The following is a 454119-nucleotide window of genomic DNA, read 5'->3' on the forward strand; positions in this document are numbered from 1 at the left end:
GCGTCGGCCGGTTGCGCGATCGCCCGGTCGAGGCGTACCCGGTCCTCCGCGCTGATGACGCCCGAGCCGAGGGCGGTCAGCAGCCGGCGGCGGGCGGGGGCGTCGAACAGCACTCCCAGCTCCCGGACCAGGTCGGCCGGCTCGTCGGCGAAGTGCACCAGGCTGAACACCCGGTTGGGCTGCTGGAGCAGGCTGCGCAGGGTTCCGGGGACCTGGGCGGCGAGGCTGGCCGAGCCCTTCAGCGTGCTCAGCCGGACCGTCGCCGGCAGATCGTGATCTGGGTCACTCTTCAGCACGAGGGTGAGCGCCCGGCCGGACCCGTATGCGAGTTCGTTCACGGTCAGGCGGTCGAGCGTCGCGGACGTCAACTGGTACCGCCACAACTCCCGCCACCGGTGGCCGGTGAGCGCCAGATCCTCGACGGCCACCACGGAGAACTGGTGGTCCACCAGGAACGAGTGCACGGTTTCCAGCTTCGCCGCGATCAACCCCTCCGGCTTCATCATCAGAAGGGCACCGTCCCGCAATTTCGCCGGCCATTCCGGGCCGAGAATGTCGACGACGTCCGCGAACGATTCACGAAAGTACGTCTCGCGCTCGTAGAACTGCGCCTTGAGTGGCATTCGGGTAAGTGCCGGCCAATCCAACATGGTAATTCCAGACTCCTTCTGCCGAGCGGGGGTGCCACGACCCGGTGGTAACGCTAGCAGAACCGTGCGTCCGACCCGGGTAACCATTGCTGGCGCACCAATTCCCTCCGGTCGCCCGACCCGCCTCCGGACCACCCCGACGAGGTCACAACCCCGCAGCTCCGCGCGGTCAGGCGTGGCGAGGGCGGTGAGCCCGGGGTATCGGGGCCGGCACACCGGGGCCGGATCACCCGAGCCACACCACTGGCCGATCATCGGACAGGCGTCCGCCGATGGTACGAACCATCTGAGACAAGCATTTCCACCAACCATCCGAGACAGATTCGTCAGGCTTTTCGGTCGTGCCCGGGAAACTGCCTTCCGACCTGCGGATCCGCGTGGCCCGAAGGCCGGAAGACTGATCTTGCGGACGACACCGGTCTTGACACCAAGAATCGACATCGGCAAACCTGGCGCAGCGGGAAAGGATCCCGCAGAGAGAGGAGGGGTTCGATGCGCGAAGCAGTGAGCACCGCTGTCCAGAGCACGAACTTCGGGCTGAAGAACGAGCACGTGGCCCTCATCCCGGCCGGCAGCGTCGAGGCCGCCGTCATCGGCGTCCGCGAGCTGGAGGCCATGCGGACGACCGCCTCGTTCGTTCCGGCGTCGAAGCACGGGCTCGAGGTCATCACCGGCGCCAGCTGCGAGACCGGCGCTCAGTGATCCCTCGGGGTGGGCCGTCCCGTCCGGGGCGGCCCACCCTCTCATTCCACCCCCGGAGATCGACGAGACAGGTTGTGCCGATGAACTCTCTCTTCAACACCCTCCCGACCGTGTCCGTCGTGACGTCGCACGGCCGGCAGCAACTCGCCGGTGACCCCGACGACCGCGTCATCGACATCCTCAACCGGCACAACGTGCCGTGGTCGGCCGTGGCCGTCTACGTCCTCCCGCGGTCCGGGGGCGAACCGCAGCTCACCCCCTGTCTGGACACCCGGCTCGCGGACTTCGAGGACGCCGCCGAGGTGCTCCTCTACTTCAACCGCAACGTCAACCCGTTCCTCTTCTCGCTGGCCGACTTCCGGACCATCGAGAGCGACAACCCGGGATCGCAGGCGACCGAGTACTTCTACCAGCGGCTGGACAACGAGGCCGGGAACACCGAGTCGTTCCTCAAGAAGCTCAGCCCCGAGGAGTGCCGGGACATCATCGCCGACCGGGTCGGCGACACCATCCGTCAGCACGTCCCGGCCGGCGCGCACATCGTGGTCGGGGTCAGCGGCGGCGGGGACAGCAACGCCCTGCTGTACGGCCTCAGCCAGCTCACCGACCACGACGTGACCATCCACCCGGTGATCCTGATGGGCATCCCGGACTGGGACGCGGGCGTGCCCCGGGCGCAGGCGCTCTGCGAGAAGTACGGCCTCGACCTGCGGGTCATCGAGGCGGACGAGGTCAAGGAACTGCTCGGCATCCCGAAGGACTCGATGCCGCTGATCGACCGCTTCGAGCAGGAGTTCCAGGGCGACGACTTCGAGTTCCTCGGCACCCTGCTCATCCGGCTCGCCCTGTCCAAGGCCGCCCGGGACCTCGGCACGTCGTACATCTGCACCGGGGTGAACCTGGAGGACATCGTCTGCGAGAACCTGTTCCGGGTCTCCAGCGGGATGAAGCCGGCGGCGTTCCCGATCCGGCCGATCGGCGACATCAACCTGCTGCTGCCGCTCTGGCTGTGCCCGAAGCGGATCATCGACGGTTGCTTCCCGAAGTACTCCCTGGAGAACTACGACGCCCGGTACCCGTGCTTCTCACTCGGGCGCAACCTCTACTACAGCGTCGTCTACGCCATGCAGTCGCAGTTCCCCGGCTACCTGGAGCAGGTCGCCCGGGGACTGTCCACGCTGAGCCTCCAGGACCCGGTGCAGTACACCCTGAACGAGCAGCTCGGCTTCTACGTCGAGCGGTCCGTGCCGTTCCCGCTGCTGCACCGCTTCCAGCGGATGCTCGGCGGCGCCCAGCCGACCACGACCTGACGGCGGCCCGTTTGTCCGAGCAGGCCGACGGACCGGAAGCGCCCGGGTCCGTCACCGAGTTCCGGGAACGGCTCGCCGCGCTGCTGGCCGCCGAGGTGGCCGGGAACGCCCCGCGCCACGTCGTCGTCCTCGCCCTCGACGGGGTGAACGTGGACGTGGCGCGGGACTGCTGGCCGTCCGCGCGGACCCGCACCCTGCACACGGTCTGGCCGACCACCACGGCGGCCGGCTGGCTCAGCCACCTGACCGGCCTGACCGTGGCCGAGCACGGGGTGCCGGGGGTGGTGTTCCGGCCGGCTCCCGGGGAGGCCCTGGTCAACGTCTTCGACCACCCGGACCCGGCGTTGACCGGCCCGGTCGGGACCGTCTTCCACGACGCCCGGCGGCTGGGCTACGAACCCGCCGCGGTGCTGGGTGACCTGGAGACGTACCGGTGCGGCTGGCGGGACACCGTGCTCGACGGCGTGCACCGGGTCCTCGGCCACCGGTTCTACCTGCCGGACGCCGGCCGGTACCGCCCCCGTCCCCCGGAACTGATCGGATCCCTGGTGCTCGCCGCCCTGCGCGACGGGTTGCGACGGCACGGCAGCAGCGGCCCCTGCCTGCTGTGGTGCTACCTGGAGATCGACCGGCACGTGCACGAACACGGGTACGACGGACACACCAGGCAGGTGCTCGCCGGCCTGGACCGGATGGCGGCCCGGCTCGCCGACGAGGGCGTACTGGTCGTCGCGCACGCCGACCACGGGCTGGTGCCCACCCGGCCCGACCCGGAACTGGCCGCGACGCTGGCCGCCCTGGCCCAGCGGTACGGCTTCGAGATGGGCGGCGCCGGGCGCACCCGGTGGCTGTACCCGGCCCCCGGCACCACCGACGACCTGGTCGGGACGCTACGCGAGCGGCTGCCCGAGTCGGTGACCGTCGAGCACGCGGACCGGCTCTTCGGCACCCCGGCCACCTCACGCGCCCGCCCCCGGGTGGGGGACGTGGTGTTGACCGCCACCGGGGAGGCGTTCCTCGCCGACCCGACGTACCACTACGAACACGGTTCGCTCCTTCCGGCGGAGCTGGAGACTCCGCTGTCCGTCTGGGGGCACCCGGCCATGGAGGCGATCAGCCGATGACGTCGCACGATCCGGACCAGCTCGACGCGCTGCTGGCGCACGCCGGGCTCACCGTCCCGGCGGACCTGCGCCCCGGGGTCCACGCCGGCTACCTGGAACTACGGGCGATGGCCGCGCTGATGCGCGCGCCCCGCGACGCCGAGGTGGAGCCGGCGGCCGTCTTCGCCATCGAGGAGGTGCGGCATGCCGGCTGACCACACCACCGTCACCGCCGACCGGTCGGCCCCGGTCACGGGCGATGCCGACCGGTCCGGTCCCGCCGCCGGCACCGGCACCGGCAGTGGAATCCAGTGGCACGAGTACTCGGTGGCCGACCTGGGCCGGGCCCTGCGCGCCGGCCGGCTCACCGCCCGCACCCTGGCCGAGTACACCCTGGACCGGATCGCCGCGATCGACCCGCAGGTGCACTCGTTCATCCGGGTCACGCCGGAACGCGCGCTGGCCGACGCCGACCGCGCCGACGCCGAGCTGGCCGCCGGCCACGACCGGGGCCCGCTGCACGGCATCCCGTACGGGCTGAAGGACATCATCGCCACCGACGGCATCCCGACGACCTGCAACTCCCGGCTGCTGCTGGAGAACGTGCCGGCCGAGGACGCCGCCGCCGAGGCCCTCCTGCGGGCCGGTGGTGGTGTCCTGGTCGGCAAGCTCGGCACCGCCGAGTTCGCGCTCGGCGGCCCCGGCTTCGACCTGCCCTTCCCGCCGGCCCGGAACCCGTGGAACGTCGCGCACTTCACCGGCGGCTCCTCCGCCGGTTCGGCGGCGGCGGTCGCGGCCGGGCTGGTCCGGGTCGCCCTCGGCTCCGACACCGGCGGCTCGATCCGGTCTCCCGCCTTCAACTGCGGCGTGGTCGGCCTGAAACCGACCTACGGTCTGGTCTCCCGGCGCGGCCTCTACCCGCTGTCCTACTCACTGGACCACTGCGGTCCGCTCTCCTGGAGCGTCGAGGACACCGCGCTGACCATGAATGTCATCGCCGGTTACGACCCGCGCGACCCGAGCAGCGTCCGGACCGACCCGCAGGACTACACGGCGGACCTCGGCCGGGGCGTCGAGGGGCTACGGGTCGGCTACGCGCGGGAACTGTTCGCCTCGCTGCGCGGCATCAGCCCCGAGGTGGTCGCCTCGGTGGACGCGGCGGCGGCCACCCTCACCCGGCTCGGCGCGATCGTCACCGAGGTACGCCTGCCGGATTTCGACCTGTTCAAAGCCTGCGCCCGGATCATCATGCTGGCCGAGGCGTACGCCATCCACGAGGAGACGCTGCGGACCCGGCCCCGCGACTACGGCCGGTACACCTACCAGCGGATCGCGCCGGCCGCCACGCTGACCGGGGCGGACTACGTCCAGGCGCTCCGGGTGCGGCGGGAGCTGACCGTCGCGCTCGACCGGGTGCTGGCCGACCACGACGTGCTGCTGACCAACACCGGGCTGGCTCCCGCCGCGCCGTTCGAGGACTTCCCCGAGGACTGGCCGCCGCCCGCCCACGCCGTCTCGGTGCAGACGCCGACCTTCAACGTCACCGGCCATCCGGCGCTGTCCCTACCGGTCGGCTTCTCGACGTTGGGGCTGCCGCTCGCCGTGCAGATCGTCGGGCACGCGTTCGCCGAACGCACGGTGTTCCGGGTCGCCGCCGCCCTGGAGGACGCGGCCGGGGTGCTCGACGTCCGGCCGGCCCTCGCACCGGTGACCCCCGGCGCGGAGGAGGAGGACCGGTGACCGTCCGACTGGGCATCGTGGGTGGCGGGCCCTGGTGCCTGTACGCGCTGGAACGGCTCGCCGCCGAACTCCCGCACGTCCGGCTGCCCGAGGGCGGCGTGCACGTCACGGTCTTCGACCGGACCGGCCGGTTCGGTGCCGGAGCCGCGCACGACGACCGCCAACCGCGGACCAGCTACCTCAACCGGGTCGCCAGCCAGCTCTCCTTCGCCGCCGACGAGTCCAACCGGGACGCCCGGCACCTGCTGCCGGCCCGGCTGCGACCCACCTTCGTGGAGTGGTGCCAGGCCCGCTACAAGACCACCGGGGACGAGCAGTTCAACCTGCTGCCGCAGGACGTGCCCCGACGGTACCTGCACGGCCTGGCGCTCACCGAGATGTTCCACCGGTACGTCCAGCTACTACGGGAGATCGACGGCGTACGCGTCGACGCCCGGACCGCCGAGGTGACCGACGTGGAACGGACCGCCGACGGCGGGTACCTCGTCCGGGCCACCGACGTCGACCTCCCCGACACCGACCGGCCCGACGCCACCGGAACCGACGCCGACCGGCCCGACGCCGACCGGCCCGATGGCACCACCGGGTACCCCGCCGACCGGCCCGACGGTACCGGGTACACCGTCGCCGTCGACCGGTTGCTGCTGGTCACCGGCCAGTCCGAGAACACACCGGCCCCGGGCTCCCGGGCCGCCCGGCTGGCCGCCCACGCCGCCGCCCACCCCGCCTCGACGTACGTGCCCAGCCCGTACCCGTTGGGGGAACGGCTCACCGAACGCACCGTGCCACCGGCGTGCCGGGTCGGGGTGCTGGGCCTGGGCCTGACCGCGGTCGACCTGATCCTGCACCTGACCGAGGGGCGGGGCGGTGGTTTCGCGGTCGCCGGAGCAGGTGACGCCACCGGGCTGCTCCGGTACGTCCCCAGCGGTCGGGAACCGGCGCGGATCGTGGCGGTCAGCCCGAGCGGCCTGTTCCCGTGGACCCGCCCGGAGAACCAGAAGGCCGTGGACAGCAGCGGACTCGGGCACGCCGCCCTGGAGCACCGGCCGGACTTCCTCACCCTCGACGCGGTCGCCACCCTGCGCGGTACGGTCGGCGTGCCGGCCGTACCGACCGGTGGCGAGGTCCGCCAACTGGACTTCGAACGGCACCTGTTCCCCCTGGTCGTCCTGGAAATGGCGAACGCCTACTACCGCACCCTGTTCGGTCCGGAGGCGGCCGCGGAACTGCCCGCCGTGGTGGGCGAGCGGTACCGGCTCTTCCTCGCCACCGGACGCGGCCGGGGCGACGACGACCCGGTCGACTTCCTGCTCGCCCCGCTCGACGGCTGGTTCGACGAGATCGCCGAGTACGTCGAGACCACGGCCGCCGGCCGGCCCGTCCCGGAGCGGCTGCGCCGGCTGGACGGCACCACCGTCCGGGACAGCTTCCGCCGTACCGTCCTCGGCGCGGACCCGACGGCGCGCGTCTCGCCCTGGGGCCACCCGACGGACGTCCGGGCGCACCGGTTCGACCGGCGGCGGCTGTTCGACCCGGCCGGTGCCGCCGACGGGCCCGGCACCGCGACCTGGTCGGAGCGGGTGGTCGCGCACATGCGGCGGGACCAGGCCGCCGCGACGCAGGGCAACCTCGCCAACCCGGTGAAGGCGGCCTGCGACGGGGTCTGGCGTGACCTGCGTCCGGTCTTCTCGGCCGCGCTGGACTTCGGCGGGCTGACCGCGTCGTCCCACCGCCGGTTCCTCGCCGTGTACCTGCGCCACTACGCGCGGATGTCCAACGGCACCGGCCCGGAGCCGATGCGGAAGATCCTGGCGTTGGTCGAGGACGGCCTGCTGGACGTCGCGGTGGGCCCCGACCCGGTGGTGGAGCCGGCCCCCGGTCCGGGCGGCTACACGTTGGTCGGTCCGCACACCGGCGTCCGCCGGCAGGTGGACGTGGTGGTGGAGGGACGCGGTCACCCCTTCGACCCGCAGTGGGACCGGAATCCGCTGTACCGCAACATGATCCGGCGCGGGCTGGTCCGGCAGTGGCGGAACCCGAGCCCGGACGGGAACGACTTCGTGCCCGGCGCGATCGACCTGACCAGGACGTTCCACCCCGTCGGGCGGGACGGTGCCGTCGACGAGCGGATCGCCGTCCTCGGCGCGCCGGCGGAGGGGATGCTCTTCTTCCAGCTCAGCGCGGCCCGCCCGCACGCCGACAGCGGGGTCGTCAACAGCCTGGCCCGCTGGGCGAACGAGTTCGTGGACGCCCTCGCCCCGACCGTGCACGACTCGGACCCGGACCCGACGCCGCCCGCCGGGGCCGACGCGTGATCCCCGGAGCCGGCCGACGCCCGACGCCGCCCATCGGGGCCGACGCGTGATCCCCGCCGCCCACCGGAGCCAATCGACGGGTCCCGTCGCCCACCGGAGCGGTCGATGACCGACCCGCTCGTGGCACACCACCTGGCGGCCGTGCCGACCGACGAGATGACGGCCATGGTGGCCCGACTGGCCGCCCTCGACCGCTACCAGGCGTCCGAGGGCATCGACCGGGCCGCCGAACTGGTCGCCACGGCCGCCGTCCGGGCCGGCCTGTCCGACGTCCGCGTCGACCGGTACGTCGCCGACGGGACCGCCCGCTGGTGGACGTTCGACGCGCCCACCGGCTGGACCCCGCACCGGGCCACGCTGCACGTCGACGGTCCGGACGGGCTGGCCCTGGACCACGCGACGCACCCGTTCCTGGTGGCCACCTACTCGGCATCGACGCCACCGGCCGGGCTCACCGCGCCGCTGGTCGCGTTCCGGCCGGACGCGTCGACGACGGAGCTGGCCGGTGCGCTGCTGGTGGTGGACCGTGACACCTTCCGCGACGGGTCCCTGCTCCCCCGGCTCGGCGCGGCCGGTGCCGTCGGTTTCGTCACCGACGCGCCGTGGCGCGACGACGGGGGCACCGCCCGCCGGGGCCGGATCGAGTTGCCCGCCGGTTCACCGCTGCTGGCCTTCAGCCTCACCCCGGAGGAGTTCGTCGCCGCCGGCCGGCTGGCCGGACGGCGGTCGGTGGCCCGGGTGCACGTCGAGGTGGCCGACGGTGCGCCGATGCCGGTGGTGTCCGGGCTGTTACCGGGGGACGGCGACCAGGCCGAGGTGTGGATGATGGCCCACCTGTGCCATCCCCGGCCGAGCGCCAACGACAACGCCTCCGGGGTGGCCGCCGCGCTGGCCGCGGCCCGGACCCTGGCCGCCGCCCGCCGCAGCGACCCCGGCCGGGGTGGGCGGCGACCCGTCCGGTTCTTCTGGGGTCCGGAGTTCGTCGGGACGGCGGCGGTGCTGCACGACCGGCGGCACGACCCCGTCCCGCCGGCCGCCGTGATCAACCTGGACATGGTGGGCGAGGACCAGCTCCGCTGTGCCGCGCCGTTCGTCGTCGAACGTCCCCCCGACTGCCACCCCACGCTGCTCACCCCGCTCGCCGAACACGTGGTCGCCGAGACCTTCGCCGCGACCGCCGCCGGCGGGGGCACCTGGGGCAGCGTCCCGTTCCAGGGTTTCTCCGACCACGCCCTGTTCGCCGATCCGGGGGTCCGGGTGCCGGCGGTGCAGTTCTGCCACCCCGCCGACCGGTTCAACCACTCGGCGGCGGACACCGTGGACAAGGTCTCGCCGCTGGAGATGCGTCGCTCGGCGGCGGCCGCCGCCGCCCTCGCCCAACTGTGCGCCGGCCCCGACCGGGAAGGCCCCGACCTGGCCGCCCTGGTGGACCGGTGGTGCGCCCGGGAGGAGGCGGACGCGGTCCGGTTGGCCGGCCGGTACGACCGGGACTGGGGGGACGGACTCGTGGCCCACGTCCGGCGGACGAACCTCGACCACCGGCTGCTCGTCGGCGACCCCGGGCCGGACCGGCGATCCGGTACCGGACCGACGCGGCCCGCCGGCGCGGAGCCGGCACCGCCCCCTGGTACCGGCCCGACGCAGTTCCCCGGGGCCCGACCGGGCCGGCCCCCCGGGGGCGCGGACGGCACCGGGTTCCGCCGGGACCCCGCCGGCCCGGTGCTGCGCCGACGCTGGACGGGGCCGCTGAACCTGCGGGCCGCCCAGGCGGCGCTACCGGCACCGACCCGGGCCCTGCTGGCCGGGCTGGTGGCCCGGGACAAGCACACCCTGTCGACCCTGTTCAACCTGGCCATCCGTGCCGACGGGACACGCGACGCCGGGCAACTGGTCGAGGACACCTCCTACGGGCTACGGCGACCGATCGACCCGACGACCGGGCACCGGCTGGTGGACGTGCTGTGCGAGGCCGGGTGGCTCGCCGCCGACTGACCGACCCGTTCAGCTGGAGGAAGCATGCCGCTGGCCAACGACTCCTACCGGAACGTGCCGACCCTCACCGACGGCACCGACCTGCTCAACCTCGCCTGGACGCTGGACGAGGGCACGTGCCTCGACGTCGACCTCCAGCAGGCGCTCGCCGACCAGTTGCGGCACGAGGTGACCGGCGGGCTGCCCTCGGTCAACAGCTACCTGGTGCGGGACCCGTACGGCGAGGAACTGCTCGGTCCGGCGGTCGCCGCGCTGTTCCCCGGCACCGGGGAAGAGTCCGACCTGGTCACCGGCGCGGGAGTCATCTCCCTGCTGCACTGCCTGGTCCGGCTGGCCGGGGACCGGCCGGTCTACGTGATCGGCGACGTCTACCCGGACCTGCCGCACTGGGCGGACGTCGCCGGGGTGGGCTGCGTGTCCCGTCACGACGTCGGGGGTGGCCCCGACCACGCGGCCAACGCCGTGGCGGTGGGCGCGGGGCTGGTGCTGCTCGAACGGCCCGCGCTGACCGGGGAGCAGGTCGACCTGGCCACGGTGGAAGCGCTCTGCGCCGCCACCGCCGGGCAGGGCACGGTGGTGCTGGTCGACGAGTCGTACGCCAACTACCACCCGCCCGGGTACAGCGCGCTTCCGCTGACCTCGCGGCTGAGCAACCTCGTCGTGGTGCGCGGCCTGGCGAAGGCGTACGGGATGGGCGGGCTGCGGTTGGGGTTCGCGGTGTCCTCCCGGGCGCTACGGGCCCGGATCCGGGCCGCCGTCCCGCCGATGCTCGCCTCCTCGCTGTCGCTGCGGCTCGGCCGGGCGGTCCTCGCCCTCGGTGACATCACCGCCGGGCTGCGCAGCCGGGTGGAGACCGCCCGCCGGGAGACCCTGGCGGCGCTGGCCGGGGCCGGTCTGGAGGCACCACTGTCGGCCAGCCGGTACGTGCCGTTCCTGTTCTATCCGGCCGACGACCATCCGGCGGCGGTCGCGCTGCGGGACCGGGGCATCGTCGGTAAGCGGCACGTCCACTGGTCGGAACGGTCCCGGGCGACGGCCGACCGGTACCGGTTGAGCGTCCCGCTCCGCCCCGACCGGCTCCTGCTGCTGCGCACCCGGCTGGCGGCCGGCCCGGCCCCGGCGGCCCGCTGACCCGGCACCCGGTCGGCGGCACGGCTCCGGCGGCCCGCTGAGCGGCCTTCCGTCGAAGCCGCGGCCGGTGCGGTCCCTCCCCCTCGTGGATCCGGCCAGCCACCTCGGCGGCCCACCGGCCCGCCACCCGGTCAGGGCTCGGGAACCTCGGCGGCCAGTCGCCGGCACTCGGCGAGCAGTTCCCGGGCCTCCGCCGGGACCGCCCGGGCGAAGTCGGTCCCCCAGCGACGCAGGAACGGATCGTCCACCCCGGTCCGGTCACCGGACAGCGCCTCGATGATCCGGAGGAAGCACAGCGGCAGGTAGGGCAGGGCGTACCCGCCCTCGTGGGTGAGCAGCAGCCGCCCACCGGCATGCCGTTCCGCCAGCTCGACGACCTGCTCGGCCAGCCACCGGTAGTCGGCCGAGTGCAGCGCCAGCCGGGCGGACGGGTCCAGGTAGCTGGCGTCCAACCCGCTGGGTACGAGCACCATGTCCGGCCGGAACCGGTCCACCGCAGGCCGGACCACCTCGTCGAAGACAGCACGGTAGACCCCACCGCCGGAGCCCATCGGCACCGGGACGTTGAGGTTGGTGCCGAACCCCGCTCCGTCCCCTCGGGCGTCCGTGCCACCCGTGCCCGGCGCGAAGTGCCGGTTCTGGTGGATCGAGATGGTCAGCACGGTGGGGTCGTCCCAGAAGGCCGCCTGCTGGCTGTTGCCGTGGTGCGCGTCCCAGTCGATCATGACGATCCGGCGGGCGCCCAACTCCCGGGCCCGCAGCGCGGCCAGGACCCCGTTGGCGAAGAGGCAGCCGCCGCCGGCCGAGTCGGTCTCGGAGTGGTGGCCCGCCGGCCGGACCAGGGCGTAGCCGTTGCGTACCCGCCGGTGCCACACCTGACCGCACAGGTCGCGTACGGCCGCGACGGCGAGCAGGCCCGCCTCCGTCCGGCTGCCCGGCGGTACCGCGTCGAAGATCCCCTGCGCGGCGGCGTACCCGGGGTCGTGGAAGGAGGTCACCACCTCCGGGTCCGCCGGCGCATCGATCTCCACCAGCCGTACCGACGGCAACCCGGCAGCCGACCATTCGAGGATGTCGCGCAGGCAGCCGACCCGGGCACCCCGGTCCCAGCGCTCGTCGGGCAGCAACACCTGATGGTCCAGGAAGGCTGCGCCCGGGCCGTTGTCGTGGGCGGCGAAGACCGGGGACCAGGCGACGGCGGTGCCGTGCGCCGTCACCCGGTGACCTCGAGCACCCCGTGGTCGATCAACTGCCCCAACAGGTCGAGGGTGTCGGCCTCGGCCTCGGCGGGCGGCAGACCGTACTCGGTCGCCAGCAGGCCCACGACCTGCGCGACGGTACGCACCCCGTCGAAGCGACGGACCAGGAACGCGGCCATGTCGTGCAGTTCGAAGGCACTGTCGGCGGTCGCCACCAGCAGGGTGCCCCGGTAGCTACGGATCCGCACGTCCAACCGACGGCGCGGGACGGAGTCACGCCCGATCGCCAGGTGCTCCGGCATCAGATCTCCACCTCCATCGAGAGTCGCTTGCACAAGGTGATCACCTCTTCGATCCAGGGTCGCGGATCGTCGGCCCGGAAACCGGCCATGGTCTCCAGCTCCCAGTACCGGTCGAAGGGCAGTGCGGTGAGCTTCGCCTCCTTGAGTCGTCGGGCCCGCCACTTGGGCACCTGGGAACCGAACGATCCGCCGCTCTCCAACAGCGCGTCGACCGTATGCCCGAACGCCGTCCGGGCGGAGAGCACGGCGCTGTGCAGGTCACCGTCGGCCAACTGCCCGAGGGCGTCCTCGACGTAGCCGTCCGCGCGGGCGAGTGACCGGGTGACCAGGAACGCCTGGAACGCGCTGCCGTTCACCTGCTCGCGCCGACGGCGGACCCAGTCGGCTCCGGTCAGCGGCACGCAGGTGAACAGCCGTTCCAGAAACGACTCCTCCTCCTCGACGAGCGCCGCCACCACGGGGTCACCGCTCTCGAACCGTTCCCAGCTGACCTTCGTGAGCATCTGGTCCACCTGTCGGTCGAGCCAGTACGTGAGCTCCCAGCGTCGGCCGTCGACGTGCAGCACCTCGCGGGGCAGGTGGACGGGCTGGAGGGGGACCACCTTGCTCGACGCGTCGGGCCTCCGCCACGACGTTTTCGTGATCACGTAGAAGTCGCGGTCACTGCGGCTGTTGGCCCAGCCCCGGGCGACCGATCCCACGATCAGCAGGGCCAGCAGATCGCCGGGCAGCAGTGACCGGCTCCGTAGTTCGGAAAGAAAGCCGGTGAGGGCCGGCGGTGTCACGGGTGGGCCCTGTCGGCGCCACCGGCTGAGGGCCCCCCGTGGTCGACGTCACCGGAGTCGGTGTCACCGGAACGGTGCCGGGACGACGCGGCGTCAGGCATCCGCGTTACGGGGTGGTCGGTTCAGCGGGATCGGGTCGGCCCCGGTGCGGGCCGGTGTCGACTCTGGAACCAGGAGTTTGTGCTGACAGCCATGCGAACCTCCCCGTGATACGCAAGACCAATTGCACCACCGGCCGCTGACGTCGTCAATACCGCGCCGACGCCGGTCAATGTCCCGACAGCTCCGGCCAGGGCCGGAGGGCTAAGAACGATCATGGGGTTGTCGTCCCGGACCGCCGGCCCGTACACGACAACCCCATCTCGGTGTGGTGGATCAGGAACGCGTGTAGAGCGCCGTCCGGCCGCCGTACAGGGCGCGCTCGCCGAGCTCCTCCTCGATCCGGATGAGCTGGTTGTACTTGGCGGTACGGTCCGAACGCGACAGCGAACCGGTCTTGATCTGGCCGCAGCCGGTGGCGACGGCCAGGTCGGCGATGGTGGTGTCCTCGGTCTCGCCGGACCGGTGCGACATGACCACGGTGTAGCCGGCCTTGTGCGCGGTCTCCACGGTCAGCAGGGTCTCGGTGAGCGTGCCGATCTGGTTGACCTTGACCAGGATCGAGTTGGCGTACCCGCCGCTGATGCCGTCCCGGAGCCGCTCGACGTTGGTGCAGAACACGTCGTCGCCGACCAACTGGGCCCGGTCGCCGGCCACCGTCATCAGCAGCTTCCAGCCGTCGATGTCGTCCTCGGCCATCGGGTCCTCGATGGAGGAGATCGGGTAGCGGGCGATGAGGTCCGCCAGGTAGTGGACGTGCTCCTCGATGGTGCGCTTGACGCCCTCGCCGGCGTAGTTGTAGACGCCGTCCCGGAAGAACTCCGAGCTGGCCGGGTCCAGCGTGATGGCAATGTCCGTACCGGGCTGGTAGCCGGTCTCCTCGATGGCCCGGACGACGAACTGGAGCGCCTCGTCGGCGGTGGCCAGGTTGGGGGCGAACCCGCCCTCGTCACCCACGTTGGTGTTGTGCCCGGCGGAGGAGAGGGACTTCTTCAGGGTGTGGAACACCTCGGAGCCCATCCGGACCGCCTCGGCGAAGTTCGCCGCACCGATCGGCGCGATCATGAACTCCTGGTAGTCGAGGAGGTTGTCGGCGTGCACCCCGCCGTTGATGATGTTCATCATCGGCACCGGGAGCAGCCGGGCGTTCACCCCACCGACGTACCGGTAGAGCGGCTGACGGTGGGCCGCGGCAGCCGCCTTCACGGTGGCGAGGGACACCCCGAGGATGGCGTTCGCCCCGAGGCGGCCCTTGTTCGGCGTACCGTCCAGCGCGATCATCGTCTCGTCCACGCCCGCCTGGTCCTCGGCCTGCAGGCCGACGACCGCCTCGGCGATCTCGCCGTTGACCGCGTCGACCGCCTTGCGGACGCCCTTGCCGTGGAACGCCGCCTTGTCGCCGTCGCGCAGCTCCACCGCCTCGTTGGCGCCGGTCGACGCCCCCGACGGTACGGCCGCCCGACCGAAGGAGCCGTCCTCCAGCACGACGTCCACCTCGACGGTGGGGTTACCTCGACTGTCGAGAACCTGGCGACCGATGACTCGGCTGATGGCAGTCATTCATTCCTCCGATGTGGCGCCTTCGTCGGGCGAAGACGTGATTGGTCACAACCGGTCCGACGGCTCTGGCAGACTGGGCACCGGCCGCCCGTCAACTCCGGTCCGGGCGGACCCCCACCCAGTCTGCCAGAGCCGGATCACCGGAACTACGCAGGCTCAGCCGCTCCGGCCGCTCCACCAACCGGAAACAAAGCGCAGGAAAACGGCGGACAAAGGCCACTGGACGGGTCAGTTCCGCCCGCCGTCACCTCGAAAGATCCGTTCGGCGAACTCCACCGACAGGTACCGGCGGACGGCTGTCCGGCGGGCGGTCGGTTCGGTGGCCGGTGGGCCGTCGCCGGCCACGGCGCCCCGGACCGGGGAGAGCCGTCGGTCGGCGGCGGCGGTCAGGGCGGTGGCCCATCGGGCGACCTCCGGCGGGACGTCAGCGGCCGCGGCCGCCGTCCCGAGCCGCCCCCAGAACCCGCTCTGGTGCCACTCCCCGAACCGGCGGTGGGCGGTCTGCCAGGAGACGTCGAAGACCCGGGGCAGCATCCGCCACACGGAATCGGTGACGAGGACGAACGCGATGGCCGCGAACATGGCCTCGTCGTCCACCCGTCGGGCACCCCCGCCCTGCGGCCGGGCGGTCTGCCGGGGCACCAGTGGAGCCGCCAGCGGCCATACGCACATGGGCGCCAACCAGGGGAACCGCTCCGACATAGGCCCCATGATGCGCTTCCGGGGCCGGCACCCGCCACCATCCGGCCACCGCCGGGTCACCGGCCGGTCACCCACCGGCCAGGCCCGCCCACCGGATCTCACCGCCTGTCACGGGACATCGACGATCAACATGTTGTGCCAAACTTGCCGCATCGGCCCGGACACTCGTGACCATGACCGACGACGATGCTTAGTGAGGCCCCCTTGGGTAACTCCGACCCGAATGGCACGGACCCGACCTGCTCGTTCTGCGGTAAGAAAAGGGACAAGGACCGGCTGGTCGAAGGGCCGGGGGTGGCCATCTGCGACGGATGTGTCGACCTCTGCGGCGAGGTGGTCACCGACCGGCGTCGCCAGGTGGCCGGCTTCCGGGCGGACGCGCTGCCGCGCCCCCATGACATCCGCGCATTCCTGGACACCTACGTGGTCGGCCAGGACCGGGCCAAGATGGCGCTCTCCGTGGCGCTCTACAGCCACTACAAGCGGGTCCGGCTGAACACCTCCGGACAGCGGACCACCGACGTCGAGCTGACCAAGTCGAACATCCTCCTGCTCGGGCCCACCGGCTCGGGCAAGACGTTGCTGGCCCAGAGCCTGGCCCGCAACCTGGACGTGCCGTTCACCGTCGCCGACGCGACGACGCTGACCGAGGCCGGCTACATCGGTGAGGACGTCGACTCGATCCTGACCCGGCTCGTCCAGGCCGCCGGCAACGACATCCGGAAGGCCGAGACCGGCATCGTCTACATCGACGAGATCGACAAGATCGCCAGCAGTTCCGGCAAGGCCGGCGGGTCGCGCGACGTCTCGGGGGAGGGTGTCCAGCAGGCGTTACTCAAGATGCTGGAAGGCACCGTGGTCACCCTGGCCCAGAACGCCCGTTCGGCCACCGCGGCCAGCGGTCGGGGCTACGCGGGCCGGGAACCGACCCGGATCGACACGTCGAACATCCTCTTCGTGGTCGGTGGCGCGTTCGCCGGGCTGGAGGACATCGTCGCCGCGCGGGTCGGCCGCAACAACCTGGGGTTCGGTGGGGCCATCCGCTCGCGGGCCGACGATGCGGAGATCGACTACTTCGCGCAGGTCATGCCGGAGGATCTGATCGCCTTCGGCATGATCCCGGAGTTCATCGGACGGCTGCCGATCATCACCTCGGTGCAGAAGCTGGACCAGGCCACCCTGGTCAAGGTGCTGACCGAGCCGAGGAACGCCCTGTCCAAGCAGTACCGGCTGATGTTCGAGCTCGACGACGTCGAGCTGGAGTTCGCCCCCGGCGCACTGGAGGCCGTGGCGGATCAGGCGATCCGGCGGGGCACCGGGGCGCGCGGGCTACGTGCCATCCTCGAACAGGCGCTCATCACCACGATGTACGACGTGCCGTCGCTGACCGACGTGACCAGGGTCGTGGTGACCGAGGAGGTCATCCTCCAGGGCGCGGAGCCGACCCTGGTACGTGACCCGGCCCGCGACGGCGCGGCGGCCGGACGCTGAGCGCGCCCGGACCAACGCGGCGGGACGCTGAGCGCGGTACGTGACCCGGCCCGGACCAACGCGGCCGGACGCTGAGCGCGGTACGTGACCCGGCGGGCTCGGTGGGGTACCGAGCCCGCCGGGGTCGAGCGGGTTGGAGCCGGTCAGGTCGTCAGCGCTGCAGGGTGAGCAGGCCGGGACGGTAGGGCAGACGGCCGTAGTCGCCACCGGAGTTGGGGTCACGGCCCTGGTACAGCAGTTGCAGGTTGCAGGGGTTCACGGTCATGGTTTGGTCCGCGTTGGTCCGCAGCAGCTCGCCGTGGCTGATGTCGTTGGTCCAGGTCGCACCACTGTTGGCCTTCCCCGCGAACGGGTTGCTCTCGGTCGCGGCCTGCGGGGTCCAGGTACCACCCAGGCTGGTCGCGGTGAACGACCGGAAGTACCGGCCCTGCGCCCCGATCGCCTCCACGATCATCAGGTACTTCTGCTGACCCTGGAGCTTGTACACCTGAACCGCCTCGAACAGGTTGTTCGTGGTGTCCGTCATGATCGTCGTGTAGTTCGACCCGAAACTGCCCGGGAAGTTCCCGATCGGCATGCTCGCCCGGTAGATCCGACCGTTGTCACCGGCGAAGAACAGGTACATGTTCTGGTCGTCACCGATCAACGCCTGATCGATCGGACCGGTCCCCGAGTTGGAGATGCTGCCGGTGAACAGCGTCTGGTGCGCCGACCAGCTGTTCACGTTGGTCGGGTCCGTCGACGTCCGGTACGAGAACGCCGGCCCACCCCACTGGTAGGCGAGGACCCACAGGTTCCTCGGCGCGAAGTAGAACAACGACGGCGCGACCGCCGAGAACGGCATCGCGTTCTGACTCGCCGAACCCATCTGCGACCAGTTGTCGAACAGACCGAAGTTCATCGACCCCCACGACGTACCCGTGTCATGCGTGGTCGCGTACACCAACTGCCGACCGTTGTACGGCGCGTGCGTGAAGTCCTTCAACGACACCCAACCCGACCTCGGCTGCGCCAGAGGACCCGACGACGACCACCGGTAGTTCGACGGAAGGTCACACGTACCCGGCGGTGGCGTAGTCGGCGGGGTGGTGGGCGTGGTGCCGCCGTCGACCCGGACGAACTGCCACTGCTGGTTGGTGCCGCCCCAGTCGTCGTACTGGACGATGTTGGCGCCGTCGGCGGTGGACGCGCCCTGCACCTCGAGGGCCCGGTTGCTGTTGCGGTTGATCAATCGGACGTAGCCGCCGTCGGAGTCGGCCAGCCGGAACTGCTGGTTGGTGCCGTTGTGGTCGGTCCACTGGTTGATCGCCGCGCCGTTGGCGGTGGAGAAGTTGTAGACGTCCAGGACCTTGCCGGAGTGCCGGGACTTGACCCGGTAGTAGCCGCCGCCGGAGTCGACGAACTGCCACTGCTGCTGGTTACCGTTGTTCCGGGTCCACTGCGTGATCCGGCCACCGTCGGCCGTGGACAGGTTGTACACGTCCAGGGCCTTGCCGCTGTTGCGGTTCACCAGCACGTACCACGCGTTGGTGTCGACCGTCGCCGCCGCGGCCGGGGTCGACACCACCGCCGCGGCCACACCACCGGCCAGTACGGTCGCCACGCCGGCGGCGAGGGTCCGCAGCAACCATCCACGTCGCCGCGACGGCGGCGCGATCGATGGAGATGTACCAAAGGCAGACATGATCCTCCTTCAATGACCAAGCCCGAACGGTCTGCCCGAGGCCGGGCGCACCGCGCTGTGTCACCGGACGGCGCGCGAGGGGGTTGTTATCGCTAACAATCCGCTCGCCGGTTCCGGCGCACACCTGAACCCAGGTCCGACGAAGCAGGCTCGCCCGGTAAGCCACACAGCCGCCGTCACCCTTGACCATCGACTCTCGGCGATAACATGCCGTTCGTCAAGTCGTAACGCTCCTGATTCACCGCTTCGCCGACCCGCCGCAGCCCTCCTCGCCGGCCATCCCACGGGCATCGCCCGCCCACCGGCCGGAGCGGGACGGACCCTTCGGGCGACGACGAATGATGGCGTTAACATCGACGCGGACTCATGGCGTGGCCGGACGGTCACGCGGTCCGGATCACCCCGGTGACACCGGCCCGGATGCCCCCGGCTCCGGTGACTCCGCGCCCGCCCGGCGCTCCCGGCCGCCACCGGCCCCGGCTCGGGTCCGCCGACCGGAGCCGCCTCGTGTAGAAAGCACAGATAGCCGGCCGCCGTACCGGAGATGCCAGGGCGCGCCGGCCGCACGGGCACCACCGAGGGCACCAGAAAGGGATGTCGAGCCGATGGACCCGATGACCCTTCACGAAGGTGCCGGCCTGCGATGATCCAGGCCGTCGGACTGGTCAAGCGTTACGGACGGGTGGCCGCGGTGCAGGAAGCCAGCTTCTCCGCCCGCCCGGGGCGGGTGACCGGCTTTCTCGGGCTCAACGGGTCGGGAAAGACGACGACGCTGCGGATGCTGCTCGGGTTGGTTCGTCCGACGGCCGGTGAGGCCCGGATCAACAACCGGCGCTTCCGCGATCTGTCGCATCCGGCCCGGGAGGTCGGTGCCGTCCTCGAACAGGGGATCAGTCACCCCGGCCAGTCCGGCCGGGCCCATCTGACGTCCCAGGCGATCCTGGCCGGTGCGGGGCGGTCCCGCGTGGAGGCGCTGCTCGATCGGGTCGGGCTGACCGAGGCGGCGGACCGACGCAGCGGCAACTACTCGTTGGGCATGCGGCAGCGCCTGGCGGTGGCCACCGCCCTGCTGGGCGACCCGCCGACGCTGGTCCTCGACGAGCCGGCGAACGGCCTCGATCCGGAGGGTGTCGCCTGGCTCCGCCAACTGTTGCGCGACCACGCCGGGCAGGGCGGCACCGTGCTCATCTCGAGCCACCTGCTCGCCGAACTGGCGCACCTCATCGACGACGTCGTGATCATCGCGAAGGGGCGGGTGACCTGTGAGGCACCGCTCGCCGACCTGTACGGCGCATCCGGCCGGCTGCGGATCCGCAGCCGTGACCAGCATCGGTTGTGGCAGGTGTTCGAGCGGGCCGGCGGGCGGGTCACCCGGAACGGGGACGCCCTCGAGGTGGTGGGCCTCACGCCGGAGCACGCCGGGGAGATCGCTTTCCACGCCCGGGTACCCCTGCACGAACTGACCGTCGAGACCCCGGACCTGGAACAGATCTTCCTCGACCTGGCGGCGGCCTGATGTTCGCCGTCATCCGCAGCGACCTCCACCGGACGGCGACCATCCGGTCCAGTCGGATCTTCCTGCTCGCCTTCGTCGTGCTGGGCCTGCTCATCGGGTGGGTCAACGCCGACTCCTGGGGACTCGTGGCGGGCATGGCCGCGTTCGGCCTCGCCGCCATGATCGTGGCCCAGCACCACCAGCACCGGACGGCCGTACTGCTCCATCTCGCCGTACCGAGGCGCATGTCGGTGCTCGCCGGCCAACTGATCGCGGCGGCGGTCGTGACCACCGCCCTGGTCGCGGCGAGCGGCCTCACGCTCCTGGCCGGAGGCGAGGCCGACCGGTATCGGAACCTGCTGACCGTCGTCCCCCTGATGGCGGTCTTCGGGGCCGCCGGTGTGACCGTGGTACGTCGGTCGACCTGGTTCTTCTTCGGTTGCGCGGGGTGGTTCGTCTTCGTCGAGGGCCTGGTCGGCAGGTTGCAGACGCCGCTGCCGTTCACCGCGTTCCTCAGCGCCGGCAGTGGCGACGTGCGCGGTCTGCTGCTCGCCTCGGGATGGACCGCCCTGGCGGTCATCGCCGCCGGCTTCGCGTTGGGCCGTGACCTGACGGGCGACTGAGGGTGTGCCGGGCCCGGTCGGACAGTTCCGGCCGCGACCGGGTTGCCCGTCCGTAGGACTGCTTACCTACCCGGTCGTCGCGCGGGCCACAGCGGGAGGTCGCCGACGCCGGTGAGGCGGGCCAGGTCGCGGCACCCGAGGAGAGCGAAGTCACACATGTCAATGTAGAGTTTCTTCGATGTGAAGTGGCGGGTCGCTGGCGCGACCTGCCGGGGCAGCGCCGCCTCCACCGAATGGAACCGACGATGTCTGGGGAGAACAGACCATGAACGAACATCGGGAGAGGCGGCTGCGGACCCGCTGGCGGCAGGCAGCCCGTACCGCGGTCGCGGCGGCGGCCTCCGTCGGGATCGCCGTGCTGGCCATCGGATTCACGGCGGGCGCGGCCCAGGCGACCGCCAGCCCGGCCGACCGGGGCACGTCGAACGTCTCGCTCGCCGCCGCGCCGGTGTCCCGGGTCGCCGCAGGCGATCTGCACACCTGTGCGATCCGTACCGACGGGACGCTCTGGTGCTGGGGCAACAACTTCTACGGCCAGCTCGGCGACGGAACCAACACGAACCGGACCGGACCCGTCCGGATCGGCGACGCCACCACCTGGGCGCGTATCGACGCCGGCAGCAGCAACACCTGCGCGGTACGCACGGACGGAACGCTGTGGTGCTGGGGTGGCAACAGCAACGGCCAGCTCGGCGACGGGACGACCACGAGGCGGAACAGCCCGGTACGGGTCGGTGACGCCACCACCTGGGCCAGCGTCAGCACCGGTGCCAACCACACCTGCGCCATCCGGACCAACGGCACCCTGTGGTGCTGGGGCCTGAACCGGCACGCGCAGCTCGGTGTCGGCACCTCCCCCTACGTGTCGACCACGCCGGTGCAGGTCGGTACGGCGACCACCTGGGCGAGCGTCACGACCGGCTACGCGCACACCTGCGCCACCCGCACCGACCGGACCCTGTGGTGCTGGGGCAGCAGCTCGGACGGACAGCTCGGTCTCGGTATCCGGGAGTACCGGGGCACACCGACGCAGGTGGGCACCGCGACGTGGAACGGCGTGACGGCCGGCTACGTGCACACCTGCGCGGTCCGCACCGACGGGACCCTGTGGTGCTGGGGCGAGAACGGTTACGGTCAGGTGGGCGGGGGCACCGGCTTCCAGACCACCCCGCTCCAGGTCGGCACCGCCACCAGCTGGGCACGGGTGGAGGCGAGCATCGACTCGTCGTGCGCGACGCGCACCGACGGCAGCCTCTGGTGCTGGGGCAACAACGGCTCCGGGCAGCTCGGTGACGGCACCACCACCCACCGGTCGACCCCGACCCGGGTCGGCACCGGCACCACCTGGGCGGACAGCTTTGCCGTCTCCTACCACGCCTGCGCGGCGCGCACCGACGGCAGCCTGTGGTGCTGGGGCGACAACTCGTTCGGGCAGCTCGGCGACGGCACCACCACCAACCGGCCGACCCCGACGCAGGTGGCCCTGCCGGGCTGACCTCCGCCGGTTGACGACCTGTGCCGTCGGTCCGCGCCACCACCGTCCCACGGCGCGGACCGACGGCACCACCCTGTCGACGCCGCAGTCAGGTGCCGGCGAACCCGGACGGCGTCACGCTGACGTTCGAATCCAGAGAGGCTGGACCACGTGACCGACCACCTCCTGACCCGGACCACGTCGCCCGACGGTCCCGCACCAGGACCATCGCGGAGCACCCGACCGTCACACCGGTTGCTCGTCGCGCTGGTGACCGCCGTGGCCGCGATCACCGCGACGGTGGGCGGCGTCGCCGTCACGTCGTCGCCGGCCGCCGCCACCACCGATCAGTTCCGGGGGATGAACTGGGCCGTGCTGGGTGACAACTTCAGCACCGGGCCCCTCGTCGTACAGGGCCTGAGCCCGTCCGACAGCAACGCCACCGTGCGGGCCAAGGCCAATGCCCTCTACGACGACATGGCCTCCGGCATGGGGGTCAACACCGTCCGGCTGCCCATCAACACCCACACGGTGGGGACGACGTGGTGGGAGGCCTACCGGGGGGCCATCGACGCCGCCACTGCCCGCGGATTCAAGGTCATCCTGGCCTACTGGGAGGACGGCGCCGCCTCCGGCGGCAGGATCACGAACCTCGCCGCCTGGAACGCGATGTGGTCCACGGTGACCAGCACGTACGGCTCGAACCCGAACGTCTACTTCGAGCCGATGAACGAGCCGCACGGCTACAGCTCGGCGGAGTGGCGCAACGTGGCGGCCGACTGGCTCAGCTACCACCACTCGGCGGTGCCCGGCCGGGTGCTCATCGGCGGCACCGGCTTCAGCCAGGACCTGCGGGACATCTGCACCGACAGCCGCTTCAACTCGACGCTGCTCTCCTTCCACTACTACGCGTTCTTCTACGGCGCGATGACCTACGACGCGTTCCGGAGCCACATCCAGGTCCGCCTCGGCAACTGCGCGTCCCGCGCGGTCGCCACCGAGTTCGGCGCGCCCATGAACGACGGCCGCAACTACGCCGACGCGAACAGCACCGACAACTTCGTGCGCTACCTCCGCGCCATGGCCCAGGTCATGCGGGACAACCGGATGGGCGGCACCTACTGGCCGGCCCTCGGCGGCAAGCCCGGCAGCATCGGCTACGACTGGTACTCGATGTTCTCGCTCACCGGCAGCGGCACCGACCTGCACCTGACCGTCCGGAACACCTCCGGCGCGGACCGGATCCGCTACGCGTGGGGCGACACCGTGGGCGACGGCCCCACGACGCCCCCGCCGCCGACGGGAACGTTCTACCGGGTCGACGTGCGCCACAGCGGCAAGGCCATGGACGTCCAGGCCCCGAACACCGAGAACGGCTCGCGCGTGGGCCAGTACACGTACGGTGGTCACGCCTGGCAGCAGTGGCAGTTCCAGGACGCCGGCAGCGGCTACTGGCGCGTCGTCAGCCGGCACAGCGGGAAGTGCCTCGACGTGGTGGGCGCTTCCACCGCCGACGGTGCCGAACTCATCCAGTACACCTGCGGCAGCGGCACGAACCAGCAGTTCCAGCTGGTCGCCAACGGCGGCTACTTCCAGCTCCGGGCCCGGCACAGCGGCAAGTGCGTGGACGTGCCGTCCCTGTCGACCGCGGACGGCGTGGTCCTCAAGCAGTATCCGTGCAACACCGGCGCGAACCAGCAGTGGTCACGGGTAGCCGTCTGACGGTCGGCTCGACGTGACCACCGGTCCACGGGTACGGCCGGGGCGGGGTTCGGCGTCGGCCGTCGGACAGACGGCCGACGCCCCGACTCCCGGGCCGGTCACCGGCCCAGCAGCCGCCACGTCTGGTTCAACGGGTTGCCCTGGCTGACCGCGTTGCAGGTCCACTGGTGGACCGGTGCCCGTACCGCCGTGGAGACCGTACTGACGTCGACGCACTTGCCGCTGTGGCGGGCCACGAGCTGGTGGTCGTGCGGGTCGTTGCCCGGGTAGCTCACCCGGCGGAGGGTGAACTGCTGGTTGGGGCCGTTCGTGCAGGTCCACTGGTGCACGGCCGCGCCGTCCGCGGTGGACACGCCGCTGACGTCGAGGCATTTGCCGCTCTGCTGGTTGACGACCGTGTACGTGTCGGCCACGCCGGCCACCGGGCGGAAGTTCCAGAGCTGCTGGTCACCACCGTCGCAGTAGTTCTGCTGCTGGACGGTGCCGTCGGCGGTGCCCGATCCCGGGTTGTCCAGGCACTGCTGGGAGTGCTGGGCCACCGCCACCGACTGGAAGCCACCGTCCGAGGGCGGCAACAGGGTCACGGTGTACGTGTCGGTCTGGTTGGTGTACGGCAGGGTCACCCTGGCGTTGTTGGCGGCGAGGTTGACCACGCTGTTCGAGACCGTGACCGGCCCCTGCACCGCGCCGCCGCCGTTGTGCGGGATGCGTTGGGTGAGGACGCGGACCTGGTTGTTCTGCACGATGCCGCTGGTCGTGTCCAGTCGTTGCAGGTCGACGGTCAGGTTTCCGGTGGTGCGCCCACCGCCGACCAGGACCTTCGCCGCGCCGGTCGCCTTGGTGGCGTACGCGTCGTAGGACGGGCTGGCGGTCACCGCGACGATCTGCCCGGTCTGGGAGGCGTAGTACCGGTAGGCCCACCATTCGCCCTTGGGCTGGTGCTGGCCGGCCGCGTTGCGGACCAGCAGGTTGCCGAGGTCGTTGTGCAGGTTGCCACCGCCGGCCCAGTTGGCCCGGAGGCCGTCCGCGCGGACCCGTTCCAGCCGGGCGATGTACCAGGCGCCGTCGGCCGGGTTCTGCTCGTCGGGGGCACCGTACTCGTTGATCTGGTACGGGCGTGGGTGCGGGATGCCGCGCGGGTCGAGGGTGGCGTTGGCGGCGGCGACGTTGGCGACCGGGTCGCCCGGCAGCGAGTGCCAACTGACGATGTCCGGCACCGTGTTGGTCGAGCGGACGAAGTCCAGGTACTGGTTCCAGAAGGCGTGCGTGGTGGACGGTACGCAGGCGCAGCTGGGCCCGACGATGAGCTGGTCGGGGAACTCCGCCCGGATGCGCTGGTGGGTGCGCCGCCACAGTTCGAGGTACTGCGCGATCGGGCGGTTCCAGAACAGGGTGATGTTGGGTTCGTTCCAGATGTCCCACTGCACGGACAGCCCGGACGCCCGGACGTCGTTGACGAGGCGGGTCAGGAAGTTGTCGTAGTCGGTCCAGTTGCCGTTGTCGCCGGGGAAGCGGGAGATCGCCGCTCCGTCCGCGCCCCACAGGTCGTGCGGCAGGATGATGAACTGGCCGCCGAGGGCGATGGTCCGGCGGGCCTGGGCGAGGGTGGAGTTCCAGCGCCGGTCGTAGCTTCCGCCGACCCAGCCGCTCCCGGGGAGCTGCGCGCCCCCGGCGCGCATGTACTGGAACCTGACGTCCCGGTAGAAGTGGTCGGCCGGACCGCTGGCGTTCTCGGTCATGCCGTAGATCCAGCCGGACGCGCGGTAGGTCGGCGTGCCGGTGGTGGTGGCGAAGTTGACGGTGATCGACTCGTCGGCGGCCTGGGCCGGGGACCCGGCGACGGTCACGGCGGCGGTGGCGGCGAGCAGGGCGACCACGAGGCGGGCGACGAACGCACGGGATCCTCCTGGCCTGCCGCGGGACGGGGTTTTCACGGGCGGCTCCTTGGTGGGCGTGGGGGACGCGCTCCGGAGACGGCACTTGCGAATCGATTCGAACGGATCGTAAGACCGCAAACTGAAGCATGTCAATGAAGTGACGCACCGATGAAGCCGATGTTTCCCTGCCAGTACGAAGACGTGGTGAGCGCCCTTGACCGTCGGCTGTGGACGGACTTACGTTCGTGCGAACCGATTCATCGAACCGATTCGCATCATGATCGGGCCGCGATCCGTCCCGCAGGTGTCGGCCCCCACCTCCCACCCGACGATCGACACGAAGCGAGGCAGGACATGACCGGACCCAGCCGTCGGCGGCACCTGGCCGCCGTCGCCGTGATGGCGCTCGCCGTGGCGGCGGGTACCGCCTGCTCGCCGTCCGCCGACGACCCCGGCGGCGACGACAGCTACCTCGTCTGGGACCCGTATCCGCAGTTCGCCGACGACTCGGCATGGGTCGCGCTGCTCCGCAGGTGCGGCAGCGCCACCGGGGTGACGGTCGAGCGGACCGGCCACGACACCACCGACCTGACCAACAAGGCGCTCCTCGCCGCCCAGCAGGGCAACTCGCCGGACGTGTTGATCGTCGACAACCCGGTCGTCTCGACACTGGCCGAGGCCGGCGTGCTCACCACCACCGACGACAACGAGCTGGACGTCTCGGCCATGGCGGCGAACCTGCTCGGCGCCGGCCAGAGCGGGGGCAGTACGTACGGGGTACCGATCGGGGCGAACACCCTCGCCCTCTACTACAACAGGGACCTGCTGAGCGCCGCCGGCGTCGACCCGGCCACCATCAGCGGCCGCCCGGCGGTCCGGCGCTGAGCTTCGTACTGCTGATCGCGCAGATGATCCCGGGAATCGTCATGGCGATGGGCTTCTACGCCAGCTACCTCCAGCTCGGCGTCCTGAACACGCTCCCCGGCCTGATCCTGGCCGACTCGACCCTGGCGGTGCCGTTCGCCGTGTTGATCTTCACGGCCTTCATGTCCGGCATCCCCGACGAGCTGCTCCAGGCCGCCGTGGTCGACGGTGCCGGTCGGCTGCGCACCTTCTGGTCCGTCGTGCTGCCGGTCAGCCGAAACTCGATCATCACGGTGTCGCTGTTCGCGTTCCTGTGGGCCTGGTCGGACTTCGTCTTCGCGTCGACCCTCGCCGGCGGCGGCCGGCACCAGCCGATCACCCTCGGCATCTACCACTACATCGGCAACAACAACCAGCAGTGGAACGCCATCATGGCCACCGCCGTCGTCGCCTCCGTCCCCGCCGCGGCGCTCCTGGTCCTCGCCCAGCGGTACGTCTCGGCGGGCGTGACCGCCGGTGCCATCAAGGACCGACCGCCCGAACCACAGGCACCGTCAAGGACCGACCACCCGAACCGTCGCTGCCGTCAAGGACCGACCGCCCGAACCACAGAAAGGCATCCGCCGCCCATGACCGTCGCCCCGTCCGGTCCGGAGTTCCCCATCCAGGAGATCCCGTTCAGCCACCACGGATCCTGGTTCGACCTCTCCCCGGTGGTGGCCGAGAAGACGTACGCCGACGACCTGCACCTGGTCTCCCACCAGACCGGGCTGCATGCCGTCCTGCGCCTCACCCCCACGGTCGCCGGCACCACGGTCGTCGCCACACCCACGCTGCTGACCTGGCGCAGCGGCACCGGCCGGATCGAGGCCGTCTACGACGGGACGGACACCCTACGGATCCGGGGCCGGCGGATCGGCCTGCGGATATCGGCGGCGGCGCACACCCTCACCCCGTTCAGCGGCACCTACCTCTACCTCGACCCGGTCGACGGGTCACACGTGTTCACCTCGTACGAGACCGGTCGCCGCTACCGGATCACGGTGCTCTCCGGCGTCCTCCTGCGGGCCGCCGGGGTGACGGCGCTCGGCACCGCCGACCGGTTCCTCGAACTCGCCGGCGACCAGCCCTGGGAGATCGCGATCGAGGAGTACGCCACCGCCCGCCGGCCGTACGCCGGATCCGTCGCCTTCGAGCGGTTGTGCCGGGACCGGAGCGCCGAGTTCACCGCCTTCGTCGAGGCGGTCGCACCGTGGCGGGGCCCGGACACCCCGGCCGCCGAACTGGCCGCGTACGTACTGTGGTCGGCCACTGTCGCCCCGGCGGGCTTCGTCACCCGGCCGGCCGTCCTCATGTCCAAGCACTGGATGGACAAGGTGTGGAGCTGGGACCACTGTTTCAACGCGATCGCCCTGGCCCCCGGCGAGCCGGAACTGGCCTGGCACCAGTTCCACCTGCCGTTCGACCACCAGGACGAGTCCGGTGCCCTGCCCGACTCGGTGGCCCACTCCGAGGTCCTGCACAACTACGTCAAGCCGCCCATCCACGGCTGGGCGCTGCGCCAGCTACGCCGACGCCTCCCCCAGCCGCCGGACCGGGCGGCGCTGGCCGAGACGTACGACCGGTTGGCCCGCTGGACCGGGTTCTGGCTCGACGCGCGTCGGGCCCCCGGTCAGGATCTGCCGCACTACCAGCACGGTAACGACAGCGGCTGGGACAACGCGACGACCTTCGACGACGACCCGGTCCTCCAGACCGCCGACCTCGCCTCGTTCCTGGTCGCGCAGCTCCGCTGCCTGGCCGACCTGGCCACCGAACTGGGCGAGCCCGCCTACCGGTGGTCCCGGGAGGCCGACCGGATCCGTCAGGGGATGCTCCGGGACCTGTGGGACGGCACTCGCTTCATCGCCCGCAGTCCCCGTACCGGACGGCGGCGGGCGAGCCGCAGCCTGCTCGACCTGATGCCCGTCACCCTCGGGGCCGACCTGCCCGCGCCGGTCACCGCCGCACTGGCCCGGGGCGTCGAGAGCCACCTGACCACGCACGGGCTGGCCACCGAGCCGACGGACTCGGCCCACTACCTCGCCGACGGCTACTGGCGTGGGCCGATCTGGGCACCCTCCACCGTCCTGGTCGAGGACGGTCTGCGGCGGGCCGGGCAGACCGGGCTCGCCGACGACATCGGTCGACGGTTCCTCGCCCTGTGCGAGAAGTCCGGGTTCGCGGAGAACTTCGACGCCGAGACCGGTGCCGGGCTCAGGGACCGGGCGTACACCTGGACCGCCAGCAGCTACCTCATCCTCGCCGCCACCCGGGCTGAGCGGCGGGTCACGGGTGGCTGATTCGCGCCGACCCGGTGGTCCCGGCCCCGGGCCTTCTCCGTTCGGGTCCTCGACCAGCTCAGCGGGACCGGGCCGGGCCGGTGCTGGAACGCAACGAGACGGGCGGGCGGTAGAGCCGGTGGCGGGGCACCACCCCGGGCGTGGCGATGATCTCCAGCAGGAACGACACCGCCTCGGCGCCCATCTCCACCATCGGCACGTCCGCAGCGGTCAACGGCGGACGGAAGTCCTCCGCCCAGTGCCGCGCGGCCACGCCGGTGACGGAGAAGTCGCCCGGCACGGACAGTCCGGCGCTGGTCAGCGCACGCTGGATCCCGGGCAACGCGGCCTCGTTGATGGTGGCCAACGCCGTGACGTCCGGACAGGTCGCGAGCAACTGCTCCACGCACGCCTCGCCGGAGGCCGTGTCGTCACCGCAGCAGACCTCCACGCCGGTCAGGCCCCGCTCAGCCGTCGCCGCCCGGAACCCGGCCAGCGCCCGGTGACTGGGGCCGTAGCCCGCGGCCACCAGCTCCTCGGAGCGGTTCACCAGGGCCACCTGCCGGTGCCCCAGATCGGCCAGGTGGTGCACGCACCGGGCGATCAGCCCGGCGTAGTCGACGTCGATCCAGCTCATGCCGTGCGGCTCCGCGGTCCGGCCGATGGTGACGAACGGCAGACCGGCCCGGGTCAGCCGGAGCACCCGGTCGTCCGCCAACCGGATCTCCATCAGGATCACACCGTCCACCCGGCGTCCGGTGACGATCCGCTCGAACGACCGGTCGTGGTCGCCACCGGACGGCGACAGCAGCACATCGAGGTCATGGCGGGCGGCGGCCTCGACGACGCTGGCGACGAAGCCCAACTGCATGTCGGTCAACCGCTGGCTCGCCGGCGGGATCACCAGCCCGAGGGTGCGGGTACGCCCTTCCTTCAGGGCACGGGCGCTGGCGTTCGGCCGGTAGCCCAGCTCGTCGATGACCGCCTGGATCCGTTGCCGGGTGCCCTCCGACACGCTCCGCTTTCCACTCAGCACATAGGACACGGTGCTGCGGGACACCCCCGCGCGGCGGGCGATCTCCCCGATGTTCATCCACCGCCCCCGAACCGATTCCCGCCCGACACCGGGACGCACCCCGCTCCGGCGACGAGCATATCCGTACCGGAGATCCCACCCCTGGTCTCGCAGCAGCAGGCGGCGCCCGCCCCGGTGCTGGCCGGCCGGGGGTGGGCCAGCGCCCGCCCGGCACGTCCTCGGTGCTCCGCGCCGGGCCGGGTCAGGCGAAGGTGCGCCGGGCCCAGGTACGGAAGTCGGTGGTGGGCAGGCCGAGGGCTCGGGTGGTCTCCGGACGGGCGGGGGTGCCGTTCGCGTTGATCCGCTCGACGGCGTCGACCATCGCCGGCAGCATGCCGCGTTCGACAGCCTCCTGCGGGGTGAGCACGGGCGCGACGACCGCCCGGCCGGTGACCTCGCTGAGGATCGCCGCCACCTCGGTCATGGTGAGCATGTCACCCGCGAGTTCGACGTCCAGGCCGTCGAGCCTTCCCGGGTTGGTGAACGCGATCGCCGCAGCCTCGCCGATGTCGTCGACCGCGATCCACGGAAGTCGGGTGTCCGCCGCGAAGCCGGTGATGATCGTGCCGCTGGTCCAGTCGCCGAACAGGTACGACCAGCCGACGAGGTTCTCCATGAAGGTCGAGGGCATGAGTACGGTCCAGTGCGCGAAGCCACCGGTACGGACCATGTCGTCGATCGCCGCCTTGCTCTCCCAGTAGTGCCTGTCCCAGCGGCCCTCGGCCCAGCCGGGCTGCTTGCGGAGGAAGTCGCCGGCGCCGGAGACGCTGCTGTGCACGACGTGCGACACACCGGCCCGGCGGGCGGCCTCGACGACGTTGTGACCGCGGGTCCGCTCGGCGTCGCCGTGCAGGTTCGCCACGTCGGGCCAGGGGATCGAGAACAGGCCGTCCATGCCCTCGGCCGCGGCGACCAGCGACGCCGGGTCGTCCAGGTCGCCCTTGACCAGTTCGGCCCCGCGGGCCCGTAGTGCCTGGGCCCGGTCCGTGCCGGGGTCGCGGACCAGCGCGCGGACCGCGACGCCGCGGTCGAGCAACGCGCGGGCCGTGGCTCCGCCCTGCTTGCCGGTCGCGCCGATGACGAGGACAGCCATTCGTTCCTCCCAGGGTTAAGTGGGGAGTCCCCCCACTTATCGTCGGCTACGATATGGGGGACCACCCCACTTTGGCAATGGCGGGCCATGAGAGCCGACGCGCAACGCAACTACGACCTCATCGTCGAGGCAGCCTCCGAGGCGGTCGCCCGCGACGGCGCGTACGCGTCGCTGGAGGAGATCGCCCGGTCCGCCGGAGTGGGCTCGGCGACCCTGCACCGACACTTCCCGTCCCGATGGTCGCTGCTCCAGGCCGTTTTCCGGACCTGCCTGCGCAACCTGTCCGCCCGCACCGACGAGCTACTGGCCGAGTCGGACGCGCTCGCCGCGCTCACCACCTGGTTGCACGAGGTCACCGCGTACGCCACCACCACCCGCGGCCTGGCCGTGACCCTGCTGAACGCGCCGCCCGAGGAGGACGACACCTGCGGCGCGATGCTCGCCGCAGCAGGCGAGAAACTGCTCCGGCGGGCCATCGACCAGGGCTCCGTACGCTCCGACGTCGCGATGGCCGACCTGATCAGCCTCGTCAACGCGATCTCACTCGCCGCGCAGCCGACCGGCACCACGAAGGCGGAACGGCTCCTGGCCCTCGCCCTGACGGGAATCCAGCCACCCGGACGGTGATCCGACCGCCAGCGACGCTGAAGGCACCGAGACGGGGCGTCTACGGCGTGCCGGGAAGCCGGACCGTGACGAGGAGGCCCCCCGTTGGGCCGGGGACGAGGTCGAGGGTCCCGGCATGGGCGCGGACGATGCTGTGCACGATGGCGAGGCCGAGGCCGACACCGGCGTGTTCGTCGGTGCGTACGCGTTCCGTTCCGCGCTGGAAGGGTTCGGTGAAGGTCGGTACCAGTTCGGGTGCGAGCCGGTGACCGGTGTTCTCGATCCGCAGCAGGCTCGTGTCACCGTGCGCCGCAGTGTGGACCGTCACGGTGCCGCCGGCGGGAAGGTTGTGGACGATGGCGTTCTGCACGAGGTTCGTCACCATCCGCAGCAGGAGTTCGGCGGAGCCGCTGGTCCGGGCCGCCCCGCCGGAGACCTCCAGGGTGATCCGACGCCGTTCGGCGAGGGGAAGCAGCGTCTCGGCGGCCTCCTCGGCGACGAGGGAGAGGTCGACGCACTCGCGGGTGAAGGTGCCACGGTCCCCGTGACTGAGCAGCAGGAGGGCCTCGGTGAGGTCGATCGCCCGCTGGTTGACGGTGTGCAGTCGTTCGATGAGGTCGCCCCGTCCACCGCCGGGCTCCCGGCGGGCGACGTCGAGGAGCGTCCGTGAGATCGCGAGCGGGGTACGCAGTTCGTGGGAGGCGTTCGCGGCGAACCTCCGCTGCTCGGCGACGTGGGACTCGAGTCGTTCGAGCATCGAGTCGAACGCGTCGGAGAGTTCCCGGAACTCGTCCCGGCGGCCCGCCAGACGGATCCGGTGGGACAGTGATCCGCCTGCGGCCGCGCGGGTGGCCCGGGTGATGCGGGTCAGCGGCGCGAGCATCCGGCCGGCGAGGAGCCATCCGCCCAGCAGGCCGAAGACCAGCAGGAAGGCCAGCACGGCGACGGCTCTGGGGGCGAAGGCGCGGAGCAGGTCGGAGCGGTTCGGTACGAACATCACGGGGGCGGGGAGACGGGAGCTGTCGGGTGCTGGCGCGGGCAGCCGGGAGTTGTCGATCACCTCGGGTACGTACCGCAGCAGGAACACCCACACGGTGGCGAGGAGCAGGCCACCTGCCAGCATGACGAACCCGGCATAGCTGAGGGTCAGTTTGAGCCGGACGCTCGGACCGGGTTCCCTATCCACGGTCCTCCCCCTCACGCCCGGTGCCGGGTGTGGTGTCGATGCGGTAGCCGACGCCGGGCACCGTGGCGATGATCCACGGTTCGCCGAGCCGTTTACGCAGCGTGGAGACGGTGATGCGGACGGCGTTGGTGAAGGGGTTGGCGTTGAAGTCCCAGGCCCGTTCCAGCAGTTCCTCGGCGCTGACGACCCCGCCCTCGGCGGCGACGAGGACGTCCAGTACGGCGAACTGCTTGCGGGTGAGCGCGACATGGCGTCCGTCGCGGAAGACCTCCCGGCGGAAGGGGTCGACCCGTAGGCCTGCGGCCTCCCGGACCGGGGGCCTGGCGTACCCGCGTCTGCGGTCGAGTGCTCTGAGCCGGAGCACGAGTTCCCGGAGTTCGAACGGTTTGGTGAGGTAGTCGTCGGCGCCGAGCTGGAAGCCGGATGCCTTGTCGTCGATCCGGTCGGCAGCGGTGAGCATGAGGATCGGGATTCCGCTGCCGGAGGCGACGACCCGCCGGGCGACCTCGTCGCCGGAAGGGCCGGGGATGTCGCGGTCGAGGACCAGGAGGTCGTAGTGGTTGACGCCGAGCAGTTCCAGGGCGGCGTCGCCGTCGGAAGCGATGTCGGCGGCGATCGCCTCCAGTCGCAGGCCGTCCCGGACGGCTTCGGCGAGGTAGGGCTCGTCCTCCACGATCAGTACGCGCATGCTCGCAGCCTATGATCAGCGAAAATCACTATCGATGCACACATACCGGTCAGGTGGCTCAGTCGGCTGCCACCGGCGCGGGACACGGCCGGTCCGACGGCTCCTCAGTCGTGGTGCGCCACCAGTGGCGTGACGCCAGCGCGGCCAGCACGGCGCCGGTGGCGTTGACCAGCACGTCGTCAACGGAGGACACCCGGTCCAGCCACAGGACGTACTGTGCGGTCTCGACCAGGACCGAGCAGCCGGCCCCGAGGGCCAGGATCCTCGGCACCGACGCCAGCGCCGCGAACCGCATCGGGGCGAAGAACCCCAACGCCGCGAAGACCAGCAGGTTGCCGCCCACCCCGACCGGCCCCATCGTGACCAGGTCCCGCAACGGGACCAGACTCACCCGGCCGGGGACGATGCCCGCCGCCGGCCCCGGCATCAAGGTCATCCACACGAACGGCACCGTCCCGTAGACCATGCCCACCTCGGCCAGCGACCTCCGCCACGCCGAGGTGACGCCGGCAGCACGCCGACGGCGCGCCAGCGCCCATGCCACCAGAGCCGCCAACGGCAGCCCCACCAGCGTCATGAGCACCACACCGTTGAACGTGTCGTAGCAGCCGTGCCACCGCCCGGCCAGGCACCTCGGAGCGGACATCATGAGCGGCCGCCGTACGGCGAACGCCGCGCCCGCCAGCCCGAGCACAGCCAGGCTGGCGAGCACGATCCGGCGCGTGAGGCGGGACGGTACGGGCGCCACTCAGCCACCGCCCCCGCCGCCGGGTGGGCCGACCGGTCCGCCGGTGACCGCCTCGGCCTCGCGCAGGCAGATGTCCAGCATCGGCACGCCGTCGTGGTTGCTGAGGACGACGCCGACCCAACCGGTGTCCGGGTAGATGCTCCAGTTGGCGCCGATGCCACCGGCCCCGCCGCCCCGCCCGATCACCCACTGGCCGTTGATGATGCTGACCGGCATCGTGTACCCCGCGTACGAGGTGGGCTCCGGGCCGGGGATCTTGGCCCCGGCGAACAGGTCGGCGTACGGCCGGCCGAGCACCGTGCCGTCGCGCAGCGCCTCCGCGAACCGGACCAGGTCCGGCGCGGTGGCGAAGCCGTCACCCGAGGCGTAGCCGATGAAGCCGCGACCCGGATTCCTGCCCCGGATGTTCGGATCCAGGCTGCCCTTGTCCAGGTTGCGGACGGCGTCCACCAGGCTGCCGTCGGCCTGCCGCAGGTACGGGTGCGCGATGTGCTCGTCGGTGAGCCACTGCTCCCGGGTGTAGAACGCCGAGCCGCGCATACCGGAACGCTCGAAGACATGCTCGTGCACGTAGTCCCAGAACGTCACGCCGGACACGGCCTCCACGATCTGCGCGGCCATGGAGAGGCCGACGCCGCCGCCGGGAAGGTGGCCATTGGACCCTGCGCCGGGAACCCCCACCAGCGTCGCCTGCCGGGCCCACTGCTCGTGGTACTCGTGCACCTCCTCCCGGCTGTGAAAGACGCGTTGCCAGTCCGGCATCGGGGCGTCCAGCCCGGAGGTGCTGGTGAGCAGGTGGTGGATGGTCACCTGCTCGGCGATGTCCCTGGCGAAGCCCGTCAGGTGGGTGCCCACCGGGTCCGACAGCGTCACCCTGCCCTGCTGCACCAACTGCAGCACGGCCACCGACAGGAAGGGCTGGCTCCCCGAGGAGAGGTTGAATGCGACGCCCTCGTGGTTGCGGACCCTCCGCTCCCGGTCGGCCATGCCGTAGCTGCGCGACAGCACCGTCCGGCCCCGGTACGACAGCAGCACCACGCCGGAGAACCTGCCCTCGGCGGCCAGCCGCGCCACGTACCGGTCGTAGGCTCCGCCGGGCTGGGTATCCGGCGGGATCCGGTCACCCTCCGACGAGCCGGTGGGGGCCGGGTCGGCGTGGCCGATCCTGCCGCCTACCAGCGGCCCGCCCGCCGCCACCATGCCGGCGGCGGCCACTGCGCCCCAGGTGATCAGCCGCCGCCGGTCGATTCCACGTACGGTGTCCGAAGGCACGGTCACGCTCCTTTCCCGGTCGACGAGTCGTCCGCTGACAGTGCTGCGATCCGGTCCATTCCTGCATTCAAGAGGCACGAACGTTGCGGTGGCGTAAGCGTTTTCCGATACGCCCGCGATACCGCAGCAGGTCTTCCTGGCAGGGCTGAGCCGATCGGTACAGGCGGGCGGGGTGTCGCTGGCCCCGACGGTGACGGCGATCGCCTCGTACGACGCCCCTGCCGGCCAGCCGGTCTCCGCGTCGGCCTGCGCCACCTGGGCCTTCCGGTATGCGGCGAGGTCGAGGGCGGTCCGGGCGTTCGGTGCCGACGGCGATGCTGGCCACCGTGCCGTACGGGCCGATGCCCTCGGCGGGGTCGACCGCCGGGCCCGATCTCCGACGCCCGCCCGGCCGGGCATCTGCGAGGTCGTCGTCACCGCGTCCGTGACGACCGGCCGCAGTCCGCGGCGACGGTCTGACGTCGCCCCACTCCGGCCGACCGCTCGGCGGTCAGCAGGCGGTGTCCGGCTCGCCCCTGGACGCCTCGACGCAGGTGACCGGGCGGCCGCTGGTCGCCCGGCGGAGCAGTTCGTAGAGCGTGTCCCGTTCGGCCGGCTCCAGCGCGCCGAGCACCTCTTCCTCTGCGGCGGCGAGGGCGCACTCAGCCTCGCGGAGCCGCTCCGCGCCCGCCCCGGTGAGGCTCACCACGTGCCGGCGGCGGTCCTCGGGTGACCGGCGTCGCTCGACCAGCCCGTCCGCCTCCAGGTCGTTGAGCAGCCCGACCACGTTCGTGCCGTCGATCTGCAGGGTGCCGGCCAGCCCCTGCTGGCTGATTCCGTCCGAATCGCGCAGCACGGTGAGCGCGACGAGGTGCCGGGGGCGCAACCCGAGGGGCGCCAGCACCGACTCCGACCGGAGCCGCATCCGCCGCGCCAGGTGGTCGAGCAGCGGCCCGGAGCGGCGCTCCGACTCCTCGACCGGTACGGCTGCCATGTGACCCAGTTTACGCAGGGCGCGGAACATCGGCATGCTATAAATGATTGGCGCTACACAAACGATCTGTGGAAGGTTAATCACATGGCACACCTGTTGTACGTCGACTCCAGCATCCGGGGCGAGCACTCGGTCAGCCGGCGGCTCACCGCCCGCGCCGCCGCCGCGTGGCGCGCCGCCCACCCGGGCGGCACCGTCACCTACCGCGATCTCGGCCGGGAGCCGCTACCGCACCTGGACGAGGCCGGTGGCCTGGCCCGGATGGTGCCGGCGGAGCAGCACACCCCGGCGCAGCGCGCTTCCTGGGAGCTGAGCGAGCGACTGGTCGACGAGGTGAAGCGCGCCCATACGATCGTGCTCGGCCTCCCGCTCTACAACTACGGAGCGCCGAGCAGCGTGAAGACCTGGGTCGACCACCTCATCGCGCCCGGCATCGCGTACGACCCGGCGACCGGGGCCGGCCTGCTCGGCGGTCGTCAGTTCGTCGTGCTGGGCAGCCGGGGCGGCGGCTACGGCCCGGGCACCCCCCGCGAGGGCTGGGACCACGCCGAGCCCTGGCTCCCGCACGGCCTGTCCATGACCGGCCTGGAGCCGCGCTTCATCTCGGCCGAGCTGACCCTGGCCCCGGTCAACCCGGCCATGGCCGAGCTGATCCCGCTACACGAACAGAGCCTCGCGGCAGCCGAGCGGGCCATCGACGAGCTGTGGGTACCGGCCTCGGCCGTCGCCTGACCCGACGAAGGGCCGGGCCGTCCCCGAACGGACTCGTACCTTCTCCTGGATCAACCGGTGCCGACGAACCATCCGCGACCACGGACAAGGGCGCGGCCATCGCGCGACAACGGTGGCTGTCGAGCGATGACCGCGGGGACGGCTCGGGATCAGGCCGCGATGGATTGCAGGTAGGCGATCCCTCCACACGAGATCGTGCTGAGGTTCTTGAACCACATCGCGATCTGGCGCTGAGAGGATCCGTCACTGTTGATGCGCTGGATGTAGACCACGCGCGTGACCTCGAACTGGCAGTAGGTGGGAGCGCTGCCCTGGGGCGACGGGCCGATCACGTAGGCCGAGGTGACGGGATTCGCGTTGTTCCAGGTCGTGGACCAGGTGCCGCCGGCGCCCACGGTTCCGATGGTGAACTGCGAACCGATGGTGGTGGAGCCGAGCCGGATGTCGGTCTGGCAGGTGACGGTCCCCACGTTCTTGACCTCCACCCAGATCTGCCGGAGCGAGCTGCCCGGCTGCACGGTCCAGATGCGCGTCACCTGGAACTGGCAGGCCGCCGAGTTCGTGGCGCCGCTCGGGTTGAGACCGGCCACCCAGATGGTGTTCCAGGGGACGTTCCAGAGGTGTGTCTGGGTGCCACCCGGGCTGACGCCGCCGGTCGAGACAAGGGCCGAGCTGGTCACCGCCGCGAGTTGCACCGTCGCACCACAGGCGATCGAGCCGACGTTCTTGAGGGTGAACTGGAACTGCCGCTCCCCACCGAACAGTTGGACGTACTTGCTGCTGATCGTCTCGAACTGACACGTGGCCGAGGTGGTGGCGCCGGCCGGGTTGTAGCCGACCACGTAGGCGGCGTCGGCTGGGGCGTTGGTCCAGGTCCAGCCCTGGGTGCCGCCGGCCGAGACGGTGCCGGTGAACCACGTCGCGGCGGTGCCGATCCCGCCCTTCGCGGCGACGCCCAGTCCGTTCGACGCCGCTGCGGCGGCCCGTGCGTCGCGCAGTGACGGCTGCGATGGCTGCGACGACTCGCCGGCCTGCGCGACCCCGACCGACGCGATGACCATGCCGAGCGCCGTCACCGCGACGAGAGCCGCGCGGATTCTTCGTCTCATTGAAGCTCCTTTACCCCATGTTCCGGGCCGTCCGCCCGGCTCCATCAGGCTGCGCGGCCCGGCTTGCCATCGGCTAGCCATCCGATAGCCGCCCTGGCGGCAACGCATAGAATCGACGTCGATACATGGATGTGGGGGCTGGATGACATGGCGCTTGCTCGGCCCGGTTGAGGCCGTGGTACGGGGCGAGCGAGTGCCGCTGGGGCGACCCCAGCAACGCGCTGTGCTGGCGTATCTGTTGCTCAATGCCAACGTGGTGGTGTCGGCGGAGCAGTTGGCCGAGGCGCTGTGGGGCGGAGCTCTCCCCACCCGCGCACGAGCACAGGTCCAGGTCTGCGTCTCCCGGTTGCGACAACTGACCCGCGCGGCCGGTATACCCGAAACACTCCATTCGGATTCTGGGGGATACCGCCTTGAGTTGGCCGGCGACGACCTGGATGTGGTGGTCTTCTCCGGGCTGACCGAGGCTGCGCGTCGGTACGCCGACTCCGGCGAACACGAGCGGGCCACGACCCTGTTGCGACAGGCGTTGGCGTTGTGGCGTGGCCCGGCACTCGCGGGCGCGTCCGCCGCGTTCGTACCGGCGGCCGCCGCCGGCCTGCACGACAAGCGGCTTGCCGCGTCCGAGGACCTGTTCGACGCCGAGTTCGCGCTCGGTCGGCACGCCGCCGCGGTGGCACCGTTGCGCGAGTTGGTCACCGGGAACCCGTGGCACGAAGGTCTCGCCGTGCGGCTGATGACGGCGCTGGCCGGATCGGGGCACCAGGCCGAGGCGCTGCGGGTGTTCGAGCGGATCCGCCGCCTACTCGCCGACGAGCTGGGCATCGAGCCGGGAGCGCGGCTCGCGGAGGCCCACGTGCGGCTGTTGCGGCAACAGTTTCCGTCGAGCAGGCCCGCGCCACGGGTCCGGGAAACCGGATCTGGTCTGCGTCCCGCCCAACTGCCCGCCGGTCTGTCCACCTTCACCGGCCGTGGCGACGCACTCGCTGCGATGGACACGATGCTGAACCAGGCTCGGGACAGCGGCGCCCTGGCGGTCGTCGCGATCATCGGGACGGCCGGGGTGGGCAAGACGGCACTGGCGATCCGGTGGGCGCACCGGGTACGGCCACTCTTCGACGATGGGCAGCTCTTCCTGGACCTGCGCGGTTACTCGCCCGGAGCGACGGTGGCGCCGCTGGACGCGTTGTCGCGCTGCCTTCGCGCGCTCGGTGTGCCGCCCGCACAGGTGCCAGACGACGTCGACGAAGCAACGGATCTCTACCGCAGCGTGCTCGCCGACCGGCGGGTGCTGATCCTGCTCGACAACGCCCGCGACACCGCGCACGTCCGGCCACTGTTGCCCGGCGGCGCCGGCTGCCTGGTGATCGTGACCAGCCGGGACCGTCTCGGTGGGCTGGCCGCTCGGCACGACGCGCAGCGGCTGCCGTTGGACGTGCTCACGCCGCAGGAGGCCAGCGAGCTGTTGACCCGCGTCATCGGCGCGGATCGGGTCGCCGACCAGCGGGACGCTCTCGCGGAACTGGCCCATGACTGCGCACACCTGCCGCTGGCCCTGCGTATCGCCGCAGCAGACCTGCACGGCCGCCCACACGAGATGGTCAGTGGTTACCTGGCGCGGCTTCGAGCGGGCGACCCGCTGACCGTGCTGACCGTCCGTGACGACGAACAGATCGCGGTGCGTTCGGCGTTCGCCGCTTCCTACCAGACTCTGCCGCCGCGACTCCAGCGGCTCTTCCGGCTGTTCGGCCTGGTGCCCGGCTGCGACGTGACAGCGGAGTCGGCCGCCGCGATGCTCCGATGCGGAGCCGGCGAGGCGGCGGACATGCTCTCCCGTATCGCCGACGCGCACCTGGCACAGGAGCGGACACCGGGTCATTTCGGCACACACGACCTGCTCGGCCGGTACGTGACCGAGCTGGCGAAGATCGAGGACGATCGGGAAAGACTAGATGACCTGCTGTCTTGGTACCTCTTCAGCGTGCACGCCGCAGCCGACCGACTGTATCCGCAGGTGTTACGCGTGCCCACGCAGCTACCCGCGCCCGCTGGTCCACCGATGCGATTCGCCGCCCATGTCGACGCTCTCGCCTGGCTCGACGCGCACCGGCACAACCTCGTCGCCGTGGCACGCCATGCGGCGCACCGGGAACTGCACACCTTCGCCTGGTCGCTGGCGGACGCGCTGCGCGGATACCTGTGGCTGGGAATGCACACCACGGAATGGTCCGAGGTCGCGAGGATCGGTCTTTCCGCGGCCCGGGCCGACCGGCACGAGCAGGCCGAGGCGGCGGCCCGGCTGAGTCTCGCCGCCCTGCACTGGCGGCTGGAACGGTTCCCCGAGGCGATCGACGACTATCGGCTGGCGCTGCTCTCCGCGAAACGTTCGGGATGGCGCGATGGCGAGGCAGCCGCGCTGGGCAACCTCGGCCCGGTCTTTCGCATGACCGGCCAGCCGGGTGAAGCCCTGCGGGTCATGGAGCAGGCGCTGGAGCTCAGCCGGCGCAACGGCCGGACCGCAGGCGTCGCCGTCAACCACAACAATCTCGGATTGGTCTGCGCCGACCTCGGACGGCTCCGCGAAGCCGCGGACCATCATCACGCGGCGCTCACCCTGGCACACCAGGGCGGGGCAGCCTCCAGCCGGGCGCTCATCCTGAGTAACCTGGGCGTCGTCCAACACCTTCTCGGCCGGTCCGACGACGCGTTACAGACGCTGACCGAGGCACTGGAACTACATGAGCAGACGGGCAGCCGGGGCCGTGCCACAACCCTGTGTGCGCTGGCTCGGGTCCACTGCGATCGTGGCGACCATCCGCAGGCGGCCAGCCTCGCCCGGCAGGCGCTCGACATGGCGCGCGCGCCGGTCGAGCCCCGGGTCGAAGCGCTCGCTCTCCACATCCTCGGCATCGCCGAGGGGAAGACCGGCACCCTGTTGGATGCCTTGAGAACTGCGCGCACCACCGCGGACCGGTACATCGAGGCCGATATCACCGTCAGCCTCGCCGAAATCGACGAGCCTGCGGCACCTTCCTGGTGCCATGCGGCGCTGTCCATCACGCGGCAGTGCGGCTATCTGCTGCTCGAAGGCCGGACGCTCGCCGCCCGCGCCGCAGCCGAGTACCGGGCCGGTGACGTGGCCGCCGCCTGGCGCAGCGCGCGGCTGGCGGCACAGTCGCACGCCCTGACCGGCCACCAGCCGGGCGCGGAGCGAATCAGAAAGCTACTCACCCTTCTCGCGTCGGAGTCCTCGCCCGGGCCGCGGTCCGGCTGCCATGGGGACCGAACGTTTACGCAGGCCAGGCCGAGCTGTTCAGCATGAGCTACCCACTGTGGGAACTGTAGGACGAACGGCCCGGTCTTTCATTCGGTGGCCGCACTCCTACGGGACTTCCACGCCCAACAGGCCCGCGCACGCGAGCACCAACGCCATCGACACAACGCCCGGCCTGCCGCCCCCGCAACCCCACCCAACCACGAATGACCACCCAGGCCGCCCTGGACGAGGCCCTCGCCAGCGCCGACAGCCCGGTTCCTGCTGATCCTCCATGCACCCGACCACGTGCACGGCCAAGCCATGATCAAACCCGCTCGGACACCCTGGGCCCCGGTCGGACGGCTAGGGACGTAGGGGATGCTCGTCGCACGAGCACCATCCGAGCACCCAACCGACCACAAGGGACGGAACGAACAAGGGGCCTGACCGCCGTTTCGGCAGGTCAGACCCCTGATGATCTTGTGCGCCCGAAGGGACTCGAACCCCTAACCTTCTGATCCGTAGTCAGATGCTCTATCCGTTGAGCTACGGGCGCTGGTGCTCGGCCAGTCTACACACCCGGCCTTCGCGCGGAGACTCCGGGATTCGAACCCGGGAGGGGCTTTAAGACCCCAACCGCATTAGCAGTGCGGCGCCATAGACCAGACTAGGCGAAGTCTCCCCGGTGGCCCAGCAGACCACCGCCGCCCGAGAATACAGGTCAGCCCCGGTGCGGGGCAAAGCGACTTCCCCATCCGGTACCTCCAGCGTGCTCTTCGCACCCCGCCACCAGCGCTTTCAGGTGTGTCGGCACGTGATCAGGACTACGCTTCATCGATATGCAGGAGCAGCCGCCGAGCGATCCGCCCCGTCGCGAGCCGCGTGCTGCGGCACGCCGAGGCCGTTCCCCGGAGCCGACGTTCACCCCACCGACCGCCCCGACAGCCGACCCTGAACCTCGTGACGCCGACCCGCCCGAGACCTCGGCCCGGCGCCAGCGACGACGGACGGCTCCGGCCCCCGGCGTGCTGTTCCAGCCCCCGGCAGCCGACAGACCGGCCGAGCCGGCCGAGCCGGCCGAGCGGGCCGCGACAGCCGACCGACGAACGCCCCGACAGGCAACCACTCCGGGCAGTCAGCGAGCGCGGACGACCAGGGAACCCTCAGGCGACCAGCCGAAGCAGTCGACCTCCGGTGGGGTGACGAGGCAGCGGGGTACGCCAGCGGCGCAGCGGGAGTCGCTTCCCCCGTCGAGCCCGGCCGGTGACCGGGCGACCGCAGCCGACAAGGGTGATCAAGAACACGACACCGGGTTGACGTCATCCACGACCTCCACCACGACCGGACCCGCCGGAGCGAACGCCACCCCGGCCGACACCAACCCAGCGAACGCCACCCCGGCCACCATCGCCCCGGCCAACACCAACCCGGCCGACGACACCCCGGAGCGGATCCCGAGGAAGGCCGCTACGAAGAGGGCCACCCCGGCGAAGAAGGCCCCGGCGAAGAAGGCAGCCGCCGTACCGAAGCGGGCCGCCAGGACGACCACCACCGCCGAGCCGGCCGTCCCCGCGCCGGCCGCCGCCCCACCGCAGGCGGTGACCCCGGCGGCGGCCACCACCGGGCGTACCGTCGATCTTGATCGGTTGTTGGCGGATCCGGGCTTCGCACCGGAGCTGCTGGCGCTGGCGGCGGTGGAGCGGATCGGGCCACAGGCCCGCGCCTGGGCGGAGGGCCTGCGCGCCACGTACCCGCAGGCGACCCCGGACGGCCTGGCCCGGCTCGCCACCCGGCAGTTCGTCCGGTTGGCCGGGGTGGGTGGGGCGACCGCCGCGCTCGCCGGTCTCTTCGCGCCGCTCGCCGAGCTGGCGACGGTGCTCTGGACCCAGTCCGCCCTGGTGCTGCACCTGGCGGCGGCGCACGGCCGGGACCCGGCCGACCCGGAGCGGGCGGTGGAGTTGCTGGTGTTGACCCGGGTGCACCCGGACGCCGACAGCGCTCGGACGGCCCTGACGGCGGCCCGGTCCGCCGACGGGTCGGGCGAGCCGGCGTGGGACCGGGTGGTCGAGGCCGCCTGGCGGTTGGCCGCGCCGCTGGCCGCGCAGGCCGGTGGCTGGCTGGCGCTGCGGGTGGCGTCCCGGCTGCTGCCGGGCGCGGCGGTGCTCGTCACGGCGGCCGGTGACTCGGCCGCCGCCCAACGGCTGGCCGCCCGCGCGGTCACCAGCTACCGCCGCCCCACCGACTGACGACCACCGCCTGACCGCGCCCGACTGACCCGCCCGACTGACCGCCGGCGACGGACCGGGTGCCGCCGACGCCCGCCGGTGCGCGGGTCCGGCACCCGGCGTGGGCCGGGCCGCGCCGCGCTGGCCTCAGAGCCAGTCGAACCACTCCTTCGGCAGCAGGGAGTAGCCGACGAACGCCACGATGTCGAGCAGGGTGTGTGCGATGACCAGCGGCATCACCCGGCGGGTACGCAGGTAGAACAGGCTGAACACCACGCCCATGACCGCGTTGCCGACGAACGCGCCGAAGCCCTGGTAGAGGTGGTAGGAGCCGCGCAGCAACGCGCTGGTGACGATCACCGCGGCCAGCCGCCACCGGAGCTGCCGCAGCCGGGTCACCAGGTAGCCGACCACGATCACCTCCTCCAGGATCGCGTTCTGCACGGCCGCGAGGACCAGCACCGGCACCGTCCACCACAGTTCCGGCAGCGCCGCCGGCACGACCCTGGCGTTCAGGCCGAGCTGCGCGGCGGCCCAGAACAGCGCCAGGCCGGGCAGCCCGATCAGCGCGGCCAGGCCGGCCCCCCGGGCCAGGTCGCGGCCGGGTTGTCGGGCGTCCAGGCCGAGGGTCCGGCCGGCGTCGCCGGGGTCCCGGCCCAGCAGGTGTACGGCGAGCAGCACGGGCAGCAGCGCGAAGACGATCCCGAGGAGTTGGTACGTCAGGTCCAGCCACGGTCGGGGCGACACCGAGGTGTTCAGCGCGGCGGTCTGCCGGGAGAGTCCCCCGTCGGCGGTCAGCTTGGCGATGATCGACACCGTGGCGTAGACCGCGGACTGCCCGAGCGACAGCCCGAGTACCAGCAGCGTCTCGGTGCCGAGGACCCGGCGGGACACCGGTCGGGTGAGCTCATCGGTCACCGCACCACTGTGCCCGATCAACGGCCGCCACGGCCCGTCCGGACGACCGACACCACCGGCACACCCCCGAAAGACGACCGACACCACCGGCACACCGCGGAACCGGAATCGGCCGCGTGCAGGAGATTCGCGTCCGATCGCACAGTCTGTGCGACCTGCATCGACGCTCCGTGTCCATGCTGGTGACTGCCCGATCCACCGACCTGCCGAGGGAGCGCCGATGGAGAACTTCGCGCGGCTGTTGAAGGAGAGCTGGGCCCTGGTCGAGGGGGACCGGAAGCGGCTCAGCGACTACTTCTACGCCCGCCTGTTCCTCCTCGCCCCCGACCTGCGAAAGCTCTTCCCCGTCCAGATGGCCGGGCAGGGCGACCGGCTACTGGAGGCGATCGTCACCGCCATCCACACGGTCGGCGACCCGGAGAGCTTCGACGAGTACCTGCGCGCGCTCGGCCGTGACCACCGGAAGTACCACGTCACCGCCGACAGCTACACGACCATGGGCATCGCCCTGCTGGACGCGCTGCGCACCAGCGCCGGTGACGGCTGGAACCTCGAGTACGACCAGGCGTGGCGGGACGCCTACGCGGCGATGACGGAGAAGATGCAGGCCGGCGCGTCGGCCGACACCAACCCGCCGTACTGGCACGCGGAGGTGTTGACCCACGAGCGGTACGGCCCGGACACGGCGGTGCTGACCGTCCGGGCCCTGCAGCATCCGCTGCCCTACCGGGCCGGCCAGTACGTCAGCATCGAGGTGCCCCGGCACCTGCCCCGGGTGTGGCGGACCTACTCGGTGGCGAACGCCCCGAACGCCGACAACGTCCTCGAGTTCCACGTCCGTACGCCGGGCGCGGGTTGGGTGTCCGGTGCCCTCGTCCGTCGGGTCCGGCCGGGTGACCTGCTCCGGATCGCCGCGCCGATGGGGGCGATGACGCTGGACCGGTCCTCCGAACGGGACATCCTCTGCGTGGCCGGTGGGGTCGGGTTGGCCCCGGTCAAGGCGCTGGTCGAGGAGTTGACCACGTACAACCGGACCCGCTGGGTGCATGTCTTCTACGGTGCCCGCCGGTCCGCCGACCTGTACGCGCTCGCCGGGTTGCAGGAGCTGGTGGCCGCGTACCCGTGGCTGTCGGTGACTCCGGCGTGCAGCGAGGAGCCGGGCTTCGACGGCGAGCACGGGGACATCTCCGAGGTGGTCAGCCGGTACGGCCCGTGGACCTCGCACGACTGCTTCGTCTCCGGTTCGGCGGCGATGGTCCGGGCCACCCTGCGGGCGCTGGCCGCCGACCAGGTGCCGCCGCAGCATGTCCGCTACGACACCTTCGGCGACGTGTAGTCGACGCTTCGCCGAGGTGTGGTCACAGAACTTTCCTCCCCCCGAAAAAGCCGGGTCGCGTGCCCCCGCCCCCTGGGGCACGCGACCCGGCCCCCCATCCGGCACGTCCCGGGCCCTGAGGGCATCGAGCGGGCCGTACCCGGGGGTCGCCGGCACGTCCCGGCGTCGCCGTCGGCGTCCGGATCGGCCGCCTTCAGCGCCCCCGAAGGGTCAGTACCGCCCGGTCTACGACGACGGGCCGCCGACCGGTCAGTACCGCCAGGCGTGGCCGGCCTCGCGGTACTCCTCCACGGGCACCAGCGGCACGCCGGGTGCCATCCGGTCGACGTAGAGCCGGCCCTCCAGGTGGTCGACCTCGTGTGCGACCAGTCGGGCCATCCCGAACTCGAAGGACGTGATGAGCCGGCTGCCGTCGGGGTGGGTGTGTTCCACGTCGAGTCGCAGCGGCCGGGGGACCAGGCCCCGGTGGTCGAAGAAGGAGAGGCAGCCCTCGTACTGTTCGTCGGTGTCCGGGGAGGCGTCCACCACCCGGGGGTTGAGCAGCACGACCGGGTCGGCGGACCGGTCCGGTGGGCGGACCACCACCACGGCGCAGGAGTAGCCGAGCTGCGGGGCGGCCAGGCCGACGCCCTTGCTGAACCGGTGCACCTCGTCCAGGTCGGTCAGGGCGGCGCGCAGCCGGTCCACCACGTCCCGGGCGATCTCCGCCTCGTGCGGCAGGTCGAGCTGTCGTACCGGTTGCCGGAGCAGGTCGGCGCCGCGTTGGACGATGCCGGCGGCGCGCATCCGGTCGCTGGCCCGCAGTCGTGCCCCGTCGGACGGGGAGCCGGGGTGGACCGGGGGGACGGGCGCGGCGCGGAAGCGCCACTGGAGCCGGTAGCGGGCGTTCAGCGGCGGGTTCTCGGTGGACCATTCGAAGATGGCCCGGTCGTCCTCGTCGTGCCGGGTGACCGGGGTACGCAGCGGCCCTTCCTCGGCCGAGAGCGAGGTTTCCAGCCCCCACACCTGCGGGTCGGCGGTGGCGGGCAGGTCCAGCCGGACGTCGAGGGCCCGGGTGGGCACCCGGACGGCCCGCTGGAACCAGCGTCCCCACTTCTCCTGGCCGACGCAGTATTCGTACTCGATGGTGGCCCGGTCGCCGGGGTAGAGCGGGAAGCGGCCCTCGGCGTTCTCGAACAGCAGCCAGAACTCCTTGAACGCGTCCCGGTCGTGCTTGGCCCGCCAGTGCATCGGCTCGCGTTCGCCCCGGTCGTCCCGGTACGCGCGGAGTTGCAGCTCGGCGAAGGTGAGCGGGTGGTCCCGGTGGTGCCGGTTGGAGCGGCCTGGGTCGTTCGGGTAGCGGTCGACGGCGACCCGGGCCAGGTAGCGGGTGACCGGCTCGGTGCCGGCGTTGTAGAGGGCCCGCCGGATGACGCAGTGGTAGACGTCGTCGCGGTAGGTGAGGCTGGCGAACTCGTGTTCGACGATCAGGCCGGTGCCGGGTGGCATCCACTGGCCGGGTACCGGCGCGTCGCGGTGCGGCTGGCTGGCCCGGGCGTGCCGGAGGTCGTCGTACTCCTTGAAGCGCTGCCAGATCGCGCCGCCGGCCTCCAGGACGGCTTCCGCGCGCCGGGCGAAGTCCTCGGTGGGGCGGTGCCGCCGGCTCTCCACGTGGCTGACGTACGACGGGTCGAAGCCCATGAGGGTGGCGAGCTGCTTCTTGGACAGCCCCCGCTCGATGCGGTGCCGGCCGAGCTCGGCCGCGAACGAGTCGGCTGCCCGCTCGAGGGGCGAGGTCGTCATCTGCTTCCTCATGGCCGGGAGTATCAGTTTCACGTTCGGTGGCGGAATTCGCACGGGAGTGGCACGTTGCCGACTCTCCCCTTGACAGATCGCTCCGGAACCCTCTCGGATGCCGTCCCGAATGTCCCCGGCAGGGCAGGCGTTTCCGGCATGTACCCCGGGGTATCCGGGCCGGCAGGGCCCCCGGAGTGACCGGGGACTCCCCTTCCGAGCAGCGCAATCCTTCCCCTTACCACCCGGGGCGAGTTAGGTTAGCCTTAGCTCAAAGCCGACCAGCGGGGAGAGGAGTGGGAGTGACCGCAGTCGTACCCACCCCGAGCGTCGTCAGCCCGCTCGCACCGGTCACCGCCACGTTGCGGGCCATGTTCGGCACCGACGACCTGCCCGGCCTCGTCCCGGGCCTGCTGGTCACCGACGAGTACGGCTGGTCGACGGCCGCCAGTCTGGTGGACGGGAGCCGGCTGCCCGAGCTGCTCGCCGCCGCCGCCCGGCGCTGGGGCGGCACCCCGCACGCCTGTGCCGCGCTGGCCTGGAAGTCGTACAGCTACTGGGCGGCCCTGCCGGCGGTGCTCGGCTGGGCGTCGGCCCGACGGGTGCCGCTGCTCGACCCGGCCGACGTGCTGATCCACTTCGCGGACCCCCGTCCCCTGGTCACCCTCGGCCTGCGTCGCTCGACCACCGTCGCGGTGCTGCCCGGCGACCCGCTGGCGCTGACCGCCCCGGCCCTGGGCCGGACGACGGCCGCCGACGGAACCGGGCGCCGGATGGTGGTCGACGGGGCCGAGGTACGGGTGGTGGCCGACGAGGCCGAGCTGCTCGGTCTGCTCCGCGCCTCGCTGCTCGACGCCCACCTCGGGCCGATGGTCGAGGCGATCCAGGCCGAGGTCCGCATCGGGGCCCGTACGCTGCTCGGCTCGGTCGCCTCCGGTATCGCCCACGGCGTGCTGCGGGCCGCCGACGTGTTGCCCGGCTCGGCGGTCGAGGCGGTGGACGTGCTGCTCGACACGCTCGACCTGGGTGACCTGGTGGAGCTGGTGCCCGGCCGGTCCGGAGAGCCGACCGTGCAGCGCAAAACCTGCTGCCTGGCGTTCACCCTGCCGAAGCCGAAGTACTGCCAGGGCTGCTGCGTCCGCCCCTGACCCGGCCGGGCCTGACCGCCTGGCCGCCCGGTGCTCTGTCCCCGCTGACCCCGCCGGGTCTGCCCGGTTCGCTCAGTCGAGCAGTGGTCGGACGTCCCAGAGCCACACCCCGCCGGTACGGACCGGTTCGATGCCGGTCAGCTCGGTCATCCCCCGCCGCAGCGCCTCCTCGTGCCGGTGACCGGCGAGCACCACCGCCCCGGCCCGCCAGTACCGCAGGTCGTCCACGGCGGCCACCCGCGCCTGCGGGGTGATCGGCGGCACCGCGCCGGTACGCCGGATGGTGGTGAAGAAGCCGCTGGTGGGTCGAGGGGTGGCTCCGAACAGCGCGATCGGCCCCTCGGGCGCGTCCGGACGGCGGTCCGGCCCGAGGAAGTAGCCCCGGGCGATCGGCATCTCCAGGCCGGTCACCGCGGACCAGCGCAGCGGGGCGGCGTAGTCGGTGTCCGGCATCGGCAGGGTGACCAGGCTGCGCCCGCCCGCCAGGTAGGGCCGCCACGCTCCGGAGGTGACGAACTCGGGTACCGGCTCCATCCGGGTGGTCGGCAGTGGGGTCGGTACCAGCGGCAGCAGCGCCATCACCAGTACCGTGCCGGCGGCGAACCGGATCTGCCGGCGGGCCGCCGGGTGGTCGCGGGCCAGTTCGGCGGCGCGCGCCACCCCGTACGCGAGCAGCAGCCCGACCACCGGGGTGAGCGCCAGCGCCCAGCGGGTCGGCACCACCGAGTGCAGCAGCGGCAGGTTCTCCAGGACCGCCCACGGTGCGGGCACGCCGGTGTCCCGGCCGTTGTAGCGGATCTCCCGGCCCAGTGACAGCACGGTGAAGAGCACCCCGACGGCGGCCAGGCCGAGCACCACCGCCCGGTCCCGCAGCCACCAGACCAGGGCGAGGGTCAGCACGACCAGCGGCCAGCCGAAGAAGGCGTTCTCCTCGGTGGGGTTCTTCGCCAGCCGCCCGGTGTCCCGGGGGTCGCCGGCCAGTGACTCGCCCGGCCAGGCGAAGAAGGACGCCAGGTCGCTGCGGTAGCCACGGATCAGCCGGGACAGCCCCTCGTACGCGCCGGGGCCGAAGAGCTGGACGTACAGCGGGTACGCGAGCAGGACGAGCCCGAACCCGGCGGCCACCCCCAGGCCGGCGAGGAAGGGTCGGGCGTCGCGCCGCAGGTCGGGCTGGCGGACGACCAGCACGGTGATCACGATGCCGAGCCCGACGGCGGTCATCAGCAGGATCTCCAGGTTGAGGAACGCCTGCCAGACGATGAGCAGCCCGAGCAGCAGCCCGTTGCGGAGCCACCGGCCCGGTCGGCGCAGGGCCAGCGTCCGCCAGACGATCAGTGGGACGACGTACTGGGCGACGATGTTGGGGTGGGCGTTGGCGTGGGAGATCATCGCCGGGGAGAAGGCGCAGAAGGACGCACCGATCCAGGCCGCCAGCCGGGACGGTACGAGCACCCGGGAGATGACCAGGTACCAGGCGGTTCCGGTGGCGATCATCGCGCCGGTGAGGAACAGCAGGAATGCGGCACGCGGCCCGAACAGCTCGGTGATCGGCGTCATTGGCAATGAAACGGACAATACGGAGGTGTTCGCCATCAGGTTGACGCCCTCCGGCACATTCATCCGGTCCGAGCCGAACGGGTAGGCGAAATCGGTCACCACCCGCGCACCATGCGCCATCATCCACTCGAACTGCGCCTGATCGGTGGGGTTGACCTGGCTCTCCTGGTCAGGGCGTAACCAGAATCGGGCAGTCACCCAGAAGGCCAGCAGCACGAAACTCAGCACGGCGGCGACGTCGGGCAGCCACCGCCCGGCGAGCCGTACGCCGGCGTCCGGAGCCCCCGGGTGATCGCGCTGAGCTGCGCTGGAGGACAGCGGCCAGCGGGATTCTCCCCGCCCCGCATCCGACTCCGGAGTAGTCATGACAATTCAGAGCGTAGTCAGGCCAACGGCGGCAAGGTGTGCGTATCGGAGTTCCGGCGTAGTATGTGCCAGGTTCGCCCAGTCGAAGATCTCGTACCCCCCGACGGGACCCGCAATTCGGTCATCCCGGTGACCCGATTTCCCCACCGTGCGCCCAGGTGGTTCACTCTGTCGGTTGAGGTGCGGGTCGAGTCATATGGTGAGGAATCGACGCATGGCAGAAATCACTGGGGACCAGCGCGTGCAGTCCGAGGTGCTGGAGGGCCTGGCGACAGCCGTCAACCACCGCCGCTGGTTCGTCGAGCTCGCCATTCCGTACCTCGGTGACAACCCGATCGAGATCGGCAGTGGCCTCGGTGACTACGCCCTGGAGTGGGCGCCGCACCTGCCCCGCTTCACCGCCACCGAGGCGGACCCGGACCGGCTGGTCGCGCTGAAGGAGCGGCTCGCCGACCACCCGACCATCGAGGTCCGGGAGATGCTGCTGCCGCACGACGAGCCGAACGCCGAGTACAGCGCGGCGGTGTCGTACAACGTCCTCGAGCACATCGAGGAGGACGTCGAGGCGCTGCGCAGCATGCGCGACCTGGTCCGGCCGGGCGGTGCGTTGATCATCATCGTGCCGGCGTTCCAGTTCGCGATGGGCCCCGCCGACATCGCCACCGGCCATGTCCGCCGGTACACCAAGCGCACCCTCGGGGCGGCCATGACCGACGCCGGCCTGCGGGTGGAGCGGATCCACTACGCCAACGCGCTCGGCCTGATCGGCTACTTCATGGCGACCAAGGTCTTCCGGCTCATGCCGAAGGAGGGCCCGATGGTCAAGGTCTACGACAGCACCGTCCTGCCGCTGACCAAGGCCGCCGAGCAGCTCGTCCGGCCGCCGTTCGGGCAGTCGGTCTTCGCCGTCGCCCGGGTGCCCGGCTGACCGGTCGTCGGTCACCCCGACACGCAGGGCCGCGACCCCGTGCGGAGGTCGCGGCCCTGCGGCCTAACCGGTGGTCACTCCTTCACCTGGTACGTCGGGCGGATCACCGCCCGGGCCAGGGTGTGGAAGGCCAGGTTGAACCCGATGTACGCGCAGGACGCCTCCGGCGAGACGTCCAGCTGCTCCACGTCCAGGGCGTGCACCGCGAAGACGTACCGGTGCGGGCGGTCACCGGCCGGCGGCGCCGCCCCGCCGTACCCCTGCTGGCCGTAGTCGTTGCGGACGCTGAACGCCCCACCCAGCTCCGCCTCGGCCACGCCCCGGGGCAGCTCGGTCACCGTGGCCGGCAGGTTCACCAGCACCCAGTGCCAGAAGCCACTGCCGGTCGGGGCGTCCGGGTCGAAGCAGGTGACCACGAAACCCTTCGTCTCGGCGGGGAAACCGGACCAGGCGAGCTGCGGTGAGACGTTGTCGCCCCCGACGCTGCCGTGCGCGTACGCGGCGTCCATCGGCTCGCCGTTCTGCACGTCCGTACTGGTCAGGGTGAACGCCCCGACGGTCGGCAGCAGCTCGTACGGGTCCGGGGCGATCGGTCGTTCCAGGGTCATCGGTGATCCCTCTCACTGAAGGTGGTCTGCGCCCATCTTCCTACCCCGTCCGGAGCCCGACCCGAACAACCGGACGGGTGGTGGGTCAGGCGACCGAGGCGGGGAAGCGGTCCCACACCCGGTGCAGGGCCATCAGCCGGTGTACGGCGTCGAGGGCCTCCGGGCCGGAGTCAGCGGTGACCACGCCGGGCGTACCGGCCACCCCCGCCTGGTGCAGCACGGCGGTGCCGGCCCCCCACGCGCCGATCGCCTTGGCGTGCCGCCAGCACTCCTCGACCAGCAGCAGCACCCGCGGGTCCATGGGCACCGCGTCCGGCGTACCGGCCTTGGCGTCCCGGGCCGGCAGCGCGTCCGGGGCCGGGGCGGGCGCGCCGGCCAGCAGCACCGCGTCGAACTCGACCGACCGGGCGGTGGCGAAGGTCCGCTGTACCGGCATGCCGCGCACCGTGCCACCGTGCGCGGCGATCAGCAACGGCACCATGCCGGCGCTGAACACCGCCCGTTGCACCACACCCACCCCGTCCGGGTCGGAGTCGGCGTCGATCACGATGCCGACCATCCGGCCGTCGGCCGGCCACTCCCGGCCCACCTGGGACAGCGCGGGACTCGGGGCGACCTCGGCCAGCGGCAGGGTCGGCTCGGGTACCGGCAGACCCAGCCCGGTGGCGACCTGCGCGCACAGCACCGGGTCGATGTTGGCGAGACACTGGAGCTGCCGTTCCCGGATCGCCTGGTGGTAGCACTTGCCCAGCTCGAAGGTGTACGCCCGGACGATGTGCTCCTTCTCGACCGGGGACATGCTCAGCCAGAACAGCCGGGCCTGGCTGAAGTGGTCGTCGAAGGAGGCCGGGCTGGCGCGTACCTTGGGTGCCTCCGTCACCACGACCGGCACGTCCACGAACGCGTGCTCGGCGTCGCCGGCCGGGAACGGGTTGCCGCCGTCGAGCGAGTTCGGCCGGTACGGTGCCACCCCGGCGTGTACGGCGTGCTGGTGGAAGCCGTCCCGCAGCATGTCGTTGACCGGGGCGTGCGGCCGGTTGACCGGGATCTGGGTGAAGTTCGGTCCGCCCAGCCGGGTGAGCTGCGTGTCGACGTACGAGAACAGCCGCCCCTGGAGCAGCGGGTCGTTGGTGACGTCGATGCCCGGCGGCAGGTGGCCCAGGTGGAAGGCGACCTGCTCGACCTCGGCGAAGAAGTTCGTGGGAGTCCGGTTGAGCACCAGCCGGCCGACCGGCTGCACCGGGGCGAGTTCCTCCGGCACGATCTTCGTCGGGTCGAGCAGGTCGATCCCGGCGAACGTCTCCTCCGGGGTGTCCGGGAAGACCTGAAGACCGAGTTCCCACTCCGGGTACGCGCCGGCCTCGATCGCGTCGTACAGGTCGCGGCGGTGGAAGTCCGGGTCGATGCCGCTGAGCAGCTGCGCCTCCTCCCAGGTCAGGGAGTGCACGCCCAGCTTGGGCTTCCAGTGGAACTTGACCAGCGCGGTCTCCCCGGCGGCGTCGACCATCCGGAAGGTGTGGACGCCGAAGCCCTCCATGGTCCGGTACGAACGCGGGATGCCCCGGTCCGACATGTTCCACATGGTGTGGTGCTGCGCCTCGGTGTGCAGGGAGACGAAGTCCCAGAAGGTGTCGTGGGCGCTCTGCGCCTGCGGGATCTCCCGGTCCGGGTGCGGCTTGCCGGCGTGGATCACGTCCGGGAACTTGATCGCGTCCTGGATGAAGAAGACCGGCATGTTGTTGGCGACCAGGTCGAAGGTGCCCTCGTCGGTGTAGAACTTGGTCGCGAAGCCCCGGGTGTCCCGGACCGTGTCGGCCGAGCCACGCGACCCGAGGACCGTGGAGAAGCGGACGAAGACGTCGGTCTGCTTGCCCTTGCCGAGGAAACCGGCCCGGGTGATCTTCTCGGCGGTGCCGTACCCCTCGAAGACGCCGTGCGCCCCGGTGCCCCGCGCGTGCACCACCCGCTCCGGGATGCGCTCGTGGTCGAAGTGGGTGATCTTCTCGCGGAAGTGGTGGTCCTGGAGCAGGATCGGTCCGCGCGGCCCGGCCTTCAGCGAGTGGTCCGTGTCGCGCAGCCTGGCCCCGTTCGCGGTGGTCAGGTAGGCCCCCTGCTGACCCTTGGAGGTGGCCGGCGCGCCGGTCTTGGCACCGGTCGGGGTACGCGTCTCCGGCGCGCCCTGCTCCTTCTTCGGCGGTAGCGGGTCGTGCGGGGTGGTGGGTTCCTTCAGCGACGGTGGGGCGCTGCCCGGCGCGCCGGGGGCGGCGGGGCTCAGCACGTCGGCCACCTTCTCCACGACGTTCTTGACCACCTGGGCGGGCTTGCTGGATTCCATCTGGACGGGTCCCTCCACGGAGCTGACGTTGAGCGGGATCCTTCCGCCGTACCCTGGCCCGGACGGGCAAAACGGACCAGTTGTCCCTGGTTGGGTGTCCGCCACCACCGGCCTCAGCTCCGGGCGGTGATGATCCGGTCCGCCCAAGACCGCCCAGCTTCCGTCCTGCCGACGAATCTTCGCCGGGCCGGGCGCGATGTGCGGCATCCTGGCCTCTCCGAACACGACGAGAGCCCAAGATGCCGCATCTCGTGTTGATCAACCGGTCTGGGGGCCTGATTGACGGCCCGTTCACGTCGACCGGGGCACACGAGGACCGGGTCGACATAGACGGCCACCGGTACAGTGCCGCAGCATGGGCGCACTCAAGCCATGGCACCTCGCCACGCTCTGCTGTCTCGTCACGTCGGCGGCACTGCTCGCCGGCATCGTCTGGTATGTCGTGAGCCGGGCCGGCCGCCGCTAGAGGGTGCCCGTCCAGGTGTCCCACCCGTACGACCTGGGAGCGGAGGGTGTGGGATTCGAACCCACGAGGACATCGCTGCCCTACCGGTTTTCAAGACCAGCGCCATCGGCCACTAGGCGAACCCTCCCGACGTGCCCCGCGAGGGGAACACGACGTGCCTAGTCTGCCATGACCGGGCGACTTCGCGAGTCGGCGTCCCGCCCCGGCATGGGATCATCGCGGCATGTGGGACAGTCCTTCGGTCGTGTTGATCACCGGCATCATGGCGGCCGGCAAGTCCACAGTGGCCGAACTGCTGGCCCGGCGACTGTCCCGCTCGGTGCACCTGCGCGGGGACGTCTTCCGGCGGATGGTCGTCGGCGGCCGGGCGGAGATGACCGCCGATCCGTCCGACGAGGCGTGGCGGCAGCTCCGGCTGCGCTACCAGTTGACCGCGTCGGCCGCCGACGCGTACGCCGCCGCCGGCTTCACCGTGGTCTGCCAGGACGTGATCCTCGGCGCGGACCTGCCGGCGATGGTCGACCGGATCCGGCACCGGCCGCTCGCCGTGGTGGTGCTCGCCCCGCGCCCGGAGGTGGTCGCCGCCCGCGAGCAGGGTCGCGCCAAGCGGGGGTACGGGGACTGGCCGGTCGCCGACCTGGACGCCGGGTTCCGGGCCGACACGCCCCGGATCGGGCTGTGGCTGGACACGTCCGGACATACCCCCGACCAGACGGTGGCGGAGATCATCGACCGTGCGTGGACCGAGGGCCGGATCGGGTAAGACGGAGGCATGCGTGCGATCACGATTCCGGAGCCCGGTGGACCCGAAGCGCTGACCTGGGCGGAGGTGCCCGATCCGGAGCCCGGCCCCGGCGAGGTGATCGTGGACGTCCGGGCCAGCGCGGTGAACCGGGCCGACCTGCTGCAACGGCAGGGGCACTATCCGCCACCGCCGGGCGCGCCCGCGTACCCGGGTCTGGAGTGCGCCGGGGTGGTGAGCGCCACCGCCCCCGACGTGACCGGGTGGCGGGTGGGCCAGGAGGTGTGCGCGCTGCTGGCCGGCGGCGGGTACGCGGAGCGGGTCGCCGTGCCGGCCGGGCAGGTGCTGCCGGTGCCGGCCGGGGTGGACCCGGTGGACGCCGCCGCGCTGCCCGAGGTGGCCTGCACGGTCTGGTCGAACGTGGTGCAGGTGGCCGGGTTGGCGAAGGGCGAGACGCTGCTGGTGCACGGCGGCGGCAGCGGTATCGGCACGTTCGCGATCCAGTTGGGCGCGGCGCTCGGCGCGACGGTGGTGACGACCGCCCGGTCCGGCAAGCACGACCGGCTGCGTGAGCTGGGTGCCACGCACACCGTCGACTACCGGGAGCAGGACTTCGTCGAGGAGGTGCGTCGGGTCACCGACGGGCGGGGCGCTGACGTGATCCTGGACATCATGGGCGCGGCCTACCTGGGGCGGAACGTGGCCGCGTTGGCGACCGGCGGGCGGCTGGTGGTGATCGGCATGCAGGGCGGACGTAAGGGCGAACTGGACCTGGGGGCGCTGCTGGCGAAGCGGGCCTCGGTGACCGCGACGGCGCTGCGGTCCCGGCCGCTGGCGGAGAAGGCGGCGATCGTCCGGGGCGTACGGGAGCAGGTGTGGCCGCTGGTGGAGTCGGGCGCGATCCGGCCGGTGGTGGACCGGCGGGTGCCGATGGCGGACGCGGCGACTGCGCACCGGCTGGTCGAGTCGAGTGACCATCTGGGCAAGGTGCTGCTGGTCGTCGGCCCGGCGCAGAGCTGATCGTGGTGGGGAACGGCCCCCGGGAGGGCCGTCTCCCGCCACGGTCACCGAAGTCAGGCAGAGGCGGGGTCGGAGGGGAGGAGGAGGCGGGCGCCGGGGCCCTGGCTGGCCAGGGCGTCCCCGGGGTTGTTGAGGGTGCAGCGTTGCAGGGACAGGCAGCCGCAGCCGATGCAGCCGGACAGGTCGTCCCGCAGCTTCGTGATCAGCCGGATCTTCTCGTCCAGCCGGCTGCGCCAGGCTTCGGAGAGCCGGGCCCAGTCCTGCACGCTGGGGATTCGGGACTCGGGCAGCGAGTCGAGCGCCTCCCGGATCTCCTCGAGTGAGACGCCAACCTGCTGGGCGATCCTGATGAACGCCACCCGGCGCAGTTCGGTGCGGGCGTAGCGGCGCTGGTTGCCGCCGGTGCGTTCGGCGCGGATCAGGCCGAGCCGCTCGTAGTAGCGCAGCGCCGAGGGGGCCACTCCGCTGCGGGCGGAGAGCTGGCCGATGGTCAGTGACTCGTGCATCACGTCGCCCTTGAGTTGAAGTGCGCTTCAAGTTGCAGGCTAGCCGCATGACCGTCACCATCGCCAGCACCCCTGCCCGCTCCGGCCGGCAACCTACCGGACCGCACCTCCCCGCCCCGGTCACGCCGCTGCTGGACCGCATCGCGGCCACCCGGGAGGACGATTTCACCAGCAACGTCTACTCGACCATCGACGTCCTCTGGGTGCTGTACGACCGGATCCTGCGGATCTCGCCGGAGCGGACCGACGACCCGGAGCGGGACCGGTTCCTGCTGTCCAAGGGGCACGCCGTCGCCGGCTACTACGCCATTCTCGCCGCGAAGGGCTTCGTCCCGCCGGACTGGCTGGACGACCTGCACAGCCCCACCAACCGGCTCGGCGGCCACCCCGACCGCACCCTGGTGCCCGGAGTCGAGATCGGCTCCGGTTCGCTCGGGCACGGCCTCGGCCTGGGCGTCGGCACCGCCCTCGGCCTGCGCGCCCAGGGCCTGCTCGGCCCACGGGTGTACGTCCTGCTCGGCGACGCCGAACTCGACGAGGGCTCCAACCACGAGGCCGTCGCCTACGCGGGCGCGACCGGGCTCGGCGGACTCACCGCGATCGTGGTGGACAACTCCTCCGCCACGCACGGCTGGCCCGGCGGCATCGCCGACCGGTTCACCGTGAACGGCTGGACCGCCGCCACCGTCGACGGACGGGACCACGACGCCCTGTACGCCGCCCTGACCGGGCACGACCAGCACCGGCCGCACGTCGTCGTCGCGGTCGTCGAACCGAAGGAATGAGCCGATGAGCGTACTGGCCGAAGCGCAGACCGGAGCCGTACCACCGCAGCACCACCAGGACACCGTGATGCGGGACGTCTTCGTCGACACCACCCACCAACTGCTGACCGAGGACCCGCGTACCGCCCTGGTGCTGGCCGACATCTCGGCGGACAGCTTCCAGGAGGCGGCCCGCCGGCACCCGGACCGGGTGATCAACGTGGGCATCCGGGAACAGTTGCTGGTCGGGGTGGGCGGTGGGCTGGCGCTCACCGGGCTGCGGCCGATCGTGCACACGTACGCCCCGTTCCTGGTCGAGCGGGCGTACGAGCAGATCAAGCTGGACCTCGACCACCAGGACGTGACCGCGGTGCTGGTCAGCGTGGGGGCCTCCTACGACCGGCCGGAGGCCGGACGCACCCACCTCTCCCCCGCGGACGTCGCGTTGATCGACACGCTGCACGGCTGGACGGTGCACGTGCCGGGGCACCCGGACGAGGTCGCCCCGCTGCTGCGGGCGGCGGTGGCCGCCGACGATCCGGTGTACCTGCGGTTGTCGACGATGGCGAACCGCCGCCCGTACGGCGGGAACGGGGACCTGCGGGTGGTCCGGGACGCCGGACCGGGCACGCCGCTGCTGGTGGCGGTCGGCCCGCTGCTGGACGAGGCGCTGGCGGCGGTCGAGGGGCTGCCGGTGACGGTGGCGTACACGCACCGCCCGCGACCGTTCGACACCGCCGGCCTGCGGGCGCTCGCGACCACCGAGGTGATCCTGGTCGAGCCCTACCTGGCCGGTACGTCCAGCCGGGTGGTCGCCGACGCGCTGACGGACCGGCCGCACCAGGTGCTGGCGCTCGGGGTGGGACGGAAGGACCTGCGCCGCTACGGTACGGCGGCGGACCACAACCGCTGGCACGGGCTGGACGCCGCCGGCATCCGTCGCGCGGTCGACGCCTTCCTGAGCTGAGGTGGGGCGGCTAGCTGACCGGACGGCGGCGGGTGCGTTCCCGACCCAGGATCCAGAGCGCCTCGACGCCGTCCTTCCAGGTGATCTTCTTGCCTTCCTCGCGGCCCCGCGCCCGGTAGCTGATCGGCACCTCGTACGGGCGGATGCGCCGGCGCAGCAGCTTGCCGGTCACCTCGGCCTCCATCCCGAAGCCCCGGGACCGCACGTCGAGGGAGCGGTACAGCTCGACCGGCATCAGCTTGAAGCAGGTCTCCAGGTCACCGATGTACGAGTTGAACAGCACGTTCGCCACCGTGGTGACGCCCTTGTTGCCCATCACGTACCAGAAGCTGTACGCGCTGTGACTGCCGAAGGTGCGGTTGCCGTAGACCACGGTGGCCCGGCCCTCGAGCACCGGGGCGAGCAGCTTGGGGATGTCCTGCGGGTCGTACTCCAGGTCCGCGTCGAGGATGACCATGTAGTCGCCCTCGGCGCGGGCCACCGCCGTCCGGATCGCCGCGCCCTTGCCGGCGTTACGCGGGTGGGTGATCACCCGGAGCCGGGCGTCGTCGACCCGACCGAGGACCTCCGCCGTCCCGTCCCGGCTGCCGTCGTCGACCACGAGCAGCTCGATGTCGCACGGGTACTCGACCGCCAACGCCTGCTTGAGGGCGTCCGCGATGCGTTCCTCCTCGTTGTATACCGGCATGAGGATCGAAAGCTTCACGGGTATCTCCACGCTGGCGACAGTAAGTCGGACCTAGCCTAACCTGGCGGTATTCGGCCGGAGACACGCGTCGGCAACGACGCCCCGGCGCGTCCGGTCCAGCCGGCCGCCCCCGGACCGAAGGGCTCCGAGGGCGGCCGGTCGGTGCGTCAGGATCACTTCGCGCGGGGTACGAGCACCAGCCGGGCCACGTTCGCGTCGCCGTCCTTCGCGCCGGCCACGCCGACCTTCGTACCGACCTTCACCTGGTCGGGCTGCACCGTCGTCCGGCGCTCCACCACCCGCAGGTCGTCGCCGAACCTCCAGGTCAGGGTGAAGCCGTCGGTGGACTTGACGGTCATCGAGTCACCGTCGACCGCGGTGACCTCGCCGCGCTGCACCACCACGGTCTTCGTACCGCCGTCCTTGGTCTGCACGACCGCCTCGCCGTGCAGGGCGTTGCGGCGCAACAGCACCCGGGCCCGACGCTTCTCCCGCCACTGCTCGATCCGCTCCCGGCGGGGCCGGTCACCGGCACGCTCCCCACCGGTGTTCCCGTCCGGGGCTGCCGACGACCCGGGGGCCGACGACGCGGGGGCCGACGCGGCGGCGACCGGCTCGACGTCGAGGTCGTCCGCGTCGAAGCCCAGCGCGGCGAGGGCCTGACCCTCCGCGCCCAGCGCGGCGACCACCTCGACCGCGCCGGTGGGCGTACCGTCGGCGGCCGTCGTGCCGCCGACCGGACCGCAGCCGGCGACCCCCAGCGCGACCGCCGTCAGCAGCGCGGTGGTGGCGGTGGTGGTGACGTGACCCCAGCGTCTCATCGGTGTTCCTCTCCTCGACCTTCCCGGTACGCCCTCAGCGTTCCCGGCGTCGGAGTGCGGAGGGTCAGGTGCGTGTTCGGATCCGGTAAGGATCGGCGGGCAGCAGCACGGTGAACGCCGCCCCGCCCTCCGGGGCGTGCCCGGCGGTGATCGTCCCGCCGAGGCGACGGACCAGGCCGGCGGCCAGGGCCAGCCCCAGCCCGCTACCGACCTTGCGGATCCCCCGGTAGCGCTGGTGCAGGGCCCCCCGTTCGAACGCCACCGCCAGGTCGTCGTCGGTGAAGCCCGGTCCGCCGTCACGGACCTCGATCACCCCGCCGGCCGCCGGTGCCGGTCCGGAGACGGGACCGGCACCCTGGGCGGACCCGGGGCCGCCGACCCCCCGTTCGTGCCCGGGGCCGCCGACGCCCGGGGCCGGCCCGGGTCCGGCCGGCCGGACCGCGAGCACCACCGGCGCGCCCGGCGGCACCACCCGCAGCGCGTTCTCCAGCAGGCCGTCCACCACCTGCCGAATCCGTCCCGGGTCGGTGTACGCCGGCACCGGATGGTCCGGCACCTCGACCCGGAACGCCAGGCCCACCCCGGCGCAGCGGGCCGTCCAGGTGGGGGCCGCCTCGGTGGCGAGCCGGGCCAGGTCCACCGGTACCGGGTCGAGCGCGAAGTCGGCGGCCTCCAGCCGGGCCAGCGCCAACAGGTCGCTGACCAGCCGGTCCAGATGTTCCGCCTCACCGAGCATGGTCCGCCCGGCCTGTTCGGCCTCGGCCGGGCCGAGCACGCCGTCCGCCAACGCCTCCGCGTACCCCCGCACGGCGGTCAACGGGGTACGCAGCTCGTGCGAGACCGACAGCAGGAACTCCCGCTGCCGTCCCTCGCTGGTGGCGAGCGCGGCGGCCAGCCCGTTCAGCGCGTACGCCAACTCGGCGACCTCGTCGGGCGGCTCGACCGGCAGGCGTACCGCCCGGTCCCCGGCGCTGAGCCGGGCGGCGGCGGTGGCCGCCTGCCGGATCGGTCGGGCCAACCGGCGGGCGAGCAGCGAGCCGGCGACCACCCCGGCGGCGAGGCCGGCGAGCAGCGGCAGCCAGATGCTCGGCAGCACCTGCCGCCACAGCCCGGTGCTGCGCTTGCGGGTGAGCACCACGCCGTTGCCCTCGGTCAGCGCCCGCCCCTCGACCAGCGCCGGTCGCCCGGAGACGAGCCGCCGGCCGGAGATGTTGCGACCGTTGGCGACCCGCTCCACCACCTGGGGTGGCAGGCCGGGCCGGTCCACCCGGCCGTCCCGGATCAGGTACGCGTCGATCTCCTGGTTGGCGAGCAGCCGGAGCAGCCGGTCCTCGTCGGCGGGCCGGCCCCGGTTGAGCCGGAACCGCAGCACCTCGGCGGTCAGCCGGGCCTGCGCGGCGAGCGCGTCCTGCGCCTGCCGTTCCGCGTTGCGTATCGCCAGGGGGACCGCGACGACCGCGGTGACCAGCACCGACACCAGGGCCACCGCACAGGTGACCAGGATCGCGCGGGCGGTCAGGGTACGCCCGAGCCGGGGCCGACGCGGGGGCGTCGGACGGGCACCGAGCAGCGGCAGCGCCACCGTCGGCTGGGCTGCGGCGGACCGGGGTGGTGGCGGGGGTCGGCCGCCGGGGTGCTCAGCCATCGGCGGCGTACCCGACGCCCCGGTGGGTACGGATCACGCTGGCGTCCCCCAGCTTGGCCCGTACCTGCGCCACGTGCACGTCGACCGTGCGGGTGCCGGCGTGCGCCGCGTAGCCCCAGACCCCGGCGAGCAGTTCCTCCCTGGTGTAGACCCGCCCGGGACGGGCCATCAGATGGGCGAGCAGGTCGAACTCGGTGGAGGTGAGCTGGACCGGTGACCCGGCGACGGTGACCGTCCGCCGGGCCGGGTCGAGGACGACCGCACCGACCTGGCGGGGCCGGTCCGCGCCGTCCGGCGTACCGGCGGCCCGACGCAGCACCGTGCGGACCCGGGCGACCAGTTCCCGTGGACTGAACGGCTTGGTCACGTAGTCGTCGGCGCCCAACTCCAGGCCGAGGATCCGGTCCACCTCGTCGTCCCGGGCGGTGAGGAAGATGACCGGCGTCCAGTCGCCGGCCTCGCGCAGCCGCCGGCAGATCTCGGTGCCGGCCAGGCCGGGCAGGGTGATGTCCAGCACACAGGCCACCGGCCGGAGCCGGCGGGCGGCGGCCAACCCGGCCTGGCCGTCCCGCTCCACGTGTACGCCGAACCCGTCCCGGGCCAGGTAGAGCCGGACCAGGTCGGCGATGGCGGTCTCGTCCTCGACCACGAGGACGAGACCACGGTGCGCTACGTCGACGCTCACCGACCCATGATTCCTGACCGGTCGGCACGGACGGCGGGTTGCCGTGTTCGGATTCGGTAAGGACGCCGGAGGGCCGGGCGACCGGTGCAGCCGCCGGCCCGGGGTGGCCCGGTCAGCCGGACAGGGCGGGCCGCCGACCGGCACCCGACGCCCCCGGCACGGGACCCGACCGTCCCGGCCCGGCACCCGCCGTCCCTGGCACCGCGCCCGACCGACCCGGCACGGCGGCCGACATCCCCGGCACGGCGCCCGCCGTACGCGGCAACCGCAGCCGGGACCGGAAGGCATGGTCGAGCAGGGTGTCGAGCTGCCACACCTGCGTCGGGTCGTCCGTCCGGATCAGGAAGCGTTCCCGTACCCCGTCGATCGCGGTGGCGGACAGCTCCAGCCGCTGCCGTCGCGGGTCGGGATTCCAGGCGACGTTGCCGAGGTGCCGCAGTTCGGTGTTCAGGTAGAGGTGCAGCCGGTGCAGCAGCGGGCTCTGCCGGGTGACGACCAGCCGCTGGTACGTCATCAGCAGCAGGTAGTCCCCGGACACCGGACGGTCCGGACGGGTACAGCGGGTGACCAGGATCGTCGCGTCGTCCGGGCGCACGCAGCGGCGGAACACGGGCAGGTGTCGGCTGGCGGTCTGGACGGCCAGCCCGGTCTCGGCGGCGGCGGGCAGGAACGTTCGGGAGAAGACGTCCATACGCACTCAACGACGCACCGGCCGGCGCGGAACTTCCACCGACCCACCGGCGCACCACCTGTCCGGCGGCACCAAGCCGACGCCGCCTGTCCGGCACCTCCTGTCCGGGGGTGGCAGGGCAGGGCCACCCTTGCCGGCGGCACCAAGCCGACGCCGCCTGTCCCCGGGGGCGGCGGACCGTGACGGGACGGCGGTCAGAGCGGGTTCGGCGTGAACAACTCACCGAGCCAGCCGGGCACCGCCGCCGCGTACTCCTGCCGGTCCGCCGGCTCCGCGGTCCGCAGGGCCCGCCGCCAGGACAGCGCACGGGTGACCTTGGCGAGGTGGAACGCCAGGTCGAGCGACTCCAGCAGCGTCGGGCGGTCGTGCCGGGCCGACCAGGGTTCCAGGTACGCGTCCCGCAGCCGGGCCAGCGCCGGATCACCCACGGGCAGGTCGAACCCGTACGCGACCGAGCGGAGCGTCACCAGCAGGGTGCCGAACGGGTGACTGACCGAGGCGTCCCCCCAGTCGAAGATGCGGCACCCGTCGGCTCCGGCGAAGACGTTGCCGTCGTGCAGGTCGTCGTGCTGGAGGGCGGCGGGGACGGCCAGTTCGTCCAGCCGGCGGCACCGGTCCGTGAACTCCGGCAGCAGCCCACGCAGCCGGTCGTAGGCGTCCGGGGTGAGGCCGTCCGGCTGGTCGAACAGCAGCCACTCCCGGTCGTCGAGCAGCCCGGCGAACTGCTCCGGCAGGGCAGCCGGCCGGTGGTCCGGTACGCCGAGCGTGAGCAGCTCGTCCACCCGGTCGACGGTGGCGAGTTGCAGCTCGGCGTACACCGGGAGGATCCGTTCCCAGAGCATCGGGTCGCGCTGCCGGTCGAGCACGTCACGCAGGGTCTCCCCGCCGTCCGGCAGCAGCGTCCAGCCCCGTCGGGTGTCGCCCGCCACCGGGTCGGGCACCCGTCCGGGGGCGATCCGGGCGAGCGCACGGACCAGACCCGCTTCGTACGCCGTGTCGGCGCTGTTCGCCTTGAACCAGTACGTGCCGCCGTCGGTGGGGACGCGCCACACCGTCGACCAGGGGCGTACCCGGGGTTCGACCGGACCGGTGACCCGACGGCCGTGTCTGGCCAGTTCGTCGGTCAGCCAGTCCCGGGCCTGCCCGGTCCAGCTCTGATCGGAGACGGCGCACCGCCCCGGGGCGGCGTCGGCGACAGGGTGACCCGGGCCGGCGTCGGCGACGGTGTCGACGGTGGGCTGCCCGGCGGCGGTCGGGGGCGGGGAGGTGGTCACGGGCGGCAGACTAGGCGCTGCCACCCGGCCTCGGCCACGGGTTTCCGGTCCGCACCGGCCACCGTCTCCCCGCCCGCACCGGCCACGGCCTCCTACAGCAGCTCGACGATGGTGGCGTTGGCCATGCCGCCGCCCTCGCACATGGTCTGCAGGCCGTACCGGATGCCGTTGTCCCGCATGTGCTGGAGCATCGTGGTCATGATCCGGGCCCCGGACGCGCCGAGCGGGTGCCCGAGGGCGATCGCCCCGCCGCGCGGGTTCAGCCGCTCCGGGTCCGCCTCCGTCTCGGCCAGCCAGGCCAGCGGTACCGGGGCGAACGCCTCGTTCACCTCGTACACCCCGATCTCCTCGATGCCCAGCCCGGCGCGGCGCAGCGCCTTCGCGGTGGCCGGGATCGGGGCGGTGAGCATGGTGACTGGGTCGTCGGCGGCGACGACGGCGGTGTGCACCCGGGCCAGCGGGCGCAGGCCGTGCCGCCTGGCCCACTCGGCGGTGGTGACGGCGAGCGCCGCCGCGCCGTCGGAGATCTGCGACGCGGAGCCGGCGGTGACCACGCCGTCGGCGCGGAACGGGGTCTTCAGCTCGCCGAGTTTCGCCAGCGAGGTGTCCCGGCGGATGCCCTCGTCGGCGGCGAGCTTGCCGCCGTCGGCCAGCGCGACCGGGGCCAGTTCGGGGTCGAACGCCCCGGCGTCCTGCGCGGCGGCTGCCTTCTCGTGGCTGGCCAGGGCGTACTCGTCGAGCTGGGTACGGGAGAAGTGCCAGCGTTCGGCGATCAGCTCCGCGCCGACGCCCTGGTTGAACGGCAGCGGCTCGTCCTCGGCGAACCCGCGGACGCCCCGGTACCGGTCCCGGACCTGGTCGCTGAAGGGCAGGCCACCGGCGACGCTGGAGCCCATCGGCACCCGGGTCATCGACTCGACGCCCCCGGCGACCACCAGGTCGGCCTGCCCGGAGAGGACGGTGGCGGCGGCGAAGTGCAGCGCCTGCTGGCTGGAGCCGCACTGCCGGTCGAGCGTGGTGCCGGGGACGGACTCCGGCCAGCCGGCGGCGAGTACGGCGTTGCGGGCGATGTTCCACGACTGCTCGCCGACCTGGGAGACGCAGCCCCAGATCACGTCGTCGACCTGCGCCGGGTCGATGCCGGTGCGCTCGGCGAGGGCCCGCAGCACGTGCGCCGAGAGGTCGACCGGGTGCACCCCGGCCAGGCTGCCCTTGCGTCGCCCGACCGGGGTCCGCACCGCGCCGACGATAACCGCGTCACTCATGTCTACTCCCCGGTAACCTTGAGGTCCCTCGATCCTACGTCCTCGGCACGGCATCCTGGACGGATGAGTACCGAACCCTCCGTGTCCACCGTCCGGCAGTGGCGGGTGCCGGTGAAACTGCCGGTGGTGAAGCTGGCCGGGGCGCTGCTCCTGGTGGCGCTCGGGCTGCTGTTCGCCGAGGGTGACCCGGTCCAGCTCGTGCTGGCCGGGCTGGGCGCGGCCGGGTTGACCGGCTGGGCGTTACGTGACCTGCTGGCCCCGGTCCGGCTCGCGGTCGACCCGCAGGGCGTGACCGTGGTCACCGGCTTCGCGGGTCGGCGTCGACTCGACTGGTCCGCCGTCGAGTCGGTCCGGATGGACGACCGGCCCCGCTTCGGGGTTCGCAGCCAGTTCCTGGAGATCGACGCGGGCGAGTCGTTGTACCTGCTCACCCGGCACGACCTCGGCACCGATCCGGCCGAGGTGGCCGAGTTCCTCCGGGCTCACCGACCGGACTGACCGGCCAGGCCCACCGGGGTCGAGCTGGCCGGGTGGGCGGCCCGGCCACAGCCCCCGGACCAGCCCGCCCCGCGTCAACCCGCCGGGAGGACAGCCCGGCGGAAGCCCGCCCCGCGTCAACCTGCCGGAAGGACGGCCCGGCGGGAGTACAGCCTGACGGCAGCCGCCGGTCAGCCGCCGAGGAATGCGGCCCAGCCTCCGAGGAGGGTGGCGGTGCGGACGAGGACCAACCCGAGCAGGGCGACCACGATGACCGCTCCGCCGGCGAACTGGAAGACCGAGCGACGCATCCGGGGGGCGTAGGCCAGGACCAGGGCCATCAGCGCCCCGGCGACCAGCCCGCCCAGGTGGCCGGCGATGGAGATGCCCGGTACGGCGAAGGTGAAGACCAGGTTGATCACCAGGATCGGCACCACGGCCGAGGTGTCCCGACCCAGCCTGCGCATGATCACGAAGAGCGCGGCGAACAGGCCGAAGATGGCGGTCGAGGCACCGGCGGTGGCCGAGTTGGGCGCGCTGAACAGGTACGCCGCGACGTTCCCGCCGAAGCCGGCGATCAGATAGAGCGCCAGGAACCGCAGCGGACCGAGGGCCGCCTCCAGCGACCGGCCGAGCACCCACAGCGCCCACATGTTCAGCAGCAGGTGCACCACGCCGTAGTGCAGGAACATGGCGGTGAGCAGGCGGTACCACTCGCCCTCGGCGACCCCGTGCACGGCCCCGTCGGGGAACAGCGCCCGGCCCAGCACCGCGCCCCACTCGGTCAGCGGGGTGCTGCCGCCCATCAGACCGCCGAAGCCGGAACCGCCGGCGGCCGAGTCGCCGCCCCGGTCCGAGGCGATGGAGAGCAGCATCATGATCACGTTCAGGCCGAGCAGGGCCTTGGTCACGTAGCCCTCGCGGCCGGCGACACCGCCACCGAAGGCGGTACGCGCCGGACGCACCGAACGCCGACCCTCGTCCACGCACTCCGGGCACTGGTGCCCGACGGATGCGTCCCGCATGCACTCGGGGCAGATCGGACGGTCACAGCGGGTGCACCGGACGTACGTCTCCCGGCCGGGGTGCCGGTAGCAGACCGGGGTGGTGGGCGGGGACTCGCTCACGGCCTCGGCCTCCCGTCCACGCACGCGGGGCGCTCAGTCATGCGAGCAAAGGTACCTCGCGCGCGGGCCTGTACCCGGGACACGCGGACCCGGACCCGGCAGCGGCGACCGCCGGGCCGGGGCGGGGCGTTCGATGCCCCGGGAACGGCGGGCCGGTGAGCCGGGAGCAGCGGTCACCCGGCCCGGGAGTGGCGACCGCCGGGGCGCGGCGGTCCGGGTGGCCCGGGAGCAGCCGCCCCCGGGCCGGTGACCGGGAAGCTCAGGCCGGGGAGCGCTCGATCTGCACCCGCTCGATGACCACGTCCGACAGCGGCCGGTCGCTCGGGCCGGTCGGGGTGTTGGCGATCGAGTCGACGACCTTCGCCGAGTCCTCGTCCGCGACCTGACCGAAGATGGTGTGCCGGTTGTTCAGGTGCGGCGTCGGGCCGACGGTGATGAAGAACTGCGAGCCGTTGGTGCCCGGCCCGGCGTTCGCCATCGCCAGCAGGTACGGCCGGTCGAAGCGCAGGTCCGGGTGGAACTCGTCGGCGAACTGGAAGCCCGGCCCGCCCCGCCCGGTGCCGGTCGGGTCACCCATCTGGACCATGAAGCCGCTGATCACGCGGTGCGAGATGGTGCCGTCGTAGTACGGCCCGCTGCCCGGCTGGCCGGTGCGCGGGTCCTTGTACTCCTTGGTGCCCTCGGCCAACTCCACGAAGTTGCGGACGGTCTTCGGAGCGTGGTCGGGGAAGAGCTCCAGCCGGATCGGGCCATGGTTGGTGTGCAGGGTGGCGTAGACAGCCTCGGCCACGGGTACTCCTCACTTGTCGGTCAGTTCCATGCGGATCCTCCCATGTGCCCGATCTGGCAGTGCGGAGGCATCCGAAGGTGGAGGATGACGAAGGAACAACTCCCAGGAGGTGGGACCGTGTTTGGAATCGGGCGGCGTAAGACCCAGGGGCAGCTGGCCAGGGTCGAACTCGACCGGGGCGTCAATCACCTGATGCAGGCGGCCACGTACGCGTCCCGGGGGGTCGGCCAGACGGTCAGCCCGCGGGTGCGGGCGGCCCGGGGCGCGGTGGCACCGACCGCCGTGCTGGTCCGGGACCGGACCGCCCAGGGGTGGGGTTCGACGGTCGCCACGCTCGCCCCGCTGGCCGTGGCTGCCCGGGGTCGCGCGGCCCAGGCCGGCACGGTGGCGAAGAAGGCGAAGGCGAAGAACATGCGAATGGTCAAGCAGCAGAAGAAGAAGGCCCGTCGGGGCGGGGGCATGATGACCGGCCTGCTCGCCGCCGGCGCGGTGGCCGGGGTGGCCGGTGCGATCGCGATGCGGCGGCGTCGGGACCGGCAGGAGTGGGCCGAGTACCAGCCCGCCCGCACCGAGCCGCGCAGCCTGGAGCCGATGCACGACGAGGTGGAGACCATCGAGGTCCGGACCCCGGCCGCCCCGAAGCCGGAGACCGCGGGTGCGGCGAAGGCCGGCGGCCCGACGGGTGCCGGCAGCTCGGCCGTGGCGAAGGGCGGCAGCGCCTCCACCACGGCCCCGAGCCCCCAGCCGGTGATCCACCCGAACGACAAGGTCCCCTCGGTGGCCGAGGGTGCCCGCGACGTAACCGGGCGGCCGGCCGACGACATCAGCGCGGCGATGGGGAACACCACCAGCGGCGGCACCGGCCGCCGCTGAGCCTCTGGGAACAGCGCCGGGTCGGGAGCAGCGCCGGCGAGGCGGGGGTACGCCTCCGCACCGCCGGCGCGCCGCACCACCACCCGGCCCGAAGGCTCCGCGCCGACCGTTGCGGTGCGGAAGGCTCACCGGTGGGGAAGGCTCAGAGCCAGCCGTTGCGGCGGAACCAGCGGTACAGCGCCAGCGAGATCGCCAGCATCAGGGCGAGTACCACCGGATAGCCGTACGTCATCTTCAGTTCCGGCATGTTCTCGAAGTTCATGCCGTAGATGCCGGCGATCGCGGTCCACACCGCGGCGATGGCGGCCCAGGCGGCGATCTTGCGCATGTCGTTGTTCTGGTCGACGGTGACCTGCGCCAGCCGGGCCTGGAGAATCGAGTTCAGCAGGTCGTCGTACGAGTTGACCTGCTCGACGGTCCGGCTGAGGTGGTCCTGCACGTCCCGGAAGTAGCGCCGGATCTCCTTCGGCACGTCCCGGTTGACCTGGGCGGTGAGCGTCATCAGCGGACGCTGCAACGGGACCACCGCCCGCTTGAACTCGACCAGTTCCCGCTTCATCTGGTAGATCCGCTGGATCCGGCCGTGGCTCTGCCGGTCGAAGACCTCCGCCTCCAGCACGTCCAGGTCGTCCTCGACCTGGTCGGCGACCTCCAGGTAGAGGTCCACCACCCGGTCGGTGACCGCGTACGCCACCGCCCACGGGCCGTGCAGCAGCAGGTCGCGGGTGTTCTCCAGGTCGGCCCGGACGGGCGCGAGCCGGCAGGCGTCCCCGTGCCGGACGCTGATCACGAAGTCCGGGCCGATGAAGAGCATCACCTGACCGGTCTCCACCACCTCGGAGGTCTCGGTCAGTTCGGTGTGCTCGCAGTACCGGGCGGTGCGCAGCACCAGGAAGCTGACCTCGCCGAACTGCTCCAGCTTGGGGCGCTGCTGGGCCTTGACGGCGTCCTCGACGGCGAGTTCGTGCAGGCCGTAGGTGGCTGCGATGGCGGTCATCTCGGCCAGTCCCGGCTCGTGCAGGCCGAGCCAGACGAACGCGTCGGGTTGCCGGCGGGCGGCGGCGAGCGCGTCGGCGTGATGCCAGTCGCCGGGCTGCCGGACGCCCTCGACGTAGAGGGCGCAGTCCACCACGGAGTTGCGGTCCGGGCCGCTGGCGGCCGGAGGACGGTGGCTGTCCTCGGTGTTGAGGATGCGGCTCATCGCCCGGACCGGTGCCGTCCAGGCCCGGGGGCGGAGCACCCGGCCGGTGCCGAGGGGTGTGTTCCGGCTCCGATCGGTCCGGTCAGACATGACGGCGCCCTCCTCCCACCCACGGCTGGTGCGGCTTGCAGGGTACGCCGCCTACCGCCGGTCGGACCGGGCGCGCGGACCGGCACGTCCGGCCCGGGTGGCGTCGGGTGGACCGGACCGCGTCGAAGGGGGTGAGGTGCGACCCGGCCCACCCGACGCCGTGGGGGCGGGGGATGGTGCTCGCGGCACCGTCGACGTACCGGGACGACCGGGCCCACCAGGGCCTACGACGTGAACGGTGCTCGCTGCATTGTGGGCCGTCGGCCGGCCCGGGTGCAGTCCCGGGCCGGCTGACGCAGGGTTGACTGTCGGAAAGTTGACAGAACCTAGCCGCGTACCGCCTGGACCGCCTCGGCCAGTCGACGGACGCCCTCGTCGATCCGGTCGGCGGTGACCGCCGAGAAGGCCAGCCGCAGCGCGTGCCGACCGCCGTCGAGCAGGAAGTCGCTGCCCTTCACCACGGCCACGCCCCGCTCGGCGGCGGCCGGGGCGAGCCGGTCCACGTCCACGTCCTCCGGCAGTTCCACCCAGAGGAAGTAGCCACCGTCCGGCTCGACGAAGCGGGCCTCGGGAATGTGCCGGCGCAGCGACTCGCCCAGCACCCGGGCCCGCTCGCCCAGCGCGGTCCGCACGGTCTCGATCGACCGCTCGATGTCGCCCGAGACACAGAACTGGTGCACGATCGCCTCGGACACCATGCCCGGCGAGATGTACAGGTTCGTGGCCTTCTTCGCGATGTCGGCGATCAGGTCCGCCGGACCCACCAGGTAACCGACCCGGACCCCCGGGCAGACCGTCTTGGTGAAGCTGGAGGCGTGCACCACCACGCCCCGGGTGTCCAGCGACAGCATCGACGGCAGCGGCTCGCCCCGGAACCGGATGTCGGCGTACGGGTCGTCCTCGAAGATGGTGAAGCCGTACTCGGCGGCCAGGTCGAGCAGCTCACGCCGCTTCTCCAGGGAGAGCGTCACGCCGGCCGGGTTCTGGTAGTTCGGGATGACGTGGGCCAGTCGGGGGCGTACCCCGGACTCCAGCAGCTTGCGCAGCTCGGCGGTGTCCAGGCCGTCCGGCTGGATGGTGACCGCGTGCAGCTCGCTGCCCTGCCGCTGGAGGTTCAGCAGCGTCCGGTCGTAGGTGGGTCGTTCCACCACGACGGCGTCGCCGGGGCGGACCAGGTGGTCGAAGAGGAACGCGTCGGCCTGGAGCGAACCGTTGGTGACCAGGACCTGCTCCGGCTGCACCCCGTGCTTGTCGGCGATCCACTTCCGGAGGGGCGGGTAACCGACGGAGGTGCCGTACGCCGTCACTCCGGCGGGGTCGGCGTCGAAGGCACGGACGGCGGCGGCCTTGAGCCCCTCGACATCGACGATGTCCAGCGAGGGAGCGCCACGGGCGAAGGAGATCAGCTGCTCGGCGGTCATGGCTACTGAGCGTACGGGCGGCTGGCGGCTGCTCGCCGACGGCACGGCGATGTCCGCATCCTGAGCCACCGGACCGGGTGACCCGGGACCGGGGGACGACGGTTCAGGCGGCGAGTGGGGTGTCGACGGGGGCCGGTTCGGGCCGCCAGCCCAGGTCGGCCAGGAGGAGTCCCTGGTCGAAGTAGGAGCGCCAGGAGGCGATCAGCCCGTGCCGGGCCCGGACCACGTCCACCACGTCCCAGCTCACCGTCCGGCCGGTCGGGGCGACCGTACCCAGCGAGGTGTGCAGCGCGCCGGTGTGCGTACCGGTCATCCGCTGCTCCACCACCACCCCGCCGGCGGTGTCGACCAGCCCGGTCAGCTCGGGCCGCAGGTCGGGGAAGGCCCCCATCCAGGCCCGCAGCAGCGCGGGCAGCTCGATCGGCCGGACCGTCAGGCCCGGCATGGAGTAGAAGGCGTCGTCCGCGTACAGCTCGGGCAGCCGGGCGAGGTCCCGCTGGCGGAGCATCGCGTACTGCTGTTCGACGAGTTCCCTGGCGCTGCGCATGGTGACCTCCCGGCGACGCGGCACCGGCCCGCGTCCGCCACCTATCTCTACCCGTCGATCGGCCGCCCACACCCGCCCGGTTGCGCGGGGAGTCCTGGCGGTCGCCGGGACGGTGATCGCTCGCTAGGGTCAAGGCGTGTCCACCGAGCCTCTACGCTGCGCAGGCGCACTGATCGTCGACGACGCCGGCCGTATCTTCTTCCAGCGCCGGTCCCCGCAACGACGACTTTTCCCCAACACCTGGGACATCGCGGGCGGCCATCTGGAACCGGGTGAGGAGGTCGAGGACGCGCTGCGCCGCGAGGTGGCCGAGGAGACCGGCTGGACCGTCTCGCACGTGCTCGCCGTGGTCGGCGAGTACCGCTACACCGGCGACGACGGGCTGGAACGGGTGGAGACCGACTTCCTGGTCCGGGTCGACGGTGACCTCGACCGGCCCCGGCTGGAACCGGGCAAGCACACCGAGTTCCGCTGGCTGGCCGAGCCGGACATCGACGTCCTCGACGAGCACCGCGACGTCAACGACGGCCTGATCCGGCGGATCGCGGAGGACGCGTTCGCCGCCCTACGTTCGATCGGCCGGTGAGCGACGGGGTAGAGCTGCCGCCGCACCAGTTCGCGGGGCTGGTCGCCCCGGCGGTGGACCGGATCTTCGTCGCCGGCATGCTCGCCGGCCGCGACGGCGGTGGTGCCGAGCTGGCCCAGCGGTACGGCGGCCAGGCCGCCACCGCTTTCCTGGTGGAGTTCCGGACCCGGCTGGCCGCACCCGGTGGCACGGTCGACGCGGCCGGTTTCGCGGCGGTGAACCGCTACCGCGATCCCGCCGTCTGCAAACGGGCCATGGACAAGCAGGTGGCCCACGGGATGATCCACCGACGCGCCGACGGGGCGTTCTCCGCCACCGAACGCGGGTCCGCCTTCCTCGCCGAGATCTACCAGGTGCACGCCGAGGTCACCGAGGAACTCTGGGCCGGTCACGACGACCGGGTGCTCCGGCTGGTGGAGGCGCTCGGGCGGCTGCTCGCGTACACGCTGGTGACGGTGGACGAGGCCGACGACGGCACCGCCCCCAGCGCGGCGTTCCGGGCGATGGCCCCGCCGTACGAGCCGGACGGCACCCCGCCGGGCGTGCTGCTGCTCAACCGGCTGGGCACCCTGCGCTACCACCGGGCCGACGCGCACGCCGCGGCGTGGACCGCGGCCGGGCACACCGCGACGAGCGTGCAGGCCCTCCCGGACGGGCCGGAGCGGCTGGCGATCGAGCAGGAGACCGACCGGCGGGCGGCCGGCCCGTACACGGTGCTGGCCCCGGACGAGCGGTTGGCCGTCCTCGCCGACCTGGCCGCCCTGCCCGGCTGACAGCTTCCGCCCGCCGGTCGGCCCGCCCGCCGGTTTGCGCTCGGCCCGGCACCCAGTTGCGGTCGGGCCGGCACCCGGTTGCGGTCGGGCCGTCCGGCGTACGCGGCTATCCTCCACCGGGGGACGCCACGTGGTACGAGGGAAGGATGTCGTCAATGATCGGGATGGTGCTCGCGGCCGGCGCGGGGCGGCGGCTGCGCCCGTACACCGACACCCTGCCCAAGGCACTGGTGCCGGTGGACGGGGAGACGACCATCCTCGACATCGCGCTGCGCAACCTCGCCGAGGTCGGGCTGACCGAGGTCGTGATCGTGGTCGGGTACGCCGCTGACGCGGTGGTCGACCGGCAGGCGGCGCTGGAGGAGAAGTACGGCGTCACCATCACCCTCGTGCACAACGACAAGGCCGAGGAGTGGAACAACGCGTACTCGCTGTGGCTGGCCCGGGAGCACTTCGCCCGGGGTGTGCTGCTGGTCAACGGGGACACCGTGCACCCGGTCGGGGTGGAGAAGACCCTCCTCGCCGAACGCGGGCCGGGCATCCTGCTCGCCGTGGACACGATCAAGGCGCTCGCCGACGAGGAGATGAAGACCACCTTCGACGCCGCCGGCCAGCTCACCCGGATCACCAAGCTGATGGACCCGGGCGAGGCGTACGGGGAGTACATCGGCGCGACGCTGATCGAGCCGCAGGTGGCCGACGCGCTCGCCGACGCCCTGGAGGCGACCTGGCGGCGCGACCCGAACCTGTACTACGAGGACGGCTACCAGGAGTTCGCCGACCGGGGTGGTGAGGTGCGGGCGGCCCCGATCGGCGACGTGCCCTGGGTCGAGGTCGACAACCACGACGACCTGGCCCGGGCGCGGGAGATCGCGTGCCGCTACTAGCCCGTACCGTCAACACGCCGCTGGTGATCGAGGTCCGGCGCGGCGCGGTGGCCGACCTGGGTCCGCTGCTGGCCGACCGGCGGATCTCCGCCGGGGGTGACGTGGCGGTGGTGGTCGGCCCCGGCCAGGGCGAGAAGATCGCCAACCTGTGCCAGCCCAGCCTGGGTTCGGCGGACGTGTTCATGGTCACCGGCGGCACCATCGACGCCGCGAACGAGCTGGGTGACCGGCTCCGCTCCGGCCACTACGACGCCGTGGTCGGCATCGGCGGCGGCAAGACCATCGACACCGCCAAGTACGCCGCCACCCGGTACGGCATCCCGATGGTGACCGTGGCGACCAGCCTCGCCAACGACGGCATCGCCTCCCCCACCGCCTCCCTGGACCACGACGGTGGCCGGGGCTCGTACGGGGTGCACATGCCGATCGCGGTCATCGTCGACCTGGACTTCGTGGAGAACGGACCGGACCGGCAGACCCAGGCCGGCATCGGCGACGCGGTCAGCAACATCAGCGCCTGCGCCGACTGGGAGCTGGCCCACCGGGTACGCGACGAGCCGATCGACGGCCTGGCCGTCACGCTGGCCCGGACCGGGGCGGAGGCGCTGGTCAACCACCCGGGGACCATCACCGACGACGGTTTCCTCACCACGCTGGCCGAGGCGCTGATCCTGGGCGGCATCGCCAGCTCGGTGGCCGGTTCTACCCGCCCGGCCAGCGGCGGCGACCACGAGATCTCGCACGCCATCGACCGGCTCTTCCCGGGTACCGCCTCGCACGGCGAGCAGGTCGGGCTGGGGGCGCTGTTCTGCACGTTCCTGCGTGACGAACCGGAGCGCTTCGCCCAGCTCGCCGGCTGCCTGCACCGGCACGGCCTGGCCGTCGACCCGGCCGGGATCGGCCTGACCGACACCCAGTTCGTCGAGGCCGTGCAGTACGCCCCGCGTACCCGGCCGGACCGGTACACCATCCTGGAGCACCTGGCGATGTCGCCTACCGAGACCCGGGAGCGACTGGCAGACTACGCCGGTGCACTCCGCGACCACCTTGACTGAATCGTCCCGTCCCACCCTCGCCGACTTCCACCGGGTGAACCGAGGTGGCGGACTGTTCAGCGAGGCGCTCAGCCAGTGGCTGGGGGCGGCGTTCGCGCTGACCGCCCAGCGGCTCGGTCTGAAACCCACCGTGCTGACCATCACCAACCTGGTGCTCGGGCTGGCCACCTCGGTGACCGTGGTGGCGTCCGCCGACCGGGTCGCCGCCGGGGACGTACCGGCCTGGGTGGTCGGGCTGGTCGCGCTGGTCGGCTGGCAGGTCGCGTACGCCCTGGACTGCGCCGACGGTCAGCTCGCCCGGGTGACCGGGCAGGGCAGTGCGGCCGGGGCGCGGGTGGATGTGCTGTGCGACGTGGCCGCCCAGATCGCCCTGGTCACCGCCCTGGGCACGGTGATGGTGGCGCAGCGCCCGTCGACGCCGGTGTGGCTGGTGGCCGCGTTCGCCGGCACCTGGATGGTCAACCTGGTCACCTCGGTCATGCAGGCCGGCCCGAACGCCGCCAGCATGGTCACCTCCAGCTCCCTGCCGGTACGCCTGGCGAAGCTGGTCCGCGACTACGGCGCGGTGATCTTCGTGGCCGGGTTGGTGCTGACCTTCGTACCGGCGCTGACGTTCTGGGTGGTGGTGGCGTTCACCGTCGTCAACGGCGGCTTCCTGCTCGCCAGCATCGCCTTCTCGGCGCGGGCGTCGCTGCGCTGAGGGCGGCGGGTCGTCGGGCCGCTAGCCCAGGCTCAGGTCGTGCTCTTCGAGGGCGCTCTGGATGATGGCGAGTGCCTTCGGTCCCATGCCGTGCAGCTCGGCCAACTCGGCGCGCGGCACCCCGGCGAGGTCACGCAGGGCCTGGTAGCCGGCGCTGTGCAGGGCCCGCGTCGCCGGTGCACCGATCTTCGGCAGCGTGTCGAGGGATGCAGTCACACCCTGCATCATGTCGCGTCCGGCCGGCGGCCGCACCGTCGGGCCGGTGGCCGACCGGCACGCTCGGGCAACGCGCGACCCTGGGTGCTTGTTCAGTTCTTGTACGCACGTTCGGGAGGCAGCCATGCGCACCGTCACCTACTCGGAAGTCAGGCAGAACCTGGCCAAGATGCTCGACCACGTCGTGGACGATGCCGAAGAGGTCGTGGTCACCCGCTCCGATCGTGAAGCCGCCGTCATCATCTCGCTACGTGAGTACGAGTCGCTGAAGGAAACCGCGTATCTGATGGCCAGCCCCGCCAATGCACGCCGGCTGAACGAGGCCGCCGAAGAGCTGCTCAACGGAGGCGGGGAGACATGACCACGACGAACGGGCCGGACCCCGTGTTGGGGTCCGGCCCGTTCGTGTCTGTCGTGGGTCAGCTGGAGTAGCCGCGGGTGGCGGTCCAGTCGGCCAGGGCCTCGGTGGTCATCCAGTACGACGCCTGGTCCGGGTTCGCCGAGTCGGCGATCTTCACCGTCTCGCCGCCGTCGCGGTAGCCGACCACGCTCAGGTAGTGGCCGCCCTCGAAGGAGTGGCTGACGCCGTCGGTGTCGGTGGCGGTGCCGGCGATGTTGGCGACCACGGCGCGGCCGTCGTCGATGGCCTTGACGATGTCGGCGCGCAGCTTGTCGGTCTGCTTGTCGTCGGCCTTAGGGGTGGAGATCTCGACGGTGCGGTACTTGCCGCCGGTCTCCTTGTTCAGGAAGCGGGTGATGTCGTTGGCCGAGTCGGTGCCGGCCTCGGTGGTGCCCATCTCCTTGGCCACCTGATCCTGGTCGGGGGCCTTGTCCATCGCGGTCAGTGCGTTCCGCGCGGCGGCGGGGCCACAGTAGTAGAAGTTGGGCTGCGCCTCGTAGCGGATGTTCAGCTGCCGCTCGGCGTTGCCGGGGCGCTCGGCGGGAGCGGCGAACGCGGTGGCCGGGGCGGCGATCGCGCCGCCGACGACGGCGGTACCGGCGATGGTGAGGGCGGCCTTACGGATCAGAGCAGTCATGGTGGTGTCTCCTCTGGTCGGGGGTGTGCGGCATCCCGGGGGGCGGGTGGTGCCACGCGGGGGAAAGTCCGGGGGGCCTCGGGACGGTGGGGGTGTGGTGCAGGTCCTGGGCCGTGAGGGTGGTGCAACGACGGCGGGCCGGGGCGCATTCCCGGGGGGTTCCCGGGGGGCCGCCGGTCGGGCGTCGGGCCTGGTGGTGCGCTGGCCGAACCATGTACAACGCCGGGCCCTGGGCAGCCATTCCACCGGGCAGCCGACCCCACCGACGGGACGTCCGGGCGCATACCGGACGTCACGGCAGTTGTGGGCTGCACATCTTCCAGTCGCCGCCCTGCTGTTCGACGGGCAGGTGCACCTCACGGGACGGCCGCCCCGGGTAGCTGACCTCCGCGATCACGGTACGCAGGGTCGGTGTGTGCATGGGGCGTTCGAAGGTCACGTCGGTGATGCGGAACCCCGACGGGGCGGGGTCCAGCGGGCCCCGCGCCACCCAGGCCGCCCGCGACTCCCGGCTACGGTCCGCCTTGCACAGCAGGTCGTACGCGGCGTCGAAGTCGCCCCGGACGACGGCGGTGAGGTACGCGTCGCCCGCAGCGCGGATGCCCACCTCGTCCCGGTTGTCCTTGCGGACGAGGTAGATGGCGCCACCGGGGACGCCGCAGCACAGCAGCACCCCGACACCGAGCATCGCGATCACGAAGCCACGGGCGGATAGCTCGGACTCGTCAGCCACGGCGCCGACAGTACGGACCACCGGCAACCCGGCTGATCCCCCGATCGGGGCTGCCCTGGTTATCACCCCACCGGGACTGCCCCGGTTGCTGACAGCTCAGCTACACGACACGCCGCGCCGATTACACCTCAGCTGCCAGCACCCGAACTCACGACTTCTGCTCGGTGACGTACGTCCCGCGCCCAGTGAAGGTCGCCACCATCCCCCGATCCCGAAGCAGCCGGATCGCCGCCCGGACCGTCCCGCGCGAGACGTTGTACTCCTGCTGGAGGTAGGACTCGCTCGGAATGGGGTGACGTGGCTTGAGCTTCCCCTCTTCGATCTGCTTGGCGAGGAGGTCCGCAAGCTGCACGTAGAACGGCGTCGGGGACATCTCATCAATCATGGCCGGACCTTATGGCTGTGGAACCCGGGCTGAACGCGCGATGCGGGCTGTACAGGTTGCATAGGCTATGCAGGCAGGGCGGGCTAGTCAGGAAGCCTAGGTTGGACTACCTTCTGTAGGCGTAGGTAAACCTGCCGTCAGGAGGAGTCATGAGGTTCTGGCCGTTCACCCGGTTCTGGCCGTTCACCCGGTTCTGGCCGGTCAAGCGCCGCCGTCACCGTCGCGGGCACCTGCTCGACCAGCTCGGCCCCGCGACGATCTATCCCGGGCAGCGGGGCGCGTACCACCTGGCGATCGGGGTCGCCCAGGTGACGTACCTGCCGCACCGGCCGCTGTTGACCCTCGCGGGTGAGTTCCGGGCCGGGCTGTGGTCATGCGGGTGAGGCGGACGCCGTACCTGATCCAGCTCGCCTGGTACACGCTGGAGTTCCACCGGCATCACACGTGTACGCACTGCACCCGCAGCGGTTGGTGTTCGGCCGTGCAGGTCGCCCGGACCCGGCTCACCGCCTGGTACCGGTACCGGCCATGACCGACCGACGCCTGCGGGCCGGTGACCTGATCCACGTCACCACCGCCGCCAGCGTCCAGTTCCGAACCCCGATCATGTTCCGCCTGATCCGGGTCCTCGACCGACCCACCTTCGACGGCTGGCTCTGGCTCGACGGCTACCAGACCAACGACGCAGGCGACGCCACCGCCCGCCGACAGATCTTCGTCCAACCCACCGGCCTACGGAAACTGGCCGCCCCTGCACCCGCTCCCCGGCGGCCCCGGGCTACGGCCTCTCCGCTCTGGCCCGTGAACCGCCAGAAACGGCCTTGAAGGCGGACGCGATGTGCGGCATCTTGGCGTCTCCGGCCGAAAGGATCACCCAAGATGCCGCATCTCAAGTTGCTCGGGCCGCCCGGACGGGTGGCGGCCGGTGGATCTGCAACGGGTCACCGGGCACAGCCGGGAGACGATCCGCCAGGCACTACGTCCGGAGCTCAGTCGGGCCACCAACATCAGCCGGCGTAAGACAGCAGCCCAGCCACCCCCGGATTACGTTCCCTACGGTGACCGCAGGCCATACGTAGTCGTGGCCGAGACCCTCGCCGCACTGAACGGCCCGACCGCAGGCACCGTCGTCCTTCCGCATCGACTCGACTGGTCCGGTCGACCGCCCCCAGCGCCAAGCCGGCGGCCAGCGCGACCAGCACGCTCACCAAGTTGACCATGAAGTTGTTGCGCGCGACACGCGGTGTCCGGGACAACAACTTCATGATCAACTCCTAGAACCGGGGGCGGGGCGGGTCAGAGGGAGGCGTACACGTCGATGAGGCGTTTGGTGACCACGTCGGGGTGGAAGGTGCGTTCGTAGCGGAGCCGGGCGGGGGCGGACAGGGCGGCTGCACCGGCGGCTGCCGTCGGGAGGGCGGCGGCCATGGCCGCCGGGTCGGCGGGCACCACCCAGCCGACCGGGCCGGCCGGGTCGTCCATGCCGACCAGGTACGGGATGCCGCCCAGGTCGGTGCCGAGCACCGGCCGTCCGCTCGCCATCGCCTCGATCACCACGGTCGGCAGGACGTCGTGCCAGAGGGAGGCGGCGATCACCACCGCGCTGGCCGCCATGGTCTGCCGCACCCCGTCGCGGTCCAGGGAGCCGAGGTACGTCACGTCGGCGCGTTCGGCGGCAGCGGCCTCGGCGAGGTGGCGCAGTTCGCCGTCCCCGGCGATGCGCAGCGGGCCGAGGGAGCCGTCCGGGTGCCGCCGCCAGGCGTCCAGCAGCAGGCCGAGGCCCTTCTCCGGGGAGAGCCGGCCCAGGTAGAAGAAGCCCTCGCCGAGCGGGGCCGGCCGGCCGGGGTCGGGGATGCCATTGGGCTTGACGACGATCCGGTCGGCGGGGATGCCGTACTCGCGCAGGTGGGTGGCGATCTGCGAGGTGAGCGCGATGAACCGGTCCACCGAGCGCCAGGTGGGGCGGTGCACGGCCAGGGTGGTCGCCATCAGGGCGCTCTGCACCGTGGAGCCCCGGTAGCAGCGGTTCCTGATCGCCGGTACGCCGAGTGCCCTGCCCTTGCAGTCCTGGCAGATCGCGCCGTCGCGGAAGTAGACCCCGGAGGAGCAGACCTGCCGGTAGTTGTGCACCGTCTGCACCACCGGCACGCCGTGCCGGTGCGCGGTCCGCACCACCCAGGGCGAGAGCAACGGGTACGGGTTGTGCAGGTGCAGGGCGTCCGGTTTGTGCTCGGTGAGCAGCCGGCTGAGGTCCTGCTGGGCGCGGGGTGCGTAGATCGGGGAGATCGGCAGCAGCGCCTTGGCCGTCTTCGGCATCGTGGGGATCTCGTCGGAGCTGCGGATGAACGGCAGCACCTCCACCCCGGCCGCGCTGAGCTGGGCGATCTCCGCGTCGACGATGGTGTTCTCGCCGGACGGCTGGGCCTGGCGGTACCGGTTGTGCGCCACCACGATTCTCACTGAGCTTGCCTTTCGTTCGCGATTGCGGGACTCGCAAGCTCATTCCTCACACTCACGGGTATGAAGGCTACCGTTGAGTCGTGCCCGAGCTACCCGAGGTGGAAGCGCTCGCCGATCACCTGCGTCGGCGGGCGGCCGGCCGGCGGGTGGAGCGGCTGGAGATCGCCGCGATCAGTGCCCTGAAGACGTACGATCCGCCGGCCAGCGCGGTGGCCGGGCGGGCGGTGACCGGCGCCGGCCGGTACGGCAAGTTCCTGGACCTGGTGTTCGACGGTGACCTGCACCTGGTGGTGCACCTGGCCCGCGCCGGCTGGCTGCACTACCGGGAGTCGTTCCCGTCGGCCGCGCCGCTGCGCCCCGGCAAGGGGCCGATCGCGGTGCGGGTCCGGCTGGACGACGGGTCCGGCTTCGACCTGACCGAGGCGGGCACCCAGAAGAGCCTGGCCGCGTACCTGGTGACCGATCCGCAGCAGGTGCCCGGGGTGGCCCGGCTCGGCCCGGACGTGCTCGCCGTCGACCTGGCGGCCTTCACCGAGCGGCTGCGTAGTCGCCGGGGCCAGGTCAAGGGGGTGCTGACCGACCAGCAGATCCTGGCCGGGGTCGGCAACGCGTACTCGGACGAGATCCTGCACGCGGCGAAGCTGTCGCCGTTCGCGCTGACCGACAAGCTGACCGACGCGCAGCTCGCCACCCTGTACGAGGCGACCCGACGGGTGCTCGGTGACGCGGTGACCCGGTCGGTGGGGCAGCGGGCGGCGGAACTGAAGGCGGAGAAGCGGTCCGGTCTGGCGGTGCACGCCCGGACCGGGTTGCCCTGCCCGGTCTGTGGCGACACGATCCGGCAGGTCTCGTTCGCCGATTCGAGCCTCCAGTACTGCCCGCGCTGCCAGACGGGCGGCAAGCCGCTGGCCGACCGACGGCTGTCCCGACTTGTACGCTGAGTAACCGGATCATGACTACTCAGCGGAATCGCCCAGCCGGGTCAGAACCACCGGCTGCGCGGCTCTACCCCTGGCCCGTTCCATCGGTATAGTGGCTCGGTCCCCGGCTTCCGCTGATCGGAGCCGGCCGGATCCCAGCCGCAACACCGGTGTCATCCTCGCAGGGGTGGACGTCGGTGTCGGGGCTCGCGTGGGAGACTGGTAACGGTGGGCGACATACGCTTCTCACAACGTGAGCGGCGCGTGTCATGCGGGAGGACATAGGTTGAGGTGACGACAAGCCTCCAGCGCCCGGTGACCAACGAAGGCCGGAGCAAACTCGTGCGGCACGTCGACAGCTTCGAGATCCAGCCGCCGACACCGCCGTCGCACAACGGCGTACCCCGGTCGGCATGGGCGAGAGCCAGCCGCCGGGTCTCCCGGTGGCACCGTCCCTACACCCTGGTCCTGCTGCTGCTGGACTTCGGCGCGGCGGCCCTGGCGAGCTGGATCGCCATCCAGCTCTTCGACCAGGCCGCCTCCGGCTTCACCGAGGCCGAGAACGACGCGACCTGGTTCCACACCGTGTCGTTCGTGCTGCTCCCGCTCGGCTGGGTGGTCACCCTGTGGAGCAACCGGGCGTACGACCGGCGCTACCTGGGGCTCGGGCCGGAGGAGTTCAAACGGGTCATCCGGGCGGCGGTCACCGTGGCGGCCAGCGTGTCGTTCCTGGCCTTCGCCACCAAGACGGACCTGTCCCGGTACACGGTGGGCACCGCGCTGCTCGGCGCGGCCGTGCTGATCCTGTTCGTCCGGATGGTGGGCCGGTCGTTCCTGCACGGGGTACGGCGGCGGTCCGGGCACGCCGGGCACCGGATGGTGCTGGTGGGCACGCTGCCGGAGTGCCTGGAGGTGTACTCGGCGGTCACCCGTAACCCGGCGGCCGGGCTGGTGCCGGTGGCGATCCACATCACCGACGGGTACGCCGCCGCGCGGGGCATCGAGACCCCGGTGCCGGTGTACGCCGGCCGGGACGTGCTCGCCCTGGTCCGGGAGGTCGGCGGGGACACCATCGCGGTCTGCGGTTCGGCCAGCGCCGAGCCGGGCGAGCTGCGCCGGCTGGCCTGGCAGTTGGAGGGTTCCGGGGTGGACCTGGTGGTCGCGCCGCAGCTCACCGACATCGCCGGCCCCCGGGTGCACATCCGCCCGATCGAGGGTCTGCCGCTGCTGCACGTCGAGGAGCCGACCCTGTCCGGGCCGGCGCTGCTGATGAAGAACCTGATGGACCGGGTGGCGGCCGGGCTGGGCCTGTTGGTGCTGGTGCCGGCGTTCCTGGCCATCGCGGTGGCGATCCGGATCTCCGACCCGGGTCCGGTGTTCTTCCGGCAGCCCCGGGTGGGGCACGAGGGGCGGACCTTCCGGGTCTGGAAGTTCCGCACCATGTACGTGGACGCGGAGGAGCGGCTCGCCAGTCTCACCGACCAGAACGAGACCGACGGCATGCTGTTCAAGATGAAGGAGGACCCGCGGGTCTTCCCGGTCGGCCGGTTCCTGCGGGCCTCGTCGATGGACGAGCTGCCCCAGTTGATCAACGTGCTCTGGGGGGAGATGTCGCTGGTCGGGCCGCGTCCGCTGCCCGCCGACGACGGTGACTTCCTGGGCGACGTACGTCGTCGGCTGCTGGTCCGGCCGGGGATGACCGGGTTGTGGCAGGTCTCCGGGCGGTCCGACCTGTCCTGGGACGAGGCGGTCCGGCTGGACCTCTACTACGTCGACAACTGGTCGCTGGCGTACGACCTGAGCATCCTGTGGCGCACCGTCGGGGTGGTGCTGGCCCGCAAGGGCGCGTACTGACCGTCCGGCGCGATGCGGTGCGTACCGACCGTTCAGCGCACCGCAGCCGCCCGGCGGCGCTGCCCGACGGTGCCACCTTGGCGCACCGCCCGGAACGGGTCATGATCTGAGCGTGAGCGGCAACCTCTCCGCGGCGCTCGCCGTCGTCGCCCTGGTCTCCGCGCTGGTGGTGGCGGTGCTCGGGGTGGGCCGGCTGCGCGCCCGTCGCGGCATCGCCACCGCCGGGCAGCGGGCCACCTACGAGGTGCTGCACACCGCCGGGCTGGCCGCCGAGCCGCTCCGCGCCGGACTGACCGCGGTCAGCGCCGGCAAGGCGGTACGTCACCTGCGGGCCCTGGTGGGCGCGGCCGGGCTGGCCCTGGCGGACCGGGACGACCTGCTCGCCCTGGACGGTCGGGGCGGCCACCACGCGGCGCAGTTGCGGGCAGCGGCGCAGCGGGCGGTGGCCGCCGGCCGGTCCACCGTGCTCGGCGAGTCGGAGCTGCGCTGCGACCGGGTCGACTGCCCGGTACGCGGTGCGGTCGTCGCCCCGCTGAGCGGCCCGGACGGCCGGGTGGTCGGCGCGCTGCTCGCGGTCGCCGACGCCGCCCCCGCCCCGGGGCTGGTGCAGGCCACCCTGGTGACCGCCGACTGGGCCGGTGACCAGCTCGCGCTGGCCGAGCTGGACTCCTCCCGGGAGCGGCTGGCCCGTGCCGAGGTGCGCGCGTTGCGCGCCCAGATCAGCCCGCACTTCATCTACAACGCGCTGACCGCGATCGCCTCGTTCGTCCGGACCGACCCGGAACGGGCCCGGGAGCTGATCCTGGAGTTCGCCGAGTTCACCCGGTACTCGTTCCGGGCGCACGGCGAGTTCACCACCCTCGCGGAGGAACTGCGCTCGATCGACCGGTACCTGACCATCGAGCGGGCCCGGTTCGGGGAACGGCTCCAGGTGCGGCTCCAGATCGCCCCGGAGGTGCTGCCGGTGACGTTGCCGTTCCTGTGCCTGCAACCGCTGGTGGAGAACGCCGTCCGGCACGGGTTGTCCCGCAAGCCGGGGACCGGCATGGTGAGCATCGAGGCCCGGGACGCGGGTGCCGAGTGCCACATCACGGTGGAGGACGACGGGGTGGGAATGGATCCGGCGACACTGACCGCCGGCATCGCCGAGCTGGCCGAATCGGGCAGCATGGGGTTCTCCGGCGGTCCGGGGGACGATCCGGGCCAGCACGTCGGGCTCTCCAACGTCGACGAGCGGCTCCGGTCGGCGTTCGGGGACCGGTTCGGCCTGGTCGTGGAGACCGGGCCCGGAACGGGTACGAAGGTCAGCATGCGGATCCCGAAGTTCCATCCCGGCGTACGGGCCGGCTCGTGACAAGCGCCTTTCTGCGGGTGCTGGCGGTCGACGACGAGCCGCCCGCGCTGGACGAGCTGGCGTACCACCTGCGGGCCGATCCCCGGGTGGCCCGGCTGCACACGGCCGGGGACGCCACCGAGGCGCTGCGGGTGCTCCGCGACGACGACGTGGACGTGGTCTTCCTGGACATCCGGATGCCGGGGTTGGACGGGATGGAGCTGGCCCGGGTACTGCGCCGGTTCGCCCGCCCTCCGGCGATCGTCTTCGTCACCGCCTACGACGACGGGGCGGTGGACGCGTTCGACCTGGGGGCCACCGACTACGTACGCAAGCCGGTGCGGGCCGAGCGGCTGGCCGAGTCGTTGCGGCGGGTGATCGGGTCCCGGGTGGTGCCGAACCATCCGGCCGCCGCGGCCCGGACGGAGGAGGACCCGACGATTCCGGTCGAGCTGGCCGGCACGACCCGGATGCTGCCCCGTTCGGCGGTGCGGTGGGTGGAGGCGCAGGGCGACTACGCCCGGCTGCACACCGCCGACGGGTCGCACCTGGTCCGGGTGCCGTTGGCGACGCTGGCCGAACGCTGGGCCGACGCCGGTTTCGTCCGGATCCACCGGTCGTACCTGGTGCAGTTGCGGCTGATCGCCGAGCTGCGCCTGGTCAACTCCGGGTACGTGGTGGTGGTCGACTCAGCTGAGTTGCCGGTCAGCCGCCGGCACACCCGGGAGCTGAAGGACAAGCTGGTCCGGGCGGCCAAACAGGACTGGAACCGCTGACAACCCGCTGTCCTGCCTGGTGAAGCGGCCGAAAAGGGGAGTCGGCACAGATCGTCGAACACCTATGCTTCCGGTGCCGATCCGGTACGGGGCGCGGGGTCGGTGCGGCGTCGTGCTGCCTTGACGCCCCACCACCCTCACGTCAGGACACACATGCGACTGTCCCTACCGCGTCGCGTCGCCCTGGTGGGCGTCGTCGTCGCGTCGCTCCTCGCGCCCGGGGCGATCCCCGCGCAGGCGGCCGAGACCGGAACGGTCAGCGGCCGGCTGACCACCAGCACCGGTGCCGGGGCCGCCGACGTGGCGGTCATCGTCTACGAGACGGAAAGCTACTTCGGCGTCGGGCAGACCAGCACCGACAGCAACGGTGACTGGAGCGTGCCCGATCTCGCCGCCGGCACGTACGCCGTCGGTTTCCACCCGCTGGACGCCCCGGAGCAGTACTACCGGCAGAAGTCGAAGCCCTGGGAAGCCGACCCGGTGACCGTCACCGCCGGTGGCACCGTCACCGCCGACGACCAGCTCTTCGCCACCGGCACCATCACCGGCCAGATCCGGGACGCGGCCGGCCAGCCGGTGTACGACCTGCTGGTCGAGGCGGTCGACGTGGACACGTACGACCGGACGGCGACCCGGACCGATCCCAACGGCGTCTACCGGATGGCCGCGCGGGCCGGTACCTACCACCTCAGCTTCCAGCCCATCGAGGGGCTCTGGCAGACCCAGTACGTTCCCGGCAAGCTCGACCCCGTCGACGCGGGCCGGTACCGGGTCACCGCCGGGGCGCAGCTCGTCGTGGACGAGACCGTGCTCCCCACCGGGACCATGACCGGGACGCTGACCAGCGCCGACGGGTCCCCGGTCGCCGACGCGCACGTGGCGGTCAACACCGCCAACATGTACGGCGGGGTGGACGCCAGCACCGACGCGAACGGTGTGTTCTCCGTGCCGGCACTGCTCGCCGGCTCGTACAAGATCGCCTTCTACGTGGGTGAGCGGCAGCAGTTCCACTGGGGCAAGCTCACCCACGAGGAAGCCGACGTGGTGACCGTGTCGGGCGGGCAGACGACCACGGTCGTCGAGCGCATGCTGGGTACCGGGTCGGTGCGGATCTCCGCGGTCGACTCGGTCACCGGCGCTCCGGTCGCCGACTTCTGTGCCCACGGCGAGTGCAGCAACGGCACCGGCACCGTCCTGGTGACCGGGCTGCCCGAGGGTCGGCACGACATCGTGCTCTACACCACGAACGGCCGGTACTTCCAGCGGGAGCTGACCGACGTGCGGGTGGTGGCGGACCGGACCACCCAGCTCACGCCGAAGATGCGTCCCGGCGCGGTGATCACCACCACCGTGGTGGACGCGCAGACCGGTGCCCCGGTGTCGAGGGTCTGTGTCGCGGCGATGCTGCCCAAGCAGGCCCGGCTTCCCGAGGGGTTCGGGGAGTGCACCGACAGCGCCGGCCGGATGACCATCGGTCCGCTGGCCACCGGCACCTACAAGCTGTTCGCGTTCCCCCGGAGCACCACCTACGGGCGGCAGTGGGTCGGGGCGGACGGCGGCACCGGTGACGAGCGGCAGGCCGTACCGGTCACCGCCACCGCCGGCACCGTGGTCGCCGGACCGCAGGTGCGGCTGGACCGGGCCGGGAAGATCAGCGGCGTGGTCACCGACGCGGTGACCGGCGCGCCGGCCGCGTACGTGGACGTCTCGGTGCTCACCGGACACCCGTGGCTCGGCACGGACGACGCGACCACCGACGCGCAGGGCCGCTACACCCTGGAGCGGCTCGGGCCGTACGCCTGGCCGGTGGTGTTCAGCGGGCACCCGTACCCGCACCAGTGGTCGGGGAACACGGTCAGCCGGTACACCGCCACGCCGGTGCCGGTGACCGTCGGCAACACCACCCCGTACGACCTGGCGATCCGGACCGGAAGCACGGTCGGCGGTGCCGTCACCGATCCGACCGGAACGCCGTTCACGGAAGGCTACGTCGCCGCGCACAACGCCGAGACCGGCGACATCGTGGGGCGGAGCGCGATCGAGAACGGCCGGCACACCATGACCGTGCTGGGCCGGCAGCGGATCTACTTCACCTACAGCGCCTTCCTGGGCGGCCGGCAGTACTCCGGCACGTACAAGCTGCCGGACGCGGACGGGGTGCCGCGGGTGGCCCGGTTCACCGTACCGGCCAGCGGAACGCTCACCGTCGACCTGACGATTTCCACAAGCTGACCGAGTTATCCACAGCCTCCGGACCCGTTGTCCACAAGTTGTGCACAACGGGTCCGGAGGCTTCCCGCACTTGACATTCCGTGACGGGCGGTGAGACTGCGTCAGTGGCCGCGCCCACCGACCCCGTACCCCTACCCCGGCAGCCGACCCCGCCCCAGCGGACCCGGATCGTGCTGGCCGAGGTGGCCCGGCGGGGTGCCGAACGGACCCGCAGCGAACTGACCGAACAGACCCGGGTCGGCGAGGCGCTGGTCCGGGGGCTGGTCCGGGCACAGCTCGCGCTCGCGTTACGGCTCACCGCCGTGGTGCTGATCGGGCTCGGCGGGTTGCCCTGGCTGTTCGCGATCGCCCCGGCGGTCGGCCGGGTCACCGTGGTCGGGGTGAACCTGCCCTGGCTGCTGCTCGGGGTGGCCGCCTTCCCGTTCCTGGTCGCGGTGGGCTGGACGTACGTGCGGCTGGCCGAACGCAACGAGCAGGACTTCACCGACCTGGTCCAACGGCCGGAGCGCTGAGCGGTGGGCAACGGGTACGTGGTGCCGGCGATCGTGGTGATCACCCTGGCCACCCTGGCGATCGGCTTCTACGGGCTGCGGGTGGCCCGGACCACCTCCGACTTCCTGGTCGCCTCCCGGACGGTCAGCCCGACCTGGAACGCCGCCGCGATCGGCGGGGAGTACCTGTCGGCGGCGTCCTTCCTCGGCATCGCCGGCCTGATCCTCAAGTACGGCGTGGACGTGCTCTGGTACCCGGTCGGCTTCGCCGCCGGCTACCTGGCGCTGCTGTTGTTCGTGGCCGCCCCGCTGCGCCGGTCCGGGGCGTTCACCCTGCCGGACTTCTGCGAGCTGCGGCTGCACTCGCGCCGGCTGCGGGCGCTCGCCACCGTCTTCGTGATCTTCATCGGCTGGCTGTACCTGGTGCCGCAGTTGCAGGGCGCCGGGCTGACCCTGACCACGCTGACCGGCTCGCCGTACCCGGTCGGGGCGCTGGTGGTGGCGGTGGTGGTCACCGCGAACGTGGCGTTCGGCGGGATGCGGGCGATCACCTTCGTGCAGGCGTTCCAGTACTGGCTGAAGCTGACCGCGCTGGCCGTACCGGTGATCTTCCTGGTGTTGCAGTGGCAGGCCGACGACCGGCCGGCGGTGACCCCGCCCGACGGGCCCGCGTTCCGGACCGCGACCACCGTCGTGGTCGAGCATCCGGCGACCCTCACCCTCGCCGACGGGACCATCCGGGAGGTACGCCCCGGCGAGGAACTGACCTTCGCCGCCGGTGACCCGGTGCCGGCGGTGTCCGGGGTCGCCACCGACGCCGCCGACTGGCTGCTGCCCAGCACCGCCGGGGACGACGACCGAGGGCTGTTCGGCACGTACTCGCTGATCCTGGCGACGTTCCTCGGCACCATGGGGCTGCCGCACGTGCTGGTGCGCTTCTACACCAACCCGGACGGCGCGGCGGCCCGCCGGACCACGCTGGTGGTGCTGGCCCTGGTCGGCGCGTTCTACCTGCTGCCCACCCTGTACGGCGTGCTCGGCCGGATCTACACCCCGCAACTGCTGGTCAGCGGGGAGACCGACGCGGTGGTGGTGCTGCTGCCGGAGGCCGCGCTCGGGGCCGGGACGACCGGCCGGCTGCTCGCCGCGCTGGTCGCCGCCGGGGCGTTCGCCGCGTTCCTGTCCACCTCGTCCGGGCTGCTCACCAGCGTGGCCGGGGTGATCTCCACCGACGTGCTCGGGCAGGGCTCGGTACGCGGCTTCCGGCTGGCGACGCTGATCGCCGGGGCGGTGCCGGCGGTGCTCGCGCTCAACGTCTCCGGCCTGGACGTGTCGCAGGTGGTCGGGCTGGCGTTCGCGGTGGCCGCGTCCAGTTTCTGCCCGCTGCTGGTGCTCGGCATCTGGTGGCGCGGCCTGACCGACGTGGGCGCGGCGGCCGGCATCCTCACCGGCGGCGGCGCGGCCGTCGCCGCCGTGCTGGTCACCGTGCTCGGGCCGCCGCTGACCGGCTGGCCGGCCACGCTGATCGCCCAGCCGGCCGCCTGGACGGTGCCGCTGGCCTTCACGGTGATGGTGGCCGTGTCGATGGCCTCCCGCCGCCGGGCCCCGTCCGACGTCGCCACCACCATGCTCCGCCTGCACACCCCCGAGTCGCTGCGCCTGTAGCGGCAGCTACAGAGTTGCCGGTAGTGATAGCAACAGAGTCGCCGGTAGTGGCAGCTACAGCGTTTCGAAGCTCTGCATACCGGCCAGGTCGAGCACCTCGGTCCGGGTCGCCGGGCATTCCTGCCGGGTCTGGTCGTCGATCTGGCGGCCGGTCGGCACGGCGCCCTGCTTCTCGTACCAGGAATAGAGGTTCACGGTGAGGTTGGCCATCGTGCCCACCTCGGAACCGATCCCCCGCAGCGTCGGCAACTGGCCGTCCAGGTAGGCACAGACCTCCTTCGCCGACACGGGTGTCGAGCCGCCGGTCGGAGCGGGTCCGGCCGCGCTGGACGCGGCGTCGGGGCTACCCGGGCCTGCCACTCGGGAGGACTCGGGTGTGTCGGCGTCGGTGCACGCCGCCAGGGCGAACACCAGACTCAGGGGCAACGCGAGCGAACGGATTCTCATCGCTTCTCGTCCTGACGTGGTTGTCGGTGGTGGGTGGCCGGCGGACCGGCCGCAGCGGATGGCCGGTCCGCCCCGGCGGCGACCGCGGTGACGAGCCAGAGGCCGGCGGGCAGTCGGTAACCGACGCCGGGTTCCCGGAACCGGTCGAGCAGCCGGACCGCCCCCGACCGGGCCGCAGCCTGCCCGGCCGGCGGAGCCGCCCGGTACGCGGCGCCGGCGGGGCCGACCTCGATGAGCCATTCGGCGACCGCGTCGGCGTCGTCCGGAGCGTCCATGGTGACGTCACACGGCGTGATCGTGACGGCGGACAGGCCGGCGGCGGTGAGGACCCGGGCGAGCCGCGCCGGGTCGGCGAAGGAGAACGGACCGGGCTCGTCACCCACCGGAAGGGGTGGCAACGGCCCGAGGTGCGGTGCCGCGCCGAGCATCGCCGCGAACAGCCACGGGTTGACGCTGCCGTCACGGAAGACCGTCGCGGCCAGGCGCCCTCCCGGGCGCAGGGACCGCTGGACCGTGGTGCAGCCGGCTACCGGATCCGCCAACAGCATCAGGGTCATCCGCGAGTACGCCGCGTCGAACGGCGCCCCCGGCACGACCCCGAGGGTCTCGATGTCGCCCGCGTGGAACCCGATACCCGGGTACCGGTCGGTGGGGAACCGTTGCCGGGCGGCGGTCACCATCGCCTCGGCGAGGTCGATGCCGACCACCGCGCCGGTCCCGCCGACCGCGACCGCGAGTTCGGCGGTGGTGCCGCCGCAGCCGCAGCCCACGTCGAGGATCCGTTCGCCGGGCCGGGCGGCGATCTGATCGATGGCCGGCACACCCAGCGGTCGACCGATCTCGTCCTGCCGGTCGGCGTGGCGGATCCAGCCGGCTGCCGCCTGTGCCCAGAAGGTGGCGGTGCGGGACCGCAGGGTGGCGGCGTCGGCCATCAGAACGGCATCTCGGTGCCGTCGACGCTCATCGATCGGAAGCGGGCCGCCTTCGTCGGGTCGAAGCCGTCCTCCTGGGCCGCCAGGCCGGCAGCCCGGACCAGCCGTTCGGACTGGAACCGACGGAACGCGGCCTCGTCCTGCCAGATGTTGACGATCCGCCAGCCGCCCTCCGTCGGGCCGGCGACATGGGCGACGAGCCCCGGGGGCCGGTCCGGTCCGAGGTGCCGCTCCACCAGCCGGTACTCCGCCTCGCTGACGCCGGGCATCTCCTGCAGCACACCGAACGGCATGACCGCCCCTTTCGATAGAGACAACATCTATCCAATAGAGCACTACACTGCGGCAGTGGTTGTCAAGCGACGCTATGACTCGTCCCGGCGGCAGGAGCAGTCCCGACAGACCCGGCGGGCGATCCTCGATGCGGCGGCCCGGCTGTTCGTCGACCCCGGCTACGCGGCGACGCCACTGACCGCCGTCGCGGCAGAAGCCGGCGTCGCGGTCCAGACGCTGTACGCGATCTTCGGCAGCAAGCGGCAGCTGCTCTCCCGACTGGTCGACGTCACGCTGGCCGGCGACGACGAACCGGTGGCCCTGCCGGACCGGCCCTTCGTCTCCGAGATCCGCGCCCTCGCCGACCCCCGCGCCAAGCTCACCCGCTACGCCCGCCACCTGGTCGAGGTGAACACCCGGCAGGCCCAGGTGATGCTCGCGTTGGCCGCGGCGGCCACCGCCGATCCGGACGCCGCCGAGATCTGGCGGAAGAACGTCGACGAGCGCCGCCGGGGAATGGCCATGTTCGCCGCGGAACTCGTCGGCACCGGAGCCCTCCGCCCCGACCTGGACGTCGAACAGGTGGCGGACATCCTCTGGTTGGCCCAGGACGTCCGCAACTTCGACTGGCTCGTCCGGCAACGCCGATGGTCCCCGGAGCAGTACCAGCGGTGGTACGTGGACACCGTCAGCGGCGCCACCCTCGCCGGGCCGACCAGCGGGCCGGCCCGGCCCCTCGCCACACCCGACCCCTGGGAGGACGGCCAACCTCGTCCCTGAGCAGGAGAGACGGATGGCGGTCGCGGGATAGGTTTCGGGTCATGACTGGTGAACACCCGGCCCTCGTCCTGCGTGGGTTGGCCAAACGCTTCGACAGCAAGGTGGCGGTGGCCGGCGTCGACCTCGACGTGCCGGCCGGCTCGTTCTACGGGCTGCTCGGCCCGAACGGCGCCGGCAAGACCACCACCCTGTCGATGGCCGTCGGCCTGCTCCGACCCGACGCCGGCCGGGCCTGGGTGCTCGGGTACGACGTCTGGGGCGACCCGGTGCAGGCCAAGCGACTGCTCGGCGTGATGCCGGACGGCGTACGCCTCTTCGACCGGCTCACCGGGGCGGAGCTGCTCGCGTACCACGGTCTGCTGCGCGGCATGGACCCGACGGTGGTCGACCGGCGGGCGGCGGAGCTGCTGGACGTGCTCGCCCTCGGCGACGCCGGCCGGACCCTGGTGGTCGACTACTCGGCCGGGATGAAGAAGAAGATCGGCCTGGCCTGCGCCCTGCTGCACGGCCCCCGGCTGCTGGTGCTGGACGAACCGTTCGAGGCGGTCGACCCGGTGTCGGCGGCGCTGATCCGCGACATCCTGCACCGGTACGTGACCGGGGGCGGCACGGTGGTCTTCTCCAGTCACGTGATGGAGGTCGTCGAGCGGCTCTGCACCCACGTGGCGATCCTGGCCGACGGCACCATCAAGCGGGTCGGCACGCTGGCCGAGGTACGCGGGGACCGCTCGCTGGAGCAGGTCTTCGTCGAGGTGGTCGGCGGCCGGACGGCGACCGGCGAGGAGCTGTCGTGGCTGTCGACGTGACCGGGGCCCCGGCCCCGGCCGAGCGGCTCCGCCCGGTGTCCGCCCGGCACTTCGTCCGGCTGAAGCTGCGGGTGATGGGCAACAACCTCCGGGGCAAGGGCTGGCGGGTGGGCCTCTTCGTCACCGGCCTGGTCGTCGCGCTCTGGTTCGCCGCGACCGGCTTCTTCCTGTTCGCGCTCCCCGGGCTGGCCGACGAGCCGGACTTCGCGGTGCTGGCCGCCGGGTTCGGTGGCGGGCTGCTGGTGCTCGGCTGGCTGCTGCTGCCGCTGGTCTTCTTCGGGGTGGACGAGACCCTCGACCCGGCCCGGTTCGCCCTGCTGCCGCTGTCCCGGCGCACCCTGGTGGTCGGGCTGTTCGCCGCCGCCACGGTGAGCGTGCCGGTCCTGGCCGCGCTGCTCGCCACCACCGGCCTGGTGGTCACCGCCTGGCGGCTCGGCGGCTGGGCCGCCGGGCTGGTCGAGGTGGTCGGGGTGGTCGGCGGCCTGCTGCTCTGCATCGCCGCGAGTCGCGCCATCACCAGCGCGTTCGCCACCATGCTCCGGTCCCGTCGGGTCCGCGACCTGGCCGCCGTGCTGCTGGCCGTGCTCGCCGCGCTGCTCGGGCCGGTGCAGATCGCGGTGGTCGCGGCGGCCGAGCGGGCCGACTGGGACCGGCTGGCCGACGCGGCGCGGGTGGTCGGCTGGACCCCGTTCGGCGCGCCCTGGACGGTGGGCCTGGACGTGGCCGAGGGCCGGGCCTGGGCGGTCCCGGTGAAGTTGGCGATCACCGCGTTGACGGTGCTGGCGCTGCTGGTCTGGTGGTCCCGGTCGCTGGAGTCGGCGATGGTCGGCGCGGCCAGCTCGGGTCCGGCGAAGGAGCGGTCCGGCCCGTCCGGCACGCCGGTTGCCCAACTCTTCCCACGGGCGGTGGGCTGGCTGCGGCGGGACCGGTTCGGCGCGCTGGTGGCCCGGGAGTGCCGCTACTGGTGGCGGGACGCGCGGCGACGGGCCAACCTGATCACCATCGGGGTGGTCGGGATGTTCCTGCCGGTCATGGTGAACCTGGGCGGCTTCAACCCCACCGAGGGGTCGGGCTTCCAGACCTCACCGCTGGTGATCAGCCTCTCGCTGCTGTTCGTCGGATCGCTCGCCTCGCTGACCCTGGCGAACCAGTTCGGCTTCGACGGCAGCGCGTACGCGGCGAACGTGGTGGCCGGGGTGCCCGGCCGGCTGGAGCTGCAGGCCCGGATGGCCGCGTTCTCGGTGTACGTGGTGCCGATCCTGCTGGGCATCAGCGTGGTGGTGGTACTGGTGGTCGGTGAGCCGGGCTGGCTCGGGCTGGCCGCCGGCACCCTGATCGGCACCTACGGGGTGGGGCTGGCGGTGAACTCGTTCGTGTCGGTGCTGGGCGCGTACGCGCTGCCGGAGACGAGCAACCCGTTCGCCATCAACACCGGCGCCGGGGTGGCGAAGAGCTTCCTGACCCTGCTGTCCCTGATCGCCGCGGCAGCCGCCTCGGTGCCGTTGATCGCGGCAGCGGCGCTGCTCGGCACGGTGTGGCTCTGGCTGGCCCTGCCGGTCGGCCTGGCGTACGGGGTGGGCGCGGCGCTGCTCGGCGCGTACCTGGCCGGTGACGTGCTGGACCGCCGGCTGCCGGAACTGCTCACCGCCGTCACCCCGCGCCGCTGACCGGCGTCGTCCGGGCCGGGCGGGTTGCCGGCGTCGTCCGACCCGGCCGGGCGGGGTTGCCGGCGTCGTCCGGGCAGGGCGGGTCATCGCCGTCAGGTACGGCGCAGGAAGGCGTAGAAGAGGCTGTTGCCGCTGGAGACGTTGACCAGTTCCCAGCCGTACGGGCAGAGGTACTCGACCGCCGCCATGAGCTGGGTCAGGCCGCTGTGCGTCAGCCCCGGGCGGGCGGCGACCGCGAGGTGCCGGTGCGGGTAGCCCCGGTAGTCGACCTCGTTACGGAGCACGGCGTCAGCGGGCACGATGTGGGTCTGGGCGAGTTGCTGCGGCGTGACGGGGGCCATGTCGGCACCATAGGGGCCGGTCGCCAGCACCACCGGTCCCACCGGTTCGGGGGTGACCGGCGGGGGCACAATGGGCCGGTGCCCGTCGTCGAATCGGTGACCGTGGTTCCGGTGCCGCCGGAGCTGGCCTTCGCCGTGTCGCAGACCGTCGCGCCGGTGCGGTACCGGTGGGACCCGTTCGTCCGCGAGCAGCATTTCGCCGACGGGGCCACCCGGCCCGGCAAGGGGGTACGCACCGTCACCCGGTCCCGGCACGGGCTGCTCATGGTCAGCGAGTACGTCTCGTACGCGCCACCGAGCCACGTGGGCATGAAGATGGTCCGGGGACCGTGGTTCTTCGAGATGTTCGCGGGTGGTTGGCGGTTCGCGCCCGGCCCCGAGCCGGATACCACGGTCGCCACCTGGCGGTACAGCTTCCGGTGCCGGCCGGCGCTGCTGCGGCCGGTGGCCGAGCGGATCGGGGTGTGGCTGCTGGGCCGGGACATCCGCCGCCGGATCGCCGGGTACGCCGCCGGCTGTGTCGACCCGGAGGTACTGGCCGCCGCGCGGGCCGCCGTCCAGCACTGAACCCGGGTCGGCCCGGGTGACAATGTTTCCCGTGAAACATCAGCCCGGCGCCGAGATCCACCATGTCGACCCGTTCGCCACGCCGGCCGGCCAGCGTTCGCCGGCCCGCCGGTTGCGCGGACGGCTGGCGTCACCGGTGACCCTCTGGACGGCTCCCGGCCCGGCCGGGTTGACCGTCTCCTCGACCCTGGTCGCCGAGGGTGAGCCGGACCGGCTGCTCGGCCTGGTGGACCCGGAGGCGGACCTGTGGGCGGCGGTCGAGGAGTCCGGCCGGTTCGCGGTCGCGGTGCTCGGCCCGGCGCACCGGCAGCTCGCCGACCGGTTCGCCGGTCTCTTCCCGTCCCCCGGCGGCCTGTTCGCCCTGGACGAGTGGGTCGAGACCCCGTACGGTCCGGTGCCGGCCGACGCCGAGGGCTGGGCCGGTTGCCGGCTCGACGACAGCCGCGAGTGCGGCTGGGGGCTGCTGGTCGAGGGGGTCGTCGAGACGGTGACGCTGACCGACGACGGCGACCCGCTGCTGCACCACCGGGGCCGGTACCGGGAACTGGCGACCTGACCACCCGGAACCGCCGTCCGGCTCCCGGATCGGACCCGGCCCGGCCTTCACGGGTGGGCCCGGCCACGGGCAGCCCAGCCTGCGCGGGGTCGGGTCCAGGCTTCGCGGGTGGGTCTCAGGCTTGCGGGTCGCGTAGGCCGACGCAGTCGTGCTCCCAGAAGGTCGCCGAGTAGACCAGGGTGCCGGTCATCCACGGTTGGTACGCGGAGAGCCGGATGACCTGGAAGGCGGCCTCGGGGATCCGCAGCGACGGCCGGCGGAAGCCGTGCTCCCGGCCGGCCGAGAAGCCGAGTCGGGAGTAGTACCGGGGGTCGCCCTCCAGGAACACCAGCGGCACCCCGGCCCGGTCGAGCCGGGCCAGGCCGTGCCGGACCAGGTCCGCGCCGATGCCGCGTCGGTGCAGCTCAGGGGTGACCGCGAGCGGACTGAGCACCTGGACGGGGACCAGTCGGCGGGGCGCGTCGAGCAGCGAGCGGCTGAACAGGACGTGCCCGACGACCGCACCGTCGGCCACCGCGACCAGCGAGAGCGCGTCCGGATCGTCCCGGCGCAGGCCGCGTACCAGGTCCGCCACCACCCGGCCGTGGTCGCCGAAAGCGCGCCGGTGCAGGTCGAGGACCGCCTCGTGGTCGCGGGCCTCCTCGGTACGCGGTTCCAGCGCCGGTGCGGCCCTCGGCCCGGCGGCCGGCGCGGTACCGGGCAGCGGGACCCGTTCGAGGGCTGGCGCGGGACCCGACTGCGGGACCGGTCCGGTGGCCGGCTGCGAGGCCGGTCCGGGAGCCGGTGCGGGACCCGGCTGCGGGACGGGTGTGCTGGCCGGCCCGACGGCCGGTGCGGGACGAGGGTCCATGGCCGGTGAAGGTAGTGCCGGGTCTGGCCGCCGGCCAGTGAGTTACCGTCCGCCGACCGTTGGGCGGAGTGACCCAGGTCACTCGGCGCAGCGAACCTGCCGTTCGGCGCACTGAACGACCGACGCCGATCCTTCCCTTCCCGGACGGCAAGCAGCATCCCTACCGTGCCCGGAACACCCCACGCCCGCGAAAGGTGGTGATCTACAGATGTCGACGGACACACCCTCTCCCGCCACGACGACCCGTGAGCGGTATGTCGCCGTACAACGGTCGGACGAGTTCGCCGGTCTGCGCCGCGCGCTGCGCGGCTTCGTCTTCCCGATGACCGTGGCCTTCTTCCTGTGGTACGCGCTCTACGTGATCCTCTCCGCGTACGCGCGGGGCTTCATGGGCACGAAGCTGTTCGGCAGCAACATCAACGTCGCACTCGTCTTCGGGCTGCTCCAGTTCGTCTCGACGTTCCTGATCGCCTGGCTCTACGCCCGGTACGCCGACCGCAGGATCGACCCGGTCGCCGACCGGATCCGCGACGAGATCGGGGAGGTGAACCATGACCACGACGGTCCTCGCGGCTGAGGCGGGCAGCAGCACCGCCCGCAACCTGACGATCGTGCTGTTCCTGGTCTTCGTGGCGGCCACCCTGGCCATCACCATCTGGGCCAGCCGGCAGACCAAGACGGCGACCGACTTCTACGCCGGTGGCCGGTCCTTCTCCGGTTTCCAGAACGGCATGGCGATCGGCGGTGACTACATGTCGGCCGCGTCGTTCCTGGGCATCGCCGGCATCATCGCCCTGTACGGCTACGACGGCTTCCTCTACTCGATCGGCTTCCTGGTCGCCTGGCTGGTGGCGTTGCTGCTGGTCGCGGAGCTGCTGCGGAACTCCGGCCGGTACACGATGGCCGACGTGCTGGCCTTCCGGATGCGGCAGCGGCCGGTCCGGACCGCCGCCGCGGCGTCCACCATCACCGTGTCGATCTTCTACCTGCTGGCCCAGATGGTCGGCGCGGGCGCGCTGGTGGCGCTGCTGCTCGGCATCCGGCCGGGCACCACCTTCCTCGGCATGGACGCGGACACCGCCAAGGTCGCCACCATCATCATGGTCGGCGCCCTCATGATCATCTACGTCACGGTCGGCGGGATGAAGGGCACCACGTACGTCCAGATCGTCAAGGCGTTCCTGCTGATGGGCGGCGCGCTGATCATGACGCTGCTGGTGCTGGCGAAGTACAAGTTCAACCTGTCGTCGCTGCTCGGCGACGCCGCCGCCTCCTCCGGCAAGGGCAGCGCGTTCCTGGAACCCGGGCTCCGGTACGGCGTCGAGGTGGCCGGGAACGCCACCCAGACCTTCTACAACAAGGTCGACCTGCTCTCGCTGGGCATCGCCCTGGTGCTCGGTACGGCGGGTCTGCCGCACATCCTGATCCGCTTCTACACGGTGCCCACCGCCAAGGCGGCCCGCAAGAGCGTGCTCTGGGCGATCGGCATCATCGGCACGTTCTACCTGCTCACCCTGGCCCTCGGGTTCGGGGCGGCGGCGCTGGTCGGCGGTGAGGCGATCACCGCCCAGGACAAGGCGGGCAACACCGCCGCGCCACAGTTGGCCGAGCGGCTCGGCGTCGACTTCCTCGGCGGGGACCTGGGTGGCGCGGCCCTGCTGGCGATCATCGCGGCGGTCGCCTTCGCCACCATCCTGGCGGTGGTCGCCGGGTTGACGCTGGCGTCCTCGTCCAGCCTGGCGCACGACTTCTACGCCAACGTGATGAAGAAGGGGCAGACCTCGGAGCGGCAGGAGGTCCGGGTCGCCCGGCTCTCCGCCCTGGTCATCGGCGCGGTCTCCATCCTGCTGTCGATCTACGCGCAGAACCTGAACGTGGCGTTCCTGGTGGCGCTGGCCTTCGCGGTGGCGGCCTCGGGCAACCTGCCGGCGATCCTGTACAGCCTGTTCTGGCGGCGGTTCAACACCTCCGGCGCGGTCTGGGCGATCTACGGCGGTCTGCTCTCCGCGGTCGGTCTGGTGTTCTTCTCGCCGGTCGTCTCCGGGTCGCCGACCTCGATGTTCCCGGACCACGACTGGCAGTGGTTCCCGCTGTCCAACCCGGGCATCCTCTCCATCCCGTTCGGCTTCTTCTGCGGCTGGCTCGGGACGGTGATCTCGAAGGAACGCGACGACGACAAGTACGCGGAACTGGAGGTGCGCGCGCTCACCGGCGCCGGCGCCCACTGACGCGTCGGGACGGACCGGTCCGGTGGTGTCGCGGCGCGGGGCCCGCGCCACCGGACCGGTCGGGCCGCGCCAAAGGGTCCGGTCGGACCCGCGCCACCGGACCGGTCCGGCCCACGTCGTCGCACCGGTCCGGCCCGCGCGGCCGGGCCGGTCGAGCCGCGGTCCCGGCCGCCGCTGAGTAGGCTGGCCGGCATGAAGGTAGCTCCCCGTTTCGGCCCCGGTCATCGCATCCTGGTCACCGGAGGTGCCGGTTTCGTCCCGTCGCACCTGGTGGAGGTGCTGCTCGACCGCGGGTGCACGGTCGTCGCGGTGGACAACTTCGTCACCGGTTCCAAGGAGAACGTGGCCCACCTCGTCGAGCGTCCCACCTTCACCCTCGTCGAGGCGGACGTCTCCGAGGGCCTGCCGACCCACCACCCGGCCCTGGCCGAGCGGTTCGACGCGATCCTGCACATGGCCTCCCCGGCCAGCCCGACCGACTTCGCCCTGCTCCCGATCGAGATCCTCCGGGTCGGCTCGGTCGCCACCCTGCACCTGCTGGACCGGGCGGTCGCCGACGGCGCGCGCTTCCTGCTGGCCTCCACCTCCGAGGCGTACGGCGACCCGAAGGAGCACCCGCAGCAGGAGACGTACTGGGGCAACGTCAACCCGATCGGCGTGCGCAGCGTCTACGACGAGGCGAAGCGGTTCGCCGAGGCGGCCACCATGGGGTACCACCGCTTCCACGGCCTGGACGTGGCGATCGTACGGATCTTCAACACGTACGGGCCGAGGATGCGTCCGGACGACGGCCGGGCCATCCCCACCTTCATCGCGCAGGCGCTGCGGAACGAGCCGATCACCGTGCACGGCACCGGCGCGCAGACCCGGTCGATCTGCTACGTCGACGACCTGGTGCGCGGCATCCTGCTGCTGCTCGACTCCACCGAGACCGGCCCGGTCAACTGCGGCACCGAGCACGAGATGACCATGCGGCAACTGGCCGAGTTGATCGTGTCGCTCTCCGGCAGCAGCTCCGAGGTGGCCTACGTCACCCGCGCCGCCGACGACCCGGAGAAGCGCCGGCCGGACCTCACCCTGGCCCGGGAACTGCTCGGATACGAACCCCGGATCACGCCCGAGGACGGCCTCCGACGCACGATCGACCACTTCCGGCAGCGGATGGGGTGACCGTCCGGTAGCGGGACCCGAACCGCGTTGCTTCACCTGAAGGCGTGACTGGCCCCGGGTACGTACCCTGAGTTACATGTCAGCGACCATGCCAGCCGGCCTCCGGCTCCCGTACCTGCACCGGGGTTCCGCCGGGCGCGCCTCGGTCCCCGGCTCCGGCCCGACCGGGCGGGCCCGACCGGGTGGGCCGGCCGCCGGGTACCCGGACCACGACGGGCCCGGCCTGGCCGGTGGTGGGCCGACCGGGCCGGGCGGCCCCGGGCGTCCGGTCGGCCCCGGTCGGCCCGGACCCCGGCCGCGCTGGGGGCGGATCGCGCTGGTCACCGGCGTGGTGGTGCTGGTGCTCGCGCTGCTCGGCGGGATCGGTGCCTGGGTCTACGCCCGAGGACTGGACAAGGACCTCGCCCGGACCGACCCGTTCTCCGAGATCACCGACGGTCGGCCGGCCAAGACGGTCGACGGCGCGCTGAACATCCTGCTGGTCGGCAGTGACTCGCGGGACCCGGACGCCCCGGTCGACCAGAAGAGCCAGTGGCGGGCCGACACCATCATCGTGATGCACATCCCGTCGAACCACGCCGAGGCGTACCTGGTCTCCATCCCCCGTGACCTGTACGTGCCGATCCCGGAGAGCGCGAACGCGGACTGCGCCTCCGGTCAGCGCGGGAAGATCAACGCGGCGTTCGCGTTCGGCGGTCTGCCGCTGGCGGTACGGACCGTGGAGTGCTTCACCGACGTGCACCTGGACCACGTGATGGCGATCGACTTCGCCGGCTTCAAGCAGGTCACCGACGCCCTCGGCGGGGTCGACCTGCCGGTGGAGCGGACCATCACCTCGATCCACAAGCCGTACCGGACCTTCACCAAGGGCGTCAACCACATGAACGGGGCCGAGGCGCTGGACTGGATCCGCCAGCGCAAGCAGTTCCCCCAGGGTGACTTCGCCCGGATGCGGCACCAGCAGGAGTTCCTCCGGGCCCTGATGGACAAGGCGGCGAGCAGCGGCACGCTGAGCAACCCCCGGAAGCTGAACGCCTTCCTCCAGTCGGTGACCGCCGCGGTGACCGTGGACGAGGGTTTCTCGCTGGTCGACATGGCGATGCAGTTCCGGAAGCTGCGGGGGGACAACCTCACCTTCGTGACCAGCCCGCACAACGGCAGCGAGACCATCGACGGCGAGTCGGTGGTGGTCTCCGACCGGGAGAAGGCGTTGGCGATGTACCGGGCGATGACCAAGGACGAGATGGCCCAGTGGGTCAAGGCGAACCAGCCGGCCCCCAAGGCCGGCGGCTGACCAACGGTCCTGGTCATGGCCCGGATGGTCAGGGTCCGACGGACTCCGCCCTGAACTGTTCGACGGACGTGGAAACCGATCGGCGGTCGGTACGCCCCGGTGGGCGGGCCGGCCGCCGATCGGTTTCCACGGCTCAGCCGTTCGGTCACTAGATGGCATCGATGTCCGGAAGACCGGAAACGGCGCGCCGATGAACTCGCCAGATCGGAATCGGATCCGTAAAGTGATCCCGCCCCCGATCTCGCGAGCTGGAGAACGCATGCCGGTTCAGTCCCGTCGTCGCCCTCCGTCACGCGAACCCGTACCCTCGGCCGGTCGGGTCTCCGCGTCCGTCGTTCCGCCGCCCCGCCGGGGCGGTAGCCGTGCCGGTGACGGCCCGCCGAAGCGCAAGCGCCGCAAGGACCCGCTCTGGGCCCGGCTGACCGTGGTGGTCGGCGCGGTGCTGATGATGACCAGTGGTGCCGCGATCGTGGGCAGCAAGGCGATCATCGGTCAGGCCACCGGGAACATCTCCCAGCAGAACCTGCTCGGCGACGCGGGCAAGACCGACGCCGAGGGCGGCGACACCCTCGAGGGCCCGATCGACATGCTGCTGCTCGGCGTGGACGCGCGGGCGAACTCGGGTGACGACGTACGCGCCGACAGCATCATCGTGCTGCACATTCCGGCGACGCACGACCAGGCGTACCTGATCTCGATTCCCCGGGACACCGAGGCGTACATTCCGGCGTTCCCGAAGACCGGGTTCGACGGCGGCACCGAAAAGATCAACGCCGCTTTCCAGTTCGGGATGCGCAACGGGGGCGGCTGGGCCGGCGGTGCGCAGCTCATGGCGCAGACCATCAAGAAGATGACCGGGGTCAGCTTCGACGGTGCCGCCATCATCAACTTCGGCGGTTTCAAGAAGGTGATCGACGCCCTGGGCACGGTACGCATCTGCGTCACCCAGGAGGTCACGTCGTACCACATGAAGTACGTCGACGGTAAGCCGATGTGGAACGCCGAGGCGCGCAAGACCGGCAAGCCGATGAAGCCGGTGGTGCACAAGAAGGGCTGCCGGGAGATGGAGGGCTGGGAGGCCCTCGACTACTCCCGCCAGCGGTACGGTCTGAAGAACAGCGACTACGACCGCCAGCAGAACCAGCAGCAGCTGATCAAGGCGATGGCGAAGAAGGCGATCAGCGACGGCGCGATGACCAACCCGCTGAAGCTGAAGAAGCTGATGGAGGCCGCCGGGGACACGCTCGTCCTGGACACCGGTCGGGCCGACGTGGCGGACCTGGTCTTCACCCTGCGCGGGGTCACCGACAACGAGCTGACCATGCTCCGGACGAACAACGGCACGTACCACGTCAACGAGCACGGCCGGGAGTCGCTCAGCCCGCTGACCCTGGACATGTTCCAGGCGGTCAAGAACGACAAGCTCTCCGAGTTCGTGTTCGCGAATCCGGGCGTGCTCTCCACCCGCAAGTAGCGGCTTCCCCGGCCGCGGGGACGCCTGGCTCGGAGACACCCTCGGGGGACAGCCCGGCGGATCGGACGAAAGCCACTCATGTCGCGGATCGCCCCCCTAGCCTGAAGGTGAGCAGGATTCACCTGCCGGCTGGGGGGAGGCGTCACGTCCAGGTCGGAGCGGGGCAGGACGGGTACAGCCGGGCGTCGACCGGCCGGCCGCACGCCGCGCTGGGCGCGGCTGCTGATCGGCGTCGGCGTCGCGCTGGCGCTGGTGGCGGCCGTCGCGGTGGTGGGCGTACAGGCCCTCACCGAACGGTACGACCGTTCGGTGGCCCGGGGACACCTGCTCGACGACGACGTCCGCCGGGACCGGACCGACCCGGACGGCCCGCTGACGTACCTGCTGGTCGGCTCCGACCGGTTCGGCAACGTCGGGAAAGCCGACGAGCGCTCGGACACCATCCTGGTCGTGCACCTGCCGGCCGGGCTGAAACGGGCCTACCTGATCTCCGTACCCCGGGACCTGCTGGTGGCCGTCCCGCCCGCCCCGAACGGGTACGGCGGCGGCCAGGACAAGATCAATGCCGCGTACGACCTGGGCGGCGGGGGCGAGGCGGGCAGCCGGCTGCTGTCGGCGACCCTGCACCGGCTCACCCGGCTGGAGTTCGACGGCGCCGCCATGATCGACTTCACCGGGCTCCGCAAGGTCATCGACCTGCTCGGCGGGGTCCGGATGTGCGTCGACACCGAGGTCCGTTCGGTGCACACCGGCACGGTCTTCGCCCCCGGTTGTCAGCAGATGGACGGGGCGCGGGCGCTGGACTACGTCCGGCAGCGCTACGACCTGCCCGGCGGCGACTACGACCGGCAGCGCCACCAGCAGCAGCTCCTGCACGCCATGCTCCAGCGGGCCGGCGAGACCAACCTGCGCGGCGACCCGCTCAAGCTGGACGAGGTGATCCGCGCGGTGGGCGGTTCGCTGACCGTCGACACCAACGGCGTACCCCTGGAGGACCTGGTGCTGGCGCTGCGCGCGCTACCCTCCGACGGGCTGGTCGGCCTCCAGGTGCCGTCGTCGCCGCAGGTCATCAGCGGGGTGTCGTACGTCGTGCTGGACAACGGCGGCAACGGGCTGTTCGAGTCGGTCCGTACCGGGCGGGCCGCCCAGTGGACCGCCGCGAACCCCCGGTGGGTGAACCACCTCTGAGCCCCGGCGACAGCTAACCTGTTTCCGTGTTCGGACCCCAGGTACCCACCATGACCGTGAACGACGTCGCCGACGACACCTACCTGCTGGACGTGCGGGAGGACGACGAGTGGGCGGCCGGGCACGCCCCCGGCGCGCACCACCTGCCGATGATGGAACTGCCCGCCCGGATCGCCGAGGTGCCCAACGACCGGGACGTGGCGGTGATCTGCCGCTCCGGCGGTCGTTCCGCCCAGGTCGTCGCGTACCTGATGAACAACGGCTGGGACCAGGTCCGCAACGTCGAGGGCGGGATGGGCCACTGGGCCGCCGCCGGCCGACCGGTGACCACCGACAGCGGCGCGCCGGGCCACGTCATCTGACCCAGCGGCGATGAGCGGTCCCCTGGTCTTCGCCCACCGAGGCTCCTCCGCCGACCTGCCCGAGCACACCCTCGCGGCGTACCTGCGGGCGCTCGACGAGGGCGCCGACGGGCTGGAGTGCGACGTCCGGCTGACCCGGGACGGGCACCTGGTCTGCCTGCACGACCGGCGGCTGGACCGGACCAGCAACGGGCGGGGGCGGGTCAGCGCGTACACGCTGGCCGAGCTGGAGGCGTTGGACTTCGGCTCGTGGCACCCCGGCTGCGCCCCACCGGACCCGGACGAGCCGGTCGACCCCACGCGTACCCGGCTGCTCACCCTGGAACGGCTGCTCGACGCGGTCCGGGCCGCCGGCCGGCCGGTCCGGCTGCTGATCGAGACCAAACACCCCACCCGGCACGGTGCCGGCGTGGAACGACGGCTGGTCGAACTGCTCCGCCGGTACGGGCTGGCCGAGCCGCGCCCGGACGACCCGGTACGGGTGGTGGTGATGTCGTTCGCCCCGCTGGCGATCCGCCGGATCCGGGAACTCGCGCCGGCGCTGGAGACGGTGCTGCTGCTGGAGGTACTGCCGGCCTGGCTGCGGGCCGGCCGGCTGCCGTTCGGGGTCCGGATCGCCGGGCCGGGGGTGGCCCTGGTCCGGGCCCGGCCGCAGCTGATCCCGGCCCTGCGCGCCGCCGGCCACCAGGTGTACGTCTGGACGGTCAACGAGCCGGCCGACCTCGACCTCGTCCTCGCCGCCGAGGTGGACGGGATCATCACCGACCGGCCGGCCCTCGCGCTGGCCCACTGCGGCCGGCCCACCGCCTGATCCCCGTACCGCCATGCCCCGGGCGTGATCCGCCCGCGCCCCGACCACGGCGCATGCCCGCCGCCCGGTCTGTCGCGGCCGACCCGCCGGGTGTGCCCGGTCGCAGACCCGCCGGGTATACCCCGTCGCGGCCGACCCGCCGGGTGAGCACGCCTGTTCCGACCGGGGGTGCCCAAAGGGGGATCGACAGGGCACACTCTGGGTCATGCCGGAGCGACCTGACTACGCCGCTCTCATCGCCGGCCACACCGTCGTCATCGAGATGATCAACTCTGGCGACGCCGGGCTGCCCGTGCTCACCCAGCTGCTCCGGGTGGCCCAGCCCACGCTCGGTGCGGCGGGCATGGCCTTCGTCGAGTTCGCCCCGACCGGCGGCCGGGTGATCGCCGCGACCGGCGCGGCCGAGTGGGCGATCGGCCGCCCGCTGCCGCCGTCCGACCCGGCCACCTCCTGCCTGATGCGCGGTCCCCGGGTGCAGCAGGTCCGGGTGGACCAGCAGCCCGGAAGCTACGCCGCGGAACTGACCCGGCGGGGGCTGTACTGCCTGGTCGCCGCCCGCGCCGAGATCGCCGGCCTGCCGGTGGGCAGCCTGCACGCCCTCTACCCGACCGACGGCGAGGAGATCACCGGGGAGCCCTCGGTGATCGGTTACCTCGCCACCTGCGTCGCGCACATGTACGGCGACCAGACCGGCCTGCCGGTGCACGGGGACGGGCCGGTGGTGGCCGCGCTCGCCGACGGGCTGGCCGTGGTCGACCGCAACGGCGGCGTACGCCTGTGGAACCCGGCCGCCGCCCGGGTCACCGGCCGTACCGCCGCACAGGCCCTCAACGAACCGCTGCCGTTCCCGCTGCCCCCGCCCGGCCAGGTGCTCGACCACCGGCTACCGGACGGGCGCTGGTTGCGGGTCACCGCCGGGGAACTCCCCGGGCCGGGTCAGCTGCGGGTGGTGACCTTCCGCGACATCACCGACCAGCACCGCCGCGACCAGGACCGAGACCTCTTCGTCGCGGTGACCAGCCACGAGCTGCGTACCCCGGTCACCGTCATCAAGGGGTACGCGAACACCCTCACCGACCACTGGGACTCGCTCACCGACGCCGACCGTCGCCAGGCCGCCCGGGTGATCGGGCAACGCGCCAACGAACTGGCCCGCCTGGTCGACCGGTTGCTCTCCTCCGCCACCGACATCGGGCCGGGCGCGGACACCCCACGGACCGCCTTCGATCTCGTCGAGGCGCTCGGGTCGGCGGTCGCCGACCTGCCCGGCGAGCTGCGCCAGCGGATCGTCCTCCGGCTGCCGGCCCGGTTGCCGCAGGTCCTCGGCAGCCGACCCGACCTGGCCACCGTGCTGACCGAGCTGACCACCAACGCCGACAAGTACTCCGCGCCGGGCTCCCCCATCGAGATCAGCGCCGACGCCGACGAGCACACCGTGTCGTTCCGGGTCAGCGACCGGGGCATCGGCATCCGACCGCAGCACGTGGAACGGGCCTTCGAGCGGTTCTGGCAGGGCGAGTCGGGTGACCGGCGGCGGTATCCGGGGGCCGGGCTCGGCCTGTACCTGGTCCGCCGGATCGTGGAGCAGCAGAACGGGTGGGTATCCCTACGACCGAGGCCGGGTGGGGGTACCGTCGCAGAGGTGCGACTGCCGCGCGGGTGAGGCCCCACCGGCGCGGGCGCACGGCGAGGAGGCACGGACGTGTCGACGAGATCGGCGGAGCGGTCCTGGTGCGTGGTGGTGCCCCACCACGCGACCGGAGCGCGCCTGGCCCGGCACCGCCTCGCCGGGGTGCTCGCCGACGAGGTGCCGCCAGCGCTGCTGGCCGATCTGGTGGCGGTCCTCGCCGAGCTGGTCGGGAACGCGGTCCGGCACGCCGAGCCGCTGCCCGGCGGCGTGGTGCGGGTGTCCTGGCGGCTGGTTTCCGTCGACGGCGGCCAACGCGTCCGGGTCCAGGTCACCGACGGCGGGGCGGCGTCGCCGCCCCGGATGCGCGCGGCCGGGCTGGACGCTGTCGACGGGCGCGGACTGCACATCGTGGCCGGCCTGGCGACCCGGTGGGGGGTCGAGCGGGACGGTCTGGGCCAGAGCGTCTGGGCCGACTTCGAGCCGACCGGGGTGGCCCGGTCGGACCTGGTCGGCGCGGGCTGAGCCCCGCCGGGACCGGCACCGGAGGGCGGCGGTCACCCCGCGCCCCCACGTCGCAGCCGTCCGGCCCTTAGGCTGTCTCGCCGTGAGCAAGCGTCGAAAGAACCAGCGGACCACCGAAGCCGTCCCGAAGCGGGAGAAGGTGCGCGACATCTTCGTACCGCGCCCGTTCGAGGGACTGACCGACGAGCCGGAGTGGATCGCCCTGCGTGAGCTGGTCCCGGCCGCGTCCGCGCCGCTGCGGCTGACGCCCGCCCTGGTCGAGGAGTACGGCGAGCGCGAGGTCACCCTGGCGACCGTGCTGCCGATGGCCGCCCCGGCGATGACCAAGCCGGACGGCCGGGTCTTCGTCGGGCTGCAACGGCACCTCCAGTCCGGCGACGTCTCCCGGGACCTGGCCGAGGCGCTGCTCTGCGCGCTGCGTACCGAGCCGGGCCGGTCGGTGGCGGTGCCCCCGCTGCCCGGCCCCGGCCCCCGGCTCCAGGACGTCCTGGTGGACGGCCCGCTGGAGGTCACCATGCACGACGGGTTCGAGTTCTGGCTCGACCCGGGCGCCACCGACGACCCGAACGTGCAGGCGTCCCTGGAGCGGGCCAACGCGGCCGTGTACCCGACCGTCCGGCTCACCGCCGCCCGCGCCGCGTACTGGTGTCAGGTGCCGGAGAAGGCGCACGTGCGCTGGGTACTGCCGGACGACGAGGACGCCGCCCTGGACGCGCTGGCCCGGCTCGGTACGGCCGGCACGCTGACGCTGGGCGAGCAGACCCGGTTCGCCGGCATGTTCCGGGCCCACGGGCGGCTCGTACCGGTGTGGGACCTGCCCGCCGAGCCGGCCGCGACGGAGTGGGAGGAGCCGCTGGCCGGCTTCGCCAAGCGGTACGCCGACGCGCTCGCCGACCCGACGCCGTTGGACGCCGCCGGTCGGCGCACCCGGCAGGGTCTGCTCGGCCGCCAGCTCACCCTCCGCTGAGCCGCCGCCGGCCCGTCAACGACGGTGACCCGTTCGTCGCGGCCGGGTCGCTGCCTCTCCGCCGCCCGCTGAGTCGCCCCCTTCCCGGTTCCGCCGGGAGGGGGTCGGTACCTACCGGGTCAGCGGGTCGCGGACCAGCGGGCAGGACATGCAGCGCGGGCCACCCCGGCCGGAGCCCAGTTCGGAGCCGGCGATCGGGATGACCTCGATGCCGGCCCGTTCGAGCTGGGCGTTGGTGCCGACGTTGCGCTCGTAGCCGACGCAGAGTCGCGGGGCCAGCGCGAGGGTGTTGTTGCCGTCGTCCCACTGTTCGCGTTCGGCGGTGACCGGGTCGAGCCCGGTGTCGATCACGCGGAGCACGTCGAGGTCCATCGCGTCGGCCGCCGCGCGCAGGAAGGGCGCCGGCCCGTCCACCCGCGGGTCGCCGTCCGGGCCGGCCACCACCGTGTACGCCGAGAGGGTGTCGGCCAGGTTCGGGTACATCAGCACGGCGTCCACGTCGACCATGGTGCAGACGGTGTCCAGGTGCATGGTGGCCCGTTCCTGGGCGATCGGAACCACCAGCATGGTGTGCGCCAGTTCGGCGGCGAAGACCTGGCGGGCCAGCCGTTCCGCCCCGGCCGGGGTGGTCCGTTCGCCGACGCCGACCGCGACCACGCCCGGGGCGAGCAGCAGCACGTCGCCGCCTTCGAGGTGTTCCAGTCCGGGTTGGTAGACCGAGTGGGAGCCGGCGAAGCGCGGATGGTGCCGGTAGATCGCGTCGGTCAGGCTGGTCTCCCGCCGCCGGGCCGGCATGGCCAGGCTGGTCACCCCGACCCGGTCGCCGATCCAGAGTGACGAGTCCCGGGTGAACAGCAGGTTCGGCAGCGGGTCGATGACGAAGTCGTGCCGGTCCATGAGCGTGTAGACCAGCCCGCCGGGCCGGTCCCAGCTGGTCCGCAGTTCCTCGTGGGCCAGGCCGGCGATCAGCACGCCGGCGAGGGCGACCGGGTCGAGGTACGCGAGGTGGTCGGCCACCCGACGGCGGAGGGTGTCGCCGAGCCGCCGGTCCCGGAGAACCTGCTCGGTGAGTTCGGCGCGGGCATCCGGTACGGCGAGGGTCTCGGCCAGTAGGGTGGCGACGTACAGCACCTCCACCCCGCGTTCGCGCAGGGCGGCGGCGAAGGCGTCATGCTCCTCCTGGGCCCTCCCCACCCATGGGATAGCGTCGAACAGCAGGGAGTCGTTGTTGCGGGGGGTGAGTCGCGCGAGTTCGGGGCCGGGCCGGTGCAGGAGCACGGTGCGGAGCCGGCCGACCTCACTGTCCACGTAGTGGGTCACCTATGCAGCGTAGGCCAGCTGTTGGCGTCATCCGGAAAATGGTGCGTCCATGAATGTGGCATTCATCCGCACTCACTCCGGTGCTTCGACTTGCCGACACACCGGTCTAGCCACGTAGGGTAGTGAGGACATAACTTCGAGGGACCTTTTGCCGGAGGTCGCGATGTCTGTCTTTCCCGCACGACGAGCCGTATCCGCCGGCCGGGCACTGCCGCCCACCGGTGCTCCACAGCCACCCGCCGAGGCGCCCGGCGCGCTCGCGCCGGTCCGGCCGTCCCCGTTCGGGTGGGCCCGTCGGCGGCGCGCCGAGCGCGGTGCCCGCCGGCTGGAGGCCGCCGGAGCGCGCGCGCTCGGCCAGCTCGACAGCCTCGGGCCGGCCTGGCACGTGATCGAGTGGCCGCGTATCGACCTGTCGGACGCGCTGCTCGACGCGGAACAGGACGAACGCGGCAAGTACCTCGCCATCGGGCCCAGCGGTCTCTTCGCGATCAGCATCGTCGACCACGGTCGGACCCGGGTGCTCGTCGCCGGGGACGTCGTCCAGATCAACGGCAAGCGACCGCCGTACGTGGCGGAGGCACGCCGGGACGCCAAGCGGGCCAGCAAGGCGCTCACCAAGGCGGTCGGCAAGACCATCCCGGTCGCTCCGGTGCTGGCCTTCGTCGGCTCCGGGGACATCAGCGTCTACGGGCTGCCGAAGGACATCCTCATGTCGACCCACCGGGAACTCGACCGGCTGCTGATCGCCGGTGGCAACCGGATCAGCCCGGCCACGGCCGAGAAACTGGCCCAGGTCGCCCAGCATCCCGCCACCTGGACGAACGGCACGTACCGTCCAGGTGCCGACTACCGGTGGTACGAGGAAAGCCGAATGGCCGCTGACAAGCGGGCCAACCACCGGTAACGTCACCCGCGACGCCACGCGGCCGGGAGCTCACCGCCAGGTCCGCGCCGTCGCCGGTCATCCGCTGGCGGACACCCCGCGCCACCTGCGGTCCGGCGGCTTCCGCAGATCACCGGTGAGCAGGTGGTCGACCAGCGTGGACAGCCCGGCGGTGCACAGAGGAGGCTCGGTGGCCCACGTCGAACTCTCGCTTTCGGACGTGTTCGCGCCGACGGCGCACGCGTCGACAGAGCCCGAGTCCGACAACTTCGGGCAGTGGTGCGCCACCGTCTCCCGGGCCCTGGAGCCCTGCCTCCTCATCGACCTGGAGACCAAGGTCGCCGCCGTCTCGGCGTCCGGCTGCGAACTGCTCTGCCTGGGGGTGCCCGACGACCTGGTGGGGCTGCCGCTGCTCGACGGCGGGCTGCGGCTGCTCGACTTCACCGCCAACCGGGGTGAGCTGACCGAGCAGGAGGTCGACAAGATCCCGCCGCTGCTCGCGCTCACCTCCGGCCGACTCGCCCGGGGCCTGCTCCGGGTGCAGGCCGCCTCGGCGAACACGCCCGACGCCACCGTCGACGCCATCTCCACCCCGGTGCTCGCCAACGGCGTCCTCGCCGGCTCGCTCACCTTCTTCTCCGAGGTCTGACCGGGCCTCCGCCGCAGGCCCGGGCCGGCGTGACGTGGCGGACGTCGTACCCCGGAAGGCTGGGCCGGCCACCCCGCACACCGTAAGGTGCCCTCATGCTGGATATCGCTCTGCTGCCGGGGGAGTACTCCGTGTGCCGGCTGGCCGCGGACACCGCCCTCCCCGTGACGGTCTGGAGCGACCTCGGTGCCCGGCAGGTCGTCTCGGTGAGCTGGGCCGGTGACGGCGTCTCACTGATCTGCCCGAGCGAACGGGTGCCCGAGGGGGTGACCGCGGAGACGGCGTGGCGGTGCCTGCGGGTGACCGGCCCGCTGGACGTGGCCCTGACCGGCATCCTCGCCGCGCTGGTCGGCCCGCTCGCCGAAGCGAGGGTCAACGCGATCGCGTTCTCCACGTACGACACCGACCATCTGCTGGTCCCGGCGGTACGCCTCACCGAGGCCCGGGCCGCCCTGCACCGGGCCGGACACCGGGTCGCCGACTGACTTCACCCGGAGCGGATCCGGCCATACCATGGGCACGGCCGCCCCGGCCGGAATGATGTCCACCTATGTCAAGGATCGGCTCGTGCCGCTCGTGACCTCGTACCATGCCCCGCGTTCCCGGATGCTGGCGCTCGCCGTGCTGGTGGCCGTACCCCTCGCCGGCTGCGGTGCCCCGCCCGAACTGGAGCAACGGTCAGGCGGCCCGGCCACCCCGACCGGCACCGGCGCACCCTCCGCCACCGCGTCCCCGACCCCCGTGCCGTCGGCGACCCCGCCGCTCCCACCGGTCGTGCCGCCGGTCACCCCGGACACCGGAACGGTCGCCGTGGCCTGCCGAGGCGGCCCGTCCAAGGACCGGATCATCCGACTGGTCCGGGGCGCGTCCGGGGTGCTGCCCAGCGGCAGCCGGGTCACCGTGCGGACCGGTCCGCTCTGCGCGGACGACTGGCAGTACACGGTGCTCGCGGTCTCCGGCTACGAGGACCTGACCGTGGTCAGCCGGGGCCGCCCGGAGTCGTTGAAGCTGGTCACCGCCGGCACGGACGTCTGCACGATCGAGGTACGCACCGGCGCGCCGACCGGAATCCGGACCCTGGCCTGCGAGGGCAGTGGGCTCGGGCCGGTTGCGTAGGCTGGTCGGTATGCCCGGAACGCCACCGACCCGCTTCGTCTACCTCGGCCCCGAGGGCACCTTCGCCGAGCAGGCGCTGCGTACCGTGCCGGCCGCCGAGCACGGCACCCGTACGCCGGCCCGCAGCGTCGGGGAGGCGCTGGACGGCGTACGGGCGGGTGACGCCGACGCGGCCCTGGTGCCGCTGGAGAACTCCATCGGTGGCGCGGTCGGGGTGACCCTCGACGAAATGGCCGAGGGCGAGCCGCTGGTGATCACCCGGGAGGTGGTGCTGCCGGTGGAGTTCGTCCTCGGTGCCCGGCCCGGCATCCGGCTCGACGCGGTCCGCATGGTGGCCGCCCACCCGCAGGCCTCCACCCAGTGCCGGAACTGGCTGCGTACCCACCTGCCGGACGCGATCGTGGTGGACGTGCTCTCCAACGGGGCCGCCGCCGGCGGGGCCGCCGCCGGCGAGTACGACGCGGCGATCTGCGCCCCGATCGGGGCCGCCCGGCACCGGCTGAACCTGCTCGCCGACAAGATCGCCGACCATCCGGACGCGGTGACCCGGTTCGCGCTGGTGTCCCGGCCCGGCCCGCCGCCCCCGCCGACCGGCGACGACCTCACCTCGCTGGCGGTGTACATCGCCCACGACCGGGTGGGCGCGCTGCTGTCGGTGCTGATGGAACTGGCGGTACGCGGGGTCAACCTGACCCGGATCGAGTCCCGGCCGACCGGCGAGGCTCTCGGACGGTACGTCTTCTTCCTGGACTGCACCGGGCACGTGGCGGACGTCCGGCTCGGTGAGGCGTTGCAGGGGCTGCGCCGGGTCTGCGCCGACGTCCGGTTCCTGGGTTCGTACCCCCGGCACCGCTGGAGCGGCACGGGCGGTGACCGGCCGGTGCCCGCCCCGGCGGGTCTCTCCGACGCCGACTACACCGACGCCGCCGCCTGGCTGGCCCGGCTCCGCGCCGGCGACCTGGCCTGAACCGACCGCGCCCACTGCGTCCGGCCGCGCCGTCTCCTACCGGCTGCCGGCCCGCCACTTCCGACCAGCGGGCGGACGCGGCCGGCGGCGGCCACCAACAGGAAGCGGTGGGGCGGCGAATCCGCCACCCCACCGCCGTCGACGCCGGTCGGTCAGCTCAGCAGGCCGCCGAGCAGGCCGCCCTGCTGCTGTTGCTGGGTGCCGCTGCCCTGGAGCGGAGGCTCCTCGGAGGGCTGGACCACCACGAAGCCCTGGCCGGCGAAGCTCATGGTGAACGCCTCGCCGGTGGACCGGCCCAGCAGGGTGCCCAGGCCGAGCTGCTCGGCCCGGTGGTAGCCGGTCTGGAGGTTGGCCGACCAGCAGACCGCGGCCTGCGGGTCCACGTACGTGGGCGCGTCGACGTTGAGCACCACCGGGGTGCCCTTGGTGGTGATGGCGATCCGGCCGTAACCGCTGAACACGCAGTTGAACAGGCCGGACGCGGCCATCCCGGTGCCGCCGACCATCTTGATGTCGTACTGGAGGGTGGAGTCGAAGGCGAGCACGCTGGAGCCGTTGATGGAGAGGGCGTCACCCGGCTCGAGGTCGATGATGTGCACGTCCTTGGCGAAGTCGGCGAGGAAGACGTCACCCCGGCCGGCGAGCTTCATCAGCGGGACGCCCTCACCGGTCAGCTTCTGCTTGAGGAACTTGCCGATGCCGCCGGAACCGAGGGCCTGGAACTGGACCTGCCCCTGGTAAGCGACCATCGAGCCGACCCGAGCCATCGCCTCGCCGTTCAGCTCGATCTTCAACATCTTGGAGTTCTGCAGCCGCATGCCGGGCTGAGCGGACTCCTTCTCCAGGTTCTCCGCGGAGAACAGCGCGCTGCGCATGGGTCTCTTCCTCCTGCTTTCGGGGTGTCTGCTCGGAGGGTAGGTGACCGCCGCAACCGGCGGCATCAGCCGGTCGGTGTGACCACGACGGCCCAACAGAACGCCCTGACCTGCGGTTTCATCCGGCACGGTCCGGGCTGGCCGACGGACCGGTCAGCCCCAACCCAGCTCGTGCAGCCGCTCGTCGTCGATGCCGAAGTGGTGGGCGATCTCGTGCACCACGGTCACCGCGACCTCCTCGACGACGTCCTCGTCGCTGTCGCAGATCCGCAGGATCGGTCGCCGGTAGATCAGGATGCGGTCCGGCAGTACGCCGGAGTAGTCCCAGCCGCGCTCGGTGAGCGCGTGCCCCTCGTAGAGGCCGAGCAGCTCGGGCTCCCCCGGTGGGGAGTCCTCCTCGACCAGGATCACCACGTTGCTCATCAGGGCGAGCAGTTCCTCGGGCACCTCGTCGAGGGCGTCGGCGACCAGCTCCTCGAAGTGTTCGCGGCTCATCTCGACCGGCACGTCACCCATTCTGCCCGATCGTCGGGCGTCCGGCCCGCCCACGACCGCCGGAGGACGACATCCCCGCCGCAGCGGTACCGGTCGGCGGCGGCAGACCGGTACCGCTTCCGGAGGTGGGTTCAGGAGGCGAGGCGGGCGGTGAGGCTGATCTCGGCGCCCGGGGAGAGCAGCCGTGAGATCGGGCAGTTCTGCTTGGCGGCCTCGGCCAGCTCGACGAACCGCGCCTCGTCGACCCCCGGCACCTGGCCGGTGGTGTCCAGGTCGATCCGGGTGACCGTCATGCCGGCGTCAGTCTTGTCCAGGTGCACCTTGGCGGTGGTCTCCACCGACGTGCCGGGGGTGCCGGCGTCGGCGAGCGCCTTGGAGAGGGCCATCGAGAAGCAGGCGGCGTGGGCCGCCCCGATCAGCTCCTCGGGGTTGGTGCCCGCCCCCTCCTCGAAGCGCGACTTGAAGGAGTAGTTCCCCTGGTACCCGCCCTGCCCGGTACGGAGGGTCCCGGAACCCTCGGTCAGATTGCCCTGCCAGCGTGCGGATGCGGTTCGAATCGGCATGGCCCGACGCTATCCGACCCGGCGTCGCGCGGCGACCGACCCGGTTCTCCCGCCGTGCGCTCGACGTCACCCACCGCGTTCGCGTTCCCGGTCGTCGCCGGCCGGTTGTGTCATGATGCGGCTCAGGCCCGCGAACGCGGAAGGGTGGCCGATGTCCCAGGATTCCCCCATTCCCCGACAGGACGACCGGTCCGACGGCGCGGCCGTCCTGGAATGGGGCACGACCGAACCGGCACCCCGACGGCTCGGCGGACAGCTGGGCGGGCTGGCCCGCGACCCCCGGCTCCCCCGGGTCCTGGCCGGGTTGGGAGCCGCCGCCGCGTTCGCCTCCCTGGTGGGTGAGTGGCTGGTCACCACGGTGCCGAACAGCGGACCGGAGGGGGACAGCATCCGGGTTCCGGCCGGGGTCGACGAGGTGGGCGGCTTCGGTATCGGGTACCTCGTCGCGCTGCTCGGACTGGCCGGGACGGTGGCCCTGGCGACCGGTGGCACCCGGGACGTCCGACGCAACGCCAGGGTGCTCGGCACCGCCCTCGCGGTCGCGCTGCTCGCGCTCCTCGCCGCCGCCACGCTCTCGCTCGACGACCCCACCCAGGCCGCGCTGTACTACCCCAACGACAGCGGATTCGAGGTCGAGTACGGCCGGGGCCTGGTGATGGCGTTCGTGGCCGTCGCGCTGCTCGGCGCGGCGCTGCGGTTGCCGGCGGCCGACCCGCGCCGGGCGGACGGGCAGCCGGACCGGCCAGCGGAACCGGCCGAGGGCGCAGAGGGGGCGGAGGGGGACGAACCGGCAGGGACCGGGCCGACCGGCCCGGAGAACCGGCGGTGGCGACCGCGGCGGCGCGGGAGCCGGGAGCCGGAGGACGTCCCGCCCGCACCCGAGGGGCTGACCGTGCAGCCGTCCGTCCCGTTCGCCCGCCCGGAGCCCCCGTCCGGACGTTCCTGACCCGCCGTCCCGGACCGGAACGTTCCGGAGGTGCCATCCTGCGTTGGCGCACCATTGGTCCGGAAGTCGTGGTTGCGGTGCTCCGGGCGCGGTACGGTTGCTGCCCGCCGTCACGCGCCGCGAGGCTCCGACAACCGGACCGACTGCCGCGACGGCGGGGCGAAGGAGGAGCGATGACCCGTCCGGGACTGCCCAAACTGATCGCCACCGACCTCGACGGCACCCTGGTCCGTAGCGACGAGACGGTCTCCGCGTACACCCACGGGGTGCTCGACCGGGTGCGGGCCGCCGGTATCCCGGTGGTCGCCGCGACCGGCCGGGGTCCCCGGCTCGCCGAGCTGACCCGCAACGACATCCGCGCCGCGGACTACCTGGTGATGGCCGGGGGTGGGCGGGTGGTGGACCAGAGCGACCCGGCCGGGCCGGTGGTGCTCCGGGACGTACGCCTCTCCGCGGCGGCCCTGACCGGTATCCTCGCCGACCTGGAGGCGGTGGTCGGCCCACTGACCGTGATGGTCGAGGCCCTGGACGACCCGGACGCACCGCTCTGGGGTGACTACCACCCGAGCTGGCCTTACCAGGACCTCTTCGAGGCCCGGCCCCGGCAGCACTGCCTGGCCCAGGACGTGATCAAGGCGTTCGCCCGGGCCCGGGACCACCACCACGTGGACGAGTTCCTGGAGGTCGCGCGGCAGGTGGTGCCGGCGGAGGTGGCGACGCTCACCCAGTCCGGGCTCGGCTTCATCGAGATCTGCCCGCCCGGGGTGGACAAGTCGACCGGGTTGAGCGTGGTCGTGGAAGCGCTCGGGGTGGACCCCGCCGACGTACTGGTCTTCGGGGACATGCCCAACGACCTGCCGATGTTCGAGTGGGCCGGCTGGTCGCGAGTGGCGGTCGCGAACGCCCACCCGGCGGTCCGGGCCGCCGCCGACGAGGTGACCCTGCGCAACGACGACGACGGCGTAGCCGTGTACCTGGACCGACTACTGTCCGGTTGATGGATCGCACCCCTGCCCCCGTCCGTCCGGTCCCCCGGCTCGTCGCCACCGACATCGACGGCACCCTGCTCGGCGCGGACCGGGCGATCAGCCCCTACACGGCCGACGTACTGGCCCGGCTCACCGCGCGGGGCGTTCCGGTGGTCCTGGTCACCGGACGCCCGGTCCGCTGGCTGAAGGTGGTGTACGAGCAGCTCTCCGCCCCGCTCCCGGCGATCTGCGCGAACGGGGCGGTGGTCTACGACCCCGTCAGCGACCAGGTGCTGCGCGCCGACCCGCTCGCTCCGGAGCTGCTCGCCGAGGTGGCCCGCCGGCTCCGGGCGGCGGTACCCACGGCCAGCTTCGCGGTGGAGATCGTGGACAGCCGCGAGATGCGGCACGAGGCGCACTTCCCGCTGCGCTGGGAGACCGACCCGACCCTGATCCGGGCGATCGTCGCACCGGAGGAACTGCATTCCGTACCGGCGGTGAAGCTGCTGGTCCGCGCCGGTGAGCAGGACCCGGACCTGTTCACGGCGGTGGTGGCCGAGGCCCTGGCGGGGCTGGCGGAGGCCACCCACTCGTCGGGCTCGGGGCTGGTGGAGGTGTCCGCCGCCGGGGTGACCAAGGCGGCCGGGCTGGCCTGGTACTGCACCCGGCTCGGCGTGACCGCCCCGGAGGTGCTGGCCTTCGGGGACATGCCGAACGACGTGCCGATGCTGACCTGGGCGGGGCAGGCGGTCGCCGTCGGCAACGCCCACCCCGCCGTCCGGGCGATCGCCGACGAGGTCACCTCGGCGAACACCGAGGACGGCGTGGCGGCGTACCTGGAGCAGGTCTTCGGGACGGACTGAGCCCGACTTCCGGGCCGGGCCGTCTCCGTCCCGGGGCCGGTCCGTTCCCGGGTTCGGGGTCGGCGGGGTCGTCCGTTCCCGTCGCCGGTTCGCGGTCGGGTCGGGTTCGGATTCGGTCAGAGGTACTGGCCGGTGCTGTGGCCCTCGCCGGACGGCGGCGACATGCCCGGCATCCCGGGGACGATCCCGCCGGGGCCGCTGGGCAGTGCCTGCCGGCCACCGGAGCGCATCTGCTCGAGCTGCACCCGGGCGGCCATCTGCTGGGCGACCAGCGCCGCCTGGATGCCGTGGAACAGCCCCTCCAGCCAGCCGACGAGTTGGGCGTGGGCGATCCGCAGCTCGCCCTCGCTGGGGGCCTTCTCCTCGGTGAACGGCAGCGAGATGCGTTCCAGCTCGTCACGGAGTTCGGGGGCGAGGCCCTCCTTCAGCTCGACGATCGACCGTTGGTGGATCTCGCGCATCCGGTGCCGGCTGGCGTCGTCCAGCGGGGCGGCCTTGACCTCCTCGAGAAGCTGCTTGATCATGCTGCCGATCCGCATCACCTTGGCCGGCTGCTCGACAAGACGGGTCGGGTCGTCCTGCTGCGCCTCGTCGGTCTGCACCGTGCCCACCGGCCGGCCGTCCGGGCCGACCACCACCACGGTGCCGGAGTGCCCGGTGCCGTCCCGGCCCGGCTCGTCGTTCTGTGCAGCAGAGCGTGCTTCGGTCATGCCCCATCTTTACCCAGTCGCGGAGCCGACCGCTCGCCGGGACCGGCACCGGCGCACGATCGAACCGTCGGCCGGACCGCGATCGGCCCGCCAGCGGACTGCCGGTCCGGCGGAGGCGCGCTAGCGTCGCGGGCATGTCCCTCGACCCGCGCGCCGTGCTGACCCGTCCGGCACCCCCGCCGGACGCCACGGTCGCCTACGGCGACCACCCGGACCAGGTCGCCGACCTGCGTCGTCCGATCGGAGCCGGGCCGGCCGCGCCGCTGGTCGTGGTGGTACACGGCGGGTTCTGGCGGGCCGAGTACGACCGGACGCACACCGGGCCCCTGGCGGCCGGGCTGGCCGGGCTCGGCTACCCGGTGGCCCAGGTGGAGTACCGGCGCACCGGACAGCCGGGCGGCGGCTGGCCGGGGACGCTGACCGACGTACGGGACGCGGTGGCCGCCCTGCCCACGCTGGTGGCGCGGGAGCTGCCCGGTGTGCTGGCGGCCGGACCGCCGCTGCTGGTCGGGCACTCCGCCGGTGGTCAGCTCGCGTTGCACGTGGCCGCCACCGCGCCGGCGACGGTCGCCGGCGTGTTGGCGTTGGCCCCGGTCGCGGACCTCGTCGAGGCGTACCGGCGGGACCTGGACGGTGGGGCGGTGGCCGCGCTGCTCGGCGGCGGCCCCGAGGAGGTGCCCGAGCGGTACGCGACCGCCGACCCGTCGCTGTCGGTGCCCCGGCAGACCCGGACGGTGATCGTGCACGGACTCCGGGACCGGCAGGTGCCGGTCGAGTTGAGCCGGACGTTCGTCGACCGGGCAACGGCGGCCGGAGCAGCGACAACGCTCGTCGAGCTGCCGGAGTGCGAGCATTTCGGGCTTATCGATCCGCTGTCGCCGGCCTGGCCGCACGTGGCCCGTGCGCTGGGATCATTACGACAAGGTCAATGACCATTGACGCAGCGTCGGGTAGGGGGTAGAACGCCGAAGGGACTGCGATCGACCAGGCAACATCTCCTGGAAAGAAGTCGGGGTAACGGATGAACCGCAGGCGGGCGCTCCAACTGTTGGCCGCAGCAGTCGGAACGACGGGGTTGAGCGCCGCGTGCGGCACCGACACCGGTGACAGCACGACGGAGCAGGGCAGCCCGATCAAAATCGGTCTGGTGGCCCCCCGGGCCGGTGGCTACAAGCCGATCGGCGACGAGATCCTCAACGGCTTCCAACTCTTCCTCGACCTCAACGACCAGCGGCTCGGCAACCGGCCGGTGACCCTGCTCACCGCCGACGAGGGCGAGAACGCGACCACCGGCAAGGCCGCCGTGGACGGCCTGCTCCAGCAGGGCGTGACCGCGCTGACCGGGGTGGTCAACTCCTCGGTCATGGTCGGCATCCGGGACACCGTCGAGCAGGCCCGGGTGCCGCTGGTCGGCTCGGACGCCTCACCCGCCACCCTGCAGAGCGTCGTCTACATCTGGCGTACCTCGTACGTGCTGGACGAGCCGGGGCGGGCGCTGGGCCGCTACCTCAGGCAGCGGCTCCCCCAGGGCGACCAGATCGTGATCATCGCGCCGGAGAACGTGGGCAGCCTCGACGTGGTGAAGGGGTTCACCCAGGAGTTCGGGGAATCCGACCCGCGCCTGGCCGGCGAGCCGATCTGGACCAGGTTCGCCACCGACCCGGGCAGCGGCTTCTTCGCCGCCGACATCCAGCGGGCGCTGGCCCGGAACCCGAACGCCGTGTTCTGCTTCTACGCCGGTCCGGCCGCCGTGCAGTTCATCAAGCAGCTGCGAGGCACCGGCTACCGTGGCCCGATCTACGCTCCCGGCTTCCTCACCGAGGGGTCGGTGCTCACCGAGATCAAGCCGGCCGAGGCAACCAACATCCTGACCTCGCTGAACTACTCCGCCGACCTGAACAACGCCGCGAACCGGCGGTTCGCCGCCGCGTACCGCAAGACCCACAACGCCTCACCCACCACGTACGCGATGGCGTCGTACGACGCGGCGCAGGTGCTGGACAAGGCGATCCGCCTGGCCGGGCCGGACGCAAACGCGCAGCAGGTCAACCTGGCCCTGGGCAAGGTCGGTCAGATCGACAGCCCGCGTGGGCCGTGGCAGTTCAACCAGCCGCGTACCCCGCAGCAGAAGTGGTATCTCCGCCGGGTCCAGCTCGACGGCCAGGTGCTCGCCAACACGCTGGTCAGCGAGCTGGCCACGCTGGGCTGAGCGCGGTGCGGCCCGGCCGGCGGGTGCGGGGGCGTGCGGCCGGCCGGTGGGTGAGGGCGGTGCGGCCGGCCGGTGGGTGAGGGCGGTGCGGCCGGCCGGTGGGTGAGGGCGGTGCGGCCAGCTGGTGAGGGCGGTGCGGCCAGCGGGTGAGGGCGTGCGGCCAGAACGGCAGGTGGGGGCGTGCGGTCGGCATCGGCCCGGGGTGCGGCCGGGGCCGGCCGGGGTCAGGGCCGTAGCTCGGCGACGCAGCACTTGACGCTGCCGCCGCCCTTCTTCAGCTCGGCCAGCTCGACCGGGACCGGGGTGTAGCCGGCGGCCTTCAGCTTCGCGGCCAACCGGGTGGCCTCGTTGTTGAGCACCACGTTCGCGCCGTCGCTGACCAGGTTCAGCCCGAAGGCGAGCGCGTCGGCGTCGTCGGCGATCACCGCGTCCGGGAACAACTGGGCGAGCACCTGCTGGCTGGCGTGGGAGAACGCGCCCGGGAAGTAGACGACGTTGCCGTCGTCGATCGCGGCCAGGGCGACGTCCAGGTGGTAGAAGCGTGGGTCGACCAGGTGCAGCGACACCACCGGACGACCGAGCGCCTCCTGCGCCTCGGCGTGGGCGGCCGGGTCGGTACGGAAGCCGTACCCGGCGAGCACCAGCCCACCGTGCGCCTCCGGCACGTACGCGAAGTCGCCCTCGCCCTCGTTTGTCTCGTTCGGGGCGATGAACCGCCAGCCCTGCTCCTCGTAGAAGGCGCGGTGGGCGGCGGCCTCGGCGGCCCGCTGTTCGTGCTTGAAGCGCGCCCCGTAGGCGATGCCGTCGACCACGAAGGCACCGTTGGCCGCGTAGACCATGTCCGGCAGGCCGGCCTGCGGCGTCAGCAGGTGGACGGTGTGGCCGAGGCCCACCAGGGTCTCCCGCAGCCGGTCCCACTGCTTGACCGCGAGGGCCGCGTCCACCGGCGTGGTGACGTCCATCCACGGGTTGATCGCGTACTCGACCGCGAAGTGCTCGGGCGAGCACATGAGATATGTCCGCTTTCGTGGGACTCGCTGCTGGTTCACGATGACCAAGGTTAGGTACGGTTGACCCCCGGTAACAGCCACAAGCATTGCTTCCGAGGGGCTGAACGTTGCAGATAGATGCCGTTGACCAGCGAATCATTGCGTTGCTCGTCGCCGACGCCCGCGCCTCGTACGCGGAGATCGGAAACCGGGTCTCGCTCTCCGCCCCGGCCGTGAAGCGCCGGGTCGACCGGCTCCGCTCCGCCGGGGTCATCAAGGGATTCACCGCCGTCGTCGACCCGGCGGCCGTCGGCTGGACCACCGAGGCGTTCGTCGAGCTGTTCTGCGCCGGCCGGACCACCCCGGCCCAGATCGGTGTGGTCGCCCGCCGGCACCCCGAGGTGGTGGGCGCGTACACGATCTCCGGCGAGGCGGACGCCCTGGTGCACCTGCGCGCCGCCGACATGGGCCACCTCGAACAGGCGCTGGAACGGCTGCGCGCCGAGCCGTTCGTCACCTCCACCCGCAGCGCCATCGTGCTGTCCCGGCTGGTCGAGTCGCCCGGGGTGGGCCCCTCCACCCGCTGACCCGACGGTTGGTCACGTCAACCGACGGCGGTCGGGTCGCCCGATGGTCCCGGGGTGGGAAAGAGCGGCGGGAACCGGTCCGGCACCCGCTGCGTCGGATCGGCCATGAAGCGGGGAATCGTCGCCCTCACCACCCTCACCCTGGTGGCCGGTTGCACCGCCGGCCCGTCCGAGCGGGACCGCGACCGCGACCGGCCCGCCGCCGTACCCATGCGGCTGGTGGCCTTCGACTCCTGCGCGGAAGCCCTCACCGATCTGCGGACCGCCCTGAAGGACTCGATCGGCCCCTGGGGCCTGGGCGGCGCGGTGCTGGCCCGGGACACCCGGGGAGGTGGCGCACGGACCGCCACCAGCCAGGCCGCCGGGCCCGAGGAACACTCCACCACCAACAACCACGAGTCCGACGCCGACGAACCCGACCTGGTGAAGACCGACGGGGGACGCATCGTCACCCTCACCGGCGGCGTGCTGCGCGTCGTCGACACCGCCCGACGTACCACCATCGGCCGGCTCGAACTCGGCCGGGCCGGCACCGACGACGACTGGACGTCCGGGAAGCTGCTGCTGCGCGGTGACCGGGTCCTGGTCCTGACGAACGTGTTCGGCAACCGCACCCTCCCGGCACCGGGCGTCACCCGACCGGCCATCGGGCCGGTAGCGGTCGGGAGGACCAACATCGCCCTGGTCGAACTGACCGGCACGCCCCGCCTGGTCAGCCGCTACCAGATCGACGGTGAGCTGGTCGACGCGCGCAAGGTGGGCGGCACCGCCCGGGTGGTGGTCCGCTCCCAGCCCCGCATCGACTTCCCCCGACCCGGCACCGACGCCAGCGACGAGGAACGGATCGCGGCGAACCGGGCAGCCATCGACCGGGCCCCGGTGGAGGACTGGCTGCCCCGCTACGAGTGGACCGACGGCGGCGTGCGCCGCACCGGTCAGCTCCCCTGCGACCGGCTCTCCCGCCCCGCCGGACACACCGGCGATTCGCTGCTCAACCTGCTCAGCTTCGACCTCGGCACGGGGGCGCTGGGCGACGGCGACCCGGTCGGCGTGGTGGCCGCCGGCCAGACCGTCTACGGCACCGCCCGCAGCCTGTACCTCGCCGACCAGTCCGGTGGGCGGGCGGCTCTCCTGCGTCGGGAGACCACCGCCACCAGGGCGGAGACCGAGATCCACCGGTTCGACCTGACCGCGCCCGGACGGCCCCGGTACGTCGGTTCCGGCACCGTGCCCGGCCGGCTGCTCAACCAGTACGCGCTCTCCGAGTGGCAGGAGCACCTGCGGGCCGCCACCACCACGGACGGGCCGGGGGCGGGTCGGGAACGCCAGACCGACAGCAGTTCGGCGGTGTACGTGCTGCGCACCGACGGGCCGGAACTACGCCGGGTCGGTGCGGTCACCGGCCTGGGCCGGGGCGAGCAGATCTACGCGGTGCGCTTCCTCGGCGGTACCGGGCACGTGGTCACCTTCCGGCAGACCGATCCGCTCTACACCCTCGACCTGCGCGAACCCGCCCAGCCGAAGGTGACCGGGGAACTGAAGATCACCGGCTACTCCGGGCACCTGCAACCGGTGGGGGAGAAACGGCTGCTCGGCGTCGGCCAGGAGGCCGACCAGGAGGGCCGGCGGCAGGGCCTGCTGGTCTCGCTGTTCGACGTGGGCGACCCGACGAAGCCGACCCGGCTGGACCGGTACCACCGGCCCGGGTCCTACTCGCCGGCCGAGCACGAGCCGCACGCGCTGCTGTTCTGGCCGGCGAGCGGACTGGTGGTCCTGCCGGTGTCCGGCCCGAAGGAGAGAAGCCAGGAGGCGCTGGTGCTGCGTACCGACGGGTCGACGCTCAGCGAGGTCGGCCGGATCCGCCACCCCGGGGACCACCGGGGCGCGATCGTCCGCTCGCTGATCGTCGGCGACACCCTCTGGACCCTCTCCGAGGCCGGCCTCCAGGCCAGCGACCCGACCACCGTCCGCACCCGGACCTGGCTCGCGGCGATCTGACTTCCCTCCCCTCGGCGGGTGGGGCCCGGTTTCATCGGGGTTGCCGGGCCCCACCCGCCCTTGACCTCGATCCCGGTTGAGGTTGTTGGCTTGTCCCCGACAGAGAGGGGGAGCCATGCGGGTGGTGTGGTTGACGGAGTTCGGCGGTCCGGAGGTGCTGGTACCGGGAACCGCGCCCGAGCCGGCCCCAGGCCCCGGGCAGGTCGTGGTCGAGGTCGCCCACGCCAACCTCACCTTCGTGGAGACCCAGTTCCGGGCGGGTCGTGCACCCTGGCCGTTCACCGGTTCGCTGCCGCTGGTCCCCGGCAACGGCGTCGGCGGGACCATCGTCACCGCCGGCCCGGGGGTGGATCCGGCCATCGTCGGCCGGCGGGTGGTCAGCACCACCGGCGGCACCGGCGGGTACGCCGAACTGGTCGCGGTGGACGCGAACCTGCCGGTCGACGTGCCGGCCGGGCTGGCCCTGGACGATGCCGTCGCGCTACTCGCCGACGGGCGTACCGCGTTGATGCTGGTCGCCGCGGCCGGGTTGCGCGTCGGGGAGCGGGTGCTGGTCGAGGCGGCGGCCGGCGGGGTGGGGACGCTGCTGGTCCAGCTCGCCCGCGCGGCGGGCTGCCGGGTGGTGGCGCTGGCCGGGGGCGACCGGAAGGTCCGGCTGGCCCGCACGCTGGGCGCGGAGTTCGCGCTGGACTACCGCGTACCGGGCTGGGCCGACCAGGTCCGGGCCGCCACGGGCGGGGTGGACGTGGTCTTCGACGGGGTGGGCGGACGGCTCGCCCGTACCGCGTTCGACCTGCTCAACCCGGGTGGCCGGCTCGTCAGTTTCGGCCTGGCCGGTGGCACCTGGGCGGACGTGTCGGAGGCCGAGGCCGCCGCCCGGCAGGTGACCCTGCTGCGGCCGTCCGCCCCGCCCGAGCGGCTGCGCGACTGGACCGGGCAGGCCCTGGCGCTGGGCGCGGCAGGCCGGCTGCGCCCGGTGATCGGGCAACGTTTCCCGCTGGCGGAGGCCGCCGACGCGCACGCCGCGATGCAGTCGCGCGCCACCGTCGGCAAGACCCTGCTCGACGTACGCTGACCGACCCGCTCCGCTGCCACCGGCCCGGTTCCGCACACGGGCCGGGGTCCCGCGCGGGGCCACCGGCCCGGTCCTGCACGTGCCGTCGGCCCGGTCCCGCATGGGCCGGGTTCCGCACGGTGCCGCCGGGCCGGGCTCCGCGCGGTGGCGTCGGGCCGGTCAGTCCGTCCGGGGTTGGTGCCGTGCCGGGGGTCCGCCCGGGGTTGGTGCGGTCGGCGTCAGAGGTACATGCCGGTCCGGTGTTCGCCCGTCCCGCCCTGCTGGTGACGGCTCGGCTTGTCCCCCTCGCCGAAGAAGCGCTTGCCGCCGAACTCGCCGTGCAGCCGGTCGTCCAGTTCGTCGGCCAGGCCGGTCATCACCTGCACCGCCAGCATCAGATGGGTGGCCTGGAAGTTCCGGCCGAAGACCGGGATGGACGCCCAGACCGTGTCGTCGGCACAGTAGAGCCGCCCGATCGGCATCCGGTTGGTCAGTTCGGAAAGCTTCACGTAGAGCTGCTCGGTCGGCTCGACCTCGGTGAGTACCGGGGAGAAGACGTCGACCAGGGGCGGATTGTCACGGACCCGCACGAAGACCATGGCCGAGCCGGCCCGGATGTTGATGTCCCCGTCCGAGTCGACCTGGAGCCGGTCGGAGTCCGACTTGAGCATGGTGGAGACGACGGTACGGACCTGCTCCGCCAACGCCGCCACGTCGTTGGCCTCGGCCTGGGCGGTGGCCGCCGCGGCCAGCGCCTCGTCGAGGTCGGCCTCCACGTCGCGGTCCGGGCCGAACTCGCTGCGCGCGGTGCCCAGCGGCCCGACCGGCAGCGGCTCGCCGTCGGCGTCGTGCACCAGGTACACCAGGAACGCCGGGTGCGGAGCGCCGTAGACGTCGCGGAGCGTACGGGACAGGACCGCCGCGAGGCGGGACGTCTCGCCCTCCGCGCCGAGCAGGCCGAACTGCTCGCCGGACCCCTCCACCACCCCCGGCGGTGACCAGCCGAGCGCGATCATGTCGGCGACCGCGGCCCGGTCCAGCCGGTAGCCCTCGGGCAGGGTGGCGTTGCCGACCGCGCGGGCGGAGAGCGACCCCTCGTCGTCCACGTCCACACTGATCGAGTAGACGGCGTCACCGGTACCCGACGCGGTGGGGTCGAGAGTCAGCTCGACATGCGCGCCGCTGGGCAGACCGCGAAGCTGGTCGGCGAGCGCCCGGGCGAACTCCCGCCAGGCCTCGGTGACCTTGGCGCGCAGGTCGGCCGTGCTCGGCTCGTCGAGCAGGATCGATTCGTGGTGGTCCGGCAGGGTGCCGGTCGCGTCATCGGCCGGCGCCGGGGGGTGGTCTGCCGTCATGATCGCCTCCGTCCGTCAGGGCCACCCTACCCACGGCACCGGTGGTTCGAATCGCCCAGCCGTGCTCAGGCCCGAAGCCGACGGCACGGCCGGCGGGAGGGTGTCGGCCACCGGACACGACTCGTCCCTGACGGCGGTGCCGAAGGCCGGGGCCACCCGGCGCAGGGTCGGTGCCGAAGGCCGGGGTCGCTCGGCGCAGGGCCGGTGCCGACGGACCCGAGTCACCCGGCGCAGGGTCAGTGCCGAAGGCCGGGATCACCCGGCGCAGGGTCGGCACCGGCGGGCCCTGCGGTCAGCCGGGCGCTTCGTCGCCGAGCTCCACCGGCCAGTTCTTCGCCAGCTCACCGAGACGGGCGGCGGTCGCCGCAGGGTCCGCGCCCCGGGCCGCCGCCAGCCCCAGCAGGTACGCGGTGACCGGCGCTCCCGGGCGCAGCACGTGATGGGCGACGTCCCGGGCCAGGTCGAGCACCACCGGCACCGGCACCTGGGTCGGGTCCAGGTCCAGGTCGGCGCAGGCCGCCGCGACCCACTCGTCCATCCGGTTCATCGCATCCACTCCTCCGCCCGGCGTACGTCGTCGTCAGTGTCACAGTCGAACCACGGCGGCGCACCCGTACCGGACCACCACAACTCGCTCACCATCAGGCCGGCCAGTAGGGCGCGGATCGACGCCCCGGCCAACGATCCGCCCCGCTCGTCGGCGAGCCGGTCGACGGCCGCCCGCAACGAGGGCACCCGCCACACCCCGCAGAGCTGCTGCCGCCGGCCGTCGGTGTCGACGTAGCAGACCCCGTCGGCGGTGGCGTCGGCGGCGAGCGCCCGGCGCAGCTCACCGACCGCCGTCGAGGTGAGTAACGGCAGGTCGCCGGCGAGCAGCGCGACCGTCGTCGACTCCGGCGGAAGCAGGGTCAACCCGGCGGCGGTGGCCGCGACCGGGCCACCACCGGCCGGTTCCTCCCGGACCACCAGGGCACCGGCGGGGACCGGGGTGGTGTCCGGGCCGACCACGATCCGGGGGGCCGCGTCGGCCACCGCCGCCAGCACCCGATCCCGCATCGGGCGGCCCCCGACGGCCACGCCGGGCTTGTCGACCCCGCCGAGCCGGCGCGCCGCGCCACCGGTCAACACCACCGCCGCAAAGCCGGTCACCCGGTCACGGTAGCCCTGCGGAGATCGACGGCCAAGCGGTCGGGAACACGGACGAGCCGAGCGCAGTTGGCGAACGACCGGTCGGAACGGACCTCAACGGAGTTGGCGGCCAGGCGGTCGGGACGAGCCCGGCACAGTTGGCGGCCAAGTGGTCGGGGCGGGACGAGCCCTGCCGGGAGGGGCGGTCACCCGGTCGGGGCAGGATGGGCGGTATGGGACGGGCGACTGACCGACGCAGCGTGCTCCGCATCGACCTGAGCGCCGAGCGGCGGGTGGTCCGCCGGCCGGACAGCCTGTCCGTGGAGGAGCCGCTGGAGATCCGGGTGGGCCCGGCCGGTCCGGGCCGGCGACGGCCGCTGGCGGTGACCATGCGGACCCCCGGCGACGACCTGGATCTGGCGATCGGCTTCCTGCTGACCGAGGGGCTGATCCGGTCGGCCGACGACGTGCACACCGCCCAGCTCTGCGCCGGGACGGAGACCCCGAACACGTACAACGTGGTTGACGTGGTGCTGGCCCCCGGGGTGCCGGAGCCGACCACCGACCCGGCCCGCAACTTCTACACCACCAGTTCGTGCGGGGTGTGCGGCAAGGCGAGCATCGACTCGGTGCGTACCCGGTCGGCGTACCGGGTCGTCGACGACCCGATGGTGGTACCGGCCGACCTGCTGGCGGCCCTGCCGGAAACCCTGCGTTCCGCCCAGCGGGGCTTCGACCGCACCGGCGGGCTGCACGCCGCCGGTCTGTTCACCGGCAGCGGGGAACTGGTGGTGCTGCGGGAGGACGTGGGCCGGCACAACGCCGTGGACAAGGTGGTCGGCTGGGCCGTCCGGGAGAACCGCCTGCCACTGGCCGGGCACCTGCTGCTGGTGTCCGGGCGGGCCAGTTTCGAGCTGACCCAGAAGGCGTGGATGGCGGGGATTCCGCTGTTGGCGGCGGTGTCCGCGCCGAGCAGTCTCGCCGTCGACCTGGCCGCCGAGGCGGGAATGACCCTGGTCGGTTTCCTGCGCGGCGACACGATGAACGTCTACACCGGCGACCACCGGGTCACCTGCGGGCCCAGCTCAGGAAGCGTTCGACCACGTTGACGGTGGTGGGTAGTTCGGTGGCGGCGTCGATCATTCTGGTGGCGAGGTAGAGCAGCAGGCCGAGGCGGTCGGTGCCGTACTCGGTGAGCAGGGCGAGTTTCGCGGGTTGGCACGGCCAGGGGGCACCGCAGCGCGAGCACCGCCAGGACGGGCGGGCCGCCGCGTGATCCCATGGCGAAGCTCGGCGCTCCGTCGTGGTTTCTGCCCTGGCTGGACGCCGAACGCGACGCGACCCAGCTCCGCTACTTCGAACCCAACCTCATCCCCGGCATCCTCGCTGGGGACACACCATCCCAGTTGGTGGCCGTACTCGCCGAGTCGGCGCTGACCTGCGCCGGTGACGATTTCGCCGGCATCCTGGCCGGACAGATCGCCCATCTGATCACCCTGGCTGAGCATCCGAACGTCCATGTGAATGTGGTCCCGGCGAGCGTCGGCCTGCACATCGGGCTATCCGGCCCGTTCGCGCTGGCCCGATCCAGCGAAGGCCGCTGGATCGGCCATCTCGAAAACCAGTTGGGCGGAATCGTCGTGGACAACGACGAGGAGGTGGCTACCCTTCAGGCCCGGTGGGAGAACGTCCGGAACGAGGCGCTACCGCGCCGACAGTCGATCGAACTGATGAAGGAAGTGATCAACCATCATGGACCTCAGTAACGCCATCTGGCGCAAGAGCACCCGCAGCGGTTCGAGCGGCGGCAACTGCGTCGAGGTGGCCGACAATCTTCCCGGCATCGTCGGCGTACGGGACTCGAAGGACCCGGCCGGGCCGACGCTGGCCTTCTCCCCGACCGCCTGGCGGTCGTTCGTCGCTGAAGTCCCCAGCCGCACCTGACCCGCACCTCGTCGACCCCAGGCGAATTGCCATTGTCTGATGTCCATGGGCGGCGATTTCTCTCGATCCGACGGAGTAGCGGCGGGCGCGGGGAGCGCAGGACGTCAGCGGCGACGGCGGCGGGAAGTGCGCTTGTCATTGAGGGCCGGCCAGTCGGTCAGCCGGGACGGGGGCACCGCCTGGCGGAGCAGGTCGTCGAGGAGCAGGGCCATCGGGTAGTCGGGCTGCTGGTCGAGTACGCGTTCCAGGGCCACCGCCGCCAGCGCCCCGTGCCCGGACCGGAAGGCGGCGAAGGCGAGCAGACAGCCGGGCGCGGCGACGAGTTCCGGTTCGCTGCGGCGGAACACGTCCGTCCAGAGGTCGATGTGCTCGTCGCTGCCCTCGGTGCGTTCCCACACGTCGTCCCGGGCGGGCACGAACGTCAGCAGCACACCGAGCCAGGCCGCGTCGTCGTCGGTCAGCCGCTCGCCGCGCCGGCTCAGCTCCAGCGCCGCCCGGTGCGCCGTACCGGCCGGACCGGTGACGGCCCGTGCCGAGGGCAGTTCCTCGGCCGGGACCGGCCGTAGCAGGTCGCCGAGGCGGGACCGGGCCCGGGCGGTGGCTGCCCGCATCGCCTCCCGGGTCGGGCCGGTGACCGGGGCCACCTGGGCGGTCAGTGCCGCGCGGTCGGGCAGGGCGACCTGACCGGCGAAGACGGCCGCTGCGGTGACCTGGCTGGCCGTCGGGTCGTACGGGGTGCCCTCGGGCGGGCAGCATCCGGGGTCGGTGCAGAGGTACGACCAGTAGCGGCCGTCGCCGACCCGCAGCGCGTCCAGCACCGTGATGTCGGCCCCGCCCAGCTCGTGCCGGACGGCGTCCACCGCTGCGGTCACCCGGGCCGCCGGGCCGTACCCGATGATGGTGGCCGCCTCGGCACGCTGCCGGCGCAGCACGGCGGCGAGGTAGCGGGCGGCGGGCGCGGCGGCGGTGCCCGGCGGCGGCAGGTCGGCGCGGGCGGCGAAGACGATCTGCCGGCCCCGCAGGGCCACCAGCACCACGCTCTCGGCGGGGTGGAACCCGAGCAGGTACGGGACGGCGGCGATGAGGTCGGCGGGCGAGCGGACGGCCAACCGGGGGCGCTCGGTCGAGTTCATGCCGGCAGCGTGCGGGGCGGCCGGGGCCGAGCGCCGCCCCCGGCCGCCCCCTGTGGACGACACCCGCCCTGTCCACAGGCTTGCCGGGCCCGGCCGCAGGTCAGCGCGAACCTGCACACACTGCAAATACGGTGTGGCGGGCGGCCACCCCCTTTCGTCCGCCGGACCGGCTAGGTTTCGCTCATGGACCTGGCCTACCTGCGGGCGCATCCGGCGCACCTGCCGACCTTCCTGACCCACCAGCGGATCCGGGAGACACCGGTGGCCGGGGGCAGCATCTGCGCCGCTACCCGGCTCACCCTGGACGACGGCCATTCGATCTTCGCGAAGAGCTGGCCGGAGGGGTCGGGCCGACCGGTCCCGGAGGGCTTCTTCGCCAGCGAGGCGGCCGGTCTGCGGTGGCTGCGGGCGGCGGACGCGGTGGGCGTACCGGAGGTGCTGGTGGCGCTGCCGGAGCTGCTGGCGCTCGACTGGATCGAGCCCGGCGAGCCGACGCCGGCCGCCGCCGAACGCCTCGGCCGAGAGCTGGCCGCCCTGCACCGGGCCGGCGCGCCGGCCTTCGGGGCCGACTGGGCGGGGTTCATCGGGGCGTTGCCGCAGGACAACGCGCTGGACCCGGGGCCCTGGTCGACCTGGTTCGCGCGGTGCCGCCTGCTGCCGTACCTGCGTCGTTCGGTCGACGGCGGCGCGCTCGGCCCGGCGGAGACCACGCTGGTCGAGCAGGTGGTCGAGCGGATCGGGGAGTACGGCGGGGACGAGCCGCCCGCCCGGATCCACGGTGACCTCTGGCCGGGGAACGTGTTGTGGGGTCTCGACGACCGGGCCTGGCTGGTGGACCCGGCCGCGCACGGCGGCCACCGGGAGACCGACCTGGCCCAGTTGGCGCTGTTCGGCGGCGCTCCGCACCTGGACCGGATCCTGGCCGCCTACCGGGAGGTGTGGCCGCTGGCCGACGGGTGGGCGGAGCGGGTGCCGCTGCACCAGCTCCACCTGATGCTGGTGCACACCGCCCTGTTCGGCGCGGCCTGGCGGGAGGCGGTCGGCAAGACCGCACGACAGGCACTGGACGGTGCGTCCGGACGCGCTAACGTCAAGCGATGAGCGTAGATCCATCGGGCGGTGACGGCCTGGTCGACCGGTACGGCCGGGTAGCTCGAGACCTGCGGGTCTCGCTGACCGACAAGTGCAATCTGCGCTGTACGTACTGCATGCCGGCGGAGGGGCTGCCCTGGCTGGCCGGTCCGGACCTGCTCACCGACGCCGAGGTCGTCCGGCTGGTGGACGTGGCGGTACGGCACCTGGGGGTGACCGAGGTGCGGTTCACCGGCGGTGAGCCGCTGATCCGGCCCGGCCTGGCCGGCATCGTGGCCGCCGTGGCGGCGCTGACACCCCGGCCCCGGATCTCGTTGACCACCAACGGCATCGGGCTGGACCGGGTCGCGCCCGCGCTGGCCGCCGCCGGGCTGGACCGGGTGAACGTGTCCCTGGACACCCTGGACGCGGACCGCTTCGCCCGGTTGACCCGCCGGCCGCGCCTGCCCGACGTGCTGGCCGGGCTGGCCGGTGCCCGGGCGGCGGGGCTCATCCCGGTCAAGGTCAACGCGGTGCTGATGCGCGGGGTCAACGACGACGAGGCCCCCGCCCTGCTGCGCTTCGCCCTGGCCGAAGGCTACGAACTCAGGTTCATCGAGCAGATGCCGCTGGACGCCCAGCACGGCTGGGACCGGTCGGCCATGGTGACCGCCGACGAGATCCTCAGCACGCTGGGCGGAGAGTTCGATCTCACCCCCGACCCCGCCGGACGGGGGACGGCACCGGCCGAGACCTGGCTGGTCGACGGGGGCCCGGCCCGGGTCGGCGTGATCGCCAGCGTCACCCGGCCGTTCTGCGGCGACTGCGACCGGACCAGGCTCACCGCCGACGGGCAGGTCCGGGCCTGCCTCTTCGCCACCGAGGAGTCCGACCTGCGCGGGGCGTTGCGCGCCGGGGCGGACGACACCGAGCTGGCCCGGCGCTGGCAGCGGGCGATGTGGGGCAAACGGGCCGGGCACGGCATCGACGATCCGACCTTCCTGCAACCGGTACGGCCGATGTCGGCGATCGGAGGCTGACGTGGAGATCACCATCCGTTACTACGCCGGGGCCCGGGCCGCTGCCGGGTGTGCCCAGGAAAGCGGTCCCGCCGGGCGTACGCTCGACGAGATCGTCGACGAGTTGGCCGGCCGGCACGGCGACCAGCTCGCCAGAGTGCTCCGGGCGGCGAGTTTCCTGGTCGACGGCGTGACCTGTCATGATCGTCGGACCCCGCTGCCGGCCGGGGCCACGATCGACGTGCTGCCTCCCTTCGCCGGAGGCTGAGGGAGGCTTCGCGTGTTGGCGGTCCTGGGCTTCGTGTCCACCCTGGCGCTGATCACCGGGCTGATCCATTTCTACCTGTGGAAGCGGCTCGTCCGGGACACCACCTCCCGGGGCCGTTGGCGGCGGATCGGCACGATCAGCGTGCTGGTGCTCGCCCTGCTCGTTCCGGTGACCATGGTCGGCACCCAGAACGGCTACTACTGGCTGGCCTGGCCGGGCTACCTGTGGCTGGCGGTGATGTTCTACCTGCTGGTCGTCCTGGTCGTCCTGGAGGTGCCGATGCTGGTGACCCGGCTGGTGCTGCGCCGCCGGGTCGCCGCCGCCGAACCGACCGCCGCCGCGCCGGAGCCGGCCCTGGTGGGGGCCGGCGGCACCGCCGACCCGCCACCCGCCGAGGAGGCCGGGCCGCCCGACCACGACCCGGCCCGCCGGCTGCTGCTGGCCCGCAGCGCCGCCATCTTCGCCGGGCTCACCGCCACCGGCCTGACCGGGTACGGCATCCGCACCGCCCTCGGCCCGCCGCAGCTCGACCGGGTGCAGATCCCGCTCGCCAAGCTTCCCCGCAGCATGGACGGCCTGCGGATCGCCACCGTCTCCGACATCCACCTCGGCCCGCTGCGCGGCCGGGCGCACACCGAACGGATCGTGGCCGCCATCAACCGGCTCGACGCCGACCTGGTCGCGGTGGTCGGTGACCTGGTCGACGGCAGTGTCGCCGAGCTGGGCGGGGCCGCCGCGCCGCTGCGGGACCTGCGCGCCCGGTACGGCAGCTTCTTCGTCACCGGCAACCACGAGTACTACTCGGGGGTGGAGGAGTGGGTCCAGGAGGTGGACCGGCTCGGGCTGCAGGTGCTCCAGAACGAGCGGCTGGAGATCGCCGCCCGGGGTGGGGTCCTGGACCTGGCCGGGGTGAACGACCCGGCCGGTGAGGGCGGTACCGGCCTGGCCGCCGGCCCGGACTACGCGGCGGCGCTCGGTGACCGGGACCCCGCCCGCCCGGTGGTGCTGCTGGCCCACCAGCCGGTGGCCGCGGTGGAGGCGGCGAAGTTCGGAGTGGACCTGCAACTGTCCGGGCACACCCACGGCGGTCAGATCGTGCCGTTCAACCTGGCCGTCCGGCTCCAGCAGCCGGTGGTCTCCGGGCTCGGCGAGGTGGACGGCACCAAGGTGTACGTCACCAACGGGGCGGGTTTCTGGGGCCCGCCGGTACGCGTCGGCGCGGAGCCGCAGATCACCCTGGTGGAGCTCCGTTCGGCGTGACCCGACCGCCAGGTCGCGGCGCGGCACACCGGGTTCCACATAGCGCAGCTCACGATCGCGCGTGGCGGCGGGCGAGGGCTGGACCGGGCGTGACAGGATGCGGCGTGCCTCCGTTCAGCGCCGTACCCCCCTCCGGCGGCCCCTCGCCGTTCGTCGCGGACCTGCACATCCACTCGAAGTACTCGCGGGCGTGCAGCCGTGACCTGACCCTGCCGAACCTCGGGTGGTGGGCCCGGCGCAAGGGCATCGGCGTGCTCGGCACCGGCGACTTCACCCACCCCGCGTGGTACGACCATCTGCGGGAAACCCTGCACCCGGCCGAGCCCGGCCTGTACCGGCTCAGCCCGGAGGCGGAACGGGACATCGCCCGCCGGCTGCCGCCCCGGCTGGCCGACGCGGCCGAGGCGGACCCGGTCCGGTACCTGCTCAGCGTGGAGATCTCCACCATCTACAAGCGGGACGACCGGACCCGCAAGGTGCACCACCTGATCTACCTGCCGGACCTGGACGCGGTACAGCGGTTCAACACCACGCTGGGACGGATCGGCAACATCGCCTCGGACGGTCGGCCGATCCTCGGGCTGGACTCCCGGGACCTGCTGGAGATCACCCTGGAGGCGAGCCCGGACGGGTACCTCGTCCCGGCGCACATCTGGACGCCGTGGTTCTCCGCGCTGGGTTCCAAGTCCGGATTCGACGCGATCGCCGACTGCTACGCCGACCTGGCCGACCACATCTTCGCCGTGGAGACCGGTCTCTCCTCCGACCCGGAGATGAACTGGCGGGTGGGCAGCCTCGACCGGTACCAACTGGTGTCCAACTCGGACGCCCACTCGCCGCCGGCGCTGGCCCGGGAGGCGACGGTCTTCGCCACCGGCCGGGACTACTTCGCCATCCGGGAGGCCCTGCGCACCGGGGACGGCCTGGCCGGCACGATCGAGTTCTTCCCGGAGGAGGGGAAGTACCACGCGGACGGGCACCGGCTCTGCGGGGTGAACTGGTCGCCCGAGCGGACCCGGGCGGCCGGCGGTCGTTGCCCGGAGTGCGGCAAACCGCTCACCGTCGGGGTACTCAGCCGGGTCGAGGAGCTGGCCGACCGCCCGGAGGGGTACCGGCCGTCGCGGGCCCGGGACGTCACCCATCTGGTACCGCTCGCCGAGATCCTCGGTGAGATCAACAAGGTCGGCCCGAAGTCGAAGAAGGTGGCGGGGAAGCTCAACGAGCTGGTCGCCGCGCTCGGCCCGGAGCTGGAGATCCTCACCAGCACCCCGCTGGACGAGGTGCGGAAGGCCGGCGGGGAACTGCTCGCCGAGGGCCTCGGCCGGCTGCGGCGGGGTGACGTCCGCCGGGTGCCCGGCTTCGACGGCGAGTACGGCGTGATCACCCTCTTCGACCCGGCCGAGCTGGGCGGTGGCGGCGACCCGGCGGCGCAGGAGACGCTGTTCGACGTACCGGTGCCGCAGCAGCGGGCGACGAAGAAGGAGCCGGCGGCGAAACCGAAGACCCCGACGGCGGCCGAACCGAAGCGACGGCCGGCGCGCGAGACGCCGCCGCCCGCCCCGCCGATCGCGCCCGTGCCCTCCCCGCACGAGCCGTTCGAGCCGATGCTCGCCGGCATGGAGGAGGTCGGCACCGGCCTGCTGGACCGGCTGGACGCGATGCAGCGGGTGGCCGCGTCCGCGCCGGGCGGCCCGCTGCTGATCGTGGCCGGGCCGGGCACCGGCAAGACCCGGACGTTGACCCACCGGATCGCCTACCTCTGCGCCGAGCTGAACGTCTTCCCGGAGACCTGCCTGGCGATCACCTTCACCCGGCGGGCCGCCGAGGAGCTGCGGCACCGCCTCGACGGGCTGCTCGGGCCGGTCGCCGAGGACGTCACCGTCGGCACGTTCCACTCGCTCGGGCTGACCATCCTGCGGGAGAACGCCGGGGCGGCGGGCCTGCCGGCGGACTTCCGGATCGCCGACGACACCGACCGGAGCGCGGCCCGCGCCGAGGCCGGCGACGACCAGACCCGGTACGTCGCCCTGCTGCGCAAGCAGCAGCTGGTGGACCTGGACGAGCTGCTCACCCTGCCGGTGGAGCTGCTGCGCGGCGACCGGAAGCTGGTCGAACGGTACCGGGAACGCTGGCGGTGGATCTTCGTCGACGAGTACCAGGACGTCGACGCGGTCCAGTACGAGCTGCTGCGGCTGCTCAGCCCGGCGGACGGCAACCTCTGCGCGATCGGTGACCCGGACCAGGCGATCTACTCGTTCCGGGGCGCGGACGTCGGCTACTTCCTGCGTTTCTCCGAGGACTTCACCGACGCCCGACTGGTCCGGCTGAACCGCAACTACCGGTCGTCCGCGCCGATCCTGGCCGCCGCGGTGCAGGCCATCGCGCCCTCGTCGCTGGTCCGGGGCCGCCGGCTGGACCCGGCCCGGCTCGACCCGGAGGCCCCGCTGGTCGGCCGGTACCCGGCGGTCTCCGTCGCCGACGAGGCTGACTTCGTGGTACGCACCGTCGACGAGCTGGTCGGCGGGCTGTCGCACCGGTCGTTGGACTCCGGCCGGATCGACGGGCGCAGCACCGCGCTCTCCTTCTCCGACATCGCGGTGCTGTACCGCACCGACGCCCAGGCCGCCCCGATCCTGGACGCGCTGGCCCGGGCGAACGTGCCGGTGCAGAAGCGCTCGCACGACCGGCTGCGGGACCGGCCGGGTGTGGCGGCCATCGCCCGGGAGCTGCGGCACGCCGACGGGCTCAGCGGCGGCCTGCCGGCCCGGGTACGCCTGGTCGGGCAGCTGCTCGCCGAGCGGTACGCCGCGCCCACCCTGGACGCCGCCGGTTCGGTACGCCCCGAGGACGTGCGGGCGGCGGTCGACCTGCTCACCCCGTTGGCCCGGCGCTGCGGCGACGACCTGCCGGCGTTCCTGTCCCAGCTCGCCACCGGGGCGGAGGTGGACGCGCTCGACCCGCGTGCCGAGGCGGTCACCCTGCTCACCCTGCACGCCGCCAAGGGGCTGGAGTTCCCGGTGGTCTTCCTGGTCGGCTGCGAGGACGGGCTGCTGCCGCTGCGCTGGCCCGGTTCGACGCCCAGTGACGACGACATCGCCGAGGAGCGGCGGCTGTTCTTCGTCGGGCTGACCCGCGCCCAGGACCGGCTGTACGTCAGTCACGCCGCCCGGCGTACCCGGCACGGCACGGAACGCGACGTCCGGCCCACCCCGTTCCTCGACGTGATCGACCCCGGCCTGTTCGAACGGCTCGGCGGTCAGGAGCCGCCCCGCCCGAGGAACCGGCAACTGCGACTGATGTGAGGCCCCGGCCCGCGCCGACGGGGTGCCGCCTCGTCCTGACACCCGCTGCGGACCGCCGACCTGCTCACGGTTGGTGAGCTGATCGGTCGTTCACGCTACGGTGACCACGGCGTCGGCGTCCGCCTTGGTGGCCGGCCTCTCACCACTCGTGCGCAGGAGGCGAGCATGGCGAACTACGGACCACCGGGTGCGAACCGTCCGGAGCCGTGGCCCGCACGACGGCCGGAGGAGGAGACGTACGGGCAGCCGGACGCCCCGCGCGGCCGGGACCGCTGGGACGAGCCGACCGGCGACTTCTCCGCCACGGGTCCGGGTCAACCGGTGCCACCGGGTCCCTGGCCGCAGTCGGAGCCGTGGTCACAGTCGGCACCGTCGTCGCAGTCGGAGCCGTGGTCGCAGCAGGTGCCGTCGTCGCAGCAGGTGCGGTCGTCGCAGTCGGAGCCGTGGTCGCAGTCGGAGCCGTGGTCGCCACCGGAGCGCCAGCCGGAGTCGTGGCCGCCGCCCGGGCACCAGCCCGAGTGGCCCCGGCACCAGCAGCCCACGTACCGGCAGGACGGCCCGTACCGGCCGGACGAGGCTCACCAGCCGGACGACCCGTACCGGTCGGGCGGGACCTACCGGCCGGACGAGGCGTACCGGCGGGACGGGCGGCTGCCCTCCGGCGGTCACGGCGGATACCCGGAGGGCTTGCCGGCGTACCTGAGCAGTGGCCGGCAGGAGGCCGACCCGCCACCGCCGACCGGGCGGCGGCGCGGCCGGGGCCGGATGGTGGCGGTGCTCGGGGTGCTGGCCGTGCTGGTGCTCGGTGGTGGTGCGGCCCTGTTCTACCTGGCCGGTTCGGACGGGACGGAACCGGTCGACGCCCTACCGTCGGTGACGGCGGCACCGAGCGACACGCCTCCCGCGCAGCCCGACGTGCCGGCGGGCGTCTCACCGAGCGCCCTCGCGCCCGAGTCGTCGGCCGACCCCCGGTTCGCGAAGGTGGGGCAGTGCGTCCGCAACGACGCGCCGGCCGGTGCCCGGCCCAAGCTGCTGATCACCGGGTGCGCGCCGAAGACGTACGAGGTGCTGCGGCGGTTCGACGGGGCCACCAGCGGCGAGAAGGACGCCGAGGCGAAGTGCGCCCGGGTCGAGGAGTACACCGACTGGTACTTCTACAACAGCGAACTGGACACCCTCGACTTCGTCCTCTGTCTGAAGCTGCGTTGACCGTGCCGCCCGGTCCCGGTCGTCCCGGGTCCCCGTACGGGTTCCCGCCGCCACCGGGACGAGCCGGCGGGCGCCGGAAGGTCACGTCGATCGTCACCCTGGTGGTGGTCCTGCTCTTCTGTCCGTGCCTCGGGCTGGCCGGCTGGGCGCTGCTCTGGGCCACCGACCGGGCGGACGACCTCGGCCCGGTACCGGTCACCCCGGCCGGGCCGCCGTCCGCCTCGCCCACTCCCGCGCCCCGGCTCACCATGGACGACTTCGCGGTGGGCGACTGCGTGGTGAACGACGGCACGGGCCAGGAGCCGGACCTGCGTACCGTGCCCTGTGGCCCGGACACGCAGCAGATCGTGCTGCGCATCCCGGGGGTCGCCGACGGGGCTCTCTGCGGGACCAGGGCACCCCGGGCCACCGCGACCTACGTCAACGACGCCCCGGTGGACGTCTTCGACTTCGTACTGTGTCTCCGGCGGTACTCCCGCTGACGGGTCCGACCGGCTGGCCGACGGGGTCGCTCGCCCGCTAGGCCGGTCTAGGGCGGTCTGCGATGGACGCTAGACAGCGCTAGATTTCCCTCGACGAGACACGCCGATCGCCTCCTCTATCCACCTCTAGCTGGGACGCTAGACGGCCCGATACGGTGCGAGACGTGGATCCGGTCCGCAACCCGTACGCCCCGGGAGCGGGGCAACGTCCCCCCGAACTCGCCGGGCGGGGGCGGGAGCTCGACGTGTTCGACGTCGTACTGGAACGGATCGCCCGGGGACGCCCGGAACGCAGCCTGATGCTCACCGGGTTGCGTGGCGTCGGCAAGACCGTACTGCTCAACACGCTGCGGTCCCAGGCCATCGGCCGGCTCTGGGGCACCGGCAAGATCGAGGCCCGGCCGGACCAGTCGTTGCGGCGTCCGGTGGCGGCGGCCCTGCACATGGCGGTCCGTGAGCTGGCTCCCCGGCACCGGGCCCCGGACCGGATCGACGCGTTCCTCGGGGTCCTCCGGGCGTTCGCCCAGCGTGGTGCGCCCGCCGCCACCGGCCGCCGGGGTGCCGCCGCCCCCCGCCTGCGGGACCGCTGGCAGCCGGGCATCGACGTGCCGGCGAGCAGCGGCCGGGCCGACTCCGGTGACATCGAGATCGACCTGGTGGAACTCCTCACCGACGCGGCGAACGTGGCCGCCGACGTGGGCACCGGCGTCGCGGTCTTCATCGACGAGATGCAGGATCTCGGGCCGGAGGACGTCTCCGCGCTCTGTGCCGCCTGCCACGAGCTGTCCCAGTCGGGGGCACCGCTGATCGTGGTGGGCGCCGGGCTGCCGCACCTGCCGGCGGTGCTCAGCGCGGCCAAGTCGTACTCCGAGCGCCTCTACCGCTACCAGCGCATCGACCGGTTGGACCGGATCGCCGCCGACCAGGCGCTCTGCGCGCCGGCCGCGCGGGAGGGCGTCGAGTACGAGCCGAAGGCGCTCGACCTGCTGTACGAGTCGTCCGGTGGCTATCCGTACTTCGTCCAGGCGTACGGGAAGGCCACCTGGGACCATGCGCCCCGCTCGCCGATCACCGCCGCCGACGTACGGGTGGCCGCCCCGGAGGCCGAGGCCGAACTGGCGGTCGGCTTCTTCGGTTCGCGGTTCGAGCGGGCCACCCCGGCCGAGCGGGAGTACATGCGGGCGATGGCGACGCTGTCCCGGGTGGACGGCGACCCCGGCGAGGCCCGCGACGACATGGACGCGGCGGTGCCGACCGCCGAGATCGCCCGGTCCCTGGACCGCAAGCCGGCCAGCCTCTCGCCGGCCAGGGACGCACTGATCAAGAAGGGGCTGATCTACTCGGGCGAGCGCGGCACGGTCGCCTTCACCGTCCCCCACTTCGGCCGGTACCTGCGTACCCAGCCGGGCTGAGCGGCCGGGACGGCAGCAAGCCCGGACCCGGGCGGCCGGTGAGCCCTCCGGAGCCCGCCGGTCAGACCTGGGGCCCGCCGGCCGGCCCCTGGGCCTGAGCTGGTCAGACCCGGGCCTGAGGGCTGGTCAGACCCGGGACCACGGGGGTGGGAAGACCACCTCGCCCCGGGGCACCGGGGCCTCGCCGCTGACCGAGGGCGGCAGTACCAGTGCCTGCCACGGCTCGCCCAGCCCGGACCAGGGACTGGTCAGCCCGAGCCGGTCCGCCGGCCCGAAGCCGAAGCGGCGGTAGTAGGCGGGGTCGCCGAGCACCACGACCAGCTGTTCTCCCAGCTCCGTCGCTGCTTCCAGCGCGGCCTGGACGACCGAGGCACCCAGCCCGATCCGCTGCCGGTTCGGTGCCACCGCCACCGGCCCGAGCGCCAGCGCCGGAAACTGGCCCGGGTTCACCCGGACCCGGCTGAGCAGGGCGTAGCCGGCGATCTCGCCACCGTATTCGGCGACCATGGACAGCTCGGGGATCCAGGCGTCGCTGCGACGCAACTCGTCGACCAGCCCCACCTCGGGCGGGACCGGCAGGTCAGGGCGGGCGAAGGCCCCGGCGAGCACCCGGCGGATCGGTTCGGCGTCGGCGGGTCCCTCGGGGCGCAGCCGCAGCGTGGTCACCCCGGGGACGTTACCCGTCGGGCCGGGTCCATCCGGGACCGGCCAGCGGATCGGCGTGGCGGGGCGGTCGGCTCCGCCGTGCGGCCATGGTGGGCAGATCGACGGTTGGAGCCATAATTGTGGCCGCGACGGGGTATGACTGACCCATGAGTCCCGTACGCTCCCTCGCCCGAGTCCTCCTCAGCGGCATCTTCCTGGCCGGCGGGGTCCGACAGCTCCGCAGCCCGGAGCAGTACGTCCAGCGGGCCAAGCCGGTCACCGACCGGCTCACGCCGCTGCTCGAGCGGGCCGCCCCGACCCTGCCCAGCGACACCGAGACGCTGGTCCGGGTCAACGGCGCGGCGCACCTGGCCGGCGGGCTGCTGCTCGCCACCGGCCACTTCACCCGTCCGGTGTCCCTGCTGCTGGCCGGCTCGATGGTGCCGACCACCCTGGCCGGGCATCCCTTCTGGACGCACGACGACCCGGAGACGCGTACCGGCCAGCAGGTGCACTTCATGAAGAACCTCGGGCTGATCGGTGGGCTGCTGCTGGCCGCCGCCGACACCCACGGGCGCCCCAGCCTCCGCTGGCGGGCCGGGCACCGGATCGGCCACTCCCGACGCTCGGTGCAGCGAGCCGTCCGGACCGCCCGACGGGAGACCCGACTCGCCGTCCGGTCGGCAGCGGCAGCTCGCCGACTGCCCGGCTGACGGTCGAACCGACGGTCCAACGACACCCCGCCTGACCTGGCGGAACTTCGCCCCAACCTGGCCTCACCCCCCGCTAAGGCCGCTAATCACCTGAACCCCCCGCGAGGCGTTAACGCGGTGGAAATGTCAAAAACTGGTGTGGGATCGGACACGGTCGCATAACGCGGGAGGCATCAACGTGAGGCACCGTTCTAGGCTCCGTGCAGGACCTGGACGGATAGGACGAATTTGGTACGGGGGTGTCCACGGCATGCCGGCGACCGTCGGGAGACGGGCGGACCGCCTCGCCCCCGTCCGCCGCGCAGTTCGGCGGATCGACCGCCGTACGGCCGTACGCCTCGGCGTGGTGGCCGCCGCCGTCTACACCGCCTGGATGGCGGTCGGCGTGTTCGGGCGGCCCTACAACTTCTTCGACATGAAGATCTACCACGGGGCGATGGTCTGGTGGGTCACCGGTAACGAGCTGTACGACTTCATCGCCCCCCGCACCACCCTGGGTTTCACCTATCCACCGTTCGCCGGGCTGGTCATGCTGCCGATGGCGCACCTGCCGGTACAGGTCGCGGGCTGGCTCAACGCGCTCGGCAGCATCGCCGCCCTGGCCGTGGTCCTGGCCGGGCTGCTCCGGCCGATCGTCGACCGGCTCGGTCAGCCGCTCTGGTTCGTGGTCGCGGTCGCGGTGCCGCTCGCGGTCGCCATCGAACCGGTCCGCGAGACGCTCGGCTACGGCCAGGTGAACCTGCTGCTCTTCGCGCTGATCGTCGCCGACCTGATCGGATTGCGGTGGCGCGCCCGACGGGGCACCCGGTACCGCCGGGACGACGGGCCGCTGCGCCGGTTCGTGTTCAGCGGCGTCTGGGCCGGTGCGGGGATCGGGCTGGCCACCTCGGTGAAGCTCACCCCGGCCCTGTTCATCGTCTATCTGCTGATCACCCGCCAGTGGCGGGCCGCGTCGACCGCGATCGGCACCGCGATCGGGGTCACGCTCGGCATGTTCGCCGTCGCCGGGCCGGAGTCCCGCGCCTACTTCACCCGGGTGCTCTGGCAGACCGAGCGGGTCGGCGCGGCCGACATGACCCCGAACCAGTCGTTGGCCGGGCTGCTGGCCCGGCTCTACGACTCGATCGAGACGCCCGGCCTGCTCTGGTTCTCCTTCGCGGTGCTGGTGCTCGCGCTCGGCCTGTCCCGGGCCGCCAGCGCCCGCGCCGAAGGCGACGAGCTGACCGCGTTCACCCTGGTCGGGCTCACCACCAACGTGATCAGCCCGATCTCCTGGACGCATCACCTGGTCTGGGTCATCCCGGCGATCATGGTGCTGGCCGACGCCGCGGTCCGTCGCCGGGAGGCCAGCCGCGGGCTGTTGCAGCGGTCCGGGCAGTTCTCGTCGTACGGGGGGCCGCCCGGGGTCAACGGCCTCCGCCCGCCGATCTGGTACCCGACGATGACCGGGTTCCGGCACGGGGCCGCCGCCGTGGCGCTCTACCTGATCTTCCTGATCTCACCCATCTGGCCGTACGAGCACCAGCTCCCCGAGGTGTCGCACTACGCCGACGGACTGTTCGGCGCGCTGATGGAGAACTCGCTGGCGCTGGCGCTGATCGTGCTGGTGGCGGCGCTGCCGTGGCGACCGGGTGCCGAGCCGGCCTTCTACACCGACCGCCTGGCCTGGGCCGATCTCGCCAACCGGCGCTGACCGCGTCGCCCCGGAGGCACGGCCCGGCGGACGGCGAGCGCTGCCGGTCAGGGGCAGTTGACCCACTCCTCGGTACCGTCGGCGAAGACCTGCCGCTTCCAGATCGGCAGCCGCGCCTTGACCTCGTCGACCAGCCGGGCGCAGGCCGCGAAGGCCGCCGCCCGGTGGGCCGTACTGACCGCGGCCACCAGGGCGGCGTCCCCGATCTCCAGCGGCCCGATCCGGTGCGAGACGGCGACCGCGTAGACGTCCGGGTCCGCGGCCACCTCGGCGGCCACCTCCCGGAGCACCTCGACGGCGCTCGGGTGGCCCTCGTACTCCAGGGCGGTCACCGGTCGGCCGTGGTCGTGGTCGCGGACCACGCCCTGGAAGGAGACCACCGCGCCGGCCCGCCGGTCCGCCACCGCGGCCTCGTGCGCGGCGAGGTCGAGCGGCCCGGTGGTCACCTCGACGAGCGCCGGGGTCACCGCCGTACGAACCTCGGTGGAGACGTTCACCCGGACCTCCTCGTGGACCTCGACGGACAGCACCACCCCGCCCCGGCGCGGGGCCGGCCGGTCGACAGAGTTCCGGCGCGGGCCACGGCCGGCGAAATCTCCACGCGGGCCACGGCCGGCGGGGCATCCGCGCGGGGCCGTGCGGACGGGGTCACCACGTCCGCTCGCCGGGCATGAGGGGCAACGGCACGACCGGGACCCGTGCGCCGACCTCCCCGCTGGTGTCCGGCCGGATCACCGCGAACCCGTCGGCACCGGCCAGCCCGCGCAGCATCGCCGACCCGACGTGCCCGACCGGCCGGGCGGTGCCCGCCGCGACGTCCAGCCGGACCAGCGCCAGGTGCGTGTAGGAACCCCGGCCCCGGATCGGTTCGGTCAGGGTGGCGTGCGGCAGCACCGGCATCGGACGGCCCTGGAGCCCGGCCAGCAGCGGAGCCACCAGCGAGACCAGCGCGACGATCGCCGACTGCGGGTTGCCGGGCAGCCCGGCCACGAACCGGGCCCGGCCGTCGGCACCGACCAGCCGGGCCAGCAGCATCGGGAAACCGGGTCGGACCGCGACGGTGTTGACCACGTAGTCCGCGCCGAGCGCCTGGAGAGCCGGGTGCAGGTGGTCCACCGGCCCGTGCATCGTCCCACCGGTGGTGCAGACCAGGTCGGCCCCGGCCACCGCCTGCCGTAGCGCGGCCACGTGGGCCGGCAGGGTGTCGGCGACCGGGCCGGTCACGTCAGCGGCGCGCACCTGGCAGCCGTACCGACGCAGCCAGGCCGGCACCGCCGGGCCGAGCGCGTCGCGGACCCGGCCGGCACCGGGTGGGCCGGAGGTGAGCAGTTCGTCGCCGAAGACCAGCAGCGCCGCGCGGGGCGGTCGGCGGACCGGGAGGGAGTCGTACCCGCAGGAGGCGGCCAGACCGATCAGCGCCGGGTCGACCGGGGTGCCCGCCGGCAGGAGTTCCTCGCCGGCCCGCGCCTCCTCACCGGGCAGCCGCCATTCCGGGGCCGGTCGGGGGGTGCCGGCGATCCGGTCGTCGCCGGTGCGGGTGGACTCCTCGACGCGCAGGATGGCCGACGCGCCCTCGGGCACCATCGCGCCGGTGGCGATCTCGACCGTGGTGCCGTCCCCGGTCAACGGCTCCGGCGTACCGCCGGCGAGGACCCGACCGACGACCCGCCACGGCCCCGGGCCACGGACCGCCCAGCCGTCGACGCTGGAGGTCGGGAAGGCCGGCAGGTCGGTGCGGGGGGCCAGCGGCGCGGCGAGGGTGTGGCCGTCGGTCTCGGCTAGGGGGCGGTCCACGACGGGGAGCGCGGCGGCGAGCCCGACCGCGTACACCCGGGACCGGGCCTCTTCCCAGCCGGCCGGCGGCGGCGCGGCGGCCGGATCCACGGCGGCGTCGGCCCCGGGCAGCTCACTCCTCACGGTCACGGCCCCACCCTAGCGGGGTACGGCCGGGGCGACGTCCTTCCGTCGTGCGGTCACCTTCGGTCAGCGACCTGCCCGGGTCAGTGGTCGCCGCCACGGAGTTGGTCGACCGTGTGCCGCAGGATCGGGCCGAGCACGGCGAGACCGTCCCGGGCCCCGCCGGTCGAGCCGGGGAGGTTCACCACCAGCGTGCGACCCGCCACCCCGGCGAGCCCTCGGGAGAGCACCGCGGTGGGGACGGCGGCCCGGCTGTGTGCCCGGATCGCCTCGGCGATGCCGGGGATCTCGTGGTCGAGCACGGCCCGGGTGACGTCCGGGGTGCGGTCGGTCGGGGTGACCCCGGTGCCCCCGCTGGTCAGCACCACGTCGACGCCGTCGGCGACGGCGGCCCGCAACGCCGTACCGACCGGTTCGCCGTCGGGCACCACGACCGGTTCGTCGACCACACAGCCCAGCTCGCGCAGGCCGGCGACGAGCAGTGGTCCACTGGTGTCGGCGTACACCCCGGCGGCGGCCCGGTTGGACGCCACGATCACCCGGGCCCGGATCACGGCCGGTCCTCGGGCCGGTGCCAGTCGCCGGTCTTCCCGCCCTCCTTGCGCAGTACGCGTACCGCGTCGACGGAGGCCGCCGGATCGACGGCCTTGACCATGTCGACCAGGGCGAGCCCGGCGGTGGCGACGGCGGTGAGCGCCTCCATCTCGACCCCGGTCCGGTCGGCCGTCTTCGCCGTGGCGGTGATCTCCACCGTGTCGTCGGTCAGCGCGAAGTCGACGGTCACCCCGTGCAGGGCGATGGGGTGGCAGAGCGGGATCAGCTCCGGGGTGCGCTTGGCGCCCATGATGCCGGCGAGCCGCCCGACGGCGAGCGCGTCGCCCTTGGGCAGGCCGTCCCGGCGGAGCAGCCCGATCACTTCGGGGGTGGTCCGCAGCCGGCCGGCCGCGACGGCCCGGCGGCCGGAGACCTGCTTGGCCGATACGTCGACCATGCGGGCGGCACCCGCCGGATCGAGATGCGTCAACTGCGCGGGTTCGGTCACGGGGGGAGCCTATCTTTCCGGCCGGGAGCACCGGAACGTCACACCACGATTCCGTTCGACCACTTCCGGTCACCGCCGACCGGAAGGGGACCGATTCGCGCCGGACCGTCGGTTGCATCAGGCTTCCCGAATGCCGTTGAATTTCCTCAGGATGTCGCGGGAGTTCGTCGGCGACCGGCGTCCGCCCGACCACGCCAACCGACCGCGCCCGTCACTCTCCGCACCTTGGCCATTCACCGGGATCAGGGGCGCGGCAATGACGACCATTGACACCCGGACGACCCGGTCGACCGCGACAGCGGAGGGTTCCCGGCCGTTCGCCCGAAGGAGTGGCCCGAGAGAACCGATCCGCTATCCCCCATTCGGCAGCATCGGGCGACCTATCGAATGCGGAGCGAAAGCAGATCACCTCGCTCCGCATTGATGAGTTAGACAGAACGTAACAAAAGACCTTACTCTTAACTAATATTGCATATAGCGACATTTATCGTGCTGAAATGGCCATACCTTCCCCTACGCTGCTGGTAGACCAAGCGGCGACGGGCCCCGGAGAGGGCCCGGGTGGCAGAAGGGAACGGGGCCATGCGTGGCAGCGAGTGGGAGTGAATGAAACCGCGGAAGCGACGTTCCCCTGCGGTACGCTGCACGCGCCAGCGAACCCCGGGGAAGTACGGTGACCCTTCTCAGGCGACGCGTGAATGAGACCGATCAGCAGCTCCGTCTGCTTGTCGGTCTCGTCGTCGTGCTGGCCCTCCTCGTCGAGACGATCGCGGTCGGCATCGCCGCGGCTACCCGGCTGCCGACCTCCGCCAGCGACGTCGCGATGCTGGTGATGCTCACCTTCATGGTCTTCGTCAGCAGCTCGACGAAAGCCAGAATTCGTATCCGTTCCACCACCCATTCGATCAGCTGGAACGAAACGGCAATCATCATCGGTGTGGCGATCGCACCCACACCGTGGGTGATCGTCTGCACCGGGCTCGGTGTCGCCCTGGGGTCGCTGAAGCTGCCGGCCATCAAGATGGCGTTCGGTATCGGCAAGAACGTACTCGTCGCCGGCACCGCCGGCCTCGTCCTGGCCGTCCTGGACTGGTCCTGGCCGCCGGCCGAACTGACCGGCCTCGTCGTCCCGCTGGCCGTCGCCTACCTCGCCGCCGCCCTCGTCGACGACCTGCTCGCCATCCCGGTGATCGCGCTCGCCTCCCGCACCCGCGTCTCCCGGCAGTTCCGCAGCAACCTGGACCTGCGCCTCACCGGCTTCGCGGTCCGGTTCGCGGTCGCCCTCGCCACCCTGGTCATCATCCACGCCGACACCCGCCTGCTGCTGGCCCTGCCACCACTGGTGATCAGCCTGCACCTGGCCTACTCGCACCGCATCCAGACCCGCACCGAACAGCAGGCGTGGCAGCGGCTCGCCCGCACCACCGACGCGCTCAACTCCGTCGACCTCGACCAGGTGCTGACCACCGCCGTCACCCAGGCCGCCGAACTCTTCTCCGCCGACGAGGTGGAGATCGAACTCCACGACGGGCCACGCAGCGTACGCGGCAGCAGCACCACGATCAGCTACGACGGCCCACCCGCCGGCGACCGGCCCACCGTGGACGGGTCGGTCATCCCCATCCCGCTCGAAGGACACGACCGCACCCTCGACATCGGCATCCTGCGACTGCGGTTCCGCGGCCCGGTCCGCCTCTCCGAGCGCGAGCAGTACACCCTGCGTACCTTCGCCTCGGCCCTGTGCACCGCGGTCCGCAACGCGCAGGCGTACGCCGAACTGGCCCGGGTCGCCGCCGACCACGCGCACGCCGCCACCCACGACGCCCTCACCGGCCTGGCCAACCGGCGGCACCTGCTCGACCAGGGCAGCGCCCAACTCGAGGGCCGGCACGCCGACGGCGTCACCGCGCTGGCCCTGATCGACCTGAACCACTTCAAGGAGATCAACGACACCCTCGGCCACGCCGCCGGGGACCGCGTCCTGGTCCAGGTGGCCGCCCGGCTACGCGACGCCGCCCACCACGACGACCTGGTCGCCCGGCTCGGCGGTGACGAGTTCGCCGTCCTGCTGCGCGGTCTTCCCGCCCCGGCGGTGGCCGCGCACCGCACCGAGACCCTGCTCGCCGCCCTGCGCGAACCGTTCGACCTGGATGGCATGCGGATCAGTGTCGAGGCCAGCGGCGGCATCGCCGTCGCGCCGACCAGCGGCGGCATGGCCGAACTGCTGCGCCGCGCCGACGTCGCCATGTACCAGGCCAAACGCAACGGCCAACGGACCGCCAGCTACACCCCCACCCGGGACACCGCCGACCTCGGCCGGCTCACCCTCGGCGGCGACCTGCCCCGGGCCGTCGCCGACCACGAGTTCGCCGTCCACTTCCAGCCCATCGTCGACCTCGCCACCGGGGAGGTGGTCGGCGCGGAGGCGCTCACCCGCTGGCACCACCCCACCAACGGCACCGTCGACCCGTCCCGGTTCCTGGAGGCCGTGGAACGCTCCGGCCTGCTCCCGGCCTTCGCCGAGACCGTCCTCGACCAGGCCCTGGTCGCCCTGATGAGCTGGCGCGAGGCCGGCTTCGACCTGCCGGTCGCGGTCAACGTGTCACCGCGCAGCCTGCTCGACGCCCGCTTCCCCGGCTCGGTGCTCGCCCGGCTACGCGCCCACGACCTGCCACCGGACCGGCTGATGCTGGAACTCACCGAGAACCTCACCCTCAGCCAGCTCGACGTCGTCGACCGGGTGCTCGGCCGGCTCCGCGACGCCGGCGTCCGGCTCGCCCTCGACGACTTCGGCACCGGCTACTCCTCGCTCTCCCTGCTCTCCCGCATCCCGGTGCACGAAATCAAGATCGACCGCAGCTTCGTCAACGACATGGAAACCTCCGCCGAGGCGACCGCCGTCATCCGCTCCACCCTCGACCTCGGCCGCAGCCTCGACCTGACCGTGGTCGCCGAAGGCGTGGAGAGCGAACCGCAACGCCGCGCCCTGTGGGAACTCGGCTGCCTCGCCGGCCAGGGCCACCTGTTCGCCCGCCCGATGCCCGCCGGCCGGTTCCTGGCCGCCCTCCGCCGGGGAGCCGGCGGCCGACCCGGCACCCTCGCCCCACCCCTGCACGACGCCGGTGCGGTGATCCGGCTCGCCCCCGGCCGCCGACAGAACGGCCGGAACCGCCCGGACCGTCTGCCACACTTTCCCGCGTGACCGCAGCCCGACAGCCGGCCAGCCCGCCCCCGCGCGGTTGGGCCACCGCCCGACACGCCTGGCACCGGGCCGACACCGCCGCCGGCGGCCTCCCCCTCGACCTCGGCCTCTACACCGTCTCCGCGCTCTTCGCCGGGATCACCGCGGTCACCTCCACCCTGCCGCCGCACCGGGCCTGGGGCGCGATCGCGGTCTTCGGCTACCTGGCCGCCGCCGTACTCGCCGCCGGGCAGCTCGCCGCCCGCCGGCACCGCCCGGACACCCCGCTCGGCGGCACCCCCGCCCGCGCCGCGATCACCGCCCTGACCTGGGTCACCACCACCCTGCTCCCCCTCGGCTGGCAGGCCGGGCAACGCGCCGACGGACGCACCGACCGCGCCCAGGAGGAGGTCCTCGTCGTCGAACACTCCGGCGCGAGACTCGTCCACGACGGCACCCCCTACCTCGGCCCCGACGCCATCGCCGCCCTCCCGCCCGGCGAACAACTCCTCGGCTACACCCCGTACCAGCCCGGCATGGCCCTGTTCGGCCTGCCCCGGGCCGCCCTCGACACCTGGTGGACCGACGCCCGGCTGGCGTTCGCCCTGGTCACCGCCGTCGTACTGGCGCTGGCCGTGCACGTGCTACGCACCCGGAACGCGACCGGCCCCGGTCGGGCACCGGCCCTCGACCCCGCCCTGCTCCACGCCGGCCAACCGGGTCCGGCCGACCGCCTCGAACCCGCCCTGCTCCGCGCCGTCCAGGCCGCCACCGTCCTGCCGATCTGCGCGCTCACCCTCGCCACCGGCGGCGACGACCTCCCCGTACTCGCCCTCTGCCTGCTCGCCCTGGCCCTCGCCGCCACCGGCCGCCCCGGCCCGGCCGGTATCGCCGTCGGCCTCGCCGGCGCGCTGAAACTCCTCGCCTGGCCGGTCGCCCTGGTCCTGCTCTGCTGGGCGTACACCCGCCGGGCCACCGGCCGGTTCGCGGCCGGCGCGTTCGGCCTACCCGCCGTCGCCCTGCTCCCCGCCCTGCTCGTCGACCGGGACGCCCTGGTCGAGAACGTGCTGCGCTTCCCGCTCGGCCAGGGCCTGGTCACCAGCCCCGCCCAGTCCCCGCTCCCCGGCCACCTCATCGCCACCGGCCTGCCCGCCGGCCGGGCCATCGCCACCGCCCTGCTGGTCGTCACCGGCCTCGCCATCGCCGTCCGGCTGCTGCGCCTACCGCCGCGCACCGCCGCCACCAGCGCCGTCATCTGCGGGTACGGGCTGCTCGCCGCGATCGCCCTGATGCCCGCCACCCGCTTCGGCTACCTGCTCTACCCGATCGCCCTGCTGGTCTGGGCCCCCGCCCTCCGGATCGCCGAGACGCCCGTCTCTTCGCCGGACCACCGGACGGAGACCGCCGACAGGGCGTAGACCTAGGGCATGACCACGTACCGCGACCGCCCAGACGCCACCACGTACCGCGACCGCGCCGACGCCGGCAACACCCTCGCCGACCGGCTCGGCGGGCTCACCGGCCAGACCGACGTCATCGTGCTCGGCCTCGTCCGGGGTGGGGTACCGGTCGCCCGGGTGATCGCCGACCGGCTCGGCGTACCCCTGGACGTGCTGGTGGTCCGGAAACTCGGCATGCCGTGGGCCCCCGAGGTGGCCTTCGGCGCGCTCGGACCCGGCGGCGTACGGGTGCTCAACGACCCGATCGCCAGCCGGCTCGCCCCCGACGACGTCGCCGAGGTCACCCGACGTGAACAGGCCGAACTGGACCGCCGGGAGAAGCTCTACCGGGCCGGCCGGCCACCGCTGGACCTGACCGGCCGGACCGCCGTCGTCGTTGACGACGGCCTCGCCACCGGCGCCACCGCCCGCGCCGCCGTCCAGGTCGCCCGGCACCTCGGTGCCCGCCGGGTCGTGGTCGCCGTACCGGTCGGCTCCGAGGAGGCGTACGAGATGCTCGCCGCCGAAGCCGACCAGGTCGTCTGCGCCCAGCGGCCACCCGACTTCAGCGCGGTCAGCCGCTACTACGACGACTTCCACGAGGTCGACGACGACGAGGTCACCGGGGCGCTCGCCACGACCTCCTGACCGCGCCCGGCACCGGGTACCGTCGAGAGATGCAGCTCACCTGTCCCAAATGCCACGGAGACATGCGCCAGTACGAGCGCAGCGGAGTAGTCGTCGACCAGTGCGGCGAGTGTCGGGGCATCTTCCTCGACCGCGGCGAACTGGAGAAGCTGTTCGAGGCGGAGGCCAACTGGAACAAGCAGCACAACGCCGGCCCGCCGGCCCCGCACCAGCCCGGACACGCCCCCGCACCGCACGCGCCGGGGCATGCTCCCGCCCCGCCCGGCGGCGGTTACGTACCCCCGCCGCCGCCCCCGCCCGGTGCCGCGCCGCACCACCAGCCCGGCTACGGAACGGTCCCCCCGCCCCCGCCGCCGCCCGGTTACCCGGCCGCGCCCGCGCCCGCCTACGGCGGCCACACCGCGCACGGCCAGCAGCACTACGGCTACCACGGCCACTACCGCCGCAAGAAGAAGCAGCACGGCTTCCTCGGCGAACTCTTCGACTGACGGACGGGTTCGGGGCGGGGCCTCCACGACGGCTCCGAGAGCGTCGGGGAGGCCCCGCCCCACCGCCGTACCGACGGGCGGCCGGCCGCCGGGCATGCGAGTCTTGGGGGCATGGTCGAGATCCGGCAGCACGAGGCCCTCGCCGAGGCGTACGCGGGCGTCACCGCCGTCGTGGGCGCACTCGACGATGCCGACCTGCAACGTCCCACCCGCTGTCGGGGCTGGCTCGTCGTCGACCTGCTCCTGCACCTGACCGGCGACGCCCAACGCGCGCTGGTCACCCTGGCCAGCCCGGCCGACGGCCCGGCCGACACCGACCACGTCGGGTACTGGCGCGACTTCCCGGCCGGCTCCGGTTTCGCCTCCACCCGACGCCCCGCCCCACGCGGCGGTGACACCGACGACCTGGCCCGCCGGCACGCCTGGTGGGTCCGTCGGTCCGCCGCCGCCTTCGAACGCCCCGGCGGCGTCGTCCGGGTCTGGTCCGACACCGCCCCGGCTGCCGTACGGGCGGCTGCCGCCGCCGACCCGACGGCCTTCGTCACCACCCAGGGACACGTCCTACGGGTCGCGGACTTCCTCGCCACCCTGACCACCGAGGCGGTACTGCACCACCTCGATCTCGTCCTGGACCTGCCCACCGCGCCCGGCCCCGGCCCGCTGGCCCGGTCCGTGGCGACCGCGACGATGGACGGTCTGCTCGGCGTCGACGCGGCCCGCCCCGCCCGGTGGACCGGGGACGAGTACCTGCTGAAGGCGGCCGGTCGGCTCCCGCTGACCGACCACGACCGCGCGGAACTGGGCGCGGCGGCCGGCGCGTTCCCCCTGCTGGGCTAGCTGGTGGACCGCTCTCCCCGGCCGGGCCGCGGACGCCGCCGACCTGCGCCGACGCACCGGCACGACCCCGTGCCTGGCGACCGTGCTGGTCGGCGACGACCCGGCCTCGGTGACGTACGTCCGGATGAAGCGCAACCGTTGCGCGCAGGCCGGGATCGACTCCCGGCACGTGCCCCTGCCGTCGTCCATCACCACGGACCGCCTGGTCGAGGTGATCGTCTCCCTCTCAAGCGACCCCAAGGTGCACGGCATCCTGCTCCAGCACCCGGTCGGGCCGCACCTGGACGAACGCGCCGCCTTCGAGGCCATCGCCCCGCAGAAGGACGTGGACGGGGTGACCGGGCACTCGTTCGCCGCGATGGCGTTCGGGCGGCCCGGCTTCGTGTCCTGTACGCCGGGTGGCATCCTCCGGTTGCTCGACGAGTACCAGGTCGACCTGACCGGCCGGCACGCCGTCGTGGTGGGCCGCAGCGCCATCCTGGGCCGCCCGGCGGGCATGCTGCTGCTCGCCCGGGACGCCACCGTCACCTACTGCCACTCGCGGACGGTCGGCCTGTCGGCGATCACCCGGGGGGCCGACGTCCTGGTCGCGGCGGTCGGCCGCCCGGGATTCATCACCGGCTCGGACGTCAAGCCGGGCGCCGTGGTGGTGGACGCCGGCTACCACCCGGGCGGGGTCGGCGACGTCGACGTCGCGTCGGTCCGCGACCGGGCCGGCCTGATCACGCCGGTACCGGGCGGGGTCGGACCGATGACCATCGCCGTGCTGCTGGCCCAGACGGTACAGGCGGCGGCCCGCCAGCTCGGTGTGGACTGACCGGGTACGTCAGACGATCGCCATGTCCACGAATCGGGAAAGGTGGAGTTGGGCCGCGACGGTCACCGTGTCGGTCGGTCCATTACGATGCTTGGCAACAATAAAGTCCGCCTCCCCGGCCCGGGGTGACTCCTTGTCGTAGTAATCATCTCGGTGCAGAAGGATCACCACGTCAGCATCCTGCTCGATCGAGTTGTGCGTGGCGATCCCGTTGGCGATGAAGTTGTGGGTTCCCATGACCGTCGCGTCATAGACGTCATGACTACCGATGGACTCGATCGAGACGACCTCGTCCCAGAAGATGTCGTTGGTGGCATGCAGGTCCAGATCTGCCGCATCCAGTACAGCGGCGATCTCTGCAAGTCTGGAACGGCTGGGTGAATGCTTCCAGAGCGTACTGCCGCAGAACTCGGTGCCAATTGCTGCAGCGAACTCGCGATGACTCATCTTCCGCTCGACCAGCACCTCCCGTACCCGCGTCCACACTTCCCGTGGCACCGTGTCGACGTTGGTGTTGCTCTCCATCCTTTCGAGAGAGCCGAGAAGGTTCGCACAGTTGGTCGAGCGCGCACCGTGCACGCCGATTTCCCGCAGGAACCGGAGCTGGTCGTCCCGTCCCGAGATGTCGAGCGTGTACTGGGGCCGGTGGCGGGCCACCGGCACCGTTCCGAGCCGTGCACTGATGCCGTACCTCAGCAACAGTCGCGAGACATCCTCCAGCATGCGGCGACTCGTCGAGCCAAAGTAGATCCGCCCCCCGCGACCCGACTTGTTGACACAGACCGAACCGTCGGTTGCCCAGAGATGGCGGAGGAAGATGGTGATCTGATCCTTGGGGAGTCCGAACACCGGTTGTGGAATGAACTTCTCATGCGATCGGAGCCCGAACAGGCCCAGCGTGTCGAGCCACTCGGCGATGGGATTCCGTCGTCCCCTGGCCAGCCGGTACGGCGCCGGTAGCCGCAACGTCGTCACGCGAGCGGCCGCGTAGTCGTCGCGGATGGCCGAGATGCCGAAGTGTTTGGCCGCCTCGGTCACGGCCTGCAGGTTCAGTTCGTCGACGCTCGCGTACCGGATGGGCTGGCGACGTACGAACGACCCGTCCCCGAGCAGATGCGCCAGCATCACGATCTCGGACTCCGGCCACGGTCGGGTGGCCAACGGTGGCGGAATGTGCCGAGGAGCAGCGATCCGGGCGCCGGCGGTCAACTCACCGAGCGCAAGCCAACCGCCGAAGGTGAGGAACGGGTGGTTGGCGGTCGCGTCGATCTGCTTGCCCGAGGCCAGCGTCATCCGGAAGACCTCCCGACGCCCACTCGGGAAGACATGCGTCATCGTCCGGGGGGTGTACTTCAACTTCTCGTCCAGCGCCCATACCGGAACGTCCCGTGCCCCGCTGGCGAGCAGCTCCCCGAGCGTCACCTCCGAGTTGTCGTCGGCACGGATCAACCGCGTCTCCGCTGTCAGGCAACCCGACTCGCGCAGATCAGATAGTTGCGGTCGCTTGTCGGTACGTTGCTCGGGGCCACGGTTCAGCTGGCTCACCGCGATGACCGGGCACTCGACCTCCTTGGCGAGCAGCTTGAGCCCCCGGGACAGGTCCGCGACCTCCTGCTGTCGGCTCTCGGTCCGTTTCGGCGAGGTCATCAGCTGGAGATAGTCGACCACGATCATCTTGAGGTCGTGCTTCTGCTTGAGCCGTCGCGCCTTGGCCCGGATCTCCATCAGGTTCATGCTCGGCGTGTCGTCGACGAAGAGCGGCGCTTCGCTGATCTCGCCCATGCAGCGGGCCAGCTTGGTCCAGTCGTCGTCGGAGAGCTGACCGCTGCGGAGGACGTGCAGCGGCACCCGGGCCTCGGCCGAGAGCAGCCGCATGACGATCTCGACCTTGCTCATTTCCAGCGAGAAGATGGCAGCGGCCTGATTGGCGCGAATGGCAGCATTTCGGGCGAAATCCATACTAGCTGTGGATTTCCCCAGACCAGGTCTTCCAGCAACAATGATCAACTGACCCGGGTGCAGGCCGTTGAGGAGCCGGTCCAGATCGGAGAAGCCGGTCGGTACGCCGGTCATCACGCCGCCCTGCGCGCCCACCGCCTCGATCTCGTCGAGGGTGGGCTGGAGCATGTCGGCCAGGACGGCGAAGTCCTCGCTGACCCGCTTCTCGGTGACGTCGTAGACGGCCTGCTGGGCCAGGTCGACGATGTCGTCGACGTCCCGACTGCCGCCGGCGGCGGTACCGTAACCGAGCTGGACGATCCGGGTGCCGGCCTCGACCAGCCGCCGGAGCACGGCCCGTTCGGCCACGATTCGCGCGTAGTAGGCGGCGTTCGCGGCGGTGGGCACGCTGGCGATCAGGGTGTGCAGGTAGGGCGCACCACCGACCCGGACCAGGTCGCCGGAGTCGGCCAGGGCTGCCGCGACGGTGATCGAGTCGGCGGGTTCGCCCCGGCCGTAGATCTCCAGGATCGTGTCGAAGATCGTGGTGTGGATGGGCCGGTAGAAGTCGTGCGACTTGAGGATCTCCACGACGTCGGCGATGGCGTCCTTGGACAGCAGCATGCCGCCGAGGACGCACTGCTCGGCGGCGACGTCCTGGGGCGGGGTCTTGTCGAACTGCCCGTCCCGCTGTGCCGGAGCGGCCGACTGTCCACCGGCCCGTGGCTCTGTTCGCATGTCGTCGGTGACCGACACCGGCTCCCCCCTCCGCGTCGGATCCGGTCCGGCTGCCGCCGGTGTGGCGGTTGGCCGCCGACCGGTCCGGCGATCGGGGGCCATCGTGCGGCCGGTCGGGGGCCAACCCTACGGAACCCGAGGTAAGCGGCTCAAGCAACCCGGTGGACGAGCCTCGGGACAACCTGTGGACAGTGGGCCCAGGGTTGTGCGCAGCTTGTGCACAAGTTGTGGATAACTCATGAGTAATCAGGCTCACATCGGTCGTGAGCTGCGAAAACACGGTGCACAGCCTGTGGAGGAAGATTTTCTTGCCCGGTTGGCCCGGTTGACGTCCCGTAGTATCGCGAGCATCGACTTCCACCTGTGCGGAGGATTGCACTTCTGGTTGAGAGGGGTCACGCTCCGGCCGTGAGTTACCGGGACTGGGAGCGCGGGGAGTCCAGCCCGCGCGAGCGTCCGCCGACCTCCCCGTGGGATGGTTCCGGCGACCGCCCGGTCGAGCCGTACTCACGGTCCCCGGAGGGCTACCGGACCCGGAGCCGACGGCGGGCGGCCGAGCGTGGCCAGCAGGAACCGTCCGACGACTACCTGCCCCACTGGGCGGCGGAGTCGGGTGCGGGCCGGCACCGGCACGAGGCCGGGGCGGACGACGACGAGTCGGCCCGGGCCGACCTGGCTTGGCGAACGACCGAGACCACCCGCACCTGGCGTCGGGTGACCGAGACGACCAGCTGGCACGAGACCCCGAGCAGCGGTGCCGGCCGCGACCTGCCAGGCAGCGGCCGCGACCTGCCGACCAGCGGTGCCGGTCACGGACTGCCGACCAGCGGCCACGGACTGCCGACCAGCGGCCACGGACTGCCGACCAGCGGTCCTGGTCACGGACTGCCCGGCAGCGGCCACGACCTGCCGGCCAGCGGCCACGAGGGGCCGACCAGCGGCGTCGGCGGGTCCGAACACACCCGGGAGTGGCGGCTCGCCGGATCCGCCGCCGAGCAGGGGTACGTGGGCAGTCGTCGCGCCACGGACGAGCCGGCTGACCCCACAGGTCCGGGCACCAGCAGGCGTCGGCGGCCGCCGTCACCGCGCCCCCGGGTGGTCTGGTCGGGTACTCCCGAATCCCAGCCGGCCGTCACCGGCCCGGACGAGGCCGGGGCAACCGGGGCAGCCGGTGACCGGGCGGAGGCGGCCGGGTTCGTCGCTGACGGGACGGAGGCGTCCCGGACGAGCCGACGGAATCGACGGGCGGCTGACGTGTCCTGGTCCGATGACACCGGCGTCGGGTCGGCCCGGAGATCCCGGCACCGGGGCGGCCCGGTCGATCCGGCCGTCCCGCCGCCTGCGGTCGACCCGTGGGACGCGTCGGGTCTGCACGTGTGGGACCACCGGCCGGCCGCCGGCGGGTGGGAGAACACCGGCCAGTGGGACCGGTTCACCGACACCGGGCAGTGGGACGACGTCGCGCCACGGGCATGGGCCGACGCCGACGCCGCGCCACGTACATGGGCCGATGACGACCCCGCGCCACGTACATGGGCCGATGACGACGCCGCGCCAGGGGCGTGGGTTGATCCGGCGGCACCGGTCGGGGACGAGGCCGCACAGCGGTCGTGGGGCGGTTACGCGCCGGCCGGGGACGGCAGCGTCCCGTCACCGGGGCACGGTTCCGTGTCGCCGGCCGGGGACGACAGCACGTCACCAACCTGGCACGGTCCGGCACCCCGGCCGAGGTGGGACGGTGCCGCACCGCGGCGGGGGGACGATCCCGTACCGGGAGGATGGCACGGTCCGGTGCCGCGGCCGTGGGATGACAGCGGACGGTGGGACGGTGGCGCGGAGCCGGCGGGCTGGCCCTGGCCGGAGCGCGACGAGGGCTTCTGGTCGGGCACCCGGCTCGCCGGTGACGATCCGCGCTGGATGGAGACGCCCTCGTCGGCTCCACGCTCACCGGCGGTGGCCGGCTGGTCGGCGTCCCCGGCCGTACCACGTCAGCGGTCCGTGGCGGCGGAGGCCGTCGCCCCGGCCGAGAGTTCAGCGGTGTCGGGTGGCCCGGCGTCGGTGTCACGTCGCCGTCCGGCGCCGGTGTCGACGGTGTCCGCCGGGCGGCGGGCCCGGCGGATCGAGGAGGACCTGCTCGATCCGGATCCGGTCGGGACCGTACGTCCGTTGGTCTACACGGTCGCCTGCTACGTGCTGCCGGCGGTGGCGCTCTTCGTCTGGCTACTCACCCTGAGTGGACAGGCACCGGCCGGTTGCGTGACCGATCTGACCGGTGGGGGGTGTGACTCGCCCCGGGCCCATGCGATCGGTTCGTTCGTCGCCGGTGGTCCCCGGTTCGGGTTGGCGTTGGTGACGAGCCTGGTGGTGGCGATGCTGTTGCGTCAGGTCGGGACGACCTGGCGGGCGGCCTCGACGGCGTTGGCGTCGGCGGTGGTCGGTGGTGGTCTGTCCACGGTGCTGATCAGTGTGGTGACCGGCGAACCCATCGGCTGACACGCCGAGGGGCCCGCACCGGTCGGTACGGGCCCCTCGCACGGGTGTTACTTGCTCTGCACCACGTTCAGGTCGAACTTGGCCGTGACCTCCGGGTGCAGCTTGATCCGCACCGGGTACGAGCCGAGCGACTTGATGGTGCCGGGCACCTCGAGCCGACGCCGGTCGAGGGCCGGGCCACCGGCCGCCCGGACGGCGTCGACGATCTCGGCCGGGGTGACCGAGCCGAAGAGCCGGCCACCGTCACCGGCGCGGGCCTTCAGGCTGACCTTGAGACCCTCGAGCTGGTCCTTCACCTCGTTGGCGTGGCCGAGGTCGCGGATCTCGCGGGCCGAGCGGGCCCGCTTGATGACCGTGACCTGCTTCTCCGCACCCTTGCTCCAGGCGATCGCGAAGCCCTGCGGAAGCAGGTAGTTACGGCCGTAGCCGTCCTTGACCTCGATGATGTCGCCGGGGGCACCGAGACCGGACACCTCCTGAGTCAGGATGATCTTCATTTCGGTGCCTCCTCTCAGCGGGTGGTGGCCGTGTACGGCAGGAGCGCCATCTCACGGGCGTTCTTGACCGCACGGGCGATCTGGCGCTGCTGCTGCGAGGTGACGCCGGTCACCCGCCGAGCGCGGATCTTGCCGCGGTCGGAGATGAACTTCCGCAGCAGCGCGGTGTCCTTGTAGTCGATGTAGGTGATCCCGTCCTTGTCGAGCGGGTTCACCTTCTTCTTCGGCTTGCGAAGTGCCGCAGCCTTAGCCATTGCTCGGGCTCCTGGTTTGCGATCGCGGGCGCTCTGCGCCATTAGAACGGGGGCTCCTCGTCGAAGTTTCCGCCGCCCGAACCACGCGAGGGGGCGGGCGCGGCCGATGCCCAGGGGTCGTCGAAGTTGCCTCCGCCGCCGCCCTGGCCACCACCACCGCCGCCACCGAAGCCGCCGCCACCGCCGCCGGAGCGGGACATCTTCTGCACCTTTGCCGTGGCGTAGCGCAGCGACGGGCCGATCTCGTCGACCTCGAGTTCGATGACGGTGCGCTTCTCGCCCTCGCGGGTCTCGTACGACCGCTGCCGCAGCCGGCCGGACACGATCACCCGGGCGCCCCGCTGGAGCGACTCGGCGACGTGCTCGGCGACCTGCCGCCAGACGGTGCACGCGAGGAAGAGCGGCTCGCCGTCCTTCCACTCGCCGGAGGCCTTGTCCAGGAACCGGGGCGTCGAGGCGACCCGGAACTTGGCGACCGCCGCGCCCGAGGGAGTGAAACGCAGTTCGGGGTCATCGGTCAGGTTGCCGATGACCGTGATGGTGGTGTCTCCTGCCATGACCATCTCCTCGCACACTCGTCAGTCTCGGTGCCCAGGCTCGCAGAGCCGTACGACAATCCGATCGACGAGGTTGATCCGGACGAACCGGGTTGAATGCTTAGCGCATCTCCGGCCGGATGACCTTGGTGCGCAGCACGGACTCGTTGAGCCGCAGCTGACGGTCCAGCTCGGCCACCGCAGCAGGCGTGGCCTGCAGGTCGATGACGGCGTAGATGCCTTCGGCCTTCTTGTTGATCTCGTACGCGAGGCGCCGGCGGCCCCACACGTCGGTCTTCTCCACCGAGCCACCCGCGGTCCGGATCACGTTCAGGTACGTGTCGAGCGACGGGGCGACGGTGCGCTCCTCGAGACTGGGGTCGAGGATCACCATGACTTCGTAATGACGCAAGACGTACTCACCTCCTGTGGGCTAGGCGGCCACGGTCCTTCCGTGGCAGGAGGTCTGCGTCGCGGCCCGCTCCGGACCGGGGGGACCCGGCCGGCGGCGGACAACCGGACCAGGATACCCGGTCCAGAGGATCATGCCGGCGTTGGCCGGAGCGTGCCGCGTGCGGTCGGGCGGAGCGTGCCGCGTGCAGCCGTCCGGGCCACCGCCGTCCGCCACGGGGTCGGCGTACCGACGACGGTGCGACCGACGGAGCCAGGGCCCGCTCCCGGCGTCGTACGCACTGGGAACGGGCCCTGTCCACGGGACCGCGGGGCACCCCGTCCGCATTCTTTGGGTGGGACCTGGGGAGGAACGACCACACCGATGAGATTGGATCGTGAGCGCCCCGCGGAGCTATATCGTGTTGTTATCAGACGCTACATCAGCTGTTGGCATCTGATGAGGTAAATGGTCGTTTTAGTGTGGTGCCCGATCTCCTGGTGGTCCATCCACCCTCCGACCGGAACGAGCCGGACGGCGGAAGACGCCACGGATCCCGCGCCACGCATGCGGCCCCATGACCGTCACCACCGGGCCATCGACCTTCACCAGGTAAACGACCGCCATCGACCCGGGTGACGCCCGGCGGGCCCGGGTCTGCTGGGCGCGCCCTGCCGTCACCCGCGATGACGCCGGTCGCCAGTAGGCTCCCCTGCATGCGTATCGGAGCCCACGTCGACCCGACCGACCCGCTCGCGGAGGCGGCGATCCGCACCGCCGACGCCGTGCAGTTCTTCCTCTCCGACCCGCAAGGGTGGAAGGCCCCCCAGCCCAGAGAGGACGTCGACCGGCTGCGGGCCTCGGACGTCGACGTCTACGTCCACGCGCCGTACGTCGTCAACGTCGCGACGCTGAACAACCGCATCCGGATCCCCAGCCGGAAACTGCTGCTCGGGCACGCGACCGCCGCCACGGAGATCGGGGCCAGGGGGTTGATCGTGCACGGCGGTCACGTGAACGCCGGTGACGACCTGGCGAAGGGCTTCGACAACTGGCGTAAGACCTTCGCGTACGCCGCCGAGCAGGGCGGCTTCGGGGTCCCCGTCCTGATCGAGAACACCGCCGGCGGTGACAACGCCTGCGCCCGCAAACTGGACGCACTGGCCCGGCTCTGGGACGCCCTCGACGGGTACGACGTGGGGTTCTGCCTGGACACCTGCCACGCCCACGCCGGCGGCGAGGAACTGCTCGACCTGGTGGACCGGGTGAAGGCGGTGACCGGCCGGATCGACCTGATCCACGCCAACAACTCCAAGGACGCCTTCGACTCCGGCCGCGACCGGCACGACAACCTCGCCGACGGCACCATCGACCCGGAGTTGCTGGTGGCACTCATCCGGGCCGCCGACGCGCCGGTCATCGTGGAGACCCCCGGCGGAGCGGACGGGCAGGGCGCGGACATCGCCTTCCTGCGGCAGCATCTGGGTGGTACGTCGGCATGAGTAGCGGAACGTCCGACGCGACGGGGACCGGCACCGGACGGGACGAACGCGCCGGCGACCCCGTCCGCCCGGCCGGGCCGACACCGGCCACCGTGGTGCGGGACGACACCACGGCGGCCGGCGCCGAAGGTGCTGCGGGCACGTCGCGCCCCACCGGAGCACCGGCCGCAGCCGGCGGCGACAAGGCCAGCGAACCGAGCGGCGACAAGGCCGGCGACGGCAAGGCCAGCAAACCCAGCGACGGCAGACCCAACGGTGACAAGGCCGGCGACAACAGCGACAAGGCCGCCGCCAACGGCGGCGAGCCCGGCGAGGACAAGTCCGGCGGCGGCGGTGGCAGGAAGCCCGGCGACAGCGACGACAACGCGAGCGAGCCCGGCGACGGCAAGGACGGGAAGGGCCCCGAGGGCAAGGAGAGCAAGGACGGAGAGAGCAAGGAGGGCAAGGGTACCGGCGGCGAGGAGCCCGCCAAGGACGGTGACCCCTTCGAGGCGTTCGGCCCGGCCCCCGACGTGGTGCCGGGTCGGCTCGGGCGGACGGCCCGCCGGGTGGGTCGCTTCCTGGTCCACGAGTGGACCCTGGCCACCCTCGGCGCGGTCGTGTTGGCCGTCCTGCTCACCTGGCCAGCCCTGCGCTACCCCCTCTACACGATCCCGCAGGACATCTACGATCCCACCCTCCAGGCGTGGCAGGTCGCCTGGTCCGGGCACATCCTGCTCAGCAACCCGGCCCACCTGTGGCAGGCGAACACGTTCTATCCGGAGTCGTGGAGTTTCGCCTTCTCCGACATGCTCCTCGGGTACGCCCCGGCCGGCATGATCGGCCACGGTCCCGAGGCCGCCGTGCTGCGCTACAACATCCTCTTCGTGTTCGCCCACGCGCTGGCCACGCTGGGGGCGTACGCGCTGGCCCGGCAGCTCGGCGCGGGCCGGATCGGCGCGGCGGCGGCCGGGGTGAGCTACGCGTACGCGCCGTGGCTGCTGGCCCAGGCCGGGCACCTGCACATCATCTCCAACGGCGGTATCCCGCTGGCGTTGGCCATGCTGGCCCGGGGACACGGCTGGTCGCTGCGGTACGGCTACCGCCCGAAGCGGCGGCACGCCGGTTGGGCGCTGGCCGGGTGGCTGGTCGCCGCCTGGCAGCTCAGCCTGGGCTTCGGGATCGGTCTGCCGTTCGCGTACGTGCTGGGTGGCATCGTGCTGGTCGCCACCGTCACCTGGTACCTGCGGCGGTTCTGGATCCGGCCGGTCCGGCACCCGTTCGGCCCCCGGCTGCTGATCACCGACGTGATCGGTGGCCTGATCTTCGCCGCCACCGGGGCGCTGCTGGCCATTCCGTACTTCAAGGTCGCGGAGCTGCACCCGAACGCCCGGCGCAGCATCGGTGACATCGAGGTCTACTCGCCGCCGGCCTACGGGTTCTTCACCGCGCCGGCCGAGTCCCGGATCTGGGGTGGTCTGCACGAGGGGGCGCGGGCCGGGCTGCCCTGGCATCCGGAGATGACGTTGTTGCCGGGCTTCGTGCTCTACGCGCTCGCCGCCGCGGGGCTGTTCTTCTCGGTCTGGAAGCTGCGGCACCGGCTGCTGCTGCTGGCCGGGGTGCTGGTCAGCATGGTGCTGGCGATGGGCACCGAGTTCTTCGGGGGCACCTTCACCTACGTACCGCTCTTCGAGTACCTGCCCGGCTGGGACGGCATCCGGACCCCGGGCCGGCTGATGCTGTGGGCCACCCTCCTGCTCGGTCTGCTGGCCGCCGGGGCGCTCACCGCCTTCGCGATGCGGGTACGCGAACTCGCCGCCCACCGGGTTCCGCCCTGGCCCGGCCCGTGGTTGCGGGCGGCGACCCTGCTGCCGCTGCTGCTGGTGGTGGTGGAAGGGCTGAACGCCACTCCGCATCCGGTGGTGCCGCCCCAGCCGGCGGCGCTGCGCAGCGTCGAGGGGCCGCTGCTGGTGCTGCCGAGCAGCCAGAACCACGACCAGCCGGTGATGCTCTGGACGACCAGCCGGTTCCAGGACGTGGTCAACGGCGGCAGTGGGTTCACCCCGGCCCGGCTGGCCGAGACCCGGGAGGTGACGCTCTCCTTCCCGGATCCGACCAGCATCGACTACCTGCGGCGACTCGGGGTGCGGGCCGTGGTGATCCCCCGGGACCAGGTGGTCGGCACCCCGTGGGAGGCCACCATCGACCTGCCGGTCGACGGGCTGGGTATCCGCCGGGAGGAGATCGGCGACGCGGTGGTCTACCGGCTCTGACCCGGTGCCGCCCAGCGATGGCGCCGGTGCCGCCGAGTGACGGCACCGGCGCTGTCGGCGGTCACCGGGTCGGCCGGGTCGTCGGCGGCTGCCGGTTCCGGGCGGCCGCCGGCTGCGCTGCCGGACATCGGGTCCGGCAGCGGTTGCCAGGCCCGCTGGGTCCCCGGGCGGACCCGCCGGTTGCGCCGGGCCCGCCGGCCCGGCTCGGGTCAGCTCGTGGCGGCACCGGCCGGTTCGGGTTCCGGTGGCGCCGCCGCCCGCTGTCGCCAGCGGGAGTACCAGGGCGCGTCGGGTGCCCCGTCGAGCAGGCCGCCGTCGGGGTCGTCGGCGTAGGTGGCGCGGACCGGGTCCCGCTCGGGGTGCAGGATCTCCTGGATGATCAAGACGCAGAGCACCACGACGGTGGCGAGCCGGAGGGTCGACGCGAGCACGAACACGCCTTCCGGGAAGACCGGTTTGCCGGTGGCCGAGCCGAGTAGTTCACCGTAGAAGGCGACGAAGTAGCCGACCTCGGCGAGCTGCCAGGCCAGGAAGGCACCCCAGCGGGGCCGGGCGAGCACCGCCAGCGGCAGCAGCCAGAGCACGAACTGCTGCGACCAGACCTTGCTGAAGATCAGGAAGGCGGCGACGACCAGGAAGGCGAGCTGGGCCAGCCGGGGTCGGCGGGGGGCCAGCAGCGCCAGCGCGGCCACCCCGATGCAGGCCAGCCCGAACAGCGCGTACGACAGGTAGTTGAGGGTGGGGATGTTGTTGTTGAGCCACTCGAACGGCCCCTGCTGGGTCGGGCTGCCCGGGTTGATCTTCCCGTCCAGGTAGCGCCCGATGTACCAGAAGGTGCCCCAGTCGATGGGGCGGGTGCTGTTCAGCTCGAAGAACCGGTCCCAGTTCTCCCGGTACGGGATGGCGGCCGGCAGGTTCACCGCGACCAGCGACACCAGTGCCGTACCGAGGGCGGTGAGGGCGGCGCGTACCTTGCCGGCGCGTAGCGCGAGCACCAGGATCGGGCCGAGGATGAACAGCGGCCACATTTTGGCCGCGCCGGCCAGGCCGAGCAGCACCCCGGCCAGGGCCGGTCGGTTCCGGGCCCAGGCGAACAGCCCGAACGCGCCGAGGCCGATGGCGAGCAGGTCCCAGTTGACGGTGGCGGTGAGCAGCAGCGCCGGGGCCAGGGCGAACAGCGCGGCGTCCCAGGGTCGTCGGCGGCGCAGGGCGAGGATCACCGCGACGGTGGCGACCGCCAGCGCGCCGAGCACCAGGGCGTTGAGGTTGTAGAACCACTGCCCCTGGTTGATGTCCGGGTTGTCGACGCCGATGGCGTGCACCGGCAGGCCGAGGACGCCCATGAAGTACCCGGTGAGCACCGGATACTCGACCGGGTGGTCCCGGTACGGGACCTTGCCCTCGTTGAGACCCTCGGCGTAGTAGAGCGCGAGCACGTCGCTGTAGCAGAACCGGGTGTACTGGACGTTGTTCGTCCAGGCGCCGTCCTGACAGGGCGACTTCTGCACCCAGTGCAGGGCGAGGGTGAGGCAGACCAGGGCGAGCACGATGCGTACCGCGGTCCAGAAGCGGCGTTCCCCGCCGGCGGGCCGGTCCAGCGCGACCGCGTGGTCGCCGAGGGGACCGCCGATGAGCTGGGACGCGCCCCGGACGAACCCGTCCGACCGGGACGGATGGTCGCTGCGCTCAGCGTCGTCGATGCCTGCGGTCGGCTGCGTGCTCATAACCAGGCATCCTGCCGTACCCGGGGCCCTCCCGTCCCGCCCGTCCCGGGACGTTCGACGATGGCGGCCGGAAACGGCGACGGCGGCCGGAGGAATCCTCCGGCCGCCGTCGGCGGGTTGGCGCTGGTGGTACGTCAGTCCTCGTTGGTACGGGGCGGTGGTGAGATCAGGTCACCGCCACCGCCACCGCCCGGTCCACCCGGGTTGGTGGGGGTGGTGGGCTCGCCGCCACCCGGTCCACCCGGTCCACCCGGGCCGCCAGGCCCCTGGTTGCCGCCGCCGTTGTCCGGGCAGAGGATGCCCAGCGGGTCGAGGCAGGGCGGGTTCGGGTTGGGGTTCTGGCCCGGCGGCGGGTTGGTCGGCGCGGGCGGCGGCGGCTCCTCGCCGTTGCCCTTGTTCGGGTCGCCAATACCGCTGATCTCGGGCAGGTCCACCTTGTCCATGCCCTTGTGTGCGGCCTCCATGTACTTTTCCCAGACGTCGGCGGGCATGTTGCCACCACCGATGTCATTGCCGTTCTTGTCGAGGATCTTCGGCTTCTTCGGATCCTCGCTGCCGATCCAGACGGCGGTGGCGAGCTGGGGGGTGTACCCGACCATCCAGGCGTCTGCGTTCTGCTCAGTGTTCGAGTACTGCCAGGTACCGGTCTTGCCGGCGGCCTGTCGGCCACCCTCCAACGAGTTGTCGATGTTGCCGGGGATCTTCTTCAGCACGGCGGTCACCTCACGGGCGATGTCCCGGTTGATCCGCTGCTGTGACTTGATCTTAGGCCCGGTGCCGGGGACGGTCTCCCATTTCCCGGTCTCCTGGTCCTGCTGCTCGATCTTGGTCACGAAGTGGGCCTTGTTGAACTTGCCCTCGTTGGCGAGCGTGGCGAGCCCGTTGGCGTGGTCGAGCACGGTGATCGGGAACTGCCCGTACGCCATGACCTCGTCGAACTTCGACGGCGCGAGCTGGTCCGGCTCGGCCTTCATCAGGTCGTACGCCTTGACCGGCTCCCGGGTCCACATCGTGGTGACACCGGCCTGGCGGGCCATGTTGAGCACGGTGGCCGGCTTGATCTCCTTGGCCACGTGGTAGAAGGGCACGTTGTACGACTCGACGGTCGACTCCTCCAGCGTGCACCACTTGTTGCACTTCTTGCTGACGTCGCGGCCGGCGTTGCCGATCTCGTCGGCGAAGCCCTTCGGCTTGAACGGGGTGGCGTCCCAGCGCGATTTCACCGAGATGCCCTCGTTGATCGCCGCCGCCAGGGTGTAGACCTTGAACGTCGAGCCCGGCGGGTGGCCGCCGGAGAGTTCACCGTTGCTGTCGATGTTGAAGCCGGCGTAGTCGATGTCCGCTCCGCTCTCGCCGCCGTAGTAGGCACGTACCGCGCCGGTCTTCGGGTCGATCGAGACGACCGCCGCCATCAGGTTTGGCGGATGGCCGTAGAGCGGGGAGGACTTTACCTGCTGCCGGGCGGCGTTCTCGGCGGCCTTCTGCATCTTCGGGTCGATGGTGGTGGTGATCTTGTAACCACCGGTGCGCAGCGCGTCGACGCAACTGATCTTCCCCTCCGCGCCGGAGTCGGAGCACATGCCCCACTGCTCCATCTCCTTGCGGACGTAGTTGATCACGTTGCCCTTGGGGGAGGCGACCCCGAAGCCGTTCGCCGTCTCCTTGTTCATGTCCGGCATCGCGGCCGGCCGCTCCTCGGGCTTGAGCCAGCCCTCCTCGACCATGCCGCCGATCACGTAGTTCCACCGGTCCTGGGCGGCCTTGGTGGCCTCCGGGCCCTTGGTCGGGTCGTACCCGGGGTGGGTGGCGCTGGCCTGCGGCTGCTTGATCACCCCGGCCAGCGCGGCGGCCTCCGCCACGTTCAGCTTGCTCGCGGACTTCCCGAAGTACGCCTTCGCCGCCGCCTCGACCCCGTACGCGCCCCGTCCGAAGTAGATGGTGTTCAGGTAGTGCTGCATGATCTCGTCCTTGGAGAACTGATCATTCAGCTTGGAGGCGAGGATCGCCTCTTTCACCTTCCGGGCGTACGTGTCGTCCTTCAGGCTCTCGTAGGCGTTCCGCGCGTATTGCTGGGTGATGGTCGAGGCACCCTGCTTGGTGCCGCCGGTGAAGTTGTTCCAGGCGGCCCGGGCGATGCCCTTGTAGTCGACCCCGGAGTGCTCGTAGAAGTTCCGGTCCTCGGCGGCGGCCACCGCGTACTGGACGTGCTTCGGGAGGTCCTTGATCGCGATGAACTCACGGTTCTCACTGCCGAGCTTGGCGACGAGTCCCTTGCCGTCCTTCATGTAGACGGTCGTCGCGAACGGCAGCGGCAGGCTGTTCGGCAGCACGACCTGCGCCGAGTAGTACGTGAAGCCGACCACGCCGATGCCGGCGAGCATGATGAAGACCGCGAAGCTCGCGATGAGCATGTTGATCCGCTTGCGCTTCTTCGCCCGCTTGAGCGCCTCCGGGTCCCGGTTGGCGCGGCTGCGCCGGCCGGGGCCGGTCGGCCCGCCCGGCCCGGCACCGTCCAGGCCGGAGCCACCGGGCGGGGCGACGCTGGCCCGGGCGACGGTGGCCCGACCGGCCATGCCGCCGACCGACGCGGAACCCACGGACGCCGAACCCACCGAGGCGGCGCCGACGGACGCCGAGCCGACCGAGGCCCGGCCGGCGGGGCTCACCGGGGAGGCGGAACCGACGGACGCCCGGCCGCTGCCCACCGAGGCCCGACCGGCCGGGGCGTGCCCACCCGCCGGGGAGACCGGGACCGAGGCCCGGCCGGCGCCGGCCCGGCCGACCGAGGCCGAGCCGGCCGGCGGCGGGCTGATCGGCGGGGCCATGCCGTGCCGGGGTACGGACGCCGAGCCGGCCACCGACGCGCGCCCGCTGGACCCGGTGGCCCGGGGTGTCGGGGCGGCCCGGCCGGTGGGTGTCGCCCCGTCGGGTCCGGAGGACCACGGTGTCGTCGGGTCGGGCCCGGAAGACCAACCGGTTCCCCGGGCGTCCGCGCCGGGACGGCGGTACGCGTCGTCCGCCTCCGGCCCGGGGTCACCGTTCTGACCCGGAATCCGGGCCCGCCCACGCGGGGAACTGGGATCGCCGTACGAGTTCATTCCTCACACCCTGCCGGTCGCGGTGGGACGCGGGTGCGCCACCACCGGTTTGCCGTGAGCTGTGCCACGCGGTGCCTCCGCCCGAGCCGTCGGGTCGGAGCCGCTGAATTCTGCGCGAACCGGAGCAATCCGGCCGAAAGACTGTCGATCGCCCCGTCCGTCGTCGTTGTCGGCGGCTGCCGGAGGCGTTGGACTCACCGTTGTGCCTCTCGCCTCCGCCGCGCGGTCGAACCGCCGACCGCGTCCTGTTCCTGCCCGTCGTCCGCGCCCGCGACCAGGCCGTCCCGGCCGAGCAGGAACTGCTCGACGAGATGGTTCCAGTCACATCCGAGGCACACCTCCACCACGAAGACCTGGAACTCACGCAGCGTCATCGCCAGTACGGGCAACTCGGCCCGGGTACGCGCCTGACCGGCGGACTGCTTGAGTTCGTCCCCGTAAATGTAGTGGACGTGGGTGAGGTTCTCCCGTCGGCAGATCGGACACCGTTGCTCGGTCGGCTCGCCATGGAACCGGGCAGCGTTCTTGAGGTAGGGCGACGCGTCGCAGACGTCGTACGTACCGACCCGACCGGAGAGCACCTCACGCAGCACCGCCCGCTTCTGGAGCGAGTAGTCGACGACCTGGCGCTGCGTACGCATGCGGCAAAGGGTACGCGTTCCGACCGGATGGGGCGACAACGCTCACGTTCCGTCACGACACGGTGGCATCGCGGGGGGTTTGCCCTGATGAGGGGGAACCGCTAACGTGCGATGTATCGGTCCGATACATCGCGTCGACCAACCGGTCCGCGGCCACGGGGGAAGAGAGGATGGCCCGTGCTCGAGTTCGCCATCCTCGGCCTGCTCCAGGAGTCCCCGATGCACGGCTACGAGCTCCGCAAGGAGCTCACCGCCAAGCTGGGCGCGATCCGGGCGGCGATCAGCTACGGCTCGCTCTACCCCACGCTGCGCCGGCTCCAGGCAGCCGGGTGGATCACCGAGGCTGACGAGACACCGGCGACTCCGGAGGAGGTTCCCGCGCTGACCAGCCGACGCGGTCGGGTGGTCTACAAGATCACTGCGGAGGGCAAGGAACGCTTCGCCCAACTGATCGCCCAGGCCGGTCCGGAGACGTACGACGACACCGGCTTCGGCGTGCACTTCGCGTTCTTCGCCCGCACCGACCAGGCCACCCGGCTGCGGATCCTGGAAGGTCGTCGCCGCAAGATCGAGGAACGCCGCGAGGGTCTTCGCGACGTGCTGGGCCGGGCGGCCGAGCGCCTCGACGCGTACACCCTGGAACTTCAGCGCCACGGCCTCGAAGCCTGTGAGCGCGAGGTCCGCTGGCTGGAGGAGCTCATCGCCAACGAGCGCTCCGGCCGGGCCCCGACGGTCCCCGACAGCGGGACGGCCGGCGGCCGACGAGAAGACACCAGCCCGCCTCCGCCTGGAGAGTCCAGGAATGAGCGGCCGTGATGAAAAAGAAGGAGGCAGACGCTATGGGCTCCGTCCGCGTCGCCATCGTCGGTGTGGGTAACTGCGCCTCGTCCCTCGTACAGGGCGTGGAGTACTACCGGAACGCCGACCCGAACGATCGCGTCCCGGGTCTCATGCACGTCACCTTCGGCGACTACCACGTATCCGACGTGCAGTTCGTCGCGGCGTTCGACGTGGACGCCAAGAAGGTGGGCATGGACCTCGCCGAGGCGATCGTGGCCAGCGAGAACAACACCATCAAGCTGTGCGACGTGCCGCCGACCGGCGTCACCGTGCAGCGCGGCCCGACCTTCGACGGTCTGGGCCAGTACTACCGCGAGATCGTCGAGGAGTCCGACGCCCAGCCGGTCGACGTGGCGCAGGCGCTGCGGGACGCGCAGGTCGACGTGGTCGTCTCCTACCTGCCGGTCGGCTCGGAGCAGGCCGACAAGTTCTACGCCCAGGCCGCCATCGACGCCGGTTGCGCGTTCGTGAACGCCCTGCCGGTCTTCATCGCCTCCGACCCGGAGTGGGCGCAGAAGTTCGTCGACGCCGGTCTGCCGATCGTCGGTGACGACATCAAGAGCCAGGTCGGTGCCACCATCGTGCACCGGGCGCTGGCGAAGCTGTTCGAGGACCGCGGGGTCGAGCTGCTGCGCACGTACCAGCTCAACTTCGGCGGCAACATGGACTTCATGAACATGCTGGAGCGCAACCGGCTGGTCTCGAAGAAGATCTCGAAGACCCAGTCGGTGACCTCCCAGATCCCGCACGAGATGGCCAAGAGCGACGTGCACATCGGCCCGTCCGACCACGTGCCGTGGCTGGACGACCGCAAGTGGGCGTACATCCGCCTGGAGGGCCGCTCCTTCGGCGACACCCCGCTCAACGCGGAGCTGAAGCTCGAGGTGTGGGACTCGCCGAACTCGGCCGGTGTCATCATCGACGCCGTCCGGGCCGCCAAGATCGCGCTGGACCGGAAGATCGCCGGCCCGATCCTGTCGGCGTCCTCCTACTTCATGAAGTCCCCGCCGGTGCAGTACGCCGACCACGACGCGCACGCCGCCGTCGAGGCGTTCATCAAGGGCGAGATCGAGCGCTGACGCGCCGACCACCGCACGTCGAAGGGCCGGGTCCGGAAGCGGACCCGGCCCTCGCCGTCCGCCTCAGACAACCTGTCTCACCTGTCCCCCAGCATCTCGAAGAACTCCGCATTCTCTTCGAGGACCCGGCGCGCGGCCTGACGGGTCCACTCGTCGCGCTCGTGTCGATCCGGGTTCGCCTGGACCGCCCCTTCGACCGTCTTGTGCATCAAGCGGTGCTCCGCCTCGGCGATCTCCTTGAGCCGCTGCTCGACGTCGGGCCTGAGGTTCAACGGTCGAAACTCGTCCCGCTGGTCGTCAACCGGGTCAGGCACCAGTTCTCCTCCCTGCTCCGGTCGGGTCAGCCGGTTGCCGACCCGAGCCGCCACCGCCACGCCCGGGTCACGAGCGGGGCGGGGCGTGGACTGCCCCAGCGGTGCGGTGCCAGCCAGTGGCGCAGCACGGCGAGCCGACCCGCCGTCAGTACCGGCGTGCGTACCGGCAGGCCCAACTCGACCAGGCGGTTCGCCGCCGCGTTGGCCGGCGCGCACGGCCCCGGTGCCAGGCAGACCCGGCAGATACCGGGCTCCTGATCAGCTACGTGCGCGGCGATGATCTCGTGTGCGGCACGGCTCTCGGCCCGCGCGCGGGATTCGTGGACGCCCATCTGTGCGTACCCCTCCTGATGGAAGAGGCGGACGTGCGACGCACCGGCGGGCCCCTGCGGAGCGGGCACGACGTGGTAGACAGACGGGGAGTCGTTCCCCGGGACGTCATCCATCGCGATGTCTCCCGTTCGGCTCGTTGCCGGACCGGGGTGGGCATGCCGCCAAGCCGACCACCCCGGTCCGTTCTTCCCACTCGACCGTCGGTAACCTTTCGTGACCGCAGCCTCACGCAGCATGCATGCTACTCTCCGCCTTCGCAAGCTTGCGGATAGTAGTTTCGCAGCTCATGCTGTTGTTGCGCCGATGGATGGGAGTGGCGGATGCGCAACGAGCAAGCGGTGACGTTGCGGGCACAGTGGATCGGTCAACAGCTCCGCGACATGCGGGAGCGGGCCAGGCTGACCCTGAAGGACGTCGGCGACTACCTCAACCGGAACGCCTCCACGGTGAGCCGGATGGAGTCCGGGATCGTCCCGCCCCGGGTGCCCGAAGTCCTCGCCTACCTCGACCTCTGCGGCGTTGACGACCCACGCCGACGCGAAGACCTGAAGACGATGGCTCAGGACGCCTGGCAGAAGGGCTGGTGGGACGGCTTCAGCGCCAACGTCGCCGGTTCCCTGATCGACTGGATCTGGCTGGAGAGCCGGGCCACCGAGATCCGCTCGTTCCAGCTAGTCGTCGTCCCCGGCCTGCTACAGATCCGCAGCTATGCCGAGGCCCTGATCCGAGCGTGGGATGAGTCTGCCGCCGATGAGCAGGTCAGCCGCTTCGTGGATGTACGGATGAAGCGACAGCGCCGGCTGGAGGAAGGCGAGCCGGTCTACTTCTCGGCGGTGATCGATGAAGGGGCGTTACGCCGTACCGTGGGTGGCCCGGAGGTGATGCGTCAACAGTTGGCGCATCTGCGCATGCTAGCCGGGTGGCCGAACGTCGAGATCATGATTCTCCCGGCACAGGCTGGTGCTCACGCCAGTCCCGATGGCGGCTTCGATGTCTTTCGGATGCGCCGCCCCTACCCGCCAACAGGCTGCATCGGCACAGCTGCGGGAACCATCGTGGTCGAAGGCACGACCGCCGAATCACTCATGCAGCGTTACGATCGACTACGGCGTGTGGCACTGCGCAACGGTGCCGTACAACGGTTCCTCTTCGATCTGGAAGCACGTCTGGAGTGAGCGCGCATGGCGAGCGTCGACCGGCCCGGAGCGGAACGTCTGGGTGAGGTGGCCTGGCACGTGAGCACCCGCAGCGGCAACGGCGGCGGCAACTGTGTGGAGGCCGGGCCGGTGCTCGACGGCAGCCGACGGTTCGCCGTACGCGACAGCAAGGACCGCGGCGGGCCGGTTTTGGTCTACCCGGCGGACGCCTGGACGGCGTTCGTCACCGCCCTGCGCACGCCAGGGTCACTGCCCTCCTGATCGACGGCTCGTCCGCCACTGGATCCCCACGCCGAGATGTGGCTGGTTCCGGTGTGATCCGCTCGGCGTGTCGTGTGTCTGAGCCGCCCGGAACTGTCAGCCGATCAGCGGCCCCGCCCCGGCGTCAGGACCAGGCGCGCTGGAACGCCACCCGGGCCTCCAGCTCCAGCAGGTGCACCTTGCGGGGCAGGCCACCACCGAAGCCGACCAGCTTCCCGCCGGCCCCGACGATCCGGTGACAGGGCACGATCACCGGGATCGGGTTGCGGTTGCAGGCCACCCCGACCGCGCGGGCCGCGCCCGGATCGCCGAGCGCCGTCGCCACCTCGCCGTAGGTGACGGTCTCCCCGTACGGGATGCGGGTCATCTCACGCCAGACCGCCCGCTCGAAGTCCGAGCCCCGGCGGGCCGCCACCGGCACGGTGAACCCGGTCAGCTCGCCCGCGAAGTACCCGGCCAGCTCCGCCACGGCCTGCCCGGACAGCGCGTCGACGGCCACCGTGCCGGCCGACTCCACCCGCCCGAAGTGCAGGCCGCACACCGCCGTGTCGTCCACGGCGACACTGAGTTCGCCGATCGGCGAGTCGAACACGGTCCAGCGCATCCACCCATTCTCCCGCCCGACCGGAGGCAAACTTTCGCCGGCCGGGCGCGTCTGGGTAACGGAGGTGGGCGGTGACAGAGGTGACCGACCGGGAGTTCACCGCGTTCGTCAACGAACGGGGTGACGCACTGCTGCGGGTGGCGTACGCCCTCGCCGGCAACCAGCACGCCGCGGAGGACCTGTTGCAGAACGCGTTGGCAAAGGCGTACACCCGCTGGTCGCGGATCCGGGGCGACGCGGAGCCGTACGTCCGGCGGATCCTCTACCACGACCAGGTCTCGGGTTGGCGGCGCCGACGGCGGCAACCCGAGGTGCCGATGGCCGATCCCCCCGAGCGGCCGGCGGGCCACGACCACCGCGAGACGGATCTGCGTCTGCTGCTACGGGACGCGCTGCGCGAGCTGCCACCCCGGCAGCGCGCGGTACTGACCCTGCGGTACCTGGAGGACCTGAGCGTCGAGCAGACCGCCGAGCTGCTCGGTTGCCGGGTCGGCACGGTGGCCAGCCAGGCGTCCCGGGCCCTGGTGAAGCTCCGGCAACTCGTGCCGGCCTTCGACGACCTGACGGCCCGGCAGGAGGTCGGCCGGTGACCGGCGCACCGGAGGACGCGCTGCGGGCCGCCGTACGTGAGCTGGCCGGATCGGCGCGGAGCGCACCGGGCCTGGCGGCGGCGGCGCTGGGCCGGGCGCACCGCATGCGCCGCCGCCGGCGGGCCGCCACCGTCGGCGGCGCGGCCCTGGCCGTGCTGGCCCTCGCCGTCCCGTTCGCCCTGCTCCGCCCGGACCCGGCGGGGCCGGTGGTCGCCGACCCCACGCCCACCCCGAGCGTGCTGGTGCACCCGGCACCCGGCCCGGACTGGACCGCCCGGCCGCTGGTGCTGCCCGGTGGCTGGGTGGTCACCGGGGCCACCGGCACCGGCACCGGCACCCCGGCGCGGACCGGCTACGTCCTCAACCGGGACCAGAACCGCTACCTGCGCAACACCGGGTACGAGGAACTCTGGGCGGCTCCGCGCGGCACCACCGCCGTGGTGGTCGACTACGACCGGCCCCGGGACACCGGGCTGATCGACCTGACCACTGGCCGGGTGCGCTGGGTGCGGACCGGTCAGCCGACGCTGAACGCGCACTGGTCCCCGGACGGCACCCGGGCGGTGGTCACCCTGCTCGACAAGGAGACCGCCGAGTGGTCCTTCGGGGTGCTGGACGTCGACGGCGGCTTCCGGACCTTCCCGGTGGACATGCGGGTCAGGTACTTCTGCACCGACATCTGTGTCTTCACCTGGAGCCGGGACGGCCGGGAGGTGGTGCTCCAGCAGACTGACCCGGGCGAGCCGCGCTCCGAGTCGGAGCCGCACCCCCGGCGCGGGGTGCAGCTGTTCTCCGCCGACGACGGCCGACCCACCCGGTTCCTGCCGCTGCCGGGCGACCCCGCCGGCCCGTGGGCCTGGTCGCCGGACGGCCGGTTGGTGGTGGTGAAGGGCCGGACGGGTCCGCTGCTCGTGGAGACCGCCACCGGCCGGGTCCGGGGCGACGCCCCCGCCGAGGACGCGGCCTGGATCGACGACCGGCGGCTGCTGTACCACCACGGAGACGACATGGTGCTCGCCGACGTCGACGGTCGTGAGCTGGAGCGGCAGCCGCTACCCCGGGAGCTGGACCTGTTGCGGCTCTCCATCGCCCCGCGCTGAGGTCCGGCCGTTGTCACGCCCGGCCGTTGTCGCGCCCGGTCACAGACGTGCCTCTCCCGCGCAGCTGATCCGAGCCGTTGATCGGAAATGATTGATCCCCAGCTCACGGCGTGTCGGTCAATCATCGCGGCCACTACCAATGCGGTAGCGGGGCGTTCACCAAGCCGATCCGCCCCAGTGAGGAGTCGATACCCATGTCCGGCAAGCTGAAGAAGATCGTCGTCGGCGCGGCCACCACCGCCGCGGTGGCCGCGGGCCTCACCACGCTCACCCCCGGAGCCGCACAGGCCGCCCCCTACAACGGCGCCTGCGGTTCCAGTTACGGCGTGATCGACGCCATGAGCCTGGTCGGTCGCGGCACCGTCTACCTGACCTACAGCGGCAGCACCGGAAAGAACTGTGTGGTGACCGTTCGCGACAACCCGGGTACCCGGCTGCCGATGAGCGCCAGCGTCTCGCTGGCCGGTGCCCCCTGGATCACCGACAGCGGCAACTACACCACGTACGCCGGACCGGTCTACGTGTCCGCCCCGGGCCGCTGCATCGACTGGGGTGGCAGCATCAACGGGCTGGGCAGCTACCAGTACAACGTGCACTGCGGCTGACCCCGGCCCGACCGGTGGCGGTGGGACCGTCCGGTCCTGCCGTCACCGGTGCCCTCAGTTCGCCCGGGGGTACGCACAGGCCGCGTTGGCCAGCCGTTCCCTCTCGTCACCGTCCGGCGGCAGCGTGGCCGGGCGGCTCGTACCGTCCATCCGGGCCGTTCGGACGGCCAGCACGTCGGTCGGCCCCTGCCCGCCGAGACAGGCCACGGCGGCCACCATGACGTCCTCGGTGGGGGCGGGCCGCCGACGGAGCTGGTCCGCCCGCCAGACCGCGTCGAAGGCGGGCGTGGTCGTGTCGGTCAGCAGGACCTGATGCCACCGGTGGTCCGCCGGTAGGGCCGGATCGTCCGCGTACCGGACGGCGAAGCCGACGATCTCGACGTGGGTGCCGGTCGCGGAGAGCCTGAGGCCGGTGGGGTGCCCCGCCACGCCGACCGTGATCGAGGCGGGTGCCGGACGGCCCTCCGGGCAGTCGGACGGCCGTAGCCCGGCCGGCGGATTGCCGTGGATGACGGCGGAGGCGACGACCCCGCCGCCGGCGACGAGGAACCAGCGGACGTCCGGGGTACCGGCGGTCGCGTCGGTGATGTTCTGCCCCAGGCAGTAGCCGGTCAGTCCGAGGACACACCCGGGCGGGAGGGAGTAGAGGACCTCCGATCCCAGGGTCGGTTCCCGGCGGACGTTCACCCCGCTGCCGTACGTCGTACCGGTGAACGGGGCGTCCGCCTGTGCCGGCGGGCAGCTCGGACCGGCGGCGGGTGCCGTCGGACCGCCCCGCTGGAACCACCCGACAGAGATCAGGAGCAGGGCCAGGGCCAGCACCCCACCGGACACCGCGATCCAGCGGTACCGGCGACGGGAACGAGCCCCGCCGGCCGCCGACGGTGGTGACGGGGTGCCGGGTTCCGGAGGCGTGCGCGTCGGATCGGACGGCACCGGCCGGGACGCATCCCCCGCCGGTTCGCCCGCCCGCACCGACGACCGGCTCAACTCCCGGTCCAGGCGGTGCCACCGGGCCCGCCAGACCTCGACGTCACCCCCGCACGCGCCCACGTACGCGAGTACGACGTCGAGGCTGGGCCGGTGCAGACCGCCGGCCGCCTCGGAGAGGGTGGACGCGCTGTAACCCGCAGCCCTGGCCATCGACCGGTAGGTCGGCCCACCCGCCTCGGTGCGGAGTTTCCGCAGGTCGTACGCGAAAGCTTGCAACGGGCCGGCAGTCGGATCCACCGGCCGCTCCTGCCGAGCCATGCCTCTCCCCGTGGAGACTTCGATCGTCCGGCATACCGCGCGTCGAGCGACGATCGGTTACGGCATCGCGCCGAACATCATCATGCTAAGTAGCAGACATGCTACTCCCTGTTCAAGGAAGGCGGGCAGGGCGTGAAGTTTGCGACTATCGGCGCAATAAGGTAATAACAGAACGAGAGTGGTCTGTCACGACATCTCGGACAGCGGTACCGCGAAGACCACCCGCTTGTCGATCACCACGTCGGTGTACGGGTCGGCGTAGTGCTCGGTGGCCGTCCAGATCTTGCCGGGTCCCATTCCGGAGCCGGTGCCGCTGTGCTCGTGGTAGAGGTCCTCAGGGCCGATCGCCCAGCTCCACCGGTCCATCGTGACGTCCTTCTGGCCGCTGTACATGAAGCTGTGCTTCTCCGCCGAGGAGCGGCCCAGGTAGTACGTGCCGTCCCAGGTCTGCACCCCCTGCACGTTGGACTTCGGGCTGGTCACCGCGTCGGTCGGGACGGCCTGGCCTCCGGTCAGCACGAGTTGCCGGGTCGAGGCGTCCACCGGGTAGCGGACCACCCGGCCACCGGCCACGTTCAGGTTCGCGGTGTCGACGCCGCTGAGGTACTCACCGACCACCAGGGTGTCCGGGGTGGTGCTGCGGTCCAGGGTCAGCGACGAGAAGCACAGCGACGAGGTGGCCGGTACGCAGCTCGTCTGGATGTTGGCCTGCCGGTACGTGCCGATCTGCGGCAGCACGTACGAGTAGCCGTAGCCCTTGTACACACCGTTGTGCAGGCCGACCTTGTCCCCGTTGGCGGCGTCCACCCAGAGGAACTTCCGCATGTCGAAGACCCGGATGCCGTCCTCGGTGTCGGTGACGTACAGGTAGTTGCCCAGCCAGGCGATGCCCCCGGCGTGGATGCCGACCGCCTTGTAGTTCGGGGTGCTGGTCTTCGTCGGTTCGACCAGCAGCACGTGCCGGTACTCGCCGGTGGCCCGGTTCACCACCGAGATCCGGGCCCCCTTGTCGTACGAGGTGCCGGCGTTGGTGGCGGAGTAGTGCCAGGCCACCACCATCACCTGGTGGTCACCCCACAGGTGGTCGTCGTCGGCGTCGGACGAGCCGGTGACGCCCTGCGGCAGCCAGTGTCTGGTCGTACTGTCCTCGGTGTTCCAGCAGAAGCGGTCGGAGGAGCTGATGATGTCCTCCGGGGCGAGCGGGATGTCGGTGCGGGCGTAGTACTCCGGCTGGGCGGCGAGCTGGCTGCTGTTGCAGGAGTTGGTCTGCCGGTTGGCGGTCTCCAGCACGGTGGCGACGTTGTCCGCGCCGATCGTGCTGGCCAACGCGTTGGCGTAGCTGGTCAGGCTGAAATCCGGGGTGAGCGTGAACGCGGCGGCGTCCCGGATGGTGACCTGGGTCAGCCGCGGATCGTCGGCGGCGACGGCCGGGCCGGGCAGTGCCGCCGGGGCGGCGACGGCCACCAGCAGACCGAGGGCGAGGACTTTCAGTCGAGGACGCATAGATCATGATTATTGCGGCTCGACGGGGACTCGTGTGTCCGGCCGGTCACCCGGTGGGGTTGCCCCTGGTGGCTAGCGTGCGGGTGTGGCCACCGGAACGCTGATCTTCCTCATCATCGGTGCGGCCGGCGTCGCGGTCCTCGCGGTCGCCCTGCTCGGCGGGGAGTTGCTGCACCTCGGCCAGCCGGGCGTCGACGGGCCGGTCTCGGTGGAGGCGGTCGCCGGGTTCGCCGGGGCGTTCGGCTTCGGTGGGGCGATCGCCAACGAGTTGCTCGGTGCCGGTACCCCCGCCCTGGTCGCCGGGGCGGTCACCGCGGGCGCGGGCGCGGCCGTCCCCACCGCCTGGTTCGCGGCCCGGCTGAGCCGAGCCGCCCGGAACATGCGTACCGACCCGACGCCCACCCGGGACCACCTGGTCGGCGCGCTGGGCCTGGTGGTCACCCCGATCCCCGCCACCGGTTACGGCGAGGTGCGGGTACGCCTCGCCGGGCAGCCGGTGAAGCTCAACGCCCGCGCCGACCGCCCGCTGCCGGTCGGCACCCAGGTCTTCGTGGTGGAAGCACTCAGCGAGACCAGCGTGCACGTCGAGACGTACTGAACCTTCCCGTAGAGAGACGGACCCCCACATGCCCCTCCTCATCGCCATCGGCGGCGCGGTACTGCTCCTTCTCGTCCTGGTCATGTTCGTGCTGTCCAGGATCAAGGTGGCCGGGCCGAACGAGGCGTTCATCGTCACCGGCCGCAAGGGCCGCACCACCCAGACCGCCGACGGCGGCCGGTCCACCGACAACTCCGGCCAGAAGGTCGTCCTGGGCGCGTCGGTGTTCGTGCTGCCGGTGGTGCAGAAGCTCCAGTCGCTGGACCTGTCCAGCCGACGGATCGACGTCGGCATCAAGGGCGCGGTCAGCAAGCAGGGCATCCGCGCCGACCTGCACGGCGTGGCCATCGTCAAGGTGGGCGGCACCGAGGACGCCATCCGGGCCGCCGCACAACGCTTCCTGCACCAGCAGGACGAGATCGAGGACTTCACCCGGGAGGTGCTGGCCGGCGCGCTGCGGTCGATCGTCGGCCGGCTCACCGTCGAGGAGGTGATCCGGGACCGGGCGGCCTTCGCCAGCGCGGTCGCCGAGGAGGCCGAGCACTCGATGACCAACCAGGGTCTGGTGCTGGACACCTTCCAGCTCCAGGACATCCTCGCCGAGGGTTCGTACCTCCAGGACCTGGGTCGGCCGGAGGCGGCCCGGGTACTCAAGGACGCGGCCATCGCCGAGGCGCGGGCCCGGCAGCAGGCCGAGCAGGAGCGGCTGCTCGCCGAGGAGGCCATCGCCGAAGCCAACCGGAACCTGTCGCTGAAGCAGGCCGCCATCCAGGCCGAGATCGACGCGGCGAAGGCGAAGTCGGCGGCGGCCGGTCCGCTCGCACAGGCCGAACGGGACCAGGCGATCCTCTCCGAGCAGCAGAAGGTGGCCGAGCGCAACGCCGAACTGAAGCAGCGGCAGCTGGACACCGAGGTCCGCAAGCCGGCCGACGCGGCCCGGTACAAGGTCGAGCAGGAGGCCGAGGCGGCCCGCAACGCGGCCGTGCTGGAAGCGGACGCGCGCCGGCAGGCCACCATCGCCGCCGCCCAGGCCGCCGCCGAGCAGGCCCGGCTGACCGGTGAGGGCGAGCGGGCCCGCCGGGCGGCGCTGGCCGAGGCGAACGCGATCGAGGGCGCCAAGGAGGGTGAGGCCGAGCAGCGGCGGCGGTCGGCGATCGCCGAGGCGGTCGAGCGGGAGGGCCGGGCGGAGGCCGAGGCGATCCTGGCCAAGGGGCAGGCCGAGGCGGAGGCGATGGCCCGCAAGGCCGAGGCGTTCGCCGCGTACGGTGAGGCCGCCGTGCTGGACCTGCTGGTCCGGGTGCTCCCGCAGGTCGTCGAGGCGGCCAGCGCCCCGATCGGTGCGATCGACAAGATGACCGTGATCTCCACCGACGGCGCGTCGTCGCTGACGAAGTCGGTCGCCGGGAACGTGGCCCAGGGCCTCCAATTGGGTTCCGACCTGACCGGCATCGACCTGGCGGGTCTGCTGGCGAAGCTCGGCTCGGCGTCGTCCGTGAACGGCACGGCTCCCGTCGAGTCCACGGCGGTCGAGACGCGGTAACCGGCCGCCGGGACACGACAGCTGACCGCCGGGACGCGGTCGTGACCGGCCGCCGGGATCGGCACCGTCCGTCGTGGTCGGTGCCGATCCCGGGCCGCCGCGGTCAGGACGGGCGGCTCACAGTACCGAGCGTCCGTTGAGCCCGCCGGTACCGTTCGCTCCGGCGGGCGACCGGCTCGGCGCCGTCCCGGAGCGACTCTCCGGACCCGGATCACGGAGCAGCTTGGCGGCGAGGTCGTTCACGGCCACGTCACGTCGGGCCCGCAGCGACACCTGGTGTTCCTGGAGTCTCAGCTCGTGCTCCGCGCGCCGCATCCGCGCCTGGTTGTCGATGTCGTCCCGGTCGGCGGAGTACCGGTCGGCGATCCGACGCTCGTCGGTGCTGGTCTCGTCGACGAAGATCCGCTCGGTGCTCTCACTGCGCACGCGGTACAGGCGGTCGTATCCGCTGGTGCCGCCGAAGAACTTCGCCATCATCGGCAGGCAGTCGACCGCGATGAAGAAGAGCCGGATCGCCCAGGTGCTCGCGAACAGCGCCGGATTGCTGCCGGTCAGCTCGTGCAGGGCGGCCAGCCGTTCGAGGAAACCGATCGGTCCTTGATGACTGCGTTCCTCCTCGACCCGTTCGGCGATCTTCCGGTCCCGGTCCTGTTCGAAGTTCGCCACCGCGGTAGAGAGCTGTTGTTCCAGGACGACGATCCGTCCCCGTAGCTCGGAGTGCTTCCGGCCGTTCTCCTCGATGGGGTGGCTGCGGGCGAAGGCCTCGGCTTCGGCGGTGCGCTGACGGCAGCGCGGGCCGTTCCCCGACCGCCCGGTGAAGCCGGTACCGCCGCCGCCCGTGCACTCCCGGGCGGCTTTCTCCCGAAGTCCGTTGAGCGCGGTGGTGTCCTTGTCGACGGTCTTCTGGAGCGCCGCCGCCTCGGTACGCGTACCGGCCAGTTCCCGCCGGATCGCGGCCGGGGTGGTCTCGAACGACAGCAGGTACTGCCGACAGTCCTGGCTGGCCGAGGTGTCCTCGGCGGTGGCGGTCTTCTCCCCGTTGCAGGACAGCAGACTGGTCCGCAACGTGTCGAGCTGCCCGCTGCGTTCCTCCCTGATGTGCTGTTCGATGGCGGTCTCGAAGATCCGCATGACCAGCGGCTCGGCGATCACGACGCCGAACATCACCGCCAGGGCCAGCCGGGCCAGCAGGGGACCGACCCGGCGGACGCCACCCGCCATGCTGGTGACCAGTTGCCGGTCGAAGTTGATGATGAACAGGAACCAGAGCAGGGCGGGGAACAGGTGCCAGGCGGACACCCGGCCGAGAACCTGGTTGACGGCGACCCACATGGAGAACGCGGCGAGCAACGCGGTACCGAGGATCACCCCGCCCAGCGAGGTGTGCCGGGCCCGCTCGTGCCACACCCTGCGGAGCAGCGTCTCGTCCACCCCGGCCACTCCGCGGAGCAGTCGCGGCAGGTCGACGCCACGACGCCACGTCCCGCTCCGCTCGTCCCGCCGGGCGGGCTCCGGTCCACGATCAGTCAATGTCGGCCTCGTTCGGGATGAAGTCCGGCCGGGTGTCGTCGCCGTTCCTGCGGGCTCCGGGCCCGTGCGGAAGTGCGGTCGACGCCTCGACGGTCAGGGCCGGGTTGTTCTCGGTCGCGGAGCTGCGGCCGACCAGCTCTTCCACCAGTCGGACCGGATCGAAGTCGGCCCGGTCCAGGAAGCCGCGGGCGACCATGTCCTGCACCACGGCTCCGACCAGTCGTCGGCGTTCCGCCTCGGTGTCGTGCATCCGCTCGGCGACCTGGCCCACGTTGATCTCGTTGCGGCTGATCCCCAGGGCGTCGGCGTAGGTGGGCCCTGCGGACAGCAGCGTGGCGTACCGGTCGATCTCCTCGTTCTGCCAGGCCACGTCGAGTCGGCCGACCTCCTGGTCCCACTTCTTGTCCCGGACCCGGCGACGCTGGGCGCGCAGGTCGGCCGAGGGGTGCACCACCACGGAGCTGAGTGCGACGTCCATGCCCGGCACCACCGGCGGCACGAGGTGACAGTAGGCGGTGATTCGGGCGTCCACCTGGCGCCGGACGTCGTTGATGTCCTCGATCCGGAACTGGAGGCCCAGGTTCTTCAGTTCGCGGTCCTGCCACAGATAGGTGGTCAGCAGGGTGACGAGGTCGTTCAGTCCGGCCTCGGCGACCGCCTCCGGGGTGAGGACCTGACACCGGAAGTTGACGACCACCGTGAACTCGTCCGCCGCGCTGGCCGACGGGATGGCCAGGACGCACTGCAGGTTGGCCGCGCGTCGTTGCACCACGCTGACCGCGACCGCGTCGACCACGGTCTCGTCGCTGTGGTCGACGTGGCGGTCACCGTAGAGTCGGTGTTGTCCGTTGACCTTGAACACGTAGACCGCGCCGGGCGGCAACGAGGGCAGGTCGGTGACGAGTCGCCGGCGGGTGCCGATCAGGCGACGCAGCACCGGCGGCAGGTTCTTCTCCGTCAGTACGGGATAGGGCATGGGGTCCTTCTCTCAAGGGTGTCGCGGGACGGCCCGTCAACGCAGGACGGTGCGGGGCGTCCCGCCGGCGAGCGCCGCGAGCAACGCGGCGATCACCGGTCGGGTCTGCACGGGGTCACCCGGGGCACGCAGTGCCTGCGCCAGTTCCCGGCACAGACGCACGCACTCCGCCTCGGTCAGTTGCCGACGTAGCACGGCACCCAGCTCCCGTACCGCGTACTCGGCTTCCTCGTGTCCGGCAAGGCTTTCCAGGGTCAGCTTCAACGCGTCGATGGCGCCCGACCGGTGGGGCAGGCTGCGCAGCGCCTCGGCCCAGAGGATGCCGAGCGGCTCGGTCGCCGCCGGCTGCTGCCGCAGCAAATGGGCCACCACCGGACGGGTGTGTTCGAGATGCTCCACCGAGAGCACCTCGATGACCGCTTCGGTGGCGAACCCCGCTATCCGGGGCTCCGGGGCCTGAGCGAGGGTGCGGCGTAGTCGGTGCATCAGGCGCTTGAGCAGTCGCGTCGCCGCCTGCGGGTCGGCCGCCGCAGTACAGAACAGCAGGCCCAGCGAGCGGACGGCCAGCTCACGGATCGGTTTGCCCCGGGTGGACAGGTGCCAGAGCCAGGGCTCCGCCTCGGTCGGGTAGCGGATACCGAGTGGCCCGCCGAGCGCGGTGGCGGCGGTCACCGCCGGGCCCTGCCCGGCACCGTCGGCCCAGCTCAGCGCCACCTGTAGGGCGGTCGGTGCCAACGCGTCGTCGGCGGCCATGCAGGACAGGACCGACGTCGCGGTGAACCGTTCGCCCGCCCGGCCCTTCGCCCAGCCGACGAGCATGTCCCGCACCAGCGGGGCGGCGTCGCGGTTCCGGGCCAGCAGGGCCATCCCGAGGCCCAGTTGCAGGCGTACCTCGGTGTCGCCGGACGCGGCCAGTTCGTCGATCCAGATCCGTAGCGGACGCCAGAGCCGGTAGCCGCACTCGTAGAGTTCGTGCAGCACGTGCTCGCGCATGCCGTCGGCGACGAACCCGACCCGCCGTTCGGCCCAACCAAAGTCGTCGACGCGGTCGGCGCTGGTCCGGCGGGTCACCAGCCCACCGTCCCGGTAGAGGTTGCGCCGTTCCTGCAACGGCCCGGCGGTGGTCGCCCCCGGTGGGGCCGGAGATGCCACGCCGGCGGAGAGAGCGAGTTCCTCCGCGCGGTCGATCTCACGCAGCCGGGCGTACACCTCCTCGAACCTGCGCTCGGGAAGTTCGTGGGCGAAGGCCAGCGCCGCGACCCGTAGCAGTTCCTGCCAGGAGTTGTCTTCCGTGAACCACTTCGCCACCCGGTTCCGCTCGGTGTGCTCCGCTACGGCCAGCGCGATCTCCACGCCCTGGGGCAGCCGATCCAGCAGGCCGACCACCTCGCCGGGCAGGCGGAGTTCGGCGACCCGCTGGCGGACCCGGTCGACCGCTGCGGCGTCGATCGGTCGACCGAGCCGCAGGTAGGTGTCGAGGATCGCCCCCGCCTTCGGCGGGCTCCACGGGACGGCTCGTTGTTCCAGGTCACCCCGGCACAGGGTCCGCTGGTTCACGGTGCACACCAGGAAGGCACCCCGGTCGGTCAGCCGGTCACCGAGCCGGGCCGCGTCGAACGCCTGCACCGCAGCGTCCCGCTTCTCGCCGAGCCAGTCGAGGACCAGGTAGCCGCGCCCCCGGACGAAGTCGTACTCGCTGAGTTGGGCCAGGGTCATCGCCGGGGAAAGACCGGTGATCCGGCCCTCGGCACCGATCCGTTCGCGCAGCAGGGCCAGGGCACCGGTACGGCGGCCGACCCCCGGGTCCCCCGTGAGGAAGACGAGTCGCTCCCGGTCGAGCAGTCCGGCCGCCTGGGGGTACCCGTCCGGCGGTGCGAAGTACCGCAGCGCGTGGTCGACCTCGGCCTCCGGGATCCGGCCCACCGAGACGTGGCTCACCGCCGCGCCACCGGAGATGCCGAAGGTGGCCTGGCCGGCGTGCACCTGCCCGTAGAACTGGTTGATGACCCGCGCTTCGCGCCGTTGCTCCTGAGCGCCGGGGGTGTCCGGGTCGGGCTGTGGGGCGGACGACGCTCCAGCGGCGTCGGCCTGCTCGCCCGGCTCCGGTGGCTCGGGTGTTGTCGGATCGGTACGCGGTGCGTCCGTGGCTTCCGGATCAGCCACGGCTTCCGCCGGAGAAGCCGAAGGTGGCGTGGCTGGCGTCCACCGCGCCCTGGAAGACGTTCATCACGTCGGCGCGCTGCTGCGGCTGTGGTGCACCGGGGGTACCCGCCGGGTCGCGGCCGGCGGCCGGGTCGTCAGGCCGGGGCTCACCTGGCTGGTCGGGGGTGCTCCCGGCTCCGGTCGGCTGATGCTGCGGGCGGCCGGCGCCGGGGACCCGGATCCACGCCGTCGCCCGGTACTCCTTCTCCACCACCTCGACCTCGTGGAAGTCGCTTTCGACGTAGGTGGTGTGGTCACCGAGCACGAGCGCCCGGAAGACGTCGTCGGAGAGGATGAGTGCCAGGTTCGCCTGCGGGGCAGCCGCCAGGGCCTGCCGCAGCGGACCCGAGTTCAGCAGCCGGCTCACCGTGACCACGCCCCGCCCCGGGTATCCGTTCGCCCCCGGATAGGCCACTCCCTGGTCGACGGCGATCCGCAGTCGCACCCGGTCCGTGTCGGTCCGGTACCGGTTGACCCGGTTCAGTTCCGCGTCGATGTGCCGGACGTAGTCGTCGACGACCCTGGGCTCGCCGCGCCCGAGTGGAACGAGCGCGAGTTCACCGTCACCGCTGGCCTGGGTGGTCCAGGACCCGCGGTCCAGACCTGCTGCCCCCGCTGCCCTGGTGAAGATCTGGACCAACCGTTGTTGCACCTCAGCCTGTGCTCGGTCGTCCCGCCTCCCGTAACCTTCCACGTCCACGGAAACACACAGTCTTCGATCGAAGAGTTCTGTAACAGTCAACGAAGGGGCCTCTCCCTGCAAGGAACGTCGCCGCCACCGGACACTGTGCGATAGACGACGGACGAGAATCCCGTACTAGTACGGGGTCTGATCTGTCAGTTGACTGACCTGGCGCAGACCCGCCAGGTCCCGGACCACGAGCCGCCGATAACCGCGGGCGATCAACCCTTGTTGATCAAGAATGGAAAGCGCCTTCTCCGCAGCAGGGAGGGAGACCCCCGCCATCGACGCCAACTCGGCCTGGCGAAGCGGAATACCAAGATCGACGCCTTCGCTCGTGGCAGCCCCGTACATCTCCACCAGACGCGCAATGATGCGACCGACCCGGGTGGGCGCGTCATAGGCCCGCAGGTCGACGCGTTGCTGATTCGCCCACCGCAGTCGACGACTGATGGTCCGCCGGATCTCGACGTCGATCTCCGGGTGGAGCCTGCCGAGGTGACGGAGCTCTTCCGGCCCGATCCGCCGGGCCGACACAGCAGCACAGGTGACCACGGTGGCCGAGCGGGGTTCGCCGTCCACTGCGGCCAGCTCGCCGACCACCTCGCCCCCGACCCGTACGGCAAGCAACGCCTCGTAGCCTTCCGCCGTCGACAGGGCGACCTTGACGGAACCGCTGAGGAGCACCAGAACGTGACGGGAATCCTCGCCCTGACGGAAGACCACCCGTCCACCCGGAACGTCGATCCGGGCGCCCGCCCGGCACACGACCTGCCGGGCGGGACCGCTGAGTCGACCGAGCAGGGTCTGGGCGGGCCATTCGGACGCCTCGCGGGTCATCCTTTCCGAACCACCCGGTCGCACCGACGGATGCGGACCATGAAATCCACCGCCTCCTTGCCGAGCAGCGCGAACGCAGTCAATTTTGCTCCACCGGAAGAGTCCACATCATCCCTCAGCGGCACGGCGCGACAGTCCCACGCACGGGACCGGGCAGGGATGGAAACATACGGTAGGACAGATGGGAATGCACAACAATAGTCGGAGCGCTTATTTCTCGGCGAAAAGTTCGACGGCACGTCACCCGATGCCGTCACCCGAAGATCGTTCTCACGGGCGGGAACCGCGATTCGGCACCGTTGGCTGTCACAGGGTCTGGTACTTCTTCCGGTATGACTTCTGCCGTTCCGCCCAGCTCGCCGGTCGTCGTCGGCCTGCCGATCGCCGACCGGACGACCTCGTTCCGTTTTTATCGGGACGCCCTCGGCCTCACCACGGTCGGCGAACCGGCCACCGACGGCATACCCGAGCCGTTGCAGTTCGTGGTGAACGAGGGCCTGCGGCTGATGCTGGTGCCCACCGGCGGGTTCGGTTGGGTCGTCGGGCCGCACGAGGTCGCCCCGCGCGGGCAGAGCGAATGCCTGCTCGGCCTGACCCTTTCCACACCGGAGGAGGTCGACCTGCTGGTCGAGCGGGCCCGGAGCGCGGGTGCCGACGTCGTGACCGGCCCGGCGCAGCAGCCCTGGGGGTACAGCGCCGTCTTCGCCGACCCGGACGGGCACCTCTGGATGCTGTCCGTGCCGCCGACCGGCTGACCGCGTCGCCGACCGACTGAGCCGGCGGGTGGCGGGCCGACCACGTCGGACGGGCTGATCGCGGCGGGTAGCGGGCCGGACGGTCCCCGGGCCGTCCCCGTCGACCGCCCGGCTCGGGACGCCACGGCCGGTGCGGTCAGTCGACCAGGCCCTCGGCACGCGCCCAGCGCAGCAGTTCCGCCTCGGCGGCGTCCCGGTCCAGCGGGCCACGCTCCAGGCGGACGTCCTTGAGGTGCTTCCAGGCCCGCCCGACGATCGGCCCCGGCGGTACGCCGAGCAGCTCCATGATCGCGTTGCCGTCCAGGTCGGGGCGTACCCGGGCCAGGTCCTCCTCGGCGGCGATCCGGGCGATCCGCTCCTCCAGCGCGTCGTAGTCGGCCGCGAGGTTGGCGGCCTTGCGCCGGTTGCGGGTGGTGCAGTCCGAGCGGGTCAGCTTGTGCAGCCGGGACAGCAGGTCACCGGCGTCGGTGACGTACCGGCGCACCGCCGAGTCGGTCCACTCGCCCCGGCCGTACCCGTAGAACCGCAGGTGCAGGTTGACCAGCTTGGTCACCTGGGCGGTGACGTCCTTCGGGTACCGCATGGCCTTCATCCGGGCCTTGGTCAGCCGCGCGCCGACCACCTCGTGGTGGTGGAAGCTGACCCGGCCGTCCGCGCCGACCGCCTTGGTCGCCGGCTTGCCCACGTCGTGCATCAGCGCGGCCATCCGCAGGACGAAGTCACAGCCGTCGTCCTCCAGGGCGACCGCGTTGCTGACCACGGTCAGCGTGTGCTCGTAGACGTCCTTGTGCTGGGCGTGCTCGTCAATCTCCAGCTTGAGCCCGGTCAGCTCGGGCAGGAACCGCTCGGCCAGCCCGGTGTCGACCAGCAGCCGCAGCCCGGTCACCGGGTCCGCGCCGCAGAGCAGCTTGGTGAACTCGTCCCGGATCCGCTCGGCGGTGATCCGGTCCAGGTCAGCGGCCATCCGGACCATGGCCGCCCGCACGTCCGGGTGGACGGCGAAGCGGAGCTGCGCGGCGAACCGGGCCGCGCGCAGCATCCGCAGCGGGTCGTCACCAAAGGACTCCCGGGGCGTCCCCGGGGTACGGATCACCTTCGCGGCCAGGTCGTCCAGGCCGCCGTACGGGTCGGTGAACCGGTGGTCGGGCAGGCTGACCGCCATCGCGTTGACGGTGAAGTCGCGCCGCTTCAGGTCGTCGGCCAGGTTCGTCCCGTACGCCACCACCGGGTTGCGGCTGACCTGGTCGTACGACTCGGCGCGGAAGGTGGTGATCTCCAGCCGCAGGCCGCCGCGCTGCGCGCCGATGGTGCCGAACTCCCGGCCGGTCTCCCAGATCGACTCGGCCCAGCCCTTGAGCACCTTCAGCGTCTGGTCCGGGTGGGCGTCGGTGCAGAAGTCGAGGTCCTCGCCGAGCCGGCCGAGCAGGGCGTCCCGTACCGAGCCACCCACCAGGTGCAGTTCGTGCCCGGCGCGGGCGAACCGGCGGCCCAGCTCGTCGGCGACCGGGGAGACACGGAGCAGTTCGGCGACGGCGTTGCGCTGGGCTGCGGTGAGCTGGCGGCGGTCGACGGCGTGGGGTACGGAGGCTTCGGACATCGGAGCGCCAGCCTAGCGGTCCGGGGTGCGATCCGGTCCGCCGGGCGAGGTGGTGTGGGACGTTGATTAAGGTCTTGGTCGTGTGCGGGCCGGTGCCCGGCCATCTCGTACCCCTTGGGAGGCTCGATGAGCGGCGGGCTCTACCGCAGCGCGAACGCCGGGTGGGGGGACGACCGCCGGCCGGACGGCGCGACGTACATCTCGGCCGAGCCGTTGAACCAGCCGGCGATGGAGTCGACCGCCCCGCCGCAGGAGCAGGTGGCCGAGGCCAGCGCCGCGACGAACAGCGCGGTGATGGCGATCGGCAGCCTGGTCAGCCGGGGTACCGGTTTCCTGCGCACGCTCGCCCTGACCGCCGCGCTGGGTGGTGCGCTGGTCGGTGACGCGTACACCACCGCGCAGATCCTGCCCGGGATGGTGTACGAGTTCCTGCTCGGCGGCATCCTCACCAGCGTGCTGATCCCGGTGCTGGTCCGGCGGCGCAAGGCCGACGCCGACGGCGGCCAGGCGTACGCCCAGCGGCTGCTCACCCTGGCGGTGCTCACGCTCGGCGTGGCGGCGGTCCTCGCGGTGGCGATGGCATCGGTGCTGACCTGGCTCTACTCCAGCGACCAGTCCAGCGACAGCTACAAGGACCTGGTCACCGCGTTGGCCCGGCTGATGCTGCCGATGATCTTCTTCTCCGGGCTGAGTGCGTTGATCAGCGCGGTGCTGAACACCCGGGGGCACTTCGCCGCCCCGATGTGGGCACCGATCCTGAACAACGTCGTGGTGATCGGCACCGCCCTGGCCTACATCGGGATCTTCGGCGCGGAGATCGTCGACCCGGACGAGATGACCACCGGGCGGATCCTGCTGATCGGCGGCGGCACCCTGCTGGGCGTGACGGTCCAGGCGTTGGGGCTGCTCCCGGCACTGCGGAAGGTCGGCTTCCGGTGGAAGCTGCGGTTCGACTTCCGGAAGCTGGGGCTGGCCGAGCTGGGCCGGCTCGGGATCTGGATGTTCTGCTACGTGGCGGTCAGCCAGATCGGCCTGATCGTGCTGTTCAACCTGCTCAACCGGGCCGGCGAGGACAACGCCGCCGGTCCGCTGATCTACAACAACGTGTTCCTGCTGCTGATGATGGCGCACGGCATCATCGCCGTGTCGATCATCACGGCGTTGATGCCCCGGATGAGCGCCGCCGCCGCCGACGGCCGGTACGCCGACCTCGCCGCCGACCTGTCCAAGGGCACCCGGACGGTCAGCGCGGTGCTCGCCCCGATCGCGGTCTGCTACGCGGTGCTGGCCACCCCGCTGGCGAACACCCTGTTCCGGTACGGGGCGTTCAGCGCGGAGAACGCCACCGCCACCTCGCTGGTGCTGCTGGTGGCCGCGCTCGCGCTGGTGCCGTTCGCGGTGAGCCAGTTGTTCACCTTCGCCTTCTACGCGCTGCCGGACACCCGCACCCCGGCGCTGGTCAACATTCCGGTGGTGGCGCTGCGGATCGGCGTGCAGGTCGCGTTGTTCGCGGCGTTCTCGGCGAGCTTCGCCGCCGCCGGCATGATGATCGGCAACGCGGTGTCGTACCTGGCCGCCGCGATCGTCTCGGCCTGGCTGCTGCGGCCCCGGGTGGGCCGGATCGGCCTCGGCGCGATCACCCGCACGCTGGGCAAGGTGCTGGTGGCGGCGCTCGGATCCGCCCTGGTCGGCCTGCTGGTGGTGAACCTGCTGCCCGGCGGCGACACGCCGAGCCGACTGGAGGCGATCGTCCAACTCGTGATCGGTGGCGCGGTGATCGCCGGAAGCTACCTCGGGTTGGCCGCGCTGCTGCGGATCCGGGAGATCACCGAGGTGATCGGGATGGTCCGGAGCCGGCTCGGCCGCTGACCAGGGCCTGTGGACAGAGGGTGACCGTGGATCACCAGCCTGGGGATGTACCTGTGGATAACTCAGCGCGCCGCCGCTCAGCTGCCGTTTCGGCCTGTGGATAACCAACCGTACGGATGAGTTCGGGTCGACGATCGGTGGGAACTCGCCAGCCGTCGACCCGGGCGTCGGTTCGGGCGAGCCCCTCCGGTGACGGCTTGCGACCTGCCTCTAGATTTGGCACGTACATGTGCCAGCAACGTGGCTGACAACGGTCGTAACCGGACAGGCCACTCGTTACCGGCACCGTGTACGGGTACGGCGGCAAGATGACATGTCGGGGAGCCACGCAACCCAGGTAAGGTCGCTCTCGACGGGTACGGCCGCCGGCGGCGCTCCGCGCGTCGACGACACGGCCGGTTCCTTCACGAGGCAGAGCGGGAAGCCACATGCCCAGCAGTTCGGGTCCATCGATCGGCACGATCACCGAGGGAGGACGGGTGACCCAGGTCGGCGAGGGTCAGGAGGCGGAGGAGAGCGCTCCGCCGGTCATGACCTTCGGTGCTCCCACGGTCGGTGAGATCCTTGCCGAACGGTACGAACTGGTCGAGCACATCAACAACGACAGCGCCGGTCGCCAGGTCTGGCGCGGGATCGACGTCATCCTGCGCCGCCCCGTCGCGGTGGTGCTGCGTCATCCGGGCGGCGCGTCGGCCACCGAGATGCTCCAGGCCGCGGTCGCCGCCAGCCGGGTCATCCACCCCAACCTGGTCGGCGTCTACGACGCCATCGACGAGGCCGAACGGGCGTACGTGGTACGCGAGTGGGTGGACGGGCGGTCCCTGCGGGAGCTGACCGCCGACGGCCCGCTGGACCCGGCCCGCGCCACCACCGTCGGGCACGCCGTCGCCAGCGCCCTCGCCGCCGTGCACGCCACCGGCATGGTGCACGGCAACGTGCACCCCGGCACCGTGATGATCAGCGACGACGGCCGGGTGGTGCTCGCCGACGCGCGCACCGACGGCGCGGACAGCCAGGAGAACGACCTGCGGGCGGTCGGCGGCGTCCTCTACTTCGCCCTCACCGGTCACTGGCCGCACGGCGAGGCCCCGCTGCACGGTGCCACCGCCGGCCACGGCCGGGCCGCCATCCCGGACGCCACGCGCGACGCCAACGGCGGGCTCGCCGCACCCCGGCAGGTCCGCGCCGGCGTTCCCGCGTACCTCGACGACCTGACCATGGACCTGCTCGACCGGCAGATCGCGCCGCCCTCGTCGGACGTGCTCGCCGCCGAGCTGGGCCGCCTCGAGGTGCCCGCCGACGAGCAGTACCTCGACCAGGCCGGGCCGCTGCGGTTCACCGCCGACGGCGACGACGAGCGGACCCCGCTGTCGCCGACCGGTGGACGCAAGGTGATCTTCGGCATCGCCGGGCTGCTCGCCGTCGCCCTCGTCGGGCTCCTGGTGGGGATCGGCACGCTGTGGAGCGGCGGGGACGACAGTCCCACCGGGCAGGCCAGCGATCCCACCCCTCCGGCCGCCACCGACGACGCGCCCACCCCGGCCCCGGCCGCCGTCCGCACCCTGAAGCTCGGTGCCGACCAGGTCCGGGTGATCGATCCGGACAGCAAGTCCCGGGACGAGTTCGGCGGCATCGAGAAGGTCGTGGACGGCAACCAGGACGAAGCCTGGCAGACCGACAGCTACTACAACGCCAACTTCAGCAACCTGAAGCAGGGCATGGGCATCCTGATCGACCTCAAGCAGCCGCAGACGGTGAAGTCGGTCGAGGCGTCGCTGTCCAGCCGGGGCGCGACCGCCCAGCTCTTCACCGGAACGACCACCGCCGAGTCCACCTCGTCCGGCGACAAGGCGCTGGTGGCCGCGTACAAGACCAAGCCGGTCGGGCCGGCGTTGCAGCAGCACGGTGCGAAGATGGTCTTCGACGGCTTCGAGGCCACCCAGCAGTACCGGTACCTGCTGTTCTGGGTTACCGAGTTGCCGGAGATCGAGCCGGGCCGGTTCAAGCTGATCGTCGAGGAGATCACGGTCCAGGTGCAGTGAACCGGCGGCGGCGACCCTCCGGCCATCCCGCACACCGGGTGTGGCGATGACCGGGCGTGGCGCGGAGACGGGCGGCGGGCCGGTCGGCCCGCCGACGGTGCTGCCCGCCGACTCCGGTCCACTGGCCGGCACGTCCGACGCCGACCTGCTCCGGGCACACGTCGCCGGTGACCGGGACGCCTTCGCCGAGCTGTTCCACCGGCACCGGGACCGCCTCTGGGCGGTGGCGGTACGCACCATCGGGGACCGGGAGGAAGCCGCCGACGCCCTCCAGGACGCGCTGCTCTCCGCACACCGCGCGGCGGCCCGCTTCCGGGGCGACTCGGCGGTCACCACCTGGCTGCACCGGATCGTGGTCAACGCCTGCCTGGACCGGATCCGTCGTCGTCAGGCCCATCCCACCGTCCCGCTGCCGGACGGCAACCGGTCGGACGACACGGGTGCCACCGGTGGCGTCGAGCCGGCCGCCCCGGCCCCGGACCACGACACCGCGCTGGTGGTCCGGCAGGCCCTCGCGCAGTTGCCGACCGAGCAGCGGGCCGCGCTGGTGCTGGTCGACGTACAGGGCTATCCGGTTGCCGAGGTGGCCCGGATCCTCGACGTGGCCGAGGGCACGGTGAAGAGTCGCTGCGCCCGGGGCCGCGCCCGGCTGGCCGTACTTCTCGGGCACCTGCGGACCGGCTCGGTGCCGGCGGGCGAGACCGCCGGGCGGGCCACCGACCACGTCGGCAGGCGTCCCGGGGCCGACCGGAACGTGCCGGGCGTCACCGACGGGAACCCACGACCTCCCGAAGGCGTCGGATCAGGGCCGGGGCGATCCCGGCAGCGCGCCGACCAGAGGGAGGACTCGTGACCGCGGGGCGGTTCCGGGAGGTCGACCTCGACCTGCTCGCCGACTACGTCGGCGGCGCGTTGGCGGGTACCCCGGACGAGGCCACGGTCGCCCGGCTGGTGGCGGACGACGACGCCTGGGGCGGGGCGTACGCCGAACTGGCCCCTGCGGTCGCGCTGGTCCGCGCCGACCTGGCCGGGTGGGCCGAGCCGGCCGAGGCGATGCCGGCGACGGTGGCCGACCGGCTCTCCGCCGCGCTCGCCGGGGCCGGGCCGGCGGCCACGCCGGTCGTGCCCGCCCAACCGGTCGGTGAGCCGGGCCGCCCGCTCGCCGTGGTCGGCACCGCCGCCGACGCCACCGGGCATCCGGGCGGCGCCGGCCGGGCCCGGCGTCGTCGCTGGTCCCGGCGGGCCGGTCCGGTGCTGGTCGCTGCGGCGGCGGTGGCCGCGGCCGGATTCGGGGTGACGCAGTTCGTCACCGCCCAGAACGACGGACTCACCGCCGGCAGCGCCGCCCAGGAGGACGCCGGCGCCGCCGGTGGCTACCGGCTCGTCACCGATCCCACCAACAGCGGTACCCGCTACACCCCGGAGAGCCTGGCCAGCGCGGTCTCGGCGCCCGGCGTGCTACGGGAGAGCGCCGCCCCGCAGGCACCGACCGGCGCCGACGACGGCCCCCGCCGTCCCGCCCCCGCCGTCGACCTGAGCCGGCTGGCCGACCCGGCGGCCCTCGACACCTGCCTAGGCGCGGTCAGTGCCGCCCACGGGGCCACCCCGATCACCGTGGACCGGCTCGAGTACGCGTCCTTCCAGAACGAACCGGCCCTGGTCGTCGGCCTGGTGGACGCCGCCGGGGAACGCTGGATCGTGGTGACCGGCCCGGAGTGCGGGGTACCCGGATCCGGCGCAGACACCCGCTACCGCACGCGGGTAGGGTGAGGTTCGCGTCACCGGAAGTCTGGCCGTCCACGTGACGTCACCCACCGGATGACCGGCTCGGGAATCCCTGCTTCGTACGATGACGTTCTGCATGTCAGTTGCCGGCGACGTGAGGCGTCGGTACACGGATCGACATCGGTGCGCGCGCCGGTGACGAACACACACACTCGGGAGACGGCAGTGGACGAGGTCCGCAACCTGATCATCATCGGCTCCGGGCCGGCCGGTTACACGGCGGCGGTCTACGCGGCGCGCGCCAACCTGAAGCCCCTGGTCATCGAGGGCGTCCAGTCCGGTGGCGCGCTGATGACCACCACCGAGGTGGAGAACTTCCCCGGTTTCGCCGACGGCATTCTCGGTCCCGAACTGATGGACAACATGCGCAAGCAGGCCGAGCGGTTCGGCGCGGAGTTCCTCACCGACGACGTGACCCGGGTCGAGCTGAACGACACCGGCACCCCGGGTTCCGGCGCGGTCAGCCGGGTCTGGGTCGGCGAGACCGAGTACCAGGCCCGCGCGGTCATCCTCACCACCGGTTCGGCGTGGCGTCCGCTGGGTGTGCCCGGCGAGCAGGAGTACCTCGGCCACGGCGTGTCGTCCTGCGCCACCTGTGACGGCTTCTTCTTCCGCAACCAGCACATCGTGGTGGTCGGCGGTGGCGACTCCGCGATGGAGGAGGCGAGCTTCCTCACCCGGTTCGCCGACTCGGTCACCATCGTCCACCGGCGCGACTCGTTCCGGGCCAGCAAGATCATGGCGGAGCGGGCGCTGAGCAACGACAAGATCAAGGTCGAGTGGAACAGCGTCGTCGAGGAGATCCTCGGCGCCGACAACAAGGTCACCGGGGTACGGCTGCGCAACGTGCACACCGGCGAGGCCAAGGTGCTCGACGTCACCGGCGTGTTCATCGCGATCGGCCACGACCCGCGCAGCGAACTGTTCCGCGGCCAGGTCGACCTGGACGACGAGGGCTACGTCAAGGTCGACGCCCCGGGCACCCGGACCAACATCCCGGGCGTGTTCGCCGCCGGTGACCTGGTCGACCACACCTACCGGCAGGCGATCACCGCCGCCGGCACCGGCTGCGCCGCCGCGCTCGACGCCGAGCGGTTCATCGCCACCCTGAGCTAGGAAACCTGCAAACAGCCCGGAGGAGGGTCATAGTGGGAACAACGACGGCGGTCACCGACGCCAACTTCGCCACCGACGTACTGAAGTCCGACAAGCCGGTACTGGTGGACTTCTGGGCCGAGTGGTGCGTGCCGTGCCGCAAGGTGGCACCGCTGCTGGAGGAGATCGCCAACGAGATGGGCGACCAGGTCCGGATCGTCAAGCTCAACATCGACGAGAACCCGGAGACCGCCCGCGCCTACCGGGTGATGTCCGTGCCGACCCTCACCGTCTTCAAGGACGGCGAGCCGGTGCAGTCCATCGCCGGGGCCAAGCCCAAGGGCGAGCTGGTGAAGCTGATCCAGGCCGCGCTCTGACCCGCTGACCCGACCGACGTCAGCCGCGGAACCCCCGTACCCCGAACCTGGGGTGCGGGGGTTCCGCGCGTGGGCGGCCGACGCTTCCGGCAACCGGGAACGCGGCGTCACCGGCCACGGTACGCTCCGTAAGCGTCCTCGCCGAGGAGCGCCCCTGCGTACGACAGTGGTGGGTGGCCCGGTGTCAGCAGCCGCAGAGGGGGTCGTCGTGCGTCCGATCCGCCCCGGTGACCGGGGACCCGCCGTGCGGGAGATCCGCCGGGTCCTCACCGACCTCGACCTGCTCGCCCCGGCCGAGGGTCGGCTCGCGGACGCGTTCGACGCCGCCACCGAACGGGCCGTCCGGGCCTTCCAGCAGTCCCGGGGGCTGAGCGTGGACGGCCGGGTGGGCGCGGAGACCTGGCGGGCCCTCGACGCGGCCCGCTGGCGGCTCGGTGCCCGCACCCTCTACCACGCCGTACCGGAACCGATCACCGGCGAGGACGTCCGGTCGTTGCAGGAACGTCTCCTGGAGATGGGGTACGACGCCGGCCGTGCCGACGCCATCTACGGCGCGCGGACCGCCCGGGCGCTCGCCCAGTTCCAACGGGAGGTGGGGCTGACCCCGGACGGCTCCTGCGGCCCGCACACGCTGGACGCGTTGCGCCGGCTCGGCCGGAAGGTGGTCGGTGGCCGCCCGCAGTGGCTGCGCGAGTCCGACGCGATCCGGCAGTCCGGCCCGGCCCTGGTCGGCCGGACCGTGGTGATCGACCCGGGCCACGGGGGTGCCGACCCGGGGGTGGTGGTTCGCGACGGGCCGCTGCGCTGGACCGAGGCGGACCTGGTGCACGACCTGGCCAGCCGGCTGGAAGGGCGACTGGCCGCAGCCGGGGTACGGGTGCAGCTCACCCGCGGGCCGTCGTCGCCGGCCTCCTGCCTGCCGGACGCCGACCGGGCCGGGCTGGCGAACTCGCTCGGCGCCGACGTGTTCATCTCCCTGCACACCGACGAGCACCGGAACCCGGCCGCCGAGGGGGTGGCGACGTACCACTACGGCACCGACAACGGCGTCACCTCGGCCACCGGGGAACGCCTCGCCGGGCTGGTGCAGCGCGAGATCGTGGCCCGGACCGGGCTGCGGGACTGCCGTACCCACGCCAAGGCGTGGGACCTGCTGCGGCTCACCCGGATGCCGGCGGTACGCGTCGAGGTCGGCTACCTCACCTCGCCGCAGGACCGTGGCCGGCTGGTCGACCCCCGGTTCCGGGACCGGGTGGTCGAGGCGATCGTGGCCGCCGTACAACGGATGTTCTTCCCGATCGAGCAGGACGTGCCGACCGGCTCGATCGACGTCAGCGAGCTACGGGCCGTGGTGGCCGCCGGCCGGGCCACGGAGTGAGCCTCCCCGGTGCACGGGTGACTGACCGGCCCCGCGTGGTCGGTCGGGCAACCGGCCGGGGCAGCGGACGGCGCGGTTGTCAGTCGGCCGGGCGGCAGCGGACCGCGCGGTTGTCGGTCGGCCGGGGTGGTGGACCGGGTGGGTGGCGCGGTGTCAGCCGGCGGGGGTGGTGGACCGGGTGGCCGGCCGGACCGGACGCAACAGGGTCTCCGGGCTCATCGACCCGAGCAGCTTCTCCAGCGCGTACTCGACGTCCGACTTCCAGGACAGCGCGGTCCGCAGCTCCAGCCGCAGCCTGGGGTAGCGCGGGTGCGGGCGGACCGTCTTGAAGCCGACCGAGAGGAAGTAGTCGGCCGGCGCGACGCATCCACCGGTCGTCAGGTCGTCGATGTCACCGAACTTGGCGTCGCCGAACGCCTCGATCGCCTTGATCCCGCGTTTCGTCAGGTCCCGGGCGACCCCCTGCACCAGCATCCGCCCCAGCCCGCCCCCGGCGAAGGAGGGAACCACGTGCGCCGTCATCAGCAGCGCGGCATCGGCCGAGACCGGCGAGGTCGGGAAGGCCATCGAGCGGGGTACGTAGGCCGGCGGCGCGAACATCACGAACCCGGCGGGCATCCCGTCGACGTAGACGAGCTTGCCGCAGGAACCCCACTCCAGCAGGGTCTGCGAGACCCACGCCTCCTTCTCCAGACCCGGGTTCCCGGCGGCACAGGCCCGGTCGGCGGAGACCGGATCCAGCTCCCAGAAGACGCACTGCCGGCACGGACGGGGCAGGTCTTCCAGGGTGTCGAGGGTCAGGCTGACCAGACGTCGCGACATTGACGCATCCCCACAATAGGCTCGGAGGTGACGACACCGCGGATCATGCCGCCGCGTTCTCCCCCGACGAGCGATCGTACGCCGCAACCCGCCGCTGTGGGAGGGGACGCGCGAACAACCGCCCGACCGGAAGGGCCCGGCCGACCGGCGGTACACCGGCGGACCTGCCGGTCTGCCCCGGTCCGGGATGTGGACGGATTCTCACGTGTCCGCCACGACACGCCCGGCAGGGACTACGATCGACCGACCGGCCCAATGCGTCACCGACCGACGCACCGGACTCCAGCGGCGCAGCCGACCGGGTGCCCCGGAGCTGGGCGGGAGCCAACCGACAGCCGATGAGGTGATGTCATGACCGGCACGACGCTCGACGACTACACCGACCGGTACGCCCGGCGGGTACGCGGCATGACCGCGTCGGAGATCCGCGCACTCTTCGCGGTCGCCAGTCGTCCCGAGGTGGTCTCGCTGGCCGGCGGCGCACCCTACATCGCCGCGCTGCCGCTCGACGCGGTGGGCGAGATGCTCGGACGGCTCGGCTCCGAGCACGGGGCCACCACCCTCCAGTACGGCATCGGTCAGGGCCTGCCCGAGCTGCGCGAGCGGATCTGCGAGGTGATGGCCCTCTCCGGCATCGACGCCTCCTGCGGGGCCTCCCCGGAGGACGTGGTGGTGACCGTCGGCGGTCAGCAGGCGCTCGACCTGGTCGCCCGGCTCTTCCTCGACCCCGGGGACGTGGTGCTCGCCGAGGGGCCGACCTACGTCGGCGCGCTCGGGGTCTTCCAGGCGGCCCAGGCGCAGGTCGTGCACGTGCCGATGGACGAGGACGGGCTGATCCCGGAGGCGCTGGAGGCCGCCGTGGCGGACTGCGCCCGCGCCGGCCGGCGGGTCAAGTTCCTCTACACCATCCCCACTTACCAGAACCCGGCCGGCGTGACGCTGAGCGAGGAACGGCGCGAGCGGGTGCTCGACATCTGCGAGCGTGCCGGGCTCCTGGTGATCGAGGACGACCCGTACGGGCGGCTGGGGTTCGAGTCGGAAGCCCCCAAGCCGCTGCGGGCCCGCCGCCGGGAGGGCGTGTTCTACCTGAGCACCTTCTCCAAGACCTTCGCCCCCGGGCTGCGGGTGGGCTGGATCCTCGCCCCGCACGCCGTCCGCGACAAGCTGGTCATCGCCAGCGAGGCGCAGATCCTCTGCCCCAGCGGGTACGCCCAGGCGGCCGTGTCGACGTACCTCGGCACCATGCCGTGGCGGCAGCAGCTCAAGGTCTACCAGGAGGTCTACCGGGAACGGCGGGACGCCCTGCTGGACGCGCTGGCCGACCTGATGCCGGAGGGCACCACCTGGACCCGGCCGAAGGGCGGGCTGTTCGTCTGGGCGACCCTGCCCGAGGGGCTCGACTCCAAGGCGATGGTGCCGCGCGCCATCGCCGCCCGGGTGGCGTACGTGCCGGGCACCGGCTTCTACGCCGACGGCACCGGTGGCGGCCACATGCGGCTCAACTTCTCCTTCCCGTCCCCGGAGCGGATCCGGGAGGGCGTCCGGCGACTGGCGGGCGTGATGGAGCAGGAGATCGCCATGCGGCGGGTCTTCGGTCAGGTCAGCCGGCCGGGCCGGCGGGGGCAGGCCGGCGCGGACGCGCCGGGACCCGACTTGGCATGATCTCCGGCATGGCTGTCACCTCCGCCGACCACTCCGGCTCCACCAGCGGTTCGTCCCCCGACACCGGGGAACTGCGTGTCCTCGTCCTCGCCGGCGGGCTGTCGTACGAACGCGACGTCTCGCTGAAGTCGGGCCGCCGGGTACTCGACGCGCTCCGCGCCGCAGGCGTGGACGCCGACCTGCGGGACGCCGACATCGCCCTGCTCCCCGCCCTGGCCGCCGACCCGCCGGACGCGGTGGTGATCGCCCTGCACGGCGCCACCGGCGAGGACGGCTCGCTGCGCGGTGTGCTCGACCTGTGCGGCGTGCCGTACGTCGGTTGCGACGCCCGCTCGGCCCGGCTCGCCTGGGACAAGCCCTCCGCCAAGACGGTGCTCCGCGAGGCCGGCATCCCCACCCCGGACTGGGTGGCCCTGCCGCACGACCGGTTCTCCGAGCTGGGTGCGGTGGCGGTGCTGGAACGGATCGTCGACCGGCTCGGGTTGCCGGTGATGGTGAAGCCGGCGCAGGGCGGTTCCGGTCTGGGTGCCGCCGTGGTCCGGGACGCCGCCGCACTGCCCGCCGCCATGGTCGGCTGCTTCGCGTACGACTCGACCGCGCTGGTCGAGCGGTACGTGCCGGGCATGGACGTGGCGGTCTCCGTGGTCGACCTCGGCGACGGGCCGCGCGCCCTGCCGGCGGTGGAGATCGTGCCGCGCAACGGGGTCTACGACTACGCCGCCCGCTACACCGCCGGACGGACCACCTGGCACGCTCCGGCCCGGTTGACAGGCGAGGCGGCCGCCCGGGTGGCCGACGTGGCCCTGGCCGCGCACGACGCGCTCGGGCTGCGGGACCTGTCCCGGGTCGACCTGATCGTCGACGAGGCCGGTCAGCCGCATGTGCTGGAGGTCAACGTCTCGCCGGGCATGACCGAGACGTCGCTGCTGCCGCTGGCCGTACAGGCCGCCGGGCTGGACTTCGGGCGGCTGCTCGAGTCGCTGGTGCACCGGGCCGCCGTCCGGCCCGCCTGACCCGCCGCTCCGTCACCTCCTCCACCGGGCCGTCCCGTCGCACCCGCGTCGGGACGGCCCGGTGTCAATCTTCGCCCGTACCCACTCCGGGTCAGCCCGGTGTCTTACTTGGCCGCGCCTACTCGGGGTCAGCCCGGTGTCTTCCCTGACCGTGCCTACCCGAGGACGGGGGGACCAAGCCGGCCGTGGGCGGGATCAGCCGGCCGTGCGGCGGGATCAGCCGGCCTTCTCCCCGTCGACGCCCGGTGTCGTCTCGACCGGGTCCGGGTCGGTGCGGGGCGCGGGAATCCGCCCGACCGGGTCGTCCGTCTCCTCGGCCGCCTCGATCACCGATCCGGCATCACCCTCCGCAGAAGACTCCTCCCACGAGGTGTGCGTGCTGAAGCTCGCCGGGGCCTGCCACTGGATCCGGGACGGCTCGGCCAGTGGCCGCCCGCCGAACTCACCGAGCCAGGCGGCGACGAGGGCCAGATTCTCCCGCCACTGCTCGTCGGAGATGGGCGGCAGGATCGAGTCCCACAGGGAGAGGAACGTTCCCCGTAGCTGTAGCCGGCCGTACGGACGGGCCAGGAACCACAGGTGCAGGTGGGAGGAGCCGTCTCCCCAACGGCTGACGTGCACCCGGGCCACCCCGTCCAGGGACCGGATCGCCCGTTCCAGCCGTACCGTCATGACGCCCAGTTCGGCGGCGAGCAGGTTCGGCAGGTCGCCCAGGTCGAGATGCGAGCGGGACTCGAGAATCAACACCATCGGCAGGCCCGTCGGGCGGTCCATGGCCCGCACCCGCCAGCGTTCACCCACCCAGATGTACGCCTCGTCCGGCGCGACGCAGGCCGTGCACTCCCGGTCCCCCTCGCCCTTCCGGGGAGGCTCGACCGCGACCGGGTCGTCGAGTTGCTTGACGCGAAGCTCCCCTTCGAAGGGGAAGGAAGGCCACTGGGTGAAGTCCGGGACGGGGGGTGGGGTGTCGGGCACGACGCTGACCCTAACCGAGTCCGGCACCCGCTGTCCCTACCCGAATGCGTGGTCTCCCGGGTACTCGTCGTCAGGCCGACCCGACTCCCCGGGGCGGTGCGTCGACCGGGCCGGAGGCAAGCGGAACGGGCTGCCCGGTCGGTTCGGTCGGCGGCCGGCAACTCCCGATGAGGCGGCCGTCACACACCTTCATCCACAGGCTCACACCCGGTTCCACGCGCTGTTTCACGTGAAACGGGATGCCCTGTGGATAACTCCTGTGGATAACTTGGGCCCGTTTCGGCGTCCCAGGTTGTCTGCCGCGACTTCGCCCGGCCCTCCGGCACGAGCGTTCCGACTGAGCCGTTTCACGTGAAACTGGGGCCCGCCGGAGAGTCCTCCTGGGCGACGGAAGCGGGGCGGTACGTCCGGCCGTACAGCGATCAACCGCCTCGCTGGATCGACCCGCGTGGCGGGGCCGCGCTCCCGGTGCCGGAAGCCGTCCTGGTTGGCCGCCGTGGACCACGGATGCTGATCCGAGCCGGGGTCACACCTATGGGCGGACGATGGTGAGAGGTGCATCGCCGAGGCGACCGTCCCACGCGATCTCGGCACAGCGACGCCCGGCCCCGGCCGGCTCGGAGACCCGGCTGCTCTGCGGCCTGGTCGAGACGCCACCGCGGCGGGTCGGCGGAGGTCAGCCAGCAGGCGGCGACGTGCCATGAGTCTGTGCCCGCTTCCCATGCTGCCGGTCGCGCCCGGCCCCGTGCTCCCGACCGCGCCTTGCCCGACGGGCGACGGGCGACGGGCGACGGGCGACGGGCGACGGGCGACGGGCGACGGGCGACGGGCGACGGGCGACGGGCGACGGGCGACGGGCGACGGGCGACGGGCGACGGGCGACGATACGGAAACGACCGCGACCCGGGTTGGTTGCGGGTGCGGTCGTGTCCGTTCAGATCGGGGGGCTACTCCTCGGGCTCTCCCGGTTCCTCCTGCCCGACGCCGATGATTCCGACGATCCTCTCCAGATCGTCCACCGTGGCGAACTCGATAGTGATCTTGCCCTTGCTCCGGCCGATGTCCACCTTCACCCGGGTGTCAAACCGGTCGGAGAGCCGGTCCGCCAGGTCGGTCAACGCGGGCGCGTGCGCCTTGGGCCGCCGGCGGGCGGCCGGGGTCTTCGTCTCACCGTCGCTGAGCGCCAGCGAGACGATCTCCTCCGTCGCCCGTACCGAGAGCCCTTCGGCCACGATCCGGAGCGCCAACTGCTCCTGGGCTTCGGACTCCTCCAGGCTCAGCAGGGCCCGGGCGTGCCCGGCCGAGAGCACCCCTGCCGCGACCCGACGCTGGACCTGCGGCGGCAGATTGAGAAGCCGGATGGTGTTGGAGATCTGTGGCCGGCTGCGGCCGATCCGCCGGGCGAGTTCCTCGTGGGTCGCGCCGAACTCCTCCAGGAGCTGCTGGTAGGCGGCAGCTTCTTCGAGCGGGTTCAGATTGGCCCGGTGGATGTTCTCCAGCAGCGCGTCCCGGAGCATGGCGTCGTCGCGGGTGTCCCGGACGATCGCCGGGATGTTCTCCCGGCCGACGGCCTGGGCGGCGCGCCACCGCCGCTCACCCATCACCAGCTCGTACTTCTCGTCGTCGAGCTGGCGGACCACGATGGGCTGGAGGAAGCCGACCTGCTCGATCGAGGTCTTCAGTTCCTCCAGCGCGTCCTCGTCGAAGACCTGCCGGGGCTGCTTCGGGTTCGGCACGATCGAGTCGACCGGTATCTCGGCGAACCGGGCTCCCGGTACCGGCGAGAGTTCAGGGCCGGTCGGCGCGGCGGGCTCGGCCCGGTCCGTCCCGACACCGGCCTGGACCCCCTCGACGCCGGCCGGGGTCGTCCCGGCGTCGGCCGCGTTCTCCTCGGCCCGGTCGCCGCTGGCCGAGGTTCCGCCGGTGGCGCCGAACCCGGTAGGGACGGCGACCGGGGCGGCCCGATCGGGCACCGGCGGAGCAGGGGTCGTGGTTTCCGGCGTCTCCACGGGGGCGGTGGGGATCAGCGCCCCCAGCCCTCGACCCAGTCCGCCACGCGGACGGTTCTTCATGCGACGCCTCCCAGCGACTTGTCCGCACTACGCATTCCGGCCCACCGGCTCCTTGACCCCCCGCTCGGCGATTTCCTGGGCGGCGGCGAAGTAACTGGTGGCCCCTCGTGATCCGGGATCGTAGGTCATCACGGACTGGCCGTAGCTCGGGGCCTCGGAGACCCGCACGTTCCGCGGGATGACCGCTTGGAGGACCTTGTTCCCGAAGTGGTTCCGGACGTCCTGCTCCACCGCGTCGGCGAGTCGGGTCCGCCGGTCGTACATGGTGAGCAGGATGGTGGAGACCTCGAGCGTCGGGTTGAGGTGCTTGCGAACCAGGTTGATGTTGTTGATGAGCTGGTTCAGCCCTTCCAGCGCGTAGTACTCGCACTGGATGGGGATGAGCACCTCCTGGGCAGCCACCAGGGCGTTCACCGTCAGCAGACCCAGCGACGGCGGGCAGTCGATGAAGACGTAGTCGAAGTGGCCGGGATAGGCGGCGATGGCCCGCTGGAGGCGGGACTCCCGGGCCACCACCGAGACCAGTTCGATCTCGGCACCGGCCAGGTCGATGGTGGCCGGTACGCACCACAGGTTCGGGATGCCCTCCACCCCCTGGGCGACCTCCTCCAGTGGAACGCTGTCGATCAGGCAGTCGTAGACGTCCGGCACCCCGGTGTGGTGCGGGACGTTGAGCCCGGTCGAAGCATTGCCCTGCGGGTCCAGGTCGACCACGAGGACCCGGTTGCCGTGCAGGGCGAGCGCCACCGCCAGGTTCACCGTGGTCGTGGTCTTCCCCACGCCGCCCTTCTGGTTCGCGACGCACATCACCCTGGTCTGTTCAGGGCGCGGCATGGTGACCTCGCCACTGGGATTCAGGATCTGCACGGCGCGCATAGCCTCCATAGCCAACGGTGGGTCATCCTCTTCGCGCGTCGGGGTTTCACGTGAAACGTACGCGTCGCCGACCGGCTCCCGTTCCGGGGAGTCGACCGACGACGTGAACGGGTCGGTGGTGTCAAAGGGCAGCCCGGAGACGGCCGCCGGGGCGGGTTGGGGCGGCACGATCCCCGGGCCGGGCACCTCCGCCACCGGACGTGTCGACTCGTGGTGGAGCACGTCGCCGGAGCGGTAGACCTGGGGCGGTCGTTGCCCGCCACCCTCCGGGTGCATCGGGGTGCGCGGGTCGACGGTGGACAGCTCGCCCCCGTACGTGGACAGGCCGGTCGGGGGACGGCCGGGATCAGCGGGTCGGCCGCCCTCCACCGACCAGCGGTCCCGGTCGGTTTCACGTGAAACGGGGGACGTCGTGGCGGGCTCTGCCCGTCCGGTCACCCCGGGATCGTCGTACCTGCCGTCGTCATGCACCTGTCATCCCTGCCCGCTTCGGATGGTCGGTCCGCACACCGTCGCTGCCGTACCCGCGTACCGCTCCACGAAGCGTACGGCCCGGCGGGGAGGACCGGGACCCGGTGACGCGGGCCGCCGTCCGTCCCACCCTATCGACGCGCGGCCAGCCTACGGGGGATGGGCGGAGAAGGTCCATGCCGAAGATCTCAGCCGTCGACGGGCTTGCACAGGTTCAACGACTCAACGCCCGACCGGAAGCCGGCGGGGCTGGACGTCCTCGGATCTCCCGCCCCGCCGGCCCATTGCCGGGAGTCGAGAATCTCCCGGGGAAGCCCCGCCCCCACTGGCCCGCTCCGGGCTCATCGTCCTCGGGAGCGCCCACCCCGTCGGGCCGCCCTCGGCTGCTTGCGTACCGGTCCGACGATCCGCTCCCGGACGACTTCGACCACTGTGGTGGGCGGATCGATCACCCCCGCGCCACACAGCCGCACCACCGGTGCGGCACCGCCGAGCCGGGCCACCTCGGCGGCATGCTCGGTGATCTCGTCCGCCGCCGAGGAGCCCTTCAACGCCAGCAGTCGTCCACCTCGGACGGTCAGCGGCAGGCACCAGCCGGCCAACCGGTCCAGGGGTGCCACCGCCCGGGCGGTCACCACGTCGGCGCTGAGCGGACCGAGCCCGCCGGTACCGGCCGCCGCCTCCTCGGCCCGACCCCGGAACACCCGGACCATCCTGGTGAGCCCGAGTCCCTCCACCGCCTCGATCAGGAACGAGGTACGGCGGGCGAGGGGCTCGACCAGGGTGACGGTCAGGTCCGGACGGGCGATTGCCAGCACCATCCCGGGCAGTCCGGCACCGGAGCCCACGTCGATCACGGAGGCGCCCTCGGGAATCCGCTCGGCGACCGCCGCGCAGTTGAGCAGGTGCCGGTCCCAGATCCGCGGGGCCTCCCGGGGGCCGATCAGGCCACGTACCACCCCGTCGGTGGCGAGGAGTTCCGCGTACGCGGCGGCGAGGTCCAGCCGGTCCCCGAAGAGGGTACGGGCCGCTGCCGCCAACTCCGGCGGCAGCGCCGCCTCCTGGGCCGGCAGACCGGGTTCGCCCCGGCCGGGTTCGCCCCGGCCGGGTTCGCCCCGGCCGGGTTCGCCCCGGACGGAGAGACCGGCACCCTCCTGGATGGCGAGGTCGGATCCGTCCCGGGCGGACAGACCGACCCCTTCCCGGGCCGGGAGGTCGCGCCCCTCTCGAGCAGGGAGGTCGGGCCCCTCCTGGCCGCCGGTTGTGCCCCGGGCGTCCGGACCGGGTGGCTGCGGGGCGGAAGGGGCGGCGGGGCCGGCGAGTCCGGCCGGGGCGGCGTCGGTCGACTGGTGGGTGACAGGCGACGGCCCGGGTGGCGTACCACCCGGGCCGAAAGCGCCAGCCGTGGCGTCGGAGGTCACCCGGTCAGTCCACCGGCCGGACGACGATACGGCGGTTCGGCTCCACGCCCTCGGACTCGCTCTCGACGCCCGCCATGGCGTTCACCACGTCGTGCACGCACTTGCGCTCGAACGCCGACATCGGCTCCAGTCGCACCGGCTCGCCGTACTCCTTGACCTTCTCCACCGCGTTCTTCGCGACGGCGGCCAGTTCCTTGCGACGGTTCGCCCGGTAGCCGCCCACGTCCAACAGCAGCCGGCTCGGGGTACCGGTCTGCCGGAAGACCGCCAGCCGGGCCAGTTCCTGGAGGGCTTCCAGCGTCGCGCCACGCTGCCCGACCAGGTTCTGCAGGCGGGCACCGACCACCTCGACGACCGGACGGCCACCCGACACCAGCTCGTCGATGTCACCGTCGTAGTCGAGGATGTCGAGCAGCCCCTCGATGTAGTCGGCGGCGATCTCGCTCTGCCGGAACAGGTCACCCTCGCCGGGGGTCTTCTTCTCCCGGGCCTCGGTCTCCTCGGCGCCGATCTTCACGTCCGCCCCGCTCGGGGCCGCGTCCTCCTCCGGGGACTGCTCGGCGCGGGGGATGCTGGTCTCGGTCACGGTTCATCTCCGTACTTCGTTCGGCCGGACCGTCGGGTCCGCTGGTTCCCCGGACCGGCGGGAGGTCTCGCCGGTGCCCCGGGCACGTCTGTACGGGCAGTGTCGCCCGTGACCGCGCCGTCGCGCGGGGAATCCGCTCCGCCGCCGCTGTCCGCCGCGCGGTACGGATCCGGCCGCCGCCGGGGGTGGCCCGGCGGCGGCCTGTGGATCGGGTCAGCCCTGCCGCTTGGCGGGCCGGTTCTTCTTCGGGTTGACCGGCTTCGCGCCCGGCTTGGGGCCGGCGACCTTGGGGGCGGCGGGCTTGGCCGGGGCCTGCGGGGCCGGCTTCTTCCGGCCGAGGAGGCCGGTCGACTTGGCCGGCTGCACCGGGTTCCGGGTCGCGCCGCCCGCCTTGGCGGTCACGCTCGGCGGCGGCGGGTACTTCCGGAGCACCCACTGCTGCTGGCCGAGGGTGAAGAGGTTGTTGGTGACCCAGTAGATGATCACGCCGATGGGGAAGATCGCGCCGGAGATCAGCAGGGACGCCGGGATGCCGTAGAGCATCAGCCGCTGGATCATGCGCTGCTGCGGATCCTCCGCCCAACCGGTCTTGAGGATCATCTGGCGGCTGGTCAGGTAGGTGGTGCCCATCATGACCAGGACCAGGATGCCGGCCATCACCTTGACGGTGGTGCCGTTCGCCCCGAGTCGGGCCAGCTCGTCCGCGGTGGAGCCGAACTTGCCGGCGATCGGGGCGGTGAAGAGCTTCGCGGCGGAGGCGCTCTCGAACTGGCCGACCGTCCAGCCGTAGAGGGTCTTGCCCGGGTTGGCCGGGTCGAGTCGGCGCAGCACGTGGAAGAGGCCGAGGAAGACGGGGATCTGGAGGAACATCGGAAGGCAGCCCATGAGCGGGTTGGCCTTTTCCTTCCGGTAGAGCTCCATCATCTCCTTCTGGAGCGTCTCCCGGTCACCCTTGTGCTTCTCCTGCAGCGCCTTCACCTGCGGCTGCAACGCCTGCATGGCCCGCTGGGACTTGATCTGCTTGACGAAGACCGGGAACAGGATCACCCGTACGGTGACCACCAGGAAGACGATGGCCAGGATCCAGGCCCAGTTCGTCCCGGCGAACGCGCCGTCCGGCACCCCGATGGCCTCCCAGGCCGAATGCCAGGCCAGCAGGATCCACGAAATCGCATAGTAGATCCAGTCGAGACTCAATTCTCAGGCTCCAGTCACGTCGGCACGGCGGCGGCCGCCCGGCTCCGGCACCGGGTCATATCCACCGGGGTGGAAGGGGTGGCAGCGCAGCAGCCGTCGAACCGTCAGGCCGGCTCCCCGTAGCGCGCCGTGCCGGACGACGGCCTCCAGGCCGTACGCGCTGCACGACGGGTAGAACCGACAGCGGGCCGGCAGTGCCGGGCTTATCCAACGACGGTACGCGATGATGGGTCCCACCAGCACCCGGGCACCGAGTGTCGAGGGCCGTGGGGTGGCGGATTCGTTGTTCATCGGGACCGCCGGCCCCGGGGCGCCCGGGCGGCGGCGATGGCCGCGTCGAGGTCCGCCCCGAGCCGGACGTACGCCGCCTCGGCCGCCGCAGGGAGCGCGCGTACCACCATCGTGCTGCCCGGGGGCAGCGTGTCGATCCGGTCCCGGACCAGGTGGCGCAGGCGGCGGCGGACCTTGTTGCGGACCACCGCCGGCCCGACGGCCTTGGACACGACGAAGCCGGCGCGGGTCGGCATGGAGGTCTCCTCCACACCGGCGTCCCGCGCCGGCTTCGGCGAAGGCGGTGCTGTCGCGTCGGGTGTCGGCAGGGTCAGGTGTACGACGACCGCGCCACGACCGGCGCGTCGCCCACCCCGGACCGCTGCGGCGAAGTCGTTGCTGCGCCGCAGTCGCTGTGCGGCCGTCAGCACGACTACCCACGTCCCCCGAGCGGACCCGTTCGGCCTCAGGCCGACAGGCGGGCGCGGCCCTTGGAACGGCGGGTCGAGATGATGGCGCGGCCGGCACGGGTACGCATGCGCAACCGGAAGCCGTGGGTCTTCGCGCGCCGGCGGTTGTTCGGCTGGTAGGTGCGCTTGCTCACGTCAGGCTCTCCGTTTTCCGTACGCCCCGCGCGGGGGATCGCCCGGGGTGTGTGGTGGTCCAGGCCACGCCGTGGTGGCCCCGATCGGCGCTGCCCTACGATGCGAGGGCCTCGGTGATGCGGGCACCACGATCGCGGACAGCAGGCACCCATCACCCTAGCAGAGGGCGACAGAGCAGCCGCTCCAGCCTACGCAGGGCGGCAATGACCGTCAAACCTCCCCGGCACGCCCCGAAACCGGCCCGCCGACGCAGCTCAGCCGGCGCGACGCGCCCGGGACCGAAGCGGCGGTTTTCGCTGATACCGACAAGGGCCGCGCCGCGTCACCGGTTGAAGCGGCGCGGACAACGCTGTTAGCGTGCGCGCTTGCGGTCCGCGTCGTGATCCGGCAAGCAGCGTCCGGTGTCGTCGACGGTCGTTGACAGGCAAGACCGGACAGGGCAGTGAATCGTTCGGCACGGTGAACCCGCTTCAGCACCCGTTCAGGCAGGGGGCAGGTCCCACCCGCATCCGGCGGGCGGCCACAATCGGTCGGTACACAGGCTGTGGATAACTTGTGGATGACGACCGGTCAGCCGTCCGGGCGGATGGTGTTCCAGCCGCTCGAACGCGGTGGCGGGCCCGGGACGGCCGACTGGAGAGACAGCGGCGGCCGGGAGCAGAGGCGAGGGGGTGGCACGACGGTGGCCGGAACGACCGACCTTGCCGCGGTGTGGACGGCGACGACGGACGAGCTCGCCGACGAGATCATCTCGGCGCAGCAGCGCGCCTACCTGAGGCTGACCCGGCTGCGCGCGATCGTGGAGGACACCGCGCTGCTCTCCGTGCCCGACGCCTTCACCCGGGACGTGATCGAGTCCCGGCTCCGGCCGGCCATCACCGAGGCGCTGACCCGCCGGCTCGGCCGGCCGATCCAGGTGGCGGTCACCGTCCGGGTCGCCGAGGACGGCGCGGGACGCGCGCTGGGCACCGTCTACCGCAGCGCGCCCGACTCGGAGACCCCCGAACTGCCCTTCGCCGGCTTCGACCCGGGCAGCGGCCACCCCGAGCCGGCCGCCCCGTTCCGCGACCATCCGCCGTCGTACCGCGATCACGAGGGTGCGGCCGCCGACCCCGGCCCGGACCCGGCGCGCCCCGACCCGGACGATCTCGCGCCGCGGTTGATCCCGACCAGCCGGGGCGGCCAGGAGACGCTGTTCCCCACCACCTTCGCCGAGCAGCTGCGGGGTGCGCCGGTCGACCGGCGGAGCTACGACGGCCGTCCCGACGTCGGTCCCGACGGGCCCCGCCCGTACGAGCAGCGGTACCGCGACGACGCCGGACCGGTCCGGGACCGGCTGCCCCGCGACGGCGGCACCGACAGCGGGCCGGGGCGGGGTGGCCCGGAACACCGGCCCGGCGGTCAGGGTGACCGGCGGTTGCCCGGCGGCGCGGAGAGCGGGGGCAACCGGCTCAACCCGAAGTACATGTTCGAGACGTTCGTCATCGGCTCCTCGAACCGGTTCGCGCACGCGGCGAGTGTGGCGGTGGCCGAGTCGCCGGCGAAGGCGTACAACCCGCTGTTCATCTACGGCAGCTCCGGGTTGGGCAAGACCCACCTGCTGCACGCCATCGGCCACTACGCGACGACGTTGGGCAACGCCCGCTCGGTCCGGTACGTCTCGACCGAGGAGTTCACCAACGACTTCATCAACTCGCTGCGGGACGACAAGACCAGCGCGTTCCAGCGTCGCTACCGGGACGTGGACATCCTCCTGATCGACGACATCCAGTTCCTGGAGAACCGGGAGCGCACCCAGGAGGAGTTCTTCCACACCTTCAACACGCTGCACAACGCCAACAAGCAGATCGTGATCACCTCGGACCGGTCGCCGAAGCAGCTCGCCACCCTGGAGGACCGGCTGCGGACCCGGTTCGAGTGGGGCCTGCTGGCCGACATCCAGCCGCCGGACCTGGAGACCCGGATCGCGATCCTGCAGAAGAAGGCCGCCCAGGAGCGGCTGTACGCCCCGCCGGACGTGCTGGAGTTCATCGCCTCCCGGGTGTCGAACTCGATCCGGGAGCTGGAGGGGGCGTTGATCCGGGTCACCGCGTTCGCCAGCCTGACCCGCTCGACGGTGGAACTGTCGCTGGCCGAGGAGGTGCTCCGGGACTTCATCCCGGACGGCGCCGGCCCGGAGATCACCGCCGACCAGATCATGGTCTCCACCGCCGACTACTTCGGGGTCAGCCTGGAGGACCTGCGCGGCCACTCCCGGTCGCGGGTGCTGGTCAACGCCCGGCAGGTCGCCATGTACCTGTGCCGGGAGCTGACCGACCTCTCGCTGCCCCGGATCGGCCAGGCGTTCGGCGGCCGGGACCACACCACGGTGATGCACGCCGACCGCAAGATCCGACAGCAGATGGCGGAGCGCCGCTCGCTCTACAACCAGATCGCCGAGCTGACCAACCGGATCAAGCAGACCTCCTGACCCGCCCCGTCCGCCGCCCGCGAGCGGCGGACCCGTACCCCGGCAGAACCCCTACCCCGACTGCGCCCGGCCCATCGACGGCCGGGCGCTTCGCTGTCTGCGGGGCTGTTCGGTCCCGTCGGGTCGGCCCGGTCGGTCCCGTCGGACCGGGCTGGGTCCCGTTGTCCACAGGTGGCCCGGGTCACTTCCGGGCCGGCCTGCCGGCCCCGTCGGGGCTGTTCCGTCGTCCACCGGCCCCGGACGCTTTCCACAGGGTGGCCGAGTTGTCCACAGCAAGTTATCCACAGTCGGTGGAAAACTACGGTGCGCCTCGGCCCGGTTACCCACAGGTTGTGGACAAGTCCTGGGGACGGGCTGTGGACGACTGTGGACGACTGTGGACAGCCGGACCGGTTGTCCACCGGTCGACCGCCTCCTGTGCATAGCCTGTTGAAGGTTCTGGGGACAACGCCGGTTCCGCCGGACCGGCCTGTCCACAGACCTGGGGAGAAAGTCGGTGGATAACCGGTGGATAACCGGTGGACGACGGTGGACAACTCGGCCGTCGCGGTGGCCTGTGGACGGCAAGCCGGGTTTTACCCCAGGTTCTCCACAGGTAACCCACCGGTGGATAAGCGCTCTGAGCTGCGAAAACGTGACTTCTCCACAGTTTGCACAGGTGCGACGAAGACGATGGGTTATCTCTTTGAAGAGAACAAAAACCAATCATCACCGTTGGACTTCCTGTGGATCGGGCCGTCGGCCTCCGACCCGAGTCGGCCGGCACCGGCCGATCCACGGGGTCGGGCGCACAGCCGATGCCCACGCGCCCTAAGGTGCGATGGGTACCCGCACGGTCGGGCGGGACGGTGGGCAGCGGTCGGCATGAGAGAGTTGTCGCTGACGTCGACGCGGAGGCATTGATGAAGTTCCGAGTGGAGCGCGACGCGCTCGCCGAGGCCGTGGCGTGGACCGCGAAGAGCCTCCCCAGCCGGCCCTCGGTGCCGGTGCTGGCCGGGGTGATGCTCCGGGTCACCGACGGCAACCTGCAGGTGTCCGGCTTCGACTACGAGGTCTCCAGCCAGGTCACCGTCGAGGTACAGGGTGACGCCGACGGTGCCGCGCTGGTCTCCGGCCGGCTGCTCGCCGAGATCACCAAGGCCCTGCCGGCCAAGCCGGTCGACATCGCGGCCGTCGGGGCGCACCTGGAGCTGGTCTGCGGCAGCGCCCGCTTCACCCTGCCCACCATGCCCGTGGAGGACTACCCCAGCCTGCCGGAGATGCCGGAGAGCGCCGGTACGGTCGACGCCGCCGCGTTCGCCGCCGCCGTCGCCCAGGTGGCCGTCGCCGCCGGCCGGGACGAGACGCTGCCGATGATGACCGGGGTCCGGCTGGAGCTGAACGGCGACACCCTCGCCATGCTCGCCACGGACCGGTACCGGCTCGCGTTGCGGGAGATGACCTGGCGACCGGACGACCCGGAGATCAGCCTCAACGCCCTGGTCCCGGCCCGGACGCTGCACGACACGGCCAAGGCCCTCGGCCCGCTCGGCGGCGAGGTGACCATGGCCCTGTCGCAGGGCACGGCCGGCGAGGGCATGATCGGCTTCTCCGGTGGTACCCGGCGGACCACCAGCCGGCTGCTCGACGGGGCGAACTACCCGCCGGTCCGGTCGCTCTTCCCGGCCAGCCACAACGCCGAGGCGCGGGTGTCGGTCGCCACCCTGATCGAGGTGGTCAAGCGGGTCGCGCTGGTCGCCGAGCGGACCACCCCGGTGCTGCTGAGCTTCAGCACCGACGGGCTGGTCGTCGAGGCCGGCGGCACCGAGGAGGCCCGGGCCAGCGAGGCCATGGACGCCACCTTCACCGGTGACGCGCTGACCATCGGCTTCAACCCGCAGTACCTGATCGACGGTCTGTCGAACCTGGGTGCGCAGACCGCCGTGCTCTCCTTCGTCGACGCGTTCAAGCCGGCGGTGATTTCCCCGGCTGGTGAGGATGGCGAGGTCATTCCCGGGTACCGGTACCTGATCATGCCGATCCGGGTCTCCCGCTGATCGCGAAACCCCCTCGATCCAGAACCACCGGAGGTAGGTACAGATGCAGCTCGGCCTGGTAGGACTCGGTCGGATGGGCGGCAACATGCGCGAGCGGCTGCGGGCCGCCGGGCACGAGGTCGTCGGGTTCGACCACAACGCGGAGCTGACCGACGTCGCCTCCCTGGCGGAGCTGGTCGAGAAGCTCGACGGCCCGCGCGCGATCTGGGTGATGGTGCCGGCCGGCGTCACCGACGCCACCATCGACGAGCTGGCCGCCCTGCTCGGTGACGGCGACATCATCATCGACGGCGGCAACTCCCGGTTCAGCGACGACGCGCCGCGCGCCGAGCGGCTGCACGAGCGCGGCATCGGCTACCTCGACGTCGGCGTCTCCGGCGGCGTGTGGGGCCGGGAGAACGGGTACGCCCTGATGGTCGGCGGCTCGGAGGAGCACGTCGCCCGGCTGATGCCGATCTTCGAGGCGCTCAAGCCGGCCGGCGAGTTCGGCTTCGTGCACGCCGGCCCGGTCGGGGCCGGGCACTACGCCAAGATGGTGCACAACGGCATCGAGTACGGCCTGATGCACGCCTACGCCGAGGGGTACGAGCTGCTCGCCGCCTCCGAGCTGGTGACCAACGTGCCGGGCGTGTTCAAGTCGTGGCGCGAGGGCACCGTGGTCCGGTCCTGGCTGCTCGACCTGCTCGACCGGGCCCTGGACGAGGACCCGGAGCTGGCCGAGCTGAGCGGCTACACCGAGGACACCGGCGAGGGCCGCTGGACGGTCGACGAGGCGGTCCGGCTGGCCGTGCCGCTGAACGTCATCACCGCCTCGCTGTTCGCCCGGTTCGCCTCCCGCCAGGACGACTCGCCCGCGATGAAGGCGGTGGCCGCGCTGCGTCAGCAGTTCGGCGGGCACGCCGTCCGCAAGCGCTGACGGCACCGACCGCCCGTGTACGTCCGCCGGCTCGAACTCGTCGACTTCCGCTCGTACGAGCGGGTCGGCGTGGACCTGGAGCCGGGGGCGAACGTCCTGACCGGCCCGAACGGGGTCGGCAAGACCAACCTGGTCGAGGCGCTGGGCTACGTGGCGACCCTGGACAGCCACCGGGTCGCCACCGACGCGCCGCTGGTCCGGCTCGGCGCCGAGTCGGCGGTGATCCGCTGCGCGGTGCTGCACGAGGGACGCGAGCTGCTGGTCGAGCTGGAGATCGTCCCGGGGAAGGCCAACCGGGCCCGGCTCGGCCGGTCACCGGCCCGTCGGGCCCGGGACGTGCTCGGCGCGCTGCGCCTGGTGCTGTTCGCCCCGGAGGATCTCGAACTCGTCCGGGGCGACCCGGGCGAGCGTCGCCGCTACCTGGACGACCTGCTGGTGCTCCGCCAGCCCCGCTACGCCGGGGTACGCGCCGACTACGAACGCGTGGTCAAGCAGCGCAACGCCCTGCTGCGGACGGCGTACCTGGCCCGTAAGACCGGCGGTACCCGGGGCGGTGACCTGTCCACCCTGGCGGTGTGGGACACCCACCTGGCCCGGCACGGCGCGGAGCTGCTCGCCGGGCGACTGGAGCTGGTCACCGCGCTCGGCCCGCACGTGACGAAGGCGTACGACGCGGTGGCGGCCGGTCGCGGGGCGGCCGGCATCGCGTACCGGCCGTCGCTGGAGCTGGCCGATGCCCCGGCGGACCGTACGGTGCTCGCCGAGGCGTTGACCGCCGCGCTGGCCGAGTCGCGTAGCGCCGAGGTGGACCGGGGCACCACCCTGGTCGGCCCGCACCGGGACGATCTCGCGCTGACCCTGGGCCCGCTGCCCGCCAAGGGGTACGCCAGCCACGGCGAGTCCTGGTCGTTCGCGCTCGCGCTGCGACTGGCCGCGTACGACCTGCTCCGCTCGGACGGGATCGAACCGGTGCTGGTGCTCGACGACGTCTTCGCCGAGCTGGACGCCGGGCGACGGGAACGGCTGGCCGGGCTGGTGGGTGGGGCCGCGCAGCTCCTGGTGACCTGCGCGGTCGACGACGACGTGCCGGTGGCCCTGCGCGGGGCCCGGTTCAGCGTCGGCGAGGGGACGGTGCAGCGTGTCGGATGACCGGCAGCTTCCGCCGCCCCGGACCGGCCCCGGTCGGAGCCCGTCCGGCGGCGACGCGTCCCGTGGCGGCCGACCCGGCCCGGGGGGCGGTCCGGCTGCCGACGCGCCCGCCGGGCCTGCTGAACCCGCCGGGCCACCTGGGCCTACTGAACCTGCTGGGCCTGCCGGGCCGGAGCTGGCCCGGGCGGTGCTGGACGCGGCACGGGCCCGACGCGAGGCGACCGCGGCCAACCGTCGGCGCAGCGTGGTCGGTGGCGGCGAGGGCGGCCAGCGTCGACTGCGCGGATACTCCGGTCCCGGGCCGGACCCCCGGGACCCGCAGCCGCTCGGTGTGGTGCTGGAGCGGCTGATGAAGGCCCGGGGTTGGCAGCAGCCGGCCGCCGAGGCCACCGTCTTCGGTGCCTGGGAGCGGGTGGTCGGCCCGGACGTCGCCCAGCACAGTCGTCCGGTGAAGCTGGAGAACGGCGAACTCACCGTGGAGGCCCGGTCGACGGCCTGGGCGACACAGCTGCGGCTGCTGGCCGGCTCACTGATCCAGCAGATCGCCCGTGAGGTCGGTCACAACGTGGTGCGCAAACTGCACATCCACGGCCCGGCCGCGCCCTCCTGGTCCCGGGGCCCCCGCCGGGTACGCGGCCGAGGCCCCCGCGACACCTACGGCTGACCCGAACGGTGGGGTGGTGGGGCGGTCAGGTGGCGGCGTAGACGGCGAAGCCCCGGTCGGCGCAGCGCCGGTAGAAGGCGGCCAGCACGGCCAGCTCGGCGCAGGTGAAGTTCCACTGCGGCGGGTCGCCGGCCTCGTCGCGCAGGCCGTCCAGGCGGCTGTCCAGCCAGCGGAGCTGCTGCTCGGCCAGGCGACCGTCACCGAGCAGGGCCCGCAGGACGTCACTGACCGACTCGAAGGTGACGGATTCGCCGTGCTCGCGGTGCCGGGCGACGAAGCGTTCCAGCCCGTCGGCGATCCAGGAGCAGCCGTCCGGATCGATCACCGGGTCCTCGTCCTCGGCGGCGTTCTCCGTGGCGTAGAGCACATTCTCGAGGCCGAGCAGGAGATCCACCAGCTCGGTGTAGGCGGTCGCCCGGACCGTACCGGTCTTGGCGATCAGCTCGGCCAGGGCCGCGGTCGGCGCGGAGATCTGCGGCATCTCCACGATCTCGCCGAAGTCCACGAACTCGGCCGGTGCCACCGGGTCGTAGAAGCGGCCCGTCCGCGGCCAGAGCACCGCGACGTTGTCCAGCCCCATCGGGCGTCACCTCTTCAGCACGTGTCGAGCCAGTTGGTCCGATCGTCCGATTCTGCCCTCTAAAGATCAAGAGCGGCACCCCGGGTGGCGCCGCCAACGTACGGCACTGTGCGTACTCCGCGCGACCCCGGGGAGTACCGGGTGCCGGTCGTTCCGGTCGAACGACCCGTCGGCGACCGCGCCCGACGAACGGGGCCGCTCGTGTAGGGGGAGTTGCAGGTACCGCGATTCGGCCGCCAGCGGAGGTCTGAGCCGGCTTCAAGGGGTGCCGAGTGGTGGTTCTGTCGTCCGCGCACAGTAGGATTGGGGACGAGACGAAGATCTGACGCGGCGCACCGCCACGGACCCTGCCGGGCCCCGACGTGCCCGTGTCGCATCGAGTTGATCGCGATCCGCGGGCAACCGCGGCGACCGGCGCGTTCGGCCCGTACCCCGGAATCTACCTGGTGCCGGTCCGCGCGCCCGACGTCGCGTCCTGTCCGCCGAACCCGCGCCCGACGCGCCCTGCGGCGCGGACGGCGCGAGAAAGTGGCCGAGGGTGGCAGACCAGAACAAGCAGGAGTACGGCGCCGAGTCGATCACCGTCCTCGAGGGTCTGGAGGCGGTCCGGAAGCGGCCCGGCATGTACATCGGGTCCACCGGGGAACGTGGTCTGCACCACCTTGTCTGGGAGGTCGTCGACAACGCGGTCGACGAGGCCCTGGCCGGTCACTGCGACACCATCGACGTGGTCCTCCTCGCCGACGGCGGGGTCCGGGTCACCGACAACGGCCGTGGCTTCCCGGTCGACCTGCACCCCAAGCTGAAGAAGCCCGGCGTCGAGGTGGCGCTGACCGTGCTGCACGCCGGCGGCAAGTTCGACGGCAAGGCGTACGCGGTCTCCGGCGGCCTGCACGGTGTCGGCGTGTCCGTCGTGAACGCGCTCTCCACGAAGATGGCCGTCGAGATCCACAAGTCCGGTTTCGTCTGGCGGCAGCAGTACGCCAACTCCAAGCCGTCCCCGCTGGAGAAGGGCGAGACCACCGACCGCACCGGTTCGGCGGTCGCCTTCTGGCCGGACCCGGACGTCTTCGAGACGGTCGACTTCGACTTCCAGACCATCTACCGGCGGCTCCAGGAGATGGCCTTCCTCAACCGGGGCCTGACCATCCACCTGCTCGACGAGCGCGTCCCGGAGGGCGAGGACGGCAAGCAGCGCGAGGTCACCTTCTGCTACAAGGGCGGCATCGCGGACTTCGTCCGGCACCTCAACGCGTCGAAGAACCCGATCCACAAGACGGTGGTCGAGTTCGGTGCCGAGGAGGAGGGCATGTCGGTCGAGATCGCCATGCAGTGGAACGAGTCGTACGGCGAGTCGGTCTACACCTTCGCGAACACCATCAACACCCACGAGGGCGGCACCCACGAGGAGGGCTTCCGGGCCGCGCTGACCGGCATCGTGAACAAGTACGGTGCCGAGAAGAAGCTGCTGAAGGCCGACGAGAAGCTCTCCGGCGAGGACATCCGCGAGGGGCTCGCCGCGATCATCTCGGTGAAGCTGGCGAACCCGCAGTTCGAGGGGCAGACCAAGACCAAGCTCGGCAACACCCCGGTGAAGAGTTTCGTGCTCCGGGTCTGCAACGAGTGGCTGGTCGACTGGTTCGACCGGAACCCGGCCGAGGCCAAGGTGATCATCACCAAGGCGTCCCAGGCCGCCCGGGCCCGGATCGCCGCCCAGCAGGCCCGCAAGCTGGCCCGCCGCAAGTCGCTGCTGGAGTCCGGCTCGATGCCGGGCAAGCTGGCCGACTGCCAGTCCACCGACCCGCGGGAGTCCGAGGTCTTCATCGTCGAGGGTGACTCGGCGGGTGGTTCGGCCAAGCAGGGCCGTGACCCGCGTACCCAGGCGATCCTGCCGATCCGGGGCAAGATCCTGAACGTGGAGAAGGCCCGGATCGACCGGGTGCTGAAGAACAACGAGGTCCAGGCGCTGATCACCGCGCTGGGCACCGGCATCCACGACGACTTCGACATGGAGAAGCTGCGGTACCACAAGGTGGTGCTGATGGCCGACGCCGACGTGGACGGCCAGCACATCCAGACCCTGCTGCTGACCCTGCTGTTCCGCTTCATGCGTCCGCTGGTCGAGCTGGGGCACGTCTACCTGGCCGCCCCGCCGCTCTACAAGATCAAGTGGAACAAGAAGGGCGACGACGCCCAGTACGCCTACTCCGACCGGGAGCGGGACGGGCTGATCGCGCTGCGGCAGCAGAAGAAGCCGAACGCCAAGCCGGACGACATCCAGCGGTTCAAGGGTCTCGGCGAGATGAACTATCCCGAGCTGTGGGAAACCACCATGAACCCGGCGACCCGTACGTTGCGTCAGGTGACGCTCGACGACGCGGCGGTGGCCGACGAGCTGTTCAGCGTACTGATGGGTGAGGACGTCGAAGCCCGCCGCTCGTTCATCCAGCGCAACGCCAAGGACGTGCGGTTCCTGGACATCTGACGGATCGCGCGGGACGGACCGGGGCACCCGGCCCGTCCACCGATCCACAGAGTTATCCACAGGTTCGACGGTATCCACAGCCGTTATCCACAGCACAAAAACGACTCTGACTCTGATAAGGGTTAACAGTGACCGATACTCCCGAGTCCACCCCCAACGAACCGGTGACCCCGGACGCCGCCGCCGCGGTCGTGCAGCACGACCGGATCGAACCGGTCGGCCTCGAGGTGGAGATGCAGCGCTCCTACCTCGACTACGCGATGAGCGTCATCGTCGGACGGGCGCTGCCGGACGTCCGGGACGGGCTCAAGCCGGTCCACCGCAAGATCCTTTACGCCATGTTCGACTCCGGCTACCGGCCGGACCGCGGCTACGTGAAGTGCTCCCGGGTCGTCGGCGACGTGATGGGTCAGTTCCACCCGCACGGTGACTCGGCGATCTACGACGCGCTGGTCCGGATGGCGCAGCCCTGGTCACTGCGGTACCCGCTGGTCGACGGCAACGGCAACTTCGGCTCCCCCGGCAACGATCCGGCTGCGGCCATGAGGTACTGTATTGCGGCCGATGTCCGGATTCGTACCGCTGAGGGGTCGGTGCGGGTCGACCAGGTCGTGCCCGGCGCAGCCCCGAGCAGCGAGACCGACATCACGCTCAAGGTCCGCGACCGCAACGGTGACCTGGCGCACGCCTCGAAGTTCTTCCACTCCGGCGAGCACCCGACGCTGCGGCTGCGCACCCGCGAGGGGTACGAGCTGACCGGTACCCACAACCACCCGGTGCTCTGCCTGGTGAACGTGGCCGGCGTGCCCACCCTGCTCTGGAAGCTGCTCGCCGAGATCTCCCCCGGGGACCGGGTGGTCATCCAGCGGACGGTGCCGGAGGAGATCGGCTACCCGATGCTGGAGCACGTCGAGGCCGCCGTCCTCGCCGGCGCGTTCGTCAGCGAGGGCTGGGTCTCCGAGGGCCGGGCCGGCTTCAACAACGTCGACCGGGAGTACTTCGTCCGGGTGCTGGCCGCCTATGACCTCGCGGTCGGCGGCCCCCGCTACGTCGCCCAGCGCACCATCGCCTCCGGCAGCACCCTGCACGAGCTGGACGTCCAGGACCTGACCGCGCTGCGCAAGAGCGTCCTCGGTGAGCTGACCGGGGCGCGCAGTGCGGCGAAGTTCGTGCCCGAGTTCGTCTGGCAGGGGCCGGCGGCGGTCAAGCGCGCGTTCCTCCAGGCGCTCTTCGAGGGGGACGGCTCCTCGTCGCTGCTGCCCCGAAACACCATCCAGATCTCGTACTCGACCCGCAGCGACCGGCTGGCCCGCGAGGTCCAGCAGCTCCTGCTGGAGTTCGGCGTGATCAGCAAGCAGTGCCGGTACGACGATGGTGAGATCAAGGTCGTGGTGACCAACCGCCGCGACGCCCGGATCTTCGCCCAGCAGGTCGGTTTCCTCGGCCGTAAGCAGGCCAAGCTGGAGTCCGAGTTGACGGCTGTGCCGGCCACCAGTACCGCGCTCTCCGCCGACCACGTCCCGTTCGTGGCCGACTTCGTCCGGGAGCACGGCGCCACCCGCTGGACCGAGCGGGACTGGCTGCGCCGGCACAACGTCGACCGGGTGGAGCGCTGGGAGCGGGACCGCGACGAGATCACCGCCCGGATCACCGAGGCTGACGTGCTCGACGTGGTCGAGCCGCTGGTGGACGGGCGCTTCTACTACGCCGAGGTGGACTCGGTGGTGGACGCGGGCGTCCAGCCGGTCTACAGCATCCGGGTCGACACCGACGACCACTCGTTCGTCTCGGACGGCTTCGTCAGCCACAACACCGAATGCAAGCTGGACCCGCTGGCGATGGAGATGCTGCGGGACATCGACGAGGACACCGTCGACCTCCAGGACAACTACGACGGCCGGGCCAAGGAGCCCACCATCCTGCCGTCCCGGATCCCGAACCTGCTGATCAACGGTTCCGAGGGCATCGCGGTCGGCATGGCCACCAAGATCCCGCCGCACAACCTGCGGGAGATCGGCGCGGCGGTGCAGTGGTGCCTGGAGCACCCGGAGGAGGACGAGGCCACCACCCTCGACGCGCTGCTGGAGATCGTCAAGGGTCCGGACTTCCCGACCCACGGCCTGATCGTCGGTACCACGGCCATCCAGGACGCGTACCGCACCGGGCGGGGCTCGATCCGGATGCGCGCGGTGGTCGAGGTCGAGGAGGACAAGCGGGGTCGTCCCTGCCTGGTGGTCAGCGAGCTGCCGTACCAGGTCAACCCGGACAACCTGGCCGAGCGGATCGCCGAGCTGATCAAGGAGGGCAAGCTCGGCGGCATCGCCGACATCCGGGACGAGTCCTCCGGGCGTACCGGTATGCGGATCGTGCTGGTGCTCAAGCGCGACGCGGTCGCCAAGGTGGTGCTGAACAACCTCTACAAGCACACCCAGCTCCAGGAGACCTTCGGCGCGAACATGCTGGCCCTGGTCGACGGGGTGCCGCGCACGCTGAACCTGGCCCAGTTCATCCGGTACTACGTCGAGCACCAGATCGAGGTGATCCGGCGGCGGACGGCGTTCCGGCTGCGCAAGGCCGAGGAGCGGGCGCACATCCTGCGCGGTCTGTCGAAGGCGCTAGACGCGCTGGACGAGGTGATCGCCCTGATCCGGCGCTCGCCCACCGTCGAGGACGCCCGGCAGGGCCTGATCCAGCTGCTGACCATCGACGAGATCCAGGCCACCGCGATCCTGGACATGCAGCTGCGCCGGCTGGCCGCCCTGGAGCGGCAGCGGATCCTGGACGACCTGGCCAAGCTCGAGATCGAGATCGCCGACCTGAAGGACATCCTGGCGAAGCCGGAGCGGCAGCGGAAGATCGTCTCCGAGGAGTTGGGCGAGATCGTCGCCAAGTGGGGCGACGAGCGGCGGACCAAGATCGTGCCGTTCGACGGCGAGGTCTCGATGGAGGACCTGATCGCCCGCGAGGACGTGGTGGTGACCATCACCCGCACCGGGTACGCCAAGCGGACCAAGGTGGATCTGTACCGCTCGCAGCGGCGGGGCGGCAAGGGGGTCAGTGGCGCCACGCTGCGGCAGGACGACATCGTCAGCCACTTCTTCGTATGCTCCACCCACGACTGGATCCTGTTCTTCACCAACAAGGGGCGGGTGTACCGGGCCAAGGCGTACGAACTCCCGGAGGCCAGTAGGGTGGCGAAGGGCCAACACGTGGCCAATCTGCTCGCCTTCCAACCGGAGGAGCAGATCGCACAGATCATTGAGATCCCGGACTACCAGGTAGCGCCCTATCTGGTACTCGCCACGAAGAACGGCCTGGTGAAGAAGACGAAGCTCGAGGAGTTCGACTCCAACCGCTCGGGCGGCATCATCGCGATCAACCTGCGTGATGAGGACGAGCTGGTCGGTGCTGCCCTGGTCGCGCCCTCCGACGACCTGCTGCTGGTCTCGAAGAACGCCCAGGCGATCCGGTTCAACGCGTCCGACGAGGCGCTGCGGCCGATGGGCCGGGCGACCTCCGGCGTGATCGGCATGCGGTTCACCGACGACGACGTCCTGCTCGCCATGGAGGTCGTCCGGGAGGGCATGGACGTCCTGGTGGCGACGAACGGGGGATATGCGAAACGGACCCCCATCGAGGAATACCCGGTGCAGGGCCGGGGAGGTAAGGGCGTGTTGACTGCGAAGATCACCGAGCGACGCGGTGGTCTGGTCGGCGCTGTCGTGATCAATCCGGACGACGAGTTGTTCGCGATCACCAGCAACGGTGGCGTCATCCGGACTCCGGTGAAGCCTGTACGCCGTACGCGTGATCGGAACACAATGGGGGTCAAGCTGATGGACCTCCCGGACGGCGTAACTATCGTGGCGATTGCTCGCAATGCCGACGAGCCTGACGAACAGGACTAGTTGATGACGGAGACACAGGCGAAGTCGGGGAACAAGGGGACCTCGGCCAAACCGGTCGACGAGGATGCCGCGAAGGGCGGTGCACCCGCGACCGGCCGCGCCGCTGTGGGCCGGGCCACGGTCCCCGCTGACGCGCCTGCCCCGAAGTTCACCCGGGCCCCGGGGATGACACCGCCGCCGGACAAGCCGGCCGCCGACGAGGCGGGCAAGGGCGACCGGACCGAGGCGCTCAGCGTCGACGCGCCGACATCGGCCGGGATGACACCGGTGGCGGGCGGTGCCCGTCCGGCGTCGACGACACAGCCGATCGCGACCCGGGCCGGCCAGGCGTCGACAGGTACCCAACCCCGGGTGACGGCGCCCACCGCGCCGGACACCGCCCGTCCCGGCGCGGCCCGCCCGAACGGCGGCGGGTTGCCGCCGGGCGTCGGCGGGGCGTCGGCGGTCGGGGCCGCCCGGGTCAACGACGCGGTACGCGCGGCGCGCACCTCGGTCAGTTCCGCCGCGTCCCGTGGGCCGCGTCGGGCCCGGCTGAACCTCAAGCGGATCGACCCGTGGTCCGTGATGAAGTTCGCGTTCGCCGTCTCCGTAGTGCTGTTCATCGTCGTGGTGGTCGCCACCTCGGTGCTCTACCTCGCGCTGGACGCCATGGGCGTGTTCCAGAGCGTCAACGAGAGCCTCGCCGACCTGGTCAACGCCGGTGGCGGGCAGAGCAGCGACGGGTTCCAGATCACCGCCAAGGGCGTGATCCTCAGCTCGGCGCTGCTCGGGCTGGTCAACGTCGTACTGTTCACGGCGCTCGCCACGCTCGGGGCGTTCGTCTACAACGTCTGCGCCGACCTGGTCGGCGGGATCGAGCTCACCCTCGCCGAGCGGGACTGAGCCACCCGCCCGTTCCCGGACGGGAACCGGGTCGACTGGCCCGCTGCCGCGGGGGCGGGCCAGGAAACGCACCGGGACGCCGGGGCACCGCACGAATGCGGTCGCCCCGGCGTCGTGCCTCCGGGTAGGTTCATCAGCGGTGGTAGCGGGCACCGACCCCGATTTGGGGACGGATGCGCGGATGGGTTAACCTAGCTCGTCCGCATGCGGGGCTATAGCTCAGTCGGTTAGAGCGCAGAGCTGATAACTCTGAGGTCGCTGGTTCGATTCCAGCTAGCCCCACCGCACACCGTCCGACGTACAGTCGAGCGTGAGGGGTCGCCCCATGATCAAGAAGCTGCTGTTCCTGGTCGGCGTGGTTGGTGTAGCGGTTGTCGTGGCCCAGAAGATCAAGGCCTCGAACGACGAGCGCGCCCTGTGGCACGAGGCCACTACCGCTCCCGACCTGCGGTAACGTTCCAGCGGCGGCGACTCCTCGCCGCCCACCCGGGGCCCTAGCTCAACTGGCAGAGCACTGCCTTTGCAAGGCAGGGGTTAGGGGTTCGAGTCCCCTGGGCTCCACCAGCACTTTCCTTGGTCGATCTCGGCCCCGAGTTCAGCCATCCGTACAGCCAAGCGGTTCACGCGGACGGATGTGCGAGCGCGGGAGAAGCGGCACCGACCGGCAAACCTCTGGACGATCCAGTTGTCCGGCTGCCAACCTGGGCCATGCTGATCTACAAGATCCTTCTGCCTGCGGAATGGACTGAGTTCGAGGCCACTGGACTCTTCGAGGGCTCGCCGTTCGACCGCAGCAGCGGTTTCGTGCACTGTTCTTCCCGCCAGCAGGTGGGTGCCACCGCCGTGCGGGTGTTCGAGCAGGAGCCGGCACTCGTGGTCGCCGCTCTCGACACGAACCTGCTCGGAGATGCTGTGCGTTGGGAGGACGCTCCCGACGGCGGATCCTTCCCGCACGTGTACTCGGCTCTGCCCCTCAGCGCTGTTGCTGCGGTCTATCGGGTGGCCGGGGCATCGTCGGTGGACACGGTGCTGCCCGAGGACTAGGTAGGTCCGTACCACCTCCTGCCGGACGGAAGGTGCGATAGGTTGCCCGGCATGGCCGACCTCGGACCCGTCGACTGGCCACCTGCCCCGATCAGGACCGAACGGCTGGTGCTCCGTGAGCCGGAGGCCCGGGACCGTGCGGCGTTCATCGAGCTGTTCGCCTCGTCAGAGGTGGGCGCCTACATCGGTGGCCCCCGGCCGCAGGACGAACTCGAACGCGCGGTTCCCGAGGTACCCCGGCGACGCCCTGGCCTTTTCGTGGTCGATCTCGATGGGGCGATGATCGGCATGGTCACGCTGGACCGGCGCGACGCGGAGCGCCCTGGTCACGTTCTTCCGGACGCCGGGAAGGTGGGACTCGGCTACCTGTTCCTGCCGACAGCGTGGGGACACGGATACGCCGTCGAGGCGTGCGCGGCGGCCCTCGACTGGTTCGCCGGCGTGCTTCCCGACGAGCCGGTGGTGCTCTGTACCCAGACCGCCAACGACCGCTCGATGCGTCTCGCGGCGAAGCTGGGGTTCACCGAGGCGGAGCGGTTCGAGGAGTACGGTGCCGAGCAGTGGTTTGGTGTGCGGTTGCCGTAACGCCCGACCTGAGGGAGCCCGCCGTTCGAACGCGCGGGCCGGTGCGGTCAGCCGCTCTGCGCGGCGCGGAGACGGCGCGGCTCACCCTTCTGTTGCGACTGCCGCGATGGCGGCGTGTGGCCGATGGGTGCCGTCGGCGGGGCGCTGTAGGCGCTCGACTTCCGTGAATCCGGCTTGCGCCAGCCGCCGGGAGAACTCGTCGGCGGGCCAACGGTAGGCGGTCACGACCTTGTGGTCGAAGGCGGCGACCTCGTCTCCGACGAAGAAACCGAGCACCAACGCTCCGGCCGGCACCATCGCTCGCCGGAACTCCGCGAGCACACCGTCGAGATCGTCCGGTGGCAGGTGGATCAACGAGTACCAGGCGAGGATGCCGGTGACGGAGTGGTCGGCGACGGCCAGACTGTCCAGTGACCCGAGCTGGTAGTTGCCGCCTGGGTGGGCTGCCCGGGCATGGGCGATGAACTCGGGGACCAGGTCGATTCCCGTCGCGTCGACGCCCAGCGAGCGAAGGTGATCGGTGAGGTGTCCGGGCCCGCAGCCCAGGTCGAGTACCGGGCCGGGCCGACCCGCCAGATGTCGCCCGATGAAGGCGAGGTCGTCGGCGTGCACCTGCTGCCGGGTACCGAACAGCTCGACGTAGAGCTCCGCGACGGACGCGTACGCCTGCCGGACCTGCTTCGGGTTCACCGAGCGACCATAGGGTACGAATCGGGGGAGCAGGCTGAGGCCGGCGCGGGGCACCGCGGGGATTCTCGCCGATGTCCGGCAGGCCCCGGCACCAGGTGCGGCATCTTGGGGTTTCCGAGCAGGTCGACCGCCCAGGATGCCGCGAATCGTGTCGACCACACCTACCTGACGTCGACCCACCCACCCGTCCCGACGCTCGGTACGCTCCGATGCACGGATGGGAGCTGCCGGACAGGCGATCGGCGTCGACGGATCGGCACCTGACCGGCGCAGGAGGGGGAACCGGGTATGGCGGTCGAGCCGGAACCGGGTGTCGCCCCGGATGACCAGGACATCAGGTACCAGGGCGAACCGGTCATGCTGACCGTGGACGGGGAGAGGTTCCGGGTCCGGGTACGCGCCGACCACCCCGGTTCGTACGACTTCGACTGGCTGAGCGGGCCGCACGAGTACGGCTTCGGCTCCAGTAGCTCCGACCGTTCCCCGCTGAGCCGGGACGAGATGGTGCAGGCCATCCGCAACTTCCTGGCGGAGATCGACCCGGAGACCGGGTACCTCGCGGAGTAGCCGATGCCGTTCCGGCTCACTTGAACAGGTCGGCGACGACGAGGGCGAGGAAGATGAGGATCACCGCCTCGCTGACCAGCCAGGAGTGCGCGTTGGCCCAGTCCCGGATCCTGGGCAGCACGGCCAGGGCACGCTGACCGAGAACGAGCAGCGCCAGCAACGGAAGCGAGAGCAGCACCAGGGTCAGGACGGTGAACGGCAGCAGGTGCCACCACGGCCGGTCGTGTCCGGCCAGGCTGGCCGCGACCGACAGCATGGTGGCCTGGTCACTGGGCATGGCGGCGAACAGCAGGAGGCCCAGCCCGAACGCGAATCCGGGTCGGGCCTCCTCCAGCCGGCCCATCCACTTCGGCGGCTGACTGTGCTTCCGCCGGGCGTACACCAGCACCATCAGCATCAGCAGGACGACCAGGACCACCCAGTCGATCAGGTGCCGGGTCCGGTCACCGCCGGTGCCGTCGCCGGTGTGCCGTACCGCACGGAAGACGACGTACCAGATCGTCAGGGCGACCACGACGGCGAGTGCGGCACCCGTCAGATAGGCGAGCGAACTGCGCTTCGCCGTCCGGCTGGAGGCCAGGAAGATCGCGGCGATGAGCTGAGGACCCGCGACCATCACCACGGCCAGCGGCAGGACGCTCAGCAGATTCACCCGTCGACCTCCTCCTTCGACTGGGATTCTTCCGGGACGAGGCGGTGCCGCACGGGGTTTCCGGTGACTTCGGCGTCGGCCATGCTGCGTGCCATGACGGACGACCCTTCTTCACGTACCGTGCAGCTCTACTGTCGGATCGAGGTGCTGGTCACCGACCCGGACGCGGTCACCGGGCGGGCGGTCGCCGAGCTGCGGGCGGCCGACGTCGACTGGTCGACGGAGGAGGACGACCTCGACTCGGCCTGCGCCGAGCTGCGGGACAGTCTCACCACGTCACTCGCGTCGCTGGCAGACATCGGTCGGGTCGTCGACGACGTACCCGGGGTGGAGTTCCGGGGTGGCATCTGCTGGGCGGAGTCCGGGCCGCCCCGGGAGCCGTTCCCGCCGACGGATCGAGGCGTACCGGATCCGGGCGAGGCATGGGGCGGTGCAACGGGGGTACCGAAATCTGTAACAACCCCCCGAAAGTAGAGGTGTCATCGTCATGCCGACCGCACGTGAACTCATGACCAACGACGTGACCTGCATCGGTGCGCAGGACGACCTGAAGACCGCCGCCCGCCGGATGGCCGAACTCGGCGTCGGTTCGCTGCCGATCTGCGGCACCGACAGCCGCCTGAAGGGCATGCTGACCGACCGGGACATCGTGGTGCGGGTGCTCGCCGAGGGGCGGGACCCGGGCAGCGTCACCGCCGGCGAGCTGGCCCAGGGCGAGGCCGTCACCATCGGCGCGGACGACGACGCGGCCGAGATCCTGCGGACCATGGCCAAGCACAAGGTACGCCGGCTGCCGGTCGTCGACGGCCACGACCTCGTCGGCATCGTGGCGGTCGCCGACGTGGCCCGCTCGCTGCCGGAGCAGCCGGTGGGCGACCTGATCGAGGCGATCTCGGAGCACCACTGACCGTTTCCGTGCCGACGGTTCCCGACCAGGCCCGCCGGTCGGGAACCCACCGGGACCCTCCCGGCGTTCAGCGCGCGGGGAGGCGGTCCACCAGGCGGCTGAGGGCGCCGTTGCCGAGGGTCGCGCCGACCGCCGACCCGGCGGCGATGGTCCAGCCCACCGGGCCGAGCGGAGTGCAGCCGAAGAACTGGCTGACGCCGGGGGTCTGCACCACCACGACCAGTACGCCCACCGAGGCGGCGGTGGAGGCGAGCACCGTCGGGCTGGTCCCGCCGGCCAGCACTGTCTGCCCGAGCTGGGTGCCGACCAGCGAGGCGAGGGCCACCGTACCGGCCCGCTGTGGGCTGCCGCCGGTCCAGCGGGCCAACGTCCAGCCGGCGGTCGCGCCGAGGGTGGTGGCCACCGCGCGCAGCCCGATCTCCCGGTTCAGGGTTTCACCCAGGGAGGTGTCCGGCCCCTCCCGGAGCAGGTTGTCGCCGTGGTCGGCGGCGGGTGGCCGGACCGCGATGGCCATCGCCGGCACCAGGTCGGTGAGCAGGTTGACCAGGAGCAGCTGCCGTCCGGTGAGCGCGGACCGGCCGGTGGCGGCGGCGGTGAGCACGCTGAACGCGATCTCGCCGAGGTTGCCGCCGACCAGGATGCTCAGCGCGTGCCGCACCGAGGACCACATGGCCCGCCCCTCGACCAGGGTGGCGATGATGGTCTCCAGCCGGTCGTCGGTGACGACCAGGTCGGCGGCGGCCTTCGCGGCGGGGGTGCCCCGCTGGCCGAGGGCGATGCCCACGTCGGCGAGGCGGATGGCGGGGGCGTCGTTCGCGCCGTCCCCGGTCATCGCGACGACCCGTCCGCACTGCTGGAGCGCCTGGATGATGCGTACCTTGTGGGTCGGGGTGCAGCGGGCGACCACGTCGGTGCGGGCCAGTCGGGCGGCGAGCGCCTCGTCGTCGAGCTGGTCGAGTTCGGTGGCGGTGACCACCCGCTGCTCGTCGCCGTCGGGGCTGATGGTGGCGGCGATGGCGGCGGCGGTGGCCGGATGGTCGCCGGTGATCATGATGGTGTGCACGCCGGCCTGCCGGATCCGCCGCACCGCCGGCGCGGCGCTGGCCCGTACCCCGTCGGCGAGCGTCAGGTAGCCCACGAAGACCAGGTCGCGTACCGCGTCGTCGGTGACCTCGCGGCCGGTCACCCGGCGCTCGGCGACGGCCAACACCCGGTGCCCGGCGCCCGCCCGGTCGGCCAGGGCCTCCTGCAACCGGGTCCGCTCGCCGTCGTCCAGCCGGTGTTCGGCACCGTCGGCCGCCCGGTGCGTGGCACACCGGGGCAGCACCGTCTCCGGGGCGCCCTTCACGCTGAGCAGCAGGCCGTCGGTGGTCTCGCCGACCGTGGCGTGGTAGCCCCGGGACGGTTCGAACGGCAGCGCGTCCACCGGCCGCCAGCCGGGCGCGTCGACCTGCTCGGCCACCCCGTCCACCGGCTGCGCCCCCAACCGGATCGCCCGGTCGGTCTGCTCCGGCAGCTCCGCCGGGTCCGCCGCGTCCGGGGTGGCCCGCAGCGCCGCCGCCAGCGTCGACCGCAGCGCGCCGGTCCCGTCGAGCCGGTCCACCGGGGCGTACCGGTCGCCGTCGCCGACCCCGGCGAGCAGCAGCTGACCCTCGGTCAGGGTGCCGGTCTTGTCGAAGCAGAGCACGTCGACCCGGCCCAACGCCTCGATGGTGCGCGGGTTGCGGACCAGCGCGCCGTGCTCGGCCAGCCGTCGCGCCGCCGCCAGCTGCGCCGCGCTGACCAGGAACGGCAGCCCCTCCGGCACCGACGCGACGGCCAGGTTCGCGGCGGTCGCCGCCGTCTCCGCCAGGGGTACGCCCCGCAGCAGTCCCGCCCCGGCCACCGCGATCGCCGAGCCGGCGGCGAGTGGGATCGCCGACCGGGTGAGCCGACCGAGCCGGGCCTCCACCCCGCCGGCCGTCGGGGCCTGCCGGGCCAGCGCCAGGCTCCGGCCCGCCTCGGTGTCCGGGCCGGTGGCGACCACCACGGCGGTGCCGTGGCCGGCGGCGACGGTGCTGCCCTCGTACAGCATCGACCGCCGGTCGGCGAGGGCCGCCGCCACCACCGGCCGGTCGGTCTTCGTGACCGGCAGCGACTCCCCGGTGAGGGAGGACTCGTCGGCCTCCAGCCCCACCGTTTCCAGCACCCGGCAGTCGGCGGGGACCGCGTCCCCCGGTTCGAGGATGATCACGTCCCCGACCACCAGGTCGTCGGCGGCCACCACCTGCTCGGTGCCGTCCCGCCGGACCTTCGCGTTCACCGCGGTGCGGGCCAGCAGCCCGGCCAGGGACCGTTCGGTGTTGCGCTGGTGGATCGCCCCGACCAGGGCGGACCCGCCGACCACCCCGCCGACCAGGGCGGCGTCGACGATCGAACCGAACGCGGCGGACAGCGCCGCGCCGGCGGCGAGGACCGGGGTGAGCGGGTTGGCGAGTTCGTCGCGGAACGCCCGCCACAGGCCGCCGGAGCCGGTGGTGTCGGTGCCGCCGGTACGCCGCCGGTTCGCCGCCTCGGCCGAACTGAGCCCGTCCGGTCCGGTGTCGAGCCGGTCGAGGACGGTGCCGACCGGCATCAGGTGCCAGGCGGTGGCGACCCGGGTCGGGATGTCCGCCGCCCCGGTGGGGAGCCGGTGCGCCCGCCACACGCCGTGCGCGAAGGCCAGCGCGGCGGCACCGTTCACGCCGGCCAGCGCCCGGCCGGGCAGCAGCTCCCGGTCGGCGGTGAACGCGGCGAGCGCCCCGAGGCCGCTGCCCGCCTGGGCGATCCGGATGTTCTGCCGGCTCATCCGCCGGGCCACCCCGGTCGCCTCCACGATCAACGCGGAGGTGCGCAGGTCGGTGCCGACGAGCAGGTGCGCGCCCCAGGGCGGCGGGTCGTCGGGGCCGCCCACCCCGAGCCCGCAGTCGGCCACCCCGAGCGCCGCCCGGTCGGCGGAGAGCAGCATGACGACCGCCCCGTCGAACTGGAGGGCCCGGACCGTCTCGGCGGTCCGTGGGCCGCCGGGGAGCACGGCGTCGGCGAAGCCGTACCGCCGGTCCGGGTCGCCGACCACCACGAGCCGAAGGCCGGCCTGGCGGGCGGCGGCCGAGAGCGCGTCGACCCCCGGCGCCGGCTCGGGCTCGACCCGCAGCACCGCGGCGAGAACTTCCCCTTCGGCGAGGCCGAGCAGCAGACCACCGGCGGCCCGGAGCCGCCGGCTGTCGTCGGTGTCCCCCGGGTTCCGGGCGTCGATCCGGTCGAGCGGGGCGAGCCGCCAGCCTTTGGCGGCCCGCCGCCGCCCGGGTGCCGCCGGGTCGAAGAGGGCGAAGGCCCGGCCGGCGACCCGTTCCGGGTCGGTGCCGTCGAGGGGAGCCAGGTCGGCCAGCACCCCCCGGTCGGAGCCGAGCACCGCCGCGTCCAGCACCAGGGTGTCGATCCGGTCGAGTTCCCGCAGCACGCCGCGGTCCATGGCGATGACGCCGCGGCGGGCCAGGATCCGGCCGAGCTGGGCGGCGTACCCCTCGCGGCCGGACCCGGGGGCCTTGGGCAGTGCGGCGAGCGCCACCGAGGCGGCCCGCTTGGCGCCCACCGCCGGGATCGCCGCCGCGCCGGCCGCCGCGCCGGCCAGCAGTGCCCGGTTGACGTACCGTTCGACCGGCCCGTCCGGTTTGGCGCGGGGCCGGCCGAGGGTGGGGGCCCGGGCGACCGCCCGGTCCGGGTCGCCGGTGAGCTGTGGTTCGGCCCGTTTCCAGGCGTCCTGCTGGGCGCGGGCCTCCCCCCACTGGACGATCCGCTGCGCGCCGTCGAGGACGATGCCGGTCCAGCCGCCGGAGAGCCCCTGCATCACCGCCTCGGCGAGCGGGAAGACCAGGTCGGCGCGGGGATCGGCGCGGAGCCCCCGGTCGGCGAGGGCGTGCAGCTTCGGGTGCAGGTCGATCGCGGTGAGGAACCCTGCGACCTCGCCCGGCACCGGGGTGAACGGCAGGATCCGGGTGGCGGCGGAGAGCGACAGCCCGAGCATGTCGGAGGCGAGCGCGCCCAGGGTGCGCGGGGTGCGGGGGCCCTCCTCGGGCGGGTGCGGCGGCGGGATGTCCGGGTCCGGTTCGTGGTCGCTGCGGCGTTCCGCCCGCTCGATCGTGCGGATCAGGTCCCGCAGCCGGGGTTCCGGGTCCTCGACCGCCACCACCACCCGCCCGGAGGGGGCGTTGACCCGTGCCCAGCTCACCCCGGGCAGTTTCTCCAGGGCCCGCTCGACCTGTCGGGCCAGCGCGTCGCCGCCGTCCTGGCAGACCCCGTGCACCTCGATGTGGTGCCGTCCGTGCCGGGACCAGACCCGGCGGGAGGTCAGGCCGGCGGTCCGGGCCAGGCGGGCGGCGGTCGCGCCGGCACCCCGGGAGACGTCCCCGACGAGGCGCGGCACGGCGGCGGGCAGCACCCGGCCGAGCGGGATCATGCGACGGTACGACCGGACAGCAGCCGGTCGGTGCCCCCGTCGCCGTCGTGTGCGCCGTACCCCATCTCGCCTCCCGCGCTCGCTTCCGGGCGGCTGGCTTCCCGCCCTCGGGTCCGTTATGCCCGTTGGCCGGGTGATTTTCCGGCCCGCGTCGGCATGATCCCGGTCGGCGGTGGAATGCCACGTCGACACCACGCCGACGGGGGAGGAACAGATGCGGGAGACGGCGCGACACGAGGCACGCGAGACGGTCCGTTCGTACGAGCACCGGGTATCGGTTCCCCTGCTCGGCGAGGTGGCGCTCCCGCCGGACAAGGTCGCCTACTACGCGGGGATCGGGGTGCTGGCCGCGCTACAGGTCATCGAGTGGCCGCTGGCCCTGGTGATCACCGCCGGGCACCTCCTCGCCGACCAGCACCTCTCCGGGCTGGCCGAGGGGGTGGGCGAGGCGCTGGAGTCGGCCTGACCGTCGGGTCCGTCCGGGTTGCCGGTGGGATTCCGGTCACCAGGGGTTGACCTGAAGCCGGGTTGAGGGCGCAGGGTGGGCGCATGCTCATCGACCCGGTTCCCCCGGTCGCGCCGGAAGGGATCTTCTCGCGTCGACTGCGGGCGATGACGGTGGGTAGCGTGGCGCTGATCTCGCTACTGGCGTTCGAGGCCCTGGCGGTCGGTACCGCCATGCCGACCGTGGCCCGCAGCCTGGACGGTCTCGCCCTCTACGCGCTCGCCTTCGGCGGTTCGTTCGCCTCCGGGGTGCTGGCCATGGTGCTCTCCGGCATCTGGTGCGACGTGCGGGGGCCACGCGGCCCGATGTGGCACGGGGTGGCCTGGTTCGTCGCCGGTCTGCTGATCGCCGGTACCGCACCGGTGATGAGCCTGCTGGTGGTCGGGCGGTTCGTGCAGGGATTCGGTTCCGGGCTGCTCATGGTGGCGCTCTACGTGATCGTCGGCCGGGTGTACCCGGAGTCGACGCACCGGCGGGTCTTCGCCGCGTTCGCCGCCGCGTGGGTCGTACCGTCGCTGGTCGGGCCGGCGCTGGCCGGTCTGGTCGTCGAACACCTCGGCTGGCGCTGGGTCTTCCTGGCGGTGCCGGCGGTGGCCGTCCCGGCGGTGCTGCTGGTGAATCCGGGGCTGCGGTCGGTGGGCGCACCGGACGGTGGCCGGGCACCACGCGACGCGGTGGCGCGGATCGGCTGGGCCTGCGGGGCCGCGGCGAGCGCCGCACTGCTGCACTACGGGGGGCAGCAGCGCGGTCCGCTCGCCGTCGGCCTCGTGGTCGCCGCTCTGGTCGGGCTGCTGGTCTGTGCGCCACGGCTGCTGCCGGCCGGCTTCCTGCGGGCCGGACGTGGGCTGCCCACCGTAGTCGGGCTGCGGGGACTGGCCTCGGCGGCGTTCGTCGGGGCGGAGGTGGTGATCCCGCTGCTGCTGTCCCGGGAGCGGGGCCTGTCGCCGACGGCGGCCGGCATCGCGTTGACCGTCGGCGCGGTCTCCTGGTCGCTGGGTTCCTGGCTGCAGGGGCGGTTGCCCGAGCCACGCTCACGGGCCACCCTGCCCCGGGTCGGGATGCTCTGCATCGGTACCGGCGTCGCGGTCTTCGCGCTGGCGCTGTGGCCGGCGGTCCCGGTGCCGGTCGCCGTCCTCGGGTGGAGCCTCTCCGGGCTGGGCATGGGGCTGACCTATCCCACGCTGTCCGTGCTCACCCTGGAGTTGTCCGCCTCCGGCGAGCAGGGCCGTAACAGCTCGTCGCTCCAGCTCAGCGACGCGCTGTTCGCCGCGACCGTGCTGGCGTCGACCGGTGCGCTGCTGGCCGGCGGTCCGGACCCGACGGCGTACCTGACCGCGTTGGCGGTCTCGGCCGGGCTGGCCCTGCTCGGGTCGACGCTCGCCGGACGGGTCGTCGTGCCGGCGGTTCCGGCCCGCTGACCGAGGGGTCACCGGCCACCCGTCCGGGGGAGCGGGCGGAGATGAACCCACCGGCGACTCACGTCCGCCTTAGCGTGGCCGCATGCTCACACTGGTCATCGCGATGATCCTGTACGTCGCCGGGTTCGTCTTCCTGTACGGCGTGCTCCGGCTGGCGGTCCGGCACGCCCTGGAGGACCTGGAGGCGCGCCGTGCGCTGCCGGACGGGCAGGTGCGGGAACGGCCGTACCTGCCGGCCTCGTTCGTCGGCGGCAACTGACCCGCGTGCTCCCCGTCGGGGCGTTGGGTGGGGTGGGTGCGAGGATCGCGGGTGTGATGGGGACGCTGAGGACCGAGCCCGCCCGTACCCGCCCGGACCTGCTCGCACCGCCGGTGGCCGCCGCCCTGGACCGGTGGCCCGCCGACGCGCCGGTGGACGCGGAGACCGTGCTGGTGGCACCGATCGACGCCACGCTCGCCGACACCGCCGCCTTCTGCGCGGCCTACGGGGTGGGGCTGGACGTCTCGGCCAACTGCGTGGTGGTGGCCGGCAAGCGGGAGGGTGAGGTCCGCTACGCGGCGTGCGTGGTGCTCGCCACCACCAGGGTCGACGTGAACGGGGTGGCCCGCCGGGCGCTCGACGTACGCAAGGCCAGCTTCGCGACGATGGCCGATGCGGTGGCGTCGACCGGGATGGAGTACGGCGGGATCACCCCGATCGGGTTGCCCGGGGAGTGGCCGATCCTGGTGGACAGCCGGGTGGTCGCCGTGCCGCACGTGGTCATCGGCTCCGGCGTACGGCACAGCAAGATCGTGGTTCCCGGGCCGGCGTTGGGCGTGCTGCCCAACGCGCGGGTGGTCGAGGGGCTGGCCAAGCCGGTGCAGTAATCGAGCAGCCCCGATGTTGTTGCACGTGAAACATCGGACGGTCAGTCCGGGGTGGACTCCCGGCGCTCCACCTCGGCCAGGGCGGCCAGCAGGGTCGCCGGCTCCTGCGCGCCGCTGACCGCGTACTTCCCGGCCAGGACGAAGGTCGGCACGCTGCTCACCCCGAGGTCCCGGGCGGCGGCCAGCTCCGCGCCGACCTCGGCCACCCCGGCCTCCGAGTCGAGGAAACCGCGCACCTCGGCCTCGTCCAGCCCGACAGTGCCGGCGACGGTGGCCAGCGCGTCCCGCGAACCCACGTCCACACCCTCGGTGAAGTACGCCCGGAACAGGGCCTCCAACGTCTCGGTGGCCAGGCCGCGTCCGGTGGCGAACCACACCAGCCGGTGCGCGTCGAAGGTGTTCGCGGTGACCGCCCGGTCGAAGTCCAGCTTCAGGCCGACCCCGGCGGCCACCTCGGTGACCTGGGCGAACATCTGGCGGGCCCGCTGCTCGCCACCGAACTTCGCGCCCAGCCCCTCGACCAGCGGCCGGGGCTCGGGCACCGGACTCGGGTCGAGCTGGAACGGCCGGTAGCGGAGGGTCACCTCACCCTCGTACGCCGCCAGGGCCTGCTCCAGCCGGCGCTTGCCGATGTAGCACCAGGGGCAGACCACGTCGGCGTAGATTTCGATCTCCATGCCGGAGGTCAACCGGCGTCCGGGCCGATCTGTTCCCTGACCTGGCGCTTCAACCGGGCCAGGATCGCGGTGCCACCGCGTACCCGGAGCGGGCTGATCGCCTGGGCGAGCCCCATCCGCTGGTACAGGTCGTCGGGGACGGCGAGCACCTGCTCGGCGGTGGCCCCGGCGAGCCCCTCGGCGAGGATGCCGGCGAACGCCCGGGTGGTCGGCGCCTCCGGCGGACAGTCGAACAGGGTGCTCACCACACCGTCCGGGCCGACCCGGGCCCGCAGGAAGAACGCCGTCTGGCACTCCGGCACCTGCTCCATGCCCGCACGGTCGGCCCCGTCGGCCGGCAACTGCGGGAGCACGTCGGAGAACTCGAGCAGCATCTCCAGCACCACGTCGCGCGGCGCGTCGGCGAACTCGTCGACGATCTCCGCCAGTCGGGTCGGCATCTCGGGCATCCCGCCAGGCTACCGCCGGGTCGGAAGGGGCCCGTCCGGTACCGGGCCCCACCCGTCAGTTGTTCGCGGGCTGTTCGCTGATCTCGCCGAGGGTCGACTGCGGGTCGAACTGCATCGCCAGGTCGCCGAGGGAGACGATGCCGACCAGTTTGCGGTCCGCGTCGCAGACCAGGATCCGGCGTACCCCACGCTCCCGCATCAGGGCCGCCGCCTCCCCCGCCGAGCAGTGCTGCTCGATCATCACCACCTCACGGGTGATGATCGAACCGATGGTGGTGCCGGCCGGGTCGAGACGCTCGGCCACCGCGCGGACCACGATGTCCCGGTCGGTGAGCATGCCGGCCAGGGTGGGGCCGTCGGTGACCACCACGTCGCCGATGTCCGCCTCCTTCATCACCCTGGCCGCCTCGTCCAGGGGGGTCTCGGTCGACAGGTAGACCACCTGTCGGGTCATCACGTCGCTGACCCGGTATCCGGACATGAGAGCCTCCGAGCGTTTCGCAGGGTAGATGGAACAGCGGTACCCAGCCGGCGCACCGCTACACCCGGCCGGCGGCCGTCGGGGTCAACGTGTCGACCAGTTCCGCCACCGGCAGTTCGGTCCGTTCACCGCTGACCCGGTCGCGCAGCTCGACGTACCCGTCGGCCAGCCGGCGGCCGACCACCACGGTGCGCGGGACGCCGATCAGCTCGGCGTCGGTGAACTTCACCCCGGCCGACACGTGGGTCCGGTCGTCCACCAGCACCCGCAGGCCGGCGGCGGCGAGCCGTCCGCCGAGGTCGAGCGCCGCGTCGAGCTGCGGGCCCTTCCCCGCCGCCACCAGGTGTACGTCACACGGTGCGACCGTCGTCGGCCAGCACAGCCCACGCTCGTCGTGGTGCTGTTCGGCGATGGTGGCGACCAGCCGGGAGATGCCGATGCCGTAGCAGCCCATCACCGGGCGGACCGGTTTGCCGGCCGGGCCGAGCACGTCCACCCCGAACGCGTCGGTGAACCGGCGGCCCAACTGGAACACGTGCCCGACCTCGATGCCCCGGCGCATGGTCAGCTCGCCCGTCGGGCAGGCCGGGCAGGGATCGCCGGCGCGCACCTCGGCCGCCTCGATCGTGCCGTCGGGGACGAAGTCCCGCCCGCACACCACGTCGACCGCGTGCCGGCCCGGCTCGTTGGCCCCGGTCAGCCAGGCGGTGCCGGCCACCACCCGGGGGTCGACCAGGTAGCGGATGCCCAGCTTCGCCAGCACCTGCGGGCCGATGTACCCCCGGACCAGCTCCGGCCGGTCGGCGAAGCCGTCGAAGACGGTGGCCGTGGCCGGGTGCAGTGCCGCGCCGACCCGCTTCAGGTCCACCTCCCGGTCCCCGGGCACCCCGATGACCAGCATTTCCGCCTCGTCCACGCCGGGACGCCGGACCGACAGGACGACGTTCTTCAGGGTGTCGGCGGCGGTCCAGTCGTCCCGGCCGCCCAGCCGGCGGGCGTTCGCCAGGTCGACCAGGGTGGCGATGGTCGGGGTGTCCGGGGTGTCGTGCACGGTGGCGGCCGGGTGGGCGTCCGGGTCACCGGCCGGCGGGGCGGGCGTGCCGACCGCCTCCGTGTTGGCGGCGTACCCGCAGGAGGTGCAGGCCACGTAGCTGTCCTCACCGACCGGCGTGGCGGCCAGGAACTCCTCCGACACCGAGCCGCCCATCGCGCCGGACATCGCGGTGACCACCGTGTACTCCAACCCCAGCCGGTCGAAGATCCGCTGGTACGCGGCCCGGTGCCGGGCGTACGCCTCGGCCAGCCCGGACTCGTCGAGGTCGAACGAGTAGGCGTCCTTCATCAGGAACTCGCGTCCGCGCAGCAGACCGGCCCGGGGCCGGGCCTCGTCCCGGAACTTCGTCTGGATCTGGAAGAGCGTCACCGGCAGATCCCGGTACGAGGTGAACAGGTCCTGCACCAGCAGGGCGGCCAGCTCCTCGTGGGTCGGGCCGAGCAGGTGGGCCGCCCCCCGCCGGTCGGCCAGGGTGAAGATGTCGTCGCCGTACTCCGCCCACCGCCCGCTGGTCTGGTACGGCTCGGCCGGCAGCAGCGCCGGGAAGTGCACCTCCTGGCCGCCGATCGCGGTCATCTCCGTCCGGACCACCTCGGTGACCCGGTCCAGGACGAGCTTGCCCAGGGGCAGCCAGGTGTAGCCGCCCGGCGCGGCCCGGCGGATGTAGCCGGCGCGCAGCAGGAGCCGGTGGCTCGGCACCTCCGCGTCCGCCGGGTCCTCGCGCAGGGTCCGCAGCAGCAGGGTCGACATCCGCAACATCATGGGCGCAGCGTAGGACCCGCGGGTCGGGACCCGCGATCACATTGTGGCGAAACGCGGTGGGTCGGGTGGGTCGGACGTCAACGGCTGGCGGGAGCCGGCTCGATGGCCGCGATCAGTTCGTACATGGTCGAGGAGGGGTTGTTCTCCGGGAACGGGGTCTGGTTGCCGGCATGACGCCGGCTGAGTCCGATGGCCCTGCGCGTGGCTTCCCGGCGGAGTTCAACGTACCTCGGTCCGTCTATCCGCTTGCCGATCCGTCCGTCGAGGCCCCGGCTCTGCCGCTCCGCATCGGCGCTGGTCAGGAAGGCCGTCTGCTCGGTGAAGTGGAGGGTGAGCCACAGTTCGAAGCACGGGTTCGAGATCGCGAGCCGGATCCCATGGGCGGAAGCCAGCCGGACCGCCTCCATGAGGCGTGGGTGGTTCTGCGGCCACTCGACGTCGAAGACGCACCAGCACTCGTCCACCTCGTCGTCCTGGCTACGCACGACGGCGCGCTGGACCAGCGTGATCGGTGCACCCTGCTGCGGGTCGATCTCGATGCTGACGGCGGTGTTGTCGCGGACTTCCGGCAGCCGCTTGAGCGCGTTGACGTAGTCCGGCTCCGACGCCTCACCCTCGCAGAACACCACGATCGTCCGGCGTTCGGGACGGCTGGCGACCGACCGGCGGAGATCCCTGGCCCTGGTCCTCCTCGGTGACATCCGATCAGCCGATCAGGCCGAGCGCGCGGAGCACGTCGGTACGGTCGACGTCGGGCAGCGCGCCGAACCGGCCGTGCAGGTACGCCTTCTCCAGGTTCTGTGAACGGCGTACCCGTTCCCCGGCGAACTCGGCGAGTGCGCCGAGCCGGGTCGAGCCGTCCCCACTCTTCTCGGTGAGCCATACCTCGTCCCGGTTCAGGTGGTTGAGCAGGCTCGTGTCATGCGTGGTGAAGACCAACTGGGCCCCTGACGGGTTGGTGGCCGGATCGCAGAACAAGCGGATGACCTGGGCCGACAGCGTCGGATGGAGGCTGGAGTCCAACTCGTCGAACAGCAGGAGCGAACCGGCCTTGAGCGCGCTCAGGATGGGCCCGATGAGCTGGAACCAGGTGCGGGTGCCCTCGGACTCGGCGGAGAAGTCGAACGGCACCTTCTCGTGGGTGGTGCTGTGTACCAGGCGGATCCTCCGCTGCTTACGGGTACGGCCGCCGCGCACCTCGAGACCGGGATGGTTGCTCTCGTGCTCGTCTATCAGAACATCGTCGATGCCCAGGTCTGCCATCCGGAGCAGGGCCAACGCCTGGTCGCGGTCGGCTCTGAACTCCTCGTACGGATCACCGAGACCGGGCAGGGCAGGTTGGTTGGCGACAGTCGGCTCCTCGAACCAACGACGGGTCGACGTGCCGGAGTACGCCACCGGCCCGGTTCGAGGATCGGTGCCCTGCCCGAACGTCTGGATAGCCAGGACGAAGCGGGCGAAGTCCGATACGACGGGTTCGTTGAACCTTCGGGCGATGGAGAGCACCAGTGCCCGGTCGGTCAACAGATCCCGGGTCCCGGACAGTGTTCCCAGGCCGCGTTGGAGTGTCAGGTTCCTCGCTTCGCGCTCGAACACTCGCCGTCGCTTCTTCTCCGGATAGTGGAACAGCGCCTCGTAGCGCACCGCCTCCCGGTCGACCTCCACGACGTATTCGAAGCGCACTCCCCTGATGATCGCTTCGAGGGTGAACTCCGAGGCACGTTCGGGCCCGTCGGCGAAAGCAAAGGGCTCGACAGGCACGACGTCGTCCCAGAAGCGGAGCGAGTCCCGGACGGCGTTCCGTAACCAGGTCATCGCGGCGATGACGTTGGACTTGCCGGACGCGTTGGGGCCGAAGACCGCGGCGGTCACCAGCAGGCTCTCGTTGATGTTGGCGGCGGGACGAGCCTCGACACGATCCGTATCGATTGCGACCATCGACAACTCGACCGGTGCGAGGATCGAGCGGAAGTTCGCCGCCTCGAAGCGGATCAGCATGTCCCTCCCGTCACCTTCGACGCGAGCATAGCCAGCTCACGGTCGAGAATCTACGAAATCGACGGCCTGTCGACGCGGATCCATCGCTCACTGCCGCAGGGTTGATGCAGACGACCGCGTCCGGTAGCCCGACACGCCGTCACCGGGTGGCGCCGGGCACGTTGGTGGATGTCGGTACGACGGCCGGCGCCGGCGGTGCGAGACTGGTTCCCGCTGTGACACCGGTCGACGGAACGGGGAGGACGACGTGCGCTGGCGCAGCTACGTGGCGGTGGGCGACAGCTTCACCGAGGGCATGGACGACGCGTACCCGGACGGCACCTACCGGGGGTGGGCGGACCTGGTCGCCACCCGGCTCGCCGCCGGTGCCGGCCCCGACTTCCGGTACGCGAACCTCGCCGTCCGGGGGCGGCTCTTCCCGCAGGTGGTGACCGAGCAGGTGCCCGCCGCGCTGGACATGCGTCCCGACCTGATCAGCTTCGCGGCCGGCGGCAACGACGTGCTGCGGCGGAACTTCGACCCGGACGCCCTGGTCAGCCGGTTCGACGACACGGTCCGGCGACTGCGGTCCGGCGGCGCGGACGTGCTGCTGTTCCGGTTCGCCGACGTGATGGCCCGGCTGCCCGGCCAGCGGATGGTCGCGCCCCGGGTGCAACTGCTCAACCGGGCGGTCGGCGAGACCGCCGAGCGGCACGGCGCGATCCTGGTCGACCTGTACGCCGACGACACCTACCTCAACCCGTTGCTGTGGAGCACCGACCGGTTGCACCTGTCGGCGGCCGGGCACCGGCGGGTGGCCGGGCAGGTGCTCACCGCGCTCGGCGTCGGCTGCGAGGAGGAGTGGCTGCTGGTCCCGCCGCACCCGGAGCCGTCGCCGTGGCTGGCGGCCCGCGCCGCCGACCTGCGCTGGGCGGGCCGGCACCTGGCCCCGTGGATCAAGCGTCGGCTGACCGGCCGGTCCTCCGGTGACCTGGTCACCGCGAAGCGTCCGCAGCTCGGCCCGGTGTCCGACTGAGCCGTGTCCACCACCGTCCACGCCGCCCCGCTGCTGCGACTCACCCCTGACGACGAGCCGGTGCCCGGCTGGGCGGTGGTGGTGACCGGTGACCGGATCGCCGCCGTCGGCCCGGAATCGGACCTGCTCGGGGCGTACCCGGGGGCGCGGGTCCGCCGCTGGGCGGGCACCCTCGGCCCGGGGCTGCGGCACGACGGCCCGCTGCCGGCGGCTCCCACGCCCCGGGAACGGGTGCACGCGCTGTTCCGGCTCGGGGTGACCGCCGTACTGGCCGGGTACGTGACCGAACCCGGGCTGCGGGCCGTGGTCGACCGCAGCGACGTCGCCGTACTGACCGCCCCGGTGCCGGTGGCCCTGCACTCGGGCGGGCGCGCGGACCTGGCCGTGCTGGCCGACGACGGTCGCTGTCTCGCCACCGTGCTCGCCGGCCGGCTGGTGCACCGGCGGGCCTGACCCCGTTCCCCGGCCGGCGGCCCGGGATCGGGCGTAGGTTGGGCGTCATGGCCGTGCCGAGCGATCCGAACCCCCGTCTCCAGTCGTACGCGGACCCGCGGCGGCTCGTCACCACCGACTGGCTCGCCGAGCACCTCGGCGCCGAAGGGCTGGTGGTGGTGGAGTCCGATGAGGACGTGCTGCTCTACGACACCGGGCACATCCCCGGGGCCGTCAAGGTCGACTGGCATCTGGAGCTGAACGACCAGGTCACCCGGGACTACCTGGACGCGAAGAGTTTCGCGGAACTGTGCGCCGCCAAGGGCATCGGGCGGGACGACACGGTGGTCTTCTACGGCGACAATTTCAACTGGTGGGCGGCGTACGCCCTCTGGGTCTTCTCCCTTTTCGGTCACCGGGACGTCCGGCTGCTCGACGGTGGCCGGCAGAAGTGGATCGCGGAAGGGCGGGAGCTGAGCCGGGACCGGGCCGCCCGGCCGCGCGCCGAGTACCCGGTCCCCACCCGCGACGACGCCCCGCTGCGGGCGTTCCGGGAACAGGTGATGGCGCACGTCGCGGCCGGTCGACCGCTGGTGGACGTCCGATCGCCGGGCGAGTACACCGGCGAGATGCTGCACATGCCGGACTACCCGCAGGAGGGCGCGCTGCGCGGCGGGCACGTCCCGGGGGCGGTGAACAAGCCGTGGAAGTCGGCGGTGAACCCCGACGGCACGTTCCGGTCGTCGGAGGAACTGCGCGGCATCTACGCCGACCAGTTGGGGCTGAGCCCGGACGACGACGTGATCGCGTACTGCCGGATCGGCGAACGGTCCAGCCACACCTGGTTCGTGCTGCGGCACCTGCTCGGTTATCCGCAGGTACGCAACTACGACGGATCGTGGACCGAGTGGGGCAACCTGGTCCGGGCCCCAGTGGTGCAGGGCGACCAGCCCGGCGGCCTCAACCCGTGACGGCTCTGCCGGCCCCGGCCAGTGACCGACCTCGACGCGTGCCACGTGAAACACCGGAGAATTGACAGCGGATTACGCTTGCCGGGTGACGGTGGAGCAGCAGGCGGCACGGGGCGGCGCGAACGGGGTGACGGGTACGACGCGCCGACGGTCCCGCCGGGACGAGATCCTGGACATCGCGGTGGGCCTCTTCGCCGCCCGCGGCTACCACGGCGTGTCGATGGACGACATCGGCGCGGCGGCCGGGGTGACCGGTCCGGCGCTGTACCACCACTTCGCCGGCAAGGAGGCGATGCTGGCGGCCGCGCTGATCCCGGTCAGTGAGGGGCTGCTCGCCGGGGGCCGGGAACGCGCCGCCGGGCACCCCGACGACCCGCGCGGCGCGCTGGAGTCGCTGATCGACTTCCACGTCGACTTCGCCCTGGCCCACCCGGCGGTGATCGCCCTGCACCTCAACGAGCTGGACCGGCTGCCCGAGGAGCCGCGCCGGATGATCCGCCGGTTGCAGCGCCTCTACGTCGAGGAGTGGGTGACGGTGCTGACGGCCCTGCACCCCGGGCTGCCGGCCGGCGAGGCGCGGGTGCTCGCGCACGCCGCGTTCGGCCTGATGAACTCGACGCCCTTCCTCGGTGGCGAGGTGGACCGGCAGCGCCGGGCCGAGCTGCTGCGCGGCGCGACGCTCGCCGCACTGCTCGCGCGCACCGACTCGTAGCGACCGGTCCGCGCGTGGTTTCCTGACATCGTCCACCACCCCAGGACGATGGAGGAAACATGATCGAGTCGTTGCTCGTCGCCAACCGCGGTGAGATCGCTCGACGGGTCATCCGTACCGCGAAGCGGCTCGGGATCCGGACCGTGGCGGTGCACTCCGAAGCCGACCACGAGCTGCCCTTCGTGACCGAGGCGGACGAGGCGGTGTGCGTGGGACCGGCGAACCCGGCCCAGAGTTACCGCAACGTCGAGGCGATCATCGCCGCCGCCAAGTCGACCGGTGTGCAGGCCGTCCACCCCGGCTACGGTTTCCTGTCGGAGAACGCCGACTTCGCCCGTACCGTCGAGGCGAACGGCCTGATCTGGGTCGGGCCCGGCGCGGACGCGATCACCGCGATGGGCGACAAGATCAACGCGCGGAACCTGATGGCGGCGGCCGGGGTGCCGGTCGCGCCCGGCACCACCGACCCGGCGGCCGACCTCACCGCGGCGCTGGCCGCGGCGGCGGAGATCGGCTACCCGGTGATGGTCAAGGCGGCGGCCGGTGGCGGCGGCATGGGCATGGCGGTGGCCACCGACGAGGCCGCGTTGCGCACCGAGTACGACAAGGTCCGCGCGTTCGCCGAGCGGATGTTCGGCGACGGCTCGGTGCTGATCGAGCGGTACTTCCCCCGGGTACGCCACGTCGAGGTGCAGATCCTCGGCCTGGCCGACGGCCGGGTGGTCGCGCTGGGTGAGCGGGAGTGCTCGGTGCAGCGGCGCAACCAGAAGCTGGTCGAGGAGTCCCCGTCCCCGGCGGTCTCCCCGGAGCTGCGGGAGCGGCTTCTCGCCGCGGCGGTCCGGGCCGGCGAGGCGGTCGGCTACCGCAACGCGGGCACGGTGGAGTGCCTACTGGTCCCGCGCCAGCGGGACGGTAGGGGGGACGGCCCGGCGTCCGATGAGTTCTTCTTCCTGGAGATGAACACCCGGCTCCAGGTGGAGCACCCGGTGACCGAGTACGTCTACGGCGTCGACCTGGTCGAGGAGCAGTTGCGGGTGGCCGCCGGCCTGGCGCCGACCTTCGACCCGGACGCGCTGACCCCGCGCGGGCACGCCATCGAGCTGCGGATCAATGCCGAGGACCCGAAGCGGTTCCTGCCCGGCCCCGGCGTGATCGCCACCTGGGTCGAGCCGTCCGGCGAGGGCGTCCGGGTCGACTCCGGGTACGTCGCCGGCAACACCGTCACCCCGTTCTACGACTCGCTGCTGGCCAAGCTGATCGTGTCCGGCGCGGACCGGGCCGAGGCGGTCGCGCGGGCCCGCACCGCGGTGGCCGGGTTCGAGGTCGTCGGCCCGAAGTGCAACCTGCCGTTCTTCACCGAACTGCTGGAGAACGCCGAGTTCGTCTCCGGCGACTACGACACCGGCATCGTCGGCCGGATGCGCTGACCGGAGTCGCTCCCCGGCCGGGTGGTGCGCCCTGCGGCCCGACCCGGCCGGGTGGTGCGCCCTAGCGACCCGGCCGGGAGCGTCCCGTCCTACTGGCCCGACCCGGCCAGGGCCGGTCCGTACTGCTTGCGCTCTCCGGCCGGGACGGTCCCCAGGTGGTCAGAACGACGGCCGCGTGGGCATCCGGCCCGTGGGAGGTGTGCGCCGCCGCGCGGTGTCGCCCGCCAGCGGCGGGAACCGGTCGGCGGATCGGTTCGGAGTTGCCCCGGGCGGCGCGGCGGGAGCGGACCCGTCGACCTGTTCCGGGGCGGCCCGGAGCGCGCCGTGCCAGAGGCCCTCGATCCACAAGTGCGTCTCGGCCCCGCCGGGGCCTGACCGCCGAGGCGTCGCCAGGTCGACCCGGGGTGGTGGGTTGCGTGACCGGTCCCGGACGCTCTCGTCCGGCTCGGCCGGGCCGGGAAAATGACCGCTGTTGCGGGCGGTACGCGGCGCCGGTGCGGGATCGCCCGGACCGCCCAGGCCGCCCGGACCGGTTACCGGCGGGCCGGCCCGGTCGGTTCCGCCGGTCGGGTCGGTCCGGCCGATTTCGTCGGCCTGGTCGGTTCGGCCGGTCCGGTCGGTCCGGTCGTCGGCCCGATCGGTTCCGCTGGCCCGATCGGTCCGCCAGGACCGGTCGAGGAGGTCCCGGAGCTGGCGGTTCTCGGCGCGGCTGGTAGCGAGTTCCTGCTCGAGTTGGGCTTTCTGCCGGCGTAGCAGCTCGATCAGGGCGGTCTCCGGGCTGCCGGTGCCAGCTGGATCGACGGCCGGGGCGGGGCGGGGATCGGGGGCCGCGTGAGCGGGGACGATGTCCGGGACGGCCTCGACCGGATGGTAGCCACGGGCTGCCGCGTGCAGGGCGGCCAGTCTGGCGAGGGTGGCCGGTTGTTGCTCGACCGGTACGAGGTGCCGGACCAGCAGCGTCACCTGTTGCCAGGCCGGACCCCGGCTACGTCTGGTGAAGTGCCAGGACAGCTTCTTCCGCATCCGGCGCTGGCTGACCTTGTCGGGCGGGTTGTGCCGGCGCGTCGTCTGGTTCTGGACGCGGGCCCGGTCCCGCATGATCTTGAGGACGAGTCGTCGCCAGGTGTCCACCCGGCCGACCTCGGGATGCTTCTCCGCCAGGGCGCGCGCCGCGAGCGTGTACGCCGCCACGGCGTCGTCACCCCAACGCTCGGTGAGCTGGCCGGTGAGCTGGTCCGGGGAAGTCAGCCTGTGGGGGGTCCGTTCCCCGGACGGGGACGGTAACTCGTTGTGGGGGGTCACGCCGGTCCTTCCGGAGCACACGACTCGGACCCGTATTTGTACCCGTTCCGGTCAGTGACCGTGGCCGATCGCCACGGCGATCGTCCGGTTCTGGCCGGCTCGTTGTCCGGATAGGACACATCGGGTGACCACGGCGACGGATCCCCTTACCGCGGAACGGTTCCGGCCAGAACGGGATGGTCGGGCCGGCCAGCAGGTCGGACCCGGCCGGCGACCTGGTCGTTGGAGCAGTCAGGTGAGGAGCGGAACCGGCGGTGGCCCCGGGTGGCGGGGCGGTGCAGGGGATCCCGCTCCGATCCGGCTCGGAGCCAGGATCGACGGAAGGACGGCGCATGAACAATGACGAGGCACGCCGCCCGGTGACCCCGGAACGGGTGGCCCGGGCGCTACGGGCGGCTTCCCTGGGTACGGATGCCGTGGTGGTGGTGGCCGTGGTGGCGGGTCAAGAGGACGTCGGAACCTGTGCCGGTGCCCTCTCGGCCGCTCTCCGGTGCGCTGCCGGGCTCTTGGAAGGATCGTCGCGACGCTGATCCCGGATACGGCATACGAGCGGTCGGGGGTGGGACTCCCGCCCCCGACGGCTCGCCGCCCTCCGACAGAACCCGCCCTCCGACGGCCTCGCCGCCCCTGACGGTCTGCCGGCGGCTGCGTGTGCCGGGTCCGGCCCGCATGTCACCGGATTCCTGACGGTCGATGCATTGTCGTTGTTCATGAGTCATCGACGGAATAAGTCTGGATTACGCGCCAAGCGTCGGTATCTCTTTCTGGCGCAATGCTGGGATTCCCATCGCCGGGTCTTCCGCATATTTCGATTAGCATCGATAAACTGGTCGGTGGCCGGACCCTCGGACCGCCGACGGTGGTGGACCGAGGGCGGACGTGCCGTCCCGGTTGTCCAGAAGTGGGTGGTCGCATGGGTAGCACGTTGAAGCGGGTGGCGGCGGGGATCGCGGGTGGGGTCATGGCGCTGACCGTGGCGGCAGCGCCCGCACAGGCCAGTGGTGCCTTCACCGTCGACCTCACCTGCGGCGTACCGGACATCTGGGGTACCACCTGCGACGCGGCGGCCGTCAACGGGACCGGCAACTACACGTGGCAGTGGTTCTACGAGGGCTACACCGGTTCCCCCTACACGACCACGACCCCGTACACCGCAAGTGGCGTCGGCTGCCCGCCGGGGGTCTACCAGACCAGCCTGGGGGTGAGTGTCCGGGACGGTGCCGGCCGGACCGCGAGCCAGCACGTGTACGTCGTCTGCGGTTGGGTCTGAGTCGGCAGGACCGTCCACCCGGCGGTGTCGCGGTCCGGGCGGCGGGCTGAAATCCTGGGAGACACCAGTCTCCGGTGCCGGGGTCGCGTCGGGCAGGGATCCTGCCGGTGCGCCCCGGCACCACGGCACACCGAGGTGACCACCATGACCCAGCTGCCAGCCACCGTGTCGATCCGTGAGGTCGGGCCCCGGGACGGACTCCAGAACGAGGAGCCGATCCCGACCGACGCCAAGGTGCGGCTGCTCGACGCGCTCTCCGGGACCGGCGTACGGCGGATCGAGGCGGTCTCGTTCGTGCACCCGAAGGCGATCCCGCAGATGGCCGACGCCGACGAGGTGTGGCAGCGGGCGAAGCGGGTCGACGGGGTGCGCTACTCGGCGCTGGTGCCGAACACCCGGGGCGCGCAGCGGGCGCTGGCCGCCGGGTTCACCGAGATCGAGGTGGTGGTCTCGGCGAGCGACACGCACAACCGGCGCAACGTCAACCGCTCGACCGACGAGTCGCTGGACGACATCGCCGAGCTGATCGACCTGCTGCACGGCGCGGGCGCGCGGGCCGAGGTGATCGTCGCGACCAGCTTCGGCTGCCCGTACGAGGGTGACATCGACCCGCGCCGGGTCGCCGGCATCGTGGACCGGGTGGTCCGCGACGGCGCGGACCGGGTGGCCTTCGGCGACACCACCGGCATGGGCACCCCGCGCCGGGTCCGCGAGCTGTTGACCGAGGTACGGGACCGGAACGCGAGCATTCCCGTGCTGCTGCACTTCCACAACACCCGGGGTACCGCGCTGGCGAACCTGTTGACCGCGCTGGAACTGGGGGTGACCGAGTTCGACGCCAGCGTCGGTGGGCTGGGTGGCTGCCCGTACGCGCCGGGGGCGAGCGGCAACCTGGCCACCGAGGAGGCCGTGCACATGCTGCACGACATGGGTGTCGACACCGGTATCGACCTGGACGCCCTGCTGGAGTGCGCGGCCCTGGCCGAGGAACTGGTCGGCCGGCAGCTCCCGTCCGGTGTGCTGCGGGCCGGTCCGCGTACCCGGCTCACCCCGCACTGACCCGAGGTCGCCGACCCCGCTCACCGGCGCCGGCCGGCCGGTCGGTCCGTGTTGAACCGCCGGTCCCGGGGAGTGGGAGAGGGCGGGGCGGGTGAGGTAACCTAACGATCGTTCAGGTCGCTTGGTGAGGGGGTCGGCGTGACGCTCGACGGTGAGGCACTGAAGCAACTCCGCAAGCGGGTCCGGGCCGGTGGCGCGGACAAGTACCACGCGGCCAACGCGAACAAGGGCAAACTCTTCGCCCGGGAACGGGTGGCGCTCCTGGTCGACGAGGGGTCCTTCGTCGAGGACGGGCTCTACGCCAACGCCCTCGCCGACGGGCTGCCCGCCGACGGCGTGGTCACCGGCACCGCCACCATCGACGGCCGGCAGGTCTGCCTGATGGCGAACGACTCCACGGTCAAGGCCGGGAGCTGGGGCGCGCGTACCGTCGAAAAGATCATCCGGATCATCGAGCGGGCGTACGCCACCGGTGTGCCGATGGTCTACCTGGTCGACTCGGCCGGCGCGCGGATCACCGACCAGGTCGAACTCTTCCCCGGTCGGCGCGGGGCCGGCAAGATCTTCTGGAACCAGGTGCGCGCCTCCGGGGCGATCCCGCAGGTCTGCGCGCTGTTCGGGCCGAGCGCCGCCGGCGGGGCGTACATTCCGGCGTTCTGCGACGTGGTCGCGATGGTCGACGGCAACGCCAGCATGTACCTCGGCTCCGACCGGATGGTCGAGATGGTCACCGGCGAGAAGACCACCCTGGAGGCGATGGGCGGGGCCAAGGTGCACTGCGCCGAATCCGGCGTCGGGCACTTCCTCTGCAAGACCGAGGCCGAGGCGCTCGACGTGGTGAAGCGCTACCTGTCGTACCTGCCGGCGAACTGGCAGCAGCAGCCGCCGGCCACCGAGCCGGTCGCCGCGCCGGCCAGGGCGGACCTGGCCGCGCTGGTCCCGGCCAGCGAGCGGCAGGCGTTCGACATGCGCCGGTACGTCAAGGGGCTGCTCGACGAGGGCAGCTTCTTCGAGATCCAGGCGCTCTGGGCCAAGGAGCTGACCATCGGCTTCGGCCGGCTGAACGGCGAGGTCGTCGGCGTGGTCGGCAACAACTCGATGTTCAAGGGCGGGGTGCTGTTCGTCGACTCGGCCGACAAGGCGACCCGGTTCGTGCAGCTCTGCGACGCGTTCAACGTACCGCTGCTGTTCCTCTCCGACGTGCCCGGCTTCATGGTCGGCAGCGCGGTGGAGAAGCAGGGCATCATCCGGCACGGCGCGAAGATGATCACCGCGATCTCGGAGGCGACCGTACCGAAGATCTGCGTGGTGGTGCGCAAGGCGTACGGCGCGGGCCTCTACGCGATGGCCGGCCCCGGCTTCGAGCCGGACGCGACGATCGCCCTGCCCACCGCGAAGATCGCGGTGATGGGCGCGGAGGCCGCCGTCAACGCGGTCTACGCCAACAAGATCGCGGCCATCGCCGACGAGGCTGAACGGGCCGCGTTCGTCGCCGCGAAGCGCGAGGAGTACGAGCGGGACATCGACATCGTCCGGCTCGCCAGCGAACTGGTGGTGGACACCATCGTCGAGCCGCACGACCTGCGGGCCGAACTGGTCCGCCGGTTCACCGCGGCCCGGAGCAAGGAGCGGCACTTCTCCCGGCGTCGGCACGGCGTCACCCCGGTCTGAGCATCACCCGGTCCGAGCGTCACCCGGTCTGAGCCGCAACCGGGCCGGAGCCACACCCCGGCCCCGGCCCGGTTGGAGCCGACCCCCGGCACCCGCTGCCGCCGACGTCACGAGCGCCCGGCGGCAGCCCGTCCACACAGGAGGAAACCCATGGACTTCCGGCTCACCGAGGAGCAGGAGGCGCTGCGGTCCAGCGTCCGGGACTTCGCCCGGGAGGTGGTCGCGCCGGTCATCGCCGAACACTACGAGCAGCACACCTTCCCGTACGAGGTGATCCGCCAGATGGGCAAGATGGGGCTGTTCGGGCTCCCCTTCCCGGAGGAGCACGGCGGGATGGGCGGCGACTACTTCGCGCTCTGCCTGGCGCTGGAGGAGCTGGCCCGGGTCGACTCCAGCGTGGCGATCACCCTGGAGGCGGCGGTCTCGCTCGGTGCCATGCCGATCTTCCGGTTCGGCACCGAGGAGCAGCAGCGCAGGTGGCTGCCGAAGCTGCTCAGCGGCGAGGCGCTGGCCGGTTTCGGCCTCACCGAGCCGGGCACCGGGTCGGACGCGGCCGGCACGCAGACCCGCGCCGTGCTGGACGAGAAGACGAACGAATGGGTGATCAACGGCTCGAAGGCGTTCATCACCAACTCGGGCACCGACATCACCGCCCTGGTCACCGTCACCGCGGTCACCGGTACCCGCCCGGACGGTACGAAGGAGCTGTCCACCATCATCGTTCCGTCCGGTACGCCCGGTTTCACCGTCGCGCCTGGGTACTCCAAGGTCGGGTGGAACGCCTCGGACACCCACGAGCTGACCTTCGACGACTGCCGGGTGCCGGCGGAGAACCTGCTCGGCGAGCGGGGCCGGGGGTTCGCCCAGTTCCTGAGGATCCTCGACGAGGGGCGGATCGCCATCGCCGCGCTCGCCGTCGGTCTGGCCCAGGGCTGCGTCGACGAGTCGATCAGGTACGCGAAGGAACGCCACGCCTTCGGCCAGCCGATCGGCAACTACCAGGCGATCCAGTTCAAGATCGCCGACATGGAGGCGAAGGCACACACCGCCCGGCTCGCCTACTACGACGCGGCGGCCCGGATGCTCGCCGGTGAGCCGTTCAAGCGGCAGGCGGCCATCGCGAAGCTGCACGCCAGCACGATCGCGGTGGACAACGCCCGGGAGGCGACCCAGATCCACGGCGGCTACGGCTTCATGAACGAGTACCCGGTGGCCCGGTTCTGGCGGGACAGCAAGATCCTGGAGATCGGCGAGGGCACCAGCGAGGTCCAGCGCATGATCATCGCCCGCGATCTGGGGCTGTGAACGGAGGCGGGCACCCGAAGCGGCGGGCGCGTCGGCCGTCCGGCCCGGCAGGCCGAGGACGGTCGCCCGCCGCGGCACCGTAGCCCGCCGTCTCCCGCCGTCCGCCGCCCGTCCACGCCGTCCGCCGTCTCCCACCGTCCGCCGCCCGTCCACGCCGTCCGCCGTCGCCCGTCGCCCGCCGTAGCCCGCGCCGCTCCCCGTCGCTCGTCGCCCGGCGTCTCCCGGCGTCCGCCGCCCGCCGTCCGTAGCCCGTCGTCCGGCGTCCGGGCAGCGATGATCGCTGATCAGATCGGAACACACTGTCGGATATTCCACTGTGTTCGGTCGGCAGCACGACGGTCGCCTGCCGAACGTCGCACCCGGTCCGTACGCTTCCTGGCCATGGCTCCGGATCATGACCGTTCGCGGAGTTCGGGTGCCCCGGCCGGCCTGCCGGCACTGGTACGCGGGCACCGGCTCGCCGCCGGCCTGACCCAGGCCGAGTTGGCGGCCCGGGCCGGCGTCGGCGTACGGACGGTCCGTGACCTCGAGCGGGGCCGGTCGTCCCGTCCCCAGCGAACCACCGTCGACCTGCTCGCCGACGCGCTGGGCCTGACCGGAGCGACCCGCCGTACCTTCCTGGCCACCGCCCGGGGACGACTACCGGCCGCACCGACCGACGTACCTACCACCGGCGGCACCACCGGCGGACCGGGTGCCGGGGGCATCGCCGGCCCGGCCGCCGACCCCGCCGGCCCGGTGAGCGGGATGGTGCCGGTCGCCCGCTCCGGGACCGACGAGGCGACCCCGCTGGGTGGGCTGTCGGCGGACCTGCCGCCCCCGGTCGAGCTGGTCGGACGCGACCACGACCGCGCCGAACTGTGCCGGCTGCTCGCCGGGAAGCGTACGTACCCGGTGGTCAGCCTGGTGGGGCTGGCCGGGGTCGGCAAGTCCGCGCTCGCCCTGGCGGTCACCCGGCAGCTCGCCGACCGGTACCCCGGGGGGATCGCCGGGGTGCTGGTCGGCGAGGGGTCCGACGTCGACTGTGTCCTCTCCGCGGCGGCGGCGGTGTTCGGGGCCACCGGCCCGGCGGAGCTTGCCACCCGGCTCGGTGGCGCTCCCGCCCTGCTCCTCGTCGACGCGGTGGAGCGCGCCCCGGACGCCGTGGCGGGGGCCCTGGACCGGCTCACCCGACTACTGCCCGAACTGCGGGTGCTCGCGACCGGCCGCCACCCGGTCGGTCTGCCCGGTGAACGGGTCTGGCCGGTACCACCGTTGGACGTGCCCACGGACGACGGGAGCGACCCGGAACCGGACGCGCTGGCCCGCTGCCCGGCGGTACGGCTCTTCGTGGCCCGACTGGCCCAGGTACGCCGGGAGCCGCCCGCGCCGGAGGAACTGCCCGCCCTCGCCGCGCTGGTCCGCCGGCTCGGCGGCCTGCCGCTCGCCATCGAGCTGATGGCGGCCCGGGGGCGGATCCTGGACCTCAACGAGCTGTTGGACCGGTACGGGCACCGGGTCCTCGACCTGGCCCCGCCGCCGAACCACCGGGAGGCGGTCGCGGTGACCCTGCGGGACGCGGTCGCCACCAGTTACCGGCTGCTCGACCCGGCCGAACAGGCCGCCCTGCGTCGGCTTGCCGCGTTCCGGAACCGCTGGTCGGTGGGGTTGGCGGAGGACATGCTCGCCGACCATCCGGCGGGCTCGGGCGGTGACCCGGTGCAGCTGCTGGACCGCCTTCTCGAACTGGGGCTGTTGAGCGTCCAGGGCACCGGACAGCTACGGTTCCGGCTGCTCGACGCGGTACGGGACTTCGCCGCCGAACAGCTGGTGGCGGCCGGCGAGGAGACCACGGTGCGCCGCCGGCACGCGGAGATCCTGCTGCGGCTGGTGGCCCGTGCCGAGCCGGAGCTGACCGGCCCGGGTCTGGTCCGCGCCCTGTACCGGCTGGACGAGCTGACCAGCGACATTCTCGCGGCCATCACACACGCGCAGGGCGACGACCCGCACACCGCCCTGCGGCTGGCCGCCGGCCTGTCCCGGTGGCTGCGGCTGCGCGGGCGGGACGTGGCCGGCCGGCAGTGGCTGCGCCGCCTGCTGGACGACCCGCGTACCGCCGATGCCGGGCCGGCGGTACGGGCGGCGGCGAGCGTGGGGCTGGGCCGGCTCTCGCTGGTGCACGGCGGCGATCCGATGGAGATCGAGCCGGTCCGGCACGCGCTCGCCACCTTTCAACGGCTCGGTGACGTGGCGGGGGAGCTCGACGCGCGCGGCGTGCTCGGTACCCTCCTGATCTGCGCCGGCGCGCACGAGGAGGCCCGCGAGCAGGCGGCGGCCGCACTGGCGATGGCCCGGCGGCACGACCGGGTACGCGACATGGCGATCGCCCAGCGCGGCCTCACCTGGCAGGACGTGCGGTCCGGTGACCTGTCGGCGGCCCGCCGGCGGTTGGCGTCGGTCGACCGGCTGGCCGGGCAGTGCGGGGAGCCACGGATCCGGGCGTTGGCCCGGGCGGATCTGGCCGAGGTGGCCCGGCTGGAGGGCCGGTACGCGGACGCCGTCGAGCACGGTCGCGCGGCGGTGGCGGCGCTCGCCGAGCTCGGTGACCCGGGGCACCGCCGACGGGCCCTCGGTACGGTGGGGCTCGCGTTGGCCCAGGCCGGGCGCTTCGACGAGGCCGGTGCGGTGTTGGTGGAGCTGCGGGCCACGGTGCCGGGGCAGCGGGAGGTCGTGCGTGCCGAGGACGGGCGGTGCGCGTTGCTGGAGGCGACCGTCGCGCTGCACCGGGGGAACCGGGAGCTGGCGGCGGAGTGGTTCGCGGTGGCGGCGGCGACCCGGGCCGGGCGGGGCTGGCGTGACGTGGTCGAGTCACTGGTCGGGCTGGCCGCGAGTACCGGGGATCCCGCGATGCTCGACCGGCTCGACGGGGTGTGCCGGGAGAGCGGCATCCGGTTGTTGCCGCAGGAGGAGGCGCTGCTCTACGCGTTGACGGCGGGTCGGTGACATCCTCGGAGGACCGCGGTGTCACCGACGGCGCGAGCCGATCCGCCCAGCAGGCCGGGGCGACGCGTGATCCGGGCCGCGAGCAGCCCGAGGGCGGTCGGCAGGGTGGCCGGGTCGGTGCCGTGGATGCCGGCGGGCCGGGAGTCCGGTCCGTGCCGTGGATCCGGGCGGTCCGGTGAGTCCGGGCCGTGTCGTACCCGGTGCGTGGCGGTGCGCCGGGTCGGTTCGTGCCACGCGCCCGGTGCGGTCAGGGATGGCGCGAGCGAAGAAGCCCCCTGTGGTGCTACCCCTCGCTCATCGCTCGCGCCGTCACCCCCCGGTGTGTCCCCGCTGGAACGAAGGTTAGCGGTGACCCTCCGGCGCTATTGTCCGATTGATCCAAGAAGATGGAGTGTGCTGGTCAGTTCTGCCGGTCGTTCTGCCGGTGTGCTCCCCCCGGGCCACCGGATGTCTGCCGGGTTCTTCGTCAGCGTCGTCGGCCCGGGCGGGCACCCGGGGCCGTCTCCACCAGGCGGTCGTCCGTCGGCGCGGGCTCGCCGCTACCTGCGGTGGCCCCCGGGTGTACGGCGTCCCGGACCTTGCGCAGGGCGTGCAGCAGAGCTTCCAGTTCCGCCGGTTCGAGTTGCCCGGTGAACCACTGCTCGATGATGGTCAGGTGTCCGGGCAGTGTCTCGTTGAGCCGGTCCAGGCCGGATCGGGTCACCACCGCGTAGGAACTGCGTCGGTCGGAGGGGCAAGCCCGGCGGCAGAGCAGCCCGTCGCGCTCCATCCGGTCCACCACCCGGGTCACGCCGCTGGTCGACAGCGACGTCTGGGCGGCCAGGTCGGTCATGCGTAGTTGGTTTCCGGGGGACCGGGCGAGTCGGGTGAGGACTTCGAACTCGACCGGGCTGAGTCCGTGCTCCTCGTACTGGGTGGCGAATCGTGACGACAGGCCGGCGTGCGCCTCGACGAGCAGGCCGACGGCGGTTATCCGGGGGTCGTCCAAGACGTTCTTGGTCACTCGCGCATCCTAACAGTCATTGTCACAAGGAATATCCCATTCAAGATAGTTGAACACAGAACTAAGTGACTGGTCAGTATTGGACCTCGACATCATTACTTAGGGATACAAGTCGGACCGACGCGGCGATCGACACGTGCGTGATGTGGCCTTTCGCACCGGATCACGGCCCGCCCCCGGGCGGTAGGGTGGCCGTACCGGAGATCGACGAGCGTGGCGGGGCAGGTGCGAATTGTCACGAGTCGTTCGACGCCCGGCCGGTGCCGGACCGCCCCCACCTGGGTAGTGAGAGGGCGGGCACGTCCCCACCGGGCCGTCGTCGTCCCGGTGGCCACCACCGGAGGTGGCCTCTGGTTCTGGTGAGGCCGGCGTTCTTGACGGGATAATTCACCAAATGCGCCGTCGCCGGCCGGACTCTCCGGCCGGGCCGACCGCGCCTCGTGCCGGGAGGACATATGGGCAGGGACGTCGTACAGGGCGCCTTCTCCCGAGAGGACCGGGTCCGGTACCGGCAGAAGGTCCGACGATGTCTGGACGTCTTCGCGCTCATGCTCGACGACTTCGGCTTCGACGCGGACCGCCCGATGACCGGGCTGGAGATCGAACTCAACCTGGTCGATCCGGCGGCGGAGCCGGCGATGCGCAACGAGGAGATCCTCGCCGAGATCGCCGACCCGCTGTTCCAGACCGAACTGGGTCAGTTCAACCTCGAACTGAACGCCAACCCCCGACTGATCGGCGGCCGGGGCTTCACCGAGTACGAGGAGGACCTCACCGGCAGCCTCGACCGGGCCGGCGAACGGGCCGCCCGGTCCGGCGCCACCATCGTCATGGTCGGCATCCTGCCCACCCTGACCGAGCGGCACCTGGTCGCCGACAACCTCTCCACCAACGAACGCTACCGGGCCCTCAACGACCAGATCGTGGGCGCGCGGGGCGAGGACATCGAACTCGACATCCGGGGCGTCGAGCGGCTCCAGACCCACACCGACTCGATCGCCCCGGAGGCGGCCTGCACCAGCCTCCAGTTCCATCTCCAGGTCGCCCCGGACAGCTTCGCCGACTACTGGAACGCCTCCCAGGCCATCGCCGGGGTCCAGGTGGCGGTGGGGGCGAACTCCCCGTACCTGTACGGCCGGCAGCTCTGGGCGGAGACCCGGATCGCCCTGTTCGAGCAGGCCACCGACACCCGCCCCGACGAACTCAAGGCCCAGGGCGTACGCCCGAGGGTGTGGTTCGGTGAACGGTGGATCACCTCGATCTTCGACCTGTTCGAGGAGAACGTCCGGTACTTCCCGCCGTTGCTGCCGATCTGCGACGACGAGGACCCGGTCGACGTACTGCACGCCGGTGGGGTGCCCGAGCTCAGCGAGCTGCGGCTGCACAACGGCACCGTCTACCGCTGGAACCGCCCGGTCTACGACATCATGAACGGCCGTCCCCACCTGCGGGTGGAGAACCGGGTGCTGCCCGCCGGGCCGACCGTGGTCGACATGCTCGCCAACGCCGCCTTCTACTTCGGGCTCGCGCGCGGGCTCGCCGAGTCCGACCGGCCGATCTGGAGCCAGCTCACCTTCAGCTCCGCCGAGGAGAACTTCCACGCCGCCGCCCGACGTGGCATGGAAGCGGTGCTGCACTGGCCGCGGATGGGCGAGGTGCCGGTGACCCAGTTGGTGCTCGACGTGTTACTGCCGAAGGCGGCGACCGGTTTGGACCGGTTCGGCGTCGACCCCGCCGAACGGGACCGGCTCCTCGGGATCATCGAGCAGCGCTGCCGGACCGGCCGCAACGGCGCGGTGTGGCAGACCCGCACGGTGTGGGCGGCCGAACGGCACCGCGGCATGGACCGGGCCGCCGCGCTGCACCACATGGTCCAGCGTTACGCCGAACTCCAGCACACCAACGAACCGGTGCACACCTGGCCCATCGACTGAACCGTCGCCCCGGTCAGGGGCGTGGGCGGCGGGACGGGGCGCGACGACGGGGGCGGGGCACCGGATCGGCCGAGGTCGCCGGGTCGGCCGAGGTCGCCGGGTCCGGCCCGGCGGCGTCCGCGTCGGTTCCGGGCCCGGAGGCCCACGCCGCCTGATCGGGTACGCCGGCTTCCGGGCCGCCTGCGGAACCGGCCGGGCCCACGCCCCGGTCGGGCACCGACGGATCACCGCTGCCGTCGGCTGCCGTCGAGTCGTCGGCCGCCGACCGGGTGACCGACGACCGGGACTGCGGGTCGGTGGGGTCCGGGTCGGCCGGAACGGCTGGTTCCCCGCGCCGTGGTCGGGGTACCCGGGTCGTCGACACCGCTGCGGGCAACACCACGTCGGCCGGCCCGTCGGCTTGCCCGATCGGCGCGTCGTCTGGCCCGCCGGCAGAGGCGCTCGGCGCGTCGGCTGACCCGGCGACGCCGCTCGACGCGGAAGCGCTCGGTGCGGCGTCGCTCGGTGCGGCATCGGTCGTGGTGTCCGCCGGGGCGGGGGTGGCACCGTCGGCCGGGGCGGTCGGGCCGGTGGCGGCTGCCGCGTCCCTGCGCTGGGCCAGCGCGGCGACCAGCACCGAACCGGCGAGACCGGCGATCACCGCGTACGGGGCGACGAGGTGGGCGGAGAGCTGCTCACCTCGAAGCTCGGTCGACCGGGGAGCGGCCAGGAGATAGGCGACGGCGACGAGGATCGGGCCGGCCGCACCGGCGGCGGCCGCCCCGACCCGTCGGTAGGTCGACCGGGCGGCCCGGCGGGCGGCCAGCGCTCCGATCACCAGGGCGGAGCCCAGCGACAGCAGCGCTCCGGGCCAGTAGAGATGCTCCCCCCACCACAGCTGTCTGTTGCCGGTGTCGAGCTGCCAGGTTCCGAGCTGGGCGCTGGTCAGCCCGCGTCCGGCGAGCACGCCGTCGACGACCGCGACCACGGCCAGCAACCAGATCCAGCCGGCGGTGGCGACGACACCGTTGGCGGCGGGCGGTGAGCGCAGCGCCCAGATCGCGACGAGCAGCCCGACCACTACGCCGGCCCCGGCGTAGGCGGCGGCCATGTCCTGCGGCGCGGTGGTGTCCGGTGGGTTCGCGACGCGGGCCGGTACCGCCACGAGCAGCACGGTGACCAGCGCGCCGACCGCCGAGGCGACAGCGGTCGGGACCGCGCCGGCCCCGCGCCGGTTCCGCCGGGCGCGGCCGACCGGTTCCGGCGTTCGCGGGTCGGCGCCGGTTCGCTCCGGGACTTCCGGTCCGGGCTCGGTCGGTGCCGGCGGTACGTGGGTGCGCTGCCGGCTCAGCCGCTGCGCGACGACCGCTCCGGTGACGGTGGAGATGGCCGCGATCCAGGTGGACCAGGCGAGGCTGGCCGCCCACACCGGGCCGGAGGGGTCCGGAGCCACCGGGACGGCACCGACGTCGGTGGTCGTCCAGGTGATGATGCCCAGCCCGTAGCCGAAACCGAGCTGTGCCGCGCCCACACCGGCAGCCACGCCGACCGCGGTCGCGAGTGATCCTGCCCAGCCCCGTACGGCCATGCCGGGCAGCGTAACGCCCCCTCGGCCGTCAGGCGACCGGTGGCCGTGGCGGGCGTCCGGGCCGGCCGGCCCGTTGACCGACCAGGGCGGAGGTTGGGCGGGTCGGTGGCGATGGTCCCCGGTACGGGGCCACCGGGCGGTTAGTTTGGACTGTCGAGGGTCCCGATGTCCGCCCAGCTGGGAAGGGACGAGCCATGAGCGACGACCGACGGGAGCCGGGGACCGGCGAGGATCCCGAGGACCGCACCCGACCTGTCCCGCGTCCGGAGTCGCCGACCGAGGCCGGTTCGGCGGACCGGGACGGTGCCGCTCCGGTCGCCGAGGGGACCCGCGTCGGGCCACCGGTGCCCACGGTCTGGTCGGGCCGGGCGGAGGTACCGGCACCGAGGTCCTCGCGGTACCAGGAGGCGGCCCCGGGCGAGTGGTACCCGGAGGTGCAGGACGACCGCCGGTGGTGGTTGCCGATCGTGGTGGCCTCGGTGGCCCTGGTCTTCCTGGCGGTGCTCGGCGTCGGTCTGTGGTTGATCGTCCGGTCGACGTCGGGGCCCGAGCCGGCCGGGACGCCGTCACCGCCCGCCGCGACGACGGGCGCCGCACCGACCCCGTCGCCGAGCCGGACGACGCCGACCACCCCGCCACCGACGACGACCGGGCCCGACCGGGTGCCGATGCCACCGCTGGTGGGGTTGCCGCAGCCGGCCGCGGAGGCCGTGCTGGACCGGTTGGGTCTGGGGTACCGGGTGGAGTTGCGTCCGTCGGACCGGCCGGCCGGGACTGTGATCGAGATCGATCCGCCGGCCGGGGAGAGCGTCCCGGCGGGCAGTGACGTCACCCTGGTCGTCTCGGAGGGGCCGGCCGTGTCCGAGGAGCCGACGGAGAGCACCCCGGCTACTCCTGCTCCTACTCCGACCCCGACCGGCTGAGCGTCACCACATCCGGCGGCGGGACCCGACGATGATCAGCCCGGTCAGGGAGATGGCCAGCCCGAGGAGGCCGGACCAGACCAGGGACCGGTGCAGTGCCGCCGTCCGGCTGGTGTCGGAGCCGTCCTGTCGACCGGTGCCACCACCCCGGCCTGGTACCCGGTGCCCGGCGTCCGCGAGGGCACCGACCTGGTCACCGGACCCGGCAGGCGGGCCGGTCGGACCGCTCGGTCCGGCGGCCGGGAAAGCTGACGGGCCGGCCGGGACGTCCGCCGGGGCCGCCGGGACGGCGCGCTGGACGGACGAGTGGGCCGGTGCCCGGGTCACGACGGCCAGCGCGGTCGCGGTACCGAGCAGGACGAGCAGTACGACGGCGTAGCTGACGCGGGTCAGCCGAGGCTGACGTGCGATGGTGCGGTTGAGCATGGCCATCCCAGGTTCTCTGGTCCGGGACGGGCGGGGTGCTGCTGCCGGGGTGGGCAGACCAAGTCTATGGCCCAGGCCCACCCCATGACCGGGGAAAGTGCAGGTCAGCCCACGCGGACCGGGGTCCGGGCCGCCGGCCGGCGCGCCCCGCGCACGGTGTGCGGACGGGGCTCGGGGCCGGCCTGGAGCCGGAGCAGCCCGGCCCGTTGGACGAAGATCGACCGTCGGCTGACGGCGTCCCCGGTCGCGTTCAGCTCGTACCCGTCCAGCCAGAGCCAGCCGTCGTAGGCGGGCCAGTCCAGCACCCGGATCACCCGGAACAACATCGGTCGGAAGAACTGCACACTTGCCGCACGAGTCACGTGCAGTACGTCACCTGAGCGGGGAAGCACATCGGCTCCTGTGAGGGATCGGCCGGCGGGCACGCCGGCGGGAGGCGTCAACGGGGATCGGTCCGGTTCGGCGCGGTGGTGCCGCTTGCGGACCAGCATGGCGAGATGGTGCCGGTCGGGGCGTACCCGCTGGTGGCGGACCGCCACCCGACCAGCACCCGGCTGCTTCCGGTTACCGCTTCCGCCGCCGGAGTGGGCGGTCGGCCAGCGGGGGTTCCTTACCCGACAGCAGGGCTGATTGTCCCGGCCCGGTGCTTTCCGCCCATCTCGTCCACGCCGCGCCGAACGCGCTGCGAAAGCGAGAGGAAACGGTGCGTGACCCGAGCCATGCCGACAGACTGCACGAGCGACGTGCGACATGCAAGTTGCACGTCGACTTTTGCCGATACCTGAAGTGTCCGCCCGGTAACCCGCCTCCGGCCGCCGGCGCTTGAAGCCGTGACCGGGAAACCGGCACACTGGACGCCGGTTTTTCGCCGCCGCGGCCGGCTGATGACCGCAACCATCCCCCGCCGCGAACGATCGCCCGCCGGTCGACGGTCGCGCCCCCGGCGGGCGAGTCAGTCCGGGCGCGATCGACCGGAGGTGCCCCCCGGTGAGCGCGAACAGTGCTTACACCCCACGCCGTCGCACGGGTCGGGTCGGAACAGCGGGCGCGAGCGCGTCCGTGACCCGGCCGGCCGTGCGGGAAGGGCTGATCCGGTGAGCGAACGTCGGAGTCCCACCATCCGCCGTCGCCGGCTGGGAGCCGAACTGCGCCGGCTGCGGGACGAAGCCGGCATCACCATCGACGCGGTCGCCGAGCGGCTCGAGTGCTCGGCGTCGAAGATCTCGCGGATCGAGACGGGCCACACCACCGCCAGCCCCCGCGACGTCCGGGACATGCTGCTCATCTACGGCGTGTCGGAGGTCGAGAGCGAAGAGCTGGTGCAGATCGCCCGGGAGGCGCGCCAGCGCGGCTGGTGGCACCCCTTCAACTCGGTCCTCTCCGGCGCGTACGTGGGGATGGAGGCCGCCGCCCGGCGGGTACGCGCGTACGAACAGCAGGTGGTGCCCGGGCTGCTCCAGTCCGCCGACTACGCCAGCGCGATGATCCGGCTCGCCCGTCCGGACATGCCGTCCGACGAAGTCACCCAACGGGTGCGTGTCCGTTCGAACCGCCAGTCGTTACTGACCCAGGATGATCCGATCGACCTTTGGGTGGTGCTCGATGAAGCGGTGGTGAGCCGGCCGGTGGGTGGGGAAGAGGTGATGAGTGCACAGTTGGCCCGGCTCGTCGAGATGGCGAAGCTGCCCAACGTCACCATCCAGTTGCTGCCCTTCCGGGTCGGGGCTCATGCGGGCATGGACGGCTCGTTCACGATCCTCGACTTTTCCGAGCCCGGTGATCCGGATGTCGTGTACGCGGAGAACGCCACGGGTGGGCTCTTCCTGGAGAAGAGCGACGAGCTTCAACGCTTCAACTACATCTTCGACCAGATTCGAATACTGGCCATGCGACCGGAGGAGTCCATCGCACACATCGCAGAACTGGCAGAGGAGCCGTTGTGGAAATGGCGACCAAGAGGGTCTCCGCAGACCTGACGCACGCATCGTGGTTCAAGAGCTCGCGTAGCGGGCCGAACTGCGACAACTGCGTGGAGGTGGCGTTCGTGACCGGAGCGGTCGGGGTCCGTGACTCGAAGGACCCGAGCGGTCCCGCTCTGGTGTTCGCCCCCGGTGACTGGCTCGCCTTCGTCGGCGGTACCAAGCGCACAGGGCTCAGCCTCGGCTGAGTCCGGACGCGGACAGGTGGGGCGCGGTCCCCGCTTCCGGCAGCGTGGCCGGAGGTGGGGGCCGCGCCCTCGTCCTGTCCGCGCGGGCCCGCCGCCCGTCCGACGTCGCCGGACCGGCCGGTGCGGGGGTACCACCCGTCGCCACTTTCGTCCCACCTCGTTGTACTTCTCGTCATCGGCCGGCCGTCCGGTCGGCCAGGTGGATCCGCAACCGAGCGAGGCAGGTGGACGGATGACGACGATCGGCTCAGAGAACCTCACCAACGGCCCGGGAAAGCCGGAGCGGTTCGGCGGCAAGTACCGCGGGGCCCGCCGGGACACCGTGCTGACGGAGGTGGTCTCCACCGATTCCGAGCTGGGTGGCCGGGAGGGCGGCGGTTCCGCGCCCGAGCAGGTCGGGTCGCCACTGTCCCTGCCGCCGCTGGACCCGAACCCGCTGACCGAGCCCTCGTTCCCGCCGACCGGCTGGTCGGTCGAGAGCAGCGAGGCGTTGGCGGACCATCCCCTCCTGCGCGGTCTGCTGTTGGAACTGCCGCCCCGGGGCAGTGTGCCGCCTCCCGGCTGGCTCGACCGCTGGTTCGAGGCGACCCGGGCGATCCTGGAACTGCTGTACGTGCAGGGTTCAGGTCGCGCGCGCTGATCCGACCGGGTCCGGCAGCCGGGCGGAACCGGCAGCGGGCAGGGCCCGCGCGGCGAGCCGGCTGTGCCGCATCGCGTGGCGTACTCCGATCGCGGTGACGAGGAACAGGGCGACGGTGAGCGCCGGCCCGGTCGGTTCGGTGCCGGTGACCGCGCCGACGCCGCTCGCGGTGACCGCGGCCGGTACCAGCGCCAGGCCGGTGACCTGGAGGGGTAGCCCGACCAGCGGGTGGGCCGCGTGGGCGCGCAGTCCGGGTGGGACGGGTGCGCGGGGCGCGCTGGTGAAGGCCCGGGTGCCGGCCCGGAGCCGGTGCAGCCGGCGTACCGTGCAGGCGGCGACGAGGAGCGCGGGCAGGGCGGCCAGGGCGAGCCCGGCGGCGGCCCGGTCGGCGGGTGTGGTGCCGACGGTGCTGAGCCCGGCGAACACCACCGACACCATCAGGCCGAGGCCGGTGAGGCTCAGGACGATCAGCCATCCGGTGCGCCGCCGCAGGGCGCGGGCCCGGCGCAGTCGCGGGAGTCCGTCGGCGACCGCGCCCGCGGTGAGCCAGACCGCCGCGACGGGCAGCAGGGCGAGGAGATGGGGGTCCATGTCCGACACTCTTTCCCGTTCGGCGGCCGATCGAATCCGGCTGGTCCCGGGTTCCGGCCGACGGTTACCCCTAGGGGTCATCCCGTCACGTTATTGATACTTCGACATGTTTCGTTGGCTGGGTCGTCGGCCTAGCCTCAGCTCGATCGGTCATCATCGATCTCCCCTGGATGGGGAGAGGATGCGTGCCGGTCGGAGGGGAGGTAGGGAGATGCGTCTCCCACGTAGGTCGATCCTGGTAGGTGCCGCCGCCCTGTCGATGGTGGCGACCGCGACGCCGGCCATGGCAGCCGAGCAGGTCGGCAGCATCCTGAAGGCCGGCGGTGCCACCGCCGTCGCCGACAGCTACATCGTCGTGTTCAAGGACAGCACGGTCGGCCGGACCAAGGTGTCCGACAACGCCCAGCGGCTGATCGGTAAACACGGCGGTGCGGTCGCCCGCACCTACAGCGCCGCGCTGCGCGGCTTCGAGGTCAGGGTGGACGCCAAGGCCGCCGCCCGCATCGCGGCCGACCCCGCCGTGGCGTACGTCGAGCAGAACCACACGGTCAGCATCGCCGGGACCCAGTCGCCGACCCCGTCCTGGGGCCTGGACCGGATCGACCAGCGGGCGCTGCCGGGGAACAACTCGTACACGTACCCCACCACGGCCAGCAACGTGACCGCGTACATCATCGACACCGGCATCCGGACCACGCACAGTGACTTCGGCACCCGGGCGACCTGGGGCACCAACACCGTCGACAGCAACAACACCGACTGCAACGGGCACGGCACGCACGTGGCCGGCACCGTCGGCGGCACGGCGTACGGTGTCGCCAAGGAGGTCAAGCTGGTCGCCGTCAAGGTGCTCAACTGCCAGGGCAGCGGCACCAACGCCGGGGTCATCGGCGGCGTCGACTGGGTGACCGCCAACGCCCAGAAGCCGGCCGTGGCCAACATGAGCCTCGGCGGCGGCGCGAACGCCACCCTGGACACCGCGGTCCGCAACTCGATCGCCTCCGGCGTGACCTACGGCCTGGCCGCCGGCAACAGCAACGCCAACGCCTGCAACACCTCGCCGTCGCGGGTGACCGAGGGCATCACCGTCGGCGCGACCGAGTCGACCGACGCCCGGGCCAGCTACTCCAACTACGGCACCTGCCTGGACATCTTCGCCCCGGGCTCGGGCATCACCTCGGCCTGGAGCACCGGCGACACCGCCACCAACACCATCAGCGGCACCTCGATGGCGACCCCGCACGTGGTCGGCGCGGCGGCCCTGCTGGCCAGCGCCAACCCGACCTGGACCCCGGCGCAGATCCGCGACAAGCTGGTGGCCGACGCCACCAAGGGCGCGGTGACCAACCCGGGGACCGGCTCGCCGAACGAGCTGCTCTACGTCGGTGAGGGTGGCGGCGGCCCGATCGACCCGGAGCCGCCGACCGGCTGCACCGGCACCAACGGCACCGACGTGGCGATCCCGGACGCCGGCGCGGCGATCAGCAGCTCGATCACCATCTCCGGCTGCGGCCGGGCGGCGTCGACCATCTCGAAGGTGGACGTGAACATCGTGCACACCTTCCGCGGTGACCTGGTCGTCGACCTGGTCGCCCCGGACGGCACCGCCTACCGGCTGAAGAGCCAGGGCTTCTTCGACGGCGCGGACAACGTCATCGCCACCTACACCGTCAACCTGGGCAGTGAGGCGGCCGACGGCACCTGGCGGCTCCAGGTGCGGGACGTCTTCTCCGGCGACACCGGCTACATCAACACCTGGACGCTGACCGTCTGATCAGCTGCCGACAGCAAGGGGCCCCGCCGGTGACGGCGGGGCCCCTTCTGGCGTACGTGGATGGGCGGTCAGACCGCGAAGCTGGACGGCCGGTCGGTGGCCGGCGCGGGCGGGCGGGCCTTCCACAGGCCGGTCTTCTGCGCGCCCAGCCGGGCCAGGTAGGCCGGGTTGAGGATGACGTACCGCTTCCACAGCCGTTTCGGCTCCAGCCCGAGCCGCCAGAACCACTCCAGCCCGGCCCGCTGCATCCACGGCGGCGGATTGCGCAGCAGTCCGGCGTGGTAGTCGAAGGCCGCGCCGACCGCCATCAGCGGCATGTCCAGCAGCGGCCGCATCGCGTACGTGAAGATCTCCTGCCGGGGGCAGCCCAGCCCGACCAGGACGAGCCGGGCACCGCTGGCCCGGATCCGGTCGGCGATCTCGACGTCCTCGCCCGGCTGCACCGCGCGGAACTTCGACGGCTCCACCCCGGCGATCTTCAGGGCCGGAAACATCCGCTCCAGCGCCGGGATGAGCCGGGCCAGGGTCTCCTCGGTCGAGCCGTACAGGTAGACCGGCAGCCCCTCGTCGGCGAACCGGGCCAGCACCCGCAGGGTCAGCTCCGGGCCGTACACCCGGTCGCTGAGCCCGGCCCGGTGCAGCAGGTTGAGCGCCCAGCGCACCGGCTGGCCGTCCGGGGTCACCACGTCGAAGGAGTTCAGCCGGGCGTTGTGCGCCGGGTCGAGGACACCGGTCATCACGCCGTGCACGGCCAGCGCGGTCAGCGCCAGCGGCCGGCGGTCGCGGGCGGCCCGGACCACCTCCTCGGTGGCCGAGGCGTAGTCGGTGGCGTCGACCAGGACGCCGAGGACGTTGCGTTTGCGCGCGGTCACGACTGGGGCACCCATTTCTCCACGTTCGCCTCGTAGATCTCCCGCAGGATCATCGGTACGTCGTAGACCTGCTTCCAGTCCGGGTAGTCCCGCTGGAACGCCTCGTTCGACCCGATCCACCACTTGTGGTCGCCGATCCGGTTCGCCTCGACGTACTCGGTGATCATCTCCTGGCCGGTGATCTGCTCGGCCAGGGTGAACGCCTCCCGGTTGGAGGTGTTCGAGTGGCGTCCGCCACCGAGGTTGTAGACCGCCGCCGAGCGCGGGTCGCGGAAGAACGCCTCGAACGCGGAGACCACGTCCGAGCTGTGGATGGCGTCCCGGACCTGCTTGCCCTGGTACCCGAAGATCTTGTACGTCCGGCGTTCCATGTTGCAGCGCATCACGTACGCCAGGAAGCCGTGCAGCTCGGTGGCCGAGTGCGCCGCACCGGTCAGCGTGCCGCCCCGGAAACAGGCGGTCCGCATGTCGAAGTAGCGGCCGTACTCCTGCACCATCACGTCGGCGGCGACCTTGGACGCCCCGAACACCGAGTGCAGGCAGGCGTCGATCGACATGTCCTCCCGGATGCCCTGCTCGTACGGGTGGCCCGGCTCGATCTCCCAGCGCGTCTCCAGCTCCACCAGCGGGAGGCTGTTCGGCCGGTCGCCGTAGACCTTGTTGGTCGAGCAGTGGATCACCGGGGCGTCGATGCAGTGCTCCCGGACGTTCTGGAGCACGTTCAGCGTGCCCGCCGCGTTCACGTCGAAGTCGGTGAACGGGTCGCGGACCGCCCAGTCGTGCGACGGCTGCGCGGCGGTGTGGATCACCACCGCGATGTCGCGGCCGTACCGCCGGAACAGCGCCGCCAGCGCGTCCCGGTCGCGGATGTCGATGCCGTGGTGCGCGTACGCCCCGCCCAGCTCGTCGGCGAGCCGGCGTACGTTCCACGCGGTGGACGCCTCCGCGCCGAAGAACTCCTGCCGCATGTCGTTGTCGATGCCGACCACGTCGAGACCGAGACCGGCGAAGTGCCGGACCGCCTCCGAGCCGATCAGACCGCCGGAACCGGTCACCACCGCGACACTCACACGCCACTCCGATGAGTCATAGGGGGCAGAGAAACCATCGGAGCATAACGTGACGATCCGCCCGGCCCCCGAATGCGGCGAGGGCCCCGCTGCTGCGGAGCCCTCGACTGTTGGTGGGGAAGGGGGGAGTTGAACCCCCACGCCCTTTCGGGCACACGGACCTGAACCGTGCGCGTCTGCCATTCCGCCACTTCCCCGTGGCATGACCTGGATCACTGTAATGCCTGCCGCCCGCGCCGTCGCCAGCGGGGGTGGCCGGGACATCCTACGTGCTCCGGGCCGGTTGCCGCGATCGGTTACCGTTCGTGGCGGGGAGAAGAGTAGCACGAGATTTCGGGCCCGTCGGAACGGGCCGACAGCAGGCGGCCGAGCGGCGTGTGAGCTGCACGAGCGACGGCCGGATACCATCATGTCCTCGGGACCCGAGGAGGAGCCGGTGAGCGTGCTGCAACGCTTCGAGAAGCGTCTGGAAGGCCTGGTCGAGGGAGCCTTCGCCAAGGTCTTCAAAGGGGTGGTGCACCCCGTGGAGATCCTCAACGCCATGCAGCGGGAGGCTGAGGCGCACAAGGCCATCCTGGCTGGTGGGCGCACCCTCGTCCCCAACCGCTACGTGATCGATCTCTCGCCGTACGACCACAGCCGGCTGGCACCGTACGCCGCCGCGCTCGCCCAGGAGCTGGCCCAGTCGCAGGCCGAGTTCATCGGCGAGCAGGCGTGGACGGTGTACGGCGACGTGATCGTCGAGATCGAGCGCGGCGAGGGGCTGGACACCGGCATGTTCCGGGTCACCGCCGAGGTCTACACCGGCGGCGAGGTGGCCCCGGTGTCGGCGCCCGGCTACGACGCCGGACCCGCCTACCCGGCGTACGACCAGGGCGGCGGCTACGGTCCGCCCCCCGGCCACGGCGGCGCCCGCAACGTCCGGCTGGTCTCCGGTGACGGCCGCACCTACCCGCTCCAGATGGGCTCCACCGTGATCGGCCGGGGCGACCAGGCCAACCTGCGGCTGCCCGACGTCGGCATCTCCCGCCGGCACGCCCGGCTGGACTTCGACGGCGGTCAGGTCGTCCTCACCGACCTCGGCTCCACCAACGGCACGATGGTCAACGGCCAGCGGGTCTCCGCCGTCGCGCTCAACCCGGGCGACATGATCCAGCTCGGCACCACCACCCTGACCTTCCGCGTGGACGGCTGACCAACCTTGCCGGAACTTGTCATCACCGTCGCCCGGTTCGGGTTCCTCATCCTGCTGTGGATCTTCGTGTTCACGGTGGTGGGGGTGATCAGGCGGGACCTGTTCGCGGGTGCCCGTTCCGGTCGGATCGTGGCCGCCCCCCGGGCGGTCGGCGCGTCCACCGGCCAACCGGCGGCGAAGCCGGCGAAGGTCAAGCGGGGGCGGGCGGCCCACCAGCTGGTGGTCACCGCCGGGCAGCTCGCCGGTACCCGGATCACCCTGGGCGAGGCACCCATCACCATCGGCCGGGCGGAGGATTCGACGCTGGTCATCACCGACGACTACGCCTCCGCGCGCCACGCCCGTCTGCTGCCCCGTGACGGCCAGTGGTTCGTGGAGGACCTCGGCTCGACTAACGGCACCTATCTGGATCGCGCTAAGGTCACCGGGCCAACCCCAGTCCCCCTCGGCGTGCCGATCCGGATCGGCCGCACTTCTCTCGAATTACGGCCATGACTCTGACCCTGCGCTATGCGGCCCACAGCGACCGCGGTCTGATCCGAGACGGTAACCAGGATTCCGTCTACGCCGGACCGCGGCTTCTCGCCGTCGCCGACGGCATGGGCGGCATGGCCGCCGGTGACGTCGCCAGCAACATCGTCATCGGTGCCATGGCGCCGCTCGACGAGGACGTCCCCGGGGACGCGCTCGTCGACGCGTTGCGCCAGGCCGTGGACACCGCCAACCAGCAGCTCCGCGACACGGTGGACGCCAACCCCCAGTTGGAGGGGATGGGCACCACGCTGACCGCGATCCTCTTCTCCGGCACCAAGCTCGGCATGGTGCACATCGGCGACTCCCGGGCCTATCTGCTCCGGAACAACGAGTTCGCCCAGGTCACCAAGGACGACACCTACGTCCAGATGCTCGTCGACGAGGGCCGGATCAGCGCCGAGGAGGCGAGCAGCCACCCCCAGCGCTCGCTGCTCACCCGGGCGCTGGACGGCCGGGACATCGACCCGGAGTACAGCGTCCGCCAGGTCCTCCCCGGCGACCGGTACCTCATCTGCAGCGACGGCCTGTCGGGCGTGGTCAGCGCGGAGACCATCGCGGACACCATGCGCGAGTACACCGACCCCCAGCAGTGCGTCGAGCGGCTGGTCCAGCTCGCGCTGCGTGGCGGCGGGCCGGACAACATCACCGTGATCATCGCGGACGCCACCAACCACGACATCGTCGAGGCCAGCCCGATCGTCGGCGGCGCGGCGGCCCAGGACCGCGGGATGGCCACCTCGGCCGACGTCTCCACCCCGGCGGCCCGCGCCTCGGCGCTCTCCGCGCCCCGCCCGCCCGCTCCCGAGGAGCCGGCGGCGAACCGGGACGACGAGCCGGAACGCCGCCGGCACCGCCCGGTCCGTACCGCCGCCCTGCTGGTCCTTCTGCTCGCCCTGCTCGGCGGCGGTCTCTACGCCGGCTACAGCTACACCCAGCGGCAGTACTACGTCGGTGCCACGGAGAACGGCCAGCTCGCGGTCTTCCAGGGCGTGCCGGGCCAGATCGCCGGCCTCGACCTGTCGAACGTGCACTCCACCAGCGCCGCCCAGCTCGACGACCTGACGCTGGCCGCGCAGGAGCGGGTCAAGCAGGGCATCCAGGCCAAGAGCCAGTCGGACGCCACCCGGCGGCTGGCCGAGCTGACCGACGACGACCCGGCCAACCCGAACCTCAAGCCGATCTGCCCGCCGAGCCCCACCGCCACGCCGGCCCCGACCACCGTCGCGCCGACGCCCGGTGTCACGGCGGCCAGTCCCGGCGCCAACGGCACGCCCTCGCCGCCGGCCGGCTCCCCCGGCGCGGTCACCCCGACCCCGGACGCCCTGCCCACCGATACGGTTCCGCCGGCACTCGAGCCGGCGGGCTGCCGGTCGCCCGAGTGAGCGCCGGCCCGACCCCGAGGATCCGACCGTGACCGCCCAGGCCACCCCGGCAGTCTCGCCCGGCACGACGGGCGAGCAGCCCGGCGTACGCCTGGCCCGATCCCGGCGTAACGCCGAGCTGTCCCTGCTCGCGCTGGCGATGGTCATGGTCGCCGCGTACGGCGCCACCATCGAGGCGAACGTGCTCGACGAGGTGACCGGCGACTTCTGGGTGCCGGCCGCGGCGCTCTCCGTCGTCTTCCTCGGCCTGCACGTGGTGATCCGTTACCTCGCCCCGTTCGCCGACCCGGCCCTGCTGCCGGCGGTGGCCCTGCTCAACGGGATCGGGGTCGGCTACCTGCGCCGGCTCGACCTGGACGACGCGCCCGCCGCCGAGCGGGCCGACCTGGCCACCTTCGCCGGTACCGGTGGCCGGCAATTGGCCTGGACGCTGGCCGCGGTGGTCCTGGCGGCCGGGCTGCTGGCGCTGATGCGCGACCACCGCTCGGTCTCCCGGTACGCGTACACGTTGGGGCTGGCCGGCATCGTGCTGGTGATGATCCCGGCCGTGCTGCCCAACCGGTTCTCCGAGATCAACGGCGCGAAGCTGTGGATCCGGGTCGGTAGCTTCAGCATCCAGCCCGGTGAGTTCGCCAAGCTCGCCCTGCTGGTCTTCTTCGCGTACTACCTGGTGCGCAAGCGCGAGGTGCTGTCGCTGGCCAGCCGGCGGTTCCTCGGCATCGACTTCCCCCGGGGCCGGGACCTCGGCCCGGTGGTCGTGGTCTGGCTGATCAGCCTCATGGTCCTGGTGTTCGAGAAGGACCTGGGCACCTCGCTGCTGTACTTCGGCATGTTCGTGGTGACGCTCTACATCGCCACCGAACGGGTCAGTTGGCTGCTGATCGGTCTGGTGCTGTTCTTCGGCGGCGCGTACCTCGCCTACCTGCTCGGATCCACGGTCGGCGGGCCGTTCGCCAACTTCTACCTGCGGGCGGAGATCTGGCTGGACCCGTTCGCCGATCCGCTCAACGACGGCTACCAGCTGGTGCAGGGGCTGCTCGCCCTCGGCACCGGCGGCCTGTTCGGGGCGGGCCCGGGTGGCGGCTCGCCGAGCGTGCTGCCCGAGGTGCAGAACGACTTCATCTTCGCCGGCATCGGTGAGGAGATCGGCCTGTTCGGTCTCTCCGCCCTGCTGGTGGTCTACCTGCTGATCGTCCAGCGCGGGCTGCGCGCCGCGCTGACCGTCCGGGACTCCTTCGGCAAGCTGCTCGCCGGGGGCCTCGCCTTCACCCTCGGCCTCCAGGTGTTCGTGATCGTCGGCGGGATCAGCGGGCTGATCCCGCTCACCGGTCAGACCACCCCGTTCCTCTCCGCTGGTGGTTCCTCGCTGATGGCGAACTGGCTGCTGGTCGCCACCCTGCTGCGGATCTCGGACGCCGGTCGGCGTCCGGCGGTCTCCGGCAGCGGTTCGGCCAACCGGCCCGGTGGCGGTCCGCCCGAGCAGCTGCACGGCGCCCCTACGGAGGTGATCCGCCCGTGAACGCACCGCTTCGCCGGGTCGGCGTGGTCGTCATGGTCCTGTTCAGCCTGCTCTTCCTGAACCTGAACTGGATCCAGGCGTACAAGGCCGACGAGTACCGCACCAGCGACTACAACGGCCGGGTCCAGGTCGCCGAGTACGAGAGCAAGCGCGGCAACATCGAGGCCGGCGGCACCCCGGTGGCGACCAGCAAGGAGACCGCCGGCCGGCTGAAGTACCTGCGCACCTACCCGGCCGGCCCGAAGTACGCGCACGTGCTCGGGTACAAGCCGGTCAACCTCGGGGACACCGGCATCGAGCGGGCCGAGAACGACTTCCTCGCCGGCACCAGCGACACCCTCTTCGCCGACCGCTTCCGGGACATGCTCCGGGTGACCGGTGAGCCGTCCGGGGGCGGCAACGTGCTGCTCAGCATCTCCAAGCAGGCGCAGGACACCGCGTACAAGCAGTTGGCCGACAACCGGGCCGGGGCGACCAGGGGCGCGGCGATCGCGATCGACCCGCGTACCGGGGCGGTGCAGGCGCTGGTCTCGATGCCCAGCTTCGACCCGAACCCGCTGGCCGACCACGACACCGGCAAGGCGTCGGCGGCGTACAACAAGCTGGAGGGCGACCCGGACGGGCCGCTGCGCAACCGGGCGCTGGGCGAGACGCTGCCGCCCGGCTCGACCTTCAAGATCGTGGTCGCCGCCGCCGCCCTGGAGAACGGGGTGGGCAAGCAGACCATGATCCCCGCCGGGTCGAGCTACACCCCGCCCACCTCCGGTACGCCGATCCGCAACGCGGTCCCGTCGATCTGCCCTGAGGACGAGGTGACCCTGAACAACGCGGTCACCGAGTCCTGCAACACCGGCTTTGCCAAGCTCGGCGTGGAGCTGGGCGCGGACAAGATCAAGGAGAAGGCCCGGCAGTTCGGGTTCGAGCAGGAGGACCTCACCGTCGGCCAGCTCGACGAGGCCGGCCTGCCGGTCGCCGCCAGCCGCACCGGGGACATCCAGAACCCGGACGGCAGTGCCAACCTGGCCGGGCTGGCCCAGTCCTCGATCGGCCAGTTCGACGTGCGGATGACCCCGTTGCAGGGGGCGCTGATCGCCGCCGCGGTGGCGAACAACGGCACCCAGATGCGGCCGTACCTGGTGCAGCAGCTGCTCGGCCCGGACCGGACCACCAACTACTACACCGCCGACCCGAAGCAGCTCCGGCAGCCGGTCAGCTCGCAGGTGGCGAACGACCTGCGGGACATGATGGTCAACGTGGTCACCGAGGGCACCGGCAAGAACGCCCGGATCAACGGGTACACCGTGGGCGGCAAGACCGGCACCGCCCAGGCCGGCGAGAACACCAAGGACCACGGCTGGTTCATCGGGTTCGCACTCGACAAGGACGGCAAGCCGGTCTCCGCCGTCTGCGTACTGTTGGAGTCGGTCGGTGACGGCGGCAGCGCCGAAGCGGCCCGGATCGCCGGGCAGATCATGCGCGCGGCGATCCAGGATCCCGGAGGGCGGTGAACATGCTCAGCCCCGGCGTCCAGCTCGGTAACCGCTACCGCCTCGACGAGCGGATCGCCAGTGGTGGCATGGGTGACGTCTGGCGCGGCACCGACCAGGTGCTGGGGCGGGTCGTCGCGGTGAAGAGCCTGCTCCCGGCGCTGCTCGACGAGCCCGGCTTCGCCGAGCGGTTCCGGGGTGAGGCCCGGACGATGGCGACCATCAACCATCCCGGCGTGGTCGACATCTACGACTTCGGCAGCGACCAGCAGATCGCCTTTCTGATCATGGAGTACGTCGAGGGGGACGCCCTCTCCTCGACGCTGGGCCGGGTCGGGCGACTCACCCCCGCCCGGACGATGGCCCTGGTCGCCCAGGCCGCCGAGGCCCTGCACGCCGCACACGCCAAGGGCATCGTGCACCGCGACGTGAAGCCCGGCAACCTGCTGGTCCGGCCGAACGGCACCCTGGTACTGACCGATTTCGGCATCGCCCGCTCCGACCTGGTCGGCCAGCTCACCGCGGCCGGCTCGGTGCTCGGCACCGCCTCGTACATCTCCCCCGAGCAGGCGGCGGGCGCGGTCGCCACGCCGGCCTCCGACGTCTACGCCCTCGGTGTGGTCGCCTACCAGTGCCTGGCCGGTCGGCGTCCGTTCGAGGGGGACAACCCGCTCGAGATCGCGATGCGGCACGTCCGGGACGTCCCGCCACCACTGCCGGGGGACATCCCACCGACGGTCCGGGCCCTGGTGGAACGGGCCCTGGCGAAGGACCCGAACGCCCGCTGGCCCACCGCCGCCGCGCTCGCCGGGGCGGCCCGGCAGGTCAAGGCCGCCCTCGCCCACCAGCGCCGGCCCGGCGGAGCCGCCCACCAGGTCAGCGGCGCGCCGGCCACCCCGTCGGCCCGCGCCCAGGTCCGGCCACCCCAGCAGCCCCGGCCGCCGGTCGTGCCGCAGCAGCACGCCCGCCCGCCGGCCCCGGCCCGCCCGGCCGCGTCGGCCCCGGTCTCCCCGCCGCGCCCCGCGCCGGTGGCGCCACCCCGCCCGGTCGCCCAGGCCCCGGTCTCCCCACGTCCGCCGGTGGCTCCGCCCGGGTACCCGCGCGGCGCGGCGGCCGTGCCACCGGCACCGGTACGCCAGAACCACCCACTCGGGTACGCTCACCAACCCGTTCCGCCCCCGTCGGCACCCTCCGGCGGGGTGAGCGCGCGGAGCGTATTGTTCGTCATCGCGCTCGCCGTACTGGTGCTGGTCTGTTCCGGCGTGATTACCTACGCCATAGAGAATGGCTCTTCGTCGACCAGCGGTGCCGCTCCGTCGCGGCCGACGAGCGTGCTGGCCGATGTACCGACCGACGGTGGGGGTGACGACGTCACCTCGCCGTCGTACCGTCGGATGGAACTGCCCGCGTTGGGCGGCGACGAGACGACGACGAGCGAAGGACGACAGACGCGATGACTGCGCAGGCCCGCCTGCTGGGTGGCAGGTACCAGGTCGGCGAACTCCTCGGCTACGGCGGTATGGCCGAGGTGCACCGCGGTCGTGACCTGCGGCTCGGCCGGGATGTCGCGATCAAGATGCTCCGGGCCGACCTGGCCCGGGACGCCACTTTCCAGATGCGGTTCCGCCGGGAGGCGCAGAACGCCGCCTCGCTCAACCACCCGGCCATCGTCGCCGTCTACGACACCGGTGAGGAGACCGGGCCCACCGGCGAGACGCTGCCCTTCATCGTCATGGAGTTCGTCAACGGACGGACCCTGAAGGAGGTGCTGGGCGCCGAGGGCCGGTTGCAGCCCCGGCGGGCGCTGGAGATCACCGCCGACATGTGCGCGGCGCTGGAGTTCAGCCACCGGCACGGGATCATCCATCGGGACATCAAGCCCGGCAACGTGATGCTCACCCTGACCGGCCAGGTCAAGGTGATGGACTTCGGTATCGCCCGGGCGCTGGCCAGCGGGGCCACCACGATGACCCAGACCAGCGCGGTGATCGGTACCGCGCAGTACCTCTCCCCCGAGCAGGCCCGGGGCGAGGCGGTCGACGCCCGTTCCGACGTGTACGCCGCCGGCTGCGTGCTGTTCGAGCTGCTCTGCGGGCACCCGCCGTTTGTCGGGGACAGCCCGGTCAGTGTGGCGTACCAGCACGTCCGAGAGGCTCCGCCCACCCCGAGCGACATCAACCCGGACGTCACCCCGCCGATCGACGCGATCGTGCTCAAGGCGCTGTCGAAGAACCCGCTCAACCGGTACCAGAGCGCCGGGGAGATGCGGGCCGACCTGCTGCGGGCCGCCGCCGGCCGGCCGGTGGCCGCCACCCCGGTGCTGCGCGAGGACGAGACCATGGCGATGGGGCCGGCGCCGGCCGCGGCGGCCTTCCCGGCGGCGGCGACCGGCGCGCAGACCCGGCAGATCCCGGCCCGGGTCGGCGACCCCCGTCGTCGGCGCGCCTCGTCCTGGGTGATCGCCGCGCTCGCCGGCCTCGGTGTGCTGGCGGTGATCGCCCTGATCGCCGGCCTGCTGGCCAACGGCGGCGAACCCGAGCAGGTCCAGGTGCCGACGGTGCTGGGCAAGACCCAGCAGGTCGCCCAGACCGAGCTGACCACCGCCAAGCTCAAGGTGAACGTGGGCGAACCGGTGCTGGACACCGAGTGCAAGGAGGGCACCGTCGCCCGGCAGAACCCGCAGGGCGGTGCCCGGCTCAACCCGAACGAGACCGTCACCATCCAGATCTGCAACGGCAAGCCGCCGGTGAAGATCCCCGCCGGGCTGGTCAACTCCAGCTACGAGAACGTGAAAGCCCAGCTCGAAGCGCTCGGTCTCACCGTGGAGAAGAAGGACGTCAACAGCGACCAGCAGCAGGGCCTGGTGACGAAGGTGACGCCCGAGTCCGGCCGGACCGTCGAGGCCGACAGCAAGGTCGTCGTCGAGGTCTCCCGGGGCAACGTCCGGGAGGTGCCGGACGTGGTCGGCGAGACCGAGGAGGACGCCCGGGAGGAACTGGAGGACGCCGGCTACAAGGTGTCCGTCCGCGAGGGCAAGGAGGTGCCGGCCGACCAGGCGGGCCGGGTGACCGGCCAGGACCCGCGCGGTGGTACCTCACGGCCCACCGGCAGCACGGTGACCATCACGGTCAGCCAGGAGGAGCCCGAGCCGGACCCGACGGTGACGCCCGATCCGACCGACCCGACCCCGGACCCGACCCCCACCGAGGGGGGTGGCGGCGGTGGCATCCCGCTGCCGACCACGCCGCCCCGGGAGGAATCCGGCCGCCGGCCCTGAGCGGCGTCGGTCCTGACCGTCGGCCACGGGCCGGGTGAGCCGAATCGGCCCGCCCGGCCCGTGCCGTATCCGGGTCGACTGCTGGTGGAAGTGGCTCGACCGGACCGGGCGGGGTGCTAGCCGCCCAGCGGCCCTACGTCGGGCCCGCCCCTGTGCCGTGCCCGCGCCCCTGTGCCGTGCCCGGGTCAGGCGTTGGCGAAGGCCGCCAGGCGGCGGGCGTCGACCTCGGCGGCCAGCGCCGGAGCGCGGTCGAGGGCCGCCGGGAGGCCGCAGGTCGCCAGCCAGTTGGCGAGCATCAGGTGCCCGCCCTCGGTGAGGACCGACTCGGGGTGGAACTGCACCCCCTCGATCGGCAGCGTCCGGTGCCGCATCGCCATCACCACGCCGGAGCCGGTCCAGCCGGTCACCTCCAGCTCCGCCGGCAGGGTCTCCGGCAGCACCGCGAGCGAGTGGTAGCGGGTCGCCGTGAACGGGTCCGGCAGCCCGGCCAGCACCCCGGTCGAGGAGTGTCGTACCTGCGAGGTCTTGCCGTGCAGCAGCTCGGGGGCCCGGGTCACGGTGGCCCCGAACGCCTCGCCGATCGCCTGGTGACCGAGGCAGACCCCGAAGATCGGCAGCTCACCGGCGTACCGGTGGATGACGTCCAGGCAGACGCCGGCCCGGTCCGGGCTGCCCGGACCCGGGGAGAGCAGTACGCCGGCCGCACCGAGCCGGCCCACCTCGTCCACGCTGATCTCGTCGTTACGGCGTACCTCGCAGTCGACGCCGAGCTGGCCGAGGTACTGGACGAGGTTGAAGACGAACGAGTCGTAATTGTCGATCACCAGGACGCGCATCGACTCACCTGTCCGGAGAGGGGGGTGGGGTGTTGTTCTGCTCGGTGTCGTACGGCAGGTCGTGCTCGTCGCCCGGGGGCGCGTCCCCGGGCACGGTGCCCGGCTCCCCGCCCGCCGGTTCGCCGGGTACGCCGCCGTCCTGGGTGACCTGCACGTCGTCGAACGGGAGCAGCGGCTCCGCCCAGGGGAACACGACGTACCAGAGCAGGGCTACCGTCGCGGTGGCGAGCAGCAGCGAACCGAGCAGCTTGCCGGGCAGCCCGAACGGCAGTTTCCGCCAGATCCACGCGTACACGTCGTCAGCCTCCCAGCTCGGCGGGGCGACCGGCCGACTTGGGCTGGGTACCTTCCAGTTCGGCGTGGATGATCAGGCGTTCGTAGTTGTCGAACTTGGGGTTGCAGGTGGTCAGGGTGAGCATCGCCTTGCTCGGTTTGGCTCCGGGCTTCCCCGGGACCGGCGCGACCACCTCGACCTGCGACGGCTTGACGATCCGGGACTGGGAGACCCGGTAGATGTACCACTCGGTCTTGCCCTCGACGACGATGACGTCACCGTTGTCGAGTTCGTCCAACCGCCAGAAGGTGGCCCGGTTGCGGTGGCCGGCGACCGAGAAGTTGCCCACCTGGCCCGGCATGGCGCTGTCCGGGTAGTGCCCGGGGGCGTACCGGATGTCCTTCTGGGTGACCCCCTCGACCACGACCCAGTTCTTGTCGAGCTTGGGGATGTAGAGGCCGGCGATGGGCTTGCCGTTCACCGGCGGCTTGGGGCTGGCGCTGGGACTGGGGCTGGCCGACGGGGCGACGGTCGGGTCGCCGCTCGGCCCCCAGGCCTGCTCCAACTGCTGGCTGAGGTCGTTCTGGTGGGCGTCGACGATCGCCGACTTGCCCCACACCTCGTAGCCGGCGAAGAGGAGCACCACCAGACCGAAGGTGATGAGGACCTCGCCGCTGACCCGGATGCCGGTACGTAGCCGGGACCAGAGGGTGGGCCGGGTCAACTCCGAGTAGACGCTCTTGTAGCCCTCGCCGGTCTGCTCCGGACGCAACTGGACCACCCGCTCACCACGTCGGGGCTGGGGCCGGCTGTCGGTCGCAGCAGTGCCACCGGCGGGTTCGTCGTCGTGGACCGGAGTACGCGGGACGGCCCCCATCAGGGCGGTCGAGTCGAGGCTCGGGCCCACCGGCGGGCGGCGGCTGGCTGCGATGCCGGCGGTCGCCGCGACCGGGACGTCAGCTGCGTGATCGGGCCGGCTGGTGCCGTTGGACCCGACGGTGCTGCGCGGCCAGTCGGCACCGTGCCGTCGGTCGGTGCTCTGCGGGCGGTCGGTGCCGTTCGGGTGATCGGGCCGCCCGACGGGGCTGGTGGGGGCGTTGGCCCCCACGACGGTCACCGCGTCGACCGGGCGCCGTTGGCCCGGGTCGCCGGCGGGCCGCCGCTGCTCCTGGCCACCGGAGATCGGTTGCCGCTGGCCCGGGTCGACGGTCGGGATCAGCGCGGTCGGCCCGTCGTTCGCGCCCCGCTGGTCGAGGTTCGGGCGGTGCCGGTCAGGGTTCGCGCCGGGGTCGGGCCATGCTGGGCCGCGCTGGGCCGCGTTCGGGCCGCGCTGGTCGGGGTTCGGGCCGCGCTGGTCGGGGTTCGGGCCGCGCTGGTCGGGGTTCGGGCCGCGCTGGTCGGGGTTCGGGCCGGGTAGGTCGGCCGGGGTCCGGTCCCCGCGTGGGCCGACCTTGGCCAGGACCACGGTGGGTCCTTCCACGCCGTTGCCGCTGCGCGGGGCGCCGGCCGACTCGGGAGCGCCGGGCCGGAGGGCGACCGGATCCGGCCTCCGTCCGTACGGCTCAGCAGCGGCCCGGGACGTCTCGGCGGCCGGGTACGGTCGCTGCTCGTCGGCCTGGGCCGGCCCTGACCGGCGGGCATCCACCGGCCTGGTCGACGGGTTGCCGGGCCAGCGTGGTGGTGCGGCGGTGGGCGGCGTGCCGGGGGGCGTGGCCGTGGCCTGCTGGCCCGCTGACGTGAAGGTGGCCGGCTGCGCCGGTGCCCCGGCGGTGGCCGGACGGCCGGCTGGCGTGCCAGCACCCGGAGGTCCGGTCGGCGGGACCGGGGACGACGGCACCGGCCGGTGGCCGCTCACCGGCGCGCCGGACTGCGGTGACCCGACCGGCGGTGCCCAGGGCGGCGGCACGGGTGGCGGTACGGCTCGCGGTGGGCCGGCCTGCGGTGCCGTGGCGGGCGGCGGGCCCGGGTGGGGTGGCACCGGGTCGGGCCAGTGTCCGTTCGTCGACCTGGCGGGCTGGGAGGACTGCTGCGACGTGGTGGGGCGGTCCACCGGCGTGAGGAAGTCGGTCGGATCGTCGGAGTGGCCGGCGCGGTGCCGCCCGTCGCGGCCGTCACGCCAGTCGTCGGACATGTCGGTCACCTTGGCACCTTCGCCGAGCGGAGCGCAGCCGACCCCTCGAACGCCGGCACGCTGACCGTCGAGACGGTCTCGCGGTAGCCGAGCTGGTAGTGGTCGACCGCGTCCTTGAACAACCGGACTCCCTCGGACTCGGCAAGGGCCTGCTGGAGGGCGGCCGGATCACCGATTGCTACGATCTTGAACGGTGGGGAGTACACCCGGCCGTGCAAGAGCAGGGTGTTACCTACGCAGCGTACCGCGCTGGTGGTCAGCACGCGGACGTTCATGATTGACATGGCCTCCGCGCCGCCCGCCCACAGCGCGTTGACCACCGCCTGGACGTCGCCCTGGTGGACGACCAGGTCGTCGTTGCTCGCCCCCTCCGGCAGCGTGTCCCCGAGCCGGCGGGCGTCGTCGAGTTCCACGGTCACGCCGCTGCCGGTCAGGGCGGTGAACCCGGCCGCCTGCCGGCTGGCCGCCGCGCGACCACGCTCGTCGGCGATCGGCTGATCGGTACCGGCCAGTTCCTCGGTCCGGCGTTCCACGTCGGCGCGGAGCTGGGCGGCCCGCTCCTCCCGGGCAGCCACCCGGTCCCGGGTGTCGTCGATCAGCTGGGCGAGCTGGGGCCGGCGGTCCTCCCGCAGCGCCGTGCCCCCGGCGGTGGTGGCGGTGGTGGTGAAGAGCAGTCCCGCTGCGGCGGCGATCAGTGGTACGCCGATCGACCAACCCGGGCGGCGCTGGCGCGGCCGTCGGGGCAGCAGCCCGGCCACCACCCGCCGGAGCACCTTCTGCCATGACGCTGCGCCGGACGTGTACTCCACAGAGCGCTCCTTCCCTGGTGTCCACCCGTCAGAACAGGTTCGGCACCGGACCAGTTCCGCTCTTTTCGGTCACTGCGCGCATCCGGTTGACCCCATTCATGGCCTGAACGGGTCTTCGGGACTACGCTAGCTGTCGAACATTATTGGCCATGGACCGTCGCCCCCGCGCCCGGTTGTCAGGCCGGACGAGGTCGTATCCCCTCTGGAGAGCGTCGTGCCCAAGTCACAGGTCCGCAAGAAGAAGGTGTACACCCCGCCGACGGACGTCCGTCCGACGGCGACGACGGCGGCGACACGTAAGCCCAGCCCGGTCTGGCTGCCGATCCTGGCGGTCTCGCTGATCGTGTTCGGCATCGCCTGGCTGGTCGTCTACTACCTTTCCGAGCAGGCCTACCCGGTCGCCGTATGGGGGTACTGGAACCTCGCGGTCGGCTTCGGGGCGATGGTCGCCTCGCTGATCGTGCTCTCCCGCTGGCGCTGAGCCCGACGCGAGCCCTGTCGTCGGGTCCTTCGTCCCGGCCCTTCGCCGTTCCCGCTGGCGCGGGGTCGTCGAGCCGGCCGCTGTTCGGCTGACTGTCCCCGCGCGGGGTGACGGCCTACGTCCCGGGTCGATGTCGTCTGCGCTCGGTGTCTGGTGCGGTGGGCCTCGTCCGCGGTGGCGGCCTACGTCCCCCGAGGGCGTTCTGCGCCGATCGCGGCCCGTTCGCGCGATGCCGTCGTGCGCCGAGCCGGGACGTCCTCCCAGGGGTGCGTCGTGCGCCGAGCCGGGCCGCCGCGCGGTGGCGTCGTCCGTCGAGCCGGGGCGTCCGTACGGTGGTGGCTTCTCGCGTCCGTCCTGGTTCGTTCCTGAACGTCGGGCCTGCCCGGTGTTCCGGCGGGCCGTGGCGCGGTCGTGGAGTGACCTCTTCCCCGGACGGAGGCCCTGACCAGCGCAGGTCCGGCCGTGCCACCTAAGGTGTGCGCAGGGCGGCGTGGCCCGTGCGAGGTTCCTCACGTTACTCCTGGGTAACCTTGCGCGTAGGCTGCACTGCATGACCGAGCGGAGCGAGGTCATCGACCGAGTGGGTCCGGAGCGCGGCGGCGGGGAGCCGGCCGTGCGGTGATCCGACCCGGTCGCCGAGCCGCTCGCAGGGCAGCAGACCGGGGAGGCCAACGCTATGGGCAGCGTCCAGATCGTCACCACGATCCTCGCCGCCGCCATCACCGTGCTGGCGGTGTGGGTGGCAGTGCAGGCGGTGCAGCGGATCGTGGCAGTCGTCCGGCTCGGGCAGCCGGACCCGGAGCGGTTCGGTGATCCGGTCACCCGGACGAAGACCATGCTGGCCGAGACGGCCGGCCACACCCGGATGCTCCGCTGGAGCGTGGTGGGGGCCGCGCACTGGTTCGTCATGGTCGGCTTCATCGTCCTGTCGCTGCTGGTCCTCGAGGCGTACTTCGAGGTGGTGTCCGCGACGGGCGGGCTGCCGCTGATCGGCGGCTGGGCGGTCTACGGGCTGCTCACCGAGCTGATCGCCATCCTCGGCACGGTCGGCATCGTGGTGCTGATCGCGATCCGGATCCGCAACCGGCCGGGCCGGCCGGGTGGCCGCTCCCGGTTCACCGGCTCCACCATGTGGCAGGGCTACTTCGTCGAGGCGGTCGTCCTCGCCGTACTGATCATGGGCTTCGTGATCCGGGGCTTCAAGGTCGCCACCGACCACTTCGAGTACCCGCTCTGGGCCACCCCGGTCAGCCACGCGGTCGGCGCGGTGCTGCCGGACTGGGAGGCCGGCGTCAGCATCGCCGCCCTCATCAAGATCATGATCTCGATGACCTGGCTCATCGTCATCGGGCTCAACGTGACCATGGGCGTGGCCTGGCACCGCTTCCTCGCCTTCTTCAACATCTACTTCAAGCGGAACCCGGGTCGGGCCGGCTCCGGCCTCGGTGCGCTGCGGCCGATGACCAGCAACGGCAAGCCCCTCGACTTCGAGGAGGCCGACCCGGAGTCCGACCAGTTCGGCGTCGCCCAGGTCGAGCAGTTCACCTGGAAGGGCCTGCTGGACTTCAGCACCTGCACCGAGTGCGGACGCTGCCAGTCGCAGTGCCCGGCCTGGAACACCGGCAAGCCGCTCTCGCCGAAGCTGCTGGTGCTGAGCCTGCGCGACCACGCGTACGCGAAGGCCCCGTACCTGCTGGCCGGGGGCGGCAAGGACCTCACCGGCGAGGAGAAGGCCACCGCCGCCCAGCTCGCCCACGTGGACGTGCTCGCGCTCGCCGAGGCGGAGAAGCCGCTGATCGGTGGGGCCGACGAGGGCGGGATCATCGACCCGGACGTGCTGTGGTCCTGCACCACCTGCGGCGCCTGCGTCGAGCAGTGCCCGGTCGACATCGAGCACGTCGACCACATCGTCGACATGCGGCGCTACCAGGTGCTGATCGAGTCCAGCTTCCCGTCCGAGGCCGGCGTGATGCTGCGCAACCTGGAGAACAAGGGCAACCCGTGGGGTGCCCCGCAGAACACCCGGGAGGACTGGACCAAGGGCCTGGACTTCGAGGTGCCCCGGGTCGGCGAGGTGGACGACTTCGAGTACCTCTTCTGGGTCGGCTGCGCCGGCGCGTTCGAGGACCGGGCCAAGAAGACCACCCGGGCGGTCGCCACCCTGCTGCACGAGGCCGGTGTCTCCTTCGCCATCCTCGGCGAGGGCGAGACCTGCACCGGCGACCCGGCCCGCCGGATCGGCAACGAGTTCGTCTTCCAGATGCTCGCCCAGCAGAACGTCGAGACCCTCAACGAGGCGTTCGAGGGCCGGGAGAAGGCCAAGCGCAAGATCGTCGCCACCTGTCCGCACTGCTTCAACACCCTCGGCAACGAGTACGGTCAGCTCGGCGGCGAGTTCGAGGTGGTGCACCACACCCAGCTCCTGGCCCACCTGGTGTCGGCCGGGAAGCTCACCCCGGTCCAGCCGGTCGACGGCGGCGTCACCTACCACGACCCCTGCTACCTGGGCCGGCACAACCGGGTCTTCGCCCCGCCGCGCGAGGTGCTGGGCAGCGCCATCGGCGATGGCCGGGGTGGCGCAGCCACCGATTCCGGTGCGGGCCGCGACAGCGGCCTCGTCGAGATGCCCCGCAACAGCGAGCGTTCGTTCTGCTGCGGGGCCGGCGGTGCCCGGATGTGGATGGAAGAGAAGATCGGCAAGCGGATCAACGTGGACCGGGTCGAGGAGGCGATGTCGACCGGCGCGAAGACCATCGCGGTCGGCTGCCCGTTCTGCTCCACGATGCTGAACGACGGGGTCAACGGCAAGGGCGCCGGCGAGCAGGTCGAGGTGATCGACGTCGCCAGCGTGCTGCTCCGCTCGGTGAAGCCGGAACAGCCCCGCGACCAGCAGGAGTCCACCCCGGTCGCCGGCTGACGGCACCCTGCCAGGGCCTGTGTCGAAGTCCTCGGTCGAGCCGGGGACTTCGACCGGGCCAGCGGCTCCGGGTGGGCGACGGCGAGGTTCTTCGCCCTGGTGGGCGGGACGCCGCGGGGTCAGGAGACCGTGGTGGTGGCGATGATCGCCGCGGTGGAGGTGGCGGTGATGATCGCCATCTGGGTCTCCTGTACGGCCCGCCGGGTGGCCGCGGACGCCCAGTCACCGGCCCCGATCTCCGCGATCCGTCGCGCCACCTGTTCCTTCGGCAGGTCCCGGAAGACCTTCCGGTGCAGATCGAGCGCACGGGTCAGGCCGATCAGCGCGGCGGTGCGCGGATCGACCGGTCCGTCGGTCGTGACGGCCGTCCGCATCCGCTGCCGGGCCTCCGTCTCCACCACCGGCTCCGCGCCGGTCCGGGACGGGAAACGGGTACGCGGGAAGACCCCGAGCACCCGGCCCGCCTCCCGGCGTAGCACGCCGGCGGCGACCAACTCGTCGAGCACCTGCTCCCGCAGTCCCCGACCGAGCCGGGTGATCCAGTCCTGCGGACGCCGTGGCCTCGACTCGGTGCGGATCCGGACGAGCGCCTCGTCCAGCAGCGGCTGACCCGTCGGCGTGGGATCGGCGACCGCCAGTCGGCCGTCGGTCACCTCGACCCGGCCGGCGAGCGCCAGTTCCAGCAGCAGCGCACCGCCCAGCCCCTGGTCGAGGTTCGGGGTGCCGAGTCGGTTCACCCCCTGGTCGTCGTAGGCGAGCAGGACCAGTTCGTGGGTGAGATTCAGCTCCGGCATGGCTCGACGGTAGCCGGGACCGGCCAAACTGGTGCTTCTGCGTACTCGTGCGACAGCGGGCGGTCATGGGAGAATCCTCACCGAGGTGAATCGATCATCGACGGTCTTCTACTCACCACACTGCTGCCGCTGGTCGGCTTCTTCCTGCTGACCGTCGGCAACGCGTTCTTCGTCGCCGCCGAGTTCGCCCTGGTCACCGTCGACCGGGCGGAGATCGACCGGCGGGCCGACGGCGGTGACGCACGCGCCGGTACGGTCCGGCGGGCGCTGCGGGAACTCTCCTTCCAGCTCTCCGGGGCGCAGCTCGGCATCACCATCACCGCGCTGCTCACCGGCTACCTCGCCGAGCCGGCACTGGCCCGGATCTTCACCCCGGTGCTCCGGCCGCTGGCCGGGGACGCCACCGACCGGTTCACCCCGCTGCTCGCCCTGGCCCTGGCCACCCTGATCTCCATGCTCGTCGGTGAGCTGATCCCGAAGAACGCCGCGCTGGCCCGGCCGATGCCGACCGCGCTGGTCACCGCCGCCGGGATGCGGGCCTTCTCCCGGGCCCTGGGCTGGCTCATCCGGGCCCTGAACGGCTCGGCCAACTGGCTGGTCCGCCGGCTCGGCGTCGAGCCCCAGGAGGAGCTGGCCAGCGCCCGTTCCCCGGACGAGCTGGGCCTGCTGGCGGTGATCTCCGCGCGGGCCGGCGCGCTGCCCCCGGAGGCGGCGATGCTGATGCGCCGGACCATCCGGTTCGGCGACAAGCGTGCCGCCGAGGCGATGACCCCCCGGGTCGACGTGATCGCGCTGCGGGCCACCGCCACCGTCGCCGAGCTGCTCACCCTGGCCCAGCAGACCGGACGGACCCGGTTCCCGGTCTACGAGGAGACCCTGGACCTGGTCACCGGGGTCGCCGGGGTGCCGGACGCGCTCGGGGTGCCGCTGGTCCGCCGGCACACCACCACCGTCGGCCAGGTGGCCCGCGAGCCGGTGTACGTGCCGGAGAGCCTGGACCTCGACGGGGTGCTGGCCGCCCTCCGGGCCGCCGGCGCGGACCTGGCCATCGTGGTCGACGAGTACGGCGGCACCGACGGGGTGGTGACCACCGAGGACCTGGTCGAGGAGCTGGTCGGGGAGATCGCCGACGAGTTCGACCCGGCCGCGGTGCCGGAGGGCGCGCCGGTCGGGCCGACCGTGCCGGGCGGCGAACGGAGCGCCCTGGTCGACGGGGTGCTCCGCTCCGACGAACTGGCCGAGCAGACCGGCTTCCGGTTGCCCGAGGGCCCGTACGAGACCCTGGCGGGCTTCCTGATGGCCCGGCTGGGGCACATCCCGGCGGCCGGCGAGACCGTCGAGGACGGCGGCTACGAGTTCACCGTGGTCGAGGTCGACCGGCACCGGATCGAGCAGGTACGGGTGGTCTGCCCCGAGGAGGTCGGCCAGCGTGGTTGAGCTGCTGCTCGGGGCCGGGCTGCTGCTCGGCAACGGGTTCTTCGTGGGCAGCGAGTTCGCGCTGATCGCCTCCCGCCGTACGGTGATCGAGCCCCTCGCGGCCACCTCCCGACGGGCCCGGTGGGCGCTGGCGGCGATGAACCAGATCCCGCTGATGATCGCCGGTGCCCAGCTGGGCATCACGGTCTGCTCGCTGGGCCTCGGCGCGATCGCCGAACCGGCCCTGGCCCACCTGCTGGAGCCGGTGTTCCACGCGGCCGGGTTGCCCGAGCGGGCGATCCACCCGGTGGCCTTCGTGCTCGCCCTCGGCGTGGTGGTGTTCCTGCACACGGTGGTCGGCGAGATGGTGCCGAAGAACATCACCCTGGCCGGGCCCGAGCCGTCCGCGCTCTGGTTGGGGCCGGCGATGCTGGCGTTCTGCGTCGCCACCAAGCCGCTGCTGCTGGCGATGAAGTGGGCGTCCCGGCGGGTGCTGGGAATCTGGCGGATCGAGGCCACGGACGCGGTGAAGACCGTGTTCACCGCCGAGGAGTTGACCGGGCTGGTGTCGCAGGCGCGCACCGAGGGGCTGCTCGGGTCGGTGCAGCACGCCCGGCTCACCGGTGCGCTGGCCCTGCACACCCGGACCGCCGCCGACGCCCTGCAACCGTGGTCCACGGTGACCACGGTGGCCGAGGACGTGTCGCCGGCCTCCCTGGAGGTGCTCGCCACCCGTACCGGCCGGTCCCGGTTCCCGGTGGTGCAGCGCTCCACCCGCCGGGTGCTGGGCTTCGTGCACGTCAAGGACGTCCTCGGGTACGCGGGGGCGAGCCGTCGCGCCCCGGTGCCGGCCGAGGTGTACCGGCCGCTGGCCGTGGTGCCGCCGGACCGTACGCTGGCCGATCTGCTGCTGGCGATGCGGCGTGAGCGACGGCACATGGTCCTGGTGAGTGACGGGCGGCGTCCGCTCGGGGTGGTGACCCTCGACGACGTCCTGACCGCCATCGTCGGGGGCGTTCCGCACACGGTGGGTGTCCAGCCGGTTGTTCGAGCGTGATGTGAGTACCCCTCGTCTTGATATCCCCCCGCCGCTTCCCTAATGTGGGGCACCGGCCGCTGTGGATCGTCTGCCCCGCCCGCCTTCTTCCCCGCGGGGCGCCCGGCGGTCTGGTCGCCAAAGGAGTTCGGTGCCGGTGGCAACCCTGCCCCCTCAGCGTCACGCACCGGATCGGCCCGCCACCCGTCCGGGTGGGCTGCGCCGATTCGTTCGACACCTGGTCACCCTGGCCGCTGCCGCCGTGGTCGGTGCCAGCCTGCTCGCCGCTCCCGCGTACGCCGCGCCCACTCCCGAGGAGATCGAGGCGCAGATCGACAAGCAGTGGGAGCAGCTCGAACCCACCATCGAGAAGTACAACGACGTCCGTAGCCAACTCAAGGTCAACCGCAAGAAGTCGGCCGACCTGGAGAAGAAGATCGAGCCGCTCGCCCTGCAGAGCGACATGGCGATGAACCGGATCGGCGCGCTCGCCTCCCGGCACTACATGACCGGGCCGTCCGCCGAGATCGGCGCGCTGCTGGTCAGCGCCAAGCCGGACACCCTGGCCGAGCAGATCGGCATGCTCGACCGGCTCGCCGCCCACCAGCGCAAGGAGCTGGAGGGCGTGCTGGCCATCCAGGCCCGGTACACCGCCGAGAAGCAGAAGCTCGACACCCTGATCGCCAGCCAGGTCCGGCAGGAGAAGGAACTGGCCGACCGGAAGGTCAAGATCGACGCCGAGATCAAGCGACTCAAGGCGTCCATGCCGAAGACCGTGGTGAGCGTCGCGAACTGCCCGACCATCAAGAACGTACGGTCCACCGCCGCGGCCACCGCGATCAGGACCGCGTGTGCCCAGGTCGGCGACCCGTACGTCTGGGGTGCCACCGGCCCGAACTCGTTCGACTGCTCCGGGCTCACCCAGTACGCCTACAAGGCCGCCGGCATCCACCTGACCCACTTCACCGGCGCCCAGTGGAACGAGACCAAGAAGATCGGCCGGGACGAGGCCGGCCCCGGCGACCTGGTCTTCTTCTTCAGTGACCTGCACCACGTCGGGTTGTACCTGGGTAACGGCCTCATGGTGCACGCCCCACGGGCCGGCAAGCCGGTGAACGTGTCGAGCATCAACACCATGCCGGTCGCCGGGTTCCGCCGCCCCTACTGATCCACCGCGCATCCCGAAGGCCCTCGGTCACCGACCGGGGGCCTTCGCTGTTCTCGACTGTGGAACGAGTCTCGCACCATCTGGTTACTGTCGGATATCGGCAGGTGGCAGTGCGGACGAGTGCCTTGCGGATCGACGACGGTCGTCTAGTGTCGGCACTTGCCGAGCCGGTGACAGGTCCGCCAAACGGGGCGGCGACGGCCCGGCACCGCCGAGTCGCAGCACACATCGCCACAGAGAGAACCCACCAGCGCGAGCCGGGGAACCATCAGAGCACCATCGGGGTGAATCCGCACCACGGTAGGGCGCCCCTTCCCGCCCGAACCCGTCAGCTAACCCGGTAGGCGGTCAACGGAAGAAGGAGTACGGAGCCCGGTGGCACACCATGCCCCGCGGCCAGTGTCCGTCCGACCGGCCCCGGCCGCCCGGACGACAGCTGCGCCGCGCCCATGCTGGTCCCGCTTCACCACTACCGTAGTCACCGCCCTCGTCGGAGCTGCCGTCCTCGTGACCGGCGGCGTCGGCCCAGCCCACGCGAATCCCGCGTCCCCGCCCTCAGCCGGACTCTCGGCGAATCCCGCGTCCCCGCCCTCAGCCGGACTCTCGATCGACGAGATCGAACGCCGGATCGACCGGGAGTGGAACACCCTCGAACCCGTCATCGAACAGCACAACGCCACCCGGCAGACCCTCGCCGACAAGCGGCGGCAGGCGGCGGCACTCGCCGCCCGCATCGAGCCGCTCCGACGCCAGATCGACCGGGCGATGAGCAAGGTGGACGTGCTCGCCGTCCGGGCGTACAAGGGGGAGAGCGCCTCCGCCCTGAACGCCATGCTGCACAGCCGGTCCCCGGCCACCGTCGTCGAACACCTGGGGATGATCGACCAGTTCGCCCGTCGGCGGCAGGCCGAGATCCGGCACGTGGTGGAACTACGGGACCAGCTCACCGCCCGCAAGGCACCACTGGACCGGCTCATCGGACAGCTCAGCCGGGCCGAGAAGCAACTGGACGCCAGGCGTCGGCAGATCGACACCGCGATCGACCGGCTCCAGAAGCTGCGGCTCAAGGCGTACGGCAGCGGTGCCGGCGGCCCGGCGCGGCCCGCCCCGTGCCCGGCGGTCTATCTCGGCGGGCCCGCCGGGAAGGCGGCCGCCTTCGCCTGTGCCCAGCTCGGCAAGCCGTACGTCTGGGGAGCCGAGGGGCCCAACGCGTTCGACTGCTCGGGGCTGACCCTGGCCGCCTGGGCGCGGGCCGGGGTACGCCTGCCGCACAACGCCGCCCAGCAGCGGCGGGCCACCGCCCGGGTCGACCGGAGCGAACTACGCCCCGGTGACCTGGTCTTCTACTACTCCGATCTGCACCACGTCGGGATGTACGTGGGTAACGGGTGGCTGGTGCACGCCTCCCGCGCCGGCGTACCGATCAAGATGAAGCGGGTCGACGACGGCCCGATCCACAGTTACGGCCGTCCCGGCTGAGCACTGCGGGAAGGTCCGCTGCCGGCGGTGTACGGCAGGGGACCTTCCCGAACCTGCACGGTGCTCCGCCCGGGCGGACCGGCGGGTCCGGTCAGCGGGTGGGCCAGGTGCGCCAGTTCTGCCAGGCCCGGCTCGGGGTCGGACCGCGTTGCCCCTGGTAGCGCGACCCGTAGACGGCCGAACCGTACGGGTGCTCGGCCGGCGAGGAGAGCCGGAAGATGCAGAGCTGGCCGATCTTCATGCCCGGCCAGAGGGTGATCGGCAGGTTGGCCACGTTGGAGAGTTCCAGCGTGACGTGGCCGGAGAAGCCCGGGTCGATGAAACCGGCGGTCGAGTGGGTGAGCAGCCCCAGCCGGCCCAGACTCGACTTCCCCTCCAACCTGCCGGCGAGCTGGTCGCCGAGCGAGATCACCTCCAGCGTGGAGGCGAGCACGAACTCGCCGGGGTGCAGCACGAACGGTTCGCCCTCCGGCACCTCCACCAGCGAGGTGAGGTCGTCCTGCTGCCGCGCCGGGTCGATGTGCGTGTAGAGGTGGTTGTTGAAGACCCGGAAGAGCCGGTCCAGCCGTACGTCGATGCTGGACGGCTGCACCAGGGCCGCCTCGAACGGCTCCAGCGCCAGCGTGCCAGCCTTGATCTCGCTGACGAGGTCCCGGTCGGAGAGCAGCATCCGATCACCTTAGCGAGCGCCACGGCCTGTGCCGCATCGTGGGTGACCAGCGCGTCGGGCTGCTGATTCGTACGTGTGTTCGATAGGATGCCGGTATGGCTTCCTGGTCCGAATTCGCCGCTGACGAGCCCCGCCTCGCCCACGCGATCCGCCTTCTCATGCAGCAGTACGGTCAGGGCTTCGGCTACCTGGCCACCGTCCGGGCCGACGGCGGCCCCCGGGTCCATCCGGTCTCCCCGGTCATCACCGACGAGGGGCTCTTCTGCTTCGTCATCGAGTCACCGAAGCGGCGTGACCTCGAACGCGACGGCCGGTACGCGCTGCACTCCTTCCCGCCGGAGGAGAGCGACGACGAGGCGTACGTGGCGGGCCGCGCCCATCCGGTCACCGACCGGAGCCGGGTGGCCCGGCTGGCGGAGAGCGCCCGGGCGCGTCCCGGGGCAGACTGGCGGCTGTTCGAGTTCACCATCGACGTGGCGATGCTCGCCCGGCGGGAGCACGGTGGGGTGGGTGGCCCGGTCGGGGGCGACGGGTCGCCGGCGGTGCAGGTCTGGCTGGATCCGCTGGCGGCCGATGCCGCCGCCGGGAACGTGGGGCTGCCGGGGCAACGGTCCGGCCGGCGTCGTCGTCGGGCCGCCCACCGGGCCGCCGCCTGACCCGGGAACGCCGCCAGCCCGGCGAGCGCCGCCGCATCGAGCCGGCAGCGTCGTCAGGCCCGGAAACACCGGTGCCGGCCCCGTGTTCACGGAGCCGGCACCGGTGGAGCGGATCAGGGGTACGTCAGGCGGCGCGGTAGGTGTTCCACGCGGTCAGCATGCGGCTGGCCTGCCCGGTGGTGAACTGGTACATGCAGGAGTCGTACGTGTAGTCCATGAAGTTGGTGATCGGGTCCACGCCGGCGGTGGAGCAGGTGTCCCGACCGGTCGGGCACTCGAAGGCCGGGGACGCCTCGGCCGGGGTGTCCGAGACGCTGTCGCCGGAGCCGGAGCAGCCACCCTGGAAGGTGTGGTACAGGTTCAGCCAGTGGCCGACCTCGTGGGTGCCGGTGTCGCCCTGGTTGTAGTTGGTGGCGTTGCCGCCGGGCAGCGACTCGCTCAGCACGACCACACCGTCCATGCTGGTGAGCCGACGCTGCGGGAAGGTGGCCCAGCCGAGCAGGTCGTCGCTCAGTTCGCCCAGGTAGATGTTCAGGGTGTTCTTGCCGCCCTCACGCAGCGAGGTCTTCATCGACCGCTCAGCCGAGGAGCCCTGCACGATCGGGTACCAGGCCGGGTTGGTCACCCGGTTGATCTTCGTGAGCGAGAAGGCGAACGCGGTGGCCGCACCACCGGTCGAGCCCGCGAAGGACTGGTTCAGCACGTTGATCTGCGAGGTGATCATCGAGTCCGGGATGTTGCCGCCGGCCCGGGTGGAGTCCCGCTGGATCACGTGCACCACGACGGGAATGTTGACGGAGGCCAACGCCACCGGGCCCTGCCTGAGGCCGGGCCGCTTCGCCCGCTCGGCCAGCGCGGCGACCAGGTCGGCCTCACGCTCGCGGACCTGGGCCGGGGTCAGCTCGTTCGGCTCGTGCTTGGCGATGCCGCCGACCTTGATCTTCGCGTGCGAGTGGGTGTCGACCGGTTCCGCGCAGACCTCGTCCGCGTGGTCCGCGTGCGCCGCCGAGGCGGGGGCGACGCCGACCGCCGCCGTGCTGAGCAACAGGGCGAGGGTCGTGGTAGCGACACCGGCGACGCGCCGGGTCAGCAGATTGGGACGGAGTCCCATGTGCTCACCTCTTTCTAACGGCGAGACAGGAGGTTGTGTCGCGCCGAGGCTGGGAACGTGCGGCAGACGTTACATCCGATCGACGAGTTTGAGAATGGTCATGTGTTGCCGGACGGTAACTTTCGACCTTGCTGTCGGGTCTCCGACCTGCTGCGGTCTTACCGCCCGACCGTCCCGGACCGGAGGCGGTCGGGCGTGCCCGCCGCCCCGCCGTCGAGCCGCCGCGCCCGGCCCCGACACCCGTCGCGCCGAGGTGCCGCCGGCCGTACGCGCCGCCGGCGGGCGCACGCCGGGACGTCGACGGATGCGGTGTCCGCCGCGCCGGCTTGGCAGGGGAGGGGTACCTTGGTGCGGACGGCGAGCCGCTCAGGTACAGTGGTCCCGCCTGCGGGTGTAGTTCAATGGCAGAACATCAGCTTCCCAAGCTGACAGTGCGGGTTCGATTCCCGTCACCCGCTCCACGTACGAAGGCCCTGGTCAGGACGCGAGTCCCGAGCCAGGGCCTTCGACGTTCCACGGTCAACGATCGTATGGCGTGCCGTTAGCCCAGTTCGGAGGGCTGCTTGCCCGGGAAGTTGACCCGAGACATGACGCCCTGGCGGAGCTGAGGTCGGCGCGTACGCCGGTGGAGAGGTCGCCGCGTACGACCTCTCCGCGTTCCGTCACCGGGTGCGCGCGTACCGGGCGGCGACCGTGGCGAACGCCTCCTTCGGTTCCCAGGCCGGGATGCCGTCCGGGGTCTCCCGGACCTTCACCAGGCCGAAGGAGGCCCGGTCCAGGTCCCGCTGCGGGTCGTCCCGGGTGACCAGGTGGAAGTTGGCGAAGGTCTGGACGAAGACGGTGTCGATGTCGTCCCGGGCGTCGAGGACGTCGAGCAGCGTTCCGAGGTAGGTGGCCTGTTCGGTCTCGTTGCGATCCAGCTCCCGGCTCAGGCGCAGCGGTCGGGTGCTGCGTCCGTCGTACTCGACGGGGAGGAAGGAGTGGCCGGCGTTGGCCGAACTGCCGGTGTGTGGGGCGGTGCCGACCTCGGTGATCGCGATCGGTTTGCCGTGTCGGCGTACGGGGTGCAGGGCCTGGTCGAGGCCGGGGAAGTGACCCTCCACCATGTTCGGGTAGAAGTCGATCCCGAGGTAGTCGAAGCCACTCCAGTCGACGTTCTCGAACGGCAGTGACGCGTACGTGACCTTGCCGCCGAACCGCTCCCGGATCGTCGCCGTCGCGGCGCGCAGGAAGTCGTTGAGCGGGCCGGTGACCGCCGCGAGGATCGCCGGCAGTTCGGTGTTGCTGGGGGTGAACAGCTCCAGCCGGTCGTAGAAGGTCTCGCCGGGCAGGAAGCCCCGGACGAAGAGGCTGGCCTCCGCTCCGGCGGCGACCACGACCTCCGCGCCGCCCCGACGGATGCGTTCGGCACGTTCGGCGGTGTCCGCGAGGAAGGCCAGCATCTCGTCCCGGTCGAGGTCGGTGGTGAACGGCGAGTACCACACCTCCAGCCCTTCCTCGGCGGCGATGGTCGCCGCGAGTTCCAGCCGGTCCTGGTCGCCGCCGGTCACCCGGACGGCGGTGCAGTGCAGCTCGGTGCGGATGGTGCGCAGGTCACGGCGGACGGCGTCAGCATCGAAGACCGGTGGTCCGCTGGTGGCACCGCCGCTCAGGAAACCGGTGTCGTAGGTGATGCCCCGTCCACGTAGCATGTCGCTCCTCGCCCAGACCAAGTAAAGTACGGTACGTACCGTACCCTAAAGGAAGGGGGTTCGTGATGGCCGGCACCACCCGGCGGCGCGGTCCGGCGCTCGAGGACGCGATCCTCCGGGCCGCCGCCGACGAACTCACCGAACACGGGTACGCGGGCCTCACCGTGGAGGCGGTCGCCCGGCGGGCCGGTACGAACAAGAACGCGATCTACCGGCGCTGGCCCGGTCGGGCCGCTCTCGGGGTGGCCGCGTACCGGCACCTGATGGTGGCCGACGTCGAACTCCCCGACGAGGGTGATCTCCGCGGCGACGTGTTGGCGCTGCTACGCGGGGTGAACTGCGACTGGTCGTCCCCGGCCGGCGTCGTCCTCCGCAGCCTGATGGCCGGCGTGGCCGACGACCCCGAACTGTTGGCCAGCCTGCGGAGCGCGGCATCGGACGGCGGTGCCCAGCGGTGGCTCCGGCTGCTCGCCCGCGCCCGGACCCGGGGCGAGATCCCCGACGGACCGGTCACCAGCCGGATGGCCACGGTCGCGCTGGACCTGCTCCGCAACGAGTTCGTCACCCGGGGCGTCCGCACCGTTCCGGACGAGACGATCGTCGAGATCGTCGACGAGGTCTACCTGCCGCTGCTCCGCCACCGGCAGCCGGACGTCCGAGGCAATCAGCCCGCGGCGTCCGCCGGCTGACCGGCGGCGGGGAGCGGACCGGAACGGAACGGGGAAGGGGCCCCGCCGGTGTCGGCGGAGCCCCTTCGCGGGTGTGCTGGGTGGTGTCAGTCGGCGAGGCGCTCGCGGGCCGCCTCGGCGGCGGCCTTCAGCTCTGCCCGGGTACGCGGGCCGTCGACCGCCCCGGCACCGCCGCGCTGGGCGGGGCCGGCGGTGCCGCCGGTGGAGCGGACCACGTCGGTCTGGTTGGCGAGCAGGTTGTAGCTGTTCGGGCCGGCGAGGTAGTACCCGAGGTTCTGGGCCTCCAGGTCGTTGACCACCGGGGCCGAGCCGAAGATCAGACCGGTGTGCACCGAGCCGCTGGTCTCGTCGGCGAGCATCTCGACCTCGTAGCCGGGGACGTCGTCGGTGCCGTAGGTCAGCAGGAGCGGGCCGTCGAGCGAGGCCATCAGCGCGCCGCCGGCGAGGGCGTCCGGCCAGTTCATGCCGGTGGTGACGCCGATGTGGTTCTGCCCGCCGAAGAACGTCCACGCGGTGAGCAGGGCGGTCTCCCAGCGGCTGTCACCGTACAGCGGGATCGCGTCGTACGGTTGGGCCGCCGTCGCGCCGGAGAGGCCCACCCCGACCACCGTCGACGAGCCGGAGAGACCGTCGAGGTAGGTCTTGGTGGGAGCCGGCAGCAGGTTGTTGTTGGTCAGTACGACCACCGCCGACGTGCCCTTGCCCGGAAGGTTCTGCGCCCCGGCGGCAGCCCCCGCCGAGAGTGCGTCCGGGAAGTCCATCCCGGTGGCCACGAGCACGGTGTCCGGCGTCGGGTCGATCGCGTTGGCGATCGCCACCGAGGTGGCGAAGCGGTCCGTGCCGGCCAGCCGGACCGTGTTGTACCCGAGGGCCTTGACCTGCTGTTCGACGTTCGCGGAGATCGCGCCGGCCGCGCTGCCCAGCAGGTAGACGGTCTTGCCGGGGGCGAGGATCCGCTGCATCTCGGCGGTGGCCGTCGGGTGCAGCGTGTCCAGGGTGCTCATCAGCAGCGGGCCCTGCTTCGCCGCGGCGAGCGCCGAGCCGCCGAGCGCGTCGGCGAAGCTGTCCCAGCGGGTGAGCACCACGGAGTCGGCCGGTGCCCGCTTGTCGGCGGCGTTGCCCCTGGTGGCCCAGTGCGACTGGGAGATTGCGACGGCGGTGGTGAACCGGTCGGTGCCGGAGAGCCGGACGACCCGGTCCTTCTTGTTCGGCTGGACGTCGGGCTCGCCGGTGATGCCCGCGATGTTCGTCGGGTTCTGCTGGCTGCCGTCGGCTGCCGCGGCGGCGATACCGCTGCCCTGACGGAAGGCGAGCGTCTGGCCGGTCGGGTACCACACCGGGTCACCGTGGCTGGACGCGTTGCCGGTGACCTGGACGAGGTTGTTGCCCGAGGTGTCGGAGACCCAGATCTGGTTACCCCGGACGAAGGCGACCTTCTGCCCGTCGGGGGAGAGGGTCGGGCTGGTCGCGTCCGAGACGATCGGGGTGTACGTGCTGCCGTCCAGGAAGCCGATCTCCGGCGTACCGGTGGGGTTGCCGTTGCCGTCGTCGGCCTGCCGCTGTACGACGACGCGCTGGCTGTCGTTGGTGTCCGGCTGGGTGTAGTGGTGACCGTCGTCCGGCGAGCGCGTGACGATGTCGAACCCGTACGTGCTGAGAGTCTCCTCGATGCGCCAGGGCTCACCGGCGGACCTGGCCGCCCAGACCACCGTCGAGCCGTCACCCACCCACTCCGGGTCGGCGCGCTGCGAGGACGGGTCGGGGTTGGCGATCGGGTAGAGGCTCTCGCCGTCGTTGTACCGGATGGTGGCGATGTCACCGTTGTCGGTGACGAAGACCGCCCGGCTGCCGTCCGGCGACCAGGCGGCGTCGGTGATGGTGTACTCCGGGGTGCCCACCAGGTTGCCGCCGGCGACGGTGATGTAGTGGCCGCCGTTGCTGGCGGTCACCCGCCCGCCCGGCGATGCGTGGGTGGCGTGGGCCGGGGCGGCACCACCGAAGAGGGTGGTGGCACCGATGGCGAGCACGGTGCCGAAGACCGCGGAACGATGGGTGATGCTGATTCGGGGCAAGAAGGCTCCTCGAAGACGGTGCGCCGCGGAGGTGGCATCGGCGGTGGGGCCGGCCTGGGGCGGCGCGGCCCACTGTAGAGGACCGCACCGACACTCGCCGCCCGGTATTCGCCGGCCCGGTCGGGACCACCGGAACGATCCGCCGCCCTGGTCGGGAGGCGACCGTCGTACGCCGAAAGGCGCGGGCCCGCTGGCCGTGCGGACAGGTCGGTGCCGTACGGCGAAAGTTCGTCCGGGCAGGCAGCGCGTCCGGCCGGGTGGTCCTCCCCGTGGGTCAACCGTTCGGTCAGACATCGAACGTTCCGGCTGGTCGGGGCAGCAGGGCTCCTAAGAGTTCCCTAAGGTTCTGCTCACCTGCGCCGCCCCGGGCCGGATCAGCCGGTCGACGGGTGGAACGCTGCGGCGCGGTTCTGAGCGGGGAGTTCCCTTGCCTTCTTCTTCTGCTTGCCGGTCCGTGGCGTTTGCCTCGGTCCTCGCGCTCGGCGCGACCGCGCTCGTGGCCGGCGCTCCGGCCGCCAGCGCCAGCCTGCCGGGCTCGGGCAACGTCCTGACCACCAGCAACGGCAGCACCTCGATCCGGTTCTACAACGACCCCTCCCGTACGGTGCTGGCCAGCCCGTTCGACGAGACGATGAAGCACGTCGCCTGGTCCCCGGACGGCAGCCTCGCCTCCTACGTGGACCCGATGGGCGGGATCAGCACCCTCCGCTGGGACGGTCAGTGGGGCTTCCAGCAGGTCCCCGGGGAGTCGGGCACGGTCCGGGAGAGCCCGACCTGGCGCGGCAACGGTGCCAGCCTGATCTGGGCGGAGAAGCCCGCCGGCCAGTCCTGGCGGATCCGGTTGGCTCCCAGCTCGTCCTTCAAGGACTTCGGCAACCAGCTCACCCCGCCCGGTGACTCCCAGCACTACCGCAACCCGGACGGCGGCCACGACCACAAGGTGGTCTTCCAGCGGCAGGCGGACAACGGCTCCGGCGCGCCGACCGGACAGTCCAGTGTGGTGCTCTTCGACGGCTCGAAGCCGGAGGACGAGTGGATCACCGTCGTCGACGACAACGGGTCGAACCCGGCCCTGTCGCCCGACGGCACCCGGGTGGCGTTCGTCCGCAACGGCCAGATCATCGTCTCCGACCTGTCCGGGAACAGCGAGGTCCCGGTCACCAGCAACGCGGGCACGAAGGACAACCCGGTCTGGTCGCCGGACGGTAGGACCATCGCCTTCAACCAGGGCAGCGGCGTCGCCACCGCGGCGGCCAACGGTACGCAGGCGGCCAGCCCGGTCGTGGTCTCCGGGGCCACCGGAGTCCCGGCGTACCAGCCGCGCAAGAAGGACCGGGCGGTCCGCCTCTTCGGCACCAGCCGGTTCACCACCGCCGCCGCCGTCTCCCAGTCGCACTGGAAGACGTACGGCAACGCGGCCGACACCCGTGAGCAGGCGGGCGCGGTGGTGCTCTCCCGGTCGGACACCTTCGCCGACGCGCTGGGCGGCTCGGCGCTGGCCGCCGCCAAGCAGGGGCCGCTGCTGATGACCCCGCCCACCTCGCTGGAGGCCACCACCCAGGCCGAGATCCAGCGGGTACTCGCCCCTGGCGGAACGGTTTACCTGCTGGGCAGCCCGGGTGCGCTCTCCACCGGCGTCGAGGACGCCGTCCGGGCCCTCGGCTACAACCCGGTCCGGCTCGCCGGCACCGACCGGTTCAGCACCTCGGTGGCGATCGCCAACGCGATCGACCCGAGCCCGGACCTGGTGCTGATGGCCACCGGCATGAACTACCCGGACGCGCTCGCCGCCGGGGCCGCCGCCGGTTCCTACAACTACCCGGGGGCCAACAGCCCCTACTCCGCCGTGGTGATCCTCACCAACGAGGCCAAGCTCCCGGACTCCACCAGGACCTACCTGGACGGCCTCGACCGGAGCAGCCGCACCCTGGTCGGCATCGGCCGGTACGCCGCCCAGGCGGCCGTCGCCTACGACGGCCCGGACGCGGTCGAGGTGTGGGGGACGAGCCGGTACGAGACGGCGCTCTACACCGCGTGGACCTTCTTCAGCGGGCAGCAGCACGTCGCGCTCGCCACCGGGGCCAACTGGCCGGACGCCCTTTCCGGCGGTGCGCTGATGGGTGTGCTCAACGGTCCGCTCATGCTGACCCTGGGCACCGCCACCGACCTCACCTTCGAAGCCGAGCTGCTGCTCGCCGAGTCGGCCGCCTCCGCCGGGAACGTGCTGATCCTCGGCTCCGCGCCGGTGATCAGCGACCGGCAGCGCAACCAGGCCGGGCTCTGGATCAGCGGCCCGCTGGGCGCGACCGCGGTGAGCAACCCGATCGACCTCGCGCGGACCGGTGGGGCCGCTGCCCGTACCGCCGCGACCGGCGAGCCGGGGCTGCGTACCCCGGACGAGGTCGCGAAGGCGGCCGAGTCGGTCCGCGAGCGCCTCGCCGAGCTCCGCTGACCGGTCCGTTCCGTGCGCTCCACCGTTCGACCTGATCCACCGTCACACCTGATCCACCGCTACACCTGATCCACCGAGGGGCCCGGTCAGCTGACCGGGCCCTCGCCGGTTTCCGGGTCCGCGTCGCCTGCCGGCCGGGACCCGGGTCGTGGCGGTCGTCCCTGCCAGGGGCGTCGCCCCCGCCCCGCACCGCAGGGTCGCCGGACCCCGACCACCTATGCTGTCGGGCGTGCGTATCGGCATCGTGATACTTCCCGACCAGCGTTGGTCCGAGGCGCAGCGGCGCTGGCGGCAGGCGGAGGACTGGGGCTTCGACCATGCCTGGACGTACGACCACCTGGGCTGGCGCGACCTGGTGGACGGGCCGTGGTTCGACTCGATGTCGACGCTGACCGCCGCCGCGCTGGTGACCTCCCGGATCCGGCTCGGCACGCTGGTCGCCTCACCGAACTTCCGCCACCCGGCCGCCTTCGCCCGGCAGGTGACCACCCTGGACGACATCTCCAACGGGCGGCTGCTGCTCGGTATCGGGGCCGGTGGCATCGGATTCGACGCCACCGTGCTCGGCGGCGACACCCTGCCTCCGCGTCGCCGGGTGGACCGGTTCGGCGAGTTCACCGAGTTGCTCGACCTGCTGCTCCGGCAGGACGGGGTGACCTGGCGGGGCGACTGGTTCACGGCGGTGGAGGCCCGGAACGGCCCCGGTTGTGTGCAGATCCCCCGGGTGCCGTTCGTGGTCGCCGCCAACGGGCCGCGCTCGATGCGACTGGTCGCCCGGTTCGGGCAGGGCTGGGTGACCACCGGCACCGGCGGTGACGACCTGGGCAGCTGGTGGGAGTCGGTGGCGGCGGTCTCCGCCCGACTGGACGCGGCCCTCGACGAGGCCGGCCGCGACCCGGCCACCCTGGACCGGTACCTCTCCCTGGACGCCGCGCCGGTCTTCTCGTTGAGCAGCGCGGACTTCTTCTCCGACGCGGTCGAGCGGGCCGCCGGCCTCGGCTTCACCGACGTGGTGACGCACTGGCCCCGGCTCAGCAGCTGGTACGCCGGTGACGAGAACGTCCTCACCGAGGTGGCGGAACGCCTGGCCGAGCTGCGCCGGCTCTGACCGGTCGACACCGCACGCCCGGCGTCAACCGGCCACGGCCACCCGGCCTGCGGCTACCCGGCCCAGCGGCTACCCGGGCGTGCGGCCACCCGGCCTGGGCGAGTCTGCGGCCACCCCTCCAGCCCGGGCCTGCGGCTACCCCGGCCTGCGTGGGCCGGCGGCTCTTTCGGCGGTGGGAGCTAGCTGTCCTTCCCGGCCGACACCAGCCGGAAGCGGATGCACACGACCTGGGTGTCGTCGTCGACGGTGCTGCCCTCGCTCGCCCAGAACCGCAGATGCCCGGCCCGCCACTCGTCGAGGTCCTGGTCACCTTCGCCTTCCGCGCTGGCGAACTCCCAGCTCACGTCGGCGAAGCGGACCACCTCGACGCCGGTCACCTCGACCACGCCGGCCAACTGGTCGTGGTCGTCGACCAGGGCCAGCCGTTCGCCGACGTGCTCCAGTTCCTCGCCCTCGGCGACGTACTCGCTGCGCAGGCCGGCGGTCGCCTGCTTCACGCCGGCGAGCACCAGGGTGTTCAGGTTGTGTCGCATCTCGCCGGGTGTGCCGAGGGCGAGGGCGCGTAGGTCACCGATCCGGGGCCACATCCCGACGAGGCTACGCGTCCGGTCGCCGTACCGCCCGGTCATTCGGGCGGATCGGCGGCGGCTCGGGGGCCGACCGGCAACAGGTGATCAGCGGCGGGCGGCTCAGGGGGTCAACCGGTCGGCGTCGAGCAGGGCCCGGATCCCGAGTTCCGCCCGTACCGCCGGTGGGCAGTCGGTCACCACCACGGCCGTGCCCACGGGTTCCGCCCCGCGCGCCGCGCAGAGGTCGTAGAGCGCCCGTACCTGGGCCCCGGTGGCGACCCAGTCGTCGACCACCAGCACCCGGTCCCCCGGCCCGAGGTGCCGGTCCCGGACGCCCAGGGTGACCCGGCGGTCCCGGAAGTCGGGTGGGCCCTGGGCCCAGGTGGTCGGTCCGGGCGGCTGCCGTCCGTCGTCGGCCTTCCGGGCGGGGACGAACCCCACCCCGAGCGCGGTCGCGGCCAGCGGCCCGATGATCAGCCCGGTGACGGCCGGCGCGACGACCACGGTCGGGGCGTCGGCCCGGTACGGTTCCACCAGCGCCGGTCCGAGGGCGGCGAGGACCACCGGATCGCGCCACCAGCCGGAGACGTCACTGACCAGGTGGGTGCTCTCCGGCCCCGGGTCGGACCAGCGGAACAGCTCGATGAGGCGTCGCCTCAACTCGTCGGACACGCCTCCATCCTGCCGGGACAGCGCGGATGCCACCGGCTCGGATCACCTGCCCGCCCGCGTGACCCGGGGTCGGATGATCGGCTACACGTATGCCCGCGAATCACCACATATAGCCATGATCACGTTGACTTCGGAAGTGCTTCTCTCGTTACGGTCCGATCCGATTTGTTGGTAGACGGAAGGACGGGCCGATGGTCGGTAGGCACGCTCGGATACGGATGTTCTCCTCGCCCGCCGGCATCGCCGCCACCGCCGCGGTCGCCGTCGCGGTGGCGGTCGGTGGCACGGTCGGTGCGGTACGACTCACCTCGACCGACACGGACGCGGCCCGGCCCGCCCCGGTGGTCGAGCCGTCGACCCCGCAGTCGACGGCGCCCGCCGTGCCGTCGGTCGCCCCGACCCCGTCCCTCTCCCCGTCGCCGAGCGTGACCGCCAGCCCGACGGCCACCCGTTCCACCGCCGCCTCGCGCGGCAAACCGCGTACCGCGTCGACCCCGACGAAGCGGTCCACCCCGAAACCGACCGCGACGAAGAAGCCGGCCAGCCCGGCTCCGAAGGTGGTGGACAGCGGCACCTGTGGCGCGTCCTTCTACGCCGAGGGGCAGTTGACCGCCAACGGCGAGACCTTCGACCCGGAGGCGATGACCGCCGCGCACAAGACCCTGCCGTTCGGCACCCGGGTCCGGGTCACCAACCCCGACACCGGGGCCTCGGTGACGGTACGGATCAACGACCGCGGCCCGTTCATCGACGGACGTTGCATCGACCTCTCTCGTGCCGCGTTCCGGGCGATCGCCTCGCTCGACCTCGGCCACCTTACCGTCCGGTACGAGGTCCTCGGCTGAACCGGAAGGGGAGAACAGGCTGGTCAGCCGGGTCCGGCCGGTCAGTTCCGGCTCGGACGACGGGTCAACGGTCCTGCGCTGATCAACCTCTATAGGGCATGCTGTCCTGCGTACACACGCATCTTCTCCAGCGGCTGCGCAGCCCGCTGAGTCCCGGATCCCGCGCCGGTCTCGGTGCGGCCCTCGTCCTGCTCGGGTTCATCTCCGCCCTGGAGATGGCCGACGGCAGTGGGGCGCACTACCTTGCGCTGATGGCCGCCGCGCCGGTGCTGGCGGCCGGCTTCGCGAGCTGGCGGGTGGTGCTCGCGGTGGGGGCGGCGGCGACCGTGCTGGGTACGGCCTTCGCGTTCTCCGAGCCGAGGGTCTCGCTGGGCACCGCGGCCTCGGTCGCGGCGATCGTCCTGGTGACCGCGCTGGTGTCGGCGGTCGCCGGGGTCCGGCAGCGGCAGGCCGAGCAGATCGTCGAGTTGTCCCGGCTGGCGTCGGTCGCCCAGCAGGCGGTGCTGCGACCGTTGGGCCCGCAGGTCGGGACGCTGGCGGTGGCGGCCCGCTACATCTCGTCCACGGCCACCGCCGAGATCGGCGGGGACCTGTACGAGGCGATCGACACCCCGTACGGCGTCCGCATGATCATCGGGGACGTCCGGGGGAAGGGGCTGGACGCGGTCCGGCTGGCCAGCATCGTGCTCGGTTCGTACCGGCACGTGGCGTACGAGCGGGCCGACCTGCGGGCGGTGGTGTCCGACCTGGACCGGGCGGTGGCGCGCAACGTCGGTGACGAGGACTTCGTCACCGCCGCCGTGGTGGAGGAGCGGGGCGGCACGCTCACCATCGTCAACTGCGGGCATCCGCCGCCGCTGCTGCTCCGCCGGGGTTGCGTGATCCCGCTCGAACCGCCCGCCCCGGCCCCGCCGTTGGGGTTCATGCCGTCGGTGCAGCCCCGCGTCGAGCGCCTGGAGCCGGGTGACCGGTTGCTGCTGTTCACCGACGGTCTGGGCGAGGCGCGCCGGGACGGGGAGTTCTTCCCGACTGCGGACCGGGCCTGGCGGCTGCTCGGGCACGGGACGGTGGCCGACGGTCTGGCCTCCCTGGAGACCGCTCTGGAGGAGTGGGTGTACGGCCGCCTCGACGACGACATCGCCCTGGTCCTGATGGAGTACGCCGGCCCGAGCAGTGGTACGACGGTGGCGGTGCCGAGCTGGGAGGTTGGCACCGCGGAGAGCTGATTCGTCCGCTGTGTGTTCGCTGTCACTTTCATCAGTGGGTTGTCGCTGCCTACCCACGAGTAATACAGTCGGGGTTACTGATCGGTAACACCTGTCCGGAAGCGGGGCCAGTGATCATGACCCACTACAAGAGCAACCTGCGGGACCTCGAGTTCAACCTCTTCGAGGTCTTCGGTGCGGACCGGGCGTTCGGCCAGGAGCCGTACTCGGATCTCGACGTCGACACCGCGCGGAGCTTCCTCGCCGAGGTCGACCGCCTCGCCCGCGAGGACCTGGCCGCCAGCTACACCGACAGTGACCGCAACCCGCCGGTCTTCGACCCGTCCACGCACACCGCGCCGCTGCCCGAGTCGTTCAAGAAGTCGTACCAGGCCTTCATGGACTCCGAGTTCTGGCGGCTGGACCTCCCCCCGGCGCTGGACGGCACCAACGCGCCGCGCGCCCTCTGGTGGTCCCTGGCCGAGCTGGTCCTCGGCGCGAACGCGCCGGTCTGGATGTACGCCTCCGGGCCGTCCTTCGCGCACGTGCTGCACGTCGAGGGCACCGAGCAGCAGAAGAAGTGGGCCAAGCTCTTCATCGACAAGCAGTGGGGCTCCACCATGGTGCTCACCGAGCCGGACGCCGGCTCGGACGTCGGCGCCGGCCGCACCCGGGCCGTCCAGCAGCCGGACGGCTCCTGGCACATCGAGGGCGTCAAGCGCTTCATCACCTCCGGTGAGCACGACCTGAGCGACAACATCGTGCACTACGTACTGGCCCGCCCGGTCGGCGTCGAGGGCGTCGGTGGCCCCGGCACCAAGGGCCTCTCGCTCTTCGTCGTGCCGAAGTACCACTTCGACGAGAACACCGGCGAGCTGGGCGAGCGCAACGGCGTCTACGCCACCAACGTCGAGCACAAGATGGGCCTGAAGGTCTCCAACACCTGCGAGGTGACCTTCGGCGAGCACGGCGTACCGGCCAAGGGCTGGCTGCTGGGCGAGAAGCACGACGGCATCCGACAGATGTTCATGATCATCGAGTACGCCCGGATGATGGTCGGCACCAAGGCCATCGCCACCCTCTCCACCGGCTACCTCAACGCCCTGGAGTACGCGAAGAACCGGGTGCAGGGCGCCGACCTGCTCCAGATGGCCGACAAGACCGCGCCGCGCGTCACGATCACCCACCACCCGGACGTCCGCCGGTCGCTGATGCTCCAGAAGTCGTACGCCGAAGGGCTGCGCGCCCTGGTCTGCTACACCGCGTCCTGGCAGGACAAGGTCGCCATCGCCGAGGCGTCCGGCGACGAGAAGGGTACGAAGACCGCGAAGCGGGTCAACGACCTGCTGCTGCCGCTGGTCAAGGGCGTCGGCTCGGAGCGGGCGTACGAGCTGCTCGGCCACGAGTCGTTGCAGACCTTCGGCGGCTCCGGCTTCCTCCAGGACTACCCGCTGGAGCAGTACGTCCGGGACTCGAAGATCGACACCCTGTACGAGGGCACCACCGCCATCCAGAGCCTCGACCTCTTCTTCCGGAAGATCGTCCGGGACAACGGCAAGGCGCTGATGACCGTCTCGGCGGAGATCCAGGAGTTCATCGCCTCCGAGGGCGGCAACGGCCAGCTCAAGGAGGAGCGGCTGGCGCTCGGCAAGGCCCTCGCCGAGATCAACAGCATCCTCGGTGTGCTGACCGGCTGGCTCGGCGAAGCCCAGGCCGGCGAGCCCCGCGCCCTGTACAAGGTCGGCCTGAGCAGCCGGCGGTTCCTGCTGGCCGTCGGCGACCTGGTGGTCGGCTGGCTGCTCCAGCGGCAGGCCGACGTGGCCCTGCGGGCCCTGGCCGGCGAGGTCGGCGCCACCGACCGGGCGTTCTACACCGGAAAGGTGGCCGCCGCGAAGTTCTTCGCCCGCGAGGTGCTGCCCCGCATCGGTGCCGACCGTCGCATCATCGAGAACACCGACCTCGACCTGATGGACCTCCCCGAAGAAGCCTTCTAACCCCCCCCGTCCCCCGTCCCCCGTCCGCCTCCCGGCTTCCTTGTGTTGACCATGAAGTTGTTGTCCTCCCGCCCGGCGTGTCGTGACAACAACTTCATGATCAACGGGGTGGGTTCTGGCGGGTGGGCGTGGTGGGGGCGGGGATAGGGGCGGGGATCGGGGGTAAGTGGGGCGGGGAGCCCGGCTAGGGGAGCCCGGCGGGGGAGGAACCGGCCAGGGGGGAACCTGGCCAGGGGCCCGGACAGGGAAGTGGACAGGGAACGCCCAGAGCCACCGCACGGGGGAGTGCAGCGCACATGGGCATTGGTAGCGGCATCTTTCTCATCGCAATAGGCGCGATCCTGACGTTCGCCGTCAGGGCCAACGTCTGGTGGGTGGACCTGCGCGCCGTCGGGTGGGTGTTCATCCTCGCCGGACTCGCCGTACTGCTCACCACGCTCTGGTTCTGGCAGGACCGGCGAAAGCGGGCCCGGACGCTCATCGTGGAGGAGAACCGGCTCTCCCATCCGACCGCGATGATGCCGCCGCCACCCGACCCTCCACCGCCGACGGCTCCGCCCTCCTGAGCCGTACCGCCCGGAACCGAGCCGGATGCCGGCCAGCGCACCGAGCGGATGCCGGCCAGCGCACTCATCCGTACGGACCTGCTCTGCTCGTGTCCGCCCAGCCGATTCGGGTGGTATCTCCTCGCCGGTCAGGCGCGGGGGGTGTGGTGTGCGGTGACCGGGGCGGGGGCGGTGCCGAGTTCAGCCCAGCCGCCGGACACCCGGTGCACCACGATGCCGCTGGTCCGTAATCCCTCCCGGTCGGCACCGACCCGGTCCAGGGAGATCGACAGCAGTGAGATGCCAGGGTTGTGGGCGACCAGCAGTACCGTCCGTGCGTCCGGGGCGGTCGCCCGGAGCAGCGCCAGCAGGTCCCCGGTCTCGGCCGCGTAGGCGGCCGACTCGTAGCGGACCTGGGGCGCCGGCCCGGCCGCCCCGCTCTCCGGTGGTGCGCTGACCACCCTGCTTCCCGCCGGTGTGCCAGCCGGGCGGCCCCCCTCCGCTTCCCCGGCCGTCGCGGTTCTGCCGGTCGTACCGATTGTCGTCGCGTCGAGGGCCGGCCGGCCCGCCGCCACATCACCGGTCGTGCCGGCTGTCGTCGTGGCGCTGGCCGTTTCGGTTGTCGTCGTGTCGCCGGTCATCCCGGTTGCCGCCGCGTGCCAGGTCTCCCGGGTACGGCGGGCGGGCGAGCAGATCACCACGTCGGGCAGGAGGCCGTGCCTTGCCAGCCAAGCGCCGGCCACTGCCGCGTCGGCGTGTCCACGTGCGGTGAGCGGTCGATCCCGGTCGGCGACGCCGTCCGGCCGTTCCGCTTTCGCGTGCCTCAGCAGCACCAGCGTGCGTTCGGCGCTCCTACCGTCCGTCATGTTCCCAGCTTGCCTGATTGGCGATCTTCGCGCTCGGGTAAGTCGATGTGTGCCGCAACCTCATCCGACGGCCGCGGCGGTAAGAGAACGCCAGCAGAACGCCAAGGAGGGCGACAAGATGGGCATCGGCAGCAGTATCTTCCTCATCGCGCTGGGCGCGATCCTCGCCTTCGCGGTCGACGCGAACCTGGGTTGGCTCAGTCTGAACACCGTCGGCTGGGTGCTGATGCTCGCCGGCCTGGTCGGTCTGATCATGACCGCCTACTTCTGGAACACCCGTCGCCGGACCGCCGTCGTCGCCGCCCCGCAGGACCGGGTCGTACGGGAGCGGGTCGTGCCGGTACAGGACGACCGCGTGGTCCAGGAGTACCGCGAGGTGCGTCGCCCCGGGGTCTGACCTCGTCGTACCCGGGCCGCTGACGGGGCCGCGCACACGATGCGCGGCCCCGTCAGCGGCTCCGGCCGGCCGAGGGGTGCTCAGGCGAGAGGGCTGCTCGGGCGAGAAGGGCGCTCAGACGAGAAGGGCCTCGGGCTAGAAGGGCGCTCAGGCGAAGAGCGCGAAGTAGATGGCGATGTGGTGGCAGATCGCCGCCACCAGGGTGCAGGCGTGGAAGAACTCGTGGTGGCCGAAGACGGTGGGCCACGGATTGGGTCGGCGTAGCGCGTAGAAGACCGCGCCGACGCTGTAGATCGCGCCGCCGACCACCAGCAACACCAACGCGGTCACCCCGCCCTCGCGGAGAATGTCCGGGATGATCGCCACGGAGACCCAGCCGAGCGCCAGGTAGAGCGGGGCGGAGACCCAGCGGGGCGCGTGCGGCCAGACCAGCTTCAGCGCCACCCCGCCCAGCGCACCACCCCAGACCAGCGCGAGCATGACCGCCGCCGCGCGGTCCGTGAGCAGCAGCAGGCAGAACGGGGTGTACGTGCCGGCGATGAACACGAAGATCATCGAATGGTCCATCCGGCGCATGATCTGGAAGCCGCGCGCCGACCACACCCGACGGTGGTAGAGCGCGCTGGTGCCGAAGAGACCGCAGACGGTGAGGCTGTAGATCAGGCAGCTCAACAGCGGTGCCCACCCCGGTCGGGTGGCCGCGATCGAGCAGAGGACGACGCCGCAGACCAGGGCGACGAAGAACGCGTAGGTGTGCAGCCAGCCGCGCATCCGAGGCTTGCCGAGGTCGACCGGCTTGAGCCGAGCCGGGGTCGAGGTGCTCACCACATCAGGTTACGGCACCGTAAGTTACTTCGAGGTAGTGCAGTGGGTCACGCCGCGCCGCATGGTGCGGAACCGGGTCTCCGTCGGCCAGGATTACGGTATGCGGATCCGTCCGGTCGGTGCCCACGCACTGCTGCTCGACTGCGCCGAACCGGAAGTCGGCTCCGGCGAATCGGGAACCGGTGACGCAACGCCGGAGGTCGGCTCCGACGGGGAGCTCGGCTCCGGTGAATCGGAGGTCGGCTCCGTAGCGCCGGAGGTCGGCTCGGGCGAGGATGTGGGCTCGCGGGTCGAGGCGTGGCGGGCCGAGCTGTGGCGACGCCGGGAGGCCGGTGAACTGGACGTGGTCGAGATCGTCCCGGCCGCTACGACGGTACTGCTCGACGGGCTGGCCGACCCGGCGGCGGCTGCGGCCCGGATCGCCAGCTGGGCCCCACGACCCTCCCCCGCCCCGGCTGTCACCACCCCAGTCCCTGCCGTCACCGCCCCTGCCGTCACCGCCCCTGCCGTCACCGCCCCCGGTGCCCCCGGTGGCCTGGGTGCCGGGCCGACCACCGGGTCCGGGCCGGCTACCGCGTCGTGGTCGGGCATCGGGTCCGGGCAGGTCCGGACGGTCGAGGTTCCTGTCCGGTACGACGGGGAGGATCTGCCGGTCGTCGCCGACCACTGGGGCGTCAACGTGGCAGAGGTGGTACGCCGGTTGACCGAGACGGCGTTCCGGGTCGCCTTCTGTGGCTTCGCTCCCGGCTTCGGCTACCTGACCGGCCTGCCCGAGCAGTGGGCGGTACCCCGTCTCGCCACCCCCCGGACCCGCGTACCGGCCGGCTCGGTCGCCCTGGCGGGTCGGTACGCGGGGATCTATCCGACCGCGTCGCCCGGTGGCTGGCTGCTGGTCGGCCGGACCGACCTGCCCATGTTCGACCCGCACGCCGACCCGCCCGCCACCCTCAGCCCTGGTATGCAGGTCCGGCTGGTGGCGGCATGACCCCGACCGGCCCGACCGCCGGGATCACCAAGGCCGCCGGAGCCGCCGGAGCCGCCGAGCTCGCCAGGGTCGCAGACACCGCCGGGGCCGCCAAGGCCGCCGGGGCCGTCAGGAGCGCCGGGGATGCTGGAAGCGACGGGAGTGCCAAAGCCGCGACAACCGCGAAAGCCACCGGGGGACCGTCCGGACCGCCCGGATCGCAGGGAGCGTCGGGGGTACGGACGTGATCGAGGTTCGCCGTGCCGGGGCGCTCACCACCGTCCAGGACCAGGGGCGACCCGGTCTCGCGCACCTCGGCGTACCCCGGTCCGGGGCGCTCGACCCGGCGGCGCTGCGGTTGGCGAACCGACTGGTCGGCAATCCGGAGTCCGCCGCCGGCCTGGAGATCACCCTGACCGGCTGCGAGCTGCGGTTCCACCGGGCCGCCACGGTCGCGGTCACCGGGGCGGAGGCCGACGTCCGGGTCGGCGACCGGGCGGCCGATCCCGGTCGACCGCTCTCCCTGCCCGCCTCGGCGGTGCTCCGGATCGGCCCGGCCCGCCAGGGACTGCGCAGCTACCTCGCCGTCTCCGGGGGGATCGCGGTCGAGCCGGTGCTCGGCAGCCGCGCCACCGACACCCTCGCCGGCCTCGGCCCGGCCCCGGTACGTGACGGTGATCGGTTGCCCATCGGGCCGGCTGTCGGCCCACCGCCCCCGGTCGACTTCACCGTGCCGACCGCGTGTCCGGCCGAACTGCGGCTCACCCTGCGCCTCGGCCCCCGGCACGACTGGTTCACCCCGACCGCCCTGCACCGGCTGCTGCAGACCCCGTACGCGGTCAGCCCGCTGACCGACCGGATCGGCGCGCGACTGGTCGGCGCGCCGCTGCCCCGCGCGATGGCCGGGGAACTGCCCAGCGAGGGTCTGGTGCTCGGGGCGGTACAGGTGCCCGCCGACGGACAGCCGCTGATCTTCCTCGCCGACCATCCGACCACCGGCGGGTACCCGGTCATCGGGGTGGTGGACGACGTGACCCCGCTCGCCCAGGCCCGACCGGGGACTACCGTCAGGTTCCATGGACCTCAACGCTGATCTCGGGGAGGGTTTCGGCATCTGGCGGCTCGGCGACGACGAGGCGCTGCTGGACCTGGTCACCTCCGCCAACGTCGCCTGCGGCTTCCACGGCGGCGACCCGTCCACCATGCGCCGGGTCTGTGCCGCCGCAGCCGAACGCGGGGTCGTGATCGGTGCGCAGGTCGGCTACCGGGACCTCGCCGGCTTCGGCCGCCGGCACATCGCGTACGCCTTCGAGGAGTTGCGCGACGACATCACGTACCAGATCGGGGCGCTTGACGCGTTCTGCCGGCCGTACCGGACCCGGGTCCGCTACCTCAAGCCGCACGGCGCGCTCTACCACGCGGCGGCGACCGAGGAGACGCAGGCCGCCGCGGTGGTCGCCGCGGTCAGCGACTACGACCCGGACCTGCCGGTGCTCTGCCCGGCCGGTTCGGTGCTCGCCCAGCTTGCCACCGGGGCCGGGCTGCGGGTGGTCGCCGAGGGGTTCGCCGACCGGGGCTACCAGCCCAACGGCGCACTGGTCCCCCGTTCCGCCCCGAACGCCCTGATCACCGACCCGCACGAGATCGCCGACCGGGCCGTCCGACTGGCCGCCGAGCGGACCGTCCGCGCCGTCGACGGAAGTACCGTCCCGTGCCCGGTCGAGTCGATCTGCCTGCACGGCGACACCCCGGGGGCGGTACGGGCGGCGGAACTGGTCCGTGCCGCCCTTCTCGACGCCGGGGTGCCGGTGCGCGGGTTCGTCGGTTAGGAGTTGCCGGCCACGCGTCCGGGCCCCGTGCGGGAAAGGGCCTGGACGCGCGACCGACGGGCACCACGCGTCCGGGCCCCGGGCGTTACGCGTCCAGGCCGCGCAGGACCAGTGGGAGGCGGGTGGGGGCGTCGGCGACCACCCGGACCGGTACGCCCCAGTCCTGCCTGGTGAGGTGGCAGGCCCCGTGCTCGTCGGCCACGTCGCAGGTGGCCGCCTGGGCGGTCACCTGGAGCACCCCGGCGGTGACGTCGGCGTTGACCAGCAGCCGGCGGGACAGGTCGGTGGTGGTCCCGGCCCCGTCGAGCAGCAGTTCGGGCGGGGACGCCGAGACCACCAGCCGGGTGGACGGGCCGAACGTCTCGTCCAGCTTCTGGCCGGGCGGCGGCGTGAAGATCACGTCCAGGGTGAGTTCGCCCGGGGCGACCGGCGTGGGGGGACGCTCGGTACGGTGCCGGGGGCCGTCGACGGTGTTCGCTCCGGCGGCGGTGAGCGCGCCCGGGGCGAGCCGGGTCAGCCGGTGCGCGGCCGACTCGACCACCAGCACGTCGCCGGCCGGGGTGAGCACCAGGTCGCTCGGCTCGGCCAGCCCGTCGGCCACCGTCGACACCAGCCCGGTGGCCGGGTCGTACCGCCGGACCGCACCGTTGTACGTGTCGGCGATCAGCACCGAACCGTCCGGCAGCGCGCACACCCCCAGCGGGTGCTGGAGCAGCGCCCGGTCGGCCGGGCCGTCCACGTGCCCGAAGTCGAACAGGCCCTGACCCACCGCCGTGCCGAGCACGCCGTTCTGCACGTACCGGACGGCGCTGGTCTCGCTGTCGGCGATCCACAGCCGCACACCGTCGGGCGAGACGGAAAGCCCGGACGGCTGCGCCAGCCACGCCTCGGCCAGCGGGCCGTCCCGCAGCGCCTCGACGGTGGTACCCGCGTACATGCCGGCGGTCCGCTTGGTCGGGTCGAACCACCAGAGCTGGTGGATGCCGGCCATCGCCACGATGACCTTGTCGTCGTACCAGGCCAGGTCCCAGGGGGAGGACAGGTCGACGGAGCGGGCGTCGTGCGCGTGGTCGTCGACCGTGGAGCGCCACTGCCGGCCGGTGCCGGCGACGGTGACCACCTCCCCGCTGTCGAGGCGTACCCCGCGCAGCAGGTGGTTGACGGTGTCCGCGACGACCAGGTCGTACCCGGCCAGTTCGGCGACGTGCGCGGGCAGCAGGCAGAGCCCCTGCGGTTCGGCGAAGGCGGCGGTGCCGGCCGGGCCGTCCGCGTTGCCGCGCGTACCGGAACCGATCCGCCGGACCACCGTCTCGCCGTCGGGGGCCAGCTCCACCAGCGAGTGCCGGGCCGAGTCCGAGACCAGCAGGTTCCCACTGTCGAGCAGCACGGCCTTGCCGGGGAAGCGCAGGGTGGTGTCCGGTTCCGCCGGCGGCACGTACGGCCCGTCGCCCCGGCGCAGGGTGCCCTTGGCCTCGTGTACGCCGATCAGTTCGTCGATCAGCCGGGCCAGCCCCTCGGCGTGGCCCTCACCGGCCATGGTGGCGACGACATACCCCTCGGGGTCGACCACCGCCAGGGTCGGCCACGCCTTGGCCGCGTACTGCTGCCACATGTCCAGCTCGGGGTCGTCCAGGACGGGGTGGTGCACGCCGTACCGTTCGACCGCCGCCGCCAGCGCCTCCGGGTCCTTCTCGTGCTCGAACTTGGGCGAGTGCACACCGACCACGACCAGTACGTCGCCGTACTTCTCCTCCAGTGGCCGCAGCTCGTCCAGTACGTGCAGACAGTTGATGCAGCAGAAGGTCCAGAAATCAAGGATCACTATGCGGCCCCGGAGGTCGGCCAGCGTGAGGGCCTTCCCCCCGGTGTTCAGCCAGGCCCGTCCCCGCAGCTCGGGGGCGCGTACGCGTGCGCTCATGGTCCCCATCGTGCCGCACGGGTGGTGCGCCACCGGTGCAACCCGGGGGGATGTGCGGCGTGGCTGACACCGGAGGACGCCGTCGGCGGCAGGTCCGCCGTTCGGTTCCTTGACAGGAGGCCCGGAGCACAGGACAGTCATCTTATTCATCGAAGCCCAGCAATAAATACTGGCGAGGTGTGATGAGGAAGTCGCTGGCGGCCGTGGTGGCCGTCGTCGTCGCTGCGGCTGCGGTCTCCGTCGCGGTGGCGCACGCCGGGGTGGCGAGCGCGGCGGCCGGGTGCCGGGTCAACTACGCCGTCAGCAGTGAGTGGACCGGTGGCTTCACCGCCGATGTCACGATCACCAACCTGGGCGACCCGGTCGACGGATGGACGCTGGACTTCACGTTCCCCACCGCCGACCAGCGGCTCGCACAGACCTGGAGCGCCACCTGGACCCAGTCGGGTCAGCAGGTCAGCGCCACCAGCCTGAGCTGGAACGCCACCCTGGGCACCAACGGTTCGACGACCATCGGCTTCGTCGGGGCCTGGTCGGACAGCAACCCCGCGCCGACGTCGTTCACTCTCAACGGGGTACCGTGCACCGGCGCGGTCCTGCCCACCCCGACGCCGAGCCGGACGACCCCGCCGCCGGTCGCCGACTGGCCGCCGAGGGTCACCTTCCTCAGCCCGACCGCCGGAGCGGTGTACACCGCGCCCGTCACCATCCCGCTGGCGGCGACGGCGACCGTGGGCGGCGGTGTCAACATCACCTCGGTCTCGTTCCGGGTGGACGGCGTCACGGTGGCTCAAGGCGTGCCGACGGGCAACGACCGGTACGAGGCACAGTGGACCCCGCCGGTCGGGGCGGCCGGAACCAGTACGACCTACGTGGTGTCCGTCTCGGCCGGCACCAGCCAGTCGCTGAGCGGCAGTGCGCCGCCGGTACGGATCACCGTCGTCACGCCGCCGTCCTCCGGCACCAACCGCCCGCCCGCGGCGGCGCTGAGCACCACGGCCGGGAACAACTACCTCCTCGAACCGGCCACGGTCACGCTGCTGGCCGACGCCACGGACGCCGACGCCGGGGACGTCATCAACCGGGCGGAGCTGTACTCCGGCACCACCCGGATCGCCACGACGGCGACCGGCAGCGGTCAGCGCTACCAGTTCCAGGTGCCCCTGGCAGCCGCCACCTCGTACACCTTCACCGTGCGGGTCTACGACTCCCACGGCGGCGTCGGCATCTCCAACCCGCTGACCTTCACCGTCCGGTAGGCCCCGGCACGTCCGTCACCGCCGGGCCCGGGTCAGGAACCGTTCGACCACGTCGACGGTGGTCGGCAGCTCACCGGCCGCGTCGACCATCCGGGCGGCGAGGTGGCGCAGCAGCCCGAGGCGGTCGGTGCCGTACCCCGGCCGGTCCGGTGCTGACGTGCTCCGCAGCCGCCTGGCGGTCCTTCCTGACCCGGGTCCCCGGACAGTCCGGAATCCCGAGGCCATGAGCGCCCGTCTCCCCTCCGGGCGGGGCGTCGCACCGGCTTTCTGGCAGCTCAGCTACACGACACGCCGAACCGGCTACAGCTGAGCTGCCGGTAACGGTCGTGCTGCCGCCGGGCCCGACCCCCGCGCGGCTCAGCGCGACGGGGAACCCGGTGTCAAGACGTCGACGTGCGCAATGGTGGGCACGGGAGCGGATGATCGGATACCTCGCCGGCTGGCACCGTTTGATCCAGCAGCGGCGCGGTCGGTGGAGGCGGAGCCCGGCGGCTGCGTCTGCGCAGGGCCGTCCCCGTGGGGGAGGCGGGGACGGCCCACCCGGACGAAATCGGCGAGCGGCGGACCAGGTCGGTCCGCCGCTCGCCGTGGTACGGGTTCGGGAGGTCGTCAGCCCGCCGTGGCCGGGGCCAGGCAGAGCACCCGGTCCGCGCCGTTGCCGGGGAGCACCACGTGCGGCTGGGCCGGGTCGGCGCACTTGCTCTGGTTGTCGACCCGCGACACCACCTTGAACGCGCCCTGGTCGCCGCAGCCGGCGGCCACCGCGCCGTTGCCGGACTGCTTGACGCAGGAGCCGACCGCCGGGCTGAACGCCGGTGGGTTGTCGGATCCGCCGATCTTGCCGAGCAGCATGAGCAGGCCGAGCGGGACGACCAGGATGAGGACGGCGGCGGTGAGCACCGCCATCAGCACCCGTCCGTTGCGGACCTTGGGGGCCGGCGGTTCGGCCGGCTTGGCCTCGGCCGCGTCCGGCTTGAAGGCGTCGAACCGCCCCTGGTCCGCCGGGCCGGCGGCCGAGTCGCCCAGGTCCCACAGCGGGCGCTCCGGCTGGTCCCCGCCGGGCGGGAAGGCCGCCGGGAAGCCCCGGGTGGCGTCGGCGGAACCGTGGCCCGGCGCCCCGCCGTGGCCGACGGCTCCGCCGCTGACCGGGGCCGCCGCGCCGCTGAACCGGTCACCGGGGTTATGGGCCGGCTCGCTGTGCGGCTTGGTGCCGTTGACCGGCCGTTGGTTGGTCGCCGGGTCGGCGAAGGAGGGCATGCCGGGCGGGAAGCTGGGCAGCGCGGGCTGCGGGACCGGCGCGGCAGCCGGCCCGTCACCGAAACCACCCGGCCGGTCCTGCTGGTCGAACCGGTTGCCCGGTCCGGCGTCGAAACGCTGCTCCGGGCCGTCGAACCGGTCACCAGGCCCGTTGTCGAACCGTCCACCGGGGCCACCGTCGAACGGGTTGCCGTGGCCGCCACCGTCGAAGCGTCCACCGGGACGACCGTCGAACGGGCCGCCGGGGCCGTTGTCGAACTGGTCGCCGGGGCGGCCGTCGAACCGGGGCTCAGGGTCGTCGAAGCGGGTGCCGGGGCCGCCGTCGAACCGGGCTCCCGGCTCGTCGTCGAACCGTCCGCCGGGCTCGTCGTCGAAGCGGTGCGGCTCGGGCTGACCGTCCCCGTGCTCGGACTGCTCGGGGCGGGACGGGCGGCCGTACACCCGGGGCTGCGGGGCCGGCATCGCCGACGGACGCAGCGCCTGGTCGGTCGGGGGCATCACCCGGCTGGAGACCGGTACGGAGGCACTGGCCGAGATGCTGCCGCCCGGCTCGCCGCCCCCGCCGGACTCGGGTGAGGTACGCGGGTGCGGGATGGCCGGGGCGGCAGCGGACTGCGCCTCGGCACCCCAGCCGTCACCGGGCTGCTCGGCCTCGTACCCGCTGTCACGTCCGGCCGGTTCGCCGTACGGGGCGGGCGGGGCGTAGTCGCCGGCCTGCGCGGCGGCGAGGCTGGCACCCGGTACCCGGGTCTCCTGCGGCGGCAGCGGGACGGCGTTGGCGGGCGAGATGCCCGGCCCGGGGGCCGGCTGGTACATCGGGCTGCTGTCGGCGCGCGGCGACTCCCAGGCCGGGGCGTTGCCGGACTCCTCGGGGGTGTTGTCGGACGCGGCCTTGCCCCACACCTCGTCGGCGGACCACGGCTCGCCCTCCGGCACCGCAGGCCGGGCCGGCACCGCGTCGTCGCCGGAGCGTGCGGGCGGGGCACCCCAGGCCGGTGCGCTGTCGGCGCGGACCGAGGCGGTGGCCCGGGCGGGCGGCGCGGAGGTCGGCTCGGCGGGCGGCCACGCCTCGGCCGGCCGGGGCTGCTGGGCCGGCGCGTCGAAGCCGGCCTGCTGCGGCTCGGCCTGCTGTGGCACCGACGCCGCACCCCAGGTGGGGGTCTGCGGTTGCTGGTCCGGCCCGCCCCAGGGCGCGCCGGGGGCCGGCTCGGAGGAACCCCACGCCGGCTGGGAATCACCCTGCGGCCGGACGCTGGCCGAGCCCCGCGCGCCGGGCGACTGCGGGCCCGACTGCTGGGCCGCCGGGGCGCTGCCCCAGTCCCCCGGTTGCTGCTGGTCGTTCTGCTGACCCCAGGCGGGCTGCTGTTCCTGCTGGCCCCACGCCGCCGGGGACGGCTGGCCCGACTGCTCCGCGACCGGCGCGGCACCCCAGGTGGGGGTCTGCGGTTGCTGGTCCGGCCCGTTCCAGGGCGCGCCGGAGGCGGGCTCGGCGGGGGGACCCCAGGGAGCGGGGGACTGCTGGCCCCGGGCCGACTGCTCGCCGGACGACGGCCAGCCCTGCTGGGCCTGCCCCCGGGCCGGCCAGTTCTGCTGGGGGGAGTCACCCTGCGGAGCCCAGCCGCCCGGTTGCGGGGCGTTCGGGGAGTCGTTCTGCCCCCAGGCCGGCTGCGGCGCGCCGGGGCCGTCACCCTGGCCCCAGGCCGGCTGCTGCGGCGGCACCGGGGCGGCGGCCCAGGCGGCGGTCGGCTGCTGCTGGTCGGCCTGCGGGTCCCAGTTACCGGACGGTGCCTGGTTGCCGGACGCCGGCTGGCCGGGCTGGCCGCCCCACGGCTGGCCCGGCGGCGGGCCCCACTGGCCCGGCTGCGGCTGCTCACCGGGGGCCTTCCAGCCGACGGTGGGGGGTGCCTCGCCCGGTGCGCTCCAGGCCGGGGCGGGGGAACTCGGTCGGGCGGCCGGCGGTGGGGGTGCCCAGCCCAGGTCGGGGGCGGCTGTCCCGTACGCCCGGTCCTGCTGCGCTGACCGGTCGCCGTACGGCGCCGATCCACCGGCGCCCGGCGACACCTCGTCCGGCTCCTGGCCGGGGTGGTGTGGGCCCTCGGACGTCATGGCTGCGCCTCCTCCATCACATGTCGGCCGCCGACGCCGATCGGGTGCCGTCGGCTTGGTTGCCGGCCTAGCCGGCTGACCGGCCGTGCCGCGCTCCCCGCACCGTATCCGGTGGCCGCCCGGGGTGACCGGGGAGCACCGATCGTCACTCCCTGTCGCCGTGCGGTGTCGAGCAGTTTCTATCTGCCCGAGCCCCGTCGGCAGGGGACGGTGACGACCGTGCCCCACCGTACCGGGCGCGCCCACATAGGTGGAATCCCGGTGCCAGACGGGGTGAAACGCCGACGGCCCACCCGGAGGACCGGGTGGGCCGTCGATCTGGAGGAGGTGAGGAAAGTCTGCTGCGTCAGCGCATGCTGATGTGACGCTGGGCGATGGCGAGGATCTCGTCGCGGACCGCGGGCGAGTTGGCGGAACGCAGCGCGTGCTCGATGGCACGGGCGCGGCGGTTGGCGTCGCGGCGGTTGCGGATTCGCTCGATCATGCTCATGGGTCTCTCCTCCTGGCTATTCGGTTGTCAGCCCGTCGTGTCTCCATTCAAGCGCACATCCGCGCCGAACGCCATTGATTCTTAGGTGAGCTGAGACACCCGCCTAAGGATCGAAGGTGAAGGGCTGGTTGAGCCGAGGTTTCTCTTGAGCCAACGGTAACGGCCGGTGTGCCGGGAGTTACCCCGGCGCACCGGCCGTGTCGGCTATCCGTCCCTCACGTCCAGGCGAGCAGCGCCGCCTCCGGATCGGTGAGGAAGTCCCCGATGTCACGCAGGAACTTCGAACCCAGCTCCCCGTCGATGATCCGGTGGTCGAAGGAGAGACCCAGCGTGGTCACCTGACGCGGCCGGACCTTGCCCTTGTGCACCCAGGGCATCTCCCGGACCGCGCCGAACGCCAGGATCGCCGACTCGCCCGGCGGCAGGATCGGCGTACCGGTGTCCACCCCGAACACACCGACGTTGGTGATGGTCAGCGTGCCGCCGGACATGTCCGCCGGGGACGTCTTCCCCGCCTTGGCCGTCTGCACCAGCGCGGTCATCGCGTCGGCCAGCCCACGCAGCGAGAGCCGCCCGGCGTCCTTGATGTTCGGCACGATCAGGCCGCGTTCGGTGGCCGCCGCGATGCCCAGGTTGACGTACTCCTTGACGACGATCTCGTCGCCGGCCCAGGTCGAGTTGACCATCGGGTGCCGCTGGACGGCCAGCAGCACCGCCTTGGCGACCAGCAGCAGCGGCGAGACCCGGACGTCCCGCCACTCACGCCTGGCGCGCAGCCGGTCCAGGGCCTTCATCGCCCGGGTCACGTCGACGGTCAGGAACTCCGTCACGTGCGGGGCGGTGAACGCCGAGCGGGACATGTTCTCGGCGGTGAGCTTGCGTACCCCCTTGACCGGGATGCGCTGCTCGCGGTCCGCGCCGAAGCGGGCGGCGGAGGTGGCCGCCGGGGCCGACGTGGTCACCGTGAGCGGCTCGGCCACCGCCGGGGCTGCGGCGGCCCGCTGGACGTCCTCCCGGGTGATCGAGCCCAGCGGACCCGAACCGGTCAGCGCGGCCAGGTCGACGCCCAGGTCCTTCGCCAGCTTGCGGACCGGCGGCTTGGCGAGCACCGGCCCGCCGACCCGCCCGTTGCCGTTCACCGGCACGGCGACCGTCGGAGTGGCGACCACCGGCGCGGTGGCCGGCGACGCGGCGACCGGCGCGGGCGCGGCGGGAACGGCGACCGGCGCGGGCGCGGGTGCGGCCGGAGCGGCCACCGGGGCCGCCGACTGGGCGGGTACCGGGGTGGACTTGCGTGGCCGGCGCTTCGCGGCCGTGGTACGCGGGCCGTAGCCGACCAGCACCGCCGTCCGCCCGCCCGGGGCCGGCCCACCGATCAGGCCCGGCTCGACCGCGCCCTCGGCCGGCGCGACCTGCACCGCCGCCAGCGACGCCGCCGACGGGGTGGGCAGCTCGCCGCTCGGCGTACCGGTCGTCGACTGCTCCAGCGGCCCGGCCCCCGGGTCGGTGTCGATCGCGATGATCGGCGTACCGACCTCGACCGTCGAGCCCTCCGGGTGGAAGATCGCCTGCACCTGCCCGGCCCACTTCGCCGGGATCTCCACCGCCGCCTTGGCCGTCTCGACCTCGACGATCGGCTGGTTCAGCTCGATGACGTCGCCCACCTTGACCAACCAGGCGAGGATCTCGCCCTCGGTCAGCCCTTCGCCCAGGTCGGGCAGGTTGAACTCCTTGATCCGCGACATGCCGCTCACCAGCCGAACGCGCGGTCGACGGCGTCGAGCACCCGGTCCAGGTCGGGCAGGTACTCCTCCTCCACCCGGGCCGCCGGGTAGGGGGTGTCGTAGCCGGTCACCCGCAGCACCGGGGCCTCCAGGGAGTAGAAGCACTCCTCGGTGACCCGGGCCGCGATCTCCGCGCCCAGCCCCAGGTTGCCCGGGGCCTCGTGCACCACCACGCACCGGCCGGTACGGCGCACCGACTCGAACACCGGGGCCAGGTCCAGCGGGGAGAGCGTGCGCAGGTCGACGACCTCCAGCTCCCGGCCGTCCTCGGCGGCGGCCGTCGCCGCGTCCAGGCAGGTCCGCACCATCGGGCCGTACGCGAGCACGGTCGCGGCCGTGCCGGGCCGGACCACCCGGGCCGCGTGCAGCGGGTACGCCTGGTCCAGCGGGGCGTCCAGCTCCACCGGCCCCTTCTCCCAGTACCGCCGCTTCGGCTCCAGGAACACGATCGGGTCGTCCGAGGCGATGGCCTGCTGGATCATCACGTACGCGTCCTGCGGGTTGGCGCAGGAGACCACCTTCAACCCGGCGGTGTGCGCGAAATACGCCTCCGGCGACTCGGAGTGGTGCTCCACCGCGCCGATCCCACCCCCGTACGGGATGCGGATCACCATCGGGATGCTGAGCTTGCCGCGCGAGCGGTAGTGCATCTTCGCCACCTGCGACACGATCTGGTCGTACGCGGGGTAGACGAAGCCGTCGAACTGGATCTCGCAGACCGGCCGGTACCCCCGGATGGCCAGGCCGACCGCGGTACCGATGATCCCGGACTCGGCCAGCGGGGTGTCGATCACCCGCTGGTCGCCGAAGTCCTTCTGGAGCCCGTCGGTGATCCGGAACACACCGCCGAGCTTGCCGACGTCCTCGCCCATGATCACGACCTTGGGGTCGTTCTCCAGGGCCCGGCGCAGGCCGGTGTTGAGGGCCTTGCCGAGGGTGAGCGTCTCCGTGGTCATCAGTGCCCACTCCCCTCGAACGACGCCTGGTACCTCGCGAACTGCGCCCGCTGCTCGTCCAGCTCCGGCGAGCCGCCCGGGTAGACGTGGTCGAACATGGTCACCGGCTCCGGGTCCGGCATCGCCAGCACCCGCTCCCGCAGGTGCACCGACTCGGCCTTCGCCTGCTCGTCCACGGACGCGAAGAAGTCCGCGTCGGCGAGCTGCTGCTTCTCCAGGAACGCCTTCATCCGGGCGATCGGGTCCTTGGCCTGCCAGGCCTCGACCTCGCTGGCGATCCGGTACCGGGTCGGGTCGTCGGAGGTGGTGTGCGCCCCCATCCGGTAGGTGTACGCCTCGATCAGGCTCGGGCCCTGCCCGTGCCGGGCGTTGTCCAGCGCGTGCCGGGTCACCGCGTACGTGGCGAGCACGTCGTTGCCGTCCACCCGTACGCCCGGGAAGCCGAAACCGGCGGCCCGGCGGTACAGCGGGACGCGGGTCTGCCGCTCCAGCGGCTCCGAGATCGCGTACTGGTTGTTCTGGCAGAAGAAGACCAGCGGCGCGTTGAACACGCTGGACCAGACGAACGCCTCGTTCACGTCGCCCTGGCTGGTGGCACCGTCACCGAAGTAGGCGATCACCGCCTCGCCGTCGTCGCCGCCGGTCTTGCCGTCCATGGCGACGCCCATCGCGTACCCGGTCGCGTGCAGGGTCTGCGCCCCGATCACGATCGTGTACATGTTGAACTTGAACTCGTTCGGGTCCCAGCCGCCCTGGTCGACGCCGCGGAAGAGACCGAGCGGCATGATCGGGTCGATGCCCCGGCAGTAGAGGACGCCGTGCTCCCGGTACGTCGGGAAGGCCATGTCCTGGGTACGCAGCGCCCGCCCGGAGCCGACCTGGGCCGCCTCCTGACCGAGCAGGCTCGCCCACAGGCCCAGCTCACCCTGGCGTTGCAGGGCGGTCGCCTCGGCGTCCAGCTTCCGTACCAGCACCAGGTCCCGGTAGAGGCCGCGGTACTCGTCGTCGGTGAAGTCGACGCGGTACTCGACGCCGTCCGGGCCGGTGACGCTGTCGATCCGCTCCCCTTCCGGGGTGAGCAGCTGCACCAGTTCCGGGTCGCCGGCACCCTTCGCCGTGGTCCGCTTCGACCTGGGTGCGGCGCGTCTGCCGCGGGTGGTGGTGACCCCGGGGTCGCCCTTTGCCATCCGTCTCTCCCTGTCATGTCTGCGTCGGCACCGGGGATTGCCCGGCCGCGCAACTCGTGCGCCCGCCCGGCAGGTGCCGGGAGGTCTCCTGGCAGCCGCGCCTGGCCCCTTTGTGGGGGTTGCCGTGCGGCGTGAGCCGGATTCTGGCCGAACCCGGTTCGGGAGCGCCGGCAGCCGACCGCGCCTGTCGCGGGGTACGCGAAGACACGGCTGCGTCGCCGTCGTAGGTCCATCCTCGCAGAGGAGGTGAGCGGGCCCACACCACGCCCGCCCCGATCAGCGGACAGCTGTCGGATTCCCGGCTTCCGGACGACCCGTCCGGCCTGGTCGGGGCGGTCCGGGCCGGGTGCTCCGGGCGGCCGATTCAGCCTGGTCGGGGCGGTCCGGCCGGGTGCTCCGGGCGGGCGGCCCCGACCGGCGGGGCAAAAGGTGTGTCGACACGCTGTACGGGGGTGGCGGACTCAGCGTGACTGGTTCAGGCTGAACCAGGGGAGAAGGTCGTAAAAAGTGTGGCTCGTCCGGTTGCCTTTCCGGACCGACCCCGTACCCGGCCGGAGCGAGCGAGGAGTCCGTAGGTGTCCGAGAGCGACGGTCCCAGTCCTCCGCTGCTCGGTCGGCACCGTGCTCCGGGAGGGGAGGTCGGCTACCGCCGGCTCGTCGGCGCGCACCGGGCCTCGGGGGCACCCGGCCCGACCCGGGGGTACCTCTTCACCGTCGCCCTGCTCGCCGGCACCGCCTCCATGCCGATCATCGCCGCGCTCAGCGCCGGGTCGGCCACCGTCGGCGGCACCAGCCCGCCGGGCACCAACACCCCGTTCATCCCGACACCCTCGCGGGGCCCGGTGGTGATCACCTCACCCGGCGGGCCACGGTCGACGGTGCCGCCGACCGCCCCGTCCGGCACCGCCAGTCGATCCCCGGCCGTCCCGGGGTACCCGACCTCCGTGCCCGGCCCGGACGGCGTACCGCCGCCGTGGCCGCGGCCCCCGGCGCCGTCTGGGCCGGCCCCCACCCGGCCGGCCACGCCCCGACCGACCCCGACGCCCCGACCGACCCCGACCCCCGGCCCGACCTCGGCACCCTCCCCGACCGTCGTGCCCGTACCGGGCCAGCCGTCCACCCCGGCGCCGACCCCCTCCGCCACCCGGCCCTACCGGCCGGAGCGCCCGGTGCCACCGGTGTCGCCCAGACCAACCTGGCCGTCCCGGTCGACCCACGGTGCCACCGTCGCCGCCCCCGTCCCGGCGGTACGGTGACCGCCGGCCTGATCCGGCCCGGCTACGGCCGGTGGCTGGCCAGGGACGCGGCACCGGCCGCAGCCGGGGCAGCCACCGGAGGCACCGGATGTCCCCGGACCGGACCCGCCGGGCGGCTCAGTCGTCGGTGAGGTGGTGGCGGTTGGCCTCGATCCAGGCGTGCAGGGCCGCCGGGTCGTCCGGGTCGACGCCGTCGGCCATCAGCTGGGCGACCGCCGCCGTCGCCGGGCTGCGGCGCTCACCGGTGCTGTAGAGGCGGGCGAACTCCGGCACCATCTCCTCGACCGCGGCGTCGGTCTGGTTGGCCGCCTGCTCGGGCAGGCCGCGCCGGCGGGCGGCGTACCCGGCCCAACTGCGCAGCACCCGGGGCAGCAGGGCGGCGTCGTCCATGTCCAGCACGGCCCGCCGGTGCACCCAGTCGAGCAGGAACAACTCGGCCACCACCGGGCTCCACCGCATCGGGTCGGCGTCCGGGAAGCTGGCCGCGTGGTCCAGCAGCAGGCTCAGGCAGAAGTGCAGCGACGCCAGCTCGGGGCCGTCCACGGTGTCGAGGCCGAACCGGGCGGCCTCCGGTGAGGCGAGGAACTGCCGGACCAGCTCGGTACGCTCCGCCGGGGAGAGCGGCTCACGGTCCCCGGGGGCCCGTCCCGGGCCGGGCAGCAGGGCCAGCCGCGCCCCGGCGAGCGCCCGGTCGGTGGCGAGCGACCCCTCACCGGGCAGGTTGCCGAGGTCGTCGGTGACCGCCAGGTGGCGGACCACCTCGCCGTGCAGCCGGGCCGGGTCCTCGGTACGGAACCAGGTCATCTCGTCACCGGCGCACATCTGCCGGACCTGCTCCAGGATCCCGGCGGCCGGGCCGCCGACGAAGATGTCCTTGGTGATGCCGATGTTGTGGTCGACCAGGGCGACCACGGCGTGCTCCGGACCGCCGGCCGCCTCGTCGTAGGCGAAGGTGGCCAGGTAGGAGGTCTGGTCGCCGTACACGTCGCCGTACGCCCAGCAGCCGGTGACGTGCACCCGCCCCAACTGGTCGGACCAGGACGGCGCCTGCGCACCGGGCTTGACCCGGTCGGCGCCCTCGGCCTCCGGGACGAGCCGGGCGAAGACCTGGCGGATCGTGGTGGCCGAGGCGGTCCGCCGCCGGGACGTGGCGGCGAGGAAACCGCTCACGAACTCGCGGACGGCCGTGTTGCGGTCGGACTCGGCGACCGCGTAGACGCTGCCCAGCAGCGCGGTGCCGAGCATCTCGGCGTCGAGGGCACAGTCGAGCCGGCTCACGTCGCGGGCAGCGTGCAGGACCGCGTCGTAGGGGGTGTGAGTCGTGGCCATGGATCGACCCTACGCCGCCGGAACCCCCGGGACAGGAGGGCCGGCGGCACTTCTTCCCCCGCCGGTGTCACTTCTTCCGCAGGTGTTCCGGCTCGCCCGCAGGCGTTCCGGCCGCCGGGTCAGGTCGTCCGCGTCGCGGTACGCAGGGCCTCCCGGGCTCCGGCGTAGGCGGCGAGCACCTCCCGGGCCGGGACGAGCACGTACTCCTCGCCGACCCCGGCGACCGAGGCGGCGAGCCGTTTCTCCGCGCGTACCCGGGCCCGGCGGGCCGCCCAGCGCACCACCGGCCGGGTCACCAGCGCCAGCAGCAGCCCGGCGAGCAGCCCGCCGAGCAGCAGCAGGGTCGGCAGCGGGACCTCGCCGACCATCGGGTTCTCCAGCTCGGGCAGGCCGAGGGCACGCAGCGCGTACCCGAGCACCAGCCAGGCCAGCCCGGCGAGCGCGGTCAGGGTGACCAGCCACTGGAGCCCGCCGACCAGTCGCCACCACACCGGGCGCTGCGGCACCCCGAGGTCGGTGCCGGCGACGGCCCGGTCCAGGGCGTCCGGCACGTCACCGAGCCGGGACCGGGCCGCGCTGGTCACCGCCGCCGGCCACGGCGCCGGCAGACCGGCACCGGCCCGGTCGGCCACCGCCCGGACGGCCAGCCCCAGCGCCGACCGCTGGGCCGCGGTCGGATCGGGTACGGAGGTCGCGGCGAGCAGGCTCTGCGCCGGCTCGTCGGGGTCCTTCTCGCCGGCCGCGTCCGGCCCGGGCAGGTGCAGCCGGCGCAACGGGTCGGGGCGCAGCCGCCGCCAGCCGCGTACCACCGGCCAGCCGGTCGCCCCCGCCGCCCGGTGCCGGTACGCCTGCTCCACCGCCGCGGTCACCGCCGGCACCCCGGCCACCCCGGCCAGCGCGCCGGTCAGGCCCCGGGTGGCGGCGTCGTCCGGACCGGTACCGGCCGGCTCCGGCCCGACCAGGTCGGCCAGGCGCTCGACGACGGTGTCGATGTCCCCGGAGAGTCGGCGCAGGGCCGCCTGCCGCTCGGCGACCGTGTCCTCCAGGGCGGTCCGCAGCGCGGTGGTGCCGTCCGGGTCCACGGCGGTGGTGGCGAGCAGCGGCACTCCGGTCAGGCCGTCGGCGTCGAGCAGCCGGCGCAGGTCGTCGAGGACCCGGGGCAGCTCGGCGGCCGGGAGCCGGTCGGCCTGGTTCAGCACGACCAGGGTGACGTCCCTGTGCCGGTGGAACTCGCGCAGGTACGCGGTGTGCACCAGCCGGTCGGCGTACTTCTGCGGGTCGACCACCCAGACGACCTGGTCGACCAGGCCGAGGAGGCGGTCCACCTCGAGCCGGTGGGTGCGCTGCACCGAGTCGAAGTCGGGCAGGTCGAGCAGGACCAGCCCGTGCAGGCCCGACTCGTCGTCGCCGTCCAGGGCGCTCTCCCGGATGAACCGGTGCCGGGGCAGCACCCCCACCCAGTCGAGCAGCCGGGTGGCACCGTCCAACTGCCCCCAGACGCAGGCGTGCGCCACGCCGGTGGTGGGGCGGCGCACCCCGACCGGGGAGAGGTCCAGCCGGGCCAGCGCGTTGAACAGGCTGGACTTGCCGCTGCCGGTGGCCCCGGCCAGGGCGACCAGGGTGTGGTCCCGGGACAGGGCCAGTCGGGTGCCGGCCCGTTCGACCAGGGTGTGCGCCGGGACCAGCCGCTCGTCGGGCAGGTGACCGTCGACCACGGTCAGGAAGTCGCGTACCGCGTCCAGGCGGGTGATCAACCGGTCCGGGTCGACCCGGGCCGGCCCGCCCCGCAGCGCCCCGCGCACCCGGCCGACGATGCCGGTCACCGGGTCACCCTCAGGTCGCTGTGGTCCCGGGCCGCGGCCACCCGGGCGGCGGCGGTACGCAGGTCGGCGGCGGTCTCCGCGTCCGGGCGGGCGGCGGCGGTACGGCCGAGGTACCGTTCCGCCTCCTCGTCGAGCAGCACGTCGACCCGGTCCAGCAGATCGGCGCGGGCCTGCCGGGCGAGGTTGCGGACCGCCTGGTCACCGAAGATCGCCTGGAGGACGGCCTGCGCGGCGACCGTGGTGCCCGCGCCGGTGGCGACCTCCAGCCCGGTCGGCACGAAGGCGGTGGAGGCGAACACGGCGATCATCACGGCCAGCCCGGTGGCGTTGACCGCGTACGCGGCCGTCCGGGCCACGAACCGCTTGTCGCCACCCTCGGTACGGACCAGGTCCAGCACCCCGCGCTGCCAGTCGCGGACCAGGCGTTCGGCGCGTTCGGGCAGGTCGGCGGAGGCGTGTGCCAGCTCCGGTTCGAGCAGCGCCGCCCCGGCCGGGTGGGCCCGCCACCCGGTGTACGCGTTCTCCGCCGCCTCGGCGGCCACCCCGCGCAGCAGGGTGACCAGTTGCGACTCGATGGCGTCGCGCAGCTCGGTGGCCGGGGCCGGTCGCCCGGTGACCGCGGCGACGAGCCGGTCCCGGAGTCGGCCGATCCGGGCCTCCAGGGTGCGGAAGAACTCGCCGGTGCCGACGAACTCCTGCCAGCGGGCGAGCACCTCGCCCCGGAGCAGCCGGCCGTCGGTGAGCCCCTGTTCGACGGTGCGCCGGGAGGCGCGGTACGCGGCGCGGACCCGCTCGTCGAGCGCGTCGGCGGCGGTGGCCTGCTCGTCGGCGGCCTCGGCCAGTACCTCGGTGATCGGGCCGAGCGCGGCCAGTGCGCCGTCCAGGGTCTGCCGGACCACGGCGGCGCGGGCCTCGGCGTCGGCGGCGAGCCGGGCGAACCAGTCGCTGAGCGGCGCGGTGACCTGCTCGGGCAGCAGCCCCTGCCCGTCGACCTGGGTCTCGGGGAGCACGAACAGCGGGGCCGCGCCGAGGTCGTGGGTGGCGAGCATCTCGGCGAGGTGGGCGGCGACCTCGTCGGCGGCCTCCGGGGGCACCCGGTCCAGGACGAGGGCGATGGCCGCGCCCCGGGCGCGGGCGTTGTGCAGCAGCTCCCAGGGGACGGCGTCGGCGTACCGGGCGGCGGTGGTGACGAAGAGCCACAGGTCGGCGGCGGCGAGGAGCTGCCCGGCCAGGGCCCGGTTGGCGTCGACCACCGAGTCGATGTCGGGCGCGTCGAGGAAGGCCAGGCCGGGTGGCAGGGCGGGCGCGGTGACCAGTTGCAGGGCGCGCGGGTCCTCGCTGGGCTCGCTGGTGCGGGTCAGGCCGGGGAGGAGTTCGCCCTGCCGGAACCAGCCGGAGTCGGCCGGGTTGCAGACCAGCACCGGGGACCGGGTGGTCGGCCGGAGCACCCCGGCGGCACTGACCCGCGCCTTGACGAGGCTGTTGACCAGGGTCGACTTGCCCGCGCCGGTGGAGCCGCCGACCACCACCAGCAGTGGGGCGTCGAGGCGGGCGAGCCGGGGCAGCAGGTAGTCGTCGAGCTGGTCGGTCAGCGCGGCGGCGTTGCGCCGGGCCGGGTCGGCCGACGGCAGGTCGAGGGGGAACCGGGCGGTCGTCGTCGCGGCGCGCAGGCCGGCGAGGGCGGCCGGAAGATCGTCCCCGGGTGTGCCGGGTGGCTCCTCGGTGGCTGGTCCGGTGCGGGCGGCGACGGCGGGCGTGCCAGGTCCGGTGGCCGATTCCCCGTGCGTCGTCACCGCTAAAGCGTGCCCGACCGACGCAAGGGAAGACAACCGAGGGGTCGATGTGTTGCAGGTTGCGTCTGGTCGACTCAACCTCGACTTGACGATCCTGATGGGCGTGGCACTATTGAGTCAAGTCCACTCAACTTGCGGTGGGTGCTCTCCGGGCGGTGCCCGTCACCTGCTCAACGTTACGAAGCGAGGAAGCGAAGATGGCACGTGCGGTCGGTATCGACCTCGGCACGACGAACTCCTGCGTCAGCGTTCTCGAGGGCGGTGAGCCCACCGTCATCGCCAACGCTGAGGGCTCGCGGACGACCCCGTCGATCGTCGCGTTCGCCCGCAACGGCGAGGTGCTCGTCGGTGAGGTCGCCAAGCGTCAGGCGGTGACCAACCCGGACCGGACCATCCGGTCGGTCAAGCGGGAGATTGGCACCAACTGGTCCGTCGACATCGACGGCAAGAAGTACACCCCGCAGGAGATCTCGGCCCGGACGTTGATGAAGCTCAAGCGGGACGCCGAGGCGTACCTGGGCGAGCAGATCACCGACGCGGTGATCACCGTCCCGGCGTACTTCAACGACGGCCAGCGGCAGGCCACCAAGGAGGCCGGTGAGATCGCCGGCTTCAACGTGCTGCGGATCGTCAACGAGCCCACCGCCGCCGCGCTGGCGTACGGGCTGGACAAGGGCTCCAAGGAGCAGACCGTCCTGGTCTTCGACCTCGGTGGCGGCACCTTCGACGTCTCCCTGCTGGAGCTGGCCGAGGGCGTCGTCGAGGTCAAGTCCACCAGCGGTGACAACCAGCTCGGTGGTGACGACTGGGACCAGCGCATCATCGACCACCTGGTGAAGACCTTCCGGGGCGAGCACGGCATCGACCTGTCCCAGGACAAGATGGCCCTCCAGCGGCTCCGCGAGGCGGCCGAGAAGGCCAAGATCGAGCTGTCCGCCGCCACCACCACCAACATCAACCTGCCGTACATCACCGCCGGATCGGCCGGCCCGCTGCACCTGGACGTGACGCTCAGCCGGGCCGAGTTCCAGCGGATGACGCAGGACCTGCTGGACCGCTGCAAGGGCCCGTTCGAGCAGGCCGTCAAGGACGCCGGCATCAAGATCGCCGACGTCGACCACGTCATCCTGGTCGGCGGCTCGACCCGGATGCCGGCCGTGACCGACCTGGTCAAGCAGCTCACCGGTCGGGAGCCCAACAAGGGCGTCAACCCGGACGAGGTCGTCGCCGTCGGCGCCGCCCTCCAGGCCGGTGTGCTCAAGGGCGAGGTCAAGGACGTCCTGCTGCTCGACGTGACCCCGCTGAGCCTGGGCATCGAGACCAAGGGCGGCATCTTCACCAAGCTGATCGAGCGCAACACCACCATCCCGACCAAGCGCTCCGAGGTCTTCACCACCGCCGACGACAACCAGCCGTCGGTGCTCATCCAGGTCTTCCAGGGTGAGCGGGAGATCGCCGCGTACAACAAGAAGCTCGGCACCTTCGAGCTGACCGGCCTGCCGCCGGCGCCGCGCGGCGTGCCGCAGATCGAGGTCACCTTCGACATCGACGCCAACGGCATCGTCAACGTGCACGCCAAGGACCTGGGCACCGGCAAGGAACAGAAGATGACGATCACCGGCGGCTCCTCGCTGCCGAAGGACGACATCGAGCGGATGCGCCGGGACGCCGAGGAGCACGCGGAGGAGGACAAGCGCCGCCGCGACGAGGCCGAGACCCGCAACGTGGCCGAGGCGCTCCAGTGGCAGACCGAGAAGTTCCTCGCCGAGAGCGGCGACAAGCTGCCCGCCGAGAACCGTGACCAGATCAACGAGGCGCTCGGTGAGCTGCGTGGCGCGCTCGGTGGTCAGGACATCGAGAAGATCAAGTCGGCCCACGAGCGGCTGGCCACCGTCTCCCAGCAGGCGGGCTCGCTGCTCTACGCGCAGCAGCAGGCCGAGCAGGGCGGCGAGCAGCCGGGTGCCGCCGGCCCCGGGGGCACGCAGGCCGGCCCCAAGGCCGGTGCCGACGACGTGGTCGACGCCGAGATCGTCGACGAGGACGGGAAGAAGTGACCTCCCGCCCGGTCACCACGGCAGAGGGATTGAGGTAGCCGCATGACGGACAAGCCACGAGCCGCCGAACCGGAGGACACTCCGGGTTCGACGCCGGGCGACCCGGTGGAGCCGACCGGCTCCGCCGGGGCCGACGCCGGGGCTGCCGGGGGCCTGGTCGAAGAGGCCGAGGTCGTGGTCGACGAGATCGAGATCGAGTCGACGGCGGTGGAGACCCCCGCGGGTGCCGCGCCCGTGGTGGACGCCCCCGCCGAGCCGGCCGACGGTGGCCCGGCCGCCGCCCCGCTCGGCGCCGAGCTGGCGGCGCTCCGCTCCGAGCTGGAGGAGCGCACCCGGGACCTGCAACGGGTCACCGCCGAGTACGCCAACTACCGCAAGCGGGTCGAGCGGGACCGGGCCCTGGTCGGTGAGCAGGCGACCGGTGCGGTACTGACCGCACTGTTGCCGATCCTCGACGACCTGGACCGGGCCCGTGAGCACGGCGACCTGGTGGGCCCGTTCGGCAGCGTCGCCGAGCAGCTCACCACGGCACTGGGCAAGTTCGGTCTCACCGCCTTCGGTGAGCAGGGCGACCCCTTCGACCCGACCCGGCACGAGGCGGTCGCGCACCAGACCTCGGCCGAGGTCAGCGAGCCGACGTGCGTCCAGGTGATGCGCCGGGGCTACCAGCTCGGCGAGCGGCTGCTGCGGCCGGCGATGGTGGCCGTCGCCGACCCGGAGTAGCCGCCGACCCGGAACAGACGAGTGGACCCGTGACCGGGCCGTCCCGCCCACCTCGCACCGGTGGGCGGGACGCCCGGTGCACGTCGGTGGGAAGGGGGTGGACCGGTGAGTGCCAAGGACTGGATCGACAAGGACTTCTACGCGGTACTGGGGGTGGACAAGTCCGCCTCCGCTGACGAGGTCAAGAAGGCGTACCGGAAGCTGGCCCGGGAGTCGCACCCGGACCACAACCCGGACGACCCGAGGGCCGAGGAGCGGTTCAAGGCCGCCTCCGAGGCGTACAACGTCCTCTCCGACGACAAGCGGCGTCGGGAGTACGACGAGATGCGCTCCCTGTTCGGCTCGGGTGCCTTCCGCCGTAACGCGCGCGGTGGCGGGCAGCCGGGCGGCGTGCCGTTCGACGTCTCCGACCTGTTCGGTGGCGGCGGTGGCGGCGGCGGAAGGTTCGGGGGCAACGTCTCGGACCTCTTCGGCTCGATCTTCTCCGGCGGTGGGGCCGGCGGCCCGGGACGGGCCCGGGGCCCGGTCAAGGGCCGGGACGTCGAGGCCGAGGTGGCGCTGGACTTCACCGATGCGGTGCACGGGGTGACCCTGCCGCTGACGCTGCGGGCACCCGGCGTCTGCGACACCTGCCACGGCAACGGGGCCAAACCGGGCACCACCCCGGTGACCTGCCCGCACTGCCAGGGCTCCGGGACGACGACCCGTAACCAGGGGTCGTTCAGCTTCGCCGAACCGTGCCGCAACTGCCAGGGCGTCGGCACGGTCGTCGAGGAGAAGTGCCCGGAGTGCCGGGGCACCGGCGGCGTCACGAAGACCCGTACCCTCAACGTCCGATTTCCCGCCGGGGTGGCCGACGGCCAGCGGATCCGGCTGGCCGGGCGGGGTGAGCCGGGCGAGCGCGGCGGCCCGGCCGGCGACCTGTACGTGCACGTGAAGGTACGCCCGGACGAGCTGTTCGGGCGCTCCGGCGACGACCTGACCCTGACCGTGCCGATCACGTACCCGGAGGCGGTGCTCGGTACCGATCTGCGGGTACCCACCCTGGACGGCACGGTGACCCTGCGGGTGCCGCCGGGTACCCCGGCCGGCCGGGTGCTGCGGGCCCGGGGCAAGGGCGTGGTACGCCGGGACGGGCAGGCCGGCGACCTGCTGGTCACCCTGGACGTGGTGGTGCCGTCCCGGCTCTCCGACGAGGCCCGTCAGGCGTTGGAGACGTTCGCCGAGCACACGCCGCCGGCCGCCCGGGAACATCTCGACGCGCGGGTGCGTCGCTTCAACTGACAGACCGACGCGCGGCGACGCGCGTCCCAACCGACCCGGACGCTGATCCTCGGGCGCGGCCCGCGCGCCGGCGGTCACGGTGGAGTACTCGCGGAGGTGAGCGGGATGGCGGACGAGTTCGTCGGCTCGGGTGACCCTGCCTACGACGCCAAGGTGCTGATGATCTCGGTCGCGGCGCGGATGGCGGGGATGCATCCGCAGACGCTGCGCCAGTACGACCGGCTGGGGCTGGTGCAGGCCGGTCGGGCGGCCGGTGGTGGTCGCCGGTACAGCGTCCGGGACGTGGTGCTGCTGCGCGAGGTGCAGCGGCTCAGCCAGGACGACGGGGTGAACCTGGCCGGCATCAAGCGGATCATCGGCCTGGAGCAGCTCCTGGAGCAGGCGCAGGCCCGGCTCGCCGCCATGGAGGCGGAGCTGGACGCCGCGTACCGGCGGGTGGCCGAGTTGGAGGCGATGGTCCGTTTCCCGGGGCGGGACATCGTCCCGACCACCCGTACCTCCACCGCCCTGGTGGTCTGGCGGCCCCGCCGCGACCACTGACTCCCCCGCTGGGCCGTACCGGTGGCTCCCGGTACGGCCCGTACCCACTGACTTCCGGTACCGGGGAGGCGGCTCCCGGCGCCGGGCAGGTTCCGCCTCCCGGTATCGGGAAAGTGCCGCGCGGTCCGACCCGGTTGGTTAGCCTGGGCAAAAGGGTTGATTCGGGCGTATCGGAGACCAGTGGTGGCGGAGTCGGCGCGCAGGGTGGCCCAGCAGGCGGAGAACCGGTTGAACGAGGTGGCCGAGACCGTACGGGAGAAGTTCGACCGGATCACCGACCGCCGGTTCGCCGGCAAGCCCGGTCGAGCGGTCGACCGGAAACCCCACACCACCGGGCCCGACCAGGCCGGCGAGCCGGCTGCCTCCGGCCCCCGGGCCGCAGGGTCCGGGGCCGCAGGGTCCGGGGCCGCAGGGTCCGGGGCGGCGAAATCCGGAGCCTCCGGGCCGGCAAGCCCCGGAACGTCCGGACCGGGGGCCCGGAAGGACGCCCCGAAGCCCGCGCCGCCGAAGCCCGGCCCGCCGAAACCCGCACCGCCGAGAACCGACGGACGCCGGTCCGGTCCCGCCGCGAGCGGGCGCCCGGACGGGGGCGGTACCGGTCACCGGGGCACCCCGCCCGGCCGGTAGCCACCCGAAACCACGGCCGGTCGCCACAACCGTGGCCGGTCGGGGCACCACATCGCGGCCGTTCGGCGCGGGAGCGCGGACGGATGCCGTGCCGAGCCACGGGCCGGGAACCACGGGGGGTCCCGGCCCGTACCCCGGCACCGGTCCAGCCCGGTCGCCGCCCCGTCTGCTTCCCGGCCCCGTCTGCTTCCCGGCCCCGTCTGCTTCCCGGCTCTGCCCGGTCGCGGCCGACCCCCGTTCCGGCCCGGACTCGTCGCGGCCCGGCGTCGTGCCGGGTCAACCGATGCGGCGGTTCTCGCGGACCAGGCCGCCCTCGCACCAGTCGTGGTAGTCGAAGAGGTCCGGCCGTTCCAGCAGTACCCGGGTGTTGTACGCCCAGGTGCGGACCAGGTGGTCACCGGTGAGTTCGGCGTGCTCGACCAGCTTCCGCAGCCGACGTTTCGGGTGCGCCCGGAAGCCGGTCCGGATGCCGTCGGCGGCGTAGATGTAGAGGCAGTGCAGGGCGAACCGGCGGGCCGGGCAGGCCGTGTCCATGGCCAGCTCGAAGAGGGTGGTCACCAGGTGGTCGCCGGAGACGAGCAGGTCCCAGTCCTGCGGCATCGACGTCAGGGGCACCGAGTCCGGGTGGTACGCCCACGCCCGCAGCTCCGCCGGCGACGGATCCACCGGGTTGGCGAAGCCGCGGAACGTCGAATCGGGCACGTGCACCGGCACCTTCCGCTCGCGCCCGTGGGGCGTACCGGGCAGCCACTGGACCTGGCCTGCTGGGGCGACACGGTAGCGCGGTCGCGCAAAGCGGGGAAGCCCTGGCCGGAAGTCTTGCCCGGCCGCCCGCCGGGCCGGTCCACCCGTACCGGCGGGTCCGGTCCCGGCCGACGCGGACGCCGACCGGGACCGTGGCCTTCCTGGTGAACCTGGCCCGGCGCTGCACCGGTGGGCTCAGTCCGGGGTCGGTAGCGGTTCCATCCGTCGGGCCGCGGCGGCCCGACGGCGCAGCCACTGCTTGAACCAGCCGAAGTCGGGCAGTCGGGCCAGCATCGGCCCGGTCACCACGGTGATCAGCACGTACGCGGCGGCCAGCGCGGCCAGCGCCGGTTCGACCCGGCCGCTCGACACCGCGAGCCCGGCGATGACGATGGAGAACTCGCCCCGGGGCACCAGCGCCAGCCCGGCCCGCCACCGGCCCGGCTCGGCGATGCCGGCCCGGCGGGCGGCGAGGTACCCGGTGAGCACCTTGGTGCCCATGGTGACCACGGCCAGGGCGAGCGCCGGCAGCAGCACCGGGGGGATGTCCCGGGGGTCGGTGACCAGCCCGAAGAAGACGAAGAAGACCGCCGCGAAGAGGTCCCGCAGCGGGGTGAGCAGCTCGGTGGCGTGGTGTGCCACCGGCCCGGAGAGGGCGATGCCGACCAGGAACGCGCCGACCGCCGCCGACACCTGGAGCTTCGAGGCGACCCCGGCGACCAGCAGGGTCATCCCGAGGACGCCGAGCAGCAGCGCCTCCGGGTCCTTCGCGGACATCGCGGTGGAGATCAGGTGGCCGTACCGGATCGCTACAACCAGCACCAGCAGCACCGTACCGACCGCGATGACCAGCGCCTTCAGCCCGCCGAACAGCCCGACCCCGGCCAGCAGGGCGGTCACCAGCGGCAGGTAGAGCGCCATGGCCAGGTCTTCGATCACCAGCACCGAGAGGATCACCGGCGTCTCCCGGTTACCGACCCGGCCCAGGTCGCCGAGGACCTTGGCGATCACGCCGGACGAGGAGACCCAGGTGATGCCGGCGAGCACCACGGCGGCCGTCCAGTCCCAACCGAGGAGCAGCGCGAACGCCGCGCCGGGCAGGGCGTTCAGCACGCCGTCGATCAGCCCGGCCGGGGCTGCCGCGCGGAGGTTGCCGACCAGCTCGTTGGCCGAGTACTCCAGGCCGAGCATGACCAGCAGGAGGATGACGCCGATCTCCGCGCCGACGGCGAAGAACTCCTCGCTGGCGTGCATCTCCAGCAGCCCACCGTGTCCGACGGCGAGTCCGGCGAGCAGGTAGAGCGGGATCGGGGAGAGGCCGACCCGGCGGCTGAGCCGGCCGAGCAGGCCGAGCAGGAACAGCAGCGCGCCGACCTCGATGAGCAGCGTGTAGGACTCGTGCATCCGCGCCTCAGCCGTCCGGGTCGCTGTCGGCGAGGATGGCGGTCACGCCGTCGAGACCCGCCCGGGTCCCGACGACGACCACCACGTCACCGGCCGCGAAGCGGAAGGTGGGGTCTGGTGAGGCGATCACCTCGCCGTGTCGCAGCACCGCCACGATGGAGGCGCTGGTACGGGTACGCGCCTTGGTGTCCCCGAGCCGACGGCCCACGTACTTCGACCCGGCCGGGATGGCGATCTGCTCGGTGAGCAGGCCGGCGGCCTGGTCCCGCAGCCCGGAGAGCTGACCGAGCATCAGCGACGCGCCGAGGATGTCGGCCAGGGCCTCCGCCTCGTCGTCTGTCAGCGGTATGTCGTGCTGGCAGGAGTCGGGATCGTCCGGGTCGTACAGGACGAGGTCACGTCGGCCGTTTCGGTGGGAGACCACACCGAGCCGGCGTCCGGATTCCGTCAGCAGATCGTGACGAACGCCGATTCCCGGCAGGGCAGTCTGTTCAACACGTACTCGCACGCGGTCACGGTACGGTACCGGCGCGAAGGAGGGCCATGGCTGCACGGTTATCCCGGTGGACGGTCACACTGCTGGTCGTACCGGCGCTGGTGGGGTGCTCGATCGGGGACGTGCGCCGGCCCCCGCCACCGGTCGCGACCACCCCGCCGGTCGGGGTGGTGACGCCCGTGCCGGGCCCGTCGCCGATTCCGTTCGCCGAGGTACGCCGCACACAGGTCGCGGTGCCCGAGCGGTACGACCGGCCGTACGTCGAGTTCGTCGACGGGCAGCGCGGGTACGCCCTCTTCGCCGCCTGCGACGGGAAGCTTGCCGGCTCCGACTGCCCGGCACTGCTCTGGGCCACCGTCGACGGCGGCCGGTCCTGGCGGAAGCTACGGCACCCCCGCCCGGTCGCCGAGAACCAGCAGCTCTACGCGGCCCCCGGGTTGCTGCTGCTGTTCAGCGAACCGCACGGCTACCACCTGTCCACCGACGGCGGCGCGACGTTCACGTCCAGCGGCACCAGCCCACCGCCGCAGTGGCGGGCGGCCCAGGGCCGCTTCCAGTACGCCGAGGAGACCGGGCAGGTCGCCGAGTGGGACGGCCGACGGCTCCGCCCGCTGGCCGTCCAGCCGGAGGTGCCCGGCCTGAACTCGGTGGCCTCGCACCGGGACCTGGTGGTGGCGGCCGGGCTACGGGACGGCAGACCGTACGCGGCGATCTCGTCCGACGGGGGGCGGAACTGGCGGCGGCAGGCGATGTCCGTGCCCGACGGCGAGGTGGGTGTGCTGCGCGCGGTGGTGGACTCGTCCGACACGGCGTGGCTGATCGGTGAGCGCCCGGACCGGACGACGTTCCCGGCGCTCTGGCGGTCGCCCGGCCTGGACTGGGAACCGGTCCGTGCCGACGGGCACCCGGAGCGGGTCGGCTCGGTGGCCGCGATCGGCCTGAACATGCTCGCGGTGAACGGGCCGGACGGCGTCGGGGTGGTGACCGGGAACCGGTACCACCGGATGGGCTGGCCGGTCACCCCGGAGCACCACCTCACCGTGCTCGCCGACGGCACGCTCTGTGCCCGGGGCCCGGCCGGGGTGGTGCTCGCCGCCGCACTGCCGAGCGAACGGCGCTGGGTCAACGTGGTCCTGGAACGACGCTGAAACGGGCCGCCAGCTCGGGTGGCCCACCCCGGGACCGGCCCCGGGGTGGGCGCGCCGGGGTCAGTCGGCCGGGCAGGTGACGGTGTCGATCTCGTAGTAGGCGGTCTTGGTGCCCCAGAAGAAGTCCTCCAGGCAGTTGCCGTAGATCCAGGTGCCGACCTGGACGGTCCGGCTGGCGTCGGAGTAGTAGGTGTAGACGACGCTCTGGTTGTCCTTCGGGTAGGGGATGGCCTGGGCGGGGCTGGCGGTGGCCAGCGTGCCGCCGGCCATGGCGAGGGCGGCGGCGACGGCGGCGTTGCGGAGCATCCTGCGCATCGGTACACCTTTCCGGTGGCTCGTCGGGGTGCCCTCACGGTAACAACTCATTGATCTTCGCTTATAAGTGACTCGGCTCACACTGTAGAAGTTGAGTGGAATAGGCTCAACTCTGGTTGTGTCTGTCCTAGTGGACACGCCGATTCCGGGGGAGCCCATGAACACGGAACGCCTCACCACCAAGAGCCGCGAGGTCATCACCGGTGCCGTCGCCAGCGCCAACCAGCGCGGACACGCCACCGTCGAACCCTGGCACCTGCTGCTGGCCCTGCTCGACACCGCCGGATCCACCGCCGCCGGCCTGCTGCGCGCCGCCGGGGCCGACCCGGTCGAGCTGCGCCGGGTCGCCGTACGCGCGATCGACGGCCTGCCGGCCGCGCGTGGGTCCAGCATCGCCGAGCCGACCCTGTCCCGGGAGTTCGTCAACGCCATCGGCGCGGCCGAACAGATCGCCCGCCCGCTCGGCGACGAGTACACCTCCACCGAACACCTGCTCGCCGGCCTGGCCCGGGTCGGTGGCGCGGTCTCCGTCGCCCTACGCAACGCCGGCGCCACCGAGGAGAACCTGGTCGCCGCGTTCCCCAGCATCCGGGGCGGGGACCGGCGGGTCACCACCGCCGACCCCGAGCAGACCTACCAGGCCCTGGAGAAGTACGGCGTCGACCTGACCGCCAGCGCCCGGGACGGCAAGATCGACCCGGTGATCGGCCGGGACTCCGAGATCCGCCGGGTGATCCAGGTGCTGTCCCGGCGTACCAAGAACAACCCGGTGCTGATCGGTGAGCCGGGCGTCGGCAAGACCGCCATCGTCGAGGGCCTGGCCCAGCGGATCGTCGCCGGTGACGTGCCCGAGTCGCTGCGCGACAAGAAGCTGGTCTCGCTCGACCTCGGCGCGATGGTCGCCGGCGCGCAGTACCGGGGCCAGTTCGAGGAGCGGCTCAAGTCCGTCCTGGAGGAGATCAAGAACTCCGACGGCCAGGTCATCACCTTCCTCGACGAGCTGCACACCGTGGTCGGCGCGGGCAAGGGCGAGGGCTCGATGGACGCCGGCAACATGCTCAAGCCGATGCTGGCCCGGGGCGAGCTGCGGATGGTCGGCGCGACCACCCTCGACGAGTACCGCGAACACATCGAGAAGGACCCGGCGCTGGAACGCCGCTTCCAGCCCGTCCTGGTCGGCGAACCGACCGTCGAGGACACCATCGGCATCCTGCGCGGCCTCAAGGAACGCTACGAGGTGCACCACGGCGTACGGATCACCGACGCCGCCCTGGTCGCCGCCGCGTCGCTGTCCGACCGGTACATCACCGAGCGGTTCCTCCCCGACAAGGCCATCGACCTGGTCGACGAGTCCGCGTCCCGGCTCCGGATGGAGATCGACTCCCGGCCGGTCGAGGTGGACGAGATCGAGCGGGCGGTCCGCCGGCTGGAGATCGAGGAGATGGCGCTGGCGAAGGAGCCGGACGCCGCCTCCGCCGAGCGGCTGGCCCGGCTGCGCAAGGAACTGGCCGACAAGCGCGAGCAGCTCACCGCCCTCTCCGACCGGTGGAAGCTGGAGAAGGACCACATCACCAAGCTCTCCACCGCCAAGGAGGAACTGGAACGCCTCGGCGGCGAGGCCGAGCGGGCCGAACGCGACGGCGAACTGGAACGCGCCGCCGAGCTGCGGTACGGCCGCATCCCGGCGCTGAAGGCCGACCTGGCGAAGGCCGAGGAGGAACTGGCCCGGCTCCAGGCCGACGGCGCGATGCTCAAGGAGGAGGTCGGCGCGGACGACATCGCCGCCGTGGTCGCCTCCTGGACCGGCATCCCCGCCGGCCGGCTGCTGGAGGGCGAGACCGCCAAGCTGCTCCGGATGGAGGAGTCGCTGCGCGCCCGGGTGGTCGGCCAGGCCGAGGCGGTCGGCGCGGTCTCCGACGCGGTCCGGCGGGCCCGCGCCGGGGTCGCCGACCCGGACCGCCCCACCGGCAGCTTCCTCTTCCTCGGCCCCACCGGCGTCGGCAAGACCGAGCTGGCCAAGGCGCTCGCCGAGTTCCTGTTCGACGACGAGCGGGCCATGGTCCGCATCGACATGAGCGAGTACGGCGAGAAGCACTCGGTGGCCCGGCTGGTCGGTGCCCCGCCCGGCTACGTCGGGTACGAGGAGGGCGGCCAGCTCACCGAGGCGGTACGCCGCCGGCCGTACTCGGTGATCCTGCTGGACGAGGTGGAGAAGGCCCACCCGGACGTCTTCGACGTACTGCTCCAGGTGCTCGACGACGGCCGGCTCACCGACGGCCAGGGCCGGACGGTGGACTTCCGCAACGCCATCCTGATCCTCACCTCGAACCTCGGGTCGTCGGTGATCGGTGACCTGACGCTCGCCGAGGAACAGCGCCGGGAGGGTGTGCTCGCGGTGGTCCGGTCGCACTTCAAGCCGGAGTTCCTCAACCGGCTGGACGACATCGTGGTCTTCGCCGCCCTGCACGGCGACGACCTGCGGGCCATCGTGGACATCCAGGTGAACCGGTTGCGCCGGCGGCTCGCCGACCGCCGGCTCGGCCTGGAGGTCACCGACCCCGCCCGCGGCTGGCTCGCCGAGCACGGCTACGACCCGATCTACGGGGCCCGGCCGCTGCGCCGACTGGTCCAGTCGGCCATCGGCGACCAGCTCGCCAAGGCCCTGCTCGCCGGCCAGATCCGGGACGGTGACACGGTCCGCGTCGACCTGGCCGACAGCAAGGAGTCGCTGGCCGTCACCGCCGCCTGACCCGCCATCCCAGGGCCGATCAAGAGGTTCGCGCACGCGAACCTCTTGATCATCGGGTCGGAACGGGCAGGTACGGGGAAAGGAGACGGCATGTGGGGACGGAAGAGGTCACAGATCGCGGTGGACGCCGCGGAGCTGGGCCGGACGGACACGGTGGCGTTCGACGGGGTCGGCTTCGCGGCGCGGATCCTGCCGGAGACCGAGGCGTACCGACGGCTGGAGGCGGCGCTGCCGGACCGGGCCGACCAGGTCCGCGCGGAAGTCGACCGGCTGCTCGAACAGGGCAGCCCGGCCGGCCGGGTGTACGCGGCGACCCTGCTGGACCGGATCGACCCGGTGGCGGCCCGGACCGCCTGGGGTCGGCTCGCCGACACCGACGGCGAGTTCACCACCTTCGCCGGCTGCATCATGGGCCGCCGGACGGTACGCGAGTACGCGGCCGAGCAGCTCGCCCAGAAATGATCACCGGTCCCGTCGGGGCCGACTGAACGGGTCTGCGCCCGTCCGCCGGTCGCCCGTACCCTCCCGATCATGACCACCACCGCCGCCGAGCCGGCCGGACCCGCCACCGCCACCGAGCCGGTACGTCCGGACCGGCCCACCATCGTGTCCGTCGCCTTCTGGTTGCAGCTCGGCCTGGCCGGCGTACTGCTCGCCGTGGCCGGGCTGGCGATCGCGGCGGCGGTGCAGTTCGACGGCCAGATCACCCGGGCGGCGGAGATCGTGTCGGGTGCCGACCCGGACGAGGTGTCCGGCGAACGGGTCGGCAACGTGCTGACGGCGGTGCTGCTCGCCGTGCCGGCGCTGTTCCTGGCGGTCTGGTTCGCGGCCACCGCCCGGCCGCTCCGCCGGGGCGGCAACACCGCCCGGACCCTGGTCTACGTCGGTGCCGGCCTGCAACTGCTGCTGCTCTGCGGCCAGGGCTGCCTGGGCCTGTTCCTCCTCCCGTTCAGCGGCGGCGGCGACTGGACCGAGGCCGAGGACGGCGAGCTGGTCTGGGAGGAGTCGGAGTTCAGCGAGACCCTGTACGGCGACGTCGACCTGGGCACCGAGCTGCTCGGCGTCGGATCGTTCGGCGGTCTGCTCCTCGTCTTCGCGCTCAGCCTGGCGGTGGTGCTGCTGGTGAGCGTGCCGCCGGCCAACCGGTACTTCGTGCCACGGACCGAGCAGCCGGCCGTCCCGCCGCCGGTGGCCTGGTCCTACCTGGCCGCCCCACCGCCTGCGTACGCCACGCCCTCCGGCTACCCCGTCCCGCCCGGATACCCGACCCTGCCGTCCGGCTATCCCGCCGTCCCGCCGACGGGATACCCCGTCCCGCCCGGCTACCCCGTCGTGCCGCCCGGGTACCTGATCTGCCCCGACCCGGCCCGGCACCTGCCGCCGTCCGAATCCGCCCAGGCGGAGCGGCCGGACCCGGACCCGGCGGACCGCCCCACCCCGCCGACCACCCCGGGTAGCTGACCCGTCACTCAGCAAAGCTGCTGTTCAGGCGGGTGCGGACGGTTGTTACCGTCGTGCGCCGACACGGTGTTGACCGGCACAGGGGGAGGCGGGAGCGGTGAGCGAGACGCTGGTGTACGTCCTGGCGGTAGCGGGATGCCTGGTCGCGGTGGGCGGCCTGGTCGTCGCCCTGGTCGCCCTGCGTCGGACGCGCCGCCAGACCCGCCCGGCCGCCCCCACCGGCGTCGACCCGCTGCGGGACCACGACGCCGACGCGCTGCGCGGCGACCCGCGCAAGCTGCGCCCCGGCGACCTCGTCGAGATCCGCCAGGTGTCCTACGCGGTACGCGGCTCGCTGTTCCTCACCGAGGGCGAGTGGAGCTGGCGGGAGCACCTGCTGGAGGACACCGAGGGCGCCCGGCGCTGGCTCTCCGTGGAGGAGGACCCGGAGCTGGAACTGGTGCTCTGGACGGCCGAGCCGGGCGCGACGGTCACCCCGGGACCACCCACCGTGGACTTCGACGGCCGGCGCTACCACAGCGACGAGTCGGGCCGGGCCCGCTGGACCGGCACCGGCACCACCGGACTGAACCCCACCGGCGGCCTCCGCTACCACGACTACCGGACCTCGGGCGGGGCGCTGCTCTCCTTCGAGCGGTACGGCGACGCGGACTGGGAGGTGGCCCGGGGCGAGCGTCTACACCGGGCCGAGGTGATGATCTACCCGCAGGCCGGCCCGGAGCAGGTGAACTGAGCGTGCTCGTCAGCCTGGCCGCCCCGTACGTCGACACCAGCGCCGGTGACCTCAGCCTGGCGCTGGGTGGCCCCGAACTGCCCGCCCTGCACGTGCTCGACCTCGATCTGCCCGGTGGGGCCCGCCTGCGGCTGCGGCTGCTCGGCGCCTCCCACCAGGTACTGCTGACCGACCCGGCTCGTCCCGTCGCCGCCCCGGCCCATTCCGGCAGCGTCCCGGCTCGTCCCGGTGCCGGCCCGGTGCCGTTCACCGAGACGGTGGCCTGCCTGCCCGGCCGACGACCCGACCTGCCGGCCACCGTGCACGAGCCGGCCAGCGGCTACACCTTCACCGCCACGGTGCTCCGCCCCGAACCGGGCGGCCTGAGCAGCCGGGTCGCCCGGCTCCGGGCCGACCTGGCCGACGACCCGTACGCGCTGGTGGGGGTCTTCCCCGGCGACCCGGACGCGGTGACCGCGCTGGCGGTCGCCCCCGACCCGACGGCCGGTGCGGTGCGGTGGCGCACCTGGCACGCGTACCCGCAGACCAATGAGCTGGTCCTGACCGAGACGGTGGTGACACGGTGACGTACCGCAGGTGGTTCGTGGTGGGCGCGGCGTTCGCCGTGATCGGCGCGCTGGTCGCCGCATTCGCGGTCTTCTACGGCAACTTCTCCCCGCGCGGCTACGTCGAGGACCGGTACACCCGGGCCGCCGCGCAGGACATCGGCCGGGACGCCGTCGCCTACACCTCGTCGAAGTCGCCCAGCCAGGTGGCCGACGAGGTGACCGACACCTGGACGCCGGCCGACGAGTACGTCGACGGCAGCGGGGTCTACCTGCGCTACGACGACGACTCGGTGGTCATCCTGCCGGTGGCGGCCGGGTCGCTGATCCTGCTGGAGCGCCTCTCCACCGCGTACCCGCGCTACCACTCCACGGTGGGCAACCACTGGGGCTGGGGACGGGGCAGCACCGTCCGCGGCGGTGGCCCCGGCAGCGGCAAGTAATCGACGAATCCCCTCATCCTCCGGAGTCCCACCGTGCAGACCCTCGTCACCGACCTGCTGGTCACCCTCGCCTACGGGGTGGTCGGCGTCCTGCTGATGGCCATCGGCTACGTCCTGGTCGACGTGGCCACGCCGGGCCGGCTCAACGAACTGATCTGGACCCAGCGCAACCGCAACGCGGCGCTGCTGCTCGCCTCCAACCTGGCCGGCGTGGGCATCATCGTGGTCGCCGCGATCGTCGCCAGCGACGACAACTTCCGGCTCGGCATCACCGGTGCCGCCGCGTACGGCATCCTCGGTCTGGTCATCATGGCGGCGGCGTTCGTGGTGCTGGACGTGGCGACCCCCGGCAGGCTCGGTGAGATCCTGGTCGACCCGGAGCCGCACCCGGCCGTGTGGGTGTCCGCCGTCATCCACCTCGCCACCGGCGCGATCATCGCCGCCGCGATCAGCTGATGACCGGGGCGAAGCCCGCCGCCGGAGGGCAGCAGAAGTCCACGGTCTGGCTGGTCGTGGTCACCGTCGTGGTCGTCGGCGTCTGCGTGGGCATCGGGATCGTCAACAACGACGGCGGCGGCAGCGTCGTGCCGCCGCCCACCGCCACCGAGCGGGCCGACACCGTGGCGGTGCTCAAGCGCAACGCCGAGGCACAGGACGTCTGCTACGGCTGGAAACTCCAGGAGAGCACCCGGGAGGTCAGCGTCGGCTCGAACCTCGGCGACGGGGTCCCGGTCGACGACGAGCGCTGCCCGCGCTGGGTCGAGGTCCAGGCGAGTGTCACCTGGACCTCGGAGAGCAGCGAGCTGAGCGACTACGCCAGCGTCGGGCTGGACAGCTCCGGTGACCTGGACTCGTACGACCTGCTCCGGGCGCAGCAGGGCCTGACCCGGTTCGGCCTGACCGACGACGTGTTCATCGACGACCCGGGTTGGGCGATCACCCGGGCGGCGGTGGTGCTGCCGTTGCTGCTGGCCGAGACGGGGCAGGTCCCGCCGGTACCGGTCGGCACCGCCGCTGCGGAGGCGGCCCCGACGCCGCTCCCGGCGGCCGGCAACGACATCTGGCGGGACCGCTGGGGGTACCTGCTCGCCGTCGGTGGACTGCTGCTGGTCACCGCGCTGCTGGTCACCGTCGGCCTGATCCAGCGCCAGCGGCAGCGGCGCGCCCGGCCGGGGCAGTGACCGCCGGAGCCCCCACCCCGGCCGGCGACCCACCCACCCCGGCCGGCGGCGCGGCCGGTACCGGTGGGCTCACCCCGGCCGGCGGCGCGGCCGGTACCGGAAGATCCGCCCCGGCCGGTGACGTGCCGGCCCGCCCGCGCTGGCGGCTGGCCCGCGCGGCGGTGCTGCTCGCCGTCTTCGTCTGCGCGGCCTGCGGCCTGGTGTACGAGCTGGCCCTGGTCGCGCTGGGCAGCTACCTGATCGGCGACACGGTCGGCCAGGCGTCGATCGTGCTCGGCGTGATGGTCTTCGCGATGGGGGTCGGCGCGCTCGCCGCGAAGCCGCTCCAGTCCCGGGCCGCCGCCGCGTTCGCCCTGGTCGAGCTGGTCCTGGCGCTGCTCGGCGGGCTGAGCGTGCTCGGTCTCTACGCGGCGTTCGCCTGGCTGGACCTGTACGGCCCGGCACTGGTCGGCACCGCGTTCGTGCTGGGCCTGCTGATCGGCGCGGAGATCCCGCTGCTGATGGTGCTGCTGCAACGCATCCGGGAACAGTCCGCCGGCAGCGCGGTCGCCGACCTGTTCGCCGCCGACTACGTCGGCGCGCTGCTCGGCGGGCTGGCCTTCCCGTTCCTGCTGATCCCGGTCTTCGGGCAGCTCAAGGGGGCACTCGTGGTCGGCGCGGTGAACGCCGTCGCCGGGGTCGCGCTGATCGTCACGGTCTTCCGGAAGGAACTGAGCCGCCGGGCGTGGGCCGGAATCACCGCCGGGTCCGTGGTGGTCGCGCTCTGCCTGTCGTACGCCTGGATCACCGCCCGGGACTTCGAGGTGACCGCCCGGCAGCAGCTGTACCGGGACCCGGTGGTGCACGCCGAACGCAGCCGTTACCAGGAGATCGTGCTGACCCGGTCGGTCGCCGAGGTCGGCCGGCGGGCCACCGACCTGCGGTTGTTCCTCAACGGCGACCTCCAGTTCAGCTCGGTCGACGAGTACCGCTACCACGAGGCGCTGGTGCATCCGGCGCTGGCCGGGCCACGCGGCGAGGTGCTGGTGCTCGGGGCCGGCGACGGGCTGGCCGTCCGTGAGCTGCTGCGCTACCCGGACGTCCGGCGGATCACCGTGGTCGACCTGGACCCGGCGGTGGTGGCGCTGGCCCGCAGCGAACCGCAACTGCGTCAGCTCAACGGCGACGCGTTCGCCGACCCCCGGGTACGGGTGGTGCACGCCGACGCCTTCGGCTGGCTGCGTACCGCCGGGGAACGCTTCGACGTGGTGGTGGCCGACCTGCCCGACCCGGACGAGACGGCCACCGCGAAGCTCTACACCGTCGAGTTCTACACCCTGGTCCGCTCGGTGCTCGCCGACCGGGCCCGACTGGTGGTGCAGTCCGGTTCGCCGTACTTCGCACCCCGGTCGTACTGGTCGATCGAGGCGTCGATCCGGGCCGCCGGGTTCGCCACCCGGCCGTACCACGTGGACGTGCCGTCCTTCGGCGACTGGGGTTTCGTGCTGGCGGTACCCGGGACTACCCCGCCCGTGTTGGGTCTGCCGGCCGACGCGCCGGCCCTGCGGTTCCTGGACCCGGGCACGCTCGCCGCCGCCGGGAACTTCCCCGCCGACCGGCGCCGGGTGGACGTACCCGCCTCCACGCTGTTGCAGCCCAGGGTGCTGGAGTACGCCCGCGCCGAGTGGCGCGGCTACTGACCGTCCGGCGTTCCGGCGGGTCCGGCAGCTGCTGGCCGGCGTTCCGGCGGGTCCGGCATCTGCTGTCCGGTGCGGATGGCGGAATGCCGTTACGGTGTGGTGGCGATCCGAGGGAAGGAGAAGCGTGGCCGAATCCCACAGCGCGCCGGCCCGGGTGCGCCCGGGCAGCGTGACGATATCCAGTTACCTGTTGATCCTGGTGGCCGTCCTCCAGGTGCTCGCCCTGATCCTGACCCTCGCCACCATCGGCGACACCCGCCGGGTGCTCGAGGACGCCTACCGGGACAGCTCGGTCAACGGGATGGACGCGGTGGCCGACTTCGCCACCGTCGTCGCCGTCGGGGCCAGCCTGATCACCCTGCTGTTGGCGGTCGGCCTGGTGGTGCTGGCGGTGCTCAACAACCGGGGCAAGAACGGCTCCCGGATCACCACCTGGGTGGTGGGCGGTCTGCTGCTCTGTTGCAGCGGCGGCGGCCTGCTCAGCGGTGCGGCCGGCTCGTTCAGCGGGCCGGTGGGCGGCTCCAGCGCGGACATGCCGAGCCAGGAAGAGGTCCAGCGTCGGCTGGAGGAGGCGCTGCCGTCCTGGTACCAGCCGGTCAACCTGCTGCTCGGCATCGTGACGGTGCTCGCGCTGATCGCGGCCCTGGTGCTGCTGGCGTTGCCGGCGTCGAACGAGTTCTTCCGTAAGCCGCAGCCGGCCTGGGAGCCCCCGCTGCCCGGCGCCTACCCGGGCTACCCGCCGTCCGGCCAGCCGGGCTACCCGCCGTCCGGCCAGCCGGGCTACCCGTCCGCGCCGGGCCAGCCGGGGTACCCGCCGTCCGGCCAGCCGGGTTATCCGCCCGCCTCCGGTGAGCCCGGCTATCCGCCGGCATCCGGCCAGCCGGGGTACCCGCCGTCGGGCCAGTCCCCGTACGGCGGGCCGGCCCAGCCGGAACCGGGGCCGTCCACGGACCGCCCGGAGTCCGGCCCGTCCACCGACCGGCCGGGGGACCAGCCCGGACAGAATCCGCCACCGGCAAGTTGATCAATCGATAAGCGGGACTCCGCCGATCCCTCCGAGTAGGTTGCTTCGCGACGCCTACTCGGAGGGATCGGTCGTGTCGGATCAGGTTCCGCCCCGGCGACCCGCCGCCGTCGTGCTCGCCGCCGGGCTGCTCGTCGGCATGGCCGTCGCCGGGCTCGCCAACGCCGCCGCCGGGCTGCTGACCCTGGACGGCACCGCGACGCGGTTCCGGGCCGCGACGACGGACGTGGCCGACCGGAGCGCCGTCGACGCGGTGGCGACCCTGGTCGGGGTCTTCACCGTCCTGGCCGCCGTCCTGGCCGTGGTGGTCGCCGTGCTGCTGTTCGCCCTCGCCCTCGGTCTGCTCGCCCGGCGCAACGCGGTCCGGGTGACCACCTGGGTGGTCGCCGGGCTGGGTCTGCTCGCCGGCTGCGGTGCGCTGGCCGTCCTGGTCGGGCAGCGGACGATCCCGTTCCGGCTCGACCGCGACGAGGCCACCACGGCGGTGCTGTTCGATGCGCTGACCAGCGCCTACCCGGCATGGTGGATCCCGCTCAACGCCGGGCTTTCGGTCGGCCAGGTGCTCGGTTACCTTGTGGTAGCAACGCTGCTGGCGCTGCCCACGGCGAACGCCTACTACCGTCGTCGCCCGCCGACCCCACCCCACGTCCCGCCGCCCTCCGGTCCATCGCCCTCCGCTCCGTCGTCCTCTGGTCTGTCGTCTCCGGCCCCGTCGTCCTCCGGTCCGGCGGCCCCCGACCCGCCGTCTCCGGTACCGCCGTCTCCCGGCCCCGCCGGCCCCTGACCCGCCGTCTCTGGTACCGCCGTCTCCGCGACCGCTGTCTTCCCGACCGCTCCGTCCCGCCCAGGTGAGGATCCGCCCGTGCCCGCATCGTCCGACCCGGTTGTGCCCGGCCCCGCCGACCAGCTCGCGGTGGTCACCGGAGCGACAGCCGGCATCGGGGCCGCCTTCGCCCGCCGACTCGCCGCCGACGGGTACGACCTCGTCCTGGTGGCCCGGGACGCCGCCCGGCTCGCCGGATTCGCCGCCGAGCTGGCCGAACGGCACGGCCGGCAGGTGGAGGCGCTGCCGGCGGATCTCTCCACCGACGACGGCTGCGCCGCCGTGGTGCGCCGGCTCACCGAGGGCACCCCGGTCGACCTGCTGGTCAACAACGCCGGCATCGCCCTGACCAGGTCCTTCCTTCGGTCCAGTGTCGAGGATGAGGCCCGGCTGCTGCGGCTGAACGTCAACTCGGTGATGCGCCTGACGCACGCGGTGCTGCCGATCATGACCGCCCGGCAACGTGGGGCAGTGATAAATGTCTCTTCCGTTGCGGGATTTGGCGCGCTCGAACCCGGCTCGACCTACTCCGCCACCAAGGCCTGGGTGACCAACTTCAGCGAGTCGGTGGGCCAGGCCGCGCGGCCCCACGGCGTACGCGTGATGGCCCTCTGCCCCGGCTTCACCCGTACCGAGTTCCACCAGCGGGCCGGTATCGACACGACGAAGACGCCCTCGTGGATTTGGCTCGATGCCGACGATGTCATCGATCAGGGTCTCCGTGACCTGCGAAAAGGTCGGTTGGTGAGCGTTCCTGACTGGAAATACAAACTCGCCGTGGTGGGACTGCGGCACACGCCCCAGCGGCTGCTGCACCGTCTCACCCGGGACAAGCGGGTTCCGGCCGGGCGTCGCGGGAGCTGACCGTACCCGTCCCGGCGGGCCGCCGCGACCCGGCCCGGAGAGCCGTCGACCCTGATGCATGTTGCACAGAGTGAGCGGATGCTGTCGTCAACTGGTCGCCCGCAGGACTGACCGAGGGTGGACCCGACCCACGGCTCCCAGACTTGCGCAGTACCCTTGTGCGCCATGGGGGACCGCGACGACCTGCGTAAATTCATCGCCGACCTGGCCGTGGTCCATGGACGGGTGGTGCTCTCCTCGGGGCGCGAGGCAGATTGGTACGTCGATCTGCGTCGTGTCACGCTCCATCACCAGGCCGCTCCGTTGGTGGGGCGCGTCCTGTTGGATCTCACCGCCGACTGGGAGTTCGACGCCGTCGGTGGACTGACCTTGGGCGCCGATCCGGTCGCACTGTCGATGCTGCACGCCGCAGCTGCGACAAAACGACCGCTCGACGCGTTCGTCGTGCGCAAGGCTGGTAAGGCGCACGGGCTGCAACGCCGCATCGAAGGGCCTGACGTATCCGGGCGCCGGGTATTGGCGGTGGAAGATACCTCAACGACCGGTGGGAGTGTACTCACCGCAGTTGAAGCGTTACGAGAGGCGGGGGCTGAGGTCGTCGGCGTGGCCGTTATTGTTGATCGAGGTGCCGGCAACGCCGTAGAAGCAGCCGGGTTGCCCTACCGGGCAGCCTATACGTTGGCTGACCTTGGCCTTGTGGCCTAAAAGTCTGCCGATTCGGATTGCGGATATGCAGGCGTTTCGATGCTGCTGGTGGAAGGATGGAAAACGTGGGAACTGCGTTGGCTGAAATGACTATGCCTCAGATCTCGCCGCTTGCCGGCGAGCCGATCGAACGTGCCGATGCCGAGCGGCTCGCGGGGGTGCTCAAGGCCCTCGCGGACCCTGCCCGGCTGCGGCTGCTCAGCCTGATCCAGTCGGCCCCCGAGGGCGAGGCGTGCGTCTGCGACTTGACCGCGCCGCTCGGCCTCTCCCAGCCGACGGTCAGCCACCACCTGCGTATCCTCACCGAGGCCGGCTTGCTGGAGCGGGAGAAGCGCGGTGTCTGGGCGTACTACCGACTGGTGCCGACGGCGATCGCCACGATCGCCGATCTGCTGACCCCGCCCCGTAAGCGCGCCACCAAGAAGGCTCGCTGATCCGTCCCGGTCGTCCGGGGCCGCTCCGCCGGGAGCGGCACCGGACAACCGGTCGGGTTCGACCGTGGCGGTGTCCGTCAGCCACCGATGCTCGGTGGCTGACGACCCGTGCTCCGGGCTGCCCTGCGGGGTGAGGCCCGACCGAGAGCCTGCGGCTCACCGCCGCAGGCTCTCGGCACCATGGGAACGTCTCCGTTCCCCCGCTGACCTCTGCCCGGTCTCCGGCAGAAGACCTGCCGGCCCGCGCGGGGTTACGAACTGCCGGCCCCCCCCGGGGATGCTCTGTCGGCGTGCCCTTCGTCGGTGCGCCCTCCGGGTGCCCTTCGTCGGTGCGCCCGCCCTCCGGGTGCCCTTCGTCGGTGCGCCCGCCCTCCGGGTGCCCCTTGTCGGTGGGCCCTCCGGCTGGCCGGAAGCGGGCCGACCCGGCGGACCGCTGTGTCCCGATCACCGCCCTGACACGTGACCGCCCGGCGGACGAGGATCACCCCGCCCGCCGTCGGTATCCGCTCGGGACGATCAGTGCCGACCGTACGGCTGACCGCCGTGGGGCTGCTGTCCCCGCTGGTACGGCTGCTGCTCGTCACCGTAGGACTGCTGCTCGCCGTACGCCGGCTGCGGCTGGCCATACGTCGGTTGCGGCGGCTGCTGGCCGTACGCCGGCGGCTGCTGGCCGTACGGCTGCCCGTACTGCGGTTGCTCGGGGTACGGCTGCCCGTACTGCGGTTGCTCGGTGGCGGGCTGGTGCCCGCGGTACGCCGGCTGCGGCTGCGCGCCGTACGGCTGCTGCTGGTCGGCGACAGAGGGCCGTGGCTGGTCGCCGTAGGGCTGACCGTACTGCTGCTCGCCGTACGGCGAGGGCTGCTGGGCGCCGGTGCCGTATCCGGGCTGTGCGCCGTACCCCGGCTGGGCGGGCTGCGCGCTGTATCCGGGCTGGGTGCTGTATCCGGGCTGTGCGCCGTATCCGGGCTGGGTGTTGTCGTATCCCGGCTGGGTGCCGTGACCCGGCGACGACTGGGGAGCATGGCCCTGGCCGCCGTGGTCCGGCGACCGTCCGTCTCCGAGGTGCTGCTGCCGGGTGTCGCCGTACGACTGCCCGCCGTAGGGCTGCTGTTGCGGGCCGCCGGGGTAGGGCAGGGCACCGAACTGCTGGGTCTCGTCCTGGTCCGCCCGGCCGCCGTACGGCTGGCCACCACCGTAGACCTGACCACCCCGGGACGGCTGGTTGCCGCCGCCGTACTGCGGGGTGCCGCCGGCCGGGGGCAGGGCGTCGCCGTACGGCTGGCCGCCGTACCGCTGCCCGCTCTCCGGGTACGGCTGGCCGGCGTACCCGGACTGCTCCTCCTGGTTCTCGCGGGCCTCGCGGACGGCCTCCTCGGCGGCGGCCCGCTCCTCGGCGGTGGTGCCCCGCTTGGCCGCCATCCGGGCCCGGAGCAGCTCGATCACGATCGGCACCACCGAGAGCACCACGATGCCGATCAGGATCATCTCGATGTTGGCCTTGACGAACGGGATCTGGCCGAGGAAGTACCCCAGCACGGTGACCCCGGTGCCCCAGAGGATCCCGCCGACCACGTTGTAGATCACGAAGGTGCGGTAGTCCATCCGGCTCACGCCGGCCACGATCGGGGTGAAGGTCCGCACGATCGGCACGAACCGGGCCAGCACGATCGACCGCGGGCCGTACTTCTCGAAGAACTCGTGTGCCTTGAGCACGTTCTCCTGCTTGAACAGCTTCGAGTTGGGCCGGCGGAACAGCGCCGGGCCGACCTTGCGCCCGAAGGCGTACCCGACCTGGTCCCCGGCGATCGCGGAGAGGGTGATCAGCAGGCAGACCAGCCAGAGCGGGTAGGTGATGTACTTCCCGTCGGCGGTGAGCAGGCCGGCGGTGAACAGCAACGAGTCACCCGGCAGGAAGAACCCGATCAACAGGCCGGACTCGGCGAAGACGATGACCAGGATGCCGAGCAACCCGAACGTCGAAATCAACCACTCCGGGTCGAGCCAGTCCGGCCCGAGGGCCAGCGTGGTCGTGGGCGTCGGCACGAGGTGACCTCCGATGTCAGCCAGTAGGGGCGGCGGTCGTCCGCCACCGGCGATGGCACCCACTGAGTCTAGGTGCCCACCAACTGGCCTGGTGCGGGACGTCACGACCGACATCCGGCGTACCGGACAACCCGGCGCTCGCACCACGCGCAACGTTCCGCGTCGCCGCACCCGTCAACAGGGCAGGACCCCTGGGAGGTGCAGTGACGTACGAGGAGTTCGCCGACGCCCGGCTGGCCGCGATGCTGCGGTACGCGGTCATGCTGACCGGCGACCCGCACCAGGCACAGGACCTGGTGCAGGAGACCATGGTGCGGGTCCAGCTCAACTGGCGACGGGTGGCCCGCGCGGACTCCCCGGAACGGTACGTGCGCCGGATGCTCACCCACCAGTACGTCGACTGGCGACGCGGCTCCTGGGTCCGCCGCGTGTTGCTGCGGGCCGAACCGGACGACGCGGTCCCGGTACCCGCCGACCACGCGGAGACCGCCGTCGAGCGGGACCAGGTCTGGTCCTGGCTCGCGCGGTTGCCCCGCCGGCAACGCGCCACGCTGGTGCTGCGCTACTACGAGGACCTGCCCGACGCGGAGATCGCCGCGATTCTCGGCTGTGCGGTCGGCACCGTCCGTTCGTCCATTTCCCGCGCCCTGGCCACCCTCCGGGCCGAACTCGTGGAGACCTGCTGATGACCGAGGACGACCTGCGGGCCACCTTCGCCCGACACGAGACGCTGACCCCGCCGACCGGGCCACTGCGGACGGCCATCGACCGGATCGCCGCACGTCGGCGTCGGCGTCGCCGTCGCTTCACGGCTGTCGGTACGTCGCTCGCGTTGCTCGTCGCGGTGGTCGTCGGAGCGCCGCGGTACGCAGCTGACCCCGCCCGGTCGGTGGATGGCCCGGCGTCGCGCGCCGAGCTGCTCGGCCAACCGGGCGGCCCGCTCAACGTGCTGCTGCTCGGCGTGGACGGCACCTCGGTGACGGTGGGGGACCCGCCCCGGGCCGACTCGATCCTGCTGGTGCACATACCGGCCGACCAGCGCCGGATCTACCTGATCTCGCTACCCCGGGACCTGGCGGTGCCGATCCCCGGGCACGGGGTCGACAAGCTCGGCGCGTCCTTCCCGCGCGGCGTCGGCGACCGCGAACCGAGCCTGGGTCGCGGCTACCAGCTCACCAGCCGTACCGTCACCGAGCTGACCGGCGTCCGACCGGACGCCGGCGCGGTGCTCACCTATCCGGCGGTGCAGGCGATCACCGACGCCGTCGCCGGGGTGCCGGTCTGTCTGCGGGAGCCGGTCCGCTCGGTACACACCCAGCGGATCTTCCCGGCCGGTTGCCAACGGCTCGATGGTGCCGCCGCCGTCGACCTGCTCCGGCAACGGCATGGGCTCGCCGAGGACGCCCGGGACCGGGACCGCAACGCCCAGCGGTACGCCGTGGGACTGCTACGACGCCTCACCGAGCAGCGACTCCTCACCGATCCGGTGGGACTGCACCGGCTGATGCAGACCGCCGGTGCGGGCCTGACCGTGGACGCCGGCCACGCGGAACTGCCCGACCTGCTGGCGCTGCGGGCCACGGTGACGCCCACCGAGCCGGTCGGCGTGCTGCTGCCCACCGTTGCGGCCGGGGACGCGCCGGGCACCCGGCACCTGGACGAGGGAGACGGTCGGGCGCTGCTGGCCGCGCTCCGCGACGACCGGGTAGCCGACTGGGTGGCGGCGAACCCCGAACACGTGCTGAGTCAGGGGTAGGCCCGACCGCGGGAGTGGGTCAGCGGTAGTCGTCCTCGTCGGCGGTGACGACGCGGGACTGCTCCACCGCGTCCCAGTCGGCCACCTCGAGGCCCCGGTGCGGCTCGGTGTCGCCGTCGACCGGCCCGGCCACCATCGCCTGCTCCACGGCGTCGGCCGCCGGGGCCTCCGGGTCCCGCTCGTCCGGGGTGAGGTGGTCGCCCGGGGCGAACTCCTCGTCTGGCTGGCCCATCGTCCCTCCTTCGGCTCGCGCGGCAGGCTCTTCCACACCGTACGGGTTGAATGTCCTGCCCACCGGGAGGCCGTGCCAAACCGGGCGGATCGGCGGATCTGCCCCTCCGGGCCGGGGCCCGGTGCCAGGATGGGGCCGTGGGCTTCCTGATCCGGTTGGCGACCAGCGCGGTGGCGCTGTGGGTCGCCACCCTGATCGTGCCCGGCGTCGAGGTGGGTGGCCGGTCCGGGGGGCGGACGACGCTGACCCTGCTCGCCGTCGCGCTGATCTTCGGGGTGGTCAACGCGGTGCTCAAGCCGGTCATCCAGGTGGTCGGCTGTGTCTTCTACCTGCTGACCCTGGGCCTGTTCGCGTTGGTCGTGAACGCGCTGCTGTTCCTGCTGACCGACTGGATCGCCCGTCAACTCGACCTGCCGTTCCGGGTGGACGGCTTCTGGCCGGCGTTCTGGGGGGCGATCGTGGTCGCGGTGGTGAGCTGGCTGATCAGCGTCGTGGTCCGGGACAGGTAGTCCGGCACGGGGTGGACCCCTCCCGGGTCGGTTGTGCCCGCTCGGGCCTCCTACGGGATACTGCCCGCGGAGGACAGCGCGGTCTCGCACCCATGGAAGACAGTTGGCCAGCACGGCCGAGAGCGGTAGTTAAGGAGCGTTTGACATGCCCATCGCTTCCCCTGAGGTCTACGCGGAGATGCTGGACCGCGCCAAGGCCGGCCGGTACGCGTACCCCGCGATCAACGTGACGTCCTCGCAGACCCTCAACGCCGCGCTCAAGGGCTTCGCCGACGCGGAGAGCGACGGCATCATCCAGGTCTCGACCGGTGGTGCCGAGTACCTCTCCGGCCCGACCGTCAAGGACATGGTCACCGGTGCCGCCGCGTTCGCCGCGTACGCCCGCGAGGTGGCGAAGAACTACCCGGTGAACATCGCCCTGCACACCGACCACTGCCCGAAGGACAAGCTGGACAAGTTCGTCCGGCCGCTGATGGCGATGTCCAAGGAGCGGGTGGCCCGGGGCGAGGAGCCGCTGTTCCAGTCGCACATGTGGGACGGCTCCGCCGTACCGGTCGCCGAGAACCTGGAGATCGCCGCCGAGCTGCTCGACCGGGCCGCCGAGGGCAAGATCGTCCTGGAGATCGAGGTCGGCGTGGTCGGTGGTGAGGAGGACGGCGTCGAGAACGCCATCAACGACAAGCTGTACACCACCGTCGAGGACGGCCTGGCCATGGTCGAGGCGCTCGGCCTGGGCGAGAAGGGCCGCTACATGGCGGCGCTGACCTTCGGCAACGTGCACGGCGTCTACAAGCCGGGCAACGTGAAGCTCCGCCCCGAGATCCTCAACCAGATCCAGGAGGCGGTGGGCGCCAAGTACGGCAAGGACAAGCCGCTCAGCCTGGTCTTCCACGGTGGCTCCGGCTCGCTGCTGGAGGAGATCCGGGAGGCGCTCGACTACGGCGTGGTGAAGATGAACATCGACACCGACACGCAGTACGCCTTCACCCGTCCGGTCGCGGAGCACATGTTCCGCAACTTCGACGGCGTGCTCAAGATCGACGGCGAGGTCGGCAACAAGAAGATGTACGACCCGCGGACCTGGGGCAAGCTGGCCGAGGCCGGGCTTTCCGCCCGCGTCGTCGAGGCCTGCGAGCACCTGCGCTCCACCGGTACCACGCTCGCCAAGTAACCCGTACCCGTGCAGGAGGAGCCCCCGGCCACCACGGCCGGGGGCTCCTCCCGTTGCTCAGCCCACCCCGCCGATCAGGGCGCGGGCCGCCTCGGCGACGTCGTCGGTCAGGTAGACCGTGCCGGACAGGTCACCGAACGGCGAGGCCGCCAGCAACGGCCGCAGCAGCGCCTCCACCGGCAACTCCCGGGTCCAGTAGTCCCGGTTCAGGAAGACGTACGCGCCGCTGGCCCCGTCGGTGCCGTAGTAGGTCTTCGTCGCCGCCTGGAACACCTCCTGCACGGTCCCGGCCCGACCCGGCGCGAAGACGATCCCACCCCGGGCCAGCCGCAGGATGGTGTCCTCCCGGATGGCGTTCGAGAAGTACTTCGCGATCTTCCCGGCGAACAGGTTCGCCGGTTCGTGCCCGTACAGCCAGGTGGGGATCGCCAGACCACCGGTCCGGGCCCAGTCGAGGCTGGAGAGTTCCCCGCGCGCCCGGGGCAGGCCGTGCGCCGGGGCGTACCGCTGCCGCACCTCCAGCGCCACGGCGGTGTACCGGTCGTGGTCGGTGAAGTCGGGAGCGGTGGCGAGCAGGTCGATCGCCGCCGCCAGGTCCTCCACCGGATGCGAGGCGAGGTACGCGCCCAGGTTCGCCGCCTCCATCACCCCGGGTCCGCCCCCGGTGACGATCAGCCGGTCGGCGCGGGCCAGCTCCCAGCCCAGCGTGGCCGCCATCCGGTACGGGCCGCTGCCGCGCGGTACGGCGTGTCCGCCCATGACGCCCACCACGGACTGCGGCCCGTGTGTCGCCAACCAGGCCCTGGTCGCGTCGGCCAGCGCGTTGTCCACACCGTGGTCGTGCAACCGTTGACCGAGCGCCTCCTTCACGTCGGGCAGCGCACCGCCGTGCGCCCGGAAGTGCTCGTACACCCGGGTGTCGTACATGCCGGCGAAGCCGCCCTCGGCGAACCCGGCGGCCAGCTCCTCCGGGGTGTATAGATGCGACGGCTGGGTCGGGTAGGGCAGTCCGGAGAACGGTGGCACCACGTTCGCCCCACGCCGGACCAGGTCCGCCCCGACCTCCCGGTCGGCGAACCGGCAACCGACGAAGAGGGTCCCGGCGACGTCCGTGCCGGTCAGATCGGGTACGGGGGACAGGTCGAGCCGGAGGCCCTGCACGGTCAACCCGGCCAGGCTGCCGGTGGAGAGCCGCCGGTCGAAGGCGGCGCGGGTCTCGATCTCGTCTGGGGCGGTGTGCGGCTCGATGACGTCCGCAGGTGGTGGGGTCGGCACGAGAGCCATCGTGCCCAACCCGGGCAAACGGTAAAACCGTCGGTGCCCCGGTGCCCCGGTGTGCGCGCTCGAACCGGCAAGAGCCCGGCGACCAGGGTCACCGGGCTCTCGTCAACCGGTTCCTGGGGAGGCTCCGGAACATCATTTCTAGCGGAGATGAACAGCCGGTGACATGGGCCGCAGGCGTGGCCGGGCCTCAACCGTTCAGCCAGCCACCAGGGCGGACCCCCTCGCGGGCCGATTGGCGAAGCGGGTTGAATGGGACGATGCAGAACCTCTTGCCGGAGCCGCCGGCCACTCTCCTGCCCGCATACGACGAGGCCGAGGCCGCGCTGGCCGCCGCCCGTGAGGCCGGCACCGACGAGGCGTACGCCGAGGTGGCCGGCCGATTCCCGACCTTCTCCGCAGCCTGGGGCGAGTTGGCCGCCCGCGCGTTCGCGCAGGGTCAGGTCGTCCCCGCGTACGCCTTCGCGCGTACCGGCTACCACCGGGGCCTGGACCAGCTCCGCCGCAACGGTTGGCGCGGGCACGGCCCGGTGCCGTGGTCGCACGAGCCGAACCGGGGTTTCCTGCGCTGCCTGCACGTGCTGTCGAAGGCGGCCGACGAGATCGGCGAGGCGGACGAGGCGGCCCGCTGTGCCCAGTTCCTCCGCGACTGCGACCCGGCCGCCGGTGACGCCCTCGCCAGCAACTGAGGTGTTCGCCGGGGCACCTTGCTGCCACTTCCATGCAGCAGCAAGGTACCCCGGCGCCACTCCGGGCGGGAACGGCCTGGAGCCCTCCGGCCAACGGCGGCGGACCCGACGGGCCGTGGCAGGCCGCCTGCCGCGATCTCGGTAGCGGACTGGATTCCTTCGAACACCGCCTGCCGCGATCTCGGGAGCGGGTTAGAGTCCCTCGGCCACCGCTGCCGCGATCTTGAGCCAGGCATCCCGGGTGGCCGAGGAGAGCTGGCCGTACCGGATCGGTTCCCCGGTGTCGATCAGCCGCTCGTACGGCGCGAGCAGCACCGCCCTGGTCCGGGCGGCGAAGTGCTGCTGGATCGCCGGTAGGTCGATCTCCTTGCGGGACGGCGGCATCGACACCACCGTCACCGCCTGCCGGACCAGCCGCTGACGGCCGCTCTGCTCCAGGTGGTCGAGCATCCGGGCGGCGGTCTCCGCCGAGTCGTTCCGGGCCGACATGGTGACCACCAACTGGTCGGTGGCGTCCATCGCGGCCTGCCAGTTCTGGGCCCGGACGTTGTTCCCGGTGTCCACGAAGATCAGCTTGTAGAACCGGCTGACCACATCCCGGATCTCGGCGAACGCCGAGGCGGTGAGCATCTCGCCGCCGGTCGCCGACTCGTCCGAGGCGAGCACGTCGAACATCCCCTCGCCCTGCGAGCGGACGTACTGCGACAGGTCCCCGACCCGCCCGTGCGCCCCCTGGAACTGGCCCAGGTCGCGCAGCATGTCCCGGACGGTACGGGAGTGGAAGTCCTGCTGGGCCCGCATTCCGAGGGTGCCCTGCGTCTCGTTGTTGTCCCAGGCCAGAACGTACCCGCCGCGCTTCTGCCCGAAGGTCATCGCGAGCAGCAGGATCGCCACCGTCTTGCCGGCCCCGCCCTTCGGGTTCACCACGGTCACCTGACGTAGGCCACCGAAGTTCCGGCGGACCATCTCGATGTCGTGCTTGACCTCCTGCTCGTGCCGGCCCGGCGGAAGCTTCACCAACCCCAACGTCGACTTGTTCACCACCGCCCGTACGCCCATCGTGGCCACCGGGTCGGCCGGCCGGGCCTGGCGACGCCGGGCGAAGTCCTCGGCGGTCGGCGTGGCACCGTCCGACCAGAGCGGATCCGAGTAGCCGGCGGAGGCCGGCGGAGCCACCCGGGGCACGGCCGACTCGGCCGGGGGAGCCACCTCGGTGGCCCGCCCGTCGGCCGGAAACTGCTGTCCCGGCGGTGGCTGCTGCGACCCGTACCGCTGCCCCGGCCCTGCCGACTGCGGGTCCGGCCCGTACGACTGTTGGTCGGTCCCGTACGACTGCGGGTCCGGCCCGTACGGCTGCGCAGATTGCGCCCCCGGTCCGTACGGTTGCGCCGACTGCGGGTCCGGCCCGTACGGCTGCGGTGGGAAGTGCTGATCCGGTGTACCGGGTGGTGGGGCCGACCGGGACGGCGGCCCCCAGCCGCCGCCGGCCCAACCCGGCGCGGCGGTGTCCGGTACCGGGGGTAGCGGCGCCCAGCCGGCCGGGGACGGCCCGTGCTCGCCCAACTCGTGCTCGCGTGCTTCGTAGCCGGACTGCTCACCGTCGGCCGGTTCACGGGCGTCGGGTTGCTGGGTACCGGCCGGCGTCGGCGGGGGCAGCGAATGCCAACCCGGGCCGGAGTCGCCGACCGGCGGCTGCTGCCGGGGCACCGCCACGGTGCCCGCCGTTCCGGCCGTCGAGCCGGCGGTGCCTGCCGTTCCGGCCGTCGAGCCGGCGGTGCCTGCCGTTCCGGCCGTCGAGCCGGCGGTGCCTGCCGGTCCGGCCGTCGAGCCGGCGGTGCCTGCCGTTCCGGCCGTCGAGCCGGCGGTGCCTGCCGGTCCGGCCGTCGAGCCGGCGGTGCCTGCCGTTCCGGCCGTCGAGCCGGCGGTGCCTGCCGGTCCGGCCGTCGAGCCGGCGGTGCCTGCCGTTCCGGCCGTCGAACCGGCGGGGTCTGGCGGCACGACCGCCGAGCCGGGGAATGCCTGGTGCTGCTCGCCACGGCCACCGCCGGCGGTCGCCGACGGCGCGGTCGGAGCGGCGGGGGCGCCGGGCCGGGTCGTCGGGGCGGCGGGCGGTCGTTGCGGCGGGTACGCCCACGGGGATTCCGCCGCGCCCCGCACGCTGGATTCGCCCTGGACACCACCGCCGTCGCCGCTGCCGCCCGGATGGTCCGCGCCCGGCTGACCGGCCACAGTGGCGGGAGTGCCCGAACCGTTCGTCACCCCGCCGGTACCTGCCGCGACAGCGGCCCCGGACACGGGCGTTCCGGGCATGAACGAGGTCCCGGCCGTCGGCTCCCCGTGGCTCGGCCCGGTGGCCTCCCCAACGGCATCACCAGGAACATCACCAGCGGCATCACCAGGAACATCGCCCGTGGTGGCATCACCAGTGGCACGGCTACGGGCACCGTCGCGCCCGGCGTCGTCGCGCCCGGCGTCGTCGCGCCGGGCGTCGTCGCGCCGGGCGTCGTCGCGCCGGGCGTCCTCCCGCCCGCCGAACGCCGGGTCGAGCGTGAACGGACCGTCCAGACCGTGCTGCGGTACCGGGGCCGGTGACCAGTGGGCGTGCCCGGTCGGGGCCCAGCCGAGACCGGCACCGCTGACCGGTGACACCGCCGGCGTCATCACCGGCTGCGGGGCCCACTGGTCACCCGCCCACTGATCACCGGACCACTGGTCACCGGTCCATTGGTCACCGGTCCATTGGTCACCGGTCCATTGGTCACCGGTCCATTGGTCACCGGTCCACTGGTCGCCGGCTGAGGGCTGCCGCGTGGGGCCGGCGTCGGACCGGACCTGCTCCGGCGGCCAGAGCGGTTCGATGTCCCGTTCGGGTATCGGTCCCCCCTGCTGACCTGGCAGACGGACCCGGTCGGCGTTCTCGTGCACCACGGTTCCTCCCCCTATCCTCCTGCCGAGGATAGGCCCTGAAAGCCGCCCATCCGGTGCCGAACCGGGCGATCAGCCGGTGTAGACGGCCCACGCTCCCGGCTCGGTCCACCAGGATCGCTTGCGGCTCAGCTCCCCCTCGACCCCGTCGTCGAGGTACGGCACCCGCTCGTCCCGGGGCACCACGGCCACCGCCCGACCACGGGCCCGACGCACCTCGAAACGGATCCGCTTCCTACCCAACGCGGAGCGGGCCACCACGGGCACGGCCACCGCCACCTCGACCACCCCGTCCGTCGGATCCGGACCGGTCAGCAGCGGCAGGCCACCCAGGTTCGCGTACCCGCCGGCGTTGCCGACGGCGCAGGCCAGCAGGGGTTCCTCCCCGGTGGAGAGGACAGCGTCGTCGACCTCCACGCGCCCCCGCCAGTAGAGCGGTCGGCCGGCGTCGTCGGAGGCGCCGAGCAGCGCCCCGTCGAGGGTGACCGAGCCACCGTCGTTGCGGAGCAGGTCGAGGCGGCGTACCGGCCCGTCCAGCACCGCGGCGGCCACCGCCGCCGGCTCCCGGGGGAGACCGAGCTGCGCCGCCAGGTCACGCTGCGTGGCGCTCCGGGCCGGATCGAGCGGCAGTACGCCGATCGGCGGCAGGTCCGGCACGGTACGGTTGCCGGCCAGGTCGGCGGGGCGGCGACTGGGCGGTGGAGCGTACCGCCGGACCAGTCGGCGCAGGACGGCGCGCAACTGACCGTCACTGGCGGTGGCGACGACCAGCCGGGTCTTGGTGTCCGGGTCCGGCCAGTCCAGGCCGTCGGGCCGGGCCGGGGCGTCCAGCCGGGCCAGCACCTGGTCGATCTCGGCGTCCGAGCGGGCGGTGACCGTCTCCACCCGGGCACCCCGTTCGGTCAGCGCGTCCGCGCAGGCCAGCACCGGTACGCGCGGCGTCTCACACCGCTCGTCGGACGGCCCGGAGCCGGCCCCGCCCGGGGCAGCGGCCCCGCCACAGCAACCACCGTCACCGTCACCGCACGCCCCGGCGGCAGCACGCTCCGAGCCCAGGGTGAGCAGCACCACGTCGTACACGGAAGGGGGCCTCCTGCCTCGTGCGCAGCCCCTGCCGGCTGCGCGTACACCACTTGTTAGCCTGACACCTCGGGCTCGCCACGCGGTCGCCACCTGGCACCCGAGCCCCCTGGAGGCGGTGAAGATGCCAGCGATCGTGCTGCTCGGCGCTCAGTGGGGCGACGAGGGCAAGGGCAAGGTTACCGACCTGCTGGGTGGGCGGGTCGACTACGTGGTGCGCTACTCGGGCGGCAACAACGCCGGGCACACGGTGATCACGCCGGACGGCCAGAAGTACGCGCTGCACCTGATGCCGAGCGGGGCGCTCTCGCCGAGTGCCATGATCGTCATCGGCAACGGCGTGGTGGTCGACCCGAAGGTGCTGCTGGCCGAGATCGACGGGCTCGCCGAGCGTGGCGTCGACGTCTCCCGGCTGCGGATCTCCGGTGACGCGCACCTGATCATGCCGCACCACCGCGCACTGGACCGGGTGGTCGAGCGGTACCTGGGCTCGGCCCGGATCGGCACCACCGGTCGGGGCATCGGCCCGGCGTACGGCGACAAGGTCGCCCGGATGGGCATCCGCCTCCAGGACCTGCTCGACCCGGGCATCCTGCGCAAGAAGCTCGAACTGGCGCTGCGCGAGAAGAACCAGATCCTGTTCAAGGTCTACAACCGTAAGGCGATGGACGTCGACGCCACCGTCGAGGAGTACCTGGAGTACGCGGAGCGGCTGCGGCCGTACATCGCGGAGACCCGGGCGATGCTCTGGGACGCCCTGGACCGGGGCGAGACCGTGCTGCTGGAGGGTGCCCAGGCCACCATGCTCGACATGGACCACGGCACGTACCCGTTCGTCACCTCCTCCAACCCGACGGCCGGTGGTGCCTGCGTGGGTGCCGGCATCCCACCGACCGCCATCACGAAGGTGATCGCGGTCAGCAAGGCGTACACCACCCGGGTCGGTTCCGGTCCGTTCCCCACCGAACTCTTCGACGACAACGGCCAGCACCTGCGCAAGGTCGGTCACGAGTACGGCACCACCACCGGCCGGGAGCGGCGCTGCGGCTGGTTCGACGCGGTGGTCGCCCGGTACGCCTGCCGTCTCAACGGGGTCACCGACCTGGTCGTCACCAAGCTGGACGTGCTCACCGGCCTGCCGAAGGTGCCGATCTGCGTCGGGTACGAGATCAACGGCGAACGCGTCGACGACATGCCGATGACGCAGACCGACTTCCACCACGCGACTCCGATCTACGAGGAGCTCGACGGCTGGTGGGAGGACATCACCAAGGCCCGTACCGAGGACGAACTGCCGGAGAACGCCCGCCGCTACATCGCCCGCGTCGAGGAACTCTGCGGCACCCGGGTCAGCGTCGTCGGCGTAGGCCCCGGCCGCGAGGAGAACGTCCTCCGCCACCCCCTCCTCCCCTAACCCCCTCCCGGCCCCTCCCCGGGCCCCTCCCTCCCGGCCCCCGGGATCGCCCTTTTGATCATGAAGTTGTTGTCACTCCGCTCGGCGTGTCATGACAACAACTTCATGGTCAACACGGGTGGGGCGGGGGTTATCCACAGGGCGGGGTGGGTTGTCCACAGGGGGTCGTGTGGGCGCGGGTCGGGCGCGAGGGTGGAAGGCATGGATGCCTTCACCGTGGTGCGGCGGGTCGCGCAGGGTCGTGACGGGGTCGTGACGTTGGCTCAGGCGCAGCAGGCCGGCCTGAGTGCACACGAGATCCACCGACTCTGCCGGGCCGGCCGTTGGCGGGTGGTGGCCCGGGGAAGCTACCTGGTGGACGCCGACCGGTACGACGACGTTCCGCGCCGCGCACGTGTCCGGGCCGCGGTGACGTCCTTCGGGCGGTACGCGGTCGCGGTGCTCGGGACGGCCGCCGAGCTGCACGGAATCGCCGGCCTGGCACGTACGGACGAGATTCACCTCTCCCTGCCGGGTCCGGCGGCGAGGCCGGCCCGGGCGGCGCATCCCGAGGTGATGGTGCACCAGTTGGTGATCGAGCCGGGGCAGGTCGGTCAGGTGTACGGAATTCCCGCCACCGACCCGGTCCGGACCGTCGCCGACCTGGCGCTGCGGACGGACCGTTTCACCGCCGTGTCCCTGCTCGACTCGGCGGTGAACCAGCAGTTCATGACCGCCGACGACATGCTCGTGATCCCTCGCCTGCTCGGTCGGCGACGAGGGGCCGTGGCGGCACGTCTGTGCCTGGCCGAGGCGGACGGCCGGGCCCAGTCCCCGTTGGAGACGCGGGTCAGGCTGCGCTGCGTGGACGGCCGGGTCCCGCCGGACGATCTCCAGGTCGAGGTGCGTGACGACGACGGCTACCTGCTGGGGGTCGGTGATCTGGGGTGGCGGGCTCGGAGAGTTCTGGCGGAGGCGGACGGCCGGGGGCCGCATGCTGCCCCGGAGGCGGTCTTCGCCGACCGCCGTCGACAGAACCGCCTGGTCAACGCCGGCTGGACGGTCCTCCGTTTCACCTGGCAGGACACACTGCACCCGGCCTACGTCCCGGACACCGTCCGACAAGCCCTCCGCACCCCACCTCCGCCCCGTTGACCATGAAGTTGGTGGCGCGACACGCCGACGCGTAGGACAACAACTTCATGATCAACGGGGCGGAGGTGGGGGTCGGTAGGATCGGGGGTCGTGCGGGTACTTCTTGTGGGTGGTGGGGGGCGGGAGCATGCGCTCGCGCTCGGGTTGGCTGCCGATCCGTCGGTGGCGCGGCTGATCGCGGCACCGGGGAATCCGGGGATCGCGGGGGTGGCGGAGCTGCGGCAGGTGGACGTCACCGATCCGGCCGCCGTGGCCGCGTTGGCCGTGGAGAACGCCGTCGACCTGGTGGTGATCGGCCCGGAGGCCCCGCTGGTCGCCGGGGTCGCCGACGCGGTACGCGCCAAGGGCGTCGCCTGCTTCGGGCCGTCCGCCGAGGCCGCCCGGCTGGAGGGTTCCAAGACGTTCGCCAAGGACGTGATGACCGCCGCCGCGGTGCCCACCGCGCGGGCGTACACCTGCACCGACGAGGCGGAGACCGCGAAGGCGCTGGACGAGTTCGGCCCGCCGTACGTGGTGAAGAACGACGGACTGGCCGCCGGCAAGGGCGTGGTGGTCACCGAAGACCGGGCCGCCGCGCTGGCCCACGCCGCCGAGTGCGGACGGGTGGTGGTCGAGGAGTACCTCGCCGGCCCGGAGGTGTCGCTGTTCGTGGTGACCGACGGCGAGGCGGCGGTGCCGCTCCTGCCGGCGCAGGACTTCAAGCGGGTCGGTGACGGCGACACCGGTCCCAACACCGGCGGCATGGGGGCGTACGCGCCACTGCCCTGGGCTCCGTCCGGCCTGGTGGACGAGGTGATGGCGGACGTCGTGCACCCGACGCTGGTCGAGATGCGCCGCCGGGGTACCCCGTTCGCCGGTCTCCTCTACGTCGGGTTGGCGATCACCGCGGCCGGGCCCCGGGTGATCGAGTTCAACGCCCGCTTCGGTGACCCGGAGACCCAGGTGGTGCTCGCCCTGCTCGAGTCACCGCTCGGCGGGCTGCTGCACGCGGCGGCCACCGGCACCCTCGCCGCACATCCGCCGCTGCGGTGGCGGGACGGGTCCGCGGTGACCGTGGTGGTCGCCGCCGAGAACTACCCGGGCAGCCCGCGTACCGGGGACGTGATCACCGGCGGTGAGCTTCCGGGCGTGATTCACGCCGGCACCCGTCGGGGCGAGGACGGCAGTCTGCGTTCGGCCGGTGGCCGGGTGCTCTGTGCCACGGCCACCGGTGCCGACCTGGCCACCGCCCGGGACGCGGCGTACGCGCTGGTCGACTCGGTCGAGTTGGCCGGCTCGCACCACCGGCGGGACATCGCGGCGGCAGCCGTCCGGGGGGAGATCCACCTACCGAGGTGAACGTCGGCGAGCAGCAGGGACCGGTCCGGCGGTCGAGCTGGCCGGCGGCGGTCAGCGGGGGCGGGTCATCCGGTCCAGCAGGTTGGCGGTGGCCCGTTGGATCCGTTCGTCCCGGTGGCCGGCACGGTCGAGGGCCATCGTCCAGTACAGCGTGGCGGCGGCGAAGACCACCCCACCCTGTGGGGTCTCGTAGACGTGGGTGTTCTGTACCCGCCACAGCCCGGCCCGGTTCTGGTACGCGCTGGCGCTGAGCGTCGTACCGGTGCCGCCGACCGGCTCCGGGTAGCCTGCGGTGCGGCCGTCGGCTTCGCCACCGACCAGGGCGGGAATCCGGTCGCCGTCGGCCAGCCCGGTGCCGGCCCAGAACCAGTGTCCGGCCGAGCTGACCACCAGCGGCTGCGGGGTGGGGACGATGCCGTTGTACTGGACGCCGAGCAGTCCCTGTTCGGCGGTGCTGCCGTCCGGGGCGACGCTGCGCCAGTAGGTGGTCGGGCCGGCGGCGTCCGACCACGGGTCCGGTGACGTCTTGTGGCAGGTGAGCAGCCGGGCGGGGCGTCCGTCCGCCGTCGACCGGAGCCGGACGTGCCAGTAGACGCTGTTCGCGGCGAGGAAGGCCAGGCTGGTCCCGGCGGTCACCGCGCGTTCCGCCGCGAGGCGCATGGGCCGTGACCAGTATTCGTCGTGTCCGCTGAAGACGATGCCCCGGTACCGGGCCGGGTCGAGCCGGCCGAGGTGCAGGTCCTCGCTGGTGGCGTAGGTGACGTCGTAGTTGTTGCGTTCCGCCCACCGGATGAAGTCGTGGTCCCGGTCGAGGTGCTTGGGCCAGCCCTGGTGGGCGTACGGGCGGTCGAACGAGACCTCCAGGGCGCGCCGGTCGTAGTCCAGCATCCCGGCGCGGTACCCGTAGTAGAGACTCCGGCCGGAGACCTGGTCCATCGGCCACTGGTTGTACGCCTGGTAGGTGGTGAAGGGCAGGACCACGCAGAGCGCGGCGGCCCGCCGGTCGTCCCGGACCACGAAGGGGGTGTAGCCGCGCCAGCCGTCGGCCGAGGTGAAGATCGCCTGGTAGAGGCCGGAAATCCAGTCGTCGGGGATGCGCAGGGTCCAGGAGACCGGCCAGCGGCAGACCAGCGTCCCGGTGCGCGGGTCGGGGGCGGGCACCGGTGCCGGTCGTCCGGTCAGCTCCGAACTCGTCAGCAGCTCCCGGGCGCCGGCCCCGTCGTACCAACCGAGGCGGACGATCGAGATCCGGTACGCCCCGGCGGGCTGGACCGCGACATGGAAGTCGATGGTCTGGCCGTGCGCGACGCTGGTCACCGAGGCGTACCCCTGGATCTGGCGGTGGCGGTCGTCGACGCCCGGCCGGCGGTCGTCGGTGGGCGGCCAGGGCCGGCCGGCGGACCTGTTCTCCTGCTCGACCGGGGTGGGGGTCGGGGTGGGGGCTCCCCACCGGTCCCGGACGGTCTCGGCGCGCCGGGCCGTCGGGTTCGGCCAGAGGGCGCCGGCGGTGGCTGCGGTGGCTGCGGACGCGCCGAAGGTGAGCAGGCCGAGGGCCCGACGCCGACGCACACCTGCCATGGGCGGCTCCTCCTGCAAGCGGTACAGAGGGGGAAGAAAGCGCCCGAAGATACCACTGTGGACGGTGGTGACCGCCGTCTCAGTCGTAGTGGCTGCGCAGCTCCCGGGCCAGGACCTTACCGGTGGCGTTGCGCGGCAGATGGCTCACGAAGATCACGTCCCGGGGTACGGAGAACCGGGCCAGGTGGTGCCGGACGTGGTCGCGGACCGCGTCGGCGTCGAGGGTCCGGTCGGGGTGCAGGCTGAGGAAGGCGGCGAGCCGCTGGCCGTACTCGTCGTCCGGTACCCCGAGCACCGCGACCTCGCGGACCTCGGGTAGCCGGGCGATCAGGTCCTCCACCTCGGCGGGGAAGACGTTCTCGCCACCGGAGACGATCATGTCGTCGGCGCGGCCGTCGACGAAGAGCCGCCCGTCGCCGTCGATCCGTCCCAGGTCACCGGTGTCGAGCAGGCCGTCGTGGCTGGCCCGGCCGGCCCCGGAGGTGTACCCCTCGAAGAGCATCCCGTTGCCGACGAAGATCCGCCCGACCTGCCCGGTCGGGACCGGTCGGCCCTCGTCGTCGAGGATCGCCAGCCGGGTGCCGTGCGGTGGCCGGCCCGCCGTGGTGGGGTGGGCGCGCAGGTCGGCGGGGGTGGCGATGGAGGCCCAGGAGACCTCGGTCGAGCCGTACAGGTTGTAGACGACGTCCCCGTAGGCGTCCATGAAGGTGTTGGCCAGCCCGCCGGGCAGCGCCGACCCGCTGACCGCGACCACCCGCAGTGGCGGGCGCGGGTGCGGCGGCGGCACCTCCAGCAACCGTTGCAGCATCACCGGTACGGCGAACAGCGCGTCGCAGCGGTGGGCGACGAGCGCGGCCAGTGTGCCGGCCGGGTCGAACCGGCGGTGCAGCACGATGGTGGCGCGCAGCGCGAACGACACCTGGAGGGCGGCGTACCCCCAGGTGTGGAAGAGCGGCGCGGCGATCATGATGCGGTTCCGGACGTGCAGCGGGATCGGGTCGATGATCGAGACCAGCGGACCGAAGCCGGTCGGGTTGCGCCGCTGTGCCCCCTTCGGCGCGCCGGTGGTGCCGGAGGTGAGCACGATGGTCCGGCCGTCCCGGGGCGGCGGGCGCAGCCCGCCCGGTATCGCTCGCCTTCCCCCGGGCCGTGGCGCACGACCGGCCCCGGCGACCAGTTCGGCGTGCTGTCGTTCGTCGATGCGCCGCACCTCGGCCGGCAGGCCGAGGGTCCGGTCGGTGAACTCGGTGTCGTGGACCAGCACCCGCAGCCGCTGCTCCCCGGCGACGGTGACCAGCTGGCCGGCGGAGAGCCCGGTGTTGACCAGTACCGCGTCCGCGCCGAGCAGGGTGGTCGCCACCATGGTCTCGATCAGGCCGGGATGGTTGCGGCCGAGCACCCCGACCCGGTCGCCGGCCCGTACGCCGGCCACCGACCGTAGGCCCCGGGCCAGCCGCTCGGCCCGGTCGAGCAGGTCGGCGTAGCTGGTCTCCCGGCCGTCCTGGTCGACGACCGCGACGCGGCCGGGATCCCGGGCGGCCGCCTGGCGCAGCTCCCCGGCGAGGCTGAACCCCCACTTCCGCAGTGCGTTGAGCTGGGCCGCCACCCGGACCGGTGGGCCGGGCGCGAGCAGCCCGCGCCGGATGAGCGTGGCGACGACGAACGGCAGGTCGGTCGGCAAGGGAGTGACCCCCTTCTGGCGTCCGGTGGGTACCGGATGGACCGCTTCCGCCGGACCGAGGGCCCGTCGGACCGAGGGCCCGTCGGACCGAGGGCCCGTCGTATCGGCGACTCGGCGCGCCGAGGGCCCGCCGCATCGGCGGTCCAGCGCGCCGAGGGCTCAGCGGACCTTCGGCTCAGCGTGCCGGCGGGGCAGCGGACCTGCGGTTCAGCGGATCTGGACGCCGGAGATGGCGCGGGAGATGACCAGTCGCTGGATCTCCGAGGTGCCCTCGAAGATGGTGTAGATCTTGGCGTCCCGGTACCAGCGTTCGACCGGGTGGTCGCGGAGGAAACCGGCCCCGCCGAGCAGCTGTACCGCCTTCTCGGTGACCGCGACGGCCACCTCGCCCGCCTTCAGCTTGGACATCGAGCCCTCACCGGCGGCGAACGGCTTGTCGTTGCGGCCCATCCAGGAGGCCCGCCAGACCAGCAGCCGGGCGGCGTCGATCTCCATCTTCATGTCGGCCAGCGCGAACGCGACCGCCTGGTTGGTGATGATCGGCCGACCGAACTGGACCCGTTCCTTGGCGTACTCCAGGGCGTACTCGTAGGCGGCGCGGGCCACTCCGATCGCCTGCGCGCCGACGGTGGGCCGGGACAGTTCAAAGGTCCGCATCGCGGCCTGGCCGCCGGAGGAGCGCTGGCCGGAGGAGCGTTGCCCGGAGCGGGCCCGGTCGAGCCGGGCCAGCAGGGCGTCCCGCCCGCCGAGCAGGCAACTGCCCGGTACGCGTACCTCGTCGAGGAAGACGTCGGCGGTGTGGGATGCGCGCAGCCCGAGTTTGCGCAGCTTGCGGGTGGCGTGCAGCCCTTTCGTTCCGGGCGGTACGACGAACGCGGCCTGGCCGCGCGAGCCGAGTTCGGGCTCGACCGAGGCGGTGACCACGTGCACGCCGGCGATCCCGCCGTTGGTGGCGTACGCCTTCTGCCCGCGCAGCACCCACTCGTCGCGGGCCTCGTCGTAGACCGCCCGGGTCCGCATGGCGGCGACGTCGGAGCCGGCCTCGGGTTCGGTGGAGCAGAACGCGGCGACGGCCGGGGACTCGGCGTCGCCGAAGCACTGGGGCACCCACTCGACGAGCTGTTCGGGGGTGCCGGAGCCGTAGATGGCGGCGACGGCGAGGGAGGTGCCGAAGATGCTGAGCCCGATGCCGGCGTCACCCCAGAAGAGTTCTTCGCTGGCGATCGGGAGGGAGAGGCCGGTGGGGTCACCCCAGCAGGTGACGAGGAACTCGAAGCCGTAGAGGCCGACCTTGGCCGCCTCGGTGATGACCGGCCAGGGGGTTTCCTCGCGTTCGTCCCACTCGGCCGCGGCCGGGCGCACGACCTCAGCGGCGAAGCCGTGCACCCAGTCGCGGAGGTCCCGCTGTTCCTCGTTCAGGTCGAGCGAGAACTCGGCCATGGTCAGGCCTTGGGGATGTCGAACAGGTTGGGGATGTTGGCGGCCAGGCCCAGGTCGCCCTTGGCCTTGAGCTTGCCGGTCATGAACATCATGGCCGGGTTGCCGTTGCCGGAGACGATCTTGAGGAACTCGACCGGCCCGAGGGTCAGGCTCAGCTTCGGGTCCCGCTGCGGGGTCGGGTTGACCACGCAGGTGCCGTTCTCGATGACGACCTCGTAGGTGTCGGTCGCCCCGCCGGGGCCGCCGGTGATGTTCCAGTGCAGGACGGCGTTGGTGGAGCCGGCCTTCTCCGGCCGGAAGATCGTCGGCATCCGGTTGAAGACCTCGTCGAGGATCTTGCCCCGGTGCTCGCCCGCCATGATCTCGGCGATCTGCTTGTCCGGCGTGGACTTGACCAGCTTGGCGAACTCCTTGGGGCCGACCGACGCGAACGTGGCCGGGTCGAACTCAGTCATGGGGCTACCTTCCGGACGGATCGACTTGCCTACTCTGGCGTAACCTTACGCACGGGTAGGTATGCTCGCAAGGTGTCCAGCCCACCCACCCCGCCCGCCTTCCGCCGGCTGCCCCGGGCCGTCCGCGAGCAGCAGATGCTCGACGCGGCCGTGCGAGCCTTCTCACGCAGGGGATTCCATGCTGCCAGCATGGACGAGATCGCCGAGGACGCCGGCATCTCCAAACCGATGGTGTACGCCTATCTCGGCACGAAGGAAGAACTCTTCGTGGCCTGCCTGCACCGGGAGGGCACCCGGATGGTGGAGGCGATCGCCGGGGCGGCCGCCCCCGACCTGCCCGCCGACGAGCGGCTCTGGCGGGGGCTGCGGGCCTTCTTCGGGTTCGTCGGCCGGCACCGCGACGGCTGGGTCGTGCTCTACCGGCAGGCCCGGGGCGAGCAGCCGTTCGCCCGGGAACTCGCCACCATGCGCGGCAAGCTGGTCGAGGTGGTCGCCGGCATGCTCGACCACGCGCTGCGCGCCCGGGGCCGCGAGGTCCGCGAAACCGACCTGGAAGTGGTCGCGTACGCGCTGGTCGGGGCGAGCGAGTCGCTGGCCGACTGGCTCGCCGACCACCCCGAGGCGGACCCGGAGAAGACCGCCACCCGGATGATGAACGTCGCCTGGCTGGGCGCGGACCAACTCCTGCGCGGCATCACCTGGCGGCCCACCGACCGGTGAGCAGGCCCGCCCCGGGTGCGGGCACCGGGAGCACCGGTGCGGCACGGCCGCCCAGAGTCGCCCGTGGGGTACGGCTGCCGGGAGTGTCGGTGGGATGCGCGAGCATGGGCCGGTGCTCGATCACCTCGACGACATCGACTGGGCGCGGCTCGGCCACGCCTACGGCTCCGCCGCCGACGTACCCGACCAGCTCCGCGCGTTGCGTTCCCCGGACGAGAAGGTCCGCAAGGACGCCCTCGGCGCGCTCTACGCCAACATCTTCCACCAGGGCACCCGGTACGAGGCGTCCGCGTACGCGGTGCCGTTCCTGCTGGAGCTGCTCGCCGACCCGGCCACCCCGGACCGGGACTGGCTGCTGCACCTGCTGACCTCGCTGGCCATCGGGTACGACGAGAGCTGGCTGCCGGACGGCGTCGCGATCGCCGAGCACCGCGACGCGGCACAGGGCGGGCGGGAACTGCTGGCCGCCAAGCCACCCCCGTGGACAGACGACGAGGACGACAGCGACGACGAGGACGATGACAGCGACGACGGGTACGAGGACGGCGACAAGGAGTACGTCGAGTACGCGTACGTGGAGTCGCTGAGCGAGGCCGACCAGGGGCGACTGTGGGCGTACATCGCACTGGCCGGCTACGACGCGGTCCGCGCCGGCGTACCCCTCTTCCGTGACCTGCTCACCGACCCGGACCAGGGGGTGCGGGTCGGGGCCGCGTACGCGCTGGCCTGGTTCCCGGAGGAGGCCGCCGGCAGCGTGCCGGCGCTGGTCGCGGCGGCCGAATCCGGGCGGACGCCCGGCGAGACGGCGACCGCCCTGGTGGCGGCCGGTCTGCTCGGGGCGGCCCCGGACGCCGCGCTGCTCACCGACCCGCGCCCGGTGGTGCGCTGGGCCGCCGCGGTCGCCCGCGCCCGGGTGCTGGGCGACCGGACCGACGACGCGACCGTCGACGAGCTGCTGCGCTGGAGCGCCGTCGTCCCCGAACCGGCCGGGGACGACGATTCCGTGCCGTTCCTCGGCGGGGACCTGTCCGGGTACGCCGGCACGGCGCTGCGGCACGCCGGCCCCCGGCACGCCGACCGGGCGTTCGACGCGCTGCTGGACCGGCTGCCCCGGGTCGACGGGAAGGAAGCGCTGCGGGTGACCGCCGAGGCGCTGCGGCTGGCCTTCCCGGACGGCCGGCTGCCCGCCGGTACGCCGGCGACCGCGCTGACCCCGGCCCAGCGGCGACTGGCCGACACGCTGGTCGGCGCGCCCGGGGCCTGGCTGATCGACGGCCGGCGGTTCGGGAACTTCGAGATGCTGCTGATGGAGTACGGCCTACCCCGGGACCGCGACGAGTTGGCCGGCTACCTGGGCTGACCGGGCGATCTTGTCCGCGGCGGTGGGGCCGTGCGAGGTGAGTGTCACCGGCACGTCCAGGGCCGCTTCCACCGCCGCCACCCAGTCGGTCGGCGGCCCGTCGTCGTAGACCGGGCGGGCCGCCGCCAGCCGCGCGGTGAGCGCCGCCTGCCGGTCCAGGTCGCCGGGCGGGCCGGGGTCCAGCCGGTCCAGGGTGTCGTAGCGGCGGCAGATCCGCAGCGGAGCCGGCCCGCCGTCGGTCGGGCACCCGGTCCCCGGGGCGCGCTGTGCCGGACTATCAGGCCGTCCGGTCAGGTCGAGGTGGGTGAGCGCGAGGCCGTCCACCCCGCCGGCCACCGCCAGGGCGTACCGGTGGGCGACCGCGTCGAAGTGCCCGAACCGGAACCGGCCCTGCCAGGGGTTCGTCGGGTTGCGCGGATCGGTGAACGGCAACGCCGGATCCTCGGTGACCAGCGGTCCCGGCCCGTGCCGGGTGGTGGTGGTCCGCAGTACGCCCAGCCGCTGCGCCGACCCGGCCAGCCCCGCCTCGGTCAGCAGGGTCTCCGCGTTGGCGAAGGTGGTGGTGCTCCACGTGGTGTACGGGTGGAAACCGTGCCACTCGTCCAGCAGCACCCCCTGCGCGCCCTCGAACACGCACGTGCCGGCGCGCAGCACCCCGGCCAGGTACGTCCCGTCGACGATCCGTACCCGGTCGGCGAACCCGGTGAACGCGGGCAGGCAGTCGGCGACCGGCGGGGCGTCCAGCGGGCCGAGTTCGGCGGTCAACCGGTCCCGCAGCAGGGTGAGCCGGCGGCGCAGCCGCTCCGGGTGCCGGCAGTCGGCCACCCGGGGGGCCTCGTCGGGGTGGGCGAGCCCGTACGCGACGGACTCGCCCACCCCCAGCCCGCAGGAGCCGTGCCGGTCGGCTCCCCGGGCCATCTCCCGGGCCCGGTTGGCGGCCCGGTGGTAGGGCGTGGCGAGCAACGCGTCCCCGTCCACGGTGAGCCGGTCGAGGGCGTCCGGCACCCCGACCGAGGTGAGGTGGTCGGCCTCGGCGGCCAGCGCCAACGGGTCCACCACCACGTACCGGGACAGGTGGGTCCGGACGCCGGGACGGAACGTACCCGCCCCGAACTGGGCGAAGGTGTGCTGCCGGCCGTCCGGCAGGACGACGTTGTGCGCGGCCTGCGCGCCACCGTTGAACCGGACCACGGTGTGCACCGGCCGGGTCGCGCAGAGCCAGTCCACCACGGTGCCCTTGCCGGCGTCCCCGTAGCCGAGATCGACCACCACCACGTGGTTCACAGCCGGGTGACCCCGCTGCCGCGGCCGGTGCTGGTGAACGGCAGCGTGGACACCTGGGCGCCGCGCCCGCCGTCCAGCCGGGCCAGCGCCTTCGACACCGTCGCGGTGGCCGCCGAGCCGGTCCGTTCCAGGTCCCGCAGGCCCTGCTCCAGGTCGATGGCCTGCTCGCCGAGGCCGACGGTGAGCGCGATGGTCTCGCAGACCGCGTCCAGGTCGTCCAGCTCGACGGCGTGCTGGCCGAGCAGACCGCGCCAGAAGTCGAGCACCTTGCGGTTGCCCGAGTAGTGGCTGCCGGCCGGGAGCAGGTAGTACGTGTCCCAGCGGGCGGTCAGCTCGTCGACGAGCTGCCGGATCGGCACGTCCTCGGCCAGCCGGTCGCCGATCCGGTCGCGGACCTCGCGGGCCTTCACCACCGGGTACGCCAGCTCGTCGCCGATGATGAACAGGTAGCCGCGCCGGCCCCGCTTCCGCCACGAGTCGGTGACCGTGTGCCGGGCCATGAAGTACATGGCCAGCTCGTACGACTCCATCATCTGGCCGCCCCCGCCGCCCTCCAGCACGATCCGGCCCAGGTCGTCGTCCATCCGGTTGTCCGACTCGAACTGGCCTACCTGCAACGGCACCCGGTCGCAGGTGGCGTCGCCGATCGCGCCGAACATGATCTGCGGGTCGCTGGCGTACCCCTGGCGCTGGAGCAGGCCGAGCAGCTGCGGCAGCTTGGCCTGGAGGGTGCGCGGCACGGTGCCCATCGAACCGGTCACGTCGAACAGCACCGCGATCGGGGTGGACTGCGGGTGCTCGGCCGAGTCCCGGCTCTCCCGGGTCGCGCCCTTCGGGTCGAGCGCGGTGTGCACCGTGCGCGCCCCGCTGTCGCTGTACGAGAACGCGCTCTTGCCGGTGGCCTTGCGGTAGCGCTTGGCGGCATCGTAGACGTCGGTGGACCAGACTCCGCTGCCCATGGCAGCCTCCTTAGGGGTTGAGCGTGAAGGGTCGGAAGGTGCGTGGCCCGTACAGCCGTTCCAGCACCTCGTCGAGTTCGCCGAGCAACTGCCAGGCGTCGTCCGGCCGGCCGCGCAGGGACCGCTGCCGGCAGCCGTCGGCGAAGGAGCGCAGCTCGCGCGGGGCGTGCCGGCCCATCAGCCAGGTCATGCAGCCGGTCGCCAGCCAGATGTCGCTGCCCGGCCCGCAGGGCTGCTTCCGGCGGATCTCCTCCGGGTACCAGTCCTGGTGGCCGGGGACCAGGGCCGGTACGGCGGTGCCGGGCGCGGTGGAGAAGCACCAGTCGACCAGGACCACGCCGTGTCCGTCCGGCTCGATCAGCACGTGCGGCGGCAGCACCGCGCCGTGCACCACGCCGGCCCGGTGGGCCAGGCCGAGGGCGACCAGTAGCCGCCGCCACATCCAGGCCACGTCCCGGGCGTCCAGTCCGTCCGGGTACGCCCGGCGCACGTCGGTCAGGCTGTGCAGCCCCGGTACGGCGGCCAGCACGTTGATCCGTCGTTCCGCCCCGGTGTCGGCGTCCCGGTGCCGGAACGAGTCGACCAGCCGGGGCACGTACGGCAGGTAGCGCGGGTCGCCCTGCTCCTCGATGGTGCGCAGGGCGTGTGCCTCGCGGGCCATCAGGTCGTTGTCGGCCGGGTCACGGGGCACCTTGAGCAGCCGGCCGGCGTCGGCGTCGTACAGGTCGGCCAGGTCCCCGGCGTACGCGAGCCCGCCGAGCCGGTACGCCCCGAGGACGACCTGATCGGTGGCGGGCCGGCCCCCCCGGCCGGCCCGCCACCAGCTGGTGACCTGGACGAAGGCATCGGTGGCGGCGGCGCGTACCCGGTCGTCGGCGGTGCCCAACCGGTCCGGGTGCAGCGCCGCGACCAGTTCGCGGTAGCGGCGGGCCGGCGCGTCGGTGCCGAACAGGTCGGTGCCGGTGCGGGCCGCCGTGACCAGGCTGATCGCCTCGTCGGTCCTCATCGGATGGTCTCCTCCCGGTCGGGGCGCAGCAGCGCGGGGTGGAGCAGCCGGGCGTCGCCGGCCCGGTAGAGCTTGGCGCGCGGGCCGCCGCGCGCCCCGCCGCGTTCGGTGCTGGTGCCGGTGCCCTCCACGAAGCCCGGCACGCTGAGCACCTTGCGGTGGAAGTTGCCGGCGTGCAGCGGCTGCCCCCAGACGGTCTCGTAGACGCCGCGCAGCTCGCTGACGGTGAACTCGGGGGCGAGGAAGCGGGTCGCCAGCGGGGTGTACTCCAGCTTGGACCGGGCCCGCTCCAGCCCGTCGTCGATGACCCGGGCGTGGTCGAAGGCGAGCTGCCGGCCGCTCAGCGCGGTCACCGGCAGCCAGCCCGCCTCGGCGGCGTCGGTGGCGGCGACCGGGTCGGGCAGGTCGGGCGCGAACGCGAGGTGCGCGATGGAGACGACCCGCATCCGGGGGTCCCGGTCCGGGTCGCCGTAGCTGCCGAGCTGCTCCAGGTGGATCCGGCGCATCCGGTCGTCGCCGAGGCCGGTCTCCTCGGCCAGCTCCCGGCGGGCGCCGGTGGCGAGGTCCTCGGTGGGCCGGACGAACCCACCGGGCAGTGCCCAGTGTCCCTGGTACGGCGGCTGGCCGCGCCGGATCAGCAGCAGGTGCAGCGCGCCCTCGCGGATGGTCAGCGCGACCACGTCCACGGTGACGGCGACCGCCGGGTAGGCGGTGGGGTCGTACCCGGCGAGGAACTCCTGCTCGTTCACGGCTTCGTCTCTCTCACGTTGAGAATTACTCGATCTGAGAACAACGTAGCGCACGATCGGGTGACTGTCGAGCCCCGCGTCCGGGCCGATCCCGCCGGCCGCGGCGGCGGCCCCTCGGCCGCGACGGGTGGTCGGCCCGGTAGGTCCTCGGCCGGGGGGAGCGGGTGAAGATTCACTCGACGGTCGAGAGAACGGTAAAAACATCGACGTTTGTAACATCGGAAAGGTTTGGCGTGATCATGTTGATGAACTGCGTAAACACTTAGATCGCGCAAGTGAGACCGAAGGTCGAAGTCGGGTCACATGCCGACATTGATAGACGATCATTGAAATGACGGACGGTTGATGCAATGCTGATGGAAGCGCTCCCACCACCACTCGGGGCGTCCGGATAAGGAGGATGTCAGTGCGTCCACAGCAGCTCGACCAATCCGGCCGGCAATCCCGGTCAGCCGCCCGCCAGTCCGTCCGCGCGGTCGTCATGGTGTTCGCCATGCTGGCCGCCACGCTCACCTGGACCGGCGCGGCCCAGGCCCACGGCACCATCGTCAGCCCGGCGACCCGCGCCTACCAGTGCTGGCAGACCTGGGGCAGCAACCACATGGACCCGACCATGCAGCAGCGCGACCCGATGTGCTACCAGGCGTTTCAGGCCAACCCGGACACCATGTGGAACTGGATGAGCGCCCTGCGGGACGGCCTCGGCGGGCAGTTCCAGGCCCGCACCCCCGACGGCCAGCTGTGCAGCAACGGGCTCAGCCGCAACGACAGCCTGAACCGGCCCGGCGCGTGGAAGACGACCAATGTCAGCCGCAACCTGACGATCCAGCTCTACGACCAGGCCAGCCACGGTGCCGACTACTTCCGGGTCTACGTCAGCAAGCAGGGGTTCAACCCGGCGACCCAGTCGCTCGGCTGGGGGAACCTCGACTTCATCACGCAGACCGGGCGTTACGCGCCGGCGCAGAACATCTCGTTCAACATCTCGACCTCCGGCTACACCGGACACCACATCGTCTTCGTCATCTGGCAGGCATCCCACCTGGACCAGGCGTACATGTGGTGCAGTGACGTGAACTTCGTCTGACCGTCCGACCGTCGGCCCGTCTGATCGGCGGCCCGGCACCGGCCCCGGCCCAGGACAGCAGTCCCGGGCCGGGGCCTCGCCGTTCAGGACAGTTGGCCCACCAGGTGCGGGCGGGTGGACTGCAGGGTGAAGGCACCGTCCGTGTCGGTGGCGAAGGTGACCGTGGACGGCAGCGGCACCGGCCGCTTGAAGGCCACCTCCACCGTGTACGCCGCCGGCAGCCGGGTCGCCAACGCGGCCAGGCAGCGGGCCTTGCTCCACATCCCGTGCGCGATCGGGCGGGGGAAGCCGAGCAGCTTCGCGCCGATCCGCGAGGTGTGGATGGGGTTGTGGTCGCCGGAGACCCGGGCGTAGTCCCGGCCGACCCGCGGCCCGACCCGCCACATTGCCGAGCCGGCCGGGACCGGAGGCCGCTCACCCCGTCCGCCCGGCTCGCCCCGTCCGCCCGGCCCGCCCCGGTCGTCGCCCGGCCCGCCGTCGCCTTGCGCACGCCCGTCCCGCCGGTCGTCGCCGCGCCCGCCCCGGCTGTCGCCGGCGGCCGGCCGTTCCCGTCCGAGGTACGTCGACACGCCCCGCCAGACCTCCTCGCCGGCCACCGAGCCGACCAGCACCACGTCGAGCTGCCGGCCGCGCGGGTGCGGTCGCAGGTTCTCCGCGTACGTGGTGAAGTCCAGGGTCTCGTCGGCGTCGACCGGCCGGCGCACGGTGATCCGGTTGCCGACGTGCACCACCCCGGCCAGCGGGATCGGGAAGTCCGGGGCGGTGATCAGCCGCAACGCCAGCGGGAAACCCATGATGTGCGGGTATGTCCCCGGCAGCGTGTCGGTCAGCCGGAACCCGCAGACCCGGTCGTAGTCGGCCAGCCGGGCCCGGTCCACGGTGACGCCCCGCACCCGCAGCTCGACGTCGGGGAGCGTGCCGGCCCGTCGGCCGCCGAGTCCCGGCACCGATCCGAGCACCGCCCGCCGGTACAGCGGCCCGGACGCGGGCAGCGCCGGCAGCTCGACGATCCTGCGGGCCGGACCGGCCCCGGGCTCCGGTGTGGTCATCACGCCCCCAGCAGGCTCTGGCCGCAGACCCGGACCACGTTGCCGCTGACCGCGCCGGACGCCGGCCAGGCCAGCCAGCCGATGGTCTCTGCCACGTCGACCGGCAGGCCACCCTGGGACAGGCTGTTCATCCGGCGGCCCGCCTCGCGCAGCACCAGGGGGATCCGGGCGGTCAGCCGGGTCTCGATGAACCCGGGGGCCACCGCGTTGACGCTGATCCCCCGCCCGGCCAGCGCCGGGGCGAGTGCGTCGACCAGACCGATCACGCCGGCCTTGCTGGTGGCGTAGTTGGTCTGGCCCCGGTTGCCGGCGATCCCGGCGATCGAGGAGACCGACACCAGCCGCCCGCCGGGTGGGAGCAGTTCCCGCTCCAGCAGCACGTCGTTGATCCGTTCCTGGCTGGACAGGTTCACGTCGATCACCTGGTCCCAGCGGTCGGCGTTCATCCGGGCGATGGTCTTGTCCCGGGTGATGCCGGCGTTGTGCACCACCGCGTCGACCCGGCCGTGCCGGGCGGCCAGGTGGTCGGCGAGCCGGCCGGCCGCGTTCGGCGCGGTCAGGTCGAGCTGTACGGCGGTGCCGCCGACCTCGTTGGCGACGGCGGCCAGTTCGTCCCCGGCCTCCGGGATGTCCAGCGCCACCACCTGCGCCCCGTCGCGGGCCAGCACCCGGGCCAGCGCCGCGCCGATGCCCCGGGCCGCCCCGGTGACCAGGACGACCTGGCCGTCCAGCGGACGGTCCCAGTCGGCCGGCGCGGACGCCGTACCGGTGCCGACCCGGACCACCTGCCCGGAGACGTACGCGGACCGGCCGGAGAGCAGGAACCGCAGGGTGGCTTCCAGGCTGGTGGCGGTGCTGGCGTCCCCGTCCGGCGTGACGTGGACCAGTTGCGCGGTGACGCCCCGGCCGAACTCCTTGCCGATGCTGCGGGTCAGCCCTTCCAGGGCGCGCTGGGCGGTCGCCTCGCGCGGGGTGGCCGCCCCGGCGGGCGGGGTACCCAGCACGATCACCCGTCCGCTGGGCGTCAGCGAGCGGGCGTACGGGTGGAAGAAGTCGTAGAGCTGGCGCAGGCCGGTGGAGTCGGTGATGCCGGTGGCGTCGTACACCAGGGCCCCGAACCGGGTGCCCGGGTCGGCGGACCCGTCGCCCCCGGTGCCAGCCGGCGTGGCCGCGGTGGCCGGCCCGGTGTCGGCCGGCGTGACTGCGGTGGCCGGGTCGGCGGTCACCACCTCGACCCCGGCGGTGGTGAGGATCCGTTCGACCTGGTCGGCGAGCCTGCTCCCGGTGGCCGCACCGAGCCGGGCCGGGCCGGGCAGCAGCGGGTCACCGGGCCGGTGCCGCCGCAGCCGGGGCGGGTCGGGCAGGCCCAGGCGCTTGACCAGCGCACGACCGGCCCCGGATTGGACGAAGCTCGCGTACCTGTCGGTCATAGGCGTAGCCTACTGGCGAGTAGGGTCAGGGCAAGTGTTTCGAGGAGGCGGGATCGTGCAGAGCATCCGACGGGTAGCGGTGATCGGCGGCAACCGGATCCCGTTCGCCCGGTCCAACTCGCGGTACGCCGACGCGTCCAACGCCGACCTGCTCGGTGCGGCCCTCGACGGGCTGGTCGCCCGGTTCGGGCTGGCCGGGCAGCGGGTCGGCGAGGTGGTCGCCGGGGCGGTGCTCAAGCACGCGAAGGACTTCAACCTGGCCCGCGAGGTGGTGCTCGGCTCGAAACTCGACCCGCACACCCCGGCGTACGACATCCAGCAGGCGTGCGGCACCGGCCTGGAGGCGGTGATCCTGGTCGCCAACAAGATCGCCCTCGGGCAGCTCGACGTGGGGATCGCCGGTGGCGTCGACACCACCAGTGACGCGCCGCTCGCGGTCAACGAGGAGATGCGCCGTACGCTGCTCAAACTCAACTCGGCCCGGACCCTGGGCGAGCGGCTGAAGGTCGCCGCGAAGCTGCGTCCGCTCCAGCCGTTCCAGCCGGAGATCCCGCGCAACGCCGAGCCGCGTACCGGGCTGTCCATGGGTGAGCACGCGGCCCGGACCGCGCTGCGCTGGAACGTCGACCGGCAGGCCCAGGACGAGCTGGCGCTGCGCAGCCACCAGCGGCTCGCCGCCGCGTACGAGCGCGGGTTCTTCGACGACCTGCTGACCCCGTACCTGGGACTCACCCGCGACCAGAACCTCCGCCCGGACAGCACCCTGGAGAAGCTCGGCGGCCTGAAGCCGGTCTTCGGCACCCGGGGGCCGGACGCCGAACGGGCCACCATGACCGCCGGGAACTCGTCGCCGCTCACCGACGGGGCGTCCACCGTGCTGCTGGCCAGCGAGGAGTGGGCCCGCGAGCGGAACCTGCCGGTGCTGGCCTGGTTCACCTGGTCCCAGACGGCGGCGGTGGACTTCGTGCACGGCGACGAGGGGCTGCTGATGGCACCCGCGTACGCGGTGCCGGCGATGCTCGACCGGGCCGGGCTGACCCTCCAGGACTTCGACTTCTACGAGCTGCACGAGGCGTTCGCCTCGCAGGTGCTGGCGACGCTGGCCGCCTGGGAGTCGCCGGAGTTCGCCAGGGAGCGGCTCGGCCGGGACACCCCGCCCGGCCCGATCGACCGGGAGAAGCTGAACGTGGTCGGCTCGTCGTTGGCGGCCGGGCACCCGTTCGCCGCGACCGGCGGCCGGATCGTCGCCACCCTGGCGAAGCTGCTCGCCGAGAAGGGCAGCGGGCGCGGCCTGATCTCGATCTGCGCGGCCGGCGGGCAGGGCGTCACCGCCATCCTGGAACGCTGACGGTGCGGCCCGCCGACGCCTGGCCGAGCGGCGCGGGGCCGGCGGGCTGTCCGGGTCAGAAGCAGCGGGTCTCCTGGAAGGTCAGGTAGCCGGTGCGGACGCCGTCGAAGTACCGGGTGCCGGTGCAGCTCTCGTAGAGGCTGCCGACGACCGTGGTCTTCGAGGCGTCCGAGTAGTAGGTGGTGTAGCACTCGAAATCGATCCGGCAGGCGCGCGCCTGGGCGGGCGAGCCGGGGATCATGGCGAAGGCGCTCGCTGCGAGGACGAGCGCGACGGCGGCACGACGGATCATGCTGATCTCCTTCGGGGGCGGCTCCCCGGCCGGCGCCAGGAGCCCTGAGGTGGCCAAAGGATAGGTCAACTTCTATCGGCGTGGCTACCGGCACCTTCCGCCTTTCAGGTACGAATACGGCAAACCCTCACATTCATGTTCGAACCTCCCGACGATGGGCTTTCTAGTCCGTTTTGTCCGTGGAGGTACCCATGAAGCTCAACCGGCGACTCCTGGCCCTGCTCGCCGGGGCCACCCTGGTGCTGCTGCCGCTGCCCGCCCAGTCCGTGCTGGCCGGCAGCGCCCAGGCCGTACCCACCCGTTCCGGCGGCCCGGCCGACGTCGACCACGACCAGCGGACCCGACCAGCCGACACCGGTCCGTCCACCGGCCGCCCGCCCGCCCAGCAGGCTGGACAGCTACCGATCCAGCGGCCCGGCGGCTCCGGCTCCGTCACCGGGTCACTGTGCCGGCCCGGGGTGCCGCCGAACGCCCCGCCCACCACCGCGTACTACGACAACAACCCGCTGCTCGGCCCGGCCCAACTGCCCACCGCCAGCCCGGTCGGCCCACTGCTCGCCGGCTACCAGCGCTTCGGCGCGCTCACCGAGCAGGAATTCCTCGACCAGTACGGCAACGCCGCCCAGGACGCGTACGTCTACCCGCCGGCCGGCGGCTTCGTGATCGCCCCGGACGGCCGCCCGATCAAGACGGCCCAGACCCTGCTGCCCGGGTACCGGCTGGACCGGTTCGGCTTCCCCGGCGGTGCCTACCTCTCCCCGCTCGGTACGCCGTTCAGCTCCCGGGCGCTGCCGCCGTCCAACCTGAACACCCCGGCCAACGCGCCGCTGGCGAACTACCACACGTACTGCGTGCTCAAGCCGTTCACCGTCGACTCCGGGCCGATCGCACCGTGGTTCGCCCAGCCCGGCATGGGTACCCAGTTCAAACTGGAGTCGAAGTACCTGCCGCAGGCCGGTACCCAGCTGAGCGTCACCTGGCTGGTCGCGCACGGGTTCCTGGTGGAGGAGAACATCGCCGCCCCGAACGTGAACCCGTGTGCCCCGAAGACCGGCGTCACCGTCTGCTGACGTCCAGCACCGACAGGAGGACCGGCGTGGACCGGCACGAGTTACGCAGCGCCCTGCTGGACACCGGGCTCTCCCCGGAGTCCTTCCAACTGGCGGGCGTCCACGAACACGTGCCGGTCCCGCCGGACTTCTGGTTCCTGCGCCGGGCCGCCGGCGGGCGCTGGGAGATCGGCCTCTACGAACGCGGCGAGTACGACGTCCGCGAGGTGCATGCCACCGAGGACGCCGCCTGCCGCGCCCTGTTCCACGCCCTCACCGCCCGCCCCGCCCCACCGTGATCCGGGCCCGAGCGAACCGACGGCAGGGGGTAGGAGAACGGTGGGGTGACAGCGCTCGCGAACCCCTGCGGCGTAGTTGATCCAGGAACCTCCGGTGCGGTCAGTCGGCGTGCCAACGACGGCAGGGGTCGACCCAGGTCAAGGACGAGGGTTGTCCAGCGGTGCTTCCGTGCCGCCCGTCCGGGCCGTGCCGCCCAGCCGCAGGGTACGGGGGGTCGACGTTCTTCCGAAGATCACGACGGACCTGGCGACGCGTCCTCTCGGCACCAGGGTCCTGCCTCTGGGCTCCGTACGCTCCTGCACGAGCGCTCGGAGCGCATGGACCTCCTGCCTCAGCTCTCGTACCTCGTTGCCGAGTTCGTCGGCGGTGATCGCGGAGGTGTGGGGCGTCCGGTGCAGGGCTTCGGTGATCCACGCCCGGATCAGCGTGGTCGTGGGAAGGTGGCGAGCGGCGGCCTCGGCGCGGACTGCTTCGAGCAGGGAACGAGGAAGGCGGAGCGACGTCCCGACCATCGGATCCTCGGCGACCTCGGTCTCCCAGCGCGCGGACCCGTGCTCCAGCGCAGCGGTCATCTCGTCGGACGTGTCCGTGGTGTCGTAGTGGTCGCGGGTGTCGTCGAGATTCATGTCTACCGCCCCCTTGCTGAGAAGATGCGCCTCTCGCCTGCTGTCATCTCCCTGCTCGTGACCACGTACCAGCGTCCGTCCATGGCCGCGCTGAGGACGACCAGTAAGAATCGCCCTGCCTTCGTGGTGCCGTACACCAGGGTCGTGCCGTTCCTGCCACCCAGGACGAGTCGAGGTCGGGTGTAGATCACGTCCTCGACGTCGCCGGGTGCCACGCTGTGTCGACCGATGTGTGCCTCGGCCTCTTCTGTCCAGTTGATTTCTCGCTCTACCCACCGTACCACGACGTAATACGCTAGCTCCCAGCCGAAAGGATCTCACGGCAGGGTGTGACGGGGCGGGTGCACACGGTGAACGGTTGGAGCGCTCCTTGAGATCGGGCGGAAAAGGAGGTGGCGGTGGACCGGGGTACCGCTTCGGTGGTCGCCGGTTGGGCCGCCGCGCCAGACGTCGAGGCGTACGGGCTGGTGGAGGCGGGTGAGTTGGTCGGCTGCACCCGGACAATGCCCCGGCGCCGCGGTGTTACGCCGCCGCCGGCTACCGGCCGGTGCCGGCGGCGGAGGCCGACGGGTGGAACCGGGGGCAGCCGGCGGCGTACGTCTGGCTCCGCCACGACCCGGACGCGCCCCGCGGAACGCGAAGGTGGCCGACGGCCGCGGCCCGACCCACCCCGGCGGCCCCGGCGGCCGGGGTGTCAGGGGTGGTCGCCGGTGTCCCGGGTGGCGGCGCCGACCAGCGGAGAGGTGGCGAAGGCGCGGGCCACCCGGGCCAACTGCTCGACCTCGCGTACCTCGTCGACGGCCGGATCGGGCGGGTCCGGCTGTTCCGGTCGGCTGCTGCGCACGTCGGCGCGCAGCGCCGCCAGCGCGGCGCGCAGCTTCGCGGCCTCGACCACGGCGGCCAGGTCGTCGCCGCCGAGGCCGTGCTCCTCCGCGCGGCGGCGGGCCTGGTCACCGACGGCTTCGCTGAGGTACGGACGCAGCACCAGCCGGGCGTCGTAGATCTCGATGACCCGGCGGTGCAGCCGGTCGGCCGGTCGCCACCAGCGCCGGTCGTGGGTGAGGCGGACGGCGGGTACGGCCGCGCAGAGGGCGGCCCAGAGCGGGCGGAGCTGGTGGAGCAGCCGGATCCGGTGCGCGGTCCCGGCGGTGGTGTCGAGTTTGGGACCGAGGGCGGGCAGGGTCAGCCCGACGATGACCAGGAGCGCGCCGGTGCTGGCGGCGATCGGGACGATCCCCTCCCAGCGGGGCGGGTTCCAGCCGACGGCGGTGAGTACGTCGAGGACCCGGGCCGCGGTGTAGACCAGCCCGATCATCGCGCCGACCGCGGTGGTGCGCAGCCCACGGCGTAGCCAACCGGGCCCGACCAGCCGGGCGTACGGCCAGCAGATCCGGATGATGTCGATCAGCCCCGCCGAGAAGGCCACCAGGTACATCAGCAGGTACCCGGCGAGTTGTGGCCGGTGGGCGTAGGCGACCACGAAGTCGGTGTCGTGGGTGTCGGTGGGGCCGATGCCGACGAAGAGGACGGTGAGCACCACCGCCACCGCGCCGAAGGTGACCAGCCGGTTGCGACTGCGGGGGCGGGCGGTCTCGGCCGGGTTGGTCCACCAGAGCAGCAGGACCTGGAGGGTGGTGGAGAAGCCGACCACGCACAGGTGGGCGATCAGGGCGGCGACGTTGTCGATGCCGGTGACCCGGTCGGCGAGCACCCAGACGGCCGGGGTGGAGACGGTGAAGGTCAGGCCGAGCAGGGCGAACGAGCTGGTGACCGCGTGCCGGGCCGGGGCGACCGGGCCGTTGCGCATCGCCGAGCACATCCGGGCCCCCGCCGCGACCCAGGCGAGGACGGCGAGTCCGGGATAGAGCAGTTCGTGCACGGTCACGGCCCGGCGAGGGACTGTCGGATCCGGTCGACGACGGCCGCGGTCGACGGATCGGCGGTCGGCGGGTCGGTGGGGGCGGCGGGCGGGGCGGGGCGCTGGCCGGCGTGCTTGCGGAGCAGCCCGGCGATCACCTCGGCCTCCCATTCGGTCCGCTCGTCGTAGCCGGGCATCCGGCCGAGCACCGAGGTGACCATGGCCGGGTCGAGGGTGGGCATGAGCAGCCGGGCCAGGTCGCTGGTGCCGACCGGGCGGGCGGCGTGTCCGGCGAGCAGGTGGCCGAGTTCGTGGGCGACGATGTGCCGCTGGTGCAGCGGGCTGGTCCGGTTGTCGTACGCCACGTAGTGGCTCTGCGGGGTGGTGATCACGATGCCGCAGGGCGCGTCGGTCGGCAGCGGCAGGGGCAGAAGCTGGACGGGGCGGTCGAGGCGCTCGGCCACCGCCTGGCACAGGGCCGCGCTGTCGGCGGTGGCGGGGACCCGGATTCCGCTGGTGAGGCGCGTCAACCGTCGTTTGGCACGCCACCCGGTCATGACTGTCCGTCCTCCGCCGCCACGCCGTCCGCTGTCGGCCCGGCGTCCGGTGCCGGCACGCCGTCCGCTGTCGCCACGCCGTCCGGTACCGGCCCGGTGTCCCGGCCGGTGAGACCCTCCAGTTCCAGGCAGCGGTCGACCATCTGCTGGATGACCTGCTGGCTGGCCGGGGAGAGGCCCTTGTGCTGGAGCACGGTACGCAGCGACACGTGCTGCACCTGGAGCTTGCGCAGCGCGTCCAGCGTCCGGAGGTCGGCGATGGTGTGCCGGGCCTGCTCGTCGTCGAAGAAGTATGCCGGGCTCACCCCGAAAAACTGCGCGAGTGCTTCTATGTGTTCCTTCGTGGGGTTTGTCCGACGACCCGTACGTAATTGCCAGATGTACACATCGGAAATGGATCCGCCCGCTGCGCGAATTGCCGCGGCCACATCTTTGTTGCTGTGCGGACTTTCCCGGCCGGCCGGCCGGATGGTCTCGAAGAGCAGGTTGAGCCGGTCCGCGAACGAGGTACCGCTCTCGGCTGTGTCGTTCAAGCCTTCTCACCTCCACGCTCGCCGGAAAGCTCAGGTTAACCAGCGTTCTTCTGCTATTAACGTCAGTTGACGCTCCCCGTGCTTCATCGTAGGCTCATCGATGTTGGCGCGTGGCTCGACCCAGTCGCCATCTCGCATGCCGGTGCTCGAATCTGGGGGGATTCAGGCGCCGCTCCGGTAACGCAGAGGCCGGCATCCACGGGGGGAGATGCCGGCCTCTGCCACGCACCATAGCGACGCGTCCCGCCCGGTGCAACGGGCGGACCGTGATCGATCGACCACGGTCGGACGGGTCGCCGTGCGGGGGGTTCCGGTCCCGTCCGGGGTGCGGCCGGACGGGATCCGGCGACCCTCCCACATCCGAGGGCTCCGGCCCCGTGACCTGGGTGGGGCGGTGGTCGACGCGTACCGGAGAATGGCCGGGTGACGACGATCCCGAACGTGCTCGCCCACCGGTACGCCTCCCCCGAGCTGGTCGCCCTCTGGTCCCCGGAGGAGAAGGTACGGATGGAGCGGCGGCTCTGGCTCGCCGTCCTGCGGGCCCAGCGCGACCTCGGGGTGGCCGTGCCGGACGGGGTCGTCGAGGCGTACGAGCGGGTGCTCGACCAGGTCGACCTGGCCTCGATCGCCGAGCGGGAACGGGTCACCCGGCACGACGTGAAGGCGCGGATCGAGGAGTTCAGCGCGCTCGCCGGGCACGAGCACGTGCACAAGGGCATGACCTCCCGGGACCTCACCGAGAACGTCGAGCAGCTCCAGATCCGCGCCTCGCTGGAGCTGATCCGGGACCGGATCGTGGCCGCGCTGGCCCGACTGGCCTGGCTCGCCCACGAACACACCGGCCTGGTGATGACCGGCCGGTCGCACAACGTCGCCGCGCAGGCCACCACGCTGGGCAAGCGGTTCGCGTCGGCCGCCGAGGAACTGCTGGTCGCGTACGAGCGGCTGGAGGACCTGCTCGGCCGGTACCCGCTGCGGGGCGTCAAGGGCCCGGTCGGTACCGCCGCCGACCAGCTCGACCTCTTCGACGGCGACGCGACCAAGGTGGCCGAGCTGGAGCGGCGGGTAGCCGAGCACCTCGGCTTCGCCCGGGTGCTGGACAGCGTCGGCCAGGTGTACCCGCGCTCCCTCGACTTCGACGTGCTCGCCACCCTGGTGCAGGTGGCCGCCGCGCCGTCGTCGCTGGCCACCACGATCCGGCTGATGGTCGGCCAGGAGCTGGTCACCGAGGGCTTCAAGCCCGGCCAGGTCGGCTCCAGCGCGATGCCGCACAAGATGAACACCCGGTCCAGCGAGCGGGTGAACGGCTTCGCGGTGATCCTCCGGGGGTACCTGTCCATGGTCGGCGAGCTGGCCGGTGACCAGTGGAACGAGGGCGACGTCTCCTGCTCGGTGGTCCGCCGGGTGGCCCTGCCGGACGCCTTCTTCGCCGCCGACGGGCTGTTCCAGACCTTCCTCACCGTGCTGGACGAGTTCGGCGCCTACCCGGCGGTGATCAACCGGGAGCTGGAGCGGTTCCTGCCGTTCCTCGCCACCACGAAGATCCTGGTCGCGGCGGTCCGGCGGGGGGTCGGCCGGGAGGTGGCGCACGAGGCGATCAAGGAGCACGCGGTCGCGGTGGCGCTGGCCATGCGGGAGCGGGGCGCGGCGGAGAACGACCTGTTCGACCGGCTCGCCGCCGACCCGAGGCTGGGCCTGACCCGGGCCGAGATCGCCGACCTGGTCGCCGACCCGCGTACCTTCACCGGGGCCGCCGCCGCCCAGGTCGAGGCGGTCACCGCCCGGATCTCGAAGATCGTCGTCCGGCACCCCGAGGCCGCCGCCTACTCCCCGCCCCCCATCCTCTGAGCTGACCTGTCAGGCGTCGCGGGTGGGGGTTTCGGCGGCGGTGGAGAGGGTCGGTGCGCTGGGCGGTTCGGCGATGCCGCCGGGGGCCTCGGGCAGCTCCGCCTCGTGCGCGGTGCCTGCGGCCACCACCGGCTGGTCGGGGGGCATGGTCGCCGGCATCCGGGGTACGACGACCACCGCCGTCCCGTAGGCGCACATCTCCATCCACATCTCGCCGCAGTCGCGGCTGTCGAACCGCATCCCCACCACGGCGTTCGCGCCGAGGCGGCGGGCCTCCTCGCCGAGCCGGGCCACCGAGTCGGTACGCCAGCGGGTGAGGTTGTCCGGGGCCATCGGGTCGTACGCGCCGCCGCGCAGGTTCTTCACGCCCTCGCGGTACGGGTTCCGGGTCCTGGCCATCGAGGACACCACCTCGCCGAGGACCTGGCGGATCTCGTAGCCGGGCAGGCTATCCGTCGTGACGACCAGCACGTCATCGATGCTGGCATCCGTCCGGGCGGGCGGTTCGCGAGCCGTGTTCATCTCGCCGGATGCTGCGAAACAGCACGGCGCGGACGCACCGGCTCGTGCCGGGGCATCCGCGCCGTGTCAGGTCATCCGCGCCGTGGCGGGCTGTTCCCGCCAGTCAGGTCCATCCGGGTCGTTCCCGGTCGGCCGGTCGGGAACCGGTCAGGCGGGTCAGATCCCGGTGATCGAGGTGATCCAGGAACGGCTGGATGCCACGCTGGAGTAGTTCTGGATGGTGGTGCCGTTGGCGGTGGAGGCGACACCGACCTGGCGGCCGTTGTAGAACTGCGGGCCACCCGAGTCGCCCCGCCAGGCGTTGCCGTTGATCCGGGTGCTCTGGATCGCCGGGCCGCCGTACGCGTCGCTGGTGGTGCCGGTCACCTGCACGTTGGCGGTCTTCATCTGGCTGGACGCCGAGCAGCCGCTGTAGCAGGTCATGCCCCAGCCGTAGATGCTGTTGGTGGAGCCGGACGGCGGGTTGGCGGTGCCCAGGGTGACGTACGAGGTGCTGACCGGGCTGGACAACCGCATCAGCGCCAGGTCGTAGCGGGTGTAGCTGGCGCTGACGGTACGGGTGGTGCCGCCGGAGGCGTAGTAGACGCTGCCGATCCGGACGGACATCGAGCCGCTGACGCAGTGCCGGGCGGTGAGCACCCAGTCGGCGCCGATGACGCTGCCGGAGCAGGTGAACGAGCCGTTGCTGAACACCGCGGCGGCCCACGGCGCGGAGGAGACGTAGCCGCCGCCGATGATGTACGGGGTGACATCGGCGGACGGGGCGGCGGTGGACGGCGCGGCGAAGCCGAGCGCGCCGACGAACGCGGCGCTGAGCGCGGCGACCAGGTTACGGATTCGCATGGCGGGGACTCCTTAACCATCGACATCTGTCGACGTACAGTAGGGGCTGCGCGGTTGCGCCGACAAGAGTCCGATAGATATCGGCCGATACATAACGGGGTTGGTGAGCGCTCCTCGCGTACCGGCGGGGACGCCTCCCGGGCGGGCGTGTCGGTGCTGGCCGACAGCGGTCCCGGTCGGTAATGTGGATCACTGTCCGGACTGCCGCCGGCCGGTGCGTCCGGAGCCTCATCTGCCAGGTAGGCTGGCTGCGCTCGCCCGTTGTGGGTCGGCACCCAACTGCGTACACAGTCAGGAGTGCCCAGTGCCTCGCGTCGTCGTCGACGTCATGCTCAAGCCCGAGATCCTCGATCCGCAGGGCCAGGCCGTCGCAAACGCGCTGCCGCGGCTCGGCGTCAGTGACGTCGCCTCCGTCCGGATCGGCAGGCGGATCGAGATCGATTTCACCGGAGAGCCGGACCTGGACCGGGCCCGGGAGATCGCCGACAAGCTGCTCGCCAACCCGGTCATCGAGGACTTCACCGTCCATCTGGTCGAGACCGACGACACCGTGGACGCGAACCGGTGACCGCCCGCGTCGGTGTGGTCACCTTCCCCGGTTCGCTCGACGACGGGGACGCCGCCCGCGCCGTCCGGATCGCCGGCGGTGAGCCGGTCCGGCTCTGGCACGGCGACGCCGACCTGCACGGCGTCGACGCCGTGGTGCTGCCCGGCGGTTTCTCCTACGGCGACTACCTGCGCTGCGGGGCGATCGCCCGGTTCGCCCCGGTGATGGAGACGATCATCGACGCGGCCCGGGGCGGGCTGCCCGTGCTCGGCATCTGCAACGGCTTCCAGATCCTCTGCGAGGCGCACCTGCTGCCCGGCGCGCTCACCCGCAACCAGCACCTGCACTTCCGCAACCGCGACCAGGTGCTGCGGATCGAGGCCACCGGCACCGCCTGGACGAACACGTACCAGGACGGCCAGGAGATCCTGATCCCGGTCAAGAACGGCGAGGGCTGCTACGTCGCCGACCCCGCCACGCTGGACCAGCTGGAGGCCGAGGGGCGGGTCGTCGCCCGGTACCTCGGCGGCAACCCGAACGGGTCGCAGCGGGACATCGCCGCGATCACCAACGCCGCCGGCAACGTGGTCGGCATCATGCCGCACCCGGAGCACGCGGTGGAGGCGCTCACCGGCCCGTCCCTGGACGGCCTCGGCTTCTTCACCTCGGTCCTCAAGCACCTGGTGGGAGCGCCGGCGTGAGCCGGCAGCACCACGGGATCATCGGTCTGCTCCGCCACCCCGGCAACGGTGGCGACGAGCGCAGCGAGGAGAAGTCATGACCACCCACCCGGACCCGGTGGCGGCCAGCGCCGACCCCCGGTTCGACCGGCTCGACACCGTGCCCCGCGCCGCCGACACCGCCGGCGAGCTTCAGCCGTACGCGGAACTCGGCCTGCGTGACGACGAGTACGACCGGATCCGGCAGATCCTCGACCGCCGGCCCACCCAGTCCGAGCTGGCGATGTACTCGATCATGTGGAGCGAGCACTGCTCCTACAAGTCGAGCAAGGTGCACCTGCGCCAGTTCGGCGAGAAGGCCCCGCCCAGCGACCGGCTGCTCGCCGGCATCGGCGAGAACGCCGGTGTGGTGCAGGTCTCCGAGAAGCTGGCCGTCACCTTCAAGGTCGAGTCGCACAACCACCCGAGCTTCGTCGAGCCCTACCAGGGCGCGGCGACCGGCGTCGGCGGCATCGTCCGGGACATCCTCGCCATGGGCGCCCGCCCGGTCGCGGTGATGGACCCGCTGCGCTTCGGCGCGGCCGACCACCCCGACACCGCCCGGGTACTGCCCGGCGTGGTAGCCGGCGTCGGCGGCTACGGCAACTGCCTGGGCCTGCCCAACATCGGTGGCGAGGTGGTCTTCGACCCCTGCTACCAGGGCAACCCGCTGGTCAACGCGCTCTGCCTCGGCGTGCTGCCGGTCGACCGGCTCCAGAAGAAGGAGGCCGCCGGCCCCGGCAACGTCGTGGTGCTGATGGGCGCCAAGACCGGCCGGGACGGCATCGGCGGCGTGTCCGTGCTGGCCAGCGCCACCTTCGACGAGGGCAGCGAACAGCGTCGCCCGTCGGTGCAGGTCGGTGACCCGTTCATCGAGAAGCTGCTGATCGAGGCGTGCCTGGAGCTGTACGACGCCGAACTGGTCGTCGGTATCCAGGACCTCGGCGGTGCCGGGCTGACCTGCGCGCTCACCGAGACCGCCGCGGCGGCCGGCACCGGCATGCGGGTCTGGCTGGAGCGGGTGCCGCTGCGCGAGCCCTCGATGGAGCCGCACGAGATCCTCGCCAGCGAGTCCCAGGAGCGGATGCTGCTGGTCGTCGAGCCGGAGAAGCTCGAATCGGTGCTGAAGACCTGCGAGAAGTGGGGCGTGCTCGCCACCGCGATCGGCGAGGTAACCCCGCCCACCGGGGACGGCAGCCCGGGACGGCTGCTGATCACCTGGCGGGACCAGCTCGTGGTGGACGTGCCGCCCGGCTCGCTGGTCGACGACGGTCCGGTCTACGCCCGCCCGATGCGGGAGCCGGCCGACCTGATCCTGCTCCAGGCCGACCGGGCCGAGACGCTGCCCCGGCCGAGCAACCCGGACGCGCTGCGGGAGACCCTGCTGCGCATGATCGCCTCGCCGAACCTCTGCGACCGCACCTGGGTCACCGAGCAGTACGACCGGTACGTGCTGGGCAACACCGTGCTGGCCCAGCCGGAGGACTCCGGCGTGATCCGGATCGACGAGCGTACCGGGCTGGGCGTGGCCCTCTCGGTCGACGGCAACGGCCGGTACGCCCGCCTCGACCCGTACCACGGCACCCGGCTGGCGCTCGCCGAGGCGTACCGGAACGTGGCGGTGACCGGCGCGAAGCCGATCGCCGTCACCAACTGCCTGAACTTCGGCTCGCCGGAGGACCCGGGCGTGATGTGGCAGTTCGCCGAGGCCGTGCGTGGTCTCGCGGACGGCTGCCAGGAGCTGGGCATCCCGGTGACCGGCGGCAACGTCAGCTTCTACAACCAGACCGGTGCGGCGGCCATCCACCCGACCCCGGTGGTCGGTGTGCTCGGCGTACTGGAGAACGTGACCGAGCGGGTGCCGATGGGTTTCGCCCCGCGTCCGGCCGGCGAGCACGACCTGATCTTCCTGCTCGGCGAGACCCGCACCGAGCTGTCCGGCTCGGAGTGGGCCTGGGTGACCCACGGTCACCTCGGTGGCGTGCCGCCGAAGGTGGACCTGGCCGGTGAGCAGGCGCTGGCCGAGCTGATCACCGAGGCGGCCCGGGTGGGTCACCTCAGCTCCGCGCACGACCTGTCCGACGGTGGCCTGGCGCAGAGCCTGGTCGAGTCCTGCCTGCGGCGGGGCGTGGGCGCGCAGATCGCGCTACCGGACCGGTTCGCCGACGGCTCGATGCCGTTCGTGTACCTGTTCAGCGAGTCCGCCGGTCGGGCCCTGGTCTCGGTGCCGCGCGGCCACCAGAAGGCGTTCACCGCCCTGGCCGCCGAGCGCGGCGTGCCGGTGGAGGCGATCGGGGTCACCGACTCGACGGGCGGCGCGCTGGAGGTACGCGGGCAGTTCCGGATCGGGCTGGACGAGCTGCGCGAGGCGCACACCGCCACGCTGCCCCGGCTGTTCGGCGGCCCGGACGTGGTCGACGTGCCCGCCCCGGCGGCCGGGGTCGCCGGCGCGGCCGAGGCGGTGCCGCTGGCCGACATCCCGCCGGTCGACGCTGAGCAGACCGACCCGCCGATCGCCGGTGCGGTGGAGGCCGGTGCGGTGGAGGCCGGGCCGACGGTGACCGAGCCGGCCGGTGGGCCGACGGTGGTCGAGCCGGCCGGTGGGCCGACGGTGACCGAGCCCGCCGATGGGCCGGTGCTGGTCGAGTCGTCCGGCGATGCGGTGCCGTCCGATTCGGTGCCGGCCGGGGCTGCTGACGGGCCGGTGCCGGTAGGGTCTGCTGACCGGCCGGCGGAGGCCGCTCCGACGGCCGCTCCGGTGGCGGCGGACGGTGCCGCGGACCAGCCGGAGACCGGCGACGCCGAGCCGCCCGCCGGTTCCGCCCGACACTGAGCGCGATGGCCGCCTCGGTCTTCACCCAGCCCGGGTCGGGTGCCCGGTTCGACTGGGGGATCACCGGGGCGGCCGAACTCGGTCGGGTCTGTGCCGCCCTGGTGGTGGTGGACGTGCTCTCCTTCACCAGCTCGGTGGAGGTCGCGGTCGCCCGGGGCATGCGCATCCACCCGTTTCCCTGGGGTGAGCAGGCCGCCGACTACGCGCGCCGGTTCGGCGGCACCGTCGCCGTGGGCCGCCGACAGACGACCCCGGACCATCCGTGGTCGCTCTCACCGGCCGCGTTGCGGAACGCGCCGGTCGTGGCCGACCTGGTGCTACCGTCGCCGAACGGCTCGGCCATCTGCGCGGCAGCCAGCTCGACCGGCCTGCCGGTGGTCGCGGCCTGCCTGCGTAACGCCACCGCGGTCGGGGGCTGGCTGCGTCAGGAGGGGTACGGCGGCAGCGACGCACCGATCGGGGTGATCGCCGCCGGGGAACGCTGGCCGGACGGATCGCTCCGCCCGTCGGTGGAGGACCAACTCGGTGCGGCGTGCGTCCTCGACGCGCTCTCCGGTGTCCCGGGTGGACTGTCGGTGGAGGCGGCGATGGCGCTGGCGGCACTCGCCAGTACCCCGGACGTGCCGGCTGCGGTGCGGGGCTGCGTGTCCGGCCGGGAACTCGTCGAGAACGGCTTCGCCGAGGACGTGGAGATCGCGGTGCAGGTGGACGTCTCCACGGTGGTGCCGGTACTGCGGCAGGGCGTCTTCGTCGCGGCCTGACCGCCTGGCCGCGCCGCATCCACCGCGCCGCCCCACTGCGCCTGGCCGCGCCGCATCCACCGCGCCACGCCCGCCTACGCATCGGCAGCCCACCGAACGGCCCGAGCGGCCGCCCCCGGAGGAGCAGCCGCTCGGTCTTGATCCTGCCCAGCTGGCCCGCAGGCCCGTGGTCAGTCGTCCAGCCAGTCCAGCCGGCGACCGCCCCGGTCCTGCTGCGGGGGTTGACCGTCCCGGCCCCGACCGCCCTGCTGCTGGTCGTAGCCGCCGTACCCGCCACCCTGCTGCTGGTCGTAGCCGTAGCCGCCGGCCTGCTGGTCCTGGCCGCCGCCGTACCCGCCGCCCTGGCCGCTGTCGCCGTACCCGCCCTGGCCGCCGCCGTAACCGCCACGCTGGTCGTAGCCGCCCTGGCCACCGCCGTACCCGCCGCCGCGCTGGTCGTACCCACCGCGCTGGTCGTAGCCGTCGTAGCCGCCGCCCTGCTGCTGGCCCTGGTCGTACCCACCACCGGGTGCGCCGCCGTAGCCGTAGCCGCCGGCCGGTTCCTGACCGTAGCCGTGGCTTCCGTCGGCCGGCTGGTAGGTCGAGGTCGGGTACGGATCGGCGGGCGGGGCGTAACCCTGGGCGGCGTCGCCACCGTAGCGGCCGGTGGGCTCGTCGTAGCGTTCGCCGTAACCGCCGCTGCCGCCCTGGCCCGGCGTGGAGTAACCGCCGGCCGGGCTGCCGTAGTCGTGCTGCCCGCCACCGTAGCCACCGCCGGAAGCGGGCGCGGTGCCGTACGGGCTGCCCGAGGAGGGCGCGGTGCCGTACGGGCTACCGGACGACGGCGCGGTGCCGTAGGGACTGCCGGATGACGGCGCGGTGCCGTACGGGCTGCCCGAGGACGGCGCGGCGCCGTACCCGCCGGCGCCGTAGCCGCCGGCCTGGGTGGGGGCGGGGTCGCCGTAGCCGCTGCCCGCCCAGCCGCCCTGCCCGGACTGGCCGTACCCCTGCTGCGGCAGGGGCGGCGCGCCGTACGGGTCCGGCGGGACGTCGTCGACCAGTGGACGGTTGTGCATCATGGTCGGCGCGTCGGCGAGGGCCGCCCCACCGACCATGGTCGGGTCGGTGACCCGGTTCACCACCCGGGTCTGGTCGTCCGCGCCACCCCGGTACGCACCCCGGGCGGCCGGGACCGCGCCCGCGGCGCCGGCGGCGTCCTTGGGGTCCTCCTCGTCGGCGTTCTCCTTGCGCTTCATCCACAGCAGCACGATGGTGCCGACGCCGATCGCGACGAACAGACCGCCGAGGATGATCAGCAGCCAGGAGCCGAAGCCGCCCGAGTCCTCGTTGGCGGCGTTGTCGACCGCGCCCCCGGGAGCCGCCTCGGTGGTCTCCTCGGTCGGTTCCTCGGCGGGCTCCTCGGTCGGCGGCACCTCCTCGGTGGCCTGCGGAGTCGGAGTGGCGGTCGGCTCGACGGCCAGCGCGAGCGAGATGCGCTGCCCGGAGACGCTCTGCCCGGCACCGGCGTTGATCGTCATGGTCTTGCGGACGTCGTTGAAGCTCGCGCCGAGCTGGATCTGACCCGGCGTGATCGGCTTCGAGGCGGAACCTTCGAACCGCCAGTCGCCGTCCTCGTCCGTGGTGGTGGAGTACTGGTGCCGCTGGGAGTCCAGCAGCGCGACGGTGGCGTTGGGTACCGCCTTGCCGTTGGTGGAGTTCGTCACCCGACCGGAGATGCTGCGTACCGTCTGCGGCTGTTGCGGCGCCGTCGTGGTCGGGGCGGCCGTCGCCTTCACGGTGAGCTGGAAGGTCGCGTTGCCGGTGCCGGAGTCGGACCTGACCTGTACGGTGACCTGGCCGTTCCCGTTCCGGGCGTTGTCGTTGGCCCGGAGGGTCAACTGTCCCGGCGGGGCGTCGAACCGGAAGTCGCCGCAGCCGCCGGAGCAACTGACGCCGGAGGGTAGGCCGTTGAGGCTGATGCTGCCGGATTCCTCGTCGCCGTCCGGGCTGATCTGGACGTTGACGGTGGCCTGTCCACCCGCGTCGATCGTGACCGAGCCCGGGGAGACACTGACGCCCGGGGCTGCCTGGGCGGGTGTGGCGGGGGAGGCGAGCAGGGCGCCGGTAACCAGCGCTACGACCACACCGGCCCGTTGCTTCCAGGCACGTCGGTGTGTTGACACGTCCACCGCCTTCCGGTCTGACTTCCCCGGCCGGGCGGCAACCGGGCCGGGGATCATCACGGTTTGAATAACGCCGTCGGCAACTATGCCTTGTCCGGCCGGATCAGCGCGACCCAGGGCCAGCGTCGGCAACCCTACTGCCGAGTCGTATCGTCCCGTCGTGTCCTCTCCGCACATAAAGTCCGCCGCGGTGACAGCGGCGCTCACCGCGCTCGACGAGGGGCGAAGGCCCGACCGGCCGGTCCTCCGGGAGGCGGTCCGGACGCTGCTGGCCGCCCTTGCCGAGCGGGCCCCTGGCCGATCGGTGGAAGTACGGGTTCCACCATACGGTGCGATTCAGTGCCTTCCCGGCCCACGACACACCAGAGGTACGCCACCCAACGTGGTCGAGATGGCACCGGAGGTGTGGCTGGCGCTGGCCGCAGGGCGGCTGGAATGGGACGCGGCGATCACGGAGGGTCGCGTTCAGGTCAGTGGAACGCGGGCCGATCTTTCCGGCCATCTCCCCTTGGAGCTGGGATGATCACTAACTGTCGATGACTCATGGGAGCGAGTTCGTGACTGTCGGTATCGCCAGTGCCTCGCGTACACTGTCAGACGACGTCCCGGCTTACCGCGCGGATCTGTGTGTGCGACACCACCCGAGCAGTCCAGACCAGCAAGCAAGAGGGAGCGGCAGGTGCCCCGAGGCGACGGCCGGCTGAGCCATGACCTTGACCCCCAGCGACCCGGTCCCCAGGACGCCTGTGGCGTCTTCGGCGTCTGGGCACCCGGCGAGGAGGTCGCCAATCTCACCTACTTCGGCCTGTACGCACTCCAGCACCGGGGGCAGGAGGCGGCCGGCATCGCGGTGAGCGACGGTTCCAGCGTCGTGGTCTACAAGGATCTGGGCCTGGTCGCCCAGGTCTTCGACGAGCCGACCCTGGCCAGCCTCCGCGGCCACCTGGCGATCGGTCACACCCGTTACTCCACCACCGGCGGCTCGACCTGGGAGAACGCCCAGCCGACCATCCGGTCCACCAGCGCCGGCACCACCATCGCGCTGGCCCACAACGGCAACCTGGTCAACACCGCCGAACTCCAGCGCGAGATCGCCGAGCGCGGCCTCGGGTCGTCGGACGGCTCGACCAACGACACCTCACTGGTGACGATGCTGCTGGCCAGCCACCCGGACCTCTCCGTCGAGGCCGCCGCGCTGGAGGTGCTGCCCACTCTGCGCGGCGCGTTCAGCTTCGTCTTCATGGACGAGTCGACGCTCTACGCGGCCCGTGACCCGCACGGCGTACGGCCGCTGGTGCTCGGCCGGCTGGAACGCGGCTGGGTGGTGGCGAGCGAGACCGCCGCGCTGGACATCGTCGGCGCGAGCGTGGTCCGCGAGGTCGAGCCGGGCGAACTGCTCGCCATCGACGTCGAGGGGTTGCGGTCCACCCGGTTCGCCGCGCCCGAGCCGAAGGGCTGCCTCTTCGAGTACGTCTACATCGCCCGCCCGGACGCCACCCTCGCCGGGCGGAACGTGCACGCCACCCGGGTGCAGATCGGCCGGCAGCTCGCCAAGGAGCACCCGGTCGAGGCGGACCTGGTCATCCCGGTGCCGGAGTCCGGCACCCCGGCCGCCATCGGGTACGCGGAAGCGTCCGGCATCACCTACGGCGCGGGCCTGATGAAGAACCCGTACGTCGGGCGGACCTTCATCCAGCCGTCGCAGACCCTGCGGCAGCTCGGCATCCGGCTCAAGCTCAACCCGCTGCGGGAGAACGTCCGGGGCAAACGGATCGTGGTGGTGGACGACTCGATCGTGCGGGGGAACACCCAGCGGGCGATCGTGCGGATGCTGCGCGAGGCCGGCGCGCTGGAGGTGCACGTCCGGATCTCCTCGCCGCCGGTGACCTGGCCGTGCTTCTACGGCATCGACTTCGCCACCCGGGCCGAGCTGCTCGCCAACGGGTTGGACAACGAGGGCATCCGTCGCTCGATCGGTGCCGACACCCTGGGGTACGTTTCGCTGTCCGGGCTCATCGCCGCGACCGAGCAGCCGAAGACCCGGCTCTGCCGGGCGTGTTTCGATGGTGAGTACCCGATCGGGCTGCCGGCCGGCAACCTGATCGGAAAACACGTGCTCGAAGGGGTGGGACGTCGGGTCACCGGCCCCACGCCGGAGGCCGCCGCCCGTGCCGCGTCCGACGGTACGGACCAGGTCGGCGTTCCACCACTCGTCGCCACTCCGGGCGGCGCGACCGCACACCGCCCATAGCACCACCATCCGGCGCGGAGTCGTCGGCGACGGCGACCAACGGTCGACGGGGACCCCGTCGCCGGCCCGGCACCGCGAGGACCACAAAGGGGAGAACCGTGACGCACGTGTCCGAGCGCAGCGGCGCAGGAAGCAGCCAGACCGGCGCCGGCGGAGACCGGCCCTGGACGGGCGGCACCGGCCGTCCGGCTCGCAAACGCTCGGTGTCGTACGCGGACGCCGGGGTCTCGATCGAGGCGGGCGACCGCGCGGTGGAGCTGCTCAAGTCCAAGGTGCGGCAGACCCGGCGGCCCGAGGTGCTGGGTGACCTGGGTGGCTTCGCCGGCCTGTTCCGGCTGGACACGAAGAAGTACACGAACCCGATCCTGGCCTCGTCGACCGACGGGGTGGGCACCAAGCTGGTCATCGCCCAGCAGCTCGACATCCACGACACGATCGGCATCGACCTGGTCGCGATGGTGGTGGACGACCTGGTGGCGTGCGGTGCCGAGCCGCTGTTCCTGCTGGACTACATCGCCTGCGGCGAGGTCGTCCCGGACCGGGTGGCGGAGATCGGCGCGGGTATCGCCGACGGCTGCCGGTACGCCGGTTGCGCGCTGCTCGGTGGCGAGACCGCCGAGCACCCGGGGGTGCTGCGCCCGGACGAGTACGACGTGTCGGCCACCGGCGTCGGCGTGGTGGAGGAGAGCGAGATCCTCAGCCCGGAGCGGGTCGAGGTGGGCGACGTGGTGATCGCGATGCGGTCGTCCGGTCTGCACTCCAACGGGTATTCGCTGGTCCGGCACGTGCTGCTGGGCGCGGGCCGGATGCGGCTGGACGTGGTGATCGACGACTTCGGTCGGCAGCGGACCCTGGGTGAGGAGCTGCTCACCCCCACCAAGATCTACGCGCAGGACTGTCTCAAGCTGATCGCCGAGGCCGAGGTGCGGTCCATCGCGCACGTCACCGGCGGCGGTATCCCCGGCAACCTGGTGCGGATCCTGCCGGAGCACGTGGACGCGGTGGTGAACCGGTCGACCTGGAAGCCGCAGCCGATCTTCGACCTGATCCAGGCCAAGGGTCGGATCGAGGACCACGAGATGGAGGCCACCTTCAACATGGGGGTGGGCATGTTCGCCATCGTCTCGGCCGAGGACGCCGACCGGGCGCTGGCCACCCTCGCCGGACGCGGGGTGGACGCCTGGCAGGCCGGCGAGATCATCGAGGGTTCCGGAAACGTGCAGATGGTGGGCCAGCACACCCGGGGCTGACCGTCACCGTCGGATGATCAGTCGTACACCCGATGGGGGGTTCACCCGAGTGGCCATCGCCGCCTAGCCTGAAGGTTCCTCAGGTGACCGGCGAAGGAGGGCGATGGCTGCCCGGGACCGCACGTTCAGCGGGATGCGCGGGGTCGCCGCCGTCCCGACGTACGTGGTGATGCAGCCGACGACCCTCTGCAACCTGGACTGCGTCTACTGCTACCTGCCCATGCGGGCGGCGGACCGGCGGATGCCGGTCGCGGTGGCGCGGGCCGTCGCCGGCTCGGTCAACGGCTGGGCCGAGCGGGGACGGTTCTCGGTGGTGTGGCACGGCGGGGAGCCTCTCGCGGCCGGCCGGGAGCACCTGGCCGCGCTGATGGCACCGTTCGGGCCGCAGGTGGAACACCACGTGCAGACCAACGCCACGTTGATCGACGACGAGTGGTGCGACTTCTTCGCCGCGCACCGGGTGCGGGTGAGCGTCAGCGTGGACGGGGGGCGGGCCCGCAACGCCGAGCGGGTCACCCGGGCCGGCCGCCCGGCGTACGACCGGATCGTGCGCGGGGTGGCGACGCTGCGCCGGCACGGGCTGCCCTTCTCGGCGCTCGCGGTGGTCAGCCGGCCCGCGCCCGGCCTCGCCACCGAGCTGTACGACTTTTTCCTCGACCTGGGCTGCGAGGTGCTCGGGATCAACATCGAGGAGACCGAGGGGGTGAACCTGCGGGGCAACGCGCACGACGCGGACACCGTGACCGCCTTCTGGGCCGAGCTGGTAGCCGCGTGGCGGCGGGATCCCCGGATCCACCTCCGCGAGGTGGAGTGGTCCCTCCGGTACGCCTCGGCGGTCCTGGACGGGACGGCGGACGACGTGCTGCCCCGACGGCTGGACCCGATCCCCACGGTCGGGTACGACGGCTCGGTCACCGTGCTCTCGCCCGAGCTGGCCGGCTTCTCCGACGCCCGGTACGGGGACTTCAGCAGTGGGAACGTGTTGTCCAGGCCGCTGGCCGAGATCGTGGCGGACGCGGAGCGGACGACCTGGGTGGGGGAGTTCCTCGACGGGGTCGAGGCGTGTCGTGCCTCGTGCCCGTACTTCGGGTTCTGTGGTGGCGGACACGCCGCCAACCGGTACTTCGAGCAGGGGCGATTCGACGGTACGGAGACCGAGCACTGCCGTAACAGCAAGATCCGCCTACTGGAGGGAGTGTTGGAGCATGCCCGAGACCACCAGTCACCGGCAGCCTGAGCGCGCCGGGGGGAAACCCGCGGATCGGATAGCGGAACGGGTACGCGCCGCCTCGGCCGGGCTCACCGCGCTGCTCGACGAGGCCGACGCGGCGCGCCGCCTGCGGGCGGAGACACCGGCCGGTGACGGGAGCAGCGCGGTCTGCGCGTGGAACCACTTCGAGAACATCCCGACGTTCTACAACTGGAACAACCGGCCCCGGTGAGGGCACGGAAGGGTAGGTCGAGGACCTGCCGGGCAGACCGGTCGCCCGGTCCGGCAGGTCCTCGACCGTCAGTTGGTGACGTTGGTACCCGCAGGGCACATGCGTGAGCACGCGGGGCTTACCGCGTGCTCAGCTGTGACCGTGGGTCAGCGGGCGGGACGGGCCCAGGGATCCGGGTCGTCGCCCGCATGGTCCTCGTCGTCGTCGTCGACATACTCTTTGTAGTCGTCGTCGAAGTCGTGGTCCGACTTGCCAGCACCCGCCAGTTCGCGCTGCAAGGCGGTGAGGTCGGTGTTCGGGGAGTGGTACTTCAACTCCCGGGCCACCTTCGTCTGCTTGGCCTTAGCACGGCCGCGCCCCATGGCTCGACCCCCTCGCACAGAATTCGGGGCAGCCCGAAGGCGGTCCCCGATGACGTCAGGCATCTCTCGTGGCTCTTACGGTACATGGGGATGCCCACCTTCGGCACCTCGGGTTACCGTCGGCCGGCCCTGCGCGTCGCAGTCAACCAGCCGTCACCGATTGTACCGGGTAAGGAGCGCTGCCGAAGGTGGGCGTGACGCACCGCAAAGGTGGCAGAGGTCACCGGAACGTGACGTTCCGGACGTACGGGGCGGTCCACCCGGACGGGCCACGGCGGGCCGCCCCCGGTCGGGGTCCTCAGGGAAGGTGGATCGTCCGGAGCCGGCCCACGTCCGCCATCCGCCGCTCGGCGAGCCGGTCGGCGGCCACCGCCGGCGGCACCCCCTCGGCGTCGGCGAGCCGGAGGATCTCCCGGGTGGTGTCGTAGATCCGGGTGGCCCGCAGCTTGGCCCGCTCGAAGTTGAACCTCTCGATCTCGTCGGCGACCTGGATCACGCCGCCGGCGTTCACCACGTAGTCGGGCGCGTAGAGGATGCCCCGCTCGGCGAGGAGCTTCTCGATGCCCGGGTGGGCGAGCTGGTTGTTCGCCGCCCCGGCGACCACCTTCGCGCGCAGCGCGGGCACGGTGTCGTCGTCCAGGGCCCCGCCGAGCGCGCAGGGCGCGTACACGTCGAGGTCGGCGGAGACCAGCGCGGAGACGTCGGCGACCAGCTCCACCTGCGGGTAGGTCTGCCGGGCCCAGTCCAGGGCCTTCGGGTTCACGTCGGTCGCCACCACCTGCGCGCCGTCGTCCACCAGGTGACCGGTGAGGTACCGGCCGACCTTGCCCAGCCCGGCCACACCCACCGTCCGGCCAGCCAGCGACGGGGTGCCCCAGACGTGTTCGGCCGAGGCCCGCATGCCCTGGAAGACGCCCCACGCGGTGAGGATGGAGGAGTCGCCGGCACCCCCGTGCTCGACGCTGCGACCGGTGACGAAGCGGGTCTCCCGGGCGATCACGTCCATGTCGGGGACGTAGGTGCCGACGTCGCAGGCGGTGTAGTAGCGACCGTGCAGCGACTCGACGAACCGGCCGTACGCCCGCAGCAGCGGCTCGCTCTTGAGCTGCTCCGGGTCACCCCAGATGACCGCCTTGCCGCCGCCCAGGTCGAGCCCGGCCAGCGCGTTCTTGTAGGCCATGCCACGGGAGAGGTCGAGCACGTCGGCGAGGGCGTCGGCCTCGCTGGCGTACGGGTAGAAGCGGGTGCCGCCCAGGGCGGGACCCAGCGCGGTCGAGTAGATCGCGATGATCGCCCGCAGGCCGGTCTGCTTGTCCTGGCAGAAGACGACCTGTTCGTGGCCGGCTGAGACCGGGTCGTCACCGCTCGCGAATACGCCCATGACTGCTCCTGGTGTCGGTGTGCGTCCTTGTGGGACACGGAACCTTGGCAATGGCCGGCGGGATGGTGCCGGTGCTGTGGAGCCTAATATCGGTCGTCGCCGTACCGCCGCCCGCAGTGGCCGGCGATCTCCGGACGTCCCCGCCGGTCCGATCGGCTTTCGTGGGAGGATCGCGCCGTGCCGTCGCTCTTCGCCTCATACCTGCGCGTGTACGAGCCGCTGGCCGCCTTCGACCGCGACCGTCAGTCCTACTGGCGTCGATACGTGGAACAGGGGCGGGCGGTGGCGCCGAAGGAAGGCCCCGGACGGCAGCGGACGGCGGTGATCGAGGCGCTCGGGGCGGGCTGGACCCGGCTACCCGACCTGCCGGACGAGGCGTACGTGCTGGAGACGCCGGAGACCATCCTGGTCTGCCCGTGGAACCTGCGGATCCGGGTGGCCGAGGCGGCGCTCAGCGCCCGGGAGGGTGTGCCGGCGGTGCTCGCCGACGCGTTCGTCCCGCCGGTCCTCGCCGGGCAGGCGAAGGCCGTGGTGGAGGACTGGCGCAGCGGGGCCCGGGTGCTGGAGCACGGGGTGCCCCGGCTGCACGAGCAGATCGCCACCTGGGGGGTGCCGCTGCGCTGGTTCGTGCTGGTCGACCCGGAGGAACGCGAGCTGGTCACCGAGCCGGAGCGGCGGGTGCTGCGCTACCGCACCGCGATCTCCAAGGCCCGGAGCCGTTCGTCCCGGGCGCTGAACGTGCTGCGCAAGTCGGTGGGGGACGCGCCGATCACCGAGGCGGTGGAGGAGGCCGCCCGCTGGCTGGAGGAGTTCCATCCCCAGTCGGTGGTCGAACTCGACTACGGCGGCCTGGTCGACCTGCTCTCCACGGAGACGTTGCGGGCGGACGACTCGCCCGAGCTGGTGGCGGCGGGGCTGGCCGGGCTCGCCCGGGGTGAGGCCGAGGGGGCGTCGGAGGCGTACGACTCGCTGGTCGCCCGATGGCGGGCGGTGCAGCTCCTGGAAAGGTGCAACTAGTCGTAAATCGCCCAGATAGCGCTCCCATTCGGAGCCACCTTCGTAGTTGGCGCATCACGAACCGTGATCATGAGTCCGAATAAGGTAGTTTCTGAGGCATAAAAGTCGTATAAATCGGGCATGGTTCATCCGTCCGTCTAGGGACCTTCGGCCGTTCGGCCCATGTCGGACATCGGGGACTAGCCGGACCATGGGAGACGCGTCGGCCGGCGGGACCCCGGCCGATGTCTATACATGTGGAGGAGTGACCGATGGCATCGCGAACGCACGAACCAGAGCCGCTGCTCACACCGGCCGAGGTGGCGTCGATGTTCCGTGTCGACCCGAAGACCGTGACCCGGTGGGCGAAGGCGGGCAAGCTCAGTGCGATCCGCACCTTGGGCGGGCACCGCCGTTACCGCGAGTCGGAGGTACGCGCCCTGCTCCAGGGGCAGATCCCCCAGCAACGCCAGGGGGACTGACCAGGCGACAGCACAGACGTTTCCCGGATCGGGGCGGTGGACATGGTCCACCGCCCCGATCCGCGTTCCGGGTCCGGCCCGACCGGTGGGGCCCGCCGAGCCGGATCCGGTCGGGCCGTACCGCCTCAGCCGGAGACCGAGAAGCTGTTGGTGACGAAGTCCTTGCCGCCGGCCGAGGACGTGATCTCGTACCCGAGCTGTACGGCGCCGATGGTGACGTCGCCGAACCAGCCGCGCGCCCGGATCCACTCGCACACCGCCCGGATGTCGACGGTGCCGGCGTTGGTGTTACTGGTCCGGACGAACGAGTAGACCTGGTTCGAGCCGTTGCTGCCCCGGTAGACGTTCCAGGTGTGCCCGCCGACCGTGACGGTGGTCTGGAAGCTGCCGAGCGGGCCGACCGGGCCGTACTTGTTCATCCACAGCATGATCTCGTGCGCGTGGTCGCTGCTCCAGATGTCGTACGCGGTGGTGAAGGCGACCCCGCTGGTCGGCACGGTCACATTGAAGCTGCTGGTGACGGGGCCGAGCGCGCTGACCGGGCGGTTGATGTACCGGGTGCCGTTGGGGTAGGACTTGATCCCGCCGGTGTTGGGGTGGTCGGCCCACACGCCCCAGTTGCTGGCCGAGTTGGCCCAGATGGTCTGCGACCCGTGGCCGGAGCCCCAGATGTTGTTGTAGAGGGTGTACGGCCCGCTGGTCCAGGTGCCCCAGCGGTCGCTGGAACTCCAGACCGCGGCCTGGGCCGGGCCGGTCGAGAACGCCAGTGTGAGGGCCAGCGCGAGGACACCGACGGCGGCACGCACGGAACGCATGGCTTACCTCCGGGAGACGGCCGGCACCGGGCCTGCCCGACGAGCCGGCGGGACGGATGTCGCGGGGACGCCGGCCCCGGGGCGGTGGTGGTGGGGGCCGTGGAGGCGACGCCGCTGGCTTACCCTTGGGAAATTTAGTTTGATAACCCAACTAAGTCAAGTGAAGCTGATGTATGTCCTGGGGTGGTGGTGTCAGTCCGTACCCGGGCCGCCGGAAGCGTCCAGGACGACCCGGACCCCGACCGTGCCCCGCTCACCCCGACGCAACCGGCTGCCGAGCAGGGTCAGCCGGCCCATCAGCCGGTACTTCTGCTTGAGCAGCCCCCGGATCCGCTGACTCCCGGCCGGGTCGCAGATCGTCGCGTACCCGGGCACCGCCGGGCCGTGCGGCCGGCCCCGCACGTCACACGGGGCCACCGTCACCGTGCCGTCCCGCCGGATCCGCTTGACCTTGCCGGAGTCGGCGACGGTCCACACCGCCAGGGCGTCACCGTCGCGGACCGCCCAGACCGGGGTCGGCACCGCCCGGCCGTCCCGACGGAACGTGGTGAGCAGGACGTACTTCTCCGCAGCCAGGCGGTCCAGATCAGTCACGTCCGCCACCATACGGCGGTGCGGCCCCGAGGGTGCGCCGGATAGCGTGACGTCCATGACGGACGAACCGCTGCTGGGTGACGTCTTCGGCGAGGTGGTCCGGGACGCGCTCGCGGTGCAGATCGGGACCGGCCGCCGACCGCTGGCCGGCGGCCGGCTGCCCCGACCCGTCATCGAGATCATCGAACGGGACGACGGGTTGATCAACGGCGCGCCGGCCGCGCACTACCTCGCCGGGCCCGAGGACTGGCAGCCGTACGACCACCGGGCGGTGGCCCGGGTCCGGGGCGCGACCCTCGACATCGGGGTCGGGGCCGGCCGGATCGCGCTGCTGCTCCAGGAACGGGGCGTACCGGTGACCGGGCTGGACACCTCACCCGGGGCGCTGGCGGTGAGCCGCCGTCGGGGCGTACGGGACCTGGTGCACGGGACGGTCGACGCGCACGTCCCGGACGGCCGGCGGTACGACACCTTCCTGCTGCTGGGCAACAACCTCGGGCTGCTGGAGGGGCGGGACCGGGCACCGGCCCTACTCGCCGCGCTGGCGGCGCTGGCCCGCCCCGGTGCCCAGGTCATCGCGCAGGGCACCGACCCGTACGGCACCAGCGACCCGGTGCACACCGGCTACCACCAGCGGAACCGGCAGCGGGGGCGGCTGGGCGGGCAGCTCCGGCTGCGGCTGCGGTACCGCGAACTCCGTACCCCCTGGTTCGACTACCTGGTCTGCTCCCCCGGGGAACTCGCCACCCTGGTCGACGGCACCCGGTGGACGCTCGACGACGTCGACGACCGGGACGCCCCGTACTACCTGGCCACCCTCCGGCTCACCGGCTGACGCCCCGCCCCGGTCGCCCCCGGCCTCACACCTGGACGGTCGGCGGGAGCTGGCGGGGCGGGAGGCCACCGTCGCCGTCGACCACCTCGTCCGGGGTGCCGTCCTCGTCGATGTCGACCATGGTGATGTCCACCTTGCCGTCGCCGTCGGTGTCGAACTGGAACAGGTCGGCCTTGCCGTCACCGTCGGTGTCGACCACCCAGACGTCGGTCTTCCCGTCGTTGTTGGTGTCCGCGCGGAGCAGTTCCACCCGCTCGTCGCCGCGGGTCTCCACGGTCTCCTGGGTGCCGGTAACCTCGTTCATCGATCGTCCTTCCCTCGGTTGGGGTGCGCAGTACCCTGATCGTCCGGCCCCCACGCCTGCCCGTACGGGCCAAGCTGCCATAGGGTCGCCACATGAACGATCGTTTTGTCGTCGTCGGGGCCGGCACCATGGGGCTCGGCATCGCGTACGTGGCGGCTGGCGCGGGCCACGCCGTCGAACTGGTCGAGGTGGATCCGGGCCGGGCCGCCGACGCCTCGGCGAAACTCACGTCGCTGTGGGAGCGGACGGTGCAGCGCGGCAAACTCGACGCCGACGAGGCGGCGGCGTGCCGGGACCGGCTGGTGCTGCGGGCCGCGCTCAGCGAGGTGGCCGCCGAGCCGGCCGTGGTGGTCGAGGCCGTACCGGAACGCCCGGAGCTGAAGCGGGCGGTGCTCGCCGAGGCCGCCGCGCTGCGCCCGGCGCTGCTGGGCAGCAACACCTCCAGCATCTCCATCGGTGACCTGGCCGCCGGCCTGGACCGGCCGGAGCGCTTCCTCGGCCTGCACTTCTTCAACCCGGTCTGGGCGATGGCGTTGCTGGAGGTGGTGGTCGGCCCGGCCACCGCGCCGGAGACCACCGACGCGGCCGTCGCGCTCGCCCGTCGGCTGGGCAAGGACCCCGTCGTGGTACGCGACCTGCCCGGCTTCGCCACCTCCCGGCTGGGCGTCACCCTCGGGCTGGAGGCGATCCGGATGGTCGCCGACGGGGTGGCCGCACCCGCCGACATCGACAAGGCGATGGTGCTCGGCTACAAGCACCCGGTCGGGCCGCTGGAGCTGACCGACCTGGTCGGCCTGGACGTGCGCCTCGACATCGCCCGCACCCTCCAGGCCGCGTACGGGGACCGGTTCGCCCCGCCGCCGCTGCTGGTGGAGATGGTGGCGCAGGGCCGGCTCGGGAAGAAGTCCGGCCAGGGCTTCTACCGCTGGGAAGGGGGCGTGAAGCAGTGAGCGGGTTGCGGATCGAGGAACGACCCGACCGGGTGGTGGTCACGCTGGACCGGCCGGAGAAGCGCAACGCCATCGACGCGGAGCTGATCCGGGAACTGCACGAGGTCTGCGCCGACCTGGAGGCCCGGCCCCGGCTGCTGCTGCTCACCGGCGGCAGCGACGGCATCTTCGCCGGCGGGGCGGACATCGGCCAGCTCCGCGAGCGGGGCCGGGTGGACGCGCTCAACGCCATCAACGCGGCGGCCTTCGCCCGGATCCGGGCGCTGCCCCTGCCGACCGTGGCCGCCGTGGACGGTCCGGCGCTGGGCGGCGGCGCGGAACTGGCGTACGCCTGCGACCTGCGGGTGTGTACGGCACGGGCGGTGTTCGGCCAGCCGGAGGTGCGGCTGGGCATCCTGGCCGGCGCGGGCGCCACCCACCGGCTGCCGGCGCTGGTCGGCGAGGCCCGCGCCAAGGAGCTGCTGTTCACCGGGCGGCGGGTGGACGCCGGCGAGGCGCTGCGGATCGGGCTGGTCAACCGGGTGGTGGCGGAACCGGCCGGGCTCCTCGACTGCGCGCACGGGCTGCTCGACGAGATCGCGAAGGGGTCGGCGCTGGCTCTCCGACTGACCAAACTGGCGGTGGACGCCCCGGCTGCGGCCCACCCGCAGCTCGACCTGGTGAGCCAGGCGGTGCTTTTCGAGGACGAGGAGAAGTACCGGCGGATGACCGACTTCCTGGAGAAGCGCCGGCCCCGCTGACCGGCCCGGTGGGGGCCGTTCCCGCCCCCACCGCACACCGGGACACCCACCGGGCCCGGCCGCTTCGACGGGCCCGGTGCTGTCCGTCAGGACTGGATGCGGACGCCCGCGTCGTCCAGGGCCAGGATCACCGCCGCCGACTCGGCGAAACCGATCAGCAGCACGGCGTCCGCGCCGAAGTCCTTGATCTCGCGGGCGCCCGCGCCGAAGTCGACCGGCGGCGACTCGGCGTCCGCCGGCGGATCGTAGGTGAGCAACTTCACCGCGTCCCCGCTGATACCGGCCCGCTCCAGCTCGGCCCGGACGAAGCCCTGCAGGCCCTCGCCGTACGAGTCCTTCCGGGCGACCAGCGCCACCCGGTGCGGCCCGTCCCGCAGGATCACGTCGGCCAGCGCCCGGCCCTGGAGGATGTCCGAGGGGGCGGTACGGAAGAACAGCCCCTTGTCGTCCACCGTGCTCAGGCCGGCGTCGGTGCTCGACGGGGAGAACAGGATCCGGCCGGCCGCCACCACGTCCGGCAGCACCGCCTTGGAGATGCCCGACGCGCCCGCGCCGATGATCACGTGCACGTCCCGCTCGATGTGGGACGCCACGGTGGCCTTGGCGACGGTCGGGTTGGTGCCGTCGTCACCGTCGATCCAGACCACCGGCTCGCCCAGCACGCCACCCGCGGCGTTGATCTCGCGTACCGCCAGGGCGACCCCGGCGGCCAGCGGCGGGTGGGCCAGGGCGAGGGCACCGGTACGCGGCAGCAGACCGCCCAGCACCAGTGGGGCGCCACTGCCGGCGGGAGCCCGGTCGCCACGCTGCCGGTAGCCCTTCGGCGGGGCCTTGGTGCTTGCCGTCGACTCGTCACCGGCCCCGACGAACTCGGTCTTGCCGTCGTTGAGTTTCTGGTCGTCGAAGTGCAGCGTGCCGTAGCTGGCGGTGGCCGGCTCACCGGCGTCGGTGAAGCCGGCCCGGGTCAGCGAGACACTGCGGTACTCGATGTCCCGGCCGGCGCGGGCCAGCTCCAGGCAGCCCGCGGCGTCGTCGCAGCGCTGCCCCTCGTTGGTGACCCCGTTGATCTGCTTGGCGATGGCGGCCGGGGAGGTCGTGCCGGCGAGCTGCGCGGCCAACGCGCTGATCATCACCGCGTCGTACGACTCGGCGGCGTAGAGGAAGTCCGTCAGCTGGGGGTCGACGGACCGCAGCCGCTTCTTGAAGTCCTCCGGCAGCAGGGTCAGCGGCGTCGTGCCCTTCATGCCGTCGACCAGACCGGCCCGGTCCTTCAGCTCACCCGGGTACGAGTTCAGCATGTTGCCGTCGGTGCCGTAGAGGCGCACCTGGGGGGTGTCGGCCTCCTCGGGCTGGTCCGTCGTCCCGCACGCGCCGGTGGCGAACAGGAGCGCCGCGCAGGCCGCCAGTGCGGCTACCCGCGGGCCGCGTGTTACGAGCATGGTCGTCGTCCCCCTCAGGCGAAGGTCCGCTGCGCACATTAGCGTGCCGGTGCGCCCGGCGGGACCGTGGAGGCGGGTCGATGCGCTGGTCCGGGCGCTCCGACACGCAGCGTGCCGGCGTTGTCGACGTTCCGCTTCCGTCACTTGACGCAGTCCCGTACTCTTCGCCGCGTGACCGACGTTCCCCAGCAGATGTTCGACGACGCGGCAGCCGTCCTGCACTCGGCCCTGGCCGGGGACAGCGACGCGGTGAAGGGCACCTTCGACGCCGTGGTGGACCGGTCCGGCGTCGCCGGGGCGTACGGGGTGGCCTGGTGCCTGGCCGCGACGATGGTCGGGGAGGACCTGCCGGCCGGCCCGGCCGCACTCGACTTTCCCGGCATCGACCAGGCGAACTACGACACCCGCTGGGTGGCCCGGTTCCTGAGCGCCTACGCCAACCGCGACCCGGACACCGGGGAGGCGCTGTTCGGCGCGGCCATCGCCGACGGGCTGCTGCCGGACTGCCTGCTCACCCTGGCCGGCTCGGCCGTCGCCACCCTGTACGGCCCGGACCGCCCCGAGTAGGCGGGCCCGGCCCGCCACGTTCAGCCGGCGCGCCCGGCCCGCAGCCATCAGTAGGCGTGGTACGCGGTCAGCGGCTCGTACTGGTAGTAGTTGTTCGAGAAGCGGACCTTGAAGTTGACCCCGTCCCGGACGTTGGTCGCGATCACCGTCCAGCCCGAGTTGGCCGGCAGGTACGTCCAGTAGTTGCAGTTGCCGGTCCGGTCGATGAAGATCACGCAGGCCTGGGTGCTGAACGGGCTGGCGTTGCGGACGTTGATGTCGACGCACCGGCTGGTGGTCCGGTACGGGCCGGCCTGCCCGCCCCAGCCACCGGTCTGAAAGTAGGACCGGCTGGTGGTGCCGTAGCAGGTCGAGGTGGCACCGAGGTTCTGGCCCGGGGCGGTGGCCGCCTCCGGGGTGGGCGCGGCCTGGGCGGCGGTGGGGACCGTGAGCAGCGCGGCGGTCGTGACGCTGGCCAGCAGGGGACCGACCCGGAACGACATCGAGCTTCTCCAACCGTTGGCGGACCGTCGGCGGTTGCGCCGCGCAGCGAGCGTGCGCTTCCGCTCGGTGAAACGTGACGATCGTACTGATCGATGTGCCGGGGCGCTGCCCCGTGCCGTGGCGGCTGGTTGTGATACCTGTGGTGGATGTCCGACGCCATCCTCGCCAAAGTGCGCAAGCTGCTGGCCAAGGCGGAGGACGCGGCCTGCACCCCGGCCGAGTCGGCCGCGTTCACCGCCAAGGCGACCGAACTGATCGCCCGGTACGGGGTCGACCGGGCGCTGCTCGCCGCCCGGGACCCGGCCACCGATCCGGTCGGTGACCGGGTGGTGGACGTCGTGGCCCCGTACGCCCGGGACAAGGTCGACCTGCTCGCCTCGGTCGCCGACCCGCTGCGCTGCCGCTGCGTCCGGCGGCGGCAGGGCAACGGGTTCGCCGTGCACCTCTTCGGCTTCAGCAGTGACCTGGAACGGGTCGAACTGCTCTTCACCTCGCTGCTGGTGCAGGCGGCGCACGGTCTGGCCGGTACGCCGGTGCCGTCCGGTACCCACCCGGGGGCCTACCGCCGCTCCTGGCTGGCCGGTTTCGCCCGGGTGGTCGGGGAACGACTGCGGGCGGCCGAGGCGGACGCGGTCGCCGGGGCGACCGGGCCCGGTGCGCCGTCGGTGGCGTTGGTGCTGGTGGACCGGTCGGAGCGGGTCCGGCAGCGGTTGGCGGAGGTCTACCCCGAGCTGCGTACCGCCGCGCCCCGGCGGCTCGCCGGCACCGGGTACTCCTCCGGGGTGGCGGCGGGACGCCGGGCCGACCTCGGTGGGCGTCCCGTCGCCGAGTCGAGTCGCCGTGCGCTACCGCGCCGTTGAGGTGTCCCGCGTCGGTTCGCCGGACCCGACCGGGCGGGTGGGGTCAGGCCGGCTGCGGGCGGCGGCGGACCGCACCGAGGTAGCGGCTGAGCATCTCGTGCCATCCGGCGGTCAACGCCTGCCGGTAGCCCTCGGCGGCGGTGCCGTGCCGGTCGAAGTGGCGGTGTTCGACCTCGACCCGGGTGCCCCCCGACCCGTCGGCCAGGAACACCACCTCGACCTCGCTGGCCTTGGACGGGTCCGGCACCGGAACCCGGTCCGGACCGATCTGCCAGATGAACACCAACCGGTGCGGCGGGTCCCAGGTGAGGACGCGTCCCCAGTCGGCCCGGAAGCCGTGTGGGCCGATCTCGTAGAGCATGCCGCCGGCCCGGGGCTCGATGCCCAACTCGGTGAGGAAGTCCGGCCCGGACCAGGTGTACTCGGCGACCCACCAGTTGGTCAGATTCGTGAACACCGTGAACGCCTCCGCGGGGGAGGCGGGGACGAGAAGAGTGCTGCGCAGGGAGAACCGGTCGACGTCCTGGCGGACGGCATCCGGCTCGGCGATCTCCTGTCCCATAGGCCCGGACCATACCGGCTGCCGCCGCCCGACGCAGTGACCTTCTTGCACGTGAGGCTGCCCGGCCCGCTGCCGAAACCGGGACAATCATCACCAGAATTCGTCGCGCCACGCTGTCCGTGGGGCGGCCACACCACTCGGTCACAAGTCCGTAAACCAACCCGCCGGTGGGACACCCCAGGGCGGGTCCGGGTGGAACCTGACGCGTCTGTTCCGCTCCCGGGTGTCCCGCCGTGCTCCCCGGCAGCCGCCGGTTCGGTCGGTTTCGCCGGTTCGGCCGGTCGAGTTCGGCCGGGTGCGCGTGGACTACGCCGGCCCGGGGAAAGCAAAACGCCCACCGGCGTTTCCGCTGGCAGGCGTTGCTTTAGCCCGGCGAAAGGCTATGTGGCCAGGGGCGGGGTCGAACCGCCGACCTTCCGATTTTCAGTCGGACGCTCGTACCAACTGAGCTACCTGGCCGTACCCGGGTCATGTTACCCCCGGTGGTGCGTACACCGCCGGATGGGTCATCACCCGCCTACGCAGAACGCCGCGCAGATTACACGCGGCGTCGGCGTTGGCGGTCCTGACGGGACTTGAACCCGCGACCTCCGCCTTGACAGGGCGGCGAGCACTCCAACTGCTCCACAGGACCTAGCTCTTACTGCCTCCGGCCAGGCCGGACCGTGCCCCCAACGGGATTCGAACCCGTGCTACCGCCTTGAAAGGGCGGCGTCCTGGGCCGCTAGACGATGAGGGCGGCCCCGCCATCATTGCACAACTCGCAACTTCTAGCGGACTTGCTCCCATCCGGCCCCGCCGGAGGCTTGGAAAGCATACGTGATGATCGGACGGTCGACCAAATCGGTATGGCCGTCGCCGCGCACCGCCGGGAAACCGCAGGTCAGTACGGGTCAGTTGAGCTTGGCGACGCCGTACCGGCGCTTGATCTCCGCGATCACCTGGGGGCACGCGGCCAGCGTGGCGGCGCGATCCCCGCCCCCGTCGTGCAGCAGGACGACCCCGCCGGGGCGGATACCGGCACGGACCCGCTCCACGATCTTCTTCGCGGGCGGCTTGGCCCAGTCCTGCGGGTCCACGGTCCAATGCAGCGACGTCATGCCGAGATCCTTGGCCACCGCGACCACGGCCGGGGTCCATTTGCCGCCGGGCTGGCGGTAGTAGGAGATCCTGGCTCCCGGCACCACCGCCTTGATGGCCCGGTTCGTCCGGTCGAGGTCGGCGCGGATCTCCGGGGCCGGCCGGGAGCCCAGGTCCACGTCGTGTCGCCAACTGTGGTTGCAGAGCTGGTGCCCCTCCCGCACGATCCGGGCCATCAGCTCGGGATGCCGCTTCACCCTGCTGCCGACCACGCAGAAGGTCGCCGTCACCCGGGCCCTGCGCAACTGGTCCAGCACCTTCGGCGTCCAGACCGGGTCAGGGCCGTCGTCGAAGGTGAGCGCCACCCCCCGGGTGCCCGTGGTCCGGCGCAACCCGGGTGGCAGCGTGCCGGGCTTCGGCTTGGGGCGGGGGCTGGTCCGGGGCGCGGACGGTTCGGCGGTCGGCTTCGGGGCCGGTGTCGACGATTCCGCCGGTTCGGCCGGTTCGGCCGGTCGGGAGAAGATCGGCGCGGGCTGGCCGGCCGAACCTGGCTGGCCGGCGTCGCCGCAGCCGGCCAGAAGCAGGAGCAGGGCGACACCGACCGCGGTCAGGGCGCGTGACGTCATTCTCGTGACTCCCGAGAGGGGTTCGGGTTCGCGGGTCACCCGACGTTACGCGCTGCCCCTCAGCCGGTGACGACCCGGTCGGTCACATTTGTCACGGCCCGACCCGCCACGTCAGGGGGACGATCCTCCCTGCACCTCGTGGACGGCGCGGGCCAGCGAGACGGCCTCGGCCAGGTCGACCGGCCGGATAACCCCGGCGGGCAGCGTGTCGTCCCGCCAACCGGGGCCGGCGGCCAGCACCAGCAGCGGTCGGCGGGGCACCGCGAGCAGCGCGGCGAGCTGGGCCGGGTCGGCGGTCGACCGGATCTGGGACCAGAGCACCACGGCGGCCGGCGCGGTCCGGACGACCGCCTCGACGAGGGCCGCCACCGGGACGCGGGCACCGAGCATCCGGTAGCTGACGCCCGCCTCGGCCAGGGCGGCGGCGAGCGCCTCCAGGGGCAGGGTGTGCTGTTCCTCGTCGGCGCAGGAGAGCAGGATCCGGGCCTCGCCGGTGGGCGGGCTGGTCCGGGAGGCCGCCGCGAACGCCTCGGAGACGCACCGGGAGAACAGGTGTTCCACCTCGATCAGGGCGGACGTCGCGGCGTGCCGTTCACCGATGCCGACGAGCACCGGGCGCAGCAACCCGTCCCAGGTGGCGATGACGCCGTCGGCGGCGATGGCGTCGTCGATGGTCCGGCAGATGGCGACCGAGTCGAGGCGGATCGCGGCGCGGGCCAGCCCGCGCGCGGCCGGCCCGGCCCGGCCGACCGGAATGGTGGTCCCGCCGCCGTCCCGGGCCCCGTTCGAGCCGCGGGCCGCGTTGCCGTCCCGGGCTCCGGTGGAGCCCTGCGTCCCGCCACCTCCCCGGCCCCCGGTGGCACCCCGGGGCGGCGCGGACACCGCCCCGGCGGCCGGGGACAGCACCCCGGCCGGGGACTGTCTGGCCCAGCGGGCCGCCTCGGCCGGGGTGACCCCTTCGGCGGTGAGTTGCCGCATGATCTCCAGCCGGGCGAGGTCCGCCGGGGTGTAACGCCGGTGGTGCCCGGGCACGTGTTCGCTGGGTCCCAGCCCGTAGCGCTGGTGCCAGGTGCGCAACGTGGTGACCGCGACGCCGAGTCGACGCGCCACGGCCCCCGCGCTCAGCGCTTCATCGGCCACCCGACCGCTCCGACGCGTCGTCCGCCGGAGTACCGGAGGGGACCCCGTTCCGGCCGGGGATGGGCCCACCGGGACGCAGCAGGCGGTTCACCACTCCACCGAGCCACGGCGCGTACGCGCGGGGGTCGGCGTCGAGGTCGTTCTCCAGGTGGACCGGGTCCACCCAACGCAGCTCGGCGACCTCGGTCGGGTCCGGCCGGAGCGGGACGTCGGCCGGCACCTCGGCGCGCAGTACGTGGTCGTACTCGAACTCGACCCGACCGGTGGCCGGGTCCTCGGCGTAGTAGACGTAGACACCGACCTCGGTGAGGGGGAACGGGCCGGTGCCGAGTTCCTCGGCCAGCCGTTTGTTGGCCGCCTCGGCGAGCGACTCGCCGGGCGCCGGATGGCCGCAGCAGGAGTTCGCCCAGCGCAGCGGGAAGCGGGTCTTGACGGTGGCCCGCCGTTGCAGCAGCACCCGGCCGTCCGGGGCGACCAGCAGCACCGAGAAGGCGCGGTGCAGCTGCCCGGGTGGCTGGTGTGCCTGGGCGACGCTGACCGCGCCGAGCGGGGTACCGGCGTCGTCGACCAGCTCGACCAGGTGGGCCTCACGGGAGGTCACGGCTGACACCTCCGGTGATCCGGCCGGCGGCGAGCTTGCCGGAGATGAGAACCATGGGTACGCCGACCCCGGGCTGGGTGCCTGATCCTACGAAAACCACGTTGGACAGTGTGCGGTGCAGGTTCGAGGGGCGGAACGGCCCGGTCTGGAACAGGCTGTGTGCCGAGGCGAACGGGGTGCCGGCGGCCATCCCCTGGTCGGCCCATTCGGCCGGGGTGACGATCTCGCAGACCTCGACCCCGTCGGCGAAGCCCCGGTAGCCGCGTTCCTCCAGGGTGTCCATCAGCTCGTCCGCGTACCGTCGGGCCAGGCCGCCGCGCCAGTCGAAGGGGGCGCGGTCGAGGTTCGGCACCGGGGCGAGCACGTAGTAGGTGTGCCGGCCGGCGGGCGCGACCGACGGGTCGGTCCGGCTCGGGTTGGTGACCAGCAGCGACGGGTCGCTCATCAGCTCACCGCGCCGGATCACCTCGTCGAAGGTGCCCTTCCAGGCCCGCCCGAAGTGGATGTTGTGGTGGGCGATCTTCGAGTACCCCTGCTTGGAGCCGACGTGCAGCACCACGCAGGACGGGGAGTAGGTCAGCCGGCGCTGACGGGCCGGCGGGAGCAGGTCACGGTAGGCGACCGGCAGGTCCGGGTTGAGGACCACCACGTCGGCCGCGATCCGCTCGCCGTCGGCGGTGAGCACCCCGGTGGCCCGGCCGTTGGCGGTCTCCACCCGGGTGACGGTGGTGCCGTACCGGATCTGGACGCCGTGCTTCTCGGCGGCGCCGGCCATGCCGCGCGAGACGGCGTGGATGCCGCCGCGCGGGAAGTAGACCCCGGCCACCGAGTCCAGGTACGCGATGACCGCGTAGATGGCCAGCGCGTCGTGTGGCGCGAGGCCGGCGTACATGGCCTGGAAGGAGAAGATCCGCTGGGTACGCGGGTCCTTGAAGAACTGGTTGATCTTGGTCTGGAGGCGACGGAACGCCCCACCGGCCAGCAGCTTCAGCAGGTTGCCGGTGATCAGGTCGGTCGGCGCGTCCAGGTTCCGCTCGATGAAGTCGGCCCGTTCCAGCCGCCACAGCTCCCGGGCGTAGTCGACGAAGCGGAGGTACCCGTCGGCCTCCTGCGGACCGCACACCTTGGAGATCTCGGCGGCCATCCGGGTGGTGTCGGTGATGACGTCCAGCGTCGAGCCGTCCGGGTAGTACGCCCGGTACGCCGGGTCGAGCGGGGTCAGCTCCATCCAGTCCCGCAGCTCCTCGCCGACCGCCCCGAGCGCCTCGGCGATCAGGTCGGGCATGGTGAGCACGGTCGGGCCGGTGTCGAACTCGTACCCCTGCACGCCCAGCCGGCCGGCCCGGCCACCGGGCACCGCCTCGCGTTCCAGCACGGTCACCTGCCGGCCGCTGCCGGCCAGGTGCAACGCGCAGGCCAGGCCGCCGAGACCAGCGCCGACGACCACGACGTGATCGGTACGTCCGTTCACGGTCCGCATGGCGGACCCCCTCCCTCGGAAGTGACTGCTCATCATGCCCAACGGTGGGTGGCGGCGGTGGCCAGGCCGGTCAGCGCCGACCGGGCCGTCTCGTCGATCGGGGCGGACCCGAGCGCGGCCAGCGCCTCGGCGACCCGATCGGAGATCATCTGCTCGACCTGCCCGACCGCGCCGGTCGCCGCGACCACCTCGGTGAGTTCGGCGACGTCATCCTCGTCCATGGCGGTCCCGGCCCGGTCCAGCAGGGCGCGCTGGGCGGGGGTGGCGAGCTGCCGGGCCACCATCAGCAGGGCGGTCGGCTTGCCGCTGCGCAGGTCGTCACCGGCGGGTTTGCCGGTGACGACCGGGTCGCCGTAGACGCCGAGCAGGTCGTCGCAGAGCTGGAACGCCTCGCCGACGGCCAGCCCGTAGCGGGTGTACGCGGCGACCAGGGGTTCGTCCGCGCTGGCCCCGGCCAGGCAGGCCCCGAACAGCAGCGGACGCTGCACGGTGTAGCTGGCGGTCTTGTAGCGGGCCACCCGGAGCGCCCGGTCCAGCGACCAGGTGGCCGCCTCGCTCTCGCCGAGCACGTCGAGGTACTGCCCGGCGACGGTCTCCACCCGCATCTGGTCGTAGCAGCGCCGGGTCTCCAGCAGCCCGGCCGGGGACAGCCCGGCGCGGGAGATCAGCCGGTCGGCCCAGACCAGGCAGAGGTCACCGATCAGGACGGCGACCGCCTCGCCGAACCGGTCCGGGTCGCCGCGCCGACCGGCGGCGCGGTGCTGGTCGGCCACCGCCCGGTGCGCGGTGGGCCGGCCGCGCCGGGTGGCGGAGGAGTCCATCACGTCGTCGTGTACCAGGGCGAAGGTGTGCAGCAGCTCCAGCGCCGAGAGGGCGGGCAGCACCGGGGCCAGGTCGGCCTCCGCGCCGGCGACGCCGCGCCAGCCCCAGTACGCGAAGGTCGGGCGGATCCGTTTGCCACCGGCGAGTACGTGGTCGCGGGCGGTCGCGGCGAATCCACCCATCGCCGCGTCGATTTCGGTCAGTGAGTCGATCTCGATGGCCAGGAACGCGTCGAGCGTCTGTTCGACGGCGGTGACCAGGTCCTTGGTGTAGGCAGCGAGAACAGCGGTGACCGGGTCGTCGCCTCCCGCCGGCCGGATCGTCGCCGTGCGGAGCACATTGCCTGCAACTGCGTCGTTGGCCATGTGGGCGAGCGTACCCTAGGGTTACGAGTTGCGTCGATTGGTGCGTCGATTTCTGAGGAGGGCCGGTGGACACGGATCTTGCCGCTGCCTACGACCGGTGTCGTGAGCTGCACAAGCGACACGGCCGCACCTACTATCTCGCCACCCGGCTGCTGCCCGCTTGGAAACGGCGGCATGTGCACGCCTTGTATGGATTCACCCGGTACGCCGACGAGATCGTCGACCGCACCGAGGACCTGCCCCCCGCCGAGCGCGCCGCCCGGCTGGACGAATGGTCCGCCCGGTTCCTCGCCGGCCTGCACGGCGAACCGGTCGACGACCCGCTGCTCCCCGCCGTGCTGCACACCATCGCCGTGTTCGACCTGGACCGGGCCGACTTCGCGTCGTTCCTGCGCAGCATGGCGATGGACCTGACCGTCACGTCCTACCGCAGCTACGACGACCTGCTCGACTACATGGAAGGCTCGGCCGCCGTCATCGGCACCATGATGCTGCCCATCCTCGGCAGCAGCGCCCCGGCCGCCGCCCGCGAACCGGCCCGGCAGCTCGGCTTCGCCTTCCAGCTCACCAACTTCATCCGGGACGTCGCCGAGGACCTCGACCGGGGCCGCACCTACCTGCCCGACGAGGACCTGGCGAAGTTCGACGTCACCCGACACGATCTGATGGAGGCGAGGGCGCGCGGGCGCACCACCCCCAAGATCCGCGAGCTGATCGAGTACGAGATCACCCGCGCCCAGGCCCACTACGAGGCCGCCGCACCCGGCATCGTGCTGCTCAACCCCGCCTCGCAGGCGTGCATGCGGACCGCGTACGCCCTCTACGGCGGCATCCTCGACGAGGTCGCCGCCCAGGACTGCGACGTGTTCGTCCGCCGGGCCCTGGTCCCGCAGCGGCGTCGGATGGCGGTGGCCGCGACGGCGCTGCTCACCCCGGCCGGTACCCCGGTCACCATCCCCGGGCCGACGGTCGTGCCGGCCCGGTGAGCGGGCGTACCGCGATCGTGCTGTTCACCCGCGACCTGCGGGTGCACGACCACCCGGCGCTCGCCGCCGCCTGCGCCGCGTTCGACCGGGTGGTCCCGCTGTACGTGCTCGACCCGGCCCTCGCCGGCCGGTCCCCCAACCGCACCCGCTTCCTGCACCAGAGCCTCGCCGACCTGCGTGCCGCGCTCCGGGACCGTGGCGGTGACCTGGTGCTCCGGCACGGCGACCCGGTCGCCGAGACGATCCGGCTGGCCGGCGAGGTGGGCGCCGAGGGCGTCGGCCTCTCCGCCGACGTCAGCCGGTACGCCCGCCGCCGCGAGCGCCGGCTGCGCGCCGAGTGCGAACGGCACCGGCTGCACCTGCGGCTCTTCCCCGGCCTCACCATCGTCGAGCCGGGCGCGGTCCGGCCGACCGGCGGCGGCGACCACTACCGGGTGTTCGGCCCCTACCACCGGGCCTGGCTCGGCGTCGCCCGCCGCGCGGAACTCGCCGCGCCGGCCCGGATCACGCTCCCCGACCGGGTACCCGTCGGCCGGCTGCCCGCCCTGCCGCCCGGCGAGTCGCCGCACGCCGCCCCCGGCGGGGAGAGCGTGGCCCGCCGCCGGCTCGACGAATGGCTGCCCACCCTCGACCGGTACGACGACCTGCACGACGACCTGGCCGGCGACGGCACCAGCCGGCTCAGCCCGTACCTGCGGTTCGGCTGCCTGTCCCCGCTGGCGGTGGCGAACCGGGCCGGTGACCCGGGCGGACCCTTCGTCCGGCAGCTCTGCTGGCGGGACTTCTTCTACCAGGCCACCGCCGCCTTCCCCGACATCAACCACCGGGCCTACCGGCGCGGGGCCACCGAGGCGTGGCGGGACGACCCGGACGCGCTGGCCGCCTGGACCGAGGGCCGGACCGGGGTGCCCATCGTGGACGCCGGGATGCGGCAACTGCGCGCCGAGGGCTGGATGCACAACCGGGCCCGGCTGATCACCGCGTCGTACCTGACCAAGCAGCTCGGCCTGGACTGGCGGGCCGGCCTGGCCGTCTTCGACCGCTGGCTGCTCGACGGGGACGTCGCCAACAACGCCGGCAACTGGCAGTGGGTGGCCGGCACCGGCAGCGACACCAAGCCGTACCGCCGCTTCAACCCGTACCGGCAGGCCGAACGCTACGACCCGGACGGCGAGTACGTCCGCCGCTGGACCGGCTGAGGAAGGGGTTTGTCAACGCTGCTCTGCTACCCACAAGCCTCGGCCTTGCAGGCCGACCACCAGGCCACGGTCCTGCAAGATGATCACTGCTCGCTGCACGGTTGTCACGCTGACCTGGTACAGGTCGGACAGCTCGCGGTACGTCGGTAGGCGGTCGCCGGGCGCGTACTCGCCACTCTTGATCCGCGTAGCGATGTCCTCGGCCACCGCACGGTAGCCGCCAGTCGGTATGGGCATGTGGGAAGTTCCTTCGTTCGGCACCCCCATCGGACCACGCCGCTTACCCCACTTCAAGACCTTGCTTGCCTTAGGTACTAAAGGTCTCTAACATCGAGTGGCAGTGGTCCGGTCCTTCGTTCGGCAACGCGGACCCGGACACCGTCCGCCGTGGGAACAGCTGCCGCGCTGCTCCCACGGCGGACGAAACCGCAGCAGGGAAGCTGCTGCGCTCGCCACCACTCATCAATCGGATCTGACCTCCGACCTCTAGGAAGGCAGTGGGAATTGATCTCATTTCTTGCGCTGGGAGTGGTGGCACTGCTGGGCTTTCTCGCCGGCCTGCTTCTGTTCAAGGTCAAGACACGCTGGTGTCGGCGGTGCGGTCGGCCCCGCGACGCTCTGTCCCGGGCAGCGGGGCGCGTACCACCTGGCGATCGGGGTCGCCCAGGTGACGTACCTGCCGCACCGGCCGTTGTTGACCCTCGCGGGTGAGTTCCGGGCGGGACTGTGGTCATGCGGGTGAGGCGGACGCCGTACCTGATCCAGCTCGCCTGGTACACGCTGGAGTTCCACCGGCATCACACGTGTACGCACTGCACCCGCAGCGGCTGGTGTTCGGCCGTGCAGGTCGCCCGGACCCGGCTCACCGCCTGGTACCGGTACCGGCCATGACCGACCGACGCCTGCGGGCCGGTGACCTGATCCACGTCACCACCGCCGCCAGCGTCCAGTTCCGAACCCCGATCATGTTCCGCCTGATCCGGGTCCTCGACCGACCCACCTTCGACGGCTGGCTCTGGCTCGACGGCTACCAGACCAACGACGCAGGCGACGCCACCGCCCGCCGACAGATCTTCGTCCAACCCACCGGCCTACGGAAACTCCTGCCCCGTTGACCATGAAGTTATGGCCCGCGACACGCGGTACCGGGGGCAACAACTTCATGATCAACGCAAGATTGGCGATACGGCGGTGTCGTGCACACCGCGATACCGCCGTATCGCCGGACTCGCGTCGATCAAGGGCCCCGCGCACGTGCCCGGCTGGTCGGGGGGTGGGGCGGTGGGACATGCTGACGGGGTGACGGAGCCGCAGCAGGTGGACGTGATCGTGGTCGGGCTCGGGGTGGGCGGCGAGGAGGTCGCCGGGCGGCTCGCCGAGGCCGGTCTCGACGTCGTCGGCATCGACAACGGACTGGTCGGGGGCGAGTGCCCGTACTGGGGGTGCATCCCCAGCAAGATGATGATCAGGGCGGCCAACGCCGTCGCCGAGGCCCGTCGGGTCAACGGGCTGGCCGGCACCGCCGACGTGCGGCCGGACTGGACGCCGGTGGCCCGCCGGATCCGCGAGGAGGCCACCGCCGACTGGGACGACACGGTGGCGGTCAAGCGGTTCACCGACAAGGGCGGCCACTTCGTCCGGGGCACCGGGCGACTCGTCGGCCCCGGCCGGGTACGCGTCGGCGACCAGGAGTTCCAGGCCCGGCACGGGGTCGTGGTCGGGGTCGGTACCCGGCCGTCCATCCCGCCGCTCGACGGCCTGGCCGGTACGCCGTACTGGACGAACCGCGAGGCGATCGAGGCGGCCGAACTGCCCGGCTCGCTGCTGGTGCTCGGCGGCGGCGCGATCGGGCTGGAGCTGTCCCAGGTCTTCGCCCGGTTCGGGGTACGGGTGACGGTGCTGGAACGCTCCGGCCGGGTGCTCGCCGTCGAGGAGCCGGAGGCGTCCGAGGTGGCCGCCGCCGCACTGCGCGCCGACGGGGTGGAGATCCGGACCGGGGTGGCCGTGGAGCGGGTCGACCACGACGGCAGCGGGTTCACCGTCCGGGCCGGTGGCGGTGCCCGGTTCACCGGGGAGCGGCTGCTGGTGGTCACCGGTCGGCGGGCCCACCTGGACGAACTGGGCCTGGACACGGTCGGTGTCGACGCCGGGCAGCGGTACCTGGCGGTCGACGACCGGATGCGGGTCGCCGGCAGGTTGTGGGCGGTGGGGGACGTTACCGGGGAGGGGGCGTTCACCCACATCGCGATGTACCAGGCGGACATCGTCGTCCGGGACCTGCTCGACCAGGTGCGGCGGGCGGCCGGCGTACCGGACGCCAGCGGCACCGCCAGCGCGGTGGGCGGGGCGGTCGGCGCGGCCAGCACGGTCGGCGGCACGGGCGGCGTGCCCCGGGCCGACTACCGGGCGCTGCCCCGGGTCACCTTCACCGACCCGGAGATCGGCGCGGTCGGCCTGACCGAACAGCAGGCCCGGGACCGGGGCATCAACGTCCAGGTCGGGTACGCGGCACTGTCGTCGTCCACCCGGGGCTGGATCCACCAGGTCGGCGACGGCGGGTTCATCAAGCTCGTCGCGGACGCCGACCGGGGCGTACTGGTCGGCGCGACCTCGGCCGGGCCGGCCGGCGGCGAGGTGCTGTCCGGGCTGGTGGTGGCGGTGCACGCGGCCGTGCCGGTCAGCCAGCTCCGACACATGATCTACGCGTACCCGACCTTTCACCGGGCCATCCAGACCGCGCTGAACGACCTCGGCTGATCATCCGTCGGCCCGTCCCTCGGCCGGGTCGCCGTTCATCCGTCGGCCCGTCCCTCGGCCGGGTCGTCGTTCATCCGTCGGCCGGGTCGCCGTGCCGGCCGGCACCGGCGGTGAAGCGGCGGACGCCGGTGGTGGCCTCGGTGAGCGAGTCCAGGCCGTAGGCCAGCTCGACCGCCAGCGCCTCCGGCTCCGGGCGGCCCGCGCCGGCCAGCACCGCGGCCCGGTCGTTGCGCAGGCACCGCTGCGGCGCGCCGGCGATCCCGGCGGCCAGCCGCTCCGCCTCCGTACGGGCGGTGCCCGGCGCGACCAGCCGGTTCACCAACCCCATCGCGTACGCCTCGTCGGCCGGCACCGGGCGGCCGGTGAGGATCAGGTCCATCGCCCGGCTCTGGCCGATCAGCCGGGGCAGCCGGACCGTCCCCCCGTCGACCAACGGCACCCCCCACCGTCGACAGAAGACCCCGAACACCGCGTCGGACTCGGCCACCCGCAGGTCACACCAGAGCGCCAGTTCCAGGCCGCCGGCCACGGCGTACCCGGAGACCGCGGCGATCACCGGCTTGGACAGGGTCATCCGGGTCGGACCCATCGGGCCGTCCCCCTCCGGTTCGACCCGGTTGCCGGACGGCGTACCGATGGCCTTCAGGTCGGCACCCGCGCAGAAGCTGCCGCCCGCCCCCCACAGCACGGCCACCGCGGCCGTCGGGTCGGCGTCGAAGGCGCGAAACGCGTCGGCGAGCGCCCGAGCGGTCGGGCCGTCGACGGCGTTGCGGGCCGCCGGCCGGTCCAGGATCACCGTGGTCACCGGTCCGTCGCGTTCGACCCGTACGCCCATCGGACCAGGATGCCGCCCGCCGCGACCGTGCGCCAGACGACCTGGTCAGGGGTGGTGGTCGGCGGGCTCGGAGCGGTGGCCGGGGGTGGCGCGGGCCGGTGCCTCCCGCGGTTCTGCGGCGCGGACCAGGGTGGCGCCGAGGGCGGCGGCGACCACGCAGGCCACGCCGAGGAACTGCGGCCAGGCCAGCAGTTCGCCGAGCAGCACCAGGCCGACCAGCGCGCCGATCGCCGGTTCGAGGCTCAGCAGCACCGCGAAGACCCGGGGCGGCATGCGCCGCAGGGCGGCCATCTCCGCCGAGTACGGCACCACCGACGACAGCAGCGCCACGCCCACGCCGAGCAGCAGGATCCACGGGTCGAGCAGCGCGGTGCCGCTGCCGGCCACCCCGAACGGCAACACCGCCACAGCCCCGACGGCCATGCCGAGGGCCAGCCCCCGGGTGCCCGGCACCCGCTGGCTGACCGCGCCGCCGAGCACCACGTACCCGGCCCAGCCGACCGCGCAGGTCACGCAGAACAGCAGGCCCAGGCCGTCCACCCCGGTACCGCCCAGCCCGCTGATGAGCAGCACCCCACCGCCGGCCAGCACCGCCCAGGCCGCGTCGAGCAGCCGACGGCTGCCGGCCAGCCCCACCAGCAGTGGACCGGCGAAGCCGATGGTCACCGCCACGCCCAGCGGCACCCGGTGCAGCGCGGCGTAGAAGCTCAGGTTCATCAGCGCCAGCATCAGCCCGAACCCGACCACCAGCCCGCCGGTACGCCAGCCCAGCCGCAGCCCCGGACGGGTGACCGCGAGCAGGATCAGCGCCGCGAAGCCGAGCCGCAGCGTGGTCGTACCACCCGGGCTGGTGGTGCCGAACAGCTGTTTCGCCACCGCCGCACCGAGCTGGGTGGAGAACATGCCCAGCAGCATCAGCAACGGCGGTGGCACCGCGTCGGGGCGACCGACCGCCGCGACCAGCCGGGCGGCGACGGTGGCGGGGGCCGGCTCCGGCCGGAGGACGTGCGCGTACATGCCTGCCACCATTCCCTCCGCCGGTGGGCTGACGCGACCGGATTCTTCACCATCCGGATGCCCCCGGTCGACCCTCGGTACGCCCGGCGGCGGGTTCGTCCCCACCGCCCGGTTTGCCACCTCACGTAGCGGGAAGTCGGTACGGGTGCGAGCACTCACGACGAAGATCGAGCAGACGTCGGCCCTGGACCGGGTCGGTGACCGACTCCAGCGGGCGGTCCAGGCCACCCTCCGTCCGCAGCGGGTGCGTGACCTGCTGCACGGGGTGTGGCTCGGGCACCCGCTGCACCCGGCGATGGTGCAGGTGCCGGTCGGTGCCTGGATCAGCACCGCCGTCCTCGACCTGATGCCCGGCCAGCAGCGTGCCGCGACCACCCTGGTCACGGTCGGTACGGCCAGCGCCCTGCCGGCGGCGGTCGCCGGGTGGAACGACTGGGCGGCGCTGTCCCGGGACCAGCGGCGGGTGGGGCTGGTGCACGCCGCGTCCAACTCGGTGGGTCTGGTGTTGTACGCCGGCTCGATCGCCGCCCGGCTGACCGGCCGGCACCGTCTCGGCCGGACGCTGGCGTACCTCGGGCTGGGGGCGGCGAGCGCCGGCGCGTACCTGGGCGGGCACCTGGCGTACAAGCAGGGCGCGCAGGTCAACCAGAGTGTCTCCGAGGCGCACCTGATCGGCGAGGGTTGGCACCCGGTGGCCGACCTGGCCGCCCTGCCCGAGCGGAAGCTGGTGACCCGCGAGATCGACGAGGTGTCGGTGATCCTCTACCGGCACGGTGACGACGTCACGGTGATGCTGGAGCGGTGCCCGCACCAGAGCGGTCCGCTGAGCCGGGGCGAGGTACGCGAGATCGACGGGCACCCCTGCGTGGTGTGTCCGTGGCACGGCAGCGCCTTCCAGCTCAACAGCGGTGGCAAGGTGGTGCACGGCCCGGCTGCCAACGACCAGCAGGTGCTCGCCACCCGGGTCGTCGACGGTGTCCTCCAGACCCGGTTGTCCTGAGGCACGACCCGGTTGTCCTGAGCAGGACCCGGCTGTCCTGAGGGCACGACCCGGCTTGTCCGGTGGTTGACGAGGGGCCGGGTCAGCCCGGGGCGAGGAGGCAGAATTCGTTGCCCTCCGGGTCGGCCAGGACCGTCCACGGGACGTCCCGGTCCAGGTCGACGGCGGTGGCCCCGAGAGCCCGCAGGCGGGCCGCCTCGGCCGCCGGGTCGTCACCCGGGTAGGGGCGCACGTCGAGATGGACCCGGTTCCATCCGGTCTTCACGTCGGGGGTGCGGACAAACCGCAGGTACGGGCCGACGTTCCTGGCGGAGCGCAGCACCGCCTGCTGGTCGGTCACCTCGTGCAGGGTCCAGTCCATGGCCTCGCCCCAGAAGCGGGCCATGACCGGCGGATCCGCGCAGTCGACCACGACCGAGGCGATCGGGCCGGTGTCCCGGTAACGCGGTCCGGGGTCCAGCACGCAGAACTCGTTGCCCTCCGGGTCGGCCAGGACCGTCCACGGCACGTCACCCTGGCCCACGTCGGCGGGGGTCGCGCCGAGTTCGTTCAGGCGCGCGAGCAGTTCCGCCCGATGGGCCGCCGAGGTGGTGGCGAGATCGAGGTGTACCCGGTTCTTCACCGTCCTGGGTTCCGGGGAGACGACGAGGTCGAGGCAGACAGCGGTCGGGTCGGGGTAGACGAAGCCCTCGGGTTCGAGGTTGGTCACGCCGGGTCCCTCGCTGGACACGCCCCAGCCGAGCACCTCCGCCCAGAAACCGCCCAGCGCGGAGTCGTCCCGAGCCTTCATGTTGACCTGAACGAGCCGGGTTGCCATGCCGGTGATGCTAGGACCTGGGTGGAGTCGGTGGGGCCCCGAGCCGGCTTGACCGTCCGTCACCCGTACCGGTACTCGACCCTGGCGGCTTCGCCTGCGCGGCCGAGTGGAATGCGCCGGCCGGGGACACCCGACACCGGGTTCAACGGCGGTGCCGGCCGCTGGTCAGGGCCCGGGTGCCGCCGCCGGACGGTGTGGGACGGCGGCGCAGCCCGAGTACGGCACCGATCTGCGCGCCGACGATGCTCGCCACCGCCAGTACGGCCGAGACCGCCAGCGGTCGGTTGACCCGGTCCTCCGGGCCGGGGCGGGCCGCTCCGACGGTCATCGGGGGCGCTTCCTCCTGCGGCCAGTCCGTGGTCGGCGGCTCGGTCGTCCGGTCGGGCGTGCCCCGCTCCGGAACGATCTGCTCCGGAGCGCCCTGGTCCGGTGCGGTCCCGTCCGGGGCGATCTCGTCGGGGGCGGGCGCGGCCGGGGGTGGGGTCGGTCGCGGGCTCGGCCGGTCGACCAGCCGTCCGGTGGCGTGCGGCCGGACGCCACCGTCGTCGGCCTGCTGCGGCAGCTTCAGCAACTGGCCCGGGTGGATCCGGTCCGGGTCGCCGAGCTTGTTCAGCTTCACCAGGACCCGGTAGCTCTGGAAGTCCTCGAGGTAGCGTTCGGCGACCTCACCGAGGTAGTCGCCCTTCGCCACCCGGTACACGTGGGTCTGGTCGACCGGCGCGGCCACCCCCCGGGCGACCGGGGTGGTCGGCGCCTGGCCGGTGCTGGACTGCGCTGCCATGGTCATCGGGGCCGGCCCTGACAGGGCCGCCGGGGCGGACCCGATCGACGCCGGGGCCGCGTACGTGGACCCGTAGACCGCGGTGGCCGCGGTCGCCGCCGGGCTGGCCGCGATGATCAGGGCGACCGAGCCGACCAGTGCCGCTGCCGCCCGCTGCTGGTTGCGCATCCCGGGCAGCTTGGGGGTGGGCCGGCGCAGCACCTGCGCGACCAGCTCCACCAGGACGGAGAAGGCGAAGGTGGCCCACCCGAACCAGCCGAGCACCGCCAGCGCCCGCAGGAAGAGCTGCCCGTCGTCCCGGCTGGTCAGCGCCGTACCGATGCTGTCCAGCGTGGGCAGCTCGGCGGGCAGCGGGTTGCCGGCGAGCGCGACGAGGGCGATCGGGGCCCCGACCAGCACCGCGCAGAGCACGACGAGGGAGCCGAAGCCGGTGATGACCTGGCCGGCCCGCCGGGCGGCGGAACGGGATGCGGCCATGGGCGGCCTCCTTCCTACGGTCCGGTGATGGCGCGTGCGGTCGCCTCGCCGGAGACGGTCACGGAGTCGGTGAGGTCGAACAAGCCGAGCAGGTACCTGTCGTAGGTGAGGGTGAGCTGGACGGTGATGAGCTTCTCGCCGTCGACGACGGGGAAACTCACCGAGTGGTCGGCGACCCCGGCGGCGGCGAGGTAGCTGTTGACGGCGGTGGTGGCGGCGGCCTCGTCGATCTCCTTGGGTCCACCGTTGATCGCCTGGGCGCGGTCGATGGCCTGGCCGCCGGTCCGGGCCGCCTCGGCGGCCAGGTTGTCGGCCCGGTGCATGGTGCGCAGCTGTCCGGCCCCGTCGAAGGCCAGGCCGATGATCATGAGTACGCCGACCATGGACACCGCGAGGAAGAGGCTCACCCGGCCCCCGTCCCGGGGCGGGCCCGGTCGGCTGGGCAGCGTTTGCCCCCGTCGGCGGCTCATCCCCGGCTCCGGTAACTGTCCAGCGGCGAGGTGAACCGCGCCGAGACGGTCCGGCCGGCCGGCATCCCCGGCAGGCTCGACAGGTGGATGTCGGCGAACGTCACCGTGCAGGTGACCTGCACGGTGACGGCGGCCGGCACCCCCGGTGCCGCCGAGTACGCCGCGTCGAAGCTGGTCGCCGACCCGCCGACCGAGCCGGTGAAGGCGAGCGTCGGCGGGGCCACGCAGTCGAGCCGCTGCCAGTTGAGCTGCTGCGCGGCGGCCGACCGCGCGGCGGTCCGGGCGCTGTCGGTGTCCCGGGAGATCGAGGCGGCGCGGGCGGCGTCGTGCGCGGCGGCCTGGATCGCCTCCGCCCCCACCGCCGTCCGTCCGGCCACCCCGGCCAGCACCATCAGGGCGATGAAGGCCGGCGCGAGGATGGCGACCTCCACCGACACCGAACCCCGGTCACCGTCCCGGCGGCGTCGCGCCGGGCCACGCCGGTGCAGTCCGGGCACCGGCGACCGGCGGGCGGCGGGTCGGCGGGTCACGGGCCGACCACCCAACGCTCCACCGTGCCGTGGGCGGTCTGCGACACCGTGAAACTCATCCCCGGTACGAGCGACAGCGGCTTGCCGGTCACCGTGCAGGTGACCTCGGTGGCTCCGGTGACACAGCTGGACTCCGCGTCGGCCAGCCAGTCCCCGGCGGCGGCCAGGAAGGCGCCGGCCCGTTCCGCACCGGCCCCGGCCGGAGCCTGGTGGACGCGTTGCGCGTTCACCCCGCTCTGGGCGGCGTGCAGCGCGGTGCTGCGGGCCAGGAACCAGGCGGCGACCTGGATCGAGCCGAACAGCAGTAGCAGGATCGCCGGCATGACGATGGCCAACTCGACCGGGTTGGCCCCCCGGTCCCGGCCACCGGACACGATCCGGTGCCGGACGGCGGCAGCCGCCCGGCGACCGGTTGCGGACAATCGCTGGCGCATGGCTCGGTTACGGGGTCGGGATGCTGTTCATCCAGAGGTTGGCGCGCGAGGTGGCGAGGACGGTGATGGCAGCGGCGAGCACCGCCAGACCGCCGATGATGATGGCGGTGGGGACCGGGCTGTCACCCCGGTCGCTCTCGTCGCGCAGTTCGGCCAGGTGCGTGCTCAGCGCGACATGCAGGCGGGTGAAGAGGGGCATCGGGTTCTCCTTCGGGTTGTCGGGGTCAGAGGCGACTGACGAACGGGTAGGCGATGAAGCCGAGCAGGACGAAGACGAGCAGCGAACCGGGGATGTCGAGCCGAGTGGTGATTCCCTCGGCGCGGGCGAGATTGTCCGTACGGATCTGGTCGCGTAGGGCGTCGGCGCGGCTGCGCAGGGTCTCGTGCACCTGCGCGCCCTCGCTGCCCGAGGAACGCATGATCGCGCCGACGTCCCCCAGCTCCGGGATGCCGATCTTCTCGGCGAGATCCCGCAGCTCCTCCCAGGGGGAGTGCATCTGCATCTGGGCGATCCGCAGCGCCTCCTGGATCCGCTCGAAGACCCAGCCGTCACAGATCTCGGCCGCCCGTTCCAGTGACTGCACCGGCCCGTGCGCGGCGGACAGTTGCAGCGCCACCAGGTCCAGGTAGGTGCAGACCGCCAGGCGGAACTCCTCCCGGGCCCGAGCGGCCTTCTGGAGCACCGACCGGTGGGCGGCGAGGGCGAACAGGAACGCCGTCCCCAGGCTGCCGATCACCGGTACGACGAACGGCAGCGAGGTTCCGGCGGACACGAGGGCCACGGTCAGCATGGTCGGCGCAGCGAGGCCGATCAGGGCGGAGAGGAGTACGGAGAGCGCGTACTGCTCGGGGGTCTGGCCGATCAGGGCGAGCTGCCGGTGCGGCGGGCGCAGCCAGCGGGCCGTACCGGTCAGCCACTCCGCACTCCGGGGGGCCGTGCCCGGCCGGGTGACGCTCGGCGGCTGGTGCAGCCGGCGCAGCGCCGGACCGAGCGCCGGGGTGGCCGGCAACAGCTCCCGGATCACCAGGAAGACCCCGAACCCGACCGCCGCGCCGCCGCTGACGGCGAGGGTGAGCTGCCAGTTGAGGATCATGCGAGCGCGTCCTCCGGGTCCGGGGCGGGCAGGAAGCGCGTCGGCGTCGGTGGCTGGCTCATCGCGCGAACCCAGACCAGCAGCGCGACGAACGCGGCACTGAGCACGGCCATCACGAGCTGCCCGGTCGGCGTTCCGTACGGGCGGATGTAGTCGGTGTTGACCAGCCCGTACGCGATGGTCGCCAGGGTCATCCCGGTGAGGAACCGGACCGCGAACCGGGGCTGGACACGTTTGGCCTCGATCTCCCGGCGGGTCGCCACCTCGGCCGCCGCGGCACCCGCGATCGAGCCCAGCACGTCGCCGAGGCGTTCCCCCCGGTCGGTCAGGTGCAGGATCAGCGCCGCCACCACCTGGTCGGCGACCGGGTCGCCGATGTCGTCGGCGAAGGCGAGCAGCGCCGGCCGGGCCAGCCAGCCGGCCTGGAGCCGGGCGGCGAGCAGACGCACCTCCTCCTCGATCTGCGGTGGCGCGGTGGCGATCGTGCCGATGATGGCCTGCTGGAGGCCCTGCCCGGTGGCGGAGATGTCCTTGAGTCGGCGGGTCCACTCGCCGACCGCCTCGATCCGGGCGATGGCCCGCTGCTCGGCCCGGCCGACCGAGAACAGCCACGGGGTGCCCGGCACCGCCACGGCGACCAGTAGCCCGACCACCGGCAGCCCGGTGAGCAGGAAGGCCACCGCGCCGGCCACCGCCGCACCCACCAGCAGGGCCTGGTGGCGTTGCCGTTCCTGCCGGCTGGTGCCGGAGCCCTGCCACAGCCGGCGCAGACCCGGCCCGCCCCTGCCCGGCCGGTTGCCCGGCGGGCGGGTGGTGCCGACCAGCGCCACCACCGCCAGGACCAGCCCGGCCACGCAGGCCGCCCCGGAGACCATGGCGATCAGCTCGATGTTCGCGATCACCGTCGGACCCCCAGCCGGGTGTGCCGGGCCCGTCGCCACGCCCCAGTGCCGGCCTCGATGTACCGGCTGAGCAGCCGGGCGTCGTAGCCGACCCGGAGCAGGTGCTCGCGGACCCGTTCGGGCAGGTGCTTCGGCACGGCCCGGCCGTCCGGCCCCGGACCGAAGACCTCCGTGGTGGTGATCCGGTTGCCCTCGCCGGCCCCGATGACCTCCTCCACGTGGGAGACGAACCGGTGTTTCCGGCCGCCGATCGCGGTCTCGTCCTCGACGGTGACATAGACGATCAGGTCCAGCGCGTTGCCGGCCATCCGGCGGGCCTGGTCGACGGTCATCTCCCGGCCGTGCGACAGCGCCAACTCGATGATCCGTTCGGTGACCCCGGCCGGGGTGCGGGCGTGGATGGTGCACATCGAGCCCCGGCTGGTGGTCATCGCCTGGAGCATCGGCACGATCTCCCGGGACCGCACCTCGCCGACCACGATCCGCAGCACACCCATCCGCAGCGACACCGGGATCAGGTCGGCGATGCTGACCTCACCGGCCGGCCGGCCGTCCAGGCCGCGTTCGCCGTGCCCCTCCCGGGCCTCGAAGCTCATCACCGCCCGGTGCTTGATGTCCCGCCGGGCGGGCAGCAGCTCGCGGCTCTCCTCCAGCAGCACGAACGGCTCGTCCGGCGGGATCTCGTCCATCAGCGCCCGGACCACGGTCGTCTTGCCGGCACCGGCCAGCCCGGCGACCATGATGTTCAGCCCGGCCCGCATGGCCGCGCGGAGGAAGTCGCGGAGCAGGACGTCGATCATCTCGTCCAGGTCGCCCCGGAAGCCGGCGATGTCGTCCAGGCTCACGTCCAGGGTGTTGTGCTTACGGATCACCGCGTATGGGCGGCGGCTGACCAGGTAGACGGCGGCGAGCCGGCTGCCGTCGGGTAGTTGCAGGTCCAGGGTGGGTTTCGAGGTGGACAGCGACCGCTCGGTGGCCCCGGCCCGGCGGGCGGCGGCCTGGAGGATCTCCACCAGTTCCTCGTCGCTGTCGGCGATCGGGTCCACCCAGTCGACGCCACCGCCGTGCCGGGTGACGCGTACCTGGTCGCAGCCGAGGATGTGCACCTCCTCGATGGTCTGGTCGACCAGCAGCGTCTGGAGCCGACCGAGCCCCACCAGCTCGGCGGTCACCTGGTTGAGCAGGTGCCGCTCCTCGTCGGCGGTGAGCGGTGTGCCGGCCCGGCGTACCGAGTCGGCGTACTCGGAGACCACGGCCACGGCGATCCGGGCCCGTTCCACGTCCTCCTCGGCGACGCTGAACTCCCGGCCGCGCTGCCAGAGGGTGAGCCGTTCGCTCAGCTCCCGGCGCAGCTCGCGGACCAGGGTGAAGTCGACCCGGGGGCGGGGTGCCGTGGTCGGCCCGGGGGGTGGGGCCAGCGCCACCCCGTTGGCGGTCCCCGGCCGGTGCCGCCCGTTCGGGCCGGCCGGCGGAGCGTGCCCGTTCGCCCCGCCGGCGGCCGGACGACCGTTCGGCGCGGCCGGATGCGGGTGCCCGTTCGGCACCGCGCGGACCTGCCCGTTGGGGCCGTGCTGCCCGTTGGCGTTGGGGCCGTGCTGCCCAGTCGGCCCGTGCTGCCCGTTGGGGCCGTGCTGGCCGTGCTGGGCGGGAGGGCCGGGCGGGCCGTGCTGGGCGGGAGGGCCGGGCGGGTGGCGGTGACCGTTCGCCGGGGCCAGTGGCGGGGTGACCGAGGTGGCCGAGGGCGGCTGGCTACGCGGATCGTGGGAGACCGGCTCAAACCGCATGCGGCACCCCCTGGCCGGCCGGCCAGCTCAGCCGGGCCCGCCGCCGGTCGAGCAGGGTGCCGACCGGGACCTCCAGCGCACCGGCCGCGCGCATCAGCGGGCTCCTGGCCCGCACCGTGCCGCCCAGGCTGAGCACCCCGGCGGTACGCGGGTCGTGCGGCAGCCGGGCGATCACCGGTACGCCGAGGGTCTTGCTGATCTCGCCGTTGGGGTGGCCGTCGCCGACCACCAGCAGGCGTACCGAGCCGGCCGGCACCCGGTGCTCGGTGAAGTCCCGTTCCATGGCCCGCAGCAGCGACCGGGTCGCGGAGATGTCGGGCAGCGTGGCCCGGGTGACCACCAGCACCACCGCGGCGGCCCGCAGCACCGGCCACGGCGCGCCGACCACGGCCAACCGGCCACAGTCGACCAGTACGTCGTACGGTGGGGTGCCCTGCTCCAGCTCGCCGAAGAAGTCCGCGAACCGCTGCCAGAGCGGGATGACACTGCCGGCCTGGGCCGGCTCGACCACGCCCGGCAGCAGCAGCCGTTCCCGCTTCGGGGCGTCCAGGTCGACGAGCTGCGACCAGAACATCGACTCCAGGTTCCCGTCGCGCAGCTCGCCGACGGCCAGTTCGCCGATGCCCCGGGGACCGTCCAGCACTCCGCCGAGGTAGCCGGCGAGCACCGAACCGCCCGCCGGATCACACTCGGCCAGCACCAGCCGGCGGTGCCAGCTCAGCGTGCAGGCCAGCGCCGAGGCGGTCACCCCGGGCGAGCCCTTGGCCGAGGCCAGCGCGATGATCGCCATGGTCAGACCGATCCGGTCAGCACGAGGGCGACCCGCTGTTCCGCGGCGAGCGCCACCACCGCCGGCACGTCCCGTACGGAGATCGCCAGGTAGACCACCACGGTGGTGCTCTCCGGGCGGTCGCTGTCGATGACGGTCCCGGTGAACCGGGTGACCGAGGTGCTCGTCCGGCCGTCGGTGTTCTTCGTCGGGGTGCTGACCAGCAGCACCTTGTCGCCGGGACGGAGTTCGCGGGCCGGTACCGCGCTGGGCTTGAGGCCCAGGGCGATCTGCTGCTGGCCGGGGCCGAGCAGCGGCTGGTCGGTGAGCTGGGCCTCGGTGACCAGGGTGCCCGGGGTGAGGGTGACCGCCGCCCGCTTGCCGAGCACCTCGTCGATCCGGCCGGCCCGGATCGGCTTCAGGCCCTGCCCGCCGGCCACCTGGACCGACATCAGGTCGTCCTGGCTGAGCACGGTGCCCACCTCGACGGTGCGGGCGACCGCCAGGTACGTCCCGGTGGCCCGGACCGAGGTGACCGCGAAGGCCGCCCCGAGGCCGCCCAGCGCGATCAGCAGCACCGCCAGCCCGAGCAGGCCGGGGCGCATCCGGCGCTGCCGGACCACCTTCGGCGGGGCGATCGGGGCGTCCACCGGCCCCGGCCCGTTGCGCGTCGCCAGGCTCACTCGGTCACCACCTGAAGTTCGTTGATCTGGATCTCTACGTCGTTGCTGGTCCGGGTGACCGGGATGTCGCCGGACTGGCCGCCGCCGACCCAGTGCACGTTCCAGTGGGTGGTGGCGTTGATCCGGTACGTGCCGGCCTTCGGGTAGCCGTTCGGGAGGCCGCAGTCCGGGGAGGGCCGGCCGGCGTACGGGCCGGAGGTCGAGTACGGCGTGCCCGGTCCGGAGCAGGTGACGGTCTCCTTGTTGCCCATGTCCCAGACGACCCTGGTGACCTTGGCGGTGATGGTGACGCTCACCCCGCCCTCGGTGTCGCTGGCGGTCAGCGCCGGGTCCCCGAAGTAGTTCCGCCCCGGGCTGGCCCACAGCCAGACGGGCAGCCCGACCAGGCCGGGACCCTGGCTCTTGCGCGGGGCCACCGAGATGCGCGGCTTGAGCAGGTCGATGGAGGCGAGCAGCCGCAGCGCGATCTCCTCCGGGTCCGGCGGCGCGCCGAAACCGGGCGGCGGGGCGTCCCGCAGGACCAGATCCTGTGAGCCGAGGTCACCGCCGTTGCAGGTCCGCACGTACCACTGCTGGCCCTCCGGGGTGTCCTCCGGCTGGGGTTGGGCGAGCTTGTAGTAGCAGCCGTCGCTGTTGTTGAACCAGCCGAGGACGTCGTCGTAGCAGGGGATGACCCGGCCGTTCCACTGGCACTTGCCGGCTCCGCCGCCGTTGTTGCCGCCGTCGTCACCGTCACCGTCGCCCGGGTCGCCGGGATTTCCGGTGCCCGGCTCGTCGTCCCAGACGTTGCAGTCGGTCTGGCCGATCGGGCACTCGGCGCCCGGGTCGGCGACGGCGGGCGGCGGGGCCTGGGTGACCACCAGCAGCGCGGCGACCAGGGTGGCGAGCAGGGCGGGCACCAGCCGGGGCGGTGTCCCGACCCGCTGCCGGGCCGGGACACCGCCGCCTCCCCAGGTCAGCACGGCTGGTCCTCGTGTGCGACGCCGACGTTGATCAGCCAGCGGCCGTCCGGGTAGCGGCTCGCGGTGGCCGTGGCGAGGTGCCGCCCGGAGCCGGTACCGGGGACCGCCTTGCGGGTCTTGGCGTAGACCAGCTTGTAGTTCGTCGCGTCGAGACAGTCCTGGATCTCCACGGTGGCCGGGACGGTGTCCAGGCTGACCGCGGTGACGGTCGGGTCGGAAACGAGCGTTCCGGTACGCATGGCACCGTGCTCCTTCGCGTCGCGAATTGTCAGCCGCACCCTGGTCAGTAGCGGATCTGCCAGGTATTTGGCCAGGTCGGGATGGTGTGGATCACTTCGGGCGCTGGCCGTCCGGGATGCCGCCAGATATCCGGCGTATGCCGCGAGAGCCGCTTTCTCCGCCGCCGCCTCCGCTGCTTTCCGGTCCTCGGTCGCAGTCGGTGCCCGGCCCGTGGTGGCCCGCCCCGATTGCTCCGGATCCGTACCGCAGGCGGCCCCGGAGCCGATCACCACGAGCGCGACGACGCCGGCCATCCATTGCCTGAGCTGCCGTGCGCGCACCGCCGCCCTCCTCGATGGGGAGCTCGTCCGGCCGGTTTCCGGGTATGCGGCAGCGTGTCCGGATGCCCCGGTCCGGATTGTTTGATCATCTATTGGTATTTGCGAGTACGGATACTGGTTGGTTCTTTCCGGCACCTGGTCCCGATTGTCGGGCTGTGTGTCCGTGTCGACTGTTGGTCCCACCCAAGGGGCGAGCATAGGCTGACGACAGCCGATGCAACAGAGGCAATTGGTACGAATACTCTGCGTCACGAGGGGTGGGGTGGGGCCGGGATGATTCCGTACCGGCCGAGGGGCCCCGGCGGGGCCGGCCGGCCGCCCAGCCGGGGCGACCACCCCCGGCGCGGTGTCCCGCCGCGTAGGCCGTACGGGACAACGGATCCGCTGCGCGGGGTCGCCGGAGCCCGGCGACCGTCCGGGGTGCCCGGGGTGGTGACGGCGGTGCCGCCCCGGGCCGGCGGGCGTGGCTCAGGTCACCGCGACCAGCACGAACTGCCGATCATGAAACTACTTTCCGTATCGGGCTCGGCGGGGCGTCCCGGTGCTGGCTCCGGCGCTGCGGCAGGCCGGTCAGGGGCAGCACGAGCGCCGTGACGACCAGCGCGCCGAGCAGGACGCCCCCCACCACGTCGTGCGGGTAGTGCACCCCCACGAAGACCCGGGAAGCGGCGGCCAGCAGGGCCAGCGGTACGGCCAGCAGCCCCAGCCGGGGCCAGAGCAGGACGGTACCGGTGGCGAGCGCCCCGGCGATGGTGGAGTGGTTGCTCGGGAAGGACCAGTCACCGACCGGTGGGCAGTGGCCGGCGACGATCACCAGGTCGGTCAGGTCCCGGCACGGGCGTTCCTGGTCCACCACGGTCTTGAACCACTCGCTGAGCCCGTACGCGAGCACCACCGCCACCGGGGCGACCAGCGCCGCCGCGCGGTGCCTGGTGGTCCGGGCCGACGGCGGGCCGATCCCTGCCGCCTGCGGCGCGCCGCGGAAGTACCGCCAGGCCGCCGCCATGAGCAGCAGGCCGAGCAGCACCACCGAGCCCTCGGTGAAGTGCGCGGCGAACCACTGCACCGGCTCCGGGCTGCCGTCGGCGAACTCGACGACGTCGGTGTACCACTCGGCGCTGAACCCGGGCACCCCCGCCGTCACGTCGACCATGTCTGACCTCATCAACTGCTCATACCCCCTTCGCGACCCCTCGATCGTCCGAACGCGCGGAGTTGCGCACAGTGTGCGAAGGTGATGGTCAACCCCTGACCTTCGTCTCAGCCGCCGTACAGCCGGGCGTGCTGGGATGGCGTCTCGCGTACCTGAGCACCGGGAGGCCGTGTGTCCGCCACGACCGTCAGCCAGCAGCAGTCGGGCGACCGGGAGGACGACCGGCGGGACGACGATCGGCGGGACGACGACCGGCGGGACGACGACCGGCGGGACGACGGCTGGCGGATCCGGCGGACCGAAGCGGACCTCGACCGGGTCGCCGAGACCGAATCGATCTTCGCGTTGAGCAACGGCTGGCTGGGCTGGCGCGGCAACCTGGACGAGGGCGAGCCGTACGGGATGCCGGGCAGCTACCTCAACGGCCTGCACGAACGGCACGGGATCGACTACCCCGAGGACGGCTACGCCTTCCCCCAGCACAGCGACACCGTGGTCAGCGCACCGAACGCCGCGCTGATCCGGCTCTGGGTGGGCGACGAACCGCTGGACCTCCGCACCGGCACGGTCCGCCACCACGAACGGGTACTCGACCTGCGGGCCGGCCTGCTGGAGCGGCACACCGAGTGGATCTCCCCGGGCGGGCACGGGGTACGCGTCCGCAGCACCCGGCTGGTCTCGCTGGCCCGCCGCCCGGTGGCCGCGGTGCGCTGGGAGGTCGAGCCGCTGGACGGGCCGGTGCAGGTCCGGGTCTGCGCCGACCTGCTCGCCAACCAGCGGGTTCCCGAGCGGGCCGACGACCCCCGGGCGGCCACCGTCCTGGAGGACCCGCTGGTCGCCGAGTACCGCCGCGCGGACGGTGCCGACGGGGTGCTGGTGCACCGCACGGAACACAGCGGGCAGCGGGTGGCGGTCGCGGTGACCCACCTGGTCGACGCGCCGGACACCACCGCCACCGACACCGACTGCGCGGCCGACCGGATCCGGCTCACCCTGAGCGGGCCGCTCCACCCCGGCCAGCGGCTCCGGCTGGTCCGGTTCGCCGGGTACGAGTGCGCGCCCACCGGCACCCCCGACCAGCCGGCCACCGACGCCCCGGACGGCACCTCCGGTCAGCCGGTCGCCGAGGCCCCGGACGGATCGGCCGAGGGCGGTCCCGGCGGGTCGGTGCAGGGCCGGGCCGACCGCCCGGCCGCCGACGTCGTGCCGACGCCGGTGGAGCTGGCCGGACAGGCGGTGACGGCGGCCGCCGAGGCCCGGTCGGCCGGCTGGGACGCGCTGGTCACCGAGCAGCGGGCCGCCTTCGCCGCCGCCTGGACCACCGCCGACGTCGTCCTCGACGGCGACCCGGAACTTCAGCAGGCCACCCGGTTCGCCCTGTTCCACCTGCTCCAGGCCGGTCGGGCGGACGGCGACCGGACCATCCCCGCGAAGGGGCTCACCGGCAACGGCTACGACGGGCACGTGCTCTGGGACACCGAGGGTTACGTGCTGCCGGTGCTCACCTACGTCGCCCCGGCGATGGCCCGCGCCGCGCTGCGCTGGCGGCACGCCCACCTGACCGAGGCCCGGGAACGCGCGGCCGAGCTGCGACTGTCCGGGGCGAGCTTCCCGTGGCGCACCATCGGCGGCCGGGAGTGCTCCGGCTACTGGCCGGCGGGTACGGCCGGGCTGCACCTCAACGCCGACATCGCCGACGCGGTGCTGCGGTACGTGGCGGCCACCGGCGACGACGGGTTCCTCGCCGGGGCCGGGTTGGAGCTGCTGGTGGAGACCGCCCGGCTCTGGCACGGCTTCGGGCACTGGTCCGACGACGGCTCGTTCCACCTGCCCGGGGTCACCGGCCCGGACGAGTACAGCGCCCTGGTCGACGACAACGTCTTCACCAACCTGATGGCCCGGCGGAACCTGCGCGGGGCCGCCGACGCCGCCGACGCGTACCCGGAGCAGGCGGCCCGGCTGGGGGTGGCCGCCGCCGAGGTGGCCGGGTGGCGGGCCGCCGCCGACGCCGTGCACCTGCCGTACGACCGCAAGCGCGGGGTGCACCAGCAGTCGGCCGGGTTCACCGGGCTGCCCGAGTGGGACTTCGACGGCACCGACCCCGAGGCGGACTACCCGCTGCTGCTGCACTTCCCGTACCTGGAGCTGTACCGCAGGCAGGTGGTCAAGCAGGCCGACCTGGTGCTGGCGATGCTGCGCAGCCCGGGGGACTTCACCGCCGAGGAGAAGGCCCGCAACTTCGCGTACTACGAGGCCCGTACCGTCCGCGACTCGTCGCTCTCCTCGCCGGCCCAGGCGGTGCTCGCCGCCGAGGTCGGCCACCTCGACCTGGCGTACGACCACTTCGCCGAGTCGGTGCTCCAGGACCTGGAGGACCTGGGTGACAAGACCGGGGACGGGCTGCACCTGGCCGCGTTGGCCGGGGCGTGGATCGCGCTGGTGCAGGGGTTCGGTGGGATGCGGGACGACCGGGGCGAGCTGTCGTTCGCGCCCCGGCTGCCCGGCCGGCTGAACCGGCTGGCGTTCAGCCTGCTCTGGCACGGGCAGCGCCTCCAGGTCACGGTCACCCCCGACGAGGTCCGGTACGAGCTGCCCGACGCCGGCCCGGAGACCGGGGTCGACCTGTGGCACGACGGCACCCGGATCCGGGTCACCGGCGGCGCGCCGTGCGTACGGCCGCTGCCGGCGCTGCCCGACCCCGGCCCGGAACCGACCGCCCCGCCCGGCCGTCGCCCCGCCCGACGCGCCTGACCGCGCGGCAGCGGCGGCGGGGGGACGCTGCCGGCGACCGGGTCGGCGACCTGGCCGCGCCCGGCCCGCCCGTGGCCCGGCGGACGGGCTGGTCGCCGTCCGCCGGGCGACCAGGTCGCGGCCCGGCGGACGACCGGGCGTGCGGTCAGGCGTACGGGCTGGTCGCGTAGGCGGCCCGCAGGGCGGCCAGGCCGGCGTCCTTCGGGGTGAGCGTGCCCCAACCCGAGTTGAAGTAGTTCGTCCAGGCGATCCGGGGTCCGCCCTCCCGGTTCAGCCGCCGGACCGCGTCCGGCACGGTCGCGATCCACGCCGCCTGGTCCGGGAACTCCGCCTTCCGGACCCCCCACTCGGCGACCAGCACCGGCCGGGACAGCGCCACCGGCCCCAGGTCGGCGACCGCCCAGTCCTTCGTCCGGCGGAACCGGCCGAGCGCGGTGTGGCTCGGGTCGGTGGCGTACACGTTCCAGTGCAGGAAGCTCAGCTTCGCCATCAGCGACTCGGGGTGGGTGCGCTGGTAGCAGGCCCGGTCGAAGCCACCCACGCCGACCGAGAAGGTGGTGCCGGCGGGCAGCGTCCGGGCCCGGAACCAGTCCACGACGTAACCGACCGCGGCCACCGCGCGGGCGTCCGACTCGGCCCAGGTGTACGCGGTACCGGCCTCGGTGGTGCCGAACTCGTGGTCGGTGTCCAGCTCCGAGGCGAGCTGGACGTTCACCGGGAAGCCCAGGGTCCGGTACTGCGACAGGGCGCGGGCGAACAGGCCGTCGCAGCGCCCGGCGAGCACCTGGCTGTAGCCGTACGCCTTCGGCCAGGTGGTGCCGGGGCGCTGCTGGATGGTCATGGCCGGGGCCGGCACGGTGTAGGTCACCCCGTCGACCGTGAACGTCTGCGCGCCGGTGTTCGGGTTGCCGTAGTGCTTCAGCTCCAGCACGATGTTGATCCGCACACCGGCCCGGCCGAGGTTGGTCAGCCAGTCCTTCTGCCAGCCGGGGAAGGTGTACCCGTCGGCGAAGCTGCGGTACTGGGTCAGCGAACGGAAGTTGCCGCCGGCCAGGTCGGCCGTCGGATCGGCGTTGCCGGCCAGGTAGTACCCGCCCAGCACGGTGACGACGGCGTAGTCGACGGTGGCGGTGGCGGTCTGCCCGGCGGCGTCCCGGGCCCGCACGGTGACCCGGGCCATCAGGCCACCGCCCGGAAAACGGCCACCGTGCCGGTGTCCGACACCCGGGTCCAGGTACGCCCCGAGTCGTCGGTCACGGCCACCGTCAGTGGATCGATCACCGTCGGTACGATGACCGGGGCGCTCTGGTTGCCCCGGTCATCGGTGACGACGATGGTGAGGGTCAGGGTCTGGCTGTCGGTGTCGGCGTACGCGACGGTCAGCAGCATCTGGTCCCCGGGCGCGTACGTCGTCGCGTCCAGCGACGCGGTCACGGTCGGAACGGCCATGGCGGGTCCTCTTCTCCGGCTCGAACCCTTTGCCCGGTCCAACGACGGACGTCGCTGGCCGGAGGTGGCCGGAATCGACCCTGGTCAGTCGCGTTCCTGGTTGCGCCGGGCGCCCCGGAGGAGGACTATCCCTGCTCGTGCCAGGTGGCGGCGGCCCGGCCCAGCCGGTCGTTGATGGCCCGCCCCAGACCGGTGTCCGGCACCCGCTCGGCGAGGATCTCGGCCACCCCGGTGGCGTCGAGCCGGTGCAGGGCGTCGAAGAGCCGGGCCGCCGCCACGGTCAGGTCCCCGTCGGGCGAGAGCACCTCCACCGCCCGGTACGCCCCGGCGGGCCGGTCCCGCAGGGCCAGGTAGCCCCGGGTGTCGTCGTCGGCCCGGCCCGGGACCGGCGGGGTGACCACCCGCAGCGGGGTCCGGGGCGCGTAGTGCGCGGCGAGGGTGCCCGGCGCGACCGGCCGGCCGGAGCTGCCCTGCCGTACCTCGACCGGGCCGACCGCCTCGACCAGCGCCTCCACCGGCAGCGAGCCGAGCCGCAGCACCACCGGACGGTCACCACGGGCGTCCACGATGGTGGACTCGATGCCGCACCGGGTCGGCCCACCGTCGACGATCAGGTCCACCGCGTCGCCCAGCCCGGCCACCACGTGTTCGGCCCGGGTCGGGCTGAGCATGCCGAACCGGTTGGCGCTCGGCGCGGCCACCGGCACCCCGGCCGCCCGGATCAGCTCCCGGGCGACCGGATGGTCCGGCACCCGGACGGCCATGGTGGGCAGCCCCGAGGTGACGATCGGCGGTACGACCGGCGGCCGGTCCACGATCAGCGTCAACGGACCGGGCCAGAACCGCTCGGCCAGCGCGGCCACCGTGGGCGGCACCGCGCCGACCAGTCCGGTCAGGTCGGCCGGGTCGGCGAGGTGGGTGATCAGTGGATCGAAACTCGGTCGGGCCTTCGCCGCGAAGATCCGCGCGGCGGCGTGCCCGTCGAGCGCGTTCGCGCCCAGGCCGTACACGGTCTCGGTGGGGAAGGCGACCAGCCCGCCGGACCGCAGGACGGCGGCGGCCTCGGCCACCCCGGTCGCCGCCGGCAGCACCGGCGCGGACTTCGCGCTCATGCCCCGACGCTAACGTCCCACTCCACCGACGCCGTGCACGGGGCCGGGCCCCGGGGTGGCCTCCCTGCCGGTCAGGTCCTCGAGCACCTGCCACAGCCGGTCCTCCCGGTCCCGGTCGTAGGAGGCCGGGGACGAGCGGGTGACCCGGCCCAGGCTGGCGTACCCGCCGCGCAGGTCGGGGTGGGTCCGGCCGAGGGCCAGCGCGGCGAGGTGCCGGGCCGAGGCGGCGGGCGTGGTCACGCCCGGCAGGACGCGCAGCGCCGGGAGGACGTTCCGCCAGACCCACTGCCGCCAGGGCGCCATGGCGCGGGCCAGGCCGGTGCCGGGCATCAGGCCCGGGTCGTACACGTTGACCCGCAGCCGGTGGCCCTCGTGTCGCTGCCAGGCGTGGGCCAGCAGCACGACGGCGAGTTTGCTGGTGGCGTACGCCCGCTGACCGGCCACCACCCGGCCGGCGTCGGCACCGGCGTCGGCGCGGGCCAGGTCGACGGGGTCCTCCCAGCGCGGCGGTGCGACCAGGCCCATCGACCGCCAGCCGCCCCAGTGGGTGCCGCTGCCGACCAGCACGACATGCGCGCCGGGGGCGAGGGCGGGCAGCAGTTCGCGCAGCAGCAGGTGCTGGGCGAGCACGTTGACCGCGAAGGTCAACTCGTGTCCGTCGGCGCTGCGCCGGCGACGGTCGGTGACCTGGATGCCGGCGTTCGCCAGCACGGCGGTCAGTGGTGGGCGGTGGCCGGCACGGACCTGCTCGACCACGGTACGGGCGGCGGCCCGGGTCGACCCGAGGCTGGCCAGGTCGAGGTCGAGCGGGGCGGCGTCGTGGGCTCCGGCGGTGCGGGCGGCGGTCACGGCGGTGTCGACGGCGGTGCGGTCCCGGCCGGCGAGCAGCAGCACCGGGGCGGGTCGGTGCCGGGCCAGTACGTCGAGCACGGCGCGGCCGAGCCCCCGGGTCGGCCCGGTGAGCAGGACCGAGGGACGGGAGGTGATGTCAGTTCCTGTCATGACTCCAGCGTCGCTGATGTCAGCTTCTGACGCAAGGGGTAATCTTCGGCCATGGGACGGTGGCCGGGCGGAGCGCGGGAGCGGTTGCAGGAGGCGGCCCTGGCGCTGTTCGCCGAGCGGGGCTACGCCGCCACGACGGTCGACGACATCGCCGCCCGGGCCGGCGTCTCGCAACGCACCTTCTTCCGGCACTTCCCGGACAAGGAGGAGGTGCTGTTCGGCGCGGACGACCAGCTCACCGCCGTACTGCTGCGGGGGGTCCGGGAGGCCCCCGCCGGATCGTCCGCCCGCGACCTGGTCGCCGCCGGGCTGCGCGCGCTCGCCGCCGAGCTGCAACCCCGCCGCGAGACCCTGCGGGTACGGGCCCGGGTACTCGCCTCCGACATCGCCCTGCAAGGGCGTGACCTCGCCAAACAGGCCCGCTGGAAGGCGCTGGTCGCCGACGAGGCGGTCGCCCGTGGGGTGCCCGGGACGACGGCGACGCTGCTCGCGGCAGCGGGTGCCGCTGCCCTCCAGGTGGCGTACGCGGACTGGCTCGCCGACGCGTCCCGGACCGCGCTGGTCACCCGGTTCGACCGGGCGCTGGACACCCTCGCCGCCAGCCTGGCGGCTCCCGGCCCGCCCGCACCGTGACGGTCACCGGTCCGGCGGTGGCCTGCCGGTCCGGTCCGCTGGCGGCCCGGCGGTCAGCGGTGGCCTGGCGGCTACGCGGTGAAGACGCCGGAGAAGTCGTCGGCACCGCCCTGGCTGTCGGTCAGGTTGGCGTTCACCGTGACCTGGCTCCAGTTCTGCCATCCGTAGCCGCCGAGCACCGAAGCCTCCCAGTAGACGAGTCCGCCGGCGCAGGGGACGTCCAGCCCGACCCAGCCGAAGGAGAACGGCATCACCTGCGTCGCCATCACGGTGACGTGGGCCGTGCCGGTCGGTTCGGTGCAGGTCGCGGTGCCGTACACCTCCAGGCGGTCGGCGGCTGCGGCATAGACGGAGGAGACGGTGACCTCGGCCTGCGCGGCCCGCGCCGGAGCCGCGACGAGCAGGCTGGCCAGGAGCGGGACGACGCCGACCAGTACCGCACGGCCGAATCTCACCATCGGGCCAACTCCTCGCAGGTATCGGCAATCTTCGAAGCGTAGAGCTTCCGGTGAGGCTATTCCGGCGGCCCGGACGTTGTCACCGCCGACGGCGTCGACGGAAGTTCAGATGACGCACGGTCAGCGGAGCCGTCGGGCGGTGAACAACGCGGGCGGCTCGGCGATCGCGTCCTGGGCGGCGACCAGTTGGATCTCCCGGGTGCCCGCCGCCAGGGTCGCCTCCAGCACGGTGAAGACGGTGGCGACGGTACGCTCCAGCGCCGTCGCGGGCTGCCCCGTCGTCCACAGGTGGGCCAGGTACAACGCCGCGGTGAGGTCGCCACCGCCGTTCGGGTTGATCGGCAGCAGCGGCGTGGTCACCGCCCAGGCACCCTGGTCCGAGACGGCCACCACCTCCAGCGAACCCGCCGGCACCTCGTCGTGCAGCACGCTGGTGACCAGGACGTGCCTCGGCCCCCGGTCCCGTACCTCGTCGACCGCCGCCAGCAGGTCCGCCAGCGACTTCGTGGTCGTACCGGCGAGGAAGTCCAGCTCGAAATGGTTCGGGGTGATGATGTCCGCGCGGGGGACGACGACGTCCCGCAGGTACTCCGGGATGCCGGGCCGGACGAACATGCCCCGACCGAGGTCACCCATCACCGGGTCGCAGCAGTACACCGCCTCCGGGTTGGCCGCCTTCACCCGGTCCACCGCGTCGAGGATCACCGCGCCCACGGCGGGATCACCCTGGTACCCGGACAGCACCGCGTCGGCGCTGCCGAGGACCCCGCGGTCCGCGATCCCCTGGATCACGTCGGCGACGTCGGAGGCCGCCAACAGCGGCCCCCGCCACGCGCCGTACCCGGTGTGGTTGGAGAAGTGGACGGTGAGCACCGGCCAGACCTCGTGCCCGAGTCGTTGCAGCGGGAAGACGGCCGCCGAGTTGCCGACATGGCCGTAGGCGACCGATGACTGGATGGACAGAATCCGCATCGGATCATCATGGCGGTTGCCGCCGGGGCAGGCCGGGGCAGCCCACGCCGCGGGTCACGGACTTCTGTGCGGGCGTACGGATCAGGCCAGTCGGCCGCTTCGACGTTGTGCGAGTAGTCCTGCGCTGACTCGTCGGTTTCCCGTTCGGTGTGCACGGAGGGGACCCCTGTCGGTCTTACACGTTGGCGGGCGTCTGGAGCGCGGCCCACAGCGTTCCGGGCTCAACGTCCGGGAAGGGCGGTGGGGACGCACCGGCGGCTGCGAAACCCCCGCCGGGTGCACAGCCCGCCGCGACGACGACGAGTCGTGCCGATCCGGCGGGGTCGAGCTGGCGTCGTGTGGTGGTGCGGTCGAGCACGAAACGCGTAACATATAGCCGAGCATCGATAGCCTGTCCGGTGGCGACGATTCGGGCGACAGCATGACTGGACCATTCACAGGGCTCTGGTGCGGTGTGCTCGGCCCGCTGCTGACCCGGGTCGGAGACCACCCGGTCCCGGTGTCCGGTCGCCGGCAGCGGGCCTTCCTGGCGGCCCTCGCCCTCACGCCCGGCGTGAGCCTGCCCCTCGACGCGCTGGCGGCCCGGGTCTGGCCGGAACAGGCCGCCCCGGGGCACGCGGGCCTCCCCGTGCTCGCCCACCGGGTACGCCGTCGTCTCGCGGTAGGCGGACCCGCAGCGGCCCGGGCGGTACGCCGTACCCCGGACGGGTATCTGCTCGACCTCGCCGTCGGGGGCAGCGACGTGCTGGGGGTACGGGACGCGCTCCGCCGGGCCCGCTCCGCCGCCCGGGAGGGCGACTCCCATCTGGTCACCGAGATCACCGGCCACGGCCTGGTCCTCGTCCGCGGCACCCCCGGTCAGGGGATCTGGGACGACCCGCTGCGGTGGGCCGAGGTGTCCACGATCACGGAGGAGCTGCTGGCGCTCCGCCGGCTCTCCCTGCTCGCCCGGCTCGACGTGGGTGAACATGTCACCGTCCTGCCCGACCTGACGGCGCTGGCCCGCGCGGAACCGACCACCGAATGGGTACACGAACTCCTGATGCGGGCGCTGTACGGGGCGGGCCGGCACGCCGAAGCCATCGCCGCGTACGTCGCCTTCCGTGAAACCGTCGTCCGCGAACTCGGACTCGAACCGGGCCCCGCGATGGACCACACGCTCATGCTGGTCCTCGACCGGCACCCCCGGCCGGGCGCCGTCACCGCTCACCCGGAGGCACCACGTTCCGGCCGGGTACCCGTGGCCAGCGGTCCCGGCCAGGCGGCCCTGGAAGCTGTTGCGGTCCGTCCGCTGGCCGACGGCAGGAGCGGGGCGGACGCCGACCCGGCCGGTCACCAGCTC

The 454119-nt window shown here is 72.4% G+C and carries 420 protein-coding genes, 10 tRNA genes, 9 pseudogenes and 1 riboswitch (2 of these 440 only partly in view); of the genes and pseudogenes, 238 read left to right on the forward strand and 201 right to left on the reverse strand.

Annotation, left to right across the window (positions count from 1 at the left end):
• Positions 1-623 carry the 5' portion of a nucleoside-diphosphate kinase gene (locus tag PVK37_RS05250; RefSeq protein WP_275032601.1) on the reverse strand. The gene continues 340 nt to the left of window position 1, outside the view, so the window shows 623 of its 963 coding nt (coding positions 1-623); it begins with the start codon at positions 621-623; the stop codon falls past the left edge of the window.
• Positions 624-1142: 519 nt separating this feature from the next.
• Here PVK37_RS05250 and PVK37_RS05255 point away from each other — a divergent pair.
• The 8 genes from PVK37_RS05255 (at position 1143) to PVK37_RS05290 (ending at position 10943) form a co-directional block, all read left to right on the forward strand.
• Positions 1143-1352 carry a hypothetical protein gene (locus PVK37_RS05255; RefSeq protein WP_275032602.1) on the forward strand — a complete coding sequence of 70 codons (210 nt, stop codon included), beginning with the start codon at positions 1143-1145 and terminating at the stop codon, positions 1350-1352.
• 110 nt (positions 1353-1462) lie between these two features.
• The gene (locus PVK37_RS05260; protein ID WP_275032603.1) at positions 1463-2662 is read left to right on the forward strand and encodes a tRNA lysidine(34) synthetase; all 1200 of its coding nucleotides are present in this window, start codon (positions 1463-1465) and stop codon (positions 2660-2662) included.
• Between the two features lie 11 nt (positions 2663-2673).
• Positions 2674-3786 (forward strand): alkaline phosphatase family protein, encoded by a 1113-nt coding sequence (locus PVK37_RS05265; protein WP_275032604.1) that lies wholly within the window; start codon positions 2674-2676, stop codon positions 3784-3786.
• Complete coding sequence (locus PVK37_RS05270; RefSeq protein ID WP_275032606.1) at positions 3783-3980, forward strand: hypothetical protein; 198 nt, start codon at positions 3783-3785, stop codon at positions 3978-3980. Before PVK37_RS05265 ends, PVK37_RS05270 begins: the two co-directional genes overlap by 4 nt.
• Complete coding sequence (locus PVK37_RS05275) at positions 3970-5505, forward strand: amidase (protein WP_275032607.1); 1536 nt, start codon at positions 3970-3972, stop codon at positions 5503-5505. The genes PVK37_RS05270 and PVK37_RS05275 overlap by 11 nt, the downstream gene beginning before the upstream one ends.
• Positions 5502-7820: an FAD/NAD(P)-binding protein gene (locus PVK37_RS05280; protein ID WP_275032608.1), complete on the forward strand. Its 2319-nt coding sequence runs from the start codon at positions 5502-5504 to the stop codon at positions 7818-7820. The genes PVK37_RS05275 and PVK37_RS05280 overlap by 4 nt, the downstream gene beginning before the upstream one ends.
• A 105-nt stretch (positions 7821-7925) precedes the next feature.
• Positions 7926-9812 carry a DUF4910 domain-containing protein gene (locus PVK37_RS05285; RefSeq protein WP_275032609.1) on the forward strand — a complete coding sequence of 629 codons (1887 nt, stop codon included), beginning with the start codon at positions 7926-7928 and terminating at the stop codon, positions 9810-9812.
• Between the two features lie 24 nt (positions 9813-9836).
• Positions 9837-10943, forward strand: coding sequence for an aminotransferase class I/II-fold pyridoxal phosphate-dependent enzyme (locus PVK37_RS05290; protein WP_275032610.1), 1107 nt, complete (start codon positions 9837-9839; stop codon positions 10941-10943).
• A 131-nt stretch (positions 10944-11074) separates the two neighbouring features.
• Here the strand turns inward: PVK37_RS05290 and PVK37_RS05295 are convergent, their stop codons facing one another.
• The 5 genes from PVK37_RS05295 to PVK37_RS05315 all read right to left on the reverse strand — a co-directional run bounded on the left by PVK37_RS05295 (position 11075) and on the right by PVK37_RS05315 (position 15590).
• Positions 11075-12160: an arginase family protein gene (locus tag PVK37_RS05295; protein ID WP_275032611.1), complete on the reverse strand. Its 1086-nt coding sequence runs from the start codon at positions 12158-12160 to the stop codon at positions 11075-11077.
• Entirely contained in the window at positions 12157-12444 is a 288-nt protein-coding gene (locus PVK37_RS05300) for a PqqD family protein (RefSeq protein ID WP_275032612.1), read from the reverse strand. The genes PVK37_RS05295 and PVK37_RS05300 overlap by 4 nt, the downstream gene beginning before the upstream one ends.
• Entirely contained in the window at positions 12444-13229 is a 786-nt protein-coding gene (locus PVK37_RS05305; protein ID WP_275032613.1) for a hypothetical protein, read from the reverse strand. The genes PVK37_RS05300 and PVK37_RS05305 overlap by 1 nt, the downstream gene beginning before the upstream one ends.
• A gap of 375 nt (positions 13230-13604) precedes the next feature.
• Positions 13605-14888, reverse strand: a complete 1284-nt coding sequence (eno, locus tag PVK37_RS05310) for a phosphopyruvate hydratase (protein ID WP_275032614.1) — start codon at positions 14886-14888, stop codon at positions 13605-13607.
• A 228-nt stretch (positions 14889-15116) separates the two neighbouring features.
• Positions 15117-15590: a transposase gene (locus PVK37_RS05315; protein ID WP_275032616.1), complete on the reverse strand. Its 474-nt coding sequence runs from the start codon at positions 15588-15590 to the stop codon at positions 15117-15119.
• A 204-nt stretch (positions 15591-15794) separates the two neighbouring features.
• On the opposite strand from PVK37_RS05315, the gene clpX reads away from it, so the two are divergent.
• The gene (clpX, locus tag PVK37_RS05320; protein ID WP_275032617.1) at positions 15795-17081 is read left to right on the forward strand and encodes an ATP-dependent Clp protease ATP-binding subunit ClpX; all 1287 of its coding nucleotides are present in this window, start codon (positions 15795-15797) and stop codon (positions 17079-17081) included.
• Positions 17082-17232: 151 nt separating this feature from the next.
• Here clpX and PVK37_RS05325 read toward each other — a convergent pair whose 3' ends face one another.
• The gene (locus PVK37_RS05325; RefSeq protein WP_275032618.1) at positions 17233-18765 is read right to left on the reverse strand and encodes a non-reducing end alpha-L-arabinofuranosidase family hydrolase; all 1533 of its coding nucleotides are present in this window, start codon (positions 18763-18765) and stop codon (positions 17233-17235) included.
• A 643-nt stretch (positions 18766-19408) separates the two neighbouring features.
• Between PVK37_RS05325 and PVK37_RS05330 the strand changes: the two genes are divergently transcribed.
• The 4 genes from PVK37_RS05330 (at position 19409) to PVK37_RS05345 (ending at position 24079) form a co-directional block, all read left to right on the forward strand.
• Positions 19409-20281 (forward strand): ABC transporter ATP-binding protein, encoded by an 873-nt coding sequence (locus PVK37_RS05330; RefSeq protein ID WP_275032619.1) that lies wholly within the window; start codon positions 19409-19411, stop codon positions 20279-20281.
• Positions 20281-20883 carry a hypothetical protein gene (locus tag PVK37_RS05335; RefSeq protein ID WP_275032620.1) on the forward strand — a complete coding sequence of 201 codons (603 nt, stop codon included), beginning with the start codon at positions 20281-20283 and terminating at the stop codon, positions 20881-20883. Before PVK37_RS05330 ends, PVK37_RS05335 begins: the two co-directional genes overlap by 1 nt.
• 265 nt (positions 20884-21148) lie before the next feature.
• On the forward strand, positions 21149-22378 hold the full coding sequence (locus tag PVK37_RS05340) for an RCC1 domain-containing protein (RefSeq protein ID WP_275032621.1): 1230 nt from the start codon (positions 21149-21151) through the stop codon (positions 22376-22378).
• 234 nt (positions 22379-22612) lie between these two features.
• On the forward strand, positions 22613-24079 hold the full coding sequence (locus PVK37_RS05345) for an RICIN domain-containing protein (RefSeq protein ID WP_275032622.1): 1467 nt from the start codon (positions 22613-22615) through the stop codon (positions 24077-24079).
• A gap of 98 nt (positions 24080-24177) precedes the next feature.
• Here the strand turns inward: PVK37_RS05345 and PVK37_RS05350 are convergent, their stop codons facing one another.
• On the reverse strand, positions 24178-26013 hold the full coding sequence (locus tag PVK37_RS05350) for an RICIN domain-containing protein (protein ID WP_275032623.1): 1836 nt from the start codon (positions 26011-26013) through the stop codon (positions 24178-24180).
• A gap of 297 nt (positions 26014-26310) precedes the next feature.
• On the opposite strand from PVK37_RS05350, the gene PVK37_RS05355 reads away from it, so the two are divergent.
• Complete coding sequence (locus PVK37_RS05355; protein ID WP_275032624.1) at positions 26311-26841, forward strand: extracellular solute-binding protein; 531 nt, start codon at positions 26311-26313, stop codon at positions 26839-26841.
• A 23-nt stretch (positions 26842-26864) separates the two neighbouring features.
• On the forward strand, positions 26865-29162 hold the full coding sequence (locus PVK37_RS05360; RefSeq protein WP_275032625.1) for an MGH1-like glycoside hydrolase domain-containing protein: 2298 nt from the start codon (positions 26865-26867) through the stop codon (positions 29160-29162).
• Positions 29163-29220: 58 nt separating this feature from the next.
• Here the strand turns inward: PVK37_RS05360 and PVK37_RS05365 are convergent, their stop codons facing one another.
• Both PVK37_RS05365 and PVK37_RS05370 read right to left on the reverse strand, forming a co-directional pair.
• Positions 29221-30234: a LacI family DNA-binding transcriptional regulator gene (locus PVK37_RS05365; protein WP_275032626.1), complete on the reverse strand. Its 1014-nt coding sequence runs from the start codon at positions 30232-30234 to the stop codon at positions 29221-29223.
• 184 nt (positions 30235-30418) lie between these two features.
• A complete protein-coding gene (locus tag PVK37_RS05370; protein ID WP_275032627.1) occupies positions 30419-31309 on the reverse strand; it encodes an NmrA/HSCARG family protein in 891 nt (296 codons plus the stop codon).
• A gap of 87 nt (positions 31310-31396) precedes the next feature.
• On the opposite strand from PVK37_RS05370, the gene PVK37_RS05375 reads away from it, so the two are divergent.
• Positions 31397-31936: a TetR/AcrR family transcriptional regulator gene (locus tag PVK37_RS05375; RefSeq protein WP_275032628.1), complete on the forward strand. Its 540-nt coding sequence runs from the start codon at positions 31397-31399 to the stop codon at positions 31934-31936.
• Between the two features lie 40 nt (positions 31937-31976).
• Here PVK37_RS05375 and PVK37_RS05380 read toward each other — a convergent pair whose 3' ends face one another.
• The 5 genes from PVK37_RS05380 to PVK37_RS05400 all read right to left on the reverse strand — a co-directional run bounded on the left by PVK37_RS05380 (position 31977) and on the right by PVK37_RS05400 (position 36782).
• Positions 31977-33101 carry a sensor histidine kinase gene (locus PVK37_RS05380; RefSeq protein ID WP_275032629.1) on the reverse strand — a complete coding sequence of 375 codons (1125 nt, stop codon included), beginning with the start codon at positions 33099-33101 and terminating at the stop codon, positions 31977-31979.
• On the reverse strand, positions 33094-33789 hold the full coding sequence (locus PVK37_RS05385; RefSeq protein ID WP_275032630.1) for a response regulator transcription factor: 696 nt from the start codon (positions 33787-33789) through the stop codon (positions 33094-33096). The genes PVK37_RS05380 and PVK37_RS05385 overlap by 8 nt, the downstream gene beginning before the upstream one ends.
• 58 nt (positions 33790-33847) lie before the next feature.
• Complete coding sequence (locus tag PVK37_RS05390; RefSeq protein ID WP_275032631.1) at positions 33848-34537, reverse strand: VanZ family protein; 690 nt, start codon at positions 34535-34537, stop codon at positions 33848-33850.
• Positions 34538-35809, reverse strand: a complete 1272-nt coding sequence (locus PVK37_RS05395; RefSeq protein ID WP_275032632.1) for a serine hydrolase domain-containing protein — start codon at positions 35807-35809, stop codon at positions 34538-34540.
• Positions 35810-36299: 490 nt separating this feature from the next.
• Entirely contained in the window at positions 36300-36782 is a 483-nt protein-coding gene (locus PVK37_RS05400) for a MarR family winged helix-turn-helix transcriptional regulator (RefSeq protein WP_275032633.1), read from the reverse strand.
• An 84-nt stretch (positions 36783-36866) separates the two neighbouring features.
• Between PVK37_RS05400 and PVK37_RS05405 the strand changes: the two genes are divergently transcribed.
• Entirely contained in the window at positions 36867-37514 is a 648-nt protein-coding gene (locus PVK37_RS05405; protein ID WP_275032634.1) for an FMN-dependent NADH-azoreductase, read from the forward strand.
• A gap of 149 nt (positions 37515-37663) precedes the next feature.
• On the opposite strand, the gene PVK37_RS05410 is transcribed toward PVK37_RS05405, so the two are convergent.
• Entirely contained in the window at positions 37664-38623 is a 960-nt protein-coding gene (locus PVK37_RS05410; RefSeq protein ID WP_275032635.1) for a hypothetical protein, read from the reverse strand.
• 142 nt (positions 38624-38765) lie between these two features.
• Here PVK37_RS05410 and PVK37_RS05415 point away from each other — a divergent pair, with 142 nt between their 5' ends.
• Positions 38766-41945, forward strand: a complete 3180-nt coding sequence (locus tag PVK37_RS05415; RefSeq protein ID WP_275032636.1) for an AfsR/SARP family transcriptional regulator — start codon at positions 38766-38768, stop codon at positions 41943-41945.
• A 417-nt stretch (positions 41946-42362) separates the two neighbouring features.
• Here the strand turns inward: PVK37_RS05415 and PVK37_RS05420 are convergent.
• Together PVK37_RS05420 and PVK37_RS05425 are read right to left on the reverse strand one after the other, a co-directional pair.
• Positions 42363-42435, reverse strand: a tRNA-Arg gene (locus tag PVK37_RS05420).
• A 35-nt stretch (positions 42436-42470) separates the two neighbouring features.
• Positions 42471-42561 (reverse strand) — tRNA-Ser (locus PVK37_RS05425).
• 631 nt (positions 42562-43192) lie between these two features.
• Between PVK37_RS05425 and PVK37_RS05430 the strand changes: the two genes are divergently transcribed.
• Positions 43193-44125, forward strand: a complete 933-nt coding sequence (locus PVK37_RS05430; protein ID WP_275032637.1) for a hypothetical protein — start codon at positions 43193-43195, stop codon at positions 44123-44125.
• 126 nt (positions 44126-44251) lie between these two features.
• Here the strand turns inward: PVK37_RS05430 and PVK37_RS05435 are convergent, their stop codons facing one another.
• Positions 44252-45022 carry a CPBP family intramembrane glutamic endopeptidase gene (locus PVK37_RS05435; protein WP_275032638.1) on the reverse strand — a complete coding sequence of 257 codons (771 nt, stop codon included), beginning with the start codon at positions 45020-45022 and terminating at the stop codon, positions 44252-44254.
• Positions 45023-45242: 220 nt separating this feature from the next.
• Between PVK37_RS05435 and PVK37_RS05440 the strand changes: the two genes are divergently transcribed.
• Complete coding sequence (locus tag PVK37_RS05440; RefSeq protein ID WP_275032639.1) at positions 45243-46358, forward strand: globin domain-containing protein; 1116 nt, start codon at positions 45243-45245, stop codon at positions 46356-46358.
• Between the two features lie 249 nt (positions 46359-46607).
• Here the strand turns inward: PVK37_RS05440 and PVK37_RS05445 are convergent, their stop codons facing one another.
• Positions 46608-48140 (reverse strand): peptide deformylase, encoded by a 1533-nt coding sequence (locus PVK37_RS05445; RefSeq protein WP_275034970.1) that lies wholly within the window; start codon positions 48138-48140, stop codon positions 46608-46610.
• A 362-nt stretch (positions 48141-48502) separates the two neighbouring features.
• Between PVK37_RS05445 and PVK37_RS05450 the strand changes: the two genes are divergently transcribed.
• A complete protein-coding gene (locus tag PVK37_RS05450; protein ID WP_275034971.1) occupies positions 48503-49279 on the forward strand; it encodes a hypothetical protein in 777 nt (258 codons plus the stop codon).
• A gap of 72 nt (positions 49280-49351) precedes the next feature.
• On the opposite strand, the gene PVK37_RS05455 is transcribed toward PVK37_RS05450, so the two are convergent.
• On the reverse strand, positions 49352-51202 hold the full coding sequence (locus tag PVK37_RS05455) for a DUF6311 domain-containing protein (RefSeq protein ID WP_275032640.1): 1851 nt from the start codon (positions 51200-51202) through the stop codon (positions 49352-49354).
• A 214-nt stretch (positions 51203-51416) separates the two neighbouring features.
• Here PVK37_RS05455 and PVK37_RS05460 point away from each other — a divergent pair, with 214 nt between their 5' ends.
• A complete protein-coding gene (locus PVK37_RS05460; RefSeq protein WP_275032641.1) occupies positions 51417-52130 on the forward strand; it encodes a class I SAM-dependent methyltransferase in 714 nt (237 codons plus the stop codon).
• A 74-nt stretch (positions 52131-52204) separates the two neighbouring features.
• Here PVK37_RS05460 and PVK37_RS05465 read toward each other — a convergent pair whose 3' ends face one another.
• From PVK37_RS05465 to PVK37_RS05475, 3 genes are all read right to left on the reverse strand, one after another.
• Positions 52205-52738 (reverse strand): YbhB/YbcL family Raf kinase inhibitor-like protein, encoded by a 534-nt coding sequence (locus PVK37_RS05465; RefSeq protein ID WP_275032642.1) that lies wholly within the window; start codon positions 52736-52738, stop codon positions 52205-52207.
• Between the two features lie 85 nt (positions 52739-52823).
• Positions 52824-55073, reverse strand: a complete 2250-nt coding sequence (locus PVK37_RS05470; protein ID WP_275032644.1) for a catalase — start codon at positions 55071-55073, stop codon at positions 52824-52826.
• Positions 55074-55579: 506 nt separating this feature from the next.
• Positions 55580-55666: transfer RNA gene (locus PVK37_RS05475), tRNA-Ser, on the reverse strand.
• 96 nt (positions 55667-55762) lie between these two features.
• Here PVK37_RS05475 and PVK37_RS05480 point away from each other — a divergent pair.
• Positions 55763-56302 (forward strand): AAA family ATPase, encoded by a 540-nt coding sequence (locus tag PVK37_RS05480; RefSeq protein WP_275032645.1) that lies wholly within the window; start codon positions 55763-55765, stop codon positions 56300-56302.
• Between the two features lie 9 nt (positions 56303-56311).
• Positions 56312-57301: an NAD(P)H-quinone oxidoreductase gene (locus PVK37_RS05485; protein WP_275032646.1), complete on the forward strand. Its 990-nt coding sequence runs from the start codon at positions 56312-56314 to the stop codon at positions 57299-57301.
• A gap of 53 nt (positions 57302-57354) precedes the next feature.
• Here PVK37_RS05485 and soxR read toward each other — a convergent pair whose 3' ends face one another.
• Positions 57355-57807 (reverse strand): redox-sensitive transcriptional activator SoxR, encoded by a 453-nt coding sequence (gene soxR / locus PVK37_RS05490; RefSeq protein WP_275032647.1) that lies wholly within the window; start codon positions 57805-57807, stop codon positions 57355-57357.
• 32 nt (positions 57808-57839) lie between these two features.
• Here soxR and PVK37_RS05495 point away from each other — a divergent pair, with 32 nt between their 5' ends.
• Together PVK37_RS05495 and PVK37_RS05500 are read left to right on the forward strand one after the other, a co-directional pair.
• Positions 57840-58592 (forward strand): transketolase, encoded by a 753-nt coding sequence (locus PVK37_RS05495; protein WP_423791005.1) that lies wholly within the window; start codon positions 57840-57842, stop codon positions 58590-58592.
• A gap of 67 nt (positions 58593-58659) precedes the next feature.
• Entirely contained in the window at positions 58660-59538 is an 879-nt protein-coding gene (locus tag PVK37_RS05500) for a transketolase family protein (protein WP_275034972.1), read from the forward strand.
• A 10-nt stretch (positions 59539-59548) separates the two neighbouring features.
• Here PVK37_RS05500 and PVK37_RS05505 read toward each other — a convergent pair whose 3' ends face one another.
• The 7 genes and pseudogenes from PVK37_RS05505 to PVK37_RS05535 all read right to left on the reverse strand — a co-directional run bounded on the left by PVK37_RS05505 (position 59549) and on the right by PVK37_RS05535 (position 66607).
• A complete protein-coding gene (locus tag PVK37_RS05505; RefSeq protein WP_275032649.1) occupies positions 59549-60244 on the reverse strand; it encodes a glycosyltransferase family 2 protein in 696 nt (231 codons plus the stop codon).
• A gap of 155 nt (positions 60245-60399) precedes the next feature.
• Positions 60400-61047 carry a hypothetical protein gene (locus PVK37_RS05510; RefSeq protein WP_275032650.1) on the reverse strand — a complete coding sequence of 216 codons (648 nt, stop codon included), beginning with the start codon at positions 61045-61047 and terminating at the stop codon, positions 60400-60402.
• Positions 61048-61111: 64 nt separating this feature from the next.
• Positions 61112-62692 carry a histidine kinase dimerization/phospho-acceptor domain-containing protein gene (locus PVK37_RS05515; protein WP_275032651.1) on the reverse strand — a complete coding sequence of 527 codons (1581 nt, stop codon included), beginning with the start codon at positions 62690-62692 and terminating at the stop codon, positions 61112-61114.
• Positions 62685-63377 (reverse strand): response regulator transcription factor, encoded by a 693-nt coding sequence (locus tag PVK37_RS05520; RefSeq protein ID WP_275032652.1) that lies wholly within the window; start codon positions 63375-63377, stop codon positions 62685-62687. The genes PVK37_RS05515 and PVK37_RS05520 overlap by 8 nt, the downstream gene beginning before the upstream one ends.
• A 256-nt stretch (positions 63378-63633) precedes the next feature.
• Positions 63634-64068, reverse strand: a pseudogene (locus PVK37_RS05525) (hypothetical protein); the annotation flags it as partial.
• 194 nt (positions 64069-64262) lie between these two features.
• Positions 64263-65342, reverse strand: coding sequence for a phosphotransferase family protein (locus tag PVK37_RS05530; RefSeq protein ID WP_275032653.1), 1080 nt, complete (start codon positions 65340-65342; stop codon positions 64263-64265).
• A gap of 92 nt (positions 65343-65434) precedes the next feature.
• Complete coding sequence (locus PVK37_RS05535; protein ID WP_275032654.1) at positions 65435-66607, reverse strand: thiolase family protein; 1173 nt, start codon at positions 66605-66607, stop codon at positions 65435-65437.
• A 63-nt stretch (positions 66608-66670) separates the two neighbouring features.
• Here PVK37_RS05535 and PVK37_RS05540 point away from each other — a divergent pair, with 63 nt between their 5' ends.
• Positions 66671-67105 carry a PH domain-containing protein gene (locus PVK37_RS05540; RefSeq protein ID WP_275032655.1) on the forward strand — a complete coding sequence of 145 codons (435 nt, stop codon included), beginning with the start codon at positions 66671-66673 and terminating at the stop codon, positions 67103-67105.
• 170 nt (positions 67106-67275) lie between these two features.
• Here the strand turns inward: PVK37_RS05540 and PVK37_RS05545 are convergent, their stop codons facing one another.
• Together PVK37_RS05545 and PVK37_RS05550 are read right to left on the reverse strand one after the other, a co-directional pair.
• Positions 67276-68211 (reverse strand): rhomboid family intramembrane serine protease, encoded by a 936-nt coding sequence (locus PVK37_RS05545; RefSeq protein ID WP_275032656.1) that lies wholly within the window; start codon positions 68209-68211, stop codon positions 67276-67278.
• A gap of 259 nt (positions 68212-68470) precedes the next feature.
• Positions 68471-69001, reverse strand: a complete 531-nt coding sequence (locus PVK37_RS05550; protein ID WP_275032657.1) for a peptidylprolyl isomerase — start codon at positions 68999-69001, stop codon at positions 68471-68473.
• An 84-nt stretch (positions 69002-69085) separates the two neighbouring features.
• On the opposite strand from PVK37_RS05550, the gene PVK37_RS05555 reads away from it, so the two are divergent.
• Positions 69086-69874, forward strand: coding sequence for a hypothetical protein (locus tag PVK37_RS05555; RefSeq protein WP_275032658.1), 789 nt, complete (start codon positions 69086-69088; stop codon positions 69872-69874).
• Positions 69875-70016: 142 nt separating this feature from the next.
• On the opposite strand, the gene corA is transcribed toward PVK37_RS05555, so the two are convergent.
• From corA to PVK37_RS05570, 3 genes are all read right to left on the reverse strand, one after another.
• Positions 70017-71165, reverse strand: coding sequence for a magnesium/cobalt transporter CorA (gene corA / locus PVK37_RS05560; RefSeq protein WP_275032659.1), 1149 nt, complete (start codon positions 71163-71165; stop codon positions 70017-70019).
• Positions 71166-71491: 326 nt separating this feature from the next.
• A complete protein-coding gene (locus PVK37_RS05565; protein ID WP_275032660.1) occupies positions 71492-72586 on the reverse strand; it encodes an aminotransferase-like domain-containing protein in 1095 nt (364 codons plus the stop codon).
• Positions 72587-72689: 103 nt separating this feature from the next.
• Positions 72690-73133: an ester cyclase gene (locus PVK37_RS05570; protein WP_275032661.1), complete on the reverse strand. Its 444-nt coding sequence runs from the start codon at positions 73131-73133 to the stop codon at positions 72690-72692.
• 136 nt (positions 73134-73269) lie between these two features.
• On the opposite strand from PVK37_RS05570, the gene PVK37_RS05575 reads away from it, so the two are divergent.
• The 5 genes from PVK37_RS05575 to PVK37_RS05595 all read left to right on the forward strand — a co-directional run bounded on the left by PVK37_RS05575 (position 73270) and on the right by PVK37_RS05595 (position 77134).
• Complete coding sequence (locus PVK37_RS05575) at positions 73270-73719, forward strand: NUDIX hydrolase (RefSeq protein WP_275032662.1); 450 nt, start codon at positions 73270-73272, stop codon at positions 73717-73719.
• Positions 73716-74492 (forward strand): hypothetical protein, encoded by a 777-nt coding sequence (locus tag PVK37_RS05580; protein ID WP_275032663.1) that lies wholly within the window; start codon positions 73716-73718, stop codon positions 74490-74492. Before PVK37_RS05575 ends, PVK37_RS05580 begins: the two co-directional genes overlap by 4 nt.
• A 155-nt stretch (positions 74493-74647) precedes the next feature.
• Positions 74648-75379, forward strand: coding sequence for a phosphocholine cytidylyltransferase family protein (locus PVK37_RS05585; RefSeq protein ID WP_275032664.1), 732 nt, complete (start codon positions 74648-74650; stop codon positions 75377-75379).
• Positions 75367-76434 (forward strand): iron-containing alcohol dehydrogenase family protein, encoded by a 1068-nt coding sequence (locus PVK37_RS05590; protein WP_275032665.1) that lies wholly within the window; start codon positions 75367-75369, stop codon positions 76432-76434. Before PVK37_RS05585 ends, PVK37_RS05590 begins: the two co-directional genes overlap by 13 nt.
• Positions 76409-77134, forward strand: coding sequence for a CDP-alcohol phosphatidyltransferase family protein (locus PVK37_RS05595; protein ID WP_275032666.1), 726 nt, complete (start codon positions 76409-76411; stop codon positions 77132-77134). The genes PVK37_RS05590 and PVK37_RS05595 overlap by 26 nt, the downstream gene beginning before the upstream one ends.
• Positions 77135-77155: 21 nt before the next feature.
• On the opposite strand, the gene PVK37_RS05600 is transcribed toward PVK37_RS05595, so the two are convergent.
• Complete coding sequence (locus PVK37_RS05600) at positions 77156-77359, reverse strand: helix-hairpin-helix domain-containing protein (RefSeq protein WP_275034973.1); 204 nt, start codon at positions 77357-77359, stop codon at positions 77156-77158.
• A gap of 115 nt (positions 77360-77474) precedes the next feature.
• Between PVK37_RS05600 and PVK37_RS05605 the strand changes: the two genes are divergently transcribed.
• Positions 77475-77711, forward strand: a complete 237-nt coding sequence (locus PVK37_RS05605; RefSeq protein ID WP_275032667.1) for a type II toxin-antitoxin system Phd/YefM family antitoxin — start codon at positions 77475-77477, stop codon at positions 77709-77711.
• Positions 77712-77769: 58 nt separating this feature from the next.
• Here the strand turns inward: PVK37_RS05605 and PVK37_RS05610 are convergent, their stop codons facing one another.
• The 3 genes from PVK37_RS05610 to PVK37_RS05620 all read right to left on the reverse strand — a co-directional run bounded on the left by PVK37_RS05610 (position 77770) and on the right by PVK37_RS05620 (position 79505).
• Positions 77770-78387 (reverse strand): C39 family peptidase, encoded by a 618-nt coding sequence (locus tag PVK37_RS05610; protein WP_275032668.1) that lies wholly within the window; start codon positions 78385-78387, stop codon positions 77770-77772.
• Positions 78388-78679: 292 nt separating this feature from the next.
• Positions 78680-79120, reverse strand: a complete 441-nt coding sequence (locus PVK37_RS05615; protein ID WP_275032669.1) for an Rv0361 family membrane protein — start codon at positions 79118-79120, stop codon at positions 78680-78682.
• A gap of 148 nt (positions 79121-79268) precedes the next feature.
• The gene (locus tag PVK37_RS05620) at positions 79269-79505 is read right to left on the reverse strand and encodes a GntR family transcriptional regulator (protein WP_275032670.1); all 237 of its coding nucleotides are present in this window, start codon (positions 79503-79505) and stop codon (positions 79269-79271) included.
• 149 nt (positions 79506-79654) lie between these two features.
• Between PVK37_RS05620 and PVK37_RS05625 the strand changes: the two genes are divergently transcribed.
• Genes PVK37_RS05625 through PVK37_RS05635 form a run of 3 tightly spaced genes read left to right on the forward strand, consistent with a single transcriptional unit; the run spans position 79655 to position 80330 of the window.
• Entirely contained in the window at positions 79655-79888 is a 234-nt protein-coding gene (locus PVK37_RS05625) for a hypothetical protein (protein ID WP_275032671.1), read from the forward strand.
• A complete protein-coding gene (locus PVK37_RS05630) occupies positions 79885-80037 on the forward strand; it encodes a hypothetical protein (RefSeq protein WP_275032672.1) in 153 nt (50 codons plus the stop codon). Before PVK37_RS05625 ends, PVK37_RS05630 begins: the two co-directional genes overlap by 4 nt.
• Positions 80034-80330: a hypothetical protein gene (locus PVK37_RS05635; RefSeq protein WP_275032673.1), complete on the forward strand. Its 297-nt coding sequence runs from the start codon at positions 80034-80036 to the stop codon at positions 80328-80330. The genes PVK37_RS05630 and PVK37_RS05635 overlap by 4 nt, the downstream gene beginning before the upstream one ends.
• A 471-nt stretch (positions 80331-80801) precedes the next feature.
• Here PVK37_RS05635 and PVK37_RS05640 read toward each other — a convergent pair whose 3' ends face one another.
• Positions 80802-81965, reverse strand: coding sequence for a glycosyltransferase family 4 protein (locus PVK37_RS05640; RefSeq protein WP_275032674.1), 1164 nt, complete (start codon positions 81963-81965; stop codon positions 80802-80804).
• 80 nt (positions 81966-82045) lie between these two features.
• Here PVK37_RS05640 and PVK37_RS05645 point away from each other — a divergent pair, with 80 nt between their 5' ends.
• The 7 genes from PVK37_RS05645 (at position 82046) to PVK37_RS05675 (ending at position 91236) form a co-directional block, all read left to right on the forward strand.
• A complete protein-coding gene (locus PVK37_RS05645; RefSeq protein WP_275032675.1) occupies positions 82046-82906 on the forward strand; it encodes an Fpg/Nei family DNA glycosylase in 861 nt (286 codons plus the stop codon).
• A gap of 321 nt (positions 82907-83227) precedes the next feature.
• Positions 83228-84739, forward strand: a complete 1512-nt coding sequence (locus PVK37_RS05650; protein ID WP_275034974.1) for a sugar transferase — start codon at positions 83228-83230, stop codon at positions 84737-84739.
• A 112-nt stretch (positions 84740-84851) separates the two neighbouring features.
• Positions 84852-86093 (forward strand): sensor histidine kinase, encoded by a 1242-nt coding sequence (locus tag PVK37_RS05655; RefSeq protein ID WP_275032676.1) that lies wholly within the window; start codon positions 84852-84854, stop codon positions 86091-86093.
• Entirely contained in the window at positions 86090-86848 is a 759-nt protein-coding gene (locus PVK37_RS05660) for a LytR/AlgR family response regulator transcription factor (protein ID WP_275032677.1), read from the forward strand. Before PVK37_RS05655 ends, PVK37_RS05660 begins: the two co-directional genes overlap by 4 nt.
• A gap of 153 nt (positions 86849-87001) precedes the next feature.
• A complete protein-coding gene (locus PVK37_RS05665) occupies positions 87002-89080 on the forward strand; it encodes a carboxypeptidase regulatory-like domain-containing protein (protein WP_275032678.1) in 2079 nt (692 codons plus the stop codon).
• A 104-nt stretch (positions 89081-89184) separates the two neighbouring features.
• The gene (locus PVK37_RS05670; protein ID WP_275032679.1) at positions 89185-89592 is read left to right on the forward strand and encodes a DUF485 domain-containing protein; all 408 of its coding nucleotides are present in this window, start codon (positions 89185-89187) and stop codon (positions 89590-89592) included.
• Positions 89593-89595: 3 nt separating this feature from the next.
• Positions 89596-91236 carry a sodium/solute symporter gene (locus tag PVK37_RS05675; protein WP_275032680.1) on the forward strand — a complete coding sequence of 547 codons (1641 nt, stop codon included), beginning with the start codon at positions 89596-89598 and terminating at the stop codon, positions 91234-91236.
• A gap of 54 nt (positions 91237-91290) precedes the next feature.
• On the opposite strand, the gene PVK37_RS05680 is transcribed toward PVK37_RS05675, so the two are convergent.
• Genes PVK37_RS05680 through PVK37_RS05690 form a run of 3 tightly spaced genes read right to left on the reverse strand, consistent with a single transcriptional unit; the run spans position 91291 to position 92908 of the window.
• On the reverse strand, positions 91291-91683 hold the full coding sequence (locus PVK37_RS05680) for a hypothetical protein (protein WP_275032681.1): 393 nt from the start codon (positions 91681-91683) through the stop codon (positions 91291-91293).
• Positions 91680-92615 (reverse strand): class I SAM-dependent methyltransferase, encoded by a 936-nt coding sequence (locus tag PVK37_RS05685; protein ID WP_275032682.1) that lies wholly within the window; start codon positions 92613-92615, stop codon positions 91680-91682. The genes PVK37_RS05680 and PVK37_RS05685 overlap by 4 nt, the downstream gene beginning before the upstream one ends.
• Positions 92615-92908, reverse strand: a complete 294-nt coding sequence (locus PVK37_RS05690; protein WP_275032683.1) for a hypothetical protein — start codon at positions 92906-92908, stop codon at positions 92615-92617. The genes PVK37_RS05685 and PVK37_RS05690 overlap by 1 nt, the downstream gene beginning before the upstream one ends.
• A gap of 55 nt (positions 92909-92963) precedes the next feature.
• Here PVK37_RS05690 and PVK37_RS05695 point away from each other — a divergent pair, with 55 nt between their 5' ends.
• The 3 genes from PVK37_RS05695 to PVK37_RS05705 are packed head-to-tail and all read left to right on the forward strand — an operon-like array spanning position 92964 to position 96141.
• Complete coding sequence (locus PVK37_RS05695; RefSeq protein WP_275032684.1) at positions 92964-93668, forward strand: TetR/AcrR family transcriptional regulator; 705 nt, start codon at positions 92964-92966, stop codon at positions 93666-93668.
• 41 nt (positions 93669-93709) lie between these two features.
• Positions 93710-94474 (forward strand): ABC transporter ATP-binding protein, encoded by a 765-nt coding sequence (locus tag PVK37_RS05700; RefSeq protein ID WP_275032686.1) that lies wholly within the window; start codon positions 93710-93712, stop codon positions 94472-94474.
• Complete coding sequence (locus tag PVK37_RS05705) at positions 94459-96141, forward strand: ABC transporter permease (protein WP_275032688.1); 1683 nt, start codon at positions 94459-94461, stop codon at positions 96139-96141. The genes PVK37_RS05700 and PVK37_RS05705 overlap by 16 nt, the downstream gene beginning before the upstream one ends.
• 92 nt (positions 96142-96233) lie before the next feature.
• Here the strand turns inward: PVK37_RS05705 and PVK37_RS05710 are convergent, their stop codons facing one another.
• A complete protein-coding gene (locus PVK37_RS05710) occupies positions 96234-96482 on the reverse strand; it encodes a hypothetical protein (RefSeq protein ID WP_275032689.1) in 249 nt (82 codons plus the stop codon).
• A 78-nt stretch (positions 96483-96560) separates the two neighbouring features.
• Between PVK37_RS05710 and PVK37_RS05715 the strand changes: the two genes are divergently transcribed.
• Positions 96561-97049: an SRPBCC family protein gene (locus PVK37_RS05715; RefSeq protein ID WP_275032690.1), complete on the forward strand. Its 489-nt coding sequence runs from the start codon at positions 96561-96563 to the stop codon at positions 97047-97049.
• A gap of 22 nt (positions 97050-97071) precedes the next feature.
• A pseudogene (locus PVK37_RS05720) lies at positions 97072-97605 on the forward strand (flavin reductase family protein); the annotation flags it as partial.
• 115 nt (positions 97606-97720) lie between these two features.
• On the opposite strand, the gene PVK37_RS05725 reads toward PVK37_RS05720, so the two are convergent.
• Positions 97721-98455 carry a GNAT family N-acetyltransferase gene (locus tag PVK37_RS05725; RefSeq protein WP_275032691.1) on the reverse strand — a complete coding sequence of 245 codons (735 nt, stop codon included), beginning with the start codon at positions 98453-98455 and terminating at the stop codon, positions 97721-97723.
• A 208-nt stretch (positions 98456-98663) separates the two neighbouring features.
• Between PVK37_RS05725 and PVK37_RS05730 the strand changes: the two genes are divergently transcribed.
• From PVK37_RS05730 to PVK37_RS05780, 11 genes are all read left to right on the forward strand, one after another.
• Positions 98664-99032: a DUF485 domain-containing protein gene (locus PVK37_RS05730; protein WP_275032692.1), complete on the forward strand. Its 369-nt coding sequence runs from the start codon at positions 98664-98666 to the stop codon at positions 99030-99032.
• Positions 99007-100683 (forward strand): solute symporter family protein, encoded by a 1677-nt coding sequence (locus PVK37_RS05735; RefSeq protein WP_275032693.1) that lies wholly within the window; start codon positions 99007-99009, stop codon positions 100681-100683. The genes PVK37_RS05730 and PVK37_RS05735 overlap by 26 nt, the downstream gene beginning before the upstream one ends.
• 192 nt (positions 100684-100875) lie before the next feature.
• Positions 100876-101853 (forward strand): NAD-dependent epimerase/dehydratase family protein, encoded by a 978-nt coding sequence (locus PVK37_RS05740; protein WP_275032694.1) that lies wholly within the window; start codon positions 100876-100878, stop codon positions 101851-101853.
• Between the two features lie 76 nt (positions 101854-101929).
• Positions 101930-103147: an LCP family protein gene (locus PVK37_RS05745; protein ID WP_275032695.1), complete on the forward strand. Its 1218-nt coding sequence runs from the start codon at positions 101930-101932 to the stop codon at positions 103145-103147.
• A 259-nt stretch (positions 103148-103406) separates the two neighbouring features.
• A complete protein-coding gene (locus PVK37_RS05750; RefSeq protein ID WP_275032696.1) occupies positions 103407-104621 on the forward strand; it encodes an LCP family protein in 1215 nt (404 codons plus the stop codon).
• Between the two features lie 252 nt (positions 104622-104873).
• A complete protein-coding gene (locus PVK37_RS05755) occupies positions 104874-105809 on the forward strand; it encodes an LCP family protein (protein WP_480212893.1) in 936 nt (311 codons plus the stop codon).
• A gap of 26 nt (positions 105810-105835) precedes the next feature.
• Positions 105836-106171 (forward strand): rhodanese-like domain-containing protein, encoded by a 336-nt coding sequence (locus PVK37_RS05760; protein ID WP_275032697.1) that lies wholly within the window; start codon positions 105836-105838, stop codon positions 106169-106171.
• A gap of 10 nt (positions 106172-106181) precedes the next feature.
• A complete protein-coding gene (locus PVK37_RS05765; RefSeq protein WP_275032698.1) occupies positions 106182-106982 on the forward strand; it encodes a glycerophosphodiester phosphodiesterase in 801 nt (266 codons plus the stop codon).
• 205 nt (positions 106983-107187) lie between these two features.
• Positions 107188-108645 (forward strand): sensor histidine kinase, encoded by a 1458-nt coding sequence (locus tag PVK37_RS05770; protein WP_275032699.1) that lies wholly within the window; start codon positions 107188-107190, stop codon positions 108643-108645.
• A gap of 72 nt (positions 108646-108717) precedes the next feature.
• On the forward strand, positions 108718-109134 hold the full coding sequence (locus PVK37_RS05775; RefSeq protein ID WP_423791057.1) for an ATP-binding protein: 417 nt from the start codon (positions 108718-108720) through the stop codon (positions 109132-109134).
• A gap of 82 nt (positions 109135-109216) precedes the next feature.
• Positions 109217-110101, forward strand: coding sequence for a DUF5926 family protein (locus PVK37_RS05780; protein WP_275032701.1), 885 nt, complete (start codon positions 109217-109219; stop codon positions 110099-110101).
• Between the two features lie 111 nt (positions 110102-110212).
• Here PVK37_RS05780 and PVK37_RS05785 read toward each other — a convergent pair whose 3' ends face one another.
• Complete coding sequence (locus PVK37_RS05785; RefSeq protein ID WP_275032702.1) at positions 110213-111421, reverse strand: arginine deiminase; 1209 nt, start codon at positions 111419-111421, stop codon at positions 110213-110215.
• A 163-nt stretch (positions 111422-111584) separates the two neighbouring features.
• On the opposite strand from PVK37_RS05785, the gene PVK37_RS05790 reads away from it, so the two are divergent.
• The 5 genes from PVK37_RS05790 (at position 111585) to pheA (ending at position 115036) form a co-directional block, all read left to right on the forward strand.
• The gene (locus tag PVK37_RS05790) at positions 111585-112325 is read left to right on the forward strand and encodes a hypothetical protein (RefSeq protein WP_275032703.1); all 741 of its coding nucleotides are present in this window, start codon (positions 111585-111587) and stop codon (positions 112323-112325) included.
• A gap of 169 nt (positions 112326-112494) precedes the next feature.
• The gene (locus PVK37_RS05795; protein ID WP_275032704.1) at positions 112495-112953 is read left to right on the forward strand and encodes a hypothetical protein; all 459 of its coding nucleotides are present in this window, start codon (positions 112495-112497) and stop codon (positions 112951-112953) included.
• A 95-nt stretch (positions 112954-113048) separates the two neighbouring features.
• Positions 113049-113438 (forward strand): ACT domain-containing protein, encoded by a 390-nt coding sequence (locus PVK37_RS05800; RefSeq protein ID WP_275032705.1) that lies wholly within the window; start codon positions 113049-113051, stop codon positions 113436-113438.
• 121 nt (positions 113439-113559) lie between these two features.
• A complete protein-coding gene (locus tag PVK37_RS05805) occupies positions 113560-114069 on the forward strand; it encodes a hypothetical protein (protein ID WP_275034977.1) in 510 nt (169 codons plus the stop codon).
• Positions 114070-114079: 10 nt separating this feature from the next.
• Complete coding sequence (gene pheA, locus PVK37_RS05810) at positions 114080-115036, forward strand: prephenate dehydratase (RefSeq protein ID WP_275032706.1); 957 nt, start codon at positions 114080-114082, stop codon at positions 115034-115036.
• Between the two features lie 152 nt (positions 115037-115188).
• On the opposite strand, the gene PVK37_RS05815 is transcribed toward pheA, so the two are convergent.
• The 3 genes from PVK37_RS05815 to PVK37_RS05825 all read right to left on the reverse strand — a co-directional run bounded on the left by PVK37_RS05815 (position 115189) and on the right by PVK37_RS05825 (position 116969).
• Positions 115189-115911 carry an AIM24 family protein gene (locus tag PVK37_RS05815; RefSeq protein ID WP_275032707.1) on the reverse strand — a complete coding sequence of 241 codons (723 nt, stop codon included), beginning with the start codon at positions 115909-115911 and terminating at the stop codon, positions 115189-115191.
• A 153-nt stretch (positions 115912-116064) separates the two neighbouring features.
• The gene (locus PVK37_RS05820; protein WP_275032708.1) at positions 116065-116427 is read right to left on the reverse strand and encodes a metallopeptidase family protein; all 363 of its coding nucleotides are present in this window, start codon (positions 116425-116427) and stop codon (positions 116065-116067) included.
• 110 nt (positions 116428-116537) lie between these two features.
• Positions 116538-116969 carry an OsmC family protein gene (locus PVK37_RS05825; protein WP_275032709.1) on the reverse strand — a complete coding sequence of 144 codons (432 nt, stop codon included), beginning with the start codon at positions 116967-116969 and terminating at the stop codon, positions 116538-116540.
• Between the two features lie 151 nt (positions 116970-117120).
• Between PVK37_RS05825 and PVK37_RS05830 the strand changes: the two genes are divergently transcribed.
• The 3 genes from PVK37_RS05830 (at position 117121) to PVK37_RS05840 (ending at position 119746) form a co-directional block, all read left to right on the forward strand.
• Positions 117121-117915, forward strand: a complete 795-nt coding sequence (locus PVK37_RS05830) for a hypothetical protein (protein ID WP_275032710.1) — start codon at positions 117121-117123, stop codon at positions 117913-117915.
• 173 nt (positions 117916-118088) lie between these two features.
• Positions 118089-118913, forward strand: a complete 825-nt coding sequence (locus tag PVK37_RS05835; RefSeq protein ID WP_275032711.1) for an HAD family hydrolase — start codon at positions 118089-118091, stop codon at positions 118911-118913.
• Positions 118913-119746, forward strand: a complete 834-nt coding sequence (locus PVK37_RS05840; RefSeq protein WP_275032712.1) for an HAD family hydrolase — start codon at positions 118913-118915, stop codon at positions 119744-119746. The genes PVK37_RS05835 and PVK37_RS05840 overlap by 1 nt, the downstream gene beginning before the upstream one ends.
• Before the next feature lie 116 nt (positions 119747-119862).
• Here the strand turns inward: PVK37_RS05840 and PVK37_RS05845 are convergent, their stop codons facing one another.
• Positions 119863-120456 (reverse strand): bacterial proteasome activator family protein, encoded by a 594-nt coding sequence (locus PVK37_RS05845; protein ID WP_275032713.1) that lies wholly within the window; start codon positions 120454-120456, stop codon positions 119863-119865.
• A gap of 134 nt (positions 120457-120590) precedes the next feature.
• Between PVK37_RS05845 and PVK37_RS05850 the strand changes: the two genes are divergently transcribed.
• Positions 120591-121388 (forward strand): alpha/beta hydrolase family protein, encoded by a 798-nt coding sequence (locus PVK37_RS05850; protein ID WP_275032714.1) that lies wholly within the window; start codon positions 120591-120593, stop codon positions 121386-121388.
• Between the two features lie 89 nt (positions 121389-121477).
• Positions 121478-122665 (forward strand): ABC transporter substrate-binding protein, encoded by a 1188-nt coding sequence (locus PVK37_RS05855; protein ID WP_275032715.1) that lies wholly within the window; start codon positions 121478-121480, stop codon positions 122663-122665.
• Between the two features lie 224 nt (positions 122666-122889).
• Here PVK37_RS05855 and ddaH read toward each other — a convergent pair whose 3' ends face one another.
• Positions 122890-123723, reverse strand: a complete 834-nt coding sequence (gene ddaH / locus PVK37_RS05860) for a dimethylargininase (protein WP_341483419.1) — start codon at positions 123721-123723, stop codon at positions 122890-122892.
• A 59-nt stretch (positions 123724-123782) separates the two neighbouring features.
• Here ddaH and PVK37_RS05865 point away from each other — a divergent pair, with 59 nt between their 5' ends.
• From PVK37_RS05865 to PVK37_RS05875, 3 genes are all read left to right on the forward strand, one after another.
• The gene (locus tag PVK37_RS05865) at positions 123783-124241 is read left to right on the forward strand and encodes an Lrp/AsnC family transcriptional regulator (protein ID WP_275032717.1); all 459 of its coding nucleotides are present in this window, start codon (positions 123783-123785) and stop codon (positions 124239-124241) included.
• A 105-nt stretch (positions 124242-124346) separates the two neighbouring features.
• On the forward strand, positions 124347-126239 hold the full coding sequence (locus tag PVK37_RS05870; RefSeq protein ID WP_275032718.1) for a beta-propeller domain-containing protein: 1893 nt from the start codon (positions 124347-124349) through the stop codon (positions 126237-126239).
• A gap of 115 nt (positions 126240-126354) precedes the next feature.
• Entirely contained in the window at positions 126355-127314 is a 960-nt protein-coding gene (locus tag PVK37_RS05875) for a zinc-binding dehydrogenase (protein ID WP_275032719.1), read from the forward strand.
• 218 nt (positions 127315-127532) lie between these two features.
• Here PVK37_RS05875 and PVK37_RS05880 read toward each other — a convergent pair whose 3' ends face one another.
• The 3 genes from PVK37_RS05880 to mobA form a co-directional block, all read right to left on the reverse strand.
• The gene (locus PVK37_RS05880; RefSeq protein WP_275032720.1) at positions 127533-128648 is read right to left on the reverse strand and encodes a T3SS (YopN, CesT) and YbjN peptide-binding chaperone 1; all 1116 of its coding nucleotides are present in this window, start codon (positions 128646-128648) and stop codon (positions 127533-127535) included.
• Positions 128649-128940: 292 nt separating this feature from the next.
• The gene (locus PVK37_RS05885) at positions 128941-129195 is read right to left on the reverse strand and encodes a DUF6457 domain-containing protein (protein ID WP_275032721.1); all 255 of its coding nucleotides are present in this window, start codon (positions 129193-129195) and stop codon (positions 128941-128943) included.
• Positions 129192-129797 (reverse strand): molybdenum cofactor guanylyltransferase, encoded by a 606-nt coding sequence (gene mobA / locus PVK37_RS05890; RefSeq protein ID WP_275032722.1) that lies wholly within the window; start codon positions 129795-129797, stop codon positions 129192-129194. The genes PVK37_RS05885 and mobA overlap by 4 nt, the downstream gene beginning before the upstream one ends.
• Positions 129798-130009: 212 nt before the next feature.
• On the opposite strand from mobA, the gene fdhD reads away from it, so the two are divergent.
• The 3 genes and pseudogenes from fdhD (at position 130010) to PVK37_RS05905 (ending at position 131720) form a co-directional block, all read left to right on the forward strand.
• A complete protein-coding gene (gene fdhD / locus PVK37_RS05895) occupies positions 130010-130885 on the forward strand; it encodes a formate dehydrogenase accessory sulfurtransferase FdhD (protein ID WP_275032723.1) in 876 nt (291 codons plus the stop codon).
• 177 nt (positions 130886-131062) lie between these two features.
• A pseudogene (locus tag PVK37_RS05900) lies at positions 131063-131542 on the forward strand (DUF5753 domain-containing protein); the annotation flags it as partial.
• Entirely contained in the window at positions 131529-131720 is a 192-nt protein-coding gene (locus tag PVK37_RS05905) for a DUF397 domain-containing protein (RefSeq protein ID WP_275032724.1), read from the forward strand. The pseudogene PVK37_RS05900 and the gene PVK37_RS05905, both read left to right, overlap by 14 nt.
• A 104-nt stretch (positions 131721-131824) precedes the next feature.
• On the opposite strand, the gene PVK37_RS05910 is transcribed toward PVK37_RS05905, so the two are convergent.
• On the reverse strand, positions 131825-132853 hold the full coding sequence (locus PVK37_RS05910) for a DUF4192 domain-containing protein (RefSeq protein WP_275032725.1): 1029 nt from the start codon (positions 132851-132853) through the stop codon (positions 131825-131827).
• Positions 132854-133036: 183 nt separating this feature from the next.
• On the opposite strand from PVK37_RS05910, the gene PVK37_RS05915 reads away from it, so the two are divergent.
• The 8 genes from PVK37_RS05915 (at position 133037) to PVK37_RS05950 (ending at position 142876) form a co-directional block, all read left to right on the forward strand.
• Positions 133037-133954, forward strand: coding sequence for a fructosamine kinase family protein (locus PVK37_RS05915; RefSeq protein ID WP_275032726.1), 918 nt, complete (start codon positions 133037-133039; stop codon positions 133952-133954).
• Positions 133951-134964, forward strand: coding sequence for a GTP 3',8-cyclase MoaA (gene moaA, locus PVK37_RS05920; protein ID WP_275032727.1), 1014 nt, complete (start codon positions 133951-133953; stop codon positions 134962-134964). Before PVK37_RS05915 ends, moaA begins: the two co-directional genes overlap by 4 nt.
• Position 134965: 1 nt before the next feature.
• A complete protein-coding gene (locus PVK37_RS05925) occupies positions 134966-135211 on the forward strand; it encodes a MoaD/ThiS family protein (protein WP_275032728.1) in 246 nt (81 codons plus the stop codon).
• A 12-nt stretch (positions 135212-135223) separates the two neighbouring features.
• Positions 135224-136471 (forward strand): metallophosphoesterase, encoded by a 1248-nt coding sequence (locus PVK37_RS05930; protein ID WP_275032730.1) that lies wholly within the window; start codon positions 135224-135226, stop codon positions 136469-136471.
• A 104-nt stretch (positions 136472-136575) separates the two neighbouring features.
• Positions 136576-139773, forward strand: coding sequence for a UvrD-helicase domain-containing protein (locus tag PVK37_RS05935; RefSeq protein ID WP_275032731.1), 3198 nt, complete (start codon positions 136576-136578; stop codon positions 139771-139773).
• 687 nt (positions 139774-140460) lie between these two features.
• Entirely contained in the window at positions 140461-140982 is a 522-nt protein-coding gene (locus PVK37_RS31815; RefSeq protein WP_423791058.1) for an LppU/SCO3897 family protein, read from the forward strand.
• A gap of 101 nt (positions 140983-141083) precedes the next feature.
• Entirely contained in the window at positions 141084-141464 is a 381-nt protein-coding gene (locus PVK37_RS05945; protein WP_275032733.1) for an LppU/SCO3897 family protein, read from the forward strand.
• A 164-nt stretch (positions 141465-141628) separates the two neighbouring features.
• Complete coding sequence (locus PVK37_RS05950; protein WP_275032735.1) at positions 141629-142876, forward strand: ATP-binding protein; 1248 nt, start codon at positions 141629-141631, stop codon at positions 142874-142876.
• Between the two features lie 126 nt (positions 142877-143002).
• On the opposite strand, the gene PVK37_RS05955 is transcribed toward PVK37_RS05950, so the two are convergent.
• Positions 143003-143542, reverse strand: coding sequence for a GNAT family N-acetyltransferase (locus PVK37_RS05955; RefSeq protein ID WP_275032736.1), 540 nt, complete (start codon positions 143540-143542; stop codon positions 143003-143005).
• Positions 143543-143688: 146 nt separating this feature from the next.
• Here PVK37_RS05955 and PVK37_RS05960 point away from each other — a divergent pair, with 146 nt between their 5' ends.
• Both PVK37_RS05960 and PVK37_RS05965 read left to right on the forward strand, forming a co-directional pair.
• Complete coding sequence (locus PVK37_RS05960; protein WP_275032737.1) at positions 143689-144234, forward strand: DoxX family protein; 546 nt, start codon at positions 143689-143691, stop codon at positions 144232-144234.
• Positions 144235-144484: 250 nt separating this feature from the next.
• Entirely contained in the window at positions 144485-145927 is a 1443-nt protein-coding gene (locus PVK37_RS05965; RefSeq protein WP_275032738.1) for a glycosyltransferase 87 family protein, read from the forward strand.
• Between the two features lie 47 nt (positions 145928-145974).
• On the opposite strand, the gene PVK37_RS05970 is transcribed toward PVK37_RS05965, so the two are convergent.
• The 4 genes from PVK37_RS05970 to moaC form a co-directional block, all read right to left on the reverse strand.
• Positions 145975-146394, reverse strand: coding sequence for a molybdenum cofactor biosynthesis protein MoaE (locus PVK37_RS05970; RefSeq protein WP_275034978.1), 420 nt, complete (start codon positions 146392-146394; stop codon positions 145975-145977).
• A gap of 181 nt (positions 146395-146575) precedes the next feature.
• The gene (locus PVK37_RS05975; protein WP_275034979.1) at positions 146576-147832 is read right to left on the reverse strand and encodes a molybdopterin molybdotransferase MoeA; all 1257 of its coding nucleotides are present in this window, start codon (positions 147830-147832) and stop codon (positions 146576-146578) included.
• 95 nt (positions 147833-147927) lie between these two features.
• Positions 147928-148398, reverse strand: coding sequence for a MogA/MoaB family molybdenum cofactor biosynthesis protein (locus PVK37_RS05980; RefSeq protein ID WP_275032739.1), 471 nt, complete (start codon positions 148396-148398; stop codon positions 147928-147930).
• Entirely contained in the window at positions 148395-148886 is a 492-nt protein-coding gene (gene moaC / locus PVK37_RS05985; RefSeq protein ID WP_275032740.1) for a cyclic pyranopterin monophosphate synthase MoaC, read from the reverse strand. Before moaC ends, PVK37_RS05980 begins: the two co-directional genes overlap by 4 nt.
• A 694-nt stretch (positions 148887-149580) precedes the next feature.
• Between moaC and PVK37_RS05990 the strand changes: the two genes are divergently transcribed.
• The 6 genes from PVK37_RS05990 to PVK37_RS06015 all read left to right on the forward strand — a co-directional run bounded on the left by PVK37_RS05990 (position 149581) and on the right by PVK37_RS06015 (position 156296).
• Positions 149581-152088 (forward strand): putative bifunctional diguanylate cyclase/phosphodiesterase, encoded by a 2508-nt coding sequence (locus PVK37_RS05990; RefSeq protein ID WP_275032741.1) that lies wholly within the window; start codon positions 149581-149583, stop codon positions 152086-152088.
• Positions 152085-153485: a glycosyltransferase family 87 protein gene (locus PVK37_RS05995; RefSeq protein WP_275032742.1), complete on the forward strand. Its 1401-nt coding sequence runs from the start codon at positions 152085-152087 to the stop codon at positions 153483-153485. Before PVK37_RS05990 ends, PVK37_RS05995 begins: the two co-directional genes overlap by 4 nt.
• Positions 153486-153494: 9 nt before the next feature.
• Positions 153495-154154, forward strand: a complete 660-nt coding sequence (locus PVK37_RS06000; RefSeq protein ID WP_275032743.1) for a phosphoribosyltransferase — start codon at positions 153495-153497, stop codon at positions 154152-154154.
• Between the two features lie 29 nt (positions 154155-154183).
• Positions 154184-154642 (forward strand): TFIIB-type zinc ribbon-containing protein, encoded by a 459-nt coding sequence (locus PVK37_RS06005; RefSeq protein WP_275032744.1) that lies wholly within the window; start codon positions 154184-154186, stop codon positions 154640-154642.
• A 111-nt stretch (positions 154643-154753) separates the two neighbouring features.
• Positions 154754-155479 carry a maleylpyruvate isomerase N-terminal domain-containing protein gene (locus PVK37_RS06010; RefSeq protein WP_275032745.1) on the forward strand — a complete coding sequence of 242 codons (726 nt, stop codon included), beginning with the start codon at positions 154754-154756 and terminating at the stop codon, positions 155477-155479.
• A gap of 43 nt (positions 155480-155522) precedes the next feature.
• Positions 155523-156296, forward strand: a complete 774-nt coding sequence (locus PVK37_RS06015) for a bifunctional 5,10-methylenetetrahydrofolate dehydrogenase/5,10-methenyltetrahydrofolate cyclohydrolase (RefSeq protein ID WP_275034980.1) — start codon at positions 155523-155525, stop codon at positions 156294-156296.
• 9 nt (positions 156297-156305) lie between these two features.
• Here the strand turns inward: PVK37_RS06015 and PVK37_RS06020 are convergent, their stop codons facing one another.
• Positions 156306-158972 (reverse strand): replicative DNA helicase, encoded by a 2667-nt coding sequence (locus PVK37_RS06020; protein WP_341483440.1) that lies wholly within the window; start codon positions 158970-158972, stop codon positions 156306-156308.
• 1791 nt (positions 158973-160763) lie between these two features.
• On the opposite strand from PVK37_RS06020, the gene PVK37_RS06025 reads away from it, so the two are divergent.
• Complete coding sequence (locus tag PVK37_RS06025) at positions 160764-161465, forward strand: hypothetical protein (RefSeq protein ID WP_275032747.1); 702 nt, start codon at positions 160764-160766, stop codon at positions 161463-161465.
• 47 nt (positions 161466-161512) lie between these two features.
• Here the strand turns inward: PVK37_RS06025 and rplI are convergent, their stop codons facing one another.
• From rplI to rpsF, 4 genes are all read right to left on the reverse strand, one after another.
• On the reverse strand, positions 161513-161962 hold the full coding sequence (gene rplI / locus PVK37_RS06030; protein ID WP_275032748.1) for a 50S ribosomal protein L9: 450 nt from the start codon (positions 161960-161962) through the stop codon (positions 161513-161515).
• A gap of 14 nt (positions 161963-161976) precedes the next feature.
• Entirely contained in the window at positions 161977-162216 is a 240-nt protein-coding gene (gene rpsR / locus PVK37_RS06035) for a 30S ribosomal protein S18 (RefSeq protein ID WP_013289355.1), read from the reverse strand.
• A 41-nt stretch (positions 162217-162257) separates the two neighbouring features.
• Positions 162258-162791, reverse strand: coding sequence for a single-stranded DNA-binding protein (locus tag PVK37_RS06040; RefSeq protein WP_275032760.1), 534 nt, complete (start codon positions 162789-162791; stop codon positions 162258-162260).
• 82 nt (positions 162792-162873) lie between these two features.
• Positions 162874-163164: a 30S ribosomal protein S6 gene (gene rpsF / locus PVK37_RS06045; RefSeq protein WP_121397433.1), complete on the reverse strand. Its 291-nt coding sequence runs from the start codon at positions 163162-163164 to the stop codon at positions 162874-162876.
• Positions 163165-163859: 695 nt separating this feature from the next.
• Here rpsF and PVK37_RS06050 point away from each other — a divergent pair.
• Together PVK37_RS06050 and PVK37_RS06055 are read left to right on the forward strand one after the other, a co-directional pair.
• Positions 163860-164645 carry a deoxyribonuclease IV gene (locus PVK37_RS06050; RefSeq protein WP_275032762.1) on the forward strand — a complete coding sequence of 262 codons (786 nt, stop codon included), beginning with the start codon at positions 163860-163862 and terminating at the stop codon, positions 164643-164645.
• Entirely contained in the window at positions 164642-166897 is a 2256-nt protein-coding gene (locus PVK37_RS06055; RefSeq protein WP_275032763.1) for an ICP22 family protein, read from the forward strand. The genes PVK37_RS06050 and PVK37_RS06055 overlap by 4 nt, the downstream gene beginning before the upstream one ends.
• 209 nt (positions 166898-167106) lie before the next feature.
• Here PVK37_RS06055 and PVK37_RS06060 read toward each other — a convergent pair whose 3' ends face one another.
• Both PVK37_RS06060 and PVK37_RS06065 read right to left on the reverse strand, forming a co-directional pair.
• A complete protein-coding gene (locus PVK37_RS06060; RefSeq protein WP_275032764.1) occupies positions 167107-168621 on the reverse strand; it encodes a glycosyltransferase family 87 protein in 1515 nt (504 codons plus the stop codon).
• A gap of 134 nt (positions 168622-168755) precedes the next feature.
• Positions 168756-171218 (reverse strand): transglycosylase domain-containing protein, encoded by a 2463-nt coding sequence (locus PVK37_RS06065; protein ID WP_275032765.1) that lies wholly within the window; start codon positions 171216-171218, stop codon positions 168756-168758.
• On the opposite strand from PVK37_RS06065, the gene PVK37_RS06070 reads away from it, so the two are divergent.
• Positions 171193-171666 (forward strand): hypothetical protein, encoded by a 474-nt coding sequence (locus PVK37_RS06070; protein WP_275032766.1) that lies wholly within the window; start codon positions 171193-171195, stop codon positions 171664-171666. The two genes, PVK37_RS06065 and PVK37_RS06070, sit on opposite strands and share 26 nt — an antisense overlap.
• Positions 171667-171913: 247 nt before the next feature.
• Here the strand turns inward: PVK37_RS06070 and PVK37_RS06075 are convergent, their stop codons facing one another.
• A complete protein-coding gene (locus PVK37_RS06075; RefSeq protein WP_275032767.1) occupies positions 171914-172360 on the reverse strand; it encodes a DUF5318 domain-containing protein in 447 nt (148 codons plus the stop codon).
• Positions 172361-172537: 177 nt separating this feature from the next.
• Here PVK37_RS06075 and PVK37_RS06080 point away from each other — a divergent pair, with 177 nt between their 5' ends.
• Entirely contained in the window at positions 172538-173176 is a 639-nt protein-coding gene (locus PVK37_RS06080; protein ID WP_275032768.1) for a PadR family transcriptional regulator, read from the forward strand.
• A gap of 23 nt (positions 173177-173199) precedes the next feature.
• Positions 173200-174279, forward strand: coding sequence for an inositol-3-phosphate synthase (locus tag PVK37_RS06085; protein WP_275032769.1), 1080 nt, complete (start codon positions 173200-173202; stop codon positions 174277-174279).
• 77 nt (positions 174280-174356) lie between these two features.
• Here the strand turns inward: PVK37_RS06085 and PVK37_RS06090 are convergent, their stop codons facing one another.
• Complete coding sequence (locus PVK37_RS06090; RefSeq protein ID WP_275032770.1) at positions 174357-174593, reverse strand: hypothetical protein; 237 nt, start codon at positions 174591-174593, stop codon at positions 174357-174359.
• 26 nt (positions 174594-174619) lie between these two features.
• Positions 174620-174925: a hypothetical protein gene (locus PVK37_RS06095; protein WP_275032771.1), complete on the reverse strand. Its 306-nt coding sequence runs from the start codon at positions 174923-174925 to the stop codon at positions 174620-174622.
• Positions 174926-175246: 321 nt separating this feature from the next.
• On the opposite strand from PVK37_RS06095, the gene PVK37_RS06100 reads away from it, so the two are divergent.
• Together PVK37_RS06100 and PVK37_RS06105 are read left to right on the forward strand one after the other, a co-directional pair.
• A complete protein-coding gene (locus PVK37_RS06100) occupies positions 175247-176101 on the forward strand; it encodes a helix-turn-helix domain-containing protein (protein WP_275032772.1) in 855 nt (284 codons plus the stop codon).
• 6 nt (positions 176102-176107) lie between these two features.
• Positions 176108-176344 (forward strand): DUF397 domain-containing protein, encoded by a 237-nt coding sequence (locus tag PVK37_RS06105; protein WP_275032773.1) that lies wholly within the window; start codon positions 176108-176110, stop codon positions 176342-176344.
• A 124-nt stretch (positions 176345-176468) separates the two neighbouring features.
• Here PVK37_RS06105 and PVK37_RS06110 read toward each other — a convergent pair whose 3' ends face one another.
• The gene (locus PVK37_RS06110) at positions 176469-176948 is read right to left on the reverse strand and encodes a methylated-DNA--[protein]-cysteine S-methyltransferase (RefSeq protein ID WP_275032774.1); all 480 of its coding nucleotides are present in this window, start codon (positions 176946-176948) and stop codon (positions 176469-176471) included.
• Positions 176949-177019: 71 nt separating this feature from the next.
• Between PVK37_RS06110 and PVK37_RS06115 the strand changes: the two genes are divergently transcribed.
• The 3 genes from PVK37_RS06115 to PVK37_RS06125 all read left to right on the forward strand — a co-directional run bounded on the left by PVK37_RS06115 (position 177020) and on the right by PVK37_RS06125 (position 179243).
• Positions 177020-177538, forward strand: coding sequence for a SigE family RNA polymerase sigma factor (locus PVK37_RS06115; protein WP_275032775.1), 519 nt, complete (start codon positions 177020-177022; stop codon positions 177536-177538).
• The gene (locus PVK37_RS06120) at positions 177535-178638 is read left to right on the forward strand and encodes a TolB-like translocation protein (protein WP_275032776.1); all 1104 of its coding nucleotides are present in this window, start codon (positions 177535-177537) and stop codon (positions 178636-178638) included. Before PVK37_RS06115 ends, PVK37_RS06120 begins: the two co-directional genes overlap by 4 nt.
• A gap of 194 nt (positions 178639-178832) precedes the next feature.
• The gene (locus PVK37_RS06125; protein ID WP_275032777.1) at positions 178833-179243 is read left to right on the forward strand and encodes a hypothetical protein; all 411 of its coding nucleotides are present in this window, start codon (positions 178833-178835) and stop codon (positions 179241-179243) included.
• A 54-nt stretch (positions 179244-179297) separates the two neighbouring features.
• Here PVK37_RS06125 and PVK37_RS06130 read toward each other — a convergent pair whose 3' ends face one another.
• Positions 179298-180473, reverse strand: a complete 1176-nt coding sequence (locus tag PVK37_RS06130) for a helix-turn-helix domain-containing protein (RefSeq protein WP_275032778.1) — start codon at positions 180471-180473, stop codon at positions 179298-179300.
• A gap of 207 nt (positions 180474-180680) precedes the next feature.
• The gene (locus PVK37_RS06135) at positions 180681-181997 is read right to left on the reverse strand and encodes a hypothetical protein (RefSeq protein ID WP_275032779.1); all 1317 of its coding nucleotides are present in this window, start codon (positions 181995-181997) and stop codon (positions 180681-180683) included.
• Positions 181998-182082: 85 nt separating this feature from the next.
• Between PVK37_RS06135 and PVK37_RS06140 the strand changes: the two genes are divergently transcribed.
• Positions 182083-182595: a hypothetical protein gene (locus PVK37_RS06140; RefSeq protein WP_275032780.1), complete on the forward strand. Its 513-nt coding sequence runs from the start codon at positions 182083-182085 to the stop codon at positions 182593-182595.
• 28 nt (positions 182596-182623) lie between these two features.
• Positions 182624-184135: a flotillin family protein gene (locus tag PVK37_RS06145; RefSeq protein ID WP_275032781.1), complete on the forward strand. Its 1512-nt coding sequence runs from the start codon at positions 182624-182626 to the stop codon at positions 184133-184135.
• A 117-nt stretch (positions 184136-184252) separates the two neighbouring features.
• Here PVK37_RS06145 and PVK37_RS06150 read toward each other — a convergent pair whose 3' ends face one another.
• The 5 genes from PVK37_RS06150 to PVK37_RS06170 all read right to left on the reverse strand — a co-directional run bounded on the left by PVK37_RS06150 (position 184253) and on the right by PVK37_RS06170 (position 190365).
• Complete coding sequence (locus tag PVK37_RS06150; RefSeq protein WP_275032782.1) at positions 184253-185665, reverse strand: DUF4407 domain-containing protein; 1413 nt, start codon at positions 185663-185665, stop codon at positions 184253-184255.
• The gene (locus PVK37_RS06155; protein WP_275032783.1) at positions 185658-186641 is read right to left on the reverse strand and encodes a hypothetical protein; all 984 of its coding nucleotides are present in this window, start codon (positions 186639-186641) and stop codon (positions 185658-185660) included. Before PVK37_RS06155 ends, PVK37_RS06150 begins: the two co-directional genes overlap by 8 nt.
• Positions 186642-186677: 36 nt before the next feature.
• Positions 186678-188804, reverse strand: coding sequence for a hypothetical protein (locus PVK37_RS06160; protein ID WP_275032784.1), 2127 nt, complete (start codon positions 188802-188804; stop codon positions 186678-186680).
• Entirely contained in the window at positions 188797-189483 is a 687-nt protein-coding gene (locus tag PVK37_RS06165) for a hypothetical protein (RefSeq protein WP_275032785.1), read from the reverse strand. Before PVK37_RS06165 ends, PVK37_RS06160 begins: the two co-directional genes overlap by 8 nt.
• A 177-nt stretch (positions 189484-189660) precedes the next feature.
• Positions 189661-190365, reverse strand: coding sequence for a Crp/Fnr family transcriptional regulator (locus PVK37_RS06170; RefSeq protein ID WP_275032786.1), 705 nt, complete (start codon positions 190363-190365; stop codon positions 189661-189663).
• Between the two features lie 332 nt (positions 190366-190697).
• Here PVK37_RS06170 and PVK37_RS06175 point away from each other — a divergent pair, with 332 nt between their 5' ends.
• A complete protein-coding gene (locus PVK37_RS06175) occupies positions 190698-191120 on the forward strand; it encodes a VOC family protein (protein ID WP_275032787.1) in 423 nt (140 codons plus the stop codon).
• Positions 191121-191256: 136 nt separating this feature from the next.
• Here PVK37_RS06175 and PVK37_RS06180 read toward each other — a convergent pair whose 3' ends face one another.
• Entirely contained in the window at positions 191257-192717 is a 1461-nt protein-coding gene (locus tag PVK37_RS06180) for a CCA tRNA nucleotidyltransferase (RefSeq protein ID WP_275032789.1), read from the reverse strand.
• A gap of 126 nt (positions 192718-192843) precedes the next feature.
• Here PVK37_RS06180 and murJ point away from each other — a divergent pair, with 126 nt between their 5' ends.
• The 7 genes from murJ to PVK37_RS06215 all read left to right on the forward strand — a co-directional run bounded on the left by murJ (position 192844) and on the right by PVK37_RS06215 (position 201263).
• A complete protein-coding gene (gene murJ / locus PVK37_RS06185) occupies positions 192844-194586 on the forward strand; it encodes a murein biosynthesis integral membrane protein MurJ (protein ID WP_275032790.1) in 1743 nt (580 codons plus the stop codon).
• A 428-nt stretch (positions 194587-195014) separates the two neighbouring features.
• Positions 195015-196628 carry a protein kinase family protein gene (locus tag PVK37_RS06190; protein ID WP_275032791.1) on the forward strand — a complete coding sequence of 538 codons (1614 nt, stop codon included), beginning with the start codon at positions 195015-195017 and terminating at the stop codon, positions 196626-196628.
• Positions 196629-196674: 46 nt separating this feature from the next.
• Positions 196675-197481, forward strand: a complete 807-nt coding sequence (gene sigM / locus PVK37_RS06195) for an RNA polymerase sigma factor SigM (protein WP_275032792.1) — start codon at positions 196675-196677, stop codon at positions 197479-197481.
• Positions 197478-198398 carry a hypothetical protein gene (locus PVK37_RS06200; protein WP_275032793.1) on the forward strand — a complete coding sequence of 307 codons (921 nt, stop codon included), beginning with the start codon at positions 197478-197480 and terminating at the stop codon, positions 198396-198398. Before sigM ends, PVK37_RS06200 begins: the two co-directional genes overlap by 4 nt.
• A gap of 180 nt (positions 198399-198578) precedes the next feature.
• Positions 198579-199529, forward strand: a complete 951-nt coding sequence (gene trxB, locus PVK37_RS06205; RefSeq protein WP_275032794.1) for a thioredoxin-disulfide reductase — start codon at positions 198579-198581, stop codon at positions 199527-199529.
• Between the two features lie 32 nt (positions 199530-199561).
• On the forward strand, positions 199562-199885 hold the full coding sequence (trxA, locus tag PVK37_RS06210; protein WP_275032795.1) for a thioredoxin: 324 nt from the start codon (positions 199562-199564) through the stop codon (positions 199883-199885).
• A gap of 208 nt (positions 199886-200093) precedes the next feature.
• Positions 200094-201263 carry an N-acetylmuramoyl-L-alanine amidase gene (locus PVK37_RS06215; protein ID WP_275032796.1) on the forward strand — a complete coding sequence of 390 codons (1170 nt, stop codon included), beginning with the start codon at positions 200094-200096 and terminating at the stop codon, positions 201261-201263.
• A gap of 153 nt (positions 201264-201416) precedes the next feature.
• Here the strand turns inward: PVK37_RS06215 and PVK37_RS06220 are convergent, their stop codons facing one another.
• A complete protein-coding gene (locus PVK37_RS06220) occupies positions 201417-202085 on the reverse strand; it encodes a GNAT family N-acetyltransferase (protein ID WP_275032797.1) in 669 nt (222 codons plus the stop codon).
• A gap of 351 nt (positions 202086-202436) precedes the next feature.
• On the opposite strand from PVK37_RS06220, the gene PVK37_RS06225 reads away from it, so the two are divergent.
• Positions 202437-203747 (forward strand): aminotransferase-like domain-containing protein, encoded by a 1311-nt coding sequence (locus PVK37_RS06225; RefSeq protein ID WP_275032798.1) that lies wholly within the window; start codon positions 202437-202439, stop codon positions 203745-203747.
• An 8-nt stretch (positions 203748-203755) separates the two neighbouring features.
• Positions 203756-204760 (forward strand): D-alanine--D-alanine ligase family protein, encoded by a 1005-nt coding sequence (locus tag PVK37_RS06230; protein ID WP_275032799.1) that lies wholly within the window; start codon positions 203756-203758, stop codon positions 204758-204760.
• Positions 204761-205141: 381 nt separating this feature from the next.
• On the opposite strand, the pseudogene PVK37_RS06235 reads toward PVK37_RS06230, so the two are convergent.
• The 9 genes and pseudogenes from PVK37_RS06235 to rpmH all read right to left on the reverse strand — a co-directional run.
• Positions 205142-205735, reverse strand: a pseudogene (locus PVK37_RS06235) (hypothetical protein); the annotation flags it as partial.
• A 947-nt stretch (positions 205736-206682) separates the two neighbouring features.
• Positions 206683-207807 (reverse strand): ParB/RepB/Spo0J family partition protein, encoded by a 1125-nt coding sequence (locus tag PVK37_RS06240; protein ID WP_275032801.1) that lies wholly within the window; start codon positions 207805-207807, stop codon positions 206683-206685.
• 27 nt (positions 207808-207834) lie between these two features.
• Complete coding sequence (locus PVK37_RS06245) at positions 207835-209154, reverse strand: ParA family protein (RefSeq protein ID WP_275032802.1); 1320 nt, start codon at positions 209152-209154, stop codon at positions 207835-207837.
• A 341-nt stretch (positions 209155-209495) separates the two neighbouring features.
• Complete coding sequence (gene rsmG, locus PVK37_RS06250) at positions 209496-210227, reverse strand: 16S rRNA (guanine(527)-N(7))-methyltransferase RsmG (protein WP_275034981.1); 732 nt, start codon at positions 210225-210227, stop codon at positions 209496-209498.
• Positions 210228-210579: 352 nt separating this feature from the next.
• Entirely contained in the window at positions 210580-211161 is a 582-nt protein-coding gene (locus PVK37_RS06255) for a Jag family protein (RefSeq protein WP_275032803.1), read from the reverse strand.
• A gap of 213 nt (positions 211162-211374) precedes the next feature.
• Positions 211375-212358 (reverse strand): membrane protein insertase YidC, encoded by a 984-nt coding sequence (gene yidC / locus PVK37_RS06260; RefSeq protein WP_275032804.1) that lies wholly within the window; start codon positions 212356-212358, stop codon positions 211375-211377.
• Positions 212359-212361: 3 nt separating this feature from the next.
• Positions 212362-212649, reverse strand: coding sequence for a membrane protein insertion efficiency factor YidD (gene yidD / locus PVK37_RS06265; RefSeq protein ID WP_275032805.1), 288 nt, complete (start codon positions 212647-212649; stop codon positions 212362-212364).
• Positions 212646-213059: a ribonuclease P protein component gene (gene rnpA, locus PVK37_RS06270; protein WP_275032806.1), complete on the reverse strand. Its 414-nt coding sequence runs from the start codon at positions 213057-213059 to the stop codon at positions 212646-212648. Before rnpA ends, yidD begins: the two co-directional genes overlap by 4 nt.
• Before the next feature lie 35 nt (positions 213060-213094).
• A complete protein-coding gene (rpmH, locus tag PVK37_RS06275) occupies positions 213095-213232 on the reverse strand; it encodes a 50S ribosomal protein L34 (RefSeq protein WP_013289388.1) in 138 nt (45 codons plus the stop codon).
• Between the two features lie 587 nt (positions 213233-213819).
• On the opposite strand from rpmH, the gene dnaA reads away from it, so the two are divergent.
• From dnaA to PVK37_RS06300, 5 genes are all read left to right on the forward strand, one after another.
• Positions 213820-215703 (forward strand): chromosomal replication initiator protein DnaA, encoded by a 1884-nt coding sequence (dnaA, locus tag PVK37_RS06280; protein ID WP_423791059.1) that lies wholly within the window; start codon positions 213820-213822, stop codon positions 215701-215703.
• A gap of 902 nt (positions 215704-216605) precedes the next feature.
• The gene (gene dnaN / locus PVK37_RS06285) at positions 216606-217739 is read left to right on the forward strand and encodes a DNA polymerase III subunit beta (RefSeq protein WP_275032808.1); all 1134 of its coding nucleotides are present in this window, start codon (positions 216606-216608) and stop codon (positions 217737-217739) included.
• A gap of 43 nt (positions 217740-217782) precedes the next feature.
• A complete protein-coding gene (gnd, locus tag PVK37_RS06290) occupies positions 217783-218655 on the forward strand; it encodes a phosphogluconate dehydrogenase (NAD(+)-dependent, decarboxylating) (RefSeq protein WP_275032809.1) in 873 nt (290 codons plus the stop codon).
• A 15-nt stretch (positions 218656-218670) separates the two neighbouring features.
• Complete coding sequence (recF, locus tag PVK37_RS06295) at positions 218671-219804, forward strand: DNA replication/repair protein RecF (RefSeq protein WP_275032810.1); 1134 nt, start codon at positions 218671-218673, stop codon at positions 219802-219804.
• Positions 219794-220468: a DciA family protein gene (locus tag PVK37_RS06300; RefSeq protein ID WP_275032811.1), complete on the forward strand. Its 675-nt coding sequence runs from the start codon at positions 219794-219796 to the stop codon at positions 220466-220468. Before recF ends, PVK37_RS06300 begins: the two co-directional genes overlap by 11 nt.
• Positions 220469-220493: 25 nt before the next feature.
• Here the strand turns inward: PVK37_RS06300 and PVK37_RS06305 are convergent, their stop codons facing one another.
• Complete coding sequence (locus tag PVK37_RS06305; protein ID WP_275032812.1) at positions 220494-221048, reverse strand: hypothetical protein; 555 nt, start codon at positions 221046-221048, stop codon at positions 220494-220496.
• 538 nt (positions 221049-221586) lie between these two features.
• Here PVK37_RS06305 and gyrB point away from each other — a divergent pair.
• The 8 genes from gyrB (at position 221587) to PVK37_RS06345 (ending at position 229952) form a co-directional block, all read left to right on the forward strand.
• Positions 221587-223533 carry a DNA topoisomerase (ATP-hydrolyzing) subunit B gene (gene gyrB, locus PVK37_RS06310; protein WP_275032813.1) on the forward strand — a complete coding sequence of 649 codons (1947 nt, stop codon included), beginning with the start codon at positions 221587-221589 and terminating at the stop codon, positions 223531-223533.
• Positions 223534-223661: 128 nt separating this feature from the next.
• On the forward strand, positions 223662-227441 hold the full coding sequence (gene gyrA, locus PVK37_RS06315; RefSeq protein WP_275032814.1) for an intein-containing DNA gyrase subunit A: 3780 nt from the start codon (positions 223662-223664) through the stop codon (positions 227439-227441).
• A 3-nt stretch (positions 227442-227444) separates the two neighbouring features.
• The gene (locus tag PVK37_RS06320; RefSeq protein WP_275032815.1) at positions 227445-228323 is read left to right on the forward strand and encodes a DUF3566 domain-containing protein; all 879 of its coding nucleotides are present in this window, start codon (positions 227445-227447) and stop codon (positions 228321-228323) included.
• Positions 228324-228531: 208 nt separating this feature from the next.
• Positions 228532-228605, forward strand: a tRNA-Ile gene (locus tag PVK37_RS06325).
• A 43-nt stretch (positions 228606-228648) separates the two neighbouring features.
• Positions 228649-228777: a DLW-39 family protein gene (locus PVK37_RS06330; RefSeq protein ID WP_275032816.1), complete on the forward strand. Its 129-nt coding sequence runs from the start codon at positions 228649-228651 to the stop codon at positions 228775-228777.
• Between the two features lie 34 nt (positions 228778-228811).
• Positions 228812-228887, forward strand: a tRNA-Ala gene (locus tag PVK37_RS06335).
• A gap of 144 nt (positions 228888-229031) precedes the next feature.
• On the forward strand, positions 229032-229367 hold the full coding sequence (locus PVK37_RS06340) for a DUF952 domain-containing protein (protein WP_275032817.1): 336 nt from the start codon (positions 229032-229034) through the stop codon (positions 229365-229367).
• A 51-nt stretch (positions 229368-229418) separates the two neighbouring features.
• Positions 229419-229952 carry a GNAT family N-acetyltransferase gene (locus PVK37_RS06345; RefSeq protein WP_275032818.1) on the forward strand — a complete coding sequence of 178 codons (534 nt, stop codon included), beginning with the start codon at positions 229419-229421 and terminating at the stop codon, positions 229950-229952.
• 81 nt (positions 229953-230033) lie between these two features.
• Here PVK37_RS06345 and PVK37_RS06350 read toward each other — a convergent pair whose 3' ends face one another.
• Entirely contained in the window at positions 230034-230642 is a 609-nt protein-coding gene (locus PVK37_RS06350; RefSeq protein WP_275032819.1) for a class I SAM-dependent DNA methyltransferase, read from the reverse strand.
• A 288-nt stretch (positions 230643-230930) separates the two neighbouring features.
• Here PVK37_RS06350 and PVK37_RS06355 point away from each other — a divergent pair, with 288 nt between their 5' ends.
• On the forward strand, positions 230931-231209 hold the full coding sequence (locus tag PVK37_RS06355) for a hypothetical protein (protein WP_275032820.1): 279 nt from the start codon (positions 230931-230933) through the stop codon (positions 231207-231209).
• 16 nt (positions 231210-231225) lie between these two features.
• On the opposite strand, the gene PVK37_RS06360 is transcribed toward PVK37_RS06355, so the two are convergent.
• Positions 231226-231861: a GAP family protein gene (locus tag PVK37_RS06360; protein ID WP_275032821.1), complete on the reverse strand. Its 636-nt coding sequence runs from the start codon at positions 231859-231861 to the stop codon at positions 231226-231228.
• Positions 231862-231954: 93 nt separating this feature from the next.
• Here PVK37_RS06360 and PVK37_RS06365 point away from each other — a divergent pair, with 93 nt between their 5' ends.
• Complete coding sequence (locus PVK37_RS06365; RefSeq protein ID WP_275032822.1) at positions 231955-232335, forward strand: hypothetical protein; 381 nt, start codon at positions 231955-231957, stop codon at positions 232333-232335.
• Between the two features lie 13 nt (positions 232336-232348).
• Positions 232349-232768 (forward strand): CBS domain-containing protein, encoded by a 420-nt coding sequence (locus PVK37_RS06370; RefSeq protein ID WP_275032823.1) that lies wholly within the window; start codon positions 232349-232351, stop codon positions 232766-232768.
• 67 nt (positions 232769-232835) lie between these two features.
• On the opposite strand, the gene PVK37_RS06375 is transcribed toward PVK37_RS06370, so the two are convergent.
• Entirely contained in the window at positions 232836-237242 is a 4407-nt protein-coding gene (locus PVK37_RS06375; RefSeq protein WP_275032824.1) for a cation-translocating P-type ATPase, read from the reverse strand.
• A 214-nt stretch (positions 237243-237456) separates the two neighbouring features.
• Between PVK37_RS06375 and PVK37_RS06380 the strand changes: the two genes are divergently transcribed.
• From PVK37_RS06380 to PVK37_RS06395, 4 genes are all read left to right on the forward strand, one after another.
• Positions 237457-237708 carry a hypothetical protein gene (locus PVK37_RS06380; protein ID WP_275032825.1) on the forward strand — a complete coding sequence of 84 codons (252 nt, stop codon included), beginning with the start codon at positions 237457-237459 and terminating at the stop codon, positions 237706-237708.
• An 83-nt stretch (positions 237709-237791) separates the two neighbouring features.
• A complete protein-coding gene (locus PVK37_RS06385; protein WP_275032826.1) occupies positions 237792-239165 on the forward strand; it encodes an MFS transporter in 1374 nt (457 codons plus the stop codon).
• Positions 239166-239247: 82 nt separating this feature from the next.
• Positions 239248-239424 (forward strand): hypothetical protein, encoded by a 177-nt coding sequence (locus tag PVK37_RS06390; RefSeq protein ID WP_275032827.1) that lies wholly within the window; start codon positions 239248-239250, stop codon positions 239422-239424.
• A gap of 56 nt (positions 239425-239480) precedes the next feature.
• Positions 239481-240032 (forward strand): YbaK/EbsC family protein, encoded by a 552-nt coding sequence (locus tag PVK37_RS06395; protein ID WP_275032828.1) that lies wholly within the window; start codon positions 239481-239483, stop codon positions 240030-240032.
• 41 nt (positions 240033-240073) lie between these two features.
• On the opposite strand, the gene PVK37_RS06400 is transcribed toward PVK37_RS06395, so the two are convergent.
• The 6 genes from PVK37_RS06400 to PVK37_RS06425 all read right to left on the reverse strand — a co-directional run bounded on the left by PVK37_RS06400 (position 240074) and on the right by PVK37_RS06425 (position 245453).
• The gene (locus PVK37_RS06400; RefSeq protein ID WP_275032829.1) at positions 240074-240709 is read right to left on the reverse strand and encodes a DsbA family oxidoreductase; all 636 of its coding nucleotides are present in this window, start codon (positions 240707-240709) and stop codon (positions 240074-240076) included.
• A gap of 8 nt (positions 240710-240717) precedes the next feature.
• On the reverse strand, positions 240718-241158 hold the full coding sequence (locus tag PVK37_RS06405) for a SufE family protein (protein ID WP_275032830.1): 441 nt from the start codon (positions 241156-241158) through the stop codon (positions 240718-240720).
• Positions 241159-241213: 55 nt separating this feature from the next.
• Positions 241214-241639, reverse strand: a complete 426-nt coding sequence (locus tag PVK37_RS06410) for a CBS domain-containing protein (protein ID WP_275032831.1) — start codon at positions 241637-241639, stop codon at positions 241214-241216.
• Between the two features lie 58 nt (positions 241640-241697).
• The gene (locus PVK37_RS06415) at positions 241698-243455 is read right to left on the reverse strand and encodes a proline--tRNA ligase (RefSeq protein WP_275032832.1); all 1758 of its coding nucleotides are present in this window, start codon (positions 243453-243455) and stop codon (positions 241698-241700) included.
• A gap of 77 nt (positions 243456-243532) precedes the next feature.
• On the reverse strand, positions 243533-244084 hold the full coding sequence (locus PVK37_RS06420) for an RloB family protein (RefSeq protein ID WP_275032833.1): 552 nt from the start codon (positions 244082-244084) through the stop codon (positions 243533-243535).
• Between the two features lie 76 nt (positions 244085-244160).
• Positions 244161-245453, reverse strand: a complete 1293-nt coding sequence (locus tag PVK37_RS06425) for an AAA family ATPase (protein ID WP_275032835.1) — start codon at positions 245451-245453, stop codon at positions 244161-244163.
• 247 nt (positions 245454-245700) lie between these two features.
• Here PVK37_RS06425 and PVK37_RS06430 point away from each other — a divergent pair, with 247 nt between their 5' ends.
• From PVK37_RS06430 to PVK37_RS06450, 5 genes are all read left to right on the forward strand, one after another.
• Positions 245701-246468 carry an SGNH/GDSL hydrolase family protein gene (locus tag PVK37_RS06430; protein ID WP_275032836.1) on the forward strand — a complete coding sequence of 256 codons (768 nt, stop codon included), beginning with the start codon at positions 245701-245703 and terminating at the stop codon, positions 246466-246468.
• Positions 246469-246471: 3 nt separating this feature from the next.
• The gene (locus tag PVK37_RS06435; RefSeq protein ID WP_275032837.1) at positions 246472-246921 is read left to right on the forward strand and encodes an imidazolonepropionase-like domain-containing protein; all 450 of its coding nucleotides are present in this window, start codon (positions 246472-246474) and stop codon (positions 246919-246921) included.
• Positions 246922-246968: 47 nt separating this feature from the next.
• On the forward strand, positions 246969-247871 hold the full coding sequence (locus PVK37_RS06440) for a sulfurtransferase (protein WP_275032838.1): 903 nt from the start codon (positions 246969-246971) through the stop codon (positions 247869-247871).
• Between the two features lie 85 nt (positions 247872-247956).
• Positions 247957-248583 carry a TetR/AcrR family transcriptional regulator gene (locus PVK37_RS06445; protein ID WP_423791006.1) on the forward strand — a complete coding sequence of 209 codons (627 nt, stop codon included), beginning with the start codon at positions 247957-247959 and terminating at the stop codon, positions 248581-248583.
• A 59-nt stretch (positions 248584-248642) separates the two neighbouring features.
• Positions 248643-250010: an acetyl-CoA carboxylase biotin carboxylase subunit gene (locus PVK37_RS06450; RefSeq protein WP_275032839.1), complete on the forward strand. Its 1368-nt coding sequence runs from the start codon at positions 248643-248645 to the stop codon at positions 250008-250010.
• 159 nt (positions 250011-250169) lie between these two features.
• Here the strand turns inward: PVK37_RS06450 and PVK37_RS06455 are convergent, their stop codons facing one another.
• Positions 250170-251312: a coiled-coil domain-containing protein gene (locus PVK37_RS06455; protein WP_275032840.1), complete on the reverse strand. Its 1143-nt coding sequence runs from the start codon at positions 251310-251312 to the stop codon at positions 250170-250172.
• Between the two features lie 913 nt (positions 251313-252225).
• On the opposite strand from PVK37_RS06455, the gene PVK37_RS06460 reads away from it, so the two are divergent.
• The 5 genes from PVK37_RS06460 (at position 252226) to PVK37_RS06480 (ending at position 259599) form a co-directional block, all read left to right on the forward strand.
• Complete coding sequence (locus tag PVK37_RS06460; protein ID WP_275032841.1) at positions 252226-252582, forward strand: hypothetical protein; 357 nt, start codon at positions 252226-252228, stop codon at positions 252580-252582.
• Positions 252583-252726: 144 nt separating this feature from the next.
• Positions 252727-253641: a hydroxymethylglutaryl-CoA lyase gene (locus PVK37_RS06465; RefSeq protein WP_275032842.1), complete on the forward strand. Its 915-nt coding sequence runs from the start codon at positions 252727-252729 to the stop codon at positions 253639-253641.
• 138 nt (positions 253642-253779) lie between these two features.
• Positions 253780-255312, forward strand: coding sequence for an acyl-CoA carboxylase subunit beta (locus tag PVK37_RS06470; protein WP_275032843.1), 1533 nt, complete (start codon positions 253780-253782; stop codon positions 255310-255312).
• 150 nt (positions 255313-255462) lie between these two features.
• The gene (locus PVK37_RS06475; RefSeq protein ID WP_275032844.1) at positions 255463-256617 is read left to right on the forward strand and encodes an acyl-CoA dehydrogenase family protein; all 1155 of its coding nucleotides are present in this window, start codon (positions 255463-255465) and stop codon (positions 256615-256617) included.
• A gap of 381 nt (positions 256618-256998) precedes the next feature.
• Entirely contained in the window at positions 256999-259599 is a 2601-nt protein-coding gene (locus PVK37_RS06480) for an ATP-binding protein (protein WP_275032845.1), read from the forward strand.
• A gap of 466 nt (positions 259600-260065) precedes the next feature.
• On the opposite strand, the gene PVK37_RS06485 is transcribed toward PVK37_RS06480, so the two are convergent.
• The gene (locus tag PVK37_RS06485; RefSeq protein ID WP_275032847.1) at positions 260066-260602 is read right to left on the reverse strand and encodes a MarR family winged helix-turn-helix transcriptional regulator; all 537 of its coding nucleotides are present in this window, start codon (positions 260600-260602) and stop codon (positions 260066-260068) included.
• A 455-nt stretch (positions 260603-261057) separates the two neighbouring features.
• On the opposite strand from PVK37_RS06485, the gene PVK37_RS06490 reads away from it, so the two are divergent.
• Positions 261058-262536 carry a glutamate-cysteine ligase family protein gene (locus PVK37_RS06490; protein ID WP_275032848.1) on the forward strand — a complete coding sequence of 493 codons (1479 nt, stop codon included), beginning with the start codon at positions 261058-261060 and terminating at the stop codon, positions 262534-262536.
• A gap of 13 nt (positions 262537-262549) precedes the next feature.
• On the opposite strand, the gene PVK37_RS06495 is transcribed toward PVK37_RS06490, so the two are convergent.
• Positions 262550-264103 carry a hypothetical protein gene (locus PVK37_RS06495; protein ID WP_275032849.1) on the reverse strand — a complete coding sequence of 518 codons (1554 nt, stop codon included), beginning with the start codon at positions 264101-264103 and terminating at the stop codon, positions 262550-262552.
• Between the two features lie 194 nt (positions 264104-264297).
• On the opposite strand from PVK37_RS06495, the gene PVK37_RS06500 reads away from it, so the two are divergent.
• Entirely contained in the window at positions 264298-265026 is a 729-nt protein-coding gene (locus PVK37_RS06500) for a PASTA domain-containing protein (protein WP_275032850.1), read from the forward strand.
• 3 nt (positions 265027-265029) lie between these two features.
• Here PVK37_RS06500 and PVK37_RS06505 read toward each other — a convergent pair whose 3' ends face one another.
• Both PVK37_RS06505 and PVK37_RS06510 read right to left on the reverse strand, forming a co-directional pair.
• Positions 265030-265458, reverse strand: coding sequence for a hypothetical protein (locus PVK37_RS06505; RefSeq protein WP_275032851.1), 429 nt, complete (start codon positions 265456-265458; stop codon positions 265030-265032).
• A gap of 98 nt (positions 265459-265556) precedes the next feature.
• Positions 265557-265844 (reverse strand): hypothetical protein, encoded by a 288-nt coding sequence (locus PVK37_RS06510; protein WP_275032853.1) that lies wholly within the window; start codon positions 265842-265844, stop codon positions 265557-265559.
• Positions 265845-266546: 702 nt separating this feature from the next.
• Here PVK37_RS06510 and PVK37_RS06515 point away from each other — a divergent pair.
• From PVK37_RS06515 to PVK37_RS06525, 3 genes are all read left to right on the forward strand, one after another.
• Positions 266547-267428: a helix-turn-helix domain-containing protein gene (locus tag PVK37_RS06515; protein ID WP_275032855.1), complete on the forward strand. Its 882-nt coding sequence runs from the start codon at positions 266547-266549 to the stop codon at positions 267426-267428.
• A complete protein-coding gene (locus PVK37_RS06520) occupies positions 267398-267619 on the forward strand; it encodes a DUF397 domain-containing protein (RefSeq protein ID WP_275032856.1) in 222 nt (73 codons plus the stop codon). Before PVK37_RS06515 ends, PVK37_RS06520 begins: the two co-directional genes overlap by 31 nt.
• A gap of 232 nt (positions 267620-267851) precedes the next feature.
• Complete coding sequence (locus tag PVK37_RS06525; protein WP_275032857.1) at positions 267852-268259, forward strand: hypothetical protein; 408 nt, start codon at positions 267852-267854, stop codon at positions 268257-268259.
• On the opposite strand, the gene PVK37_RS06530 is transcribed toward PVK37_RS06525, so the two are convergent.
• On the reverse strand, positions 268242-268850 hold the full coding sequence (locus PVK37_RS06530; protein WP_275032858.1) for a hypothetical protein: 609 nt from the start codon (positions 268848-268850) through the stop codon (positions 268242-268244). The two genes, PVK37_RS06525 and PVK37_RS06530, sit on opposite strands and share 18 nt — an antisense overlap.
• Before the next feature lie 211 nt (positions 268851-269061).
• Between PVK37_RS06530 and PVK37_RS06535 the strand changes: the two genes are divergently transcribed.
• A complete protein-coding gene (locus PVK37_RS06535) occupies positions 269062-270624 on the forward strand; it encodes a S8 family peptidase (RefSeq protein WP_275032859.1) in 1563 nt (520 codons plus the stop codon).
• Between the two features lie 68 nt (positions 270625-270692).
• Here the strand turns inward: PVK37_RS06535 and PVK37_RS06540 are convergent, their stop codons facing one another.
• The 3 genes from PVK37_RS06540 to PVK37_RS06550 form a co-directional block, all read right to left on the reverse strand.
• Positions 270693-271511: a WecB/TagA/CpsF family glycosyltransferase gene (locus PVK37_RS06540; RefSeq protein ID WP_275032860.1), complete on the reverse strand. Its 819-nt coding sequence runs from the start codon at positions 271509-271511 to the stop codon at positions 270693-270695.
• On the reverse strand, positions 271493-272566 hold the full coding sequence (locus PVK37_RS06545; protein WP_275032861.1) for an NAD-dependent epimerase/dehydratase family protein: 1074 nt from the start codon (positions 272564-272566) through the stop codon (positions 271493-271495). Before PVK37_RS06545 ends, PVK37_RS06540 begins: the two co-directional genes overlap by 19 nt.
• A 111-nt stretch (positions 272567-272677) precedes the next feature.
• Positions 272678-272763, reverse strand: a tRNA-Leu gene (locus tag PVK37_RS06550).
• Positions 272764-272975: 212 nt separating this feature from the next.
• Here PVK37_RS06550 and PVK37_RS06555 point away from each other — a divergent pair.
• Genes PVK37_RS06555 through pknB form a run of 7 tightly spaced genes read left to right on the forward strand, consistent with a single transcriptional unit; the run spans position 272976 to position 281960 of the window.
• Complete coding sequence (locus PVK37_RS06555; RefSeq protein ID WP_275032863.1) at positions 272976-273761, forward strand: FhaA domain-containing protein; 786 nt, start codon at positions 272976-272978, stop codon at positions 273759-273761.
• Positions 273762-273767: 6 nt separating this feature from the next.
• Positions 273768-274256: an FHA domain-containing protein FhaB/FipA gene (locus PVK37_RS06560; RefSeq protein WP_275032864.1), complete on the forward strand. Its 489-nt coding sequence runs from the start codon at positions 273768-273770 to the stop codon at positions 274254-274256.
• Positions 274253-275677, forward strand: coding sequence for a PP2C family protein-serine/threonine phosphatase (locus PVK37_RS06565; protein WP_275032866.1), 1425 nt, complete (start codon positions 274253-274255; stop codon positions 275675-275677). The genes PVK37_RS06560 and PVK37_RS06565 overlap by 4 nt, the downstream gene beginning before the upstream one ends.
• Before the next feature lie 28 nt (positions 275678-275705).
• On the forward strand, positions 275706-277196 hold the full coding sequence (locus PVK37_RS06570) for an FtsW/RodA/SpoVE family cell cycle protein (RefSeq protein WP_423791007.1): 1491 nt from the start codon (positions 275706-275708) through the stop codon (positions 277194-277196).
• Entirely contained in the window at positions 277193-278704 is a 1512-nt protein-coding gene (locus tag PVK37_RS06575) for a peptidoglycan D,D-transpeptidase FtsI family protein (RefSeq protein WP_275032867.1), read from the forward strand. Before PVK37_RS06570 ends, PVK37_RS06575 begins: the two co-directional genes overlap by 4 nt.
• 2 nt (positions 278705-278706) lie before the next feature.
• Positions 278707-280140 carry a serine/threonine-protein kinase gene (locus PVK37_RS06580; protein ID WP_275034984.1) on the forward strand — a complete coding sequence of 478 codons (1434 nt, stop codon included), beginning with the start codon at positions 278707-278709 and terminating at the stop codon, positions 280138-280140.
• Entirely contained in the window at positions 280137-281960 is a 1824-nt protein-coding gene (pknB, locus tag PVK37_RS06585) for a Stk1 family PASTA domain-containing Ser/Thr kinase (protein ID WP_275032869.1), read from the forward strand. The genes PVK37_RS06580 and pknB overlap by 4 nt, the downstream gene beginning before the upstream one ends.
• Positions 281961-282145: 185 nt before the next feature.
• Here the strand turns inward: pknB and PVK37_RS06590 are convergent, their stop codons facing one another.
• The 4 genes and pseudogenes from PVK37_RS06590 to PVK37_RS06605 all read right to left on the reverse strand — a co-directional run bounded on the left by PVK37_RS06590 (position 282146) and on the right by PVK37_RS06605 (position 286010).
• A complete protein-coding gene (locus tag PVK37_RS06590; RefSeq protein ID WP_275032870.1) occupies positions 282146-282796 on the reverse strand; it encodes an aminodeoxychorismate/anthranilate synthase component II in 651 nt (216 codons plus the stop codon).
• 4 nt (positions 282797-282800) lie between these two features.
• Positions 282801-283091: a hypothetical protein gene (locus PVK37_RS06595; RefSeq protein WP_275032871.1), complete on the reverse strand. Its 291-nt coding sequence runs from the start codon at positions 283089-283091 to the stop codon at positions 282801-282803.
• Between the two features lie 4 nt (positions 283092-283095).
• Positions 283096-284358 (reverse strand): annotated as a pseudogene (locus PVK37_RS31820) (class E sortase); the annotation flags it as partial.
• Positions 284359-285206: 848 nt separating this feature from the next.
• Positions 285207-286010 (reverse strand): DUF881 domain-containing protein, encoded by an 804-nt coding sequence (locus PVK37_RS06605; protein WP_275032872.1) that lies wholly within the window; start codon positions 286008-286010, stop codon positions 285207-285209.
• 214 nt (positions 286011-286224) lie between these two features.
• Between PVK37_RS06605 and PVK37_RS06610 the strand changes: the two genes are divergently transcribed.
• Together PVK37_RS06610 and PVK37_RS06615 are read left to right on the forward strand one after the other, a co-directional pair.
• On the forward strand, positions 286225-286491 hold the full coding sequence (locus PVK37_RS06610) for a cell division protein CrgA (protein WP_275032873.1): 267 nt from the start codon (positions 286225-286227) through the stop codon (positions 286489-286491).
• Positions 286492-287167: 676 nt separating this feature from the next.
• Positions 287168-289408: a (Fe-S)-binding protein gene (locus tag PVK37_RS06615; protein ID WP_275032875.1), complete on the forward strand. Its 2241-nt coding sequence runs from the start codon at positions 287168-287170 to the stop codon at positions 289406-289408.
• Between the two features lie 119 nt (positions 289409-289527).
• Here the strand turns inward: PVK37_RS06615 and PVK37_RS06620 are convergent, their stop codons facing one another.
• Positions 289528-290202, reverse strand: coding sequence for a GOLPH3/VPS74 family protein (locus PVK37_RS06620; protein WP_275032876.1), 675 nt, complete (start codon positions 290200-290202; stop codon positions 289528-289530).
• A gap of 123 nt (positions 290203-290325) precedes the next feature.
• Here PVK37_RS06620 and PVK37_RS06625 point away from each other — a divergent pair, with 123 nt between their 5' ends.
• From PVK37_RS06625 to PVK37_RS06640, 4 genes are all read left to right on the forward strand, one after another.
• Entirely contained in the window at positions 290326-291639 is a 1314-nt protein-coding gene (locus tag PVK37_RS06625) for a hemolysin family protein (protein WP_275034986.1), read from the forward strand.
• Positions 291632-292675 (forward strand): hemolysin family protein, encoded by a 1044-nt coding sequence (locus tag PVK37_RS06630; RefSeq protein ID WP_275032877.1) that lies wholly within the window; start codon positions 291632-291634, stop codon positions 292673-292675. Before PVK37_RS06625 ends, PVK37_RS06630 begins: the two co-directional genes overlap by 8 nt.
• Before the next feature lie 130 nt (positions 292676-292805).
• Entirely contained in the window at positions 292806-293822 is a 1017-nt protein-coding gene (locus PVK37_RS06635; protein WP_275032878.1) for a C40 family peptidase, read from the forward strand.
• Between the two features lie 219 nt (positions 293823-294041).
• A riboswitch (cyclic di-AMP (ydaO/yuaA leader) is annotated at positions 294042-294184 on the forward strand.
• Positions 294185-294329: 145 nt separating this feature from the next.
• Complete coding sequence (locus PVK37_RS06640) at positions 294330-295301, forward strand: C40 family peptidase (RefSeq protein WP_275032879.1); 972 nt, start codon at positions 294330-294332, stop codon at positions 295299-295301.
• Positions 295302-295392: 91 nt separating this feature from the next.
• Here PVK37_RS06640 and dcd read toward each other — a convergent pair whose 3' ends face one another.
• Positions 295393-295971 carry a dCTP deaminase gene (dcd, locus tag PVK37_RS06645; RefSeq protein WP_275032880.1) on the reverse strand — a complete coding sequence of 193 codons (579 nt, stop codon included), beginning with the start codon at positions 295969-295971 and terminating at the stop codon, positions 295393-295395.
• 95 nt (positions 295972-296066) lie between these two features.
• On the opposite strand from dcd, the gene PVK37_RS06650 reads away from it, so the two are divergent.
• Entirely contained in the window at positions 296067-296627 is a 561-nt protein-coding gene (locus PVK37_RS06650) for a pyridoxamine 5'-phosphate oxidase family protein (RefSeq protein WP_275032881.1), read from the forward strand.
• A gap of 124 nt (positions 296628-296751) precedes the next feature.
• On the opposite strand, the gene PVK37_RS06655 is transcribed toward PVK37_RS06650, so the two are convergent.
• On the reverse strand, positions 296752-297738 hold the full coding sequence (locus PVK37_RS06655; RefSeq protein WP_275032882.1) for a zinc metalloprotease: 987 nt from the start codon (positions 297736-297738) through the stop codon (positions 296752-296754).
• A 387-nt stretch (positions 297739-298125) separates the two neighbouring features.
• Between PVK37_RS06655 and PVK37_RS06660 the strand changes: the two genes are divergently transcribed.
• Positions 298126-298199 (forward strand) — tRNA-Gly (locus PVK37_RS06660).
• Positions 298200-298400: 201 nt separating this feature from the next.
• On the opposite strand, the gene PVK37_RS06665 is transcribed toward PVK37_RS06660, so the two are convergent.
• Positions 298401-299429 carry a hypothetical protein gene (locus PVK37_RS06665; RefSeq protein ID WP_275032883.1) on the reverse strand — a complete coding sequence of 343 codons (1029 nt, stop codon included), beginning with the start codon at positions 299427-299429 and terminating at the stop codon, positions 298401-298403.
• 65 nt (positions 299430-299494) lie between these two features.
• On the opposite strand from PVK37_RS06665, the gene PVK37_RS06670 reads away from it, so the two are divergent.
• Positions 299495-300118 (forward strand): TetR/AcrR family transcriptional regulator, encoded by a 624-nt coding sequence (locus PVK37_RS06670; RefSeq protein ID WP_275032884.1) that lies wholly within the window; start codon positions 299495-299497, stop codon positions 300116-300118.
• Positions 300119-300204: 86 nt separating this feature from the next.
• Here the strand turns inward: PVK37_RS06670 and PVK37_RS06675 are convergent, their stop codons facing one another.
• Positions 300205-302190, reverse strand: a complete 1986-nt coding sequence (locus tag PVK37_RS06675) for a cell wall-binding repeat-containing protein (protein WP_275032885.1) — start codon at positions 302188-302190, stop codon at positions 300205-300207.
• A gap of 454 nt (positions 302191-302644) precedes the next feature.
• Between PVK37_RS06675 and PVK37_RS06680 the strand changes: the two genes are divergently transcribed.
• Together PVK37_RS06680 and PVK37_RS06685 are read left to right on the forward strand one after the other, a co-directional pair.
• Positions 302645-304642 (forward strand): cell wall-binding repeat-containing protein, encoded by a 1998-nt coding sequence (locus tag PVK37_RS06680; RefSeq protein WP_275032886.1) that lies wholly within the window; start codon positions 302645-302647, stop codon positions 304640-304642.
• Between the two features lie 217 nt (positions 304643-304859).
• Complete coding sequence (locus tag PVK37_RS06685) at positions 304860-305750, forward strand: LLM class flavin-dependent oxidoreductase (protein WP_275032887.1); 891 nt, start codon at positions 304860-304862, stop codon at positions 305748-305750.
• A gap of 179 nt (positions 305751-305929) precedes the next feature.
• Here the strand turns inward: PVK37_RS06685 and PVK37_RS06690 are convergent, their stop codons facing one another.
• The gene (locus PVK37_RS06690) at positions 305930-306337 is read right to left on the reverse strand and encodes an ASCH domain-containing protein (RefSeq protein ID WP_275032888.1); all 408 of its coding nucleotides are present in this window, start codon (positions 306335-306337) and stop codon (positions 305930-305932) included.
• Between the two features lie 102 nt (positions 306338-306439).
• Positions 306440-306991, reverse strand: coding sequence for a phosphoribosyltransferase family protein (locus PVK37_RS06695; protein ID WP_275032889.1), 552 nt, complete (start codon positions 306989-306991; stop codon positions 306440-306442).
• A gap of 191 nt (positions 306992-307182) precedes the next feature.
• Between PVK37_RS06695 and PVK37_RS06700 the strand changes: the two genes are divergently transcribed.
• The 4 genes from PVK37_RS06700 (at position 307183) to PVK37_RS06715 (ending at position 311601) form a co-directional block, all read left to right on the forward strand.
• Complete coding sequence (locus tag PVK37_RS06700; protein WP_275032890.1) at positions 307183-307836, forward strand: septal ring lytic transglycosylase RlpA family protein; 654 nt, start codon at positions 307183-307185, stop codon at positions 307834-307836.
• Positions 307837-307934: 98 nt separating this feature from the next.
• Entirely contained in the window at positions 307935-309062 is a 1128-nt protein-coding gene (locus PVK37_RS06705; RefSeq protein WP_275032891.1) for a PP2C family protein-serine/threonine phosphatase, read from the forward strand.
• A 116-nt stretch (positions 309063-309178) separates the two neighbouring features.
• A complete protein-coding gene (locus PVK37_RS06710; RefSeq protein WP_275032892.1) occupies positions 309179-311035 on the forward strand; it encodes an acyl-CoA dehydrogenase in 1857 nt (618 codons plus the stop codon).
• Positions 311036-311331: 296 nt separating this feature from the next.
• Positions 311332-311601: a DUF6458 family protein gene (locus PVK37_RS06715; protein ID WP_275032893.1), complete on the forward strand. Its 270-nt coding sequence runs from the start codon at positions 311332-311334 to the stop codon at positions 311599-311601.
• 128 nt (positions 311602-311729) lie between these two features.
• Here the strand turns inward: PVK37_RS06715 and PVK37_RS06720 are convergent, their stop codons facing one another.
• A complete protein-coding gene (locus PVK37_RS06720; protein ID WP_275035347.1) occupies positions 311730-312041 on the reverse strand; it encodes a hypothetical protein in 312 nt (103 codons plus the stop codon).
• A gap of 171 nt (positions 312042-312212) precedes the next feature.
• Positions 312213-312446 (reverse strand): annotated as a pseudogene (locus PVK37_RS06725) (SixA phosphatase family protein); the annotation flags it as partial.
• Between the two features lie 118 nt (positions 312447-312564).
• Here PVK37_RS06725 and PVK37_RS06730 point away from each other — a divergent pair.
• Positions 312565-312843, forward strand: a complete 279-nt coding sequence (locus PVK37_RS06730; protein ID WP_275032894.1) for a DUF6458 family protein — start codon at positions 312565-312567, stop codon at positions 312841-312843.
• A 147-nt stretch (positions 312844-312990) separates the two neighbouring features.
• On the opposite strand, the gene trhA is transcribed toward PVK37_RS06730, so the two are convergent.
• Positions 312991-313668 carry a PAQR family membrane homeostasis protein TrhA gene (gene trhA / locus PVK37_RS06735; protein WP_275032895.1) on the reverse strand — a complete coding sequence of 226 codons (678 nt, stop codon included), beginning with the start codon at positions 313666-313668 and terminating at the stop codon, positions 312991-312993.
• Positions 313669-313768: 100 nt separating this feature from the next.
• On the opposite strand from trhA, the gene PVK37_RS06740 reads away from it, so the two are divergent.
• From PVK37_RS06740 to PVK37_RS06750, 3 genes are all read left to right on the forward strand, one after another.
• Positions 313769-314653, forward strand: a complete 885-nt coding sequence (locus PVK37_RS06740) for a 5-oxoprolinase subunit B family protein (protein ID WP_275032896.1) — start codon at positions 313769-313771, stop codon at positions 314651-314653.
• Between the two features lie 196 nt (positions 314654-314849).
• Entirely contained in the window at positions 314850-315725 is an 876-nt protein-coding gene (locus tag PVK37_RS06745) for a 5-oxoprolinase subunit C family protein (protein ID WP_275034987.1), read from the forward strand.
• Positions 315709-316461: a LamB/YcsF family protein gene (locus PVK37_RS06750; protein ID WP_275032897.1), complete on the forward strand. Its 753-nt coding sequence runs from the start codon at positions 315709-315711 to the stop codon at positions 316459-316461. Before PVK37_RS06745 ends, PVK37_RS06750 begins: the two co-directional genes overlap by 17 nt.
• Before the next feature lie 85 nt (positions 316462-316546).
• Here PVK37_RS06750 and PVK37_RS06755 read toward each other — a convergent pair whose 3' ends face one another.
• Entirely contained in the window at positions 316547-318379 is a 1833-nt protein-coding gene (locus tag PVK37_RS06755) for an NHL domain-containing thioredoxin family protein (RefSeq protein ID WP_423791008.1), read from the reverse strand.
• A gap of 182 nt (positions 318380-318561) precedes the next feature.
• On the opposite strand from PVK37_RS06755, the gene PVK37_RS06760 reads away from it, so the two are divergent.
• Complete coding sequence (locus PVK37_RS06760) at positions 318562-319638, forward strand: cellulose binding domain-containing protein (protein ID WP_275032898.1); 1077 nt, start codon at positions 318562-318564, stop codon at positions 319636-319638.
• A gap of 15 nt (positions 319639-319653) precedes the next feature.
• On the opposite strand, the gene PVK37_RS06765 is transcribed toward PVK37_RS06760, so the two are convergent.
• The 10 genes from PVK37_RS06765 to PVK37_RS06810 all read right to left on the reverse strand — a co-directional run bounded on the left by PVK37_RS06765 (position 319654) and on the right by PVK37_RS06810 (position 333619).
• Positions 319654-319863, reverse strand: a complete 210-nt coding sequence (locus PVK37_RS06765; RefSeq protein ID WP_275032899.1) for a hypothetical protein — start codon at positions 319861-319863, stop codon at positions 319654-319656.
• Positions 319864-320247: 384 nt separating this feature from the next.
• Positions 320248-323001 carry an LppU/SCO3897 family protein gene (locus PVK37_RS06770; protein ID WP_275032900.1) on the reverse strand — a complete coding sequence of 918 codons (2754 nt, stop codon included), beginning with the start codon at positions 322999-323001 and terminating at the stop codon, positions 320248-320250.
• A gap of 346 nt (positions 323002-323347) precedes the next feature.
• Positions 323348-323491 carry a hypothetical protein gene (locus PVK37_RS06775; protein WP_275032901.1) on the reverse strand — a complete coding sequence of 48 codons (144 nt, stop codon included), beginning with the start codon at positions 323489-323491 and terminating at the stop codon, positions 323348-323350.
• Positions 323492-323706: 215 nt separating this feature from the next.
• Complete coding sequence (locus PVK37_RS06780) at positions 323707-325236, reverse strand: dihydrolipoamide acetyltransferase family protein (protein ID WP_275032902.1); 1530 nt, start codon at positions 325234-325236, stop codon at positions 323707-323709.
• A 5-nt stretch (positions 325237-325241) separates the two neighbouring features.
• Positions 325242-326231 carry an alpha-ketoacid dehydrogenase subunit beta gene (locus tag PVK37_RS06785; protein WP_275032904.1) on the reverse strand — a complete coding sequence of 330 codons (990 nt, stop codon included), beginning with the start codon at positions 326229-326231 and terminating at the stop codon, positions 325242-325244.
• The gene (gene pdhA / locus PVK37_RS06790; RefSeq protein WP_275032905.1) at positions 326231-327418 is read right to left on the reverse strand and encodes a pyruvate dehydrogenase (acetyl-transferring) E1 component subunit alpha; all 1188 of its coding nucleotides are present in this window, start codon (positions 327416-327418) and stop codon (positions 326231-326233) included. The genes PVK37_RS06785 and pdhA overlap by 1 nt, the downstream gene beginning before the upstream one ends.
• A 643-nt stretch (positions 327419-328061) precedes the next feature.
• Entirely contained in the window at positions 328062-328562 is a 501-nt protein-coding gene (locus tag PVK37_RS06795) for a hypothetical protein (RefSeq protein ID WP_275032906.1), read from the reverse strand.
• Between the two features lie 229 nt (positions 328563-328791).
• Entirely contained in the window at positions 328792-330003 is a 1212-nt protein-coding gene (locus PVK37_RS06800; RefSeq protein WP_275032907.1) for a hypothetical protein, read from the reverse strand.
• 119 nt (positions 330004-330122) lie between these two features.
• Entirely contained in the window at positions 330123-331826 is a 1704-nt protein-coding gene (locus PVK37_RS06805; RefSeq protein ID WP_275032908.1) for a GTPase, read from the reverse strand.
• Positions 331823-333619 carry an ABC transporter gene (locus PVK37_RS06810; protein ID WP_275032909.1) on the reverse strand — a complete coding sequence of 599 codons (1797 nt, stop codon included), beginning with the start codon at positions 333617-333619 and terminating at the stop codon, positions 331823-331825. The genes PVK37_RS06805 and PVK37_RS06810 overlap by 4 nt, the downstream gene beginning before the upstream one ends.
• Positions 333620-333816: 197 nt before the next feature.
• On the opposite strand from PVK37_RS06810, the gene dnaK reads away from it, so the two are divergent.
• The 4 genes from dnaK (at position 333817) to PVK37_RS06830 (ending at position 338220) form a co-directional block, all read left to right on the forward strand.
• Positions 333817-335673, forward strand: a complete 1857-nt coding sequence (gene dnaK / locus PVK37_RS06815) for a molecular chaperone DnaK (protein WP_275032910.1) — start codon at positions 333817-333819, stop codon at positions 335671-335673.
• Between the two features lie 42 nt (positions 335674-335715).
• Entirely contained in the window at positions 335716-336396 is a 681-nt protein-coding gene (grpE, locus tag PVK37_RS06820; RefSeq protein WP_275032911.1) for a nucleotide exchange factor GrpE, read from the forward strand.
• Between the two features lie 105 nt (positions 336397-336501).
• Positions 336502-337680, forward strand: a complete 1179-nt coding sequence (gene dnaJ / locus PVK37_RS06825; RefSeq protein WP_275032912.1) for a molecular chaperone DnaJ — start codon at positions 336502-336504, stop codon at positions 337678-337680.
• A 105-nt stretch (positions 337681-337785) separates the two neighbouring features.
• Positions 337786-338220 carry a heat shock protein transcriptional repressor HspR gene (locus PVK37_RS06830; protein WP_275032913.1) on the forward strand — a complete coding sequence of 145 codons (435 nt, stop codon included), beginning with the start codon at positions 337786-337788 and terminating at the stop codon, positions 338218-338220.
• Between the two features lie 903 nt (positions 338221-339123).
• On the opposite strand, the gene PVK37_RS06835 is transcribed toward PVK37_RS06830, so the two are convergent.
• From PVK37_RS06835 to PVK37_RS06845, 3 genes are all read right to left on the reverse strand, one after another.
• On the reverse strand, positions 339124-339555 hold the full coding sequence (locus PVK37_RS06835; RefSeq protein ID WP_275032914.1) for a hypothetical protein: 432 nt from the start codon (positions 339553-339555) through the stop codon (positions 339124-339126).
• A gap of 231 nt (positions 339556-339786) precedes the next feature.
• Positions 339787-340995 carry a cation:proton antiporter gene (locus tag PVK37_RS06840; RefSeq protein ID WP_275032915.1) on the reverse strand — a complete coding sequence of 403 codons (1209 nt, stop codon included), beginning with the start codon at positions 340993-340995 and terminating at the stop codon, positions 339787-339789.
• Between the two features lie 7 nt (positions 340996-341002).
• Positions 341003-341503 carry a cation:proton antiporter regulatory subunit gene (locus tag PVK37_RS06845; RefSeq protein WP_275032916.1) on the reverse strand — a complete coding sequence of 167 codons (501 nt, stop codon included), beginning with the start codon at positions 341501-341503 and terminating at the stop codon, positions 341003-341005.
• Between the two features lie 35 nt (positions 341504-341538).
• Between PVK37_RS06845 and PVK37_RS06850 the strand changes: the two genes are divergently transcribed.
• A complete protein-coding gene (locus PVK37_RS06850) occupies positions 341539-342639 on the forward strand; it encodes a WD40/YVTN/BNR-like repeat-containing protein (protein WP_275032917.1) in 1101 nt (366 codons plus the stop codon).
• Between the two features lie 60 nt (positions 342640-342699).
• On the opposite strand, the gene PVK37_RS06855 is transcribed toward PVK37_RS06850, so the two are convergent.
• A complete protein-coding gene (locus PVK37_RS06855) occupies positions 342700-342954 on the reverse strand; it encodes a DUF6289 family protein (protein ID WP_275032918.1) in 255 nt (84 codons plus the stop codon).
• A 157-nt stretch (positions 342955-343111) separates the two neighbouring features.
• Here PVK37_RS06855 and clpB point away from each other — a divergent pair, with 157 nt between their 5' ends.
• The 14 genes from clpB (at position 343112) to PVK37_RS06925 (ending at position 355595) form a co-directional block, all read left to right on the forward strand.
• Positions 343112-345703 carry an ATP-dependent chaperone ClpB gene (gene clpB, locus PVK37_RS06860; protein WP_275032919.1) on the forward strand — a complete coding sequence of 864 codons (2592 nt, stop codon included), beginning with the start codon at positions 343112-343114 and terminating at the stop codon, positions 345701-345703.
• A 90-nt stretch (positions 345704-345793) separates the two neighbouring features.
• Positions 345794-346165, forward strand: coding sequence for a hypothetical protein (locus PVK37_RS06865; protein WP_275032920.1), 372 nt, complete (start codon positions 345794-345796; stop codon positions 346163-346165).
• 69 nt (positions 346166-346234) lie between these two features.
• Positions 346235-347164, forward strand: coding sequence for a hypothetical protein (locus tag PVK37_RS06870; protein ID WP_275032921.1), 930 nt, complete (start codon positions 346235-346237; stop codon positions 347162-347164).
• Positions 347165-347261: 97 nt separating this feature from the next.
• Positions 347262-347897, forward strand: coding sequence for a DUF4178 domain-containing protein (locus PVK37_RS06875; protein WP_275032922.1), 636 nt, complete (start codon positions 347262-347264; stop codon positions 347895-347897).
• Positions 347898-347899: 2 nt separating this feature from the next.
• Positions 347900-348463 carry a DUF2617 family protein gene (locus tag PVK37_RS06880; RefSeq protein ID WP_275032923.1) on the forward strand — a complete coding sequence of 188 codons (564 nt, stop codon included), beginning with the start codon at positions 347900-347902 and terminating at the stop codon, positions 348461-348463.
• Positions 348460-348885: a DUF4247 domain-containing protein gene (locus PVK37_RS06885; RefSeq protein WP_275032924.1), complete on the forward strand. Its 426-nt coding sequence runs from the start codon at positions 348460-348462 to the stop codon at positions 348883-348885. Before PVK37_RS06880 ends, PVK37_RS06885 begins: the two co-directional genes overlap by 4 nt.
• A 33-nt stretch (positions 348886-348918) precedes the next feature.
• Complete coding sequence (locus PVK37_RS06890; protein WP_275032925.1) at positions 348919-349341, forward strand: DUF350 domain-containing protein; 423 nt, start codon at positions 348919-348921, stop codon at positions 349339-349341.
• Positions 349341-350066 (forward strand): hypothetical protein, encoded by a 726-nt coding sequence (locus PVK37_RS06895; protein ID WP_275032926.1) that lies wholly within the window; start codon positions 349341-349343, stop codon positions 350064-350066. Before PVK37_RS06890 ends, PVK37_RS06895 begins: the two co-directional genes overlap by 1 nt.
• 122 nt (positions 350067-350188) lie before the next feature.
• A complete protein-coding gene (locus PVK37_RS06900; RefSeq protein WP_275034989.1) occupies positions 350189-351745 on the forward strand; it encodes a polyamine aminopropyltransferase in 1557 nt (518 codons plus the stop codon).
• Positions 351746-351839: 94 nt separating this feature from the next.
• A complete protein-coding gene (locus PVK37_RS06905; protein ID WP_423791009.1) occupies positions 351840-352769 on the forward strand; it encodes a hypothetical protein in 930 nt (309 codons plus the stop codon).
• Positions 352770-352842: 73 nt separating this feature from the next.
• Positions 352843-353553, forward strand: a complete 711-nt coding sequence (locus PVK37_RS06910; RefSeq protein ID WP_275032930.1) for a hypothetical protein — start codon at positions 352843-352845, stop codon at positions 353551-353553.
• 78 nt (positions 353554-353631) lie between these two features.
• Positions 353632-354456 (forward strand): SDR family NAD(P)-dependent oxidoreductase, encoded by an 825-nt coding sequence (locus PVK37_RS06915; RefSeq protein ID WP_275032931.1) that lies wholly within the window; start codon positions 353632-353634, stop codon positions 354454-354456.
• 165 nt (positions 354457-354621) lie between these two features.
• Complete coding sequence (pyrE, locus tag PVK37_RS06920) at positions 354622-355161, forward strand: orotate phosphoribosyltransferase (RefSeq protein WP_275032932.1); 540 nt, start codon at positions 354622-354624, stop codon at positions 355159-355161.
• Positions 355162-355217: 56 nt separating this feature from the next.
• A complete protein-coding gene (locus PVK37_RS06925) occupies positions 355218-355595 on the forward strand; it encodes an ArsR/SmtB family transcription factor (protein ID WP_076468717.1) in 378 nt (125 codons plus the stop codon).
• 1344 nt (positions 355596-356939) lie between these two features.
• On the opposite strand, the pseudogene PVK37_RS06930 reads toward PVK37_RS06925, so the two are convergent.
• Positions 356940-357638 (reverse strand): annotated as a pseudogene (locus tag PVK37_RS06930) (DedA family protein); the annotation flags it as partial.
• 203 nt (positions 357639-357841) lie between these two features.
• On the opposite strand from PVK37_RS06930, the gene PVK37_RS06935 reads away from it, so the two are divergent.
• Both PVK37_RS06935 and PVK37_RS06940 read left to right on the forward strand, forming a co-directional pair.
• Entirely contained in the window at positions 357842-358324 is a 483-nt protein-coding gene (locus PVK37_RS06935; protein WP_275032933.1) for a SigE family RNA polymerase sigma factor, read from the forward strand.
• Positions 358324-359394 (forward strand): LCP family protein, encoded by a 1071-nt coding sequence (locus PVK37_RS06940; protein ID WP_275032934.1) that lies wholly within the window; start codon positions 358324-358326, stop codon positions 359392-359394. Before PVK37_RS06935 ends, PVK37_RS06940 begins: the two co-directional genes overlap by 1 nt.
• A gap of 19 nt (positions 359395-359413) precedes the next feature.
• On the opposite strand, the gene PVK37_RS06945 is transcribed toward PVK37_RS06940, so the two are convergent.
• Positions 359414-359626 carry a hypothetical protein gene (locus PVK37_RS06945; RefSeq protein ID WP_275032935.1) on the reverse strand — a complete coding sequence of 71 codons (213 nt, stop codon included), beginning with the start codon at positions 359624-359626 and terminating at the stop codon, positions 359414-359416.
• Positions 359627-359763: 137 nt separating this feature from the next.
• Here PVK37_RS06945 and PVK37_RS06950 point away from each other — a divergent pair, with 137 nt between their 5' ends.
• Together PVK37_RS06950 and fbaA are read left to right on the forward strand one after the other, a co-directional pair.
• Entirely contained in the window at positions 359764-360135 is a 372-nt protein-coding gene (locus PVK37_RS06950; protein ID WP_275032936.1) for a phage holin family protein, read from the forward strand.
• A gap of 145 nt (positions 360136-360280) precedes the next feature.
• Positions 360281-361306 carry a class II fructose-bisphosphate aldolase gene (gene fbaA / locus PVK37_RS06955; RefSeq protein WP_275032937.1) on the forward strand — a complete coding sequence of 342 codons (1026 nt, stop codon included), beginning with the start codon at positions 360281-360283 and terminating at the stop codon, positions 361304-361306.
• 57 nt (positions 361307-361363) lie between these two features.
• On the opposite strand, the gene PVK37_RS06960 is transcribed toward fbaA, so the two are convergent.
• Entirely contained in the window at positions 361364-362590 is a 1227-nt protein-coding gene (locus PVK37_RS06960) for an LOG family protein (RefSeq protein WP_423791010.1), read from the reverse strand.
• Positions 362591-362847: 257 nt separating this feature from the next.
• Between PVK37_RS06960 and PVK37_RS06965 the strand changes: the two genes are divergently transcribed.
• Positions 362848-363276 (forward strand): DUF3151 domain-containing protein, encoded by a 429-nt coding sequence (locus tag PVK37_RS06965; RefSeq protein ID WP_275032938.1) that lies wholly within the window; start codon positions 362848-362850, stop codon positions 363274-363276.
• Between the two features lie 192 nt (positions 363277-363468).
• Here the strand turns inward: PVK37_RS06965 and PVK37_RS06970 are convergent, their stop codons facing one another.
• The gene (locus tag PVK37_RS06970) at positions 363469-364989 is read right to left on the reverse strand and encodes a chromosome partitioning protein (RefSeq protein ID WP_275032939.1); all 1521 of its coding nucleotides are present in this window, start codon (positions 364987-364989) and stop codon (positions 363469-363471) included.
• A 624-nt stretch (positions 364990-365613) separates the two neighbouring features.
• Here PVK37_RS06970 and PVK37_RS06975 point away from each other — a divergent pair.
• A complete protein-coding gene (locus tag PVK37_RS06975; protein WP_275032940.1) occupies positions 365614-365868 on the forward strand; it encodes a hypothetical protein in 255 nt (84 codons plus the stop codon).
• Positions 365869-366273: 405 nt separating this feature from the next.
• Here the strand turns inward: PVK37_RS06975 and PVK37_RS06980 are convergent, their stop codons facing one another.
• Positions 366274-367281, reverse strand: a complete 1008-nt coding sequence (locus tag PVK37_RS06980) for a diacylglycerol kinase family protein (protein ID WP_275032941.1) — start codon at positions 367279-367281, stop codon at positions 366274-366276.
• A 124-nt stretch (positions 367282-367405) separates the two neighbouring features.
• Here PVK37_RS06980 and PVK37_RS06985 point away from each other — a divergent pair, with 124 nt between their 5' ends.
• The 3 genes from PVK37_RS06985 (at position 367406) to purD (ending at position 371167) form a co-directional block, all read left to right on the forward strand.
• The gene (locus PVK37_RS06985) at positions 367406-368695 is read left to right on the forward strand and encodes an adenylosuccinate synthase (protein WP_275034991.1); all 1290 of its coding nucleotides are present in this window, start codon (positions 367406-367408) and stop codon (positions 368693-368695) included.
• Between the two features lie 201 nt (positions 368696-368896).
• Positions 368897-369829 (forward strand): type IV toxin-antitoxin system AbiEi family antitoxin domain-containing protein, encoded by a 933-nt coding sequence (locus PVK37_RS06990; protein ID WP_275032942.1) that lies wholly within the window; start codon positions 368897-368899, stop codon positions 369827-369829.
• A gap of 90 nt (positions 369830-369919) precedes the next feature.
• Positions 369920-371167: a phosphoribosylamine--glycine ligase gene (gene purD / locus PVK37_RS06995; RefSeq protein WP_275032943.1), complete on the forward strand. Its 1248-nt coding sequence runs from the start codon at positions 369920-369922 to the stop codon at positions 371165-371167.
• Positions 371168-371218: 51 nt separating this feature from the next.
• Here the strand turns inward: purD and PVK37_RS07000 are convergent, their stop codons facing one another.
• From PVK37_RS07000 to PVK37_RS07015, 4 genes are all read right to left on the reverse strand, one after another.
• A complete protein-coding gene (locus PVK37_RS07000) occupies positions 371219-372745 on the reverse strand; it encodes a N,N-dimethylformamidase beta subunit family domain-containing protein (RefSeq protein ID WP_275032944.1) in 1527 nt (508 codons plus the stop codon).
• A 79-nt stretch (positions 372746-372824) separates the two neighbouring features.
• Positions 372825-374426: an AMP-binding protein gene (locus PVK37_RS07005; protein ID WP_275032946.1), complete on the reverse strand. Its 1602-nt coding sequence runs from the start codon at positions 374424-374426 to the stop codon at positions 372825-372827.
• Positions 374427-374633: 207 nt separating this feature from the next.
• Positions 374634-375866 carry an acyl-CoA dehydrogenase family protein gene (locus PVK37_RS07010; RefSeq protein WP_275032947.1) on the reverse strand — a complete coding sequence of 411 codons (1233 nt, stop codon included), beginning with the start codon at positions 375864-375866 and terminating at the stop codon, positions 374634-374636.
• A 2-nt stretch (positions 375867-375868) separates the two neighbouring features.
• Positions 375869-376321, reverse strand: coding sequence for an SCP2 sterol-binding domain-containing protein (locus PVK37_RS07015; RefSeq protein ID WP_275032948.1), 453 nt, complete (start codon positions 376319-376321; stop codon positions 375869-375871).
• A 135-nt stretch (positions 376322-376456) separates the two neighbouring features.
• On the opposite strand from PVK37_RS07015, the gene PVK37_RS07020 reads away from it, so the two are divergent.
• Complete coding sequence (locus tag PVK37_RS07020; RefSeq protein ID WP_423791060.1) at positions 376457-377041, forward strand: TetR/AcrR family transcriptional regulator; 585 nt, start codon at positions 376457-376459, stop codon at positions 377039-377041.
• Between the two features lie 112 nt (positions 377042-377153).
• Positions 377154-378401, forward strand: coding sequence for a HEAT repeat domain-containing protein (locus tag PVK37_RS07025; protein ID WP_275032951.1), 1248 nt, complete (start codon positions 377154-377156; stop codon positions 378399-378401).
• Here the strand turns inward: PVK37_RS07025 and PVK37_RS07030 are convergent.
• From PVK37_RS07030 to PVK37_RS07045, 4 genes are read right to left on the reverse strand one after another with little or no spacing between them, the layout of a single operon-like run.
• A complete protein-coding gene (locus PVK37_RS07030; RefSeq protein ID WP_275032953.1) occupies positions 378360-379685 on the reverse strand; it encodes an adenylosuccinate synthetase in 1326 nt (441 codons plus the stop codon). The two genes, PVK37_RS07025 and PVK37_RS07030, sit on opposite strands and share 42 nt — an antisense overlap.
• Positions 379682-380644 carry a hypothetical protein gene (locus PVK37_RS07035; protein ID WP_275032955.1) on the reverse strand — a complete coding sequence of 321 codons (963 nt, stop codon included), beginning with the start codon at positions 380642-380644 and terminating at the stop codon, positions 379682-379684. The genes PVK37_RS07030 and PVK37_RS07035 overlap by 4 nt, the downstream gene beginning before the upstream one ends.
• A 10-nt stretch (positions 380645-380654) precedes the next feature.
• Positions 380655-381650: a serine/threonine-protein kinase gene (locus PVK37_RS07040; RefSeq protein ID WP_275032956.1), complete on the reverse strand. Its 996-nt coding sequence runs from the start codon at positions 381648-381650 to the stop codon at positions 380655-380657.
• Positions 381647-382399, reverse strand: a complete 753-nt coding sequence (locus PVK37_RS07045) for an NUDIX hydrolase (protein WP_275032957.1) — start codon at positions 382397-382399, stop codon at positions 381647-381649. The genes PVK37_RS07040 and PVK37_RS07045 overlap by 4 nt, the downstream gene beginning before the upstream one ends.
• Positions 382400-382805: 406 nt before the next feature.
• Here PVK37_RS07045 and PVK37_RS07050 point away from each other — a divergent pair, with 406 nt between their 5' ends.
• On the forward strand, positions 382806-383486 hold the full coding sequence (locus tag PVK37_RS07050) for a lytic polysaccharide monooxygenase auxiliary activity family 9 protein (RefSeq protein WP_423791011.1): 681 nt from the start codon (positions 382806-382808) through the stop codon (positions 383484-383486).
• Positions 383487-383541: 55 nt separating this feature from the next.
• Here the strand turns inward: PVK37_RS07050 and PVK37_RS07055 are convergent.
• A pseudogene (locus PVK37_RS07055) lies at positions 383542-384538 on the reverse strand (MaoC family dehydratase); the annotation flags it as partial.
• The gene (locus PVK37_RS07060; protein WP_275032960.1) at positions 384535-385965 is read right to left on the reverse strand and encodes a 3-oxoacyl-ACP reductase; all 1431 of its coding nucleotides are present in this window, start codon (positions 385963-385965) and stop codon (positions 384535-384537) included. The gene PVK37_RS07060 and the pseudogene PVK37_RS07055, both read right to left, overlap by 4 nt.
• 55 nt (positions 385966-386020) lie before the next feature.
• Between PVK37_RS07060 and PVK37_RS07065 the strand changes: the two genes are divergently transcribed.
• On the forward strand, positions 386021-387313 hold the full coding sequence (locus tag PVK37_RS07065; RefSeq protein WP_275032961.1) for an acetyl-CoA C-acetyltransferase: 1293 nt from the start codon (positions 386021-386023) through the stop codon (positions 387311-387313).
• Between the two features lie 55 nt (positions 387314-387368).
• Here the strand turns inward: PVK37_RS07065 and PVK37_RS07070 are convergent, their stop codons facing one another.
• On the reverse strand, positions 387369-387605 hold the full coding sequence (locus PVK37_RS07070; RefSeq protein WP_275032962.1) for a DUF6289 family protein: 237 nt from the start codon (positions 387603-387605) through the stop codon (positions 387369-387371).
• 191 nt (positions 387606-387796) lie between these two features.
• Between PVK37_RS07070 and PVK37_RS07075 the strand changes: the two genes are divergently transcribed.
• Together PVK37_RS07075 and PVK37_RS07080 are read left to right on the forward strand one after the other, a co-directional pair.
• Entirely contained in the window at positions 387797-388675 is an 879-nt protein-coding gene (locus tag PVK37_RS07075) for a TNT domain-containing protein (RefSeq protein ID WP_275032963.1), read from the forward strand.
• A 26-nt stretch (positions 388676-388701) separates the two neighbouring features.
• Complete coding sequence (locus PVK37_RS07080; protein WP_275032964.1) at positions 388702-388953, forward strand: hypothetical protein; 252 nt, start codon at positions 388702-388704, stop codon at positions 388951-388953.
• 138 nt (positions 388954-389091) lie between these two features.
• On the opposite strand, the gene PVK37_RS07085 is transcribed toward PVK37_RS07080, so the two are convergent.
• The 4 genes from PVK37_RS07085 to PVK37_RS07100 all read right to left on the reverse strand — a co-directional run bounded on the left by PVK37_RS07085 (position 389092) and on the right by PVK37_RS07100 (position 392300).
• Complete coding sequence (locus PVK37_RS07085) at positions 389092-389580, reverse strand: hypothetical protein (RefSeq protein WP_275032965.1); 489 nt, start codon at positions 389578-389580, stop codon at positions 389092-389094.
• 694 nt (positions 389581-390274) lie between these two features.
• Positions 390275-391465 (reverse strand): MAB_1171c family putative transporter, encoded by a 1191-nt coding sequence (locus PVK37_RS07090; RefSeq protein WP_275032966.1) that lies wholly within the window; start codon positions 391463-391465, stop codon positions 390275-390277.
• Complete coding sequence (locus PVK37_RS07095) at positions 391462-391995, reverse strand: ImmA/IrrE family metallo-endopeptidase (RefSeq protein ID WP_275032967.1); 534 nt, start codon at positions 391993-391995, stop codon at positions 391462-391464. The genes PVK37_RS07090 and PVK37_RS07095 overlap by 4 nt, the downstream gene beginning before the upstream one ends.
• On the reverse strand, positions 391992-392300 hold the full coding sequence (locus tag PVK37_RS07100) for a hypothetical protein (protein WP_275032968.1): 309 nt from the start codon (positions 392298-392300) through the stop codon (positions 391992-391994). Before PVK37_RS07100 ends, PVK37_RS07095 begins: the two co-directional genes overlap by 4 nt.
• A 651-nt stretch (positions 392301-392951) precedes the next feature.
• On the opposite strand from PVK37_RS07100, the gene purB reads away from it, so the two are divergent.
• Entirely contained in the window at positions 392952-394376 is a 1425-nt protein-coding gene (gene purB / locus PVK37_RS07105) for an adenylosuccinate lyase (protein WP_275032969.1), read from the forward strand.
• A 9-nt stretch (positions 394377-394385) separates the two neighbouring features.
• On the opposite strand, the pseudogene PVK37_RS07110 reads toward purB, so the two are convergent.
• Positions 394386-394968: pseudogene (locus PVK37_RS07110) on the reverse strand (YbjQ family protein).
• 86 nt (positions 394969-395054) lie between these two features.
• On the reverse strand, positions 395055-395741 hold the full coding sequence (locus PVK37_RS07115; protein WP_275032971.1) for a S1 family peptidase: 687 nt from the start codon (positions 395739-395741) through the stop codon (positions 395055-395057).
• 304 nt (positions 395742-396045) lie between these two features.
• On the opposite strand from PVK37_RS07115, the gene purS reads away from it, so the two are divergent.
• From purS to PVK37_RS07135, 4 genes are all read left to right on the forward strand, one after another.
• On the forward strand, positions 396046-396309 hold the full coding sequence (gene purS, locus PVK37_RS07120; RefSeq protein ID WP_275032972.1) for a phosphoribosylformylglycinamidine synthase subunit PurS: 264 nt from the start codon (positions 396046-396048) through the stop codon (positions 396307-396309).
• Entirely contained in the window at positions 396306-396989 is a 684-nt protein-coding gene (purQ, locus tag PVK37_RS07125; protein WP_275032973.1) for a phosphoribosylformylglycinamidine synthase subunit PurQ, read from the forward strand. Before purS ends, purQ begins: the two co-directional genes overlap by 4 nt.
• A 76-nt stretch (positions 396990-397065) precedes the next feature.
• Positions 397066-399840 (forward strand): phosphoribosylformylglycinamidine synthase subunit PurL, encoded by a 2775-nt coding sequence (gene purL, locus PVK37_RS07130; RefSeq protein WP_341483421.1) that lies wholly within the window; start codon positions 397066-397068, stop codon positions 399838-399840.
• 5 nt (positions 399841-399845) lie between these two features.
• Entirely contained in the window at positions 399846-400601 is a 756-nt protein-coding gene (locus PVK37_RS07135) for a 2-phosphosulfolactate phosphatase (protein WP_275032974.1), read from the forward strand.
• Between the two features lie 170 nt (positions 400602-400771).
• On the opposite strand, the gene PVK37_RS07140 is transcribed toward PVK37_RS07135, so the two are convergent.
• Positions 400772-402820, reverse strand: a complete 2049-nt coding sequence (locus tag PVK37_RS07140; protein WP_275034992.1) for a carboxypeptidase-like regulatory domain-containing protein — start codon at positions 402818-402820, stop codon at positions 400772-400774.
• Positions 402821-402953: 133 nt separating this feature from the next.
• Between PVK37_RS07140 and PVK37_RS07145 the strand changes: the two genes are divergently transcribed.
• The 5 genes from PVK37_RS07145 (at position 402954) to amcA (ending at position 407706) form a co-directional block, all read left to right on the forward strand.
• A complete protein-coding gene (locus PVK37_RS07145) occupies positions 402954-403286 on the forward strand; it encodes a sterol carrier family protein (RefSeq protein ID WP_423791012.1) in 333 nt (110 codons plus the stop codon).
• 156 nt (positions 403287-403442) lie between these two features.
• Complete coding sequence (gene purF / locus PVK37_RS07150) at positions 403443-405014, forward strand: amidophosphoribosyltransferase (protein ID WP_275032976.1); 1572 nt, start codon at positions 403443-403445, stop codon at positions 405012-405014.
• 98 nt (positions 405015-405112) lie between these two features.
• Entirely contained in the window at positions 405113-406264 is a 1152-nt protein-coding gene (purM, locus tag PVK37_RS07155) for a phosphoribosylformylglycinamidine cyclo-ligase (protein WP_275032977.1), read from the forward strand.
• A 133-nt stretch (positions 406265-406397) separates the two neighbouring features.
• Positions 406398-407501: a cyclophane-forming radical SAM peptide maturase AmcB gene (gene amcB / locus PVK37_RS07160; RefSeq protein WP_341483442.1), complete on the forward strand. Its 1104-nt coding sequence runs from the start codon at positions 406398-406400 to the stop codon at positions 407499-407501.
• Positions 407470-407706: a multiple cyclophane-containing RiPP AmcA gene (amcA, locus tag PVK37_RS07165; protein ID WP_275032979.1), complete on the forward strand. Its 237-nt coding sequence runs from the start codon at positions 407470-407472 to the stop codon at positions 407704-407706. Before amcB ends, amcA begins: the two co-directional genes overlap by 32 nt.
• A gap of 146 nt (positions 407707-407852) precedes the next feature.
• Here amcA and PVK37_RS07170 read toward each other — a convergent pair whose 3' ends face one another.
• Positions 407853-408068, reverse strand: coding sequence for a DUF3073 domain-containing protein (locus tag PVK37_RS07170; RefSeq protein WP_275032980.1), 216 nt, complete (start codon positions 408066-408068; stop codon positions 407853-407855).
• Positions 408069-408366: 298 nt separating this feature from the next.
• Positions 408367-409449 (reverse strand): Glu/Leu/Phe/Val family dehydrogenase, encoded by a 1083-nt coding sequence (locus PVK37_RS07175; RefSeq protein ID WP_275032981.1) that lies wholly within the window; start codon positions 409447-409449, stop codon positions 408367-408369.
• A gap of 177 nt (positions 409450-409626) precedes the next feature.
• Between PVK37_RS07175 and PVK37_RS07180 the strand changes: the two genes are divergently transcribed.
• Together PVK37_RS07180 and PVK37_RS07185 are read left to right on the forward strand one after the other, a co-directional pair.
• Positions 409627-410466 (forward strand): DUF8083 family protein, encoded by an 840-nt coding sequence (locus PVK37_RS07180; protein WP_275032983.1) that lies wholly within the window; start codon positions 409627-409629, stop codon positions 410464-410466.
• Positions 410467-410717: 251 nt separating this feature from the next.
• Entirely contained in the window at positions 410718-410927 is a 210-nt protein-coding gene (locus tag PVK37_RS07185) for a BldC family transcriptional regulator (protein WP_007073996.1), read from the forward strand.
• Positions 410928-411052: 125 nt separating this feature from the next.
• On the opposite strand, the gene PVK37_RS07190 is transcribed toward PVK37_RS07185, so the two are convergent.
• Both PVK37_RS07190 and PVK37_RS07195 read right to left on the reverse strand, forming a co-directional pair.
• The gene (locus tag PVK37_RS07190) at positions 411053-411742 is read right to left on the reverse strand and encodes a glycoside hydrolase family 12 protein (protein ID WP_275032984.1); all 690 of its coding nucleotides are present in this window, start codon (positions 411740-411742) and stop codon (positions 411053-411055) included.
• 192 nt (positions 411743-411934) lie between these two features.
• Positions 411935-412336, reverse strand: a complete 402-nt coding sequence (locus tag PVK37_RS07195) for a PPOX class F420-dependent oxidoreductase (RefSeq protein ID WP_275032985.1) — start codon at positions 412334-412336, stop codon at positions 411935-411937.
• A gap of 55 nt (positions 412337-412391) precedes the next feature.
• On the opposite strand from PVK37_RS07195, the gene PVK37_RS07200 reads away from it, so the two are divergent.
• On the forward strand, positions 412392-413171 hold the full coding sequence (locus PVK37_RS07200; protein WP_275032986.1) for a class I SAM-dependent methyltransferase: 780 nt from the start codon (positions 412392-412394) through the stop codon (positions 413169-413171).
• Positions 413172-413196: 25 nt separating this feature from the next.
• On the opposite strand, the gene PVK37_RS07205 is transcribed toward PVK37_RS07200, so the two are convergent.
• Positions 413197-413475, reverse strand: coding sequence for a hypothetical protein (locus PVK37_RS07205; RefSeq protein ID WP_275032987.1), 279 nt, complete (start codon positions 413473-413475; stop codon positions 413197-413199).
• Positions 413476-413567: 92 nt separating this feature from the next.
• On the opposite strand from PVK37_RS07205, the gene PVK37_RS07210 reads away from it, so the two are divergent.
• Positions 413568-414425 (forward strand): 3-hydroxyacyl-CoA dehydrogenase family protein, encoded by an 858-nt coding sequence (locus PVK37_RS07210; protein ID WP_275032988.1) that lies wholly within the window; start codon positions 413568-413570, stop codon positions 414423-414425.
• The gene (locus PVK37_RS07215) at positions 414422-415165 is read left to right on the forward strand and encodes an enoyl-CoA hydratase/isomerase family protein (RefSeq protein WP_275032989.1); all 744 of its coding nucleotides are present in this window, start codon (positions 414422-414424) and stop codon (positions 415163-415165) included. The genes PVK37_RS07210 and PVK37_RS07215 overlap by 4 nt, the downstream gene beginning before the upstream one ends.
• An 86-nt stretch (positions 415166-415251) precedes the next feature.
• On the opposite strand, the gene PVK37_RS07220 is transcribed toward PVK37_RS07215, so the two are convergent.
• Complete coding sequence (locus PVK37_RS07220) at positions 415252-416604, reverse strand: ABC transporter substrate-binding protein (protein ID WP_275032990.1); 1353 nt, start codon at positions 416602-416604, stop codon at positions 415252-415254.
• Between the two features lie 171 nt (positions 416605-416775).
• On the opposite strand from PVK37_RS07220, the gene PVK37_RS07225 reads away from it, so the two are divergent.
• The gene (locus PVK37_RS07225; protein WP_275032991.1) at positions 416776-417171 is read left to right on the forward strand and encodes a hypothetical protein; all 396 of its coding nucleotides are present in this window, start codon (positions 416776-416778) and stop codon (positions 417169-417171) included.
• A gap of 47 nt (positions 417172-417218) precedes the next feature.
• Here the strand turns inward: PVK37_RS07225 and PVK37_RS07230 are convergent, their stop codons facing one another.
• Positions 417219-417653, reverse strand: a complete 435-nt coding sequence (locus PVK37_RS07230) for a hypothetical protein (protein WP_275032993.1) — start codon at positions 417651-417653, stop codon at positions 417219-417221.
• Positions 417654-417800: 147 nt separating this feature from the next.
• On the opposite strand from PVK37_RS07230, the gene PVK37_RS07235 reads away from it, so the two are divergent.
• A complete protein-coding gene (locus PVK37_RS07235; RefSeq protein ID WP_275032995.1) occupies positions 417801-418514 on the forward strand; it encodes a DUF2786 domain-containing protein in 714 nt (237 codons plus the stop codon).
• Between the two features lie 43 nt (positions 418515-418557).
• Here the strand turns inward: PVK37_RS07235 and PVK37_RS07240 are convergent, their stop codons facing one another.
• The 9 genes from PVK37_RS07240 to PVK37_RS07280 form a co-directional block, all read right to left on the reverse strand.
• Entirely contained in the window at positions 418558-419076 is a 519-nt protein-coding gene (locus tag PVK37_RS07240; protein ID WP_275032996.1) for an SRPBCC family protein, read from the reverse strand.
• Between the two features lie 385 nt (positions 419077-419461).
• Positions 419462-419535: transfer RNA gene (locus tag PVK37_RS07245), tRNA-Phe, on the reverse strand.
• Positions 419536-419633: 98 nt separating this feature from the next.
• Positions 419634-419710 (reverse strand) — tRNA-Asp (locus PVK37_RS07250).
• Between the two features lie 32 nt (positions 419711-419742).
• Positions 419743-419815: transfer RNA gene (locus PVK37_RS07255), tRNA-Glu, on the reverse strand.
• A gap of 154 nt (positions 419816-419969) precedes the next feature.
• Positions 419970-420782 (reverse strand): polysaccharide deacetylase family protein, encoded by an 813-nt coding sequence (locus PVK37_RS07260; RefSeq protein ID WP_275032998.1) that lies wholly within the window; start codon positions 420780-420782, stop codon positions 419970-419972.
• A gap of 111 nt (positions 420783-420893) precedes the next feature.
• Complete coding sequence (locus PVK37_RS07265) at positions 420894-421922, reverse strand: MerR family transcriptional regulator (protein WP_275032999.1); 1029 nt, start codon at positions 421920-421922, stop codon at positions 420894-420896.
• On the reverse strand, positions 421912-422523 hold the full coding sequence (gene idi / locus PVK37_RS07270; protein WP_275033000.1) for an isopentenyl-diphosphate Delta-isomerase: 612 nt from the start codon (positions 422521-422523) through the stop codon (positions 421912-421914). The genes PVK37_RS07265 and idi overlap by 11 nt, the downstream gene beginning before the upstream one ends.
• A complete protein-coding gene (gene crtI, locus PVK37_RS07275; RefSeq protein ID WP_275033002.1) occupies positions 422510-424003 on the reverse strand; it encodes a phytoene desaturase family protein in 1494 nt (497 codons plus the stop codon). The genes idi and crtI overlap by 14 nt, the downstream gene beginning before the upstream one ends.
• Positions 424004-424035: 32 nt before the next feature.
• Complete coding sequence (locus PVK37_RS07280) at positions 424036-425190, reverse strand: polyprenyl synthetase family protein (RefSeq protein ID WP_275033003.1); 1155 nt, start codon at positions 425188-425190, stop codon at positions 424036-424038.
• 65 nt (positions 425191-425255) lie between these two features.
• On the opposite strand from PVK37_RS07280, the gene PVK37_RS07285 reads away from it, so the two are divergent.
• Both PVK37_RS07285 and PVK37_RS07290 read left to right on the forward strand, forming a co-directional pair.
• Positions 425256-426176 carry a phytoene/squalene synthase family protein gene (locus tag PVK37_RS07285; protein ID WP_275033004.1) on the forward strand — a complete coding sequence of 307 codons (921 nt, stop codon included), beginning with the start codon at positions 425256-425258 and terminating at the stop codon, positions 426174-426176.
• Positions 426173-427375 carry a cryptochrome/photolyase family protein gene (locus tag PVK37_RS07290; RefSeq protein ID WP_275033005.1) on the forward strand — a complete coding sequence of 401 codons (1203 nt, stop codon included), beginning with the start codon at positions 426173-426175 and terminating at the stop codon, positions 427373-427375. Before PVK37_RS07285 ends, PVK37_RS07290 begins: the two co-directional genes overlap by 4 nt.
• 12 nt (positions 427376-427387) lie before the next feature.
• Here PVK37_RS07290 and PVK37_RS07295 read toward each other — a convergent pair whose 3' ends face one another.
• On the reverse strand, positions 427388-427582 hold the full coding sequence (locus PVK37_RS07295) for a winged helix-turn-helix domain-containing protein (RefSeq protein ID WP_341483423.1): 195 nt from the start codon (positions 427580-427582) through the stop codon (positions 427388-427390).
• 525 nt (positions 427583-428107) lie between these two features.
• Here PVK37_RS07295 and PVK37_RS07300 point away from each other — a divergent pair.
• The 3 genes from PVK37_RS07300 (at position 428108) to PVK37_RS07310 (ending at position 430132) form a co-directional block, all read left to right on the forward strand.
• Entirely contained in the window at positions 428108-428266 is a 159-nt protein-coding gene (locus PVK37_RS07300; RefSeq protein ID WP_275033007.1) for a hypothetical protein, read from the forward strand.
• Entirely contained in the window at positions 428263-428490 is a 228-nt protein-coding gene (locus tag PVK37_RS07305) for a hypothetical protein (protein WP_275033009.1), read from the forward strand. The genes PVK37_RS07300 and PVK37_RS07305 overlap by 4 nt, the downstream gene beginning before the upstream one ends.
• Positions 428491-428674: 184 nt before the next feature.
• A complete protein-coding gene (locus tag PVK37_RS07310; protein ID WP_275033011.1) occupies positions 428675-430132 on the forward strand; it encodes a dihydrolipoyl dehydrogenase family protein in 1458 nt (485 codons plus the stop codon).
• A 70-nt stretch (positions 430133-430202) separates the two neighbouring features.
• Here the strand turns inward: PVK37_RS07310 and PVK37_RS07315 are convergent, their stop codons facing one another.
• Positions 430203-430967, reverse strand: a complete 765-nt coding sequence (locus PVK37_RS07315) for a crotonase/enoyl-CoA hydratase family protein (protein WP_275033013.1) — start codon at positions 430965-430967, stop codon at positions 430203-430205.
• A gap of 45 nt (positions 430968-431012) precedes the next feature.
• Positions 431013-431984 carry an EamA family transporter gene (locus PVK37_RS07320; RefSeq protein WP_275033014.1) on the reverse strand — a complete coding sequence of 324 codons (972 nt, stop codon included), beginning with the start codon at positions 431982-431984 and terminating at the stop codon, positions 431013-431015.
• A 145-nt stretch (positions 431985-432129) separates the two neighbouring features.
• Here PVK37_RS07320 and PVK37_RS07325 point away from each other — a divergent pair, with 145 nt between their 5' ends.
• On the forward strand, positions 432130-432984 hold the full coding sequence (locus PVK37_RS07325) for a Rieske (2Fe-2S) protein (RefSeq protein ID WP_275033015.1): 855 nt from the start codon (positions 432130-432132) through the stop codon (positions 432982-432984).
• Positions 432985-433066: 82 nt separating this feature from the next.
• Here PVK37_RS07325 and PVK37_RS07330 read toward each other — a convergent pair whose 3' ends face one another.
• The 14 genes from PVK37_RS07330 to PVK37_RS07395 all read right to left on the reverse strand — a co-directional run bounded on the left by PVK37_RS07330 (position 433067) and on the right by PVK37_RS07395 (position 444412).
• Complete coding sequence (locus tag PVK37_RS07330) at positions 433067-433801, reverse strand: VOC family protein (protein ID WP_275033016.1); 735 nt, start codon at positions 433799-433801, stop codon at positions 433067-433069.
• A gap of 142 nt (positions 433802-433943) precedes the next feature.
• Complete coding sequence (locus tag PVK37_RS07335) at positions 433944-435059, reverse strand: LysM peptidoglycan-binding domain-containing protein (RefSeq protein WP_275033017.1); 1116 nt, start codon at positions 435057-435059, stop codon at positions 433944-433946.
• Between the two features lie 14 nt (positions 435060-435073).
• On the reverse strand, positions 435074-435529 hold the full coding sequence (locus PVK37_RS07340) for a pilus assembly protein TadG-related protein (protein WP_275033018.1): 456 nt from the start codon (positions 435527-435529) through the stop codon (positions 435074-435076).
• Complete coding sequence (locus PVK37_RS07345) at positions 435526-436017, reverse strand: TadE/TadG family type IV pilus assembly protein (RefSeq protein WP_275034993.1); 492 nt, start codon at positions 436015-436017, stop codon at positions 435526-435528. Before PVK37_RS07345 ends, PVK37_RS07340 begins: the two co-directional genes overlap by 4 nt.
• Positions 436018-436055: 38 nt before the next feature.
• A complete protein-coding gene (locus PVK37_RS07350) occupies positions 436056-436493 on the reverse strand; it encodes a TadE family protein (protein WP_275033019.1) in 438 nt (145 codons plus the stop codon).
• Positions 436494-436500: 7 nt separating this feature from the next.
• Positions 436501-436692: a hypothetical protein gene (locus tag PVK37_RS07355; protein ID WP_275033020.1), complete on the reverse strand. Its 192-nt coding sequence runs from the start codon at positions 436690-436692 to the stop codon at positions 436501-436503.
• A 25-nt stretch (positions 436693-436717) separates the two neighbouring features.
• Positions 436718-437584 (reverse strand): type II secretion system F family protein, encoded by an 867-nt coding sequence (locus PVK37_RS07360; protein WP_275034994.1) that lies wholly within the window; start codon positions 437582-437584, stop codon positions 436718-436720.
• Positions 437584-438528 carry a type II secretion system F family protein gene (locus tag PVK37_RS07365; RefSeq protein WP_275033021.1) on the reverse strand — a complete coding sequence of 315 codons (945 nt, stop codon included), beginning with the start codon at positions 438526-438528 and terminating at the stop codon, positions 437584-437586. Before PVK37_RS07365 ends, PVK37_RS07360 begins: the two co-directional genes overlap by 1 nt.
• Entirely contained in the window at positions 438486-440273 is a 1788-nt protein-coding gene (locus PVK37_RS07370) for an ATPase, T2SS/T4P/T4SS family (protein WP_341483424.1), read from the reverse strand. Before PVK37_RS07370 ends, PVK37_RS07365 begins: the two co-directional genes overlap by 43 nt.
• Complete coding sequence (locus PVK37_RS07375; RefSeq protein WP_275033023.1) at positions 440263-441063, reverse strand: CpaE/TadZ family protein; 801 nt, start codon at positions 441061-441063, stop codon at positions 440263-440265. Before PVK37_RS07375 ends, PVK37_RS07370 begins: the two co-directional genes overlap by 11 nt.
• A 2-nt stretch (positions 441064-441065) precedes the next feature.
• Positions 441066-441725 (reverse strand): SAF domain-containing protein, encoded by a 660-nt coding sequence (locus PVK37_RS07380; protein ID WP_423791013.1) that lies wholly within the window; start codon positions 441723-441725, stop codon positions 441066-441068.
• Positions 441722-442627: a hypothetical protein gene (locus PVK37_RS07385; RefSeq protein WP_275034996.1), complete on the reverse strand. Its 906-nt coding sequence runs from the start codon at positions 442625-442627 to the stop codon at positions 441722-441724. Before PVK37_RS07385 ends, PVK37_RS07380 begins: the two co-directional genes overlap by 4 nt.
• 53 nt (positions 442628-442680) lie before the next feature.
• The gene (locus tag PVK37_RS07390; protein WP_275034997.1) at positions 442681-443220 is read right to left on the reverse strand and encodes a hypothetical protein; all 540 of its coding nucleotides are present in this window, start codon (positions 443218-443220) and stop codon (positions 442681-442683) included.
• A gap of 526 nt (positions 443221-443746) precedes the next feature.
• A complete protein-coding gene (locus PVK37_RS07395; RefSeq protein WP_275033024.1) occupies positions 443747-444412 on the reverse strand; it encodes a phosphatase PAP2 family protein in 666 nt (221 codons plus the stop codon).
• A gap of 276 nt (positions 444413-444688) precedes the next feature.
• Here PVK37_RS07395 and PVK37_RS07400 point away from each other — a divergent pair, with 276 nt between their 5' ends.
• Complete coding sequence (locus PVK37_RS07400; RefSeq protein ID WP_275034998.1) at positions 444689-447151, forward strand: glycoside hydrolase family 65 protein; 2463 nt, start codon at positions 444689-444691, stop codon at positions 447149-447151.
• Between the two features lie 145 nt (positions 447152-447296).
• On the opposite strand, the gene PVK37_RS07405 is transcribed toward PVK37_RS07400, so the two are convergent.
• The 4 genes from PVK37_RS07405 to PVK37_RS07420 form a co-directional block, all read right to left on the reverse strand.
• Positions 447297-448331 carry a hypothetical protein gene (locus tag PVK37_RS07405; protein WP_275033026.1) on the reverse strand — a complete coding sequence of 345 codons (1035 nt, stop codon included), beginning with the start codon at positions 448329-448331 and terminating at the stop codon, positions 447297-447299.
• Positions 448331-448600 carry a hypothetical protein gene (locus PVK37_RS07410; RefSeq protein ID WP_275033027.1) on the reverse strand — a complete coding sequence of 90 codons (270 nt, stop codon included), beginning with the start codon at positions 448598-448600 and terminating at the stop codon, positions 448331-448333. Before PVK37_RS07410 ends, PVK37_RS07405 begins: the two co-directional genes overlap by 1 nt.
• 125 nt (positions 448601-448725) lie before the next feature.
• Positions 448726-449688 carry an L-threonylcarbamoyladenylate synthase gene (locus PVK37_RS07415; protein WP_275035000.1) on the reverse strand — a complete coding sequence of 321 codons (963 nt, stop codon included), beginning with the start codon at positions 449686-449688 and terminating at the stop codon, positions 448726-448728.
• Between the two features lie 33 nt (positions 449689-449721).
• The gene (locus PVK37_RS07420; protein ID WP_275033028.1) at positions 449722-450714 is read right to left on the reverse strand and encodes an SDR family NAD(P)-dependent oxidoreductase; all 993 of its coding nucleotides are present in this window, start codon (positions 450712-450714) and stop codon (positions 449722-449724) included.
• 51 nt (positions 450715-450765) lie between these two features.
• Between PVK37_RS07420 and PVK37_RS07425 the strand changes: the two genes are divergently transcribed.
• Entirely contained in the window at positions 450766-451347 is a 582-nt protein-coding gene (locus PVK37_RS07425) for a TetR/AcrR family transcriptional regulator (protein WP_275033029.1), read from the forward strand.
• 71 nt (positions 451348-451418) lie between these two features.
• Here PVK37_RS07425 and PVK37_RS07430 read toward each other — a convergent pair whose 3' ends face one another.
• Together PVK37_RS07430 and pdxY are read right to left on the reverse strand one after the other, a co-directional pair.
• On the reverse strand, positions 451419-451805 hold the full coding sequence (locus tag PVK37_RS07430; protein WP_275033030.1) for a hypothetical protein: 387 nt from the start codon (positions 451803-451805) through the stop codon (positions 451419-451421).
• A 120-nt stretch (positions 451806-451925) separates the two neighbouring features.
• Positions 451926-452777 carry a pyridoxal kinase PdxY gene (pdxY, locus tag PVK37_RS07435; RefSeq protein WP_275033031.1) on the reverse strand — a complete coding sequence of 284 codons (852 nt, stop codon included), beginning with the start codon at positions 452775-452777 and terminating at the stop codon, positions 451926-451928.
• A gap of 421 nt (positions 452778-453198) precedes the next feature.
• Between pdxY and PVK37_RS07440 the strand changes: the two genes are divergently transcribed.
• Positions 453199-454119: the 5' portion of an AfsR/SARP family transcriptional regulator gene (locus PVK37_RS07440; RefSeq protein ID WP_275033032.1), read on the forward strand. Its footprint extends 1263 nt past the window's final position; only the first 921 of its 2184 coding nucleotides appear in the window; the start codon lies at positions 453199-453201; the stop codon falls past the right edge of the window.

Source organism: Micromonospora cathayae, from assembly GCF_028993575.1.
GTDB lineage: Bacteria > Actinomycetota > Actinomycetes > Mycobacteriales > Micromonosporaceae > Micromonospora > Micromonospora cathayae.

What these genes read in the sequence shown, in the direction of transcription:
- PVK37_RS05255 (WP_275032602.1), top strand. Translation starts at nt 1,143, where the DNA reads ATGCGCGAAGCAGTGAGCACCGCTGTCCAGAGCACGAACTTCGGGCTG.
- PVK37_RS05270 (WP_275032606.1), top strand. Translation starts at nt 3,783, where the DNA reads ATGACGTCGCACGATCCGGACCAGCTCGACGCGCTGCTGGCGCACGCC.
- PVK37_RS05275 (WP_275032607.1), top strand. Translation starts at nt 3,970, where the DNA reads ATGCCGGCTGACCACACCACCGTCACCGCCGACCGGTCGGCCCCGGTC.
- PVK37_RS05285 (WP_275032609.1), top strand. Translation starts at nt 7,926, where the DNA reads ATGACCGACCCGCTCGTGGCACACCACCTGGCGGCCGTGCCGACCGAC.
- PVK37_RS05290 (WP_275032610.1), top strand. Translation starts at nt 9,837, where the DNA reads ATGCCGCTGGCCAACGACTCCTACCGGAACGTGCCGACCCTCACCGAC.
- PVK37_RS05300 (WP_275032612.1), bottom strand. Translation starts at nt 12,444, where the DNA reads ATGCCGGAGCACCTGGCGATCGGGCGTGACTCCGTCCCGCGCCGTCGG.
- eno (WP_275032614.1), bottom strand. Translation starts at nt 14,888, where the DNA reads ATGACTGCCATCAGCCGAGTCATCGGTCGCCAGGTTCTCGACAGTCGA.
- PVK37_RS05315 (WP_275032616.1), bottom strand. Translation starts at nt 15,590, where the DNA reads ATGTCGGAGCGGTTCCCCTGGTTGGCGCCCATGTGCGTATGGCCGCTG.
- PVK37_RS05325 (WP_275032618.1), bottom strand. Translation starts at nt 18,765, where the DNA reads ATGTCTGCCTTTGGTACATCTCCATCGATCGCGCCGCCGTCGCGGCGA.
- PVK37_RS05330 (WP_275032619.1), top strand. Translation starts at nt 19,409, where the DNA reads ATGATCCAGGCCGTCGGACTGGTCAAGCGTTACGGACGGGTGGCCGCG.
- PVK37_RS05335 (WP_275032620.1), top strand. Translation starts at nt 20,281, where the DNA reads ATGTTCGCCGTCATCCGCAGCGACCTCCACCGGACGGCGACCATCCGG.
- PVK37_RS05340 (WP_275032621.1), top strand. Translation starts at nt 21,149, where the DNA reads ATGAACGAACATCGGGAGAGGCGGCTGCGGACCCGCTGGCGGCAGGCA.
- PVK37_RS05355 (WP_275032624.1), top strand. Translation starts at nt 26,311, where the DNA reads ATGACCGGACCCAGCCGTCGGCGGCACCTGGCCGCCGTCGCCGTGATG.
- PVK37_RS05360 (WP_275032625.1), top strand. Translation starts at nt 26,865, where the DNA reads ATGATCCCGGGAATCGTCATGGCGATGGGCTTCTACGCCAGCTACCTC.
- PVK37_RS05365 (WP_275032626.1), bottom strand. Translation starts at nt 30,234, where the DNA reads ATGAACATCGGGGAGATCGCCCGCCGCGCGGGGGTGTCCCGCAGCACC.
- PVK37_RS05370 (WP_275032627.1), bottom strand. Translation starts at nt 31,309, where the DNA reads ATGGCTGTCCTCGTCATCGGCGCGACCGGCAAGCAGGGCGGAGCCACG.
- PVK37_RS05375 (WP_275032628.1), top strand. Translation starts at nt 31,397, where the DNA reads ATGAGAGCCGACGCGCAACGCAACTACGACCTCATCGTCGAGGCAGCC.
- PVK37_RS05385 (WP_275032630.1), bottom strand. Translation starts at nt 33,789, where the DNA reads ATGCGCGTACTGATCGTGGAGGACGAGCCCTACCTCGCCGAAGCCGTC.
- PVK37_RS05400 (WP_275032633.1), bottom strand. Translation starts at nt 36,782, where the DNA reads ATGGCAGCCGTACCGGTCGAGGAGTCGGAGCGCCGCTCCGGGCCGCTG.
- PVK37_RS05405 (WP_275032634.1), top strand. Translation starts at nt 36,867, where the DNA reads ATGGCACACCTGTTGTACGTCGACTCCAGCATCCGGGGCGAGCACTCG.
- PVK37_RS05410 (WP_275032635.1), bottom strand. Translation starts at nt 38,623, where the DNA reads ATGAGACGAAGAATCCGCGCGGCTCTCGTCGCGGTGACGGCGCTCGGC.
- PVK37_RS05415 (WP_275032636.1), top strand. Translation starts at nt 38,766, where the DNA reads ATGACATGGCGCTTGCTCGGCCCGGTTGAGGCCGTGGTACGGGGCGAG.
- PVK37_RS05440 (WP_275032639.1), top strand. Translation starts at nt 45,243, where the DNA reads ATGGAGAACTTCGCGCGGCTGTTGAAGGAGAGCTGGGCCCTGGTCGAG.
- PVK37_RS05445 (WP_275034970.1), bottom strand. Translation starts at nt 48,140, where the DNA reads ATGACGACCTCGCCCCTCGAGCGGGCAGCCGACTCGTTCGCGGCCGAG.
- PVK37_RS05450 (WP_275034971.1), top strand. Translation starts at nt 48,503, where the DNA reads ATGTTCGGCACCGACGACCTGCCCGGCCTCGTCCCGGGCCTGCTGGTC.
- PVK37_RS05455 (WP_275032640.1), bottom strand. Translation starts at nt 51,202, where the DNA reads ATGACTACTCCGGAGTCGGATGCGGGGCGGGGAGAATCCCGCTGGCCG.
- PVK37_RS05460 (WP_275032641.1), top strand. Translation starts at nt 51,417, where the DNA reads ATGGCAGAAATCACTGGGGACCAGCGCGTGCAGTCCGAGGTGCTGGAG.
- PVK37_RS05465 (WP_275032642.1), bottom strand. Translation starts at nt 52,738, where the DNA reads ATGACCCTGGAACGACCGATCGCCCCGGACCCGTACGAGCTGCTGCCG.
- PVK37_RS05470 (WP_275032644.1), bottom strand. Translation starts at nt 55,073, where the DNA reads ATGGAATCCAGCAAGCCCGCCCAGGTGGTCAAGAACGTCGTGGAGAAG.
- PVK37_RS05480 (WP_275032645.1), top strand. Translation starts at nt 55,763, where the DNA reads ATGTGGGACAGTCCTTCGGTCGTGTTGATCACCGGCATCATGGCGGCC.
- PVK37_RS05485 (WP_275032646.1), top strand. Translation starts at nt 56,312, where the DNA reads ATGCGTGCGATCACGATTCCGGAGCCCGGTGGACCCGAAGCGCTGACC.
- soxR (WP_275032647.1), bottom strand. Translation starts at nt 57,807, where the DNA reads ATGCACGAGTCACTGACCATCGGCCAGCTCTCCGCCCGCAGCGGAGTG.
- PVK37_RS05500 (WP_275034972.1), top strand. Translation starts at nt 58,660, where the DNA reads ATGCGGGACGTCTTCGTCGACACCACCCACCAACTGCTGACCGAGGAC.
- PVK37_RS05510 (WP_275032650.1), bottom strand. Translation starts at nt 61,047, where the DNA reads ATGAGACGCTGGGGTCACGTCACCACCACCGCCACCACCGCGCTGCTG.
- PVK37_RS05515 (WP_275032651.1), bottom strand. Translation starts at nt 62,692, where the DNA reads ATGGCTGAGCACCCCGGCGGCCGACCCCCGCCACCACCCCGGTCCGCC.
- PVK37_RS05535 (WP_275032654.1), bottom strand. Translation starts at nt 66,607, where the DNA reads ATGAGTGACGCGGTTATCGTCGGCGCGGTGCGGACCCCGGTCGGGCGA.
- PVK37_RS05540 (WP_275032655.1), top strand. Translation starts at nt 66,671, where the DNA reads ATGAGTACCGAACCCTCCGTGTCCACCGTCCGGCAGTGGCGGGTGCCG.
- PVK37_RS05555 (WP_275032658.1), top strand. Translation starts at nt 69,086, where the DNA reads ATGACGAAGGAACAACTCCCAGGAGGTGGGACCGTGTTTGGAATCGGG.
- corA (WP_275032659.1), bottom strand. Translation starts at nt 71,165, where the DNA reads ATGTCTGACCGGACCGATCGGAGCCGGAACACACCCCTCGGCACCGGC.
- PVK37_RS05565 (WP_275032660.1), bottom strand. Translation starts at nt 72,586, where the DNA reads ATGACCGCCGAGCAGCTGATCTCCTTCGCCCGTGGCGCTCCCTCGCTG.
- PVK37_RS05570 (WP_275032661.1), bottom strand. Translation starts at nt 73,133, where the DNA reads ATGCGCAGCGCCAGGGAACTCGTCGAACAGCAGTACGCGATGCTCCGC.
- PVK37_RS05585 (WP_275032664.1), top strand. Translation starts at nt 74,648, where the DNA reads ATGATCGGGATGGTGCTCGCGGCCGGCGCGGGGCGGCGGCTGCGCCCG.
- PVK37_RS05600 (WP_275034973.1), bottom strand. Translation starts at nt 77,359, where the DNA reads ATGCAGGGTGTGACTGCATCCCTCGACACGCTGCCGAAGATCGGTGCA.
- PVK37_RS05605 (WP_275032667.1), top strand. Translation starts at nt 77,475, where the DNA reads ATGCGCACCGTCACCTACTCGGAAGTCAGGCAGAACCTGGCCAAGATG.
- PVK37_RS05610 (WP_275032668.1), bottom strand. Translation starts at nt 78,387, where the DNA reads ATGACTGCTCTGATCCGTAAGGCCGCCCTCACCATCGCCGGTACCGCC.
- PVK37_RS05620 (WP_275032670.1), bottom strand. Translation starts at nt 79,505, where the DNA reads ATGATTGATGAGATGTCCCCGACGCCGTTCTACGTGCAGCTTGCGGAC.
- PVK37_RS05625 (WP_275032671.1), top strand. Translation starts at nt 79,655, where the DNA reads ATGAGGTTCTGGCCGTTCACCCGGTTCTGGCCGTTCACCCGGTTCTGG.
- PVK37_RS05635 (WP_275032673.1), top strand. Translation starts at nt 80,034, where the DNA reads ATGACCGACCGACGCCTGCGGGCCGGTGACCTGATCCACGTCACCACC.
- PVK37_RS05665 (WP_275032678.1), top strand. Translation starts at nt 87,002, where the DNA reads ATGCGACTGTCCCTACCGCGTCGCGTCGCCCTGGTGGGCGTCGTCGTC.
- PVK37_RS05680 (WP_275032681.1), bottom strand. Translation starts at nt 91,683, where the DNA reads ATGAGAATCCGTTCGCTCGCGTTGCCCCTGAGTCTGGTGTTCGCCCTG.
- PVK37_RS05685 (WP_275032682.1), bottom strand. Translation starts at nt 92,615, where the DNA reads ATGGCCGACGCCGCCACCCTGCGGTCCCGCACCGCCACCTTCTGGGCA.
- PVK37_RS05690 (WP_275032683.1), bottom strand. Translation starts at nt 92,908, where the DNA reads ATGCCGTTCGGTGTGCTGCAGGAGATGCCCGGCGTCAGCGAGGCGGAG.
- PVK37_RS05700 (WP_275032686.1), top strand. Translation starts at nt 93,710, where the DNA reads ATGACTGGTGAACACCCGGCCCTCGTCCTGCGTGGGTTGGCCAAACGC.
- PVK37_RS05710 (WP_275032689.1), bottom strand. Translation starts at nt 96,482, where the DNA reads ATGGCCCCCGTCACGCCGCAGCAACTCGCCCAGACCCACATCGTGCCC.
- PVK37_RS05725 (WP_275032691.1), bottom strand. Translation starts at nt 98,455, where the DNA reads ATGGACCCTCGTCCCGCACCGGCCGTCGGGCCGGCCAGCACACCCGTC.
- PVK37_RS05730 (WP_275032692.1), top strand. Translation starts at nt 98,664, where the DNA reads ATGTCGACGGACACACCCTCTCCCGCCACGACGACCCGTGAGCGGTAT.
- PVK37_RS05735 (WP_275032693.1), top strand. Translation starts at nt 99,007, where the DNA reads ATGACCACGACGGTCCTCGCGGCTGAGGCGGGCAGCAGCACCGCCCGC.
- PVK37_RS05740 (WP_275032694.1), top strand. Translation starts at nt 100,876, where the DNA reads ATGAAGGTAGCTCCCCGTTTCGGCCCCGGTCATCGCATCCTGGTCACC.
- PVK37_RS05745 (WP_275032695.1), top strand. Translation starts at nt 101,930, where the DNA reads ATGTCAGCGACCATGCCAGCCGGCCTCCGGCTCCCGTACCTGCACCGG.
- PVK37_RS05750 (WP_275032696.1), top strand. Translation starts at nt 103,407, where the DNA reads ATGCCGGTTCAGTCCCGTCGTCGCCCTCCGTCACGCGAACCCGTACCC.
- PVK37_RS05765 (WP_275032698.1), top strand. Translation starts at nt 106,182, where the DNA reads ATGAGCGGTCCCCTGGTCTTCGCCCACCGAGGCTCCTCCGCCGACCTG.
- PVK37_RS05770 (WP_275032699.1), top strand. Translation starts at nt 107,188, where the DNA reads ATGCCGGAGCGACCTGACTACGCCGCTCTCATCGCCGGCCACACCGTC.
- PVK37_RS05790 (WP_275032703.1), top strand. Translation starts at nt 111,585, where the DNA reads ATGTCTGTCTTTCCCGCACGACGAGCCGTATCCGCCGGCCGGGCACTG.
- PVK37_RS05800 (WP_275032705.1), top strand. Translation starts at nt 113,049, where the DNA reads ATGCTGGATATCGCTCTGCTGCCGGGGGAGTACTCCGTGTGCCGGCTG.
- PVK37_RS05805 (WP_275034977.1), top strand. Translation starts at nt 113,560, where the DNA reads ATGCTGGCGCTCGCCGTGCTGGTGGCCGTACCCCTCGCCGGCTGCGGT.
- pheA (WP_275032706.1), top strand. Translation starts at nt 114,080, where the DNA reads ATGCCCGGAACGCCACCGACCCGCTTCGTCTACCTCGGCCCCGAGGGC.
- PVK37_RS05815 (WP_275032707.1), bottom strand. Translation starts at nt 115,911, where the DNA reads ATGCGCAGCGCGCTGTTCTCCGCGGAGAACCTGGAGAAGGAGTCCGCT.
- PVK37_RS05820 (WP_275032708.1), bottom strand. Translation starts at nt 116,427, where the DNA reads ATGGGTGACGTGCCGGTCGAGATGAGCCGCGAACACTTCGAGGAGCTG.
- PVK37_RS05825 (WP_275032709.1), bottom strand. Translation starts at nt 116,969, where the DNA reads ATGCCGATTCGAACCGCATCCGCACGCTGGCAGGGCAATCTGACCGAG.
- PVK37_RS05830 (WP_275032710.1), top strand. Translation starts at nt 117,121, where the DNA reads ATGTCCCAGGATTCCCCCATTCCCCGACAGGACGACCGGTCCGACGGC.
- PVK37_RS05835 (WP_275032711.1), top strand. Translation starts at nt 118,089, where the DNA reads ATGACCCGTCCGGGACTGCCCAAACTGATCGCCACCGACCTCGACGGC.
- PVK37_RS05840 (WP_275032712.1), top strand. Translation starts at nt 118,913, where the DNA reads ATGGATCGCACCCCTGCCCCCGTCCGTCCGGTCCCCCGGCTCGTCGCC.
- PVK37_RS05845 (WP_275032713.1), bottom strand. Translation starts at nt 120,456, where the DNA reads ATGACCGAAGCACGCTCTGCTGCACAGAACGACGAGCCGGGCCGGGAC.
- PVK37_RS05850 (WP_275032714.1), top strand. Translation starts at nt 120,591, where the DNA reads ATGTCCCTCGACCCGCGCGCCGTGCTGACCCGTCCGGCACCCCCGCCG.
- PVK37_RS05855 (WP_275032715.1), top strand. Translation starts at nt 121,478, where the DNA reads ATGAACCGCAGGCGGGCGCTCCAACTGTTGGCCGCAGCAGTCGGAACG.
- PVK37_RS05870 (WP_275032718.1), top strand. Translation starts at nt 124,347, where the DNA reads ATGAAGCGGGGAATCGTCGCCCTCACCACCCTCACCCTGGTGGCCGGT.
- PVK37_RS05875 (WP_275032719.1), top strand. Translation starts at nt 126,355, where the DNA reads ATGCGGGTGGTGTGGTTGACGGAGTTCGGCGGTCCGGAGGTGCTGGTA.
- PVK37_RS05880 (WP_275032720.1), bottom strand. Translation starts at nt 128,648, where the DNA reads ATGACGGCAGACCACCCCCCGGCGCCGGCCGATGACGCGACCGGCACC.
- PVK37_RS05885 (WP_275032721.1), bottom strand. Translation starts at nt 129,195, where the DNA reads ATGAACCGGATGGACGAGTGGGTCGCGGCGGCCTGCGCCGACCTGGAC.
- fdhD (WP_275032723.1), top strand. Translation starts at nt 130,010, where the DNA reads ATGGGACGGGCGACTGACCGACGCAGCGTGCTCCGCATCGACCTGAGC.
- PVK37_RS05905 (WP_275032724.1), top strand. Translation starts at nt 131,529, where the DNA reads ATGGACCTCAGTAACGCCATCTGGCGCAAGAGCACCCGCAGCGGTTCG.
- PVK37_RS05910 (WP_275032725.1), bottom strand. Translation starts at nt 132,853, where the DNA reads ATGAACTCGACCGAGCGCCCCCGGTTGGCCGTCCGCTCGCCCGCCGAC.
- PVK37_RS05915 (WP_275032726.1), top strand. Translation starts at nt 133,037, where the DNA reads ATGGACCTGGCCTACCTGCGGGCGCATCCGGCGCACCTGCCGACCTTC.
- moaA (WP_275032727.1), top strand. Translation starts at nt 133,951, where the DNA reads ATGAGCGTAGATCCATCGGGCGGTGACGGCCTGGTCGACCGGTACGGC.
- PVK37_RS05960 (WP_275032737.1), top strand. Translation starts at nt 143,689, where the DNA reads ATGAGTCCCGTACGCTCCCTCGCCCGAGTCCTCCTCAGCGGCATCTTC.
- PVK37_RS05965 (WP_275032738.1), top strand. Translation starts at nt 144,485, where the DNA reads ATGCCGGCGACCGTCGGGAGACGGGCGGACCGCCTCGCCCCCGTCCGC.
- PVK37_RS06000 (WP_275032743.1), top strand. Translation starts at nt 153,495, where the DNA reads ATGACCACGTACCGCGACCGCCCAGACGCCACCACGTACCGCGACCGC.
- PVK37_RS06005 (WP_275032744.1), top strand. Translation starts at nt 154,184, where the DNA reads ATGCAGCTCACCTGTCCCAAATGCCACGGAGACATGCGCCAGTACGAG.
- PVK37_RS06010 (WP_275032745.1), top strand. Translation starts at nt 154,754, where the DNA reads ATGGTCGAGATCCGGCAGCACGAGGCCCTCGCCGAGGCGTACGCGGGC.
- PVK37_RS06020 (WP_341483440.1), bottom strand. Translation starts at nt 158,972, where the DNA reads ATGCGAACAGAGCCACGGGCCGGTGGACAGTCGGCCGCTCCGGCACAG.
- rplI (WP_275032748.1), bottom strand. Translation starts at nt 161,962, where the DNA reads ATGAAGATCATCCTGACTCAGGAGGTGTCCGGTCTCGGTGCCCCCGGC.
- rpsR (WP_013289355.1), bottom strand. Translation starts at nt 162,216, where the DNA reads ATGGCTAAGGCTGCGGCACTTCGCAAGCCGAAGAAGAAGGTGAACCCG.
- PVK37_RS06050 (WP_275032762.1), top strand. Translation starts at nt 163,860, where the DNA reads ATGCGTATCGGAGCCCACGTCGACCCGACCGACCCGCTCGCGGAGGCG.
- PVK37_RS06055 (WP_275032763.1), top strand. Translation starts at nt 164,642, where the DNA reads ATGAGTAGCGGAACGTCCGACGCGACGGGGACCGGCACCGGACGGGAC.
- PVK37_RS06060 (WP_275032764.1), bottom strand. Translation starts at nt 168,621, where the DNA reads ATGAGCACGCAGCCGACCGCAGGCATCGACGACGCTGAGCGCAGCGAC.
- PVK37_RS06070 (WP_275032766.1), top strand. Translation starts at nt 171,193, where the DNA reads ATGCCGCCGACCGACGCGGAACCCACGGACGCCGAACCCACCGAGGCG.
- PVK37_RS06075 (WP_275032767.1), bottom strand. Translation starts at nt 172,360, where the DNA reads ATGCGTACGCAGCGCCAGGTCGTCGACTACTCGCTCCAGAAGCGGGCG.
- PVK37_RS06085 (WP_275032769.1), top strand. Translation starts at nt 173,200, where the DNA reads ATGGGCTCCGTCCGCGTCGCCATCGTCGGTGTGGGTAACTGCGCCTCG.
- PVK37_RS06095 (WP_275032771.1), bottom strand. Translation starts at nt 174,925, where the DNA reads ATGGGCGTCCACGAATCCCGCGCGCGGGCCGAGAGCCGTGCCGCACAC.
- PVK37_RS06100 (WP_275032772.1), top strand. Translation starts at nt 175,247, where the DNA reads ATGCGCAACGAGCAAGCGGTGACGTTGCGGGCACAGTGGATCGGTCAA.
- PVK37_RS06105 (WP_275032773.1), top strand. Translation starts at nt 176,108, where the DNA reads ATGGCGAGCGTCGACCGGCCCGGAGCGGAACGTCTGGGTGAGGTGGCC.
- PVK37_RS06110 (WP_275032774.1), bottom strand. Translation starts at nt 176,948, where the DNA reads ATGCGCTGGACCGTGTTCGACTCGCCGATCGGCGAACTCAGTGTCGCC.
- PVK37_RS06125 (WP_275032777.1), top strand. Translation starts at nt 178,833, where the DNA reads ATGTCCGGCAAGCTGAAGAAGATCGTCGTCGGCGCGGCCACCACCGCC.
- PVK37_RS06135 (WP_275032779.1), bottom strand. Translation starts at nt 181,997, where the DNA reads ATGCGTCCTCGACTGAAAGTCCTCGCCCTCGGTCTGCTGGTGGCCGTC.
- PVK37_RS06145 (WP_275032781.1), top strand. Translation starts at nt 182,624, where the DNA reads ATGCCCCTCCTCATCGCCATCGGCGGCGCGGTACTGCTCCTTCTCGTC.
- PVK37_RS06155 (WP_275032783.1), bottom strand. Translation starts at nt 186,641, where the DNA reads ATGCCCTATCCCGTACTGACGGAGAAGAACCTGCCGCCGGTGCTGCGT.
- PVK37_RS06170 (WP_275032786.1), bottom strand. Translation starts at nt 190,365, where the DNA reads ATGACCCGCGAGGCGTCCGAATGGCCCGCCCAGACCCTGCTCGGTCGA.
- PVK37_RS06175 (WP_275032787.1), top strand. Translation starts at nt 190,698, where the DNA reads ATGACTTCTGCCGTTCCGCCCAGCTCGCCGGTCGTCGTCGGCCTGCCG.
- PVK37_RS06180 (WP_275032789.1), bottom strand. Translation starts at nt 192,717, where the DNA reads ATGTCCGAAGCCTCCGTACCCCACGCCGTCGACCGCCGCCAGCTCACC.
- murJ (WP_275032790.1), top strand. Translation starts at nt 192,844, where the DNA reads ATGAGCGGCGGGCTCTACCGCAGCGCGAACGCCGGGTGGGGGGACGAC.
- PVK37_RS06190 (WP_275032791.1), top strand. Translation starts at nt 195,015, where the DNA reads ATGCCCAGCAGTTCGGGTCCATCGATCGGCACGATCACCGAGGGAGGA.
- sigM (WP_275032792.1), top strand. Translation starts at nt 196,675, where the DNA reads ATGACCGGGCGTGGCGCGGAGACGGGCGGCGGGCCGGTCGGCCCGCCG.
- PVK37_RS06220 (WP_275032797.1), bottom strand. Translation starts at nt 202,085, where the DNA reads ATGTCGCGACGTCTGGTCAGCCTGACCCTCGACACCCTGGAAGACCTG.
- PVK37_RS06225 (WP_275032798.1), top strand. Translation starts at nt 202,437, where the DNA reads ATGACCGGCACGACGCTCGACGACTACACCGACCGGTACGCCCGGCGG.
- PVK37_RS06230 (WP_275032799.1), top strand. Translation starts at nt 203,756, where the DNA reads ATGGCTGTCACCTCCGCCGACCACTCCGGCTCCACCAGCGGTTCGTCC.
- PVK37_RS06240 (WP_275032801.1), bottom strand. Translation starts at nt 207,807, where the DNA reads ATGAAGAACCGTCCGCGTGGCGGACTGGGTCGAGGGCTGGGGGCGCTG.
- yidD (WP_275032805.1), bottom strand. Translation starts at nt 212,649, where the DNA reads ATGAACAACGAATCCGCCACCCCACGGCCCTCGACACTCGGTGCCCGG.
- dnaA (WP_423791059.1), top strand. Translation starts at nt 213,820, where the DNA reads ATGGTGTTCCAGCCGCTCGAACGCGGTGGCGGGCCCGGGACGGCCGAC.
- dnaN (WP_275032808.1), top strand. Translation starts at nt 216,606, where the DNA reads ATGAAGTTCCGAGTGGAGCGCGACGCGCTCGCCGAGGCCGTGGCGTGG.
- gnd (WP_275032809.1), top strand. Translation starts at nt 217,783, where the DNA reads ATGCAGCTCGGCCTGGTAGGACTCGGTCGGATGGGCGGCAACATGCGC.
- PVK37_RS06305 (WP_275032812.1), bottom strand. Translation starts at nt 221,048, where the DNA reads ATGGGGCTGGACAACGTCGCGGTGCTCTGGCCGCGGACGGGCCGCTTC.
- PVK37_RS06320 (WP_275032815.1), top strand. Translation starts at nt 227,445, where the DNA reads ATGACGGAGACACAGGCGAAGTCGGGGAACAAGGGGACCTCGGCCAAA.
- PVK37_RS06330 (WP_275032816.1), top strand. Translation starts at nt 228,649, where the DNA reads ATGATCAAGAAGCTGCTGTTCCTGGTCGGCGTGGTTGGTGTAGCGGTT.
- PVK37_RS06340 (WP_275032817.1), top strand. Translation starts at nt 229,032, where the DNA reads ATGCTGATCTACAAGATCCTTCTGCCTGCGGAATGGACTGAGTTCGAG.
- PVK37_RS06345 (WP_275032818.1), top strand. Translation starts at nt 229,419, where the DNA reads ATGGCCGACCTCGGACCCGTCGACTGGCCACCTGCCCCGATCAGGACC.
- PVK37_RS06355 (WP_275032820.1), top strand. Translation starts at nt 230,931, where the DNA reads ATGGCGGTCGAGCCGGAACCGGGTGTCGCCCCGGATGACCAGGACATC.
- PVK37_RS06365 (WP_275032822.1), top strand. Translation starts at nt 231,955, where the DNA reads ATGACGGACGACCCTTCTTCACGTACCGTGCAGCTCTACTGTCGGATC.
- PVK37_RS06370 (WP_275032823.1), top strand. Translation starts at nt 232,349, where the DNA reads ATGCCGACCGCACGTGAACTCATGACCAACGACGTGACCTGCATCGGT.
- PVK37_RS06375 (WP_275032824.1), bottom strand. Translation starts at nt 237,242, where the DNA reads ATGATCCCGCTCGGCCGGGTGCTGCCCGCCGCCGTGCCGCGCCTCGTC.
- PVK37_RS06380 (WP_275032825.1), top strand. Translation starts at nt 237,457, where the DNA reads ATGCGGGAGACGGCGCGACACGAGGCACGCGAGACGGTCCGTTCGTAC.
- PVK37_RS06385 (WP_275032826.1), top strand. Translation starts at nt 237,792, where the DNA reads ATGCTCATCGACCCGGTTCCCCCGGTCGCGCCGGAAGGGATCTTCTCG.
- PVK37_RS06390 (WP_275032827.1), top strand. Translation starts at nt 239,248, where the DNA reads ATGCTCACACTGGTCATCGCGATGATCCTGTACGTCGCCGGGTTCGTC.
- PVK37_RS06395 (WP_275032828.1), top strand. Translation starts at nt 239,481, where the DNA reads ATGGGGACGCTGAGGACCGAGCCCGCCCGTACCCGCCCGGACCTGCTC.
- PVK37_RS06400 (WP_275032829.1), bottom strand. Translation starts at nt 240,709, where the DNA reads ATGGAGATCGAAATCTACGCCGACGTGGTCTGCCCCTGGTGCTACATC.
- PVK37_RS06405 (WP_275032830.1), bottom strand. Translation starts at nt 241,158, where the DNA reads ATGCCCGAGATGCCGACCCGACTGGCGGAGATCGTCGACGAGTTCGCC.
- PVK37_RS06410 (WP_275032831.1), bottom strand. Translation starts at nt 241,639, where the DNA reads ATGTCCGGATACCGGGTCAGCGACGTGATGACCCGACAGGTGGTCTAC.
- PVK37_RS06415 (WP_275032832.1), bottom strand. Translation starts at nt 243,455, where the DNA reads ATGATGTTGCGGATGTCGACCCTGCTGCTGCGGACCCTGCGCGAGGAC.
- PVK37_RS06425 (WP_275032835.1), bottom strand. Translation starts at nt 245,453, where the DNA reads ATGCTGATCCGCTTCGAGGCGGCGAACTTCCGCTCGATCCTCGCACCG.
- PVK37_RS06440 (WP_275032838.1), top strand. Translation starts at nt 246,969, where the DNA reads ATGGCCGTGCCGAGCGATCCGAACCCCCGTCTCCAGTCGTACGCGGAC.
- PVK37_RS06450 (WP_275032839.1), top strand. Translation starts at nt 248,643, where the DNA reads ATGATCGAGTCGTTGCTCGTCGCCAACCGCGGTGAGATCGCTCGACGG.
- PVK37_RS06460 (WP_275032841.1), top strand. Translation starts at nt 252,226, where the DNA reads ATGGGTAGCACGTTGAAGCGGGTGGCGGCGGGGATCGCGGGTGGGGTC.
- PVK37_RS06465 (WP_275032842.1), top strand. Translation starts at nt 252,727, where the DNA reads ATGACCCAGCTGCCAGCCACCGTGTCGATCCGTGAGGTCGGGCCCCGG.
- PVK37_RS06475 (WP_275032844.1), top strand. Translation starts at nt 255,463, where the DNA reads ATGGACTTCCGGCTCACCGAGGAGCAGGAGGCGCTGCGGTCCAGCGTC.
- PVK37_RS06480 (WP_275032845.1), top strand. Translation starts at nt 256,999, where the DNA reads ATGGCTCCGGATCATGACCGTTCGCGGAGTTCGGGTGCCCCGGCCGGC.
- PVK37_RS06490 (WP_275032848.1), top strand. Translation starts at nt 261,058, where the DNA reads ATGGGCAGGGACGTCGTACAGGGCGCCTTCTCCCGAGAGGACCGGGTC.
- PVK37_RS06495 (WP_275032849.1), bottom strand. Translation starts at nt 264,103, where the DNA reads ATGGCCGTACGGGGCTGGGCAGGATCACTCGCGACCGCGGTCGGCGTG.
- PVK37_RS06500 (WP_275032850.1), top strand. Translation starts at nt 264,298, where the DNA reads ATGAGCGACGACCGACGGGAGCCGGGGACCGGCGAGGATCCCGAGGAC.
- PVK37_RS06505 (WP_275032851.1), bottom strand. Translation starts at nt 265,458, where the DNA reads ATGGCCATGCTCAACCGCACCATCGCACGTCAGCCTCGGCTGACCCGC.
- PVK37_RS06520 (WP_275032856.1), top strand. Translation starts at nt 267,398, where the DNA reads ATGGCGACCAAGAGGGTCTCCGCAGACCTGACGCACGCATCGTGGTTC.
- PVK37_RS06525 (WP_275032857.1), top strand. Translation starts at nt 267,852, where the DNA reads ATGACGACGATCGGCTCAGAGAACCTCACCAACGGCCCGGGAAAGCCG.
- PVK37_RS06530 (WP_275032858.1), bottom strand. Translation starts at nt 268,850, where the DNA reads ATGGACCCCCATCTCCTCGCCCTGCTGCCCGTCGCGGCGGTCTGGCTC.
- PVK37_RS06535 (WP_275032859.1), top strand. Translation starts at nt 269,062, where the DNA reads ATGCGTCTCCCACGTAGGTCGATCCTGGTAGGTGCCGCCGCCCTGTCG.
- PVK37_RS06540 (WP_275032860.1), bottom strand. Translation starts at nt 271,511, where the DNA reads ATGGGTGCCCCAGTCGTGACCGCGCGCAAACGCAACGTCCTCGGCGTC.
- PVK37_RS06555 (WP_275032863.1), top strand. Translation starts at nt 272,976, where the DNA reads ATGTCCTCGGGACCCGAGGAGGAGCCGGTGAGCGTGCTGCAACGCTTC.
- PVK37_RS06565 (WP_275032866.1), top strand. Translation starts at nt 274,253, where the DNA reads ATGACTCTGACCCTGCGCTATGCGGCCCACAGCGACCGCGGTCTGATC.
- PVK37_RS06580 (WP_275034984.1), top strand. Translation starts at nt 278,707, where the DNA reads ATGCTCAGCCCCGGCGTCCAGCTCGGTAACCGCTACCGCCTCGACGAG.
- pknB (WP_275032869.1), top strand. Translation starts at nt 280,137, where the DNA reads ATGACTGCGCAGGCCCGCCTGCTGGGTGGCAGGTACCAGGTCGGCGAA.
- PVK37_RS06590 (WP_275032870.1), bottom strand. Translation starts at nt 282,796, where the DNA reads ATGCGCGTCCTGGTGATCGACAATTACGACTCGTTCGTCTTCAACCTC.
- PVK37_RS06615 (WP_275032875.1), top strand. Translation starts at nt 287,168, where the DNA reads ATGGGCAGCGTCCAGATCGTCACCACGATCCTCGCCGCCGCCATCACC.
- PVK37_RS06620 (WP_275032876.1), bottom strand. Translation starts at nt 290,202, where the DNA reads ATGCCGGAGCTGAATCTCACCCACGAACTGGTCCTGCTCGCCTACGAC.
- dcd (WP_275032880.1), bottom strand. Translation starts at nt 295,971, where the DNA reads ATGCTGCTCTCCGACCGGGACCTCGTCAGCGAGATCAAGGCTGGCACG.
- PVK37_RS06650 (WP_275032881.1), top strand. Translation starts at nt 296,067, where the DNA reads ATGGCTTCCTGGTCCGAATTCGCCGCTGACGAGCCCCGCCTCGCCCAC.
- PVK37_RS06655 (WP_275032882.1), bottom strand. Translation starts at nt 297,738, where the DNA reads ATGGGACTCCGTCCCAATCTGCTGACCCGGCGCGTCGCCGGTGTCGCT.
- PVK37_RS06665 (WP_275032883.1), bottom strand. Translation starts at nt 299,429, where the DNA reads ATGCTACGTGGACGGGGCATCACCTACGACACCGGTTTCCTGAGCGGC.
- PVK37_RS06670 (WP_275032884.1), top strand. Translation starts at nt 299,495, where the DNA reads ATGGCCGGCACCACCCGGCGGCGCGGTCCGGCGCTCGAGGACGCGATC.
- PVK37_RS06685 (WP_275032887.1), top strand. Translation starts at nt 304,860, where the DNA reads ATGCTGTCGGGCGTGCGTATCGGCATCGTGATACTTCCCGACCAGCGT.
- PVK37_RS06690 (WP_275032888.1), bottom strand. Translation starts at nt 306,337, where the DNA reads ATGTGGCCCCGGATCGGTGACCTACGCGCCCTCGCCCTCGGCACACCC.
- PVK37_RS06700 (WP_275032890.1), top strand. Translation starts at nt 307,183, where the DNA reads ATGGTCGGTAGGCACGCTCGGATACGGATGTTCTCCTCGCCCGCCGGC.
- PVK37_RS06705 (WP_275032891.1), top strand. Translation starts at nt 307,935, where the DNA reads ATGCTGTCCTGCGTACACACGCATCTTCTCCAGCGGCTGCGCAGCCCG.
- PVK37_RS06710 (WP_275032892.1), top strand. Translation starts at nt 309,179, where the DNA reads ATGACCCACTACAAGAGCAACCTGCGGGACCTCGAGTTCAACCTCTTC.
- PVK37_RS06715 (WP_275032893.1), top strand. Translation starts at nt 311,332, where the DNA reads ATGGGCATTGGTAGCGGCATCTTTCTCATCGCAATAGGCGCGATCCTG.
- PVK37_RS06730 (WP_275032894.1), top strand. Translation starts at nt 312,565, where the DNA reads ATGGGCATCGGCAGCAGTATCTTCCTCATCGCGCTGGGCGCGATCCTC.
- PVK37_RS06740 (WP_275032896.1), top strand. Translation starts at nt 313,769, where the DNA reads ATGCGGATCCGTCCGGTCGGTGCCCACGCACTGCTGCTCGACTGCGCC.
- PVK37_RS06750 (WP_275032897.1), top strand. Translation starts at nt 315,709, where the DNA reads ATGGACCTCAACGCTGATCTCGGGGAGGGTTTCGGCATCTGGCGGCTC.
- PVK37_RS06755 (WP_423791008.1), bottom strand. Translation starts at nt 318,379, where the DNA reads ATGAGCGCACGCGTACGCGCCCCCGAGCTGCGGGGACGGGCCTGGCTG.
- PVK37_RS06760 (WP_275032898.1), top strand. Translation starts at nt 318,562, where the DNA reads ATGAGGAAGTCGCTGGCGGCCGTGGTGGCCGTCGTCGTCGCTGCGGCT.
- PVK37_RS06765 (WP_275032899.1), bottom strand. Translation starts at nt 319,863, where the DNA reads ATGGCCTCGGGATTCCGGACTGTCCGGGGACCCGGGTCAGGAAGGACC.
- PVK37_RS06770 (WP_275032900.1), bottom strand. Translation starts at nt 323,001, where the DNA reads ATGACGTCCGAGGGCCCACACCACCCCGGCCAGGAGCCGGACGAGGTG.
- PVK37_RS06775 (WP_275032901.1), bottom strand. Translation starts at nt 323,491, where the DNA reads ATGAGCATGATCGAGCGAATCCGCAACCGCCGCGACGCCAACCGCCGC.
- PVK37_RS06780 (WP_275032902.1), bottom strand. Translation starts at nt 325,236, where the DNA reads ATGTCGCGGATCAAGGAGTTCAACCTGCCCGACCTGGGCGAAGGGCTG.
- PVK37_RS06785 (WP_275032904.1), bottom strand. Translation starts at nt 326,231, where the DNA reads ATGACCACGGAGACGCTCACCCTCGGCAAGGCCCTCAACACCGGCCTG.
- pdhA (WP_275032905.1), bottom strand. Translation starts at nt 327,418, where the DNA reads ATGGCAAAGGGCGACCCCGGGGTCACCACCACCCGCGGCAGACGCGCC.
- PVK37_RS06800 (WP_275032907.1), bottom strand. Translation starts at nt 330,003, where the DNA reads ATGGCCACGACTCACACCCCCTACGACGCGGTCCTGCACGCTGCCCGC.
- dnaK (WP_275032910.1), top strand. Translation starts at nt 333,817, where the DNA reads ATGGCACGTGCGGTCGGTATCGACCTCGGCACGACGAACTCCTGCGTC.
- grpE (WP_275032911.1), top strand. Translation starts at nt 335,716, where the DNA reads ATGACGGACAAGCCACGAGCCGCCGAACCGGAGGACACTCCGGGTTCG.
- PVK37_RS06830 (WP_275032913.1), top strand. Translation starts at nt 337,786, where the DNA reads ATGGCGGACGAGTTCGTCGGCTCGGGTGACCCTGCCTACGACGCCAAG.
- PVK37_RS06840 (WP_275032915.1), bottom strand. Translation starts at nt 340,995, where the DNA reads ATGCACGAGTCCTACACGCTGCTCATCGAGGTCGGCGCGCTGCTGTTC.
- PVK37_RS06850 (WP_275032917.1), top strand. Translation starts at nt 341,539, where the DNA reads ATGGCTGCACGGTTATCCCGGTGGACGGTCACACTGCTGGTCGTACCG.
- PVK37_RS06855 (WP_275032918.1), bottom strand. Translation starts at nt 342,954, where the DNA reads ATGCGCAGGATGCTCCGCAACGCCGCCGTCGCCGCCGCCCTCGCCATG.
- clpB (WP_275032919.1), top strand. Translation starts at nt 343,112, where the DNA reads ATGAACACGGAACGCCTCACCACCAAGAGCCGCGAGGTCATCACCGGT.
- PVK37_RS06865 (WP_275032920.1), top strand. Translation starts at nt 345,794, where the DNA reads ATGTGGGGACGGAAGAGGTCACAGATCGCGGTGGACGCCGCGGAGCTG.
- PVK37_RS06870 (WP_275032921.1), top strand. Translation starts at nt 346,235, where the DNA reads ATGACCACCACCGCCGCCGAGCCGGCCGGACCCGCCACCGCCACCGAG.
- PVK37_RS06895 (WP_275032926.1), top strand. Translation starts at nt 349,341, where the DNA reads ATGACCGGGGCGAAGCCCGCCGCCGGAGGGCAGCAGAAGTCCACGGTC.
- pyrE (WP_275032932.1), top strand. Translation starts at nt 354,622, where the DNA reads ATGGGGGACCGCGACGACCTGCGTAAATTCATCGCCGACCTGGCCGTG.
- PVK37_RS06925 (WP_076468717.1), top strand. Translation starts at nt 355,218, where the DNA reads ATGGAAAACGTGGGAACTGCGTTGGCTGAAATGACTATGCCTCAGATC.
- PVK37_RS06940 (WP_275032934.1), top strand. Translation starts at nt 358,324, where the DNA reads ATGACCGAGGACGACCTGCGGGCCACCTTCGCCCGACACGAGACGCTG.
- PVK37_RS06945 (WP_275032935.1), bottom strand. Translation starts at nt 359,626, where the DNA reads ATGGGCCAGCCAGACGAGGAGTTCGCCCCGGGCGACCACCTCACCCCG.
- fbaA (WP_275032937.1), top strand. Translation starts at nt 360,281, where the DNA reads ATGCCCATCGCTTCCCCTGAGGTCTACGCGGAGATGCTGGACCGCGCC.
- PVK37_RS06960 (WP_423791010.1), bottom strand. Translation starts at nt 362,590, where the DNA reads ATGGCTCTCGTGCCGACCCCACCACCTGCGGACGTCATCGAGCCGCAC.
- PVK37_RS06965 (WP_275032938.1), top strand. Translation starts at nt 362,848, where the DNA reads ATGCAGAACCTCTTGCCGGAGCCGCCGGCCACTCTCCTGCCCGCATAC.
- PVK37_RS06985 (WP_275034991.1), top strand. Translation starts at nt 367,406, where the DNA reads ATGCCAGCGATCGTGCTGCTCGGCGCTCAGTGGGGCGACGAGGGCAAG.
- PVK37_RS06990 (WP_275032942.1), top strand. Translation starts at nt 368,897, where the DNA reads ATGGATGCCTTCACCGTGGTGCGGCGGGTCGCGCAGGGTCGTGACGGG.
- PVK37_RS07000 (WP_275032944.1), bottom strand. Translation starts at nt 372,745, where the DNA reads ATGGCAGGTGTGCGTCGGCGTCGGGCCCTCGGCCTGCTCACCTTCGGC.
- PVK37_RS07010 (WP_275032947.1), bottom strand. Translation starts at nt 375,866, where the DNA reads ATGGCCGAGTTCTCGCTCGACCTGAACGAGGAACAGCGGGACCTCCGC.
- PVK37_RS07015 (WP_275032948.1), bottom strand. Translation starts at nt 376,321, where the DNA reads ATGACTGAGTTCGACCCGGCCACGTTCGCGTCGGTCGGCCCCAAGGAG.
- PVK37_RS07020 (WP_423791060.1), top strand. Translation starts at nt 376,457, where the DNA reads ATGCTCGACGCGGCCGTGCGAGCCTTCTCACGCAGGGGATTCCATGCT.
- PVK37_RS07035 (WP_275032955.1), bottom strand. Translation starts at nt 380,644, where the DNA reads ATGGGCAGCGGAGTCTGGTCCACCGACGTCTACGATGCCGCCAAGCGC.
- PVK37_RS07040 (WP_275032956.1), bottom strand. Translation starts at nt 381,650, where the DNA reads ATGAGGACCGACGAGGCGATCAGCCTGGTCACGGCGGCCCGCACCGGC.
- PVK37_RS07060 (WP_275032960.1), bottom strand. Translation starts at nt 385,965, where the DNA reads ATGACCGACAGGTACGCGAGCTTCGTCCAATCCGGGGCCGGTCGTGCG.
- PVK37_RS07070 (WP_275032962.1), bottom strand. Translation starts at nt 387,605, where the DNA reads ATGATCCGTCGTGCCGCCGTCGCGCTCGTCCTCGCAGCGAGCGCCTTC.
- PVK37_RS07075 (WP_275032963.1), top strand. Translation starts at nt 387,797, where the DNA reads ATGAAGCTCAACCGGCGACTCCTGGCCCTGCTCGCCGGGGCCACCCTG.
- PVK37_RS07085 (WP_275032965.1), bottom strand. Translation starts at nt 389,580, where the DNA reads ATGAATCTCGACGACACCCGCGACCACTACGACACCACGGACACGTCC.
- PVK37_RS07095 (WP_275032967.1), bottom strand. Translation starts at nt 391,995, where the DNA reads ATGACCGGGTGGCGTGCCAAACGACGGTTGACGCGCCTCACCAGCGGA.
- PVK37_RS07115 (WP_275032971.1), bottom strand. Translation starts at nt 395,741, where the DNA reads ATGCGAATCCGTAACCTGGTCGCCGCGCTCAGCGCCGCGTTCGTCGGC.
- purL (WP_341483421.1), top strand. Translation starts at nt 397,066, where the DNA reads ATGACCACCCACCCGGACCCGGTGGCGGCCAGCGCCGACCCCCGGTTC.
- PVK37_RS07135 (WP_275032974.1), top strand. Translation starts at nt 399,846, where the DNA reads ATGGCCGCCTCGGTCTTCACCCAGCCCGGGTCGGGTGCCCGGTTCGAC.
- PVK37_RS07140 (WP_275034992.1), bottom strand. Translation starts at nt 402,820, where the DNA reads ATGATCCCCGGCCCGGTTGCCGCCCGGCCGGGGAAGTCAGACCGGAAG.
- amcB (WP_341483442.1), top strand. Translation starts at nt 406,398, where the DNA reads ATGCGCGGGGTCGCCGCCGTCCCGACGTACGTGGTGATGCAGCCGACG.
- amcA (WP_275032979.1), top strand. Translation starts at nt 407,470, where the DNA reads ATGCCCGAGACCACCAGTCACCGGCAGCCTGAGCGCGCCGGGGGGAAA.
- PVK37_RS07170 (WP_275032980.1), bottom strand. Translation starts at nt 408,068, where the DNA reads ATGGGGCGCGGCCGTGCTAAGGCCAAGCAGACGAAGGTGGCCCGGGAG.
- PVK37_RS07175 (WP_275032981.1), bottom strand. Translation starts at nt 409,449, where the DNA reads ATGGGCGTATTCGCGAGCGGTGACGACCCGGTCTCAGCCGGCCACGAA.
- PVK37_RS07185 (WP_007073996.1), top strand. Translation starts at nt 410,718, where the DNA reads ATGGCATCGCGAACGCACGAACCAGAGCCGCTGCTCACACCGGCCGAG.
- PVK37_RS07190 (WP_275032984.1), bottom strand. Translation starts at nt 411,742, where the DNA reads ATGCGTTCCGTGCGTGCCGCCGTCGGTGTCCTCGCGCTGGCCCTCACA.
- PVK37_RS07200 (WP_275032986.1), top strand. Translation starts at nt 412,392, where the DNA reads ATGACGGACGAACCGCTGCTGGGTGACGTCTTCGGCGAGGTGGTCCGG.
- PVK37_RS07205 (WP_275032987.1), bottom strand. Translation starts at nt 413,475, where the DNA reads ATGAACGAGGTTACCGGCACCCAGGAGACCGTGGAGACCCGCGGCGAC.
- PVK37_RS07210 (WP_275032988.1), top strand. Translation starts at nt 413,568, where the DNA reads ATGAACGATCGTTTTGTCGTCGTCGGGGCCGGCACCATGGGGCTCGGC.
- PVK37_RS07220 (WP_275032990.1), bottom strand. Translation starts at nt 416,604, where the DNA reads ATGCTCGTAACACGCGGCCCGCGGGTAGCCGCACTGGCGGCCTGCGCG.
- PVK37_RS07230 (WP_275032993.1), bottom strand. Translation starts at nt 417,653, where the DNA reads ATGTCGTTCCGGGTCGGTCCCCTGCTGGCCAGCGTCACGACCGCCGCG.
- PVK37_RS07235 (WP_275032995.1), top strand. Translation starts at nt 417,801, where the DNA reads ATGTCCGACGCCATCCTCGCCAAAGTGCGCAAGCTGCTGGCCAAGGCG.
- PVK37_RS07240 (WP_275032996.1), bottom strand. Translation starts at nt 419,076, where the DNA reads ATGGGACAGGAGATCGCCGAGCCGGATGCCGTCCGCCAGGACGTCGAC.
- PVK37_RS07260 (WP_275032998.1), bottom strand. Translation starts at nt 420,782, where the DNA reads ATGACGTCACGCGCCCTGACCGCGGTCGGTGTCGCCCTGCTCCTGCTT.
- crtI (WP_275033002.1), bottom strand. Translation starts at nt 424,003, where the DNA reads ATGCGGACCGTGAACGGACGTACCGATCACGTCGTGGTCGTCGGCGCT.
- PVK37_RS07280 (WP_275033003.1), bottom strand. Translation starts at nt 425,190, where the DNA reads ATGGCCAACGACGCAGTTGCAGGCAATGTGCTCCGCACGGCGACGATC.
- PVK37_RS07300 (WP_275033007.1), top strand. Translation starts at nt 428,108, where the DNA reads ATGCGGGTGAGGCGGACGCCGTACCTGATCCAGCTCGCCTGGTACACG.
- PVK37_RS07305 (WP_275033009.1), top strand. Translation starts at nt 428,263, where the DNA reads ATGACCGACCGACGCCTGCGGGCCGGTGACCTGATCCACGTCACCACC.
- PVK37_RS07315 (WP_275033013.1), bottom strand. Translation starts at nt 430,967, where the DNA reads ATGGGCGTACGGGTCGAACGCGACGGACCGGTGACCACGGTGATCCTG.
- PVK37_RS07320 (WP_275033014.1), bottom strand. Translation starts at nt 431,984, where the DNA reads ATGTACGCGCACGTCCTCCGGCCGGAGCCGGCCCCCGCCACCGTCGCC.
- PVK37_RS07330 (WP_275033016.1), bottom strand. Translation starts at nt 433,801, where the DNA reads ATGGCAACCCGGCTCGTTCAGGTCAACATGAAGGCTCGGGACGACTCC.
- PVK37_RS07335 (WP_275033017.1), bottom strand. Translation starts at nt 435,059, where the DNA reads ATGGCCGCATCCCGTTCCGCCGCCCGGCGGGCCGGCCAGGTCATCACC.
- PVK37_RS07340 (WP_275033018.1), bottom strand. Translation starts at nt 435,529, where the DNA reads ATGAGCCGCCGACGGGGGCAAACGCTGCCCAGCCGACCGGGCCCGCCC.
- PVK37_RS07350 (WP_275033019.1), bottom strand. Translation starts at nt 436,493, where the DNA reads ATGCGCCAGCGATTGTCCGCAACCGGTCGCCGGGCGGCTGCCGCCGTC.
- PVK37_RS07355 (WP_275033020.1), bottom strand. Translation starts at nt 436,692, where the DNA reads ATGCCCCTCTTCACCCGCCTGCATGTCGCGCTGAGCACGCACCTGGCC.
- PVK37_RS07370 (WP_341483424.1), bottom strand. Translation starts at nt 440,273, where the DNA reads ATGCGGTTTGAGCCGGTCTCCCACGATCCGCGTAGCCAGCCGCCCTCG.
- PVK37_RS07375 (WP_275033023.1), bottom strand. Translation starts at nt 441,063, where the DNA reads ATGGCGATCATCGCGCTGGCCTCGGCCAAGGGCTCGCCCGGGGTGACC.
- PVK37_RS07390 (WP_275034997.1), bottom strand. Translation starts at nt 443,220, where the DNA reads ATGGCCGGCGTCGTCGCGCTCGTGGTGATCGGCTCCGGGGCCGCCTGC.
- PVK37_RS07395 (WP_275033024.1), bottom strand. Translation starts at nt 444,412, where the DNA reads ATGAGGTCAGACATGGTCGACGTGACGGCGGGGGTGCCCGGGTTCAGC.
- PVK37_RS07405 (WP_275033026.1), bottom strand. Translation starts at nt 448,331, where the DNA reads ATGGCCCGGGTCACCGTGCGGGCCCGGGACGCCGCCGGGCAGACCGCC.
- PVK37_RS07410 (WP_275033027.1), bottom strand. Translation starts at nt 448,600, where the DNA reads ATGGCCGTTCCGACCGTGACCGCGTCGCTGGACGCGACGACGTACGCG.
- PVK37_RS07420 (WP_275033028.1), bottom strand. Translation starts at nt 450,714, where the DNA reads ATGACAGGAACTGACATCACCTCCCGTCCCTCGGTCCTGCTCACCGGG.
- PVK37_RS07425 (WP_275033029.1), top strand. Translation starts at nt 450,766, where the DNA reads ATGGGACGGTGGCCGGGCGGAGCGCGGGAGCGGTTGCAGGAGGCGGCC.
- PVK37_RS07430 (WP_275033030.1), bottom strand. Translation starts at nt 451,805, where the DNA reads ATGGTGAGATTCGGCCGTGCGGTACTGGTCGGCGTCGTCCCGCTCCTG.
- pdxY (WP_275033031.1), bottom strand. Translation starts at nt 452,777, where the DNA reads ATGCGGATTCTGTCCATCCAGTCATCGGTCGCCTACGGCCATGTCGGC.